A 448,535-nucleotide genomic window follows, 5' to 3' on the forward strand; every position below is an offset into this window, starting at 1 on the left:
GGCGTGCGGTTGAACGGCAGGCCCATCTTCTCCAGGTCGAGGACCGAGTCGATGGCCTCCTTCGCGAGGATCTCCGCCGCGTCCTGGTCGACCAGGTAGTCACCGCCCTTGACGGTGTCGAACGTGTGCCACTCCCAGTTGTCCTCCTCGACGTTCGCGAGGGCCGCCGCCATGCCGCCCTGGGCGGCACCGGTGTGGGAGCGGGTGGGGTAGAGCTTCGAGATGACCGCGGTGCGGGCCTCGCCGGAGGCCTCGAGCGCCGCGCGCATGCCGGCGCCGCCTGCGCCGACGATGACGACGTCGTACTGATGTGTCTGCATCGGGGGGTGCCTGTCCTTAGTTCGAGAAGCAGATCGACGGCAGGAGCTCGGCCGGGGCGCCCGGCGGGCAGGGGTTGAACGTGAAGATCACGAGGGTGCCGAGCACGACCACGATCGTGAACGCCAGGTACAGCAGCACCTTGAGCACGCCACGGGTGGAGTCCTTCTGGGCGTAGTCGTTGATGATCGTCCGCACACCGTTGGTCCCGTGGATCATCGCGAGCCACAGCATCAGCAGGTCCCAGACCTGCCAGAAGGGGCTGGACCACTTGCCGCCGACGAACGCGAAGTCGATCGCGTGCACGCCGTCGCCGACCATGAGGTTGACGAACAGGTGCCCGAAGACGAGCACGAGCAGCACCACGCCGGACGCCCGCATGAACACCCAGCTGTACAGCTCGTAGTTGCCGCGGGTGGTCTTGCGGCGCGCGTACGGGGACCGCGGGGCGGCGATCGCGGACGGGGTCTGGGACCCGGTCTGTGTCGTGGCCATCAGTGCCCACCTCCGAAGACGTTCATCAGGTGCCGCGGCAGGAAGCCGGCCATGGTCACGACGAACAGGCCGACGACGACCCAGAGCATCGCCTTCTGGTACTTCGGGCCCTTGGCCCAGAAGTCGACGAGGATCACGCGGATGCCGTTGAACGCGTGGAAGACGATCGCGGCGACGAGGCCGGCCTCCCCGAGTCCCATGATCGGCGTCTGGTACGTCCCGATGACGGCGTTGTAAGCCTCGGGCGACACCCGGACGAGAGCCGTGTCCAGGATGTGCACGAGGAGGAAGAAGAAGATGAGCACGCCGGTCACGCGATGCGCGACCCAGGACCACATGCCTTCACGGCCGCGGTAGAGCGTGCCAGCAGGTGCTGTAGGCACGGGGGGAGCCTCCGTTGGCGGATTCTGTGTGGATTCCGTTCACGGTCACTGTAGTGACATCCGGTCGTCTCGCGGCACACGAGGTCCGGCAAACCGGGACGGTCCGGTGTCTTTCGTGACCTATTCCACAGGGTTGACGTCGCCGACGGCGCGGGCGTCAGCACGCTTATGCTGCGGGGATGAGCGCGGACACGAGCACGGGGGCGACCCCCACCCGTCCACCGATCCCCGGGTTCTACGCCGTGATCCCCGCCGGGGGCGCCGGCACCCGGTTGTGGCCGCTCTCCCGCGCGAGCGCGCCGAAGTTCCTCCACGACCTCACGGGTGCGGGACGCACGCTGCTCCAGGGCACCGTCGACCGGCTGCGTCCGCTCGCCGGCGGCGGGGTCGTGCTCGTCACCGGCGAGCCGCACGTCGCGGCCGCACGCGAGCAGCTGCCGGAGCTGGCCGAGGACGCCGTGCTCGCGGAGCCGTCCCCGCGCGACTCGATGGCCGCGATCGGGCTGGCAGCGGCCGTGCTCGAGTACCGGCACGGGGACGTCGTCGTGGGCTCGTTCGCCGCGGACCAGGTGGTCTCCGGCGCGGCGTCGTTCGACGCCGCGGTGCGGGAGGCGGTCGAGGCCGCGCGCGCCGGCTACGTGGCGACGATCGGCATCGCCGCCTCGCGCCCGTCGGTGGCGTTCGGCTACGTGCGCAGCGGCGACCCGCTGGGCGTCGAGGGCGCGCCGAGCGCCCTGCACGCGCGCGGCTTCACGGAGAAGCCCGACGCCGCGACCGCGCGCGAGTACGTCGCGTCCGGCGAGTACCGCTGGAACGCCGGCATCTTCGTCGCGCGCTCCTCCGTCCTCCTGGGCCACCTGGCCACGCACCGCCCCGCCCTGCACGACGGGCTGCGGGAGATCGCCGCCGCGTGGGACACGCCCGACCGCGGGGCCGTCGTCGCCCGGGTGTGGCCCGGCCTCGAGAAGATCGCGATCGACCACGCCGTCGCCGAGCCCGTCGCGGCCGAGGGCGGCGTCGCCGTCGTGCCCGGCACGTTCGGGTGGGACGACGTCGGCGACTTCAACTCGCTCGCCGCGCTGCTGCCGTCGGACGACGAGGGCGGCTCCAAGGTGCTGGGCGACGCGGCCGACGTCGTGCGCGTGCAGTCCGCCGGCTCGGTCGTCGTGCCCGGCGGGGACCGGGTGATCGCGCTGCTCGGCATCGACGACGTCGTCGTGGTGGACACCCCAGACGCGCTCCTGGTGACCACCCGGGCCCGCGCGCAGCAGGTCAAGGACATGGTCGACGCGATGCGCGCACACGGCCGGGAGGACGTGCTGTGAGCGCCCGCGAGGCCGGCGTGGGCGCGCGCCTGGACGAGATCGTGTTGGGCCTCGAGGCGGAGCTGGTCGAGATCCGGCGCGACGTGCACGCGCACCCGGAGCTCGGCCGGCAGGAGGTCCGCACCACGGCGCTCGTGGCCGACCGGCTGCGCGCGGCCGGCCTCGAGCCGCGGCTGCTCGAGGGCACCGGCCTGGTCTGCGACGTCGGCCCCGACCGGTCGCCCGACGGCCTGGGCCGGGTGGCGCTGCGCGCGGACATCGACGCCCTGCCGCTGGACGACTCGTGCGGCCTGCCGTTCCGCTCGGTGGTGCCGGGCGTGGCGCACGCCTGCGGGCACGACGTGCACACCACCGTCGTGCTGGGCGCGGGCCTGGCGCTCGCCGCGCTGCACGACGAGGGCCTGCTCGAGCGGGGCGCGCGCCTCGTCTTCCAGCCCGCCGAGGAGGTCATGCCCGGCGGCGCGCACGACGTCATCGCGCAGGGCGTGCTCGACGGCGTGGACCGCATCGCCGCGGTGCACTGCGAGCCCAAGCTGGACGTCGGGCAGATCGGCACCCGCATCGGCCCGATCACGTCGGCGTCGGACACGGTCACCGTGACGCTGTCGTCGTCGGGCGGGCACACCTCGCGGCCGCACCTGACGGGCGACGTCGTGTACGCCCTCGGGCAGGTCATCACGCAGGTGCCCGCGGTGCTGGGTCGCCGGCTCGACCCGCGCTCGGGCGTCAACCTCACCTGGGGCGCGGTGCACGCGGGCAACGCGCACAACGCGATCCCCGCGACGGGCACGGTCGGCGGCACGCTGCGCTGCCTCGACGTGCGGGCGTGGGAGCGCGCCGGGCAGGTGCTGCACGACGCGGTGGAGCAGGTCGTCGCGCCGTACGAGGTTGACGTCACCGTGCGGCACGCGCGCGGCGTCCCGCCGGTGGACAACGACGCCGCCGTGACCGGCGCGCTCGAGGCGGCGGGGGCGGCGGTGCTCGGCCCCGACGGCGTCGTGCTCACCGAGCAGTCGCTCGGCGGCGAGGACTTCGCCTGGTACCTCACCAAGGTGCCGGGCGCGATGGCCCGCCTCGGCACCGGGACCCCGGGGGAGCGGCGCTACGACATCCACCAGGGCGACCTCGTCGTGGACGAGCGGGCGATCGCCGTCGGTGCCCGGTTGCTGGGACGTTTCGCGCTCCAGCCGTGAGACGCCGGAAAGTGTCCGGCGTGTTACCGAATGTCCCGGCGGCCCGTGGTGTCGATACCGCTTCGGTAACGACTCCTGCGGGTTCGCCGCCTGCGGTTCTCGGCCGGGGTGGCGGTGGCTAGGCTTCTCGTCGGTGACGGGCCGGACGATCCTGGCCCGACGAACGATCGACAGGAGCGACAGGTGAAGAGAGCGATCCAGCTCACCGCCCTCGCCGGCGTCGCCGCGCTCGCGCTGGCGGCCTGTGCGGAGGCCCCCGAGGAGTCCGGCGACGGCGGCAACGCGGGCGCGACGAGCGACTTCAAGCCGTGCATCGTCTCGGACCAGGGAGGGTTCGACGACAAGAGCTTCAACCAGCTCAGCTACGAGGGCGTCCAGCAGGCCGCCGAGGAGCTCGGCACCCAGGCCGTCGAGGTCCAGTCGCAGTCCGAGAGCGACTTCAAGCCGAACCTCGAGTCGCTCGTCGGGCAGAACTGCGATGCCATCGTGTCCGTCGGTTTCGCGCTCTCCGCCGCGACCATCGAGTCGGCCAACGCGAACCCGGAGACGCACTACATCATCGTCGACGACGCCGCGGACGCCGACTTCGACGGCAAGGCCGACGCGGAGAACATCAAGCCGCTGCTCTACGACACGGCGCAGGCCGCGTTCCTCGCGGGCTACCTCTCCGCGGGGTACTCCGAGACAGGCAAGGTCGGCACCTTCGGCGGCCAGCCGTTCCCGACGGTCACGATCTTCATGGACGGCTTCAAGCAGGGCGTCGAGTACTACAACGAGACCAAGGGTGCCAAGGTCGAGGTCGTCGGCTTCTCGGGCGGCGAGGAGGGCTCTTTCACGGGCGGCTTCGAGGCCAACGAGACGGCGAAGACCACCGCGCAGAACATCATCGACCAGGGCGTCGACGTGCTGCTGCCGGTCGGCGGCCCGATCTACCAGTCGGCGATCGCGGCGATCCAGGACTCCGGCAAGGACATCGCGCTCGTGGGCGTCGACGCCGACTTCTACGAGACCGACCCGTCCACGCAGGACTACGTCCTCACCTCGATCCTCAAGCGGATGGACGTCTCGACCTCCGAGGCGGTGCTCGCCGCCGGCCAGGGCAACTTCGACCCGACGCCGTACGTGGGCACCCTCGAGAACGACGGCGTGGGGCTCGCCCCGCTGCACAACTTCGAGGACAAGGTCGACCCCGCCCTCATGGACGAGGTCAACGCCCTCAAGGAGCAGATCATCGCCGGCGACGTGACGGTCGAGTCGTACCTCTCCGGCCAGGAGTGACCGGCTCCTCGACACACCGGTGACGCTCGTGCGCGGGCCCGCGGGAACGTCCCCGGGCCCGCGCACGACGTATGCGGGCGGCGACGACGGCGCCCCGGTGAGAGGCTGACGACGGTGCGTCAACCCGGCCCCGGACGGTCCTCGACCGACCCTCGACGGATGGAAGGCAGAGCATGAGGCTCGAGCTGCGAGGCATCACGAAGCGCTTCGGCGCGCTCGTGGCGAACGACCACATCGACCTGGTGGTGGAACCGGGCGAGATCCACTGCTTGCTGGGTGAGAACGGTGCCGGCAAGTCCACCCTGATGAACGTGCTCTACGGCCTCTACCAGGCCGACGAGGGCCAGATCCTGCTGGACGACGCGGTCCAGGACTTCGCGGGGCCCGGCGACGCGATGGCCGCGGGCATCGGCATGGTGCACCAGCACTTCATGCTGGTGCCGGTGTTCTCCGTGGCCGAGAACGTCATGCTGGGACACGAGTCCACGCGCGCGGGGGGCGTCCTCGACCTGGACAGCGCCCGCGCGAAGGTCCAGGAGATCTCGGCACGGTTCGGCTTCCAGGTGGACCCGGACGCGCTGGTCGAGGACCTGCCGGTCGGGGTGCAGCAGCGGGTCGAGATCATCAAGGCGCTCTCCCGGGACGCCGACGTGCTGGTGTTCGACGAGCCGACGGCCGTGCTCACCCCGCAGGAGACCGACGAGCTCATGGCGATCATGCGGCAGCTGCGCGACGAGGGCGCGGCGATCGTCTTCATCACGCACAAGCTGCGCGAGGTGCGCGCCGTGGCCGACCGCATCACCGTCGTCCGGCACGGCAAGGTGGTCGGCGAGGCCAGCCCCGGTGCGACCGACGCCGAGCTGGCGTCGCTCATGGTGGGCCGCGCGGTCGAGCTGACGGTCCGCAAGGACGCGCCGCGCACCACCGAGAACGAGCTGAGCGTGTCCGACCTGCGGGTCACCGGGCCCGACGGCCAGGTGCTGGTCGACGACGTGAGCTTCACCGTCCGCGGCGGCGAGGTGCTCGTCGTGGCGGGCGTTCAGGGCAACGGGCAGACCGAGCTGACCGAGGCCCTGGTCGGACTCCAGGAGCAGGTCTCCGGCAGCGTGCGGCTCGACGGCAAGGAGCTGGTGGGACGCTCCGTGCGGCGGATCCTCGACGCCGGCGTCGGGTTCGTGCCGGAGGACCGCAACGAGGACGGCCTGGTCGGCGAGTTCACGATCGCCGAGAACCTCGTGCTCGACCGCACGGACGGTCCGCCGTTCGTGCGCCGGGGCACCCTGCAGCTCGCGGTGCGCGACGAGTTCGCCCGCGAGAAGGTCGCCGAGTTCGACGTCCGCACGCAGGGCATCGAGACGCGCGTGGGCCGGCTCTCGGGCGGCAACCAGCAGAAGGTCGTGCTCGCGCGCGAGCTGTCCCGCGAGCTGCGCCTGCTGGTCGCGGCCCAGCCGACCCGCGGCGTCGACGTCGGGTCGATCGAGTTCATCCACAAGCGGATCGTCGAGACGCGCGACACCGGCATCCCCGTGGTGGTGGTGTCGACCGAGCTCGACGAGGCCGTCGCGCTCGCCGACCGGATCATGGTCATGTACCGGGGCCGCGTGGTCGGGATCGTCCCGGCGGACACCCCGCGCGACCTGCTCGGCCTCATGATGGCCGGCATCGCGCCCGAGGACGCGTCGCCGACCGGCCCCCAGAACGAAGGAGACGCGGCGTGAGCGGCGAGACGCCCCGGGACCGGGGGCAGGACCCGGCCCAGGACCCGGCATTGGGGCCGGGGCCCGACGTCGACCCCGGCTCGCGCCTCGGTGAGGCGCTCGAGAGCGTCGACGCCGCGGCCGAGCCCGGGCTCGCGGAGGAGCTGGAGCAGGAGGCCGCGCGCGAGCAGGCGGCGGTCGTCGAGGAGTCGGGCCAGCGGTGGCGGGACGCGTTCCGCCGCGCGACGTCGGGCGGCTGGGCCGTCGCCCTCGGCGCGATCGTGCTCGCGATCCTCGCGGGCTCGGTCCTCATCGTCGTCACCGACGAGAGCGTCCAGGCGGCCGCGCCGTACTTCTTCGCCCGTCCGGGGGACACGCTGGCGGCGATCGGCCAGGCGGTCGGCGGGGCGTACTCGGCCCTGTTCCAGGGCGCGGTCTACAACTTCGGCGCGGACTCCTTCGCGCAGGGCATCCGGCCGCTCACGCAGACGCTCACGAACGCCACGCCGCTCATCGCGGCCGGCCTCGGCGTCGCGCTCGCCTTCCGTGCCGGGCTGTTCAACATCGGCGGACAGGGGCAGATGCTTGTCGCGGCGACCGCCGCGGGCTGGATCGGCTTCGGCGTCACCGGGCTGCCGTTCCCGTGGCACATGCTGCTGTGCCTGGTGGCCGGCGTGGCCGCCGGCGCGCTGTGGGCCGGCATCGCGGGCCTGCTCAAGGCGCGGACCGGGGCGCACGAGGTGATCGTCACGATCATGCTCAACTACGTCGCCTTCTACCTGCTGTCCTACTTCCTGGCCACGCCGGGCCTGATGCAGGCCCCTGGGTCGGCCAACCCGAAGACCCCGCCGATGCAGGACAGCGCCGTGCTGCCCCCGCTCCTCGGGGACCGGTACAACCTGCACTGGGGCTTCGTGCTCTCGCTGCTCGCCGTCGTCGGCGTGTGGTGGCTCCTCAACCGCTCCAGCACGGGCTTCGCCTTCCGCGCGGTGGGGGAGAACCCCAAGGCGGCACGGGTCGCCGGCATCGACGTCCCGCGGACCACGGTGCTCGTGATGCTCGTCGCGGGTGGGCTGGTCGGGCTCGCGGGCACGCAGCAGGTGCTGGGCACGGTGACGACGGGCTTCAGCGCCGACATCGACGCGGGCATCGGGTTCGACGCCATCACCGTGGCGTTGCTCGGCGGCTCCTCGCCGTGGGGCGTGCTCGGCGCCGGCATCCTCTTCGGCGGCTTCAAGGCCGGCGGGTCCGCGATGCAGGCTGCCCAGGGCATCCCGATCGAGATCGTCCTCGTGGTGCAGTCCCTGATCGTGCTGTTCATCGCGGCGCCGCCGCTGGTGCGCGCGATCTTCCGGCTCCCGCAACCGGAACGCACACCCCGGAAGCGAGAGACCCGGCGGGACCGCCGCCGCGCCGCGAGCACGGGCACCACCGAGGGAGGACGGGCATGACCGCCACGACCGTCGACGCCGCGGGGCCCGCGGCCACGGCGCCCGCGCCGCGTGCCGGCGCCCCGGTGACCTGGAAGGCCGCGACGGGCCTCGCCGTGGTCCTCGCGCTGTACGCCCTGCTGCTGCTCCTGGCGCCGCACGAGGGCTCCGCGCGGTTCGCGCTCTCGACGAGCACCGACCTCGTGGTGCTGTCCACCCTCGTGGTGCCCGCGATGGGCACCGCCTGGGTGTGCGGCGCCGTCGGGCTCGTCGTGCTCGCCTACGCGGTGCTGCGCACCCGTGCCGGGCGGCGCGTGCCGGCGTGGGCGATCGCGATCTTCGCGGCCGCCCTGCTGATCGGGTTCCTGGCGTGGGCCGCCGCGGGCAGCCCGCGCGACCTCTCCGTCGTCGGCCTCCTGGGTGGCGCCGTCGGCCTGTCGGTCCCGCTGGTGTACGGCGCGCTCGGCGGCGTGATCGGCGAGCGCGCCGGCGTCGTGAACATCGCCATCGAGGGACAGCTGCTCGCGGGCGCCTTCGTCGCGGCGATCGTCGGTTCCCTGACGAACAGCCCGTGGGCCGGGCTCGTCGCGGCGGTCGTCGCGAGCGCCCTGGTCGCGCTGGTGCTGGGGCTCTTCACCATCACCTACCGCGTCAACCAGGTGATCGTCGGCGTCGTGCTCAACGTGCTGGTGATCGGCCTGACGAGCTTCTTCTACTCCGAGCTGCTCGTGCCCAACGCGGAGACGCTCAACTCCACGGTGCGGTTCCCGCGGCTGCCGATCCCGGGACTCGAGAGCATCCCCGTCATCGGGCCGGTGCTGTTCAACCAGACGATCGTCGTGTACCTGATGTACATCGCGGTGCCGGCCGTCTGGTACGCCCTGTTCCGGACCAGGTGGGGCCTGCGGGTGCGGGCGGTCGGCGAGCACCCCAAGGCGGCCGACACGGTGGGCATCGACGTGCTGCGCACGCGCTACCGGGCCGTGCTGATCGGCGGCGCGGTGGTCGGGCTCGGCGGCGCGTTCTACACGGTGGTGTCGATCAACCAGTTCGGCCGCGAGATGACGGCGGGCGCCGGCTTCATCGCCCTCGCCGCGGTCATCTTCGGCAAGTGGGACCCGCTGCGCGCTGCCCTGGCCGGCCTGCTGTTCGGCTTCGCCACCAACCTGCAGAACGTGCTGTCGGTCGTGGGATCGCCCGTCCCGAGCCAGTTCATGCTCATGCTGCCGTACGTGGTGACGCTGCTCGCGGTGGCCGGGCTGGTCGGCAGGTCCCGCGCGCCCGCGGCGTCCGGGACGCCCTACACCAAGGAGTAGCCGTGCCCGAGCCCGCAGCGCCCGAGACCCCGGTGCCCGAACCCGCCGTCGACTGGGACGCCCTGCGCGCCGCGGCGCGCGAGGTCGTGGGCCGCGCGTACGCGCCCTACTCGGGGTTCCCCGTGGGTGCCGCCGCACTGGTCGACGACGGCCGCGTGGTGGTGGGCTGCAACGTGGAGAACGCCGCCTACGGGGTGACGCTCTGCGCGGAGTGCTCCCTCGTGTCGGCCCTGGTCACCGGTGGTGGCGGGCGCCTCGTCGCGTTCACGTGCGTGGACGGCGCGGGCCGGACGCTCATGCCGTGCGGGCGGTGCCGGCAGCTGCTGTGGGAGCACGGCGGACCCGACCTGCTGGTGGAGTCCGCGCGGGGGGTGCTGCCCATGACCGAGGTGCTGCCCGACGCGTTCGGCGCACCGGACCTGGACCGCTACCGCGAGGGGAGCGACGCGTGACCGTGCCGGGAACACCTTCGGGCACGACGTCGGGCGACGAGCCGTTCGACGCCGTCGACGTCATCCGGACCAAGCGCGACGGGCACCCGCTCGAGGCGGCGCAGATCGACTGGGTGGTGGACGCGTACACGCGCGGCGCCGTCGCCGAGGAGCAGATGTCGGCCCTCGCGATGGCGATCCTGCTGCGGGGGATGACCCGCCCGGAGGTCGCGCGCTGGACGGGCGCGATGATCGCCTCCGGCGAGCGGATGGACTTCTCCGGCCTGTCACGCCCCACCGCGGACAAGCACTCGACCGGCGGCGTCGGGGACAAGATCACGCTGCCGCTCGCGCCGCTCGTCGCGTCGTTCGGCGTGGCGGTGCCGCAGCTGTCGGGCCGCGGCCTCGGGCACACCGGCGGCACGCTCGACAAGCTCGAGGCGATCCCGGGCTGGCGGGCGGCGCTGTCCAACGCCGAGCTGATGGCGCAGCTCGAGGACGTGGGCGCGGTGATCTGCGCCGCCGGGGCGGGGCTCGCCCCCGCCGACAAGAAGCTCTACGCGCTGCGGGACGTGACGGGCACGGTCGAGTCGGTGCCGCTCATCGCGAGCTCGATCATGAGCAAGAAGATCGCGGAGGGCACCGGCGCGCTGGTGCTCGACGTCAAGGTGGGCTCGGGCGCGTTCATGAAGGACCTGGCGTCCGCCCGCGAGCTCGCCCGCACCATGGTCGACCTCGGCACCGACGCGGGCGTGCGCACGGTCGCGCTGCTCACCGACATGGCCGTGCCGCTCGGCCGCACCGCGGGCAACGCGCTCGAGGTGCGGGAGGCGGTCGAGGTGCTCGACGGCGGCGGGCCGGCGGACGTCGTCGACCTCACCGTGGCGCTGGCCGTGGAGATGCTCGCCGGCGCGGGGCGGCCCGTGCCCGAGCCGGAGGTGCGCGCGGCGCTGGCCGACGGTCGCGCCAAGGAGGTCTGGCGCCGGATGATCGCGGCGCAGGGCGGCGACCCGGACGCCGAGCTGCCGCGGGCGCGGGAACGGCGTGACGTGCTCGCGGACCGGTCCGGCGTCCTCACCGCGCTCGACGCGTACGCCGTGGGCGTCGCCGCTTGGCGGCTCGGCGCGGGGCGCTCGCGCCGGGAGGACCCGGTGCAGGCCGGGGCGGGCGTCGAGCTGCACGCGAGGCCTGGGGACGAGGTCGTCGCCGGGCAGCCGCTGCTCACGCTGCACACCGACACCCCGGAGCGCTTCGACCGCGCCCGTGCTGCGCTCGAGGGGCGGTGGGCGGTGGACGATGCCGCGGACGGCGGGGTGGGCGGCGACGCGGCCCGACCGCTCGTCCTCGACCGCGTGGGATGACCACGCTGCGGCTGACGGACGTCCTCGCGTCCCTGGGCGCGTTCGCGGGGCCGGTGCCGCTGCCGCCGCCTGCCGGGCGGTTCGACCGCCCGGAGGTGCCCGCCGACCTCGCGCCGGCGCTCGCGACGCTCGCCCCGGCGGTGCGGGCACGGGTGCTCGACCCGCTCGGCCGCGGCGAGCCGCCGCCGGCCCCGGGGCGCCCGCGGACGCTGTCGCTGCCCGGGGCCGAGGTCGACACCCCGGCACGGCAGGTCGACGAGCGCACCTGCGGGGCGGCCGTGCTCGCGATGCTGCGCCTCGCCGGAGACCCGCGCCGCGCGCTCGAGGTGTGCCGCTGGCCCGCGGGCGCGGCAGCGGCGTTCGTCGTCGCCCAGCGCGAGCTGCACGCGCGCGCCGTCCGGGGCCCGGGCGGCGTGCCGTGGTGGCCCGCGGCGCTCGGGACCCCGCCGTGGGGCGCCGCCCGCGCAGCGCGGTACGGGCGCGTGCGCTACTCCCACCGCGTGGTCGGCGGGCGCACGGCCCGCAGGGTGCTGGGTGCGGCAGTGGAGGCCGTGGCCCGCGGCGTGCCGGTCCCGCTGTACACCGGCGGCGACCTCGCCCGGGGCGTGTCGACGGCGGTGCCGCGGCACGTCGTCCTGCTGACCGCGGTGCACGACGGCGTGGCGACGCTCTACGAGCCGTCGTCCGGCCGCCTGCACGCGGTCCCGATCCCGGCGCTCGTGGCCGCGGGCCGGGAGGGCGGCGACCGCCGGCTGCTGACCGCCGCGCTCGGCGGCTGGCCGCACGTCGTGTGGGCTCTGCTGCCGCTCGACGCGCGGGGCTGAGCGCTCCCCTGGCGCACCACGGGGGCCGGGGCCACGATGGGAGCGCACCGCCGTCGAGCGAAGGGAGAGACCCATGAGCACCGCACCGGACGACGCCTGGCGGGACGCCGGGCTCGAGAGCCCCGACGACACCACGAGCCTGGTCGAGGACGCCCTGACGGACGACGCGCAGGGCGGCGAGGACGAGGCGCCCGAGGTGCGCGCGGAGGAGTACAAGCCGCGGCACGCCCGCCCCGACCTGGCCGGCGAGGCCGCGGAGGCCGACGTCGTCGAGCAGAGCCAGGAGGTCCCGGAGCTCGACGACCCGGAAGCCTCCGACGACGCGTGATCGCCGGTAGGTTGGCCCCATGACGCAAGCCCTCGTCGACCTGATCCCTGCCCTGCCCAAGGTGCTGCTGCACGACCATCTCGACGGGGGCCTGCGACCGCAGACCGTGCTCGAGCTCGCCGCCGAGGTGGGCCACGAGCTCCCGGCGTCGGACGCCGAGTCGCTCGGCACCTGGTTCGTCGAGGCCGCGGACTCCGGGTCCCTGGTGCGGTACCTCGAGACGTTCGACCACACGATCGCCGTCATGCAGACGGCCGACGCCCTGGCGCGGGTCGCGCGCGAGGCCGTGCTGGACCTCGCCGCGGACGGCGTCGTGTACGCCGAGCAGCGCTGGGCGCCGGAGCAGCACCTGGCCCGCGGCCTGACGCTGCCGGAGACGGTCGAGGCCGTGCAGGCGGGCATCGACGAGGGCATCCGCGAGGCGGCGTCGCGCGGGCATATCATCCGCGTCGGGCAGCTGGTCACCGCGATGCGCCACACGGACCGGTGGCAGGAGATCGCCGAGCTCGCCGTCGCGTACCGCGACCGGGGCGTGGTCGGCTTCGACATCGCGGGCCCCGAGGACGGCTTCCCGCCGTCGCGGCACGTCGAGATCTGGCGCTACCTGGCCGAGCAGGACTTCCCGACGACGATCCACGCGGGCGAGGCGGCCGGCCCGGCGTCGATCGCCGAGGCGGTGCACCTGGGCCAGGCCGACCGCATCGGCCACGGCGTGCGGATCGTCGAGGACATCACCTTCCACGAGGGGTTCGACGACGACGGCGAGCGGCGCGCCGAGCTGGGGCGCCTCGCGCACTGGGTGCGCGACCACCAGATCGCGCTCGAGGTGGCTCCCGTGTCCAACCTGCAGACGGGCGCCACGTCGGCGACGTCGGTGGCCGACCACCCGATCACGCGCCTCAAGGAGCTGGACTTCGCGGTCACGCTCAACACGGACAACCGCCTCATGTCCCGCACGTCCATGTCGAACGAGATGACGCGACTCGTCACCGAGGCGGGGTGGACCATCGACGACCTGGCCGACGTCACCCTGACCGCCGCGTGGAGCGCGTTCATGCACCACGACGAGCGCCGCGCGCTCGTCGACGACGTCATCCTGCCGGGCTACCAGCAGGTCGAGGGAGCACAGCGATGAATGGTCCGACGCCGTCTGCCGCCCGGCCCGGGCAGGCCGACCTGCCCTCCGACGCCCTCGCGCTCGCGCGGTACGTCGACCACACGCTGCTCAAGCCGGAGGCCACCAGCGCCGACGTCACCGCGCTGGTCGAGGAGGGCGTCCGGCTGGGCGTGTTCTCGGTCTGCATCTCGCCGACGTTCGTCGCGCACGCGGCGCGCGCCGCCGCCGGTCGGATCGCGGTGGCGACCGTGTGCGGCTTCCCGTCGGGCAAGCACGTCAGCGCGGTGAAGGCGGCCGAGGCGGCCCGCTCCGTCGCCGACGGCGCCGACGAGGTGGACATGGTGATCGACGTCGGCGCGGCCAGGGAGGGCGCGTTCGACGCCGTCCGGGCGGACATCGCCGCCGTGCGCGCGGCCGTGCCCGAGGGCCACCTGCTCAAGGTCATCATCGAGGCGGCCGCGCTCACGGACGACCAGATCGTCGCCGTGTGCCGGGCCGCGCAGGACGCGGGCGCCGACTTCGTCAAGACGTCGACGGGCTTCCACCCCTCCGGCGGCGCGTCCGTGCACGCGGTCGAGCTCATGGCCGCCACGGTGGGCGGCGCGCTGGGGGTCAAGGCCTCGGGCGGCGTCCGGACGCTGGACGACGCGCTCGCCATGATCCGCGCCGGCGCCACGCGGCTGGGGCTGTCCGGCACCGCGGGCGTGCTCGCGGGCTTCGCCGGGGGCGAGCAGGCCGCCGCCGGGTCCGGCTACTGACCGTCGGCGTGCCCGAGCCGCTCGTCGACGTGCGCGCCGCGACGCGCACGCACGGCACCGTCCAGGTCCTCGGGCCGACGTCGCTGACGCTGGGGCCCGGCGCGGCGGTCGCCGTCGTCGGGCCGAACGGCAGCGGCAAGTCGACGCTGCTGCGCCTGGTCGCGGGCAAGGACGAGCCGACGTCGGGCGAGGTGCGCGTGCTCGGCCTGCCCGCCGGGCAGGCACGCCTGCGCCGCCGGGAGGACGTCGCTCTGCTGCTGGGCGGCCTGTCCGCCTACCCCGACCTCACGGTCGCCGAGCACCTGCGCCTCGTCGCGTCGGCGTGGGCCGGGCGGCACCCCGGCCCGGACGTCGAGACGGCGCTCGAGGCGGCCGAGCTCGCCCGGGTGCGCGACCAGCTCCCCGGGGAGCTGTCGTCGGGGGAGGGCCAGATGTTCGCCCTCGCGACGACGCTGTACCGGCCGGCCCGCCTCGTGCTGCTCGACGAGCCGGAGCAGCGCCTCGACGCCCGCTGGCGGGCGGTGGCGCGGCGCCTCGTCGCCGGCGCGCTGGACGCCGGCCGGGCGCTGCTCGTCGCGACCCACGACCCCGACCTGCGCGCCGACCTCGCCCGCCGCGGCCGCGAGGTCGAGCTCGCGGCGCCGGGGCCGCGATGAGCCGGAGGACGAGTCGATGAGCGTGACGGCGCACGTCGACGACGGCTCCCGCGTGCCGTATCCGCGCTGGCGGCGGTGGGTCGCGTCGCTGCGGCGCCGGGCGCTGGTCGCGCGGGCCGCGGAGTCCGGCGGGGACCCGCACGACCGTGTCTACCTCGGCTACGGGGTGGTGCTGCTCGCCCTCGTGTACGGGCCGATCCTGTGGAGCGCGCTCGCCGAGGCGGCCGCGGCGGTGCCGCTGCCCGGCGCGCTGCCGGGCCGGGCAGCGGCCGTGGTGGCGGGGACGGTGCTCGCGCTCGGCGCCGCCTGCCTCGCGGCGCTCGCCACGGCCCGCGCCGGCGGCCCGCTGTGGACCACCCCCGCGGAGACGGCCTTCGCCCTGTCCGGCCAGTTCCGACCCCGTGACGTGCTGCGTCGCCGCGCGCTGCTCCTCGTCCTCGGCGCCGCGGCCGTCGGAGCCTTCGCCGCGACCGCCGGAGCGGCGGGGCTCGCGGGCGGGTCGGCGGCGAGCGAGCCGGGGGCGCTCCTGGGCGCGGGCGTCGGGGCGGCGCTGCTGGCGCAGGTGCCGCTGACCGTCGGCGCGGCGGCGCAGGTGCCCGGCCGGCGGCGCGCCGCAGTCGGGGTCACCCTGCTCCTGGTGACGCTCGGGCTGGTCGTTGCCCTGGGCGCGGTGACACCCGGGGCGCTGCCCGCCTCCCCCGGGGCCGCCTGGGCACGGGCCGGGGTGACGGCGCTGGTCGTGCTGGTCACGGCCGTCGGACTGGCGTCGTCGTGGCTCGTCGTGCGGGTGCTGCCGGACGAGCTCGACGTGGACGCCGCGGCCGCGGGGCAGTCGCGCACGGTGACGGTCGGCCGCGGCCTGGTGGGCGGCGACTCCGGCGCGACGACGGACGTGCTGGGCCCCCGGACGTACCGTGGGCGCCGGGCGGGTCTGCCGCGGCGGCTGCTGCGCGTGGCGCCCCTGGTGGCGCGGGACCTGCTGGGCCTGCGTCGCCGGCCCGCCGCGGTCGTCGCCGCTCTCGGGACCGGCGTCGTCGGCGCGCTCCTGGTGCGGTGGGGGGCCGAGGGCGGGCCCGCCGTCGTGACCGTGGCCGGTGCGCTGGCGCTGTACGCGGCGGCGCGGACGTGGTCCGACGGCCTGCACGCGTTCGCCGCCCAGCCGCAGCCGGGCGCCCTCCTGCCCGGCTCGTCCGCCCGCGCCGTCGCCGGTCACGCGGTGGTGCCCGCAGGCCTGTCCCTGGTCGCGGTCGCGGCCGGCGTAGCGGGCGCAGGCACGGGCGGGGTCGTGGCGGTGCTCCTCGTGGTCGTGCTGGTGCTCGGCGCGCGCGTCTGGGTGGCGGGCGCGACGGCCGCGCCGCCCGGGCTCTTCACACCGATGATGACGCCGAACGGCGACATGTCGATGCTGGTGCTGGGCGCGTGGTACCTGCGCGGGTGGCTCGTCGTCGGCGGCGCGGCCTGGCTGTTCCAGCGGGCGGGCCCCGGTGCCCCGGCGGTGGTGCTGCTCCTGGCGCTCGCGGCCGCGCTGGCCGCGGCGGGAGCACGGCGGTTCGCCTGGGCGTGACACGACGCACCCGGCCTCCGGTCGCGGCGCGAGACCTTCCGTCGCACGCTCGTGGCAGGGCTCGAGACCCGGGCCGCCGCCCGACCGAGAGGGACCGCTCGTGTACTACAGCAACGGCAACTACGAGGCGTTCGCGCGCCCGCGCAAGCCCGCCGGCGTCGACGACAAGTCGGCGTGGCTCGTCGGGGCGGGGCTCGCGTCGATGTCCGCCGCGGCGTTCATGATCCGCGACGGTCGGATGGCGGGGGAGCGGATCACGATCCTCGAGCGGCTGCGGTTGCCGGGCGGTGCGCTGGACGGCATCAAGGAGCCGACGAAGGGCTTCGTCATCCGCGGCGGGCGCGAGATGGAGGACCACTTCGAGTGCCTGTGGGACCTGTTCCGGTCGGTCCCGTCGATCGAGATCGAGGATGCGTCGGTGCTCGACGAGTTCTACTGGCTCAACAAGGACGACCCGAACTACTCGCTGCAGCGTGCCACCGTGGACCGGGGCCAGGACGCGCACACGGACGGCCTCTTCGGCCTGACGGAGAAGGCGCAGAAGGACATCGTGACGATCTTCCTCGCCACCCGCGAGGAGATGGAGGGCAAGCGGATCGACGAGGTCTTCGGGCCCGACTTCCTGGCCAGCAACTTCTGGCTGTACTGGCGCACGATGTTCGCGTTCGAGGAGTGGCACAGCGCGCTGGAGATGAAGCTGTACCTCCACCGCTTCGTGCACCACATCGGCGGGCTGCCGGACTTCTCGGCGCTGAAGTTCACCAAGTACAACCAGTACGAGTCCCTGGTGCTGCCCCTGTACCGGTGGCTCCTCGACCAGGGCGTGACGTTCCGGTTCTCCACGGAGGTCACCGACATCGACTTCGAGATCACGCCCGCGCCCGACGGCCGCGGCCGCAAGCAGGCGACGCGGATCCACTGGGTGGCCGACGGCGAGCCCGGCGGCGTCGACCTCGGCGAGGACGACCTGGTGCTGACCACGATCGGCTCGCTGACGGAGAACTCGGACGACGGCGACCACCACACGCCCGCCCGCCTGGACACCGGCCCCGCGCCCGCCTGGGACCTGTGGCGCCGGATCGCCGCGAAGGACCCGTCGTTCGGGCACCCCGACGTCTTCGGCGGCGACATCCCGCGGACGAAGTGGGAGTCGGCGACCGTCACGACGCTCGACCCGCGCATCCCCGGGTACATCCAGAAGATCTGCAAGCGCGACCCGTTCAGCGGGAAGGTGGTCACCGGCGGCATCGTCACGGCGAAGGACTCGAGCTGGTTGCTCAGCTGGACCGTCAACCGGCAGCCGCACTTCAAGCAGCAGCCCGCCGACCAGATCGTGGTGTGGGTGTACTCGCTGTTCGTCGACACGCCGGGCGACTACGTGAAGAAGCCCATGCAGGAGTGCACGGGGGAGGAGATCACCCGTGAGTGGCTGTACCACCTGGGCGTGCCCGTCGACCAGATCGACGAGCTCGCGGCCAGCGGGGCCAAGACGGTGCCGGTGATGATGCCGTACGTGACGTCGTTCTTCATGCCGCGGCACGCGGGCGACCGGCCCGACGTCGTGCCGCCGGGCGCGGTGAACTTCGCCTTCATCGGCCAGTTCGCCGAGACCAGCCGCGACTGCATCTTCACCACCGAGTACTCGGTGCGCACCGGCATGGAGGCGGCCTACCGCCTGCTCGACATCGAGCGCGGCGTGCCGGAGGTCTTCGGCTCCACCTACGACGTGCGCACGCTGCTCAAGGCCACCAGCCGCCTGCGCGACGGCGAGGAGGTGGACCTGCCCGGGCCGAAGTTCCTGCGGGAGCGGCTCATGCGGCGCCTCGACGGCACGCAGATCGGCGAGCTGCTCACCGACTTCGGGCTGATCCCCGAGCTCGGCGGCACGGCTCGTCGCGAGCGCGCGGACGACGCCGTCGAATGACCCGGCGCCGGACGGGCGGTGACGGACCTCACAGGCGGCACGGGGGCGTGAGGAAGTTAGGCTCGCCTCACCATGTCTGACACGCAGCCTGAGCCCACCGCCCCGCCCGCCCGCAAGCGCACCCCTCGGCACGCGACCGTCACGGCCGTCCGCCGGGTCACCCCGCACCTCGTGCGGGTCACGATCGCGGGCCCGGAGCTCGCGGCGATCGAGCCGACCGGGCACACGGACACGTACGTGAAGCTGGTGCTGGGCGAGCTGGCGGACGGGCGCCCGCTGCTGCGCGCGTACACGGTGCGCGCGCGGCGCGACGCCGCCGTCGCCGCGTCGGGCGAGGCCGAGTGGGACCTCGACCTCGTGGTGCACGGCGACGAGGGCGTGGGCGGGCCGTGGGCGGTGCGGGTGCAGCCGGGGGAGCCGGTGACCTTCCTGGGCCCGGGCGCCGGCTACGCGCCCGACCCGGGGGCACCCTGGCACCTGCTCGTCGGCGACGACGCCGCGCTGCCCGCGATCGCGGCGGCGCTCGAGGCGCTCCCGGCCGGCGCCGTCGCGCACGCCGTCGTCGAGGTCCCCGGCCCCGAGGACGAGCAGGCGCTGGTCAGTGCCGCCGACCTCACGCTCACCTGGGTGCACCGCGGCGTCCGCGACAGCGCCGGTATCGCCGGCACGGTGCGCGCCGCGCACGCCGCCGGAGAGCTCCCGGCGGGCGCGCCGCACGTCTTCCTGCACGGCGAGGCCGGCATGGTGCGCGACCTGCGCCGGTGGGCCCGCGCCGAGCTGGGCGTGCCGCGCGAGCTGCTGTCGGCGTCCGGCTACTGGCGTCGCGGCAGCACCGACGAGGACTGGCGCGCCCGCAAGGGCGAGTGGAAGGCCGCCGTCGAGCGGGACGACGCCGCCCTCGTGGGCTGACGCGTCTGCCGTGCGACCCTGCTGAGCGTCAGAGCCCGAGCGCGCCCTTGAGGTCGGCCTTGATCCGGTCGAGCTTCTTGTGGGCGACGACGCGCAGCCTTCCGATGTCGATCGCGGACGCGTCCGGGGCCACGGGTTCCACGACCTCCAGGTAGCACTTGACCTTCGGCTCCGTACCGCTGGGCCGTACGACGACGCGCGTGTCGTCGGCGCCGAGCAGCACGATGCCGTCGGTGGGCGGCAGGCCGTCGACGCCGTCGGACAGGTCGAGCACCTCGGCGACGCCGGCCCCCGCGAGCGTGCGCGGGGGTGACGTGCGCAGCCGCGCCATCGTGTCGGGGATGCGGGACAGGTCGTCGAACCGCACGGAGAGCTGGTCGGTGACGAACAGGCCGTTCTCGCGGGCGACGTCGTCGAGCGCGTCCACGAGCGTGCGGCCGGCGGCCTTCTCCCGGGCGGCGAGCAGCGCCACGAGCACGGCGGTGCTGAGCCCGTCCTTGTCGCGCACGTGCGCGGGGTCCACGCAGTAGCCCAGCGCCTCCTCGTACCCGAAGACCAGGCCCGGGGTCCGGGCGATCCACTTGAAGCCCGTGAGGGTGGTCGCGTGGCCCACCCCGTAGCGGACCGCGATCGAGGACAGCACCCGCGACGACACGACCGAGGACGCCACGACGGGGCCGGTGCCGGAGCCGTCCGGCGCGGGCACGTCGCCGCGGGCGATGCGCCGCACGGCCTCGCGCCCGAGCAGGGCGCCCACCTCGTCGCCGTGCAGCATCCGCCAGCCGTGCGAGCGGGCCGTCTCCGCGCCCTGGTGCGTGCCGTGGCTCGGGTCGTACACGGCCACCGCGCAGCGGTCGGCGTCCGGGTCGTTGGCGATGACGACGTCGGCGTGCGCCTCCGCGAGGGCGACCGCCATGTCGATGGCGCCCGGCTCCTCCGGGTTGGGGAAGCGGACCGTGGGGAACGCCGGGTCCGGGTCGAGCTGCTCCTCGACCGGCAGCACCCGCGTGAAGCCCGCGTCGGCCAGCACCCGCGCGAGCACCCGCCCGCCGACGCCGTGCAGGGACGTGGTGACGATCCGCAGCGCCGCGCGCTCCGTCGGCCCGGTGGACGTGCCGGCGCGCTCGGCCAGGTCGTGCACGGACGCGACGTACGCGTCGACCACCTCGCGGCCCAGGACCCGCCAGCCGGACTCCACGCGCGGGACGCCCGACGGCGGTCCCGCGGCGGCGATGGCCTCGGCGATGCGGGCGTCGTGGGGTGGCACGATCTGCGCCCCCTGTCCGGCGTCGGTGACGACGCGGCCGCCCAGGTACACCTTGTAGCCGTTGTCCTGGGCCGGGTTGTGGCTCGCGGTGACCATGACGCCCGCGTCGGCGTCCAGGTGGCGCACCGCGAACGCCAGCACCGGGGTGGGCAGGGCGGACGGGAGCAGCAGCACCTCGTGGCCGGCGGCGGTGAGCACGGCGGCGGTGTCCGTGGCGAACGTCGACGACCGGTCGCGGGCGTCGTAGCCGACCACGACGCGCGCCGGCACGCCGCGGCCCAGCACCGACGTGAGGTACGTGCCGAGGCCAGACGCCGCCGTCGTGACGACCGCGCGGTTCATCCGGTTCGGGCCGGGCGCCATCGCGCCGCGCAGCCCCGCCGTGCCGAACTGGAGCGAGCCCGCGAACCGGTCGCGCAGCAGCGCGACGGCGTGCTCGCGGGTGCTCGGTCGCTCGGACGACGTCTGCTGCGCGAGCCGGGACAGCTCGGCCTTGTCGTCCTCGTCCACGTCGTAGCGGATCCAGCGCTCCACCGCGTCGAGCAGGGACGACAGGCCGGTCGCCCTCGCGGCAGGCTCGAACGCCGGGTCGTCGGTGTCCAGGCTCATTCCTGACCTCCTCGTTGCGGTGCTCTGCTCACAGGGCGGTGACGATGCGGGCGAGGAGCTCGCTGATGCGCGGGCCGGCGGCCTGGCCGGCCTCCAGCACCTCCTCGTGCGACAGCGGCTGCGGGCTGATGCCCGCGGCGAGGTTGGTCACCAGGGAGATGCCGAGCACCTCCATGCCGGCGTGCCGTGCGGCGATGGCCTCGAGCGTGGTCGACATGCCGACGAGGTCCGCTCCCATCAGGCCGGCCATCTTCACCTCGGCGGGCGTCTCGTAGTGCGGCCCGCGGAACTGCGCGTACACGCCCTCGGGCAGCTCCGGGTCGACGGACTGGGCGATCTTGCGCAGCCGCGCGGAGTAGAGGTCGGTGAGGTCGACGAACGTCGCGCCCTCGAGCGGGGACGCCGCCGTGAGGTTCAGATGGTCGCGGATGAGCACCGGCTGGCCGGGACGCCACGCGATGTGCAGGCCGCCGCAGCCGTTGGTGAGCACGACCGACTCGCAGCCCGTGGCGGCGGCGGTGCGCACCCCGTGCGCGACGCGCCGCACCCCCTTGCCCTCGTACAGGTGCGTGCGGCCGCCGATGACGAGCGCGTGCCGCACCGCGCCGTCCGGGCGCTCCACCCGGATCGAGCGGGTCGTCGCGACGTGGCCGACGACCGACGGCTTCGCGAACCCCGGGATCTCGTGGGTCGGGATCTCGGCCACGACGTCGCCGACGAGCTCGGCGGCGCCACCCCAGCCCGAGCCGAGCACCAGCGCCACGTCGTGACCGGGCACCCCCGTGGCCTCGGCGATGTGGTCCGCCGCGGCACGCGCGACGTCGAACGGGTCGGTGGTCGGGTCGTCGAGGTCCCCGACGCTGCGGCTCGTGGTGCTCATGGTCCCGAGGGTAGTCCGGGCCGGGGCCCGCCGCCGCGCCGGCGTCGGGGCCTCCGGGGCCTGACACAATGGCCCCCGTGCCCTCCGTGAACACCCCTTCCCCGGACACCGCTCCCGACGCCCCGGCCTCGACGATCGCCCCCACCCCCGGCGTCCCCGAGGCCGACCCCCGCGCCCCGCACGTCGTCGTCGTCGGCGGCGGCCCGGGCGGCTACGAGGCCGCCCTCGTGGCCCGTCGGCTCGGCGCCCGCGTCACCGTCGTCGAGCGGCACGGCCTCGGCGGCGCGGCCGTGCTCACCGACGTCGTGCCGTCCAAGACCCTCATCGCCACCGCCGAGTGGTTCACCACGGCCGAGCAGGGGCCGGAGCTCGGCGTCCGCGGGGAGGCGCCGACGGGCGAGCGCCGTGACCTGGTCGACCTCCAGGCCGTGAACGCCCGCGTGCTCGCGCTCGCCGACGCGCAGTCGCGCGACATCCACGCCCGCCTCGAGCGCGAGGGCGTCGAGATCCTCGTCGGCGAGGGGCGGCTCGACGGCCCGTCGCGGGTCGTCGTCGACACGGGAGAGGGGACGACGACGCTCGACGCCGACACGGTGCTCGTCGCGGTCGGCGCCACGCCGCGCACGCTCCCCACCGCCGTCCCGGACGGGGAGCGCATCCTCACGTGGACGCAGCTGTACGGCCTCGACGAGCTGCCGGAGAAGCTGATCGTCGTCGGGTCGGGCGTCACCGGCGCGGAGTTCGCGGGCGCCTACCAGGCCCTCGGGTCGCAGGTCGTGCTCGTCTCCTCCCGCGACCGGGTGCTGCCGGGCGAGGACATGGACGCCGCCGAGCTGCTCGAGGGCGTCTTCCGCGCCCGTGGCATGACCGTCATGTCCCGTTCGCGCGCCGCGTCCGCCGTGCGCACCGCGGACGGGGTCGCCGTCACCCTGGTCGACGGCCGCGTGGTCGAGGGCTCGCACGTGCTCATCGCGGTCGGCGGGGTGCCCTCCACGGCGGGCATCGGCCTCGAGGAGGCGGGCGTGCGCCTGTCCGCGAGTGGGCACGTCGAGGTGGACCGCGTGTCGCGCACCTCCGTGCCCGGCGTCTACGCCGCCGGCGACTGCACGGGCGTGCTGCCGCTCGCGTCCGTCGCGGCCATGCAGGGCCGCATCGCGATGTCGCACGCCCTGGGGGACGCCGTCGCGCCGCTCAAGCCGGGCCGCGTCGCCGCCAACATCTTCACCGCGCCGGAGATCGCCACGGTCGGCCTCAGCGAGGAGAAGCTCCGCGAGCGGGGTTACCGGTACGTCACGACGACTCTGCCGCTGGCGCGCAACCCGCGCGCCAAGATGCTGGGCATGCGCGACGGCTTCGTGAAGCTGTTCGCCCACCCGGACGCCGGCGTCGTCCTCGGCGGCGTCGTCGTCGCCCCGCGGGCCAGCGAGCTGATCTTCCCCATCACCCTCGCCGTCGCGCACCGCCTCACCGTGGACGACGTCGCGGACTCGTTCACCGTCTACCCGTCGCTGTCCGGGTCGGTCGCCGAGGCCGCGCGCGTGCTGCACGGGCAGTCGGGCGAGGGCCTCAGCGCCTGACGGCGTCCAATCGGGCGCGCAGCACCGGCCACGCCGCCCCGAACGCGGGCAGCAGCGGCAGGGACTCGACGTCGCCGACGGCCACCCACCGCACCTCGAGGCTCTCCGGGTCGGCCGCGGCGGGCGTGACGTCCGCGCCCGGCACGACGTCGGCCAGCACCGTCGTGTAGGCCCACGGGCCGTGGTCGAGGACGTGCGTGCCGAGCACGTGCACCGTCCGGGGCTCCACGGCGGCCTCCTCGAAGCTCTCCCGCAGGGCGCCGTCGACGGGCGTCTCGCCCGGCGCGAGCGCGCCGCCCGGCACGCCCCACGTGCCGCCCTGGTCCGACCAGACGGCCCGGTGCTGCAGCACCACGTCGGTCACCGGGCCGGGCGCCCCCGCGGCGCCCGGCGCTCGCCGCGCGAGCAGCAGACCCGCCGCGCCGTGGAGGCCCCAGTGCCGGTGGTCGCCGCAGGCCACCCAGCCGTCCCCGGGGTGCCGGTGGAGGGTCTCTCGCGGGGAAAATCGGCTGGGCACGCGGTCAGGCTACAGGCGACGATGACACGGTGAGCGCGCACGGCACCGATGAGTTCCCCGACCCCGCACCGTCACCCACCACCATGGACCTGGACACGGACCCTGACACGGACGCGGGCACGGGCGAGATGCCCGGCTGGAAGCGGAACGTCGCGATCTTCCTCACCGGCCAGACGGTCTCGCTGCTCGGGTCGATGCTCGTGCAGTTCGCCGTGATGTGGCACCTGACGATCGTCACGCAGTCGGGCTCGGTGCTCATGCTCAGCATCGTGTTCGGCATGCTCCCGCAGGCCTTCATGTCGATCTTCGGCGGGGTGTGGGCGGACCGGCACTCCCGCAAGCTCCTGATCATCGGCGCGGACAGCGCCATCGCGACGATCACGCTGGCGCTCGCGCTGCTCATGCTGTCCGGCGTCGACGACCTGTGGCTGATCTACGTGGCGCTCGCGGTCCGCTCTACGTTCGCGGGGATCCAGACGCCCGCGGTGAACGCGATGGTGCCGCAGATCGTGCCGGCGTCGCAGCTCATCCGCATCAACGGGATCAACCAGTCCATCCAGTCCGGGATGATGCTGCTCGCCCCCGTGGTCGCCGCCGCGATCTACGCCAGCTTCGACATCGTCGCGGTGTTCTTCGTCGACGTCGTCACCGCGGTGCTCGGCATCGGGATGCTGCTGCTGGTCACCGTGCCGCGACTGGTCCGGCACGACGCCACCACGCCGGGCGGGTCGGCCCCGGAGAAGCCGAGCTACTTCGGCGACCTGGCCGCGGGCGTCCGGTACATCCGCGGCCACGGCGCCGTGAAGTGGCTCATGACGATCTTCGCCACCACGATGGTGCTCATCGGCGCGCCGTCCTACCTCACGCCGCTCATGGTCACCCGCACCTTCGGCGACGAGGTCTGGAAGCTCACCACCAACGAGGTGTTCTGGGCGGCCGGCATGCTGGCCGGCGGGCTCGCGATGGCGGTGGTCGGGACGCGCGTGACGAACCGCGTCGCGCTCATCGTCGGCAGCACGCTGGCCGCCGGCGTCTTCACCGTCGGGCTCGGGCTGGCCGGGAACATGTGGGTCTTCTTCGTCCTGGGGCTGGGGGTCGGCACGACGTTCACGCTGATGTCCGCGCCCAGCATGGCCATCCTCCAGGAGACCGTGGAGCCCGAGATGCAGGGCCGCGTCTTCGGCTTCGTCGGCATCGTGATGACCGTCGCCATGCCGCTGAGCATGGTCGTCTTCGGCCCGCTCGCCGACCGCTACTCCGTGCAGGTGCTGCTCGTCGTCGCCGGCGCGCTGCTCGTCGCCTTCGTCGCCGCCGTGCTGGCCGCGCCCTCCGCACGGCGCTCGCTCGCCGCCATCGCCCGTCCGGCGCCGACCGAGCCCGTCTTCGACGCGCCCGTCGACGCCTGACGACCGGCCCGGCGGGACCTCAGAACGGCGGTCCGGGGTCGGGGATCTCCGGGCCGCGGGGTGTCGCACGGTGGACGGTGGTGTCGACGGGGTCGGGCGCGGTGATGTGTCGGCGGCCGGTGGGGGAGGTCCATTCGAGGGTGCCGCCCCAGTCTGTGGGCTCGTGGTCGTTCCCGGTGGTGTCGATCTGTCTGACGCGCCACGTCGATTGGTGCTTGATCACGGGATGCTGCCGGCACAGTGCGGCCAGGTTGGCGGCGCTGGTGGTGCCGCCGGTGGCCCATGGCTGGGTGTGGTCGAGGTCGGCGTGGGTCGCGGGGTGGGTGCAGCCAGGGAAGCGGCAGGTGCGGTCCCGTGCGCGGACGAGGGCTGTGAGGTCGGCGGGGACGGTGTAGGTGGTGCGTCCGGCGGACAGGACGGTGCCTGTCTCCGGGTCGGTGAGGATCCGTCGGACCGAGGGCGCGAGGGCGGTGAGCTGGCGGGCGGTGTCGGGGTCGATGGGGACGTGGCCGTTCATGGTGGCGGGGGCGTCGGTGATACCCAGGAGCGTCAGGACCGGGACGGTGATGGTGACCTGGGGGCGGACGGAGCGGGCCAGGGTGGCGAGGAGGTTCTGCTCGTGCTGCAGCTCGCCCGCGCCAAGGTCACCGTCCGAGTCCGAGTCCGAGTCCGCGTCGGCGTCGGCGGGTGCCCTGCCTGGCTCGTTCGTGGGCTGGCCGGGTTCGGCGTTCGAGGGATCGCTGCGGTCGACGGTGCCGTCGTCCAGGAGAAGTGCGGCGAGCGTGTCGGCGCGGGCCTGGGCGAGGGTGCGCCCGTTTCCGGGGTGCTCGGTCGCCTTGTCGGTCCGCAGGTGTCGGGCGGTGCGGGTGAGGCGGTCGTAGGCGGCGTGGGCGAGGGATGCGGGCAGGTGGGCGACCAGCCAGGCCATGCCGTCTCGGTCTTCGTCGAGGTAGACCGCGCGCTGGGCTGTGGCCTCGGCGTGTCGGACGTCGGCGGGGACGGGATGGGCGGTCTCGCGAGCGCGCCGTGCCCGGCGGGCGACCTGTGCGGGAGTGCATGTGACCGACCCTGTGCCGGGTGGGGGCGGGTGTCGAGGATCGTGGTCAGCACGGACCGTTCGACGGCTGCGGCTGCTTCGGGGGTCAGACCGGCGACGTGCTTCGTGATCGCGGTGGCGTGCGCCCAGGACAGCCGGCCGTCGGACAGGGCCTGCAGGGTGGCGGGAGCCTTGCTGGTCATTGTCACGGCGTGGTCGGTCAGAGTTCCCGCGGTGTGTTCCCCGAGGTGGAGGGTGGTGGCGATCTCGGCGGTCACGGCGCGGTGCGCGAGCTCGAGCCTGCGGGCGGAGGGGGCGCGCCGGGCGGTGGGGTCGTCCGGATCGAGCAGGTCGGACTCGAGCGCTTCGGCCAACGCGGCTGCCTGTGCGAGGAGGACTACCCGGCGCGCGTGCAGGGTCGCGATCTCGGCGTCGTTGGCGGCGAGTGCGTCCAGCACCCGGTCCAGGTCCGCCAGCGCCGGGCGTTCCGTCGACGCCTGCGGTGGCTCGGTGTCGTGCCTGCTGGTGTCGTGCCCGCGGGTCGCGTCGAGTCGTCGTGCTTCTTCCTCGAGCAGCTCGCCGATCGACGGGGTCCATGACCGGGGCATCGCCGCGAGCCGGTCGGCCTCCGCGCGCAGATCCACCGACATCCTCGTGCCGGCGTCGGTGCCGGACACGGGGTCGGGGAGCGTCGTCGTCATATCCCGAGCCTAGCGAGATTCGAACACCTGTTCTAGACCTTCGCGAGGATCTGTGGACAACCGCAGTCGGGAGCGGGGCCGCCGCGCCTGGCTAGGGTGGCGTGGTGTCGTTCGCCGTGTACGAGCCGGAGGCCACGGGCGAACGCCTGCCGGTGACGGTCCGTCCTGCGCTGGCAGACGACGTCGAGGCGATGACAGACATCGGCCTGCGCGCGGGTCGTCCGGTCCGCCCCGACGCGTACCTCCGTGCCCTCGACGACGAGCGACGGTGCGTCCTGGTCGCCACGGCGGACCTCGCCGGCATCGAATCGCAGGTGGTCGGTTGGGCACAGACGTCCCACCGCACGGTCGTGACGGACCCGGCGCCGGCGGGGCACTACCTGGCCGGCGTGACGGTCGACCCGCGCCTGCGCCGTCGGGGCGTCGCGACCGCGCTCACCCGGGCGCGCCTCGAATGGGTGGCCGGTCGTGCGATGGAGGCATTCTTCGTCGTCAACGCCCGGAACCTCGCCTCGATCGCGCTGCACCGGCCCTGGCGGTTCGCGGAGGTCGCACGAGGCCCGCGGCTGGCGGGCGTGACGTTCGAGGGCGGCGTCGGCCTGCTCCTGCGCGCTCCGCTGGCGCCGCCCGGTGCCGGGACGGGCGGCGGCCGCGGAGCGGTGCGCTGACGACGTGACCGACGCGACCCGTGCTCGGGCCGCGCTCCGCGTGGCGCCGGGGCACGATGGCGGGATGAGGCGCTGGCAGGACCTCGCGCGGACGTACTGGGCCGTCGCGCTGACGATCGTGGTCGGTCTGGCCGGGATCGGGCTCTGGCTCGGCGGCGCGGGCGCGGCGATGTCGTGGTTGTTCGGCGTCTACGCGATCGCGATCGCCGTCTGGCAGGCCGTGGGCATGGTGCGGCAGCTGCTGCGCGGGAACGTCGGGCTCGACGTCCTCGCCATCACCGCGATCGTCGCGACCGTCGTCGTGGGCGAGTACGTCGCCGCCCTCGTCGTCGTGCTCATGCTCACCGGCGGCGATGCCCTGGAGGACTACGCCAACCACCGCGCCAAGCGGGAGCTCGACGCGCTGCTGTCGCGCGCGCCGCAGCGCGCTCACCGCGTGGAGGGCGACGACATCGTCGACGTCCCCGTCGGCGACGTGCGGGTGGGCGACGAGCTGCTCGTCCGCCCGAGCGAGCTCGTCCCCGTCGACGCGGTGCTGGTGAGCGGGTCGACGTCGATGGACGAGTCCTCCCTCACCGGGGAGAGCCTGCCCGTCGACAAGCACCCCGGCGACGAGCTGCTGAGCGGCTCGGTGAACGGGCCGGTGGCAGTGACGGTCAGGGCGGCGTCGGCCGCGGCCGACAGCCAGTACCAGCGGATCGTCGCGCTCGTGTCGGAGGCGAGCGCGAGCCGCGCCCCTGTGGTGCGCCTCGCGGACCGGTACGCGGTGCCGTTCACCGCGTTCTCGCTCGCGCTCGGCGCGGTGGCCTGGGCGGTGTCCGGCGACCCGGTGCGGTTCGCCGAGGTCCTGGTGCTCGCGACGCCCTGCCCGCTGCTGATCGCGGCTCCCGTCGCCTTCCTCGGCGGCATGAGCCGCGCGTCGCGCAACGGCATCATCGTCAAGGGCGGCGGCGTGCTCGAGCAGCTCGCGCGCGTGCGGACGGCGGTGTTCGACAAGACGGGCACGCTCACGCGCGGCACCCCCGAGGTGGACGAGGTACGGCCCGAGGCCGGGTTCGACGCGGACGGCCTGCTGCAGCTCGTCGCGTCCGCCGAGCAGTACTCCTCGCACGTCCTCGCGAGCGCGATGATCCGGGCCGCGAAGGCGCGCGGGCTGGAGCCGGACGAGGCCGCGGACGCGCGGGAGGAGGCGACCAACGGCGTCGTGGCGACGATCGCCGGCCGGCGCGTGGCGGTCGGCAAGCTCGCCTTCGTGCAGGGCCTCGCCCCCGAGGCGACGGCGGCGCCGATCGCGCCGAGCCAGCTCGCCGTCTACGTGGCCGTCGACGGGCGCTTCGCGGGGTCGGTCCTCGCTCGCGACGAGGTGCGGCCGGAGGCCGCGGCGACGCTCGCGGCGCTGCACGGGCTCGGCGTGCGCGAGGTGCGCATGCTCACGGGGGACGCGGAGCCGACGGCGCGGCACATCGCCGGCGAGCTGGGCATCGACCGGGTGCGCGCGGGGTGCCTGCCGGCCGACAAGGTGCAGGAGGTGCAGGAGATCGCCGAGCGGCCGGTGGTGATGGTCGGCGACGGCGTCAACGACGCGCCCGTGCTGGCGGCGGCGGACGTCGGCATCGCCCTCGGGGCGAAGGGCACGACGGCGGCGAGCGAGTCGGCCGACGTCGTGGTGCTCGTGGACGACCTGTCCCGGGTCGCGAAGGCCGTGCGGATCGGCCACGACACCGTGCGCATCGCCCTGCAGTCGATCTGGATCGGCATCGCCGTGAGCGTCGGCCTCATGTCGGTGGCCGCGTTCGGCGTCATCCCGGCGACGGTGGGCGCCGTGCTGCAGGAGGTCGTGGACCTCGTGGCGATCCTCGCGGCGCTGCGCGCCATCGGCGGTCGCGCCGACGCGCGCGCGGGGGCGGCCCCCGCGTGGGACGACGCCCGCGCGCCGCTGGACGTCGCCTCGGCGCGCGCGGAGCGGGGCTAGTCGACGATCTCGCAGATGACGGCGCCGGCGGTGACGCCGTCGCCCGGGGCCGCGGACAACGACCGCACGGTGCCGGCCTTGTGCGCCAGCAGCGGCTGCTCCATCTTCATCGCCTCGAGCACGACGACGAGGTCGCCCTCGGCCACCTGGGCGCCGTCCTCGACGGCCACCTTGACGATGGTGCCCTGCATGGGCGACGCGAGGGACGCTCCGCTCGCCGCGGAGGACGTGCGCCCGTTGCCGCGGCGGGTGGGACGGCGCGCGGCGTTCGCGCGGCGCGCACGACCGGCGGCCACGCCGAGCCCGGCGGGGAGCACGACCTCGAGGCGGCGGCCGCCGACCTCGACGACCACGCGCTCGGCGAGCTCCTCGGCGGGCTCCTCGGCGTCGGGCGCCGGGGCCGGAGCCGCCGGGGCGAGCTTGCCGAGCTCGTCCGCGAAGTCGGTCTCGATCCAGCGGGTGTGCACGCGGAACGGCTCGCCGGTGCCGGCGGGGACGAAGTCCTCCGCCTCCATCACCGCGCGGTGGAACGGCACCACGGTGGGGATGCCCGCGACCTCGAGCTCGCGCAGCGCGCGGCGGGCGCGCTGGGCCGCCTGCTCGCGGGTGGCGCCGGTGACGACGAGCTTGGCGATCATCGAGTCGAAGGCGCCCGAGATGGTGTCGCCCTCGACGACGCCCGTGTCGACGCGCACGCCGGGGCCGGACGGCCAGCGCAGCGTCGTGACGGTGCCGGGGGAGGGCAGGAAGCCCGCGGCCGGGTCCTCGCCGTTGATGCGGAACTCGAACGAGTGGCCGCGCACGGTGGTGGAGTCGTAGCCCAGCGGCTCGCCGGCGGCGATGCGCAGCTGCTCGCGGACCAGGTCGATGCCGGTGACCTCCTCCGTCACCGGGTGCTCCACCTGCAGGCGCGTGTTGACCTCGAGGAACGACAGCGTGCCGTCGGTGCCGACGAGGAACTCGCAGGTGCCGGCGCCCACGTAGCCGGCCTCGGCGAGGATGGCGCGCGACGCACGGTCGAGCTCGGCCTCCTGCTCCGGCGTGAGGAAGGGCGCGGGCGCCTCCTCGACGAGCTTCTGGTGGCGGCGCTGCAGCGAGCAGTCGCGGGTGGAGACCACGACGACGTTGCCGTGGGAGTCGGCCAGGCACTGGGTCTCGACGTGGCGCGGCCGGTCGAGGTAGCGCTCCACGAAGCACTCGCCGCGGCCGAACGCGGCGACAGCCTCGCGCACGGCGGACTCGTACAGCTCGTCGATCTCGTCGGCCGTGCGGGCGACCTTGAGGCCGCGGCCGCCGCCGCCGAACGCCGCCTTGATGGCGATGGGCAGCCCGTGCTCGGCCGCGAAGGCGTGCACCTCGTCCGCGCCCTGGACCGGGTCGGCGGTGCCGGGCACCAGCGGGGCGCCGGCGGCCTGCGCGATGTGCCGCGCGCTGACCTTGTCGCCGAGGGACTCGATGGCGGCGGGCGGCGGGCCGATCCAGACCAGCCCGGCGTCGATGACGGCCTGGGCGAACTGGGCGTTCTCCGACAGGAACCCGTAGCCCGGGTGCACCGCGTCCGCGCCGGAGCGGCGCGCGACGTCGAGCAGCTTCTCGACGTCGAGGTAGGTGTCGGCGGCGCGCTGGCCCTGCAGCGCGAACGCCTCGTCGGCGAGCCGCACGTGCAGCGCGTCCCGGTCGGAGTCGGCGTAGACGGCGACGGAGGCGATACCGGCGTCGGTGCAGGCACGGGCGATGCGGACGGCGATCTCGCCGCGGTTCGCGACGAGGACCTTGCTGATGGTGGGCACGGCTCACGGTAACGCGTGCGCCGCCGTCCTCCGGCACCCGCGGGACGCCCGCGCCGAAGTCTGTGCCGGGTACCAACGTCGATCCGGGCCGTTTGGAGGGATCCCACATGGACCCGGGCGGTAGGCGGTGTCCGGCGGGTCCGCCGTTGGTGGTTTCGACAGGGAGCCGGGGGGCTCAGCGCGGGTCGCGGAGCGACCGCCAGGGGATGTCCAGCTCGCCCAGCAGCTCCCGCAGCAGCGGCAGGCTCAGCCCGACGACGCCGTGGTGGTCGCCCTCGATCCGGTCCACGTACGGGCCGCCGAGCCCGTCGATCGTGAAGGCGCCCGCGACGTGCAGCGGCTCACCGGTCGCGACGTAGGCGTCGATCTCCTCGTCGTCGAGGTCGGCGAAGTGCACGGTGGTGGACGACGTCGCGCCGAGCGTGCCGCCCGTGCCGCCGTCGTCGGCGTCGCGGAGGTCCACGAGCCAGTGCCCCGTGTGCAGCACGGCCGCGCGGCCGCGCATCGCGCGCCAGCGACGGCGGGCGTCGTCGGCATCGGTGGGCTTGCCGAGGACCTCCCCGTCCAGCTCGAGCATCGAGTCGCAGCCGAGCACGAGGGCGGACCCGTCGTCGTCCGCGTCGTCGTCCGCGCCGGCCTCCAGGCGGGCGCTCACGTCCTCCGCCTTGGCCTGGGCGAGCACGAGGACGGCGTCGGCGGGCTCGAGATCGCCGCCGAACCCGGCGCGCGCGGCGTCGAGCACGGCGGGCTCGTCAACGTCGGAGACGACGACCCTGGGCGTGACGCCGGCCGCGGCGAGGGTGGCCAGTCGGGCGGGGGACTGCGAGGCGAGGACGAGGCGGACGGGCGCGGTGGAGGCAGGCACCTGCGCACCCTAACCAGTCAGCCGGTGTGCAGCAGCAGCGACGAGACCAGCAGGACGACGGGCGACGCGACGGTCGTGACGAGGATGGTGTCGCGCGCGAGCAGCTCGCCGGTACGGAACCGCGCCGCGTAGTTGTACACGTTCTGCGCGACGGGCAGCGCGGCGAGGGTCACCGCCGTCGCCACCTGGGCGGGGTCCAGCCCGAACGCGAACCGGGCGAGGACGAACGCGACCGCCGGCATGACCGCCGCCTTGAGCACGGACGCGACCACCACGGCCGTCCGCCCGCCGGGCTGCTGGAACGGCCGCGACCCGTGCAGCGACATCCCGAAGGCGAGCAGGATCATCGGCACGGCCGCCCCGCCGAGGATCTCCAGCGGCGCGAGCACGGGCGCCGGGACGCTCCACCCGGTCAGCGACACGACGGCGCCCGCCAGCGAGCCGAGGATGATCGGGTTGCGCACCGGCTGGGCCAGCACGAACCGCACCGACACCCGCCCCGAGGTCTGCGCGTCCAGCACCAGCAGCGTCACGGGCGCGAGGATCAGCAGCTGCAGCAGGATCACCGGGACGACGGCGGCGGGGTCGCCCAGCACGTAGACGGCCACCGGAAGGCCGATGTTGTTGGCGTTCACGTACCCGGCCGAGACGGCACCGATCGTCGCCTCCGTGGCGGGGCGGCGCAGCCACAGCAGGTTGACCACGACGAACACCGCCGCCACGGCCACCGCGGAGATCGCCTGCACCAGCAGCGGCGCCTGGAACAGCTCGCCGACGTCGGCGCCCGCGATGACCGTGAACAGCAGCGCGGGGCTCGCGACGAAGAAGCCGATGCGGTTGAGCGCGGTCCGGGCGTCGGGCCCGCCGAGGCGCAGGCGCGCCGCGACGTACCCGACGGCGATGACCACGCCGATGATCGCGAAGCCGGTGAGGATGCCTTCCATGCGGGACCCGGTGCGCGGCGCGCCGCGTCAGCGGGCGTCGCGCAGGGCGCCGGTCAGCACGTCCAGGCCCACCGAGCCGAGGCTGAGCGCCCGGGCGTGGAACGCCCGCAGGTCGAACTCCTCGCCGCGCGCCTGCGCCGCCGTCCGGGCGTCGTCGCGCGCCTGCTCCCACAGCCGCTGGCCCACCTTGTACGACGGCGCCTGCCCGGGCCAGCCCAGGTAGCGGTTGAGCTCGAACCGCACGAACGACTCCGGCATGTTGACGTTGGACTTGAGGAACGGCCACGCCTTCTCGGCGTCCCACACGCCCCCGCCCCACCGCTCCGGGGCGGGCTTGCCGAGGTGCACGCCGATGTCGAGCACCACGCGGGCGGCGCGCATGCGCTGCGCGTCGAGCATGCCGAACCGGTCGCCCGGGTCGTCGAGATGGCCGAGGTCGGCCATGAGCCGCTCGGCGTACAGGGCCCACCCCTCGCCGTGCCCGGAGACCCAGCACATGAGGCGGCGCCACGAGTTCAGCGTGTCGCGCGCGACGACGGCGGCCGCGCACTGCAGGTGGTGGCCCGGCACGCCCTCGTGGTAGACGGTCGTCTTCTCGCGCCAGGTGTTGAACTCCGTGACGTCGGCGGGCACCGACCACCACATGCGCCCCGGCCGGGAGAAGTCGTCGCTCGGGGGCGTGTAGTAGATGCCGCCGGTCTGGGTCGGGGCGATGCGGCACTCGATGGTGCGCACCGGGCCCTCGATGTCGAAGTGCGTGCCGGCGAGGTCCTCGATCGCGGCGTCCGCGGTCTCCTGCATCCAGCGGCGCAGCGCATCCGTGCCGTGCAGGGTGCGGGCCGGGTCCTCGTCCAGCGCGGCGACGGCGTCCTCGACGCTCGCGCCCGGCCCCGCGATCTGCCGGGCCACGGCCTCCTGCTCGGCCACGATGCGGGCCAGCTCGTCCAGGCCCCACTCGTACGTCTCGTCGAGGTCCACCTCGGCGCCCAGGAACTCGCGGGAGAAGCGCGCGTACCGGTCGCGGCCGACGGCGTCGCGCTCCGGCGCCTGCGGCGCCAGGTCGCGCTCGAGGAACTCCGCGAGGCGGGCGTAGGCGTCGCGGGCGGCGGTCGCGCCGCGCTCGAGCTCGGCGCGCACGAGGCTGCACGCGCCCGACTCGTCCAGGACGGCGGCGGCGTCGTCGCCCCGCACGAGGCCGTCGAAGAACGACGTGTGCCCGTCGAGGCCGGCGAGCTCGCGCGACTGGGACACGCCCTCGCGCACCTGCCGGATCGCCGCGACCTGCCCGCGGCGGGCCGCCTCGGTGAGCGACGCGACGTAGCCGTCGATCGCGTCGGGCACCGCGTCGAGGCGGGCCGCGACGTTCTCCCAGGCCTCGACCGAGCCGGTGGGCATGAGGTCGAAGACGTCGCGCAGCTGCTGCACCGGCGACTCGATGTTGTTGAGGCTCGCCAGCGGCTCGCCCGCGTCGTGCAGCTCCAGCGCCAGGCCCACCCGCTCGCGCATCGCGGCCAGGGTGACCCGGTCGACGTCGTCGAGCGGGCCGCCGTCGCGCTCCGCCGCGTCCAGCTCGCGCAGGACGGCGCGGTCCGACTCGGCGCGCGCCTCGTGCCCGGCGGGGGACAGGTCGGTCATGCGATGGTCCTGACCCGGCAGCCCGATCGCGGTGGCGAGCAGCGGGTCGAGCTCGGCGGACCGGGCGACGTAGGCGTCTGCGACGGCGTCGACCGCCGAGGGGGTTCGAGGGGCGGCCGGGACGGTGTGCTGAGTCACACGCGAAGCCTAGCCCCGCCCGGACGCGTGCCCGGCTCCGGTCCGCTCAGGCCGGCGGGGGCTGGCGGCGGTCGTCGTACCGCTCGACGGTGTGGCTGGTGTGCGCCCGCTGCCGGTTCTGCACGAGTCCCAGGATCAGCGCGAGCAGCCCGGCGCCGATGCAGATGTAGCCCACGATGTTCAGGTTGACGACCTCCCAGGTGTCCGGCGCGATGGCGAACGCGAGGACGGCGCCGACGACGATGAGGAAGATGCCCGTTCCGATACCCATGAGCCTGCCTCCGTTCCGTGGTGTCCGGGCGTCGGACGCCCGCCCCTCGATCCTCGCGGGGGACGTCGATGCTCGCGCGAGCATCGAGGACCCCCGAGACGAGCACGCTCCGGCGCGCGGGCTCGGCTAGCCTCGGGCCTCGTGCACGAGGACGTGAAGAACACCCCCGGCCCCCGGCCCCTGCGCGTCGTGGTCGCGCCCGACTCGTTCAAGGGCAGCGCGACCGCCACCGAGGTGTCCGCGGCGCTCGCCGCCGGGGCCCGCGCCGCCCTGGGCGACGGCGCCGACGTGCGCGCCGTGCCGTTCGCCGACGGCGGCGAGGGCACCCTGGACGCGATCCTCGGCGCGTGGGGCCAGGAGCCGCGCACCTGCGCCACGACCGACGCGCTGGGCCGGCCGACCACGGCGCGCTTCGGCATCTCGCCCGACGGCCGCACGCTCGCGGTCGAGGCCGCCGAGGCGTACGGCCTGCCGAAGGTGTCGGACGTCCCGCTGCGCCCGCTCGACGCGACCAGCCACGGCGTCGGCACCGTGGTGCTCGCCGCGCTCGACGCCGCCCCGGACGCCGAGGAGGTCGTGCTGTTCGTCGGCGGGTCGGCCTCGACCGACGGCGGGGCGGGGCTCCTGGCCGGCCTCGGCGCCCGGTTCCTCGACGCGGACGGCGCGGCGGTGGCGCCCGGCGGCGGCGGGCTGCGGTCGCTGTCCCGGATCGACCTGGACGGCCTCGACCCGCGCGCCCGCGCGCTGCGGTGGCGCATCGCGTGCGACGTCGACAACCCGCTGCTCGGGCCGCGCGGCGCGGCCGCCGTCTTCGGGCCGCAGAAGGGCGCGTCGCCGGAGGACGTCGAGGTGCTCGACGACGGGCTCGCGCACCTCGCCGACGCCCTGGCCGCCGCGACCAGCCACGACGCGCGCGACCTGCCCGGCGCCGGGGCGTCCGGCGGGCTGCCGGTGGGGCTGTCCGCCGCGCTCGGCGCGGAGCTGGTCCCCGGCGGCGAGCTCGTCGCCGAGGCGGTGGGGCTCGCGGGCGCCCTCGAGGGCGCCGACCTCGTGCTCACCGGGGAGGGCCGGCTGGACGAGCAGTCCCTGCACGGGAAGGTCGTGGACACCGTGGTGCGGCTGGTCGCCGGGCGCGCGGCGGTCGTGGTCGTCGCGGGCGGCGTGGAGCTCACGCCCGCGCAGGTCGCGGACGCCGGGATCGCGGCGGCGTTCTCCCTCGCCCCGGGGCCGCGCACGCTCGCCGAGCTCTCCCGCGACGCCGTCGTCGAGCTGGAGCGCACCGCGGCGCACGCGTGCCGGCTGTTCGCCGCGGGGCGCGCGTCGCGGTGACGCGTCAGCGCCGGCCGGTGCGACGACGGACGGCGTCGGCCCAGTCGCGGTGGTAGCGCACGACCACGGTCTCGGTGCCCGGCGCCCACCAGACCGCGACCGGGTCGCCGTCGCGCGGCGACGGCAGTCGTTCCTCGTCGTCCCGGCGCAGCAGGTACGAGAAGGGACGGTCGGCGGTGCCGTCGTCCGTCGGGTAGGACACGACGCCGCTGAGCAGGAGGCCGGAGCTCGTGCGGCGCTCGTTCACCGAGACCGACCCCGTGGCCGACCGGGCGTCCGCGCCGAACGCTGCGGCGTCCCGCCCCTCGGTGGCCTGGCGCTGGTCGTCCCGGTAGCGGACCAGGGCGGCGACGGCGGTGACCATGAGGCCGGCGAGCATGCCCATGAACAGCCAGAGCTCGAGCTCACCGGACGGGTTCTCGATGGTGCGCCGCAGCACGTAGAGGGCCGCGGTCACCACCAGGGCGGGCGCCCACAGCCACCGCCGCAGCCAGCCCGGTCGCGGGGGAGCGGGCAGCTCCGCCAGCGGGGTGTCGACGTCGTCGGGGCCCTCGACCTGCTGCCAGACGACGCTCACGAGTGCAGGCTCCAGCGCCACGCGTCGGCGTTGTGGCGCCCCCAGCGACCGCCGAAGCTCTTCGCCGTCACGCCCGCGCCGTTGCCGCGCACCGTGCGGGCGCGGTTGGTCCACTCCTCGACCGGGGCCTCGTCGTCGGGCAGGCCGCTCGCCGACGCGACCGCCGCGAGCCCCGCCACCAGGGCGGCGACCTCGACGTCGTCGGGCCGCCCGCGCACCACACGCACGCTGTTCGCTCCGCTCATCGCGCACCCCCCAGCGGGTCGTCGCCGTCGTCCTCGTCCATCAGCCCGTCGTCGAGCCCGTCGTCCAGCTCGTCGTCCAGGTCGTCGTCGCCGAACTCCACCGCGGCGCCCCGCGACGTCGCCCACTCCGCGACCTCGTAGCCGCCGTCGAACAGGCGCTGCGCGACGTCGCCGCCGGCCTCGTCCAGGAGCTCGACGACGCCGTCCAACGTGCCGGGCGCGCCGGGCGCGGGGTCGGCCACGACGAAGCCCAGGTAGAACACCTCGGCCGGCACGGCGCCCTCCGGGGCGTCGTGGGTGTGCTCGTCCTCCTCGTCGTCGCCCTCCCAGACCGAGCTGGTGAGGTCGGGGTGCATGCCCAGGCCGTCGTGGAGCGCGTCGAAGACGGCGGCGTTGAGCTGCCCCACCCGGTTCTCCAGCGCGAGCACCCGCGGGTCCTCGTCCGCCTCCGACGCGCCGAACTCGGCGCGCACCCCGACCGCGGTCTGCACGTACTCGTGCAGCGCGGCCGCCAGCGCGTCGACGGCGCGGTGCATCGGCTCCGGGTCGACCGACCCCAGCGGGGCCGGTCCGTGCGTGGCGTCCTCGTGGCTCATCAGGTGATTGTCCTACCGATCGTCCTGCGGGGGGAGTCGGGTCACAGCGGGATGTTGCCGTGCTTCTTCGGCGGCAGGCTCGCGCGCTTGGTGCGCAGCGCCCGCAGCGCGCGCACCACCTGGACCCGCGTCTCGGACGGACGGATGACGGCGTCCACGTAGCCGCGCTCGGCCGCGTCCCACGGGTTGACGATCGCCTCGGTGTACTCGTCGGTGAGGCGCTGCCGCTCCGCCTCGACGTCGCCGCCGGACTCCGCGACCTCCTTGAGCGCCGAACGCTGCAGGATGTTCACCGCGCCGGACGCGCCCATGACCGCGACCTGCGCCGTCGGCCAGGCGAGGTTGACGTCCGCCCCGAGCTGCTTGGAGCCCATGACGATGTACGCGCCGCCGTACGCCTTGCGCGTGATGACGGTGACCAGCGGCACGGTGGCCTCGGCGTACGCGTAGATGAGCTTGGCGCCGCGCCGGATGATGCCCTGGTGCTCCTGGCCGACGCCGGGCAGGAAGCCGGGGACGTCGACGAAGGTCAGCACCGGCAGGTTGAACGCGTCGCAGGTGCGCACGAACCGCGCGGCCTTCTCGGCGGCGTCGATGTCGAGCGTGCCGGCCATGGACAGCGGCTGGTTGGCGATGATGCCCACCGACTGCCCCTCCACGTGGCCGAACCCGATGAGCACGTTCTGCGCGAACAGCGGCTGCACCTCGAGGAACGACTCCGGGTCGAGGACGGCCTCCACGACGGCGCGCATGTCGTAGGGCTGGTTGTCGCTGTCGGGGACGATGACGTCGAGCGCCTCGTCGTCCTCCGTGACCTCCAGCGGCGTCTCGTCCTCGGGCGGGAACGACGGCGCGTCGCCCAGGTTGTTCTGCGGCAGGTAGCCGATGAGGTGGCGCACGTAGTCGATCGCGTCGTCCTCGTCCGCGCCCAGGTAGTGCGCCACGCCGGACGTCGCGTTGTGCGTGCGGCCGCCGCCCAGGGTCTCGAAGTCGACGTCCTCGCCCGTCACCGTGCGGATCACGTCCGGGCCGGTGATGAACATGTTGGACGTGCCGTCCGCCATGACGATGAAGTCGGTCAGGGCGGGGGAGTACACGGCGCCGCCGGCGCTCGGGCCCAGGATGAGCGAGATCTGCGGGATCACGCCCGACGCCGCGACGTTGCGCCGGAACATCTCCGCGAACTGCGTCAGCGCGGCCACGCCCTCCTGGATGCGCGCGCCGCCGCCGTCCGAGATCCCGATGATCGGCACGCCCGTCCGCAGCGCGAGGTCCTGCACCTTGGCGATCTTCTCGCCGTGCACCTCGCCGAGCGAACCGCCGAAGACCGTGAAGTCCTGGCTGAACACGCACACCTGGCGGCCGTCGATCGTGCCGTGACCGGTCACGACGCCGTCGCCCGCGATGCGGCGCTTGTCGAGGCCGAAGTTGCGGCTGCGGTGCATGGCGAGCGCGTCCAGCTCGACGAAGCTGCCCTCGTCCAGCAGCGCCTCGATGCGCTCGCGGGCCGTCTTCTTGCCGCGCGGGTGCTGCCGGACCTTCGCCTTCTCCTCGGCGTCGGTCACGGCCTCGGCCCGTCGGCGCTCCAGGTCGGCGAGCTTGGCGGCGGTGCCGGAGGGCTCCGGGGCTGCAGTGGTGGCGTCGTTCACCCGACCGACCCTAGTTGGTGGGTTGCCACGCATCGATGCGCGACAGGCTGCGGCCCGCCCGGATTCTTTGGAGGGACCCCACAAAGGGTCGGTGGCGGGGGGATGCGGGACGATCAGGGACGTGAGCCACTCCCCTCGCAGAGCCCCCCTCGACCTGCCCGCGCTGCGCCGCGACCTGCTCGCGCCGGCCGGCCCCCTCGCCCGGCTCGACGTCGTCGAGGTCTCGGCCTCCACGAACACCGAGCTCGTCGGCGCCGTCCGCGCCGCGCCGGGGGAGTGGCCCGCGCCCGCGGCCCTCGTCGCGGAGCACCAGGCCGCCGGGCGGGGCCGGGCGGGCCGGGCGTGGGAGACGCCGCCGCGCGCCGCGCTCACCGTCTCGGTGCTGCTCCGCCCGCGGCTCGCGCCCGCCCGGCTGGGCTGGCTGCCGCTGCTCGCGGGGCTCGCCGTCGTGCGTGCGGTCGACGCCGCGGGGGTGCCCGGCGCCGCGGTGAAGTGGCCCAACGACGTGCTGCTGCCGGCGCCCGACGACGCGGCCGGGCTGGGCCCGTTTCGCAAGGTGGCGGGCGTGCTGGCCGAGGTCGTGCCTGTCGCCGACGACCGGGGGCTCGCCGCCGTCGTCGTCGGCGTCGGGCTGAACGTGGACCAGTCCGCGGCCGAGCTGCCGGTGCCGACCGCGACGTCGCTGGCGCTCGCCGGGGCGGACGCCGACCGTGGCGCGCTGCTCGGGGAGCTCGTCCGAGGTCTGGTCGAGGCCGCTGGCGCGCTGGAGGACGCCGGGGGCGACGCCGCCGCGGCGGGGCTCGCCGCCGAGTACGCGCGCCGCTCGGCGACGCTCGGTCGCCCGGTGCGGGCCGAGCTGGCCGGCGGCGCCGACGTCGTGGAGGGCGACGCGCTGCGGGTCGACGACGACGGCAGCCTGGTGTTGGCCACGACCGCGGGCGAGCGCGCCGTGACGGCGGGCGACGTGCACCACCTGCGCGCGACGTGACCTGGGGGTTACCGGCCGGCGAGCTCGGCGACCACGGGCGCGAGCCGGTCGGCGGCGTCGGCGCCCACGACGACGTAGGAGAAGCCGCCCTCCTCGCGGCGCCGCAGGAGCTCCTCGGTGGCGGCCCCGGGGTCGGCGGGCAGCTGCAGCAACGAGTCGGCGGCGCGCAACGCGGCGGTGTCGGTGTCGGGCGGCGCCATGAACGGCGAGACGGCGTCGCCGACCACGGCCGCGTGGAACGCCAGCTCGAGGTCGGCGCGTGCCCGGAGGTCCGCCGCGATCGCCATCGTCACGGCCCGCGCGTCGTCCGGCATGATCGCGACCGTGGCCGTGTCCGCGAGGTCGACGGCGAGGGCGCGCGCCTTCGGGCCCCGCACCGCCATCACGACCGGCGTCCGCCGTGCCGCGCCGTCGAGGCCGCGGAGCAGCGCGACGGTCTCGCGCACGCGGGAGAGCCGCTGCGACGCGGACAGGACCGGCATGCCCAGCTCCCGCAGCTCGTCCTCGATGCCGGGCCTCCCCGCGCCGATGCCCATCTCGAACCGGCCCTCCGTCAGCACCGACAGGGAGTGCGCCTCCCAGGCGGTGTTGCGGGCCGCGCGCAGCGGCGAGGCGTACACCCAGGTGCCGACGCGCAGGTCGGCGAGCGTCGCCGCGACGGCCAGGCTGGGACCGGGTGCCGGCTGCCACTGCTGGACGTCGGGCATGAGGAGGGTCGAGTAGCCCTGGTCGGCGACCCGGCGGGCCTGGTCCCGCCACGCGGGCAGGTCGGTCCCCACGGGGGCGACGACCCCGAAGCGGAAGGCGCGCGCCGTCCTGGGTGCCGTCCCGGTCGTGCGGTCGTGGGTCATGGTCGTCGTCCTCTCGCGCGGGCGTGCTCGGGTGCACTCCTCGACCCTCGGCACGACCCGGACTCATCGGCTGCCGCTCGGGCTCCCAGCCGGGGCACAGCCCGCGCTGACTACAGTGGGTGCGTGACGAGCGACACCACGACGGGACCCGGACTGCCGACGGACGACGACGCCCGGCGGTCGGGGGACACCGCGGCCCGGCTGGACGAGGCGATCCTCGGCGGTCCCCGCCGGTACACGCTGTCGGACCTCGTGGAGGGCACCGGCCTGTCGCAGGAGTTCATCGAGAACTACTGGCGCTGGCTCGGGCTACCCGTCACCCACCCCGACGAGGTGGGGTTCACCGACGCGGACATGCAGGCGCTGCGCGAGATCGGCGAGCTCGTGGACACGGAGCGGCTGGACGAGCAGGCCCAGATGACGCTCATCCGCTCGCTCGGGCACACCACGGACCGCCTCGCGCTGTGGCAGGTGGAGGCGTTCGTCGAGCACCTCAGCCGCCGCGACGGCCTGGACGACGTGAGCGCGCGGCTCGCCGCCATCGACCGCATGCCGGACCTCACCTCGCAGCTCTCCCGCCAGCTCGAGCACGCCTGGCGGCGCCAGCTCGCCGCGCTCACGGGGCGGCTGGCCACCGAGTTCGGCGGCGCGCGCCGTGGCACGCAGGAGGCCCACGACGACGAGCTGCCGCTGCCGCGCGCCGTCGGGTTCGCGGACATCGTGTCGTTCACCAAGCGCACCGCGGGCCTCGGGTCGCAGGAGCTGTCGGAGTTCGTGCAGCTCTTCGAGTCCCGCGCCCGCGACGTCATCACCGAGGCCGGCGGCCGCGTCGTCAAGACCATCGGCGACGCGGTGCTCTTCGTCGCCGACGACGTCACGACCGGCGCCGAGGTGGCGCTCGGCCTGGCCGCGCCGCACGTCTCGGAGCCCGAGATCCCCGTGCGCGTCGGCTTCGTGTGGGGCCGGGTGCTGTCGCGGTTCGGCGACGTCTTCGGCTCCGACGTCAACCTCGCCTCCCGCATCACCGAGCTCGCGGAGCCGGCCTCCGTGCTGGTGGACCCGCACACCGCGTCCCTGCTCGCGTCGTCGTCCCGCTACGCCCTCACTGCGCAGCCGCCGCAGGAGGTGCAGGGCATCGGCGAGATCACCCCGGTGCGGCTCCAGCGCGCGTACACCGGGGCCTGACGCCCCCGGGCCCTCGCGCCCGCCCTCAGGAGGCGTCCGCGCGCACGACGCGCAGGGTGCGGTCGCCGGCGGCCAGGTCGTCCAGGGCCCGGTCCGTCGCGGCGTCCGCCGGGAGCAGCAGCTCGATCCGCAGGTGGTCGCCGCCGCCGGGCACCAGCACCTGCGGTTCCACCCGCAGGGCGCCCGCCTGCGGGTGGGCGAGCCGCAGCACGGCGTCCCGCCCCCGGTCGGCGACCGGCCGCGCCCACCGCTCGGTGAACGCGGCCCCCGCCAGCACCGTGAGGGCGTCCACCAGCTCGCCCAGCGCCGGGTCGGACGGGACCGACTCGCGCTGCAGGTCGGCGACCACCCGGTCGGCGACGGCGTCCCAGTCGGGGAACAGGTCGCGGGCCCGCGGGTCGGTGAGGACGACGGGGGCCAGCCGCGGCTCCCCGCCGTCGAGCCCACCGTCGTCGAACAGGCCTGCGGGCGCGAGGAGCGCCCGGTAGGCGGGGGTGCACGCGAGCACGGTGCCGAACCGGTCCAGCAGGACGGCGGGCGCCGGGGTGAGGCGGTCGAGCACCGCGCGGGTGGCGGCGGGGACGTCGTCGCCCGGCGCGGTCGCCAGGCACACGCCCGCACCCTGGGCGTCCTTGGAGGCGAGCAGCAGCACGCGCCGCTCGTCGTGCCCGAGGCGGAGCGCGTCGGCCAGCGCCCCCACGACCGCGGGCGACGGGTGCCGGTCGCGCCCCTGCTCCAGCCGGGTGAGGTACTCGACGCTCACGCCGGCGAGCACCGCCAGCTCCGCGCGCCGCAGGCCTGGGGTGCGGCGGCGCCCGCCCTCGGGCATGCCCACGTCCCGGGGACGCACGTCCTCGCGGTACGCGCGGATCAACGAGCCGAGGTCCCTCTCGATCCGGTCGGCGGTCCGGTCGGCGTCGGTCATGCGGCCAGCCTAGGCAGGCGCCCCCTGTCGGAGGGTGGCCCTGGTACGGCCAGCCTCGCGGCGGCCTCCCCGCGCCGCGGCGGCGGGGCGACCGTGGACGGCGTCGGCACCGACCGGTGGCCGGCGCACAGCCGTCGCACGGAGCACAGCGAGGAGCACAGCATGGACCTGGGACTGCAGGGGCGCACCGTCGTCGTCACGGGGGCGTCCGGGGGGATCGGGCGGCACGTCGCCGCCCAGTTCGGCGCGGAGGGCGCCGACGTCGTGGTCACGTACCGCGAGTCGAAGGACGACGCCGCACGCGTGGCCGAGGAGATCGGGGAGCGGGCGCTCGCCGTCCGCTACGACCAGACCGAGGACGGCGCGGCCGAGGGGCTGCGCGACGCCGTCCTCGCGTGGACCGGCCGCGTCGACGTGCTGGTCAACAACGCGGTGACCTGGAGCCCGCCGGGGGCGGACGGCCCGCGCGGCTTCGAACACGTGCCCGACGTCGAGTGGCTCGAGACCGTGCGTGCCAACGTCGAGGGGGCGGTGCGGCTGACCCGCGCGGTCGCCCCCGCGATGCGCGCCCAGCGGTGGGGGCGGCTGGTGCACCTGTCGTCCAGCCTGGTGCGCGACGGCGACGAGGGCACGGCGTACTACGCCACCGCCAAGTCGGCGCTGCACGGGTTCAGCCGGTCGGTCGCGTTCGCGCTCGGGCACGAGGGCGACATCCTGTCGAACGTCGTGCTGCCGGGGCTCACCCGAACGGTGCGCAACGCGGGGATCGTCGAGGCGTTCGGCGAGGCCGCGGCGGCGCGCGCGCCGCTCGGCCGCCTGCTCGACGCCCCCGAGGTGGCGAACGCCGTCGTCTACCTCGGCTCGGCGGCGAACACCGGGATCACGGGGCAGGAGGTCGCGGTGACCGGCGGCGCCTGAGGCGGCTCACGACCGGCCCGCGGTGACCACGTCCGGGTCCCGCGGGTCGGGGTCGACGTCGAGGAGCGAGGGCCGGTTGTTCTGGACCGACCCGACGGCGTCGCCCACCGGGCGGGTCGCCATGCCGACCTGCGGGCCCGTGACGATGCCCATCGCCTGCTCCGCGCCGACCGCCGGGTCGAGCCAGGCGTCCCACGACGCCCGCGGCAGCACCACGGGCATCCGGTCGTGGATGCGCTCCAGGTCCTGCGACGCCGCCGTGGTGATCACCGTCGCGGACACGAGCCAGCGGTCGGGGTCGTCGTCGGCCTTGGTGCGGTCGCGCCAGAACTCGTACAGGCCGGCGAGCGCCGCGACCCCGCCGTCGTCCGGGTGGATCCAGTACGGCTGCTTCGGCACCTTCGCCCTCGCCGGTGCGCCGGGCGGCAGCTCCAGCTTGCGCCACTCGTAGTAGCCGTCCGCCGGCAGCAGGCAGCGCCGGACGCCGAGGGGCTTCGCGAACGCGGACTTGTCGAGGAGCGTCTCGGTGCGGGCGTTGATCATGCGCGCGCCGATCGACGGGTCCTTCGCCCACGACGGCACGAGGCCCCAGCGTGCGAGCCGCATCGAGCGCGTGATCTCTCCGGTCTGCCCGCCCTCGAGCCGCTGCGGGCGCTCGACGACGATGCGCACGGGGTCCGTGGGGGCGACGTTCCACGACGGGGGCAGGAGGCGCGCGTCCTCCGCGATCTCGGCGACGGCGAGGTCGTCGGCGATGTCCTGGGCGTCACGGAAGGACGCGTAGCGGCCGCACATGGGTCCATCGTGACGCATCCCACCGACAACCGTGCCGGTCGCCGTCGGAATCGCCCTGGGCGCGGTCGTAACGATTCGATAGGATCGGCACCATGCCCGACGACTCCGCGAGACTTCCGCGCGCCCGCTCTCCGTACCGTTGGGTCATCATGCTCGGGGCGCTCGCGGCGCTGCCGGCGTTCACCGTCGACATGTACCTGCCGTCGCTGCCCGAGGTGGCGGCCGACCTGGGCTCGTCCGCCTCGTTCGCGCAGCTGTCCGTCTCCGTGATGCTCATCGGCGGCGCCCTGGGCCAGCTCACCATCGGCCCGCTCTCCGACCGCTTCGGGCGCCGGGCGCCCCTCATGTGGGGCCTCGCGCTGCACGTCGTCACGTCGGTCCTGTGCGCGTTCGCGCCGAACATGATGGTCCTCGTCGGGCTGCGCCTGCTCCAGGGCTTCTTCAACGCCGCGTGCGGTGTGGCGGCGATGGCGGTCGTGCGCGACCGGTTCGTCGGCGCCGAGGCCGCCCGCATCCTGTCCCGGCTGATGCTCGTCATCGGCGTCGCGCCGATGCTGGCGCCGACCTTCGGCTCCGCCGTCGCCGCCGCGGCCGGCTGGCGCTGGGTGTTCGGCGTCCTGGCGCTCGCGGGCGTGGCGATGGGGGTCGTCGTGTGGCGGTTCATGCCGGAGACGCTGCCGGCCGAGCGGCGCCAGGCCGGCGGTGCGCGCGGCGTCTTCGCGGGCTACCGGACGCTCGTCAGGGACAGGCAGTTCATGGCGCTCGCCGTCATCCCGGGCCTCGGGCAGGCCGTGCTGATGAGCTACGTGGTCGGCTCGCCGTTCATCTTCCAGGAGGGCTACGGGCTGAGCCACGGGCAGTTCTCCGTGCTGTTCGCCGTCAACGGCCTGGGCCTGGTGCTGTCCGCGCAGGTGAACGCCGCCCTGGTGCGGCGGGTGGCGCCCATCCGGCTGCTGCGTGCCGCGCTCGCGATCCAGGGCGTCGTCGCCGTCGGTCTCCTGGTCGTGGCGGTCACCGGCGGCGGAGGGCTGATCGGGCTGCTCGCGATGCTCTGGCTCGTGCTCGCCTTCCAGGGCCTCATCCCGGCGAACGCGTCGGCCATCGCCCTGTCCCGGCACGGCGAACGTGCCGGCACCGCCGCCGCGGTCATCGGCGCCGTGCAGTCCGGCATCGCCGGCCTCGTCTCGCCGCTGGTGGGCGTGCTCGGCGGCGACGCCGTCGCGATGTCCTGGGTGATGCTCGCCGCGCTGGCCTGCGCGCTCGCCGTCCTCGGGTTCGCGACGCCGGCCTACCGCAAGGACGGCTGGGTCAAGCTGGCCTGACCCTGCCGTCGTCGCGGAGCCCAGGTCAGGCGAAGCCGAACACCGGGCCGAAGGCGACCACCACGAGCGCCGCCCACACCGCGTACACCGGCAGGAAGCGCGTCTGCCACCGGACCAGCGCGCCGAACGGCCGCCGCTCGCGCAGGAAGCCGAGCAGGAGCAGCCCGGACCGGGCCAGGTGCACCAGGAGCAGCAGGTTCAGCCCCAGCGCCGCGACCTTGTTGGGGCTGAAGCCGAACTCGGCGATGCGGGTGAGCATCGCGGTGAGCGCCACGGCGTCGACGGCGAGGGCCGACGCGACGAGCACCAGCTGGAGGCCGTCGAACCAGCCCGGGCGGGCGAGCGGGTCGCGCGCCGAGACGGAGTAGAGCAGCAGGCAGAGCACCAGCACGAGGATCGCGTCCATGAGGATGAGCAGCTCGCGCTCGACGTCCGCGAGCCCGCCGGCGCCGAGCAGGACGACGAGCGTCACCAGCAGCATCACCGTGGTCAGCGGCGTGAACACGCGCGTGAGGACGGGGGCGATGTTCTCGACCACGTCCTGCTTGGCCTCGACGAGCCACGCGCCCACGACGACGGCGCCCGGCACCGCGAACGGCATGATCCAGCCCTCCATCGCGGGCTCGATGTCCACGCCGACGAGGCTCAGCGTCGCGGCCGTGAGGCCCAGGAGCACCCCGCCGCCGATCGCGAGCAGCGTGACGTACACGACCAGCTCGCCGGTGAAGCGGGCGAAGTCCATCCGCGGGTCCTGGTCGCGCCAGCGGCCGCCCACGTAGACCACGCCGACCAGCGCCCACAGCACGACGGGGGCGTGCAGCGCCGCGAGGACGACGGTCGAGCCGGTCTCGACGTACGGGTAGACGTTGAGCACGACGGCGAGCAGCGCGTAGGGCACCAGCAGCGCGGCGACCACGCGCCACCCCACGCGGCGCTTCCACACGAAGTAGGCGGCGAGGAACGGCGCCGTCATGAGCGGGACGTTGCGCAGCAGCGCCGAGTCCGTGCCGAAGACGGTGAGCGCGACCTTGAGGGCGATCCCCGCGCCCACCGCGAGCGCCAGGACCACCGCGAGCTCGCGCCACGCGGGCCCGGAGTCGGCGGCGGGCCCGTCCGGGACCAGGACGAGCTGCTTCCACAGCCGGTCGGAGTGCTCGCGGGCGAACTCGCGCGACACGGCGTCGAGGTTGCCCATGCGCCGCACCGCCACGAGGAACGCCTCGTCGTCGTCCAGCCCGGTGGCGACGAGGTCGTCGACGCGGCCGCGCAGGTGGTCGGTCATCTCGTCCACGTCGGCGGCCGAGATGGCGCGGTGCCGCTGCACGTAGGAGCGCCACTGGTCGATCTGCGCCTCGAGCCGCTCGTGCTCGCGCTCGTGGTCAGCCATCAGGCCCAGCCCTCCGCGACGGCGGGACGCACGGGGGCCTGCGCGGCCTGCCGCGCGGACCGCTGCGCCGACTCCCAGACCTGCTGCAGCACGTCCGCGACGACGGACCACTGCTCCTGGCGCTCCGCCAGCGCGTCGCGGCCGGCACGGGTGAGGGCGTAGTGCTTGCGGCGCCGCCCGGCCTCGGAGGTGCCCCAGGTCGCGACGACCAGGCCCAGGCGCTCGAGGCGGTGCAGCAGGGGGTAGAGCATCCCGTCGGTCCACTGCATGCGGCCGCCGGAGAGCTCCGTGACCCGCTTGAGGATGGCGTACCCGTACGACTCGCCCTCGGCGAGGATGCCGAGCACGAGCGGGGTGGCGGACGCTGCCACCAGGTCCTTGTCGAAGCGCACCTCGGGCTCCTATGTCTAGATCTGCTAGGGATGCTGAACCTAGCAGATCTAGGCATCGTCCGGGAGGGGTCGCTGTCCGGGTGGCACCGGACCGCCATCCAGCGGACGGTCAGGGTTCACCCGGGGTTGGCAGGGTCGTCGTGGAGCGCCGGTGGGATCGGGGCCATGAGTCGATCACTGCTGCTCCGCGCCGCCGCGGTCGGGACCGCCGCCGCCGTCGTGCTCACCACCGCGAGCGTCACCGCCGTCGCGGGCGGCCGCCACGACGACCGCGGGTCCGACCGGCACGGCCGGGTCACGACCCACCTCGTACCGACCCTCGCGGGGCGCGCCACGCTGTCCGCGGACTTCCTCGCCGAGGGGCCGCCGTCCGGCGCCCAGGCCTCCGCCGCCAACGGCCGGCAGGGACCCTGGGACGGCCAGGTGATCCCGGGCTTCTCGGCGATGGTCGACAACGGCGACGGCACGTTCTGGGCGCAGCCGGACAACGGCTTCGGCAGCCAGGGCAACTCCGCCGACTTCCTGCTGCGCAGCTACCTCGTGAAGCCCGACTGGGACACGGGCGGCGGCCGGGGGAGCGGCTCGGGCGAGATCGAGGTGCTCGACCACGTCTCGTACAACGACGAGAACCACGTGCTGGACTTCGACATCGTCCGCGGTGACACCGAGGAGCGGCTGCTCACCGGGGCCGACTTCGACATCGAGTCCGTGGTGCGGGCCGACGACGGCACGCTGTGGGTGGGCGAGGAGTTCGGCCCGTTCCTGCTGCACTTCGACGCCGACGGCACGCTCCTGGAGAAGCCGTACGAGCTTCCCGGCGGCCTGAGGTCACCGCAGAACCCGTACCTCGCCGACGGCGAGGAGCCCACCGTGCGCGCCAGCCGCGGCTTCGAGGCGATGGCCGGGGTCAGGGGCGGGCGCTACCTGTACCCCGTGCTCGAGGGTGCGCTCGTCGGCGACGCGGACCAGCGCCGTCGGGTGATCCACGAGTTCGACACCCGCCGCGGCGCGTACACCGGCCGCACCTGGGACTACCAGGCCGACCAGGAGGCCAACGTGCTCGGCGACGCGTTCGCCGTCGGGAAGGACTCGTTCTGGGTCGTGGAGCGGGACGACTTCGAGGGGCCCGCGTCGGTCACCAAGCGGGTCTACGAGATCGACCTCGGCGAGACGGATCGCGACGGGTACGTCCGCAAGGAGCTCGTCCTGGACGCGCTGCGCGTGGAGAACCCGCGGGGGATCGACGCGGGGGAGGGGTACGGCCTCGGCGAGACGTACGCGCTGCCCGTGCAGTCGTTCGAGACGGTGCTGCGGCTGCGCGACGGCCGCCTCCTCATCGGCAACGACAACAACTACCCCGGCAACGCGGCCCGCAACCCCGGCACGCCGGACGACACCGAGATGGTCGTCATCGACCTGGAGAAGCAGCGCACCCGGGACGACGGCGTGACCGTCATCGGGCACCGCGGCGCCTCCGGCGACCGTCCCGAGCACACGCTCGCCGCCTACGAGCAGGCGATCGTGCAGTGCGCGGACGTCATCGAGCCCGACGTCGTGCCGACCAAGGACGGCGTGCTCGTGGCCCGGCACGAGAACGAGATCGGCGGCACCACCGACGTGGCCGAGCACCCCGAGTTCGCCGACCGGCGCACGACGAAGACGATCGACGGCGCGCGGGTGACGGGCTGGTTCACCGAGGACTTCACGCTCGCCGAGCTGCGCACGCTGCGCGCCACGGAGCGGCTGCCCGAGCTGCGCCCCGCCAACACGGCCTTCGACGGGCTCTACCAGGTGCCCACCCTCGACGAGGTGCTCGACCTCGCCCGGCACTCCGAGACGTGCGACGGCCGGCCCGTCGGCGTGGCGCCGGAGACCAAGCACCCGACCTACTTCGACTCCGTCGGCCTCTCGCTGGAGGCGCCGCTCGTGGCCGAGCTCCGCGCGAACGGGCTCGACTCGCGGCGCGCGCCCGTCGTCGTGCAGTCCTTCGAGACCACCAACCTGCGCGAGCTCGACCGGCGCACGGACGTGCGCCTGGCGCTCAACGTCTCCGCGAGCGGCGCGCCGTACGACCTCGTGGCCGCGGGCGACCCGCGCACCTACGCCGACCTCGTCACCCGCGCGGCCTGCGGGAGCTCGCCCGGTACGCCGACATCGTGAGCCTGGAGAAGAACGTCGTCGTCCCGCGCACCGCCGAGGGCACGCTCGGCGAGCCGACCACCGTGGTGCGCGACGCGCACCGCGCCGGGCTGGAGGCGTACGCCTGGACGTTCCGCGCCGAGAACCAGTTCCTGCCGGCCGAGCACCGCTCGTCGGCGGATCCCGCAGAGCGCGGCGACCTGGCGGCCGAGCTCGACACGTTCCTCGACACGGGGCTGGACGGGGTGTTCTCGGACCAGCCGGGTCTCGCCGCCGAGGCCGTCGCGGCCCGACGCTGACCCCTCGCGCGAGGGGTGAACCTGCGGCGGCGCAGGGCACCCCTCGCGCGAACGTGCTGCTCAGGGCCTAGGCTCGCGCTGTGCGGACCCTGCCACGGCACGCGACCAGCCTCGCCTCGCACCGGGTCGCCCGCACGATCGCCCTCGTCGTCACCGCGGTGGTGGCGTTCGTCGCGGCGGCCGCGGTCGCGTCGTTCGTCGACCTGCGCTCCCAGATCGGCGTCTCCGACGTCGACGACCTGCTCGCCGGCGACCGGCCGCCCGAGGTCCCGGCCGAGCAGGACCCCAGCGACCCGTTCGCGGGCAAGGACCTCAACATCCTGGTGATGGGTACGGACTTCCGGGACGAGGCCAACGCCGAGATCGCCGGGGAGGGCGACGAGTTCCACTCGGACACCACGCTGCTGGTGCACCTGTCCGGCGACCGCAGCCGCATCGAGGCCGTGTCCATCCCGCGCGACTCCCTCGTGGACATCCCGTCGTGCAAGCTCCCCGGCGGCGGCGAGACCGCACCGCAGACGAACGCGATGTTCAACTCGGCGTTCTCCCTCGGGGGCGGACCCGACAAGGACGTCACCGGGGCGGCCGCCTGCACCATCCGCACCGTCGAGAAGCTCACCGGGGTGCGCATCTCCGACCACGTCGTGGTGCAGATGACCGGCGTGATCGGCGTCGTCGACGCCATCGGCGGGGTCACCATGTGCCTCCCCGAGCCGGTCAAGGGCCAGCGCGTGGACCTCGACCTGCCGAAGGGGAAGCAGAAGCTCGACGGCTACACCGCGATCAACTTCCTGCGCGCCCGCAAGGGCGAGGGCATGGGCCTGGAGATCGGCAGCGACCTCAAGCGCATCGAGCGGCAGCAGGCGTTCTTCGACGCCGCGATGCGCGAGATCCTGTCGCAGAACGTCATCACCGACTCGCCCCGGCTGTACCGGATGGTGCGCGAGATCCTCGGCTCCATCTCCACGGACCCCGAGCTCGCGAGCCCGACGGCGCTCGCGGGCCTCGCGTGGAGCATCCGCGACCTCGACCCGTCGCAGCTCGTGTTCACCTCCGTGCCCGTGACCACCGCGCCGAGCGACCCCAACCGCGTCGTCTGGACGCCCGAGGCCGACGCGATCTGGAAGCGGATCCGGGCCGACGAGGCGCCGCCCGGCACGGCGCCGGCCCAGGACGGCACGACGAAGCCCGGCGGCACGGCGTCGGCCTCGCCGGACGGCGCGACGGCGGTCGACGACGAGGTGGCGTCGCCCGACGTCGAGAGCGGCGAGGCAGGCGAGGACGGCGGCACCCAGGGCGGCGATGACGGCGCGGACGGTGAGGGCGCGTCGCCCGACCCGTCGCCCAGCCCGTCCGTGCTGCCGGGCGTCTGCGCCTGACGGTCGGCGAGCCCGGAGCTCAGCGCTGGGGCAGGGCGCGGCGCGCCTCGTGCCGCAGGGCGGCGGCGACCCGGTCCAGCACCGTCGAGCGCAGCTTCCACTGCTGCAGGTAGATCGGGACGTCGACGACCGCGTCGTCGTCGAGCAGCACGACCTGCCCGCCGGGGTCGCCCGGCCCGCCGTCGAGCATCCCGAACCGCGCGCCCGGGCCGGGGAGCGGTCCCCACATGCCCCATCCCAGCCCGCGGCGGATGCCGTCGACGTACTCGGGCGTGCTCGGCACGTGGTGCCGGGGCGGGTCGGGGACCACGGTGCCCGGGGTGCTCGCCGCGGCGGCGGCGCGCTCGCGCAGCCAGGCGTCCTGGAGGTCGTCGGCCCGGTTGAACACGAGCATCGGGGCGCGGCCGAGCGCCTCGAGCGTGGGGCCGTCCGGGAACCAGCGGTCGACCACCTCCCGCGTCGCGGCGGGCCGGTAGCGGGTGACGCCGAGGAACGTGGAGGTGCAGCCCTGCACGGGCTCGCGCTGGGACGTGATCGCGGCCATGACGACGCCGGCCGGCAGGAGGTCCACCGTGCGGTCCTGGTCCTCGCGGTGGAGGTCGAAGCAGACCCCCTCGACGCGCGCGAGCGCCCGCATCACCCACGTCGCGAGCGAGTCGGCGTTGACGGCGATCGGCACGGTGACCGGGCGGGGCGGGGCGCCGTCGGGGTCGTCGTCGGCGTCCCGGGGCCCGAGCTCGCGGCTCGCCTCCGCACCGAGCAGCTCGACCTGGCGCGCCAGGCGCAGCAGCGTGCGCCCCGGGCCCGTCGGCGCGACCGGGCGCGTGCGGCGCACCAGCACGGAGCCGGCCGCGTTCTCCAGCGCGCGCACGCGCTGGCCGACCGCCGACGGCGTGACGTGCAGCGTGCGGGCCGCGGCCTCGAACGAGCCCTCGGCGACGACGGCGGCGAGCGCCTCGAGCTGGCGGGAGTCCCATCGCATGCGCCGAGCCTAGATGAAGAACTGCTTCGCCAGCCGAAGAAATCGTAGATGGACTTCACTTCCTGACGGTCCTAGCGTCGAGGGGTGCTCTCCCTCCTCCCCGGCCTCGGGTTCGGCCTGTCCCTCATCGTCGCCATCGGCGCGCAGAACGCCTTCGTGCTGCGCCAGGGCGTGCGCCGCGAGCACGTCGGCCTCGTCGTCGCCGTGTGCGCGGCGTCCGACGTCGTGCTCTACCTCGCCGGGACGGCCGGGCTCGGCGCGCTGGTGGTGAGCCACCCCGCCGTCGTCGAGGCCGCGCGGTGGGCGGGCGCCGTCGTCGTGCTCGGGTACGGGGCCCTCGCCGCGCGACGGGCCCTGCGCGGCGACGAGGCGGGACTGGCCGCGGCGTCGGACGGCGCCGTCGCCGACGCGGGACGGCGCGCGCGGCCCGTGCTGCTCACGGCGCTCGCGCTCACCTGGCTCAACCCGCACGTGTACCTCGACACGGTCGTGCTGCAGGGCTCGCTCGCGGCGTCGTACGGCGACGGCCGCTGGCTGTTCACCGGCGGCGCGATCGTCGCCAGCGTCCTGTGGTTCGTCGGCCTCGGCTACGGCGCCCGCCTGCTCGCGCCCGTGCTCGCCCGTCCAGGCGCCTGGCGTGTCGTCGACGGCGTGGTCGCCCTGATCATGCTGGTCGTCGCCGTGAGCCTGGTGCTGCCGGCGCTTGCGGCGTAGAGCCCGTCGGCTCGGCGACGGCGGGGTCAGCGGGTGAGGCGGTGCAGGCGGTCGACGGCGTCGCGCAGCACGTCCTCCCGCTTGACGAACGTGAACCGCACCCGCGACGCGAGCGCCTGCGCCGTCGTCGAGCCGGCGCGGCAGAACGCGGAGACGGGGACGCCGACGACGCCCGCGAGCTCGGGCAGCCGGCGGCACAGCTCGTGCCCGTCGGGGACGCCTAACCGCTCGAGCAGGTGCGCGCCGTCCGCGACGACGAAGTAGGTGCCCTGCGGGACGACGACGTCGAACCCGGCGGCGGTCAGCCCCTCGCACAGCAGGTCGCGGCGCGAGGCGAGCGACGCGGCCAGCGTGCGCGGCGCGTCGTCGTCGGCGAGCGCCGTCGCGATGGCGGGCTGGAAGGGTGCGCCGGACGTGTAGGTGAGGAACTGCTTCACCGTGCGCACGGCCGTGACGAGCTCCGCCGGGCCGTGCACCCAGCCGACCTTCCAGCCCGTGAGGCTGAACGTCTTGCCGCTGGAGGAGACGGTGAGGGTGCGCTCCGCCATGCCGGGCAGCGTCGCGACCGGCACGTGGACGGCGTCGTCGAAGGTGAGGTGCTCGTAGACCTCGTCGGTGAGGACCACGGCGTCCGCCTCCCGCGCGACCGCGGCGACCTGCTCCAGCTCGGCCCGCGTGAGCACCGTGCCGGTGGGGTTGTGCGGGGTGTTGAGCACGATGAGGCGCGTGCGCGGCGTGACCGCGGCGCGCAGGGCCGCGGCGTCGAGCCGGAAGCCGTCGGCGGTGAGCGGCACGGGCACGTGCGTCGCGCCGGCGAGGGCGATGCTCGCCGCGTGCGAGTCGTAGAACGGCTCGAGCGTGATCACCTCGTCGCCCGGTCCCGCGAGCGCGAGGATCGACGCGGCCAGCGCCTCCGTGGCTCCCGTGGTGACCAGCACCTCGCCGTCGGGGTCGACGTCGAGCCCGTAGCGGCGCCGCTGGTGGTCGGCGATCGCGCGCCGCAGCTCGGGCACGCCGTCGCCGGGCGGGTACTGGTTGCGGCCCGCGTCGATCGCGGCCTTCGCGGCGTCCCGGATGAAGGCCGGACCGTCCACGTCGGGGAAGCCCTGGCCCAGGTTGGTCGCGCCCGTGCGCGCGGCGAGCGCCGTCATCTCCGCGAAGATCGTCTGCGCGACGGCGCCGTCCGCGCCGAGCAGTCCCGTCGCGCGGGCGACGTCGTTCCAGCGGCCGGGCGGGGGAGAGGTCGGCATGGGCCGACCCTAGCCCGACGACGGATCGCCACGCCGCGACGCCGGCGCTGACCACGATCCGAGACGCCGGACGAGCGGTCCGGGGCACCTCGGGCGAGCGTGAACCCGCAGGTCAGAGGCCGGTGCAGGGGCGGGGCCGGTGCCCCCGGCGGGCGGTCTGCCGGACTTGTCCACAGGCCGCTCCCAGCCGATTGCCCGGGACCCCTATCCTGGTCCCGCCTTGCCGCCTCCAGCGCCCTCGCTGGGCACGACGAGAGGACCAGATCAGTGTCGATCGACACGACGGCGCCCGCCGACGCCGCCGCACTGCTCGAGCACGAGGTGCGCGAGCTCGTGCGCCGTCGTGCCCTCGACCCGGTCCGCGACCGGCCGGGGCTGGAACGCCTCGTCGCGGAGGCCTCGGCCGACTACACCGAGCGCGCCACGCGCGGCGTCGTGCCGGCGCTCGTGGACCCGCAGGGCACGGCCCGGGCGGTGGTCGACGCGCTCGGCGGGCTCGGGCCGCTCCAGCGGTACCTCGACGACCCCGAGGTCGAGGAGATCTGGATCAACTCGCCCGCCAAGGTGTTCGTCGCGCGCCGCGGGGTCCCCGAGCTCACGACGACGATCCTCACCGCCGGGCAGGTGCGCGACCTCGTGGAGCGGATGCTCAAGGCGTCGGGTCGCCGGCTGGACCTGAGCAGCCCGTTCGTCGACGCGTCGCTGCCCGGCGGCGAGCGGCTGCACGTGGTCATCCCCGACGTCACCCGGCACGACATGGCCGTCAACATCCGCAAGCACCTGGTGCGCGCGGACCACCTCGACCACCTGGTGCGGCTGGGCTCGCTCACGCCGCACGCCGCGGCGTTCCTCGACGCCGCCGTGCGGGCCGGCCTGAACGTGCTCGTCTCGGGCGCCACGCAGGCGGGCAAGACGACGATGCTCAACGCCCTGGCCGGGTCGATCCCCGCGGGCCAGCGGGTGATCTCCTGCGAGGAGGTGTTCGAGGTCCGCTTCGCGGCGCGCGACCACGTGGCGATGCAGTGCCGGCAGCCCAGCCTGGAGGGCACCGGGGAGATCCCGCTGCGCCGCCTCGTCAAGGAGGCGCTGCGCATGCGCCCGGACCGGATCGTCATCGGCGAGGTGCGCGAGGCCGAGAGCTTCGACATGCTCGTGGCCCTCAACGCCGGCATCCCAGGGATGTGCACCGTGCACGCGAACTCGGCGCGCGAGGCCGTCACGAAGATGTGCACGCTGCCGCTGCTCGCGGCGGAGAACGTCTCCGACCGGTTCGTCGTGCCCACCGTCGCGTCGGCGATCGACCTGGTCGTGCACCTCGACGTCTCGCCCGACGGCGCCCGGCAGGTCCGCGAGATCGTCGCCGTCACGGGCCGCGTCGAGGCGGACCGGGTCGAGACCGCCGGGCTCTTCCACCGGCTGCCCGCGGAGCAGGGCGGCGACCTGGTGCGCGGCGACGGCTTCCCACCCGGCGAGGAGCGGTTCTCCCGCGCCGGCGTCGACGTCCGCGCGCTGCTGGCCGGCGGCCGCTGATGGGGGTCGTCGTCGGGCTCCTGCTCGGTGCGGGCCTGGTGTCCGTGTGGCTGTCGTGCTGGGACGCGCCAGCCCGCCCGCGCCGTCGCGCCGGACGGTCCGCGGCCGTGCAGGACCTGCTCGTCCAGGCTGGGGCGCCCTCGGTGACGCCGGCAGCCCTGTGGTGGCTCAGTGCGGCGGCGGGCGTCGTCGTGCTGCTCGCCGGCCTGGCGCTGACACGCTCGCCCGCCATCGCCGCGTGCTTCGCGCTGATGGCGGCGGCCGCGCCGGAGCTGCTCGTGCGGGTGCGGGCCAGGAAGCGGCGACGGGACCTGCGCGAGGTCTGGCCCGAGGTGGTCGATCACCTGGCGTCGGGCGTGCGGGCCGGGCTCTCGCTGCCGGAGGCGGTGGCCCAGCTCGGCGAGCGAGGCCCGGCGGAGCTGCGCGAGCCGTTCGGCCGGTTCGCAGCGGACTACCGTGCGACCGGCCGATTCGGCGAGTGCCTCGACCTGCTCAAGGCGCGGCTCGCGGACCCGGTGGCCGACCGGATCGTCGAGGCCCTGCGGCTGACGCGGGAGGTGGGCGGCACCGACCTGGGGCGTCTGCTGCGCACCCTGTCGTCGTTCCTGCGCGAGGACGCGCGGACGCGGGGAGAGCTCGAGGCGCGGCAGTCGTGGACGGTCAACGGGGCCCGGCTCGCGGCCGCCGGCCCCTGGGTCGTCCTGGCGTTCCTCGCGACCCGGCCGGAGACGGCTCAGGCGTACAACTCGGCGGCGGGGGTCGCGGTCCTCGCCGCGGGGGCCGCCACCTCGGCGCTCGCGTACTGGTTGATGCGGCGCATCGGGCGCCTCCCCGAGGAGGGGCGGGTGCTGCGATGACGGTCCCCGGGTTCTCGGGAGTCGGCGCCCTCGTCGGGCTGCTCGGCGGTCTCGGGCTGCTGCTCGTGATCTCTCGGCTGCGTGCGCGTCGTGCGACGCTCGAGCAGCGGCTGGCCCCGGCGCTGCGCCCGCGCGACGCCACGTCGGGACTGCTGCGCGACCAGCCCACGCATACCCCGTTCCCCGTGGTCGAACGGCTGCTCGCCCCCTGGGTCGCGGACGCCGCGCACTGGTTCGAACGGCTCGGGTCGTCCCGGGCGGACGTGCGGCGTCGCCTCGACCGCGCGGGCTGGCACGAGAGCGTCGAGGCCTTTCGGGCACGCCAGGTCGTCTCGACCGCGCTCGGTCTGGCCGGCGGGCTGCTGCTCGCGCTGCTCCTCGCCGCGACCCGCGGGTCCTCGCCGGTGCCGCTGGCGGCGGTCGTGGTGCTCTGCGGCGCCGCCGGGTTCGTCCTGTGCGACCAGTGGTTGAGCCGCGCCGTCCACCGGCGCGAGGAGCGGATGCTCGCCGAGTTCCCGACCGTCGCCGAGCTGCTCGCCCTCGCCGTGACGGCGGGGGAGGGGCCGGTGCCTGCGCTGGAGCGGGTCGCCGCGACCGCCCGCGGCGAGCTGTCCGGCGAGATCTCCACGATGCTCGCCGACGTCCGCGCGGGCGCGCCGATCGCGGCGGCGCTCACGGCCATGGCCGACCGGACCGGCCTGCCCTCGCTGACCCGTTTCGCCGAGGGCGTCGCCGTCGCGCTGGAGCGCGGCACGCCGCTCGCCGACGTGCTGCGCGCGCAGGCGCAGGACGTGCGCGAGTCCGGCCGCCGGGCCCTCATGGAGGCCGGCGGCAAGAAGGAGGTCGCGATGCTCGTGCCCGTCGTCTTCCTCATCCTGCCGATCACCGTCGTCTTCGCGGTCTTCCCGTCCCTGGCCACCCTCCAGGTCGGGTTGTGAGCCGCGCCCCGCACACCGTTCCCGCCGCGCTCGCGGCGCCACCGAAAGGACCGACCATGCACGACGAGACCGACAGCACCGTGCCGCTCGGGCGACCCGACGCCGACGACCCCGAGCGGGGCGACGTGCCGGGTTGGGTGCTCGTGACACTGATGACGGCAGGCTTGGTCGTCGCGTTGTGGGCGATCGCGGGCCCGCTGCTCGAGGACACCTTCACCCGCGCGATCACGAGCGTCACGGGTCCGTGACCCGGGGCTCTGGTGCCGCGGCGATCGGCCGACTGCACCACCTGGTGGTCGACTGCCCGGACCCTCGGGGCCTCGCGGCGTTCTGGTCCGCCGTGCTCGGCCAGGACGTGACGTACGCGGACGACGACTTCGTCGTGGTGGCGCCCAGCGAGCGTCACTCCGGGCTCGCGTTCCAGCGTGCACCCGACCACCAGCCGCCGGAGTGGGGCGACCCGGCCCGCCCGCAGCAGATGCACCTGGACGTCATGGTCGACGACGTGCCCGCGGCGCACGCCCGGGTGCTCGCGCTCGGGGCGCGCCGGCTCACGGGCGCCCCGCCGGGCGCGGGGGAGGGCGACGTGTACGCCGACCCCGCCGGCCACCCCTTCTGCCTCGTCCCGCGGCCCGGGTGGGCCCCGCCGGTCGGGGACGGGCGGGCGTGACCGCATCGGGCGCCGACGCCCCCGCGGCCCCCGCCGCGACCGGCCGCGAGGGAGAGCGAGGGTCTGCCGTCGCGGAGTTCGTCATGGTGTCCGCGCTGGTGCTCGCGCTCTTCCTCGCGGTGGTGCAGGTCGCGCTGGCGATGCACGTGCGGGCGCTGGCGATCGACGCCGCGGCGGAGGGCGCCCGCGTCGCCGCGCGAGCGGACCGCGACCTGGCGAGCGGCGCCACCCGGACGCAGGACCTGCTCGCCGCGGCGCTCGGCTCCCGGTACGCCGACGACGTGTCCGTGCGGCAGACGGTGCAGGACGGGCTCGACGTGGTGGAGGTGACGGTGCGGGTGCCGCTGCCCGTGGTGGGGCTGATCGGGCCGTCCGGGGTGCTCACGCTCCAGGGGCACGCGCTGGAGGAGTCGTGAGCGCGCCCGGGCCCGCGGACGCGGCGCACGACCGCGAGGGGCACGACGCCGGTGCGCACGACCCCGAGGCGGGCGCGGCGCTGGTGGAGTTCCTCGGCACGGCGGTGCTGCTGCTGGTGCCGCTGGTGTACCTCGTGCTCACGGTCGCGCAGGTGCAGGCCGGGGCGTTCGCGGTCGAGGGTGCCGCGCGGGAGGCGGGCCGGGCGATGGTCACGGCGGACTCGGCGGAGATCGGGGCCGGGCGCGCCCGCGCGGCCGCCGGGATCGCGTTCGCGGACCAGGGGTTCGCCGCCTCCGACGGCTCCGTGTCGCTGGAGTGCTCGGCGGACCCGTGCCTCACGCCCGGCGCGACGGTGGGGGTCCGCACCCGGCTGGCGGTGCCCCTCCCGTTCGTGCCCGAGGCGCTGCGCGGCCGGCTGCCGCTGGAGATCCCGGTCACCGCGACCCACGTGGCGACGGTCGACGAGTACGGGAAGGCGCGGTCGTGACCCGGCGGCAGCGACGCGACGGCGCACCCGAGCCCGGCGCGCCCGAGCCCGTCGCCCCCGGCCCCGAGGACGGGCGGATCATGCTGCTCACGGCCGGTGTCGTGGCGCTCGCGCTGATGCTCGTCGGCATGGTCGCGTCGGCCACGGCGGTGCACCTCGACCGCAAGCACCTGTACGACCTCGCCGACGCGGTCGCGGCCGACGCGGCGGACGCCGTTCCCCGGGAGCGGTTCTACGACGGGACCGCGTCCTCGCAGGGCGAGGCGGTGCTCACGCTCACCGACGCCGACGTCGAGGAGTCGGTGCGCGACTACCTCGCCGCGCACCCCGGGGAGGCGGAGGGCCTCGATGGCCTGCGGCTCGTCGAGGCCACCTCCCCGGACGGTCGGACGGCGCAGGTGGGGCTCGTCGCGACGTCGCACCCGCCGTTGCTGCGGTGGTTCACGGACGCGTTCGGGGGCGGGTTCACCGTCGCCGCGACGTCGTCCGCCCGCGCGGGCTGAGCGCTGCCGCCCGCACGGAAGCCCTGCGGGCGCACGCCGGGGGGAGTGTGGAACTTCCCACACCGCTAAAGGCGCATCCGTAATGCCGATTTGGCTAGCCTGCGGGTGTGCAGCTCACCGCGTTCACCGACCTCGGCCTGCGGATCGTCATGCGCCTCGCCGTGCTCGACGCCGAGACGGCCACGACGCGCGCGCTCGCCGAGCAGCTCAACGTGCCGGCGACGCACGCGGCGAAGGTCGTCACGCGGCTGGGCCACCTCGGCGTCGTCGAGGCCCGCCGCGGCCGGGCCGGTGGCCTGCGCCTCGCGGAGGGCGCCCGCGACCTGTCCGTCGGGTTCGTCGCCCGGGCCCTCGAGGGTGACGGCGAGGTCGTCGAGTGCGAGGGCGCGAACCCCTGCCCGCTGCGTGGCGGCTGCCGCCTGCGCGGCGCGCTGGCCCGCGCCCGCGAGGCCTTCTTCGCGGCCCTCGACCCGGTGACCATCGCCGACGTCTCGGCCGCGCCCACCCGGGACCTGCTGCTCACCATCGGCACGCGCCCGCCCGGCTGACGTCCGCCCACGTCCACGCCCGCGCGCACCCCGCCCGGACGCGAAGACCCCCGAAGGAAGAGACAGGAGTCACCCATGCTCACCCCCGAGTCCGCCGCCGTCGTCCGCGCCACGCTGCCCGTGATCGGCGGCGCGATCGGCGACATCACGCCGGTCTTCTACCGACGGATGTTCGCCGCGCACCCCGAGCTGGAGCGCGACCTGTTCAACCGGGGCAACCAGGCCCGCGGCGACCAGCAGCGGGCCCTCGCCGGGGCCATCGCCGCCTACGCAACCCTCCTCGTCGACGGCGGCCCGGACCCCCGCACCGTCCTGGCGCGTATCGCGCACAAGCACGCGTCGCTCGGCATCCTCCCGGAGCAGTACCCGATCGTGCACGAGCACCTGTTCGCCGCCATCGTCGAGGTGCTCGGCGACGCGGTCACCCCCGAGGTCGCGGCGGCGTGGGACGAGGTCTACTGGGACATGGCTGACGCGCTCGTCGAGATCGAGCTCGGCCTGTACGGGGAGGCGGGCGTGGCGCCCGGTGACGTGTGGCGCACGGTCTACGTGCGCCGGCGGGTGCAGGAGTCGCCCGACACGGTCTCCTTCGAGCTGGTCTCCTCGGACGGTGGCCCGCTGCCGGTGGCGCGGCCGGGCCAGTACGTCTCGGTCGCCGTCACCCTCGCCGACGGCGCGCGCCAGATCCGCCAGTACAGCCTCACCGGCGCCGGCGCGCCCGGCGCGTGGGCGGTCTCGGTGAAGGCCATCCTCCCGGGCCTCGACCCGGCCGGCGTCGCGCCCGCCGGCGAGGTCTCGAACCACCTGCACGACAACGTGTTCGAGGGCGACGCCCTGGAGGTCTCGATCCCGTTCGGCGAGCTCACCCTGGTCGAGGGGGAGAACCCCCTGGTGCTGATCTCGGCGGGCATCGGCATCACGCCGATGATCGGATTCCTGCACCACCTGCGCGACGTCGGCACCTCGCGCCGCGTCGTCGTGCTGCACGCGGACCGGTCGCCCGCGCGCCACGCGCACCGCGCGGAGCTCCGCGCGCTCGTCGACGACCTGCCGACGGCCGAGCTGCACCGCTGGTACGAGGACCTCGGCGCACGGCCGGTGCAGGAGCGGCTGCGCACCGGCTACCTCGACCTGGACGGCGTCGACGTCCCGCACGACGCCGACGCCTACCTGTGCGGCCCCGCGCCGTTCATGACCGCCGTCCAGTCCGCGCTCCTCGGGCGCGGCATCACCGCCGACCGCATCCACCACGAGGTGTTCGGCCCCGGCCGGGAGATCGCCGCCGCCTGACGGCGCCGCCGTCGACGGGCCCGGCTCCGGCGCGTCACCCGGCGTCGACCACGCGCGAGAAGAGCCCGGGGTAGTCCACGACGAGGCCGTCGGCGTCGACCGAGATCTCGCGGTGGAAGTCGCCGTCGCGGGACTCGTAGACGTACCGGTCGGCGTCCACCCGGGTGTAGCGCTGCGGGTCGGGCGACACCCGGAACGTGTCTCCGTCGACGTACGCGGTGACGATGTCGGCCGCCGCCCCGACCGCGAGGTCGAGGCGGCGGATCGGCAGCGCGTTCGTGAACGGGCTGAAGGAGAGGTCCACGTCGACGGCGTCGGCCAGGTCGGGCCGGGCCGCGCCGTCGACCCACCAGCCGCCGCCGTCCCGGCTCACGTCGAGCTGGCGCCCGTCCGACGCGCGCAGGCGCAGCACCAGGAACGTCCACGCGGCGTCGAGCTCCATCGCGTACTCGAGCCGCACGGGGCCGAGGTCGACGACGGACCGTGCGCGCAGCCGGTCGTCGCGGGGGAGCAGGTCGAGGTGCTCGAGACCGCCGCTGCCGAGCCCGCGCCACCGGTACGTCGTCATGGCCGACCTCCTCCGGTCCTCGCCCTCCACCGCCTCGTCCAGCATCGACCAGGTCCGCCCGGCCTGCCCGGTAGATTCGCCGGCATGAGCCACGACGACCTGCCCGACGACAAGCTGCCGGTGGACCTGGACCAGATGTTCGACCTCGCCCGCGCGGGCGCCGACCTGCTCCTGGAGTTCGTCGACGCCGGCGTCCCGGCCGACCACGCCGACGCGGCGGGCAACACCCTGCTCATGCTGGCCGCGTACCACGGCCACGCCGGCCTCGTGCGGGGCCTCGCCGAGCGCGGCGCCGACGTGGACCGCGTCAACGCCCGCGGGCAGTCCCCCCTGGCGGGCGCCGTCTTCAAGGGGGCCGACGACGTGGTCGCGGCGCTCCTCGACGCGGGCGCGGACCCCGACGCCGGGACGCCCAGCGCCCGCGACACCGCGCAGATGTTCGGCCGGGTGCTGCCCGAGCGCGGCTGACGCCGGGGGAGGCCGCGGGCCGGGCAGCCCGCGGCGGCGGGTAACCTTGAGGATCGTGGCCACCATCGACTTCCCCGCAGAGATCAAGGCGCTGCGCGCCACCCTCGAGTCCATCGAGGCCGTGAGCGACCCCACCGCCCTGCAGGCGAAGATCGACGACCTCACCCAGCAGGCGTCGGCCCCCGACCTGTGGGACGACCCGGAGAAGGCCCAGCAGGTCACCTCCGCGCTCTCCACCGCGCAGAACGAGCTGCAGCGCGTCGAGCGGCTCGGCGCGCGCATCGACGACGTCGAGACGCTCGTCGAGCTCGGCCACGAGATGGAGGACGAGGACTCGCTCACCGAGGCGGAGGGCGAGGTCGCCGCGATCCGCAAGGACCTCGACGCGCTCGAGGTCCGCACGCTGCTGTCCGGCGAGTACGACGCCCGCGAGGCCGTCGTCACGATCCGCGCGGGCGCCGGCGGCGTCGACGCCGCGGACTTCGCCGAGATGCTCATGCGCATGTACCTGCGCTGGGCCGAGCGGCACGGCTACCCCACCAAGGTCATGGACACCTCCTACGCGGAGGAGGCCGGCCTGAAGTCGGCCACGTTCGAGGTGAACGCCCCCTACGCCTTCGGCAACCTGTCCGTCGAGGCCGGCACGCACCGCCTGGTGCGCATCTCGCCGTTCGACAACCAGGGCCGCCGCCAGACGTCGTTCGCCGCCGTCGAGGTGGTGCCGCTCATCGAGCAGACCGACTCGATCGAGATCCCCGAGTCCGACCTGAAGATCGACGTCTTCCGCTCGTCCGGCCCGGGCGGGCAGTCCGTGAACACCACGGACTCCGCCGTCCGCATGACCCACCTCCCCACCGGCACGGTCGTGTCGATGCAGAACGAGAAGTCGCAGATCCAGAACCGCGCCGCGGCGCTGCGGGTCATGCAGTCGCGCCTGCTGCTCCTCCGGCAGCAGGAGGAGGCCGCGAAGAAGAAGGAGCTCGCCGGCGACATCAAGGCGAGCTGGGGCGACCAGATGCGCTCCTACGTGCTGCAGCCGTACCAGATGGTCAAGGACCTGCGCACCGAGCACGAGTCGGGCAACACGCAGGCCGTGTTCGACGGCGCCATCGACGACTTCATCGAGGCCGGGATCCGCTGGCGCCGCTCGGGCGGCGCCGACGCCGCCTGACCGGCCCCGCCCGCCCGGCGACGCCGCGGACACCCCGAACGGGTGCCTCGGGCGTCATTCCTGACCCGCGACACACCGGCGTGTCCTTCGCGCCACCCTCCCCGCCGGGTGCGACTCTCGGGAATCGGGCGGCCCCGGCCCAGGTGCGGTGTGACCACGAAGCGACACCGTGCCCGCTCCGGTGCCGCACGGTCGACAGGCAGGGGAGAGGCACGTCGTGATCCGGTTCGAGAACGTCTCGAAGGTCTACGCCCGCGGGGCGCGTCCCGCGCTCGACGACGTCTCCGTCGACGTGTCGCGCGGGGAGTTCGTCTTCCTCGTGGGGGCGTCCGGCTCGGGCAAGAGCACGTTCCTGCGGCTCGTGCTGCGCGAGGAGCGACCCACGGGCGGCACCGTCTACGTCGCGGGTCGCGACCTGTCCCGCCTGTCGAGCTGGAAGGTGCCGTCGCTGCGCCGCAGCATCGGCGTCGTCTTCCAGGACTTCCGCCTGCTGCCCGGCAAGACGGTCTACGAGAACGTGGCCTTCGCCCTGCAGGTGATCGGCAAGCCGCGGCACACGATCCGCACCACGGTGCCCGAGGTGCTGGAGATGGTCGGCCTGGACGGCAAGGAGAAGCGGCTCCCGCACGAGCTGTCCGGCGGCGAGCAGCAGCGCGTCGCGATCGCGCGGGCGTTCGTCAACCGCCCGCAGATCCTGCTGGCCGACGAGCCCACGGGCAACCTCGACCCCACCACGTCCCTCGGCATCATGCGGCTGCTCGACCGGATCAACCGCACCGGGACCACGGTGGTCATGGCCACACACGACGACGAGATCGTCAACGAGATGCGCAAGCGTGTCGTCGAGCTGTCGACGGGGTCGGTGGTGCGCGACGAGGTCGACGCCGTGTACGGGGAGCGGGAGTCGATCCTGCCGCAGGTGGGCCAGACGCCGGTGCTCGACGCGCCCGGGCGCGGCACCCGCGCCGTGCAGCGCGTCCAGGTCACGCCCGAGCCGGCGGACCTCGAGGCCGAACGGGCCGCCGAGGCGGCGGCCGCCCGGGCCGCCGCGGCCCAGGAGCCTCATGTCGCAGAGTCCCCTGTCGCTGAACCCTCGGTCGCAGAGCCGGCGGGCGCGTCCGCGGACGAGGTGGTGCAGCAGGTGCTGCGCGAGCACGAGCGCGTGCGCGCGGGACGGGAGGCCTGAGGGTGCGGCTCCAGTTCGTCCTCACCGAGGTCCTGAACGGCCTGCGGCGCAACCTGTCGATGGTGGTCTCGGTCGTCCTCGTGACGTTCGTGTCCCTGACCTTCGTGGGCGCGGCGGCGCTGCTCCAGACGCAGGTCACCAAGCTCAAGGGGGACTGGTACGACCTCGTCGAGGTCTCCGTCTTCCTCTGCCCGGACGGCTCGACGGCGCCGACGTGCGCCGACGGCGAGGCCACCGAGGAGCAGATCGCGGGGCTCGAGAAGGTCATCGACACCGAGCTGTCCGACGTCGTCGCCACCACCTACTTCGAGAGCAAGGCGGACGCGTTCGACGCGTTCACGGAGCTCTACCCGGACGGGTACCAGGGCACCCAGCTCACCGAGGACGACATGCAGGCGTCGTTCCGGCTCAAGCTGGTGGACCCCGAGAAGTACCAGGTGGTCGACGACGTCCTCGAGGGCCGCGCGGGCGTGGAGGTCGTGGAGGACCAGCGCGAGGTGTTCGAGCCGCTGTTCCTCGCGCTCGGCCGCGCGTCGCTGCTGGCCGCGGGCCTCGCGGGCGTGATGCTGCTCGCGGCGGTGCTCCTCATCACGACGACGATCCGGCTCTCCGCCGTGTCGCGCCGCCGCGAGACGGGCATCATGCGGCTGGTCGGCGCGTCGAACCTGTTCGTGCAGCTGCCGTTCATGCTGGAGGGCGCGATCGCCGCGCTGGTGGGCGCGCTGCTCGCCGTGGGCGGGCTCTGGCTCGCCGTGCAGTACCTGGTGACGGACTGGCTCCAGGACTCCGTCGACTGGGTGGCCTACGTGGACGTGGGCGACGTCCTGATCGTCGCGCCGCTGCTCATCGGCATCGCCGTGCTCCTGGCGGTGGTGTCGTCCGTGGTGACGCTCAACCGGTACACGAGGGTGTGAGATCGCAGATGACGAGCCTGAGGATGTCCCCCGGCGCCGGCCGGCGCGCGCTCGGCGGCCTGGTGGCCGCCGTCCTCGTGCTGGGCGGGGCGACGACGTCGGCGACGGTGACGGCGGGGGTGTCGGCGCGGTCGGCGGCCGCGGACGACATCGACGACCAGCGGGCCGCGGCGGAGGCGAAGCAGCGCGCGAAGGAACGCGAGCGCGACAGCCTGCAGGAGGAGCTCGAGGACACCAACGCCAAGTACCGGCAGGCCGTGCTGGACCTCAACGAGGTCGAGGGACGGCTCCCGGTGGCGCAGGCGGAGCTCGCGGCCGCGGAGGCAGCGCTCCAGGAGGCGCGCCGGAAGGCCGCGATCCTCGCCCAGCGGCTGTCCGACGCCGAGGCCGAGGAGGCCGCGGTCGCCGGCCAGATCGAGGCCGACAAGGGCAAGGTCGAGGCGGCGCGGGCCGATGTCGTGCAGATGGCGCGCCAGGCGTACCGGAACGGGGACGACACGAGCACGCTCGGCATCGTCACCGGGGCCCAGTCCACCGAGGACTTCCTCGAGGAGTTCGCGGTCTCGTCGTCGGCGGCGCGCAGCCAGGCGCGCACCCTGACCGACCTGCAGGAGGCCGAGGCGGTCGCCCGCAACCAGCAGGCGCGCCTCGACGCCATCCGCGCGGCGATCGCCGACCTCAAGCGCGAGGCCGACGCCAACGTCGTCGCGGCGGAGAAGGCGCAGCGGCAGGCCGCGGAGCGCAAGGCCGAGGTCGAGCGCCTGATCTCGCAGCAGCGCAAGCTCAAGGCGTCGATCGAGGCGCAGAAGGCGAACGCCCTCGAGGAGCTCAAGGCGAACGAGCAGGCGCAGCGGAGCCTCGAGGCGCAGCTCAAGGACATCATCGCCAAGCAAAAGGCCCGCGACGCCCGGCTCGCCGAGGAACGTCGCAAGGCCGAGGAGGCGGCCCGCAAGAAGGCGGCCGCCGAACGGCGGAGCAACAGCGGTGGCGGCGGGGGTGGCGGCTCCAGCAGCGGCGGCGGCTCCGGTGGCGGGGGCGGCGGTGGTGGCGGCGGCGGTTCGTCGTCGTCCGGGCCGTTCCTGGGCTGGCCGACGAACTACCACGTGGTGACCAGCTCGTACGGCATGCGATTCCACCCCACGCTGCACTACTGGCGGCTGCACGCCGGCACGGACATCCGCACGTACTGCGGCACCCCGATCTACGCGGCGCAGAGCGGCTACGTCGAGCAGGCGCACTACACGTCCGGCGGCGGCAACAACGTGCTCATCAACCACGGCACCTACCGCGGCGACAACGTGATGTCCCGGTACCTGCACCTGACCTACGACACCGTGAGCGTGGGGGAGAAGGTCAGCAAGGGCGAGATCATCGGCTACTCCGGCTCCACGGGGACGTCGGCGGCGTGCCACCTGCACTTCGAGGTGTACGTCAACGGCAGCACCACGGACCCGATGGGCGGCTGGCTGAACTGACGTCTCCCGCGGGTTCGCAGGGCGCGGAAAAGTCCTGGCCGCACCACGGCGTTCCCGTATCCTGGGTCGTCGCGAGTCCGCGTACCCGGGAGGAGGAGACCGTGTCCAACAAGGCCAAGGGCGCCAAGAAGAAGCAGGGCGACCCGCGCACGATCGTGGCGAACAACAAGAAGGCCCGCCACGACTACGTGATCGAGGACGTGGTCGAGGCCGGGATCGTGCTGTCGGGCACCGAGGTCAAGGCGCTGCGCATGGGCCGTGCGTCGCTGCTCGACGGGTACGCGGCGATCGACAACGGCGAGGCGTGGCTCGAGAACGTGCACATCCCCGAGTACTTCCAGGGCACCTGGAACAACCACGCCCCGCGCCGCAAGCGCAAGCTGCTGCTGCACCGCGAGGAGATCGACCGGCTGGGCGTGAAGTCCCGCGAGAAGGGGCACACCCTCGTCCCGCTGAGCCTGTACTTCCTGGACGGGCGCGCCAAGGTGGAGATCGCCCTCGCGCGCGGCAAGAAGGAGTACGACAAGCGTCAGACTCTGCGCGAGAAGCAGGACATGCGCGAGGCGCAGCGCGCCATCCGCCACCAGGAGCTGCTCGGCTGAGGCGGAGGTGCTGCGGAGGGTGAGGGCCGAGGGACGAGGCGCTCGCCCGGAGCGGAACCGCAGGCTCGGCCGAGAAACGGCACGGCCGAGAGGCTTCCTGCCCGGGTGCGGCCCGCGGAAATAAGGGCGCACCGGCGGTGGTTGATCCACTAGACTGGACGACGTCGGCGCGGTTCCCCCCAGGGGTCCCGCGGTCGACAGGGTCGGCAGACCCGGTTTGACAAATGCACAGGGGCTGATCGGTTTCGACGGTGGTCGTGCTTCGAGGAGAAGCGGGCCGAGGATGCAGGCTCATCTCGTGAACGCTTGCCTGCGAACCTATAGGTGCCGATAACAAGCGCACCGACTTCGCCCTCGCCGCCTGAGCGAGCTCCGAAGTCCGTGAGCCCGGGATTGCTCTCGACCCGGTAGCTCACGTCATCTAGAGAGCCACTGCTCGTCGCCCTCGTCACCGGGGCGGCGGGGACACCCAGGTGACTGGGCCCGTCCGCACCTTGTCTGCGTGAGTGCGGGGGCCGAGAAAATCACAGCAGACTGCGCCCGGAGAAGTCCTCGAAAAGCGCCACCGGACCCGGGTTCGATTCCCGGCAGCTCCACCCCTGCGACAGGCGGGCCACCTCTCGGTGGCCCGCCTGTCGTGCGTCCGGGGCCCGTCGGCCCCACCATTGCTTCGGAACCCGAACATTTCCTAGGGTGGCCGGATGCCGTACGCCGCCGACGTCGTCCCCGCCCCCCTGTCCCTGCGCGCCGACGGGGAGCCGCTCGCCCTGCGCGACGGCGCGCGCGTCGTGGCCGACCCGGACCTGCACGCCGCCGCCCGCTGGTGGCGACGGGTCAGCGAGGACGCGTTCGGGCTCGATCTGGTGCCTGTCGCGCCCGGCACCCCGGACGCGGACGTCACCTTCGCGCGGGACCCGGGCGTCCCCGCCGGGGGCTACCGGCTCGCCGTCGCCGACGGCGGCGGGCACGCCGTCGTGCGGGTCGCCGCGAACGACGCCGCGGGGGCGCACGCCGCCGCGCAGACGCTGCGCCAGCTCGCGGGCCCGCAGGCGTTCCGCCGCGCCGGCCGCGCGGACCTCGTGCTGCCCGCCGTGACCGTCGACGACGCGCCCCGGTTCGGCTGGCGTGGCGTGCTGCTCGACGTGGCCCGGCACTTCCTCCCGAAGGCGGACGTGCTGCGGTTCGTCGACCTCGCCGCGGCGCACCACCTCGACGTGCTGCAGCTGCACCTCACCGACGACCAGGGGTGGCGGATCGAGGTGGAGCGGTACCCGCGGCTCACGGAGGTCGGGTCCTGGCGGCGCGAGTCCGGCGTCGGGACCTGGCGCGCCGAGCGCTACGACGGCCGCCCCCACGGCGGGTACTACACCCGGGCCGACCTGCGCGAGATCGTGGCCTACGCGCGCGAGCGTGGCGTCACCGTGGTGCCCGAGATCGGCTCGCCCGGTCACGTGCAGGCGCTGCTCACCGCGTACCCGGAGCTGGCCGCGCGCCCCGGCGCGCACGAGGTGCGCACCACCTGGGGCATCAGCGAGGACGTCATCGACCCGTCCGACGCCGCGGTCGAGTTCTTCGCGGGGGTCCTGGACGAGGTGTGCGAGGTCTTCGACTCGCCGTTCGTCTCCCTGGGCGGGGACGAGGTCCCGACGACGGCGTGGCGCGAGCGCCCGGACATCGTCGCGCGCGCCGCCGACCTCGGCCTCGTGGGCCCCGACGGCGAGGGCGACGTCGCCCGGCTGCACGGCTGGTTCCTCGCCCGGCTCGCCGAGCACCTGCGGTCGAAGGGCCGCCGTGCCGTCGTGTGGGACGAGGCCTTCGGTCCCGACCTGCCGCGGGACGTCGTCGTCACCTGCTGGCGCGGGCACGCCGTGGCGGCGGACGCCCTGGCGGCCGGGCACGACGTCGTGATGGCCCCCGAGCAGGAGGTGTACCTCGACCACCGCGCCGCGGACGGCGAGGACGAGCCCGTGCCCGTCGGTTTCGTGCGCACGGTGGCCGACGTGCGGGCGTTCGAGCCGCTCCCCGCGGGGCTGCTGGAGGCCCGCCCCGAGCTGGCCGGCGACCTGCCCGGCAGGGTGCTGGGCGCCCAGGCGCAGGTCTGGAGCGAGCACCTCGACTCCGCGCGACGCGTGGACTACGCGGCGTTCCCGCGCCTCGCCGCGTTCGCGGAGGCGGTCTGGAACCCGGGCGCGCCGGCGTTCGAGGAGCGGCTCCGCGGAGGCCACCTCGCCCGCCTCGACGCCGCGGGCGTCGAGTACCGCCCGCTCGACGGCCCGCGGCCCTGGCAGCAGCGGCCCGGCGTCGCGGGCTGGCCGCGGGACCTCGCCGCCGAGCGGGAGGCGGCCGGCTGGGCCGGGATGGGCGGCTGGGTCGAGGGGCGCGACGGCGCGGAGCCGGGAGAGCAGCCGGGCCGGGGCTGAGCCGAGGTGACTGCTGAGGGCAGACGGCCGGCGGGTCAGCGGCCGGCGGGCACCGGCTCGGGCGCCTCGTCGGGCGACGCGGGCCGGGGAGCGTCCGGGCCGTCGGCGTCGTCGTCCGGGCCGTCCGAGGGGTCGTCGTCCGCGCCGGGGCGGGCACGCCCCCGCAGCCAGCGGTAGCCGAGGTAGCCCAGCCCGCCGAGGGCGAGCCAGGGGAGCAGCGCGCCCAGCACGAGCACGACCGTCTGGACCGTCGTGACGAGGGCGCCCCAGCCCGAGGCGAGGCCGCCGAGGAACCCGCCGCGCGACTGCGCGGCCGCGACGGGCTCGGGCACGATCTCGACGTCGAGCGTCGACATCGCCACCTGGTCGGACAGGCGCTGGCGCTGCGCCGTCAGGGCGTCCAGGTCGGCCTGGCGCTCGGAGAGCTCCTGCTCGACCTGGAGGAGGTCCTCCGTGCTCCCGGCGGACTTCATGAGCTCGCGCAGCCGGTCGGTGGAGGTCGTCAGCGCGGCGATGCGGGCGTCGAGGTCCTGCCCCTCGCCGGTGACGTCCGTGCTGGTGACGTCCACGTTCTCGACGGTGCCGAGCGTGCCGAGGGCCTCGACGGCGCCCGTCATCCGGTCGGCGGGGAGGCGCACGGTCAGCGATGCCGACCCCGGGGAGTCGTCGGTGGTGGCCGTCTCGGAGCGCCGCTCGACGCGCCCGCCGGCCTGCTCGACGAGCCGCGCGAGCTTCGTCGCTGCCGTCGCGGGGTCGTCGGCGACGACCGTCGCGCTGCCGGTGGTGACGATCTCGCGGGCCGCGGCGGCACCGGGCTCGGCGGCGCTCTTCGCGACGGCCGCCCCGTCCGCCGCCTGCTCGGGGGCGCCCACGTCGGCGACGGCGCCCCCGCTGTCGGCCACCACCCCGGACGACGCCTCGCCCGAGTCGGCGCCGCTCGACGAGCAGGCCGTGAGGACCAGGAGCAGCGTCGTCGCCAGGGCCGCGACGAGGGGCGCGCGGCGGGTCCGGTCCTGGCGCGGGGTGGCGGGCATGGCTCAGAGCGTAGGGTGCGGCGTCGGCGCGTCCCGGCGGGTCCGCTCGATCGTGACCCGACCGTGCCGAGACCGTGACCTTGCCGATGGCCTGGGGGATGGCCTCGGGGACGGCCGCGGGGATGGCCGTCGGTTGGCCTCGGTGACGTCGTGCTGTCGCCGTCCCGTCGGCACCGTGCGTCACGATCCGATCACGGCCTGTCCGCGGCGGGGGACGCGGATTGACAGAGCGCTAGTTAAGACGCTGTACTAACAAACATGTCCACGCCGACGACGCGCACAGCACGACGAGGTCTGGGTGCCGGCCTGCGAGCCACCTCCAAGGTGCTCCCCGAGCACGCCCGGGCGCACAACCGCTCCCTCGTGCTCCAGCACCTGTTCCACGAGGGGCCCACGTCCCGGGCGGACCTGGCCCGGGCCACGTCCCTGACCCGCGTGACCATCTCCGACCTGGTGAACGTCCTGCTCTCCGAGGGGCTCGTCGAGGAGCTGGGCGTGCAGCCCGGCCGCCGTGTCGGCAAGCCGGCGATCCTCGTGGGGATGCGCACGGACGCCTACCAGATCGTGGCGGTCGACCTCTCCGACGACGCCGTCATGCGCGGCGCCGTCATGACCCTCACCGGCGAGGCCGTGGTGCGGCGCTCCCTGCCGGTCGCCGGGCAGGTCGGCGACGCGCTCGTGGACCTGCTCACCCGCTTCGCCCGCACCCTGATCTCCGCGGCCACACGGCCGGTCATCGGCGTGGGCGTCGGCTCGCCCGGCGTCGTCGACGACTCCGGCCGCGTCGTCGAGGCGCCCAACCGGCAGTGGTCCGACCTGCCGCTCGCGGCGATCCTCACCGACCGCCTGGCGCTGCCCGTGCACGTCGCGAACGACGCGAACTCCGCCGCCCTCGGCGAGTACACCTACGGCGGCGCCGCCGACTCCATGCTCGTCCTCACGGTCGGGCAGGGCGTGGGCGCCGGCGTCATGGTCGACGGGTCGCGGGTCCGCGGGGCCGCGGACGCCGCCGGCGAGCTCGGGCACGTCACCGTCGTGGACGACGGCGAGCCCTGCGCGTGCGGTCGCCGCGGCTGCCTCGAGACCGTGCTCGCCGCCCCGGCGCTGCGCCGCGCCGTCGCGGGCCTGGACCCGGCCGCCGCCGACGAGGCGCTGGCCGGCGTCGGCCGCACCCTCGGCACCGCCCTCGCGCCCGTCGTGGGCGCTCTCAACCTCGGCGAGGTGCTGCTCAGCGGCCCCGCCGACCTGCTCGACGGTGCGCTGCGCACCGCCGCCCTGCAGACCCTGACGGACCGCACGATGCCGGCCACGGCCGCCGGGCTGCGGTTGCGGATGGCCACGCTCGACGAGGACGTCGTCCTCGCGGGGGCGGCCGTCCTGGTGCTGGCCGCCCAGCTCGGAGTCTCCTGACCACGACGAGCGACCCGCACCGAAGGCGCTGTCCCGGCGCCGCCCTGCAATGATCGAGAGGAATCCCCAGTGAAGAGGAACCGTGTCGTCGCCACCGGCGTGGCGACGAGCCTGACCCTGGCGCTCGCGCTCGCCGCGTGCGCGCCCGCCGACGACGAGGCGACCGGCGAGACCGGCGGCACGCCCGAGGCCGGCGAGATCACCCTGTGGCTCGCCGGTGCGGACACCAACGACGAGCTGCGCACGTACCTCAAGGACACGTTCGCCGAGGAGAACCCCGGCTCGACGCTGAAGATCGAGGAGCAGGACTGGACCGACCTGGTCACCAAGCTCACGACCGCGCTGCCCGACGCCGCGAACACCCCGGACGTCGTGGAGATCGGCAACACGCAGGCGCCGACGTTCACCTACGCGGGCGCGTTCCGCGAGATCTCGCCCGAGCTGTACGAGGAGCTGGGCGGCGACAAGCTGCTGCAGTCGTTCGTCGACGCGGGCTCGATCGACGAGACCAAGTACGCGCTGCCCTACTACTACGGCTCGCGCTACATGTTCTACCGCAAGGACATCTGGCAGAAGGCCGGCCTCGAGGTCCCCAAGACGCTCGAGGAGTTCGGCGACTCCGTCAAGGAGCTGACGTCGAAGAAGCAGTCCGGGTTCGCCATCGGTGGCCAGGACTGGCGCAACGGCATCTCCTGGGTCTTCGCGAACGGCGGCGAGCTCGCCGTCAAGGACGGCGACCAGTGGACCTCCACGCTGTCCGACCCGAACACGGTCAAGGGCCTCGAGCAGTGGCAGGACGTCTTCGAGAACGCGTCGAACCTGCCGGCGACGGCCAAGGACGAGGCGTACTGGGACTTCATCAACGACGGCACCGACGGCGGCTCGCCCGAGGGCGCGACCATCATGGCGCCGGGCTGGGCCCGCTGGTCCATCGGCGACATGACCAAGGGTGACGACGGCAAGGAGGTCCGCGACGGCATGGCGGACGACTCCAAGTTCGACATCTTCGCCCTGCCGGGCGTCGACGGCGGCGTGGCCCCCGTCTTCGCCGGTGGCTCGAACATGGCGGTGTCCGCGAAGTCCCAGCACCCGGAGCTCGCCGAGAACCTTCTGCGGATCATCTACTCGGACGAGTACCAGACGATGCTCGCCAAGGCGGGCCTGGGCCCGGCCAACACCGACTTCAACAAGCTGATGACGGTCGACGCCGACGGCAACCCGGACAAGTTCGGCGAGGTCACCGTGCAGACCGCCGAGGCGTCGAAGCTCACCCCGGCCGCACCCGGCTGGGCCGCCGTGGAGGGCGCCTCGGTCTACGAGGAGCTCTTCCAGAAGATCGCCGAGGGCGGTGACGTGACGGCTCTCGCCAAGCAGTACGACGAGAAGCTCACGCCGATGCTCAACGGCCAGGCGGGCTGACCCCCTTCCAGCCCACCACCCCGACGGGCGGGGCGCCGGCAGCCTGGTCCCCCCCACCGGCGCCACCGCCCCGCCCGTCACCCACGACCCCCGGGAAGGAGGACCGCATGACCACCGCGACACCCGCGTCCACCATCGCGATCCGCCGTCGGCGCCAGCCGGCCACCCCCTACCTCCTGCTCATCCCCGCGGTGCTGGTCCTGCTCGTCGGTCTCGGGTACCCCGTGTACTGGCAGGTCGTGACCTCGCTGCAGGAGTACGGGATGATGCAGCAGTTCGGCGCGCCCCCCACCTTCGCCGGGCTGGACAACTACGCGCGGATCTTCGCCGACGAGCGGCTGCTGCCCGTCGTGACGCGGTCCATCCTCTTCTGCCTCGTGAACGCGTTCCTCACGGTGGCCATCGGCCTCGGCCTCGCGCTGCTGATGAAGGCCGTGCACGGCGCGGTGCGCATCACGATGCAGGTCGTGCTCCTGCTGGCCTGGGCGACCCCGCTCGTGGCCGCGGTGACCGTCTTCCGGTGGCTGTTCGACTACCGCGCCGGCGTCGTCAACTGGCTGCTCGTGCAGATCGGCCTCGACCAGTACGACGGCTACGCCTGGCTCGCGCAGCCGATGACGTTCTTCGTCGTCGCGACCCTCGTCATCGTGTGGATGTCGGTGCCGTTCGTGGCGATGTCCCTGTACGCCGGCCTCACGCAGGTCTCCGAGGAGGTCCTCGAGGCGGCCCGTCTGGACGGCGCCCGCCCCTCCCAGATCCTGCGCCACATCCTGCTGCCGCTGGTCCGCCCGGTGCTCGCCATCGTGCTGCTGCTGCAGATCATCTGGGATCTGCGCGTGTTCGCGCAGATCCGCCTGCTGCAGGACGCCGGGGCCCCGATCTCCGAGACGAACCTGCTGGGCAACTTCATCTACGAGCTCGGCATCGGCAGCCAGGACTTCTCCGGCGCCGCCGCCGTCTCCATCTTCGTCCTGCTGCTCACGGTGCTGCTCGCCGCGCCCTACGTGCGCAGCCTCATGAAGGAGGACGCCGCGTGACCGCCTCGACCGAGACCGTCCGTCCCGGACCCGCCGTCGTGCGCGACGCGGCTGTCACGGCCCGTCGCCCCCGGCCGCGGGTCGGCAAGGTCCTGCTGGGCGTCCTGGGGATCGTGGTGTCCCTGGTCTGGGTGTTCCCCGTCTACTGGATGCTGCTCTCGGCCGTGACGCCCGACGCGCGCCTGCGGGCGGACACGCCGAGCTTCCTGCCCACGCACTTCACCCTCGCGAACTTCGGCAGCGTCCTCACGGGCTCCGGCTTCGGCGGCGCGCTGCGCATGAGCCTCATGGTCACGCTCGTGACGATCGTGCTCGTCCTGGCGTTCGCGTTCCTCGCCGCCCTCGCGATCAGCCGGTGGCGCTTCCGCGGGCGGACCGGCTTCGTGCTGGCGGTCCTGTTCATCCAGATGCTGCCCGCCGAGGGCCTGTTCATCGCCCAGTACAAGATGCTGTCGACCGTCGGGGCGAGCACCCCCGTGCTCGGCCTCAACTCGGTGCTCGGCATCTCGATCCTGTACACCGCGATGCTCGTGCCGTTCACGATCTGGATGCTGCGCGGGTTCGTCGCCGGCATCCCCGCCGAGCTCGAGGAGGCGGCCATGGTCGACGGGCTCTCCCGCACCAAGGCCTTCCTGCGGATCACGTTCCCGCTGCTCGCGCCGGGCCTCGTGGCGTCGGGCGTGTACGCGTTCCTGCAGGCGTGGAACGAGTTCACGACGGCGCTCGTGATCCTCCCGGCCGAGAGCCGGCAGACCCTGCCGATCTGGCTGCGCAGCTTCCTGTCGGCCTCCGCGAACCGCGGCATCGACTGGGGCGAGGTCATGGCCGCCTCGACGCTCATCGCCGTGCCGGTGATCGTGTTCTTCCTCTTCGTGCAGGGTCGGATGACGTCCGGGCTGGTCGCCGGGGCGGTGAAGGGCTGACGTGGACGACGCCACACCTCTGAACCCCCCGGGCCCCGTGGGCCCCACGGTCGGGCTCGACATCGGCGGCACCAAGACGCTCGCCGTCCTGCTGGACGCGTCCGGGAACGCCGTGGCCCAGGCCCGCCTGGCCACCGAGCGCGGGCCGGCCGGCGTCGTCGCGGGCGCGGCCCGGGCCGTGCGGGGCGTCGCGCGGCAGGCCGGCGTGGACGTCGCGGACGTCGCCGGCGTGGGCGTGGGCATGCCCGGACTCGTCGACCCGGCCGCCGGGACCGTGCGGCACGCGGTGAACGTGGGCGTGGACGCCACGCCGCTGGCGCTCGCCCGGCTGCTCGGCGACGAGCTCGGTGGCCTCCCCGTGGGCCTGGAGAACGACCTCAACGTGGCGGCGCTCGGCGCCGCGCACCTGGAGGCCGCGGCCGCGGGCACCTCGCGCGCGGGCGTCGACCTCGCGTTCCTCGCGCTCGGCACCGGCCTCGCCGCGGGCCTCGTGCTCGACGGCGAGCTGCGGCGCGGCTTCGGCGGCGCGGCCGGCGAGATCGGGCACGTGCCCGTGGACCCGGCCGGTCCGGTCTGCCCCTGCGGGCAGCGGGGCTGCCTCGAGCTGTACGCGTCCGGGTCCGCCGTCGCGCGGCTCTGGCCCGCCCGCACCGACCGCCCGGCGCCCGTCGAGCTGTTCGAGGCCGCCGAGCGCGGCGTCCCGGCGGCGATCGAGGCGCGCGACGTGTACGCCTCGGCCGTGGCCGCGGCGGTGCGCATGCTGGTCCTCACGGTCGACGTGCGGCACGTCGTGCTGGGGGGCGGCGTCGCCCAGCTCGGCGAGCCGCTCCTCGACGCCGTGCGCGCCGCGCTGGTGCGCGAGTCGCGCGACTCGGGCTTCCTCAGCTCGCTGCACCTGGCCGACCGCGTCCGGCTCGCGCCGGGCCGCGTGCCCGTCGGCGCCGTCGGCGCCGCCGTCGTCGGCCGGAGCGTCGCCGGCCGCGCCCCGCTGAACGGGGTGGCGTCGTGACCGCGCGCCGTGCCGGGACGGCCCTCGCGGGCCTGCTCGTGCTGTCGTCGGTGGCCGGCTGCTCGCTGCTGGGGCCCGAGGAGCAGGCCGGACCGGACACGGACCTCACGATGTGGCTGGTCGGCGAGGACACCACGCCCGAGCTGCGTGAGTACCTGGTGCAGACGTTCGAGGACGAGCACCCGGGCGCGACCCTCACGATCGAGCAGCAGGAGTGGGGCGACCTCGTCGAGAACCTCACCGAGGCCGTCAAGGACCCCGCCACCACACCGGACGTCGTCGAGATCGGCAACACGCAGTCGCCGACCTTCACCACCCAGGGCGCGTTCCGGGAGATCTCGCCCGAGCTGTACGAGGAGCTGGGCGGGGACAAGCTGCTGCAGTCGTTCGTCGACGCCGGCTCGGTCGACGGCCGCCACTACGCCCTGCCGTACTACTTCGGCTCCCGGTACGTCTTCTACCGCAAGGACCTGTGGGACGCCGCCGGCCTCGAGAAGCCGGAGACGCTCGCCGAGTTCGGCGAGTCGGTCAAGGCGCTCACCGACGACGACCACGCGGGGTTCGCTATGGGCGGCCAGGACTGGCGCAACGGCATCTCCTGGGTGTTCGCCACCGGCGGCGAGCTCGCGGTCAAGGAGGGGGACCGGTGGGTCTCCACCCTGTCGGACCCCGAGACCGTCGAGGGCCTCGAGATGTGGCAGGACGTGTACGAGAACGCGTCCTACCTGCCGTCCACCGAGAAGGACGTCGAGTACTGGGACTTCCTCAACGACGGCGTCGAGAAGACGGTGCCGGCCGCGGCCACGATCATGGCGCCCGCCTGGGCGCGATGGTCCATCGGCCACCTCGTACGCAACGACGAGGGCGAGCTGGTGCGCGACGGGATGAAGGACGCGGACACGTTCGGCATCTTCGCCCTGCCGGGGGTGGACGGCGGCATCGCCCCGGTCTTCGCCGGCGGGTCGAACATCGCCGTCTCCGCCGCGTCGCGCAGCCCCGAGCTGGCCGAGGACGTGCTGCGGGTCGTCTTCTCCGACGAGTACCAGGAGAAGCTCGCCGCCGCGGGGCTCGGGCCGGCGAACGAGGACGCCCAGGAGCTCATGAAGGGCGACACGTTCGGCCGGCTCATGGTCCGCACGGCCACCGCGTCGAAGCTCACGCCGCCCGCGCCCGGGTGGGCCTCGATCGAGGAGGCCGGGGTGTACGAGGAGCTGTTCGGACGCATCGCCGACGGCGGTGACGTCGCGAGCCTCGCGCAGGAGTACGACGCGCGCCTCACCCCGATGCTCAACGCGCCGGCCGCGGCCGACGACTGACACGTACGACCGCACGACCACGGGATGATGGAACCGATCCCGTACCCCGAGAGACTGGAGCCCCCATGGAAGTCGTGATCGCCCCCGCCGAGGAGCTGGCCGTGCTGGCGGCCGACGCGATCGAGGCGCTGCTGCGCCGGGACCCGGCCGCGGTGCTGGGGCTGGCGACGGGGTCGAGCCCGTTGCGGGTGTACGACGAGCTGGCGCGCCGGCACCGTGAGGACGGGTTGTCGTTCGCCCGGGCGCGCGGGTTCATGCTGGACGAGTACGTGGGACTGGACGCGGACCACCCGCAGCGGTACCGCAACGTGATCGAGACGGAGATCGCCTCGAGGGTCGGGTGGCCCGCCGAGCAGGTGGCGGGGCCGGACGGGCTGGCCGAGGACATCCCGGCGGCGTGCGAGGCGTACGAGCGGGCGATCGCCGATGCGGGCGGGGTGGACCTGCAGATCCTGGGGATCGGCACGGACGGGCACATCGCGTTCAACGAGCCGGGGTCGTCGTTGGCGTCGCGCACGCGGATCAAGACCCTCACGGCGCAGACGCGGGTGGACAACGCGCGGTTCTTCGACGACGACGTGGACCAGGTGCCCACGCACTGCCTCACCCAGGGGCTGGGCACGATCATGCAGGCGCGCCACCTGGTGCTGCTGGCCACCGGGCGGCAGAAGGCCGAGGCCGTGCACCAGCTGGTCGAGGGCCCCATCTCCGCGATGTGGCCGGGCACGGTGATGCAGCTGCACCCGCACGCGACGGTGCTGGTCGACGACGCGGCGGCCTCCCGGTTGCAGCTCGGGGACTATTACCGCCAGACGTTCGCCTCGAAGCCGGACTGGCAGGGCCTGTGATCCGTTCCCGGATCCGCGGCACGAGGGCCGGCGAGGCGGGGGACCGTCGGGGGGTGCGTCGTAGACTGCCCGGCATGAGCGATCCCCTCTCCACCCCGCCCGCCGACCCCTCGCAGGACACCGGGGCCGGCACCAGCGTGCTGGAGCGCCCGGACACCCGTGAGCAGGCCGCGGAGCCGGGCGACCACGAGCGCTTCGCGCACTACGTGCGCAAGGAGAAGATCATGGAGTCCGCCCTGTCGGGCAAGCCCGTGATCGCGCTCTGCGGCAAGGTGTGGGTGCCGGGTCGCGACCCGTCGAAGTTCCCGGTGTGCCCCGTCTGCAAGGAGATCTACGACGGCCTCCGCGACCCGCAGGACGGCGAGGGCGGCGAGGGCGACTCCGGCAAGTGAGCGCGCAGCCGCTGAACGAGCCCGAGTCCACCCCTGATCTCTTCGCCGCCGCTGCGGAACCGGTCAAGCCGCTGCCGCAGTCGCCGTCGTCGTCGGCGGCGTCCCACCTCAGCCCGGCGTTCCCGCGCCGCGCCCCGTGGGGCACGGCGTCCAACCTGCGTGCCTGGCAGGCCGAGGCGCTCGACCTGTACCGGCGCCGCGAGCCGCGGGACTTCCTCGCGGTCGCGACGCCGGGCGCCGGCAAGACGACGTTCGCGCTGCGCGTGGCCACCGAGCTGCTCGAGGCGGGCGTGGTGCGCCGCGTGACGGTCGTCGCGCCCACCGAGCACCTCAAGCACCAGTGGGCCGACGCCGCCGCGCGCGTCGGCATCCGCATCGACCCGTCGTTCAAGAACAGCCAGGGCCGGCACGGCTCGCACTACGACGGCGTCGCCCTCACCTACGCGCAGGTGGCGGCCAAGCCGGCGCTGCACCGCGCCCGGACCGAGGCGGCCCGCACGCTCGTCATCCTCGACGAGGTGCACCACGGCGGTGACGCCCTGAGCTGGGGTGACGCCGTCCGCGAGGCGTTCGAGGACGCGACCCGACGCCTGGCCCTCACGGGCACGCCGTTCCGGTCGGACACCGCACCGATCCCGTTCGTCACGTACGAGGAGGACCGCGAGGGCATCCGCCGGTCCAAGGCCGACTACACGTACGGCTACGGCGACGCGCTACGCGATCACGTCGTGCGGCCGGTGCTGTTCATGACGTACTCCGGCAACATGCGGTGGCGCACCAAGGCCGGCGACGAGGTCAGCGCCCGCCTCGGCGAGGCGATGACGAAGGACATGCACGCCCAGGCGTGGCGCACCGCGCTGGACCCGAACGGCGAGTGGATCCCGTCGGTGCTCGCCGGGGCGGACAAGCGGCTCACGGAGATGCGCCGCACGGTCCCCGACGCGGGCGGCCTCGTCATCGCGACCGACCAGACGGACGCGCGCGCGTACGCGGGCCACCTGGCCCGGCTCACGGGCCAGAGCCCCACCGTGGTGCTGTCCGACGACGACGGCGCCAGCGCGCGCATCGACGAGTTCGCCCAGGGCACCTCGCGCTGGATGGTCGCCGTCCGCATGGTGTCCGAGGGTGTGGACGTGCCGCGGCTCGCCGTCGGCGTGTACGCCACGAGCACCTCGACGCCGCTGTTCTTCGCGCAGGCCGTGGGCCGCTTCGTGCGTGCCCGCAAGCGTGGCGAGACGGCGTCGGTCTTCCTACCGAGCGTGCCGCTGCTGCTCGAGCTCGCCAACGGCATGGAGCTCGAGCGCGACCACGCGCTCGACCGCCCGAAGACGGCCGAGGAGCAGGGGATCGAGTACGACCCCGAGGCGGCGCTCCTCGCGGCGGCGAACAAGGAGGAGAAGGCGTCGGGGGAGCTCCTCGGCTCCTTCGAGGCCCTCGAGGCGCAGGCGTCGTTCGACCGGGTGCTGTTCGACGGCGGCGAGTTCGGCACGGGAGCGGACGTCGGCTCCGCCGAGGAGCTCGACTTCCTCGGCCTGCCGGGCCTCCTCGAGGCCGACCAGGTGACCACCCTGCTGCGGCAGCGGCAGGCGCAGCAGGTGCGCGGCCGGGGCGGCGCGACGGCGTCCGAGGCGGCGCTGGAGCAGTCGGAGGCGGAGCACCGCCGGGCCGCCGACCTGCGCAAGGAGCTGTCCAAGCTGGTGTCCGCATGGGCGCGCAAGAGCAGCACGCCGCACGGTTCGGTGCACAACGAGCTGCGCCGCCGGTGCGGCGGCCCCGAGGTGCCCCTGGCCACCGCGGACCAGCTCGCCGCGCGCGTCGAGATGGTGCGCGGCTGGTTCGTCGGGAAGCGATAGCCGCACCCGACCTCTAGCGCAGGACGAGGTCCACGGTGGGGATGGCCGGGTCGCCGGCGGAGAGCCGGCGGCCGCCGCGCGGCAGCTCCGCGCGGGCCTGGAGGTGGTGGCGGGCCGCGTTCTGCACGCCGTAGGCGCCCACCCAGCGGGAGTCGACGGCGCCGTCCACGACGAGCGGCACGAGCAGGCTGCGCAGGTCGGGGCGCTCGCCGTCGACGGTCTCGCCGGCCAGGCCGTCGGACCCGTCCTCGGGGGACCACGCCACGACGAGGTCGTCCGGGCCGGTGACGAGCACCTCCTCGACGGCGCGCCCGTCGGGCCCGTAGCGGCGCGCCGCCGCCTTGCGGCCGCCCTGGCTCGTCTTGTGCGCCGACGCCTTCGCCACCGGCTGGAGCACGCCGGACGTGTCGGCGCGGGCGACGAGCTTGTAGACCATGCCGCAGGTGGGCGCGCCGGAGCCGGTGACGAGCGACGTCCCGACGCCGTAGACGTCCACGGGCATGGCCGCGAGCCCGGCGATCGCGTGCTCGTCGAGGTCGGACGTCACCACGATCTTCGTGCCGGTGGCGCCCAGCTCGTCGAGCTGGCGCCGCACCTCGACGGCGAGGACGCCGAGGTCGCCCGAGTCGAGGCGGACCGCGCCGAGCGACGTCCCGCCCGCCGCGATCGCGTTCTCGACGCCGCGGCGCACGTCGTAGGTGTCGACCAGCAGCGTGGTGCCCGACCCGAGCGACGCGACCTGCGAGTCGAACGCCGAGCGCTCGTCGTCGTGCAGGAGCGTGAACGCGTGCGCGGCGGTGCCGATGGTGTCGAGGCCGTACCGCATGCCCGCCTCGAGGTTCGACGTGCCCGTGAAGCCGCCGACGACGGCGGCGCGCGCGGCGGCCACGGCCGCCTGCTCGTGGGCGCGGCGCGACCCCATCTCGAGCACGGGGCGGTCCACGGCGGCGCTGGTCATCCGCGACGCGGCGGACGCGATGGCGGAGTCGTAGTTGAGGATCGACAGGATGAGCGTCTCGAGCAGCACGGCCTCGGCGAACGTGCCCTCGACCTGCAGCACCGGCGAGCCCGGGAAGAAGATCTCGCCCTCGGCGTACCCCTGGATCGTGCCCGTGAAGCGGTAGCCCCGGAGGAAGTCGAGGGTCCGGTCGTCGACGACGCCCGCGCGCTCCAGGTAGGCGAGCTCCGCGTCGCCGAACCGGAAGTGCGCGAGCGCCTCAAGGATGCGTCCCGTGCCCGCCAGGACGCCGTACCGGCGCCCGGCGGGCAGCCGGCGCGTGAACACCTCGAAGACGCAGTGCCGGTGCGCGGTGCCGTCCGCGAGCGCCGCCTGCAGCATCGTCAGCTCGTACCGGTCGGTGAGCAGGGCGACCGACGGACGGACGGACGGGAGCGGGGCGGCCGGGACGGCCTGCAGCGACGGGGCGGCGTCGCCCCGGGGCTCGTCGGTCATGGGGACACGGTAGGGCTCCCGCGCTGGTCCGGCAGGGTGAAGCCCGCCAGGCGGACGGTCGACGGCCACAGGTCGGCTGTGCCTACGCTGGGCGGGTGAACGGGCAGACGACGACGGGCGCGAGGCTCGCGACAGCGGCCGCGGCGACCGAGGCGGCGGGGGACACCCAGGTCGACACCCGGGCCGACGCGGCGACGGCCGTGGCGGACCCGTGGGTGACGATCGTGTGGAACGACCCGGTGAACCTCATGTCGTACGTGAGCTACGTCTTCGAGAGCTACTTCGGCTACCCGCCGGCGAAGGCGCAGAAGCTGATGCTGCAGGTGCACCACGACGGGCGCGCCGTGGTGTCGTCCGGCCCGCGCGAGCGCATGGAGGTGGACGTGCAGGCGATGCACGGGTTCGGGCTGTGGGCCACGCTGCGGCAGTCGGGCTCGTCCGACGGCGGCTCGGAGGGACCCGCCGGTCAGGGCGGAGGCGCGGCATGACGCCGTTCCGGTCCGCGCCGGCGGGCTACGTCGCGCGGTGGGACGACGTCGAGCGCGAGGTGCTCGGGCGCGTCGCGCGGGACGTGGCGGAGCTGGTGCGGGCGGAGTCGGGGCTGGAGCCCGGCGTCGAGGTCGGCGACGGCGTCGCGTTCACGGGCGTCGCCCGGGTGCCGCAGGACCCGGCGGTGCAGCGGCTGCTTCCCGACGCGCACGACGAGGACGCCGACGTCGCCGCCGAGTTCCGGCACCTCACGCAGACGGACCTGGCGGCCGGGAAGGTGGCCCGGCTCGTCGCGTTCGCGGACGCGATCGACTCGCCGGACGTGCTGGCGGACGACCCGCGGGACGGGGCCGAGCTCGTCGTGCCCCGCGAGTCGGCGCAGGAGTTCGCGGGGGCGCTGACCGACGTGCGGCTCGTGCTGGCGGAGCGGCTGGGGCTCGTCGACGACGCGGACGTCGAGACGTTGCACGACGACGTCCTGTCGGGGCTCGACGACGACGAGGATGACGACGGTGACGACGACGAGGCCGAGAGCGACGAGGACGACGCCGCGCCGGACGAGTACGCCGGCTGGGAGCGGGTCGGGCTGACCGGCCGGGAGCGCCGGTACTGGGGCGGCGTGTTCGTGGCCGCGGGGTTCGCGCAGGAGTCGCTGGTCGACGAGATGCTCGCGGACCTGCGCGCCGGGCGCTCGGACGCCTGACGCGTCCGTGCAGGCCGGGGCGCTGCTGTGGCGGGCGCCACGCCGTGTCGCCGCTCACTCCCCGGGGTCGTGACGGTCTGTCGCGACTAGGCTTCCTCGGGTGAACGACGCCCCCATCGGGATCTTCGACAGCGGCGTCGGCGGGCTGACCGTCGCGCGCTCCATCCTCGACCAGCTGCCCCACGAGCAGGTGCTCTACCTGGGGGACACGGCGAACAGCCCGTACGGGCCGAAGCCGCTCGCCGCCGTGCGCGCGATGGCGCTCGCGGTGATGGACCGGCTGGTCGACGAGGGCGTGAAGATGCTGGTCATCGCCTGCAACTCCGCCACCGCGGTGGCGCTGCCCGACGCTCGCGAGCGGTACACGGTGCGACGCGGCATCCCCGTCGTCGAGGTCATCCGACCCGCGGCCCGCCGCGCGGTGCTCACCTCGAGGACCGGGCGCATCGGCGTCATCGGCACCAAGACCACGATCGACTCGCGCGCGTACGACGACGCGTTCCACGTGACGCCCGGGCTGGAGATCACCACCCAGGCGTGCCCGGACTTCGTGCCGCTCGTCGAGCGCGGGCTGACGTCCGGCCCCGAGGTGCTGGAGGTCGCGCACCGCTACCTCGACCCGGTGAAGGCCGCGGGCGTCGACACGCTCGTCCTGGGGTGCACGCACTACCCGCTGCTCGCGGGCGCCGTGTCCTATGTCATGGGCGAGGACGTCACGCTGGTCTCCAGCGCCGAGGAGACCGCCAAGGACGTGTACCGCAACCTCGTGCAGCACGGCCTGGAGCGCTCGCCCGACGCCCCCGCACCGGTGCACCGGTTCCTCGCCACCGGCGAGACGGAGCCGTTCGAGCGGCTCGCGCGCCGGTTCCTGGGGCCGGAGGTGACCCTGGTGGAGGCGGCATGAGGCTCGTCACCGTGGGGGTCTCGGGGTCGTTCCCCGGGCCGGCGTCCCCTGCGTCCGCGTACCTGCTGCAGGCGCACGACGGCGAGCGCGAGTGGAACGTCGTGCTCGACCTCGGCAACGGGGCGCTCGGTGCCCTGCAGCGGCACGTCGACCCTCTCGACCTGGACGCCGTCGCGCTGTCCCACCTGCACCCCGACCACTGCGCGGACCTGTCCGGGCTGTACGTGTACCTGCGCTACCACCCGGAGCGGGGCGACGTCCGTACCGGCGTGCCGCGCCGGCTCCCGGTCCTCGGGCCGAGCACGACCGCCGAGCGCGCCGCCGCGATGTACGGGCTGACGCCCGGCGAGTCGATGGACGGCGAGTACGACGTCCGCGCCTGGGAGCCCGGGGCCACGGTGCGCGTCGGCCCGTTCGAGCTGGAGCCGTTCGCGGTGTACCACCCGGTCGAGGCGTACGGCATCCGCGTGACGGGGCCGTCGTCGGTGCGCCCGGGGGAGCGCGTCACGCTCGTCTACTCCGGCGACACGGACGCGTGCGACGGCCTCGTCGAGGGCGCGCGCGGGGCGGACCTCTTCCTCTGCGAGGCGGCGTTCCAGGAGGGGCGCGACGACGGCGTGGAGCGCGGCATCCACCTCACGGGCCGGCGGGCGGGCGAGGCCGCCGCGGCCGCCGGGGTGCGGAGCCTGCTGCTCACCCACCTGCCGGTCTGGAACGCGCCGGACGTCGCGATCGCCGAGGCACGGTCGGTGTACGACGGACCGGTCGCCGTGGCGGCGGCCGGCGGGGTGCACGAGCTGTGACCGGCGGCCCCTGCGCCGGATAACCTCGGTCCCGTGAACGCCGCACCTGCTCCCGCCTCCCCGACGAACCCCGCGACTCGGCCCGCGTGGCCCGCCGCCGTCTGCGACCTCGTCTGCGTGCTGGTGTTCACCGTGGTGGGCACGCTCAGCCACGACACCGCGGGCGTCGGGCACGTCGCGCTGGTCGGGCTGCCGTTCGTCGTGGGGCTCGCCGTCGGCTGGCTCGCGACGCGCGCCTGGCGCGCCCCCGCGCAGGTGTGGCCCACCGGCGCGGCCGTGTGGTTCGCCACCGTGGTGCTGGGCCTCGTGCTGCGGCCCGTGCTCGGCATCGGCGGCGTCGAGGTGTCCTTCGCGATCGTCACCGCCGTCTTCCTGGGCGTGACGATGCTGGGCTGGCGGGCGCTCGCGTCCCTCGCCGCCCGCCGCCGCACCCCCTGAGCGCTGTGAGCGGGCGTTTGGCCCTGTTTCGCGACCGAAACAGGCCAAACGCCCGCTCACAACGTCAGGACAGGGCTTCAGCGACCGCTGGGGCGAGGGCGCGGAACGCCTTGCCGCGGTGGCTGATGGCGTTCTTCTCCGCCGGGGTGAGCTCGGACGACGTGCGCGTCCCGGGCGTGCCGTCGGGGTTCGGCTCCTGCTCGACGGGCACGTGGATCGGGTCGTAGCCGAAGCCGTTCTCCCCGCGCGGGGCGCGCACCAGGGTGCCGGGCATCTCGCCGAGGCACACCTCCTCACGACCGTCCGGGGTCACGAGCGCGGCCGCGCAGACGAACGCCGCCGCGCGGTGCTCGTCGTGGACGTCCGACAGCTGTGCGAGCAGCAGCTCGAGGTTGGCCACGTCGTCGCCGTGCTTGCCCGACCAGCGGGCGGAGAAGATGCCCGGCGCGCCGCCCATCACGTCGACGCTCAGGCCGGAGTCGTCCGCGACGGCGGGCAGGCCGGTCGCGCGAGCCAGCGCGCGCGCCTTGATGAGCGCGTTCTCGACGAACGACACGCCGTCCTCGACGGGCTCGGGCGCGCCGACGTCGCCTGCGGTCACGACGGCGTCGTCGGGCAGCGCGTCCAGGCCGGGCTGGTCGCGCAGGATGGCGCGCAGCTCGACGAGCTTGCCCCGGTTGTGCGTGGCCAGCACCAGGCGGGCACCGGCGGGGACGGTCACCGTCGCCGCGTCCGTCATCGTCACAGCTCCTGCGCCAGCGCGGCGCGCTGGAGCTCGGTGAGCTCCGCGGTGCCGGCGACGGCGAGGTCGAGGAGGGCGTCGAGCTCGGCGCGGTCGAACGGCGCGTGCTCCGCCGTGCCCTGCACCTCGACGAACGTGCCCGAGCCCGTCGTCACGACGTTCATGTCCGTCTCGGCGCGCACGTCCTCGACGTAGGGCAGGTCGAGCATCGGCGTGCCGTCGATGATGCCGACGCTCACGGCCGCGACGGAGTCCGTGAGGACCTGCTTGCCGCCGGTGACGTGACCATGGCGGGTGCCCCACGCGACGGCGTCGGCGAGCGCGACGTACGCGCCGGTGATGGCCGCGGTGCGGGTGCCGCCGTCGGCCTGCAGGACGTCGCAGTCGAGGACGATCGTGTTCTCGCCGAGCGCCGTGACGTCGACGACGGCGCGCAGCGCGCGGCCGATGAGGCGCGAGATCTCGTGCGTGCGGCCGCCGATCTTGCCCTTGACCGACTCGCGCTGGCTGCGCTCGTTCGTGGCGCGCGGGAGCATCGCGTACTCGGCGGTGACCCAGCCCTCGCCGGACCCCTTCTTCCAGCGCGGCACGCCGTCGGTGAACGACGCCGTGCACAGCACGCGGGTGTTGCCGAACTCCACCAGCACGGAGCCCTCGGCGTTCTGGGTCCAGCCGCGCGTGATGGTCACCGGGCGGAGCTGAGAGGGCGTGCGGCCGTCCGCGCGGGGTGCGACGTCAGACGTGGCGGCCTGGGAAGCGGGGGAAGTCATGCGGCCACCCTATGCCGCCACCCTGTGCGGGCCGCACGTAGGGTTGTCCGGTGCAGCTCACCGCCACGGACCTCGCGTTCGCCTACCCCGGCCGTCCGGTGCTCGACGGCGTGAGCCTGCGGGTCTCCGACGGCACGCGCCTGGGCGTGGTGGGGGAGAACGGGTCCGGCAAGTCGACGCTGCTGCACCTGCTCGCCGGGGACCTGAAACCGAGCCGCGGGGAGGTCCGCCGCAGGGGGACCGTCGCCCTCGTGGAGCAGGAGCTCGCGACGACGCCGGGGGAGACCGTGGGCGACCTCGTGCGGCGCACGCTCGCCGACCTGCGCGCGCTGGCCGCCGAGATCGAGAAGGAGGCCGCGTCGTTCGACCACGAGACCGGGGACCTGCGCCGGCTGTCGGGGCTGCTGGCCCGCGCCGAGCACCTGGCCGCCTGGGACGCGGACCGGCGGGTCGACGTCGCCCTCACCCGGCTGGGCGCGGTGCGCGACCCCGACCGGCGCCTCGACACCCTGTCCGTGGGGCAGCGGTACCGGGTGCGCCTCGCGTGCCGGCTCGCGGAGCGCGCCGACCTGCTGCTCCTGGACGAGCCCACCAACCACCTCGACGACTCCGCGATCGAGTTCCTCACCGGCGAGCTGGTCGCGTGGCAGGGCGGCGTGGTGGTCGTGACGCACGACCGCGAGCTGCTCGACGACGTCGCCACCGCCATCCTCGACCTGGACCCGTCGATGGACGGCAAGCCCGTGCTGTACGGGCAGCCGGGCTACCTCGCGTACCGGTTCGCGAAGAACCAGGCGCTGCACCGGTGGCGGCAGCGCTACCGCGCGGAGCAGGAGCGCGCCCGCGTCCTCGCCGAACGGCTGGACGCCTCGTACGAGGGGCTGTCGGACGAGTGGCGCCCGCCCAAGGGCTCGCAGAAGCACCGGCGTGCCACGCGCGCCCGCATCCACGTGAAGGCCGCCGACCGGCTGGTCGAGAAGCTCGATGCCGAGGCCGTCGAGGTGCCGGTGCCGCCCGCGCGACTCGCGTTCCCGGACCTGCCGTCGATGTCGCCGGGCTGGGACCCGGGCGACCCGCTCGTCGAGCTCCGGTCGCCCCGGGTGGTGGCCGACGACGGCGACCGGGCGGGCGCGGTCCGGCTCGACCTGCCCGGCACCCGCCTCGCGGTCCCGCCCTCGGGACGGCTGCTCGTCGTCGGCCCGAACGGGACCGGCAAGTCGACGGTGCTGGCGGCGCTCGCGGGCCGGGTGACGCTGGCACGCGGCACCCGCACCGTCACGGCGGGCGCGCGGCTGGGCGTCGTCGCCCAGGAGGCGGCGCCCGGACGACCCTCGGGGGCGGCGCCGGGCGAGGGGGCGCGGCAGACCGGCTTCGACGCGTACGCGGCGGAGGCGCTCGAGCTGCTGCACCGGGGCGACCTGGACCCGGAGCACGTCGTGCCGGTCGCGGCGCTGGGGCTGCTGAGCGAGGAGGACCTCGAGCGTCCGCTCGCGGAGCTGTCGGCCGGGCAGCGGCGGCGGTTCGAGCTCGCGCGGGCGCTGCTCCACGCGCCGCACCTGCTGCTGCTCGACGAGCCGACCAACCACCTGTCCGTGGACCTCGTGGACGAGCTGACCCGCGCCCTGGTCGCCACCCCGGCCGCCGTCGTCGTCGCCACCCACGACCGGCGCATGCGTGCGGACCTCTCCGACTGGCCGGTGCTCGACCTCGGCTCCTGACGGCCGGCTGGCCCTGGCGTGGACGACCGCGCCGACGTGGTCGCCGACGTGTCGCCCCGCCGGGACCGCTCCTTCTGCTCCGCGCGCTGCCAGGCGCGCCAGGGCGCGCGGCAGCGTCGCGCCCGCCAGCGCGCCGACGTACAGTCGCCGCCGTGACCACGAACCTCTCCTCCGGCACGTCCGGAGCGCTGCGCCGTTTCGCCGGCTGGGTCGCCCGCGGATCGGTCGGGCACCCCCTCCTCGAGGACGTCGACTACTGGGACGTCTTGCGCGACGAGCCGAGCGCGATGGAGACCCTGTTCGCCGTCTTCGCGAACGTCCTCGAGCTCGACGACCGGGGCGAGCCGGTCAACGAGAAGGCGGCCGAGCGGCGGGCCGCGGCCTGGCTCCACCGGTACTGCACCGGTCGGATGCCCGACGGCGAGCCGGAGCTGGAGGGCTGGGAGGTCGCGCTCCACTGACTGCGGCCTGGCGGCGGTGACACCCGGGGCATGCGCCCGGCCCGGCTCAGCGCGTCCGGTAGCGCGCGTAGATCAGCCCGTTGTCGAAGGACCTCTCCTCGACCAGGTCGAGGTCGAGCCGCACGCCGTCGGGGAAGAAGCGGGTGCCACCGCCGACGACGCTCGTGGTGACGAACAGGTGGTACTCGTCCACGAGGCCGGCCCGGATCGCCTGCGCGGCGAGGTTCGGGCCGTCGACGGTGAGGTCGTGGTCCGACTCGGCCTTGAGCCGGCGGACCGCCTCCGGGTCGAAGGTGCGCTCGATGCGGGTGCGGGCGCTGGACACCGTCTCGAGCGTCGTGGAGTAGACGACCTTGTCGGTCGCCTGCCACTCGCGGGCGAACTGCGTGATGTGCGTGGGCAGGTCGGGGTCGGCGTCGGCGGTCTCCCAGAAGAGCATCGTCTCGTACATCCGCCGCCCGTAGAGGTAGGTGCCGACGTCCCGGAAGACGTCGCTGACGAACTGGTGCACCTCCGGGTCCTCCGCGGCCGCGCCGAGGTCGCCGTCCGCCGCCTTCGCGTAGCCGTCGAGCGACGTGATCATCGAGTAGATGAGGCGTCCCATGCGTGTCCTCCCGTCCTGGACGCCCGTGCGGCGTCATGGCGGGGCTGACTCGGCCGGGGTCGAGAACTCATCGAGCGCTCGGCGCGGGCCGCAGCCGACCGTCCGCCCAGCGCGCGGCGAGGGCGAGCAGGAGGAACACCACGCCGACGAGGCCCGCGTTGACGAGCGCCCGCCCGAGCCCGACCTCGCCGACGTCGAGGAACGGGTACGGGTACCAGCCGACCACCGCGCCGCGCGCGAAGGTGTAGGCGATCCACGCGAGCGGGCCGACGACGGACCAGCCCACGGTCCGCGCGTCCACCCGCGGCCGCGGGCCGACGAGCACCCACACGGCCACCGCGAGCACGGGAGACGCCATGTGCAGCAGCACGTTGGACAGCTGCCCGGCCTGCGTGAGGCCCGTCACCGCCCCCGCCAGGACGGTGTTGTACACGATGCCGGTGACGACGATGCAGAGCAGCGCGTCGAGGTGCGCCACGCGCAGCAGGCGCCCGTCGCGCGCCGGGTCGAGCGCCAGCAGCACGGAGACGACGCCGATGCCGACGTTCGACAGGATCGTGAAGTACGAGAAGAGCCGGACGAGCCGCTCGGTCATGGTGCCCGCCGCGCCCGGCCCGTCCGTCAGCGCGATGACGAGCTCCATGAGCACGCCCCCGAGGGCGGGGAGCGCGACGAGCAGGTGAGCGGCTGCCGCCGACCCGCGGCTCACGACAGGCGACCCACCCAGGCCATCGCCTGCTTCACGATCGTGCCCTGACCGTGGATCATCTCCGCCTGCACGGTGTCGCTGCACGCCTCCTCGGGGGTGAGCCACGCGAGGTCCAGGGCGTCCTGCTGCGGGCGGCAGTCACCCGTCACCGGCACCACGTACGCGAGGGAGACGGCGTGCTGCCGGGGGTCGTGGTACGGCGTGATGCCGGGGGTGGGGAAGTACTCCGCCACGGTGAACGGCTGCGGCGACGCGGGCACCTGCGGCAGCGCCACCGGGCCGAGGTCCTTCTCGATGTGCCGCAGCAGCGCGTCGCGCACCCGCTCGTGGTAGAGCACGCGGCCCGAGACGAGCGCGCGCGTCATGGTGCCGAGCGGCGTGACCCGCAGCAGCAGCCCGACGGCGACCACGTCGCCCGAGTCGTCCACGCGCACCGGCACGGCGTCGACGTAGACCAGCGGGAGCTGCGCGCGCACGGCCGCGAGGTCCTCCGGTGTCAGCCAGCCCGCGGGCTGCGACTCGCCCGGGTAGAACTCGTCGTCGGGGGGAAACTCGGCCGTGTCCGTCACACGTCGTTTCTACCAGCCCGGACGGCGCACCAGCGCGGGGGCAGGCCGCTGCGGGAATACTGGGGGTGGCGCCGCTGCTGTGCCAAGGAGACCCCCACCGGAAGGACATCCATGGCCACCGTCGAGCTCACCGACGACACGTTCGAGAAGACCGTCACCGACAACGACATCGTGCTGGTCGACTTCTGGGCCGAGTGGTGCGGCCCGTGCAAGCAGTTCGCCCCCGTCTTCGAGGCGTCGTCCGAGGAGAACACGGACGTCGTGCACGCGAAGATCGACACCGAGGCACACCAGCGCATCGCCGCCGCCGCGGGCGTGAGCGCCATCCCGACGCTCATGGCGTTCCGCGAGGGCGTGCTCGTGTTCAACCAGGCTGGCGCGCTGCCCGCGCCCGCGCTCAAGCAGGTCGTCGAGGCCGTGAAAGGCCTCGACATGGACGACGTGCGCGCCCAGATTGCCGCCGCGAACAACGGTTCGCCGCAGGCCTGATCGCGCCACCAGCGCCACGTACGACGGCCGCCCCGGGATGTCCGGGGCGGCCGTCGTTGTCTGCTGCCATGTCAGTGTGTCGAACTCATGTTCGAAGCGTGAGCCGACGTCGGAGATACACCAAGGATCTGCTTGCGGATGCAGCCGCGCACGCCACTTCTTGTTCGGACGTACTCCGGTATCTCGGCGTACCGCTGCGCAGCGGCTCGTACAGCCACATCGCCAAGAAGATCAAGGAGTTCGGTATCGACACGAGCCACTTCACGCGGCAGCGGCGAAAGTACACGGCCGAGCTCCTGGGCGAGGCAGCGGCCCAGTCCGACTCCGTTGCTGGTGTCCTGCGCCGTCTGGGGCTCAGCGAGGTCGGCGGAACGCATGCCCACATCAGCCGCATGCTCAAGGCGCTCGAGATCGACACAAGCCACTTTCGGCGTGATCAGGGCGCCCGGCGCGTGGGGACCCGGCTGGCGGCGTCGGACCTCCTTGTCAACGACCCTTCGGCGACCAGGCGTCGCCCTCCGCATCGCCTGCGGCGAGCGCTCCTCGAGATTGGCCGCGCGTACGCCTGTGAGAGTTGTGGTTGCGACGGACAGTGGCAAGGGATGCCGTTGACGCTGCACATCGACCACATCAGCGGCGATTTTCGGGACAACAGGGCCACGAACCTCAGGTTCCTGTGCCCCAACTGCCATGCACAGACACCGAACTTCGCAGGACGGTCGCGGGGTCGGTATGGGAACGCGCCCGCCGTGTGTGAGGCTGACGATGGCAACGACGCGGGCAAGGACGCGGCCTAGTTACACTGTCGCCGGCCAGCCGGAGTGATGGAATTGGCAGACATGCGGCGTTTAGATCGCCGTGCCCTCAGGGCGTGCGGGTTCGACCCCCGTCTCCGGCACCTCGCGAAAAGTCACGTCAGTCGAGGCCGAGCGTCTTGCGCACCCGGGCGACGTGGCCGGTGGCCTTGACGTTGTACTGCGCGACGGCGACCGTGCCGTCCGGGCCGACGACGACGGTGGAGCGGATGACGCCCACGTACGTCTTGCCGTAGTTCTTCTTCTCGCCCCAGGCGCCCCACGCCTCGAGCGCCTCGTGCTCGGTGTCGGCCAGGAGGGGGAACGTCAGGGCGTCGCGCTCGGCGAACGTCGCGAGCTTGTCGACGCCGTCGGGCGAGACGCCGACGACGGCGTACCCGGCGCCCTGCAGCGAGGCGAGGGAGTCGCGGAAGTCGCACGCCTCGGTGGTGCAGCCCGGCGTCATCGCGGCGGGGTAGAAGTACACGACGACGCCCTTGCGGCCGGGCTCGGCGAGCGCGTCGGCCAGGGAGTAGGTGCCGGTGATGTGCCCGGTGCCGGTGGGATCGGGCAGGACGGCGGGCAGCTCGAGGGCGGGGGCGGTGTCGCCGACGGCGAGACGGGTCACGGGTGCTCCAAGGTGTCGAGGTCGTGCGGTGCGCCGCACCCGGTGCGCCACCGGGGTCGCGACAGGTGCGCGACAGGGGTGGCGGGTGCGCGCTCGGCGTCGAGCCTAGACGCCTCCGTCGTCTAGCGTGGAGCCCGTGACTGACCGCGCGCCCCGCACCCCCGACAGCAAGCCCCTGCCCATCCGCATGCTGCACGACCGCCTGCTGGTGCAGCCGGAGGTCGACTCGGCGGAGCGGCAGTCGACGGCGGGCCTCGTGATCCCCGCGACCGCCGCGGGGGCCAAGCGCCTCGCGTGGGCGCAGGTGGTGGCGAAGGGCGAGCACGTGCGGCAGGTCGCCGTGGGCGACCGCGTCCTCTACGACCCCGAGGACCGCGCCGAGGTGGACCTCGGCGGCACGGACTACGTGCTGCTGCGCGAGCGCGACGTGCACGGCGTCACCGAGACCGCGGACGACGGCGGCGCGACGGGCCTGTACCTCTGACGTTCGCCGGCGCCCTGCACCGATACGCCGCGGCGTCTGCCACAGTGGCGTCATGACGGGTGACCCCCTGGACCTGCTGGCGCTCGACGACGAGCTGAGCCCGACCGAGCGCGCGACGCGCGACCGGGTCCGCGCGCTGGTCGACGAGCACGTCCGTCCGCACGTCGCGCGCTGGTTCGCGGACGGCGTGTTCCCGCTCGACCTGGTGCCCCGCCTCGCCGAGGCGGGGCTGCTCGGCATGCACCTGCACGGCCACGGCTGCGCGGGCCGGTCGGCGGTCGAGTACGGGCTGGCGATGGCGGAGCTCGAGGCCGGCGACTCCGGGATCCGTACCTTCGTGTCGGTGCAGGGCTCGCTCGCGATGACGGCGATCGCGAAGCACGGGTCGGCCGCGCAGCGCGAACGCTGGCTGCCGGGGATGGCGGCGGGCGAGACGATCGGCTGCTTCGCGCTCACCGAGCCCACGGCCGGCTCCGACCCGGCCTCGATGACGACGACGGCGACGCGCGTCGGCGACGAGTGGGTGCTGTCGGGGCGCAAGCGGTGGATCGGGCTCGCGTCGATCGCCGACGTCGCGGTGGTGTGGGCGCGTGCCTCGGACCCGGCCGAGGGCGCCGAGGAGGCGCGGCCGCGGGTCCGCGGCTTCCTCGTCCCGACGGCGACGCCCGGGTTCGCCGCGACGCCCATCGAGCCGAAGCTGTCGCTGCGCGCGTCGGTCCAGTGCGACGTCGTGCTCGACGACGTCCGCCTGCCCGCCGACGCGATCCTGCCGGAGCACCCCGGCCTGGCCGGCCCGTTCGCCTGCCTCGCGGAGGCCCGCTACGGCATCGCGTGGGGCGCGACGGGCGCGGCGCGCGACAGCCTCGCCGCCGCGCTGCGGCACGCGGGGGAGCGGGTCCAGTTCGGCCGGCCGCTGGCGGCGTTCCAGCTCACGCAGGCGAAGCTCGTGGACATGGCGCTGGAGGTGTCACGGGCGCAGCTGCTGGCGCTGCGGCTCGGGCGGCTGAAGGACGCCGGGCGGCTGGAGCCGCACATGATCTCGGCGGGCAAGCTCGCGAACGTGCGGTCGGCGATCGAGGTCGCCCGGACCGCCCGCACCGTGCTCGGCGGCGACGGCATCACGCTGGAGCTCTCGCCGATGCGGCACGCCGCGAACCTCGAGTCCGTCCGCACGTACGAGGGCACCGACGAGGTGCACACGCTGATCCTCGGGCGGCACCTGACGGGCCAGCAGGCGTTCCGGTGACCCGCCGTGCGCGGCGCAATCGCCTGTCGCGGAGGTCACAGCGCTGACCGGCCACGACGGTTTCCCGGCACCCGCGCACGGCTGGTAATGTTTCTCCCCGCCGGCGCCATTAGCTCAATTGGCAGAGCAGCTGACTCTTAATCAGCGGGTTCGGGGTTCGAGTCCCTGATGGCGCACCAGCACGAGGTCCCCGTACCGCGGGGACCTCGTCGCGTGAGGACCCTCCCGGTGCGAACCTGCGGGTGTCCTCTGGCCATGCACGACCAAGCGCCATTAGCTCAATTGGCAGAGCAGCTGACTCTTAATCAGCGGGTTCGGGGTTCGAGTCCCTGATGGCGCACCAGCAAGCCCCGTCCGGCAGCGCCGGGCGGGGCTTTCTCGTGCCGTCCAGACGTCGTCCAGAGTTCGTCCGGTCGCTGCCCGGGCGCACCGTCGCGTTCACCCGCCGCCGCCACGCTCTGGTTCCGGGTGAGCCCGGGCTGCCTGGCGGGAGCGCCCTTCCCTCATCGACGACAGGAAGGACGGCACGCTGATGCGGCCGAACCCCTCAGGACGCCTGCGCGCGTCCGCTCTTGCCGCCGGCGTGGTGGCGGCCTCGCTGGCGTTCCCCGCCGCGGGCCTCGCGCCGGCGTCCGCGGCCCCGACCGACCCGCCGCCGAGCGCACCCGCGGCCACCGAGGACCGCACCGACGACGGCCGGTTCGACGGGTTCCCCGGCTGGCCGGAGGGCGGGCCCGACGCCGAGCGCGGGAAGGAGCCGGGCAGGCCCGCCAAGCCCGGCACCGCGCCCGCGCTGGCCCCGAAGGACGGGGCCCACCTCGAGGGCACGGTGCGGTTCGCGGCCGACCCGACCACCGCGGGCGACCCGGTCGGCCGGGTCACCGTGGACGGCGCGGACCTGCCCGGCCTCGAGACGACGACGGGTACCTCCGCCCTGACGTTCGACGTCGGCAGCAACTCCGCCGACGTCGCGTTCGGCAACTACCTCGTGGTCAACGGCCACCGCGTCGACCAGGAGCGCACCTGGGTGTCGGAGCGGGTCTCGCTCCCGGTGCCGAACGAGTGGCTGGTGCAGGGCACCAACACCGTCGAGATCCACGCGGGCGGCCTGGACGCGTCCTGCGGCGTGAACTTCGACGACTTCGTGGTCTCGGAGCTCCAGCTCGAGCTGCTCGGGGAGACCGCCGGCGACGCCGGGAACGCCTTCGGGTACTCGATGGGCGACGGGTCCTGCGGCAGCAACACCTCCTACGTCAAGGAGGCGACGGTCACGTTCGAGGTCGGGTCCGTGCCGGGCTCCACGACGGGCCTCGCCGCCGACGTCGACACGACCGCCCTCGCGAACGGCACGCACGAGGTCGTCGCGACCACCCGTTCCGGCGCCACCGCCACCCACACGGTGCGCGTGAACAACGCGCCCGTCGGCGCGCCCGCCGTCTCGCCGGAGGACGGGACGCTCACGCGCGGCATGCAGACCGTCACAGCGTCCGCCCCGGCCGACGGCGACGGCGGCACCGCCTCGCTCACGGTCGACGGCGAGCCCGTCGCCGGGCCCGCGACCCTCGGCGACGGGGTGTCGGTGTTCTCGTTCGACGTCGGCACGAACGCGATCGAGACGCGCTATCAGAACCACCTGCTCGTCAACGGCACCCGGCTCGACCTGCGCGGCGAGGGCGGACGCGACCTCGTCTCCGAGCGGGTCCAGGTGGGCGTGCCGAACCGCCTGCTGCACCCCGGCGAGAACACGATCGCGCTGGTGGCGGGCGACGTCTCGTCGTCCTGCGGGGCGAACCTCGACGACTTCACGGCCTCGGACCTGGCGCTGAGCGTCGCCGACGGCACCGTCACCCCGCCGGCGGACCTCCGGCCGTCGTACGCGATGGGCGACGGGAGCTGCGGCTCGTCCAGCACGGCGCTGCCGGAGGTCGAGCTGGTGTGGACCGTCGACGCCCCGGGGGAGACCGCGTTCCCGGCCCTCGGCCACGGCGAGGCCACCGTCTCGTTCGTCGTCGGCTCCAACTCGCTGGACGGGTCGGCGAACAACACCCTGCGCATCAACGGCATCGAGCGCCGCATCGACCAGACGATCGTCGGCGGCCGCGGCGAGATCACGTTCCCGAACGAGTGGCTCCTGCCCGGCTGGAACGAGATCGACGTCGTCACCGGCGCGTTCGCGAACGACTGCAACCTCGACGACTTCACGGTCTCCGACGTCGTCCTCACGCCCGCGGGCGGCACGGCGCAGCAGCAGAACGCGGCGGCCTCGTACGCGCTCGGTGACGGCACCTGCGGCTCGAACCTCAACTCCTTCCGCCAGGTGGACCTGCACTTCCTGGTCGACGCCCCGGCCCGCGGCCTGCGCGCCGACCTCGACACCGCCGACCTGGAGGACGGCGAGCACGAGCTCGCCGCGGCGTCCACCACGGGCGAGACCGCCACCCGCGTGCTGGACACGGACAACTCGGCGCCCCGCGTCACGGCGTCAACCCCGGCCGACGGCGCACGGATCACGTCCGCCGTGCCGCTCGCGGTGGAGCTCGACGACGCGCACGGCGTCGTCGGCGACACGCAGGTCACGCTCGACGGCGAGCCCGTCGCCCTCGGTGACCCGGTCGGCCCGGGCCTGGGGGCGGGGGAGCACACCCTCGAGGTCGCGACCGCCGACTCGCTCGGCAACACGGCGACGCGCGAGATCGTGTTCACCAGCGCCGGCGTGCCCGACGTCCCGACCGACCTCGCCCCCGCCCGCGGGACGGCCGACGTCGCCTCGCCGGTGACGCTCTCGGCCCGCGTCGCCGGCCCGGACGACGGCAAGATCACGGCCACCTTCGCGCAGGCCGACGTGCTGCTGCCGGGCGAGGTCCGCCAGGGCACGGCCGACGCCGTCCCCACGGAGCTGAACCCCCGCGGGGCGAAGAAGGCGTCCGCGAAGGGCCTCGCCGCGGGCGACGGGAAGACCCTCGCCTCCCCGCGGGCGGACGCCGTCTCCTACCAGCGCTTCGACGTGCGGGTGAAGAGCCGCGAGGAGCACCCGGTGGTGCGCTGGAGCGGCACCGCCGACCCGGCCCGCGAGGTCACGCTGCTGGTGTGGGACACGAAGGCGCGGGCGTGGGACACCCTCGCGGCGTCGCGCGGCTCCGCCGACGGCGACACGGTGCTGGTCGCGCCGGCCGGCCCGGAGCACCGCGACCGCGGCGTCGTGCACGTCATGGTGGCCGCCTCGGACCCCTTCGCCGACGACCTCGAAGCCGGGCCCGAGGGCTTCGCCGACCCGGCGGACTACGACTTCTCCATCGCGCACCTCACCGACACGCAGTACCTCTCCGAGGGCGCGGTCGAGCAGGAGACGGCCGAGGAGCGGGAGATCTGGGAGTCGGCGTACGCGGGGGTGACCGAGTGGATCGCGGCGAACGCCGAGGACCGCAAGATCGCGTTCGTCTCGCACACGGGCGACCTCATCGAGAACAACATCCGCGAGCCGCGGGACGACGCGATGCGGGACCAGGTGACCGGCGAGTTCGAGGTCTCCTCCCGCCAGCAGGCGAAGATCGACGGCATCCCGAACTCCGCCGTCGCGGGCAACCACGACAACTGGTCCGGGGCGGACGGCGGCGCCGACACCTACAACCGGTACTTCGGCCCCGACCGGTACGAGGCCGCCGCCGAGTCCTGGGAGAACGCCGAGTACGGCGCCTGGCGCGAGGGCGACAACTCCAACCACTTCGTGCTGTTCTCCGCGGGCGGGCTGGACTTCGTCGCGGTCGGCATGGGGTACGGCGTGACCCGGGAGGAGGCCGAGTGGGCCGACGGGATCTTCGAGCGCTACCCCGACCGCAACGGCATCCTCATGACCCACGCGTACCTGGCGGCCAGCACGCAGAAGGACGGCCGGAACGCGGGCTTCGCCACACCGGACGGCTCCCCGCTGTACAAGTACGTGGTCGAGCCGAACGACAACGTGTTCCTCGTGCTCGCCGGGCACGTGCACGGCGTCACGACCAACGTGAAGCCGAAGGTCGGGCAGATCGCGGACGGCGTCGTCGAGCTGCTCGCGGACTACCAGGCGTTCACCGTGCCCGCGGGGCGGGTGGGGCTCGGCACGATCGGCGGGTACGACCCGGCCGAGCGGCTGCGGTTCGGGGCGTCGTACTTCCGGCTCCTCCAGTTCGACGTCGACCGCGCGGAGATGAGCGTCGACACCTACTCGCCGTTCCTCGACGACTTCGGGGCGGACGAGTGGGACCCGGACGCGCGCTACGACTCCACGGCGGACAACCTGGTGCTCCCGGTGGACCTCACCACACGCACGACGTCGCTGGTCACGGACTCGCTGGCGGTCTACGCGCCCAGCAGGGTGATCGGGACGAAGACCGTGGCGTCGGGAGACGTGGCGTCGGTCCGCTGGGACCGGCTGAAGCGCGGGACGCAGTACGCGTGGATCGTCACGGCCACGACGCGCGGCGGCGGCGTCACCGCCGCCGAGCCGGCCTTCTTCACCACCCGGGGCGGCGCGCGGTGACGTCCTCCCACCCGGCCAGGACGGCGTCGCGTCGCGGCGCCGTCCTGGCGGCCCTCGGGCTCGTCACCGTGGCCGCGACCGTCGGGACGGCGGGCCCGGCCGCGGCCCACGACGCCACGACCGACGCGTACGCACGGGCCACCGCCGGTCCGGGCGCCGACGTGCACGTCGAGCTGGACCTCGAGTACGACCTGCTCATGAAGTCCGCCTGGCTCACCGCCGAGGCCTACGACGCCCGCGGCGCCGCCGCGCAGGAGGCCCAGCTCGCCGAGCACGCCGACGAGGTCGCCGCCTACGTCACCGAGCGGTTCCAGGTGGCGGCCGGCGAGGAGCTCTGCACGCCCGCGCTGGCGGGAGACCCGACGGTGGGCGACCGCGGCGGCACCCCGTACGCCACCGTGGTGCTCGACTACGCGTGCCCCGACGGCGACGGCGACGCGACGCACACCCTGTTCAGCGCGCTCTTCCCGGACTCCGAGTCGTTCGTGCACACCACCGAGACGATGGTGACGTATGACCTCGACGGCGAGGAGGGCTCGGCGGTGCTCACGCCGGCCGGCCCGACCGTCACGACCGGCGGGCAGGGCACGTGGCACCGGCTCGGGGAGTTCTTCGTGCTCGGCGCGGAGCACCTGCTGCTCGGCCCGGACCACCTGCTGTTCCTGCTGGCGCTGATCGTCGGCTCACGCCGGCTGCGCGACGTCGTCCTGGTGGCGACGTCGTTCACCGTGGCGCACTCGGTGACGTTCCTCCTCGCCGCGACCGGGGCCGTGAGCGCGCCCGGCGCCGTGGTGGAGCCCGTCATCGCGCTCTCGATCGCCGTCGTGGCCGCGGGGCACCTGTGGGCCGTGCGGCCCGGCGCGCCGCCCCGCCTCGACCTGCTGGTCGACGTCGCGACCGAGCCACGCCGGCGGGGCTGGCGGCGCTGGCACGACCTGTCGCGGTCGGACGTCGTCCGGCTCGCCGTCGTGTTCGGGTTCGGGCTCGTGCACGGCCTGGGGTTCGCCGGCGCCCTGGGCCTCGACGACCCCTGGTCGTGGGGGCTGCTCGGGTCGCTGCTCGTCTTCAACGTGGGCATCGAGGCGGTGCAGCTCGGCATCGTCGCCGTGCTCTTCCCGCTGCTCGTGCTGCTGCGCCGACGGGCGCCCCGCGCCGCGCGGTGGGTGACCGCGGCCGTCGCGGGCGGGGTCGCCGTCGTCGGGCTCGTCTGGTTCGTGCAGCGGGTGCTCGGGCTCGGGTGAGGGGTCAGGATGGGTCGATGATCTCCACCGAGCTCGCGACCCGGCTGCGCGACGCGGGGCTGGTGTGGCGCCCCGCCGACGGCGACCGGTTCCGCATCGACGCCCCGGAGCTGTCCGACGAGGTCTTCACGGTGAGCACCATGACCATCGAGGCCCGCGACTACCCGACCGGCACCATCCTCGGCTTCAACGGCACCACCGAGTGGGCGCTCGACTCCGTCGCCATCGAGGACGCGCTGTGGCTCCCGCGCGAGGACCAGCTGCGCGAGCTGCTGCGCTCCACGTTCCGCGGGCTGACCCGCACCACTCCGGGCGCGGGGGAGCAGGGCGGGGAGGAGCGCTACGAGGTCGAGGTGGAGCTGCTGGGCGAGCTCCGCACCTTCGCCGACCCGGACCCCGCCGAGGCGTACGGCGAGGCGCTGCTCGCGCTCGTGGAGCTCAGCGCCTGAGGGCGCGGGGCCACGGGGGAGCAACGGGGGGAGCAGCGGGGGGAGCAGCGGCGGGAGGAGCCCGCTTACCCTTGACGCGTGCCTGAACCCGTGACCTCCGAGCCCGTCGACCCGCGCTACCGCCGCCAGCCCGTGAGCTTCGTGCGGCGCAGCGCGCGCCTCACGACGGCGCAGCGCAAGGCCTGGGACACCCGGCGAGACCGGTACCTCGTGGACGTTCCGCGCGACGTCGCCGTCACGTCGGTCGACCCCGCCTGGCGGTTCGACGCCGCGCAGGCGTTCGGGCGCACCGCACCGCTCGTGGTGGAGATCGGGTCGGGCCAGGGCGAGGCGATCGTCGCCGCCGCGGCCGCGCACCCCGAGCGCGACCACCTCGCCGTCGAGGTGTACACGCCCGGCCTGGCGCAGACGATCGTGCGCGCCGGGCACGCGGGTGCCGAGCCGGGCCGCGACGGCGGTGCGCCCGGGAACGAGCTGGACAACCTGCGCCTGGTGCAGGCCGACGCCGCGGAGCTGCTGGCCACGGCGCTGCCCGAGGCGTCGGTCGACGAGCTGTGGGTGTTCTTCCCGGACCCGTGGCACAAGTCCCGGCACCAGAAGCGCCGGCTCGTCACGCCCGCCTTCGCCGCGCTCGCCGCCCGCGTGCTGCGGCCGGGCGGCGTGTGGCGGCTCGCCACCGACTGGTCGCACTACGCCGACCAGATGCTCGACGTGCTCGAGGCGAGCGACGACTTCCGCAACGCCCACGGGCCGGGGGAGCGCGCGCCGCGGTTCGACGGCCGCGTGCTCACGAGCTTCGAGAAGAAGGGCTCGGCCGCGGGCCGGGGCGCGACCGACCTGGAGTACGTGCGCCTCTGAGCCCCGGTCTCGGGTCGGCTCGCCACCGACGGTGACGCCGACCGTGACGCCGACCTCGTCCCCGACCTGGGACGCGCCCGGGAAGTGACTTGCGCCACACGGTCCGGCTCTAGCAAGGTGTGCCACGCGAAACGTTCTCGAGCGGGGCAGCGTGGCCCCGTCGGACGCCTGAGCCAACGGAGGCAACATGAGCGACCTGTCCACCGCGGGGCCACCACCAGGGGAGACCGAGTACCAACGGGTGCAGCGGTCGGACGAGTTCCAGGGGCTGCGGCGCGCCTTCCGGAGCTTCGTGTTCCCGATGACGGCGCTGTTCCTCGTCTGGTACTTCGTCTACGTCCTGCTCGCCAACTATGCCCACGACTTCATGAGCATCCGGCTGGGCGGCAGCAACATCACGGTGGGGCTGCTGTTCGGGCTCGGTCAGTTCGTCTCCACGTTCGTCATCACCATGCTCTACGCCCGCTGGGCGAACAAGAAGTTCGACGCGCGGGCCGACGCGCTGCGTCGTGAGATCGAGGAGGGCGAGCTGTGAGCGGCATCCTGACCGAGTCCCTCGCGGGCGCCCCCCTCGTGTCCGCCGCCGAGGCCACGGACATCGGCAACCCCTGGGTCAACATCGGTATCTTCGCCGCGTTCGTTCTCGTGACCCTCGTGATCGTGTTCCGCGCGTCCCGGCAGAACAAGTCCGCCGCCGACTTCTACGCCGGCGGGCGCAACTTCACGGGCCCGCAGAACGGGACCGCCATCGCGGGCGACTACCTGTCGGCAGCCTCCTTCCTCGGCATCTGCGGCGCCATCGCGCTCAACGGGTACGACGGCTTCCTCTACTCGATCGGGTTCCTCGTCGCGTGGCTGGTGGCGCTCCTGCTGGTGGCCGAGCTGCTGCGCAACACCGGCAAGTTCACGATGGCCGACGTGCTCTCGTTCCGCCTGCGGCAGCGCCCGGTGCGCATGGCGGCCGCCCTCGCGACCCTCCTCGTGGTCTTCTTCTACCTGCTCGCCCAGATGGCCGGCGCCGGCGGCCTCGTCGCGCTGCTGCTCGGCGTCGACAGCAGGGCCGGGCAGAGCCTCGTCATCGCCGTCGTCGGCGCGCTGATGATCCTCTACGTGCTGGTGGGCGGCATGAAGGGCACCACCTGGGTGCAGATCATCAAGGCCGTGCTCCTCATCGCGGGCGCCGCCATCATGACGGTCTGGGTGCTGGCCAAGTTCGGCTTCAACCTCTCCGACCTGCTCGGCGGCGCCGTGGAGGCGGCCGGGCCGGGCGGCGAGGCGCTGCTCGAGCCGGGCAAGCAGTACGGCGTGGACGGCACGTCCAAGCTGAGCTTCCTGTCCCTCGCGCTGGCCCTGGTGCTCGGCACGGCGGGCCTGCCGCACGTGCTCATGCGCTTCTACACCGTGCCGACGGCCAAGGAGGCGCGGCGCTCGGTGGTCTGGGCCATCTGGCTGATCGGCATCTTCTACCTGTTCACGCTGGTGCTCGGCTACGGCGCGGGCGCGCTCGTGGGGCCCGAGGCGATCAACAACGCCCCCGGCGGCGTGAACTCGGCGGCGCCGCTGCTGGCCTTCGCCCTGGGCGGCGAGATCCTGCTCGGCCTGATCTCCGCCGTCGCCTTCGCCACGATCCTCGCGGTCGTGGCCGGGCTGACGATCACGGCCGCGGCGAGCTTCTCCCACGACATCTACGCGAACGTCATCAAGAAGGGGCAGGTCAAGCCCGACTCGGAGGTGCGCATCGCGCGGTGGACCGTCGTCGTGATCGGCATCATCGCCATCGTGGGCGGCATCTTCGCCCAGAACCAGAACGTCGCGTTCCTCGTGGCGCTCGCGTTCGCGGTGGCGGCCTCGGCCAACCTGCCGACGATCGTGTTCTCGCTGTTCTGGAAGCGGTTCAACACCTCGGGCGCGCTGTGGAGCATCTACGGCGGGCTGATCTCCTGCATCGTGCTCATCGTCCTGTCGCCCACGGTGTCGGGGAACGAGAAGGCGATGTTCCCGTCGGCGGACTTCGACATCTTCCCGCTGACGAACCCCGGCCTCGTGTCCATCCCGCTCGGCTTCCTGCTCGGTATCGTCGGCACCTTCCTGTCGAAGGACAAGCCGCACCCGGAGAAGTTCGCCGAGATGGAGGTCCGCTCCCTCACCGGGGCCGGCGCCGAGAAGGCCGTCGCCAAGCACTGACGACGCCGGACCGGGTGCGCCGCACCCGCGGGCCCCGCCGAGACCCGGTCCCGGCGGGGCCCGCCCGCGCGTCGGCCACTAGGCTCGGCGCGTGACCACGACGAAGCGCATCGGACTCGCCACCTGTCGGGCCCTTCCCGACCTCGACGCCGACGACCGTCCCCTGCTCGAGGAGCTCACGGACCGCGGGTTCCGCGCGGAGCCCCTCGTGTGGGACGACCCGGACATCGACTGGTCGGCCTTCGACCTCGTCGTCGTCCGCTCGACCTGGGACTACTCGCCGCGGCGGGACGAGTTCGTCGCCTGGGCGCGGCGGGTGCCGCGGCTCCTCAACCCCGCGGAGGTCCTCGCCTGGAACACGGACAAGGGATACCTGCGCGTCCTCGAGGAGGCCGGCATCCCGGTCATCCCGACGATCTGGCTGGACCCGGCACGGCACCTGTCCAAGCGCGCCGTGCACACGCGGATGCCGGCCTTCGGCGACTTCGTCGTCAAGCCGGTGGTGGGTGCGGGTGCCAAGGACGCCGGCCGCTACCAGCCGGTCAGCGCGCAGTCCCGGGCGCTGGCCATCAGCCACGCGGTCGGGCTGCTCGACGCCGGGCGTGCCGTGATGATCCAGCCCTACGTGACGTCGGTCGACACGGCGGGGGAGACCGGCCTCGTCTTCATCGACGGCGAGCTGAGCCACGCCGTCCGCAAGGACGCCCTGCTCACGGGCCCGAGCAGCGAGTCGGACGAGCCGTACCTGCGCGAGCAGATGATGCCCGCGCAGGCGACGGAGGAGCAGGTTGCGGTGGCCCGACGGGCGCTCGCGGTCGCGGCGAAGGAGCTCGACCTCGACCGCCCGCTGCTGTACGCGCGCGTCGACCTCGTGACCGGGGACGACGGCACGCCGATGGTCATCGAGCTGGAGCTCACCGAGCCGTCGCTCTGGTTGCAGCACGACGGCGACGGGGCATCGCTGGGAGCGTTCGCCGACGCGATCGCGGCGCGCGTGGCCTGAGCCGGCGCGCCGCGACCGCGTGGGCGGCCTGGGTGGGCCCGGTCAGCTCAGGCCGTTCTCCTCGAGCCAGCCGGCCGCGATGTCCTCGGTGGAGCTCTGCTCCTCGGTGGACTGGACGTTGAGCTCCACGAGCCCCTCCGGGGTGAGGGCGGCGCTCACCGGGTCGAGGACGTCGGCGACCTGGTCGGCGACGTCCTCGGAGACCAGCGGGACGACGTGCGAGGCCAGGAACAGCGCCTCGGGGTCCTCGAGGACGACGAGGTCCTCGGTCTGGATGCGCGGGTCGGCGGTGAACACGTTCGCGACGTCCACGGTGCCGGCCACGAGGTCCTGCACGGTGGTGTCGCCGGTGGCCTCGAACTTCACGTCCACGCCGTAGACGTCCTCGAGGCCCTTCGGGCCGTAGGGGCGCTGCTCCAGCTCGGCCGGGCCGCCGAGCGTGAGGTCGCCCGCGCCCGCCAGGTCCGCGATGGTGGTCAGGTCGTGCTGCTCGGCGAAGGCCGACGTGACGGTGTAGGAGTCCTGGTCCGTCGCGGGGGACTGCTCCAGCACGGTCAGCCCGTCCGGGAGCGCCTCCTGCAGGGCGGCGTAGACGTCGTCGGTCGACGTCGCGGTCGTCTCGGGGTCGAAGAACTGCAGCAGGTTGCCCGTGTACTCGGGGAACACCTGCACCTCTCCGCTCTCGAGCGCGGGCATGTAGGCGTCGCGCTGGCCGATGCTGAAGTTGCGCTCGACGGTGAAGCCCCCGGCCTCCAGCGCCTGGGCGTAGATCTCGGCGACGATCTCGTTGGAGTAGTACGCCTGGGATCCCACGACGATGGTCCCGGAGGCGGCCGTGCCGCCCCCCTCGGAGTCCGGTTCGAGCGGGTCGGAGCCGCCACCGCACGCGGTCAGCGCGAGGAGTGCCGTCGTGGCGGCGGCGACGGTCGCGGTCGAACGTCGGGTGATGCGCATGATGTGCCTCTCTCAGGTCAGGTGAGGTCAGGTCGGGTCGGCGCCGAGCGCGTGGTGCGAGCCCCGGCGAGGGCGGGTGGGTGCGTCGGGCGACGCGCGGCCGGCGGCGACGCCGCGGGGGACGACGGCGCGTTCCAGGAGCGCGAAGAGCAGGTCGAGGGCCACCGCCAGCACGACGATCACGAGGGCGGCGCCGAGGATCTGGGAGAAGTCCCGCAGCTGGATCCCCTGGACGATGTAGAAGCCGAGGCCCCAGTTGCCGACGTACCCGGCCAGGGTGACCGTGGCGACCACCTGGAGGGTCGCCGACCGCAGCCCGCCGATCAGCAGCGGGAGGCCGAGCGGCACCTCGACGGTCCGCAGCACCTGCCCGGGCGTCATGCCGACCGCGCGGGCGCCGTCGACGACGCGCCGGTCGACGGCCTCGATACCGGCGTACGCCCCGGCCAGGATCGGCGGGATCGCCAGCAGCACGAACGCCGTCGTCGACGCGGCGACCTTGTGCGTGACCCCGAGGACCAGCACGAGCAGCAGCACCAGCCCGAACGACGGCACGGCCCGCGCGGCGCCGGACAGGGCGACCGCCACCTCGCGGCCGCGGCCCGTGTGGCCGATGAGCCACCCGGCGGGCACGGCGAGCAACGCGGCCACGAGCACGGAGACGAACGTGAAGGCCAGGTGCGTGCCGATCGCCTCGGACAGCGGCAGCGCCCCCTCCGCGCGGTCGGGGGAGAAGATCCAGGCGATGGCGTCGGAGAAGAGGTTCATGCGTCCGCCCTCCGTCGCGTCCAGGGCAGCAGGACCCGCCCGAGCAGCACCAGCAGCCAGTCCACGAGCAGGGCGACGACCACCACGGCCACGACGCCCGCGAGGATCTCGGCGACGATCTGGCGCTGGTACCCGTTCGTGAAGAGGTAGCCGAGGTTGTCGATCCCGATGAGGATGCCGACGGTGGCCAGGGAGATCGTCGACACCGCCGTGACCCGGAGCCCGGCGAGCACGACGGGCCCGGCCAGCGGGAGGTCGACCTGCCAGAAGCGGCGCCACGGGCCGTAGCCGACGGCCACGGCCGCCTGCCGCACGGTGGGTTCGACGGAGGCGAGGGCGTCGGCGACGAACCGGGTCATGATCGCGATCGCGTAGATTGTCAGCGCGATGACGAGGTTGACCTCGGACAGGAAGCTGATGCCGAGCAGCGGCGGCAGCAGCGCGAACAGGGCGAGCGACGGGATCGTGTACAGCAGGCCGACGAGCGTGAGCACCAGCCCGCGGGTGAGCCGGAAGCGGAACGCGAGCCAGCCCGCCGGGATCGACACGAGGAGGCCCAGCAGGATCGGCAGGGCGCTCTGGCGCAGGTGCTCGACCGTGAGCCGACCGATGAGGTCGAGGTTGTCGGCGACCCAGGTCACGGGGCGTCCTCCACCAGCACGCCCTGGGTGCGGCCGGCGGCGTCGACGAGGACCGTGCCGCGGTCCGTCTCCTTGGTGTGCAGCGCCCGCGTGCCGCGCTCGACGCCGATGAAGCTGGCGACGAAGTCGCTCGCGGGCGCCTCGATGATCTCGCTCGGGCTGCCCGCCTGGGCGACCTGCGCCCCGGTCTCGAGGATGACCACCTGGTCGCCCAGCAGGAACGCCTCGTCGATGTCGTGGGTGACGAAGACGATCGTCTTGTTGAGCTCCTGCTGCAGGCGCAGGGTCTCGGTCTGCAGCTCCGCCCGCACGATGGGGTCGACAGCGCCGAACGGCTCGTCCATGAGCAGGATGTTCGGGTCGCCCGCGAGGGCGCGCGCGACGCCCACGCGCTGCTGCTGGCCGCCCGAGAGCTGGCTCGGGTACCGCTCGGCGAGGGAGCGGTCGAGGCCGACCACGTCGAGCACCTCGAGGGCCCGTTCCCGGGCCCGGGCCTTGGGCGTCCCCTCCAGCCGCAGCACCGTCATGACGTTGTCGAGCACCCGGTGGTGGGGGAGCAGCCCGCCGTTCTGCAGCACGTACCCGATGCTGCGCCGCAGCTTCACCGGGTCGCGGTCGAGCACCGAGGTGCCGTCGATCTCGACCGTCCCGGCGGTGGGGTCCACCATCCGGTTGATCATGCGCAGCAGCGTCGTCTTGCCGCTGCCGGACGAGCCGACGAGCACGGTCGTGCGGTGCGGCGGCACGACGAGGTCGAAGTTCGCGACCGCCACGGTGCCGTCGGGGTACGTCTTGGTGACCGACCGGAACTCGATCATGGGGCGGCGCCTCCGTCCTGGGATGGAGGAGCACGGGCGCAGGCCGACGTGCTCCGACGCCCTAGCCGACCACATCCCCGCGCTGGACGCGAGGGTGCCGGCCGGTCATGTCGCGGATCGGGGCCTTCCGGTCGTCTCGGGCGCGGCGCCGAACGGGTCCCCCGGCCGCCCGAGGCGCAGCAGGGCGGGGACGGCGAGCATGAGGACGACGAGGCAGACGACCATCGCCAGGCTGGCGCCCAGCGCGGTGCGCGGCACCCCGACCTGCTCGGCGACGGCGCCGATGGCGAGCGTCGCGGCGGGCATCACGCCGATGACGAGCTCCTGCAGGCCGAGCGCCCGACCGTGCACGGCCGGCTCGGTCACCATGAGCAGCAGGGTGGTCTGGAGCACGCCGAACGCCGCGCTGGCGAGCCCGATGACGGCCATGAGCACGAAGGCGGGCGCGGGCGAGGTGGCCAGCGAGAACGCCGCCCACGCCAGCCCCCAGACGGTCGTGCCGAGCACGAACAGTGCCCCCTTGAACCGGAAGTCGCCCAGCGCGGCGATGACGAGCGAGCCGACGAGGCCGCCCACGCCGGCGCACGTGAGGAGCGCGCCGAGCCCCGCGGCGTCGAGCCCGAACGACTCGGCGGCGAAGACGGGCATGAACGACTGGAACACCGGCCACAGGAAGACGTTCGCCGCCAGAGTGACCAGGAGGACCGCGACGGCGAGCCGGTTCCCCGCGACGGCGCGGAACCCGCCCGCCACCATGGCGAGCACCGACGTCGACGCGTGCCCGCCCGGTCCCGTCCGCGTGCGCAGGGCGCGCAGCGGCAGCATGAGCAGCAGGGACGCCACGTACCAGGCGGTGGAGACCCACAGGGCCGCGGAGGCGCCGATCGCGGCGATCATGCCGCCGCCCAGCGCCGGCCCGATCACCTGCGTCATGTTCATCGCCATCGAGTTCAGCGCGTTCGCGTTGGAGAGGTTCTCGCGGCCCACGAGATCGAGCACGAGGGACATCCGCGCCGGCTGGGACGGCGACTGGGCGATGCCGATGGCGAAACCGCCCGCGACCAGCGCCCAGTACGGCAGCAGGTCGGCCGTGGCGAGGGCGGCGACCACGGCCACGGCGCCGGTGGCCCAGGTGCACGCGACGAGCAGGAGCCGGATGCGGTCGTAGCGGTCGGCCAGCGCGCCGGCGACCGGGCCCAGCAGCATGGGCGCCAGGCGGGCCGCCGTGTAGACGGCGACGAGGAGCTCGGACCCGGTGAGCTCGAAGGCGAGCCAGCCGAGCACGAGGGTCTGCGTCCAGACGCCGCCGAAGAAGAACAGGTTGGACGCCCACAGGAGCTGGAACGGGCGGTTGCCGCGCAGGGAGGAGAACGCGCCGGAGGGCCTGCTCGGTCGGGCGGGGGCGGCCTGTCGTGCCACGGCGGCGGTGTCTCCTTCGGGTCGCGGGGGACCGCGTCCCGCGGCCGGGACGATGGTATACCGGAACGTCGCCGTCGAGGTCAGGGCCGTGGGGTGCGCGCCGCCGCGGCGAGCAGGAGGTCGCGGACGCCGGGCCGGTCGACGTCCGCCTCGGAGCGGAACGTGACGTGCCGCGCGCGCCTGCCCGCGCCGTCGAGGAGGCCGTGCGGGTCGTCGTCCGTCAGCTCGGCGCCGCGCGCGAGCATGAGGTTCACGTGCGCGCGGTGCGGTGCCACCGCCGCGACCAGGCCCACGTACGTCCCGGGGCGGTACGTGTACCCGATCAGGCGGGCCGTCGGGTCCGGCTCCTCGACGGCGTCGGGGAGCACCTCCGCCACGAGCGCGCGCAGCCGCTCCGTGACGGCGCGCGCCGAGGGAGCGAGGCTGTCCAGCACGGCGGCGACGTCGTCCGGGTCGCCCCGCCGGTCCTCTCCCATGCGCCCGACGCTAGCGCCCGCACCCACCGCGCGCCCGATGCGTGCCCCGGGAACGGCGAGAGGCCCCGCCGCGTCCGACCGGACGCTGCGGGGCCTCTCGTGATGGGGTGGCTAACCGGGCTTGAACCGGCGACCTCCTGGACCACAACCAGGCGCTCTACCGACTGAGCTATAGCCACCACGGCCCTGGGACTGCGACGGAGCCGAAGCACCGGGCCGTCGAAAAGTGTACATGCTCCGCGGGGCGGTTCAGGCCTCCGTGCGGTGCCGGGTGACGGACGTCTCGCTGACGCGCTCGGCGACCGCCCGCGCCGTCTTCGTGTCCGGCCCCGGCAGGGGCACGAACAGCGCCTCGCGGTAGTACCGGAGCTCGTCGATGCTCTCCAGGATGTCCGCGAGCGCCCGGTGGCCGCCGTCCTTCTTGGGGGAGGCGAAGTACACGCGCGGGTACCAGCGGCGGGCGAGCTCCTTGATCGACGACACGTCGACGATCCGGTAGTGCAGGTGCCCCACCAGCTCGGGCATGTCCCGGTCGAGGAACATCTTGTCCGTGCCGACGGAGTTGCCGGCCAGCGGCGCCTTGCCCGGGTCGGGCACCCACTCGCGCACGTAGTCGAGCACCGCCTGCTCGGCGTCGGCGAGCGTCATGCCCCCGGACAGCTCCTCGATGAGGCCGGACGTCGTGTGCATGTCGCGGACGAAGTCGTTCATCTGCTCGACGGCGGCCGCGGGCGGCGCGATGACGACGTCGACCCCCTCGCCGAGCACGTTCAGCTCGGAGTCCGTGACCACGGCGGCCACCTCGACCAGCGCGTCCGCGCGCAGGTCCAGGCCGGTCATCTCGCAGTCGATCCACACGATGCGTTCGTTCGGGTTCGCGGGGCTCACGGGGTCAGCCTACGGTCCGCACGCCCGGCGCCGGCTCCCGGCAGGGCCGACGACATGACGAGGGCCCCGCTGCTCCGGACGGTTCGTGGAACGGTCCGGGCCGCGGGGCCCTCGTGGCGGTGTCGTCGCCGGGTCGGTACCCGGCGGGCGCTCGCCCGGCGGGTGTCATGCGGTGAGCCGGTCGAACAGCACCCGGGAGAGACCGGTGCGCTGGCGACGGGCGTGCGGCTGCCGGCGCAGCTTGCGCTGCGACCGCAGTCGGCGGACGGTGCGTTCGCGCTCGGCCTCCTCGAGGCGCTCGCGCTGGATGACCTGCACGAGAAGCAGGTTCTCCGGGGGAAACATGGTGATGGTGTCCTTCGTGACGTGGGGTCGTCGGTCCGGGCCAGGGACCACCCGTGCGACCGGTGTCGGACCGGCCGCGCGTCACCGCGGTGCATGGACGAGTCTGCACGGACGTCGTCGTCCGGCGCACGGCTTTTTCCCAGGTCGCGAGGTGGTCGCGTGCTGGATTCGGGCCACGGGCATCCGAGCTGTGCGTGGCCGGGCGGATACGATGAGCCCCGCGCCTCCATAGCTCAATGGATAGAGCAACGGCCTTCTAATCCGTAGGTTGCAGGTTCGAGTCCTGCTGGGGGCACCCTCGATCGACCTCACGGCCGCGGCATCGCCGCCGCGTCGGCGTGGTCGACCAGCTCGCGGCGCTCGCGCCGGATGCGGTCGGAGCCCCACTGCCCCAGCGGGGCGAGCGCGGCGTTGAGCGCCCGGCCGTGGTCGGTGAGGGAGTACTCGACGCGGGGCGGCACCTCGGCGTAGACGGTGCGCACGACGAGGTCGTCTGCCTCCATCTCCCGCAGGTGCTGGGTGAGCATCTTCTCGCTCACGCCGGGCAGGCCGCGGCGCAGCTCGGCGAACCGGCGCACGCCGTGCGCGTCGAGTTCCCAGAGGATGAGGCCCTTCCACTTGCCGCTGACGACGTCGAGCGCGGCGTCGATGCCGCACACGTAGGGGCCGCGCCGGGTGCTGACGGTCATGGTGCTCCTCGGTCGGGGTACTTCCCTCGAGGTGAGTACCGCAGTAATTAGTGCGTACTTCTCAGCGTCTCCGTACCCCCAGAGCATGGAGGCACACCGCCACCACGCACAAGAGGAGCACCGCGCATGACCGCACAGCACGCACCGGTCACCGTGATCGGCCTGGGCCCGATGGGGCAGGCGATGGTCCGTCGCCTCCTGGCCGGGGGCCACCCGGTCACCGTCTGGAACCGCACGCCGTCGCGCGCCGAGGGCGTGGTCGCCGACGGCGCCGTCCTCTCGCCGACGCCGCGCGACGCCCTCGAGGCCGCGGAGCTCGTAATCCTCAGCCTCACCGACTACGCGGCCATGGACGCGATCCTCGACGGCGCCGCCGACGCGCTCGCCGGGCGCACGCTGGTCAATCTCAGCTCGGACACCCCGGACCGCACGCGCGAGGCCGCGGCGTGGGCGACGGCGCACGGCGCGGCCTTCCTCGCCGGAGGGATGATGACGCCCGCGCCGACGGTCGGCACCGACGAGGCGTACGCCTACTACTCGGGCCCGCGCGACGTGTTCGACCGCCACGCCGACGTGCTGGGGGAGCTGGCCGCCTCGCGGTACGTCGGCGCCGACGCCGGCCTGGCCCAGCTCATGTACCAGGCGCAGCTCGACGTCTTCCTCACGGCGCTGTCCGCCCTCATGCACGCCACCGCCCTGGTGGGCAGCGCGGGCGTGTCCGCACGCGACTTCCTCCCCGAGGCGCTGACCACGCTGGCGGACATCCCCGCGATGCTCACGGCGGGGGACAGCACGCCGGTGGGCGTCGGCGAGCAGATCGACGCCGGCCTGCACCCCGGGCACCTCAGCACCTCGACCATGATGGGCGCCACCGCCGACCACGTGGTCGCCGCCAGCGCGGCGGCCGGGATCGACGTCGGCCTGCCGCGCGCGGTCCAGGCGCACTATCGTCGCGCGATCGACGCCGGCCATGGCGGCGACAACTGGACGCGCATCATCGACGGCATCCGGGACCCGCGATGAGCGGCCGGGCCGCCGAGGCGACCCTGCTCGGCCTCGGGCATATGGGCCGCGCGCTGGCCGGCGCGCTGCTCGACGCGGGGCACGACGTCGCGGTCTGGAACCGCACGTCCGGCCGGGACGCCGAGCTCGTGTCGCGTGGCGCCCGCCGAGCCGCCGACGTCCGGGACGCCGTCGTGGCCGCGCCGATCGTCGTCGTCTGCCTCTACGGGCAGGCGTCCGTCCGCGCGACGCTCGACCCCGTGGTGGACGACCTGCGAGGCCGCGCCGTCGTCAACCTCACCACCACCACGCCGGCCGAGGCACGGGAGCTCGCGGCCTGGGCGGCGGGGCACGGCGTGCGCTACCTCGACGGCGCGATCATGTTCGTGGCGCTCGACGCCGAGGCGATCGACAGCGGGGACTACTCGTCGCCCGTCCAGAGCCTCGACTGGTCCGACCTGGGACACCTGGTGCGGGCGAGCGAGGAGCAGGGGGTGGACCCGGCCCCGATCGCCATGGTGGAGGAGCTGCGCCGACGCCAGGTGGACGCCGGACACGGGGCGGAGGGCTTCGCGCGGATCTACGAGAGCCTGCGCCGCCGCTGAACCCGCAGGCGACCGGCGCGCGCGTTTGGCACGGAACGCGCCAGCGGGAAGGATGTGCCCGTGACACCTTCCCTGGAGACCCGTGCCTCGCGCCGTGCCGCGAGCAGGAAGGACGCCGGGGCGGGCGAGGAGATCGGCGTCACCGTCCACGACGTCGCCCGCGACCTGCGGCGTGACGTCGCGGCGGTCGAGCTCCCCCTCCCGATCGACGGGGCCGAGGAGGCCACGGCGTCCCGCGACCGGCTGCTCGCGCAGCTCGACGAGCACCTGCTGCCGCGCCTCAAGGAGCTGTCCTCGCCGGCCGTCGTCGTCGTCGCGGGCTCGACCGGCGCGGGCAAGTCCACGCTGTACAACTCGCTGCTGGGGGAGACCGTCTCCGAGGCGGGCGTGCTGCGACCCACGACCCGCGAGCCGGTCCTCGCCCACCACCCCGCGGACGCCGACGTCATGGCGACCGGCCCGGTCACGGAGCTGTCGCGGGTGGTGCAGCACGAGGGCGTGCCGCGCGGGACGGCGCTGCTGGACGCGCCCGACCTCGACTCGTTCGTGCAGCAGAACCGCTCGACGGCGCAGCAGCTGCTCGAGGCCGCCGACCTGTGGCTCTTCGTCACCACGGCCGCGCGCTACGGCGACGCGCTGCCCTGGCAGGCGCTGGCCCGCGCCACGGAGCGCGGGGCGTCGGTGGCGATGGTGCTCAACCGGGTGCCGAAGGAGACGCTGACCACGGTGCGCGGCGACCTGCTGCAGCGCCTGCGCGAGCACGGCATGACCGACGTCCCCCTGTTCGTGATCCCCGACGTCGGCCCGCACGAGGGCCTGCTCGACCCGTCGGTCGTGCAGCCGGTGCGGCGCTGGCTCACCATGCTCGCCGGGCCGGACCGGTCGCGCGCCGTCGTCGTGCGCACCCTCAAGGGCGCGCTGGGCGCGCTGCCCGGCTGGGTGACGTCGCTCGCGGACGCGATCGACGCGCAGCAGGAGGCCGTGCACGTGCTGCGTCGCCGCGTCACGGAGGAGATCCCCGCCGCGGAGCAGCTCGCCCGCGACGCGGTCGCGGCCGGCGTCGTCGCCGGCGCCTCGGTGGAGGCCCGCTGGCGCGAGCTGTCCGGGGCCGTCGGCGTCGACCGCGTCAAGGTCCGCGGCGACCGGGCGCGCAGCACGCGCCGCGCCGGCCGCGCCCGCGAGGCGGCGCTCGAGGGCCTCCGGACCGACGTCGTCGACGCCGCGTCGCGCACGCTGGCGGCGTCCGGTGCCCGGGTGGAGGAGCGGCTGCGCGCCGTGCTCGCCGGCCCGGGGGCGCCCGCCGGCGGCGAGGCCGTCGCGCCCGACGGCGCGGCCCGCACCGCCGCGCGCGAGGCCGACGTCCCGGGCCGGGTCGCACAGTGGGCCGACCGGGCGGACGCCCTCGTCGGGGACCTCACCGGCGACGCCGCGTCGGGTCCCCGCGTCGAGGCCGCCGTCAAGGCGTTCGGGGCACGCGGGCTCGCCACCCTGTTCCTCGCCTCCGCCGCGGGCAGCGGCGACGCCGACCGCCTGCTGGAGCGCGTCCTGGGGCACCTGGCCACCGCGCCCGTCGCCACCCTGCGCGACGACCTCGGCGACCGGGCGGCCGCCGTCGTCGACGCCGAGGTGCAGGCCGTGCTGGACGACCTCGGTCCGTCCGAACCCGCCGACGACGCGGCCGCCGGGCTGCGCGTGCGACTCGCCGAGCTCAGGAGGCTGACATGACCGAGAGCCCGTCCCACGACGCGACGCTACGGGCCCGCACGGAGGATCTCGCGCAGGCGCTCGAGATCGCCGGGCCGCGCCTCGACGACGCCACGTCGCAGCGGGTCTCGGCCGCGGTCGACGGGGTGCGCGAGCGGCTCGCGCTCGGCGTCGACCACACGGTCGTGGCGTTCGCCGGGGGCACGGGCTCGGGCAAGTCCAGCCTGTTCAACAAGGTGTCCCGGTTGAGCTTCGCCGACGTCGGCGTGAAGCGACCGACGACGGCGCGCGTCACGGCATGCTCCTGGTCGGACGACGCGGAGGCCCTGCTCGACTGGGTGGGCGTGGACCGCGAGCGGCGCATCACCCAGGGCGGCGAGCTCGACGGCGAGGACGAGGAGAAGCTCGCCGGGCTGGTGCTGCTCGACCTGCCCGACCACGACTCCGTCGAGCCGGCGCACCGCGAGGTCGTGGACCGCGTGCTGCCGCTCGTGGACCTGCTGGTGTGGGTCGTGGACCCCCAGAAGTACGCGGACGACGCGCTGCACTCGGGGTATCTGCGCGAATCCGTGGGCTCCGAGTCGTCGATGGTGGTGCTGCTCAACCAGGTGGACACCGTGCCGGACGCGCAGCGGGAGAACCTGCTCGCCGACCTGGCGCGACTGCTCGAGGACGACGGGCTGACCGGCGTGTACGTGCAGGGGGTGTCCGCGAAGACGGGCGAGGGGATCGACCGCGTCCGGGGGCTGCTGGAGGAGGCGTGCGCGCGCCGGTCCGTCGCGGCCGGGCGCGCGGCCGCCGAGCTGGACGTGGCGGCGCGGCTGCTGCTGGCCCAGACCCCGGCGGAGGTGCCGTGGCAGATGGGCCCCGCGGTGGAGCGGGAGCTGGACGCGCTGGTGGCCGCGACCGGCCTGGACGCGGTCGCGAGCCAGGTGGGCAACGCGGTGCGCAACGGCTACGGCCGGCCCGAGGTGCCGCCGCCGGACCGCGACGCGGTCGCGCTGTCGCGGGCCCGCTGGCTGACCCGCGCCGGCGCCTCGCTGCGCCCGGGGTGGCAGCGGTCGCTCGCCTCCTCCGTGGCGGGGGCGGACCAGCTGCGCACGTCGGTGGCGGGCGCGCTGCGCGGGATCGCCCTCGACACGACCGGCCCGTCGGCGGCCCGGACGCTGCGCCGTACGGCGTGGGTGCTGGGCGCGGTCGCGGTGGTGGCGGCGGTCGTGGGGGTCCTTGCCGTCACGGGCGTGCTCGACGTCGCGGCGCCCTGGCCGGCCGTGGTCCTCGCGCTGGCCGGCGTGCTGGTCGTGGCCGCGGTGGTGGTGGCGCTCGCCGGCACGGCCTCGCGGCGCACGCTGGCGCGCAAGCGCGAGCAGGCGGTGGCGGCCGCGGGCCGGTCGGCGCTCGAGCGGGTCCTGGCCGAAGGGCTCGGCGAGCCGACGCAGAAGCTGCTCCACGAGCACCGCCGGGTGCGCGAGCTCGCGCAGGCGGCGACCGAGCTGCCGACGTCGCAGCCGCTCACCGGGTCCCTGAGGCTGCCCACAGGTTCCGAGCTGGCGCCGTCGTCCACAGCCACGCCGAAGACGGGGGCGCACCGGGCCTCGGGCGACTGATCCTGGGGTCCCGTCGGCGCGTGCCGGCGGCGGACCCAGGAGGAGCGCATGAACGAGGTCAGCATCACGGTGAACGGGTTCGTCGGGACGAAGCCGACGCTGCACCGGTCCGACGGCGGGGTGGAGTGGACCACCTTCCGCGTGGCGAGCACGCGACGGGTGCGCGACCCGCGCAGCGGGGAGTGGTCGGACGGCCAGACCTTGTGGTTCACGGTCAAGTCGTTCCGCGCCGGCGCTCGCAACGTGGCGGAGTCGCTGACGCAGGGCGACCCCGTGGTCGTCACCGGCCGGCTGTCCACCGAGGAGTGGACGCAGGACGGCAAGGACCGCTGGCAGCTGGTCATCGACGCGCACGGCGTCGGCCCCGACGTCACCCGGGGGCTGGCGCGGTTCACGCGCGTGGTCGACCGGACGGAGCAGGACGACGTCACTGAGCCGGACCGGGAGCCGGACCGGGAGCCCGAGCCGGTGCCGGTCGGCGTATGAGGCCCGAGGTCGCGTAGGCTGGTGGACCGGCCGCCATGCCGGTCCTCCAGCCCGCCCGCTGGAGCCTCGAACCTCTCGGACCCGACCCCTCGGGTTCTCCGCGCGATCGAACGGTGGAAGCAGAGCCAGTGGCTGAGTTCATCTACTCCATGTACAAGGCGCGCAAGGCGCACGGCGACAAGGTCATCCTCGACGACGTCTCCCTGAACTTCCTGCCCGGCGCCAAGATCGGCGTCGTCGGCCCCAACGGTGCCGGGAAGTCGACGATCCTCAAGATCATGGCGGGCCTCGAGCAGCCGTCCAACGGCGAGGCGCGCCTCTCCCCGGGGTACACGGTCGGCATCCTCTTGCAGGAGCCGCCGCTCAACGAGGACAAGACCGTGCTCGGCAACGTCGAGGAGGCGGTCGGCCCGCTCAAGGCGAAGATCGACCGCTTCAACGAGATCTCCGCCCTCATGGCGGAGCCCGACGCCGACTTCGACACCCTGCTCGCGGAGATGGGCACGCTGCAGGAGGAGATCGACGCGGCCGACGCGTGGGACCTCGACTCCCAGCTCGAGCAGGCGATGGACGCTCTGCGCTGCCCGCCGCCGGACGCGGACGTCAAGGTGCTCTCCGGTGGTGAGCGCCGCCGCGTCGCCCTGTGCAAGCTGCTGCTGGAGAAGCCCGACCTGCTGCTGCTCGACGAGCCCACCAACCACCTCGACGCCGAGTCCGTGCTGTGGCTCGAGCAGCACCTCGCCACCTACCCGGGCGCCGTCCTCGCCGTCACGCACGACCGCTACTTCCTCGACCACGTCGCGGAGTGGATCTGCGAGGTCGACCGCGGCCGCCTCTACCCGTACGAGGGCAACTACTCCACCTACCTGGAGAAGAAGCAGGCCCGCCTCGAGGTGCAGGGCAAGAAGGACGCCAAGCTCGCCAAGCGCCTCAAGGACGAGCTGGACTGGGTGCGCTCCAACGCGAAGGGCCGCCAGACTAAGTCGAAGGCGCGACTGGCCCGCTACGAGGAGATGGCCGCGGAGGCGGAGCGGACGCGGAAGCTCGACTTCGAGGAGATCCAGATCCCCGCTGGCCCGCGCCTGGGCAACGTGGTCCTCGAGGCGACGAACCTGCAGAAGGGCTTCGACGGCCGTCAGCTCATCGACGGGCTGAGCTTCACGCTGCCGCGCAACGGCATCGTCGGCGTCATCGGCCCGAACGGCGTCGGCAAGACGACGCTGTTCAAGACGATCGTGGGCCTGGAGCCGCTCGACGGCGGCGAGCTCAAGGTCGGCGAGACCGTGAAGATCTCCTACGTCGACCAGTCGCGCGGCGGCATCGACCCGAAGAAGACGCTGTGGGAGGTCGTGTCCGACGGGCTCGACTTCATCAAGGTCGGCAACGTCGAGATCCCGTCCCGCGCCTACGTGGCCTCGTTCGGCTTCAAGGGGCCGGACCAGCAGAAGCCCGCGGGCGTGCTGTCCGGTGGCGAGCGCAACCGTCTCAACCTGGCGCTGACGCTCAAGCAGGGCGGCAACCTGCTGCTGCTCGACGAGCCCACCAACGATCTCGACGTCGAGACCCTCGGCTCGCTGGAGAACGCGCTGCTCGAGTTCCCCGGCTGCGCCGTCGTGGTCTCCCACGACCGGTGGTTCCTCGACCGCGTCGCGACGCACATCCTCGCGTACGAGGGCACGGAGGAGGACCCGGCGAACTGGTACTGGTTCGAGGGCAACTTCGCCTCGTACGAGGAGAACAAGGTCGAGCGACTGGGCGCCGACGCCGCGCGCCCGCACCGCGTGACGTACCGCAAGCTCACGCGCGACTGACGCGAGCGGTCCAACACCGTCGTCGCCCCCGGCCGTCGCATGGCGCCGGGGGCGACGTGCGTCGCTCTTGCCGTGCTCCCGCTGCGGCTCAGGTACGTCGACGAGGCACCGTGCGAGGCCGGCGTGAAATGCCGTTGGTCGCGGCGGACGACGAGGCGATAATCCCTCGATGACCTCCCTGCCCACCCGGCTCCGCCCCGTCTGGCCTGAGCTGCCGCCCTCCGTCCGCGCCGGCGTCGAGGCCCGCCTCGGCGCGTCGGTCACGGGATGGACGAGCCACGACGGCGGCTATTCGCCCGGGATGGCCTCGACCCTGCGCACCGTGCGAGGCGACGTCTTCGTCAAGGCGGTCAGCACGGCGCACGAGACCTCGGCGCATCTGTACCGCGAGGAGGCCCGTCGGGCCGTTCTTGTCCCCGAGGGCGTGCCGGCGCCGCGGCCGCTGTGGTACGCCGAGGTGGACGCGGACGACCAGGAGAGCGCGCCGTGGATCGCGCTTGCCTTCGAGTCCGTCGCCGGCTCCCGGCCGCCGCGCCAGCCCTGGATCGACGCCGAGCTCGATGCGGTGCTGCGCCTGTGCACCGAGGTCGCCCGGTTCGAGATCCCACCCGGGGTCCTGCCGGACTTCGCAGAGGCGCTGCCTACGGACCGGACCGCCGCCCTGACCGACGAGCTGCCGGACGGACTGGACTCCTTCGACCCGTGGTACGCAGCACAGCTGGACCGGCTCGCCACGATCGAGGAGTCGGCCGCGGACGCTGTCACCGGAGGTTCGCTCGTGCACGCGGACCTGCGCGGCGACAACTCGCTGCTGGTCGACGAACCCCACGGCGTGAGGGCGCTCGCTGTCGACTGGCCGTACGCGTCCCGCGGGGCGGCCTTCTGCGACCTGGTGGCGATGCTGCCGGCCACCGTGCTCGAGGGCGGACCGCTCCCCGAGGAGGCCCTGTGTCGCTGCCCTCTTCCGCCAGGGACGGACGGCGACGCCGTCACGGCCTACCTCGTCGCGCTCACGGGGTACTTCGTGCACTCGTCGCTCCAGGCGCCGCCCCCGGGCATCCCGCACGTACGGGAGTTCCAGCGCGCGCAGGGCGAGGTGTGCATCGCCTGGCTGCGCCGTCGTCTGGCGTGACGAAGGAGACGGTGGTGCGGCCGCGCGAGCGGGTCAGGACGACGCGAGCGGCAGCTCGCACACGTCGGAGTAGCCCTGGCTCTGCACGCCGGCGGCGGAGTACGACCGCGAGCGCATGTTCTCCACGGCGACCATCTCGGTGAGCTCGACCATCGCGGGGGAGCCGAGGCGGGCCACGAGCGAGGCGACCATGCCGTCGGTGGCGGTGGGCGGGGTGGCGGTCATCGCCTCGGCGTACGCCATGACGTCGCGCTCCAGCTCGGTGTAGACACCGTCGGTCTCGCGCCAGCGCGGCACCTGGCTGACCTTGGCGGGGTCGAGCCCGCCCTCGCGCGACAGGAAGTAGCCGAAGTCGAGGCACCAGCTGCACCCGACCGCTGCGGCGGTGGCCATCTCGGCGAGCGTCTTGAGGGTGGGGTCGAGGGACTTCCACCGTCCGATCTTCAGCTCGAGCCCGAACATCGCCCGCATCGCGCGGGGGTGGTGGGCGAGGACGTACGCGCTGTCGGGCACCTGCCCGAACGCGCGCCGCGCGTACCAGGCGATGGCACGGCCGTACAGGCCGGTGAGCTCCTTGCGGGGGATGCGGAACGTGCTGGTCACCTGGTGCCTCCTGGCGGCGGGGTCCGTGGGCCGGCGCGCGATGCACGCCGTCGTGCCCTCCCATTCCACCGCGGATCCCGCCGTCCGGGCCGGCCGGGTGCGGCATCTCACAGGTCGGCTCTGCACGGATCGTCCCTGATGGGCACACTGGGCACATGACCGACCCGGACACGACCGCCGCCCCCGACCCGCGGGAGGAGGCGGCGGCCCGGGGGTTGGTCGACGCGCTCGAGACGCTGCGGGCCCGGATGGGCGCCCTCCGCCTGCCGCTGGAGACGCCCGGCGTGGGCGCGGCGCGGGCCGACCTGCACCAGGCCGTGGACCAGCTCGACGACTACCTGCTGCCGAGGCTGCGGGCCGAGCGGGCGCCGCTGCTGGTCGTCGTCGGCGGGTCGACGGGCGCGGGGAAGTCCACGCTGGTCAACTCGCTGCTCGGCGAGCCGGTGTCCGCACCGGGCGTGCTGCGCCCCACCACGCGGGCGCCCGTCCTCGTGCACCACCCGCTCGACGCGCGCTGGTTCACCACCGACCGGGTGCTGCCCGGGCTCGCGCGCGTGACGTCGTCGGGCCACGTCTCGGACGCCGGGACCGCCGGGATGCGCCCGGGAACCGACAGGGGGCCGGACACCGGGCCCGGGACGGGGCCGGCGGAGGGCGCCGCGGCGCTGCGGCTCGTCGCGAGCGAGGCGCTGCCGCAGGGGCTCGCGCTCCTGGACGCGCCCGACATCGACTCCGTGGAGACGGCCAACCGCGAGCTGTCCGCGCAGCTGCTGGGCGCGGCCGACCTGTGGCTCTTCGTCACCACGGCGGCCCGGTACGCGGACGCCGTGCCGTGGGACCTGCTGAGCCAGGCCGCGCGCCGCCGCGCGCAGGTCGCCATCGTCCTCGACCGGGTGGACCCGGGCGCGGAGGTGGTGGCCGACGACCTGCGCCGGATGACGGCGGAGCACGGGCTGGGCGACGCCCGGGTCTTCGTGCTCGGCGAGGCCGCCGAGCAGGGGCCCGGGGCGCTCGTAGACGGCCTCCTCCCGGAGGCCGCGGTCGCGGAGATCGCGACCTGGCTGTCCGGGCTGGGCGGCGACCCCGAGGCACGGGCGCGGGTCATCGCCGCCACGCGGGACGGCGTCGTGGACGACCTCGTGCGGCGCGCCGTCGCGCTCGCCGAGACCGCGGACGGGCAGGAGGTGGCCGACGCCCGGCTGCGCGACGCCGTCCGGCGCTACCACGCGGAGGCGCTGGAGCAGGTCGAGACGGCGACGTCCGACGGCGCGCTGCTGCGCGGCGAGGTGCTGGCCCGCTGGCAGGACTTCGTCGGCACGGGGGAGTTCTTCCGGTCCGTCGAGGCGGGCGTGGGGCGCGTGCGGGACGCCGTCGCGCGGTTCTTCCGTGGCCGCCCGAAGGAGGCGCCGCAGGTGGAGCAGGCCATCGCGCACGGGCTGGAGTCCGTGATCCTCGACGCGGCGGAGCAGGCCGCCGAGCGGACGTTCGCGGCCTGGCGGAGCGACGGCGCGGGCGCAGCGCTCCTGGACGGCCTCGACCTGGCGCGTGCGCCCGCGACCCTGCGCACCGAGGTGGCGGAGCAGATCCGCGGCTGGCAGGAGGACGTGCTGGGGCTCGTGCGCGAGCAGGGCGCGGCGCGGCGGGGCACGGCCCGTGCCGTCTCCTTCGGCGTCAACGCGCTCGGCGTCAGCCTCATGGTCATCGTCTTCGCCTCGACCGCCGGGCTGACGGGCGCGGAGATCGGCATCGCCGGCGGCACGGCGATCGTCGCGCAGAAGCTGCTCGAGGCGGTGTTCGGCGACGAGGCCGTGCGCCGGCTGGCCGCGCAGGCCAAGGAGCGGCTGAACGGCCGCGTCGAGGCCGTCCTGCGCGGGCAGGCGGCCCGGTACACGGCGCAGCTCGACGCGCTCGGTACGCAGGAGACCGGCGCCGACGGCGTCCGGGACGCCGCGCACCGCGTCGCCGCGGCGGCCCGCGTCGAACGGGCGGCCCGAGCCGCCCCGACCGAGGGCGTCACCCGCCCGTGGAGCGGCGGGCTGCTCCGCGGCGCCGGAACCTTCCGCCCGCCCGAGACTCCGCCCGGCACCCGCGCCGGCGACGCGCCCGCCGCCGAGGAGGGCGCCCCGGAGCGGCGCGGCTGGTGGTCGCGCCGTCGGGCCCGGCGCGAGGAGGGGGACCGGTGAGCCGGATCGACCTGGCGGACCGGACCGCGGCGCTGGAGACGGCGGTCGTGGCGGCGAGCGGCCGCCTCGACCGCGAGCTGCTCGACGACGCGCGCGCCGTCGTGAAGCGGGCCCGCGAGCGCGGCGGGCTCTCCGCCGAGCACACGGTCGTGGCGCTCGCGGGCGCCACGGGCTCGGGCAAGTCGAGCGTGCTCAACGCCGTCGCGGGCGCCGAGATCGCCACCGTCGGGGTCCGCCGGCCCACGACGTCCCACCCCGTCGCGGCGGTGTGGGGAGACGGCGCCGGGCCGCTGCTCGACTGGCTGGAGGTCAGGCGGCGCCAGGAGATGGCGGCGGGCGACGACGGCGAGGACGAGGCCGCGCGGCCCTCCCGCCGCGGGCTCGCGCGCCTGCGGGGGCGGCGTGCCCCAGCGGGAATCTCCACTGGGCTGGTGCTGCTCGACCTGCCCGACCACGACTCGGTCGTCGTCGAGCACCGGGTCCGGGCCGAGCGGCTGGTGGAGCGGGCCGACCTGCTCGTATGGGTGGTGGACCCGCAGAAGTACGCCGACGCGGCCCTGCACGAGCGCTACCTGCGTCCGCTCGCCGGCCGGTCGGAGGTCGTGGTCGTGGTGCTCAACCAGACCGACCGGCTGTCGGACGCCGAGACCGACGCGATGCTCGCCGACCTGCGCCGGCTGGTCGCCGCCGACGGGCTCGACGGCGCCCGCGTGCTGGCGGTGTCCGCCGCGACAGGGCGGGGGATGGACCAGCTCAAGGGGCTGCTCGCGGAGGCGGCGGCACGCCGCGAGGCGGCGACCGCCCGGCTCGCGGCCGACGCCCGTGCCGCGGCCCAGCGGATCGCGGACGCGGCCGGGTCCAGCCCGGCGTCCCGCGCGGGGGAGCGGGCCGCGGGCGAGCTCGTGGACGCGCTCGAGGCCGCCGCGGGGGTGCCGACGGTCGCGGACGCGGTGGCGGCCACGCACCGGCGCGACGCGCACCTCGCCACGGGCTGGCCCGTCACCCGGTGGGTGTCGCGCCTGCGGCGCGACCCGCTGCGGCGGCTCGGGCTGCGGCGCGGCGCGGACGGGTCGGCGACGGGCGGCGCCGGAGCCGGTGGGTCGGTGGCCGGCGGCGGACCCGACCGGCCCGACCTGGTGCGCAGCTCCCTGCCGACGACGCGCCCCGCCGTGCGGGCGGCGGCGGCGTCCGCGGTGCGCCGGTACGTCGACGAGGTGACCGAGGGCGCCCCGGATCCCTGGGTGCTGGTGGCGCGTGCCCGGGCGCAGGACGCGATCGACCGGATGCCGGGCGACCTGGACCAGGCGGTCGTCGGCACCCGGCTGGAGGCCGCGCGCCGGCCGCGCTGGTGGGCGGCGGTGGGCGCGCTGCAGTGGGTGTTCCTGGCGGCGGCCGTCGTGGGCCTGCTCTGGCTCGCCGCCGCCGCGGTGGTGGAGTACTTCCGGCTGCCGTCGCTCGTCCTGCCGGTGCTCACGGTGGACCTCACGGGCTCGGGCGGCGGGGTGCTCGAGATGCCGTGGCCCACCCTGCTGGCGATCGGTGGGCTCCTGGCGGGGCTGCTGCTCGCGCTCGTCGCGCGGGTCGTCGCGGGGTGGGGCGCGCGACGGCGTCGTGCCCGCGTGCGCCGTCGGCTGCGCGAGTCCGTGTCGGGCGTCGCGGACCGGCTGGTGCGGGTGCCGGTGGGCGACGAGCTCGCCGCGCTCGCCCGCTGCCGCGCCGCGGCGGCGATCGCGGCGGGCTGACGCCGGTCCCGAGCGATGCCGTCCCGACGGGGCCGGCGTGCGACGATGCGGATCATGACCCGTCTGCACGTGCCCGTCCCCCTGCGCTGGTCGGACCTCGACGCCTACCAGCACGTCAACAACGTCGCGATGCTCCGCCTCCTGGAGGACGCGCGCATCACGGCGTTCTGGCGGCACCCGGAGGCCGCGGACGGCGAGGAGTGGCCCACCGCCGTCCTCGACACGGGCCCGCACGCGACGTCGCACACCCTGGTGGCCGGGCAGCAGATCGAGTACCTGCGCCCCCTCGGCTTCTCCCGCACCCCCGTCCGGGTGGAGATGTGGATCGGCGCCATCGGCGGCGCGAGCCTGGAGGTCTGCTACGAGGTGCACGACGGCGCCCCCGGCGGGTTCGAGCGCACCGGCCCGGCGTCGGGCGGCCAGGCGTACGTCAAGGCGGCGACGACGATCGTCGTCGTCGACGCCGCGACCGGCGCCCCGCGGCGCATCGCCGACGACGAGCGCGCGGCCTGGGAGGCGTACCTCGAGGAGCCCGTGACCTTCCGGCGCCGCGGCTGACGCACCGGAGTCCGACGCACAGGGTGGCCCCGGCCGCGGGGTGATGGCCCAGACCCACCACCCCTGCGTGGCCGGGGCCACCCCGGCGGCTCAGACGCTCCCGGGGTTCAGCCCGCGTCGCCCGCGGGGCGTCCGCCCGTGCACGCCGTCGACCCCGACGACCTGGACCCGTCCGGGTCGCCGCGGTCAGCCGGTCGTGCAGGTGGCACCGTTCACGCTGACGCTCGCGGGTGCGGACGTGTCCCCGGTGTGGGACGCGTTGTAGCCGACGGCCACCGACGCTCCCGGGGCCACCGTGCCGTTCCAGGCGGCGTTGGTGGCCGTGATCGTCGTGCCGGACTGGCTCCACGTCGCCGACCAGCCCTGGTCGAGGTGCTGGCCCGCGGGAAGGTCGGCGGCGAGGGTCCACGAGCTCCAGGCGGCGTCGGAGGTGTTGGTGAGCGTGACCGAGCCCGTGTAGCCGGTGGACCAGGCGTTCGCCGTCCAGGTCACCGCGCAGTCGCCGTCGGCGGGCGGGGCGGTCGGCGGGTCGGTCGGGTCGGGGTCGCCGTCGCCCGGGTCGGCGCCCCAGGCGTCCGCGAACGCGGTGTAGGCGGGCTTGGGCGCGTAGGACGCGTCCCACAGCAGCGCGGCGCCCTGGCCGGGGAAGACGTCGGGCACCCAGGAGTGGCCGTCGTCGACGCCCCAGACCGTGATGCCCGTGCACCGGTCCACGGCGAGGCAGGCCTCGGTCACGGTGCGGTAGTCGGCCGCCTGCTGCGCCAGGGAGGCCGACGACGCCGGCGTGGGCACCCGGATGTCCAGCTCGGTGATCCGGACGTCCACGCCCAGGTCGGCGAACCGCTGGAGGTTGGACCGCAGCGTGGACGGGACCTGCCCGCCGATGAGGTGGGCCTGGAACCCGACGCAGTCGACGGGCACCCCGTCGGCCTTGAGGTCCGCCACCAGGCGGTACATGGCGTCGCTCTTCGCGCCCGCCCCCTCGATGTTGTAGTCGTTGAGGCAGAGGTCGGCCTGCGGGTCGGCGGCGCGCGCGGCACGCAGCGCGTCGGCCACGTACCCGTCGCCGAGCACCCGCTGGAACACACTGTCGCGACGCGTGCCGTCCTCGTTCCACATCTCGTTGACGACGTCCCACGCGGCGACACGACCGGCGTAGCGGCCCGCCACGGCGTCGATGTGGTCGGTCATCGCCGCGCGCAGGTCCGTGGGGTCCGCCAGGGAGGAGACCCACCCCGGAAGCTGCGAGTGCCACACGAGCGTGTGCCCGTAGAGCTCGGCGTCGTGCGTCTCGGCGAAGTCGGCCACCTGGTCGGCCTGCGACCACGAGAACTGGCCGCGCGAGGGCTCGGTCGCGTCCCACTTCATCGCGTTCTCGCCCACGACCAGGGAGAACTCGCGCTCGGCGATCGCGGCGTAGCCGGGCTGGGACAGATGGCCGGGGCTGAGCGCGACGCCGATCGTGCGCCCGTGGCGAGCGGCGGCGTCGCGCAGCGGCTCGGGGTCGGCCGCGTGGGCGGGGGTCAGGGTCGCGGCGCCGACGAGGGCCGCGCCGACCGTCGGCAGGGCGGCGGCGAGGGCCGTCGCGACGACGGGGGCGCGCCGTCGTCGGCGACGACCGGGCCGAGGGGAGAAATCGTCGTCGAGTCGCTGATGCGTCGGTGCATCGCGCATGGTCGTCTCCTTGCCGGGAGTCCTGGTGGGGGGTCGCGGTGCGAGTCGTGAGGTGAGTCGGGGGAGTCATGGACCGGCCGTGCCCGCGAGATGGGCCGGACAGCGCCGAGGTAGTCCTCCCCGTGCCGAGATGGTGGACTGGACCACGACCTCGGCACGGTTCGGACCACCTCGGCAGGAGGTGGACTACCTCGGCGAGATCAGTCGCAGGCCAGCGGGCCGTCGGCCGGCGCCGTCCCGTTCGCGACGAAGCCCACCGTGGTGGACGCCCCCGGAGCGAGGTCGGCGTTCCACGCCGCCCCCGTGATCGTGCCGCCCGAGAGCACACCACCCCACAGGTTCGTCGTGGACAACCCGGCCGGAGCGGTCACCGCCCACCCCGGCGCACCGTCGTCACCCGCGGTGACCACGACCTGCCCCTGATACCCGCCCGACCACGAGTTCGTCGTCGAGTACACCGCCGTGCACGCACCCTCCACCGGGTCCGGACCACCGTCGTCCGCCCCCGTGGTCACGCTCACCGGCTCCGACGCCGCCGAGGTGTTCCCCGCCGCGTCCCGCGCCGTCACCGTGATCTCGTACGTCGTCTTCGGGTCCAGACCGGTCACCGTGGCCGACGTCGTCGAGGACGTCGTCGCGGCCTCGCCGTCGACCAGCACGCTGTACCCCGTCACCCGGGTGTCGTCCGTCGACGCCGACCACGACACCGACACGCTCGTGCCGTCCGCCGTCGCCGTCACGCCCTGCGGCACGCTCGGCGCCGTCGTGTCGGGGTCCGGGTCCGGACCCGGGTCGGTGCCGCCGTCGCCGATGGGCGGGTACGCGTTGGTCACGAGCATCGCGAACTGCGACTCGAACCACTGGCCGGCGAGGGGCGCGTCCGGCAGCGCACCGGTGAGCAGACCGTCCAGCTTGGGCGAGTTGAACGTCGGGTCGCACATCCGGTCGAACTTCTTGCCCTGGTCGTTGTCGATCTCCTCGGAGGCGCCGTCGGACTCGCCCGGGGGCTTCACCCACACGAACGCGTCGAGGTGGGAGTCGGGGTAGCCGGAGGGCGTGGCCTGCGGCCGCTCGCCGAGGCCCGCGCCGGACGGGTTGCACCATGCGCCGCGGTGGTTGCGGCGGTCGACGCGGGACTCGTCGACGTAGGTGTTGAGGTCGGTCGACGTGCTCTCGGCGCTGGGCCGGTCGGGGCCGCCCCAGCCGTTGCGGGACGTGTCGATCAGCATGCCGATCGAGGACGGGAAGCCCTCGGCGACGAGCAGGTCGTACAGGTGGGCGGTCCAGTCCGCCTCGTCGAAGTCGGTGTTCCACTGGTAGAACTCGGCCTGGCGCACGAAGCCCCCGCTGCCGAAGTTCTCGTCCTCGAGGAACGGCTCGGTCAGGGGTGTCGAGTTCGCCGTGTTGGTGACGAAGCCGGCCACCGAGTCGAAGCCCGCCTCGGTGCTGCCCACCACCTCCGCGAAGAGCTGGGCCGCGGGCTGGGCGTTGTTCGGCCAGCCGAGCCAGCCGGCGTGCGCCGCGTCGATGTAGCTGTACACGTTGCCGACGTCGTGCAGGCGGTCCAGCGCGTACGCGACGCCCTCGCGGTAGTACGGCGCGGCCTGCTGGCACAGCGGCTCGCTGCTGTTGGTCACGAGGTTCGGCAGCGAGTCGGGCTCGACGGTCGCGACGATCCGCAGGTCCTCGTACGCGGGGTCGTCGAGGATGTCGACGATGGCGTCGATGTACTCCGTCTCGTAGCGCTGCATGCCCTCGTCCGCCGCGGGCAGCTCGCCGTTGGAGGCGAGCGCATAGCAGTCGCGCCCGGGCAGGTCGTAGATCACGAGGTTGAACACCAGCGGCGTGCCGGCCCGCTTCTGCGCGACCGCCGCGTCGAGGTGCGCCCGCAGCCCGGGGCCGTCGGCGTTGCCCTCGATGGCGCTGATCCGGTCCATCCAGACGGAGGTGGGCTCGTTCGCGACGGCGCGCATCGAGTCCCCGAGCGAGCCACCGGCCCGGTCCGCGGCGGCCTCGACGTTGTCGGACCAGTACGAGTTGACGTACTGGTCCGCGCCCGCGAAGGGGTTGTCGACGCGGGGCTCGGCCGCACCGGCCGACGTCGCGGCGCCGAGCGGCGCCGCCACGAGCGCCGCGACGGCGGCCGTCGTCGCGGCGGCACGGCCCCGTCGCCGCTGCCGTCCCCGTTCCGGCGCACCCTTGCGCCGTTCCCAAGCTGATCGCACAGGAGCCTCCTGGATCGTCAGTGCCCGGGTGCGGCGGGGCGGGCGCGCCTCCCCGCTGATCCCGGGCGTCGGGCCGTCGGCGCCGACGGCCCCAACCTGGCAACGGCGGCCGATGCCGGACAGTCGGCGAAACGTTTAGGCGGGGGCGGGCGCCGTGGAGCCCCGGATGACGAGCCGGGCGACGGCGGTGCGGGCACGGCCGGGGGACTCGCCGCCGTCGGTGGCCGCGGCCTCCCCGCCGCCCAGCAGCGGCCGCACGACGGCGCCGGCCGCGGCGCCGAGCTCCGCCCAGGGCCGCGACACGGCCGTCGCGGCGGGGTGCACCAGGCGGCACGTGGGGGAGTCCTCGAGCACCAGCACGGACAGGTCCCACGGCACGTCCAGGCCGCGCTGGCGGGCGGTCTCCAGCACGGCGAGCAGCGCGACGTCGCCGTCGGCGACGACGGCGGTCGGGTGGTCGTCGGTGGCGAGCAGCCGCGCGGCGCCGGCGGCGGCGTCCTCGACGGTCCGGTAGTCGACCCGGTCGACGACGAGAGCGGCGCCCGGGACCGTGGTGTCGAGGGTGTCCAGGGTGTCGAGGGCGTCGAGCAGGGCGGCCGCGGGGTCCTCGTGCGCGTCGCGGGCGAGGAGCGCGACCCGCACGTGCCCCAGCTCGCGCAGGTACTGCGCGGCGCGCTGCTCGGCGTCCCCGGCGAACCAGACCGCCGCCTCGCCGCCCGGCTGCCCGGGGCGCGGCGGCGCGAGCGGCACGAGGGGGACCCCGCCGTGGTGCGCGGCCCTGGCCCGGGGGTCGTCAGGGGTCAGGCCGGCCACGACGAACGCCGCGTGCCGCCGCTCGGTCCACGCGTGCTCGAGGCCCCGGGCGGCGGCCTCGCGGTCGGGGGCCACGTCGACGACGACGTCGGTGGCGGGTGCCTCGTCGTCCACCTGGAGCGCCGACCGCAGGCCGAGGGCGACGGCGGTCGCCCGCACGGCGTCGGCGGGGCCGACGGCCTGCACCGACACGCTGTGCGGGGCGGAGCGCAGCGAGCGGGCGGCGGCGCTCGGGCGCCAGCCCAGGTCGGCGGCGGTGCGCAGCACGTGGCGTCGCGTGCGGTCGGACACCCCCGGGCGCCCGTTGAGGGCGTACGAGACGACGGCGATCGAGACGCCCGCCGCGCGTGCGACGTCGGTGATGGTGATGCGTCGGGCGCCGACGGCGGGCAAGGGCCCGGTGCGGCTTGGCGTGGTCACGCTCCCACACTGTGCCGGGAATCGGTGCAGAATGCACCCGGGAACGTGCGCGGTACTCGACGGCGAGGACGGTGGTACGGATGACGACGGTCGGTGCTCAGGGAAGGGGCCCCACCGGCGGGCCGCGGACGGTCGGGGTGGTCAGCCCCGTGCTCGGCGGGTACTACTTCGGGCGGGCCCTGGCCGGCGCGGCCCGGGTGCTGCGGGCCGGACGCCACCGGCTGGTGGCCCTGCAGACGTACCCCGCGGACCTGGACCGGGCGGAGTTCCCGGCCGTGCCGCGCAGGCGCACGCTGGTCGGCGGGTCGCGGTGCGACGGGCTCATCGTCGTGACGAGCGCGCTCGAGGACGACACGCTGCGGCAGATCCACGACTCGGGCACGCCGCTGGTGCTCGTCGGCGTCGGCCCGGTCGAGGGGGTCTCGGCACCGAACCTCGGGCCCGACAACGCGGGGGCGGCGCGCGCCGTCGTCGACCACCTCGTCGCGCACGGCCACCGGCGCATCGGCTTCCTGGGCGCCACGGACCAGACGGACACCCGGGAGCGGTACGACGCGTACCGCGCCGGGCTCCTCGCGCACGGCATCGAACCCCGCCAGGAGTGGCACTACCGCACCCGCGACAACCAGGAGGCGGGGGCGCAGGCCGTCGCCCGGCGGCTGGCCGAGGCGGGGGACGGGACCCTGCCGACGACGGCGACCCTGGCCGCCACCGACCGCAACGCCGTCGGCTTCATGCGGGGGCTGAGCTCCCACGGCCTGGCCCTCCCGGAGGCGCAGGCCGTGGTGGGCATCGACCACTCCGACCTCGGGGCACGGATCCGGCCCCGCCTGTCGAGCGTGGACCTGCTGCACGACGCCGTGGGGGAGCGTGCCGCCCAGCTCGTGCTGGCGATGATCGCCGGCGAGCGCGTGACGGGGGAGCACCGGCTCGGCCGCTCGGCGCTCGTGCTCCGCGAGTCGTGCGGGTGCGACGCCGGCGCGCGCGGGCACGTCGTCCTGTCGGGGGCGGGGGAACGTGGGCGCGACGACACCGACGGGCCGTCGGGCGCGCCCGGGGCGGACGGAGCCCGCCGTGCGGACGGGGAGGCCGCCGACGTGCCGGCGGCCGGCGTGGACCCCGGCCTGGACGACGTCGCGCCCGTGGTGCTCGCACGCGAGCACGGCCGGGACGCGTGGGTGGCCGCGGTACGGCAGGTGCTGGCCGCCGCGGCCGACCGGGGACTGCGCGCCCCGGCGCCGGCGCTGCGGGCGCTCGCCGACGCGACGGCCCGGCTGCGGCCTTCGCCCGACGCGCTCGAGCAGCTGGTGCCCGCCCTGCACGTCGAGGCGGCGCGGACCGTCCGCAGCCACCGGCGCGCCGCCGCGCGCCGGCTGTCGAGGCAGGCCGACGGCGCGGAGCCCGCCCGGCGCGGGACCGGGGCGCTCGGCCCGGCCGCGCGCCGGACGGCGCTCGAGACCACCGTGCGTGACGTCGTGGTGGCGCTGGCGCGCGGCACGGTCGCCGGCACCCTGGGCCGGGCGGGGCGCCTCGAGCGCGAGCTCGCGGAGCAGTACGAGGTGGACCTGGAGATGATGCGTGCCGACGGCGACGCGCTGCGCAGCCTGGACTGGCTCCCGCGCGGGCACGACGGCGTGGCCGCGCTCGCGCTCTGGGTCGACGACGCCGAGGCGCCGGGGGGACGGGCCCTGCGGGTCGTGGGGGCCCGCGGGGGCGCGACGGGCCCGCGACGCCTGGTCGGCACCACCTACCCGCCCCAGGAGTTCCCGCCGCCGGAGCTCACCGACCCGACGTCGCCCACCGTCGTCGTGCCCGTCGGCTTCGGCCGGTCCGACCGGGGCATGCTCGTCGTGAGCGGGCTCGTCGACACCCGGGCGACGAGCACGCGGGCGCGCTACAACCACTGGGCGGCCATGCTCGGCGTGGCCCTCGACGCGGAGGACACGCTCAGCGCCCTGCAGGCCCAGCGCCGCGAGCTGGCCGACGCCGCGGAGCGGGAGCGGGTGCTCGCCCTCGAGGTCGCCGCCGGGCACGAGCGGACCGCGCTCGTGTCCATCGCGTCCCACGACGGCACCTGGGACTGGGACGTCGAGGCCGGCCGCGTGCGCTACTCCGACGCGTGGGCCCGCATCGTGGGGTGCGACCCGGCCGGCATCGGCGACGACCCGCAGGAGTGGCTCGGCCGGGTGCACCCCGACGACGCCCGCCGCGTGCAGTCCGCGGTGGCCGCGCAGCTGTCGGGGTCGCACCAGCCGCTCGACGTCGAGCACCGGCTGCGCGCCGCCGACGGGCGTCACGTGACGGTGCGCTGCCGCGCCGTCACCGTGCACGACGCCGGCGGGCGCGCCGCCCGCATGGTGGGGGCGATGGCCGTCGTCTCGGACGTCGCCCTGTTCCGCAGCGAGCTGCGCGAGCGGGTGCTGGTCGACCCCGCGACCGGGCTCGTGGCGCGCGAGCTGTTCGTCGACCGCCTCGAGCGCGCGATCTCCCGCGCGCGGCGGGTGGGGGCGTACGGCTGGCAGGTCCTCGCCGTCGGGTTCCCCGCACCGCCGTCCGCCCTGGCGCTGCGCCGGCTGCACGGCGAGCTCGCCCCCGACGACTGCGCGTACGGGCCCGCGCCGCGCGACGTCGTCGTGCTGCTGGACGGGGCGGGCGTCGCCACGGCTCGCGACCGCGCCGCCCGGCTGCGGGCCCTGCTCGGGGCGCAGGCCGTCGTCGTGCACGCCGCCGGCACGGGACACCCCGAGCCCGCCCCCGAGGACGTCCTCGGGTCCGCGCGCGGCGGCGACGCCATCGAGGTGCTGCGGCGGGCAGGCGACCTGCTGGCGCGCCGCCGCGCCTGGCTGGTGTCGCCCCGGCCGCCCCGCGCCTGACCGGCACCTGACCGGCACCCGAAACGTTTCCGTGCGTTGCCCCGGGTGCGGGACCGCGCCCAGCCTCGGGGGGTGCTCGACGCCCCCGTCGCCGCCGGCGGACCGCGGGGCGGGGCGAGCCTCCCAAGGATGAGAGGTGGACGCACGATGCCACAACGCATGCCACGACAGATGCCACGAGAGCTGGCGCAACCACTGTCACGAACGCCCCGGCCGCACCCGGAGCCCGGACGGGCCCGCCGCGCGGTCGCCGTGGGGGCCGCGCTCGCGGCGCTCGCGGCGCTCGCCGCCGCCGGGCCCTCCGCGGCGGCGCCCGGTACCACCGCCGCGCCCGCGGCGAGCGTCCCCGCGGAGCGCACGCTGCTCGTCGACGGCGAGTACACGCAGCGGTTCCTGGAGCTCTACGACAAGGTCCACGACCCGGCCAACGGCTACTTCTCGCCGCAGGGCATCCCGTACCACGCGGTCGAGACGCTCATGGTCGAGGCGCCGGACTACGGCCACGAGACCACGAGCGAGGCGTACTCGTTCTGGCTGTGGCTCGAGACCTCCTACGGGCAGGTGACCGGCGACTGGGAGCCGTTCAACCACGCCTGGGACACGCTCGAGAAGTACATGATCCCCACCACGGAGAACCAGCCGACCAACGCGGCCTACGACCCGGCCAAGCCGGCCACGTACGCCCCGGAGTTCGACCACCCGAGCCAGTACCCGTCCCAGCTCGACACGGGCGTGTCCGTGGGCCGCGACCCGATCGGCGCGGAGCTCGAGTCCACCTACGGCACCCCCGAGGTGTACGGGATGCACTGGCTCGCCGACGTGGACAACGTCTACGGCTTCGGCGCCGCGCCCGGCTCGTCCGAGCTGCTGGGGCCGGACCACGAGGGCACGTCGTACATCAACACGTTCCAGCGCGGCCCGCAGGAGTCCGTGTGGGAGACGATCCCGCAACCGTCGATGGACGACTTCTCCTACGGCGGCGAGAACGGTTACCTCGACCTGTTCACGGGCGACGCGTCGTACGCGAAGCAGTGGAAGTACACCAACGCCCCCGACGCCGACGCCCGCGCCGTCGAGGCCGCGTACTGGGCCAACAAGTTCGCCGCCGAGCAGGGGCAGCCCGAGGCCGTGGCCGACACGGTGGGCAAGGCCTCCAAGATGGGCGACTACCTGCGCTACGCCCTGTTCGACAAGTACTTCAAGACGCCGGGCTGCGAGTCCACGTCGTGCGCCGCCGGCACGGGCCGCGACAGCGCGCACTACCTGCTGTCCTGGTACTACGCGTGGGGCGGCGCGCTCGACACGGCGTCGCCGTGGGCGTGGCGCATCGGCTCCAGCCACGCCCACTTCGGGTACCAGAACCCGATGGCGGCGTGGGCGCTGTCGAACGACCCGGACCTCGAGCCTGCGTCGCCGACCGCGTCCGACGACTGGGCCACCAGCCTCGACCGTCAGCTCGAGCTGTACCAGTGGCTCCAGGCGCCCGAGGGCGGCATCGCGGGCGGCGCGACCAACAGCTGGGAGGGGCACTACGCCGACCGGCCCGACGACGTCGCCACGTTCTACGGGATGGCCTACCAGGAGGCGCCGGTCTACCACGACCCGCCGTCCAACCAGTGGATGGGCATGCAGGGCTGGGGCGTGGAGCGCATCGCGCAGCTGTACGAGGAGACGGGCGACGAGCGTGCCGAGGCAGTCCTCGACAAGTGGGTGCCCTGGGTGATGGACCACATCACCGTCACGGACGACTCGTGGCAGGTCCCCTCGAACCTGGCCTGGTCGGGACAGCCCGACGACTGGGATCCCGCGGACCCCGGCGACAACGCCGGGCTGTCCGTCGAGGTCACCGCCTACGGGCAGGACGTCGGCGTCGCGGGCGCGCTCGCCCGGTCGCTCATGTACTACGCGGCCGGCGGCGAGGGGGAGCAGCACGCGCAGGCCCAGCAGGTCGCGCACGACCTGCTCGACGCGATCTGGACCCAGAACAGCGACCCGATCGGCGTCTCCACCACCGAGACGCGCGCCGACTACTCGCGGTTCGACGACGTGCTGACCTCCGAGGGCGGCGACGGCGTGTACGTGCCCGAGGGCTGGACCGGCACGATGCCGAACGGCGACGAGATCGGGGCGGGTTCGTCGTTCCTCGACCTGCGGTCGTTCTACACCGACGACCCGCAGTGGCAGAAGGTGCAGGACCACCTCGACGGCGGCCCGGCGCCCGAGTTCACCTACCACCGGTTCTGGGCGCAGACGGCGGTCGCCACGGCGCTCGCGGACTACGACCGGCTGTTCGGCGAGGACGTCCCCACGGACGACACGACGGCGCCGAGCGTGCCGCAGGGCGTGACGGCGACGGCGGACGGCACGAGCGTGTCGGTGTCGTGGTCGGCGTCGACGGACGACACGCGGGTGACGGGGTACAGCGTGCTGGTCGACGGCGAGGCCGCGACGACGTCCTCGACGACGTCGGCCACGGTGACCGGTCTGGACCCGGAGACGACGTACGAGATCACGGTGACGGCGCGGGACGCGGCGGGGAACACCTCGGCGGCGTCGGAGCCGGTGAGCGTGACCACGGGGGCGGACGACGGTGGTCCGGGCCCGGTGGAGGGTGCGTGCACGGCGGTGTACTCGACGACGAACTCGTGGTCGGGCGGGTATCAGGGGCAGGTCGTGGTGACCGCGGGTGACGACGGTGCGCCGGGTTGGGCGGTGACCGCTCCGGCGGGGTTGTCCACGACGAACCTGTGGGGTGGTGTGCTCTCGGGCGGCACGATCACGGGGGCGGCGTGGAACGCCGACCTCGCTCCGGGGGCGTCCACCACGGTGGGCTTCGTCGCGAACGGGACGGCGCCGGCCGACGGCCCGCTGGCCTGCGACTGACCGCACCCACCTCAGGACCCGGCGGCCGGGGCGTCCCGCGGGGCGCCCCGGCCGCCGTCGTGCGCGACCCGCACCGACGCTCCTCGGAGGACGTCAGCCGAGCAGGTCCAGGACGGCGCGCTCGGCGGCGGAGCGGGTGCGGGTCGGGCCGATCGTCTCGCCGTGCTCCCACAGGTCGATCAGCCGGGGGTCGATGTAGGACGCGCGGGCGACCGCGGGGGTGTTGCCGAGCTCGTCGGCGACGTCGCGCACGATCTCGGCGACCACCCGTCGCCGCCCCCGCTGCGAGCGCGGCGGCGCGCCGACGTCGGCCAGCGCCCGGGCCGCGAGCACCGTGGCGTGCCAGGTGCGGAAGTCCTTGGGCGTCGCGTCCTCGCCCAGGCGGTCCTTCACGGCGGCCTGCACGTCCGCGCTGGTGACGTCGTGCCAGCCCGTGCCGTCGTCCTCCCGCCACGCGAGCAGGTCGGTGCCGCCGCGGCGGCGCTTGAGGGTCGTGACGAGGGCGGCCACCACCGGGTCCTCGACGAGCACGTCGCGCCGCTGCCCCGACTTGGCGGGGTAGCGGAAGTGCACGCTCCCGTCGCGCCGCACGGTGGCGTGCTCCTTGCGGATCGTCGCGAGGCCGTAGCTGCCGTGGCGCGCCGCGTAGACCTCGCCGCCGGCGCGGAAGTACGCGTCGTCGAGGAGCCGGAACGCGAGGGCGAGCACGCGGCGCCGGCCGACGCCGTCGCGACCCAGGTCGCGCGTCACGGCGGCGCGGGCGCCGGGGAGCCGCCGGCCGACGTCGAGCACGTGGTCGTGCTTGCGTCGTGCGCGCCGCGCCCGCCACTCCTCGTGGTAGAGGTACTGGCCCCGCCCGGCGGCGTCCCGGCCGAACGCCTGCAGGTGGCCGTCCGGGTAGCGGCAGATCCACACGTCGGTCCAGGCGGGCGGGATCGCCAACCGCGTGCAGCGGGCCACCTCCGCCGCGTCCTCGAGCGGCGCGCCGTCGACGTCGAGGAACACCCAGCCGTCCCCCTTCGCACGCCGGGAGTAGCCGGGGGAGGAGGCGGAGACGTGGCGCAGTCGCACGCGCACAGTGTGCGGCGCGGGCGCGGTCCCCGCAGGCCGCCGCGGTGAGGCACGGGGAGAGGCGCCGTCAGGCGGGGAGCCGGATCATGCCCTCCTGCGCGATGCTCGCCACGAGCCGGCCCTCGCGGTCGTAGACGCGGGCGAGGCCGAGGCCGCGCCCGCCCTGCGCGCCGGGCGACTCCTGCACGTACAGCAGCCAGTCGTCGGCGCGCGCGTCGCGGTGGAACCACATGGCGTGGTCGAGGCTCGCCATCGGCACGGTGCCGCCGACGTCGATCCACGACTTCCCCGCCTGGCGGAGGATCGGCTCGAGCATCACCTGGTCGCACGCGAACGCCAGGAGCGCGCGGTGCAGCAGCGGGTCGTCGGACTCGATGGCGTGCCGGGCGCGCACCCACACCTGCTGGGTGGGCTTCGGCTCCGGGTCGGGGCCCAGGTACAGCGACCCGCCCACGTGACGCAGGTCGAAGGCCGACTCGTGCGACCAGAACTTCGCGGCCGGGTGGTCGATGCCCTCGAGCACCTCGATCGCCGACGGGACGTCCTCGGGCGCCGGGACGCCGGGGGGCGCGGGCTCCGAGGTCTCGTAACCGGGCTGGTCGGTCTGGAACGACACCGTGAGCGACAGGATCGGCTTGCCGTGCTGGATCGCGTGCGTGCGGCGTGCGCTGAAGGACCGCCCGTCGCGCAGCCGCTCGACGGCGAAGTCGATCGGGGTGTCCAGGGCGCCCTCGCGCAGGAAGTAGGCGTGCAGCGAGTGGGGCAGCCGGTCGTCCTCCACCGTGCGGCCGCACGCCAGCAGCGCCTGGGCCAGCACCTGGCCGCCGTACACGCGGCGGCCGGGGCCGGGCACGCTGTCCCCGCGCCACAGGTCGTCCTCGCCGCGCGGGCCCCAGCCGTCGACCTCGCGCAGGTCGAGCGCCGCCAGCAGGCGGTCCAGGGCGTCGGGGATGCCCGCCGGGGCCGGCGTGGTGGTGGACGTCTCGCTCACACGCGCTCCAGGTCGTTTCGCAGGTCGATTCGCAGGACGGGTCGAGGGGGTGTCGGGGTCACTCGTCGAACGTGTTGATCATGCTGTACGCGGCGCGCTCCAGGTAGTCCCACAGCTGGGACTCGTGGATCGGCGCCAGGTCCAGCGCGTCGACGGCGACGCGCATGTGCGCCAGCCAGCGGTCGCGGGCGTCGGGGTTCACCTTGAACGGCGCGTGCCGCATCCGCAGGCGCGGGTGACCGCGCTGCTGGCTGTACGTCGTCGGGCCGCCCCAGTACTGCTCGAGGAAGAGCGTGAGCCGCACCTTGGCCGGGCCGAGGTCCTCCTCCGGGTACATGGGGCGCAGCACCTCGTCCGTGGCGACACCCTCGTAGAACACGTCGACGAGGCGCTCGAACGTGGCGTGCCCGCCGACGGCCTCGTAGAACGACTCGGGAGGCGACGCGGGTGAAGTCTGGTCCGTCACGGGGTCATCCTCCCAGACACCCGCGGTGCCGCTGCTCCCGCTCTGCGCCCGAGAGCGTTAGGCTGATCACGGACCTGCAACGACGCGCTCCACGGGAGGCCCCCATGACCATCGCCCCGAACAAGGCCGACGACATCCTCGCTGCGCTCGGCGGCAGCCGGAACGTCGTCGAGCTCGAGCCCTGCATCACGCGGCTCCGGGTCGAGGTGAGCGACCCGGCCCTCGTGGACGACCAGGGGCTCAAGGCGTCGGGCGCGTTCGGCGTGGTGCGCTCGGGCCGCGTGGTGCAGGTCATCGTGGGCCCGGAGGCCGACGACCTCGCCGCCCAGATGGACCCGCTGCTCGTCTCCTGATCGACTCCTGATCGACTCCTGGTCGACCCGGGGCGTCAGGCCTCGGACTCCTCGATCATCGCCGGCTCCACCTCCGCGGGCTGCTCGAGCACGCCCGCCGTGCGCAGCTCCGCCTGGGCGTGCCGGCGCAGCTCGCGCGAGACCTCCCACTGGTCGCCGGGCCGCGTCTGCGCGTGCAGCGTGAACGTCATGGTGATGTCGTTGACGGCGTCCACGCCGCGCACCGACGGGGCCTCGAGGAGGAGCGGCGACAGCTCCGGGTCCGCCTGCACGGCGTCGGCCGCGCGGCCGAGCGCGGCCCGCACCACGTCGACGTCGGCGTCCAGCGGCACCCGCACCTCCGCGACGGAGCGCGACCACTGCTGCGTCATGTTGCCCGCCCGCAGGATCTCGCCGTTGCGCACGTACCAGAGCGTGCCGTCGAAGGCCCGCACCTGCGTCACGCGCAGCTGCACCTCCTCGACCGTGCCGACCGCCCCGGAGCCCAGGTCCACCGTGTCGCCCACGCCGAACTGGTCCTCGACCAGCAGGAAGATGCCGGAGATGAAGTCCTTGACCAGCGCCTGGGCGCCGAAGCCCAGCGCGATGCCGACGACACCGGCGGAGGCGATCAGCGGGGCCACGTTGACCTCGAGCTCCGCCAGGACCATCAGCGCGATGATCGTGCCCACGACGATGTTGGCGGTCGAGCGCAGCACCGACCCGACCGTGCGCGCCCGCTGCGCGCGCCGCTGGCTGGCCAGCGGGTTCGCCATCGCGATCGCGTCCTCAACGAACGGCGTGCGCTGCAGGTAGCGGCGCCAGGCAGGGCCGCCCTCGGCGGTGGTCGTGCCCGAGCCCGTGGCGATGCGCTCCGTCACATGGCCGATCACGCGGCGCAGCAGCGCGAGGATGAGCAGCCCGACCACCAGGATGATGAGGATGTGGAGCGGCCAGCCCGTGAACCACGTCCAGAACGACTCGCCGGCGTCGGCCGCGGCCTTGATGGTGTCCTCGACGGCGGACTCGGTGTTCGTCGCGCTCGGGCTGGGCGTCGGGTCCGGGGTCACCGCCGTCGGGGCAGCGGTCCGGAGCGTGGAGATCGCGGGGGTCACCCGCCCCACGGTAGCGAGGGGTACCCTCGCGACGAAACGTCGGTGGGCGTGACGTCGTGCCGCGTGGGCGGACGGCCTGGTGGGGCGGGGGATGGCAGGATCGTCTCCGTGAGCAAGGACCAGCCGACCACCCCGGACGACGCCCGCGACGAGACCCCGGACGGCGCCCGGGACGATGCCAGCGACGATGCGGGCGGCGTGTCCGAGGCCGGGCCCGCCGACGCGCCGAGCGCGGAGCTGCGCGAGCTCGCGGAGGCGTACGGCGTGCTCGGCGAGCACCACGGCTTCGGCGGCGAGGTGGTGGTCGCGCCGGCGTCGACCCTCGTCGCGGTGCTGGGCGCGCTGGGCGTGCCGGCCGACACCCCGCAGCAGGTGACGCACAGCCTGCAGCGCGCCCGCGACGACGAGTGGCGCGCCGTCCTGCGGCCCACGGTCGTGGTGCGCGAGGGCGCGGGCGCGCAGGTCCCCGTGCACGTCACGGACGGCGCCGCCGTGCACGTGTGGCTCGAGCTGGACGGCGCGGAGCCCGCGGCGCGCGAGCACGAGGTGCGCCGCCGCCGCGACCTGGAGCAGCTCGACGTGCTGGTCGAGCCGCGGTCGGTGGACGGGCGCCGGGTGGGCCGCGCGACGTTCGCGCTGCCGGACGACCTGCCGCTCGGGTGGCACTCGCTGCACGCGCTCACGGAGGGGCACGAGTCCCGCGCGACCGTCGTCGTCACCCCGCGGCGGCTGGAGCTGCCCGCCGGGCTGGAGGACGACCAGTGGTGGGGCTTCCTCGTGCAGCTCTACTCGGTGCGCTCGCGCACGTCGTGGGGCGTGGGCGACCTGGCGGACCTCGCCGACCTGGCCTGGCTGACGGCGCACCGCGCGGGGGCCGACTTCGTCGGCGTGAACCCGCTGTCGGCCACGGAGCCCGTGACGCCGGTGACCCCGTCGCCGTACCTGCCCACCAGCCGGCGCTTCCTCAGCCCCCTGTACGTGCGGGTGGAGGACATCCCGGAGACGGCGTACCTGTCGGCGGCGGACCGCTCCCTCGTGGAGTGGGCGGCCGACCCGGTGCGCGACCTCGTGGCCGACCCCGGCGCGCTGGACCGCGACGCCGTGTGGGAGGCCAAGAAGGCGGCCCTCGAGGTGGTGTTCACCGCGCCGCGTCGTGCCGCGCGGGAGGCCGCCTACCAGGAGTTCGTCGCCGAGGAGGGCGCGGGCCTGCGCGACTTCGCCACGTGGTGCGCGATCGTCGAGCACCTCGGCTCCCGCCCCCGGCCGGACGAGCTGGGAGACCCGGCGTCGCCCGCGGTCGCCGCGCTGCGCGAGCAGCTGGCCGAGCGCGTCGAGTTCTACGTGTGGCTGCAGTGGGTGGCCGACGAGCAGAAGCAGACCGCCCAGCGCGTGGCCCGCGAGGCCGGGATGCGGATCGGCATCATGCACGACCTGGCCGTCGGCGCCCACCCCCGGGGCGCGGACGCGTGGGCCCACCGCGACGTCCTCGCCCGCGACGTCTCCGTGGGCGCGCCGCCGGACATGTACAACCAGCAGGGGCAGGCCTGGTCGCAGCCGCCGTGGAACCCGCGTGCCCTCGCGAAGGCCGGCTACGCGCCGTACCGCGACATGCTGCGCACGGTGCTGCGGCACGCGGGCGCACTCCGGGTCGACCACGTGCTGGGCCTGTTCCGGCAGTGGTGGGTGCCCGAGGGCTCGTCGCCGGCCGACGGCGCGTACGTGCGCTACGACCACGAGGCGCTGCTCGGCATCCTGTGCCTGGAGGCGCACCGCGCGGGCGCCGTCGTCGTGGGGGAGGACCTCGGCGTCTTCGAGCCGTGGGTGCGCGACGAGCTCGCCGAGCGCGGGGTGCTCGGTACCTCGGTGCTGTGGTTCGAGAAGGAGGACGGGCGCCCTCTGGAGCCGGAGAAGTACCGGCGGATGTCGCTCGCGACCGTCGGCACGCACGACATGCCGCCCGCGGCCGGCTACCTCGCCGGCGAGCACGTCGACCTGCGCGAGCGCCTCGGCCTGCTCGCCGACGACGCGCAGGAGCTGCGCGCCGCCGCCCGCGCCGAGCGCGACCAGGCGGTGCTGGCCCTCGCCATGCGCGGGCTGGTCTCCGACCACCCGTCCGAGCGCGAGATCGTCGAGGGGCTGCACCGGTACCTGCGGAAGTCGCCGGCCGCCCTCGTGGGGGTACAGCTCACCGACGCCGTCGGCGAGCGGCGCACGCAGAACCAGCCCGGCACCGACCAGGAGTACCCGAACTGGAAGGTGCCGCTCGCCGACGGGTCGGGGAACGTCGTCCTCGTCGACGACCTGTTCGACAACGCCCGCCTGCGCTCCCTCGTCCAGGCGGTGCGCACCGCCCGCTGACCCCGCACGACGCTGTGAGCACGAGTTCGGGGACTATCACCGCGGTGATAGTCCCCGAACTCGTGCTCACACGCCCCGGTGGGTGCGGAGGTCAGCTCCCGTCGGCGGCCTGCGCGGCGAGCGCGCGCTCCGTGCCGGCGAGCTGCTCGACGACCATGCGGCGCAGGGCGGCGGGGGCGTCGGCGTTCGCGTCCAGCCAGCCGCGGACGGCGTCGCGCAGCGCGACCGACGCGAGCGGCGCCGGGTAGAGGCCCTCGATGAGCTCCTCCGCGATGTGGTAGCTGCGCGTGGTCCAGATCGGCAGCAGCGCGTCGACGTAGCGGGCGGCGAACGGCTCCAGCACGGCCGGGTCGGTCACGTGCACGAAGCCGGCGGCGGTGGAGCGGATGATCGCGTTCGGCACGTCCGTCCGGTCGACGACGGACGCGAACGCGCCCTCCTTGCCCGCCACGGTCGGCGTGGCCGCGCGGGCGCGGGCGGCGGCCTGGCGCCCGGTGGCCGTGTCGTCCTGCGCGAGCGCGGCGTCGATCTCCGCGTCGTCGGCGGCGCCGAGCAGCACGAGGCTCTCCAGCAGCTCCCACCGCAGGTCGGTGTCCACGGTGAGCCCGTCGAGCGCGACCGTGCCGTCGAGCAGGCCGCGCAGCGGGGCGACGTGGTCCGTCGTCGACGCGAGCTGCGCGAAGAACTTCACGAGCTGAAGCTGGAGGTCGGAGCCCGCGGCCGCCTCCTGCGCGAGGCCCCAGAGCCGATCGCCGATCCGCGCCAGGGTGGCGGCACGGCGCTCGGGCGCCACGTACGACCGGGCGGCCAGGCCGAGCTGGTTGAGCGTGGTGCGTACCGTCGTCGACTCGGTCTCGGCGGCGATGTTGCCGAGCACGAGATCCACGTACGACGACGCCGGGGTCTCGCCGTCGCGCACGGCGTCCCACACCGAGCCCCACACGAGGGAGCGGGCCAGCGGGTCGGCGATCCGGGACAGGTGCTCGACCGCCGCGGCGAGCGACGCCTCGTCGAGGCGGATCTTCGCGTAGGCGAGGTCCTCGTCGTTGAGCAGGACGAGCGCCGGGCGCTCGCGACCGACGAGCTCCGGGACGTCGGTGCGCTCGCCGTCGACGTCGATGACGACCTGGTGCGTGCGGGTCAGCGCACCGTCCACCACGTCGTAGAAGCCGATGCCGAGGCGGTGCGGACGAATGGTCGGGTAGTCCGCCGGCGCCGACTGCAGCACGGCGAAGCCGGTGATGCGCCCCTCGGCGTCGACCTCGATCTCCGGGCGCAGCGTGTTCACGCCCGCCGTCTCCAGCCACGCCTTCGACCAGGCGGTCAGGTCACGGCCGCTGGTCGCCTCGAGCTCGACCAGCAGGTCGCGCAGCTCGGTGTTCGACCAGGCGTGCTTGCGGAAGTACGCCGACACCCCGGAGAGGAACTCGTCCCGGCCGACCCACGCCGCGAGCTGCTTGAGCACCGACGCGCCCTTGGCGTAGGTGATGCCGTCGAAGTTGACCTGCACGTCCTCGAGGTCCCGGATCTCCGCGACGATCGGGTGCGTGGAGGGCAGCTGGTCCTGGCGGTAGGCCCACGTCTTCTCCATCGCGGAGAAGGTGGTCCAGGCGGCCTCCCACTCGGTGGCCTCGGCGGTGGCGAGCGTCGACGCGTACTCGGCGAACGACTCGTTCAGCCACAGGTCGTTCCACCACTTCATGGTGACGAGGTCGCCGAACCACATGTGGGCCAGCTCGTGCAGGATCGTCACGACCCGGCGCTCGCGGACGGCGTCGGTGACCTGGGAGCGGAAGACGTACGACTCCGTGAACGTCACGCAGCCCGGGTTCTCCATCGCGCCCATGTTGTACTCGGGCACGAACAGCTGGTCGTACTTGTCGAACGGGTAGGGCACCCCGAACGTCGACTCGTAGAACGCGAAGCCCTTGCGGGTGGTCTCCATGATGTAGTCCGCGTCGAGGTGCTCGGCCAGCGACGAGCGGCAGAACACGCCCAGCGGGATGGTGCGGCCGTCCGACGACGTCAGCTCGCCGCGCTGCACGGCGTACGGGCCGGCGACGAGCGCGGTGAGGTACGTGGAGATGCGGGGCGTCGGCTCGAACGTCCACGTCGCGGTCGGGACGTCGGGCTCCGTGGCGTGCGTGGCCGGCGTCGGCTCGGGGGTCGGCTGGTTCGACACGACCTGCCACGCGGCCGGGGCGGTGACGGTCAGCTGGAACGGCGCCTTGAGGTCGGGCTGCTCGAAGGTCGCGAAGACGCGGCGCGCGTCCGGCACCTCGAACTGCGTGTAGAGGTAGACCTCGCCGTCCACCGGGTCGACGAAGCGGTGCAGGCCCTCGCCGGTGTTCATGTAGGCGCAGTCGGCGACGACGCGCAGTTCGTTCGTCGCGGCCAGGCCGGTCAGCGCGATGCGGGAGTCGGCGAACACCTCGGCCGGGTCCAGGGCGACGCCGTTGAGCACGACCTCGCGCACGGCGGGCGCGACCAGGTCGACGAACGTGCTCCCGCCCGGGGTGGCGGAGAACCGGACGACGGTGGTGGACGCGAACGTCGTCGGTCCGGTGGTGAGGTCGAGGTCGACGGCGTACGACTCGACGTCGGTGACGACGTCGGCGCGCTCGATCGCCTCGGCGCGGGTCAGGTTCTCTCCGGGCACGGGTTCTCCCTCGTCTGTGGTGGGTGCTGCTCAAGGTGGTGCAGCGCGTGATGGGCGCGTCGCTCGCGCACGATGATGCCACCTCGGGCCTGCCACGACGCACGGGATTCCCGGTCCCCGGCGCCTGCGGGGCCGCCGCGGGTTCGACCGCCGAGACCCGATCGTGACATCCTGCCCGGTGCGTCGCCGCCGCGCGGGTGCCCCGCACCGGCCCGAGGCGAGCCCGAGGAGTGACTGGAGGGAGTCCAGATGTCCGGCACCGTTCCGCCGCCCCCGCCGGGGTCCGACGGCAGGCCGCCGTCGCTGCCGCCGTCCGTGCCGTCGCCGGCCGGCGGCGTGCGCCGTGTCGCGTCGGCGTACCAGCGGCCCGCCGCGGTCGACCCTCGGGCCGAGGTGCCGCTGCAGCAGGTCACCGCGCCCGCGCCCGCCACCCCGCCCGCCGGTGCGTCGACGGTGCACGCCCCGGTGCCCCCGCCGCCGGACGCCGGAGCCACGGCGCCGCAGGCGCCCCCCCAGCCCGCGTACCCGCCGGCCGCCCAGCACACCCAGCAGCTGCCGCCGGCCGTGCCGTCGGCGCCGCCCGCGTCCGCGCCCCCCGCCTACGCGGCGCAGCCGGCGTACGCGCCTCAGCCGTCCTACGCCCCCGGCCCCGCCGCGGCGGCGACGCAGGTGCAGCAGCCGGTGTACGCGCAGCAGCCCGCGGCGCAGGCCGGGTACGCCGCCCCTCCGGCCCCTCCGGCCCCGCCTCGGCGACGACGCCGGCTCTCGGCCGGGTGGATCGCGTTCATCGCGGTCGACGCGGTGCTCATCGTGACGATGGTGGTGCTCGCCGTGCAGATGTTCGGCGCGCCGTCGCCCACCTCCCCGCAGGCCGGCGGTGCCCCCGTGGCCTCCCAGGAGCCGACGCCGTCGGCGTCGGAGGAGGCCCCCATGCAGGGGGAGGCGCTGGCGCACTTCGCGGCGCCGTCCAAGAACATCACCTGCTCGATCTACGCCGACGGCGCGTCGTGCGGGATCGCGCAGCTCAACCAGCAGCCCGCCCCGATGGAGGGGTGCGACGGCACCACGGGGTACGTGGTGACGGTCGACGGCGCGGGCGAGGTCGCGCAGCCGTGCGTCCCGAAGGGCGAGCAGCCGACGGCCGCCACCGACGACGTCGACGTCCTGGAGTACGGCGACTCGATCACCGAGGGCGACTTCACCTGCCGCAGCGAGGACACCGGGATGTCGTGCACCCACGACCCCACGGGCAACGGCTTCTCCCTCGCCCGCGCGGGCATCGGCACGAGCTGAGGCGCCCGCGCCCCCGGGCCGAAGACGACGAGAGAGACGACGAGGCCGCCGACCGTGAGACGGTCGGCGGCCTCGTCGCGTCAGGGCGTGCCTGGACAGGGCCGCGTCACCAGATGCGCACGCGCTCCTCGGGCGCGAGCCACAGCGCGTCGTCGGGGCCCACGCCGTAGGTGGTGTGGAACTCGTCGATGTTGCGGACCACGCCGTTGCAGCGGAACTCGTTGGGGGAGTGCGGGTCGGTGGCGATGCGGCGCACCACCTCCTCGTCGCGGCCCTTGGACTGCCACACCTGCGCCCAGCCGAGGAACACGCGCTCCAGGCCGGTGAGGCCGTCGACGACGGGGGCGTCCTCGAGCGACGTGCCGAGCGCGATGCGGTACGCCTTGATCGCGATGGACAGGCCGCCGAGGTCGCCGATGTTCTCGCCGATGGTCAGCGCCCCGTTGACGTGCGGCCCGTCCTCGGGCAGCTGCGCCGGGCGGAAGGCGTCGTACTGCGCGATGAGCGCCTGGGTGCGCTTCTCGAACTCGGTGCGGTCGGTCTCGGTCCACCAGTCCTCGAGGCGGCCGTCGCCGTCGTACTTGGACCCCTGGTCGTCGAAGCCGTGACCGATCTCGTGCCCGATGACACCGCCGATGCCGCCGTAGTTCACGGCGTCGTCGGCCTCCGGGTCGAAGAACGGGGGCTGGAGGATCGCCGCGGGGAAGACGATCTCGTTCATACCCGGGTTGTAGTAGGCGTTGACCGTCTGCGGCGTCATGAACCACTCGTCGCGGTCGATCGGGCGGCCGATCTTGCCGAGCTCGTGGTCCTGCTCGAACGCGTGCGCGCGGCGGACGTTGCCGACCAGGTCGGCGGCGTCGACCTCGAGGGCGGAGTAGTCGCGCCACTTCACCGGGTAGCCCACCTTGGGCGTGAACCGCTCCAGCTTGGCGAGCGCCTTCACCTTCGTCTCGGGCGTCATCCAGTCGAGCGCCTCGATGGACTCGCGGTACGCGGCCACGAGGTTCGCGACCAGCGTGTCCATCCGCTCCTTGTGCTCCGGCGGGAAGTGGCGGGCCACGTACTGCTCGCCCACCGCCTCGCCGAGCGCCCGCTCGACGAGCGCGACGCCGCGCTTCCAGCGGTCGCGCACCTCCTGCGCGCCCGACAGCGTCCGGCCGTAGAAGTCGAAGTTGGCCTCGACGGTGGCGTCGTCGAGGTAGGCGGCGCGCGCGGTGACCAGGTGGTACGCGGCCCACAGCTTCCAGTCCGCCAGCGGTTCCGTCCGCCACAGCTCGGCGAAGCCCGTCGCGAACGACGGCTCGCGCACGACCAGGGCGTCCAGGGAGCCCTCGGGCGCGCCGAGCGCCGCCGCCCAGGCGCGCCAGTCGAAGCCAGGAGCCCGCTCGACGAGGTCGGCGAGCGTCATCGGGTTGTAGGTGAGGTCGGCGTCGCGGTCGCGCACGACGTCCCAGTGGTGCGCGGCGAGCTTCGTCTCGAGGGCGAGCACGCGCTGCGCGGCGTCCTCGGGGTCCGCCCCCCACCCGGACGTGGCGGTGACACCCGCGAGGCGCAGCATGCGCGCCAGGTGCGGTGCGTACTTGTCACGGACGGGCGCGTACTGGTCCTCGCGGTAGTACGCCTCGTCGGGGAGGCCGAGGCCGCCCTGGACGAGGTAGGTCACGTACGTCTCGGGGTCCTTGGCGTCGTTGTCGACGTAGAAGGCGACGGCGCCGCCGCCGCCCGTGCGCTGCAGGGCGCCGAGCACGTCGACGAGCTCGGCGGGCGACGTCGCCGCCGCGATCTGCGCGAGCTCGTCGGCGATCGGAGCCGTGCCGAGCTGCTGGACGCGGTCGGAGTCGAGGAAGCTCGCGTACAGCGCGCCGATCTTCGCGGGGGTGGACGCGGGGTCGAGGTCGTCCGTGGCGGCGAGGTCGGTGATGATCTCGCGGACGCGCTCCTCCGACAGGTCGTGCAGGGCGCGGAACGCGCCGTCCATGGCGCGGTCGGCGGGGATCTCGTGCTGGGCGATCCACCGCCCGTTGACGTGGCGGTACAGGTCGTCCTGCGGGCGGACGGCCTGGTCGATGGCGCTGAGGTCGATGCCGGACCGCAGCCCGGTGGCGTCGGCAGTCATGGCGTCACCCTACGGCCAGGCGCCCACGCGTGGTGGGGGTCGAGCACGGTGGCGACGTGGGGGAGGGACGTAGGGGAGAATGGACCCATGCGTCTGCACATCGCCGCCGATCACGCCGGATACGAGCTCAAGACCCACCTCGTGGACCACCTGCGCGCCGCGGGCCACGACGTCGTCGACCACGGCGCCCACGAGTACGACGCGCAGGACGACTACCCCGCGTTCTGCATCGCCGCGGGCGAGGCCGTCGTCGCGGAGCCGGGCTCGCTGGGCATCGTCATCGGGGGCTCGGGCAACGGGGAGCAGATCGCCGCGAACAAGGTGGTCGGCGTGCGCGCCGTCCTCGCCTGGTCGCTCGAGACGGCGAGGCTCGGCCGCCAGCACAACGACGCGAACGTCATCGCCGTCGGCGGCCGGATGCACCCGCTCGACGAGGCGACGTCGTTCGTCGAGGCGTTCGTCGCCGAGCCGTTCAGCGGCGACGCCCGCCACCAGCGCCGCATCGACAAGATGGCCGCGTACGAGGCGTCGCACGACGTCTCCGCCATCGCCTGACCTCGTCGCCCGAGCGTCCCGACGTGCCCGAGGGTCACACCGTCCACCGGCTCGCGCGCGCCCTGGACGGGCTGTTCGGCGGCGAGGTCCTCGCCGTGTCCAGCCCGCAGGGCCGGTTCGCGGGCGGCGCCGCGCTGCTCGACGGCCACCGGATGGTGGCCGCCGAGGCGTGGGGCAAGCAGCTCTTCTGCGCCTTCGCCCCGGACCGGTCCGGGGACGCGCTCTGGCTCCGCGTGCACCTGGGCCTGTACGGGGCGTGGTCGTTCGCCGGTGACGGCAGCGCCGACGTCGTGCACGCGATCGGCGCACCGCGCCGGCGCATCGGGGAGCGCGAGACGACGCCCGACGACGACGCCTCCGGCGCCGCGGACGCCGTGGGAGAGTGGACCCCGCCCGCGCCGCGCGGCGCCGTCCGGCTGCGGCTGGTCGGAGCGCACGCCGTCGCCGACCTCACCGGTCCGACGGCGTGCGAGGTGCTCACCGGCGCGGAGAAGGCCGCCATCGAGGCGCGGCTCGGGCCGGACCCGATCAGGGAGGACGGCGGCAGGGGGTCGCTCGAGGCGTCGCGGGCGGCGTTCGTCGATCGGGTGCGGCGCTCGCGGGTGACGGTCGGGCAGCAGCTCATGGACCAGGCGGTGATCGCGGGCGTCGGCAACATCTACCGGGCAGAGGCGCTGTTCCGTGCGGGCGTCGACCCGCTGCGGCCCGGCCGCGACGTGCCCGAGGCGACGCTGGCGGGGATCTGGGACGACCTGGTCGTGCTCATGCGCGACGGCGCGGAGCGCGGCGCGATCGTCACCACCCGGCCCGAGCACCGGCTGGCGGACGGCGGGGGCGGCCGCGTCACGCGGCAGAACACGGACGGCGACGCCGGGGCCGTGCCCCGGGACGCGTCGTTCTACGTCTACCACCGTGACGGGCTGCCGTGCCGCGTCTGCGGTGCGCCCGTGCTCACCAAGGAGCTCGCGGGCCGCAACCTGTTCTGGTGCGGCGTCTGTCAGGCCTGACGTTCCGGCACCAGATCCAGCACCTTCGCCAGGTGTCGTCCCGGCGCCTCGCCCCAGTCCGCCCACTCCGCCTCGGTGGCCTCGGCGAGCGCGCCGCACCACGCCCACGACCGGTTGACGGCGTGCGTGACGCCGGCCGCGTGGCGCAGGCCGTCCCACGACGGCGCGCCGTCGTCCGTGCCCACCGGCGGCAGGCCCCGCTCGGCGCACCAGGCGTCCCACGTGCCGCGGTAGGCCCGTTCGACCGGCGCCCAGTCCGTGCCCCCGTGGCGGGCGACCGCGGACGACACCTCGAGCACCTCGAGCGGGTGCGCCCACTGGGCGTCGCCGAGGTCGAACACGCGGGGGGCGCCGTCGACCTCGAAGACGTTGCCCGGGTGCAGGTCCCCGTGCTGGAGGGTGCTCGGCAGCGGGCTCTCCGCCAGGGCCGCGGCCGCGGAGGCCACCGCGTCGCGGGCCGCGTGGAGCCGGGCGAGCGTGCGCCCGTCCGGTCGGGCGGGGTGGCCGGCCGGGAAGTGCCGCAGCAGGTCGAGGACCGCCTCGAGGCGCCCCGGCACCGTGCCGGGGGAGCAGTCGGGCAGGCCGGTGGCGAGCAGCGCGTCGCCGTGGCCGACGAGGGTCTGCTGCAACCGCCCGAATCGTGTCATGACGGCGCACCAGTCGGCGGTGCCGGGCTCCCGGAGGTCGCGGAGCGTGGCGCCGCGGTCGGCCGTGAGCATCCAGCCCCGGTCGGGGTCGACGGCGACGGGGGCGTCGGCCGCGTCGGGCGCGACCTCGGCGAGCAGCGCCTGCAGGGCGGGCTCGAAGGACGCCGACCGGCAGGTGGCCTTGAACCAGCAGCGGCCGGCGTCGGTGGCGACGACGAGCTGCGTGGACCAGGGACGGACGCGCGGCTGCTCGGGCGGGGCGACGACCTGCACGCCACGGCGGGCGAGGGCGTCGGTGATCCAGGCCGTGGTCTCGGCGTGCCAGGCCGCCGACGTGACGGTGTCCGAGAACGCCGCACCCACCGTCAGAACACCCAGCCGCAGGCCGGCGCGAGCGGCCAGCCGAACGCCGCGGCGGCCTGGGAGAGGGCGCCGGGTGTCCGGTCGGCGACGAGGCCCGCGCCGGCGAGCGCCGCGAGGGACGTCCCGCCGAGATAGGCCGCGCCGAGCTCGCGCACGTCGAGCTCCAGGTCCGCCGCGGCGTCGGTACGCTCGCACGTCGCCGGGCCGAACGCCGTGGCGCGCAGGCGCCACGACCCTGCGTTGTCGGGCAGGCGGTCGTCGGTCACGCCGAGGACGAGGTCGACGTCGGCCTGGTAGCGGCGTCCCGCGAGCGCGCCGGGCACGTCGACGACGCGCACCCACACGTTGTCGGTGATGCGGGCACCCGCGGCCCGCGGGTCCACGAGCAGGCTCATGACGGTGTCGTCGACGGGCAGCAGGAACGGGTCGGTGCTGCTCATGAGGTCGAGGTCGAGCAGCACGCCCCAGAGGGCGCGCGCGGCGGCGGGGTCGAGCGCCACGACGTCGCCCAGGTGCACGGTGCCGCGCGGTCCGGTGACCTGCCAGTCCATGCTCCGGCGGAACGTCGCGTAGCCGCGGGGGTCGCCGTCGCGCTCGACGACGACGATCCGCAGCGACTCGCGCCCGCTCGCCCGGAACGACTTCGGGTCGGCCCAGTAGCTCTCCCACAGCTCGTCGGTCTCGCGCGTGGCCCAGCCGGGCCGGTTGATCCCCGCCGGGCTCGTGGGCAGACCCGGCGCGCGGTGCAGGCGGGCGACCAGGTCGCCGTGGCGCGCGCGGTCGGCGTGCTCCACCCGCACGGTGTGGTCCGCGGCGCCAGGCACGTCGCGCAGCGCCGCGCCGCGGGGGACGGTGACGCGCAGGTCGTCGGCGGCCTTGCCGTACCCGAACCGCCCGTAGATGGCGGCCTCCGCGGCGAACAGCGCGGACAAGGGCTCGCCGCGTCGGCGGCACTCGTCGAGGTGCTGGTCGATCATGGCGGTGAGCAGCCCGCGGCGGCGGTGCTGCGGGTGCACGCCCACCCAGGTCAGCCCTGCCGTCGGCAGCGTGTTGCCCGGCACGGGGAAGCGCGAGAACGGGTACGAGGCGTGGATCGCGGCGAGCCCGTCGCCGGGCGCGTCCTCGCGCTCGACGCCGACCACCCGCTGCCACGTCAGGGGCAGCGGCAGGTCGTCGAACTCCGCCACCGCGTGCGGGTCGGGGAAGGCCCACGTGTCCAGGTCGAGCAGCGCGGCACGGTCGTCTGCGGTGAGCGGGCGGCTGCGGTAGCCGGCGGGCAGGGCGGTGCGGGAACGGTCGAAGGTCACCGGTCGATCGTGGCGCGGTCCTGGGCCCCGGGCCAGCGGATTTCCGGGGCCGGCCGGACGAGTCGCCCGAGGGCCGTCCGGACGACCTCGCGCGACGGTCGGGCAGCAGGTCGGCGGCGGGTCGTAGGGTCGCGGTGTGCCGACCCGCGCCGTGACGCCCGACGAGCCCCTCGACGCCCCCGACGAGTACGCCACCGAGGTGCTCGCCCTGGTGCGTCGCATCCCGTCCGGCCGCGCGATGACGTACGGCCTGATCGCCGAGATCGTCGGCGAGCGGCTGGGGCGCGGAGGGCCCCGGCAGGTCGGGAACGTCATGGCCGGGTCGGGCGACCGCTACGCGCACCTCGTGCCGGACGGCGCCGCGGTGGTCGGGCCTGTGCAGGACAACCACCCCGTGCCGTGGTGGCGCGTGGTGAACGCGTCCGGCGCCCCGCCGGCGAGACACCTCACCGCGGCGCTCGACGCCCTGCGCGCCGAGGGCTGCCCCCTGACCCGCGACGGCCGGCGCGTGGACCTGCGCCGCGCCGTCTGGTTCCCGGAGGACAGCTGAGCCGCGCCGTCAGCGGACCGCGGGGGCGGCGTGACGTGCGGCGACGGTGCCGCTGCGGTGGGCCCGGGGGTCCGGTCCGAACCTGTTGGGGCCGCGGTCGCCGGGCAGCACGGTCATGACGAACACGGTCAACGGGCCGATGCCGGGCACCACGTTGACGAGGATCCAGAGCCCCGACAGCCCGACGTCGTGCAGGCGACGCGCGGCGACCGCGAGGTCGGGCAGCGCGGTGCCGAGGAGGAGCACCAGGAGCGCGGCCACGAGGACGTCGGTGACCGGGGGATCCGGGGTGCCCTCGGGTGCCGCCGTGACGCCGACGCCGGCGGCGAGCCCGGCGAGCGCCGCCGCGCGCAGCAGGACGAACCACCAGTACTCGCCCCTGCGGGCTCGCCCGGAGAAGACGGCGTAGCGACGGAGGACGGACGAGACCGCGGCGACGGGGTTCACGGGCGCTGAGCGTAGCGGTTCGCCCCGGTCGCCCGGTCCGTCGTCGGGCTATGCCTTCTTCGGCGCGACGCGCGCGGCGGCCGCGCCGGCGGTGGCGCGCACGCGGGCGCCGAGCGGCGTGCCGCCGTCGGCGTCCGTGCGGGCGGCCTGCGCCGCGGCGAGCACCGTGAGCATCGACGACGGGTCGCCCTGCAGCAGCATCGTGGTCAGGGCCGTCCCGTCCCAGCGCGCGAGGTCGCGCGCGACCTTGTCCGCGGGCCCGACGAGGGCGATCTCCTCGACGAGCTCGGTCGGCACGGCCCGCGCGGCGTCCTCGCGGCGGCCGTCCAGGAACAGCGCCTGCACCTCGTCGAGCTCCGCCGCGTAGCCGAGGCGGTCCAGCGACGCCTTGTGGAAGTTGGCCTCCTTCGCCCCCATGCCGCCGGCGTAGAGGGCGATGTGGGGCCGGATGACGTCCGCGGCGGCCTCGACGTCGTCGCGCACGACGACGGGCACCGTGGCGAGCACCTCGAAGTCGGCCGACGGCGAACGCTCGTCCGCGCGCTGCGCGAACCCGGAGGCGAGCAGCTCGCGGTGCTCGGCGTCCGCCCTCGGGGCGTAGAAGCCGGCCATCCACCCGTCGGCGATCTCGGCGGCGAGCGTGACGTTCTTCGGCCCCTGGGCCGCCAGCACTATGGGGATGTCCGCGCGGCGGGGGTGCACGGTGGGCTTGAGGGCCTTGCCGAGGCCGGTCGCGCCGGGGGCGTCGGCGGGCAGCGGGAGCCGGAAGAAGTCGCCGTCCGCGGTGACGGGGCGCTCGCGGGCGAAGACCTGGCGCACGACGTCCACGTACTCGCGCGTCCGCGCCAGCGGGCGGCGGTACGGCTGGCCGTACCAGCCCTCGACGACCTGCGGCCCCGAGGCCCCGAGACCGAGCACGAACCGCCCGCCCGACAGGTGGTCGAGGGTGATCGCCTGCATGGCCGTGGCGGTGGGCGTGCGGGCCGCCATCTGCGCGATGCCCGTGCCGAGGCGCAGGCGGCGGGTGCGGGACCCCCACCAGGCGAGCGGCGTGAACGCGTCCGACCCGTAGGCCTCCGCCGTCCAGACCGAGTCGAGCCCCAGCGCCTCGGCCGCGACGAGCGCGGGCACGATGCCCTTCGGAGGCTTGCGGGACCAGTAGCCGGTCTGGATGCCGATGCGCAGGGTGCTCATGGGGCGGGTGCTCCTCGTCGAGATGGGGCCGTCGCGGCTCCCCGATCTTCCCGGTACCGGGAGTACGGGGTAAGGCCCGTCACACCCTAGCCGACGCCGTGCGTGCGGCGGGACCGCGGCTAGGTTCGGGGGATGGCGACGATCGACGACGCGGCCCGTACGGCCGCGGCGCTGCCCGAGGTCACCGAGACGACCACGTTCCGGAACCGGGCGTGGGCGGTGTCCGGACGCGTCTTCGCGTGGGACCGGCCGTTCAGCAAGGCCGACGTGCGGCGGTTCGGGGACGAGCCGGTGCCGGCCGGGCCGATCCTCGCCGTCATGGTCGACGACCTGGGCGAGAAGGAGGCCGTGCTCGCCGCCCGGCCGGAGACGCTGACGATCCCGCACCTCGACGGTGTGCCCGTCGTCCTCGTCCGCCTGGACGCGGTCGACGACGCGGCCCTGCGCGAGCTGCTCGTGGACGCCTGGTTCGCGAAGGCGCCCCGCCGGCTCGCCGAGGCGCACCGCGAGCTGCTCGCCTGAGAGTCGCGCGCGGAGGTGCCCGCGGGCTCAGCCGCGACGCGCGCGCTCGGCCATCGTGTTCAGCAGCGCGGCGGCCTCCGCCGCGTCGTCGACCGTGACGGCGAACGACCGTCCGCCGGTGCGCTCGACGAGCAGCGCCTCGCCGCCGCGCAGCACGACGCCGACGCGGCCGTCGCGGGCGGTGCGCCAGCCCCAGCCGCCGAACTCGCGGAACGGGCGCACCTGCGTCACCGAGGCGCGCACGACCTCGTCGGCGGGGACGTGGGTGCCGGGCCAGCGGGCCGCGGAGCGGACGGTGAGCCCCGTGGCGTCCACGCGCACCGTGAAGGCGAACATCGAGGCGAACAGCGCCGCCAGCGCCGCCGGGACCACCAGCATCGTCCACTCGTCGGTCACGACGGCGAGCACGGCGGTCAGCAGGACGGCGACCAGGCCGATGGCGAGCCCCGTCCCGCCCGAGGCGCGGCGCAGCCAGACCGCGCGCTCGCCGTCCCGCAGCACGGCGCGGGGTGCGTCGGAGGGCACCGCGTTGCGGGCGGGCATCGCGGGGTCGCCGGGGACGAGGGCGGCGGCGACGGCGGCCGGGACGAGGGGGACCAGCAGGGAGAGCGCCAGGCCGAGGCCCGACATCTCCACCTGGGAGGCGTCGGCGAGCCCGCGCTGGGGGCCCAGGGTGGTGAGGACGGTCGCGGCGAGGAAGCCGCCGGACCAGACGCAGCCCGCGGCCGCGATCCGTCGGGTGGAGGCGGCGGCGCCCGAGACGATGCCGATCGCCGCGAACACGGCGCACAGCCCGACGGTCCCGGCCACCGCGACGAGGGAGAGGGCCAGGGGCGACATGAACCCGTCGGGCGCACCGCCGTCGCTCCAGTGCGTCGCGACCCGCGCCGGCAGCTCGTCCTGCCACGCCCAGACCACCGCCGCGGCGGCCAGGGCGAGCAGGACGCCCACGAGCGACGACCACGCCATCGCGCGGCGCGCGCGGGGACGCCACACCTCCGTGCCGGAGCGTGCTCGCGGGGTACCGGGCGGGGGAGCGGTGGTCATCGGTGCATCGCCTCCGTGACGAGGGTGGTGGTGGTCTGGGCGGACAGGCCCGCCCGGCGGGCCGCGGCGACGAGCTCGGCGACGGCGCGCTCGACGTCGGTGAGGTCGGGGGAGGTGGCGGCGACGACGGCGCCGCGCCCGCGCCGGAGCTCGACCGTGCCCTCGTCGCGCAGCACCTGGTACGCCCGCAGGACCGTGTGCATGTTGAGCTCGAGCGAGGCCGCGAGCTCGCGGGCGGCGGGCAGCCGCTCGCCGGGCCGGAGCGTGCCGTGCGCGACGGCGAGGCGCACCTGGGCGACCAGCTGCGCGTACAGCGGCTGGTCGCTGGTCGGGTCGAGGCGCCACATCACGCAGCCGACCCTACTTGTTCTACGACTACTAGAACAATCTGGCCGTCGTGCGACGACGACGGCCCGTGCTCCCGCCGCCGGGGGCGGTGGGGGCACGGGCCGCGGCGGGCGTCCGTCAGATCACGTACTCGAGCAGCTCCGAGGCGTCCTCGACGTGCTGGCCGTGGTCCGGGCGGTGACCCGGGGTGCGCGCGTGAGCGGGCACCCCGACGGCCACCATGCCGTTCGGCACGTCGCGGGTGACGACGGCGTTCGCACCGATCTGCGCGTCGTCGCCGATCCACAGCGGGCCGAGGATCTTGGCGCCGGCGCCCACCATCACCCGGTCGCCCAGCGTCGGGTGGCGCTTGCCCCGCGTCATCGACCGCCCGCCCAGGGTGGAGCCGTGGAAGAGCACGCAGTCGTCCCCGACCACCGCCGTCTGCCCGATGACCACGCCCATGCCGTGGTCGATGAAGAGCCGCCGTCCGATCCGCGCGCCCGGGTGGATCTCGATCCCCGTGACCCACCGGGCCGCCTGGGACAGCAGGCGCGCCGGCAGGCGCAGGCCGGGCCGGTGCCACATGCGGTGCGACACCCGGTGCGCCCACACGGCGTGCACGCCCGGGTAGCCCAGCGCGACCTCGAACCGGGAGCGGGCCGCGGGGTCGTGGGCGTGCGCCGCCTCGAGGTCCTCGGCGAGGATCTCGACCAGGTGGCGCAGCCCCGGGCGGTGCCCGGCCGGCATCGGGTGGTCGACGTCGCCGTCGAGGTCCTCGTGGCCGGGACCGGTGGTCGGAGCGGTGCGGCGGCTCGTCACGTCAGTCCAGCAGGTCCGAGTACAGGATGGTGGACAGGTACCGCTCGCCGAAGTCGGGGATGACGACGACGATCAGCTTCCCGGCGTTCTCGGGCCGCTTGGCGACCTCGAGCGCGCCGGCGATCGCGGCGCCCGACGAGATGCCGACCAGGAGGCCCTCCTCCTTCGCCGCGCGGCGGGCGAGCTCGACCGACGTCTCGGCGTTCACGTCGATGACCTCGTCGTAGACGGAGGTGTCGAGGATCTCCGGCACGAAGTTGGCGCCCAGGCCCTGGATCTTGTGTGGGCCGGGGTTGCCGCCGGTGAGGATGGGCGACTCGGCCGGCTCGACGGCGACGACCCGCACCTCGGGCTTGCGCTCCTTGAGCACCTGGCCGACGCCGGTGATGGTGCCGCCCGTGCCGATGCCGGAGACGACCACGTCGACCTCGCCGTCGGTGTCGGCCCAGATCTCCTCCGCGGTGGTCTCCCGGTGGACCTTCGGGTTGGCCTCGTTGGCGAACTGGCGCGCGAGGATCGCGCCCGGGCGCTCGGCGGCGATCTTCTCGGCCGCGGCGACGGCGCCCTTCATGCCCTCCGCGCCCGGCGTGAGCACGAGCTCGGCGCCGTACGCGCGCAGCAGGGCGCGGCGCTCCTTCGACATCGTCTCGGGCATCGCGAGCACCACGTTGTAGCCGCGGGCGGCGCCGACCCAGGCGAGCGCGATGCCGGTGTTGCCGGAGGTGCCCTCGACGATGGTGCCGCCCGGCTGCAGAGCGCCGGAGGCCTCCGCGGCGTCGATGATCGAGACGCCGATGCGGTCCTTCACGGAGTTGGCGGGGTTGTAGAACTCGAGCTTCGCGACGACCGTCGCGTCGAGGCCGGCGGCGAGACGGTTCAGCCGGACGAGCGGGGTGCGGCCGATGAGCTTCGTCGCGTCGTCGTAGATGCGTGCCATGGGTGGTGTTCCTTCTCGAGGAGAGCGTGCGGGTGGGGGTGGTACGGGTGTGCCGCCGCGTGCGGGGCGTGTCCTCGAGCGGGTTCTCGGGAGGCGCTGCGCAGGGGCGTCGGCGAGGTCGGTGCGAGCGCCGCACGGTCGCCGGGGACCCGCCGCCGGGGCGGGTCGGACGTGACGTGGACGCTCTATCGACAGCATCGCGGCGTCGTCGCCGCGGCGCACGCCGGGGTGCGGAGCGTCGACGCCGGCACCGTCCTGCGGTGGGACGAGAGGGCGGTCGAGGGGGCGACGCGGCGGACGATCGTCATGCCGGCCCTCCTCGTGATGCTGCCCGTGCTCCGGGCGCTGCCCTGGTGCTGAAGTCGTGTGGTCGCGCCTGTCGCAGGCTGCGGCGCCGAGCCTAGCCACGTGCCGACCGATCGACAAGGAGCATCTCATCCATCGGCGTCGTCGATCGGTCGAGAGATGCCGCTGCCGGGGTGGGCGAACCCGGGGAGCGGAGGGGGAGCGGAGGGGGAGCGGAGGAGGAGAGCGAGGAAGGGAGCGGGCGACGGGAATCGAACCCGCGTAGCCAGTTTGGAAGACTGGGGCTCTACCATTGAGCTACGCCCGCACGGCCACCCGCGACGTCGTCGGCGGGTGGGAACGCGGGCCAACCCTAGCAAAGGTCCTGGGCCCCGAACCGCCGTCCGCGCACGTCGCGGCACTGCGTCGTGGCGGCGGCACTACACTGACCGAGGTCTCGCCCGACGGCGGGCCGCGGGGTGTGGCGCAGCTTGGTAGCGCATCTGCTTTGGGAGCAGAGGGTCGCTGGTTCGAATCCAGTCACCCCGACGCAGGGAGGGGCGGACGCCGACGTCCGTCGCGGCTCGCCCGTGGATGAGCACCCCGCAGGGCGTGCCGATCTGGAAGGATCGCTCCGCGTCGCCGACGGACGGCGACCGACGTGCGAGGAGAACCTGATGACCACCCCGGACCCCTACACGCCAGGCACGCCCGACCAGGGAGCGACGCCGGCTGGTGGCGCCGAGCCCCAGCAGCCCGCCCCGGGTCAGCCGGCGCCGGGCCAGGCCTACCCCGCTCAGCCCACGGGTGGGCAGTACCCCTCGGCCCCGCAGGGCCCCGGGGCCTACCCCGCCGCCCCGGCAGGCCAGTACGCGCCGGCCTACGGCCAGCAGCCCGAGAACCCCGGCAAGACGCTCGGCATCGTCGGCCTGGTGCTCGGCTTCTTCGGGCCCCTGTCGCTCATCGGCCTCATCCTGTCGATCGTCGGCCTCGTGAAGTCGCGCAAGGTGGGCCAGTCGAACGGCGTGGCCGTCGCCGGCATCATCGTGAGCGGCCTCGTGCTGCTCGGCACGATCATCGTGGGCATCGTCGCCGGCATCGGTATCGCGCACGTCATCGAGACGTGCGGGGAGCTCGGGCCGGGCACGCACCAGGTGGACGGCATCACGTACACCTGCTCCTGACGACGACCTCCTGAGGGTGGCCCCGAGGGGCGTCCTCACGGGCGCGGCGAGGGCGCCCCGCGACGCGCGTCGGTGTGACGCGGACGTCTGCCGGGCGACCCTCGCCGTGGCGTAGGATGGACGGGTTGCCCGTACGCCCGTCGTACGGTCCCCGCATCCCGCGCCGCAGCAACCAGGCCGGCTCGCGCCGGTGAGACGCGCGCGCAGCACCCGAACCGTTGGAGACCATCGAAGTGAAGAGCGCCGTCGAGACCCTGGAGCCCACCAAGGTCAAGCTGACCGTCGAGGTGGAGTACGACGAGCTCAAGCCGAGCATCGACCACGCGTACAAGCACATCGCCGAGCAGGTGAACATCCCCGGGTTCCGCAAGGGCAAGGTTCCCCCGCGCATCATCGACCAGCGCGTCGGCTGGGGTGCGGTCGTCGAGCACGCGGTGAACGACGCGCTGTCGGGCTTCTACCGCGACGCCGTGACGTCGGAGTCGCTGCGCCCCCTGGGTCAGCCCGAGGTCGAGGTGACCGAGATCCCCGCCAAGGCCGGCGAGGGGCAGCTCGCGTTCACCGCCGAGGTCGAGGTCCGCCCCGAGATCACCCTCCCGGAGCTGTCCGACATCGAGATCACGGTGGACTCCACCGAGGTCACCGACGAGGACGTCACCGAGCGCCTGGACGCGCTGCGCGAGCGCTTCGGCACGCTCGTCGGTGTCGACCGCCCGGCCGCCGAGGGCGACTACGTCGTCATCGACCTCAAGGCCGTCATCGGCGACGAGGAGATCGACTCGGTCTCCGGCGTCTCCTACCAGATCGGCGCCGGCAACATGCTGGAGGGCCTCGACGAGGCGCTCACGGGCCTGTCGACGGACGAGACCACGACCTTCGCCACCAAGCTCGCCGGCGGCGAGCACGAGGGCGAGGAGGCGCAGGTCACCGTCACGGCCACCGCCGTCAAGGAGCGCGACCTGCCGACGCCGGACGACGACTTCGCCCAGCTCGCCTCGGAGTTCGACACGCTCGACGAGCTGACCGCGGACCTGCGCGAGCAGGTCGCGTCGATCAAGACGTCGAACCAGGCCGTCGCCGCGCGCGACCTGCTGCTGGAGAAGCTGCTCGAGGCCGTCGAGGTCCCGGTGCCGTCCGGCGCCGTGGAGGCCGAGGTGCACCGCCACCTGGAGTCGGAGAACCGCCTCGAGGACGACGAGCACCGCGCCGAGGTCACCGAGGACGCCACCAAGGCCCTCAAGAACCAGATCCTGCTCGACACGCTGGCCGAGAAGCTCGAGGTCCAGGTCGGTCAGGGCGAGCTCGTGGAGTACCTGGTCCAGGCGTCGCAGCAGTACGGCATGGACCCGAACCAGTTCATCTCGACGCTCGACCAGGGCGGTCAGATCCCCGCCATGGTCGGCGAGGTCGCGCGCTCCAAGGCCCTCGCCGTCGCGCTGCGTGAGATCGAGGTCAAGGACTCCGACGGCAACGTCGTCGACCTGACCGAGTTCATCGGCACCGAGGAGGAGGACGCCGCGGCCGCCGAGGCCGAGGAGTCCACCGAGGACGCCGCTGCCGTCGAGGTCGAGGAGCCCGGCGAGGCGACGGAGGAGACCGAGGAGACGGCCAAGGCCTGATCCCGGAGCCCTCCGGGGCCACCCCGGCACGGCCCGCATCGTCCCTACGGACGGCGCGGGCCGTCGTCGTCCCCGCGGCGACGCCGGGACTCACCGCGCAGCACCGCGGCGACGCCGAGGCCGGCGAGGCCGAGCCCCACGCCGCCGGCCAGGGAGAGCGGCTCGTCGAACAGCGCGGCTCCCGCCAGGGTGGTGGTGGGGACGACGAGGAAGAGCAGGGCGTTGAGCGTCGTGACGTCGACGCGCCGCAGCAACCCCCAGTACAGGCCGTAGGCGGCCAGCGACGGCACCAGGGCCAGGAACAGCGTCGACCCCCAGAAGGCAGGGTCGGCCGGGGGCGTGACCGTCCCGGTGGCGAGCGCGAGCACGGCGAGGGCGACCGCGGCCACCGCCGAGTGCAGGGCCAGCAGGTGGCCAGGGGGGAGGGCAGAGGGTCGGCGGCGCTCGAGGAACGTCGCCGCGACCAGCGACGCGACGGCCGCCGCGGGCAGCGCGTAGGCCCACGCGGGGGCGGTGGTCGAGCGCAGGTCTCCGGCGACGATCGCCGCGACCCCGGCGAACGCCGTGGCGAGCCCGGCCCACTGCAGGCCCCGGACGCGCTGCCCGAGCAGCGGGCCGACCAGGGTCGCGACGACGACCGGCTGCACCGCGTCCACCAGCGACGTCGTGCCCGCGGACACGCCCAGCCCGATCGCGCCGTACACGGGCAGGACGTAGCCCACCTGCGAGAGCAGGCCGACGGCGACGTGGCGCCCCGCGGCCCGGGGCCCGCGGGGACGGGGAGCGAGTCGTGCCGCCTCGGCGGGGGCGCGGGCGCGACGTCCCCGGCGCAGGAGTCGCGCGACACCCAGACTGGCGCCGAGCACCGCGGTCACGACGACGTAGCGCCACAGCAGCAGGGTGGGCACGGCCGCCTGACCCGTGCCGAGCCGGGCGCCGAGGAAGCCCGAGCTCCACGCCAGCACGAAGGCGGCGGAGGCGAGGACGGTCGTCACGCTCGCGGGTAGACAGGTCGGTTTACTCATGATCGCCACTATACAGATCTGTATAGTGGTCGCATGAGTGAGCACGTCGCCCCGCGGCCGCCCCTGACCCCGGCGGCGCGCCGGATCCTCGAGGCCGCGTCGCGCCTGTTCTACGCCCGCGGGCTGCACGCCGTCGGCGTCGACACGATCGCCGCGGAGGCGGGCGTGACGAAGAAGACGCTCTACGACCGCTTCGGCTCGAAGGAGGCGCTCGAGGTGGCGTACCTGCGCGCCCGCGACGCGCGGTGGGAGGAGCTCCTGACCGGGAGCCTCGAGGCGCACCCGGCCGCCGGCGTCGAGCGGGTCCTCGCGGTCTTCGACGCCGCCGAGCGGTGGTCCGCCGCCGAGGGCGGGCGCGGGTGCGCCGCGATCAACGCCCGCGCCGAGGTCGACGACCCGGGGCACCCGGTGGCCGTCGAGGTCGCGCGGCAGAAGGCGTGGGTCCGGGACCTCCTCGAGTCCGAGTGCCGGGGCGCGGGTCTCGGCCGCCCCGGCGAGCTCGCGGACGCGCTGATGCTGCTCTACGACGGGGCGCTGGCGGGCTCGGGCACGGGCGTGCCCACGGAGCCCTTCCGGGCCGCGCGCCGGGCCGCCGCCGCCCTGTGCGGGGCGCACGGGGCGTGAGCCGCGACCGCCCGCGGCGGCGTCGTGTGCGCCCGCAGCGAAAAGGCCCTCCACCGGGACGTTTCGCGTGGCTGCCGCACGTTAGGGTCGATCGACGGCGATGACGAAGGAGACCGACGTGAACGACTTGCTGCGGATGGACGGTGCGACGCCGGTGGCGCGCGCCGACGGCCAGGGCCTCGGGCTCAACGACTCCATCTACAACCGGCTCCTCAAGGAGCGCATCATCTGGCTGGGTTCGGAGGTGCGCGACGAGAACGCGAACGCGATCTGCGCCCAGATGATGCTGCTGGCCGCGGAGGACCCGGACAAGGACATCTGGCTGTACATCAACAGCCCCGGCGGCTCCATCACGGCCGGCATGGCGATCTACGACACGATGCAGTACATCAAGCCCGACGTCGCGACCATCGCGATGGGCATGGCGGCCTCGATGGGGCAGTTCCTGCTCTCCTCGGGTGCGAAGGGCAAGCGCTACATCACCCCGCACGCCCGCGTGCTCATGCACCAGCCCTCCGGCGGCGTGGGCGGCACGGCGACCGACGTGCGGATCGGCGCGCAGCTGATCATGCACATGAAGAAGGTGCTCTCCGAGCTGACGGCCGAGCAGACCGGGCAGTCGCTGGAGACGATCCTCAAGGACAACGACCGCGACAAGTGGTTCACCGCGGACGAGGCGCTCGAGTACGGCTTCGTCGACCACGTGGTCACCAACGCCGCCTCGGTCTCGGGCGGTGGCGGCGCGTCGGGCTCCTGACGCCGACCACCCGCCCCCGGAACCCACCGACTTCCCACCCGAGGAGAACACCGTGAGCTACTCAGACGAGTACCAGTTCGCAATGCGGGCCCAGAACCTGGCGGGCGCCGCGGCGCGTCCCGGCGGCGTCGCGCTCCCGTTCGGCTCCAGCACCGACGCGCCGTCCGCGCGCTACGTGCTGCCCCAGTTCGAGGAGCGCACCGCGTACGGCTTCAAGCGCCAGGACCCGTACACCAAGCTGTTCGAGGACCGCATCATCTTCATGGGCGTCCAGGTCGACGACGCGTCGGCGGACGACATCATGGCGCAGCTGCTGGTCCTGGAGAGCCAGGACCCCGACCGCGACATCATGATCTACATCAACTCGCCGGGCGGGTCGTTCACGGCCATGACGGCGCTGTACGACACGATGCAGTTCATCAAGCCGCAGATCCAGACGGTGTGCCTCGGCCAGGCGGCGTCGGCCGCGGCGGTGCTGCTCGCCGCCGGTCAGCCCGGCAAGCGCCTCGCGCTGCCGAACGCCCGCGTGCTGATCCACCAGCCCGCGATGGAGGGCGGCGGCTACGCCCAGGCGTCCGACATCGAGATCCACGCCAACGAGCTCATCCGCATGCGCGAGTGGCTGGAGTCGACGCTGGCGGCGCACACGGGCAAGTCCGAGGAGCAGGTGCGCGAGGACATCGAGCGCGACAAGATCCTCACCGCCGCCCAGGCGAAGGACTACGGCCTGGTCGACCAGGTGCTCGAGAGCCGCAAGCCCGCCGCTCTCGCACCGCGCTGACCTGCACGTTCGCGGGGTCCACGGCCTCCTGAGGGGGAGGTCGCGGACCCCGCGACGCGACGCACCGGGCTACTCGGCTGACAACGACGCCCCCGTGGTGTGGAATGGACGCAGGACCAGCACTCAGGACGTGCACTCACGAGATGGAGGCTCCCGGTGGCTCGGATCGGTGACGGCGCAGACCTGCTGAAGTGCTCGTTCTGCGGGAAGTCGCAGAAGCAGGTCAAGAAGCTCATCGCCGGCCCCGGCGTGTACATCTGCGACGAGTGCATCGACCTGTGCAACGAGATCATCGAGGAGGAGCTCGGCGAGGCGGCGGAGCTGGGGCTCACCGAGCTGCCCAAGCCGCGCGAGATCTTCGACTTCCTCGAGCAGTACGTCATCGGGCAGGAGCCGGCCAAGCGGGCCCTCGCGGTGGCGGTCTACAACCACTACAAGCGGGTGCAGGCGGGCGAGGCCCAGCGCGACGGCGACGACGCCGTCGAGATCGCGAAGTCCAACATCCTGCTCATCGGGCCCACCGGCACCGGCAAGACCTACCTGGCGCAGACGCTGGCGAAGATGCTCAACGTGCCGTTCGCCATCGCGGACGCCACGGCCCTCACGGAGGCCGGGTACGTGGGCGAGGACGTCGAGAACATCCTCCTCAAGCTCATCCAGGCCGCGGACTACGACGTCAAGAAGGCCGAGACGGGCATCATCTACATCGACGAGGTCGACAAGGTGGCCCGCAAGGCGGAGAACCCGTCGATCACGCGCGACGTCTCCGGCGAGGGCGTGCAGCAGGCGCTCCTGAAGATCATCGAGGGCACGACGGCGTCCGTGCCCCCGCAGGGCGGGCGCAAGCACCCGCACCAGGAGTTCATCCAGATCGACACCACGAACGTGCTGTTCATCGTGGCGGGCGCGTTCGCCGGCCTCGACGACATCGTGGCCTCCCGCGCCCGCAAGCGCGGCATCGGGTTCAGCGCTCCCATGGAGACGGTCGCCGACGACGACCTGTTCGCCGAGGTGCGGCCCGAGGACCTGCAGAAGTACGGCCTCATCCCCGAGTTCATCGGCCGCCTTCCCGTGATCGCGTCCGTGTCCCCGCTGGACCGCGACGCGCTGGTGCGGATCCTCACCGAGCCGCGCAACGCCCTCGTCAAGCAGTTCCAGCGCATGTTCGAGATCGACGGCGTGGAGCTCGAGTTCGAGCAGGACGCCGTCGAGGCGATCGCCGAGCAGGCGCTGCTGCGGGGCACCGGGGCGCGCGGCCTGCGCGCCATCATGGAGGAGGTCCTCCAGCAGGTGATGTTCGACGTGCCCAGCCGGGACGACGTCGAGCGCGTGGTCGTGAGCCGCGAGGTCGTGCTGGAGAACGTCAACCCGACGCTCGTGCCGCGCACCTCGCCCGTGCGGCGCCGCACGCCGCGCGAGAAGTCCGCCTGACCGTCCGACGCGCGCGGCCTCGCCGCGTCAGCGCGCGTGGACTCAGCGCGCGTAGAGCGCGTCGACCTCGTCCGCGAAGTCGCGCAGCACGAGGTCGCGCTTCACCTTCAGCGACGGCGTGAGGTACTCGTTCGCCTCGGTGAAGTCGCCCTCGAGCACCCGGAACTTGCGGATCGACTCCGCCCGGGAGACGGCCGTGTTGGCCTCCTCGACCGCGGCGTCCAGCGCCGCCAGCACCCGGGGGTCGGTCCGCGCGGCGCCCACCGACATCGGCGGGATGCCCTGCGTGGCCAGCCAGCCGGGCAGCATCTCGGCGTCCAGCGTGATGAGGGCACCGATGAACGGGCGCTTGTCGCCCACGACGACGACCTGGGACACCAGCGGGTGCGCGCGCACCCGGTCCTCGAGGGGCGCGGGTGCCACGTTCTTGCCGCCCGCCGTGACGATGATCTCCTTGGTGCGGCCCGTGATGCGCAGGTGGCCGTGGTCCAGGGCGCCCAGGTCGCCGGTGCGGAACCAGCCGTCCACGAGCGCCTCGGCGGTGAGGTCCGGGCGGCCCCGGTAGCCGCGGAACAGGTGCGGGCCCGCCACGAGGACCGCGCCGTCGTCGTCGATCCGCACCGAGGTGCCGGGGAACGGTGGGCCGACCGTGCCGATGCGCAGGTCGGAGGGCAGGTTCACGGCCGTCGGGGCCGTCGTCTCCGTGAGCCCGTAGCCCTCGAGCACGGTGAGCCCGGCCCCGCGGAAGAAGTGGCCGAGGCGGTCGCCGAGCGGTGCGCCGCCCGAGATCGCGTACCGCAGGTCCCCGCCCATCGCGGCGCGCAGCTGCGAGAGCACCAGCCGGTCGGCCAGCGCGTGCCGGGCCCGCAGCGTCGTCGGGACGGGTCCGGCGTCGAGGGCGCGCGAGTACTGACCCGACACGCGGGCGGCCCAGCCGAAGACGCGCCGCTTCGTGCGCGACCCGGCCCGCTGCTCGGCCGAGTTGTAGACCTTCTCGAAGACGCGGGGCACGGCGAGCAGGAACGTGGGCCGGAAGGTCCTGAGGTCGTCGGTGAGCGTCTTGACGTCGGGCAGGTGGCCGAGCACCGAGCTGCTGGCGATCACCGCGACCTGGATCAGCCGCGCGAAGACGTGCGCCAGGGGCAGGAAGAGCACCGTGCGCGCGCCGTCGGCCTCCAGGAGCTCCGGCAGGGCGAGGCGGGCGTTCATCGCGAGGTGCGCGAAGTTGCCGTGCGTGAGCTCGGCTCCCTTGGGGCGGCCGGTGGAGCCCGAGGTGTAGACGATCGTGGCGAGGTCGTCGCGGCCGACGGCGTCCCGGCGGGCCGCGACGTCCCGCGCGGGCACGGACACCCCGGCCTCGCGGAGCTCGTCGACGGCACCGGTCGCGATGACGAGCACCTCCTCGAGGTCGGGGAGCCGGTCGTCCACCTGGTGCACGGCGTCCGCGTGCGCGGGCGTCTCCACCACGACGAGGCGGGCGCCGGAGTCCTCGAGGATCCAGCGCACCTGCTCGGGGGAGGAGGTCTCGTACACGGGCACGACGACGGCGCCGGTCGCCCAGGCGGCGAAGTCGAGGAGCGTCCACTCGTAGCGGGTGCGCGACATGATCGCGACGCGGTCGCCGGCCTCGATGCCGCGCGCGACGAGGCCGCGCGCCACGGTCATGACGTCGGCCTGGAACTCGCCCGCGGACACCGGCACCCAGGAGCCGTCCGACGCGGCGCGCCGCTCGATGAGGGTGCGGTCGCCGGCCCGGTCGACCCGGTCGGCCAGCAGCGTGCTGATGCTCGTGCCCTCGGGCACGTCCACGAGGCTCGGCGTCGTCGCGACCGTCATCTGCTCTCTCTCCGTGCGTGTGTGCGGCATGCGCCTGCGGACGGGGCGGCGTCGTGCCGCCTCCGGCGGGCCGGCAGGTGCCCGACCAGTCTCCGGTCGGCGTGCGGGCCGACGTGGGACCTTACACGCTCGGCGCGCCTCGTAGGATCGAGGCATGCCCGACACCCCTCACGACGTCCCCCAGGACTCCGCCCCGCGCCCCGAGACGGACGGGATGCCCCAGGAGATCCTGGAACTGCGCGCCAGCATCGACAACATCGACGCCGCGCTCGTGCACCTGCTGGCCGAGCGCTTCAAGATGACGCGGCGCGTGGGCGAGCTCAAGGCCGTGGGCGGGCTGCCGCCCGCCGACCCGTCGCGCGACCGCCAGCAGGTCGACCGCCTCAAGGGCCTCGCGGAGGGCGCCGGCCTGGACCCCGAGTTCACGGAGCAGTTCCGCAACTTCATCGTCTCCGAGGTGATCCGGCACCACGAGCGCATCGCCGCCGAGCACGCGGCCGGGCGCCTCAAGGGCGAGCTGCCGCCCCTGGACACCTACGCTTGAAGAGGTGAGATCTGACCTGGTCCGGTCCAGGTCGGCGGGAGTCCGGCCGCGTCGCGTGACGGGGTGGCGTCCGCCGCGTTTCCGTCGCAGGCTGGGTGCTTAGCCCGACGACGGACACCTGGGGGACCACGGATGAAGATCGACTGGCTCAAGCCCCTCGTCGGACGCCCCGGACCGTTCGCGACCGTCTACCTGGACGCGACGCCCTCGGCCGAGGCGGGCGACAGGGACGTCGCGAACCGGTGGCGGGCGGTGCGGCGTTCCTTGGAGCGGCAGTCGGCGCCCGCGGGCGTGCTGGACGCGCTCGAGGCCGCCGTCCTGCGACCGACGCGCACGGCGGGAGCGCACGGCAGGGTGCTGATCGCCTCGGACGGCGGGGTCGCGGTGGACCGCGTGCTCCGCAACCCGCCGGCGGTCGCGACCGGTGCGTGGCTGCCCGTCCCGGTGCTGCTGCAGGCGGCCCAGGCGGCGGACGAGGCGGTGGACGCCCTGTGCGTCGCCGTCGACCGCAGCGGCGCCGACTTCTGGCCGTGCGACGCGGGCGGGCGGCCCGGCGCGGCCCGGGAGACGTTCGAGGGACCGAACGACGAGGTCAGCAAGACCTCCAGCACCGGCACCAAGCGCGCCATCATCGAGTCGCGTGCCGAGGACTCCTGGAAGCGCAACGCCGCGGCCGTGGCGGCCGAGATCGACCGGCGCGTGGCGGAGAGCAGCCCGGAGGTGGTGCTGCTGACGGGAGACGTGCGCGCGGTCAACCTGGTGCGCGCGGAGCTCGGGCAGGACGCCGCTCGGCGGACCGTGGAGGTCGCGGGCGGCGGCCGCGGGCCGGGGGTCCGCGCGGACACGTTCGAGGCCGCCGTCGAGGACGCCCTCGACTCCTACCGGGAGCGCCGGCGCGAGGTGGTGCTGGCCGAGTACCGCCAGGACCAGGGGCGCGAGGAGGGGGCCGTCTCGTCGATCGACGACGTCGTCGCCGTCCTGGCCCGCGGCCAGGTCAAGGCCCTGGTGCTCGCCGAGCAGATCGCGAACGACTCGGCGTCGGCCCTCGCGGCCACCGCCGGCGGAGCCGGGGGAGCGGGCGGGGCCGACGGGCTGCTCGGGGGCCGCACGCTGTGGATCGGACCGGACCCGATGCACATCGCGACGTCGCGGGCCGACCTGGCTGACCTCGGCGTCACGGACGGGCTCGAGGAGCTGCCCGCGACGTCCGCCCTGCTGCGCGCGGCGATCGCGCAGGACGCCGGACTGACCTTCGCGCCCGAGGGGTCCGTCGAGCTCATGGACGGCGTCGGCGCCACGCTGCGCTGGCACGACGACGGGACGCCCAAGGAGGTCGCCGCGACGATGAGCGGCGACGGCGACCGGTTCACGACGCCGCGCTAGGTGACGAGAGCCGGGAGCACGACGGAAGGGGCGGACCGCGTCGCGTGCGGTCCGCCCCCTCCGTCGCGTGTCAGGCCTTCGGCTTGCGGGCCGGGGGCTCGCCGAGCTCGGACGCGGTGACGACGATGCCGCCCTGCACGTCGGGGTTGCCCTGCCCCTCGGCCGCCTCGACGACGTCGAGGGTGCCGGTGGCGCGGCCGGCGCCGCGCACGTCGTCGAGGGCCGACCGGACGCCGTCGAGCAGCGCGGCCGGGACGGCCATGGAGGCGCTGAGGATCGGCGTGCGCATGGAGACCTTGGCCTCCGACTTGATCTTGCGCAGGGCGGCGAGCGCGTGCCCGGCGGCGGTGAGCTGCACCGGGTCGGCGTCGCCCGCCGCCGTGCGCAGCGGCGCGGCCGCGGGCCAGGCGGCGTGGTGCACCGAGCCGGTGCGCCACCACGACCAGACCTCCTCGGTGGCGAACGGCAGGAACGGCGCCAGGAGACGCAGCAGCGTGTCCACCGCGAGGGCGAGCGCCGTGCGGGCCGACTCCGTCTCCGCGGTCACCTCGGTGGCCGCGGCCCCGGCGCCGTACGCGCGGTCCTTGACCAGCTCGAGGTAGTCGTCGCAGAACGTCCAGAAGAACGTCTCCGTGACCTCGAGCGCGCGCGTGTGGTCGTACGCCTCGAACGCGGCGGTGGCCTGCTCGACGACGTCCGCCAGGCCGGCGAGCATCGCGCGGTCCAGGGGGACGATGACGCGGGCCGGGTCGAGCACGATCTCGCCGGCGCCGGTCTCGGGGTCCACGCCGAACGTCAGCGCGAACTTCGAGGCGTTGAGCACCTTGATCGCGAGGCGGCGGCCGATCTTCATCTGCCCGACCTCGAACGCGGCGTCCGTCCCGAGGCGCGCGGCCGCGGCCCAGTAGCGGACGGCGTCCGCCCCGTGCTCCTCCAGCAGCGCCATCGGCGTGACGACGTTGCCCTTGGACTTGGACATCTTCTTGCGGTCCGGGTCGAGGATCCAGCCGCTGATCGCCGCGTGCTTCCACGGCAGGACGCCGCACTCCAGGTGCGAGCGCACGACCGAGGAGAACAGCCAGGTGCGGATGATGTCCTGGCCCTGCGGGCGCAGGTCCATCGGGTACACGCGGGAGAACAGGTCCTCGTCGCGCTCCCAGCCGGACACGATGAGCGGCGACAGGGACGACGTCGCCCACGTGTCCATGACGTCGGCGTCGCCGACGAAGCCACCGGGCTCGCCGCGCTGCGACTCGTCGTAGCCGGCCGGGGCCTGCGACGTCGGGTCGACGGGCAGCTCGGCCTCGGTCGGCACGATCGGGTGGTCGTGATCCACCTCGCCGTCCGCCGTCACCGGGTACCACAGCGGCACGGCCACGCCGAAGAAGCGCTGGCGCGAGATCAGCCAGTCGCCGTTGAGGCCGTTCACCCAGTTCTCGTAGCGCACGCGCATGAAGTCGGGGTGGAAGTCGAGCTCCTTGCCCCGCGCGAGCAGCTCGGCCTTGAGGTCCCGCTTGTCCCAGTCGCGGCCGCCGTTGCGGATGTACCACTGGCGGGACGTGACGATCTCGAGCGGCTTGTCGCCCTTCTCGTAGAAGTTCGTCATGCGCTGGGTCGCGGTGGGCTCGCCGTCCAGGTCGCCGGAGGCGCGCAGCGCGTCGACGACGGCCTTGCGGGCGCTGAACGTCGTCCTGCCCGCGAGCTCCTCGGCGTACAGGGCCTCGCCCGGTCCGCCCGCGATCCACTCCGGCGTCTCGCGGGAGAGGCGGCCGTCGCGCTGGATGACCGAGCGGGTGGCGAGCTGCAGCTCGCGCCACCACTGCACGTCGGTGAGGTCGCCGAAGGTGCAGCACATGGCGATGCCCGCGCCCTTGTCCATGGCGGCGGCCGGGTGCGCGAGCACCGGGACCTCGACGCCGAACAGCGGCGAGGTGACCGTGGTGCCGAACAGGCCCTGGTACCGCTCGTCGTCCGGGTGGGCGATGAGCGCCACGACGGCCGGGATGAGCTCCGGGCGGGTGGTCTCGATGTACAGCTGGCTGCCGTCGGGCCGGTGGAACGCGACCCGGTGGTAGAACCCGGGGTACTCGCGCGCCTCGAGCTCGGCCTGCGCGACGGCGGTCTGGAACGTCACGTCCCACAGGCCCGGCGCCTCCGCCTGGTACGCCTCGCCGCGGGCGAGGTTGCGCAGGAACGCGCGCTGCGACGCGGCGCGGGACGTGGCGTCGATGGTCTGGTAGTTCTGCGCCCAGTCGACGGAGAGGCCGAGGCGGCGCCAGAGCTCCTCGAACTGGCGCTCGTCGTCGGCGGTGAGCCGCTCGCACAGCTCGATGAAGTTGCGGCGGCTGACCGGGACCTGGTCGGCGGGCTTGACGTTCTTGCCGTCGGTGCCCTGGTGCGGGGGCTCGAAGCCCTCGACGTACGGCAGCGACGGGTCGCAGCGCACGCCGTAGTAGTTCTGCACGCGGCGCTCGGTGGGCAGGCCGTTGTCGTCCCAGCCCATCGGGTAGAAGACCTTCTTGCCGCGCATCCGCTGGAACCGGGCGACCGTGTCCGTGTGGGTGTAGCTGAACACGTGGCCCACGTGCAGCGAGCCCGAGACCGTGGGCGGCGGGGTGTCGATCGAGTACACCTGCTCGCGCGTCGCGGTGCGGTCGAACGCGTACGTGCCCTCGGCCGACCAGCGCTCGTCGAAGCGCTGCTCCAGGCCCTCCAGGCTGACCTTGTCCGGTACCTCCCGGACCACCGCGCGGACGACGTCGCCGGCTACCTGAGCAACAGAGGTGCCGGCGGGCGGGGTCGCTGCGGAGGTCTGCGCGGGCGCGGTCTGCGCCTCGGGGGTCGGGAAGTCGCTCATGGTCGCCCATTCTCCCAGATGGCCGGGCAGGCTCCGCGCACCGGGATCTCATGATCCGGGCACGCTGTCCAGGATGCGGGCAGGCGTCCGGAGCGGCGTCGGGAGCGTCGTATCGTGTCGCTCGGCGCCGCTCCAGCGGCACCCCTCGAACCCGTCCGGCGGCCGCGTGCGCGGCGTCGGACCAGGCGTCCCGGGAGGACGAGATGCAGGCGATGTGTTGTCGGTGCTGTCACCGCCACGTCGCCCTGCCCGTCTAGCCACCCGAGGAGCTCCCATGACGCTCGACCACGCCGACGAGCTGGTCGTGCCCGAGGGCTCGCCCACGCCCGCCACCGGCCGGCGCACCTTCTGGCGCCGTTTCGCCCAGGACCGCTTCGCCGTCGCCGGCGCGGTCGTCGTCGTGGCGTACGTCGTCATCGCCCTGCTCGCGCCGCTGATCACCCGGCTGCTCGGCGTCGACCCCTACAGCTACGACCTGGACGCGCTCGACCCGACCGGTGCGCCGGCCGGCTGGGGCGGCGGCATCAGCGCCGAGCACTGGTTCGGCGTCGAGCCCCTGACGGGCCGGGACCTCTTCGCGATCGTGCTCATGGGCTCGCGGACCTCGCTCGTCGTGGGCATCGGCGCCACCGTCGTCTCCATGCTCATCGGCACGGTGCTCGGGCTGCTCGCGGGCTACCTCGGGGGCTGGGTCGACTGGGTGGTCAGCCGCGGCGTCGACATCATGCTCGGGCTGCCGGCGCTCATCTTCATGATCGCGATCGGCGCGGTGGCGCCCGAGTCGTTCCCGCGGCTGCTGCTGCTCGTGCTCGTGATCGGCGTGTTCAGCTGGTCCTCGGTGGCGCGCGTCGTGCGTGGGCAGGCACTGGGGCTGCGCTCGCGCGGCTTCGTCCGTGCCTCGCAGGCCCTCGGCGCCGGGCACGGCCACGTGCTGTTCCGGCAGGTGCTGCCCAACCTCGCCGCGACCGTGGTCGTCTTCGCGACCATCAGCATCCCGGGGGCCATCGGCGCCGAGGCGGCGCTGTCGTTCCTCGGCGTGGGCGTCCCGCCGCCCACGCCGTCGTGGGGCCGGTCGATCGGCGACGCCGTGACCTGGTTCAGCTCCGACCCGATGTACCTCGTCTTCCCCGGCCTCGCGCTGTTCGGCATCACGCTCGCGTTCAACGCGTTCGGCGACGGCCTGCGCGACGCCCTCGACCCCCGCTCGGGAGGCCGCAAGTGAACGCCCTGCGGTTCGCGGGCACGCGCCTCGCGAGCATGGTCTTCGTCCTGCTCGCGGTGTCGCTCCTGACCTACGCGATCTTCGTCCTGCTGCCCGCCGACCCGGCCCAGCTCGCGTGCGGGCGGCCGTGCACGCCGGAGCGCCTCGAGACGGCGCGCGCCTTCATGGGGCTCGACCAGAACTTCCTGGTGCAGTGGTGGAACTTCGTCACCGGCATCGTCACCGGCCGCACCTACGGCTCGGCGGGCGCGGAGATCACCTGCCCGGCACCGTGCCTCGGGTACTCCTTCGTGCTGCGCCAGCCGGTGACCGACCTCATCGTCGGGCGCCTGCCCGTCACGTTCTCCATCGCGATCGGGGCCGCCGTCCTGTGGCTGCTGGCCGGGGTCGCCGGGGGCGTCGTCGCCGCCGTGCGCCGCGGCACCGCCGTCGACCGGGCGATCATGGTCACCGCGATCACCGGCGTGTCCGCCCCGAGCTACCTCGTGGGCCTGCTCGGCATCCTGCTCTTCGGCTTCACCCTCGACATGGTGCCGGTCAACGGGTACGTGCCGCTCACCACGAGCCCCGTCGACTGGGCCTGGCACCTGGTGCTGCCCTGGTGCGTGCTCGCCTTCCTCTCGGCTGCCATCTACGCCCGGCTCACCCGCGCCCAGATGCTCGACGCGCTCGGGTCGGAGTACGTGCGTACGGCCCGCGCCAAGGGCATCACGGAGCGGCGGGTCGTCACGAGGCACGCGCTGCGCAACGTCATGGTCCCGGTGGTCACGCTGTTCGGGCTGGACCTGGGCGTGCTGCTGGGCGGCACGGTCATCACCGAGAAGGTCTTCTCGATGGCCGGGCTCGGCGCTCTGCTGCTCGACGCCGTCGGCAACACCGACGTCCCGCTGCTGGTGGGCGTCACGTTCTTCTCGGCGGCCCTCATCGTGGTCGCCAGCCTGCTCGTCGACGTCGTGTACGGCGTCATGGACCCGAGGGTGCGCGCATGAGCGCCCGCCTGCACGCCGGGCGATGTCCCCGCGTGACGCGACACCCCGACCCCGACCCTTTGTCCCGAGAGTTGTCCCGAGAGGCACTGAGAAGACCATGACCCGCACCACCACCCGCCGACGGTCCGTCGGCGCCGTCTCCGCCGTCGCCGCCCTCGCGCTGGTCCTGACCGCCTGCGGCGCGAACGAGCAGGACCACAGCGCGACGGGCAGCACCGGCGCCGTCCAGCAGGGCGGGACCCTGCACATCCTCACGTCCGCGCCGTCGATCAACTGGGACCCGGCCACGAGCCAGAACCTCGCGATCACCACGCTCGGGCTCGTCGAGCGCCGCCTCACCGCGTGGCAGACCAACCCGGACGGCAGCACCGACGTCGTGCCCGACCTCGCCACGGACACCGGCACGGTGTCCGACGACGGCAAGACCTGGACGTACACCCTCAAGGACGGCGTCACGTTCGAGGACGGCACGCCGATCACGTCGCAGGACGTCAAGTACTCCGTGGAGCGGTCGTTCGCGCCGGAGCTCTCCGGCGGCCTGAGCTACCACAAGAGCCTGCTGACCGGCGGGGACGACTACGCCGGCCCGTACGACGGCAAGCAGCTCGACTCGATCGAGACGCCGGACGACAAGACCATCGTGTTCCACCTGGACAGCGCGTACGGCGACTGGCCCTGGATCGTCTCGATGCCGGCCTTCGGCGCGGTGCCGGAGGACAAGGACGACGTCTCGACGTACACCACGTCCCCCGTGGCGACGGGCCCCTACACGGTCGCCGAGACGCAGGAGGGGACGTCGGTCACCCTCGAGCGCAACGAGGCCTGGGACCAGGCCACGGACGAGGCCCGCACCGCCGGCCCGGACTCGATCGTCTTCGAGCTGGGCCAGGACGAGAGCGTGGTGGCGCAGCGCCTCATCGCCGACGCCGGCGAGGACCAGAACGCCTTCGGCGCGTCGTTCGTCCCCGCGGCGCAGCTCGCCCAGGTGCAGAACGACCCGGGCGCCAAGGAGCGCCTCGTCACCTCCGGTCCCGGGGCGCTCGCCTACCTGGCGATCAACACCGAGGCCGAGGGGCTCGACGACGCCGCCGTGCGCCAGGCGATCCAGTACGCGGTGGACAAGCAGGCGTTCCAGGTGGCGTCCGGCGGCGCGATCGCCGGCGACCTGGCGACGACGCTCATCACGCCGGGGATCCCGGGGCGCGAGGAGTACGACCTGTACCCGGCCGAGCCGTCGGGCGACCCGGACAAGGCGAAGCGGCTGCTCGCCGACGCGGGCTGGAAGGACCGCACGCTGCGGCTCGTCGTGCCCGACGACGCGCCCACGCTCGCCAAGGCGCAGGCCATCGAGCAGGGCCTCAAGCGCGCCGGCCTCACGGTGAAGATCGTCTCCCAGCCCTCGGACGTGTGGACGCAGACCGTGACCCAGGGCGACGGGTCGAAGTACGACCTCACGCTCTCCTCGTGGCAGCCGGACTTCCCGAGCGCGAACGGCAACATCCAGCCGCTGTTCGCGTCGTCGCAGATCGGCGACGGCGGGTACAACCTGTCGCGGTACTCGAACGCGGACGTCGACGCGCTCATCGAGCAGGCCACCCAGGAGACCGACCCCGACGCGGCGGCCGGCATCTGGGCGCAGGCCGACAAGGCGATCCTCGAGGACGCCCCCGTGGTGCCGCTGATCTACACGAAGAACTCCTTCCTGCACGGCTCCAAGGTGCAGAACTTCGAGATCCCGGACTTCCCGGCGTACCCGAACTACCTCAAGGTCTCGCTGGCCCAGTGAGCACCGACACCGGCATCGAGCCCGGAGACGGGCAGCCCCTCCTGCAGGTGGAGGGGCTGTCCGTCGCGTTCGACGGGTCCGCGGCCCCGGCGGTGGACGGGGCGTCGTGGGCGCTGCGACCGGGCCGCGTCACGGCGCTGGTGGGGGAGTCCGGCTCCGGGAAGTCGGTCTCGGCGATGGCGGTGCTCGGGCTCCTGCCGCCGAGCGCCGCCGTGACGGGCAGCATCCGGTACGACGGCGCCGAGCTGGTCGGCGCAGCCCCGGAGGAGTTCCGGGCCGTGCGCGGCGCGGTCTTCTCCCTCGTCTCGCAGGAGCCGATGAGCGCGTGGAACCCCGTGCTCACGATCGGCGACCAGGTGACCGAGGCGCTGCGGGCGCACGCCCGCGTGCCTCGCGGCGCCGCGCGCGAGCGGGTGCTCACCCTGCTGCGCGAGGCCGGGCTGCGGGATCCGGAGCGGATCGCGCGGTCCTACCCGCACCAGCTCTCGGGCGGGCAGCTGCAGCGCGCGCTCATCGCGATGGCGTTGTCGCAGGACCCGGTGGCGATCGTCGCCGACGAGCCCACGACGGCGCTCGACGTCACGGTGCAGGCCGACATCCTGGATCTGCTGCGCCGGCTGCGCGACACGCGCGGCACGGCGGTGCTGCTCATCACGCACGACATGGGCGTGGTCGCCGACCTCGCGGACGACGTCGTGGTGATGCGGCGGGGGCGGGTCGTCGAGCACGCGCCCGTGCGCGCGCTCTTCGCCGCGCCCCGCGAGGAGTACACGCGGACGCTGCTCGACGCCGTCCCGCACCTGGGGCGGCAGCTCGCGGCACCGGCCGACCAGGTGCGCGCGCAGGTCCGCGTGCGCGGCGGCTCCGCCGGCGGCACGGCTGGCGACGGCGGGGCGGCGCCGGGCGACGTGGTCGTGCTGGACGGCGTGGACGTCGTGTACCGGGGCGGGCGCCGGCGGGCGGCGGTGCACGCCGCGGACGGCGTGAGCCTGCGCATCGCCGCGGGGGAGGTGCTCGGCCTCGTCGGCGAGTCGGGCTCGGGGAAGTCCACGCTGGGCCAGGTCGTCTCGGGGCTGCTGGCGCCCGACCGCGGCCGGGTCGTGGTGGACGGCCTCGAGCTGGCCGGGGCGCGCCGGTCCGACCTGCGCGCCGTGCGCCGGCGGACCGGGATCGTGTTCCAGGACCCGGCGTCCACCCTCAACCCCCGCTGGTCGGTGGGCGCGTGCGTGGCCGAGCCGCTGCGCCTGCACGCGAGCCTGGGCGAGGCGGACACGCGGGCCCGGGTGCTCGAGCTGCTCGCCATGGTGGGGCTGGACGCGGAGCACGCGGCGCGTTTCCCGCACGAGCTGTCCGGCGGCCAGCGGCAGCGGGTCGCCATCGCGCGGGCGGTCGCCCTCGACCCGGCGGTGCTGGTGGCCGACGAGCCGACCAGCGCGCTCGACGTCTCGGTGCAGGCCCGGGTGCTCGACGTGTTCGCCGAGCTCCAGGAACGCCTCGGGTTCGCCTGCCTGTTCGTGTCGCACAACCTGGCCGTCGTGGAGCGCGTGAGCGACCGCGTGGCCGTGATGCAGGCGGGCCGCATCGTCGAGACGGGGCCGACGGCCCGGGTGCTGGGCGAGCCGCAGGAGGAGTACACGCGCCGGCTGGTGGGCGCCGCGCCCGTCGCCGACCCCGAGCTGCAGGAGCGCCGGCGGCGGGAGCGGGCGCAGGTCTGAGGGCTTCCGGCCCGCGAGTTCTCTGACTAGAGTCAGAGGTATGGGAGACGACGAGGGGCGTGCGGGCGACGGCGGGGCCGAGGTCGCCGTCGTGCGACGCTTCAATCGCAGCTACACCCAGCGCGTCGGCGCGCTCGAGGACTCGTTCCTGGGGACGGGGATGCCGCTGGGCACGGCCCGCCTCCTCTTCGAGATCGGCACCGAGCCCGGCACGACGCGCGACCTGCGCGCCCGGCTCGGCCTGGACTCGGGGTACCTCAGCCGCCTGCTGCGCCGCCTCGAGTCGGACGGGCTCGTCGCCGTCGTGCCCGACGACGACGACCGGCGGCGGCGCCGCGTGGACCTCACGGCCGCGGGCCGGCGCGCGTGGGACGACCTGGAGCGCCGGTCCGTGGACCGGGCCCGCGACCTCGTCGCCCCGCTCACCGCGCGGCAGCGGTCCCGGCTGGCCGCGGCCCTGGCGGAGGCCGACCTGCTGGTGCGGGCGGCGACGGTCACGCTCGAGCGGGTGGACCCGGCGTCGGACCTCGCCCGGCAGGCCGTCGCGGCCTACGTCGCGGAGCTCGACGAGCGGTTCCCGGGCGGGTTCGACCCTGGCCCGCGGCCGGCGGCGGGGGAGCCCGACCCCGAGGACGCGCGGCTCGCGCCGCCGTCGGGAGCGTTCGTCGTGGCGACGAGCGATGGCGAGCCCGTCGCCTGCGGCGGCGTGCGCGGGCTGTCGGAGGGCGACGGCGCGGCCGGGGGCGTGGGGGAGATCAAGCGGATGTGGGTGCACCCCGGGTGGCGGGGCGCGGGGCTGGGCTCCCGGCTGTTGCGGCACCTCGAGGGCGTGAGCCGCGACCTCGGCCACCGCGAGGTGCGCCTCGACACGAACGGGACGCTCACCGAGGCGGTCGCGATGTACGAGCGGGCCGGCTACCGGCGCATCGCCCGGTACAACGACAACCCGTACGCCGAGCACTTCTTCGCCAAGCGCCTGGGCTGAGCGCCCGGTACCACATATCTGGTCCCGGGCCGGGGATAGGGTCGGAACCATGGCTGCGAACCCCGACCTGACCATCGGCTATGCCGCGATGCTCGAGCAGTTCCACCCCACCGACGTCGTCGAGTACTCGGCCTACGCGGAGGAGCACGGTTTCTCCGGCGTCATGGCCGCCGACCACTTCCAGCCGTGGGTGCCGCAGCAGGGCGAGGCGGCCTTCGTGTGGAACGTGCTGACCGCGCTCGGCGAGCGGACCCGCGGCGACCTCGGCCCCGGCGTCACCGCCCCGACGTTCCGCTGGCACCCCGCGATGGTCGCGCAGGCGTCGGCCACGCTCGCCGCGATGTACCCCGGGCGCCACTGGCTGGGTCTGGGGTCCGGCGAGGCGCTCAACGAGCACGTCGTCGCCGGCTACTGGCCCGAGGCCCCTGAGCGGATCAACCGCATGTTCGAGGCCATCGACATCATCAAGAAGCTCTTCGCCTCCGGCATCGACGGCAAGGACGTCAAGCACTCCGGGCAGTACTACAAGATGGAGTCCACGCGGCTGTGGACCATGCCCGAGGTGCCGCCGGAGATCCTCGTCGCCACCGCCGGCCCGATCACCGCCAAGCGCGCCGGCAAGCACGCCGACGGCCTCATCACCGTCGGGGCGCCGCTGGAGAAGATCGAGATGCTGTTCGGCAAGTTCGACGACGGCGTCCGCGAGTCCGGCCGTGACCCGCAGGGGATGCCCAAGGTGCTGCAGGTGCACATGTCGTGGGCGCCGACGGACGAGGAGGCGCTCGCGAACGCGATGACCGAGTGGCCCAACGGCGGCATGAAGTTCCCCAAGGCCGACATCCGCTCGCCGCACGACTTCGCGCAGATGGCCAAGCTGGTGCGCCCGGAGGACTTCGAGGGCCGCATGGTGATCAGCGCGGACCCGGACGCGCACCGCGCCGCGATCCAGAAGTACGTCGACCTCGGCTTCGACCGCATCTACCTGCACAACGTGGGGCGCAACCAGAAGGAGTGGATCGAGGTCTTCGGCCGCGAGGTGCTCCCGAAGCTGGTGCGGTGAGCGCTCGGCTCGCCGTCTGGGCGCCCGCCGGGGTCCCGGAGGTACGGCCCGGGGACGACCTCGCGCGGCTGGTCGGCGACGCCCTGGCCGCCGACGGCGCAGTGTCCGGCGACCCGCTCGCCGAGGGCGACGTCGTCGTCGTGACGTCGAAGATCGTCTCGAAGGCCGAGGGGCGCGTGGTGCGCGCCGCCGACCGCGAGCAGGCGATCACCGACGAGACGGTGCGCGTGGTCGCGACCCGCGCCCGTCCCGACGGCCTGCCGCCGCTGCGCATCGTGGAGAACCGGCTGGGGCTGGTCATGGCCGCGGCCGGCGTCGACGCCTCGAACACCCCCGACGGCACCGTGCTGCTGCTGCCCGAGGACCCGGACGCGTCGGCGCGCGCGCTGCGGGCCGCCCTGCGGGCGCGATTCGGCCTGGACCGCCTCGGCGTCGTGGTCACCGACACCGCCGGGCGGACGTGGCGCGACGGCCTCACCGACATCGCGATCGGCGCGGCCGGCGTGGACGTCGTCGACGACCTGCGCGGCGGGGTGGATACGCACGGGCGGCCCCTGTCGGTCACGGTGACTGCCGTCGCCGACGAGATTGCCGCCGCCTCGGAGCTGGTGCGCGGCAAGGCGGACGGTCGCCCCGTCGCGGTGGTGCGCGGTCTCGCCCGGCACGTCCGCGCGGGGGAGGGCCCGGAGGCCGACGGCCCCGGCGCCCGCTCGCTGGTGCGCCCCAGCGCCGACGACCTGTTCCGCGAGGGCAGCGCCGAGGCCTACGCGCGCGGGCTCGCCGACGGCCGGGCCGGCTCGCGGGCGTGACGCCGCGACCGGAATTGCGCTCGCGGGGGCCGCGCACCGTCGCCTACGGTGCCGGCATGCCTGCGCCCGAGACCTCCCTGCCCGCGGACTGGATCGAGCACCGCCGCCCCGACGACCGCGAGGCGCTCGGTTGGCTGCGCCCCGAGGGTGACGGCTGGGTCGCGGTGTCGCTGCTCGGCCGCGACGTGAGCGGGCCGCTCGACTGGACCGACGCCGAGGAGGCGCTCGAGTCGACCGGGCTGTCGTGGATGGCCGACGTCTGGATGCTCGAGCGCGACGGCGGCGAGCCGCTGCGCGTGAAGCTCGTGGAGGTCACGCCCGACCGCGTGGTCGTGCAGGCCGACGACTTCGGCGCGATCGACGTCGCCGTCGAGCGGTTCGAGCTGCCGTGGCCGGCCCCGGCCGCGCTGCGACCGCGCCGCGAGGGCGACCCCGACGGCCGGGTGCTCTTCGCCCGCTGACGCGCTTGTGCGGGGGCGGTCGAGGTCAGCCGGCGTCGGTCGTGCCCTCGTAGAGGCCGATCCGGTTGCCGTCCGGGTCCTGGAGCACCGCCCACCAGCTCGTGGGGCTGATCTCGGACTTCTCCATGAGCACGGTGCCGCCCAGCTCGCGCACCCGGGCGAGGGCGTCGTCGATGGAGTCGACCTCGACGTAGCTGCGCGGCTGGTCGAACCCGTCGCCGCGCGGCGCCAGCCCGCCGCCGCTGATCTGGTTGGGCGCCCGCCACATCGGGTAGTCCTCGAACCCGGGCGGCGCCTCGATCTGCCAGCCGAACAGGCCGGAGTAGAAGCCCTTGGCGCGTTCCTTGTCGGTCACCGGGATGTCGATGTGCGTGATGTCGCCGTGAGCCATCGTCGTGCTCCTCGCTCGTCGTGCGGTGGGTGACCACGCTAGTCGCGGGACGGGGCCCGGCAGGGCGGGTGCCGGGAGCAAGGATCCTCGGCGCGTCGCCTCGTAGACGCCGTCGCACGTGGTGATACTCGGTCTCGGCGTTCAGCGTCGAACGCCCGCGGACACACCAAGGGAGCTGTCATGCACCTCGCACGTCGCACTCGCCGTACCGCCAGGGCCGCCCTCGCCGCGGCCTCCGCCGCCGCGGTCGTCACGGCTGGCACCGTCGCCGGCCTCGCCGCGGTCGCTGCGCCCGCCTCGGCCGCGCTGGACCCGGAGAAGTACGTCGCCCTCGGCGACTCGTACTCCGCGGGATCGGGCATCCTGCCGCCCGACCCCGACGCCCCGCTCGCCTGCCTGCGCACGACCCTGAACTACCCGCACTTCGTCGCCGACCGGCTGAACGCGGACCTCGTGGACGTCACCTGCGGGGCGGCCCAGACCAAGGACCTGAGCGAGGCCCAGCACCCGGGTGTCGCGCCGCAGCTCGACGCGGTCACGGAGGACACCGACCTGGTCACGCTGACCATCGGCGGCAACGACAACAGCACGTTCATCGGCGCGCTGCTGGCCTGCGGCTCCGCCGGCGTCCTCACGGGCGGGCGCGGCAACCCGTGCGAGCGCACCTACGGCGACCGGTTCACCGAACACGTCGAGGAGTCCACCTACCCGGCCGTCCGGCAGGCGCTGGAGGACATCCGGGCCCGGGCGCCGCACGCCCGGGTCGCGATCCTCGGCTACCCGTGGATCGTCCCCGCGGAGAAGGGGTGCTTCGCCAAGCTCCCCGTCGCGGTCGGCGACGTGCCCTACCTGCGCGACCTCCAGGCCACGCTCAACGGCGTCATCGAGAAGGCCGCCGACGAGACGGGGGCGACGTTCGTCGACCTCGCCGAGCGCAGCGAGGGCCGCGACGCGTGCGCCCCGGCCGGGGAGCGCTGGGTGGAGCCGCTGCTGTTCGGCACGAACGTGGTGCCCGTGCACCCGAACGCGCGCGGCGAGAGCGCGATGGCGGACGCCGCACTGGACGCGCTGGGCTACTGAGCGGAACGGTCGTCCGGCATCACTCCGCGGGCGGCACGACCGGCGTCGGCGTGCCGCCCGTGATCCGCACCAGCTCGTCGTAGGACGTGGGGAACACGGTCTTCGCATGGCCGCCCGCGGCCCACACGACGTCGTGGTCCCGGAGGTCGACGTCGACCAGCGTGCGCACGGGCGAGGGGTGGCCCACGGGCGCGACGCCGCCGATCACCTGGCCGGTGGCGTCGCGCACGGTCTCCTTGCTCGCCCGCGCGAGCCGCCCGCCGAGGCGGGCGCCCAGGAACTCGGTGTCGACGCGGTGGGCTCCGCTCGTCAGGACGAGCACCGGCGCGTCGTCGAGGGTGAAGACCAGCGAGTTGGCGATCGCGCCGACCGGGACGCCGAGCGCCTCGGCGGCCAGCGCGGCCGTCGTGGCGTGGTCGTCGAGCCAGCGGACCTCACCGGTCGCCCCGGCGGCGTCCAGCGCGGCGCGGACGCGGTCGACGGCGGGGTGGGACGGGGGCGTGGTGGTCATGGCGCCCGAGGGTAGCGGGCCGCCGCCGCGGCGGGCGTCAGCCGCGGGGCGCGTCGATCTCGTCGGGGTCGCCCTCGGAAGTCTGCACGGCACCGTCGCCGGCGTCGGCCTCGACGACGTCGTCGGCCCTGCTCTGGCCGGCGTCGTCGGCGGGGTCCTCCGGAGTCCCGGCCGGTGCGGGTGCGGGCTCGGGGACGACGTCGTCGCCGGAGAGCCACCGGAGCCAGACGGTGCGCGGGTCGCCCTCGAGGACGAGCGCCCGCACCAGCAGCGTGAGCGGGATCGCGAGGATCGCGCCGAGCGGGCCGATGACGAAGGTCCAGAAGACCACCGACATGAAGCTCAGCGTGAGGCTGAGGCTCACGGCGTCGGATACGAACTTGGGCTGCACCAGCACCTGGAGCACCACGTTGACGACGCAGTAGACCGCCGCGACCGCCAGGGCCAGGGGCCAGCCGCCCACGACGAAGGCCATGACGAGCGGCGGCACCAGGCCCAGCACGAAGCCGATGTTCGGGATGAAGTTGGTGACGAACGCGAGGATGGCCCACACGACGGGGGCCGGGACGCCGAGCAGCGCGAGGGCGAAGCCGTCGACGATCGCGACGATCGCACCGAAGGTCGCGTTGACCACGAAGTAGCGGCGCACGCCCGTGCTGAACCGCGTCGCGCGACCGATCTGCTCGGCGTGGGTAGCGCCGAAGACGCGGGACGCGGTCGCGTACCGGGCGGCGTCGGCGGCCATGAAGATCGCGTACGCGAGCACGAAGAAGAAGGCCGTCGCGATCGACAGGACCATGCCGCTCACGCTGCCCGCCAGCGACAGCAGGCGGGAGGGCTCCAGGAACGACGTCGCGGCGTCCGCGACCTGCGTGTCCAGGCCGAGCTCGGAGAGCTGCGCGGCGATCTGGGTGACCGACTGCTCGAGGTCCCGGAAGTACTCGGTGACCAGGTCGGCGAACTGGAAGCCGGCGAAGACGAGCATCGCGAGCAGGGCCGCGAGGATGAGGTACGCGACGACGATCACGGCCGTCGTCGCCGCCCAGCGCGGCCATCCCCGAGCCTCGAGGGGGCGGCGCACCGGGTGGCAGATGATGACGATGACCGCGGCGAGGAACACCGGTGCCAGGACGTCCGAGGCCCAGTGCACGCCCGCCAGCACGAGGACGGCCGCACCCAGGGTCAGGAGGGTGCGGGTGGCGGGGTTGAGGCCGCCGGGGTCGGTGGTCGGTCCGCCGGGCGCGGGCGTCACGGTCGAGGTCACCCCGCGACCCTAGCGACCGCGACCGGCGGCGTCGCGCGCGACCACCCTGCGGCGCGCGTCGCGCTCAGATCCACCGCTTCCAGCGGAAGACGGCGAAGAGCGCCACGCTCACGCTGAGCATGGCCACCAGCGCCGCCGGGTAGCCCCAGGCCCAGTGCAGCTCGGGCATGTCGTCGAAGTTCATCCCGTACACGGTCCCGACCAGCGTCGGGGCGAACAGGATGGCCGCCCAGCCGGAGATCTTCTTGACCTCCTCGCCCTGGCGGATGCTCGCCTCGGTGAGGTGCGTCATCTCCTCGTTCTGCCGCTGCGCGACGAGGGTGGCGTTCACGGTGAGGATGTCGCGCAGGGCGGCGCGGAACGACTCGACGCGGTCCGCGACCTCCGTGAGGTGGTCGGCGGCGTCGCGCAGGTACGCCTGCATCTCCTCGGTGACGCCGTACTTCTCCGCGCCCTTGGCGAGCGAGCCGCACACGCGCTGCAGGGGGCGCACCGCCCGCTGGAACTCGACCACCTCGCGCGAGAGCTCGTAGATGCGCCGCGACACCGCCGCGTCGCCGCCGAACACCTCGGACTCGATCTCGTCGATGTCGACGTCGAGCCCCGCCACGACGGGCGCGTAGTCGTCGACGACGCGGTCCACGATCGCGTACAGCACCGACTCGGGACCGCGGGCCAGCATGGCGGGGTGCGCCTCGAGGTGGGTGCGCACGGCCGACAGGTCGGGGCACGCGCCATGCCGCACCGTGACGACGAAGTCGGGGCCCACGAAGACGTGCAGCTCGGAGAACTCCACCTCCTCCGCGTGGTCGAGGTAGCGGGCGGCGTGCAGGACGACGAACAGCGTGTCGCCGTAGCGCTCGATCTTGGGTCGCTGGTGCGCCACGATCGCGTCCTCGACGGCCAGCGGATGCAGGTCGAACTCGCGCGCCAGCTGGGCGAGCTCGGTCTCGTCGGGGCGCTCCAGGCCGATCCACGCCATGCCGCCCGGGTGGGCGCGCAGCTCGCGGAACGTGTCGGCGAGGCGTGTGAAGCTCGCGACCCGGCGGCCGTCGGCGTCGTACAGGGCCGACTCGACGATCGACGAGCGGCCGGGCACGTCGCGGCGCGTCGGGCCGGCGTCGGGGCGGGCGGCGCCGAGGTGGCTACCGGCGCCGGACGCCGGGGTGGCGCGGCGCGGGCGCAGCGCGCCGAGCAGGGGACGGGTACGGGCCGTGCGGGCGGCGGACGCGCGGGCAGAGGTGACGGACATGGCGGACTCCGAGCGTGCAGAGGCGTGCAGGGACGAGGACGTCGGTCCCGCGACTGCGGCTGGGGGCGCCCCGGACGTCGGGGCGATCGGAGGATCGGCGGCGCAGGGTCACAGAGCGCGTGCGCCGCGGCCGCCCGGCGTCGTGGCCGGGCGGGGAGCCGTCAGTCGCGGCTCGGACTACTGGGAGGCTCGCTACGGGTCATGTGGCGCGCACCTCCCTCGTCGTCCTGCGGCGGTCGCCGCTGCTGCTCAGGCCGCCCGCCAGCATAGCCCCGAGCGGGCGGCCGGGCCACGACCGAGAGGCGCCCGGCGGGGTGATCTCCGCGACGTGCAGGGCGTGACCGCCTGGCGTCCGGTCAGCGCCGCGGGTCGACGACGACCATGCCCGCGCGCGGGGTGTCCGCCAGGCCCGGGAGCAGGTCCGCGCCCTCCTGCAGCCCGACGACGCGGTCGACGAGGTCGGCGGGGCGCAGCGTGCCGTCGGCGACCCGCGCCAGCATCTCCGGGTAGTCGGCGGCGGCCATCCCGTGGCTGCCCAGCACGTCCAGCTCCCAGCCGATGACGCGGGACATCGGCACGCGGGGATGGCCGTCGACCGGCGGCAGCAGGCCGACCTGCACGTGCCGGCCCCGCCGTCGCAGGCTGCCGATCGCGTCGGCGCAGGTGCGCTCGCTCCCGACGGCGTCGACGCTCACGTGGCAGCCGCCGGTGAGGTCCTGCACCGCGGCGGCGACGTCGACGTCCTCGCCGGCGCGCACCGTGTGCGCGGCCCCGGCCCGGCGCGCGGCCTCGAGCGCGCCGTCGTGCCGGTCGACGGCCACCACCTCGGCGCCGAGCGCCGCGGCGACCATGACGGCGCTGAGGCCCACGCCGCCCGCGCCGACCACGACCACCCGCTCGCCCGGGAGCACCCGGGCCCGCCCCGCGACGGCGCGGTAGGCGGTGGCGAATCGGCACCCGAGGCTCGCGGCGGTGGCGTCGTCGACGGCGTCGGGCAGGACGACGAGGTTGGTGTCGGCGGCGTGCAGCACGACCAGCTCCGCGAAAGACCCGGCGTGCGTGAACCCCGGCTGCGTCTGGTCCGGGCAGACCTGCGCCTGCCCGGAGCGGCACCAGTCGCAGCGCCCGCACCCGCACACGAACGGCGACGTCACGCGGTCGCCGACGCGCCAGCGCGCGACGCCGTCGCCCACCGCGGCGACGACCCCGGCCAGCTCGTGGCCGGGCACGTGGGGGAGCGCGGTGATGTCGGGGTCGTGGCCCGCCCACGCGTGCCAGTCGCTGAGGCACAGGCCGCTCGCGTGCACCCGCACGACGACGCCCCCGGGCGGGGCGGTGGGCTCGGGCACCTCGCGGACCGTGACGGGCCCGCCGAACCGGTCGAACGTCATCGCGCGCACGGGGTGATCCAACCATCGATCGTGCCGGCGGTCCGGCGGACGATTCACCTGGGACGGCGAGTATCACGATTGGGCCACGGCGCGCACGCGCCGCTAGCGTGCCCGGGTGACCCAGACCCGGTCGCGGGCGACGTCGCTCGCGTGCTCCCTGTTCCTGCTCGTCCTCGCGGCGCTCGCCGTCTGGTCGGTGCTGCCGCCGACCCCGCGGTCGGCGGACGCCGCCGCGGACGAGTTCAGCGCCGAGCGCGCCTTCGCGACCGTCGAGGCGATCGGCGGCGAGGTGCACCCGCACGGCACGGCGGCGGCCGCCGCCGTCCGCGACACGATCGTGGCGGACCTCGAGGAGCTCGGCCTCGACCCGGAGGTGACCGACGGCGTCGGCATGTCCGGGCGCCTGGGCGACCAGAGCCGCGTCGCGGCCACGAAGAACGTCGTCGCCACGATCCCGGGCACCGACTCGACGGCGCCGGTCTTCCTCGTCGCGCACTACGACTCCGCCGAGGTGTCGCACGGGGCCAACGACGACGGCGCCGGCGTCGCGACGCTGCTGGAGACCGCCCGCGCGCTCGGGGAGGGCGAGCCGCTGCGCAACGACCTCGTGCTCGTGTTCACGGACGCGGAGGAGGCGTGCCTGTGCGGGGCGGAGGCGTTCGCGCACGCCGACCCGCGCGCCGCCGACGGGGGCGTCGTGATCAACGTCGAGGCCCGCGGCTCGTCGGGCCCCGCGATCATGTTCGAGACGTCCGACGGCAACGCGGCCCTCGTCGACGCCTACTCCCACGTGCCGTACCCCGTGGGCAGCTCGATGGCGGTCGAGGTGTACCGGATCCTGCCGAACGACACCGACTTCTCGCCGTTCCTCGACGACCCCGCGGGCCGTTTCACCGGGCTCAACTCGGCATACATCGACGGGTCGGCCACCTACCACGCGCCGCAGGACACGCCCGAGCGGATGTCGCAGGCGAGCCTGCAGCACCACGGCGCCAACATGCTGGCGCTCGCGCGCGAGCTCGGGGACGCCGACGCGGCCGCGCTCGCCACCCCGTCGGCGAACGACGCCACCTACTTCCCGCTGCCGGGCGGCGTGCTGGCGCGCTACCCGGGCTGGCTGGTGTGGCCGCTCGCCGTCGCCGCCGTGCTCGCGGTCGGCGCCCTGGCCGTCGTCCTCGCCCGCCGGCGCGAGGTGCGCGGCGAACGGACCACGGCCGGCACCCTCGCCCTCGGCTTCGTCTCCGCCCTCCTGCCGATCGTCGGCGCCGTCGCCGGGTCGATCGCGCTGTGGTGGGTCATGGGCCTGGTGCGGCCCGGCTACGACGAGATGCTCGACCCGTGGCGGCCCTGGGGGTTCCGCATCGCCCTGCTCGCGATCGTCGCGACCGTGTGGACCGCCTGGTTCCTCGGGCTGCGCCGGTCGCTCGGCGGGGCGGCGCTCGCGGTCGGGGCGCTCGGCTGGCTCGCCGTCCTCGGCGCCGTCCTCGCCGCCGTCACGCCCGGCGGCTCCTACCTCGCCGCGCTGCCGGCGCTGGCCGGCGCGGTGGCCTGGCTGCTCACCCTGCGGGTGGCGCGGGGCATCGTGGGGCGCCGGGTGGTCGTGACCCTGGGCGCGGCCGTGGGCGTCGTCGTCCTCGTGCCCATCGTGCTGCTGTTCTTCCCGGCGCTCGGCCTCGCGACGGGTGCCGCGCCCGCGGTCGTCGCCGCCCTGCTCGCGCTGGCGCTCACCCCGGTCCTCGCGGTGCTGTGGCCCCGCGGCCGGCGCCGGGCGCTCGGGCTGGTGGGCGGGTGCGCCGCGGTGGGCGTCGTCGCGCTCGTCGTCGGCTTCGTCGTCGACCCGTTCGACGCCGAGCACCCCGAGCCCACCCGGCTCGCGTACGCGCTGGATGCCGACACCGGCTCGGCGCACTGGGTCTCCGACGAGGGCAGCCCGAGCGACTGGACCGCGCAGTTCGTCGACACCGAGACCGACCTGTCCGAGCCCTTCCCGATGTTCGAGGGCGAGGTGCACGCCGGCGACGCCGAGGCGGCCGACCTGCCCGCCCCGGTCGTCGACGTGCTGGACGCCCAGCCGGCGGGCGACGCCCGGATCCTCACCCTGCGCGTGACCCCGGGCGACGGGGCGCCCATCGGCACCGCGGGCGCCCTGCGGTACGTGCAGCTCAACGCCTCGAACGTGGAGAGCGCGGCGGTCGCGGGCCGGGAGGTGCCGGTCGAGGGCGGCGACCTCGACACCCGCTTCTACGCCCCGGGCGAGGAGGGCTTCGAGGTGCGGCTCACCGTGCCGGCCGGGCAGCCGCTCGACCTGCGGGTCGTCGCCGCGGGCGGCGGGCTGGAGGGCCTGCCCGGGTTCCGCCCGCGGCCTGCCGACGTCGGCGTGGCCGGGTCGCACACCTCCGAGCTGGTGCTGGTGGGGACGTCCGTCTCGCTCTGACGGGCGTCAGCCGGCCGTCGCTGCGCCGTCGCCCGGCGGCTCGGGCCGGTCGACGGCGTCGGCCAGCACGCGCGGCGCCTGGAGGCAGTAGGAGTCGGTGAGCAGCTCGGCCATCTCCGCCCAGTCGACGGCGTCGTCGAGGACCACGCCCACGACGTTGCCGCCCCAGCCGGCGCGGAAGTACGGGTGGCCGAGGTGCTCGAACGCCCGCACCTCCTGCGGCTCGGCGCGGAACGTCACGCGGAAGAGCTGGTCCTCGCCGCCGAAGACGTGCGCCACGGTGGCCCTGCGCACCCGCCACCGGACGCCCGTCCACGCGTCCTCCTCGACGCACTCCGGGAAGCGGAGCAGGCCCCGGAGGCGCGCGACCAGCGCGGGCGGGACGTCGGGGCGATCCGGCATGCCTCGAATCTCGCACGGACCACCGACAGCCGGCCCGGCCGGGCTGGTCCGCGAGTGTCGGAGGGCGCCGGCACGATCGCGGCATGACGACTGACGGTGCCGAGGAAGGGCGCCCGGCGGCGCTCGCGCCGAACGACCTCGGGCGGATGTTCGTGGAGCGGGCGAACGCGGGCGACGTCGACGGCCTCGTCGCGCTCTACGCGCCGGACGCGGTGCTGGCGTTCCCGCCGGGCGAGACGCAGGTCGGCCGCGACGCGATCCGTGCCGCGTACGCGCGGCTGCTGGCCGGCCGCCCGCGGTTCACGGCGGGCGAGCAGGCGCCCGCACTGGTCCACGACGACCTGGCGCTGACGTCGACCCGGCTGACGTCGGGCGGCGCCACCGCCGAGGTCGCCCGGCGCCAGGCCGACGGCACCTGGCTGTGGGTGCTCGACCAGCCGGCCGTCGTCTGACGGCGACCGCCCGCCGCTCAGCCGATCCGGGCGCTGAGCACCAGCTCCTCGCCGACGTCCAGGCGCACGTCCGCGAGCCGGACCCCGGGCGGGAGCGCGGCGGCCAGGTCGACGCGGCGGTTGGCCGCCGCCTCGACGCGGCCCCGGACGGCGCCGAGCATCGCGGCGACGAGCGGGTTGCCGCTGGAGATGCGCACGTCGCCGACGGTCAGCACCATCGCCGCGTCGACCGACGCCGACGCCGTGGCGGAGACGCCGGCGGACAGGAACCCCTTGCGGATCTTCGCCTCGATCCGCACGCCCGCCGCACGGGGGCCGTGGGAGTCGAGGTGGACGTCCAGGTCGCTCAGCGTGATGCCCTGGGACTGCAGCGAGACGGCGAGCAGACCGTGCACGGTCGCGACCAGGCCCGCGCGGGAGACGGCGACGCGCGCGTGCCCGGTCACCGGGTGGGCGTCGTCCGGCTCGACCGGCTCGAAGCCGACCTGGCCGTCGTCACCCTCGACCCACGTGAACCGCAGGCCCTCGGCCTGGGCGGTGACGTCCACGGGCAGGTCGACGGCGGTGAGCGGGTGGGCGTCCACGCGCAGGCGGCGCACCGTGCCGTCCTCGCGCGCGGTGATCGTGCCGGGCCGCCACACGACACCCGGGGTCTTCTGCTGCGCGCCGAACGCCACGCCGGTGAGGTCCGCCTCGAGCGTCGCGACGTCCGCGCCGTCCAGCGTGGCGGCCAGGCGCGCCCGGTCCAGGCCCGCGGCCCCTGTCCCGGCCGCCCGCGTCGCGAGGGCGCGGAGCCGGTCTGCGAGGTCGTCGCCCGTGGCGGGTCGCGGGGCAGGGCCGAGCGGCAGGGGGTGCGCTGAGGTCATGCGGCGAGCGTAGTCGGAGGCCGGGACGTCAGGTGCTCCTCGACCAGGTCCGCCGCCGCGCGCGTCCCGCCGAGCCCGCGCAGCTCCGCGCCCAGGCGGGCTGCGGTCGCGCGGTAGCGGGGGTCCGTCGTGACGTCGCGGTACGCCGCCGCGATGGCCGCCGGCCGGGGCGTGCCCGTGCGGAGGTTCACGCCGGCGCCGTGCCAGCCGATCCGCGCGGCGATCTCCGGCTTGTCGAGGTCGCCGCCCGCGACGACGAGCGGGACGTCGTGCCTCAGGGCCTGCAGCACCCCGCCGTAGCCGCCGTTGGTGATCATCACGGACGTGAGCGGCAGGAGCGCGGGGTAGGGGACCATCGGCGCGACCCTGGCGTTCGCGGGCAGGGGGCCGGGGAGCGGCGCCGTGCGGTGACCGAGCCCGACGACGACCAGGACGTCCTCGTCGGCCAGGGCTTCGAGGGTGGGCAGCACGAGGTCGGTCGGGTCGATGTTCGCCGTCCCCTGCGTCACGTGCACCACCGGAACGTCGGAGCGGACCAGGTCGTCCCACCACTCCGGCAGCGCGACCGGCGGCGTCGGGACGCCGTCGTCGGTCAGGTCGCCGGCGAAACGCACGTTTGGCGGGAGGTCCGACCGCGGGTAGTCGAGACCCGGCGACCCGGCGGCGACCACCAGGTGTGGCGAGTACCAGATCGTGTCGAACCGCTCGTCGTCGGGCGCGAGGCCCGCGAGCCGCCGCGTCCGCTGGTAGCGCTTCGCCAGGGCCCTGGTGCCGGCGCGGGAACCGGCACCCAGCAGCGCGTCGCGCACCCGGCCGAACGGACCGCGGGCCGGCTCGAGCCCCAGCCCCGTGGGCGGGATGCCCTTGCCGGGCGGCCAGTAGGCGATGGGGGAGAGCGTGGCCCACCGCGACCCCAGGCGCTCGGCGGCGAACCGCGTGCCGAGCGCCATCGGGTCGCCGACGACCAGGTCCCAGGGCTCGTCGTCGTGCGCGGCGAGCAGGTCCGTCGTCTGCGCGGGGGCGGTGCCGAGGAACAGGTCCTCCAGGTTGATCAGCACCTGACGGAAACCCTTGGCGTCCCGCATCCGGGGGAACGTCGCCGCATAGTTCCGCTCGTCGAAGTCGGGAGCGGCGTCCCAGGCGACCGGTCGGGCGCCGACGTCCGCGAACGCCCCGGTGTACGACCGGCCGGTGTAGACGCGCACGTCGTGCCCGCGCCGGACGAGCTCGCCCGCGACGGCCCGGACCGGCCGGGCGTGGCCGGCGAAGGGCATCGCGGTCATCATGATCGAGGCCACGTCACGATTGTGGCACCGCGGACCCCGCGCCTCCCGTCGTCTGCCGGCCGCCGGTCAGCGCGCCACGCCCAGCAGGTCGGCGTCGATCGACGCGGCGGCGAGCTGGCCCGCGGCCATCGCCGCGGTCACGGAGCTCACGGGCATGGGGAAGTCGGCGGTGTGGGCGAGGTCGCCGGCCGCGAGGACCCCGGGCATGCTCGTGCGTGCCATGGCGTCCACGGCCACGCAGCCGGAGTCGCGCAGCTCGAGGCCGAGCCGGGCGGCGAACGGCGCCGCCTGGTGCAGCGCCGGGGCCACCATGATCCCGCCGAGCTCCTCGCCCCCGGCACCGTCCAGCACGGCCCGGGCGCCCGGGCGCCCGTCGGGGAGCGTCAGCGGCTCCAGGCGGAGCACCTTCTCGGGCCGGACGGCGACGCCGCGGGCGTCGAGCGCCGCGCGGACCTGCGGGTCGACGTCGGCGCCGTCGGCGAGCACGACGACGCGGCTCGCGATGCGCTCCATCAGTCCCGCGACGCGCGGCGAGTGCGGGCCGGCGCCCAGGATCGCCACCGGGGTGCCGGAGAACTCGTGCCCGTGGCAGTACGGGCAGTGGGCCGCGACCGTCCCGAACATCGCCTCCAGCCCGGGCGTCGCGGGCAGCTCGTCGCGCATGCCGGTGGCCAGGAGCAGGCGCCGGGCGGCGACGTCACCGTCGTCGGTGCGCACGACGAACCCGTCGGCCGGCGACGCGGGGTCGAGCGGGGCGACGTCGAGGACGGTGGTGCGGCGCAGCTCGACCGTGTCGTAGGCGGCGAGGGTGCGGTGCGCCGCGGCGCGGAACTCCGCCGGCGGCACGCCGTCGAACCCGAGCACGTTGTGCATCGCGTCGGTGGGGTCGTTGCGGTAGACGCCCGAGTCGAGGACGACGACGTCCCGGTGCGTGCGGCCGAGCATCAGCGCGGCCGCGAGGCCGGCGGGGCCGGCGCCGACGATCATGGCGTCGTGGAGGGCAGGGATGTCGGTCATGGTGGGCTCCTTCGTGGGTGGGGTTGCGTCGTGACCCCAGGCTGTGACTTCATGTCAACATGAAGTCAAGGGGTGAGTCGGAACAGAGCTGGAGCGTCGGCGAGCTCGCCGAGCGCTTCGGCCTCGAGACGCACGTGCTGCGGTACTGGGAGGAGGTCGGCCTGCTCGCCCCGGCCCGCGACGGCGGGGGACGGCGACGCTACGGGACCGACGACGTGGTGCGCGTCGCGACGATCCTCAGCTCCAAGGTGGCGGGGATGAGCCTCGAGCAGATCCAGGTGCTGCTGGACGCCGGGTCCACGGGGCGCGGCGCGCGGGACCGGCACGAGGTGCTCACCGCGCACCTGGCCGAGCTCGACCGGCGCCAGGAGGAGATCGACCGCTCCCGGCACATGACCGAGCATGCGATGTCGTGCCAGGCGCACGACATCGCCACCTGCCCGCGGTTCCGCGAGCACGTGCAGGACCTCGTCGACGGCACGCGCACCTGGCGCGACGTCCACCCGGGGCGGCTCGTCCCGGCGGGCCGGGCATGAGCGGCGCGCGGCCGGGTCCCCGCGAGCTGGGCGTCGTCGTCGGCGACCTGCCCACGGGTCCGGCGAACGCGATCACCGACGTGCCGGGGGTGCGCGTGGGTCACACCACGCTGCACGAGGGCGAGCGGCTGCACACGGGGGTCACCGCCATCGTGCCCGACGCGCTCGGGGCCGGGCCGGGGCAGCGTCGCGCGCTGCCGTGCGGGCTGTTCGTGGGCAACGGGTACGGCAAGCTCGTGGGCGCGACGCAGCTGGAGCAGCTCGGCGCGATCGAGACGCCGATCCTGCTCACCGCGACGCTCTCCGCGTTCCGCGCCGCCGACGCGCTCGTCACGCACATGCTCGCCCGGCCCGGCTACGAGGACGTGCGCACCCTCAACCCCGTCGTCGGGGAGACGAACGACGGCTACCTGTCCGACATCCGCGCCCGGCCGATCACCGAGGCGCACGTGCTGGCCGCGCTCGACGGCGCGTCGTCCGGCCCGGTGGCACAGGGCTGCGTCGGCGCCGGGGCGGGGACGTCCGCGCTCGGCTACAAGGGTGGCGTCGGGACGTCGTCGCGCCGGGTGGAGGTGGCGGGGGCCGTGCGCACCGTGGGCGCCCTGGTGCAGTCCAACTTCTCCGGCACGCTCACCGTGCGCGGCGTGCCGCTGCCCGCGGCGGATCTTCTCGGCACGGAGTCGATCTCTTCGGCAGCTCCCCCTGCCGAAGAGATCGACGTGGTGCCGAAGAGATCCGGGCCGGGGGAGGGCAACTCCTGCATGATCGTCGTGGCGACGGACGCGCCGCTCGACGCGCGCCGGCTGGAACGGGTGGCGCGGCGCGCCGTGTTCGCCATGGGTCGCGTGGGCTCCGACTTCGCCCACGGCAGCGGCGACTACGGCCTCGCGTTCACGACGGCGGACCCCGCCGACCCGCTGGTCCCCGACGACGCCCTCGACCCGCTGTTCGCGGCGGCGACGGACGCCGTCGAGGAGGCGCTGCTGGCGTCGGTCTTCACCGCGACGACCGTCGTCGGGCACCGCGGGACCCGGCATGAGCTGCCGCACGACCGCGCGCTCGGGCGGCTGCGCGCGGCGGGGTGATCGAGGCGTGACCGTTCAGCCCTCGACGGCGGTCGCCTCGTGCGGCGTGCCGACGGGCTTCGACTCGGGGGACCCGCGTTCGCGGAGATAGATGGCGAACACCACCATGCAGAGCACGGCGAGCAGCTCGGACTGCCAGTTCTGCAGGGTGCGGTCCCAGAAGTCCGGCAGGCCCAGGTAGGCGGTCCAGGTGACCGGGTCGTGGCGGTCGCGCAGCTGCTCCTCGTTGTAGGCCACGACGCCGGCCGCGGACTGGGCGAGCCACGAGCCCAGGAAGATCGCGCCCATCACCAGGGTGAGCGAGTGCGAGTACACGCGCAGGCGCCAGCCGCCCGCGCGCGCCCAGGCGGGGGAGTCGAGCCGGGCGTGGCTCCCGACGAGCTGCTGCTCGTCCGTCTCCCGGCCCGCCTCGCCGACCTTCTTGGACTCGGGCGACCCGCGCTGCACGAACCACACCGTCAGGCCGATGAACAGCAGGAACTGCAGGAACTCCGACTGCCAGTTCTCCGTGACGTCCACCCAGAAGACGGACGACGTCACGTACCCGGCCACGCCCAGCGGCTCGAGCCCCGCGGCGACCTGGTCGGCGTCGCGCTGCGCGGCGCCGACGAACGCCTGCCCGGCCAGGACGGCCAGGAAGAGCACGCCGAAGGCCAGGCTGAGCGAGTTCTCCCGCAGCACCCGTCCCGCGCGGGTCTCGCTGGGCGGGTCCGTGCCCCGGGTCATCGGTGCGCCCCGGCAAGCACGAACGCCGTGACCAGGCCGAGCACGATCAGCGCGACGGTCACGCCGAAGATGATCTTGGGCGCGTTCACGACTCCACCTCGCAGTCGTACGGGCGCTCGCCGCGCGGGTCGCAGCCGACGGTGGTCACCACCCAGGTGTCGCCCGAGCGGGCCAGGAACACGGTGTCGGACGCCGTGAGCACCTGGGCCTGGCTCCCCGCGCGGCGCACCGTCACGACGGTCGCGGCGTCGGCGCGCTCGGCCAGCACGGCTCCTGGGCCCGCCGGGTCGAGCAGTGCCTCCGGGCACGGTGCGTGCTCCTCCTCGGCGAGGTCCGCCGCCGCGCCGGCCAGCAGCAGCGCGCACGCGGCGTCGCCGTCGCCCGCGGCCACCGCGGCGTAGAAGCGGGCGACGACGTCCTGGGCCGCGTCGTCGCCCGGGCCGCCGCACCCGGCGGTGACCACCGCGGCCAGCGCGACGACGGCGGCTCGCGGCATCGACCGTCGTCGGGCATCCATGCAGGTCATGCTGCCCGGGGAGGCGCTGCTCGCAACCCGCGGCGGGGTTCAGCCCTGCTTGGCCGCCTTCGCCGCGGCCTTCTGCGCCTTCTTGAACGTGCGCACCTCGGCGAGAGACTCCGCGCTGGTGACGTCCGCGATGGAGCGGCGCGAGCCCTCGTCGCCGTAGTGGCCCGCCGCCTCCTGCCAGCCGGCCGGCCGCACGCCGCGCTGCTTGCCCAGCAGCGCGAGGAAGATCTTCGCCTTCTGCTCGCCGAAGCCCGGCAGCGCGCGGAGGCGTGCCAGCACCTCGGCCCCGGTGGCCGGCCCCTCGGCGCCCGGAGCGGTCCAGAGCTTCGCGACGTCGCCGTCGTAGTCGTCCACGATCGCCCGCGCCAGCGCCTGCACGCGGCCCGCCATCGACCGCCCGTACCGGTGGATCGCCGGGGGAGTGGTGGCGAGGGCGACGAACTCGTCCGGGTCGGCGTCCGCCACCGCGTGCGGGTCGATGCTGCCGAGGCGGTCACGGATCTTGCGCGGCCCCGCGAACGCGTGCTCCATCGGGTACTGCTGGTCGAGCAGCATGCCCACGAGCAGCGCGAACATGTCGTCGCCCAGCAGTGCGTCCGTCTCGGGGTCGCCGGTGATCCAGAGCTGTGCGGTCATGGGTCCATCCTGCCTCGCACACCGTGAGTTCGGTCATCTGTCGCGAGATCGGTCGGGATCCCGACCGATCTCGCGACAGATGACCGAACTCACGCCGTGGCTCACGCGTCGCGGCGCCGGACGGCGACGCCTGCGGCGGCGAGCACGGCCACGGCGTACCCGGCCAGCACGGCGAACCCGGCGCCGGGGGCGAGGAGACCGTCGGGTGTGGGGCCGGTCGCGATGAGGCGCTCGCCGGCCACGGTCGGGAGGTAGGCGTACACATCCTGCGCCCAGGCGGCCGAGCCGGCGAGCCCCTGGAACAGCAGGGGCACCACCATCAGCAGACCCAGGGTGGTGGCGATCCCGGCGGCCGTGCTCCGCAGGAGCGCGCCGATGCCCAGGGCGAGCGCGGCGACCGTCACCAGGTAGACGGCCGTCCCGCCCAGGGCGCGCAGGTGCTCGCCGTCGGAGAAGTCCAGCGAGAGGCCGTCGGCGGACAGCGCGGACGCCGTCGCGAGCCACGCTGCGGCCAGGCCGACGACGGCGAGCAGCGCCGTCGTCGCCGCGACCACGACCAGCTTGGCCCACAGGACCGGCAGGCGCCGCGGCACGGCGGCGAAGGTCGCGCGGATCATGCCCGTGGAGTGCTCGCCGGTGACGGTCAGGACGGCGAGGACCGCCACTATGAGCTGCGCGAACCCGTACCCGAACGTCACGGCGACGGCGCCGCTCGGGACGGCGAGCCGTGGGTCGGCGCTCATGGTCTCCTGCATGTCGGGCGACGTCGTGGCGGACCCGAGCGTCGCGGCCATGACGACCGCGAGCCCCGCCATGAGCAGCACCGTCAGCACGATGCCCCACCAGGTGGAGCGCAGGGACCACAGCTTCAGCCACTCCGAGCGCAGTACGCGGGCGACGGTCACGTGGGTGTCGCGCGCGGGCGCGAGGTCCGCGACGAGGGTGGCGGCGCTCATGAGTGGTCTCCCGGGCTCGTCGAGCCGGCGGCTGCGAGGTTGCCGGCGGGGTCGTCGGTGCGGTACTCGACGGCGTCGGCCGTGAGCTCCAGGTAGGCGTCCTCGAGGGTCGAGGCCACCGGGGTCAGCTCGTGCAGCGCGACGCCCGTGGTGAGGGCGATCTCGCCGATCGCCGCGGCGTCGAGGCCCGTGACCTCCAGCGCCCCCTCGTGGGCGACGTCGGGCACGACGACGGTGGCGCCGGCGTGTTCCAGCGCGGTCCGCAGGGCCGACGGGCCGGGGGTGCGGACGGTGACCGCACGGCGCGACGCCGCCTCGACGACGTCGCTGACGGGTGCGTCGGCGAGGATGCGGCCGCGCCCGATGACGATGACGTGGTCGGCGGTGAGGGCCATCTCGCTCATGAGGTGGCTGGAGAGGAAGACGGTGCGGCCCTCGGCCGCGAGGCTCCGCGCGAGGTGGCGCACCCACAGGACGCCCTCGGGATCGAGGCCGTTGACCGGCTCGTCGAGGATCAGCGTGCGCGGGTCGCCCAGCAGGGCCGACGCGATGCCGAGCCGCTGACCCATGCCGAGCGAGAAGCCGCCCACCCGCTTGCGGGCCACCGTGGCCAGGCCGGTCAGGTCGATGACCTCGTCGACCCGCCGGTCGGGGAGGCCGTGCGTGGCGGCCAGCGCGCGCAGGTGCGCCCGCGCCGTCCGCCCGGGGTGCACGGCCCGGGCCTCCAGCAGTGCGCCCACCTCGGTGAGCGGGGACCGGTGCCGTGCGTACGCGCGGCCGTTGACCGTGACCGAGCCCGCGGAGGGCCGGTCGAGACCCATGATCATGCGCATGGTGGTGGACTTGCCCGCCCCGTTGGGGCCGAGGAAGCCGGTGACGACGCCTGGCCGCACTGTGAAGGTGACGCGGTCGACGGCGGTCGTGTTCCCGTAGCTCTTGGACAGACCCTGTGCCTCGATCATGTCGTCGAACGTATGAGGGGTGACCGGTGTCACAGCACCGGGACGCCCCTGAAAGGGACCCTGGCCGTGTCGCTACCGCCCCGGGGGTTCCCCTACGCCGGAGCCCCGGCCGGCGGCCGACGCCGTCGCGTTCTTCAGCCGCGCCCTGGCTCGCTGACCGGCCAGCGGCTCAGCCGCCCGACGAGGAACGACTCGATGCCGATCAGCCCCGACGCGGCGCCGACGAACCCGCCGAGCAGGCGGCGGGCGTCGTCGGCGTCCATGACGCGCAGCTGGTCCGCGCGGTAGTCGATCCCCTTGCGGGTGAGCCGGTACGACCCTGCGGCGCGCACGTTGCGGCACCAGTCCACGTCCGGCCCCCAGGGCAGCGGCGTGAGCACGAGGATGTCGCGGTACTCGCCGATCTCGACCGGGTCGCCGGGCTGGGCGACCCGGGTGTCGATGGGTGCCCGCGCGGCGAACGCGACCACCGGCGTGCGGTACTCGCGGCCGCTCTTGCGGCCCACGTGGTGCAGCGTGACCCACGGCGGCACGCGCGAGCTCACCTTGAGGGCGTACGGGTTGAAGCGCTTGGTGGCCGTGACGACGGCGGGCGGTGCGGGCATACGGTCCATCCTGCTGCGCGAGGCGAGGTCCCGCTGGTTGGATGGGCCCATGGACCTCTGGGGCGCGCTCCTCGTGCTGACCGTGCTGGTCACCGGCCTGGCGGGCGGGGTGTTCGCGGCGTTCTCGACCTTCGTCGTCGCGGGCCTGCGCCGGCTCGACCCCGACGATGCCGCGGCGGCGATGGCGGCCATCAACTCCGACGCGGTACGTCCGCCCTTCATGACGCTGTTCGGCGCGGCAGTGGTCGTGCCGGTGGGCGTGGCCGTGGTCGGCCTCGTCGGCGGGTACGACGGCGCGTGGCTGGTCGTGGCGAGCGCCGTCGTCGTGGTCGCGGGCATGCTCGGGGTGACGGCGGTCGGCAACGTGCCGCTGAACGACGCGCTCATGGCGCACCGCGACGCCGCCGGGTGGGTCGCGTTCGACCGGCCCTGGAGCCGGCTCAACCACGTGCGGACCGTCGCCTGCGCGGCGTCGTGCGCGCTCGCGGGCGTAGCGCTGGCGCTGGCATGACGGCGGGACGACGGCTCGGACGGCCGTACGGACAGGAGGGGAACGCATGAGGATCAGGGACCCGAAGGACTGGAACACGCCGATCGAGGTGCCGGCGGCGCGAGGCGCGAGCACGCCCGAGGCCGTCGACACCACCGACGCCGACGCGACCATCGACCGCGTCCTCGACGAGACCAGCACCTGGGCCGTCGTCGGCCTGTCCACCAACACCGAGCGCGCCGCGTACGGCGTCGCGGAGGTGCTCCAGCGCGCGGGCAAGCGGATCGTGCCCGTGCACCCGAGCGCCGAGACCGTGCACGGCGAGCAGGGCTACGCGAGCCTGGCGGACATCCCGTTCCCGGTCGACGTCGTGGACGTCTTCGTCCGCTCCGAGCTCGCCGGGGCCGTCGCCGACGAGGCGATCGCGATCGGCGCCCGGGCGGTCTGGTTCCAGCTCGGGGTGATCGACGAGGACGCCGCCGCCCGAGTCCGCGCCGCCGGGCTCGACATGGTCATGGACCGCTGCCCGGCCATCGAGCTGGGGCGGCGACCGCGCGCCTGAACCGGCGGGTCAGCCGGGCTGCGTGAACGTCAGCACCGGGCGCCCGGTGCGCGGGTGGGTGAGCACCTCGGTGCGCACGCCGTAGACGGGGTCGAGGACGTCGGGCACGAGGACGTCGCGCACGTCTCCGGCCGCGACGACGCGGCCGCCGGACAGCAGCACCACGTGGTCGCAGTGCTGGGCGGCGAGCTGCAGGTCGTGCAGGGCCGCCAGCACCGTGACCCCCCGGTCGGCGAGGTCGCGCAGGAGGCGCAGCGCGTCGAGCTGGGCGGCGATGTCGAGGTGGTTGGTCGGCTCGTCCAGCAGGATGAGCGCGGGCTCCTGGGCGAGGGCGCGCGCCATGTGCACGCGCTGGCGCTCGCCGCCGGATAGGGTCGTGACCTCGCGGTCTGCGAGGTGCGCCGCCCCGACGTCGTCGAGAGCACGGCGGGCGGCGGCGCGGTCGTCCGCGGAGTCCCCGGCCAGCAGCGAGCGGTGAGGGATGCGCCCGAGCAGGACGGCGTCACCCGCGGTGACGGGCAGGTCGGTGGACACCTCCTGCTCGACGAACGCGAGCGTCCGCGCGCGCCGTCGCCGTGGCAGCGCGAGGAGGTCCGTGCCGGCGAAGACGACGCGGGCACCAGGACCGGGCCCGCCGTCCGACGGTGCCTGCACCCCGGCGATCGCGCGCAGCAGCGTCGACTTGCCCGACCCGTTGGGGCCGAGCAGCCCGGTCACCGCGCCCGCGGGAGCGGTGACGTCCACCCCGTCGAGGATCAGCCGACCGGCCGCCGACCACGAGACGCGGGCGGCGTCGAGGCCGTCGCCGTCCGGCGGGGCCGCGCGCCCGACGGGGGCGGCGGCGCGGGTCTCGGTGCGTGCCTCCGTGCGTGACTCGGTGGTCATGCGATCCTCCGTCCGCGCCACAGCAGGAGGGCGAACACCGGCGCGCCGATCGCGGCGGTGACGATGCCGACGGGCACCTCGCGCGGGGCGAAGACCGTGCGCGCGAGGGTGTCGGCCCAGACGAGGAACGACGCCCCGCACAGCGCCGACAGCGGCAGCAGCAGCCGGTGCCGCGCGCCGGTGAGCAGCCGTACGGCGTGCGGCAGGATCAGCCCGACGAACCCGATCGACCCGCTCTGGGAGACCAGCGCGCCCGTGAGGAGCGCGACCCCCACCAGCAGCAGCCACCGCACCCGCGCGACCGGGACGCCGAGCGCCGCGGCAGCGGTGTCCCCGAAGGTGAACGCGTCGAGGATCGAGCCGGTCGAAGCGAGCAGCGTGCCCAGCACCAGCACCGCCACGCCGGTGATCGCGACCGACGTCCACGTCGCGCCGGCCACCGACCCCATGAGCCACGACAGGATCTCGCGGTACGAGTCGCCGGTCGCGGACCAGAAGATGACGAAGCTGGTCGCCGCGGCCGCGAGCTGGCTCACGGCCAGCCCGGCCAGCACGGTCCGGGTCGGCGTGATCGTGCCGATCGCGCCGGCCAGCGCCAGCGCGGCGGCGAGCGCCGCGACCGCCCCGCCGAACGCGGCGACGGGCAGCAGCACGGTCAGGCCGGCGACGAGCACGAGCACTGCGCCCAGCGACGCCCCGGACGACAGCCCGAGGAGGTAGGGATCGGCGAGCGGGTTGCGCGTGAGGGACTGCATGACGACACCGCACACCGCGAGCCCGGCGCCCACCGCCGCGGCGGTCAGCACGCGCGGCAGCCGCAGCTCCCACACCATCCCGTCCGGCAGCGCGTCGAGCGGCGCGAGGCCGAGCGCGCCGCCGAGCCCGAGGTGCGTCGCGATCGAGCGCCAGACGTCGGCGACGGACAGGTCGGCCGGACCGATCGTCACCGTCACGAGGACGGCCGCGACCAGCACCACCACCGACGCCGGTAGCCACCAGGCGGCGCCGCGGCGCCTCGCGGGCGCCGTGGTGGCCTGCTCGCTCGTCCTGGTGGCCGCGGCCGGCCGGGCCGTCGTCGTCACGGCTCGAGCCCCTCCAGCCCGTCGAGCTGCGCGGACAGGTCGACGACGGCGTCGACGTTGCGCACGCCGGCCTCCGACGCGGGGAACGGCACGGTGAGGTAGTGGCCCTCCCGCACGGCCGTCATCCGGGCGGTGGCGGGGTTGGACTCGAGGCGCTCGATCTTCTGGTCCGCGCTGTTCCAGGTGGCGTCGACGAGCACGATGACGTCCGGGTCCGCCTCGATCGCCTGCTCCCACGAGAACGACGTCCAGGTGTCGTGCACGTCGGCCGCGACGTTCTCCAGCCCGACGGCGTCCATGATCATCTGCGGAGCGCCGATGCCGGCCCCCACGTAGGGGATGTCGTCGCCCGACGAGTACCAGAGCGCGGTGAGACCCCGGTCGTCGGGGGTGACGGACGCCAGGGTGTCCTTCTGCTCCGCGACCAGGTCGGCGGCGGCGTCGGACGCGTCGAAGACCTCGCCCACCTCGTCGATCTCGGCGAAGACGTCGTCGAAGGTCAGCGGGTCCGGCATGTACTCCGGCGCCTTGCAGGCGGCGGGGGAGACGTAGCTGGCGACGCCGAGCTTGGCCAGCGTGGCGCGGTCGCCCGCGCCGTCGGCGGTGAGGTTCGACTCCCAGCCGGCGTAGACGAGGTCGGGCTCCAGGCCGAGCACCGCCTCCGCCCCGGGCACCTGCTCGGCCATCGGGTCGGCGACGGCGGGCACGTCGGCGGCGGCGTCGGCCAGGGAGTCCGGCACGGGGCCGTCGAGGAACGCCGACCCGACGATGCGGTCGCCGAGGCCGAGCGCGAGCAGCATCTCCGTGGTGCTCGACTTGACGGTCACCACGCGCTGCGGCGCGGCCTCGACGGTGGTCTCGACGCCGCAGTTGTCGAGCGTCAGCGGATAGGCGGTGCCCCCGGCGGACGCGTCCGTGGGGGCGGCCGACGACGTGGCGTCGGCGGGGTCCTGCGCGCAGCCCGCGAGGGCGGCGAGGGACAGGGCGAGCACGGCAGCGCCGGGCACGGCGGTTCGGGAGAGGCGGGGCACGCGAAAGCTCCAGGGGTCGTCGTCGGTGGTTCGTCCGACGGCGCGCCATCTCGCGCCGGTGGAACCGCGGCCCACAGCCCGGGTCGCGCCGACGGGCCAGAGTCGTGCCCGTGATCCGTCGCCGAGCCTAGTACGCGCCGCCGGTCACGTGTGCTTGCCTGGCGTCCGTGACGCTCCCCACCGACACCCCGCCCGCCGAGACGCCGCCCGTCGCGACCGGTTCCGAGGACCCCCGCGCCGTCCGGTGGGGCACGCTCCCGAACGCCCGCGACCTGGGCGGCCTGCCCATCCGCGCCGGCGGGCGGACCCGGCCCGGGCGCCTCTACCGGACGTCGCGGCTCGACCACGCCGGCAGCGAGGGCCTCGCGGCGATGGTCGACGCCGGCGTCCGGACCGTCGTCGACCTGCGCAACGCGGCCGAGATCGTGCCGCTGGAGCTGCCGCCGGCGGTGACCCGGCACCACTGCCCGGTCGAGGACCCCGACGACGCCGAGTTCATGGCCGCCTGGGGGCCGCACCTGCACACCCCGCGCTACTACGCGACGGTGCTCGAGCGCTGGCCCGACCTCGTCGCCGACGTCTTCCGCACGATCGCCGCCGCGCCCGACGGCGCCGCCGTCTACCACTGCGCGGGCGGACGCGACCGGACCGGCATGATCACCGCGCTGCTGCTCGTGCTGGTGGGCGTGCCACGAGCGGCGATCGTCGAGGACTACCTGCTGGCCGTCCGCGCCAACAACGCCCGCGCCGCCACCGAGCCGGGGTGGGACGAGCCGCACCGCGGGCCGGACGAGCTCGAGGCCTGGTGCGACGACGTCGCCGCCGCTCTTGACAACTTCCTCGACGGCGTGGACCCCGCCGCCTTCCTGCGCGCGCAGGGCATGACGGACGGGGAGCTCGACCGGGTCCGCGGCCGCCTGCTGGACTGACCGCCCGCGGCCGAGCCTGACCTCCGGCGGCGCCGAGCGGCGCTACGCTCCGGCAGCATGACCCCTCGCGTGCAGGACGCCATCTCGTGGCGGCGGCCGCGCCGGCCGCGACGCGGGGTGAGGGAGAGCACCGGCGCGGCGACGGGGCTCGTGCGCGCCGCGGTCGACCTCGCGCTGTCGATCGCGAACGGGAACGCGCCGGCGGGTGACGTGTCGAGCCTCGGCGACGAGGCGCCGCGGGTGCCTCGCGACCCCGCAGCGCCGGTCCCCGAGCTGCCCTGCGTCGTCGTGGGCGGCACCGCGGACTGGCTCCCGGCGGGTGCGGAGGGCGCGGAGCTGTGGGCCGCACGGTCGCGGACCTGGATCGCCCTGCCCGGCGAGGCGCGCGACGTCGAGCTGGACCGGGCGACGCTGGCGCTCCGCTCCCTGACGCTCGCGCCCGGGGAGGACGGGCCGTGGACGCTCGACTCCCCGTGCCGCGCGACGCTCGCCGGCCCGGGGACGGACGTCCTCGTGGAGGGGTCGTGGCTCGCGGTCGCCTGGCTCGGGCACCTTGCCGGCTGGCCCGACCCCGGCCCGCCGGCACGCCCGGACGGCGAGCCCTGCGCCTGAGACCCGGCGAGGGACGCGGCCCGGCCGGAGTTCCTTACGGTCTCGTCACCTCCCGCCGGCGCCGGGCCGCCGAGTGGGACGCTGGGGGCATGAGCAGCACATCGCCGGCGGGTCCGGACCGGTCGTACCCGCCCCGGCCGACGCCGCGGGACGGCTGGTGGTCGGCGCTCGCGGGCGTGGTCGCGACGGCGGCCGGGCTGGCCGTGGCGGAGCTGGTCGCGGCGTTCGTCGACCCGTCGTCGAGCCCGGTCGTGGCGGTCGGGGGCGCGGTGGTGGACGGCGTCCCCGGCTGGCTCAAGGACCTTGCGGTGTCGTGGTTCGGCACGGCCGACAAGGCCGTCCTGCTCGCGACGATGGGCGTCGTCTCCCTCGCCGGCGCCGCGCTCGTGGGCTTGCTCGAGCGACGCCGTCCGCCGTGGGGCGCCGTCCTGCTGGGCGCCGTGGGCGCGGTCGCCGCCGTCGTGGCCGCGGGGCGACCCGGGGCGAACGTCGCGTGGGCGCTGCCCAGCCTGCTCGGGGTGGTGGCCGCGATCGCCCTGCTCAGCGCCCTGCTGCGCCGGGTCGAGGCGTGGCTCGGCGGTCGATCAGGAATCGCCGAGCGGCCCGCCGTGGACCGGCGGTACGCGATCGACCGGCGTCGCTTCCTGCAGTGGACCGGCGCGACGGCGGCCGGCGCCGTCGTCGTGCTCGGCGTCTCGCGCGTGGTCTCCGCGGGCGGCCGCGCGGTGACGGCGGCCCGTGAGGCGATCCGGCTTCCCCGGCCCGCGACGGCGGCGCCCGCCGTGCCCGCGGGCGCCGACCTCGGCGTCGAGGGCGCCGCCCCGTACGTCACGCCGAACGCCGAGTTCTACCGCATCGACACGGCCCTGGTCGTGCCGCAGGTGGACCCCGAGGACTGGACGCTCACCATCACCGGGCTCGTGGACGAGCCGTTCACGATCACCTGGGACGACCTGCTCGCGCTGCCGCTGGAGGAGCACCACGTCACCCTGGCATGCGTCTCCAACGAGGTGGGCGGCGACCTCGTCGGCAACGCGCTGTGGCTCGGCTACCCCGTCCGGGAGCTGCTGGCCCGGGCAAGGCCGCAGGGCGGCGCGGACATGGTGCTCTCCCGCAGCACGGACGGCTTCACCGCGGGCACGCCGCTGGAGGTGCTGCAGGAGGAGGACCGCGCGTGCCTGGTCGCGGTCGGGATGAACGGGCAGCCGTTGCCCACCGAGCACGGCTTCCCCGCGCGCCTGGTGGTCCCCGGGCTGTACGGGTACGTGTCGGCCACCAAGTGGGTCACCGAGCTCAAGGTCACCCGGTTCGCCGACGAGCAGGGCTACTGGACGCCGCGCGGCTGGTCCGCGCTCGGGCCGATCAAGCTGTCCTCGCGCATCGACGTCCCGCGCCCGGGCGACGACCTGCCCGCCGGCGCGGTGACGCTCGCCGGCGTCGCGTGGGCGCAGCACACCGGGATCGAGCGCGTGGAGGTGCGGGTCGACGACGGCGACTGGGTCGCGGCCGACCTCGCCGACACCGTCGGCCCGGACACGTGGCGCCAGTGGCGGCTGGACTGGGACGCGACGCCCGGCGACCACCTCGTCGCCGTGCGCGCGACCGACGCCGACGGCAACCTCCAGGTCGAGGCGGAGGCCCCGCCCGCGCCCGACGGCGCCACCGGCTGGCACACCATCGAGCTGACGATCACCTGAGCGCGCGGCGTCACGGGGTGAGCGGTGCGAGGTCCCACCGCGCCAGGTCGGCGTCCACCGCCGCGCGGTGCAGGTCCACGAACCGTTCCCCGGTGGGCTCGACGGACTCGATGCGGTCGTCGCGGAACCCACGCACGCCCCCGCCCGGGCGGGCCCAGGCGACCAGGTACCAGTGGCCGTCGCCGCGCAGCAGCCGCAGCGGTTCCACCTCGCGTTCCTCGCCGCGGTAGCGCAGCCGCAGCACCTGCCTGGCGGCGACGGCGCCCGGCAGCAGGTCCAGCGTCGTCGCCGCGGCGTAGGCCGCGCCCGGCGAGGCGGCCGAGACGACGGGCACGGCACCGCCGGACACCGCCGCGCGCACCGGCTCCGGCGCTCCCGCCAGGATCCGGTCGCGGGCCCGGCGGGCGGCGCCGTCGAACGGCGACCCCCGGAGCAGACCGAGGGCCACGGCCGCGGCGAGAGCCTCGTCGGCCCGCAGGTGGAGCGGCGGCAGCGAGTAGTCCGCGAGGATCGAGTACCCGCCGGCGCGGCCGTCGACGCCGTACACCGGGACGCCCGCCTCCCGCAGCGCCGCCAGGTCCCGCTCGATCGTCCGCCGCGAGACGCCGAGCTCGGTGGCGAGCCGCACGGTGGAGACCGGGCGGGGCGCCCGCGCGCGGAGGTGGTCGACGACGGCGTGCAGGCGCTCGGACCGCTTCACGGGGCCACCCTGCCCGCCGCCGGTGACACCGCGCGATGGCGGGGCGGGCGACAGGGCGCAACGTCGTCGTCCGCGGCGACGGGGCGGCCCGCGGTCACGGACCAGACGCGGCGGGCACGCCCGTCGGGGGCGACGTCGAGCAGGTCGATGCCGCCGACGTGCAGCCCGGCCGCGTCGTCGTCGGCGGACCAGACGGACACGACGTGCCCCGGGGCGGAGCGGGCGAGGCGGGTGGCGTAGCGCAGCCCCTCGCGCCCGGTCCGGAAGGCGCCGATGAAGGCGGCGAGGGCGTCGGGCCCGCGCACCGCGTCGCCGTCGGCGGCGAGGGCCGGGTTGCCGAAGCGGACGGTGACGTCGGCGGTGACGAGCGACGGCGCGAGGGCGAGGTCGCCGCTCCAGAGGCGTCCCCAGCCGTCGAGGAGGTCGGGCGCGGTCAGCGTCGTGGCCAGGGGCGTGCTCAGGGTGGTGGTGCTCGGTGTCGTGGTCATGTGCCCACCGTGCGGTGGCGTGGCGACAACGGTGCGGCGGGGTTTCTCAGACCCGCGCGGTCGCCGCCAGGCGCGCGCCGAACAGCACCAGCACCCCGCCGGTGACGCGGTCCACCCACCGCACGGCGCCGGACCGGCGCAGCCGGGGTCCGAACCATCCCGCGCCGAGGACGACGAGCGACAGCCAGGCCGTGCCGAGCACGCAGTGCACCAGGGCCAGCAGCAGGCCCATGAGCAGCGGGTTGACGCCGTCGGGCACGAACTGCGGGATCGCGGCGACGTAGAAGACGCCGACCTTGGGGTTCATGAGGTTGGTGCTCAGCCCGAGGCCGAAGTCGCGCCAGCGGCCGCCGGACGGCAGCGGCGCGTCCAGCTCTGCCGCGGCGTCCTGCGGCTGTCGGAACGACCGCCACAGCATCGACGCCCCCATCCAGACCATGTACGCCGCGCCCGCCAGGGTGAGCACGCGGTACGCGGTCTGGCTGGCGGCGAGCAGCGCCGCGGCGCCGCCCGCGGCGGCGGCGCCCCATACGAGGGTGCCGACCTGGATGCCGCCGAGCGCGGCGAACCCGTGCGAGCGCGAGCGGGTCACGGTGCTGCGCAGCACGAGCGCGGTGTCGAGGCCGGGGACGAGGGTGAGGAGCCCGGCGACGAGGGCGAAGGCGAGCAGCGCCTGGAGGACGGTCACGGCGCCACGATACGAGCAGCGGGGCTCGGCGTCACCGCCCGCGCAGGTCGCCCCGCACGCCGCGCAGCGTCCACGCCCCGTACGCCGCGAGGGCCGGCTTGAGCAGCAGCCACTCGCCCCAGCGGTGGTCGGCGCCACGCGTGAGGCGGCCGACCAGGTCGGGGCGCTGTCGCGCGACGTACACGCGCGCCTTCAGCGCGTGCGCCGGCTGGGACACGATCGTGATCCGGTCGGCGTCCTCGACCAGCGGGAGGACGCGGGCGACGTTCTCCCAGGTCGCCCGGCTCTCCTCCTCGAGCAGAAGCGGTCCGTCGTACCCCAGCACGGCGACGGCGTGGTCGGCCAGCACGCGGGCCTCGGTGCGGCCCGACGTCGTCGCGCCCCCGCTGAGGACGAGCCGCGTGCGTGCCGCCGGGTCGAGGGACCGCAGCCCCGCGCGCACCCGCCACCGGTTGACGACGTTCGCGGCCGGCCCCCGGTTGCGGAAGCCCAGGACGACGACGGCCTGGGTCTCGCCGGCGGGTTCGCTCACGAGCGTTCTCGACCAGCGCCGGTTCAGCAGCTCGCTCGAGGCCAGGACGGCGAGCGCTCCGACGGCGGCGCCAATGAGGGCGAGCAGACGACCGCGGCGCATGCCGAGGACTGTAGCCCGCGCCGTCGGGCGCGCAGAAGGCCCGCGGGAGCCGGCAGGAAAACGGGCGACGACGACGGGCGCCCGGTGCCACCATCGGCGCATGCTGATCCGCCGAGAGCTCCCGTCCGACGCCGCCGTCGTGCGCGCCGTCACCGCCGCCGCCTTCGCGGGCGCGACCTACTCGGCGCCGCCCGTCGAACCGGACGGCGCTCCCGGCGAGGCGACCCTGGTCGGGCTGCTGCGGGCGGACCCGTGCTGGATCCCGGAGCTCGCGTTCGTGGCCTGCGCGGGGCATGACACGGGAGACGCCGTCGTCGGGCACGTCGTGTGCACGCGGGCCCGCGTGGGCGACGCGCCGGCGCTCGTGCTCGGGCCGCTGAGCGTGCACCCCGACCACCAGGCCCGCGGCGTCGGCTCGGCGCTGGTGCACACGGTGCTCGGCGCCGCCGACGCGCTGGGGGAGCCGCTCGTGGTGCTCGTCGGCGATCCGGCGTACTACTCCCGCTTCGGGTTCGTGCCCGCTCCCGAGCTGGGCGTCGAGCCGGACGACCCGGCGCTGACGCCGTTCTTCCAGGCACGGCCGCTCACCGCGTACGAGCCGTCCCTGCGCGGACCGTTCGCGAGCCCGGCTCCCTTCGCCGCCCTCGAGGCGATGGCGGCCGACCCGCTCGGATGACACGGCGGGTTCACAGGTCGAGGTCCGGGTCCATGGTGCTGAGTGTCTTGCCCCGCTCCCGCGCGTACGCGATCTCACGGAGCGTCGTCGTCCCCACGTAGCCGCCTTCGCTCACGACACGGACCTCGTCGGCGAGGTCGATCCGCGCCAGGTGGAGCCGTGCCAGCGCCCTGCGGACGGATGGCGTCAGCTCGCCGTCGACCGCCTCGGGGCCGAGCACGATCACGCCCTGCGCCGTCAGGCGCCGTCGCTCCGACCCGAACAGGTCCTGGAAACGCTGCGAGCCGCACAGGCACACCACCCGGGGGCACTCGACGTCCATGCTGCTAAGACTCCCGCATCCTGGCTCGGAGCACGTCGAGCTCGGCTCCAGGCGCGTCGGGGTCGAAGCCGTGCTCGATCAGCCAGCGCGACGCCGTGAGGCTGCGCAGCGACCACCACGCGCGGATGACGGCCCGGTCCGCGCCCGGGCCGTAGCCGGCCAGCACGTCGTCCAGGCGCTCCTCGTGCCCGAGCGTCAGGATGGCCAGGTCGAACATGGCGTCGCCGGGGGCGGCCTCGGACCAGTCGATGATGCCGGTGACCTCGTCGCCGTCGACGAAGACGTGCGTGAGCTGCAGGTCGCCGTGGACGAACACCGGCGCCCACGGGCGCAGCGCCGCCTCGGCGACCGCCCGGTTCTTGCGGACCACCTCGGCGGGCACGACGTCGTGGGCGAGCAGCCACGCGCACTCGCGGTCGAGCTCCGCCGCGACGTCGTCGACGCTGCGTCCCGGCCACGGCGGCACGGGTGCGTCGTGCAGGGCCCGGACGGCCGCGCCGGCCGCCGCCCACGCCTCCGACGACGCCGGCGACGGCTCGCCGAGGACGCCGAGCGCCGTGCCGGGCACGGCCGCGAGCGCCAGCACGGGCGGCTCGCGCCAGAGCACCGCGGGGGTCGGGACCGGAGCGAGCTCCATCGCCCGCGCCTCGCGCTCGGCGTGCGACGGGTCGCCGTCGACCTTGAGGAACACGTCGCCCACCCGCAGCGTCGCGCGCTGGCTGTGGGCGACGACGACCTCCACCTTCTCCGCGTCCATGCCCGCCATCATCGCGAGTGCCGCCGCAAACGCGCCCGGGGTTTTCGGGCGTCGGCGCCTGTGCGGGCCCGGCGCCGTCTGGTTGACTCTGCCGCGGTGCGCGGCGGAGCGTGCCAGGTTTCGGCGGACGGAGTGCCAGGTGGGCGGACGGGTCTCGCGATCTCCTTTCAGGGTCGTCGCTGCGTGGTGGCTCGCCACCGTGGGCCTGCTGGCCGGGTGCGGCCACGACGTCGAGCCGGCGCCCGACGCCGTTCCCGCCGCGGCAGCACCTGACGCCACGACCACCCACGACCCCACGCCCGGCGCCACGGCGGACGACCTGTGCGCGGTGCTTCCCTCCTCCCTCGCGGGGACCGACGACGTCCCCGGGCAGCCCGACGGCGGCTACGAGGGCTGGTTCAACAGCACACCCGCCGACGCTGACGGGAAGCCGCTCCGCGACCCGGCGGACTGGCCCGAGCAGATGCGGGAGCACCCCCGGGTCGCCCTCGTGAACACCTGGTCCGACACCGTCGTCGCCTCCTACGACCGTGTCCGGTGCGGCGAGGTCGAGGGGTGGCAGTTGCCGGACGACACCTCCGACTGGCCGCGGGAGTCCGTCGTCGTCGTGGACGTGTCGACCGGCGAGGTGGTGGAGCACTTCGCCGTCGGCCGGGACGGCTGACGAGGCCGGTCGCCGGCTGGCTGTCGGTGTCGCGACGATCGCACTTGCGCGGCTGGCTACCATGGACGCACAGGCATCGACCCGGCCATCACCGGTGAGCCTCCGGAAGAACCGAGTGACCCCCACTCCTAGTAGAACCGGACGGGTAGGCCCGTCACAGCCTCCGATGAGCGGCGGGCGCCAGCACGACCGGCGTCCGCAAGCGAGGTGGTACCGCGGTGACCGCGTCCTTCGGGGCGGGGGAGTCGTCCTCGCACGGCAGCAGCGACGTCGACCCGTACCACCGCCCAGGAGCCCACCCATGGCCTATCCGCAGCACCGCTCGTCCGACCAGCCTGATCAGGCAGTACAGCAGGGCGCCGCCTTCGGCATCGCCGGCGTCCCCGCGTCCCCGGACCTGCCGGCGATCGAGCGGGAGGTGCTGGAATTCTGGGCCGCCGACGACACCTTCCGCGCGTCCGTGGCCAAGAACCCGGCGGGGGAGAACGGGAGCAACGAGTTCGTCTTCTACGACGGCCCGCCGTTCGCCAACGGCCTGCCCCACTACGGCCACCTGCTCACCGGCTACGCGAAGGACGTCGTCCCGCGCTACCAGACGATGCGCGGCAAGCACGTGGAGCGGCGGTTCGGCTGGGACACGCACGGCCTGCCCGCCGAGCTCGAGGCCATGAGCCAGCTCGGCATCAAGACCAAGGACGAGATCCTCGAGCTCGGCATCGAGAAGTTCAACGCCGCGTGCCGCGCGTCGGTGCTCAAGTACACCTCCGAGTGGCGCGACTACGTCACCCGCCAGGCGCGCTGGGTCGACTTCGACCACGACTACAAGACGCTCAACGTCACCTACATGGAGTCGGTGCTGTGGGGCTTCAAGAAGCTCTACGACGCCGGCCTCGTGTACGAGGACTTCCGCGTGCTGCCGTACTGCTGGAACGACCAGACGCCCCTGAGCAACCACGAGCTGCGCATGGACGACGACGTCTACCAGACGCGGCAGGACCCGGCGGTCACCGTCGGCTTCGACGTCGCGACCGTGCCCGCCGGGCAGGACGTCGTGCGCCCCGGCGACAAGCTCCTCATCTGGACGACGACGCCCTGGACGCTCCCGTCCAACCTGCTCGTCATGGTCGGCACCGAGATCGAGTACGTCGTCGTCGAGTCCTCGTTCACGGGGACCCCGCAGCGCTACGTCCTCGCCGAGGCGCGCCTGGACGCGTACGCCCGCGAGCTCACGGACGAGGGCGAGGAGGCGCCGCGCGTCGTCGGGCGCCTCACGGGCCGCGACCTGCTGCAGACCTCCTACGTCCCGCCGTTCTCGTACTACGAGGGCCGCGAGCGCGCGCACCGCGTGGTCGAGGCGGACTTCGTCACGACGACGGACGGCACCGGCCTGGTGCACAGCGCCGGCGCGTTCGGCGAGGACGACAAGGTCGTCTGCGACCGCGAGGGCGTCGCCTCCGTGATGCCCGTCGGCGCGGACGGCAAGTTCACGCACCCGGTCGACGAGTACGCGGGGCTGCAGGTCTTCGACGCGAACCTGCCGATCATCGACCACCTCAAGGCGCGCACGCGCGGCGAGGCGGACGCCGGCTCGACCACGGCGGGCACGGTGCTGCTGCGCCGCGAGTCGTACGCCCACTCCTACCCGCACTGCTGGCGCTGCCGGCAGCCGCTGATGTACATGGGCGTGTCCTCGTGGTTCGTCGAGGTCACGAAGTTCAAGGACCGCATGGTGGAGCTCAACCAGGAGATCTCCTGGACGCCCGAGCACATCAAGGACGGCCAGTTCGGCAAGTGGCTCGCGAACGCCCGCGACTGGTCGCTGAGCCGCAACCGGTTCTGGGGCTCCCCGGTGCCGGTGTGGAAGAGCGACGACCCGGCGTACCCGCGCGTCGACGTCTACGGGTCGCTCGCGGAGATCGAGCGCGACTTCGGTCGCCTGCCGCTCGGCCCGGACGGCGAGCCGGACCTGCACCGCCCGTTCGTCGACGAGCTCACCCGACCCAACCCCGACGACCCGACGGGACGGTCCACGATGCGCCGCGTCGAGGACGTCATGGACGTGTGGATGGACTCCGGCTCCATGCCGTACGCCCAGGTGCACTACCCGTTCGAGAACGCGGACTGGTTCGAGCACCACTACCCGGGCGACTTCATCGTCGAGTACATCGGCCAGACGCGTGGCTGGTTCTACCTGCTGCACGTGCTCGCGACGGCGCTGTTCGACCGGCCGGCGTTCCGCACCGCCGTCTCGCACGGCATCGTGCTGGGCTCCGACGGCCGCAAGATGAGCAAGTCGCTGCGCAACTACCCGGACGTCTCCGAGGTCTTCGACCGCGACGGTTCCGACGCGATGCGCTGGTTCCTCATGGCCAGCCCGATCCTGCGCGGCGGCAACCTCGTCGTCACGGAGGAGGGCATCCGCGACTCGGTGCGCCAGGTGCTGCTGCCGCTGTGGAGCACGTACTACTTCTTCACCCTGTACGCGAACAGCGCGGCGGACGGGCAGGGGTACACCGCGAAGCCCGTCACGGCCGAGCGCGTCCCCGGCCTGCCCGCCCTCGACCGGTACCTGCTGGCGCGCACGCACGACCTCGTGGCCACGGTGACGTCGCAGCTCGACGCCTACGACATCTCCGGCGCCTGCGAGTCCGTGCGCGAGCACCTCGACGTCCTCACCAACTGGTACGTGCGCACCCAGCGCGACCGGTTCTGGGCCGAGGACGCCGACGCCTTCGACACGCTGTACACGGCGCTCGAGACGCTGACCCGCGTGATGGCGCCCCTCGCGCCGCTGCTCACGGAGGAGGTCTGGCGCGGCCTCACCGGCGGCCGCTCCGTGCACCTCACGGACTGGCCGGCTGCCTCAGGTGCGGCCGACGGCGGGGACGTCGTCGTGGAGGCCGCCCTCGTGCGCGACGACGAGCTCGTCGCCGCGATGGACGAGGTGCGCGCCGTCGTGTCCAGCGCGCTCGCGCTGCGCAAGGCGCACCAGCTGCGCGTGCGCCAGCCGCTGGCCCGCCTCACGGTGGCCGTGCCGGACCCGGCGGCGTTGGTGGACTACGTGGGCCTGCTCACGTCGGAGCTCAACGTCAAGGCGGTCGACCTCGTCGAGGCCGACGCCGACGCGTCCGAGCGGTTCGGCATCACCGAGCGGCTCGCGGTCAACGCGCGGGCCGCCGGGCCGCGCCTGGGCCGGGGCGTCCAGGCCGTCATCAAGGCGGCGAAGGCGGGCGCGTGGCGGCGGGACGCCGACGGCACCGTCGTCGTCACGACCGACGCCGGCGACGAGCCCCTGCTCGAGGCGGAGTACGAGCTCACCACCGTCGTGGGCGACGCGGCCGGCGAGCATGTGGCCGCGTCCGTGCTGCCGGGCGGCGGGTTCGTGGTCCTGGACCTCGCGCTCGACGACGCGCTGCGCGCCGAGGGCTACGCCCGCGACGTCATCCGCGACGTGCAGGACGCCCGCAAGGCCGCCGGCCTCGAGGTGAGCGACCGCATCGCGCTGGAGCTCGACGTCCCCGCCGAGCACGTCGCCGCCGTCCAGGCGCACCGCGACCTCATCGCGCGCGAGACCCTCGCGCTCGACGTCGCCGTGGCGACCGGCGACGGCGAGCGCGTGGTCCGGGTCGCCAAGCGCTGACCCGCCTGCCGAGCGTCCCCGTCGGTCAGGATTCACCCGCGGATTCCTGACCGACGAGGACGCTCGGGCCTGGGCGGCCCCCGTGCGGCCGACTACGCTGGTGCTCCCCGGCGCGTCGGCGCCGACCCCCGCGAGGAGTCCGCATGGCCGCGACACCCGCCCCCGAGAAGCGCCCCTTCGTCCCGCCGCGCTGGTTCGTCCGTTCGGCGTGGGCGGTCCAGCGCGCCGGCTACCGGATCAGCGGCGGGCGGTGGCCGCTGCGCCGGCCCACCCCCGGCGGCAAGTTCGGCATGCTGCGCCTGCGCGTCGTCGGGCGTCGCAGCGGCCAGGAGCGCGCGGTCATCCTCGGCTACGTCGAGGACGACGGCCGGTACGTCACCCTCGCGATGAACGGCTGGGGCGACCCGCCGCCCGCCTGGTGGCTCAACCTGCGCGCCCACCCGGACGCCGAGGTGGACACGGTCGACGGCCCGCGCCCCGTGCGCGGGACGGCGGCGCAGGGCGAGGAGCGCGACCGGCTGTGGGCGCTCGTCGGCCGCCACCAGGGCTGGGGCGAGATCGACCGGTTCGCCGCGCACCGGGCCGGCGAGACCCCGGTCGTGGTGCTCGCGCCGCGGTAGTGCTTCCCGTCCTCGGGTCGCCCCCGCAGGGCACTACCGCGCCACGGGAGGCACTACCGCGTGGTGTCCGGCCGGACCCCGTCGCGTAATCTCGGCACGTGAACGCCGAGCCTGACAACAAGCCCTCGTCCGCCGCGCGCAAGGCCCGTGCGGCCGAGCGCCAGGCCGCCCGCGCGGCGGCGGAGGACGCCGTGGCGCAGGAGTCGCTGCGCGAGGTCTACGCGGAGATCATGTCGCGGGCGCCGGAGCACGACATCGACCCCACGCTCGACCGCGTGCGGCGCGTGCTCGAGCTGCTCGGCGACCCGCAGCACGCGTTCCGCGCCATCCACCTCACGGGTACCAACGGCAAGTCGTCGACGGCGCGCATGACCGAGCGGCTCGTGCGCGAGCACGGGCTGCGCACCGGCCTGTTCACCTCGCCCCACCTCACGAGCGTCACGGAACGCATCCAGGTGGACGGCGAGCCGTTGAGCGCCGCCCGGTTCGTGGAGGTCTTCGAGGACGTGGCGCCGTACATCGGCGTGGTCGACCGCGAGTCGCAGGAGGCGGGCGGGCCGCCCCTCAGCTTCTTTGAGGTGCTCACGGTGATGGCGATCGCCGCCTTCGCGGACGCCCCGGTCGACGTCGCCGTGGTGGAGGTCGGCATGGGCGGCCGCTGGGACTCCACCAACGTCGTCGACGGGGAGGTCGCCGTGCTGACCCCGGTCGGGATCGACCACGAGCGCTGGCTCGGCTCCACGCTGGCGGAGATCGCCACGGAGAAGTCCGGCATCGTCAAGGAGGGCGCCACGGTGGTCAGCGCCCAGCAGGAGGTCGTCGTCGACGAGATCCTGCGCGAGCGGGCGGCGGAGGTGTCGGCGCACCTGCTGCGCGAGGGCGTGGAGCTCGAGGTCGCCGGCCGCCGGGTCGCCGTCGGTGGGCAGCTCGTCGACCTGCGCACCCCCGCCGGCCTGTACACCGAGGTGCTGGTGCCGCTGCACGGCGAGTACCAGGCGCACAACGCGCTCCTCGCGCTCGCCGCGGTGGAGGCGTTGCTCGGCGGCCGGGCCCTGGACGGCGGGGTGGTCGAGACGGCGTTCGCCGACGTCGTCGTGCCCGGGCGCCTCGAGGTGGTGCGCTCCAGCCCGACCGTCCTCGTGGACGCGGCGCACAACCCGCACGGCGCGCAGGCCCTCGTCGACGCGCTCGACGAGGAGTTCGACCTGCCGCGCCTGGTCGGCGTCGTCGCCGTGATGGCGGACAAGGACGTCGAGGGGCTGCTCGCGACCCTCGAGCCGGCGCTCACCGAGCTCGTGCTCACGAAGAACTCGTCGGCCCGCTCGGCCGACCCCGAGGACCTGCTCGAGGTGGCCCAGGAGATCTTCGGCGAGGACCGCGTGCGCACCGCCGCCCGCCTCGACGAGGCGCTGCAGGTGGCTGCCGACCTCGCCGAGAGCGGCGACCAGGTCGGCGTCGGCACCGGCCGCGGCGTGCTCGTCACCGGCTCGGTCATCACGGTCGCGGACGCCCGGATCCTGCTCGGCCGCGGCTGACCCGCCGCTCCGGGACGTCGGGAGGGCGCACGCACGATCACCCGCCCCGTACCGCGCGGGGGTGCTGCGTGCCGTGCGAGCCGGGTGTTGGATGGGGGCAGGCCGCCGCGTGGCACGGCGGTGGCAGGCGAGGAGGCACGACATGAAGAAGCTGCTCGACGAGCCCGCGGACGCGGTGACCGACTCGCTCGCGGGGTTCGGGCTCGCCCACGCCGACCTGGTCGACGTGCACCACGAGCCCGTGTACGTGACGCGGGCTGGCGGGCCCGTCCCGGGCAAGGTGGGCCTGGTCAGCGGCGGTGGGTCCGGTCACGAGCCGCTGCACGCCGGGTTCGTCGGCGACGGGATGCTCGACGCGGCCGTCCCGGGCGCGGTGTTCACCTCGCCGACGCCGGACCAGATCGTGCCGGCGATCCTCGGTGCGGACTCGGGCGCCGGCGTCGTGGCGATCGTCAAGAACTACACCGGCGACGTGCTGAACTTCGAGACCGCCGTCGAGCTCGTCGAGGCCGAGGGCTCGCAGGTGGCGACGATCCTCGTCAACGACGACGTCGCCGTCGAGGACTCCCTGTACACGGCGGGGCGCCGCGGCGTCGCGGGCACGGTGTGCGTCGAGAAGATCGCTGGCGCGGCGGCCGCGCGGGGCGACGACCTCGGCAAGGTCACCGAGATCGCCGGGCAAGTCGTCGCGAACGTGCGCAGCATGGGCGTCGCCCTGACGGCCTGCACGGTGCCGCACGTCGGCAAGCCGTCGTTCGACCTGCCCGACGACGAGGTCGAGATCGGCATCGGCATCCACGGCGAGCCGGGCCGCCACCGCATCCCGTTCACCGGCGCCACCGAGATCACGCGCAGCCTGCTCGACCCGGTGGCCGACGACCTGCGCCTGGCCGCCGGCGAGGACGTGCTGCTGTTCGTCAACGGGATGGGCGGCACGCCCTTGTCGGAGCTGTACGTCGTCTATGGTCGAGCGCGCGGGCTGCTCGAGGAGCGCGGGGTCACCGTCTCCCGGTCGCTCGTGGGCAACTACGTGACGTCGCTGGAGATGCAGGGCGCGTCGATCACGGTGCTGCGGCTGGACGACGAGCTGCGGGAGCTGTGGGACGCGCCGGTGCGCACGGCGGCGTTGCACTGGTGACGGGCGCCGCGGGGCGCCCCGAGGCGAGGAGGCGTGCGGTCATGGGTCTCGACGTGGCATGGGCGGAGCGTTGGGTGCGGCGCACCGCCGACGTCGTGGCGGGGTCGAAGGACGAGCTCACGGAGCTCGACCGGCAGATCGGGGACGGCGACCACGGGGAGAACCTGCACCGCGGGTTCCAGGCGGTGGTCGCGAAGCTCGACGAGCCGGGCGCCGCGGAGCGGGCGGAGGTGGGCGACGTGCTGATGCTCGTCGCGACCACGCTCATGTCGAAGGTCGGCGGCGCCTCCGGTCCGCTGTACGGGACGGCGTTCCTGCGGGCGGCGAAGCGGTCGGCACGCCCCAGCGTGGACGGGTCCGGCGTCGTCGTGCTGCTCGACGCCGCGCTCGAGGGCGTGACGTCGCGCGGCAAGGCGCAGGTGGGGGAGAAGACGATGGTCGACGCCCTCGCCCCCGCGGTCGAGGCGGCCACCGCCGCCGCGGACGCCGGCCAGGACCCCGTGGGCGTGCTGCGGGCCGCCGCCGACGCGGCCGACGCCGGGGCCACCGGCACCATCCCGCTCGTCGCCACCAAGGGGCGCGCGTCCTACCTGGGGGAGCGGAGCGCCGGCCACGAGGACCCGGGCGCGCGCTCGACGGCGCTGGTGCTGCGCGCGGCCCTCGACGCGGCGCTCGACGCTCCGCCGGTCGAGAGCGAGGCGGAGGCGGTCGGGGAATGAGCGTCGGGCTGCTGCTCGTCTCCCACTCGGCGCGGCTCGCCGAGGGCACGGTCGAGCTGGCCCGCGAGATGGCGCCGGACGTCGTCCTGGAGAGCGGGGCGGGCGACGGCGAGGGCGGCCTGGGCACGTCGCTGGAGGTGGTGCAGGACGCGCTCGGGCGCGCGCTGCCGCGCGCCGACGGCGTCGTGGTGCTGGCGGACCTGGGCTCGGCCGTGCTGACCGTCGAGACGGCGCTCGAGCTCGACGACGAGCTGGCCGGCCGGGTGCGCCTCGCCGACGCTCCGTTCGTCGAGGGCGCCGTCGCCGCGGCGGTCGCGGCCCAGCAGGGCGCCGGCCTGGACGCGGTGCTGGCCGCCGCCGAGGGGGCGGGGGCGCCCGCCGCGCCGACCGCCCCGGCCCCTGCCGCGACGCCGGAGACCGCCGCGGGCGCCGGAGAGGCGGTCTCGGCCCGGGTCGTGATCCGCAACCCCCTGGGACTGCACGCCCGCCCGGCTGCGGTGGTGGCGCGGGCCGCGGCGGCCTTCGGCGGGCCGGTCACCCTCCAGGGCGTCGACGCGACGAGCGTGCTGCAGCTCATGGCGCTCGGCACCGCCGCCGGGACCGAGGTCGAGGTCTCCGCGCGCGGGGCGGACGCGCGCGACGCCGTGGACACGGTCGTCGGGCTGATCGAGGGCGGGTTCGGTGAGGTGTGACCACCCTCACAGGAAATTGCACTTGGTGCAATATTGCAGTGGGTGCATGATTGTCCGGTGACTCCTCCCGCCGGCGACCTCGGACTGCGTGAGCGCAAGAAGCGCGCGCGCACGGACGCGATCGTCGACGCCGCCCAGCGCCTCGTGCTCGAGCGCGGCCTGGACGCCGTGACCGTGGAGGGGATCGCCGAGGCGGCCCAGATCTCGCCCCGCACGTTCTTCAACTACTTCGAGTCGAAGGACGACGCGGTGCTCGGTCAGGGCTCGTTCGAGCTGAGCGCCGAGACCCGCGAGGCGTTCGCGGCCGGAGGCCCCACCGGGCGCCTGGTGGCGGACCTCGAGGTGCTCGTCCGGTCGTTGCTCTCCGCGTTCGCCGGTCCCGGCAAGCACCAGGGCGAGCAGGTGATGGAGATCCTGCAGCTCGAACCCCGCCTGCTCGGCAGGCACTTCGCGTGGTTCGAGCGGCACAAGACCCAGGTCGTCGCGCTGTTCGAGCGGCGGCACGAGGCGGCCCCCCTGCCGGCCGACCCCGAGATGTGCGCCATGGTCGTCTTCGTCGTCACGCGGGCGGCGATGGACGACTGGGCGCGCACCGGCCACGAGGGCGACGTCGGCGACCACGTGCCGCACGTCGTCGCCCAGCTCGCCGCCGTCCTCACCTCCTGAGCGGCGGGCGTCCCGCCCGCACGTCTCGTCAGCACCACCCCCAGCCCCCGTCTCTACCCCGGCGCCCCCACGCGCCACCGATCCGAGGTGTCCCATGAGCAGTGCCCCTGCTGCCGCGCCGGACAAGCCCGTCGTCGTCCTGACGCAGCGCACCGTCTGGCTGATCTTCGGCGCCCTGATGGCGTCGATGTTCCTGTCCTCCCTCGACCAGACGATCGTCGGCACCGCGATGCCCACGATCGTCGGCGAGCTCAACGGCGTCGAGCACCAGGGGTGGGTCGTCACCGCCTACATCCTGGCCGTCGCCATCGGCATGCCCCTGTACGGCAAGTTCGGCGACCTCATGGGGCGGCGCTGGCCGTTCCTCGTCGCGATCGGGCTGTTCACGCTCGCGTCCGTGGGCGCGGCGCTGTCGCAGAACATGGTCGAGCTCGTCCTGTGGCGCGCCGTCCAGGGCCTCGGCGGCGGCGGGCTGATGATCCTGTCGCAGTCGATCATCGCCGACATCGTGCCCGCCTCCGAGCGCGGCAAGTACATGGGCCCGCTCGGTGCCCTCTTCGGCATCTCCGCCGTCCTCGGCCCGCTCCTCGGCGGCTGGCTCACCGAGGGTCCGGGCTGGCGCTGGACCTTCTGGATCAACCTGCCCGTCGGCGTCGCGGCGTTCGTCGTCGCCTGGTTCGCGCTCAAGCTGCCCTCGCACCGCTCGTCGCGCCCGGTCGACTGGGGCGGCATCGTGACGATGGCGATCGCGACCACGGGCATCGTGCTCGTCACGAGCTGGGAGTCCCTGTCGTCGTCGGGTTACGACTGGACCGACTGGCGCCTGTCCGGCCTCGTCGTGGTGACGCTCGCGGCGGTGGCCGCGTTCATCCTGATCGAGACCCGCGTCGCGGAGCCGCTCATCCCGCTGCGCCTGTTCAAGAACCGCACCTTCACCATCACGACGCTCATCGGCCTCGTGCTGGGCATGGGCATGTTCTCCGCGATGGCGATGATCCCGACGTTCCTGCAGATGTCCACGGGCGCCGGCGTCACCGAGTCGGGCTGGCTGATGCTCCCGATGATGGCCGGCATGATGCTCACCTCCATCGTCTCGGGTATCGCGATCTCCAAGACGGGGAAGTACAAGGCGTACCCGGTGGCCGGCCTGGTCGTCGTCGCGCTCGCGATGGTCTGGCTGACCCGCCTGTCGGGCGACATGTCGATGTGGACGTTCGGCGCGATGATCTTCACGCTCGGCGCCGGCATGGGCCTCGTGATGCAGACCATCGTGCTGGCGGTGCAGAACGCGGTCGACCCGCACGAGCTGGGCACCGCCACGAGCTCGAACAACTTCTTCCGCGAGATCGGCGCGGCCGTGGGCTCCGCCCTGTTCACGACGATCTTCACCACGCGTCTCACGGACAACCTCACCGAGGTCTTCGCGGGCGCGCCCGCCGGGGCCGGCGGCGCGGGGGAGTCGAGCCTGACGCCGGGCGTCGTGCAGTCGCTGCCCGAGCCGCTCAAGTCGGGCATCATCGACGCCTACGCCGACGCCCTCGCGCCGTCGTTCTGGTACCTCGTGCCCCTGGTCCTGGTCGGCCTCGTGCTGGCGTTCTTCCTGCCCGTGATCAAGCTCTCCGACGTCGCCGGCATGGTGGCGCGCGGGGAGGCGGTCGCGGACCCGGCCAAGACGGGGGCGCTCGACGAGCTGCCGGTCGTCGACGGTGCGGCGGACGGTGCGGCGGAGGTCGTGGCGGGCGCCGCGGGCGACGACGACGGTCCCGGGACCCGCGAGCGCGCGGATATCGTGGGGTCGTGAGCAAGAAGGACGACCGGCCCCGCCCGGGGGACCGCATCAAGCCCCGCAAGCCCGCCAAGGTGCAGTTCACGTCGATGATGCTGCAGCTGGAGGCGTTCGTGGTGCTGTTCGCCGGCGTCGCCCTCTACGGGCTGCGGAACACCGGCTACGAGCGCGGACCGCTGGTGATCGAGTCGCCGCTCGCCCTGTGGCTCGTGATCGGGGTGCTGTTCGTGGTGCTGCTGGTGATGTCCCGCATGGTCGGGACGCCGATGGGGTACTACGCGGGGACGGTCGTCCAGGTCCCGGTGCTGGCGATGGGCCTGCTGCTGCCGATGATGTTCGTCGTCGGCGTGGTGTTCGTCGCCATGTGGGTCGTCTCCCTGCGCCTGGGCGGTCGCATCGACCGCGAGCGCGCCCAGTACGACGCCGAGCACCCGGAGACGGCGCCGAACCTCTGACCGGACCGGTGCTCCACCCGGCGGTCTGTCGCGTCGTCCATCCGGACGACGCGACAGACCGCCTCGTCGTTGGTCGCCGGGCGTCCAAGGCACGGTGCGGGCGCCGATAGGCTTTCCGCCATGACCGACGTCGCAGACACGACCCTGCCCGCCGAGCCCGCCATCGAGCGCACCCTGGTGCTCGTCAAGCCCGACGGCGTGCGCCGCGGCCTGTCCGGAGAGGTGCTGCGGCGCATCGAGGCGAAGGGCTACACGCTCGTCGCCGTCGAGCTGAAGCAGGCCACGACCGAGCTGCTCGCCGCGCACTACGCGGAGCACGAGGGCAAGCCGTTCTACCAGCCGCTCGTCGACTTCATGCTCTCCGGCCCGACGCTCGCCGTCGTGGCCGAGGGCCAGGGCGTCATCCCCGGCTTCCGTTCGCTGGCGGGCGCGACCAACCCCACCGAGGCCGCCCCCGGCACCATCCGCGGCGACCTCGGTCGTGACTGGGGCCTCAAGGTGCAGCAGAACCTGGTGCACGGCTCGGACTCGCCGGAGTCCGCGGCCCGCGAGATCGGCCTCTGGTTCCCGAACCTCTGAGGGCTCGCGCCTCACGCACGACCCCTCGCACGACGTCGCACGGCCGGGCCCCTGCACGGGCCCGGCCGTCGGCATGTCCGGACGTCCCGGTGCGGCGTCGGGTCGGCAGCGGCGTCGTTCCGCGGATCGGCGGGTTCCGGCGGTTAGGCTCGCCGGGTGCACCTCAAGACGCTCACGCTCCGCGGCTTCAAGTCGTTCGCCTCGGCGACGACGCTGAGCCTCGAGCCGGGCATCACGTGCGTCGTGGGGCCGAACGGCTCGGGCAAGTCGAACGTGGTCGACGCACTCTCCTGGGTCATGGGGGAGCAGGGCGCCAAGTCCCTGCGCGGCGGCAAGATGGAGGACGTCATCTTCGCCGGCACCGCCGGCCGCCCGCCGCTGGGCCGCGCCGAGGTGTCGCTGACGATCGACAACACCGACGGCGCGCTGCCGATCGAGTACACCGAGGTGACGATCTCCCGCACGCTGTTCCGCAGCGGTGGCTCGGAGTACGCGATCAACGGCAGCTCGTGCCGCCTGCTGGACATCCAGGAGCTGCTGAGCGACTCCGGCATCGGCCGCGAGATGCACGTCGTGGTGGGGCAGGGGCAGCTCGACGCCGTCCTGCGCGCCACCCCCGACGACCGGCGCGGGTTCGTCGAGGAGGCGGCCGGCGTCCTCAAGCACCGCAAGCGCAAGGAGAAGGCCTTGCGCAAGCTCGAGGCGATGCAGGGCAACCTCGCCCGCCTCACGGACCTCACCGCGGAGCTGCGCCGCCAGCTCGGGCCGCTCGGACGGCAGGCGGAGGCGGCCCGCAAGGCCCGCACCGTCCAGGCCGACCTGCGCGACGCGAAGGCGCGCCTGCTCGCCGACGACCTGGCCCAGCTCACCGCCCAGATGGCGCAGGAGCGTGCCGACGAGGCAGCGCTGCGCGAGCGGCAGCGCGAGACGGAGCAGGGCCTGGAGCGGGCGCGCGAGCACCTCGCACGCCTGGAGGTCGCGGCGTCCGCCGCGGTCGCGGACGCCGGCCGCGCGGCGGACGCCTTCCACGCCCTCGGCGCGCTGCGGGAGCGGCTGCGCGGCCTCGCGACCCTGGCCGACGAGCGCGTGCGGCTGCTCGGTGCCGCCGAGCCGGAGCACCGCGGCCAGGACCCCGCGGACCTCGAGGCGCAGGCCGAGCGCGCGCGGGCCACGGAGGCCGAGCTGACCCGCGAGGTGGAGCTCGCGCGAGCCGCGCTGGAGTCCGCCGTCGCCGCGCGCACCGACGCGGAGAAGGCGGCGGACGCTGCGGAGCGCGAGCTCGCGACGCTGCACCGCGGCGCCGCCGACCGGCGCGAGGGCCTCGCCCGACTCTCCGGGCAGGTGGCCGCGCGGCGCAGCCGCGTCGAGGCCGGCGACGCCGAGCTGGAGCGGGTGCGCGAGGTCGTGGCCGAGGCCGAGCGCCGGGCCGAGGAGGCCGCGCGCGAGTTCGGCGCCCTCGAGGTGCAGGTCGTGGGCGCCGAGGAGGGCGAGGAGGACCTCGACGCCCGGCACGAGGAGGCGGCGACCGCGCTCGCCGGGGCGCAGGCGGCGGTGCAGGACCTCGAGGCCCGCGCGGCCGAGGCCGAGCGCGACCGCGCCACGTGGAGCGCGCGGGTGGAGGCCCTGGAGCTCAGCCTGGACCGCAAGGACGGCGCGGGCGCCCTGCTCGCGGACGCCGCGCCCGGCGTGCTCGGCTCGGTCGCCGCGCTGCTCGGCGTCGAGCCCGGCTACGAGGACGCGGTGACGGCCGCGCTCGGCCCGGTCGCGGACGCCGTGGCCGTGCGCGACCTCGACGCGGCGGTCGACGCGCTGCGCCGGCTGCGCGACGACGACGCCGGACGCGCCGGGCTCGTCGTGGGCGGCACGGACGGCAGCACGAGCGGCAGCACGGACCGCACCGGCGACGGCGGCGCGTCCGGGGAGCCCGGGGTTCCCGCCGACCTGCCCGACGGCGCGCGCCGCGCGGCCGACGTCGTCACCGTGGCGGGGCCGGCGGCCGCGCCGCTGCGCGCGCTGCTGCGCGACGTCGTCGTGGTGGACGACCTGGCCCAGGCGCGCGCGCTGGTCCAGAAGGAGCCCCACGTCGTGGCCGTGACGCGGGCGGGGGACCTGCTGGGGGCGGGCAGGGCCTGGGGCGGCTCCGCGGCAGCGCCGAGCGTGCTGCACCTGACCTCCGCGCTCGACGAGGCCAAGGAAGGGCTCGACGACGCCGCGGCCCGCGGCGAGCGCTGCCGCTTCGAGCTGGTCGGGGCGCGCGAGCGGCTCCAGGAGGCGCAGGCCGCCCACGACGACACCCTCGCGCGGCTCCACGAGTCGGACGCGGCGCTCGCCGCCGTCGCGGAGCAGCTCGGGACGCTCGGCGCGGCCCACCGGTCGGCGCTGGCGGAGGCCGAGCGGCACCGGAAGACGCTCACCCAGGCGGCGGAGCGCCGGGAGGCCGACGCGGCGGAGCTCGCCGAGCTGACCCGGCGCCTGGAGGTCGCGGAGGCCGAGCCCGCGCAGTCGCAGGAGCAGGTGGCCGAGGCGCAGGCCGCGCGCGAGGCAGCGCAGGAGGCCGCCACCGCGGCGCGCGCCGCGGAGACCGAGGCACGGCTGGAGCTGCGCACCAGCGAGGAGCGGGCGCGGGCCGTCGCCGGCCGCGCGCAGGGGCTCGCGCGGGCCGCGGCGCAGGAGCGCGCCGCGCGGGAGAAGGCCGAGCGGCGGGCGGTGCAGCGGGCGGCCGAGGCGCGGACGGCGGCCGCGGTGCGCGACGACGCGGGCACGGCCCTCGCCGCGCTCGCCCGGTCGATCGAGCGCGCCCAGGCCGAGCGCGCCGCCGCCGACGAGGAGCGCGCCGCGCGGCAGCAGGAGCTCGAGTCGGTCCGCACCGACGCGGACCGGCTGGCGGCCGAGCTGCGCGACCTCACCGACGTCGCGCACCGCGACGAGGTGGCGCGCGCCCAGCAGGTGGCCCGGCTCGAGCAGCTGCAGGCCCGGGCGGTGGACGAGCTGGGCAGCGACCCCGACGTCCTGGTCGAGGAGTTCGGCCCGCACCGCGACGTGCCGGTGGCGCGCCCCGCCGACGCCGCCGAGGAGGACCCGGACCCCGAGCCGGTGCCCTACGTGCGTGCGGAGCAGGAGAAGCGGCTCGCGACGGCGGAGCGGGCCCTCGCGCGCATCGGCGCCGTCAACCCGCTCGCGCTGGAGGAGTTCGCGGCCCTGGAGGAGCGGCACCAGTTCCTCACGGAGCAGCTCGCGGACCTCAAGAAGTCGCGCCAGGACCTGCTGCACATCGTCGAGGAGATCGACGAGCGGGTGCAGCAGGTCTTCGCCGAGGCGTTCCGCGACACCGCGGAGCAGTTCGAGCGGGTCTTCGGCCGGCTCTTCCCGGGCGGGGAGGGGCGCCTGGTCCTCACCGACCCGGGTGATCTTCTCACCACGGGCATCGAGGTCGAGGCGCGCCCGGCGGGCAAGAAGGTCAAGCGGCTGTCGCTGCTGTCCGGCGGGGAGCGGTCGCTCACGGCGGTCGCGTTCCTCGTGTCGATCTTCAAGGCGCGCCCCAGCCCGTTCTACGTGATGGACGAGGTGGAGGCGGCGCTCGACGACGTGAACCTGGGTCGCCTGCTGGAGATCTTCAGCGAGCTGCAGGAGGACTCCCAGCTCATCGTCATCACCCACCAGAAGCGCACGATGGAGGTCGCGGACGCGCTGTACGGCGTGACGATGCGCGGCGACGGTGTGACGACCGTCATCTCCCAGCGGATGCGCGAGACCGTCGATGCGCGGGGAGAATAGCGCCATGCTCACGTTCGTCCTCTGGGTCCTCGGGTCCCTCGTTCTCGCCGCGGTGGTGTTCCTCGTGGCCAACGTCATGGAGCGTCGTGAGGGACAGGACGACGAGGCCCCCGGTCTCGGTCGCTTCCTCCGCGACTTCCGGTCCGGGCTGCGCCGCAAGCGCGTGGCGCCCCCCGCCCCGGTCGAGACCGGCATGGACGAGTTCTTCGCCGCGACGATCGAGGACGCCCCGGGGTACGTCGACCCGGAGGAGCTCACCGAGGCGCTGCACCGCGCCCGCCTGCAGGCCCGCAGCTCGTGGCACGTGGGGACGGTCCGCAAGCCGGAGTGACCCCCGGACTCCCGGGTCCCGGTGACCGTCCGCGCCGGGCGGCGCGGTGGTGCGCTTCTGGGAGACTGTGCGCGTGACTGATCTGACCTGGCTCTGGATCCTCCTCGGCGTCGTCGTCGTGATCGGCGTCGGCTCCGCCCTGCTCGTCCCGAGGTCGCGCCGCCGGCACGCCGACCACGACGCGCAGGGCCCGACGGCGGTCGCGCCCCCGGCGGAACCGGCCGCACCTCCCGCGGAGTCGTCGCCCGTCGCGGTGCCGGAGGCCGCCGCCCCGGTGGAGACCGCGCCCGCGCTCGAGACGCCCGAGCCGGTGGCCGGCCGCCTGGTGCGCCTGCGCGACCGGCTCGCCCGGTCCGGCTCGCCGCTCGGCGCGCGGCTGCTGAGCGTCCTGTCCCGCGACCACCTCACCGAGGACGACTGGGACGAGCTCGAGGAGACGCTGCTGCTCGCCGACATCGGTGCCGGACCGGCGGAGGAGCTGCTCGACGCCCTGCGCACCCGCGTGCGCGTGCTCGGCGTACGCGACCCGAAGGCCGTGCGCGAGCTGCTGCGCGAGGAGCTGCTCAAGGTCGTCGACCCCGCCCTGGACCGCGAGGTCGCCACGACCGGCCCGGTCGGCGAGGACGGGGAGCGGCTGCCCGCCGTCGTGCTGGTCGTGGGCGTCAACGGCACGGGCAAGACGACGACGGTCGGCAAGCTCGCGCGCGTGCTGGTCGCGGAGGACCGGTCGGTGGTGCTCGGCGCGGCCGACACGTTCCGCGCGGCGGCCGCCGACCAGCTGCAGACCTGGGGCGCGCGGGTGGGCGTGGAGACGGTCCGCTCGGACCGCGACGGCGCCGACCCGGCCGCCGTCGCGTTCGACGCCGTGAAGCGGGGCAAGGCCGAGGGCACCGACGTCGTCCTCGTCGACACCGCCGGCCGCCTGCAGAACAAGGCGGGCCTCATGGACGAGCTCGGCAAGATCACCCGCGTCATCACCCGCGAGGCGCCGCTCGCGGAGGTGCTGCTCGTGCTCGACGCCACGACTGGCCAGAACGGCCTCAACCAGGCGCGCGTGTTCGGCGAGGTCGCCGGCGTCACCGGCATCGTGCTCACCAAGCTCGACGGCACCGCCCGCGGCGGCATCGTCGTCGCCGTGCAGCGCGAGCTCGGCGTCCCGGTCAAGCTCGTCGGCCTGGGGGAGGGCCCGGACGACCTGGCGCCGTTCGACCCCGAGCAGTTCGTGGACGGCCTGCTCGGCTGACCAGCCGGCGAGCCTGCCGACGAGGCCCCGTCACGCAAAGTTCACGCGTGACGGGGCCTTGTCACACCCACGAAACACCAGAACACTCCAGGCGAAACGCCGCCCGACCACGGTAGTGCCCGACCCGGCCGCCCGGCTGGTGAGGGAGGAACAACTCATGGAGCTGGACACCGGAGCAACCGCGTGGATGCTGATGTCGGCATCTCTCGTGCTCCTGATGACCCCTGGACTCGCGCTCTTCTACGGCGGGATGGTGCGCGGCAAGTCCGTGCTGAACATGATGATGATGTCGTTCGGCGCGATCGCCGTCGTCGGCGTCGTCTACGTGCTGTGGGGCTGGTCGATGTCCTACGGCGCCGACCTCGGCGGCATCGTCGGCAACCCGTTCGACCAGTTCGGGCTGTCCGGCGCGATCTACGACGCGGCCGGTGAGTTCGCGATCGACGACTTCGGCGTCCCGGGCATCGTGGGCGTCGGCTTCCAGGCGACGTTCGCCATCATCACCGTCGCCCTGATCTCCGGCGCGATCGCGGACCGCGCCAAGTTCGGCACCTGGATGGTCTTCGTGGCCGTGTGGGTGACCCTCTGCTACTTCCCGATGGCGCACATGGTCTGGGGCGGCGGCCTGCTGTCCGGCGACGGGCCGTTCGCGTCCATCGCGACGCCCATCGACTTCGCCGGCGGCACCGTCGTGCACATCAACGCCGGTGTGGCCGCCCTGGTCCTCGCCCTGGTGGTCGGCAAGCGCAAGGGCTTCGGCTCCGAGCCGATGCGCCCGCACAACCTGCCCCTCGTGATGCTGGGCGCGGCCCTCCTGTGGTTCGGCTGGTTCGGCTTCAACGGCGGCTCCGCCTTCACGGCCGACGGCTTCGCCGGCCTGGCCTGGGTGAACACGACCGTCGCCACCGCGGCCGCCGTGCTCGGCTGGCTCCTGGTGGAGAAGCTGCGCGACGGCTCCGCGACGTCGCTCGGCGCGGCGTCGGGCGTCGTGGCGGGCCTCGTCGCGATCACCCCGGCCGCCGGGTCCGTCAGCCCCGTGGGCTCGATCGCGGTCGGCGCGATCGCCGGCGTGCTCTCCGCCTTCGCGGTGGGCCTCAAGTACAGGCTTGGCTACGACGACTCGCTGGACGTCGTGGGCGTCCACCTCGTCTCCGGCCTGTGGGGCACCGTCTCCATCGGCTTCCTCGCCACCGAGACCGGGCTGTTCTACGGCGGCGGGCTGAACCAGCTCGCGGTCCAGGCGATCATCGCCGTCGTCGCGGTCGTCTTCTCCGGCATCATCACGTACCTCGTCGCGATCGCGCTCAAGGCGGTCATGGGCTGGCGGGTGTCCGAGGAGGCCGAGGTGAGCGGCATCGACCTCGCGGTGCACAGCGAGTCCGCGTACGAGACCGTCCCGCAGGGTTCCGCCGGCGGCCAGATCAAGAGGGAGATCCGCGCATGAAGCTCGTCACCGGGGTCGTCCAGCCCCACCGCCTGGACGACGTGAAGTCGGCCCTCGAGGCCGCGGGCATCCGCGGCATGACGGTCAGCGAGGCCAGCGGCTACGGCCGCCAGAAGGGCCACACCGAGGTGTACCGCGGCGCCGAGTACACGGTCGACCTGGTGCCCAAGGTCCGCGTGGAGGTCCTCGTCGCGGACGAGGACGCGTCCACGGTCGTGGACGTCGTCGTCAAGGCCGCCCAGACCGGGCGGATCGGTGACGGCAAGGTGTGGACGACGACGCTCGACGACGTGGTGCGCGTGCGCACCGGCGAGCACGGCGACGCGGCCCTCTGAGGTGGCCGACGCCGTCGGCGGGCAGGTCGGCGCGCTGCGCGCCGACCTGCTCGCCGTCGCGGACGGGCTCACCGGTCCGGGCCGGTCGGGGATCGCGCGCCGTACCGCCCTGCAGCAGCTCGTCACCGACCGCCTCACCCCCCTGTTCGAGGCCGCCACGGCCGACGTCGACCCGACGGGCCTCGCGCTGGCCGCCGTCGGCAGCCTGGGGCGCGGCGAGCTCGGCCCGCTCTCCGACCTCGATCTCGTGCTCGTGCACGACGGACGCACCCACAAGCCCGACGAGCTCGCCCGCGTCGCCGACGCCCTCTGGTACCCGCTCTGGGACTCGGGCGTCGACGTCGACCACGCGGTGCGCTCCCTGAGCCAGACCCGCCGGCTCGCCTCCACGGACCTGCCCGCCGCCGTCGGCTGGCTGGACGTGCGACCCGTCGCGGGGGACGCCGTCGTCGTGCACCGCGCGGCGTCCGCGATCCTCACCGACTGGCGCTCGGCGTCGCGCCGGCGGCTGCCCGAGCTGCTGCACAGCGCCCGCGAGCGCGCCGAGCGGGCGGGGGAGCTGGCCTACCTCATCGAGCCGGACCTCAAGGAGTCGCGCGGCGGCATCCGCGACGCCGTCCTGCTGTCGGCGCTCGCGGCCACCTGGCTCACCGACCGCCCGCACGGCCGGGTGGACCGGGCGTACGCGCACCTGCTGGACGTGCGGGACGCGGTGCACGTCGTGACGCGGCGCCGCTCCACCAAGCTGCTCCTCGCCGACCTGGACGAGGTGGCCGCCCGCTGCGGCCACGACGACCCCGACGAGCTGCTGGCCAGCCTCGCCGAGGCCGGACGGGAGATCTCCTACGCGCTGGACTCGACCGTGCGCCGTGCCCGCCAGGCGCTGCAGCGGCCCGCGGTCCGCCGGCCCGTCATGGTGCGCGGGCGCCGGTCCGCCCCACGGCTGCGGTCGGTGGGCGACGGGCTCGTCGAGCACGACGGCGAGCTGGTGCTGGCCGTGGGGGCGCAGCCGGCCGAGGACCCGCTCCTGCCGCTGCGCGCGGCGGCCACCGCGGCGCGCACCGGGCTCGCGCTCTCGCCCGTGACCGTGCAGTCCCTGGCCCAGGCCCCGCCGGTGCCGGCGCCCTGGCCACCCGCCGCACGGTCCGCGCTGCTCACGCTGCTGGGCGCGGGCCCGGCGCAGGTGCCGGTCTGGGAGGCCCTCGACCTGGCGGGCGTCGTCACGACGTGGATCCCCGAGTGGGCGGCCGTGCGCAACCGCCCGCAGCGCGCCGCGATCCACCGGCACACCGTGGACCGTCACCTCGTGGAGACGGCCGCGCGCGCCGTCAAGGTCCGTCGCCAGGTGGCCGCGGGGGCGGGCGTCCCGCCGGCGCCGACGGAGCAGCTCCTGCTCGGCGCGCTGCTGCACGACATCGGCAAGCGGCGCGGCGCCGTCGACCCCGACCACTCCGTCGAGGGTGCGCGGATCGCGCCGAACGTCGTGCTCCGGACAGGGTTCGGCGACGCCGTGGCACGCGACGTCGGGATCGTCGTGCGGCACCATCTCACCCTGGCGCGGCTGGCCACGACCGCCGACCTGGAGGACCCGGCCACGGTGGCGGAGCTCCTCGACGCGCTCGAGCACCGTGCCGACCTGCTCGAGACGGTGCGGGTGGTGACGGAGGCGGACGCGTCGTCGCTGGGCCCCGCGGGCTGGACGGCGTGGCGTGCGAGCCTCGTGGACGACCTCACCGGGAGGGCCCGCCAGGCGCTCGCCGTCGGACGGTAGGGTAGGTGGCTGCAACGACCGAATCTCTGTGAGGACCTGCCTGGTGTTCAACTCCCTGTCGGACCGGCTCACCGCGACGTTCAAGAACCTGCGCGGGCGGGGCCGGCTCTCCGAGGCGGACATCGACGCGACCGTGCGCGAGATCCGCCGGGCGCTCCTCGACGCCGACGTCGCGGTGCCCGTCGTGCGTGAGTTCACCGCCGCGGTGCGCGAGCGCGCGCTGTCGGCCGAGGTGTCGGGCGCGCTGAACCCGGCGCAGCAGGTCGTGAAGATCGTCAACGACGAGCTCGTGGCGATCCTCGGCGGCCAGACCCGCCCGCTGCAGCTCGCCAAGACGCCGCCGACGGTCATCATGCTCGCGGGTCTCCAGGGTGCCGGTAAGACCACCCTCGCGGGCAAGCTCGCGCTGGCGCTCAAGGAGCAGGGCCACACCCCGCTGCTGATCGCCGCCGACCTGCAGCGACCCAACGCCGTGACCCAGCTGTCCGTCGTGGCCGAGCGCGCCGGCGTGCCGGTCTACGCGCCGCACCCGGGCAACCAGGGGGCCGAGACGGACGTCGTCATCGGGGACCCGGTGGGCGTGGCCCGCGACGGCGTCGCCGAGGCGAAGGCCAAGCAGCACGACGTCGTCATCGTCGACACCGCGGGCCGCCTGGGCGTCGACCAGGTGCTCATGCAGCAGGCGTCCGACATCCGCGACGCCGTGCAGCCCGACGAGGTCCTGTTCGTCATCGACGCGATGATCGGCCAGGACGCGGTCGCCACGGCGAAGGCCTTCGAGGAGGGCGTCGACTTCACCGGCGTCGTCCTGTCCAAGCTCGACGGCGACGCCCGCGGTGGCGCCGCCCTGTCGGTGGCCACGGTGACGGGCCGCCCGATCATGTTCGCCTCGACCGGTGAGAAGCTCACCGACTTCGAGGTCTTCCACCCCGACCGCATGGCGTCGCGCATCCTCGACATGGGTGACGTGCTCACCCTCATCGAGCAGGCCGAGAAGGCCTTCGACGCCGAGGAGGCCGCCAAGATGGCGGCCAAGGTGGAGAAGGGCGAGGACTTCACCCTGTCCGACTTCCTGGTGCAGATGCAGCAGATGAAGAAGCTCGGCTCCATGAAGAAGATGCTCGGGATGATGCCGGGCATGGGGCAGATGCGCGAGCAGCTCGAGAACTTCGACGAGCGTGAGGTCGACCGCGTCCAGGCCCTCATCCAGTCGATGACCCCGGCCGAGCGCGACAACCCCAAGATCATCAACGGCTCGCGCCGTGCGCGCATCGCCCGGGGCTCCGGCCAGACGACGACGGCCGTCAACCAGCTCCTCGAGCGGTTCGGTCAGGCGCAGAAGATGATGCGCCAGATGAGCAAGGGCGGCGGCATGCCGGGCATGCCCGGCGTCCCCGGCATGCCGGGCATGCCCGGCGGGGGCAAGAAGTCGCGCGGCAAGCAGGCGCCGGCCAAGAAGGTCAAGGGCAAGTCGGGCAACCCCGCGAAGCGGGCGCAGCAGGAGCGCGAGGCCATGCAGCGCGCCCTCGGCGGCCCGGCCGCGAAGCCGTCGGCGCCGGGGTCGGCGTTCGGCGTGGGCGGCGGGGAGCCGGCCGAGCAGGACCTGTCGAAGCTCCAGCTGCCGGACGGCCTCGACAAGCTGCTCGGCGGACGCTGAGGCGCACGGACCGGCGTCCACGGCTCGGTCTCGCGACTCGGTAACCTTCGTCCATGTCTGCCCCGCACGTCCCGCTGCACCTCACCGGCCACGTCCTGCTCGGCCACGACCGCGACGTCGGCGAGATGTGGGTGCGCGACGGGCGCGTGAGCCTCACCCGGCCGTCGCCGCAGGGCAGCGCCACCCGCGAGCTCGAGGGCTGGGTGCTGCCGGGCCTCGTGGACGTGCACTGCCACGTGGGTCTCGGGCCCGACGGCGCGGTCGACCAGGAGACGGCCGAGGGCCAGGCGATCACCGATCGCGACTCCGGCGTCCTGCTCGTCCGTGACGCGGGCTCGCCCGTCGACACGTCGTGGGTCCAGGAACGCCCCGACCTGCCGCGGCTCGTGCGCGCGGGCAGCCACCTGGCCCGACCCAAGCGGTACCTGCGGAACTTCGCCCTCGAGCTCGACGACGTGGGAGCGCTCCCCGACGCGGTGCGCGCCCAGGCGCGGGGCGCCGACGGCTGGGTCAAGCTCGTCGGGGACTGGATCGACCGCGACGCCGGGGACCTCGGCCCGCTGTGGCCGCGCGACGTGCTCACCGAGGCGGTCGCCGCCGCCCACGCGGAGGCGGCGCGCGTCACGGTGCACGCCTTCTCCGAGGAGGTCGTGCCCGACCTGCTCGCCGCGGGGGTAGACGGCATCGAGCACGGCACCGGCGTCGTCGGTCCGCTCGTGGACGAGGTCGCGGCGCGCGGCATCCCCGTCACGCCCACGCTGCTCCAGGTGGCACGCTTCGAGGAGATCGCCCGGCAGGCGGAGGAGAAGTACCCCGTGTACGCGGCGCGGATGCGGCGCATGCACGACCGCCGGTACGAGCACGTGCGCGCGCTGCACGACGCCGGCGTCCCGCTGCTCGTCGGCACGGACGCGGGCGGCACGATCGGGCACGGCAGGGTGGTGGACGAGTGCGCCGAGCTCGTCGCGGCGGGCATCCCCGCCGCCGACGTCGTCGCGATGGCGACCTGGCGGGCGCGCGAGCTGCTGGGCTTCGGCGCGCTCGTCGAGGGCTCCAGCGCGGACCTCGTGGTGTATCCCGCCGACCCGCGCGAGGACGTCGAGGTGCTGCGGCACCCGACCGCCGTCGTCCTGCGCGGGCAGGTCGTGCGGGGCTGAGCCGACCGCCCCGGGTGGGCGATCCGGCGTGGCCCGCCGGCGCTGCTAGGCCTCCGCGGCCATCGCCGCCGGCTCGCCCGGACGGCTCTTGACGTATCGCAGGGGTTCGGGGAGCCGGCCGACCCACGCGGCGAGCGGGCGGGCCAGCCCGCGGAAGAGGCTCGGCGCGACGAGATACGCACAGCCGGACTCGGTGACGAGCTCGAGGTCCCCGTCGCCGTCCGTCCCGGCGAGGACGACGTCGGCGGCGCGCACGACCCGGTCCGGACCATCGCCGCGCAGCACGATCGCCTCGTCGTGGACGACCACCGACATGCCCCGGGCCGGGCCGAACACGCGCCCGCGGAACACCCTCCCGACCCCGGCGGGCGGCCCGGGGTCGTGCTGGCGCTCCGGCCTGATCCCCGCGTCCGTCAGCGTCCGCTCCGTCCGTGCGTCGACCGGCACACCGCCGGGGACCGAGACCAGGAGGGACGTGGCGACGTCGGCGAGCACGTCGCGCACCTGGTCGGCGGTGACCGCCCCGAGCGCCCCGGTCAGCTCGGCGGCGTCGAGCAGGCGGATGCCCCGGAGCTCGTGAGCGGCCACGGTGTCGAGCAGGCTCGCCTGCACGGCACCGAGCGAGAGCTCGCTGGCGAGCGTCTCGCGGGCACCGTCGAGGAGTTCGGTCGACGGGCCCTCGTGGGCCAGACGGTCCAGTGTGGCCACCGCGGTGCCGACGACGGCGCCCGTGCGGTCCGGCTGCGGGTCGAGGTCGACCAGGACGAGCGTGCCGGAGGCCAGGGCGACGGCCCCCACCTCGACGGAGTACACGTCGCCGGTGGCCGTGCGGGTCGACTCCATGAGTGCGTCGGACAGCACGGCGCGAGCGAGCTCGACGCCGGCGCGGTCGTGGCGGGCCCCCACCACGCCGCTGAGGTTCAGCTCCGCCGGGTGGAAGGTCCACGCCCGTCCCGTGAGGACCGGGTCGGGCTCGGCCCGGCGGTTCCCCCGGACGGGTGCGGGGAGGTCGAGCCGCAGGTCCGCCGGCAACGGCCGGGTGCTCGTCAGCACGGCGTTCCCGGCGTGGAACCAGCGCCGCACGACCTCGAGGACCTCGTCCGCCCGCCAGTCGAGCAGGCGCAGGTGCGAGGCGACCGCCGCGCCGGGGCCGCGCGGGCCGTACCGGTGCGAGAGCGGGTCGGGGGCGCCGTAGAGCCCGTCCTGCCCGATCTCGGCGAGCACGGTGCGTCGCTCCGCCTCCAGGTCGGCGTCGCCGACCCCGTTCACCGCCAGGTCGCGCACGGCGTCGCAGACCAGCCCGAGGAACTCCGTGGTCTGCGCGGGCGTCCCGGTCACGTAGAACGACGTCGAGCCGAGCGACGACTCGGCGTTCACCGGGTACCGGACGCGACCGACCCTGCGCATCACGAGGTGCTCCACGAGGTGTGTGATCCCGGCCGTGGTCGGGTCCAGGTCGCGGATGCCGACACCGAAGGCGAGCGTCGTGGTCGGATCGGTCGTGAGATCGGCCCAGCGTGCGGGCACGCCGTCCACCGTGGTGCGGTGCGTGCTCGTCGTCGCGGTACGTGCGTCCGGGTCCATCGATCGGCCGCCCTTCTGTGCTGGACGGCCGGGCGCCGGCGGCGCCCTCGGTCGCGTCTCCGGGAGGGTAGAGGAGCGGGCCGAGGCCGACCAAGTGGGGGCCGGGTGAACCGTGCGAGCACCGCCACCTCCGGTGGCTTTGGCCCGGGCGGGGCCATCTGGCAGAATGGCCCCGTACTCGGCGTGCCCAGGCCCCTCTCTCCTGCGCAGGTCGCGTTCCTGACCTCCGGACACCGCCAGGACCCCACCCGGCGGCGCGTGAGGTCGCCCCACCAGAACCAGGAGACACCACCACAGTGGCCGTCAAGATTCGTCTGAAGCGCCTCGGCAAGATCCGGGCCCCGTACTACCGCGTCGTCGTGGCCGACTCGCGCTCCAAGCGCGACGGTCGCGTGATCGAGGAGATCGGGAAGTACCACCCGACCGAGGAGCCGTCGTTCATCGAGATCAAGTCCGAGCGGGCGCAGTACTGGCTCGGCGTCGGCGCGCAGCCGACCGAGCAGGTCGCCGCGCTGCTCAAGATCACCGGTGACTGGCAGAAGTTCAAGGGTCTTCCGGGTGCCGAGGGCACCCTCAAGACCAAGACCGTGAAGGCCGACAGCGCCGCCGCGGTCGAGGCCGTCGCCGCCGAGGCCGAGAAGGCCAAGGCGAAGGCTGCCGAGAAGAAGGCCGAGGAGCCGGCGGCCGAGGAGGCCACCGAGGCTGAGGCCGAGGCCTGATGCTCGCCGAGGCCCTCGAGCACCTGGTGCGCGGCATCGTGGACAACCCGGACGACGTCCGGGTGGCGTCGCGGACGCAGCGCCGGGGCGACCTGCTCGAGGTGCGGGTGCACCCCGACGACCTCGGCCGCGTGATCGGCCGCGGCGGTCGGACGGCGAAGGCGCTGCGCACGGTGGTCGGCGCGCTCGCGACGGACGGCCCGGTGCGGGTCGACGTCGTGGACGTCGACCGCCGCTGAGCGTGCCGCACCCGCTGCCGTAGCTCTGACGAGGCCCGGTCCCACAGCGTGGGGCCGGGCCTCGTCGTCTGTGGCGGCGGCTCGAGCACGGCATGCTGGGACCGGGACAGATCGAGACAGGAGTGGTCATGCAGCTGGTGGTGGCGCGCATCGGGCGGGCGCACGGGCTCCGGGGCGAGGTCGGCCTCGACCTGCGCACGGACAACCCCGAGGAGCGGCTCGCGGTGGGGCTCACCCTCGCGACGGAGCCTGCGGACGTCGGGCCGTTGACGGTGACGGCGGCGCGGGTGCACCAGGGCCGTTGGCTCGTGTCCTTCGCCGAGGTGACCGACCGCACCGCGGCGGAGGCGCTGCGGGGCGTCGAGCTCGTCGTGGAGGCCGATGCCTCCGACGAGGAGGACGCCTGGTACCCGCACGAGCTGGCGGGCCTGCGGGCCGAGCTCGAGGACGGCACCGTGGTCGGCGAGGTGACCGGCCTGGAGCACCTGCCGGCGCACGACGCCCTGGTCGTGCGCGAGACCGGCGGCGAGCGCACGCTCGTCCCGTTCGTCCGCGCCATCGTGCCGGAGGTCGACGTCGACGGCGGGCGCGTGGTCCTCACGCCCCCGGGGGGGCTGCTGGCCCGGGACGCCGGGTCCGTCGTCGTCGACCGCTCGGACGACGCGCAGGGTGAGGGCTGACGTGCGCGTCGACGTCGTCTCGATCTTTCCCGACTACCTCGCCGCGCTGGACCTGTCGCTGGTCGGCAAGGCGCGCAAGGCCGGGCTGCTCGACCTGCGGGTGCACGACCTGCGCGACTGGACCACCGACCGGCACCGCACCGTCGACGACACCCCGTTCGGCGGGGGAGCGGGCATGGTCATGCGGCCCGACGTCTGGGGGCGCGCGCTTGACGACGTCCTGCCCGCGGGCGGGGGCGGGCACCTGGTCGTGCCCACGCCGTCGGGCGACGTGTTCACACAGCGGCATGCGGAAGCGCTGGCCGCCGAGGAGCACGTGGTCATCGCGTGCGGGCGCTACGAGGGCATCGACGCGCGGGTGGCCGAGCGCACCCGCGCCGCCGGTCACCGGGTCAGCGAGCTGTCCATCGGCGACTACGTGCTCAACGGCGGGGAGGTGGCCGCGCTCGTGATGATCGAGGCGTTCGGGCGGCTGCTGCCGGGGGTCGTGGGCAACCCGCACTCGCTGGTGGAGGAGTCGCACGGCGCGGCCGGCCTCCTGGAGTACCCCGTGTACACGAAGCCGCCGGAGTGGGAGGACCTCGAGGTGCCGGACGTGCTCCTGTCCGGCCACCACGCGCGGATCGAGCGCTGGCGCCGCGACCGGGCGCTGGAGCGCACGGCGGCGCGTCGGCCCGACATGGTGGCCGCGCTGGACCCGGCGACCCTCGACAAGGCCGACCGGGCCGTCCTCGAGGGCCTGGGCTGGGCGGTGCGTGACGGACGCCTCCGCCCGGTGGGGGGTCCCGAGGCGGGAGCCGCGCCAGGCGGTATGGCAGAATAGGGCGCTGGTGTGTTCGCCGACCCGGCCTCTGCCACAGGGGAGGTCACGGCAGGCTGCTGGTCAGCCCGCCCGGTCGAGGAGCCGACGCACCACCGACACGTCAGATTCCGCGCGCCCTTGCGGGTGCGCCATGATCTTGCACCTGACCTGTGGCAGGGCGGGGAGAGAACCATGCACACGCTCGACTCCGTCGACGCAGCCTCGCTGCGCTCCGACGTCCCGGAATTCCGCGCCGGCGACACCGTCAAGGTCAACGTCAAGGTCGTCGAGGGCAACCGCTCGCGCGTCCAGGCGTTCCAGGGCATCGTCATCGCGCGTCAGGGCGGCGGCGTCCGCGAGACGTTCACCGTCCGCAAGATCAGCTTCGGCGTCGGCGTGGAGCGCACGTTCCCCCTGCACGCTCCGACCGTCGAGTCGATCGAGGTCGTCTCCCGCGGCGTCGTCCGCCGGGCGAAGCTGTACTACCTGCGCAACCTGCGCGGCAAGAAGGCCAAGATCCGCGAGAAGCGCGAGAACGCGCCGGCCGCGAAGTGAGGCCGTGCGTCGCGACGCACCGCGCCGCGACGCGCTGACACCCCCCGGACGGGCGGTCCTGCGACGGCAGGGCCGCCCGTCCGTCGTCCGCGCGACGTCCGGACGTCGCCCGTGGTCGCGGCCGGCTGGGCGTGCGCTGGAGTTCCTCTGGGCTGCCCGGCCCGGGTTTCGCCGTGGACGGTGGCGAGTGAAAGAGTGAGGGCGTGGCAGACTCCGATCCCGTGACCGACCGGCCGAGCTCGCGCGAGCCCCGACCCCACGACCGTCCCGCCGCGGGGTCCGGAGACGGTCCCGAGAGCTTCGACGCCGTGGTCGGCGCGGGCGGCACCGCCGCCGCAGCAGCCGAGGGACCGCCACCGCGGCGCGGCCTGGGCGTCCTGCGCGAGACCGCGATCATCGTGGTCAGCGCACTGGTGCTGTCGTGGCTGATCAAGACGTTCCTGGTGCAGGCGTTCTACATCCCCAGCGGCTCGATGGAGGACACGCTGGAGATCGGCGACCGGGTGATGGTCTCGCGCATGGTGCCGGACGTGTTCGACGTCCACCGCGGCGACATCGTGGTGTTCAAGGACCCCGGCGGTTGGCTGCCGCCGTACGAGCCCCCGGAGCGCACCCCCGTGGGGCAGGCCGTGACGAACGTGCTGACGTTCGTCGGCCTGCTGCCGCAGGAGACCGGCGACCACCTCATCAAGCGCGTCATCGGGACGCCCGGCGACCACGTGACGTGCTGCGACGACCAGGGGCGCGTGAGCGTCAACGGGGAGCCGATCGACGAGGAGCCGTACATCAAGCCGGGCTCGGTGCCGAGCCAGGACCCGTTCGACAAGACGGTGCCCGAGGGCATGCTGTTCGTCATGGGGGACAACCGCCAGAACTCCGCGGACTCGCGGTACAACGAGGGCAAGCCGGGCGGCGGCTTCGTCCCGATGAGCAACGTCGTCGGGTCGGCGTTCGCGACCGTGTGGCCGCTGGGCGACGCGACCCTGCTGCGCAACCCGGGCGACGTCTTCGCGAAGGTCCCCGAGCCGTGACGTCGGTCGTCGAGCGGGGCCCGGAGACCGTTCGCCGCCCCACCCCGCCGCGGCGCCGCGCCGCGAACGGTGCGTCGTCCGCCGCGGGCAAGCGGCGGAGCCCCACCCTGCGCCAGGAGCGCGCGCTGCTCACGGGCGGGGCACGGCTGGTCGCGGGCATGGACGAGGTCGGCCGCGGTGCCCTCGCCGGACCCGTGAGCGTGGGCGTCGTCGTCGTCGACGCGGCGACGCGGACCGCGCCCCAGGGCCTGACCGACTCGAAGCTCCTCACCCCGGCGGCGCGGGTCGCGATGGTGCCGCAGCTGCAGCGCTGGGGCGTGGCGTGGGCCGTCGGGCACGCGGGGCCCGCCGAGATCGACGCGCACGGCATCGTGGCGGCGCTGCGCCTCGCCGGCCGGCGGGCGCTCGCGCAGGTCCGCCGGACGTGCGGCGACGTCGACGTGGTGCTGCTCGACGGCTCGCACGACTGGCTGAGCCGTGGCGACGTCGACCTGTTCGAGGCCGCGGCGCTCGATCCCCTCGGGCCCGAGTCGCCCGAGCCCGGCGTGCGCACGCTCGTCAAGGCCGACCTCCAGTGCTCCTCCGTCGCGGCCGCGAGCGTGCTGGCGAAGGTGGAGCGCGACGGCCTGCTCGTGCGCCTCGCGCGGCAGTACCCGGCGTTCGCGTGGGACCAGAACAAGGGCTACTCGGCGCCCGCCCACCTCGACGCGCTGCGCCGGCTCGGCCCGACGCCGCAGCACCGGCGGTCGTGGAACCTGCGCGCCCTGGCCGACGACGGCGCGGGCGGGGGCGACACCGGTGGTGCCGGTGCGCTGCCCGGCACGCCCGTGGGGACGCTCGACGTCCGCCTCGCCGACGTGGCACCCGATGGGAGGATGGCCCCGTGAGCGCCGAAGACCTCGAGAACTACGAGACCGAGATGGAGCTCGCGCTGTACCGCGAGTACCGCGACGTGGTGGGCCTGTTCTCGTACGTCGTGGAGACGGAGCGGCGGTTCTATCTCGCCAACCAGGTGGACCTGCAGGTGCGCTCCGCGGCCGGCGAGGTCTACTTCGAGCTCCGCCTGGCCGACGCCTGGGTCTGGGACGTGTACCGCTCCGCGCGGTTCGTGAAGTCGGTGCGCGTCGTGACGTTCAAGGACGTCAACGTGGAGGAGCTCGCGAAGGCCGAGCTCGCGCTGTAGCAGCGATCGCCCGGACCGGTTCGTCGGACGGTCGACGGCGCCCGTAGGCCCCGAGCCCGCCCCCAGCTCCACCCGCATCGCCCCCGTCCACAGGTGCCGGTCCGCGGGGCTCCGCCGCGCCGTCGGCGCGCGAGGCTTCCCCGCGGAGGTGGTTCGATGCGGGCGAAGGACGCCGTCGGGCGGTACGGGGAACGGGTGGCGGCTCGCCACGTCGAGGCGCAGGGCCTGGAGGTGCTCGAGCGCAACTGGCGCGGCACGGGCGGCGAGCTCGACCTCGTCGCGCGCGACGGTGACGTGCTCGTCGCGATCGAGGTGAAGACCCGGCGCGGCACCGCGTTCGGGCATCCCGCGGAGGCGGTGACGCCCGCCAAGCTGTCCCGCGTGCGGCGCCTCACGGGGCAGTGGCTGGCCGAGCACCGGGCCGTGCGCTGCCGCGAGATCCGGGTGGACGTCGTCGCCGTGGTGCTCCCGCGGGCGGGCGCCGCGCAGGTCGAGCACCTCGTGGGGGTGTCCTGATGGGGCTCGGCACGACGGCGGCCGTCGCTCTCACCGGTCTCACCGGGCACGTCGTGGAGGTGCAGGCGCAGCTCGCGGCGTCGGTGCCCGGGTTCACGCTGGTGGGGCTGCCGGACACCGCGCTGAACGAGTCGCGCGAGCGCGTGCGGGCCGCGGTGCTCTCGACGGGCATCAAGTGGCCGCACCGCAAGATCATCGTCAACCTGTCGCCGGCCTCGCTGCGCAAGTCCGGCTCGTCGTTCGACGTCGCCATCGCCGTCGCGGTGCTGGCGGGGGACGGCGTGGTGCCCCGGGCGGGCCTGGACCGGGTCGTCCACCTGGCCGAGCTGGGCCTGGACGGCCGTCTCCAGCCCGTGCGCGGCGTGCTCCCGGCGGTGGCCGCGGCCGTCGAGGCGGGGTGCCCCGACGTCGTGGTTGCGACCGGCGACGCGGACGAGGCCCGGCTGGTCCCCGGGGCACGCGTCCACGCCGCGTCGAGCCTCGCGGAGGTGGTGCTGCTGCACGGGGGCGAGCTCGCGGACCCTCCCGTGCTCGACCCGGTCCGGGCGGCACGGCAGACCGTGGTGCGCCGGTCGGCGGGAGACCTCGCGGACGTGGTGGGGCAGGTGCAGGCCCGGATGGCGCTGGAGGTGGCCGCAGCGGGCGGGCACCACCTGCTCCTCGTCGGGCCGCCCGGCGCGGGCAAGACCATGCTCGCCGCCCGCCTGCCGGGGATCCTGCCCGACCTCACGCCGTCCGAGGCCGTCGAGGTGACGTCCGTGCACTCGGTGGCCGGGACGTTCGACCCCGGCAACGGCCTGCTGACCCGCCCGCCGTTCGAGGACCCGCACCACACCGCCACGCCGGCGGCGATCGTCGGCGGGGGCAGCGGCCTGGCCCGGCCCGGTGCGGTGTCCCGCGCGCACCGCGGAGTGCTGCTGCTCGACGAGGCGCCCGAGTTCCCGTCCCGCGTCCTGGAGACGCTGCGCCAGCCGCTCGAGCAGGGCGAGCTGGTGCTGCACCGGTCCGGGGGAGCGGCCCGCTACCCGGCGCGATTCCAGCTGGTGCTGGCCGCGAACCCCTGCCCGTGCGGGATGGCGTCCGTGAACAAGGGGTTGGACTGCTCCTGCACCCCCATGGCGAAGCGGCGGTACTTCGGTCGACTGTCGGGGCCGCTGCTCGACCGGGTCGACCTGCAGGTGGAGGTCCTGCCCGTGACACGGGCGGACCGGACCGCCCGGGCGGAGGGCGAGTCGTCGGCGGTGGTCGCGGCCCGGGTCGCGCAGGCCCGGGCCGCGGCACGCGAGCGCCTCGCCGGCACGCCCTGGACGACGAACGCGGAGGTGCCCGGACGGTGGCTGCGGGAGCGGTCGCGCGACCCGGGCGTGCTACGGCCGATCGAGCAGATGGTCGACCGCGGTGTCCTGAGCCTGCGCGGCGCGGACCGCGTGCTGCGGATCGCGTGGACGCGCGCCGACCTCGCGGGCCGAGCCGCGCCGACGGCCGAGGACGTCTCGACGGCCGTGACGATGCGCACGAGGGGGAGCCATGCGTGAGCCGGACGGAGGGCTGGGTGTGTGCCAGGTCGCCGAGCAGATCGTGCAGCCGGTCGCTGAACGAGGCACTGAACGAGGCACCGGACCAGGCACGGGACCGGGCACCGGACCAGGCACCGGACCAGGCACCGAACGGGGCACGCGGCCGGTCGCGGCGCCGGGCGCTGCGCCCGTCCCGGCACCGGCCACGAGCGGTGCGCGCGCCGCGGGCACCGGCGGGCCGTCCTTCGCGACGGACGACCCGGTGCTCTCGCGCGCCGCGTGGAGCAGGCTGGCCGAGCCGGCCGACGCGGTGGCGGGAGCCCTCGTCGCGCACCTCGGTGCGCCGGCGGCCCTCGAGTGGGTCGTGGACGCGGTCCGTGACCCCGCGCGCGCCATGCGAGGGCAGGCCCTCGAACCGTTGGGCACCCGGGTCGCCGCCGACCGACTGATGGAGGGGGTGGCCCGGTGGGCACCGCGGCTCGACCGGCTGGACCCGCGGCGGGAGCTGCGCGTCCTCGAGCGGTTCGGGGGCGCCCTCCTGGTCCCGGGGGACGCGCGCTGGCCCGCCGGGCTCGCCGCGCTGGGTGCGGAGGAGCCGTTCGCGCTGTGGGTGCGCGGCGAGCCGGACCTGGCGGCGCTCGCGGAGCGATCGGTCGCGCTCGTCGGGGCGCGGGCGTCCAGCGCCTACGGGGACCACGTGGCGGCGGACCTCGCGGCCGGCGTGGCGGACCGGGGCTTCTCGGTGGTGTCCGGGGGCGCGTACGGCATCGACGCTGCCGCCCACCGCGGCGCGGTGGCGGGTGGGGCACCCACGGTGGCGGTGCTCGCCGGGGGCGTCGACCGGTTCTACCCGCCGGGGAACCAGGACCTCCTGCGGCGGCTGGCCGACGGCGCCGGCGCGGTCGTGAGCGAGGTGCCACCGGGATCCGCACCGTTCAAGCAGCGCTTCCTCGCCCGCAACCGGATCATCGCCGCGGTGTCGTGCGCGACGGTCGTGGTGGAGGCGGCATGGCGCTCCGGGGCCCTGTCGACCGCACGTCATGCGGCACGGCTGCTGCGCCCTCTCGGTGCCGTCCCGGGGCCGGTGACCGCGGCCACCTCGACCGGGTGCCACGCGCTCCTGCGCGACGGAGCCGCGGTCTGCGTGACCGACGCCGCCGAGGTGGCCGAGCTCGCCGGGCCGTACGGGGGCGCCCCGCCGGAGGAGGACTCGCGCGAGAGGGCTCCCGCACCCGCCCGGGCTGCGCGCGCCGTCTCGCGGCGGCGGGTCCCTGCGGAGGTCGAGGCCCTCGGTGAACGCCCCCGTCAGGTGTGGGACGCGCTACCCACCCGGGCGTCCGCCGGACTGGACGCGCTGGCACGCACGGCCGGGCTCGCGCCGGGGGAGCTGCTCGCCGGGCTCGGCGCGTTGGAGCTGCACGGCCTCGCCGCCCAGGAGGGCGGCCGCTGGCGTCGGGTGCGGTCCGGCGCCCGTGGGGAGGGGAGCGGGACGTCGCGGAGCTGAGGCGGTGGCGCCGCGATCGGCATGCGCCGGTGAGGCGTGGTGGGGTACGCGGACCGACGAACGCGGCCGGAGCCCGGCCGGCGGGTCGGGAGGACACCGGGCCGGCGGGTGTCCGAACGGTGGCTGGAGTGTCGGCGTCGGTCGGTGAGGTCGCGGGGAGGCCCTCGACACGCGTGGGTCGTGGGGTGGCCGCCGGTCGCGGACGCCGTCGAGACGCGTGGGTCGTGGGGTGCTCTCCGGTCGCCGGACGCCGTCGACACGCGTGTCGCCTCACCCGTGCGGCGACGCCTCAGGGGCACACTGACCTGGATGGACACCGATCCGGACCTGCCGCCGTTGCCGGCGCCGCTCGCCGAGGCGCTGGCGCGTTTCGACGAGCACCTCGAGGTCCAGCGCGGGCACTCGGCGCACACGCGGCGGGCGTATCGCGCCGACGTCGGGTCGCTGCTGCGGTACGCGGTGCGGCACGGCGTCGACGGGCTGCCGGGGGTGGACGTGGGGGTGCTGCGTGGCTGGCTGGCCGCACAGTCCGAGCGCGGCCTGGCCAGGGCGACCATCGCGCGTCGCGGCGCCGCCGCGCGGACGTTCCTGCGGTGGGCGTACCGCGTCGGCCTGGTGCAGGCGGACCCGACCGCGAGGCTGGCGAGCCCGAAGGTGTCACGGACCCTGCCGACGGTCCTGAGCGCGGACGCCGCCGCGACGCTGCTGGACACCGCCCGCGAGGTGGCCCACACGGCAGAGCCGGACGACCGCCCGGCCGCGCTGCGCGCCTGGGCGGCTGCGGAGCTCCTGTACGGCAGCGGCATCCGCGTCGGCGAGCTGGTGCAGGTCGACGTGCCCGCCGTCGACCTCACGGAGCGGCTCGTGCGCGTGCTCGGCAAGGGCGGCAAGGAGCGTATGGTCCCGTTCGGGGTCCCGGCCGCCCGCGCGGTGTCCGAGTGGCTCGCGCACGGCAGGCCCGCGCTCGTCCAGCCGGCCTCCGGGGCCGCGCTCCTCCTGGGGGCCCGCGGGGGTCGCTGGGGCCAGCGGCAGGTCCGCGACGCCGTGCACCTGCTCGCTGCGCGGGCGGGCGTGGACGACGTCGCCCCGCACGCTCTGCGGCACTCCGCGGCGACGCACCTGCTGCAGGGCGGCTCGGACCTGCGGTCGGTGCAAGAGGTGCTGGGGCACTCCGACCTCGGCACCACCCAGCGGTACACGCACGTGGACGACGAGCGGCTGCGGAAGGTGTTCGTGCAGGCGTTCCCGCGCGCCTGAGCGGTGCTCCGCGACTCTCCCGCCGGTCACCTCCGTCGGCACCGACCCCCGCTCACGGACTCACGCGCTCACGGACCGCCGGGCAGCAGCACGATCGGTGGGGCCTCGCCGAGCAGGGCGAGCGGGTCGAGGTAGACGTCCCCGCGCAGGACGCCCCAGTGCACGCACCCGGCGGGCGCACAGTGCCCCGGCCCGGCGTCGAGGGTGCCCACGACGTCCCCCGCGGCCACCGGGTCGCCGAGACGGAGGGAGGTGGCGACGGGCTCGAACGTGGACCGCAGCCCGTCGGCGTGCGCGACCACCACCACGGGCTTGCCCGCCACCCGTCCGGCGAACGACACCGTTCCCGCGGCGGGGGACCGCACCGCCTCGCCGGCCGTGGCGGCGAGGTCGACCCCGCGGTGGCCCGCGCCCCACTCCTCGGCCGGCGGATCGAACGGGTGCACGACGTCGCCGGGCACGGGCCGGGTCCATCCAGCGCCCACGGGGAGCTCGGGGAGCTCGGCCGGCGCCGGCGCCGCGCCGGCGAGCGGCGCTGCGCCCAGGAGGACGGCGACGCCGACCGCGAGGAACCCCGCGAGGAGCCCCGCGAGGAGCGTCGCGGGAGGCCTCGCGAACGGACGGGCAGGGCCGGACGCCGCGACCGGTCCCTCGGCGGAGACGCGCGGGGACGCGGTGGGACGACCGGCCTGCGGACGACGGTGCGCCGGCAACGGGACGGCCGACCTGAGAGGCTTCATGGGAGCAGGCTGGCGGAGCCGGTGAAACCGTCTCGCGCGTCGGCGCTGGCGCTGTGGATCGCTCCCGGCGGTCGGCTCCTGGGGGCAGGCTCGGGGCGTTCGCGGTGCGCGGCACGTCGTCCGAGTGGGGCACCCTCGGCGGCGGCGGGCGAGGCGGTGGGCGGGGCGACCGGTGGCCGGCGGCGGGTGGGCGGAGACGCCCGGAACCGTCGGGTAGACTGGCTGCCGCGATCGGCTTGTGCCTCGCCTCCCCGAATCATCCCGGTGGATCCCGTGGACCGTCCTCGACGTCCTGCGGCGCACCGGACCGGGGGAGCGGGTGCGGACCGGTCGACATCGCGCGTCACGTACGCGCCCCGCGACCCGGCAGGGTGCAGGGCGCGGCCGCGTCGGCAGCGGTCCGTCCCCGGGTCACCGGGAACGGTGCCGGCCCGGCGTGACGCCAGGGGTGCCGGGCCCGATGCCCGTCACCGACGAACCGAGTACCGCGACCGGAGACCTGCTCCCAGCAGCCCGGTCGCCTGACGCGCGTGCCGCCCGGAGGATCCGGCGCACGCGGCGAAAGGACGTGTCATGGCCGTCGTGACCATGCGCCAGCTCCTCGAGAGCGGTGTCCACTTCGGGCACCAGACCCGCCGTTGGAACCCGAAGATGAAGCGGTTCATCTTCACGGAGCGCAACGGCATCTACATCGTCGACCTCCAGCAGTCGCTGTCGTACATCGACCGCGCCTACGAGTTCGTCAAGGAGACCGTCGCCCACGGCGGCAGCATCCTCTTCGTCGGCACCAAGAAGCAGGCGCAGGAGCCCGTGGCCGAGCAGGCCGCCCGCGTCGGCATGCCGTACGTGAACCACCGCTGGCTCGGTGGCATGCTCACCAACTTCACCACCGTGCACAAGCGCCTCCAGCGCCTCAAGGAGCTCGAGGAGATCGACTTCGACGACGTCGCCGGCTCCGGCCTGACGAAGAAGGAGCTCCTCGTCCTGCGCCGCGAGAAGGACAAGCTCTCGCGCACCCTGGGCGGCATCCGTGACATGGCCAAGACCCCGTCGGCGGTCTGGATCGTGGACACGAACAAGGAGCACCTCGCCGTCGACGAGGCCCGCAAGCTGGGCATCCCGGTCGTCGCGATCCTCGACACCAACTGCGACCCCGACGTCGTCGACTACGCGATCCCGGGCAACGACGACGCGATCCGCTCCGTCACGCTGCTCACCCGCGTGATCGCGGACGCCGCGGCCGAGGGCCTGCTGCAGCGCCACTCGGGCAAGAAGGGCGAGGCCGACCAGACCGCCGAGGCCGAGCCGCTGGCCGAGTGGGAGCGCGAGCTCCTGGCCGGTGCCGAGGCCGCGCAGGCCGAGGCCCCCGCCGCCGAGGCGACCGAGGCCGCCCCGGCCGCCGAGGAGGCGCCCGCCGCCGCTCCGGCCGTCGAGGAGACGCCGGCCGCCAAGGGCGAGCAGGCCGCCGAGAAGTCCGAGTGAGTCCTCGCGGGCCGGTCACCCTCGGGTGACCGGCCCGCGGACCGCCGCACGACCCACTCCGCCACGACCCCCGACCGGGGCCGGGCGGACCTCGAACCCAGCACGGAGGACATCCATGGCGAACTACACCGCCGCTGACATCAAGGCGCTGCGCGAGCGCACCGGTGCCGGCATGCTCGACGTCAAGAAGGCGCTCGACGAGGCCGACGGCAACGCCGACCAGGCGATCGAGATCATCCGCAAGAAGGGTCTGGCCCGCGCCGCCAAGCGCGAGGGCAACGCGACCACCGAGGGCCTCGTGGCCGTCAAGGTCGAGGACTCCGCCGCCGGCCAGGTGGCCACGATGATCGAGCTCGACGCCGAGACGGACTTCGTCGTCAAGAACGAGAAGTTCATCGCCCTCGCCGACACGGTCCTCGACGCCGTCGCCGCCGCGGGCGCCACCGACGCCGAGTCCGGCCTCGCCGCCCCGGCCGCCGAGGGCACCGTGGCCGACACCATCGCCGCCCAGGGCGCCACGATGGGGGAGAAGGTCGTGCTGCGCCGCGTGGCCCGGCTCGAGGCCCCCAAGGTGACGACCTACCTGCACAAGACGGCCAAGGACCTGCCGCCGTCGATCGGCGTGCTCGTCGCCACCGACGACGCGGCCGAGCCGGTCGCCAAGGACGTCGCGCAGCACATCGCCGCGCTCGCCCCGAAGTACCTGTCCCGCGAGGACGTCCCCGCGGACGTCGTCGAGAAGGAGCGCGAGATCGCGCGCGAGGTCTCGATCGCCGAGGGCAAGCCCGAGGCCGCGCTCCCGAAGATCGTCGAGGGCCGCCTCAACGGCTTCTTCAAGGACGCCGTGCTCGTGGACCAGCCGCTGGCCAAGGACACGAAGACGACCGTCGCCAAGCACGTCGCCACCACCGGCGGCACCCTGCTCGGCTTCGTCCGCTTCCGCGTCGGCAGCTGACGCCTCCCAGCGCTCAGGCCCGACCGCACCGTGCGCGGTGCGGTCGGGCCTTCGCATACCCGCCCGCGCCCGCCCGCTGACGGGGCGGGAGCCGCCGTCCGGTGCCAGGATGCGCGGAGGGCGACACGAGACCATCGGGCGCGCGCCCGACGTGCCGGGCCCGCCGACGGCGGCGCACGGCGGACGCGGAAGAACATGCCGCACGGCATGCGGAACAGACCAGAGAGCGACGGTGACGCACGTGACCGAGACCAACCAGACCGAGCCGACGACCACGACGGGAGAGGCCGCGCCTGCACGCCGGGTGCTCCTCAAGCTCTCCGGCGAGACGTTCGGGGGCGGCAGCGTGGGCCTCGCGACCGACGTCGTGCGGCGGATCGCGCAGGAGATCGGCGACGCCGTCCGTCAGGGCGTGCAGGTCGCGATCGTCTCCGGCGGCGGCAACTTCTTCCGCGGCGCCGAGCTGTCCCGCGCCGGCCTGGACCGGGCCCGCGCGGACTACATGGGCATGCTCGGCACCGTGATGAACTGCCTCGCGCTGCAGGACTTCCTCGAGCAGGACGGCGTCAAGACGCGCGTGCAGACCGCGATCACCATGGGGCAGGTCGCCGAGCCGTACATCCCGCTGCGCGCCATCCGGCACCTGGAGAAGGGCCGCGTCGTGATCTTCGGCGCCGGCGCCGGCATGCCGTACTTCTCCACCGACACGGTCTCGGTCCAGCGCGCCCTGGAGACGCACTGCGACGAGGTCCTCATGGGCAAGAACGGCGTGGACGCCGTCTACTCGGCGGACCCGCGCACGAACCCGGACGCCGAGCGGCTCGAGCACCTCACCTACACCGACGCCCTGGTGCGCGGCCTCAACGTGATGGACGCCACCGCGCTGTCCCTCTGCCGGGACAACGACGTGCGCATGCGTGTCTTCGGCCTCGAGGAGCCGGGTAACGTGACCCGCGCGCTGCTGGGCGAGAAGATTGGCACGCTGGTCACGACCCACTGACGCGCACCAGCCGCACCACCCACCACGCAGCACGACGCAGCACCACGCAGCACGACGACGAGAATGGAGCACCGGTGATCGACGACACCCTCCTCGAGGCCGAGGAGAAGATGGACAGGGCGATCGAGGTCGCCAAGGAGGAGTTCGCGGGGATCCGCACGGGCCGCGCCAACTCGGGCATGTTCTCGAAGATCACCGTGGACTACTACGGCGCCCCGACGCCGCTGCAGCAGCTCGCGTCGTTCAACATCCCCGACGCGCGCACGGTGCTCATCTCCCCGTTCGACAAGGGCTCGATGACGACCATCGAGAAGGCGCTGCGCGAGTCCGACCTGGGCGTGAACCCGTCGAACGACGGCAACGCGATCCGGATCGTCATGCCCGCGCTCACGGAGGAGCGTCGCCGCGACTACGTGAAGATGGCCAAGACGAAGGCGGAGGACGCCCGCATCTCGGTGCGCAACGTCCGCCGCAAGGCCAAGGAGGAGCTGGACCGCATCGTCAAGGACGGCGAGGCCGGCGAGGACGAGGTCACCCGGGCCGAGAAGGAGCTGGAGTCGCTGACGAAGAAGCACGTCGACGCGATCGACGTGCTCCTCGCCGGCAAGGAGAGCGAGCTGCTCGAGGTCTGATGGTGTCCCATCCCCTCGAACCGGGCGAGGACGCGTCCCCGCTCGATCCGGCCACCGGCGGGGCGGCCGGCCCGACGTCGTCGCGCGCCGGCCGCAACCTGCCGATGGCGATCACGGTGGGCGTCCTGCTGCTCGTGGGCGTCGCGGCGTCCCTGTGGTTCCGGCCGGAGCCGTTCGTCGCCGTGGCCGCGGTCGCGGTCGGCGCGGCGCTGTGGGAGCTGCGGCAGGCGTTCGCCCGTCGCGACATCCACCTGCCGATGCTGCCGCTGCTCGTGGGCGGCGCGGGCATGGTGGTCTCCGCCTACACCTCGGGGCCCGAGGCGCTGCTCGTCGCATACGTGCTGACCGTCGGCGCCGTCGTCGTCTGGCGGGTGCTGGACGGCCCGGGGCCGCAGGCGCTGCGCGACTGCGCGGCCGCGGTGTTCGCGGCCACGTACGTGCCGTTCCTCGCGGGCTTCGTCCTCCTGCTCCTCGCGCAGCCGGACGGCGAGCTGCGGGTCGCGCTGTTCATCCTGCTGGCCGTGGCGAACGACACCGGCGGGTACATCGCCGGCGTGACGATGGGCCGCCACCCGCTGGCCCCCACGGTCAGCCCCAAGAAGACCTGGGAGGGCCTGGCGGGCTCGCTCGTCCTGGCCACGGCCGTGGGCGTCGCCGGCGCGGTGCTCGCCCTCGACGCGAGCCCGGTGCTCGGCATCGTGCTCGGGGTTCTCACCGCCGTCACGGCCACCGTGGGCGACCTCGCCGAGTCGCTCATCAAGCGGGACCTAGAATTGAAGGACATGGGTTCGCTGCTCCCGGGTCACGGGGGCGTGCTGGACCGCCTCGACTCCCTGGTCGTCACCGCCCCGTTCGTGTACCTCGTGCTCACCATGGCGCCGTCGACCGCCCTGTAAGGAACCGTCATGCCCCCCACCTCCGCCCGCGCGGCGACGTCCGGCACCGACCTCGGGATCCCCGCGGTCCGGCCGGGCGACGAGACCGCGCCGATGCCCCTGCAGATGGCGCCGCGCCGTCGCGGCAAGCCGCCGAAGCACTTCGCCGACCTCACGCCGGCGGAGCGGGTCGCGTCGATCGAGGAGATGGGGGAGAAGCCGTTCCGGGCCAAGCAGCTCGCGACGCACTACTTCCAGCACTACACGTCCGACCCCGAGCAGATGACCGACCTGCCCGCGAAGACGCGCGAGGCCATCGCGACGACGATGTTCCCGCAGCTCATCCGCCCGACCCGGCGCCTCGAGGCGGACGGCGGCACCACCGTCAAGACGCTGTGGCACCTGTTCGACGACGCCAAGGTCGAGTCGGTGCTCATGCGCTACCCGCACCGCACCACGCTGTGCGTGTCGTCGCAGGCGGGCTGCGGCATGGCATGCCCGTTCTGCGCGACGGGTCAGCTCGGCCTCACGCGCAACCTGTCGACGGCGGAGATCCTCGAGCAGGTGCGCGCGGCGAACCGGTCGCTCGCCGCGGGCGAGATCCCCGGCGGCCCGACGCGCCTGAACAACCTCGTGTTCATGGGCATGGGCGAGCCGCTGGCCAACCCCAAGGCCGTCTTCGAGACGGTGCGCGCGCTCGTGGCGCCGCAGCCCGAGGGCTTCGGCATGTCGGCACGCAACATCACCGTCTCGACGGTGGGCCTCGTGCCGGCGATCGAGAAGCTCACGAAGCTCGAGATCCCGGTGACGCTGGCGCTGAGCCTGCACGCGCCCGACGACGACCTGCGCAGCGAGCTCGTGCCGATCAACACCCGGTGGAGCGTGGACGAGGCGCTCGACGCCGCGCGCCGCTACTTCGAGGTGACCGGCCGGCGCGTGTCGATCGAGTACGCGCTCATCAAGGACATGAACGACCACGGCTGGCGCGCGGACCTGCTGGGGGAGAAGCTCAACGCCCGCGGCCGCGGCTGGGTGCACGTCAACCCCATCCCGCTGAACCCCACGCCGGGCTCGATCTGGACCGCGAGCGACCGTGCCGTCGAGGACGAGTTTGTGGCACGCTTGCGCGGGCACGGCATCCCCACCACGATCCGTGACACCCGCGGGAGCGACATCGACGGCGCCTGCGGACAGCTGGCTGCCGAGGAGGACGAGTGAGCGCACTGTTCAGCACGGTGTCCGCGATGCGCACCGGGTACGACCGCGACGAGGTCGAGGACTTCTTCGACCACGCCCGGCAGGCGTACGAGGGTCGCACCGCGGAGCCCCTGTCGCACGCCGACATCCAGGTGTCGACGTTCGACCTGGTGCGCGGCGGCTACGACACGCACGAGGTCGACGCGGCGCTGGACCGCCTCGAGGCGGCGTTCATCGCGCGACAGCGCGCCGAGTACGTGGCGGCGCACGGCCAGGAGGCCTGGATGGCCGCGCTGGCCGACCGCGCCCGCACGATGTACGGGCGCCTGGGCCGGCCCGACGGCGAGAAGTTCGCGCCGGCCGAGCGCGGCGAGCCGGGCTACGACCCGGACGACGTCGACGCGCTGTGCGACCGGCTCGTCGCGTACTTCGACCGGCAGGAGCCGCTGACCTCGGGAGAGATCCGCTCCGCGACGTTCGGGCGGGCCAAGGGCTCGGACGGCTACGCCGAGGGCCCGGTGGACCGCTTCTTCGCCCGCGCCATCGAGGTGCTGCTCGGGGTCGAGTGACGCCGAGCGCCCCACGGGACCGCGAGACCTGACGAGGGCCGCCGACGACACGTCGGCGGCCCTCGTCGTCTCGGCGGCCACCGGCGGCTCAGCGGGCCCTGTCGTGTCAGTCGGCCGCGGCCTCCGACAGGAGGGCCGCGTGCTCGGTGCGGGTGAGGACGTCCCGGATCGTGTCCCGGCTGCGGCTGAGGCAGGCGATCTTGTCCTCGATGCCGACGAGCTCGGCCGCGAGCAGCTCCGCGACCGTGCGGGGGCAGGTGGGCGCCTCGGCCGCGCTCGCCTCCTCCATGTCGAGCAGCACCTTGATGAGGCGGGTGGGGATGCCGGCGCGCACCATGCCCGCGACCCGCGACACCCGCTCGACGTCCTGGTCGGAATAGGTGCGGTACCCGTTCGCCGCACGGTCGGCCACGAGCAGGCCCTGCTGCTCGTAGTAGCGCACCAGCCGCGGTGCGACGCCCGTGCGCCGGGCGACCTCGCCGATCTTCATCGCGTGCCTTCCCGAGGATCCGGGACCCGTGGTCCGGATCACCCTTGACATTGACATCAATGTCAAACTCTAGCGTCGTCGTCATGACGACTTCACGATCCCCGCAGACGACGTCCGACCGGCTCCCGTGGCCGTCCCTGGTGGTGCTGGGTGCGGCCACGTTCACCATGGTCACGGCCGAGATGCTGCCCACGGCGGTGCTGCCGCAGATGAGCGCGGGGCTCGGCGTGCCCGAGTCCCGCACCGGGCTGCTCGTCTCCCTCTGGGCGGCCGTCGTGGTCGTCGCGAGCTTTCCGCTGGTGCGGCTCGTGGCCGGCCGGGACCGGCGCACCGTGATCGCCGTCGCCCTGCTGGTCCTCGCCGCGTCGTCGGCGGCGACCGCGCTGGCGCCCGCCTACGGGGTGGCGGTCGGCGCCCGGCTCGCGGGGGCGGCCGCGGTCGGCCTCCTCTGGGCGTCCGCCAACGCGCACGTCGCCGACCTCGTGCCCGACCGGCAGCTCGCCCGCGCCGTGGCCGTCGTGCTCGGCGGCGCCACGCTCGGGATGGTGCTCGGCACGCCGCTGGCGAGCCTCGTCACCCGGGCCGTGGGCTGGCGCGCGGCGTTCGCCGGGCTCGCGGCGCTGACGTTCCTGGTCGCCGTCCTCGTGCGGACGGTCGTCGCGGCCGCCGCGGTGCCCCGGACCGACGACGGCGGGCTGTCGGTGCCCCACGGCGCGCCGGCCGGCGGTCGGGGGCCCGGCCCGATGGTCGCGGTGACCATGATCGTCGGCGTGCTCCTCGTCGGCCACTACGGGGCCTACACGTACGTCACGCGGCTCGTCGAGGCGCCGGCGGCGGCCGCCCCGGGCGGCGTCAGCACGCTGCTGCTCGTGTTCGGTCTCGCCTCCGCGCTGGGCGTGGTGCTCGCGGGGCGGTTCGGGGCGCGGACGGCGCCGGCGCTCGCGCTGAGCGCCGCCGGGACGGCGCTGGCGCTCCTGGGGCTCGCGGTCGTGGACGCGCACCCCGTCGTCGGCGTGGCGGTCCTCGTCGCGTGGGGCGTGGCCTCCGGCGCGCTGCCGCCGCTGGCGCAGACGCTGATCCTGCGCCTGGGCGGCCCGGAGCGGCGGGCGACGGCGGGCGCGCTGATCCCGGTGGTCTTCAACGGGGGCATCGCGGTGGGCGCGGCGGCGGCGTCCCTCGTCGTGGCGCGCGGCGGTGCGTCCGCGCTGCCGGTCCCGGCGGCCGTGGTGGTGGCGACGACGACGGTCGCGCTCGTGGTGGGCGCACGGGCCTGGTCTCGGCCCGCCAGGGAGCGTCGCGCGCCCCTCGCCCGCAGCGCGGCCGGGGTCTGACCGAGGCGGTGGCGGGCGTCCGCGGGTCCCCGGCCGCCCGCCCCGACGTCAGCAGGCGGGCGCGAGGGCTCGGCCGCTGCCGGTGTTGAGGTACGCGTCGGACACCCAGTTGCCGGGGCCGATGCGGTACCAGAGGTTCGTCGTGCCGCGGGTGCCCGTGACCGTCTGCCCGCGCGCGTGGCACAGCAGCGGCACGCGCGCGGCGTCGGCGGCGGCGCCGGTCCACCGGTACCCGGTGCCGGGGCCCGTGCGGACGTTGAGCGTGCCGCCGTCGGCCGCGACGATGCCGGTGCGCGCGGACCCCTGCCACAGGTAGGTCACGTCGATCCAGGCGTTGGAGCGCAGGCCCAGGCCGTCCCAGTAGGTGCCGTCCGCGAGGTCGATGCCGGCGGGGTTGGTGACGGTACGGCCGTACAGGTCCGTGCCGCCGTGGTGGCCGAGGCGGTAGGCCGCGGACGCCTGCGGGGTGCCCTTCGGCAGGTCGCGGGCGGCGTGCCGGGTGGCGCTCCAGTAGTCGTCGACGGTGTTCCACGGGCCGACGTCCCACACCGGCGCGTACTCGCACCGCGTGCTGTCGGCGCGGCAGACCCGGACGGAGAACGCGCCGTCGCCGTCGGCGGACAGGGCACGCCGGGACGGCAGCGCGACGAAGTGGTCCCGCTCGGAGATCTTGTGCCCGTTCGCGGTGTGCTTCCCCACCAGGCCCTCGCGGGTCGCGAAGATGCGGTGCGTCTCGCCGTCGCCGTCCGCGGCGGCGGGTGCCGCCAGCCCGACGACGGCCGCCGTGACCAGTGCGGCGACCCCGGCGATCGTGCCCATGGCGCGCTTGCCGACTATCACGCGATAAGTACGCATGTATGCGAACGTAACCGGCGTCACACCGCGCCGCGACCGGGCGGGGGAGATCCTCGTCCGGAAGTCAAGCACCGGAGCGGGTGAAATCGGCGCGATTTCGCGGCGTGTCGAGAGGCCGGAAGGACGACGCGATCGGACGGCGAGGACGCCTGGGATGATGGGCGGCATGCCCGAGCAGACGCCTGACCAGCACGCCCGTACCGTCACCCTCCTCGGTTCCACCGGCTCGATCGGCACGCAGGCCATCGACGTCGTGCGCGCGCACCCCGGGCGGTTCCGGGTGGAGGCGCTGAGCGCGGGCGGCTCCGACGTCGCCCTGCTCGCGGAGCAGGTCGCCGCCGTCGGGGCGGCCGCCGTCGCCGTCGCGGACGCCGCGCGGGCCGACGACCTGCGGGCCGCCCTGGTCGCGCGGCTCGGCGCCGCGGCGGGCGACGTCGAGGTGCTGGCCGGCCCCGACGCCGCGACCGAGCTCGCCGGGCGGGGCAGCGACGTCGTCCTCAACGGCATCACGGGCTCGGTCGGTCTGCGGCCCACGCTCGCGGCGCTCGCGGGCGGCTCGACGCTGGCGCTGGCCAACAAGGAGTCGCTCGTGGTGGGCGGATCGCTCGTCAAGGCGGCGGCCGCGCCGGGCCAGATCGTGCCCGTGGACTCCGAGCACTCGGCGATCGCCCAGGCCCTGCGCGGCGGGACGCGGGAGGAGGTGCGGCGCCTGATCCTCACGGCGTCCGGCGGGCCGTTCCGCGGGCGCAGCCGCGACGACATCAAGAAGGTCACGGTCGACGAGGCGCTCGCCCACCCCACCTGGGACATGGGGCCCGTGGTGACGGTGAACTCCGCCTCGCTCATGAACAAGGGCCTGGAGCTCATCGAGGCGCACCTGCTGTTCGACGTGCCGGCGGACGACATCACCGTGGTGGTGCACCCGCAGTCGGTGGTGCACTCGATGGTGGAGTTCCACGACGGCTCCACGATCGCGCAGGCGTCCCCGCCGGACATGAGGCTGCCCATCGCGCTGGGCCTGTCGTGGCCGGAGCGGCTCGACGTCGTCACCCCGCCCTGCGACTGGAGCCGGGCGGCGTCGTGGACGTTCGAGCCGCTCGACGAGGCGACGTTCCCCGCCGTCGGGCTGGCGCGCGCGGCGGTGGCGGCGTCCGCCACGCACCCCGCGGTCTACAACGCGGCGAACGAGCAGGGCGTGGCGGCGTTCCTCGCGGGGCGCATCGGCTTCCTCGACATCGTCGAGACGGTCGAGCGCGTGCTGGACGAGCACGACGGCGTGGCCGCGACCGAGGTCACGCTCGCCGCCGTGGAGGGCGCCGAGCGCTGGGCGCGTGCGCGCGCCGACGAGATCCTCGCACGCTCCTGACGAGCCCTCCACGCGCGGCGCCGACCGGCGTCGGGCGGGTGGTCCGTGGTGACCTAGGCTCGGTGCCGTGGACCAGCTACTCGCGTGGGTGATCGGCATCGCGGTGATGCTCGTGGGCCTCGCCGTCTCCATCGGCCTGCACGAGGTGGGGCACATGGTGCCCGCCAAGAAGTTCGGCGTGCGTGTCAGCCAGTACATGGTGGGCTTCGGGCCCACCCTCTGGTCGCGCGTCAAGGGCGAGACCGAGTACGGCGTCAAGGCCATCCCGCTGGGCGGCTACGTGCGGATGGTCGGCATGCTGCCGCCCGCCCCCGCCGGGACGCGCCGCCGCGAGAGCTTCTTCGGGCAGGTCGTCGCGGACGCGCGGGACGCGTCGGTGGGCGAGATCCGTCCCGGCGAGGAGCACCGGGCGTTCTACGAGCTGTCCACGCCCAAGAAGCTGGTGGTGATGCTCGGCGGGCCGGTGATGAACCTGCTCATCGCCGTCGTGCTGACGTTCGTCGTGCTGGTCGGGATCGGCGCCCAGACGATCACGACGACGGTGGGTGCCGTGAGCGAGTGCACCCCCACCTCGACCACGGCGGACGGCGCTCCCGTGTGCGGTGACGGCGCCGCGCCGTCGCCCGCGGCCGCGGCGGGGCTGCAGCCCGGCGACGAGATCGTCGAGTGGGACGGCACGGCCGTCACGTCGTGGGAGCAGCTCTCCGGCATGATCGCCGACGCCCCGGACCAGCAGGTCGCGGTCGTGGTGGAGCGGGACGGGGCCGAGGTGCCCCTCACCGTGACGACCTCCGAGCGGCAGGTCCCCGTCGTCGACGCCGACGGGACGGCGAAGGTCGGGGCCGACGGGCAGCCCGTCACCGAGACGGCCGGGTTCCTGGGCGTCACCCCCACGCAGGAGTACGTGCCGCTGCCGCTGTCCACGGTGCCGGAGGCGGTGTGGCAGCAGGTGTCGGGCACGGCGCAGCTGATCGTCACGCTGCCCGCGCGGGTGGTCGACGTCGCCGTCCAGACCTTCACGGACGAGCCCCGCGCGGCCGACGGCCCGATGGGGCCGGTCGGCGTGAGCCGGGTCATCGTCGACGCGATCGCGGCCGACGGCCCGCTGCTGTCGACCCTCTCGATCGTGCTGAGCATCCTCGCGTCGCTGAACGTCGCGCTGTTCATGTTCAACCTCATCCCGCTGCTGCCCCTGGACGGCGGGCACGTGGTGAACGCGCTCTACGAGGGCGCCAAGCGCACGGTGGCGCGGGTGCGGGGCCTGCCGCGGCCAGGGCCGGCCGACGTGGCGCGCATGATGCCGGTCGCGTACGTGATGTTCGTCGTGCTCGTGGGCACGGGCGCGCTCCTCATCGTCGCCGACGTCGTCGACCCGGTCCGCCTCTTCTAGCCCTGCCCTCAGGCGCCCTTGCCGGGCGGCGCGGTCGGCTTGGCGGAGGGATCGTTCCGCGAGCCTTGCGGCTCGGTGGGCCGGTTCGACGGGGTGGGCTGCGACGCCTGAGTGGGCTGCGTGGTGGGCTGAGTGGTGGGCTGGCTGGTCGGCCGGGTGGTCGGCGCCGTGCCGTTGCCCGGGCCGTCGGTCGCCGTCGGGGTGGGCGTGGGATCCGCGCTGGGCTCCGTCGTGCCGGGTTCGGTGGCGTCCGGCTCGTCGTCGGAGGCCGGCACGACCCCGTCTCCCTCGGACCCGCCGTCGGGCGTGCTCGCCGGGTCGTCCGCGGGTTCCTCGCTGCCGGGGTCCTGGGGTTCGGCCTCGTCGGTGTCCGGGGCCGTGTCGGGGAGAAGCTGGTCGTCGGGCACGCGCGCGGCCTCCAGGGCCGACGGGACGGACGGGCGCTCGGGCAGGGTCGTCGGCCACACGGTGACCACGATGACCGCGGCCATCGCCGCCCCGACGGCCACCGTGCCGCCCCACCACGCGGTCTCCCAGCTGGTCAGGCCGCGGCGCCGGCGCCGCGCGAGGTCCTCGGGCAGGTGGCTGCGCAGCGCCGCGACGCTGTTGTACGGCGCCAGGAGGAACCCCACCCCCTGCAGCGCGAGCAGCGCGCCGACCGCCACCGCCGACGTCGTGCCCTGCCCGACCGCCACCGCACCGACGGCGAGCGCGACCGTCCCGATCACCAGCTCGGTGAGGTTCGCGCGCAGCGCGTACGCGGTGCTCAGCTCGCCGCGCTGCTTCGGCGTGCGCAGGAAGACCCCCTCCCGCGCGACCAGGCCGCGTACCGAGGCCGACGCCACCACCCAGCCGAGCGCGACCCACAGGCCGAACGCCCCGAGCGCGTCGCGCCACCGGGCACCCGAGCTGCGGCGCGTGAGCACGACCGCGCGCGAGAGCCCCAGGAGCACGAGGACGACCGTGCACAGCACGAGCACGTCCGACAGGCGCCGCACGACCGTGCCCGTGCCGAGGACGGCGTCGGCCGCGCCCAGCAGCAGGAAGCCGGTGAAGACGACCGACGCGACGTCGCCGAACCACTGGAGCCCGCCGACGAGGTACGCCCAGCGCTGGGCGAGGGTGAGCCGGTTCGCCGTCGTCGGGCGCCCGGGCAGCAGGGAGCGCCAGTGCATCCGCAGGATCTGGATGCCGCCGAAGCACCAGCGGAACCGCTGCCGCTTGAGGGCCTCGAACGTGAGGGGCATGACGCCGCGGCCGTAGGAGCGGTCGACGTGCACGCCGCGTCCGCCGGCGCGCAGCAGCCGCAGGGAGAGCTCGGCGTCCTCGGTGATGCACCACTCGTCCCAGCCGCCCTGCTCCTCGAGCGCGCTGCGCCGGATGAGGCCCATGGTGCCGCCGAAGATCGCGCCGTTGCGCTCGTTGCGCGACGCCTGCGACACGTCGAAGAAGTACCCGTACGAGTAGTACAGGCGGCGGAAGTAGGACGACACGTCCCAGTCGCGGTAGTCCTGCGGCGTCTGGAGGAAGCTGAGGCTCGGGTCGGCGAACATCGGCGCGCAGTCCGCCAGGAAGTCGGGCTCCACGAGGTAGTCGGCGTCGATGATGCCGACCAGCTCCGTCCGCGGGTCGGTGTGCCGCAGGGCGAGGTTCAGCGCGCCGCTCTTGAAACCGGCGAGGCCCTCGACGTGCAGGAACGTGATGCGGTCGTGCGTGGCGCAGAACTCCTCGACCGGCCGCCAGAGCGCGGGGTCCGACGTGTTGTTGTCGATCACGAGGATCTCGTACGCGTCGTACCGCTGGCGCAGCAGCTGCCGGAGGGTGGCGATCACCATGTCCGGCGGCTCGTCGTGGGTCGGCACGTGCAGGCTGACGAACGGCCGGGCCCCGCCGGGCGGCAGGTGCCGCGGGTCGACGGACGCCGGCCACTGCCGGCGGGTGAGCACGTCGACGAACTCCCACAGGTGCCCCAGACCGATGAGGACGACGAAGGCCTCCACGAGCCAGAGCACGCCGCTGGCGAGGGCGGCCCCCGCCGACGGCGAGGCGGTGAGCGTCCAGGTCGCCGTGTACGCGAGGAACGCGACCGACGCCAGGACGGTCACGGCCCAGGCGGCCAGCCCGCGCACGGCCCACGACCGACCGACCGGCCACCACGCGAGCACCGACCCGCCGACCAGGACGGCCACCACGCCCGTGCGTGCGGGCGGGGCGCCGAGCAGCAGCGCGACCGCGCCTCCGGCGACCGCCAGCACGGCCGCCACCAGCAGCACCGTGGCGGCCGGTCGCGGCTCGGCGTGGCGCCGCCGCCGGCGCCGGCCGGTGGCGAGCACGACGCCCGTGGTGGGGACGAGGAGGACGACCGAGACGACGAGGACCAGTCCGAGGAGCGCGAGCACCGCCACAGAGTAGGGGACACCCCGGCGCCTCCGGACCGGGAGGGCGGCGGTGCGCGCCCGCGTGAAGAACGTGCGACGAGAGTGGCACCGCACCGTGGACGGCCGGCCGTGGGGCCGGCCCGTGTGCGTGACCAGGCCCAGGAAGCGCGATACTGGCACCGTGACTGCGATCAATCTCGGCATGCCGTCCCCGCCCGCACCCACGCTGGCCCCCCGCCGCAAGTCCCGCAAGATCCAGGTGGGCAAGGTGGCCGTCGGCGGCGACGCGCCGATCAGCATCCAGTCGATGACGACCACGCCGACCACGGACATCAACGCGACGCTGCAGCAGATCGCCGAGCTGACCGCCGCGGGCTGCGACATCGTGCGGGTCGCGGTGCCGACGTCCGACGACGCGGACGCGCTGCCCGCCATCGCGAAGAAGTCGCAGATCCCCGTCATCGCGGACATCCACTTCCAGCCCAAGTACGTCTTCGCGGCGATCGACGCCGGCTGCGCCGCGGTGCGCGTGAACCCGGGCAACATCCGCAAGTTCGACGACCAGGTCAAGGAGATCGCGCAGGCGGCCTCCGACGCCGGGGTCTCCCTGCGGATCGGCGTCAACGCCGGCTCCCTCGACAAGCGTCTGCTGGAGAAGTACGGCAAGCCCACGGCGGAGGCGCTGGTCGAGTCCGCGGTGTGGGAGGCGAGCCTGTTCGAGGAGCACGGCTTCCACGACTTCAAGATCTCCGTGAAGCACAACGACCCGGTCGTCATGGTGCGCGCCTACGAGCTGCTGGCGCAGCGGGGCGACTGGCCGCTGCACCTCGGCGTCACCGAGGCGGGCCCGGCCTTCCAGGGCACGATCAAGTCGGCCACCGCGTTCGGCGCGCTCCTGAGCCAGGGCATCGGCGACACGATCCGGGTGTCGCTGTCGGCGCCGCCGGTCGAGGAGGTCAAGGTGGGCACGCAGATCCTGCAGGCCCTCAACCTGCGCCCCCGCAAGCTCGAGATCGTCTCCTGCCCGTCCTGCGGGCGGGCCCAGGTGGACGTGTACACGCTCGCGGAGAAGGTCACCGCGGGCCTCGAGGGCATGACGGTCCCGCTGCGCGTCGCGGTCATGGGCTGCGTCGTCAACGGCCCGGGCGAGGCGCGCGAGGCCGACCTCGGCGTCGCGTCCGGCAACGGCAAGGGCCAGATCTTCGTCAAGGGCGAGGTCATCAAGACCGTCCCGGAGGCGATGATCGTCGAGACCCTCATCGAGGAGGCGATGCGTATCGCCGAGACGATGCCCGCCCCCGAGAACGACGCGCAGGCCGGGGCCCCGGAGGTCACGGTCGGCTGACGGTTCGGCCCGAGGAGCCGCACCGAAAGGCGGCATCGGGGACGATGGCGGAAGGGCCCACGGCGGCGAAGGGGGCGTGATGGGCGGCTGGCGACCGGCGGTGCGGACGCGTGGCGACGCGCGCGGCCTCGACGTGCGCCGCCCCCGGGCCCGCGTCCTCGGGCAGGAGGACCTCGCCGAGGCGCGCGCCCTGCTGGCCCGCGACCCGGTGACCGCCGTGCTCGCGGCGGCGCGGCTCGAGGTGGCCGCCGCCGCGGGGTTCGCCGCCGCGGGCGGCCAGGCGTGGGGTTTCCCCGCGTCCGGCCCGCTCGTCGCGGTGTGCTGGTCGGGCGCGAACCTCGTCCCCGTGCTGGCCCCGGACCTGGTGGGCCGCGACGCCGACGACGCGATCGCGGCGTTCGCCGCGACGGCGCGCGCCCAGGGCCGGCGATCGTCGTCGATCGTGGGGGAGCGGACGGCGGCGCTCGCGCTGTGGGACCTGCTCGCGCCCCGCTGGCCCCCGGCCCGTGAGGTGCGCGCCGACCAGCCGTCCCTCGCGATCGCGCGGGACCCGGACGTGGAGCCCGACCCCCAGGTGCGGCGCTCGACGCTCGACGAGGTGGACGCCGTGCTGCCCGCGTGCGTGCGGATGTTCGCGGAGGAGGTCGGGTACGCGCCGGCCGCCTCCCCGGGCAGCGCGTACGCCCTGCGCGTCCGTTCGCTCGTGGCCGAGGGGCGGTCGTTCGTCCGCACGGAGCCGCAGGTGCCGGGCCCCGGCTCGGGACCGGGGCCGTTCGTCGCCTTCAAGGCCGAGCTGGGAGCGGTGGCCGGCGGGGTGGCGCAGGTGCAGGGCGTGTGGGTGGACCCGCTGCGCCGCGGCCGCGGGCTGGCGGCGCCGGGCATGGCCGCCGTCGTCGTCGCGACCCGCCGCGAGGTGGCGCCGGTGGTCTCCCTGTACGTCAACGCGTTCAACGCACCCGCGCTCGCCACCTACCGCCGGGTGGGCTTCGAGCAGGTCGGCACGTTCACGACCGTGCTGTTCTGACGGGGCTGAGCCGACATGCCCCGCGGTTACCGGATCCGTCCGGATCGTGAGATGGTACGCGGCGTGACGACGCATGCGACGCGGGATGCACGGGTGTCCGAGGCACCGGCGGGCGCCCGATGAGGGCGCTGTACAAGCCGGGGCCGGGCCCCGGGCTGGAGCTGGTGGAACGACCCGAGCCGGAGGCCGGCGTCGGGGACGTGAAGATCCGCGTGCTGCGCACCGGCATCTGCGGCACCGACCTGCACATCGACCGCTGGGACGACTGGGCCGCGTCCACGATCGCCGCGCCCCTGGTGCCCGGGCACGAGTTCGTCGGCGAGGTCGTCCAGGTCGGGGAGATGGTGCACGACGTCGCCGTGGGCGACCTCGTCTCCGGCGAGGGGCACATCGTGTGCGGCACGTGCCGCAACTGCCGCGCCGGTCGCCGCCAGATGTGCATCCGCACGCAGGGCCTGGGCCTGCACCGCGACGGCGCGTTCGCCGAGTACGTGGTGCTGCCCGCCACCAACGTGTGGGTGCACCACGCCGAGGTCGACCTCGACGTCGCGGCGATCTTCGACCCGCTCGGCAACGCGGTGCACACGGCGCTCGCGTTCCCGGTGATCGGCGAGGACGTGCTCGTGTCCGGCTGCGGGCCGATCGGGCTCATGGCGATCGCGGTCGCCCGGCACGCCGGCGCGCACCTGGTGGTGGGCACCGACGTCAGCCCGGCCCGGCTCGAGATGGCGAAGGCGATGGGCGCCGACGCCGCCCTCGACGTGCGCACGGCCCGGGTCGCCGACGCGCAGCGCGAGCTCGGCCTGCGGGAGGGCTTCGACGTCGGGTTCGAGATGAGCGGCGCCCCGAGCGCGCTGCCCGAGATGATCGCGAACATGAACCACGGCGGGCGGATCGCGATGCTCGGCCTGCCGTCCGCGCCGATCGCCGTCGACTGGGGCACGGTCGTGACCCACATGCTCACTCTCAAGGGCATCTACGGCCGGGAGATGTTCGAGACGTGGCAGGCCATGGACGCGATGCTGCGCACCAGCGCGACGCTGCGCGCGGCGATCGCGTCGGTCGTCACCGACCGGCTCCCCGCGAGCCGGTGGCGCGAGGGCTTCGAGGCCGCGGCGTCAGCGCACGGCGGCAAGGTCGTGCTCGACTGGACGGCCTGGGACGCCGACGCTGAGGACGGCGCACAGGACGAGGAGGCGTAGCGATGTACGGGACGTTCCGGGACCATCTGGCGGGCGAGCTCGCGGCGATCGAGAGCGCCGGGCTGACCAAGCACGAGCGCGGCATCGCCGGACCGCAGGGCGCGCGGATCCGCGCCGACGGCGCCGAGCTGCTGAACTTCTGCGCCAACAACTACCTGGGCCTCGCGGACGACCCGCGCATCGTCGCGGCGGCGCGCGACGCCCTCGACACGTGGGGCTACGGGCTGGCCAGCGTGCGGTTCATCTGCGGCACGCAGGACCAGCACCGGGCCCTCGAGCAGCGGCTGGCGGGCTTCCTCGGCACGGACGACTCGATCCTGTTCTCGTCGTGCTTCGACGCCAACGGCGGGGTCTTCGAGACGCTGTTCGGCGCCGACGACGCGATCATCTCCGACGCGCTCAACCACGCCTCGCTCATCGACGGCATCCGCCTGTCCAAGGCCGCCCGGTTCCGCTACCGCAACCGCGACATGGCCGACCTGGAGGACCAGCTGCGCGCGGCCCGCGACGGCGGCGCGCGCCACGTCGTGATCGTCACCGACGGTGTGTTTTCGATGGACGGCTACCTCGCGCCGCTGCGCGAGATCTGCGCCCTGGCCGACCGGTACTCCGCGCTCGTCCTGGTCGACGACTCGCACGCGGTGGGCTTCATGGGCTTCCGCGGGCGGGGCACGCCCGAGCTGCTCGGCGTCGCCGACCGCGTCGACATCCTCACGGGCACGTTCGGCAAGGCCCTCGGCGGGGCGTCGGGCGGGTACGTGGCGGCGCACCAGGAGATCGTCGACCTGCTGCGCCAGCGCGCCCGCCCGTACCTGTTCTCGAACACGCTCGCGCCGATGATCGTGGCGGGCACCCTCACGGCGCTCGACCTCGTGGAGACGGCCGGCGACCTGCGCGAGCGGCTCACCGCCAACGCGGAGCTGTTCCGCACCCTGATGACGGAGGCGGGCTTCGACCTGCTGCCCGGCGAGCACCCGATCGTGCCGGTGATGTTCGGCGACGCCGTGCTCGCCGCGAAGGTGGCGGCGGCGATGGGGGAGCGCGGCGTGTACGTCACGGCCTTCTCGTTCCCCGTCGTGCCGCGCGGCGAGGCGCGCATCCGGGTGCAGCTCTCCGCCGCGCACACGCCCGAGCAGGTGCGCGCGTGCGTCGAGGCGTTCGTCGCCTCCCGAGAGGCGGTCGCTGCGGGCTGACCCGCTACTTCAGCAGCCGCGACATCCGCCGGTCGGCGAGCACCTGCCCGCCGGTCTGGCAGGTGGCGCAGTACTGGAGCGACCGGTCGGCGAAGCTCACCTCGCGCACGACGTCGCCGCACACGGGGCACGCCTCGCCGGTGCGGCCGTGCACGCGCATCCCGGCGCGCTTGGCGTCCTTGAGCTCCTTGGCCGGCTTGCCCGACGACGCCGCGACGGCGTCGCGCAACGTGGTGACGACGGCGTCGTGCAGCGCCGCGACCTCGTCCGGGGAGAACGACCGCGTGAGCTTGAACGGCGAGACCCTCGCGACGTGGAGGATCTCGTCGGAGTAGGCGTTGCCGATCCCGGCGATCGCGCGCTGGTCGCGCAGGAGGCCCTTGACCTGCTGGTTCTTCTCCCGCATCAGCGCGGCGAGGGCCTCGGTCGTGAAGTCGTCCGAGAGCGGGTCGACGCCCAGCGTGGCGACCTGCTCCACCTCCTGCGGGTCGCGCACCACGTGCACCGCGAGGCGCTTGCGGGTGCCCGCCTCGGTGAGGTCGAAGCCGGCGCCGTCGTCGAGCCGTACCCGCAGCGCCAGCGCCGCCCCGCGCGACGAGCCGCCCATCCGCGGGCGGACCGGCGTCGTGGGCGCCTGGTCCGACCAGCGCACCCATCCGCCGCGCGACAGGTGGAACAGCAGGTGCAGGTCCGCGTCCTCACCGCTGCCGTCACCATGGTCACCGGCCCCCGACAACCGCACGTCCAGCCACTTGCCGTGGCGGGTGACGCCGTGGACCTCCCGGCCCACGAGCGCGGTCACCGGCGGGTCGAAGGTCTTGAGCGCGGCGATGGCCGCGACGTCGGCGGCGACGACGCGGCGGCCGGTCGTACGAGCGTCGAGGAACTCCGCCAGCGCCTGCACCTCGGGAAGCTCGGGCATGCGGCCATGCTGCCAGCCGGGCCCGACGCCGACCAGGGGAGGGGCCGGGCGAACGGCGGCGGAGACGGGCGATCCGGCGGCCGGGGGAGCGGCGGGGACAGCCGTGCGGCGCCGCTAGGCTTGCACCCATGTCGATCGCGTCCGCCCGTGCGCCCCAGGGCGACCTGCTCCGCCTGTCCCAGCTCTTCGTCCGCACCCTGCGCGAGGACCCGGCCGACGCCGAGGTCGCGAGCCACCGGCTGCTCGTGCGCGCCGGCTACATCCGCCGCGCGGCCCCCGGCATCTACTCGTGGCTGCCGCTCGGGCTGCGCGTCCTGGCGAAGATCGAGGCCGTCGTCCGCGAGGAGATGAACGCCATCGGGGCGCAGGAGGTGCACTTCCCGGCGCTGCTGCCGCGCGAGCCCTACGAGGCGACCGGCCGCTGGACCGAGTACGGCCCCAACCTCTTCCGGCTGCAGGACCGCAAGGAGGCCGACTACCTCCTGGCGCCCACGCACGAGGAGATGTTCACGCTGCTGGTGAAGGACCTGTACTCCTCGTACAAGGACCTGCCCCTCGCGCTGTACCAGATCCAGACGAAGTACCGCGACGAGGCGCGCCCCCGCGCCGGCCTCATCCGCGGGCGCGAGTTCATCATGAAGGACGCCTACTCGTTCGACGTCGACGACGAGGGCCTCGCCGCCGCGTACGAGCGCCAGCGCGGCGCGTACCAGCGGATCTTCGACCGCCTCGGCCTCGACTACGTCATCGTCTCCGCGACGTCCGGCGCGATGGGGGGCTCCCGCTCGGAGGAGTTCCTGTCCCCGTCGCCGATCGGCGAGGACACGTTCGTGCGCTCCGCGGGCGGGTACGCCGCCAACGTCGAGGCCGTCGTCACGCCCGTGCCCGACGCGCTCCCGTACGACGACGCGCCCGCCGCGCACGTCGAGGACACCCCCGACACCCCGACCATCGAGTCGCTGGTGGCGTGCGCGAACGAGCAGCACCCGCGCCCCGACCGTCCCTGGACCGCCGCGGACACGCTGAAGAACGTCGTGCTCGCCGTCACCCACCCCGACGGGCGGCGCGAGCTGCTCGTCGTGGGGCTGCCCGGCGACCGCGAGGTCGACGTCAAGCGCCTCGAGGCCTCCCTCACCCCGGCTGAGGCCGAGCCCGCCACCGAGGCGGACTTCGCCGCCCACCCCGAGCTCGTCAAGGGCTACATCGGCCCCGGCGCGCTGGGTCCGCAGGGGGCGCAGGTCGAGGCCGAGGACGGCTCGACGCGCTCGGCGATCCGGTACCTGCTCGACCCGCGCGTGGTGCCCGGCACCCGATGGATCACCGGCGCCGACGCCCCCGGCAAGCACGTCTTCGACCTCGTGGCCGGCCGCGACTTCACGGCGGACGGCACCATCGAGGCCGCCGAGGTGCGCGCGGGCGACCCGGCCCCCGACGGCTCCGGCCCGCTCGAGCTCGCGCGCGGCATCGAGATCGGCCACATCTTCCAGCTCGGCCGCAAGTACGCCGAGGCGCTGGACCTCAAGGTGCTCGACGTGAACGGCAAGGCCGTCACCGTCACCATGGGGTCGTACGGCATCGGCGTCACCCGCGCCCTCGCGGCGCTCGCGGAGGTCAACCACGACGACAAGGGCCTCGCGTGGCCGGCCCACGTCGCCCCCGCGCACGTGCACGTCGTCGCGACCGGCAAGGGCACCGAGGTGTTCGACGCCGCCGAGAAGCTCGCCACGGAGCTCGTCGACGCGGGCGTCGAGGTCATCTACGACGACCGGCCCAAGGTGTCGCCCGGCGTGAAGTTCGCCGACGCGGAGCTCTTCGGCGTGCCGCTGATCGTCGTCGTCGGGCGCGGCCTCGGGGACGGCCTGGTGGAGGTGCGCCCGCGCGCCGGCGCGTCGGAGCAGGTTCCCGTGGCGGACGCCGCGCGCGTCGTGACCGAGCGCGTCGCGGCGCTGCTCGCGGGTTGACCGGCCCGGCCGGGCCAGCCGGCTACGCGGCGTCCTCGTCGTCCCCCGCCTGCTCCGGCAGGCCGGGGAACGGCTCGGGCTCGGCGCCCCAGTCGTCCAGGGCCACCGCAGAGTCGACGAGCAGGTCGACGAGCACGGTGCGCGTTCCGGCCGCCGTCGTGCCCACGAGCGTGGCGTAGTCGGTGGCGAGGTCGTTCTCCAGGTCGATCACCAGCGCCGCGTCGTCCTGGTCCGCGACCCGCGGCACGGCGTAGGCGGCGCGGCGCGGGTCGTCCGCCGTGGACTGCGTCCCCGCCACGGCGGCCCACCCGTCCGCGCGCTGCGCGTGCACCCCGACCCGCTCGAGCAGCCGCTCGCGCGTCTCGCCGGAGCCGATCGCCGCGCGCAGCTGCAGCGCGTACCGGGTCGCGTCCTCCGACACGACGAGCGTGCTCAGGTCCTGGGGGGTGAGCCCCTCGGGCACCGCGCCGTCGCCTTCGCCCTCGTCATCGCCCCCGTCAGCGGCGTCGTCCGCGGCGTCCCCCGCGTCGTCGGTGGCCGTGGCGTCCTGCGTCGTGGCGCCGGGGGAGGGCTCGTCCCCGGTGTCCTCCTCGCCGTCCTGCTCGTCCTGCTCGGCGACCTTCGGCACCTGCGGCGTCACGACGTCCGGCCCGGGCTCGTCGACCAGCGCCGCCAGGCGCCCGCCGGAGACGGTCTGCGCCGCGGCGATCGACGCCAGCAGCCGGGCCAGCGGGCCGTCGCCCGTGGTCCCCGCCGCGGTCCGCGACCGGGCGGCGGCGTCGTCCAGCGCCTGCACGACGTCGGCCGGGGTCGCCCGGTCCCAGGCCGACGATCGGGTGTCGGTGGGCGCGCCCGTGGCGAGCCCGGAGTCGTACTCGCCGCCCAGCGCCTCGGCCTGCTCGCGGGAGTCCGCGACGATGCGCGTGAGCTCGGCGACCACACGCTTGCGCGACGCGGGCACGTCCTCGAGCGCGGCCTCGGCGCCGTCGGCGACCCGGAGCGCGTCCGAGACGGCGGTGCGACGGACCAGCTCGAGGCTGTCGGGCACGGGCTCTCCCGCAGGCGGCGCCTCCAGCCGCACCCCGCAGCCGGCCAGCAGACCGACGGCGAGCAGCGCCCCGGCGGCGGCGACCAGGCCGCGGCGCCGCCCGACGGGCGAGGCCGCGCCGGTCGCGCCGGTCGCGTCGTCGTCGGCGGACCGGGCGGGGGCGGGCTGAGGTTCCATCGAGGCCGATGATGCCACGCGCGCGGCCGGGTCCGTGTGACGTTCCTCCCCCCGGCGCAGGCGCCGGACGGCGCGGGGCGGGCCCGTCGTTCGTTACGCTGGTCGCTGCACACAACGACACACCGGCCGCGGGACGTCCCGGCGCGGGAGCACACGGCAGTCCACGACGTGACCCACGGGAGGCAGGGATGGCAGCGCAGCACGGCCGCACGACGGCGGGCGGGGCGAAGGCCGAGGCGGTGCGGCGGGTCGTGACCCCGGCGGTCGACGCCGCGGCCCTGTACCTCGAGGACGTCGTCGTCACGCAGGCCGGCGCGAAGTCGGTCGTGCGCGTCACCGTGGACCTTCCCGAGGACGCGCGGGGCAGCCTGGACTCCGACACCCTCGGCGACGTCTCGCGCGCGATCTCCGCGGCGCTGGACGCCGACGACGTCGTCCCCGGTGCGTACACGCTCGAGATCTCGACGCCCGGCACCTCCCGGCCGCTCACCGAGCTGCGCCACTTCCGGCGCGCCCGCGGTCGGCTCGTCGTGCTCCGGCTGCGCGCCGGCGGCACGACGTCGGGCCGGCTGGTGGAGGTCGAGGCGGGGCCGGGCGATGACGCGACGCTGGTGCTGGAGGACGGCACCCGGGTGGCCGTCGCCGACGTGCGCCAGGGCAAGATCGAGGTCGAGCTGAAGCGCCTGGACGAGGCGCCGGACGAGGCGGACCCGGACACAGACACGGACACGGGCGCCGCCCGGGACGACACCACGGGCGCTGCCCGTCACGAGGAGGGCTGACGATGGACATCGACATGAGCACGCTTCGGCTGCTGGAGCGGGAGCGGGACATCAGCCTCGACGTCCTCGTGGCGGCGATCGAGCAGGCGCTGCTGTCGGCCTACCACCGCACGCCCGACGCCTACGCGCACGCGCGGGTCGAGGTGGACCGCAAGTCCGGGCACGTCGCCGTGTGGGCGCGCGAGGAGATCCGCACGCCGGACCCCGAGGACCCGGACGCGCGCCCCACGATCGAGCTGGGGCCCGAGTTCGACGACACCCCGGCCGACTTCGGCCGCATCGCCACCGCGACGGCCCGGCAGGTCATCGTGCAGCGGCTGCGCGACGCCGAGGACGACCAGGTGCTCGGCATGTTCCGCGGCAAGGAGGGCGAGGTCCTCGCCGGGGTCATCCAGCAGGGCCGCGACCCGCGCGTCGTCCTCGTGGACGTCGGCGGCACCGAGGCCGTCCTGCCCCCGCACGAGCAGGTGCCCACCGAGGAGTACGTGCACGGCGAGCGGCTGCGCGCCTACGTGGTCGAGGTGTCCCGCGGCATGAAGGGCGCCCAGGTGGTGCTGAGCCGCACCCACCCGGGCCTCGTGCGCAAGCTCTTCGAGCTCGAGGTCCCGGAGATCGCGGACGGCGCCGTGGAGATCACGGCGATCGCCCGCGAGGCGGGGCACCGCTCCAAGGTCGCCGTCCGCTCCAAGGTGGCCGGGCTGAACGCCAAGGGCGCCTGCATCGGCCCGATGGGCGCGCGCGTGCGCGCCGTCATGGCGGAGCTGCACGGGGAGAAGATCGACATCGTCGACCACAGCGACGACCCGGCACGCTTCGTGGCCAACGCGCTCTCGCCGGCCCGTGTGACCTCGGTCACGGTGGTCGACGCGGACGCCAAGGCCGCGCGGGCCGTCGTGCCGGACTACCAGCTGTCCCTCGCGATCGGCAAGGAGGGGCAGAACGCCCGTCTCGCCGCGAAGCTGACGGGCTGGCGGATCGACATCCGGTCGGACGAGGGGGCGTCCGCGGGCGACGTCCCCGAGGGCGACGACGCAGGTGGCGCCGCGGCGAGCCGCGGGGCCCAGGGCTGAGGCCGGTCACGGCACGTGGGTCGTCGCGCTAGACTGTCGGGGACCGGGCCACGCGCCCAGCCCTCGACCTCCCCACGTACCCCTCCGGAAACCTCCGGCCCGGTACGGACGTGCGTCGGGTGCCGGGAGCGTGACCAGCGGTCCGCTCTTCTGCGGCTGGTGCTCGAGCCGTCGGGACGCGAGGGAGTCCTCGCGGTCGACGTGCGGGGGTGCCTGCCGGGGCGTGGCGCCTGGATCCATCCGACGCCCGCCTGCCTGGCGCTCGCCGAGCGTCGTCGGGCCGTGCCGCGCGCCCTGCGCGTCACCGGCCCGATCGACCTCTCCGGCGTCCGGGACCACCTGGAGCGGCGAGACCGATGAGTCCCTCCGGTCCGCACCGCCACCCGGCGGCCGGACCATCGCGACCGAGCACGCTCGGCCGCACCCACTGAAGTCGACAAGGAAGCGGGTCAGAAGCCGATGGGCACCCGATGAGTTCCGTGCGATGAGTACTCGGTACTAACGACGGTCCTCCCTGTCTCGCAGGAGGGCCGAGACAGGAGAGTTGTGGCGAAGATCCGCGTTCACGAGCTGGCCAAGCAGCTCGGGGTGGAGAGCAAGACCCTGCTCGCCGACCTGAAGTCGGCGGGCGAGTTCGTCCGTTCGGCGTCCTCGACGCTCGAGGCGCCGGTCGAGCGGGCCATGCGCGACAAGTACAAGGACGCCGCTCCGGCGTCCTCCGGGGCACCGGCCAAGGCCGCCGAGCCGAAGGCTGCGGCGCCGCGCGCCGAGCAGAAGGCCGCTCCGGCGAAGCCCGCCCCCAAGCCCGCCGCGCAGAAGGCGGCCTCCGCGCCCGAGGTCGAGGCGCCCGCCGCCCCGGCGGCGGCCGCGACCCCCGCCGCGGCGTCGCCCGAGGCCCCGGCCAAGCCGGCCGGCCGTCCCGGTGCGCCGACCCCCGGTCCGCGTCCCGCGGCCCCGAAGCCCGCACCCGCCGCGCGCGAGCAGCGCGACGGCGGACGTGACGGTGGCAAGGGCGGTCGCGCCCCGCGCCCGGGCAACAACCCGTTCGCGTCCAGCCAGGGCATGCCGCGCCAGGGGCAGCGTCCCGGCGGCGCAGGCGGCTCCGGTGGCCCGCGCCCGGGCAACAACCCGTTCGCGTCCAGCCAGGGCATGCCTCGCCCCGGCCAGCGCCCGGACCGCGGCGAGGCCGCGCCCGAGCGCTCCGGCGAGCGTCCCGGCGGCCCCCGTCCCGGCGGCCCCCGTCCGGGCGGTCCGCGTCCGGCGGCGCCGCGCCCCGGCGGGCCGCGCCCGAACCCCGGCATGATGCCGGGCAAGACCTCGATGCCGCGTCCCGGCGAGCGCCCGGCGCCCGCCGGTGGCGGCCGTGGCGGCGGTCGCGGTGGCGGCCCCGGCGGTGGTGGCGGCGGCTTCCGTCCCGGTGGTGGCGGCGGCTTCGGCGGTCGCCCCGGCGGTCGTGGTGGTGCCGGTCGTGGGTCGACGCAGGGCGCGTTCGGCCGCGCCGGCGGTCGTCCCGTCCGCGGGCGCAAGTCGAAGCGCGCGAAGCGGCAGGAGTTCGAGCAGATGCAGGCGCCGTCGCTCGGCGGCGTGCAGGTGCCCCGGGGCAACGGTTCGACCGTCGTCCGGCTGCGCCACGGCTCGTCGCTGAACGACTTCGCCGACAAGATCGACGCAAACCCCGCGAGCCTCGTCACGGTGCTGTTCCACCTCGGTGAGATGGCGACCGCGACGCAGTCCCTCGACGAGGACACGTTCGGCACGCTGGCGGCCGAGCTCGGCTACGTCATCGAGATGGTGTCGGCCGAGGAGGAGGACCGCGAGCTGCTCGGGTCCTTCGACATCGACCTGGCGGCCGAGGAGGCCGACGAGTCGGACGAGGACCTCATGCCCCGTCCGCCCGTCGTCACCGTCATGGGTCACGTCGACCACGGCAAGACGCGTCTTCTCGACGCGATCCGCCAGACCGACGTCGTCTCCGGCGAGGCCGGCGGCATCACCCAGCACATCGGTGCCTACCAGGTGCGTCGTGAGCACGAGGGCGTCGAGCGCCCGATCACCTTCATCGACACCCCGGGTCACGAGGCGTTCACCGCCATGCGTGCCCGTGGTGCTCAGGTGACGGACATCGCGATCCTCGTGGTCGCCGCCGACGACGGCGTCATGCCGCAGACGGTGGAGGCGCTGAACCACGCCCAGGCGGCCGACGTGCCGATCGTGGTCGCGGTGAACAAGGTGGACAAGGAGGGGGCGAACCCCGACAAGATCCGCCAGCAGCTCACCGAGTACAACCTGGTGGCCGAGGAGTACGGCGGCGACACGATGTTCGTCGACGTCTCCGCCAAGCAGAACCAGGGGATCGACCAGCTGCTCGAGGCCGTGCTGCTCACCGCGGACGCCTCGCTGGACCTGCGGGCGAACCCGGACAAGGACGCGCGAGGCGTGGCCATCGAGGCCAACCTCGACAAGGGCCGCGGCGCCGTCGCGACCGTCCTCGTCCAGTCCGGCACGCTGCACGTCGGTGACGCGATCGTCGCGGGCACGGCCCACGGCCGCGTGCGCGCCATGTTCGACGAGCACGGCGAGTCCGTGACCGAGGCGGGCCCGGCGCGTCCGGTCCTCGTGCTCGGCCTGGCGTCGGTGCCGAGCGCGGGCGACACCTTCCTGGTGGCCCCCGACGAGCGCACCGCCCGTCAGATCGCGGAGAAGCGCGAGGCCGCCGAGCGCGCCGCCACGCTGGCCAAGCGTCGCAAGCGGATCAGCCTCGAGGACTTCACCAAGGCCGTCGAGCAGGGCAAGGTCGAGACCCTCAACCTGGTCCTCAAGGGCGATGTCTCCGGTGCCGTCGAGGCCCTGGAGGACGCGCTGCTCAAGATCGACGTCGGCGAGGAGGTGCAGCTCCGCGTCATCCACCGCGGCGTCGGCGCCATCACGCAGAACGACGTCAACCTGGCCACCGTCGACAACGCGGTGATCATCGGCTTCAACGTGAAGTTCGGTGAGCGGGTCGAGGAGCTGGCCGACCGCGAGGGCGTCGAGGTCAAGTTCTACTCGGTCATCTACCAGGCGATCGAGGACGTCGAGGCGGCCCTCAAGGGCATGCTCAAGCCGGAGTACGAGGAGGCCCAGCTGGGCACGGCGGAGATCCGTCAGGTCTTCCGCTCCTCGAAGTTCGGCAACATCGCGGGCTCGATCGTGCGGTCGGGCACCATCCGCCGCAACACGAAGGCGCGCGTGCTGCGCGACGGCAAGGTCATCGGGGACGACCTGACGATCGAGTCGCTGCGCCGCGAGAAGGACGACGTCACCGAGGTCCGCGAGGGCTTCGAGTGCGGCATCGGCCTCGGGTCGTTCAACGACATCACCGAGGGTGACATCATCGAGACCTTCGAGATGCGCGAGAAGCCGCGCGCCTGACGGTCGCGCCGCAAGGTTCAGCCCGACGGCGCCCCGCCCTCGCCCCGCTTCGACAGGAGCAGGGCCGGGCGGGGCGCCGTCGGCGTCGAGAGAGGGAGACACACATGCCCGGCCCCAAGGGCGACAGGCCCGAGAACCCGCGTGCCCGCAAGCTGGCGGACCGCATCAAGGAGATCGTCGCGCAGCTGCTCGACACCCGGATCAAGGACCCGCGCCTCGGCTTCGTCACCGTGACCGACGTGCGCGTCACCGGCGACCTGCAGAACGCCTCGGTGTTCTACACCGTGTTCGGCACCGACGAGGAGCGGGCGGGGACCGCCGCGGCGCTGGAGAGCGCCAAGGGGATGATCCGGTCCGAGGTCGGCAAGCAGACCGGCGTGCGGCTGACGCCGACCATCGAGTTCTTCCTGGACTCGATGCCGGAGAACGCCGCGCACCTGGACGCCGCGCTGCTCGAGGCGCAGCGCCGGGACGCCGAGCTCGCCGCGCTGCGCGAGGGCAAGGGCTTCGCCGGCGACGAGGACCCGTACCGCAAGCCGCGCGAGGACGACGAGGACGAGTGAGCGGCCCCGGGGAACGCGACGAGCGGCCGCCCCGCCGTCCGACCGCACCGGACGGGTTCCTCGTCGTCGACAAGCCGGCGGGCTGGACCAGCCACGACGTCGTCGGGCGCTGCCGGCGGCTGGCGGGCACGCGCAAGGTCGGCCACGCGGGCACGCTCGACCCGATGGCGACGGGCGTGCTCGTCGTCGGCGTCGGGCGGGCCACGAAGCTGCTCACGTACGTGGTCGGGGCGGACAAGGCGTACGACGCGACGATCCGGCTGGGGGTCGCCACGACCACGGACGACGCCGAGGGCGAGGTCGTCTCCGCCTCCGGGGTGGGCGACGGCGTCGACCACGCGGACCTCGCGCGGGAGGTCGCGGCGCTGACCGGCGACATCCGGCAGGTGCCCACCACGGTGAGCGCGATCAAGGTGGACGGGAAGCGGGCCTACGCGCGCGCCCGGGCGGGGGAGGACGTCGTCCTCGAGGCCCGGCCGGTCACCGTGAGCCGCTTCGACGTGCTCGGCACGCGGCCTGCGACCACGGTCGAGGGTGTGCCGGTGCTCGACGTCGACGTGGCCGTCGTCGTGTCCTCGGGGACGTACGTCCGTGCGCTCGCTCGCGACCTGGGCGCCGCGCTCGGGACGGGCGGCCACCTCACCGCGCTGCGCCGCACGCGGGTGGGCGGCTACGAGCTCGCCTCGGCCCGCACGCTCGAGCAGCTCGAGTCCCAGGCGGACGCCGACGGCGTGCTCGCGACGCTGCCGCTCGCGGACGCCGCCCGCGCGACGTTCCCGGTGCGGGAGCTGACCGACGACGAGGCGCGCGCCCTCGGCTACGGGCAGTGGGTGCCGGCGAGCGGCGAGCGGGGCACGGTCGCGGCGATCGGCCCGGACGGCACGCTCGTCGCGCTGCTGGAGGACACGCGCCGGCGGGGCGAGGCGCTGGCGAAGCCGGTGCTCGTGCTCGCCCCGGCCGGCGGCTGACGCAGCCCCCGGCCGCGTCGCCCGACGGTCAGGCGCGGAGCGCCGGCTCGCCGTGGCGCGCGGCGCGCTCCAGCGCCTCGTCGCGTGCGGCCTCGGCGTCTGGCTCGGCGCCGCCGGCGGTGCGCAGGTGGCCCAGCAGCGACAGGACCACGCCCGCTGCGGCCCAGAGTCCGAGGGCGAGCCACGCCGGCCCGGCGTCGGCCGACGGGAAGTACGACAGGTCGCGCAGCAGGGTGGCGCCCGCGCCGGGCGGGAACCACTGGCCGATCTCGCCCCAGTGCCAGGGGAGGAACTCCGGCGGCATGGTCGCGCCGGAGATCGGGTTGGCGACCAGCATCATCGTCACGGCGCCGAGCGCGATCCCGGCGCGCCCGAGCAGCGCCACGAGCCCGGTGATCGGCGCGGCGACGGCCGCGAGCGCGAGCGCGGCGGCCCCGGTGTTGGTCCACCAGTCGCCCTGCAGCGCCCCGAACCACGACTGGAGCACCGCGACCAGGACGACGCCGCCGACGGCGGAGTAGACGGCGACGGCGAGGACGCGCCGCAGGGCGCCGACCACGAGCAGCGAGACCGCCACACCCCCGACGATCCCGCCGAGCACGAGCGGGAACAGGGCGGCGGTGAGGCCGGTGCCGCGCGGGTCGTCGGAGGACAGGGGGACGACGTCGGTCACGGTGACGGTCGGCGCGGCGGCCGGGCCGCCCCCGCCGGCGGCCGCCTGCTGCGCGACGCCGGCCTGCAGCTGGCTCGCGGCCGTGGTGAGGAGCTGGTTGGTCACGCTGCTCGCGGCCGAGGCCGTGAGCACCTCGGGCGCCTGGCCGAGCAGGATCGCGCCGTAGACGTCGCGCTCCTGGATCGCGGCGACGGCGGCGTCGCGGCCGGCGACCGGGACCAGGTCGACGGCGCCGGGCTGCGCCTCGTCGAGGGTGGTCTCGAGCCCGGCGACGGCCTGCGGCGGACCGGCGACGGCGACGGGGAGGTCCCTCGGCTCGGCCGTGACGGCGGGCCAGGAGAAGGCGAGCACGAGCACGCCGACGACGGCGGCGACGGCGAGGCCGAGCCCGACGACGCGACCCCAGGGCGTGTGCGGCGCCGGGTGCTGGCGGTCCGGGCGCGGGGCGCGGGAGGCAGGGCGTGCGGTGGCGTCCGTGGCGGACATGGCGGTCTCCGGGGTGCGAGGTCTCGAAAAACGAATGTTCGTTCTTTATGGCAACCCTGCTCCCGGGTCCCTAGACTTGTCAACCGTCCGCCAGTGCCCTCGGGAGGGAGTCCGATGCCGCGAGTGACCGAGGCGCACCGGGAGGCGCGCCGTGCGCAGATCCGGGCCGCCGCGCTGCGCGCGTTCACCGCCAAGGGCTACCAGCGGGCCTCCATCGCCGACGTCGTCGCCGAGTCGGGCCTGTCGGCGGGCGCGATCTACGGCCACTACGACGGCAAGCAGGCGCTGTTCGCGGCGGTCGCCGAGGAGGTGCTCTCGCGGCGCGGCACCGAGATCGACGCCGCCGCGCGCGACGGCGTCCCGCCGTCGCCGATCGAGGTGCTGACCATCCTCACCGGAGGCATGACCCGCGACCTCGAGGACGGCAAGATCCTCGTGCAGCTCTGGGCGGAGGCCACCGTGGACCCCATGATCCACGCCGTCGTCCAGGAGGTGGTGGCGGTGCTGCGCGGGGTCCTGCTGGACGCGCTCCGGGCCTGGTTCGGCGCGCGCCCGGACGTCGCCCCCGACGGCCCGGACGCCGCGGCCCAGTCACTGATCCCCGTGATGCTCGGCCTCGGCCAGGGGTTCCTCATGCAGCGCGCCCTGCTCGACGACTTCGACCCCGACCGGTACCTGGCCGCGGCGGCGGCCGTGCTGCCCGCCTGACGTTCGTGGCGCCCGGCCGGGTCGCGGCGGCGGTCTATCCTTGACCGTCGGCGCCCGGTACGGGTGCCGACGGCCGACCCTCGACGAGACGGAGCGCGACGCGTGCAGGTGTTCACGGACCTGGACCAGGTCCCGGACGGATTCGGCCCGTCGGTCGTCACCATCGGCAACTTCGACGGCGTCCACCGCGGCCACCAGGCCGTGCTCGGGCGCCTCGTGAGCCTGGCCCGCGCCGACGACCGGCTCGCGGTCGCCCTCACCTTCGACCCCCACCCGGCCCAGGTGCACCGGCCGGAGACGGCCCCCGAGCTGCTGACCGGGCTCTCCGACCGCCTCGACCTGCTGGCCCGCACCGGCCTGGACGCCGTGCTCGTCGCGCCCTACACGCTCGACCTCGCCGCGCAGACGCCGGAGGAGTTCGTCACCCGTTACCTCGTCGACGGGCTCGGGGCGCGTACCGTCGTCGTCGGCCACGACGTGCGTTTCGGGAAGGGCAACGCGGGCACGCTCGCCACGATGGTGGAGCTCGGCGGCATCCACGGCTTCGAGGTCGTGGCCGTGGACGACGTCGGCGAGTGCGCGCCCGGCAGCGCCGGGGCGCGCGAGCGCTGGTCGTCGTCGGCGGCGCGCGCGCTGCTCGCCGAGGGCGACGTGGCCCAGGCGGCCGAGGTGCTCGGCCGGCCGCACCGCGTGCGCGGCACCGTGGTGCACGGGGACGCGCGGGGGCGCGAGCTCGGCTTCCCGACGGCGAACCTCGGCCACGCCGAGGGCATGGTCCCCGCCGACGGCGTGTACGCCGGCCGCCTGCTGCGGCCGGCGCTCGCGGAGGCGGAGCCCGGCAACGCCGACGCGGACCTGCCCGCCGCTATCTCCGTGGGGACCAACCCGACCTTCGACGGCGTGGAGCGGCGCGTCGAGGCCTACGTGCTCGACCGCGACGACCTCGACCTCTACGGCGAGACGGTCGTGCTGGAGCTGGTCGAGCGGCTGCGCCCGACGCTGCGCTTCGACGGCATCGAGCCGCTCATCGAGCAGATGCACGCCGACGTCGCCCGCGCGCGCGACCTCCTGCGCTGACGACCGCGCCCGTCCGGCACGGGGGCAGCACGAGGGCAGCACAGGGGCGGCGGGTGAAAAGCGCGCGCGGGTCGTCACGGGCGACGTCCGGGTCCCTCCCTCCTGGCGTGACGGACCGGGCCTGCCCGGTGCGTGGGCCGCGGACCATCCGCGGGCCCGTCGCGACGCGACGCCGCCCTCCCTGATCCACGGCGGCGACCCGTGTCGCAGCGCGCGGTCCCGGGCCACCGTCCACACGGTGGCCCGGGACGTGCTCCGCACGTCGGGCGAGCGAGCCCGGCGCCCGCATCTCCAGATCCCAGAGAGAGGCGGAGCCATGACGGCTCAGGAGACCACCGAGAACCCAGCCCCGGCACCGGAACCGGATCTCAACGCCACGCCGGTGGGCCGCACCGTGCGCAGCGTCAGGCACGGGGGCAGCGTGCGGCCGAGGCCGCGCCCTCGACCGGATCCGCACCCTCCGACGTCACCCGCGCCGCTCCTGCACGACACGGAGCTGGCGGTGCTCCGCGACATCATCGACGGCCGGTTCAACGCGACGACGTCTTTCGACTACCTCTTCCGCGACCTGCGCGGCCGGTTCCCCGCCGCGCACCTGCCCGTCGCCGACGACGGTGCCCCGGGCGAGGGCCCGGTCTCGAACGAGCGGGTGACGGCCATGGTCGTGGCGCTGAAGAAGCTCGGCGCCGCGATGGTCGAGCCCGGGGGGCCGCCGAACCCCGACCTGGACTCGACGATCCCCGCGGTCTACACCTACTGGGGCCAGTTCATCGACCACGACATCACGCTCAACACGAACGGCCCCGACAACCCGCCGGCCGCCGACGACCCGCCGCGGGCCGGCGACCTCGTGCTGGGCGACATCGTGAGCGACCCCTTCACGGTGTTCCCGCCCGAGACCGTCGTCGCGAGCCTGCACAACGGGCGCCACCCGTTCCTCAACCTGGACAGTCTCTACGGCAGCGGACCACGGTTCCCCGGCGAGCCCGGCCGCAGGACGACGCGCAGCGAGGCGGCATACGCCTCCGGCGACCCCGCGAAGCTGGCCCTCGGCCGCGTGGCGACGGAGCCGGTCCCCGGGTTCGACCTGATCGCACCGGGCGACGACGCGCAGCGCGACCTGCCGCGGTTCACCGTCGAGGAGGTCGCGGCGCTGACCGTCGACCCGGCGGAGCGCCCGGTGCCCGGGACGGCCAAGATCCCGGACGGCCGCAACGACGAGAACCTCGTCGTCGCCCAGTTCCACCTGGGCCACATCCGGTTCCACAACGCCGTCGTGGACCGGGTCCGGGAGCTCGAGCCGTGGCTCACGGTGGACGACCGCGCCGTCTTCGACCGCGCGCAGCAGCTGGTGCGCTGGCACTACCAGTGGCTCGTCGTGCACGACTACCTGCGTACGCTCACCAAGCCGGGGGTCCTCGACGAGGTGCTGGTGGAGCCGTCGTTGCTGTTCCGGCCGCGTCGGCCGGTGGCGATGCCGCTCGAGTTCGCGGTGGCGGCGTTCCGGTTCGGCCACTCCATGGTGCGCAACGGGTACGACTTCAACGTCAACTTCGGCCGTGGCGACCAGCCGCCGACACCCCCGAAGGCGGCGTTCGCGAGCCTGGTGCAGCTCTTCGAGTTCACCGGCGGCGGCTCGATCAACCCCGACGGCTTCGGGGACGCGCTGCCGTCGAACTGGCCGATCGACTGGGCGCGCTTCGTCGACAAGGGCGACCCGGACCGCAGGCGCTCCGCGGCGAAGATCGACCCGTTCCTCGCGAACGGGTTGTCGACCATGCTGAAGGAGGGCAACGACGCGGACCTGGACCCGGGCGTCCGGGCACTCCTCAAGCAGCTTGCCCAGCGCAACCTGCTGCGCGGCTACTGGCTCTCCCTGCCGACGGGCGAGGCCGTGGCCCGGGCGCTGCACGTCACGCCGCTGAGCGGCGAGCAGCTCACGCGCGGCGCGGGCCAGGACGTCAAGGACGCGCTGGCGGAGCTCGGAGGCACCCCGCTCTGGTACTACGTCCTCAAGGAGGCCGAGATCCAGGGCAACGGGAACTTCCTCGGCGACGTCGGGAGCCGGATCCTGTGCGAGACGTTCGTCTACCTGTTGAGGAAGGACGAGGACTCCTACGTCAACCACGGCTGGACCCCGGCGGACGGCGTGCGCGTCGACGGCGGGAAGATGATCACGACGATCTCCGACCTGCTCCGGTTCGCGGGGGTGCTCGCCATGGACGACGGCACCTTCCGGACGTCCGCCGGTCACCCTGCCGGTCAGGACGGGGACTGAGCGCCCGCGTGACCGGACGTGCGCCAGGACGTACGCACGGACGTGTCGAGCCGCACGTCGCCCCCGCCCGGTCTCGGGGCGGGGGCGACGTCGTGCGCTGGTAGCATGGTGGGGCCGTACGAACGGCCGCGGATCCAGAGCGCCCGGTGAATCAGTCCCGGAGCACCGCGCAACGACACCGAAGGAGAGCCATGCCGCTCGACGCTGCCACCAAGCAGTCCATCATCACCGAGTACGCCACTCACGAGGGCGACACCGGCTCGCCCGAGGTGCAGATCGCGCTCCTCACGCAGCGCATCAACGACCTGAACGAGCACCTCAAGGAGCACAAGCACGACCACCACTCGCGTCGTGGCCTGCTGCTCCTCGTCGGCCAGCGCCGCCGCCTGCAGGCCTACCTGCAGAAGGTCGACATCGAGCGCTACCGCGCGCTGATCCAGCGCCTCGGCCTGCGCCGCTGACTCTGCCGACCAGCCCGGTCACCCTCGCGGGGGCCGGGCTGGTCTGGTGTGATGTCCCTGTCATAACCACCATCGCGCCGCCGGATCCTCGTCCGGTCCTCGGTAGTGGCCTCCCGAACCGTCCGGCCCCGGGCCGGGCCCGGCTCCGTGGGCCTCGATCGAAGACCGCCGAGCCGTGGCGGCGCCCTCGAGATCAAGGAGGGCACCCGTGGAGGGTCCCGAGATCCAGTTCGCCGAGGCCGTCATCGACAACGGCCGCTTCGGCACCCGCACCGTCCGCTTCGAGACGGGCCGCCTCGCCCGCCAGGCCGCCGGCTCCGTCGCCGCGTACCTGGACGGCGAGACGATGCTGCTGTCGGCCACGACCGCCGGCAAGCACCCCAAGGACCAGTTCGACTTCTTCCCCCTGACGGTGGACGTCGAGGAGCGGCAGTACGCCGCCGGCAAGATCCCCGGCTCGTTCTTCCGCCGCGAGGGTCGCCCCTCGACGGAGGCGATCCTCGCCTGCCGCCTCATCGACCGCCCGCTGCGCCCGCTGTTCGTCAAGGGCCTGCGCAACGAGGTCCAGGTCGTCATCGACGTCCTGGCCATCCACCCCGACGACGCCTACGACGTGCTGGCGATCAACGCCGCGTCGGCGTCCACGCAGATCTCCGGCCTGCCGTTCTCCGGCCCGGTCGCGGGCGTGCGCGTCGCGCTGATCGACGGCCAGTGGGTCGCGTTCCCGAAGTACTCGGACCTCGAGCGCGCCGTCTTCAACATGGTCGTGGCCGGCCGCATCGTGGGCGACGACGTCGCCATCGCGATGATCGAGGCCGAGGCGACCGACGACGCCTGGAAGCTCATCAAGACCGAGGGCGTCGCCGCGCCGACCGAGGAGGTCGTCGCCCAGGGCATCGAGGCGTCGAAGCCGTTCCTCAAGGCCCTCTGCGAGGCGCAGGCCTCGCTCGCCGCCCAGGCGGCCAAGGAGGTCCAGGAGTACCCGGTCTTCCTCGACTACCAGGACGACGCGTTCGCCGCCGTCGAGGCCGAGGTCGGCCCCGCGCTGCGCGACGCGCTCGCCATCGCGGACAAGCAGGACCGCGAGAACCGCCTCGACGAGATCAAGACCGGCATGGTCAGCGCGCTCACGGCCGAGGGCTTCGAGGGCCGCGAGAAGGAGCTGTCCGCCGCGTACCGCTCGCTGCAGAAGAAGCTCGTGCGCCAGCGCGTTCTCACCGAGGGCGTGCGCATCGACGGCCGTGGGCTCGCCGACATCCGCACCCTGTCGGCCGAGGTCGAGGTCATCCCGCGCGTGCACGGCTCCGCCCTGTTCGAGCGTGGCGAGACCCAGATCCTGGGCGTCACCACGCTGAACATGCTGCGCATGGAGCAGCAGATCGACTCGCTCGGGCCGGTCACGCGCAAGCGCTACATGCACAACTACAACTTCCCGCCGTTCTCCACGGGTGAGACGGGCCGCGTCGGCAGCCCGAAGCGCCGCGAGATCGGCCACGGCGCGCTGGCGGAGCGGGCCCTCGTGCCCGTCCTGCCGAGCCGCGAGGAGTTCCCCTACGCGATCCGCCAGGTCTCGGAGGCGCTCGGCTCGAACGGGTCGACGTCGATGGGCTCGGTCTGCGCCTCGACGCTGTCGCTGCTCAACGCGGGCGTGCCGCTGAAGGCGCCGGTCGCGGGCATCGCGATGGGCCTCATCTCGGACACGGTCGACGGTGAGACCCGCTACGCGGCCCTCACCGACATCCTGGGCGCGGAGGACGCGTTCGGCGACATGGACTTCAAGGTCGCCGGCACCAGCGAGTTCGTCACGGCCATCCAGCTCGACACCAAGCTCGACGGCATCCCGGCGTCGGTCCTGGCGGGCGCGCTGACCCAGGCCCGCGACGCGCGCCTGACCATCCTCGAGGTGCTCGCCGAGGCGATCGACGTGCCCGACGAGATGTCCCCGAACGCGCCGCGCGTCATCTCCGTGAAGGTGCCGGTCGACAAGATCGGCGAGGTCATCGGGCCCAAGGGCAAGATGATCAACCAGATCCAGGAGGAGACGGGCGCGGACATCTCCATCGAGGACGACGGCACCGTGTACATCGGCGCCACCGACGGCCCCTCGGCCGAGGCCGCCCGCGCGGCGATCAACGCGATCGCCAACCCGCACGTCCCCGAGGTGGGCGAGCGCTTCGTCGGCACCGTCGTCAAGACGACGTCGTTCGGCGCGTTCATCTCCCTCTCGCCGGGCAAGGACGGGCTGCTGCACATCAGCCAGATCCGCAAGCTCGTGGGCGGCAAGCGCGTCGAGAACGTCGACGACGTGCTGTCCGTGGGTCAGAAGGTCCAGGTCGAGATCGGTGAGATCGACCCGCGCGGCAAGCTCTCGCTCGTCGCGGTGACCGAGGACGAGAAGGCCGACGAGGCCACCGAGCCCACCGCCGACGCACCCGCGGAGGCCTGACGCTCTGATGTCCTGGCACCTTCCGCTCGTCCCTGCGGGCGAGCCCGGTGCCGACCTGCCCGGCGGTGTTCGTGTGCTCACCGAGTCGATGCCGGGCCTGCGCTCGGCCACGGTGGGCGCCTGGGTCGGCGTCGGCTCCCGCGACGAGACCGACGGACACTTCGGCTCCACGCACTTCCTCGAGCACCTGCTGTTCAAGGGCACCCCGCGGCGCTCCGCGATGGACATCGCCGAGGCGTTCGACGCCGTCGGCGGCGAGGCCAACGCGGCCACGGGCAAGGAGCACACCTGCTACTACGCCCGCGTGCTCGACGCCGACCTGCCGATGGCGGTCGACGTCATCGCCGACATGGTCACCTCGGCGCGCCTCGACGAGGGCGAGCTCGAGACCGAGCGCGGCGTCATCCTCGAAGAGCTCGCGATGAACGACGACGACCCGGGCGACGTCGTGCACGAGGAGTTCTCCGCGGCCGTGCTCGGCACGCACCCGCTCGGCCGGCCGATCGGCGGCACCCCGGACACGATCCGGGCCGTGCCGCGCGACGCCGTCTGGGAGCACTACCGCTGGCACTACCGGCCCGAGACCCTGGTGGTCTCCGCCGCGGGCGGCGTCGACCACGACGCGCTCGTCGGACAGGTGGCCGACGCGCTCACCACCGGCGGCTGGGACCTGGCCGCCGGGGCGGCCCCGCGCGACCGGCGCCCCACCGCCGCGGACCCCGCCGGCGTCCCCACCGAGGGCGTCGAGCTCACCGTGCGGCGCCAGGTGGAGCAGGCCAACGTCATCGTGGGGTCCACGGGCCTCGCCGCCACCGACGACCGCCGCTTCACGCTGTCCGTGCTCAACGCCGTCCTGGGCGGCGGCATGTCGTCGCGCCTCTTCCAGGAGGTGCGCGAGCGCCGGGGTCTGGCGTACACCACGTACTCGTTCGCGTCCGGCCACGGCGGGCTCGGCACGTTCGGCCTGTACGCGGGCTGCTCGCCCGCGAAGGTCGACCAGGTCACCGAGCTGCTGGTCGCCGAGCTCGAGCGCCTGGCGGCGGACCCCATCACGGACGCGGAGCTGGAGCGCAGCATCGGCCAGCTCTCGGGCGGCCTCGTGCTCGGCCTGGAGGACTCCGGGTCGCGCATGAGCCGCCTGGGCAAGGCCGAGCTGGTGTACGGCGAGCTGCTGACCCTCGAGGAGTCCCTCGAGCGGGTCCGCGCCGTGACCGTCGACGACGTCCGCGAGCTCGCCGCCGACCTGGCCGCGCGGCCGCGGTCCGTCGTGCGCGTCGGCCCGTTCGGCGACTGACACCGGTCCGCAGGACACGAAGAACGAGATCGGAGACTCATCGATGACCAAGACCATCAAGGTGGCCGTGCTCGGGGCGGCGGGGCGCATGGGCGCCACCGTGTGCCGGGCGGTCGAGGAGGCGGCGGACCTCGAGCTCGTCGCGCGCCTCGACGCGGGTGACGCCGTCGACGCGGGCAGCCTGGCCGGCGCCGACGTCGCGATCGACTTCACGGTCCCCGCCGCCACGGAGGCGAACGTGCACGCGGTGCTCGACGCCGGCGCGCACGCCGTCGTCGGGACCACCGGGTGGGACGACGCCTCGCGCGGCCGGGTCGTCGAGCACCTGGAGCGCGTCAACGCGGCGCAGCCCGGGCAGGAGGGGCTCGGTGTGCTCATCGCGCCGAACTTCGGCCTGTCCGCCGTGCTGGCGATGACGTTCGCGGCCAAGGCGGCGCGGTACTTCGAGTCCGCCGAGGTGGTCGAGCTGCACCACCCCGAGAAGGTGGACGCCCCGTCGGGGACGGCGCGGCACACCGCCGCGGCGATCGCCCGCGCGCGGTCCGAGGCCGGCCTGGCCGCCATGCCGGACGCCACGGAGACGGGCGTCGAGGCGCGCGGCGCCGACGTCGACGGCGTGCGCGTGCACGCGGTGCGGCTGCGCGGCCTCGTGGCGCACGAGGAGATCCTCTTCGGGAACGTCGGCGAGCAGCTCGTGATCCGGCAGGACTCGTTCGACCGGGCGTCGTTCATGCCCGGCGTGCTGCTGGCGGTGCGCGAGGTCGTCTCCCGGCCCGGGCTCACCGTGGGCCTCGAGAACGTGCTGGACCTGTCGTGACGGAGCCGGGCGTGCAGCGCCCGCGCCGGCGGCTGCCGCGCGGGCTCGCGGGGGCGGTCGCCGTCACCGCGCTGCTCGCGCTGTACGTCTGGCAGATCGCCGGGCGCGGCGTGTCGATGATCGGCACCGGCGAGCCGGTGCTGATCGCCATCGGCCTGGCCGTGCTGGTCATCCCGCTGCTCGTCATCGTGCTCATCGCGCGCGAGTACCGCCTCGCGACCCGCGTGCAGCACATGGCCGACGTGCTCGCCGCCGCGGGTGAGCTGCCCGTGGACGACCTGCCGCGCTCGCCCGGCGGCCGGGTGGACCGCGCGGCGGCGGACGCCGCGTTCGAGGAGCGCCGCGCTGCGGTGGAGCGCGACCCGGACGACTGGAAGGTCTGGTACCACCTGGCGTTCGCCTACGACGCGGCCGGCGACCGTCGCCGGGCTCGCGAGACGCTGCGCAAGGCGTCGTCGATGTTCAGGCCGGGCGCGACGTCCTGACCCGGCCGCCGGCCGGAGATCCGGGGACCGCCGGGCCGAGCGGCGCGAGCCGCGCCCAGCAGTACAGCCCGTGGCGCACCTGCTGCGCGCGGTCGGCGAGCCCGCCCAGTGCGACCAGGGCGGCGGCGAGCCGGTCGGCGGCGGGCAGCGCCGCGCCGCTCGCCGCCGCCCACGTGCGGGCGACGGCGACCAGCCGGTCCGGGGCCGCGGCGGCCAGCGCCTCCGCGAGCTCGTCGGAGACGGTCACCACCCAGGGGCCCTCGTCCGCGCCGTCCACGAGCGTGCCGTGCCGCGGGTGGGCGGTGACCTCCGCGTACGGCCGCCCGCACAGGGCCTCCGCGACGCGCCCCAGCATCACGAACGGCTCCACCGCCGGCAGCCGCACGGTGTCGAAGAGCGGCCGGCCCGAGCCGCGCGCCAGGACCGACGGCCCTGCCTCCTGGTGCACCACCGTCGCGGCGACGGCGTCGGTGGGCGCCGCGAAGTAGTCCGTCACGAGCGGGGCTGCCCCCGACAGGTCCCTCTGGACGTTCACAGGAAACACGGTCGCACAGGGGTGCTACGGGCGCGTCACGGCGTCGTGACGGCCCGGGAACGGATCGTCGGGGTCGTCGGGGCCGACCGCCCTCGGGCCGCCTACGACGACGCGTGGCGCGGGAACGCCTGCCGGGCGACGAGCACCGCCACGAGCGCGACGGCGACGATCGCGGCGCCGGTCAGCGCGAGGGCGCGCGGCCCGGGGCCGGCGACCACCGCCGCGCCCACGGCCGCGCCGAGGCCGATGCCGAAGTTCGACGTCGCGTTGACGAACGCGCCGGCGACGTCGGGCGTGGCGCCCTGGGTGCGCAGCGCCGCGGCCTGGAACGTGGCGGGGATGGCGCCGAACGCGGCGAGCCACACGCCGGCCGCGACGAGCACGCCGACGGCGCCCGGGAGCGCCAGGGCGAGCGCGACCAGCGACACGGCGATCGCGCCCATCGCGACGATCGTCAGGGCGCGCGGGCTCCGGTCGAGGTAGCGGGCGGCGCCCCAGAGGCCGACGAGGCCGAGCGCGCCGAAGACGAGCAGCACCGGCCCGACGGCGGCCTCCGACAGCCCGGCGGCCAGGAGCAGCACCGAGATGTACGTGTACACGGTGTACTGCCCGCCGAAGAGCACCGTGTTGGTGCCCACGACGAGGCCGAGCCGGGCCCGCCCGCGGCGGGCCGCCGCCGCGTCGCGAGGGGCGGCGGGCTCGACGGCGACCGACGGCAGCAGGCGCGCCACGAGCAGGGCCGTCACCGCGCACACGGCGGCGAGCACGCCGAACGACCAGCGCCAGCCCACGGCCGCGCCGAGCGACGTCGACAGCGGGACGCCCAGCACGAAGCCGAGGGTGCCGCCCGCGGTCACGAGGGTGAGGGCCCGGCCGGTGTAGAGCGGGCTGACCAGGCGCGCGGCGTACGCGATCGACACGGAGAAGAACACCGCGTGGCCGAGCCCGCCCAGCACGCGCGCGCCCGCCACGACGGCGTACGACGGCGCGGCGGCGACCAGCAGGTTGCTCGCCGCGTACGTGGCGAGCGTGCCGAACAGCAGGGGCTTGCGGGCGAGCGACCGGGTGGCGATCGTCAGCGGCACCGCGCAGGCGGCGACCACGAACGCGTAGACCGTGACGAGCAGGCCCGCCGTCGACTCGCTCACCCCGACGCCGCGCGCGACCTGCGGCAGCAGGCCCACCGGCAGCACCTCGGTGGTGATGGCGACGAAGTTGGCGACGCCGAGGACGGCGATGCCCGCCGCGGCGTCCCGGACGGTGCGGGCGGGGGCCGGGGAGGACGTCACCGCCTCATCCTCCCATCGGTGGTCGCGGGGCGCGGCGGGCGCCCACCACCCGTCAGAACGCCAGGCCGTGGCCGAACCGGAACAGCGGGTCGGCGGTGTCGAACGCCACGTCCTCGCGCGAGGCCTCCACCGCGGCCGTCGACCGCGGCAGGTCGAACGGGAGCCTGCCCTCGGCGGGCACGACGCCGGTGAGCGCGTCGAGCAGCGCGGGCGTGGAGGCCCCGAAGTTCGCGACCAGCGAGCCGCCGTCGCCCAGCGCCTCGAGCACGGGGGCGAGGATCGCGGGCCGGTCGAGGTAGACGTCGACGACGGTCGGCACCTGCGCCGCGACCTCGGCCACGTGCGCGACGACGTCCGCGGGGAAGTCGAGCGAGCCGGCGTGGAAGAAGCCCTCGAAGCCGGGCCCGCGGTCGTCGTACGGCGCCTTGAGGCGCAGCAGCGCGACGTCGGCCTCGGCGGGGGAGGCGACCAGGGTCGCGCCATCGAGCCCGTCGACGACGTCGGCCGCGCCCTCGACGTAGACGCGCAGGCCGCGGGCCAGCGGGAGGCGCGCGGCGCCGTCGGCCGCGGACGCCAGGGGCGTGACGGACCGAGACTGGGCGCGGCGCCCGGCGGCCACGAGGTCCGGGTGCCCGACGACGGACGCCGCGGCGTCGGCGTCGACGTAGCGGGCGCCGTCGAACAGGCCGAGCTCGAACTTCTCCCGCAGCAGGCGGGCGACGGACTCGTCGACGCGCTCCTCCGTGACGCGCCCGGCGCGCACCAGCTCCACGACGAGCTCGGGGCACGCCTCGCCGCCGAGCTGGTCGGCGCCGGCCGCGAGGATCCTCTCCAGCCGGTCGACGGGTGCGAGGTGCTCGACGCCCCAGGCGCGAGCCGGGAACGGCTGACCGAGGATCTCGGCGTCGGACACGAGGCCCCAGTCGGTGCAGACGATCCCGTCGAAGCCGAGCTCGTCGCGCAGCAGCCGCGTGAGGATCTGCCGGTTGAACCCGAAGCCGACCTGCTCGACCGCCTCGGGCCCGTCGCCGAGGTCGGCCTCGAGGCCGACCGGCATGCCGTAGTACGGCATCATCTGCCGCGTGCCGGCGGCGAGGAGGGCCTTGAAGGGCTCCAGGTGCTCGGCGAAGCGTCCTCCCGGGTACACCTGCTCGCGGCCGTAGGCGAAGTGCGGGTCCTCGCCGTCCTGCTGGGGCCCGCCGCCCGGGAAGTGCTTGGTCATGGTCGAGACGGAGCGCTCGCCGAACGTGCCGGGCAGGCCGGCCTCGCGGGCGACGTCGCCGGTGGCCTGGAACCCGCGCACGTACGCGGCGCCCATCCGGCCGGTGAGCCCCGCGTCCTCGCCGAAGGTGCCGTTCGCGCGGGCCCAGCGGGGCTCGGTGGCGAGGTCGACCTGCGGGTGCAGGGCCGTGCGGATCCCGACGGCGAGGTACTCGCGGCGGGCGGCGTCGGCGTGCTCCTCGACGAGGCGCTCGTCGCGGGTGGCGGCGAGGCCGAGCGTCTCGGGCCACTGCGAGAACGGCCCGGACAGCAGCGCGGTGCCGGGGTTGTCGGTGAACGCGTGCCGCGGGTCGGTGGACACCGTGACCGGGATGCCGAGGCGCGTGGACGCCGCGAGCTCCTGGAGCCGGTTGTGCCAGAGCGCGAACTCGTGGGCCGTGGCGGGCGCCGCGAGCACGTTGAAGTGCGTCATCTGCCGCTCGACCACCATGTCGGTGGTGGCCGGCACGCCCATCGCGGACGGGCCCTCGGACAGCTCGCCGCCGGCGCCCACCTCGATCATGGTCTGGAAGAGCTGGCCGGCCTTCTCCTCGAGCGTCATGCGCGCGAGCAGGTCGGCGACGCGCTCGGCGACGGGGCGGGTCGCGTCCCGGTACGGGGCGTCGGCGGGGACGGGTGCGTCGGCGGTGCCGGTCGGTGCGGTCATCAGCGGGCTCCTCGGATGAACAGGGTGGCCACGGCGCCGAGGGCGACGATGACCGCGGAGATCGCGAACAGGGCGGTGTAGTTGCTGCCGCCGGCGCCGATGGCGAGGAACGCCGGGGCGAGGGCCGGGGCCACCGACTGCGGCAGGGCGTTGGCGATGTTGAACACGCCCATGTTCTTGGCGGCCTCGGTCTCGGCGTTCGGCAGGACGTCGGTGACGAGCGCGAGGTCGACGGCGAAGTAGGCGCCGAGGCCGGCGCCGAACAGCGAGGCGCCCAGGTAGAGCATGCTCGGGCCCTGGACGAGGGCGAACGTCAGCAGGCCTGCGCCGGCGAGCAGGGTGGCGACGACCACGAAGACCTTGCGGCGGCCCGTGCGGTCGGACAGCACGCCGCCCAGCAGGGAGGCGACCACCATGACGACGGCCTGCACGACCATGAGACGCAGCTGCCAGCTCAGCGCCGTGGCGTTGTCGAAGCCGAACCGGTCGATGAGGAAGTACAGCTGGTAGGTGTTGTACAGCGCGAAGCCGAACAGCATGAGGAAGCGGCCGAGGAACGTCCACGCGAAGTCGGGGTGCTGGCGCGGCGAGACCCAGAAGCCCTTGAGGAACGCTCCGAGGCGGAACGGGGCGATGTCCGCGGCGTCGAGGTGGCGGTCCTTGAGGACGGCCACGAGGGCGAGCACGCCGACGACGGCCAGGAACGTGGGCACGAGGAAGATCCAGATCTCGTTCGCCCCGGCGGCGGTGAAGCCGAAGGCGAGCGCGATGCCGACCAGCGGGGCGAGCTGCTGGGCCATGCCGAGCAGGCTGGAGACCCGGGCGCGCTGGGACTCGGCGACCTGGTCGGGCAGCAGCGCCTGGAGCGCGGCCTGGGTGCCGTTCATCGCGGCCTGCGTGACGGCCCACCCGATCACGACCAGCCAGATCGCCGGCGCGAACGCGATGAGCAGGAGGCCGACGGCGCCGAGGAGCACACCCCACAGGAGCCAGGGCCGGCGCATGCCGAGCCGCGACGTCGTGCGGTCCGACAGGGCGCCGGCGATCGGGTTCGCGACGAACGCGAAGAACGCGCCGACGCCCGTGACGAGGGCCAGGTTGGTGGCACGGGTCTCGGGCGTGGACAGGGCGTCGACCTTGAGAGCCAGCGTGCTGACCACCGGGGTGAGCACCGCGATGTACAGCGTGAAGAACGCGAGGACGTAGGCGACGACCGTCCCGGTGCCCGCGGCGGCGCGGGCGGCCTCCGGGGCGCGGGTCGGGGACGCGGGGGACTGGCCGGCCGGGGCGGGGGCCTGAACGTCTGCCATGGACGACTCCTGATTCTCTGCCGGGCCCGCCGTCGGACCCGCCTGGCGACCAATGCCTACCGGCCGGTCGGGAAGTGAGGTTACCGCATGGTAGGGATTGCTGCCAAGGGCTCTGCTGGGCGGCGCGCGGGTGAACGGCCGTGTCGGACGCGGTGGGCTGACGACGGGAGATCGAGGGGAGAATGGCCGACGTGAGCGACACGACGATCGAGGACGAGACCGCGCCCCGCCGGGGCTATGCCAAGGGGCGGGCCAAGCGCGAGGAGATCCTGCAGGCGGCGATCGTCGCGTTCGCCGAGGTCGGCTACCACGGCGCCTCGTTGCGGGACATCGCGGCGCGGGTGGGCATCTCGCACCCGGGCCTGCTGCACCACTTCCCGACCAAGGCCGCGCTGCTGAAGGCGGTGCTGGAGCACCGCGACGCGGTGGACTTCGCGGACTTCGACACCGACGTCGAGCAGGGGCGCACCATGTTCGAGGCGCTCGTGCGCCTCGTGGAGCGCAACGCCCTGCGCCGTCCGGTCGTGGAGGTGTTCGCCGGGCTCGCGGCCGAGGCGACGTCGGCCGACCATCCGGCGCACGAGTTCTTCGAGGCGCGCTACCGCGACACCCTGGACCGCATGCGACGCGAGCTGGAGCGGCTCCGCGACGCGGGGCGCCTCCGCGACGGCGTGGACCCGGGCGTCGCCGCGCGCACGGTGGTGGCGCTCATGGACGGGCTGCAGGTCCAGTGGCTGTACTCGCTCGAGCGGCCGCGCGCCGAGCGCGTCGACATGGCCGCGGACCTGCGGGCCTACCTGGACCTGATCGTCGTCGACCGGGCCGGCTGAGGCTGCGCGCTCCGCCTGCCTTCGAGCAAGCGATCGGTCGCGCCATCGGCCCGGATGGCGCGACCGATCGCTTGCTCGAAGGCAGGTCGGGCGCGTTCGTCAGGCGTTCGCGGCCGCCACGAGCTGCTCGAGCGTGCCGCGGTCGAAGCCGGCCAGGCCGAAGTCGGCGATGACCGCGAGGGGCATGTCCGTCGCCATGGCCAGCATCGACGGGTCGATCGGCGTCGCCTCGAGGGCGGGCCGGATCATCGCGCCGGCGACCGGGTGGGCCAGGGCCTCGCCGAGCGTCGACAGCTGGTGCAGCGGGAGGGTGACGTCCTCGCCGACGACGTCGACCACCAGCTCGGCGCGCAGGTCGCGGGACGAGGCGCCCACGGCGACGCGGAACTCGCCGCCCTCCAGCACCCAGCGGCGCAGCACGGGGTGCCAGTAGGACAGGTCGCGGGCGTCGAGGTCGACCGTCACGACCCGCGACCCGCCCGGCTCCAGGTGCACCTTGGCGAACGCCTTGAGCTCGCGCTCGGGCCGCTGCACCTGGGCCTGCGGGTCGCCGACGTACACCTGGACGACCTCCGCGCCGGCGACGGCGCCGGTGTTGGTCACCCGCACGGCGACGCGCACGCGGGCGTCGGCGCCGGAGCCGGTCACCTCGGCCGTGGCGTCGTCGTACGCGAACGTCGTGTAGGTCAGGCCGTGCCCGAACGGGTAGGCGACGTCGACCTTGCGGGCGTCGTACCAGCGGTAGCCCACCAGCACGCCCTCGCCGTAGCGGACGTGGCCGAGCTCGCCGGGGAAGTTCCCGAAGGCGGGGGTGTCCTCGAGGCGCAGGGGCAGGGTCTCGGTGAGCCGGCCCGACGGCGCGACGGCGCCCGTGAGGACGTCGGCGACGGCGGAGCCGCCGGCCTGGCCGCCCAGCCAGCCGGTGAGCAGCGCGGGGGCGTCGTCCTGCCACGGGGCGACCGAGATGGCCGAGCCGCCGGCGAGCACGACGACCACGCGCGGGTTCGCCGCGGCGACGGCGCGCAGCAGCGCGACCTGGTCGTCGGGCAGGTCGAGGTGGTCGCGGTCGTAGCCCTCCGACTCGTACGCGGCGGGCAGGCCGAGGAACACGAGCACGGTGCCCGCGCCCCGCGCCGTCTCGACGGCCTCGGCGACGAGCGCGTCGGGGGAGCGGTCGTCGGCGGGGCCCTCGGCCAGCGTGTAGCCCGGGGCGAACGGCAGGTCGGTGCCGGCTGCCTCGCGCAGCGCGGTGAGCGCGGCGTCGAGGCGGGTCGGGTTGACCTGGGAGGAGCCGGCGCCCTGGTACCGCGGGGTGCGGGCGAGCTCGCCGACGACGACGGCGCCGGCGAGCGCCTCGGGCGCCAGGGGCAGCAGGGGCGCGCCGTCGACCAGGGCGTTCTTCAGCAGCACCGTGCCCGCCGCGGCGGCCTCGCGGGCGAGCGCGTGGTGGGCGTCGACGTCGAACGAGCCGGGGGCGTCCAGCGCCGGGAGGGAGCGGGCGACCAGGTGCAGCACGCGGCGCGCGGCGGCGTCGACGAGGGACTCGTCGAGCGCGCCCGAACGGACGGCGGCGACGACCTCGGCGTCGGTGCGGCCGCCCGACGACGGCATCTCCAGGTCGAGCCCGGCGGCGACGCCGGCGACGCGGTCGCGGACGGCGCCCCAGTCGGAGACGACGAGGCCCTCGAAGCCCCACTCGTCGCGCAGCACCGTGGTGAGCAGCCAGTCGTGCTGCGAGGCGTAGGCGTCGTTCACCTTGTTGTAGGCGCACATGACGGTCCAGGGCTGCGCCTTCGTGACGACGCGCTCGAAGGCCGGCAGGTAGATCTCGCGCAGCGTGCGCTCGTCGACGTCGGCCGACACGCGCATCCGGTCGGCCTCCTGGTTGTTGGCGGCGAAGTGCTTGAGCGACGTGCCGACGCCGAGGGACTGGATGCCCTCGACCAGGGCCGTCGCGAGCTCGCCGGCCACGACCGGGTCCTCGGAGAAGTACTCGAAGTTGCGACCGCACAGCGGCGACCGCTTGATGTTGACGCCCGGTCCGAGCAGGACGGCGACGTCGTTCGCCCGCGTCTCGCGCCCGAGCGCCGCGCCGACCCGGCGCAGCAGGTCGGTGTCCCAGCTCGACCCGAGCGCGGCCGCGGTCGGGAAGCAGGTGGCGGGCACGCTGTTGCCGAGCCCGAGGTGGTCGGCGGTCTCGTCCTGCTTGCGCAGCCCGTGGGGGCCGTCGGTGACCATCACGGACGGGACGAGGGTCTCGCCGTCGCGCTCGACCTGCTGCGTGTGCCAGAAGTCGACGCCGGAGAGCAGGGAGGCCTTCTCCTCCAGCGTGAGCGACGCGAGCACGCGCTCGACGTCGAACGGGTGGGCGGGTGCAGAGGTGGGTTCTGAGGCGGGCACGGTCTGGTCGAGGGTCACGGGGCGCTCCTGGGGTCGACGACGGGCAACCCCTGCAGCGTAGCAAGAAACCTACCGTGCGGTAGGGAAGAGCGGTGCGCTCAGATGGCGGCGGACCAGCGCCGCTCGACGACGTCCCGCACGCCGGTGGCCAGGGTGCGGGACGTGCCGTCCGGCCCCAGGCCGGCCGAGGAGAGGAACCGCTCGCGCGCGGAGTCGTCGTCGAGCACCCAGGTGACGACCTGCTCGGCGCCGTCGGTGCGGAGCCGGTCGACGGCGGCGGACAGGAGCCGCGAGCCGTGGCCGCCGCGCTGGTGGCGAGGCTCCACCTCGAGCGCCACGAGCTGGCCCGGTCCGACCGCCGCGAAGCCGACGATCTCCGGTCCGTCGAGCGCGACGAGCACGGCGAAGCCCGGCCCCGGGGGTGCGGTGATCGCCTGCGCCCACCGCTCGCGCATGGTGTCGGTGTCAAGCGCGTCGACGACGCCGTCGCCCAGCGCCACCTCGTGCGTCGCGCGCCACGCCGACACCTGGACGCGGGTCACCGCGTCCTCGTCGCCGGGGACCGCCGGGCGGACCGAGACGTCGGCCGTCTCGCGGAAGAGTGCCATCGGGCCACCCTAGTGACCGGAGGACCCCGCGCGGTCCGTCAGCCCCAGCCGAGGGCGCGCAGCCCCGCCGCGGTGGCGGCCGCGAGGACGACCACGAGGATGAACGGGGCGCGCAGGGCGAGGGCGATCGCGGCGACGGCGAGCGCCGGCACGCGGGCGTCGACGACGAGGGCCTGCCCGTCCGCGAAGGTCTGCACGACCACGAGCGAGACGAGCAGCGCCACCGTCACCAGGGTCGACGTGCGCTGCACGCGCTCCGTCGCGAGCCAGTGCTCGGGGATGAGGTGGCCGGCGAGCTTGAGCCCGAAGCTCAGCAGCGAGGCGGCGAGGACGGTCACCCACAGCACGGCGGTGGTCATGCGGCCTCCTTCCGGTCGTCCGTCGCCGGGGTGGCGACCACGCCCACGACGATCGCCACGGCCGCGGCGGCCAGGACGGGCACGCCCGCGGGGACGACGGGGATGAGCGCGGCGGTGACGGCGACGGCGAGCGCCGCGACGACCTGCGCGCGCCGGGCGGCCAGGCGCGGCCACACGAGGGCGAGGAACGCGGCCCCGGCGGCGGCGTCGAGCCCCCAGGCGCGCGGGTCGCCCAGGGCGTCGCCGGCGAGCGCGCCCAGCAGCGTGAACGCGTTCCACAGCACGAACACGCCCACCCCGGTGACCCAGAACCCGGCCCGGGTGGCGGCGCGCTCCCGCTGGCCGACGGCCACCGCCGTCGACTCGTCGATCGTGAGCTGCGCCGCGGCGAGGCGGCGCCAGCCGCGCACCTCGAGCAGCGGCGCGACGACGGCACCGTACAGCGTGTTGCGCACGCCCAGCAGGGTCGACGTGGCGATCGCGGCGACGGGGGACCCGCCCGCGGCGACGACACCGATGAGGGCGAACTGCGACCCGCCGGAGAAGAGCAGCAGGCTCAGCGCCATGGTCTGCGGCACGCTGACGCCGGCCACGACCGCCAGGGCCCCGAACGAGATGCCGTACAGGCCGGTGGCGACCGCCACGCTCGCCCCCTGGCGTGCGGCGGACCGCACCGCCGGGTCGCGCCCCTGTCCACGTGTCACGCCGGTAGGAAATCACGGCGCGCGCCGGCGCGGGAAAACGCCCGGCACGGACGCCGGCGCTCAGAGCGCCACGTACACCGTCTCGAGGAACTCCTCGAGCCCCGCCTCGCCGCCCTCGCGGCCCAGCCCGGACTGCTTCATCCCCCCGAAGGGGGCGCTCGCGTCCGAGACCATGCCCCGGTTGATGCCGATCATCCCGGCGTCGATCTCGGCCCCGACGCGCAGGGCCCGATCGAGGGACGTCGTGTAGGCGTAGGCCGCGAGCCCGTACTCGGTGTCGTTGGCGAGGGCGAACGCCTCGTCGTCGTCGGCGAACCCGACGACGGGTGCGACCGGGCCGAAGATCTCCTCGCGCACGGCCCGCGCGTCCCGGTCGACGCCGGCGAGCACGGTGGGCTCGAAGAACGTGCCGGGACCGCCGGGTCGTCCGCCGCCCGTGAGCACCTGGGCGCCGCGGCCCGTGGCGTCGTCGACGAGCTCGGCCACCTTCGCGACGGCCTTCGCGTCGATGAGCGGGCCGACGTCGACCCCGGCGACGTCGCCTCGCCCCACCCGCAGGCCCGCGAAGCGGTCGGCGAGACGTCGCGCGAACTCGCGCGCGACGGAGTCGTGCACGAGGAAGCGGTTGGCCGCGACGCACGACTGGCCCGCGTTGCGGAGCTTCGCGACAGTCGCGCCGTCGACGGCGGCGTCGAGGTCCGCGTCGGCGAAGACGACGAACGGCGCGTTGCCGCCCAGCTCCATCGACGTGCGCAGCACCTGGTCGGCGGACTGCTTCAGCAGCGTGCGGCCGACGGCGGTGGAGCCGGTGAAGGACAGCTTGCGCAGCCGGTCGTCGGCGAGCAGCGGCGCCACGAGGTCGCCGGAGCTCGCGGTCGGCACGACGTTCACGATGCCGCGTGGGAGCCCGCGCTCGGCCGCCTCGGAGCGGATGACCTCCGCGACGAGCATCGTGGTGAGCGGCGTCTGGTGGGCGGGCTTGATCACGACCGTGCAGCCGGCCGCGAGCGCGGGGCCGATCTTGCGCGTCGCCATCGCGATGGGGAAGTTCCACGGCGTGATCAGCAGCGCCGGGCCCACCGGCCGTCGGTGCACGAGCTGGCGGTTCGCGCCGGCGGGGGCGGTGCGCACCAGCCCGTCGGCCCGGACGGCCTGCTCGGCGTACCACCGCAGGAAGTCGGCGCCGTACGCGACCTCGGCCCGCGCCTCGGCCAAGGGCTTGCCGCACTCGGCGGTGATGAGGGACGCGACGGCGTCGCCGCGCGCGACGAGCCGCTCGTAGACGGCGCGCAGCAGCTCGGACCGCTCGCGCGGGGCGACGGCGCGCCAGGCGGAGGCGGCGTCGGCCGCCGAGGCGAGCGCGCGCCGGCCGTCCTCGGGGGAGGCGTCGGCGACGTCGAACAGCACCTCGCCGCTGGCGGGGTCGGTGACCTCGAACGTCCGCCCGCCCGAGGCCGCGGTCCACTGGCCGTCGGCGAGCATGCCGGTCGGCAGGTGGGCCACGAGCGCGGGGGACAGCGAGCTCATGCCCCGAGTATGCACAGGGGCCGGTCCGCTCGACACGGGGAACGGCAGACCTCGCCCGTGGCTGGTCGCCCGTGACGTTCCCTACGATCGACGGATGGGTGACGGGCGGCGTGCGGGCGGGACGACGCTGCTGCTGCTCAACGGGCTGCCGGGCGCGGGCAAGTCGGCCGTGGCACGGGCGCTCGCCGCCGGTCGTCCCGGCACGCTCGTCCTCGACGTCGACGTGGTCCGCACGCTGATCTCCGGCGACCCGGCCGACCCTGCCGACACGGCCGAGCCGGCCCGGCACCTCGCCCTCGACATGGCGCGCTCGCACCTGCGGACCGGTGCGGACGTCGTCGTCCCGCAGCTCGTGGCACGGCCCGACCAGGTGGCGCGCTTCGCGCGCGCCGCCACGGACGGCGGCGCGCGGTTCGTCCACGCGATCCTGCGGGTGGCGGCGCCGACGCTCGCGCGCCGCACGGCGGCCGACGACGCCGTCGGCCGCGCGGCCCACCGCGCCGGTCTCGACGCCGCCGCCCGGGACGCCTACGCGGCGGGCCTGGACGACGTGGCCCGCGCGCCGAGCGTGATCGAGGTCGACGCCGACGGCGCGGGCGTCCCGGACCTGGCGGCGCGGCTGGGGCGGCTGCTCGACGGGTGAGTCCCGTCCGTCGTGCCCGGTCGCGCCCGGTACGGTTGACCTCATGACGCTCGCCGCTTCCGCCGCGCGCCCCTTCGGCGCCGTCCTCACCGCGATGGTGACCCCCATGACGCCCTCGGGCGACCTGGACCTGGATGCGGCGGTCAAGGTGGCGAAGCGCCTGGTGGACGACGGCAACGACGGGCTCGTGCTGTCGGGCACCACCGGCGAGTCGCCGACGACGCACGCCCCGGAGAAGGCGGACCTCGTGCGTGCCGTGGTGGACGCGGTGGGCGACCGGGCGTACGTCCTGGCCGGCGCCGGGTCCAACGACACCGTGCACGCCGTGCGCATGGCCGAGCAGGCGGCCGAGGCGGGCGCCCACGGCCTGCTCGTCGTCTCGCCCTACTACTCCCGGCCGTCGCAGGAGGGCCTGTACCGGCACTTCGCGACCGTCGCCGACGCCACCGAGCTCCCCGTCATGCTCTACGACGTCCCGGGGCGCACCTGCGTGCGGATCGCAGCGTCGACCTACGAGCGCATCGCGCGCCACCCGCAGGTCGTCGCGACGAAGGACGCCACCGGCGACGTGTCGTCCGTCGCGCCGCTGGCGGCCGCGACGGGCCTCGCCTGGTACTCGGGCGACGACAGCCTGCTGCTGCCGTTCCTCGCCATGGGCGGCGCCGGCGTCGTGTCCGTGTCCGCGCACGTCGTGGCCGGGGCGTTCGCCGAGGTCGTCCGCCGCTGGGACGCGGGGGACACCGCCGGCGCCCTGCAGGCCTACCTGCCCACCGTGCCCGTCATCGAGGCGCTCAACGGCGCCGGCGCGCAGGCCGTGATGGCCAAGGCGGCGATCGAGGCGCTCGGCCTCGTCGACAACCGCGCGCTGCGCCTGCCCAACGTGGCCGCCTCCGAGGACGACGTCGCGCTGGTGCGCGACGCCCTCGCGACGGCGGGCTACCTGAACGACGGCGTCCGTGCGGGCGCCACCACACTTCCGTAAGACCTACCGGCCTGGAGGCCCCGTGAGCCACCCTCACCCCGAACTTCCCCTGCCCCCCGCCCTGCCGTCGAAGGGGCTGCGCATCGTGGCCCTCGGCGGCCTGGGCGAGGTGGGCCGCAACATGGCCGTCCTCGAGTACGAGGGCCGCCTGCTGGTCATCGACTGCGGCGTCCTCTTCCCCGAGGACCACCAGCCCGGCGTCGACCTGATCCTGCCGGACTTCGAGTACATCAAGGATCGTCTCGACGACATCGAGGCGATCGTCCTCACGCACGGGCACGAGGACCACATCGGCGCCGTGCCGTACCTGCTGCGGCTGCGGCGGGACATCCCGCTGGTCGGGTCGCGCCTCACCCTCGCGTTCGTCGAGGCGAAGCTCAAGGAGCACCGCATCAAGCCGGTGCTGCGCGTCGTGGCGGAGGACCAGACCGCGCGCTTCGGCCCCTTCGACTGCGAGTTCGTCGCCGTCAACCACTCGATCCCGGACGCGCTCGCCGTCGCCGTCACGACCGGCGCCGGCACGGTGCTGCACACCGGCGACTTCAAGATGGACCAGCTGCCGCTCGACGGCCGCATCACCGACCTGCGGGCGTTCGCCCGGCTCGGTGAGAAGGGCGTCGACCTGTTCATGGTCGACTCCACCAACGCGGAGGTGCCGGGGTTCGTCACGAACGAGGTCGAGATCGGCCCGGTCCTGGACAACGTCTTCGCGCAGGCTGAGAAGCGGATCGTCGTCGCGTCGTTCTCCTCGCACGTGCACCGCGTGCAGCAGGTGCTGAACGCCGCGCACGCGCACGGCCGCAAGGTCGCGCTCGTCGGCCGCTCGATGGTGCGCAACATGGGCATCGCGGCGGAGCTCGGCTACCTCGACGTCCCGCCGGGCGTCCTCGTCGAGCTCAAGCAGGCCGCGAGCCTGCCGGACGACCGCATCGTCTACATGTCGACCGGGTCGCAGGGCGAGCCGATGGCCGCCCTGAGCCGCATGGCCAACGGCGACCACAAGGTGCAGGTCGGCCACGGCGACACCGTGATCCTCGCGTCGTCCCTCATCCCGGGCAACGAGAACTCGGTGTTCCGCGTCATCAACGGGCTCACGCGCCTCGGCGCGCGCGTCGTGCACTCCGGCAACGCGAAGGTGCACGTGTCCGGCCACGCGAGCGCAGGCGAGCTCCTGTACTGCTACAACGTGCTCAAGCCGAAGAACGTCATGCCCGTGCACGGCGAGGTCCGCCACCTGGTGGCGAACGGCGCGCTCGCCGTCCGCACGGGCGTGCCCGCCGACCGCGTGATCCTCGCCGAGGACGGCGTCGTCGTCGACCTCGTGGACGGCAAGGCGTCCGTCGTCGGTGCGGTGCCCTGCGGGTACGTCTTCGTCGACGGCTCGACCGTGGGCGCGGTCACGGAGAACGAGCTCAAGGACCGCCGCACGCTGTCCGAGGAGGGCTTCGTCTCCGTCTTCGCCGTCGTCGACACCGCGACCGGCAAGGTGATCGCCGGCCCGCAGATCCTCGCCCGCGGCATGGCCGAGGACAACGCGGTCTTCGAGGAGATCCAGCCGGACGTCGTGGCCGCGCTCGAGAACGCGATCGCCGGCGGCGCCACGGACACCTACCAGCTGCAGCAGGTGATGCGCCGCGTCATCGGCCAGTGGGTCAACCGGCGCCTGCGCCGCCGGCCGATGATCGTGCCGGTGGTCGTCGAGGCCTGACCGTCCCGACGAAGGCCCTGGTCGGGGCGCACGAGCGGCGGGGCCGCGCCACTATGCTGGCGCGGCCCCGCCGCCGTCCCCGGAGGACTCGATGACGACCCCCGACCCGTTCGCCCCGCCGTCCGGCACCACCCCGCCCGCCCCGCCGTCCGGCACCACCCCGCCCGCCCCGCCGTCCGGCACCACCCCGCCCGCACCGCCCGTCCGACCGCAGGCGCCGCAGCCGCGGTACGGCGCGTACGCGCCGCCGGGATACGTGCCGCCGGGATACGTCCCGGCCGGCACGCCCGCGGTCCCGGCGGGCTGGGCCCCGCCGCTGGCCACGCCGACGGGGCTCGCGACGGCGACGGCCGCCCTCGCCGTGGCCTGGTGCGCGGTCCAGGTGGTCCTCCTCGTCGCCTCGTTCCGGGCGGTCGCGCCCTACGAGGCAGCGCTCGCGGCGGGCGGGTCCCTCCTGGACGTCTCGACCTCGTACGACGCGCTCGGCAACCTCCTCCTGCCGCTCCAGGTCGCGGCGTTCGTCGTCGCCTGCCTCTGGCTCCAGCAGTGCCGCCGTGCCGCCGTGGTGCTGTCCCCGACGGTCCGGCAGGTGCGTGGACCGGTGTGGGTCTGGCTGGGCTGGGCGGTCCCCGTCGTCTCCCTCTGGTTCCCGTTCCAGGTGGTGCGCGACGTGCGCGCCGCCGTGGTGGGAGTCGGCCGGACGCCGGGCCGGCTCGGCTGGTGGTGGGCGTGCTGGCTGGTGGGCCTGTGGGCGTCGAACCAGGCGGCCTTCTCATCCCTGGGCCTCGCCTCGCGCGACCCGGAGACGATCCCCGTGTTCGAGGGCCTCGCGACCGTGGCCGTGGTGGCGGGCGGCATGCTCTGGGTCGGCCTGGTGCGCGAGATCACAGGGGGCTTGCGGGCCAGGCTCGCCCCGGTCGCCTGACGGGCGCGCACGGACCCGTACGCTGCCTGGCATGACCCCGACCCCCTCGACCCCGGCGCCGTCCCACCCGCTCGCGGCGACCCCGCAGCGCCCGCCCCGCGCCGAGCTCCACCTGCACCTGGAGGGCACCCTCGAGCCGGACCTCGCGTTCGCGCTCGCGGAGCGGAACGGGGTGGACCTGCCGTTCGCGGACCCGGCCGCGCTGCGCGCGGCGTACGACTTCACGGACCTGCAGTCCTTCCTGGACCTGTACCACGCGACGTCGCAGGTGCTGCGCACGGCGGAGGACTTCGCGGACCTCACGGTCGCGTACCTGCGCCGTGCGGCGGCGGGCGGGGTGCGGCACGCCGAGCTCATGGTCGACCTGCAGACGCACGTCGCGCGGGGCGTGCCGCTCGCGGAGGTCGTGGCGGGCGTGACGCAGGGGCTGGCGGACGGCGAGGCCGAGCTCGGCGTCTCCGGCCTCCTCATCGCGGCCTTCCTGCGGCACCGGCCCGGTTCGGAGGCGGAGGCGCTGCTCGACGACCTCCTGGCCCTCGACGCCCCCGTCGCCGGCGTGGGGCTCGCGTCCACCGAGGTGGGGTTCTCGGCCGCCCCGTTCGCGCCCGCGTTCGCCAAGGCCGCCGCGCACGGGCTGCGGCGCACGGCGCACGCCGCCGAGGAGGGCCCCGCCTGGCACGTCACCGAGGTGCTGGACGTGCTCGGCGCGGAGCGGGTGGATCACGGCATCCGCGCGCTCGAGGACCGGGACGTCGTGGCGAGGCTGGTGCGCGACCAGATCCCGCTCACCGTCTGCCCCGTCTCCAACGTGCGGCTGCGGGCCGTGCCGTCGCTCGCGGAGCACCCGCTGCCGGCGATGCTCGAGGCGCGTCTGAACGTCTCCCTGAACTCCGACGACCCGTCGTACTTCGGCGGCTACGTCGACGAGGTCGACGACGCCGTGACGGCGCAGTTCCACCTGACCCGTGACCAGCGCGCCGACCTCGCGGCGGCGTCGTTCCGCGGGTCGTTCCTTCCGGCCGAGGCGGTGGCGCGCCACGTGGCCGACGTCGAGGAGTGGCGCAGGTCGAGCAGCACGTCCCAGCAGCCCAGGGGCTGAGCGCCGCGTCCGGGCGGGGCCGTCAGCGCGCCAGCAGGGCGGGGCCGACGGCGCCCGCCGCGGCGTCGTAGCGCGCCGCGCGGGCGGCCTCGTCCCCGGGCAGCAGGCCCGCGAGCTCGAGGGACACCAGTCCGTGCACGAGCCCCCACAGCCCGACGGCGACGGGCTCGGCGTCGTCGGGCCCGACGCCGAGCACGCGCGCGGCGGCGTCGCGCAGCACGCGGAAGGTGGGCTGCTCGACGGCGGGCGGGGCGTCCGCGCCGGGCCGCACCGCACGGTCGAACATCGTCCGGTAGAAGTGCGGGTCCGCCAGCGCGCTGCGGCGGTAGGCCACCCCGAGCGCACGCAGGTCGGCGGCCGCGTCGTCCGTGCGCGGCACGGCGGCGAGGTGGACCGCGAACCGGCGGAACCCCTCGGCGCTGACGGCGGCGAGCAGGTCCTCGCGCGAGCCGAAGAGGGCGTAGACCGCCGACGCGCTGGTCCCGGCGGCGGCCGCGACCGACCGCACCGTGACGGCGGGCTCGCCGCCGGTGGACAGGGCCTCGGAGGTGACCTCGAGCAGGCGGGTGCGCAGCGCGTCGTCGTGGAGGCGGGGGCGGGCCATGCGGCGAGCCTAGACCTCTTGACGACTGTTTGCGAACGGTGTTCTATAACAGTGTTCGTAAACAGTCGTCCGGCCACTCTCACCCAGCGGAGGTCCCCGTGCTCGAGCTCACCGACGCCGCCCGCATCACCGCGGGCATCGTGCTCCTGACCGTCGTCGGCATCGAGTCCGGCGGGTGGTTCCTCGTCAAGGTCGTCACCGGGAAGGTGCCCGCGACGCCGTTCCAGACGTCCTTCTTCCGGGCAGGCCACGCGCACGCCGGGGTGCTCGTCCTCCTCGGGCTGCTGTGCGTGGTGCTCGCCGAGGCGACCGACCTCTCCGGCGGCTGGCGCTGGCTCGCCGCGACCGGCGTGCTCGTGGCCGCGATCCTCCTGCCGGCCGGGTTCTTCCTCTCGGCCGTGGGAGCCGGACGCGCGTCCCCGAACCGGGCGGTGCTGCTGCTGCCCGCCGGGGCCGCCGTCCTCGCCGCAGGAGTGGTGACGCTGGCCGTGGGGCTTCTCACAGCGGGCTGACGGTCCCGCGGGGGAGCGGCAACACGCGCCCGGGACCTGCGGCGTCGTGACCGCGGGCGCGGGTACCGTGGGGGCATCATGGCGACCCGGACACCCGCCCGCAGAATTACCGGGACTCCGCGGGGGACGGCACGAACGGGGCGGACCGCATCCGTGGCCGCCCCGACCCGGCGCGCGCCCGCCCGGTCCTCGTCCGGCAGGTCGTCGTCCACCCGCTCGTCGGGCAAGGGCTCCGGCCGCGGCTCGGGCACGCGCAAGGCGCCGGCCCGGCGGCCGGCGCGGTCGGGGCCGGCGCGCCAGTCGTGGCCCGTCAGGGCCGTGCGCGGCCTGTACCTGGGCGTCGCGCACGGGCTCGGCGGCCTGACCCGCAGCATCACCAAGGGAGCAAGAGACCTGGAACCCGAGCACCGCCGAGACGGCGTCGCCTTCTTCCTCATCGCCCTCGCGCTGGTCGTGGCGGCGCGCGAGTGGTGGGGCATCTCCGGCACCTTCGGCACCGTCGTGCACGCCGTCGTCGCCGGCACCGTGGGGCTCGCCGGCGTGGCCGTCCCCGTGCTGCTCCTGTGGCTGGGGTTCCGCGTCATGCGGCACCCGGAGCGGGGGCAGGCCAACTCCCGCGTCGCCATCGGCCTGATCTTCATCGTCGTGTCGGTGTGCGCGCTGGTGGCCATCGCGGAGGGCACGCCCGCGCCGGCCGACGGGTTCGCCGCGCTGCAGGACGCCGGCGGCATCATCGGCTACCTGGCCGCGACGCCGGTCGTGACCGGGCTGACCGAGTGGGTCGCGGTCCCGCTGTTCCTGCTGCTGGGCTTCTTCGGTCTCCTCGTGGTCACCGCCACGCCGGTGCACCGCATCCCCGAGCGGCTGCGCGGCCTGTACGACCGCCTCACCGGCAACCACCGGGAGGACCCGGTCGACGACGACGGGCTCGCGCTCGCGGAGGGGGTCTCCCGTCACGACGGCACCGACCCGGCGCCGCGCAAGAAGCGGACGCGCAAGACGAAGGCGCAGCGGGCCGCGGAGGCGGCCGCCGCCGACGGCCTCGACGAGTACGCCGGCGACGAGGCGTTCGAGAAGGCGGCGCTGCTCGAGAAGGAGGCCGCGGCCGGTCGTGCCGCCGCCGCGAAGGCCGGCAAGGCCGCAGCAACGCAGCGGGTCGGCGCCGCCGCGACCGCCCCCGTGGAGGCCGTGCCCGCGGAGGAGCCCGCGGCCCCGCCGGCGGGAGAGCTACCCCCGATGGGCCGGGCCGAGCAGCCCATGCTCGACGGCGACACGGTGTACCTGCTGCCCAGCGAGGACTCCCTCGGCAAGGGCGCGCCGCACAAGACCCGGTCGGCGGCGAACGACCGTGTCGTGGAGTCGCTCACGAAGGTGTTCGAGGACTTCGGGGTCGACGCGCAGGTCACCGGCTTCACCCGCGGCCCGACGGTCACCCGGTACGAGGTCGAGGTCGGGGCCAAGACCAAGGTCGAGCGCATCACGTCGCTCTCCAACAACATCGCGTACGCCGTGGCGAGCGCGGACGTGCGCATCCTGTCGCCGATCCCCGGCAAGTCCGCGATCGGCATCGAGATCCCGAACTCCGACCGCGAGACCGTGGTCCTCGGCGACGTGCTGCGTTCGTCGGCGGCCCGCCGCACCGAGCACCCCATGGTCATGGGCGTGGGCAAGGACGTCGAGGGCGGCTACGTCGTCGCGAACCTCGCGAAGATGCCGCACATCCTCGTCGCGGGCGCCACCGGCGCCGGCAAGTCGAGCTTCATCAACTCGATGATCACGTCCATCCTCATGCGGGCCACGCCCGAGCAGGTGCGCCTGATCCTCGTGGACCCGAAGCGCGTCGAGCTCACGATCTACGAGGGCATCCCGCACCTCATCACGCCGATCATCACCAGCCCCAAGAAGGCCGCCGAGGCCCTGGACTGGGTGGTGCGCGAGATGGACGCGCGCTACGACGACCTGGCGACCTTCGGCTACAAGCACGTCGACGACTTCAACACCGCGGTCCGGGCGGGCAAGGTGAAGCCGCTGCCGGGCTCCGAGCGCAAGATCGCGCCCTACCCGTACCTGCTGGTCGTGGTGGACGAGCTCGCGGACCTCATGATGGTCGCCCCGCGCGACGTCGAGGCCTCGATCCAGCGCATCACGCAGCTCGCGCGCGCCGCGGGCATCCACCTCGTGCTCGCCACGCAGCGGCCGTCGGTGGACGTCGTCACCGGCCTCATCAAGGCGAACGTCCCGTCCCGCCTCGCGTTCGCGACGTCGTCGCTCGCCGACTCCCGCGTCGTGCTCGACCAGCCCGGCGCCGAGAAGCTCATCGGCCAGGGTGACGCGCTCTTCCTGCCGATGGGCGCGGCCAAGCCCATGCGCGTGCAGGGCGCGTGGGTCACCGAGTCCGAGGTGCACAGCGTCGTCGAGCACGTCAAGGAACAGCTCAAGCCCGTCTACCGCGAGGACGTCACCGCGCCGGCGGCGGCCAAGAAGCAGGTGGACGAGGACATCGGCGACGACCTCGACCTGCTGCTGCAGGCCGCGGAGCTGGTCGTCACGACCCAGTTCGGCTCGACGTCCATGCTGCAGCGCAAGCTGCGCGTCGGCTTCGCCAAGGCAGGCCGCCTCATGGACCTGCTCGAGTCCCGCGAGATCGTCGGCCCGTCCGAGGGCTCGAAGGCGCGCGAGGTGCTGGTGACGCCGGACGACCTGCCGTCCGCGCTCGCGCTGATCCGTGGCGAGACGCCGCAGGCCTACGACCAGGACGCCGACGACGGCTCGGCGGCGGGCGCGGCGGATCCGTACGCCGACGGCACCGACGGGCACGCCCCGCCCGTGGCGAAGGACTACCACGACGACGCCGACACCGACCCGGAGAACGGCTGGCGCTGACGTCCGGACGCCGTCCTCCCGGGCGATCCGCACCGTCAGTCGTCGCGGGGGAGCACCTCCGGCGGCGGGCCCGTGGCGACGGACGGGTCCTGCCGTTCCGGCGCGGCGTCGCCGACCGCGTCCCGGACGCGGTCCCCGCGAGCCTCGAGCTCCGCGGCGGACAGGGTGGTCGCGGCGGGGTCGGCGAGGGCGTCGGGGAGCGCGAGGACGTGGTGACCGCCGCCGATGTCGACGGTGGTGCCGGTCCAGGTCACGTCCGTCACGCGCGTGGGCTCGTCGGGGGCGCGCTGCACGACGGTGGCGGAGAGCAGGACGCCGTTGCTGGTGCGAGCGTCGCAGCAGTCGGCGCTCTGGTTCGACAGCAGGTTGCCGAGGCCGTAGGCGACCCACATGCCCTCGCCGTCGGGGCCCTCGCCGACGCGGTCGATCCGCTGGGGCACGTGCGCGTGGTGCCCGATCACCAGGTCGACCTCGCCGGACCGGGCGAGCCGCCGCACGACGTCCTCCTGCTGGTCGGTGAGCACCTCGGTGTACTCGACCCCGGCGTGCAGGCTCACGACGACGAGGTCGGCGCCGTCCTCCCGCGCGTCGCGGGCCTGCCGCACGAGGCGGTCCGCGTCGATGAGGTCCACCGCCCACGGCGCGTCCGCGGGCAGCGGGAGCCCGTTGAGGCCGTACGCGGCGGCCAGGTGCGCGACCGTGATCTCCCGGCCCTCGCGGGTCAGCACGTACCGCTGCGGCTCGTCCTGCTGGGCCGCGCTGCGGGCCGTGCCCGCGAAGCCCATCCCGGCGGCGGACAGGCGCCGGATCGTGGCGGCGACGCCGTCGTACCCGCGGTCGACCGAGTGGTTCGACGCCGTCGAGCAGCCGTCCCAGCCCTGCTCGTCGAGGTCGCGCACGAGCCCCGGGGGCGCGCCGAAGAGCGGGTAGCCGCTGGGGTCCGTGCCCTTCGGTGCCACCGGCACCTCCAGGTGGCACAGGGCCAGGTCGGCGCCCTGCACCCAGGGGTCCAGCCCGGCCAGCAGGGGCGTGAAGTCGGCGTCCCGCGGGCCGCCGGCCGAACGGACGACCGGGTCGTGCGTGAGGAGGTCGCCCGCGGCGAGCAGCGTGAATGCCGCGGGGCTCGGTGCCGGGCTGGGCGTCGGGCTGGGTGTCGCGCCCGGCGAGGAGGCGGGCGAGCCGTCGAGGTCGCCCGTCGCCGACGGCGGTGCGGCACCGGCGCCCACGTCGGGCGGCGAGCCGCTCCAGGCGAGCGCGACGGCGGCGCCCGCGGCCGCGGCGGCCAGGGCGGCGACGGCGTAGGGCCATCGGGCGGGTCGTCCGTCGTCGGACGCGTGCCGTGCCACGCGAGGAGGGTACTGCCGCGGATGCCGTCCCCGCGCCGGCGCTCGCGGGGGCAGCGGGTGAATCGCGGGGACGCGGGGGGCCACGACGCCGCTAGGGTGGTCGGGTGGTCAACGAAGCGCCCTCGCCCTGGAACGTCGCCAACGCGGTGACCCTCGTGCGCATCGCGCTCGTCCCCGTGTTCGCGTGGACGTTGCTCATGGAGGGCGGCGACTCGGTCACCTGGCGCCTCGTGGCGACGGGCGTGTTCGTCGTCGCCGCCGTGAGCGACCGGGTCGACGGCTACCTGGCCCGCTCGCGCAACCTCGTGACCGACCTCGGCAAGATCCTCGACCCCATCGCGGACAAGGCGCTCGTGGGAGCCGCCCTGATCCTGCTCTGCTGGCCGCTGGGCGAGCTGCCCTGGTGGGTGCCGACGATCATCCTCGCGCGCGAGCTGGCCGTCACCGTGCTGCGGATGGTGGTGCTGCGGTACGCCGTGATGCCCGCCTCGCGGGGCGGCAAGCTGAAGACGGTGCTGCAGGCGGTCGCGATCACGCTCTTCCTGCTGCCCCTGGCGGCGCTCCCCGGCGTCGTGCACGTCGTGGCGTGGATCGTGCTGTGGGCCGCGATCGCGGTGACCGTCGTGACGGGCGTCGACTACTTCGCGCAGGGGGCGCGCCTCCTCGCCGCGGGGCGGCGCGAGGCCGGGCCCCGGCCCGCCGCGTGACCCCGGACACGGCCGTCCCGGTGGCCGGGACGCCGGGGGCGCTCGCGCGGGCGGTGCTCGACGGTGCGCGGGGCCGAGGCTGGTCGCTGGCCGCGGCGGAGTCCCTCACCGGCGGGCTCGTGGTGGCCACGCTCGTCGACGTGCCCGGGGCGTCCGCGGTCGTCCGGGGCGGGGTCGTCGCGTACGCGACGGACCTCAAGGCGGCGACGCTCGGCGTGGACCCGGACCTCCTGGCGCGCAGAGGGCCCGTGGACCCCGACGTCGCCGCCCAGATGGCGGCCGGCGTGCGTCGCGCGCTGGGCGCTGACGTCGGCCTCGCGACGACCGGCGTCGCCGGGCCCGACCCGCAGGACGGGCACCCCCCGGGCGAGGCGTACATCGCCGTGAGCACCCCCGCGGGCGACCGGGGCCGCCGCCTCGACCTCGCCGGCACCCGCGCCGAGGTGCGGGCGGGGGTGGTGCGGGCCGTGCTGGCCCTCGCGCTCGAGGCCTGGGGCGACCCACCGCCCGCGGGCGACCCCGCTGCGCCGCCCACAAGCCTGTGAAGGGTGCGTGACGAGCCTGTCGCGGGTCGTGAGCGCGGGAACAAGCCTCCGGGCGCCCGCGTTGCGGAAGATGTGATGACCGACAGGGCACGAAGCCGTCTCGATGCACGCCACACCAGGCCGGGCATGCCGCGCGCGCGGTACGGTAGTGCCACCCCTGGAGCCAGGGGAACGACAGGACGGACGAGGAACCCGGTCACGACCGGTCCGGTGCCGGGACGATCGGACAGGGAATCGGGCACGGAGAGGGGGCGCGAGATGGTCGTACTGCGACGTGAGATCGGCGACGTGCTGCGCGACGCGCGGCAGCGCCAGGGGCGCACCCTGCGTGAGGTGTCGTCCGCGGCGAGGGTCTCGCTCGGTTATCTGAGCGAGGTCGAGCGCGGGCAGAAGGAGGCGTCGTCGGAGCTGCTGGCGTCGATCTGCGAGGCGCTCGACGTACCGATGTCCCTCGTGCTGCGCGAGGTCAGCGACCGGATCGCGGTCGCCGAGGGCCTGCACATCCCCGACACGATCCCGGCGGACGTCTACGCCGGTCTGCTCAGCCGTGCCGGCGAGACGCGCGACGCCGAGTCGATGCGAGGAGACCTCGCACCGGTCGGCTGAGCCGAACCCACAGCACGTCAGATCCACAGGTCCGGCCCCGCGGGAACGCCCGCGGGGCCGGACCTGTGTCTGTCCGGGGGCGCGGGCAGGTTCAGGCGGCCTGGCAGGTCGGGCACCAGTAGATCGCGCGCTCGCCGGCGTCGGGCCGCCGGCCCGGACCGCTGGTGCTGCCCAGGGCGACGGGCGTGCCGCAGCGGCGGCACGGCTTGCGGTGCCTGCCGTGCACGGCGAGCTCGACGGCGCCGAGCCCGCCGCGTCGGCCCACCTCGACGCTGCGCCCCATCAGCCGGCGGGCCGCCACGAGCAGGGCCCGGCGCTCGTCGTCGTCCAGGAGGCCGACGGGGGTCCAGGGCCACCGTCGCGTGGCGAACAGCGACTCCGCCGTCCAGATGGTGCCGAGACCGGCGACGGTGCGCTGGTCGAGCAGGGCGGCGCACAGCGGACGTGCGGGGTCGGCGTCGAGGCGCCGGGCGCCCTCGTCGAGCCGGTCGGGGAAGTCGTCGCCGAGGACGTCCGGCCCGAGGTGACCCAGCAGGCGCGGCTCGTCGCGGGTACGGAGCACGTCGAGCATGCCGAGCTGCAGGCCCAGGCAGGTCCACGACGCGGTGGCCAGCAGGGCACGGACGGCGGGGGAGCGGCTCGCCGCCTCGCGGGTGCCCGTGCGGTGCACACGCCAGGAGCCGTCCATCCGCAGGTGGGTGTGCAGGGTGCGGCCGTCGTCGAACCGGGTGAGCAGGTGCTTGCCGTAGGCCACCGACGCGGTGACCGTCGCGCCGACGAGGTCCACGCCCGCCGCCGACGGCCAGCGCAGCTCCGCGCGCACCAGGGGCGAGCCGCGCAGCGCGACGCCGAGCCGTTCGGCGGTGAGCCGCAGCACGTCTCCCTCGGGCACGTCGCCTCCTGGTCCTGGTCCTGGCCCGGTCCGGTCAGGCCGGGCGCAGGCCGCGGGGCGTCACGCCGAAGCCGGCGTCGAGCAGCGCGGCCGCGGCAGGCGTCCGGTCGCGGGCGGCGGTGAGCGCGGGGACGCCGTCGACGCGCTGCACGGTGACGCGACCCAGCCGGTCGGCGCGCGTCTCGGACACGAGCAGCCGGGCCGCGGCGGCGAGGCGGGGGCCGTCGCCCGCGTCGCCGCGGCCGAAGGACAGTACCGTGCGCCCGCCGCGCTCCACGAACAGCACCAGCTCGCCGTCGACCAGCACGACGACCGCGCCGGCCTTGCGCCCCGGGCGGTGCGAGCCTCCGCCGTCGTCCGCGCCCGGGTCCCGGGCCCCGGACACCGCCGTGCGCGGCCAGGCGACGGCCGCCCCGTACGGGTTGGCCGGGTCGGTCGCGGCGAGGAGGACGGCGCCCGGCTCGGACCTCCCCGCCCGCGCACCGTCGTCGCCCTCGACGAGCGCGTCCCGGGCACGGGCGCGGTCGGCGGCGTCGGTGCGCAGCTGGTCGACCGCGCCGGGCAGCGCGAACTGCGATCCGCCGAGGCCCTCGACGAAGTAGCCGCGGCGCACGGCGCCGCGCTCCTCGAGCACCCGGAGCACCCGGTACACGGCGCGGAAGCGGGAGGTCACGCCCTCCGCGGGCGCCGCGGCCCGCGTCAGGACGCCGTGCCGCTCGAGCAGCACCTGGGTGAGGGCGTGCGCGCGCACCGTCGGGTCCTGCTCCACGGCGGGCAGCGCGGACCAGCGGCCGCCCCCCGCGCGTGGGACGACGGTCGCGGACGTCGGACGGGCCCGCCCGAAGCGGGAGGGCCGCACCGGGCTGGCCCGGCCGGGGGCCGCGGGGGCCCGGTGGGCGCCACCGCCGCGCCGGGACGACCCTCCGAGCGACTCGCGCAGCGGACCCAGGCGGTCGTTCGTCACCCACCCGGCCCACACCAGGTCCCACAGGGCGTCGAGGGTGGCCGTCTGGCTCGCGTCCGCGAGCTCGGCGAGGCGGGGCAGGAAGTAGCCACCCGAGCCGGTGAGCAGGTCGAGCACCGCCCGGTGGAGGTCCGTGTCGAGGGGGCCACCCTCGTCCACCGGGTCCGGGTCGCGCAGGGTGAGCGGGGCGCCGTCGGCCAGATGCAGGCTCACCATTCCGTCACCGCCGCCCGATCCCGGCAGCCGGCCGTGCCCGCACCACAGCACCTCGCCGGCCGTGGTGAGCTCGTCGAGCACGGCGGGGGAGTAGTCGGAGACGCGGGCGGGCAGCACGAGCGTCTCGAGCGCCGACGCCGGCACCGCCGCACCGGAGAGCTGCTCGACGACCCGCAGCACCCCGTCGGCGCCGCGCAGCGCCCCGCCGCCGGACCCGGCGCCGCCGACCCGCACCCCGATCCCGTGCCAGCGTGGCAGGAAGACGCCGAGCGACTCGGGCTCCACCGGTTCGACCTCGGCGCGCAGCGCGGCGAGCGACCTGCGCCGCAGCGTGCGCAGCACCTCCGGGTCGCACCACTCGTCACCCGTGCCGCCCAGCGACGACGGCCGCAGCGCTCCGCGCGCCACGGCCCCGGCCGCCTCCAGCCGGGAGAGCACCTGGGTCACGACCGCGATGCCGAGCCCGAACCGCCGCGCGACGTCCACGGCGGGGAACGGCCCGTGCGTCCTGGCGTGCCGCCGGACGAGGTCGCCGAGCGGGTCGGGCACCGGCTCGGTGAAGGTCTCGGGCACGCCGACGGGCAGCGCCACGCCGAGTGCGTCGCGCAGCCGGCCGGCGTCTTCCACCACGGCCCACTGCTCGGTGTCCTCGCCGTCGCGCCGGCCCAGGCGCACGCGGATGACGCGGCGGGAGCCCTCCAGGTCGGCCAGCCACTCCTCGACCCGCTCGCGGGACTCCTCGCGGGTGCGTTCCCGCAGGGCGGCGACCGGGTGCGGCCCGGTGCGGCGCAGGACGTCCCACAGGCCCTCGGCGTCGCGCGCCTGCCGGTCCGTCGCCAGCGACTGCAGCTGGGCCTCGGTGCGCTCCACGGCGCCCGGGTCGAGGAGGTCGGCGAGCGGGGTGGCGCCCTGCTCGCCGAGCAGCTCCGTCAGCAGGTCCGGGTCGAGCGACAGCGCGGCCGCGCGACGCTCCGCGAGCGGCGCGTCGCCGTCGTACAGGAACTGGGCGGTGTACCCGAACAACAGCGCCTGCGCGAAGGGCGACGGCGTCGACGTCGTCACCTCGACGAGGCGCACCCGGCCGCCCTGGAGGTCGCGCATGAGGTCCGTGAGCGCCGCGACGTCGAAGTCGTCGCGCAGGCACTCGCGCGCGGCCTCGAGCATGATCGGGAAGTCCGGGAACTGCGACGCCACCTGCAACAGCTGCGACGCCCGCTGCCGCTGCTGCCACAGCGGCTGCCGCCGGTCCGGGCGGCGGCGCGGCAGCAGGAGCGCCCGCGCCGCCGCCTCGCGGAAGCGGGCGGCGAACATCACCGAGCCGCCGAGCTCCTCGCGCACGGCGTCCAGCACCTCGTCGGGCTCCACGAGCAGGTCCTCGGCCGTGACCGCCGGGGCGTCGCCGCGGCCCGCCCCGCCCGGCCTGTCGTCGTGCCCCCCGCCGTCGGCCCCGCCCCACCCCGGTCCGCCGAGGTCCCAGCCGGAGTCGCCGGCGTCGGGGAGCCGCAGCACGATCCCGTCGTCGGCGTGCATGGCCGCGACGTCCGTGCCGTACCGCGCCCGCAGCCGCGCGGCGACGACCAGCGCCCACGGCGCGTGCACCGGCGCCCCGAACGGGGAGTGGATCACGACGCGCCAGTCGCCCAGCTCGTCGCGGAACCGCTCCACCACCACGGTGCGGTCGTCGGGCAGCCGCCCCGTCGCGCGGCGCTGCTCGCCCAGGTACGCGGCGAGGTTGTCCGCGGCCCACGTGTCGAGCCCGGCGTCGCGCAGCACCTCCCGGCCGCGTCCGGTGCCGCGCTCCTCGTCGGCGGCCAGCAGCGCGTCGGTCTCGCGGACGAACGCGCCGACCGCGCGCCCCAGCTCGGCAGGGCGGCCGGGGGAGTCGCCCTTCCAGAACGGCAGACGTCCGGGCAGGCCCGGCGCGGGGGTGACCAGGACGCGGTCGGGGGTGATCTCCTCGATCCGCCACGTCGACGAGCCGAGCGTGAACGTGTCGCCGACGCGCGACTCGTAGACCATCTCCTCGTCCAGCTCACCCACGCGCTTCCCGCCGCGGGGGCGGTCGACCGCGCCGCCGCCGTCCGCCGGCGCCCCCGACGTCGGGGCCTCGGTGGCGAGGTAGACGCCGTACAGCCCGCGGTCCGGGATGGTGCCGCCGCTCGTCGCCGCCAGCCGGAGGGCCCCCGGCCGGCCGGAGAGGCGGCCGGTGGCGCGGTCCCAGACGATCCGCGCGCGCAGCTCGGCGAACTCCTCGCTCGGGTAGCGTCCCGCGAGCATGTCGAGCACGGCCCGCCACGTCGCGTCGCCCAGCGAGCGGAACGGGTGCGCCCGCCGGAAGGCGGCGAGCAGGTCGTCGGCCTGCCAGTCGTCCGTCGCGAGCGCCGCCACCACCTGCTGGGCGAGCACGTCCAGCGGGTTGGCGGGGACGTGCAGGTGCTCGATCTCGCCGGCGCGCATCCGCTGCGCCACCACGGTCGCGGGCACCAGGTCGCCGCGGAAGGTCGGGAAGACGACGCCGTGCGACACCGCGCCCACCTGGTGCCCGGCGCGCCCGATGCGCTGCAGCCCGCTCGCGACCGACGGCGGCGCGCCCACCTGCACCACCAGGTCCACCGCGCCCATGTCGATGCCGAGCTCGAGGGACGACGTCGCGACCACGGCGGGCAGCCGGCCCGCCTTGAGGTCGGACTCGGTGCGGGTGCGCTCGACGCGGCTCATCGAGCCGTGGTGCGCGCGGGCGAGCACCGAGGCGCCGTCGCCGTCGGGGAGCCCGACCGACGCGCCCGACTGCCCCTGCGTCTGCGCCGGCCACTGCGTGCCCGCGTCCGGGAGGTCGACGCCGGAGCGCTCGGCCCAGATCTCGTTCATCCGGGCGGTGAGCCGCTCCGCGCCCCGGCGGGAGTTGGTGAAGACCAGCGTCGAGCGGTGGTCGGCGACCAGGTCCACGACCCGCTCCTCGACGTGCGGCCACACGGACGCGCGGCGCAGCGGCGAGGCGGCGTCGCCGGTGAGGTCCAGCTCCTCGTCGCCGAGCCCGCCACCCCGGGCCTCCGGCGCGGTCGGCTGCGGGGCGGTCGGGTCGGGGACGCCGCCCGCGTCGAGGTCCGCGAGGTCGGGCACCGGCACGACGACGTCGATGTCCCACTTCTTGGTGGACTCGGGCTGCACGACGACGACCTCGCGGCCCCCGTCAGAGGGCGCGCGGTGCCCGGCGAGGAACCCGGCGACGGTCTCCACGGGGCGCACCGTGGCCGACAGGCCGATCCGCTGCGCCGGGCGGTCGAGCAGCTCGTCGAGGCGTTCGAGGCTCAGGGCCAGGTGGGCGCCGCGCTTGGTACCCGCCACCGCGTGGATCTCGTCCAGCACCACGGTCTCGACGCCCGCCAGGCCCGCCCGGGCCTGCGACGTGAGGACCAGGAACAGCGACTCGGGGGTGGTGACCAGGACGTCCGGCGGACGGGTGGCGAACGCGCGGCGCTCGGACGCGGGGGTGTCGCCCGTGCGCGCGCCGACGGTCACCTCCTCGACGGTGAGCCCCTCGCGCGCGGCGGCCTGCCGGATGCCGGCCAGCGGGGATCGCAGGTTGCGCTGCACGTCCGCGGCGAGCGCCTTGAGCGGGGAGACGTACAGCACCCGGCAGCGGCGGGCCCGCTCCGGCGGCGGCGTGGTCGTGAGGCGGTCGATCGCCCAGAGGAACGCCGCGAGCGTCTTGCCGGACCCGGTCGGGGCGACGACGAGCGCGTGCCGGTCGGAGCTGATGGCGTCCCACGCCCCGGCCTGCGCCGCCGTCGGTGCCGCGAACGCGCCCGAGAACCACGCGCGCGTCGCGGGGCCGAAGCGCGCGAGCACGTCGTCGTGCGCGCCGCCATGGACGACGGCGGGGTCGGCGGGAACGCCGGACGGGGGGACGACCACCTCGTCATCCTGGCAGGGAGCACCGACAGCCCGCAGGGTGGGGGCGGGCGTCCCGACCGTTCGCCTGGCCGTGCGAGGCTGGGGGCGTGCGCTATCGCGAGTTCGCCGAGCTGGTCGACGAGGTCTTCGGACCCGCCTACGGACGCGCCCTCGTGCGCGAGCAGGTGCTGCCGCGCCTCGACGGCCGGACCCCGGCCGAGGCGCTCGAGGCAGGGCTGGAGCCGCGCGACGTCTGGCACGCGCTGTGCGACGCGCTCGACGTCCCCGACGCGGAGCGCTGGGGCCGCGACGACCGCCGCCAGGCGCCGCCGGCCCGCTGACCGTCCGCCCGCCGCCCCGCCCGTCGGGCCCGTCGTCGTCCGCGCCGGGCTCGACTCCGCGCCGACCCCGCTCCCGCGCGGCATCATGGCGTCATGCCTGACCGCCGCCCTCCGCTCGTGACGGTGGCCGACGTCCGCGCCGCGCTCTGGTCCCTGGCCTCGACGGCCGCCGGGCTCGGCGTCGCGATCGCCCTGGTCGACGGCGTGCGCGTCGCCTCCCCGTGGGACGTGCTGCTCGCGGCGCTCGTCGTGGGCCTCGGCGACGCGCTGCTGCGGGCGCCGCTGCGACGCCTCGCGCGCGCGGGCGGGGCGGTCGGCGCGCTCCTGCTCGGCCTGGCCGCGCAGGTGCTGGTGGTCTGGGCCGCGCTGACGTTCCTGCCCGGCGTGACCAGCGACTCGTGGGCCGACGTGCTGGTGGTCCTCGTCCTCGCCGCGGTGGTGATGGCGTGCGGCCACTGGGTGGTCGGCGCGCGGGACAACGCGTACGTCGTCGGCGACCTGCTGCGCCGGGCGCGCCGCCGCGCCGGTCTCCCGCGCCGGGCTGCCGGCGACGAGCCCGGCGTCGTCGCCGGCGCCTCCGGCGGAGCGACGGACGATCGGCCTGCGGGCGTGCTCGTCGTCATGCTCGACGGCGTCGCGCGCCCGACGCTCGACCACGCGCTCGAAGCGGGGCTCGTGCCCACGATGGAGGCCTGGCTGGGGTCGGGCAGCCACCGGCTGGAGTCGTGGTGGGCGCGCGTCCCGTGCACCACCCCGGCCAGCACGCTCGGCCTGCTGCACGGCACGACGGACGTGGTGCCGGCCTTCCGCTGGTGGTCGCGTCGGCTCGGGCGCCTGGTGGTGACGAACCGGCCGTCGGACGCCGCCGAGGTGGAGCGGTCCGCCTCCGACGGCCGCGGCCTGCTCGCCGACGGCGGGGTGGCGGTGTCGACGATGTTCTCCGGCGACGCGCCGACCAGCCTGCTCGTGATGAGCCGCGCGGCGGAGGGGCTCGGGCCCGGTCAGCTGTTCGTGCGCTTCTTCTCTAGCCCGTTCGTGCTGGTCCGGGCGGTGGTCGGCACCGTCGGCGAGGCGCTCAAGGAGGTGTACCAGGGGTGGCAGCAGGTGGTGCGCGGGGTGCGTCCCCGGGTGTCCCGGCGCGGCTGGTACCCGGTGCTGCGGGCCGTGACGAACGTGCTGCTGCGCGACCTCAACACGGCGCTCGTGGCCGAGCAGCTCGTGCGCGGCGCGCCCGTGGTGTGCGTCGACCTCGTCGACTACGACGAGATCGCGCACCACGCCGGCCCGCTACGGCCCGAGGCGCTGCGCGCCCTGGAGGGCCTCGACCGCGTGCTCGGGCTGTGGGAGGAGATCGCCCGCGGCGCCCCGCGGCGCTACCGCACGGTCGTCGTGTCGGACCACGGGCAGTCCCTGGGGGCGACCTTCGACCAGGTGGTCGGGCGGTCGTTCGCCGACGAGGTGCGCCGGCTCATGGCGCTCCCCGTCCCGGCGCGGGGCGAGCGTGCGGACGGCGACGCGGACGGCGAGGCGTGGGGCCCTGCCAACACCGCGCTGCACGCGCTGCGCCGCACGGGCGAGGGCGACGGCCGGCTCCTGGTCGGGCCGGACCGGGACACGGGGCGCGCGGACCTGCCCGAGGTCGAGGTCATCGGGTCGGGCAACCTCGGGATGGTCTGGTTCTGCCGCGAGCCGCGCCGGCTGTCCGCCGCGGACGTGGCGGCCCGGTGGCCCGCCCTCGTGCCGGGGCTGGTCGAGTCTCCGGCGGTCGGGTTCGTCGTGGTCCACGGGTCGCAGGGGCCGGTGGCGCGCGGGCGGCTGGGCTCCCACGACCTGGCGACCGGGCGGGTCACCGGCCGCGACCCCCTGGCCGGCTACGGGTCGCGGGCGCGCGCCGACCTGCTGCGGGTCGTCGGGCTGGAGGACGCGGGCGACCTCGTGGTCGTGTCCTCCGTCGGCCCGATGGGCCGGGTGCACGCGTTCGAGGGCCTGGTGGGCTCCCACGGCGGGCTGGGCGGCGCGCAGAGCGAGGCGCTGCTGCTGCACCCCGTCGACCTCGTGGTGCCCGACGACGAGCGCGAGGAGGTGGACGGCGCCCGCGTGCTGGTGGGCGCCGAGGCGGTGCACCGGAGGCTCGTCGCCTGGCTCACCGCTCTCGGCCTGCGGGAGGGGGCGTGAGCGGGACGCCGGGCGGTGGCGCGGGCGAGCACGGGCCCGCCGCGGGCCCGGGGCTCCGCGTGACGTGGCTCGGCCACTCGACCGTCGTCCTCGACGTCCCCCGCGCGGACGGGGGCGTCGCCCGGCTCGTGACCGACCCGCTGCTGCGGCGGCACGCGGGCCTCCTGCGGCGCCGGGGAGATCGTCCCGACGCCGCGGCGTGGCGGGGCGCCGACGCCGCGCTGCTGTCCCACCTGCACCACGACCACGCCGAGCTGGGCTCGCTGCGGCTGCTCGGGGACGTGCCGGTGCTCACGGCGCCGGCGAACGCCCGCTGGCTGCGCGGCAAGGGGCTGCGCGGCGTCGGGCTCGACCTGCCGCCCGCGGCGGCGCGCCCGCCCGGCCGCGACGTCGCGCGTCCTGCTCCGCACGGAGCGCAGCACGTCCCGCAGCACGTCCCGCAGCACGGAGGCTGGCACGACGTCGCGGGCGTGCAGGTGCTCCTGACCGCGGCGGTGCACGGCGACCGGCCCATGCCGCACCGGCCGAACGCCGCGAGCGGGCACCTGGTGCGCGGCGCGGGTGCGACGGTGTGGGCCGTGGGGGACACCGAGCACTACGCGGGCGTGGGGCGCGTGCGGGACCTGGCCGGCGGGCGGGTGGACGTGGCGCTGGTCCCCGTGGCGGGCTGGGGCCCGCGGCTCTCGGGCGGTCATCTCGGACCTCGCGGCGCCGCCGAGGTGTGCGCGGAGGTCCGGCCGCGGGTGGCCGTGCCGGTGCACTGGGGCACGCTGCACGTGCCGGGCGGGCAGCACCTGCCGCGCGGGTGGATGGACCACGCCGGGGAGGCCTTCGCGGCGGCCTGCCGCCGGGCCGCGCCGGACGTGCGCGTGGTGGTCCTGCGGCCCGGCGGGACGTGGCGCGACACGCCCGGCGACACTCCCGCGGATGACGACGGCCTCGAACAGGTGTTCGGGTAGAGTCTGCCCCCAGGAGGGTCCTCGGACGTCGTCCTCCACAGCCGCGACGGACCGCGCCGACCGTGTCGGTGGCGGCACGTACGGTCGACGACAACATGAGCACGCAGCCACGAACGCCGGCGCGCAGCCGCCGCGCCCAGAACGCAAAGGTGACCGACATGCCCGCAACGGCAGACCGCGAGAAGGCACTCGAGGCCGCGCTCGCCCAGATCGACCGCAGCTTCGGCAAGGGCTCGGTCATGCGCCTCGGCGACGAGGGCCGCGCGCCCGTCGAGGTCATCCCCACCGGCTCGATCGCGCTCGACGTGGCGCTCGGCATCGGCGGGCTCCCGCGCGGCCGGGTCGTCGAGATCTACGGCCCGGAGTCCTCCGGCAAGACGACGGTCGCGCTGCACGCCGTGGCCAGCGCCCAGCGGGCCGGCGGGATCGCGGCGTTCGTCGACGCCGAGCACGCCCTGGACCCGGAGTACGCCAAGAAGCTCGGCGTCGACACCGACGCCCTGCTGGTGTCCCAGCCGGACACCGGCGAGCAGGCCCTGGAGATCACGGACATGCTGATCCGCTCGGGCGCGCTGGACATCATCGTCATCGACTCGGTCGCCGCGCTGGTGCCGAAGGCCGAGATCGAGGGCGAGATGGGCGACAGTCACGTCGGCCTCCAGGCCCGCCTGATGTCGCAGGCGCTGCGCAAGATCACCGGTGCGCTGAGCGCGTCGGGCACCACCGCGATCTTCATCAACCAGCTCCGCGAGAAGATCGGCGTCTTCTTCGGCTCCCCGGAGACCACCACGGGTGGCAAGGCCCTGAAGTTCTACGCCTCGGTGCGCATGGACATCCGCCGCATCGAGACCCTCAAGGAGGGGACGGAGCCGGTCGGTAACCGCACCCGCGTCAAGGTCGTCAAGAACAAGATGGCGCCGCCATTCAAGCAGGCGGAGTTCGACATCCTGTACGGCGTGGGCATCTCCCGCGAGGGCGGGCTCATCGACATGGGCGTGGAGCACGGCTTCGTGCGCAAGTCGGGCTCGTGGTTCACCTACGAGGGCGACCAGCTGGGCCAGGGCAAGGAGAACGCCCGCGCGTTCCTGCGGGACAACCCCGACCTGGCGAACGAGATCGAGAAGCGCATCAAGGAGAAGCTCGGGGTGGGCGCGAAGCTGGACGCCCCCGCCGCGGACGCCGCCGCGCCGGCGTCCGGTGACGCGGGCTCCGCGACCGGGCTGGCCGTCGACCCGGTACCCGCCGCCAAGGCGGGCGCCAAGGGCAAGAAGGCGCCGTTCTGACGGGCACCGACCGGTCCGGAACCGCGATCGTCCGGGACGCGCCGGCGGGCGTCGTCCCGGACGGCACGGCGCCCGTCGAGGTCGCCGGGGGAGGGCGAGCGTGACTTCGGGGGATACTGCCTCGGGCGGTCGCGGCGTGGGGAAGCGTCGCGGCCGCCGTCAGGACGGCTCGCGCGGGGACGGCCGCGATTGGTCCGGGAACACGGGGGAAGGGCCCGAGAACGGCCACACGTCGCGCGCGCGCCCGGCGCGCCGCACGGTGGCCGAGCGGCTCGAGTCCGGCGAGCTGACGGTCGAGGACGCCACGGAGAAGGCGCGCGAGACGCTGCTGCGCATCCTCACGGCGGCCCCGAAGAGCCGCGCGGAGCTCGAGCAGTCGCTCGCGCGCAAGGGCTACCCGGAGGCCGTCGTGGGGCCGGTGCTCGACCGGTTCGACGAGGTGGGGCTGGTCGACGACGCCGCGTACGCCGACATGCTGGTGCGCACGCGGCACGCCGAGCGCGGGCTCTCGCGCCGCGCGCTCGCGATGGAGCTGCGCCGCCGCGGCATCGCCGAGGACACGGCCGCGGACGCGCTCGAGCAGGTCGACCCCGACGACGAGCGGGCCGCCGCGCTCGCCCTGGCCCGCAAGCACGTGGCGCGCACCAGGGGGCTGGACCGCGACGTGCGCGTGCGTCGCGCTGTCGGGGCGCTCGGGCGCAAGGGCTACGCGCCGGGCGTCTCCTTCGGCGTCGTCCGCGACGCGCTCGCGGAGGAGGGCGAGGGCGACCTCGACGACTTCCCCGGCGCGGAGTACTGATACGTAGCCAGTTCTGTCAAGGGCGTGGAGAGGCTCCACCCGGTCGGGAATGATCGGGTGGAGCCTCGCCTTGTCCTTGGGCTCCGTGCCGGTCGAGCGTGTCTTCGCGATGCGTGGTCGGGACCGAGATCCGCGGGTGGGCGCCGGAGCGTCAGGTCGCGCTCGGGTCCCCGGTGGCGGCGATCGCGTTGCCGGGACCTGCCGGCCTGGCGCCGGCCACGGCGGTCGGGTTGCCGATGCCGGGGCCGGCCGCGGTGACGCCCGACGTGCGCCCGCTGAGGTAGCGGGACAGCCAGCGGGCGACGGCGGTCAGCGCCCAGTTGATGACGATGAAGATCAGCGCGGCGATCGTCAGCGTCTGCAGGTTGTTGCTGTGGCCGTTGCCGAAGATCTGCGCCGCGCGCAGCAGCTCGTTGTACGTGATGATCTGGCCGAGCGCGGTGTCCTTGAGGACCACCACGAGCTGGGACACCAGGGCCGGCAGCATCGCGATGAGCGCCTGGGGGAGCTGGATGGACCGCAGCACCTGCCCGCCCGTGAGCCCGACCGCGAGGCCGGCCTCGGACTGGCCCTTCGGCAGGTTGCCCACGCCCGCCCGCACCAGCTCCGCGATCACGGAGCCGTTGTAGAGGATGAGGGCGATCACGACCGCGAGGAAGGCGGGGTCGTCGCTGATCCGGTTGAAGCCGAACAGCAGCCAGAAGAACACCATCATGAGCAGCACCGGCACGGCGCGGAAGAACTCCACGACCACGCCGCTGAGCCAGCGGACGGCGCGCACGCGCGCGAGGCGCCCGGACCCGAAGATCAGGCCGAACACGACGGCCCCGACGATGGCGAACGCCGCGGCGCGCAGGGTGTTCTGGAGGCCGGGGATGAAGTAGTTCTGCCATGCGCTGGACGTGAAGATCGGCTCCCACAGCGCCGCGGCGAACTGACCCTTGGCCGCGAGCTGCGCCACGACGAGCGCGGCGATGCCGAGCACCACGAGCGCGCCCAGGACGTTGCCGAGCACGATCCACCGCCGGGCGCGGGGGCCCGGGGCGTCGAAGAGGACGGACTGCTGGGAGCTCATCGGCGCACCGCCAGTCGGTTGGAGAGGTAGGTGGTGAGCAGCCCGATGGGGATCACGAGCACCGCGAAGCCGATCGCGAAGATCATGAAGATCGCGTAGATGTAGTTCGCGTTGCTCTCGATCATCTCCCGCATGAGGGTCGACGTCTCCGTCGAGACGCTCACCGCCACCGCGACCGTCGAGTTCTTCAGCAGCGCGATCAGGGTGTTGCCGAGGGGCGCGATCGCGCCGCGGAACGCCTGCGGCAGGATGATCAGCCGGGCGGCGGGCAGGAACGACAGCCCGATCGCGCGGGCGGCCTCCGCCTGGCCCAGCGGGACGGTGTTGACCCCCGAGCGGATCGCCTCGCACACGAACGCCGCGTGGTAGACGGTCAGGCCGATGACTCCGAAACGGAAGAAGTTCTGCGCGAAGTCGTCCGACAACGTGATCTGGAGCTGCGTCCACACCGCGAGGAACAGGAACGTCATGATGACCGTCAGCGGTGTGTTGCGCAGGACGTTCACGTAGGCGGCGCCGGCCCACTGCAGGCTCGCGATGGGCGAGATCCGCATGAGTGCGAGGACGGTCCCGAGGATCAGCGAGAAGATCGCGGCCCAGAACGTCAGCTGGATGTTGACCCAGAACGCGCTCGCGACGGGGTACTCGGCGAAAAGGGCGCCGAACTGGGACAGGAAGTCACCCACGGTGTGTCAGCCTCCGGGGGATGCGGCCGGAGCCGCGCTGGACGGGCGAGTGGTCGACGCACGACGGGAGCGGCGCGGCGAGCGCCGCTCCCCTCGTGCCGATCGGACGGTCGGACGGCGCGTCAGGCGCAGGCGTCCGGCGTCGGCGGGTTGAGGTCGGCGTTCGGCGTGTAGCCCGTGCCCTCGGTGTTCGCCTGGACGGCCTTCTCCCACGACCCGTCCTCGATCATCGAGGTGATGGCCGCGTTGATGTCCTCGCAGGTGTCGTTGTCCTGCGGCAGCCCGACGCCGTACTTCTCCTCGGAGAACGGGTTGCCGACGACCTTCACCTTGCCCTTGTTGGCGTCCTGCGCGGCGAGGCCGGCGAGGATGATGTCGTCGGTCGTGACCGCGTCCACCTGGCCGGCGGTGAGAGCGGTGACGCACTCGGCGTAGCCGGGCCGCTCCACGAGCTGCACGCCCTCGGCGTACTCGTCCTTGATGCGCTGCGCGGACGTCGAGCCGGTCACCGAGCAGAGGTTCTTGCCCTCGAGCGTCTCGGGCCCGGTGATGTCGGTGTTGTCCGCCGCGACGAGCAGGTCCTGGCCGGCGATGAAGTACGGGCCGGCGAACGCGACCTGCTCCTTGCGCTCGTCGGTGATGGAGTAGGTCGCGAAGATCATGTCGACCTGGCCGGTCTGCAGCATCGTCTCGCGGTTGGCCGACGGCGCCTCGACCCACTCGATCTGGTCCTCGGAGTAGCCGAGCTTGTCCGCGACGTAGCGGGCGACGTCGGTGTCGAAGCCCGTGTACTCGCTGCCGTCCTGGTAGCCCAGGCCGGGCTGGTCGAACTTGATGCCGATCTTGATGGTGTCGCCGCCCCCGGAGCCCCCGGTCTCCTCGCCACCGTCACCGCCGACCTCACCGCTGCCGCAGGCGGCGAGCGTGAGAGCGGTCAGTGCGGCGAGCGTGGCGGCCCCTGCGTGTCGTCGTGTGCGCATCGTTCTTACCCTTCGTTGTGGTCGCCCGGACGGGCCGGGGACGCCGATGTCAGGTCCCGGACCGCGCGGCCGGCGGGGGTTCCCGCCCTTGCGTGGCTGTGGTCGTGGGTGGGTCAGTGGGAGAGGATCTTGGAGAGGAAGTCCTTGGCGCGGTCGCTCTTCGGCGCGGTGAAGAACTCCTCGGGGGTGGCCTCCTCGACGATCTGGCCGTCCGCCATGAAGACGACGCGGTTCGCTGCCTTGCGGGCGAAGCCCATCTCGTGCGTGACGACGATCATCGTCATGCCCTCCTTCGCGAGGGCGACCATGACGTCCAGGACCTCGTTGATCATCTCCGGGTCGAGCGCCGAGGTCGGCTCGTCGAAGAGCATCACCTTGGGCTGCATCGCCAGCGCCCGGGCGATCGCGACGCGCTGCTGCTGCCCGCCGGAGAGCTGGGCGGGCATCTTCTGGGCCTGGTTCTTCACGCCGACCCGGTCGAGCAGCTGCAGGGCACGCTCCTTCGCGGCGGAGGCGCGCTCCCTGCGGACCTTGACCGGTCCGAGCGTGACGTTCTCCAGGATCGTCTTGTGCGCGAAGAGGTTGAACGCCTGGAACACCATGCCGACGTCCGCGCGGAGCTTCGCCAGGGCCTTGCCCTCCTCCGGCAAGGGCTGGCCGTCGATCCGGATCTCGCCCGAGTCGATCGTCTCGAGCCGGTTGATCGCCCGGCACAGGGTCGACTTGCCGGAGCCGGACGGGCCGATGACGACGAGCACCTCGCCCCGACGGACGGTGAGGTCGATGTCCTGCAGCACGTGCAGGTCGCCGAAGTGCTTGTTGACGTTCTTCAGCTCGACGAGCGGGGCCCCGAGGGAGGACGACGCCTCTGCGGGGTCGGTCGTCGTGGTCGCTTCGCCGTGATCCATCTCTCGAACCTATCCACTCGGTGTTTCCGCGACCAGCACCGGGTTGTCCGGTTCCGCAACGGTTCAGTAACAGTGCACGCGCACAGCGCGCGGTCCGAGTCCCGGCGGCGGCGGCCGCGTGTCGTCGAGCGTCGTGGACCGGTGTCGTGGTCCAGTGTCGTCGAGCAGGGGGTGGGTCGCCTCGTCGGGGCCCGGCCGTCGGGCACCGTACCCTAGATGCGATGTCCAGTACCACGCAGAGCCCCGCCGTGTCGGCCCGTCCCACGGACCAGCCGTCCGGCCAGCGCACCTATCTCGTGCGCACCCTGGGCTGCCAGATGAACGTGCACGACTCGGAGCACATGGCCGGCATGCTCGAGCAGGCCGGCTACACGCGCGCCACCGCCGAGGACGAGGCGGCGAGCCGCGCCGACGTCGTCGTGATCAACACCTGCGCCGTGCGCGAGAACGCCGCGACCCGGCTCTACGGGAACCTCGGGCAGCTCGCGGGGATCAAGGCGGACCGGCCCGGGATGCAGATCGCCGTGGGCGGCTGCCTCGCGCAGAAGGACCGCGGCGAGATCGTCTCCAAGGCCCCGTGGGTGGACGTCGTGTTCGGCACGCACAACCTCGACGCCCTGCCGGTGCTGCTCGAGCGCGCGCGGCACAACGCCGACGCCCAGGTGGAGATCGCGGAGTCGCTGCAGGTCTTCCCGTCCACGCTGCCGACGCGGCGAGAGTCCGTCTACGCGGGCTGGGTGTCGATCTCCGTGGGCTGCAACAACACCTGCACCTTCTGCATCGTGCCGCACCTGCGCGGCAAGGAGCGCGACCGCCGCCCGGGCGAGGTCCTGGCGGAGGTCGAGGCGCTCGTGGCCGCCGGCGCCGTCGAGGTCACCCTGCTGGGCCAGAACGTCAACAGCTACGGCGTCGAGTTCGGCGACCGTGGCGCGTTCGCGAAGCTGCTGCGCGCCTGCGGCACGATCGAGGGCCTGGAGCGGGTGCGCTTCACCTCCCCGCACCCCGCGGCGTTCACCGACGACGTCATCGCGGCCATGGCCGAGACGCCGAACGTCATGCCCAGCCTGCACATGCCGCTGCAGTCCGGGTCGGACCGCGTGCTGCGCGCCATGCGGCGGTCGTACCGGTCGGCGAAGTTCCTCGGCATCCTCGACCGCGTGCGCGCCGCCATGCCGGACGCCGCGATCACCACCGACATCATCGTCGGCTTCCCCGGGGAGACCGAGGAGGACTTCCGCGAGACGCTGCGCGTCGTGGAGGCCTCGCGGTTCAGCTCGGCGTTCATGTTCCAGTACTCGCCGCGCCCCGGCACACCGGCCGCGACCATGGACGCGCAGCTGCCCAAGGAGGTCGTGCAGGAGCGGTTCGAGCGCCTGCTCGCCCTCCAGGAGCGCATCGCCGGCGAGGAGGCCGCCCGCCAGGTCGGACGCACCGTCGAGGTCCTCGTCTCCGAGGGCACGGGCAAGAAGGACGGCGCCACGCACCGGCTCTCCGGCCGCGCCCCGGACAACCGGCTCGTGCACCTCGCGCTGCCCGCCGACCTGCTGGACGACCTCGAGTCCGCCGCCGGGGCCGCAGGGCTCGCCGGCGCTCCCACCTCCCTGGAGGACCCCCGGCTCGCGGACGCCGCGACGCTCGACCCGCGCCTGCCGCGGCCGGGCGACGTCGTGACCGTGGGGGTCACGCGGTCGGCGCCGCACTTCCTCGTCGCGGACGCCGTGCTCGACGGCGGCGCGTACGCCGTGCGCCGCACCCGGTCGGGAGAGGCCTGGGCGCAGCGGGAAACTGCCCGTCTGGGTGGCGGCGAGGACGAGCACTCCCACGGCACGGCGCCGTCCGCGGGTCCGGTCGTGCTCGGGATGCCCTCGCTGCGCGGCTGACCTCGTGGCCGACCGGGCGGCCCGCCACCGGGCCCGTCAGGGCGAGCGGTCGGCTCGAGCGTCCCGGCTCAGGACGGGTCGTCGAGCCCGGGGCCGCCCGGCGTCATTGCTCCCACGGTGCTGAAGAACTGCGACGACGTGACGAGGCCGCACGACACGGTGGCGGCCAGCTGCTCGTCGGTCGCGCCGTGCTCGAAGTCGACCGACACCTCGGCGTAGAGCGCCAGTCCCTCGCCCTCCGGCCGGGTGTACACCTTGGGCCACACCCGCTCGCGGTTCCAGTCGTTCACGGCCTGCAGCACCGCGAGACGGGCGCTCTCGGGCACCGTCCCGGCCCAGCGCCCGCGCACCTGCAGGATCTCGTCGTGGTCGCCGAGCAGCAGGAACCAGAACCGGTTGCCGTCCCAGGTGCCCGTGACGTCGCCGTCGTCGTCGGTGCGGAACCGGTAGCCGCGCCGGGTCAGGTCGTCCGCGACACGCGCCCGCGACAGCTGCCGCGGCGTCGTGGCGCGCGAGCGCGCGGGGGTGCGCTCCCCGCGGGCGGCCACCCGCGAACCGGCGTCCTGCACGGCGCGTCCGACCGCGCCCGCCGCCCGACGGACGCCGCCCAGCAGCCGGCGGCCGACGCGGGGCCGGTCCGCGGCCGTCACGACGCGTCCCGCAGCGGGTCGCGGAACGTGGTGTCGAGGTGCTCGAAGAACATGGACCCGGTGCTGAGGCCGCACTGCAGCAGCTGGTCGAGCTGGGCCTCGCCCACCGCGCTGCCGACGTCGACCGTGACCTCCGCGCAGACGACGACCGAGCCGTCGTCCCGCACGCGCACGTAGGTCTTGGGCCAGATCCGCTCGGCGTTCCACTCGTTGCAGACCTCGAGGATGTCCCCGAGCCGGTCGATGCTGAGGTCGCGGTGCCACTGACCGCGGACCTGGAGCACCTCCGACCGCTCGCCCAGCACGAGGAAGTAGAACAACCAGCCGTGCCACAGGCCGCCGACGTCACCGTCGGAGTCGACGAAGTAGGAGAAGCCGGACCGCTCCAGCCAGTCCGTGACCCGCTCGCGCGACAGGGGGGCGAGCAGGTCGTCGCCACCGACCTGATCGGCCAGCAGCCCCTCGATCCGGTCGTGGAGCTCGTCGTCCCGCAGGTCGCCCACGAGCTCGTCCTCCCGGCCGACGGAGGTCGGCCGGATCTTGCTTGCCCGGCGTGAACCGAAGAACCTCACCCGTCCACGCTACACGTCGCTACCCACGGGGGCGCTCGTGCGTCCAGGGGCGGGCCGGGTGCGCCGGCGGGCGCGCAGCACCGCCGCCGCCCCCGCGGGCCGCCGCCGGGTAGGTTGGTCGCGTGCCAGCCCGCGCCGTCGTCCTGCCCGGAACCTCCCTGCTCGTGCCCGGTGCCGGCGGGGGCGCCGACCGGCTCGGGGACGTCCGTGCCGCGGTGGCGGCGGCCCTCGACAGCCTGGTGGCCACGTGCGTCGCCTCGGCTCCCGCCGGCCCGGACGGTGACGCACCTCTCGTCGTGCTGGCGCCCGTCCCGCGCGGCGCCGCCGGCGGGTTCGGACGGCGGCGGCCGTCCCTCGCGGGGGCGGGGATCGCCGACCGTTGGGTGCCCGACGTCGCGGAGTGGCCCCGGCACGACCCGGATCCCGTGCCGGCCGCGCACGTGCCCGCGTCGGTGGCGCTCCTCGCGCTGCGGGCCGCGCTGCGGCGTGCGGGCCACGACGGCCCGCCGGACGTCGTCGTGCTGGAGATGTCCGACGCCGGCGACCCGCCGGCCGAGGCGGTCACCGCGCTGCACCGGGCCCCCGCGCTGGTCGTCGCGGGGGGTGCCGCGCCCGGCACCCCCGGCGCGGCGGCCGTGCCCGACGTGGTGCGCGACGTGGTGCGCGACCCCGTGTCCGACCCCGAGCCCGACCCGAGCTCCGGGTGTCCCGTGCTCCTCGCTCCGGCGGTCTCGGCCGTGCTCGACGCCGCCGCGTCGCCCCGCCGGTGGTCGTGGCGCGTGACGACCGTGCCCGGCGGGCACGAGCACCTGCCGCCCTCCTACGGGATCGCCGAGGGAAGCGCGGGCTGACCGGCGAGCAGGGCCGCACGACCCGCCGCGGCCCGACGACCGCAGCGTCGGGCCGGGTCGTCAGGCCGGGTCGTCCGGCAGGGTCGCCGCTGCGTCAGGACACGAGCGACGCGGCGACGGCGTCCGCCTCCTCGGCGCGGCCCAGGCCGCGCAAGGTGTCGACCAGCTCGTCGGCGACCGTCGCCTGGTCGGCCCGTGCGCCGACGGACGCGAGACCCTCGAGCGCCGCGCGCAGTGGGTCGACGGCCCCGGCGGCGTCGCCCGCGGCGCGCAGCGCGCTGCCCGCCAGCCAGAACGCGTGCGCGGCGTCGAAGGGCAGACCCGCCCGGCCGAACTCCTCGGCCACCGCCTCCGCCTGGCGCGCCGCCTCGGCGTGCCGGCCGGCGGTCGCGACGAGGCGCGCCCGCACGTCGCGCAGCTGGCGCTCCTCGGCTCCCGCGAACGCGGCACGGCGGGCGGCGAGCTCCTCCGCCAGGGCGGGGGTCGGTGCGCCGGGCGCGTCGTCCGCCGGGCGCGCGAGGTCGGCCAGCGTGCGCTCGACGGCGGCGAGGGCCGGCTCGACGTCGCCGGTGCGGGCCTGGACCGTCGCGGCGGCGCGCACGACGGGGCCGACGTACGCGGGGTCCGTCCCCGCGGCCCGCAGCAGGGCGACCGCCCGCGCGAACGCGGGCGCGGCGCCCTCGTCGTCGCCCAGGACGGCGGCCACCTGCGCCGCCTCCGCCAGGGCGAAGCCGGCGTCCTCGAGGCGGCCCGCCTCCTCCGCCAGGCGCGCGGCCGTGAGGTAGGCCGCGGACGCCTCGACGGGGTCCGGCTCGGCCTCCGCCCGCGCGAGGGCGGCGGCGACCGGGTCGGCCTCGGCGCCGGGGTCCGTCATGCCGGCGAGGTCGACCCCGGCGGGGGAGGCGGCGTCCGACCCCGCGAGGGCCGTGGGCACCGTGCCGGGGGACGGCGTCGGTGCGTCCGGCGTCGTCCTGCCTGCCGAGGCGCCTGCCGAGGCGCCGGCCGCGGCGGCGCGCTCGGCGGCGGCCAGCACCCCGAGCTCGACGGGCAGCCGTCGGGCCTGCCGCTCCCAGGCGGCGTCGAGCAGGCGGGCGTGCCGGTCGGTGCCGTTCCGGGCGTCGAAGGCGCGCGCGATCGGCGCGATCTCGGCGCGCGCCCACGCGTCGAGCTCGGCGACGGTGCGCGCCGGGACGCCTGCGAGGTCGACGGGCGTCTCGGCGTGGGTCTCGCAAAGCACACCGGTGGCGACCGCGACGTGCGTGAGCACGGCGAGCCGCTCGCCCGGCGAGTCGGAGACGGTGAGGTGCTCGGGGGAGGCGTGCAGGAGGCGCAGGGCGCGGTCCGGGTGCCCGGTGCGGGCGAGGAACTCCGCATGGCGCGCGGAGGCGATCTCCTGGGAGACCGCCGCGTCCAGGTGGCTCATCGCGCCGCGGTGCACGGCCGCGGCGCCCGCGGCGTCGCCCAGGTCGAGCAGGAGCAGCTCCAGCAGGGACTCCATCCCCGCAGGCTCGTCGCCGCAGGTGGCGCCCGACGCGACGGCGGCGCTCACGACGTCGGCCGCCTCGCGGACGCGGCCCGTCTCCGCGAGGTACTCCGCCTGGCCGGCCGGCATGCACGCGGCGCAGTCGGAGAACGAGTCCCGCGGCGTCGTGACCCAGGTGCGGTACGCCTCCTCCACGCCGGGGTCGCCCTGGGCGCGCAGCCAGGCGAACCGCTCGCCGGCGACGGCGCTCATGCCGTTGCCCGCGAGCGCGTACCGGCGCTCCATGTCGTCGAGCGTGGCGTCGATCTGGGCGGTCGGGACCGACGGGAAGCGAGCCAGCAGGCCGACCATCCACTTGAACGACCAGAACAGGGAGTGCGTGTCGCTGCCGTCGAACAGCTCGGGGCGGGAGTCCCACCAGCGCAGCAGCTGCGTGAACGGGAGGAACGCCTTCTCCGCCTCGGGGGTCGACGTGTAGGAGTCCACGAGAGCGAACAGGGCGTACGCGCGTGCCTCGTCCGGTCCCTCCGCCGTGATGCGGGCGGCCTCCTGCTCGGCGGCGGCGCTGCGCGCGACGCCGTACGGCATGCTCATGATCGTCGAGACGGCGCGGTTCGCCTCGTCCAGGGTGCGGGTCATCGGGCGTCGTCCTCGGTCTCATGCCCGGTGGCTGCGCCGGGCTCGGTCGTGCGGGCGTCGGGCAGCGCACGCTCGAGCAGCGTGCGCAGGGCGTCGTCGAGCAACCCGGCCTCGGCGCCGGCCAGCGGCCGACCGGAGGCGAGCAGCGCGGTGACGTACAGCGAGCGCGCGCCGGCGGCGCGGACGGGCGCGTCGGCGGCGGCGAGCAGGGCGCGGACCGTCGGGTTGGCGTCGTTCAGCACGAGCCGGCGGGCGCGTGCGGGGCCGGTGAGGCCGGCGAGCACGGAGCCCCACACGTCCGTGGCGTCCCCGACGGGCGCGGCGGCGTCGCGGGCCTGGCGGGCGTGCTCCCCGTCCCGGTCGGTGAGCAGCATGGCGGGCACCTCGGACGGCGAGAAGACGCGCAGCTGGACGTCGCAGTCCTGGTCGGCGAGGTCGTCGCCGAGGGCGGCGAGCGCGTCGGTCACCTCGAGCTCGCGCAGCGGCTCCACCTCGCCCAGCACGGCCTCGAGGTCGCCCGGCGCCACGGGGGCGAGGCGCCACTGCGGGCGCCGGCGGGCGACGCGGGCGAGCAGGTCGGCGTCGTAGACGTACCCGGCGTTGAGCACCGGCAGGCCCTGCGCCGCGGCGACCGCGGCCACCCGGCGGTACTCCTCCACGCTGGTGGTCCACAGCACCCGCGCGGGCGCCTCCCCCTCGGCGGGCTCGGCGAGGTCGGTGAGGGTGCGCGTGCCGACGGTGGTCTCGAACGGCAGCACCCGGGCGGCCAGGTCGAGCATGGCGTCGTCCTGCACCGCGAGGGCGCGGACGGCGAGGTGGTGCGTGGACAGGAACGACCGCGCCAGCGGCGACGGCTCCGCGAGCGTGTCGAGCGTCCAGGCACGCACCTGCTCGCCCAGCGCCTCGCGCGTGGCGAACAGGACGTCGTCCTCGAACAACCCCTCCCGGGACGCCGTCGGACGCAGGGCCGACGCGTCGACGACGCAGCGGACGAAGAACGCCCACTCGGGCAGGAGGCTCTCCACGCCCGTGCCGAGCAGCATGCGCTTGAGCGACACCCGGTGGTGCGCGACGGTCGTGGGCGCCACGGCGGCGGGGAGCACGAACGCGACGCCGGTGAGCCCGGCCACGGGCAGGTCGAGGTCGATGTGTGCCAGCGGCGTGAAGCCGAGGGTGCGCTCGCAGTAGGCCGCCAGGGCCCGCGCGCGCTCGGCGTCGTCCGCGTGCGTCGCACGCCAGGGCAGCTCGTCGCCGCTGAGGCGGCGCCGTGCGGTCCCGCCGCCGTCGAGGCGCACCTCGACCGACACGTCCACGGGTAGCAGCCCGCCGAAGTCGGCGGCGAGGGCCGCCACGGTGTCGGGCTCGAGCCAGTGCTCGGCGTCGCGCGAGGGGCGCAGCCGCACGACGCTGCCCGGGCCGTCGGGCACGGGTGGCACGGTCGGGTCGGTCGGGTCGAGCTCCGTGAGCTCGTAGCGGCCGTCGGCGTACCCGCGCCAGCGCACGGGCGCCGCCTGCGGGTCGCGCGCCGAGCGGGACACGAGGTCGATCTCGTCGGCCACCATGAACGCCGACAGCAGGCCGATCCCGAACTGGCCGAGGAACTCCGCGCGCCCGCCGCCGAACCCGTCCTCGAGCTCGCCGCCGACCACCCCGGGCAGCGGGCCGGTGTCACGCTTCGAGCTGCGGCCGATGGTGGCGAGCAGGTCGCGGGCCTCGTCGGCGGTGAGGCCGACGCCCGTGTCGTGCACCTCGAGGCCGCCGTCGTCGAGCGGGCGCAGCAGCACCTGGGCGGGCGCGGCCGGGTCGAGGGCGCGGCGCGCGGTGATCGCGTCGACGCCGTTCTGCAGCAGCTCGCGCAGGTAGACGCGCGGGCTGGAGTACAGGTGCCGGCTGAGCAGGTCGACCAGGCCTCGCAGGTCGACCTGGAAGGCGTCGGTGCGGCCGGTCACCGCGCGTCGCCCGCCACGGGCTGTGCCGCGTCGTCGACCGCCGGGTAGCGCTCGTCCAGCATCTCGAAGAACGACAGGCCGGTGGCGAGGCCGCAGTCGACGATCCGCTCGAGCTGCTCGTCGTTCGCGCCGCTGCGCAGGTCGGTCGCCACCTCCGCGAAGACCACCACCTCCGAGCCCTCCTCCGCCTGGCGTGCGAAGACCTTCGGCCAGATCCGCGCGACGTTCCACTCGTTGAGGAGCGGGGCGAGCGACGCCAGCTCGGAGGCGGGCAGCGTCCGGCTCCACCGGCCCCGGATCTGCAGGATCCCGGCCGGCTCGCCCACGAGCAGGAAGTAGAACGTGTTCTCGTCCCAGACCCCGCCGAGGTCGCCGTCGTCGTCGATGCCGAAGTACCACTCGCGGCGCGTCATGAGCGCGGCGAGGCGGTCCTGGGAGATCGGTGCGGGGGCGGCGGCCGCCGCGTCGGTGGGCTTGGTGAAGAAGGCCATGGGTCCTCGTCTGTCCGGGATCCCGGCGCGCGCGTCGTCGTGCCGGGCATCGTGGGTGGCGGAGGCAACCCTAACCACCAGGTCCGACAGGCCTGCGCCGGTGGTCCCGGGCGTCGGGCTAGGGTCGTGCGCGTGAGCGCACCGTCACCCTCCTCGGGCCCCGCCGCCGTGGTCGTCGCCGTCGTCGGGCCGACGGCGACGGGCAAGTCGGACCTGGCGCTCGACCTGGCGCAGGCGCTGTCGCCGGGCGGCGCCGTCGACGGCGTCGCCCGGGGGACGGCGTCCGCCGAGATCGTCAACGCCGACGCCTTCCAGCTCTACCGCGGCATGAACGTCGGGACGGCGAAGGTGCCGGTCGCCGAGCGGCGCGGCATCGTGCACCACCAGCTCGACGTCCTCGACCCGCTCGAGGACGCGTCGGTGGCGCGCTACCAGAGCGCCGCGCGCGCCGACCTGGACGCGATCGCCGGCCGCGGGGCGCGGGCCGTCGTCGTCGGCGGGTCCGGCCTGTACGTGCGCGCGCTGCTCGACCACATGGACTTCCCCGGCACGGACCCGGTCGTCCGGGCTCGCCTCGAGGAGCGTGCGGAGCAGGAGGGGCGCAGGGCGCTGCACGACGAGCTCGCCCGCCGCGACCCCGACGCCGCGGCGTCCATCGGCCCGCACAACACGCGCCGGATCGTCCGGGCGCTCGAGGTCATCGAGCTCACGGGCCGCCCGTACACCGCCAACCTGCCCCGCCAGGAGCACGTCCGCCCGGCCGTGCAACTCGGGCTCGACTGCGACCGCGAGGTGCTCGACGCCCGCGTGGCGGGACGGGTCGAGCGGATGTGGGACGAGGGCCTCGTCGAGGAGGTGCGGTCGCTCGCGTCGCCGGAGCAGGGCGGGACGGGGGCCGGCCTGGGCACGACGGCGGCGCGCGCCGTCGGCTACGCCGAGCTGCTGGCGTGCTGGCGCGGGGAGCTCACGCTCGACGGCGCGCGCGAGGCGATCGTCGCGAACACCCGCCGCCTGGCGCGCAAGCAGATGGGCTGGTTCGGCCGGGACCCGCGCGTGCACTGGCTCGACGCCGGGTCGCCCGACCTGCTCGACGAGGCGCTCGCGGTGGTCCGCGCCGCCGACGCCGGGCGACTGCCCGAGCCCGGGACCGCGCCCGTGCGCCGTAGTCTGGGCTCATGACGCTGCGCTTCACCAAGGGTCACGGCACCCAGAACGACTTCGTGCTGCTGGCCGACACCCGGGGGGACCTCGAGCTGACCCCCGACCAGGTGCGGCGCCTCGCCGACCGGCGGGCCGGCATCGGCGGCGACGGCGTCATCCGGCTCGCCCCCACGGCGGCCGTCGCCCGCGCGGGCGAGGAGGTCGCCGACCGCGTGCTCGCCGAGGAGCCCGCGGCCATCTGGTTCATGGACTACCGCAACGCCGACGGCTCCGTCGCCCAGATGTGCGGCAACGGCGTGCGCGTCTTCACGGCCTTCGCCGAGCAGCTCGGCCTCGCGGACCTCGATGACGGGCAGGAGCTCGCGCTCGGGACCCGCGCCGGCGTCCGGCGGGTCCGCAAGGAGCCGGGCGGCTGGTACGCGGTCGACATGGGCGCGTGGGCGCTGCCCGGAGGGCAGGAGGCGGCGGCGCGCGGCGCCGACGCCGCGGTGCTGGTGCACGGGTGGGACGCCCCCCGCCCGGCGCTGAGCGTCGACCTGGGCAACCCGCACACGGTGGTCGCCCTCGCGCGCGCCTCGGAGCTGGCCGGGGCCGACCTGACGCGTGCGCCCGAGGTGGAGCCGCTGCCCCCGGAGGGGACGAACGTCGAGCTGGTGGTGCCGCTCGCCGAGACCGTGGACCCCGACGGGCGGGCCGTCGGGCACGTGCGGATGCGCGTGCACGAGCGGGGCGTGGGGGAGACCCGGTCGTGCGGCACGGGTGCGTGCGCCGCGGCGCTCGCGGTCCGGACCTGGGCCGCGGCGGGGGCCGACGGTCCGGTGCCCGACATCTGGGAGGTGGAGGTCCCCGGCGGGCTGGTCCGCGTCCGGCTGCTCGAGGGCGGCCACGTGGAGCTCGCCGGCCCGGCGGAGCTGGTGTTCAGCGGCGAGACGGAGCTCGGGGAGCCCTGACGCCGGCGCTGCCCACGTCACCGCACGTCAGTCGACCCGCAGCACCCGGAAGCCCTTGGACGACGCCGCGCGCTCGACGTCGCGTCCCAGCTCGGCCTCGATCCAGCGCGCGAGCGAGTCCGAGCCCAGGTTCTTCTGCACCACGAGCCATGCCTCGGCCCCCGGCGCGAGCCGGGGGAGCCAGGAGCGCAGCAGGTCGTGCAGGACGGCCTTGCCCACCCGGATCGGCGGGTTCGACCAGATCGCGGCGAACCGCACGTCGTCCGGCACGTCCTCCGCGCGCACTGCGCGCACGTTCGCCAGGCCGAGGCGCTCCGCCGTCGTGCGGAGCAGGTCGAGAGCACGCTCGTTGACGTCCACGGCCCACACCGTGGCGCCGGGCGAGGCGAGCGCCATCGAGAGCGCGATCGGCCCCCAGCCGCAGCCGAGGTCGAGCAGGTCGCCGGTGGCCGGCGGGGCGGGCACCTCGCCGAGCAGCACCCGGGTGCCCTTGTCGACGCCGCCGGGGGAGAAGACCCCGGAGGCGACGTCCACCTCGACCTCCCGCCCGGCGAGCTCCACGACGGTGCGACGGCGCTCGGCGGCCGAGGCCGGCTGCGCGGTGAAGTAGTGGTCGGGCTGCTCGCTCACCCGGTGATCCTAGGTCGCGCCCGTCCCGTCGTCGTCCGCCCAGGGAAAAACTCTCCGCCGGGACGATCTCGCGTGGGACCCTTGTTGTACCCCACGGCGGCCGGACCGCCGACCCCGACCCGAGAGGCACACCTTGACCCACACCCCGACCAACCCCGACACCCCGCAGGCCGACGAGACCGCCGGGGGCCCCGGCGCCGAGACCTCGGCGGACGCGCGCCGCGAGGCCGAGCGCGACGCCCAGGCGATCGCGCAGGACGTCGTCGCCCGGGTGCTCGCGCGGGCCGGGACGGCGCGGTCCGAGGGCGCCACGGTGCACACCGCCCACGACGGCGACCAGCTCGACCTCGAGGAGCGCATCTCGCTGCGGCGCGTCGCCGGGCTCTCCACGGAGCTCGAGGACGTCACCGAGGTCGAGTACCGCCAGCTCCGCCTGGAGCGCGTGGTGCTCGTCGGCCTGTACTCCGGCGGCGAGGCCGCGGCGCGCGAGGCGGAGGTCTCGCTGCGCGAGCTCGCCGCGCTCGCCGAGACCGCGGGCTCGCAGGTCCTCGACGGGCTGCTGCAGCGCCGGCAGAAGCCCGACCCGGGCACCTACCTCGGGTCCGGCAAGGCCGCCGAGCTCGCCGACGTCGTCGCGTCCGTCGGCGCGGACACCGTCGTCGCCGACACCGAGCTCGCCCCCTCCCAGCGCCGCGCGCTGGAGGACATCGTCAAGGTCAAGGTGGTCGACCGCACCGCGCTGATCCTCGACATCTTCGCCCAGCACGCCAAGTCGCGGGAGGGCAAGGCGCAGGTCGAGCTGGCGCAGCTCGAGTACCTGCTGCCGCGCCTGCGCGGCTGGGGTGACTCGATGTCCCGCCAGGCCGGTGGCCAGGTGGGCGGCCAGGGCGCCGGCATGGGGTCCCGCGGCCCCGGCGAGACGAAGATCGAGCTGGACCGTCGCCGCATCCGCAACCGGATGGCCAAGCTGCGTCGCGAGATCGCCGCCATGGCGCCCGGCCGCGAGACCAAGCGCCTCGACCGCAAGCGGCACGGCGTGCCGAACGTGGCGATCGCCGGCTACACCAACGCCGGCAAGTCGTCGCTGCTCAACGCGCTCACAGACGCGGGCGTCCTCGTGGAGAACGCCCTGTTCGCCACGCTGGACCCGACCGTGCGCAAGGCGCGCACCGAGGACGGGCGCCCGTACACGTTCACCGACACCGTCGGGTTCGTGCGGCACCTGCCGCACCAGCTCGTCGAGGCGTTCCGGTCCACCCTCGAGGAGGTGGGCGACGCCGCGCTGCTGCTGCACGTGGTCGACGTCTCCCACCCGGACCCCGAGGGCCAGATCGCGGCGGTGCGCGAGGTGCTCGCCGAGATCCCCGGGATCGCCGACGTGCCCGAGGTCGTCGTGCTCAACAAGGCGGACGTCGCCGACCCCGCCGTGGTCGGTCGGGTGCAGCGCCGCGAGCGGCGCAGCGTCGTGGTGTCCGCGCACTCCGGCGAGGGGATGGCCGAGCTGCGGGAGCTGATCGCGGCCGAGCTGCCCCAGCCGCACGTCGAGATCGACCTCGTCGTGCCGTACTCCCGCGGCGACCTGGTGCACCGCGTGCACGAGGCGGGCGGCACCGTCGCCGAGGAGCACCTGGCCGAGGGCACGCGCCTGCGCGGGCGCGTGGACGAGGCGCTCGCGGTCGAGCTCCGGCACGCCGCCGTCCTCGCGGGCTGACGGCCCGCCGCGACGCCCAGCCCGGCCGCGGACGCGGCTGTGGGCAGGGCGCCCGAACGGTCGGCGGGTCACCCTAGGATCGACGGGTGACCCCAGCCGACGCGCCCGACGCCCCGCAGCTCCTCGACCTGGCGGTGGGGGCCCTCGGCGGCGGTCGGCGCGAGGGGCAGCGCCGTATGGCCGAGGCGGTGGCCGAGGCCGTCGACGACGGCCGGCACCTCCTGGTGCAGGCGGGCACGGGCACGGGCAAGTCGCTCGCCTATCTCGTCCCGGCCGTGCGGCACGCGGTCGTCGACGGCAAGCGCGTCATCGTCTCCACCGCCACCCTCGCCCTGCAGCGGCAGGTCGTCACGCGCGACCTGCCGCTGGTCGCCGAGACCGTGGGCCCGAAGCTGCCCCGGGCGCCCAAGGTCGCGCTGCTCAAGGGCTGGCACAACTACCTGTGCAAGCACAAGGTGACCGGCGGGTACCCGGTCGAGGGGGCGACGCTCTTCGACCTCCCGGCCGACCCCGGCCCCGGCGAGGGGTCGGGCGCCGAGCAGCACCCGGCGCCCTCCCGGCCGCCCGGGCCCCGGCGGGGCGGGCGGCCCGACGACTCCGCCACGCTCGCCGACCACGTGCGCCGGCTGCACGCCTGGGCGGACGAGACCGACACCGGCGACCGAGACGACCTCGTGCCCGGCGTCCCCGACAAGGCGTGGCGCCAGGTGTCCGTCACCGCGCTGGAGTGCCTGGGGCAGCGGTGCCCGCTCCTCGCGGAGTGCTTCCCCGAGCGGGCACGCGCGGCGGCCCGCGACGCCGACGTCGTCGTCACCAACCATGCGATGCTCGGCATCGCCGTGTCCGGGAGCCCGGGCGTGCTGCCCGAGCACGACGCCGTCGTGGTCGACGAGGCGCACGAGCTCGCCGAGCGGGTCACGGCGGCCGCGACCGTGGACCTGTCGCTGACGGTGGTGGAGCACGCGGCGCGTCTCGCCCGGCGGCACGGCGGCACCGAGACCGAGGCCCTCGACGCCGCCTCGCAACGCCTGGGCAGCCTGCTGGCCACGGCGCCCGCGGAGCGGTTCCCCCTCGGCCTGCCCGATGACCTGCGCGAGGCGGTGGGCGCCGTCCGCGACGCCGCGCGCGAGCTCCTCACGCGGCTCAAGCCCCAGGGCGCAGGCAAGCAGGAGGCCCCGGACGCCGGCATGAAGATGGCGCAGTCCGCCGTCCTGCAGCTCTTCGAGGTCGCCGAGCGGATGGCGGCCGAGGACACGACGGCGGACGTGCTGTGGTGCTCGCGCCCGCCGGAGAACGCGCCGTGGGCGGGCGACGGGGTCACGCGCCTGCACGCCGCGCCGCTGGCGGTGGCGGGGCTGATCCGCACGCACCTGCTGGGCGAGGCGACGGGCGTGTTCACCTCGGCGACCCTCACCCTCGGTGGGACCTTCGACCCGGTCGCCCGCTCGCTGGGGCTCGCGGGCTCGGGGGGATCCGACGGGACGGCGGACTGGACGGGGCTCGACGTGGGCAGCCCGTTCGACTACCCGCGCCAGGGGATCCTGTACGTCGCGCGGCACCTGCCCGCGCCCGGTCGGGAGCCGACGACGGACGCCCAGCTCGACGAGATCGCCGGCCTGATCGAGGCGGCCGGCGGGCGGACCCTCGGGCTGTTCTCGTCCCGTCGGGCCGCGCTGGCCGCGGCCGAGGCGATGCGGGAGCGGCTGGACGTGCCGGTGCTGTGCCAGGGCGACGACCAGCTGCCGACCCTCGTCAAGGCGTTCGCCGACGACCCTGCGACCTGCCTGTTCGGGACGCTCTCCCTGTGGCAGGGCGTCGACGTCCCGGGCCCGAGCTGCCAGCTGGTGCTCGTGGACCGGATCCCGTTCCCGCGTCCCGACGACCCGGTGAAGGCGGCGCGGGCCCGGTCGGTGGAGCAGGCGGGGGGCAACGGGTTCATGCAGGTGTCTGCCACGCACGCCGCGCTGCTGCTGGCGCAGGGGGCGGGCCGGCTCGTGCGCACGGGGGAGGACCGCGGCGTCGTGGCCGTCCTGGATCCCCGACTCGCGACCGCACGCTACGGCTCCTTCCTCACCCGCTCCATGCCCGACTTCTGGCCGACCACGGACGGGGAGCTCGTCCGCGCTGCGCTCCGGCGTCTCGACACCTAGCGTGGGGCCGTGGACGAGACACGCAGGACGACCAAGCTCGCGATCGTCGGAGCCGGCGCGGTGGGCTCCACCCTGGCGTACGCGGCGCTGGCCCGGGGCGCGGCCCGGTCCGTCGCCCTCCTGGACGTCAACCGCGCGAAGGTCGAGGCCGAGGTGCTCGACCTGCGGCACGGGGGCATGTTCATCCCGCAGGCCGAGATCGACGGTTCGGACGACGTGGAGGTCTGCCGCGGCGCCGACATCGTCGCGGTGACGGCCGGGGCCAAGCAGAAGCCCGGGCAGAGCCGCCTCGACCTGGCCGAGGCGACGGTCGGGCTCACGCGGTCGATCCTGCCGGGCCTGCTCGAGGTGGCCCCGGACGCGGTGTACCTCATGGTCACCAACCCGGTCGACGTCGTCACCTACGCCGCGCAGGAGATCAGCGGGCTGCCCCGGGGCCGGGTGTTCGGCAGCGGGACGGTCCTGGACTCGTCGCGACTGCGTGACGCCCTGGCCCGGCACTGCGGGGTGGCGGTGGGCAACGTCCACGCGAACATCGCGGGCGAGCACGGCGACTCCGAGATCGTGCTGTGGAGCTCGGCCACGATCGCCGGCGTCCCCCTCCTGGACTGGCGGCCCTTCCGGGGGCGCCCGCCGCTCGACGAGCCCGCCCGGCAGCGCATCGCGACCGACGTCGTCGAGTCGGCGTACCGCGTCATCGCCGGCAAGGGGGCGACCAACTACGCGGTCGGCCTGGCGGCGACCCGCATCATCGAGGCCGTCCTCAACGACGAGCACCGCGTGATGAACGTGTCCTCGCGTCTCGACGACTTCTACGGCATTAGCGACGTCTGCCTGTCGGTGCCGTCTCTCGTCGACCGTCGAGGCGTGGCGGAGACCATCGACACGCCGCTGTCGGACGACGAGATCGCCGGCCTGCGTGCGTCGGCCGAGAGCATGCGGGCCGTGCAGCGGCGGCTGGGCCTCTGACCGGACCGGCAGGACGGAGCCGGACGGGCCGCGCGCGGCTCAGAGGCTGCGCAGCACCGCCACGACCCTGCCGAGCACCTGCGCCTCGTCGCCCGGGATGGGGGAGTAGGCGGCGTTCTGCGGTAGCAGCCAGGTGTGCCCGTCGGCCTGCTTGAACGTCTTGACGGTCGCCTCGCCGTCGATCATCGCGGCGACGACCTCGCCGTTCTCGGCCACGGGCTGGCTGCGCACGACGACCCAGTCGCCGTCGCAGATGGCGGCGTCGACCATCGAGTCGCCGGCGACCTTGAGCAGGAAGAGGTCGCCGTCGCCGACGACCTGCCGGGGCAGCGGGAAGACGTCCTCGACGACCTGCTCGGCGAGGATGGGCCCGCCGGCGGCGATGCGACCCACCAGCGGGACGTAGGACGGCGCCTGGGCCGGCTCCGCGTCGGACGCGGCGAGCGACCCCGCGACGAATCCGGGCGCGCCGTCGCCGTCGGCGGGGGCGCCGGTCGTGGGAGCCTCGGGGTCGACGACCTCGATGGCGCGCGGGCGGTTGGGGTCGCGGCGGAGGTAGCCCTTGCGCTCGAGCGTGGTGAGCTGGTGCTTGACCGACGACGGGCTTGCCAGGCCGACCGCCTCGCCGATCTCGCGCATGGTGGGCGGGTAGCCGCGCGCCTCGACGGAGCTGCGGATGGTCTCGAGCACGCGCCGCTGGCGGGGCGTGAGACGGTCGGACGACGGCGAGAGCTCGCTCACCGACGCCAGCGCGGTCGTCGAGGTGGCGGCCGTCGTCGGCGTGACCGCGTCCTCCAGGGTCTCCTCGGAGGCCTCCACCTGGGTCGCCCACGTCGTCGCCGTCGTCGTGGACGCCGGGGCCTGGTCCCGTCCGCTCGTCATCGCGTACTCCGTCCTCCAGGGGCGCGGCCCGCGGGCGGGCCGATGAAATCCGACAAACCTTCCATCGCGCTGTCGGCCACTCTAGGCCAGTTCCGGCCCGACATCAAACATCTGTTCGATCAGGCCTCGACCGTGTCGCCTCGACGTGGTACACCTAGTACAGCAGTTCGACGTACAGGTGTTCGACGAACGAGTGTTCGACGGGCGGCACCACGTGGACCGGAGGCAGGACGATGCAGAACGCGCGCAGCACCAGCGACGCTCACGGGTTCCTCGGGCTCGGGGGGCTCCGGCTCACCCGCAGGGGCCGGGTGGTGGTCACCGCGCTCGTGCTCCTGGTGCTCGTGGGCGCAGGGCTGGTCGGCCAGCGCGCCGTGGCGGAGTCGCCGGGCGCCGGCGTCGAGGTGCGGCTCCAGACGGTCGCGCCCGGCGACACCCTGTGGCAGTACGCGCGACAGGTGCGGGACACGGGCGAGGACCTGCGCGACGTCGTCGCCGAGCTCCGCGACCTCAACGGTCTGACGTCGGCGGAGCTCCAGGCCGGGCAGGTGGTCGTCCTCCCGCTCGACTGAGGCGGCACCGACGGTCGGGCCCGCGCCTGGGCCAACGCTGGATCCACGGCACGCCGCCGCGGGGATCCTGCTTGCGCGGACGGTCGCCCGCCGCTTACCTTGTCGGGCAGCCGGGCGCCGGTCCGGAGCCGAGCGCAGGAGACCAGCGATGCACTGCCCGTTCTGCCGCCATGCGGACTCACGAGTCGTCGACTCGCGCACCTCCGACGACGGCGCGTCCATCCGTCGCCGGCGTCAGTGCCCCGCGTGTCAGCGCCGCTTCACGACGATCGAGACGGCCAGCCTGTCGGTGGCCAAGCGCTCCGGGGTGACCGAGCCGTTCAGCCGGGACAAGGTCGTGGCCGGCGTGCGCAAGGCGTGCCAGGGCCGGCCGGTGAGCTCGGACGACCTCGCCGTCCTCGCCCAGAAGGTCGAGGAGACGCTGCGGGCGTCCGGCCGGCCGGAGATCGAGGCGAACGAGGTCGGCCTCGCGATCCTCGGGCCGCTGCGCGAGCTGGACGAGGTCGCCTACCTGCGCTTCGCCAGCGTCTACCAGTCGTTCGAGTCCCTCGAGGACTTCGAGTCGGCGATCACCTCGCTGCGGGCCGAGCGCGACGAGCGCGCCACCGCCGGGCGCGGGACGACCGCCTGAGCCGGTCGCCGGGCCGGCTCGGGCCGAGGCGCCCGGTCCGGGCGAAATGCCCTGGCGGGGCGTGCCGGAGCGCGGCATGCTGGTCGGCACCAGGTGCCGTGCGGCTCGCCGCACGAGCACATCCACCCCGACGGACGACGAGGTGACCGCGATGACGGACGACTCCAGGGCGAAGCCCACCGAGGACACGAAGGCGCGCTTCCGGGAGGCGCTGGAGAAGAAGAACGCCGCCAGCCACCCGACCGCCGGCAAGGACGGCAACACCGGCCAGGTGCACGGCTCGGAGACGACCGGTCCGGTGCAGAAGATGTTCCGCCGCAAGTCGGGCTGAGGCTCGACCCACGCGTGAAAGGGCGGCCCCGGGAAACCGGGGCCGCCCTTTCACGCGTCGGCGGGGCGCCGCCGCGGTGCGTCAGCCGGCGGCGGGCCCGGGCGGGAACTCCGGCCGCTCGAACGCGTCGCGGATGCGCAGGCGGATCGTCGAGTCCATGGCCTGCAGCTTGGCCGACGCGCCCCGATGGGTGACGTCCGAGATGTCGGTCACCACGTAGCCGATCTCGCCGCGCGTGGCGAGCATCTGCGCCTCGATGTTCGCACCGTGGTCGGCGAAGACCTGGTTCACGCGCGCGAGCACCCCAGGCACGTTGCGGTGCAGCAGCATGATGCGCCCGACGCCCGTGTGCGCGAGCTGGAGGTTCGGGAGGTTCACGGACAGGGTCGTGGATCCCGTCGCGACGAAGTCCCGCAGCTTCTTGGACACGAACTCGCCGATCGCCTCCTGGGCCTCCTCCGTCGAGCCGCCGACGTGCGGGGTGAGGATGACGTTCGGCAGGCCGCGCAGCGGCGACGTGAAGCCATCGCCGCGCTTCTTGGGCTCGGTGGGGAAGACGTCGACGGCCGCGCCGCCGAGGTGGCCGGACAGGATGTGCTCGCGGAGGGCCTCGACGTCCACGACGAACCCGCGCGAGAGGTTGAGGAAGATCGCCCCCGGCTTCATGCCGGCGAACAGCTCGGCGCCGAACAGGCCGGCGTTGCCCGGCCGCCCGTCCACGTGGATCGTCACGGCGTCGGCCTCGGCGAGCAGCTCCTCGATCGTCTCGACGCGGTGCGCGTTGCCGAGGGCGAGCTTCTCGGCGGTGTCGTAGAAGACGACGCGCATGCCGAGGTTCTCGGCGAGCACCGACAGCTGGGAGCCGATGTTCCCGTAGCCGATGATGCCCAGCGTGCGGCCCCGCACCTCGTGCGAGCCCTCCGCGGTCTTGTCCCAGACGCCGTCGTGCAGCGCCTTGTCGCGCACCGTGAGGCGGCGGGTCAGCGCGATGATCTCCGAGATCGCGAGCTCGACGACGGAGCGCGTGTTCGAGTACGGCGCGTTGAACACGGCGACGCCGTGCGCGGCGGCCGCGTCGAGGTCGATCTGGTTGGTGCCGATGGAGAAGGTGCCGACGGCCTGCAGGCCGGGCACGCTCTCCAGCACCTTGCGGGTCACGGTGGTCTTGGACCGGATGCCGAGGATCTGGAAGTCCGCGAGGGACTCGATCAGCTCGGACTCGTCGAGCGCGCCGGGGCGCGTGACGACCTCGATGCCCGCATCACGAAGATTCTGGGCAGCGACGGGGTGGACGTTCTCGAGAAGGAGGGCTCGCAGCACGAGGACATGGTGCGCCGTGCGGGCCCGCGCCCACAAACGCGTCTCACCGATCCGGCGCCGCGCGTCACGCCGCGGCGAGCCCCACGATGCCGGCGGGCAGGGCGCGCTCGTGCACGACGACGAGCCGCTGGGTGGGTCGGGTCATCGCGACGTACAGGTCGGACGCCCCGCCCGGGCCCGCGGTGACGGCCTCCGGCTCGACGAGCACGACGGCGTCGAACTCCAGCCCCTTGGCCGCGCGAGGGTCGAGCACGCTCACCTGGGCGTCCTCCGGGCGCTGCGCGAGCAGCCGGGCCCCTTCCTCGGCCCCGAGAGCGTCCGGCAGCACCGCCTCGACGGCGGCGCGGAGCTCCTCGACCTGCTCGGCCGCCGCCACCACGGCCACGCGGCCCGCGCCGTCGGCGCCGACGAACTCGCCGGCGAGGGCGACCACGTGGCCCACGGCCTCCTGGACCAGCGCGGGGCGCGCCGGCCCCGACGGGGTGACCCGCGTGAGCTCCAGGGCGCCGTCGACCTGTCGCGCGGCGGTGAGCGGCGAGACCGGGAGCGCGGCCTCGGCCGCCATCCGCTGCGCCGCGTCCGCGACCGCGGCCGGGGTGCGGTAGGAGACGGTGAGCTCCTCGAGGCGCCACGAGTCGCCGAGCACCGGGTCGAGCGCGCGGGCCCACGACCGGGCACCCGCGGGCGACGACGTCTGCGCGACGTCGCCGACGATCGTCATGGAGCGCGTGGGCACGCGGCGGACCAGCATCCGCCACGCCATGGGGGAGAGCTCCTGCGCCTCGTCGACGACCACGTGGCCGTACGTCCAGGTGCGGTCCTCCGCGGCGCGCTCCGCCGTCGTCAGCCGCGGGCCCGTGGACTCGAACCGGGAGGCCAGCGTCTCGGCGTCCACGAGCCCGCCGCCGGCGCCGGTGGACTCGAGCACGGACCTGGCGTACTCCAGCTCGGCGGCGCGCTCGGCGGCACGCGCCCGGGCCTCGGCCCGGGCGATGGAGCCGTCCTCGCCGAGCAGCTCGGCGGCCTCGTCGAGGAGGGGGACGTCGGCCTCGGTCCAGGGCGCGCCGGGGTCGCGGCGGAGCGCCGCGCGCTCGCTCGCGGACAGCTCGGGCGCCGCCTCCGCGAGCCGGTGCGGCTTGGCGAAGAGGTCGGCGACGAGCTTCTCGGGCGTGATCGGGAACCAGGCGAGGTTGAGCGCGACCCGGACGTCCCGGTGCGAGCGCAGGTCCTCGGTGACCATCGCCACGTCCTCGGGCGCGAGCTCGGTGTCGGCCGCGGTCCGGTACTGGTCCACGAGGCGCCCGAGCATGTCGCGGACGAACGCCGCGCGGGCCTCGTTGTGCGGCTTGTGGGTCCGTCGCGCGCGGCCGATCGCGTCGCGCACGTCCCGGCGGCGCACGACGAGGTCGTACCCCTCGAGCCGGAACCGGACGTCCCGCTCGGGCACCCGCTCGCGGGCGCGCACGGCGCGGCGCACGACGTCGCGCCACAGCAGGCGGCCCTTGATCTCGGTGGCGGCGGGGGTGTCGGCGACGTCGGCCCGGACGCCGGGCAGCAGCTCGCCGACCGTGGTCGCGACGACGCCGGTCTCGCCGAGGGAGGGCAGCACCTGGTCGATGTAGCGCAGGAACGCGCGGCTCGGGCCCACCAGGAGGACGCCGCTGCGCTCGAGCACGCGCCGGTGGGCGTAGAGGAGGTAGGCGGCGCGGTGCAGCGCGACCGCGGTCTTGCCGGTCCCGGGGCCGCCCTGCACGACGAGCGCGCCGGCGAGGTCGGCGCGGATGATGCGGTCCTGCTCGGACTGGATCGTCGCGACGATGTCGGTCATGCGGCCCGTGCGGCGGGCGGCCAGCGAGGCGAGGAGCGCTCCCTCGCCGGAGAGGGTCGACGCCGCCAGCGAGCCGGCGTCGCCGTCGGCCCCGTCCGCGCCGTCGGCCAGGGCGTCGAGGTCGAGCACCTCGTCCTCGAGCCCGGTGACCGTGCGCCCGGTGGTCACGAGGTGCCGGCGCCGGCGGACGCCGGCCGGGTGCAGGGCCGTCGCCCGGTAGAAGGGCGTCGCGGCGGGCGCCCGCCAGTCCGTGAGCAGCGACCGGTGCTCGGCGTCGGCGAGCCCGAGGCGGCCCACGTACCGGGTGTCGCCGTCGTCGAGGTCGAGGCGACCGAAGGCGAGCCGGTCCTCGACGGCGTCCAGCTGCGCCACCCGGTCCTCGTAGAGGGTGGCGAACGCGTCCCGCTCGCTGCGGTTCTGCGGCGAGCCCGACGGCCCGGACCGACGGACCTCCGCGAGCCGGTCGCGCGTCGCGCTCCGCAGCTCGTCCAGTCGGGCGTAGAGGCCGTCGACGACCCCCTGCTCGCGTGCCAGCTCGTCCTGCCTGCCTGCCACGCATCCTCCCCAGCGTCCTTCGGGCCACGCTCTCACGGCGGCGCGGCCCTGGCGGCGGACCATCATTGCAGATGCCGGGAGCGCCCGGGGCACCGCGCGGCGGCGGGCCGCGACGCGCCGGGCTCCCGGGACCTGCCCGCAGCGGAGGGCCGGGGCTAGGATCAGGCCCATGAGCAGCGGCGACGTCCTGCGAGCCGGGTCCGGCGGACCCGTCGAGGACGCGACCGCCACCGTCCTCCTCGTCGAGGACGACGACGGGGACGCGCTGCTCGTCACCGAGCTGCTCGAGGACGCCGAGGTCACGGTCGTGCTGCGGCGGGCCCGCTCCGTGGCGGAGGCCGTCGACGCGCTCTCCCGGCCGGGCGGCGCCCCGGGGGTCGACTGCGTCCTGCTCGACCTCGGGCTCCCGGACGCGGTGGGGCTGACGGCGGTGTCGCGGCTGCGCGAGGTCGCCGAGCGCGTGCACGACGTGCCAGCCCTCGTGGTGCTCACGGGCCTGACCGGCGGCGACCAGGGGCTCCAGGCCGTGGCCGCGGGGGCCGACGACTACCTCGTCAAGGGCGAGACGGACTCAGGGCTCCTCGGCCGGTCCCTGCGCTACGCGCTCCAGCGGCGCCGGTCCGCCGCCCAGCAGCGGGCGCTGTACCGCAGCGCGGTGCGCGCGGAGGAGACCGCGCGGCTCGAGCGTGCGCTGCTCCCCAACCCCCTCGTGGGCGACGACCGCATCTCCGTGATGGTCGGCTACCTGCCGGGTGGCGGGGGGCTGCTCGGCGGCGACTTCTTCGACACGGTGGAGCGGCCCGACGGGTCCGTGCTGTCCGTCGTGGGCGACGTCGCCGGCCACGGCCCCGACGAGGCGGCGCTCGGCGCGACGCTGCGCACGGCCTGGCGCACCCTCGTCCTCACCGGGACGCCGCCGGAGCGCATCCTGGAGCAGCTGGAGCGGGTGCTGCTGACGGAGCGGGCGCGGCCGGAGGTGTTCGTCACGCTGTGCCAGGTGGTGGTCGCCCCCGACCGTGCGCGCGTCGACCTCTACCTGGCGGGCCACCTGCCTCCGCTGCTGATCACCGGCCCGGTGGGCGACGTGCGCTGCGACCTGCTGGCGCCCACCGGGCGTGGCCGCGCGCTCGGCGTCCCCGTCGACGGCGGGTGGGAGCCGCGGCGGATCGACCTCGACGGCCCCTTCGCGCTGATGCTCTACACCGACGGGCTCGTCGAGGCGGAGGTGCGCCCGGCCGCGCCGGTCCTCGGCCCCGCGACGGTCCCCCCGACCGAGCCGGAGCTGGACGGGCTGGGCCGGGACGCCCTCGGGCTCGTCGCGCTGCACGGCGAGCGGCCCGCGCGCGTGGGCCCGCTGCGTCGCCGGGTGCCGCGCCTGGGGCAGTCCGGGCTGCACGACCTGGTGCGCGAGGACCTCGAGCGGCACGGGATCGTCGGGGTGGTCGAGCGGGTGCTGCGCCGCGTGCGGGCGCTCCACGGCGGCCCGCTCACCGACGACGCGGCGCTGCTCGTCGTCGGCTGGACCGGGCACGACACGCCGTACCTCGGGGAGCGGTCCTCGACCCTCGCCGACTCGGCCGAGTGGGCGCGCCCGTGAGGCGCGAGCGCCCGCTGCACGACGTCGTCCTGCGGCTGCTGCTCATCGTCGGCGCGGTGCTCCTGCTCGCGCTCGCCGTCGCGCTGGTCGCGATCCAGCGCTCGCTGGTCCTGCTGCGGGTCGGCGCGGGCGACGAGGCCATGGACGCCGCCCACGCGTGGAACCTCACCCTGCTGGTCGTGGTGATCGTCCTCGTCCTGCTCGTGGTGGTCATGGGCCTGTTCATGTGGCGCGCCCTGCAGCGCGGCGTGACCCGGCCCCTGGCCCGGCTCGCGGACTCGGTGCGCGCGGCCAGCACCGGCGAGCACGAGCACGAGATCCGGGTCGAGGGCACGGGCGAGGTCGCGGCGCTCGCGGCCGACGTCGAGCACATGCGGCGCGAGCTCGTGCAGCAGATCGGCGAGGTGCGCGCCTCGCACGCCGAGACCGAGCGCACCCACGCCCAGCTCGCCGAGCAGGCGCGTGAGCTGGCCCGCTCCAACCAGGAGCTGGAGCGCTCGAACCGCGACCTCGAGCAGTTCGCCTACGTGGCCTCGCACGACCTGCAGGAGCCGCTGCGCAAGGTGGCGAGCTTCACCCAGCTGCTGCAGAAGCGCTACGGCGAGCAGCTCGACGAGAGGGCCGACCAGTACATCGGCTTCGCCGTCGACGGCGCGCGCCGCATGCAGCGGCTGATCCAGGACCTGCTGAGCTTCTCGCGGGTGGGACGGTCGGGGAGCGAGCCCGAGGACGTCGACCTCGAGCGCGCCCTCGAGCAGGTGCGGCACGACCAGGAGGGTCGGATCGTCGAGGCGGGGGCGGAGATCACGCACGACCCGCTGCCCGTCGTCCGGGGCGAGAAGGCCCTGCTGACGATGCTGCTGGCGAACGTGGTGGGGAACGCCGTGAAGTTCCGCGACCCGTCCCGCCCGCCCCGCGTGCACCTGTCGGCCCGCCGGGTCTCGGCGCCGGAGCCCGGCTGGGAGCTGTCCTGCACCGACAACGGGATCGGCATCGACCCGCAGTACGCCGAGCGCGTCTTCGTCATCTTCCAGCGGCTGCACCCGAAGGACGTCTACTCGGGCACCGGGATCGGGCTCGCCCTGGTCAAGCGCGTGGTCGAGCACCACGGCGGACGGGTGTGGCTGGAGCCGGCGGCGAGCGGCGGGACGTCGGTCCGCTGGACCCTGCCCGACCGCGACGAGGCGACGGACCGCATCGTCGGTTAGGCTCGGTGCACGTCGCTGACCTGCGACGATGCCCCCACGGGGCTGCACTGGGAACGGCAGGGGTGCGCCCCGACCGGGCGTTCGACGACGAGGGAGCGGGTATGACGGACCACCAGGCGGGTATCGAGGTCCTCCTCGTCGAGGACGACCCGGGCGACGTGCTCATGACCCGCGAGGCGTTCGAGGAGCACAAGGTCGCCAACCGGCTGTCCGTCGTGGCGGACGGCGTGAGCGCCATGGCCTTCCTGCGCAAGGAGGGCGAGCACGCCCAGGCGCCGACGCCGGACCTCATCCTGCTGGACCTCAACCTGCCGCGCATGGACGGCCGCGAGGTGCTGGCCGCCGTCAAGGCCGACGAGCGCCTCAAGCACATCCCCGTGGTCGTGCTCACGACGTCCGAGGCGGAGGAGGACGTGCTGCGGTCCTATTCGCTGCACGCGAACGCGTACGTGACGAAGCCCGTGGACTTCGACCGGTTCATCCAGGTGGTCCGCCAGATCGACGACTTCTTCGTCACCGTGGTGCGGCTGCCGCACCGCTGAGCGTGGCGGGCGCGGGGCGGGAAGGATCCGGGGCGCGGCACGGTTGTCACTCCTGCGGGCGCGAGCCCGTCGGCACGAGCCGGTGAACCGAGGAGGAGACCCTTGCTGGACCCGCAGAGCATCTACGAGGTCGACGAGGCCGCCGTCGAGCGCGTGCTGCCCCACCACGGGCCGGACGCGCCCTCGGCCGGGACCGGGCCCGTGCTGCTGCACGCCCTCGACGGGTTCGTCGACGCGGGCTCCGCGGGGGAGATCGCCGTGGAGCACGTCACCGAGGAGCTGGCCACGACGCGCCTGGTGACCTTCGACGTCGACCAGCTCCTCGACTACCGCTCGAAGCGCGTCGGGATGACGTTCGACGCCGACCGGTGGTCCGCCTACGACGAGCCCTACCTCGCGATCGACCACGTCGCCGACCGCGAGGGCACCGGCTTCCTGCTGCTGCACGGCTCGGAGCCCGATCTCCAGTGGGAGCGGGTGGTGGCGGCCGTGAAGGGTCTGGTCGAGCGGTTCGAGGTCTCCCTCACGGTCGGCTTCCACGGGATCCCCATGGGGGTGCCGCACACGCGTCCGCTGTCGCTCACCGCGCACGGCACGCGCCCGGGTCTGGTGGACGACTACACGTCGTTCTTCGGCACGGTGCGGGTGCCCGGCTCGCTCGCCGCGCTCCTGGAGTACCGGCTCGGCGAGGCGGGGCACGACGCGATCGGCTTCACGGTGCACGTGCCGCACTACCTCGCGCAGGCCCGCTACGCGCCGGCGGCGGTCGTCGCCCTGCGGCACGTGGAGCGTGCCACGGGGCTGGACCTCGCGACGGGGCTGCTCTCGGAGGCGGCGGCGGACGCGACCATCGAGGTCGAGAAGCAGGTGGGGGAGTCGGGCGAGGTGAAGGCCGTCGTCAAGGCCCTCGAGGAGCAGTACGACGCCTTCACGCGGTCGGTCGGCCGGCCGAGCCTCCTCGCCGAGCAGGCGCCCCTGCCGACGGCCGACGAGCTCGGCGCCGAGTTCGAGCGCTTCCTGGCCCAGCAGGACGACGACTGACCGGAGCGTCGCCCCGAATGGTCGATGCGCGGCTTCCGCGGCATATCCGTGGCACGGCGGTGTGGTCCGTGCCACACTGACCGCGTTGCAGAGGCGCTCCTTCGCACGAACCGGCGGTGCGGCCTGCAGCGACGGGTGGCCGCCCGGCCCGCTCGTGCCCGTTGTGACGGAAGGTCGAAGGATCAGCATGGCGCAAGGTTCTGTGAAGTGGTTCAACTCGGAGAAGGGCTACGGCTTCATCGCGCAGGACGACGGCGGGGCCGACGTCTTCGTGCACTACTCCGCGATCCAGACGCAGGGATACCGCACCCTCGACGAGGCCCAGCGGGTCGAGTTCGAGATCACCCAGGGCCCCAAGGGCCCGCAGGCGGAGCAGGTCGTGCCGCTCTGAGCACCCGGCTCTCCTGACGACGGCCGCGTCCCCGGCGGGGGCGCGGCCGTCGCCGTGCCGGGCGCGGGCCGGCGCGCCGTCCGGGTCAGGCCCCCGCGAAGCGGGCCAGCTCGTCCCCGACCAGGAGGCGCGCCGGGACCGGGAGGCTGCGCAGCCGTCGGGCGAGCCCGGCGTCGTGCAGGTCGAGCCCGGGCAGGCCGTCCTCGGTGCTGTCGTGCTCGGTGCTGTCGTGCTCGGGGCCGTCGTCCTCGGGCACGTCCCGGACGGCGACGAGCACCACGTTGCCGTACCGGCGGCCCTTGAGGACGGCATGCTCGGCGATCACCCCGAGGCGGCCGTCGGCAGCCGCACCCGGCGCGAACGCGGCGGCGAGCGTCGCCGTCTCCCGCCGCGCGAGGGACAGCGGCGGGCGGTCCGCGCAGTTGGCGAGCAGGACGCCGCCGGGCCGCAGCGCCCGGTACGCTGCCGTGGCGAACGCGTCGTCGGTCAGGTGGTCGGGCGTGCGGTCGCCGGCGAAGACGTCGCGGACGACGACGTCGAAGGAGCCGGGGGCGAGCGACGCGAGGGCGCGGCCGGCGTCGTCGGCGCGCAGCCGCAGGCGCGGCGAGCGCGGGAGCCCGAACCAGGCCCGCACGAGCTCCAGCAGCCGTGCGTCCACGTCCACGCCCAGCTGCCGCGAGTCGGGGCGCTCGTGCTCGACGTGCCGCGCGAGGGCGCACCCCGCCGCCCCGAGGTGCAGCACCCGCAGCGGGCCGTCGGGCAGGCCGGCCAGCACCGCGGCCATCTGCTGCATGTACTCGAACGCGAGGAAGCCGGGGTCCGTGAGGTCCAGGGCGGAGCTCGGCACGCCGTTGACGTGCAGCGTCACCCGGTCGGGGTGGTCCGGGTCGCGCTCGACGCGCGCCGTGCCCGTGTCGATCGGCACCTCCTCGTCGGGGAGTGTCGGTGCGTCGGTGGATGCTGGGTGGCGTCGACCGGACCGGCGCTCGGGGCGCGATCCGCCTCGGGAGGAGCGGGACATGCGACCAGTGTCCACGCTCCGGAGCGCGGGACGGGCAGGTGACCGGGCTCGTGGACGGCGAGGGTCGGCGGTTGACAGGGTCGAACAGGTGTTCGACACTGGACGGGCGCGGGGGACCGCGGAGCACGGGAGGTGCAGGATGTCGGCTCGCACGAGATCTGCCGGGGCGACGGGCGGTCGCGCCCATGCCGGTCGTGTCGGAGGTGGCGCGGTGCTGCCCCCGAGCCCCGAGGTGACCCGGCTGCTGGACCGTTCCGACGCCGAGCTCGCCGCGGCCGCGACGACGACGGACCCGGCCGAGCGCTTCGTGCACGCCCACCTGGCGGCGCTGCGCGCGGCCGCCGCCGTCGTGGCGCTGCGTGGCCGGCCGTCGGCCCGGACCCGGGCGCGCTCGGTGTGGGACATGCTGGCCCTCGTGGAGCCGGACCTCGCCGCGTGGTCGGGGTACTTCGCCTCCGGAGCCCGCGTCCGGGCGGCGGTCGAGGCGGGGCTCGAGCCCGACGTGGACGCCCGCCGGGCGGCGGAGCTCGTGGCGTGCGCGGAGGACTTCCGCGACGAGGTCGGGCTCCTCGTCGACCCGCGCGCCGGGTTCGCGCGGCCGCTCGCCGTGGCCCCGGCGGCGTCGTGAGCCGCGGCCCTCGGTCGGCCGAGGCCTTCCGCGACTGGGGCGACGACGAGTCCGGCACGTCCGTGCTGCACGTCGACATGGACGCCTTCTTCGCGTCGTGCGAGCTGGCCCGCCGGCCCGAGCTGAGGGGCCGTCCGGTGATCGTCGGCGGGCGGGAGCGTGGCGTCGTCCTCGCGGCGACCTACGAGGCACGGGCCTTCGGCGTCCGGTCGGCCATGTCGATGGCCGCAGGCCTGCGGCTGTGCCCGCAGGCCGTCGTCGTCCCTCCCGACCACACGCTCTACCACGAGGTGTCCGAGTCCGTGATGGCGATCCTCGCCACGATCACGCCCCTGGTGGAGCGGATCTCGGTGGACGAGGCCTTCCTGGACGTGAGCGGGGCCCGGCGCCGGCTCGGCGCCCCGACGGCGATCGGGGCCCGGCTGCGCGAGCAGGTCCGCGCCGAGCACGGCATCACGTGCTCCGTCGGGATCGCGAAGAACAAGTTCGTGGCCAAGCTGGCCTCCACCCACGCCAAGCCGGACGGGATGATGCTCGTGCCGGCCGACGCCACCGTCCCGTTCCTGCGGACGCTGCCGGTCGGGGCGCTCTGGGGCGTGGGGGAGAAGACGGAGGCGGCGCTCGCGCGCTGGGGCATCACGACCGTGGCACAGCTCGCCGACACCGACGTGCCCACGCTGCAGGCGGCCGTGGGGTCGGTCTCCGGCGCGCACCTGCACGACCTCGCGTGGGGCCGGGACCCGCGGCCGGTCGTCCCGGGTCACGAGGAGCGCAGCGTCGGGGCGGAGACGACGTTCGAGCGCGACCTGTGGGACCTGGGCGCGGTGGAACAGCGCGTGCTCGAGCTCGCGGACCGCGTCGCGGCCCGGCTGCGGCATCAGGGGGTGGTCGCGCGCACGGTGTCGATCAAGGTCCGCACCAGCGACTTCCGGACCCTGACGCGGTCGCGCACGCTCGACGGCCCCACCGACGTGGCGCGCGCCATCTTCCTCGTGGCGCGTGAGCTGCTGGGCGCGGCGGACCTGCGCGGGCTGCCTGTGCGGCTGGTCGGCGTCCGGGGGGAGAACCTGCAGGTCAGGACCGGTCTCGCCGAGCAGGTGACTCTCGAGGAGGCCGTGGATCCGCGGCAGGAGGCGCGCCGCGAGGCCGAGCTCGCGCTCGACGCCGTACGCGAGCGCTTCGGCCGATCCGCGATCAGCCTTGGCGCGGCGACCGGCCGGCGTCGAGGTTCACCCCCGCCGACTACCGTGCCGGGCGGCGCGGGCATATCCTGAGGGGGTTACCGTTCCACCGCGAGACCCGGGGGGACTCGATGCCACTGTCCGAGTACGAGCAGCGAGTGCTGGAGCAGATGGAGCGCGCGCTGAGCAGCGACGATCCCCGTCTGGCCAACACGCTGCAGCAGGCGCGCCGCCGGTCGCCCCTGCGGTTTGTCCTGGCCGGCGTCGGAGTCGTCGCGGGGTTGCTGCTGCTCGTGGTCGGCGCCGCGACGTCGCAGGCGTGGGTCGGGGTCGTCGGCTTCGTCCTCATGTTCGCCGGCGTCGCGTATGCGTTCGCGGCCCCGCGCCGGTCGGGCCCCACGGGCGTGGTCCGACCCGACGGGACGGTCGACCCCGCCACCAACCCGGACCGGACGCGCCCGGGGAGCGCGGCCCCGCGGCCGGCCCCCGCGGCGAAGAAGGAGGGCTTCCTGGCTCGCCTCGAGGAGCGTTGGGAGCGGCGGCGAGACCAGGGGCGCTGAACCGTCGCCGACGCCCGGGGCGCTCGCGCCCAGGGCGCCGTCGCGCGGACGTGACCGGTGCGGCGTCATCCCCGACAACGCACCAGCTCTGAGAACGCGCCGAACTTTCAGAACTCGCCGAGCCTCCCAGAACGCACCGAGCCTCCCAGAACGCACCGAGCCCGCTCGTCCCTGAGGACGGGCGGGCTCGTCGCTCGTCCGGGGGAGGACAACGCCAGGGTCCGGTGGTCGAGCGACGCAGCGGTCTCCGGACGGACGGGCCAGCCCGCGCGAGGTTCCGCCCGGCGGGAGGCCGCGTCACCCGGCGGGCCCGCGTGTCACCGGGTCGACAGCGACTCGTCCAGCCCGGTCGTCACGGTCGTCGCGAGGCGTTCGAGCTCGTCGGCCTCGGGCGGGACGGGATCGCGCGCGTACCGGTGGGTCTCGGCCGCCCGCGCGAGCGCGGCGAGGTCCTCGCGCACCCCGGGGGCGAGCTCGCGACCGGTCCGGGAGGTCACCGCCGACGCGATGGCCTCCGGAGCGGCACGCAGCGTGGTGGCGGGGGGCAGCCGGACGCCCTCGGCGGCGAGCGCGGCGAGCACCTGCTCCCACGCGAGCTCGGGGTCGAGCTCTTGCGAGGCGCGCCGTCGGCGGGCGAGGAGCAGCACCAGGCCGCCCACGAGGACGACGACGAGGCTGCCCGCGGTGATCCAGACCCAGGCCGGGAGCCCCGTGTCGACGACCGGGGTGACCGCCGCGACCGACGAGGCCGACGGCGTCGCCTCGTCGTCCGTCGGGGTGCTCCCCGCCGTGGGCTGCCGCTCGCGCAGGTCGTTCGCCGTGGGCGCTGCGGTCGCGCCGCCCTGGGCGCTCGGCATGGTGTACGCGGGCGGGCTCCCGGTCTGCTGCGCGGGCGTGGGCTCGAACCGCACCCACCCGGTGCCGGGGAAGTAGATCTCGGGCCAGGCGTGCGAGTCCTGACCGGTGATCCGCCAGGTGGTGTCGCCCGTGCGGTCGCCGGGCAGGTACCCGACCGCGAGCCGTGCGGGGATGCCGAGCGACCGCGCCATCACGACCATGGTCGTCGCGAACTGGATGCAGTAGCCCGTGCGGTGCTGCAGGAAGTCCCAGACCGGGTCACCCGTGCCGCCGCGGGGGATGGTGGTCGAGTAGGTGAAGCGGGTGGGGTCGCGCAGCCAGCGCTGGAGGGCGACCGCCTGGTCGTAGGCGGTGTCGGCGTCGCCCACGGCCTCCCGCGCCGCCGCCTCGACGTCGTCCGCGTGCGCGGTGCCGGGCACCTGGGTGTAGACCGCGTCGAGGTCGGCCGCGGGCGCCTCCCGGAGGACGGCGGGGTCGAGGTCGCGCTCGTGCACGGTGAGGGTGTACGCGTCGCCCGCGCCGGTGAGGCCGCCGACCACCTCGTCCCGCGCGGGGTCGTACCCCCACCCGCCGGAGTCGGTGGACACCTGGCGAGGGTCGATGCTGATCGGGAGCTTGTCGTCCCGGAGCTCGCCGACCTCGAACGCGACCTCGCGGGTCGCCAGCTCGCCCGCCGGCAGGTCGTCCGGCCACAGGACGTCGCGGTCGGCGAACTCCCGGCCGCCGCGCTCCTCGCCGCGCTGCCACCGGCGCCCGTCGAAGGCGGTGGCGGTATAGCTGCGCAGCGGGCCGACGTCCGCGTCGGAGCCGGTGTCGTACGACAGCACGACCGAGCTGGACCGTTCGGTGAGGCTCCGCAGGATGTCGAGGTCCTCGGCGAGGCGGATGGTGTCGCCCGTCGTGGTGAAGGTCCGGTACCAGCCCGCGGGCCCGCCCGGCAGCGCGGCGGACGCCGTGCCGACGAGCCCGGCGACGACGGCGAGGACCACGGCGCCGGCGGTCGTGGCGGCCGCGCGGGACCGTTCGGCGCGTCGCACGGGCGCGGGCGTGCGCTCGGACCGCCGGGTCCGCGCGACGAGCGGGCCGTCGAGGGTGAGGAGCAGGAGGAGCGCGGCGACGGTCACGACGAAGACGCCCCACGGGACACGGCCCGTGAGCACGAGCGGCGGGGCCCAGAGCGCGAGGAGCGGGAGGCCCACCGCGGCGGGCCGGCGCAGCGCCCCCGCGAGCGCGTCGGCGAGGAGGAGGACCAGCAGGGTGCCGCCCACGGTGAGGAGGCCCATGGGGACGCTGCCGTTCACCGGCGCGACCTCGGACCGGGCGATCTCCCCGGCCTCGCCGAGCCTCGCCACGACGCGCGACACGTGCTCGGGGGTGACGACGACGGTGGGGTCGGCGGTGGGGCCGCCGTACCGCGCGAGGACGAACCAGGCGGCGACGACGGCGCCCAGCACGCTGGGCCACGCGGAACCGGACTCCTTGGTGCGCAGGCCACGCGCGCGGGCACGGCGCTCGATCATCACCCGGGTGGTGACCGTCGTCGCGCTGACGAGGACGATGCCGATCAGGCCGGCGCGCGTCCAGCCCCCGGGCGTCACGATGCTCGTCAGCGAGAGCATCGACGCGGCGACCGCCACGGCGACCAGGACGCCGGAGGCGACGGTGCGGGCCGTCGGGCCGGCGTGGGCGGGGATCATGCGGCTCCCTCCGCGAGCAGCGCCCACGCGTGGTCGGGCGCGGTCCCCGGGCGGCAGGTGGCCACGCGCCAGCCCGCGGCGCGCAGGGCGCCGACCGTGTCGGCCGCGGGGGTCGGGCCGTCGTCCCGGGGATCGCCGGGCGCGACGACGAGCGCCCAGCAGGTGCCCTCCACGCCGAGCTCGGCCATCTCCCGTAGCGGAGTCTCCGGCTGCGGGCCGAGCACGGCCACGACGATCTCCTCCAGCGAGCGCGAGGCACGCAGGGCGCGGACCGACTGCAGGACGGCGCGCTCGGCGTCGGCGGCCCCCCGGTGCCCCCGCAGGTCGACCGTCTGGTCGAGGACCGTCGCCCGGCCGGTGCGCGCCCCCGCGGCGAACGGCACCGGTGCGGGACCCGAGCCGGAGGGCACCAGGCGCGCTGGGTGGCCCGCGTCGAGGAACGACGTCGCCACCGAGGCCGCGAACTCGACGGCGAGCTCGCCCTCCGCGAGGGTGCGCGCCCCGCGGGTGGACGGCCAGACTCCGGTGCGCGGGTCGACGGGCGGCGGCAGCAGGGACCGGTCGAACAGCACGGTCACCGGTCGCACGCCCGCGCTCTCGTCCGCCCGGACCATGAGGCGGCCCTGGCGCGCCGACCCCGCCCAGTGCACCCGGCGGGGGTCGTCGCCGGAGACGTACTCGCGCAGGACGGAGTCGTCCGTGGACGCGAGCCGGGCGCCGGTGGCCGCGCGCTCGACGTCGCCGAGCACCCGTGTGCGCGTCGGCAGGGCGACCGTGCGCGGCCACACCGCGACGCGGGTCGCGGCGCCGAGCGGCTGTGTCGTGCGGACCAGCCCGAAGACGTCGGTGCGCGTGGTGAGCAGCGGGCCGAGGGCCCAGCGGCCCCGGCGGGCCGGGGTGAGCGCGTAGGACACGGCGATCCGGTCCGCGTGCGCGGTCACCCGGGCGCGGATGCCGCGCGGCCCGGCGAGCTCGTGCGCCGCCTGCTCGGACAGTCGCAGCCGGGCGAGCCGCTCGTAGGCCGCGCCCGTGCGCGCGCGGGCCCCGACGACCAGCCGGACGTCGGCCGTCTGGTCCCGCACCACGGGGTTCGGCGTGAGCTCGCGCGTGACCACGAGCGCGCCGCGGCCGGCGTCGAGCCGCTGCACGCCCATGAGGACCCAGGCGAGGAGGACGGCCAGCACGGCGGCGGCGCCGAGGCCCACGACGTCGGGCAGGTCGAGCAGCACCCCGACCGTGGCGAGCACCAGGCCCGCGACGAGCAGCGCCAGACCGCGCCGGGTGGGGCGGACGCGGACGAGGCGCCGCAGCGCCGGGTGGCCGGTCTCCTTCGCACGGCCCTGCCCGGCCCTGCCGTCGGAGGCGGCGGGGACAGCGCCGGGCTCGTCGTCGCCGGACATCGCCGGCCCTACCGGCCGCGTTCGCGGGAGGGGCGCGCGAACGACCCCGCGGGCGGCGCGGCGGCGACCCGGCCGCCCGGCACGGCCGTGCGCTGGACGATCTCGGAGATCACGTCCTCGGGCGTCACACCGCCGAGCCGGGACTCCGTGCTGAGGATCAGGCGGTGGGCCAGGACCGGGACCGCGAGGGACTGCACGTCGTCGGGCAGCACGTGCTCGCGTCCCGCCATGGCGGCCGCGGCCTTGGCGGCGCGCAGCAGCTGGAGCGACGCCCGCGGCGACGCGCCGAGCCGGACGCCCTCGTGCTGTCGCGTCGCACCCACCAGGTCGAGCACGTACTGCTTGACGGGCCCCGCCGCGTAGACGGCGCGCACCGCCTGGGCGTACCGCACCATGTCCGCGCCCGTGGTGACGGGGGACAGGTGGTCCAGGGGGTCGGCGGACTCCTGCCGGTCGAGCATCTGCAGCTCGGCGTCGGTGTCCGGGTAGCCGACGGTGAGGCGGGCCATGAACCGGTCCCGCTGCGCCTCGGGCAGCGGGTACGTGCCCTCCATCTCGACCGGGTTCTGCGTCGCGACGACGAGGAAGGGCCGCGGCAGCGTGTGGGTGGTGCCGTCGATCGTCGTCTGGCCCTCCTCCATGCACTCGAGGAGCGCGGACTGCGTCTTCGGCGAGGCGCGGTTGATCTCGTCGCCGATCACCACGTTGTTGAACACGGGACCGGGCCGGAACTCGAAGTCGTGCGTGGCGGTGCGGAAGATGTTGACGCCGGTGAGGTCGCTCGGCAGGAGGTCGGGCGTGAACTGGATGCGGCCGACGCGGCAGTCGATGCTGCGGGCGAGGGCCTTCGCCAGCGTCGTCTTGCCCACCCCCGGGACGTCCTCGATCAAGAGGTGACCCTCGGCGAGCAGGACCGCGACGGTCACCTCGGCGAGGCCGGGACGCCCCGAGACGACGGAGTCGATCGCCTCGCGCACGCGCGTCGTGGCGGTGACGAGCTCGTCGAGGTCCCGGGTCAGGGCGTCGGTGCCGGTGCCCACGGCGGGGGTGGTGCGGTCGCCGCGGTCCTCCGTCTCCGTGGGCGCGCCGGCCAGCGTGGGGGAGACGGGTTCTGGGTGCACGGGTGACCTCCGGTTCACGTGCTCGTGACGGTTCTCGCAGCCTAGTGGAATCGGGGCCGGACGTGACGACGATCACCCCCTCCACATCGCTCCACGCCGCGCCCCGCGGAAATGCGTCCGGGCGGGCGTCGCTCGCCGACCCGGGGTGCCGGGCTCGCTCGGGCCGACGCGCGACACGCGTCGGCCGAGGTCCCTCCACCGCCCTCCACCCCGCGCCCCGTCTCGCCCTGGGCTCCTGACCTGCGGCGATGTGTGCGGACTGTGTGGGGAGGGGGTGAGATGGGGAGAACTTCCCATCGTTGACCGCGCCCGGTGGAGGAAAGTGGAGTAGTTTGGAGGCTGCGGGAGCGCGAGGGGAGGTGCGAGCCGTGGCAGGTCTGGAGGACACGTTTCCGGGGGCCGGGCTGCTGCTCGGCACCTATACCCCCAAGCTCGACGAGAAGGGCCGGCTCATCCTCCCGGCGAAGTTCCGTGCCCGACTCGCTCCCGGCCTCGTCATGACGAGGGGACAGGAGCGCTGCCTCTTCCTCCTCCCGATGGACGAGTTCGGCCGCATGTACGAGCAGGTGCGGCAGGCCCCCGTGACCAGCCGGCAGGCGCGCGACTACCTGCGCGTGTTCCTGTCGGGTGCCAGCGACGAGCTGCCGGACAAGCAGGGGCGGGTCGTCATCCCGGCCGCCCTGCGCACGTACGCCGGCCTCGACCGGGACGTCGCCGTGATCGGCGCCGGCACCCGCGTGGAGGTCTGGGACCGCACCACCTGGGAGACCTACCTGGCCGAGCAGGAGTCGTCGTACTCCGAGACGGCCGAGCAGATCTTCCCCGACCTGCAGTTCTGAACCGCACCGGCAGCACCACCACAACCGCACAGCAGACGAGCAGCAGCGGGGCCCCGTACGACGAGGCCTCCTCCCGCGAGGGTCTGGCGCACTTCCCCGGCGCCAGAACGGCGCGGAGGGAGACCTGGCCGGACGGGGCCCCGGCGACCAGCCCGAGAGACCGGACCGAGAGACCGGACCGAGAGACCGGACCGAGGACCCGCACGAGAGAGGAGGAGCACCGATGAGCACACCGGACGACGCACGACCCGCGGGCGACCGACACCTGCCCGTGCTGCTGCAGCGGTGCGTCGACCTCCTCGCGCCCGCGCTCGGCGAGCCGGGCAGCGTGCTGGTCGACTGCACGCTCGGCATGGGCGGCCACACCGAGGCGGTGCTGGACCAGCTCCCGAACGCCCGGGTCGTGGGGATCGACCGCGACACGGAGGCGCTGCGCCTCGCCGGCGAGCGGCTCGCGCGCTTCGGCGACCGGTTCACCCCGGTGCACGCGGTCTACGACGAGATCGGCGACGTCGTGACCGAGCTCGGCCTGGACGGCGTCCAGGGCGTCCTCATGGACCTGGGGGTGTCGTCGCTGCAGCTCGACGAGGCGGACCGCGGTTTCGCCTACGCGCAGGACGCCCCGCTCGACATGCGCATGGACCAGACGCGCGGCGCCACCGCCGCCGACGTGCTCAACACCTACGACGAGCGTGCGCTCGCCCGCGTGCTGCGCGAGTACGGCGAGGAGCGGTTCGCGCCGCGCATCGCCCGGGCGATCGTGCGGCGCCGCGAGGAGCGGCCGTGGGAGCGGACGGGAGAGCTCGCCGACCTGGTGCGCGCGTCCATCCCGGCCGCGGCGCGCAAGACCGGCGGCAACCCGTCCAAGCGGACGTTCCAGGCGCTGCGGATCGAGGTGAACGGCGAGCTCGAGGTGCTCGAGCGCGCCGTGCCCGCCGCGATCGAGGCGCTGGCCGTCGGCGGGCGGATCGTCGTCGAGTCGTACCAGTCGCTGGAGGACCGGATCGTCAAGCGGGCCATCGCGCGCGGGACGACGTCGAGCGCCCCGGCGGGCCTGCCGGTCGAGCCCGAGACCCACAAGCCCTACCTCGAGGCCCTCACGCGGGGCGCCGAGGAGGCGGACGAGGCCGAGCTCGAGCGCAACCCGCGCGCGGCGTCCGTCCGACTGCGCGCCGCGCGCCGCGTCCGCCCCACGCCCGACCACATGCTTCCCGCCGTGCCCCGCCGGCCCACCGGCACGCACCCCCGCCCGCAGACCAAGGAGGACCGCCGATGAGCGCCCTGCGTGCCCCCGCCACCCCCGGGACCCGCCCCGCCGCGGCACCCCGCCGCGCGCCGCTGACCTCGCTGCCGGGCGGCGCCGCGGACCGAGGACGCCGGCTCGACGCGGTCCGCGCGCCCCTCCAGGCGACGTCGGGCGTCCCGTTCCTCGTGCTGTGCGCGGTGATCCTCGCCGGCGCGCTGCTGGCGGCACTGCTCCTCAACACGTCGATGGCGCGCGGCTCGTACGAGGCGTCGCGGCTCCAGGCCGAGGTCGGTCAGGTGGCGCAGGACGTCCAGACGCAGCAGGAGAAGCTCCGGGCCGCGGAGGCGTCGCTCGCGGAGCGCGCCACGAAGCTCGGCATGGTCCCCGCCGAGGACCCGACGATGATCAGCGTCGAGAAGCGCGCGAAGGTCGGGATCGGCGACACGGAGACGCCGTGACCGGCCGGACGCCGCCCGCGCGCGGCGGCGCCCGCGGGGGCGCACGGGGCGGTGGTGCGGGCGCCGGCTCGGGGGGCCGTCCGACCGGTGGGCGCGCGACACGCCCGGGCCCGGCCCGCACGCCGCGGACCTCCGCCCCGCAGACTCGGGGGGTGAGCACCTCCCGCACCGCGAACGGCTCGACGTCGCGGACGACCGGGCGTCCCGCGTCCGGGGCGTCCGCACGAACGACGGCCCGTCCGACGCCCCGCTCGTCGTCCGGCCGTGGCGCCCCGGACCGGTCCGGAGCGGGCCGGAACACGAACCCGCCGGCCGGGCGCACGGGGCGCGCCACGACCGCCGTGCGCCCCACCGGGCGTGCGCCGGCGCGCGGCGGCGCCCCGCCCCGCCCGCGCGGCGGGGCTGCGGGCCGGGGACGCCCGGGCGACCCGGAACGGCGACAGCGGTGGATCATGGTCGTCGCGGCCCTCGTGCTCACGGTCTTCGTGGGACGCCTGGTGCAGGTGCAGATCATCCAGGGGCCCGCGCTCGCCGCGGACGCGCAGGAGGCCCGGACGACGCGCTCGGTGGAGATCGCGCACCGCGGCGACATCGTCGACGCGAACGGGCGCGTGCTCGCGACCTCCGTCGACCGGTACACGATCTCGGCCGACACGCTCGCCATCCAGGGTTTCCAGGGCGGCCAGCGCGTGGACACCGCCACGGGCCGCGCGGTGCAGGACGGCGCGCTCGGCATCGCCCAGCTCCTCGCGCCGATCCTGGACGAGGACCCTGCGGAGCTCGCCGCGAAGCTCAACGGCGACGACCGGTACGTGATCCTCAAGCGCAACGCGGTGCCCGAGGTCCAGCGGGCGATCGCCAAGCTCGACCTCCAGGCCTACATCCGCACCGAGCTCACGTCCCGCCGCACCTACCCCGCGGGCGTCGTCGCCGGCACGCTCGTCGGCTTCGTGGACCGCGACCAGGTGGGCCAGGGCGGGCTCGAGCGCGCCTACGAGGACGTGCTCGCCGGCACCGACGGCAGCGTCACGTACGAGCGGGGCCGCGACGGCGTCGCGATCCCGGGCTCCGAGCGGGACGCCACGGAGGCGGTGCCGGGCAGCGACGTGCAGCTCACGATCGACTCCGACGTGCAGTGGAAGGCGGAGGAGCTGCTCGACGACGCCGTCTCGAAGACCGGCGCGAAGTACGCGATGGCCGTCGTGGAGGACGTGCGCACGGGCCAGGTGCTCGCCGTGGCGGACTCGGGCGACGTCGACCCCAACGACCGCTCGACGTCCGCCGTCGCCAACGGCTCGCGCGCCGTGAAGGACGTCTTCGAGCCCGGTTCCACGGGCAAGGTCGTCACGATGGCGGCGGCCCTCGAGGAGGGGTACTGGAAGCCCGACAGCCAGTTCCGCGTGCCCTACCGGTACACCACCCCCAACGGCGAGTCGTTCAAGGACTCCCACGAGCACCCCGACCAGCGGCTGACGCTCGCCGGCGTGCTCGCGCACTCGTCGAACACCGGCACGGTGCAGATCGGCGAGAAGATTCCGCTGGACGTCCGCTACGACTACCTGGGCAAGTTCGGGTTCGGGAACCCGACCGGCCTCGGGCTGCCGGGCGAGTCCGCCGGCATCCTGCCCTCGCAGCAGACGCTGGCGCACGACGCCCGCACCCCGTACACGATCCTGTTCGGGCAGGGCGTGGCCGTGAACGCCATGCAGGCCACGCAGGTCTTCTCCACGATCGCGAACGGCGGGGTCCGGGTGGAGCCCAGCCTGGTGGCCGGCACGCGCGCGCCCGACGGCACCTTCACGCCCGCCGAGGCCCCCGAGAAGCAGCGCGTGGTCTCGCAGAAGACCGCCGACTCGGTGATGCGCATGATGGAGTCGGTCGTGGGGGAGGAGGGCACCGCCGCGAACGCGCGGGTGCCCGGCTACCGCGTCGCCGGCAAGACCGGCACCGCCCAGATGTGGACCGGGTCCGGCACCACCTACATGGCGTCGTTCATCGGCGTCGCGCCCGCCGACGACCCCCGGTACACGGTGTCCGTCTTCCTGCGCAGCCCGCAGTCGTCGATCTACGGCGGCGTGGTGGCCGCGCCGGTCTTCAGCGACCTCATGGGGTACACGCTGCAGAAGATGGACGTGCCGCCGAGCACCACGCCGTTCAAGCCCTACGCCCTCACCTGGTGAGCAGCCGGTGAACAGCCCGGTGAACAGCCCGGCGAGCAGCCCGGCGAGCAGGGCCGCGAGGTCAGTGACGGTTCTCATGCCCGGCCCCGTGGGTGCCGGGCCCGCAGCAGGCAGACGGTAGGTTCTTCTCCGTGACATCCCCGCTTCCCCGTATCCGGCCCGCGGGCACGACGCCCCGGCGGGTGCGGGACCTCGCCCTGACCTTCGGGCTCGAGGTGACGACACCGGCGGCCCCGGACGAGGGCGGCTCCCGGCCGCAGGTCCCCGCCGACGTCGTCGTCACCTCGGTCGCGTCCGACAACCGCGTCGTCGCAGGTGGCGACCTGTTCGTCGCCCTGCCCGGCGCGCACGCGCACGGCGCGCGGTTCGCCGCCGACGCCGTCGCCCGCGGGGCCCGCGCCGTGCTCACCGACGAGGCCGGGGCCGCCGCTCTCGCGTCCGGCCCGGACGCCCTCGACCCGGCGGTGCCGGTGCTGGTCGCCGCCGACCCGCGGGCGGTGCTCGGTCCCGTCGCCGCCTGGGTGTACGGCGAGCCCGCCGAGCGGCTCATGACCTTCGGCGTCACCGGCACGAACGGCAAGACGACGACGACCTACCAGGTCGACCACCTGCTGCGCGCCCTCGGCTGGACCGGCGGCCTGATCGGCACGGTCGAGATGCGCGCGGGCGACACGGTGCTGCCGAGCCGGCTCACCACCCCGGAGGCCGCGGACCTGCAGGCGCTGCTCGCCGCGATGTGCGAGGCGGAGGTGCGCACCCTGGCGATGGAGGTGTCCTCCCACTCGCTGTCGATGCACCGCGTGGACGGCGTCGAGTTCGGCGTGGTCGGGTTCACGAACCTCAGCCAGGACCACCTCGACTTCCACGGCGACCTGCAGTCGTACTTCGACGCCAAGGCGTCGCTGTTCACGCCCGAGCACGCGCGCCGCGGCGTCGTCGTGGTGGACGACGTGTGGGGCGAGCGCATGGCGGCGGCCGCGCGGGTGCCCGTCGCGACGCTGCGCACCCGCGCCCCGCGGGACGGCGAGGCGGCGGCGGACTGGACCGTCACGGACGTCGCGCCCCACGGCACGGGCTCCGCGTTCACGCTCACGCACTCCGACGGCCGCACGCTGCGCACGTCGACGTCCCTGCCCGGCGGGTTCAACGTGGCGAACGCCGCGCTGGCGGTCGCGATGGTGCTCGAGGGCGGGGCGCACGTCGAGGACGTGGCCGAGGCCCTGGACGCCGTCGGCGGCCTGTCGGCCGTCGTGCCCGGCCGCATGGAGGTCGTCGCCGCGGGCGGCGACGGCCACCCGCGCGTCGTCGTGGACTTCGCGCACAACACGGAGGCCCTCGAGCTCGCGCTCGCCGCCCTGCGCCCGACGACGACGGGCCGTCTCGTCGTCGTCTTCGGCGCCACGGGCGACCGCGACAAGGGCAAGCGGCCCGCCATGGGCGCCGCGGCCGTCGAGGGCGCGGACCTCGTCGTCGTGACCGACGACGACCCGCACGGCGAGGACGCCGCGGCCGTGCGCGCCGCCGTGCTCGACGGGGCCCGCGCGGCCCGGGACGCGGCACGCGAGGCGGGTCGCGACGTGGTCGTGACCGAGGCCGCGCCCCGCGCGACCGCCATCGAGAGGGCCGTGCTCGACGCCGGGGCGGACGACACCGTCCTCGTGGCGGGCCGCGGCCACGAGACCATCCAGGAGGTCGCGGGCGTCGACCTCGAGCTCGACGACCGTGAAGAGGCCCGCCGCGCGCTGCAGCGGCGGCACGAGAGGACCACCGCATGATCGCGCTGACCGCCGCCGACGTCGCCGAGGCGACCGGGGGACGGCTGCACGCCGACGCCGCGACACCCGTGACCGGGCCCGTCGTGGTGGACTCCCGCCGCGTCGAGGCCGGGGGGCTGTTCGTCGCGCTGCCCGGCGAGCACGTCGACGGGCACGACTTCGCCCGCGGCGCCGTCGAGGCGGGGGCCACGCTGGTCCTCGCCGCGCGCGAGCTCGACGGGGTGCCGACGGTCGTCGTGGACGACGTCCAGGCCGCGCTGGGCGAGCTCGCCCGCGCCGTGCTGGCCCGCGTGCGGGCCGCCGGCGACCTGCGGGTCGTCGCGGTCACGGGCTCGGTGGGCAAGACCACGACCAAGGACCTGCTGGGCCAGCTCCTCGCGGACCTGCTGCCGGGCGGCGTCGCGCCCGAGGACGGCCTGGTGGTGCCCACCGGGTCCTTCAACAACGAGGTCGGCCTGCCGCTGACCGTGCTGCGGGTCACCGAGGCCACGCGCTTCCTCGTGCTCGAGATGGGCGCGGACGGCCCCGGCAACATCGCCTACCTCACGCGGATCGCGCCGCCCGACGTCGGCGTCGTGCTGGCGGTCGGAGTGGCCCACGTGGGCAAGTTCGGCTCGGTCGAGGCAATCGCGCGCACCAAGGCCGAGATGGTCACCGGCGTCGTGCCCGGCGGCACCGTCGTGCTCAACGCGGACGACCAGCGCGTCGCGGCGATGGCGTCGCTCGCGACCACCGAGCACACCGTCACCACGTTCGGCACGATCTCCTCGGCCGACGTGCGCGGCGCGGACGTCGAGGTCGACCCGTCGGGCAGGGCGCGGTTCTCGCTGGTCGCCGGCGGGGCGGACGCCCCCGTCGAGCTGCGGCTCGTGGGCGCGCACCACGTGAGCAACGCGCTCGCCGCCGCGGCGGTCGTCCTGGCCCTCGGCGGGACCGTCCCCGGCGTCGCGGCCGGGCTCTCGCGCGCCACCCCCGTCAGCCCGCACCGGATGGCGGTCACCGAGCGCCCGGACGGCGTCACCGTGGTCGACGACGCGTACAACGCGAACCCGGACTCCATGCGCGCCGCGCTGCGGGCGCTCGCCGTCATGGCGGGCCGCACGCGTCGCTCCGTCGCCGTGCTGGGCGAGATGCTCGAGCTCGGGGACGGCTCGCGCGCCGCGCACGACGAGATCGGCCGCCTCGTGGTGCGATTGAACGTCAAGCTCCTCGTCGTCGTCGGCGAGGGGGCGTACCACATCCACGAGGGGGCCCTGCAGGAGGGCTCCTGGGGAGAGGAGTCGGTCTTCGTGCCTGACCTCGACGCCGCACGCGCGGTGCTCGCCGAGGCGCTCGAGCCGGGCGACGTCGTCCTCGTGAAGTCCTCCCTCGGGTCGGGCCTGTGGCGGCTCGGCGACGAGCTCGCCGCGGGCGGGCCGGCGGTCCCCGACAGCACGTCGGACAGCACGCCGGACGCCGCGTCGGAGGTCGCCCCGTGATCGCGATCCTGGTCTCGGCCGGCGTCTCCGGCCTGGTCGCCCTCTTCGGGACGCCGCTGTTCATCCGGTTCCTCATCCATCGCAACTACGGCCAGTTCGTGCGTCAGGACGGGCCGACGGCGCACTTCACCAAGCGGGGCACGCCCACGATGGGCGGCGTCGTCATCATCGCGGCGGCCCTGGTCGGCGTCGCGGTGTCCATGCTGGTCGCGGGCCGGCCGCCCAGCGCGTCCGCGCTGCTGGCCCTCTACCTCATGACGGGGCTGGGGCTGGTCGGCTTCCTCGACGACTTCACGAAGATCCGCAAGCAGCGCTCGCTGGGCCTCACGCCGAAGGCGAAGATCATCGGCCAGGGCTTCGTGGGCATCAGCTTCGCGGTCCTCGCGCTGCAGTTCCCCAACGCCAACGCCCGGACGCCCGCGTCCACGCGCATCTCGTTCCTGCGCGACACCAACCTCGACCTGGCGTTCGCCGGCGTGACCGTGGGCCTCATCCTCTTCGTCATCTGGGCGAACTTCCTCATCACCGCCTGGTCCAACGCGGTGAACCTCACCGACGGCCTGGACGGCCTGGCCACGGGCGTCTCGATCATCGTCTTCGGGGCGTACGTCATCGTGTGCATCTGGCAGCTCAACCAGTCGTGCCAGCGGCTCGCCGCCGCCGGGCCGCGCTGCTACGAGGTGCGCGACCCGCAGGACCTCGCGATCGTCGCCGCCGCCATCGCCGGCGCGTGCATCGGCTTCCTGTGGTGGAACGCCAGCCCCGCGAAGATCTTCATGGGCGACACCGGCTCGCTGGCCCTCGGCGGCGCCCTGGCCGGGATCTCGATCCTGTCGCGCACCGAGATCCTCGCCGCGATCATCGGCGGGCTCTTCGTCGTCATCGTCATGTCCGACGTCATCCAGATCGGCTTCTTCAAGCTGACGGGCAAGCGCGTGTTCAAGATGGCGCCGCTGCACCATCACTTCGAGCTGTCCGGGTGGGGCGAGGTCACGATCGTCATCCGGTTCTGGCTCATCGCCGGCCTGTTCGCCGCGCTCGGCATGGGCGTGTTCTACGCCGAGTGGGTGGCCACGTGACCGAGCCCCAGGTGCTGCCCGACGGCGCCCGCGTCGTCGTGGCGGGCCTCGGCGTGACCGGTCGGGCGGTCGTCGCCGCCCTGTCGGGGCGGGCCGCGTCCGTGGTGACGGTCGACGGTCGCGCCGACGACGCCGACGTGCGCGACGGCGACGACCCGGCGGTGGCGCAGCGCGTCGTCGCGGGCGCGGACCTCGTCGTCGCCTCCCCGGGATGGGCGCCGAGCACGCCGCTGCTGACCGCCGCCCGCGCCGCGGGCGTCCCCGTGTGGAGCGAGATCGAGCTGGCCTGGCGACTGCGCGTCGCGCGTGCCGGTGCGCGCGGCCCCGCCCCCTGGCTCGCCGTCACCGGCACCAACGGCAAGACGACGACGGTCGAGATGCTCGCGTCGATCCTCACCGCGGCGGGCCTGCGCGCCGCGGCGGTCGGCAACGTCGGCACCCCCGTGGTCGAGGCGGCGCAGGACCCGTCGCTCGACGTGCTCGCAGTGGAGCTCTCCAGCTTCCAGCTGCACCACACGCTCACGACGTCCTTCGAGGCGGCGGCGGTGCTCAACGTGGCCGCCGACCACCTGGACTGGCACGGCTCCCTCGACGCGTACGTGGCGGACAAGGGCCGGATCTACGCCCGTGCGCAGGTGGCGTGCGTGTACAACGTGGCCGACCCGCGCACGGAGCAGCTCGTGCGCGACGCCGACGTGACCGAGGGGGCCCTCGCCGTCGGGTTCACGCTGGGCGCCCCGGGGCCCGGGCAGCTGGGGGTGGTCGAGGACGTGCTCGTCGACCGCGCCTTCCACGCCGAGCCCGGTGCCCGCGACCGGCAGCGCACGGCCGCCGAGCTCGGCACCCTCGCCGACCTGGCGCACCTCGCGCCCGGCGCGGTTGCCGGCACTGGTGGAACGCCCGTCGTGCCGCCGCACGTCGTCGCGAACGCCCTGGCGGCGGCGGCGCTCGCCCGCGCGCACGGCGTGCCCGCGTCCGCCGTGCGCGACGGCCTGCGCGCGTTCCGGCCCGGCGCGCATCGGATCGCCCGCGTGCGCGAGCTCGACGGCGTCGCCTGGGTCGACGACTCCAAGGCCACCAACGCGCACGCGGCGGCCGCTTCGCTCGCGGCGTACGCGCCCGGCACCGTGGTGTGGGTCGCGGGCGGGCTCGCGAAGGGGGCGTCGTTCGACGCCCTCGTCGCCGACCGCGCCGACCGCCTGCGCGCGGCCGTCGTCATCGGCGTCGACCAGGAGCCGATCCGCGGGGCGCTGGCCCGACACGCGCCCGAGATCCCCGTCGTCGCGGTCGATCCCGGCGACACTGGGTCGGTGATGCGACGCGCGGTCGCGGCGGCACGTGACCTGGCTCGCCCGGGGGACACCGTGCTGCTGGCGCCCGCCGGGGCGTCCATGGACCAGTTCGCCTCCTACGCCCAGCGGGGGGAGGCGTTCGCCACGGCCGTGGCGGAGCTGTAGGCGCCCGCGGCGCCACGAGGACGAGCGAGGGGTGTCGGATGGCGGTCACGACGGGCACCCGACGCGGCCCGCGAGGGTCGTCCGGCCGCGCGTCGAGCACGACGTCGCGGGGCCGGGCGTCGTCGACGCCGCGCCCGTCGTCGAAGCGCGCCGAGCGCCCGTGGCTGGGGCAGTGGAACAGCACCGTCACGAGCTACTACCTGCTCGTCGGCGCCACCGGGCTGCTGCTCGTCATCGGCCTCGTCATGGTGCTGTCCAGCTCCACGATCACGTCCATCGCCGCGGGGGACTCGCCGTTCGCCGCGTTCCTGGTGCAGGCGCGGTTCGCGCTCATCGGGCTGCCCCTGATGCTGGTCGCGGCGAGGCTGCCCGTGCGCTGGTACAAGCGGCTCGCCTGGCCGGCGCTCCTCGCCTCGCTCACGATGCTCGTCGCCGTCCTCTTCGTCGGCAAGCTCGTCAACGGCAACCGGAACTGGCTGGTCCTCGGGCCCGTCCAGTTCCAGCCGTCGGAGCTGGCCAAGCTGGCGCTCGCCGTCTGGCTGGGCGCGGTGCTCGGGCGCAAGCAGCACCTGCTGCGCAGCTGGGGGCAGGCGCTCGTGCCGGGGGCGCTGGGCCTGGCCGCGGTGCTCGGTCTCGTCATGGCGGGGCACGACCTGGGCACCGCCCTGATCCTCGCCCTGCTGGGGCTGGGCGCGTACTGGGTCTCGGGGGCCCCGGCGGCGATGTTGGGGGTCGGCGCCGTGGGCGCTGCCCTGTTCGTGGGATGGACCTTCATCGTCAACCAGAGCGGTTCCGACCGGCTCACCCGCATCCTCGCGACGTACGGCTCCACCTGCGACGCGGCGAGCGAGTGCTACCAGTCGATCCACGGGCTGTACGGCCTCGGCACCGGCGGGCTGTTCGGCGTCGGCCTGGGCGCCAGCCGCGAGAAGTGGAAGTACCTGCCGGAGGCGCACAACGACTTCATCTACTCCGTGATCGGCGAGGAGCTGGGGCTGCTCGGCACCCTGCTGGTGCTCGCGCTGTTCGCCGTGCTCGGGATCGCGATGGCGCGGGTGGTCCGCCGCCACCCCGACCCGTTCGTGAAGATCACCACGGCGGCCATCGGCTGCTGGATCGTGGGCCAGGCCTTCGTGAACATCGGCGTGGTGATCGGCGTCCTGCCGGTGATCGGCGTCCCGCTCCCCCTGGTGTCGGCGGGTGGGTCGGCCCTCGTGACCACCATGGTCGCGCTGGGCGTGGTGATCAGCTTCGCGCGCAGCGAGCCCGGGGCCGCCGAGGCCCTGGCCGCGCGCCGGAGCGTGGTCAAGCGCTCGGTCGCGGTCCTGTCGCGGCGCGGCCGGCGTGGCGCCGCCGAGGGGAGAGGGCGACGCCGCGGGGGCGACGGCGGCCGATAGGGTCCTCGGTGTGAAGAGCTCTGCAGTCACGTCCGTCGTCCTCGCCGGGGGCGGCACCGCCGGCCACGTCAACCCCCTCCTCGCCGTCGCGGACGAGCTCCGCGCCCGCGAGCCGGAGGCCAGGATCCTCGCCCTCGGCACCACGTCAGGGCTCGAGGCCGACCTCGTCCCGGAGCGCGGCTACCGGCTGTGGCCGATCCCGCGCGTGCCGCTCCCGCGGCGTCCCAGCGTCGACCTGCTGAAGCTGCCGGGCCGTCTCAGCGCCGCCGTCAAGGCCGCCGAGGCCGCGATCGACGAGATCGGCGCGCAGGCCGTCGTCGGCTTCGGCGGGTACGTCTCCACGCCCGCCTACCTCGCCGCCCGGCGCAGGGGCGTCCCCGTGGTGATCCACGAGCAGAACGCCCGCGCCGGCCTGGCGAACAAGCTCGGCGCACGCTGGGCGGCCCGCGTCGGGGCGACGTTCCCGGGCACGCCGCTGCCGGGAGCCCAGGTCGTCGGCCTCCCGCTGCGGGCGGAGATCGCGGAGCTCGTCTCCGACCGCGAGGAGGACGCGCTGGCCGCGCGCGTCCAGGCCGCCGACGCGCTGGGCCTCGACGCCGGCCTCCCGACGCTCGTCGTCACGGGCGGCTCCTCGGGCGCCGCCTCGGTGAACGCCGCCCTGGCCGGGTCGGTGGAGGCGCTGCTGCGCGCCGGGGTCCAGGTGCTGCACCTCACCGGCAAGGGCAAGGACGGGCCGGTCCGGGCCGCCGTCGACGCCGCCACGGCGGCGGGCGGGTTCGAGGCCGCGCGCTACCAGGTGCGCGAGTACCTGTCCCAGATGCAGCTCGCCCTCGCCGTCGCGGACCTCGTCGTCGCCCGGTCGGGCGCGGGCACGGTGTGCGAGCTCGCCGCCCTCGGCGTGCCCGCCGTCTACGTGCCGCTGCCCATCGGCAACGGCGAGCAGCGGCTCAACGCCGCCCCGCTAGTGGAGGCGGGCGGGGGCCTCCTCGTCGACGACGCCGACCTCACGCCCGCCTGGGTGGCCGAGCACGTGCCGGCGCTGCTGGCGGACCGGCCGCGGCTCGAGGCGATGGCGTCCGCCGCCCGCGCCCACGGGGTGCGCGACGGCGCCGCGCGCGTCGCCGACCTCGTCGCCGAGGCCGTCGCGCAGGCGGCCACGGGGACCGGCGCAGGTTCGGACGCTGGGCGGCAGGCATGAGCGCGGCCCCGTCGACGCGCCCCCCGGCGCTGGGGGTCGAGGAGCTCGGCCGCGTGCACCTGGTGGGCGTGGGCGGCGCGGGGGTCTCCGTCGTCGCGCGGCTGCTGGCGGCCCGCGGGGTGGACGTCCAGGGTTCCGACGCGGCGGCCGGCCCCGCCCTCGAGGCGCTGCGCGCCGACGGCGTGCGGGTCTGGGTCGGGCACGACGCGGCGCACGTCGTCGGCCCGGACGGCGCGCCCCTGGTCGACACGGTCGTCGTGTCGTCGGCGGTGCGGGAGACCAACCCGGAGCTGGCCGCGGCCCGTGCCGCCGGGATCCGGGTGCTGCACCGCTCCCAGGCGCTCGCGTCGCTGATGCTCGGGCGCCGGGCGGTGGCCGTCGCCGGCGCGCACGGCAAGACCACGACGTCGGCGATGGTCGCGACCGTGCTGCGCGGATGCGGCGTCGACGCGTCGTTCGCGATCGGGGGCACCGTGCGGGTCCGGGACGCCGACGGTCGCGAGAGCGCGGTCCCGGGCGGCCACCTCGGCGCGTCCGACGTGCTCGTGGCCGAGGCGGACGAGTCGGACGGCTCGTTCCTCAACTACGCGCCCACCGTCGCCGTGGTGACCAACGTCGAGCCGGACCACCTGGACCACTACGGCTCGCAGCGGGCGTTCGAGCAGGCCTTCGAGGAGTTCGCCGGCCGCATCGTCGAGGGCGGCACGCTCGTCGCGTGCGCCGACGACGCCGGCTCCGGGGCCCTCGCGGACGCGCACCGGGCCGCGGGCGGCACGGTCGTGACCTACGGGGAGGCCGCGGGAGCGGACGTGCGGGTGCGCGACGTCGTCGTCGGGGCGGGCACCGTCGAGGCGGTCGTCTCCGGCGGCCCGCTGGGCGAGGACCCGCGCGAGCTGCGCCTCGCCGTGCCGGGCGCGCACAACGCGCTCAACGCGACGGCCGCCGTGGTGACGGCGGTACTGCTCGGCGCCGAGCCGGGCGACGCGGTCCGCGCCGCGGGCACGTTCGTCGGCACGGGGCGGCGGTTCGAGCCCAAGGGCGCGGCCGACGGCGTGCGGGTGTTCGACAGCTACGACCACCACCCCACCGAGGTGGAGGCGCTGCTGCGGGCGGCCCGGCCCGTGGCCGGGGACGGCCGCATCGTGATCCTCTTCCAGCCGCACCTGTACTCGCGCACGCGGATCTTCGCGGGGCGGTTCGCCGCGGCGCTGGCGCTCGCGGACGAGGTCGTCGTGACCGGCGTGTACCGGGCGCGCGAGGACGTCGACCCGGCGGTGGGCCCGCGCACGATCACCGACCTGCTGGAGCGGACGTCCACCGGCGGGGGAGTGCGCGCCGTCGAGGACCGGTTCGAGGCGGCCCACGTGGCCTCCGCGCTCGCGCGGCCTGGCGACGTGGTGCTGACCGTCGGCGCGGGTGACGTCACCGAGCTCGGCCCGGTGATCCTGTCGGACCTCGCCACGCGCACCTCCGGCGTGGCGTCGCCGGGCGGCGCCGCACCCGACGAGACCATGGGGTGATGCGACCGCCAGCCCGCCCACGCCCGACGACCCGCCCGACGTCGGTGGGCACCGCGGCGCCCTCGGGCGGTCGCGGGGCGAAGGGAAGCACCAGGGGACCGGCGACGGGGGCCACGAAGGCGGCGCCGAAGTCAGCTTCGAAGCCGGCCTCGAAGCCGTCCGCGAAGGCAGGCCCGAGGACGGCGCCGGCCGAGGCGCGGCGGTCCGGACCCGAGACCGCGGCGACGGCGGTGGTCCCGGCGGGGCAGGTGGTCCCGCCCCGCGTGTCGACGGCGATGGCGGACCGGCTCGCCGAGCGCACCGCCATGCGTCGGCACCGGACGTGGCGACGGGTGCTGGCCTGGCTCCTCGCCCTGGTGCTCGTCGGGGGCCTCGCGTGGGTGGCGCTCTGGTCGCCGGTGCTCGCGCTGGAGAAGACGGACGTGACGGTCTCCGGGTCCGGGCGCTACGTCGACGAGGCCCGGGTGCGCGAGATCGCCGAGGCCCCGGACGGCACCCCGCTGCCCCGCCTGGACACGGTGGCGATGCGGGAGGAGGTGCTCGGGCTGCGCGGGGTGAAGGACGTGCGGATCGCGCGTGCCTGGCCGCACGGGCTCGCGGTGGAGATCACGCCGCGGGTCCCGGTCGCAGCGGTGCCCGACGGCGACCGCCTGGCGCTGCTCGACTCGTCCGGGGTCCGCGTGGCCACGCGCGACGCGGCGCCGAAGGGGCTGGCGCAGGTGGACGTGCCGCTGGACGACGCGCTGGCGCTGCAGGCAGCGCTCCACGTGCTGGCGGCGCTGCCCGCGAAGCTCGCCGGCCAGGTGGAGCACGTGAGCGCCGACACGCAGGACGCCGTGGAGACCGTCCTGGAGGACGGCACGACCGTGCGGTGGGGCGGCAGCTCGGACCTGCCGCTGAAGGTCGAGGCGGTGCGCACGCTGCGCAAGCTCGACGAGGGCGCCCGCACCATCGACGTCTCGTCCCCCGAGCTGCCGGTGACCCGATGACTCGCGCGACGACCCGAGTGACGACCGGCGAGACCACCCGCGAGATCACCGGCGTGGGGCCGGCGCGACACGCACGGGCGGATGAGGCAAGGACCGGGCGCGCGCGACACGCCGATGCACGTCCGGCGTCGCGCCCGCCGCGCCGCCTACCGTCGATCGCAGCAGCAACCTGACATAACTCTAACCCTCAACTCGAACCTTAAGGTTAGGCCTCGGAGGCCGCCGGCGGGCCGACCGGGGGAGCGAGGACCGGACGTCGGGACAAGGAACGACCCGAGAGGCAACGACGTGGCAACTCCGCAGAACTACCTGGCAGTGATCAAGGTGGTCGGTATCGGCGGTGGCGGCGTGAACGCCGTGAACCGCATGATCGAGGTCGGGCTCAAGGGTGTCGAGTTCATCGCCATCAACACCGACGCGCAGGCGCTGCTGATGTCGGACGCCGACGTCAAGCTCGACGTCGGCCGTGAGCTCACCCGTGGCCTGGGCGCCGGCGCCGACCCCGAGGTCGGCAAGAAGGCGGCCGAGGACCACGCCGAGGAGATCGAGGACGTCCTGCGGGGCGCCGACATGGTCTTCGTGACGGCGGGCGAGGGCGGCGGCACCGGCACCGGCGGCGCGCCCGTGGTGGCGCGCATCGCCCGCTCGCTCGGTGCCCTGACGGTGGGCGTGGTGACGCGGCCGTTCACCTTCGAGGGGCGCCGTCGCTCCGTGCAGGCCGAGCAGGGGATCGACACGCTCCGCGAGGAGGTCGACACCCTCATCGTCATCCCCAACGACCGGCTCCTGTCCATGTCCGACAAGAGCGTCTCGGCGATCGCGGCGTTCCACTCGGCGGACCAGGTGCTGCACTCCGGCGTCCAGGGGATCACCGACCTCATCACGACGCCGGGCCTCATCAACCTCGACTTCGCCGACGTGAAGTCCGTGATGCAGGGGGCCGGCTCGGCCCTCATGGGCATCGGCTCGGCACGGGGCGAGGACCGTGCGGTGCAGGCCGCCGAGCTCGCGATCTCGTCCCCGCTGCTCGAGGCCTCGATCGACGGCGCCCACGGCGTCCTCCTGTCGATCCAGGGCGGCAGCGACATCGGGCTCTTCGAGGTGCACGAGGCCGCGCGCCTCGTGCAGGAGGCGGCGCACTCCGAGGCGAACATCATCTTCGGCACGGTCATCGACGACGCGCTCGGCGACGAGGTGCGGGTCACCGTCATCGCCGCCGGGTTCGACGGCGGCGTGCCGCAGGCCCGCAAGGACGGCCGCGGCCTCGGTCAGATCGCCGGCGCTCCGGCCAAGCCGACGGTCACGGTCGGCGAGGGCGGCACGACGGCGACGTCCGCGCCGCGGCCCGGCGTGCAGACCGCCCCGCCGCGCGCGCCGCAGCCGGCCACCGCGTCGGTGCCGGCAGCCCCCGTGCAGCCGCGCCCGATCCCGGCCGAGCCGGACGACGTCCCCGTGAGCCTCGACGCGCCGCCGGCCCCGCCGGCCGGGGCGCGGCCCGCGGAGCAGCGCCGCCCGTTCACGGTGGTCGAGGACGCCGAGGGCGAGGGTGTCACCGTCGAGCGTCCGGTCGAGGTGCCGCGCCTGTTCGACGAGCCGCGTCGCCCGGCCGAGGAGCTCGACGTGCCCGACTTCCTCAAGTGAGCGCCGGGTGAGCGGGAGCCACGGGACGGCTCACGAGACGGTCGGCTGGGCCCAGGAGGCGTTGTTGCCGGACCAGTTCGGTGCGGGGCTGCTGCGGGTGGACCTCGGGGAGGGCGTCGTGGCGGGCTTCACGACGCGCCACGGCGGGGTGTCGCCCGCCCCCTGGTCGTCGCTCGACCTCGGCACCTCGACGGGCGACGACCCGGTGCGGGTCCGGGAGAACCGGGCCCGTCTCGGGGCGTGGATCGGCGCCCCGGTGGCGTTCTCCGCGCAGGTGCACGGGGACGGCGTCCTGGGTCTGGGCCCGGCCGAGCTCGCCGAGTGGTCGTCGACGGAGCCGCCGGCCTCGGCGGGTGAGGCCGACGCCATGGTCACCGCCGAGCCCGGTCTGGCCCTCGGCGTCCTCGTCGCCGACTGCGTGCCGGTCGTCCTGGCGGATCCCGTCGCCCGCGTCGTCGCGGTCGCGCACGCGGGGCGGAACGGGGTCGCCCTCGGGGTCGTGCACCGCGTCGTCGAGCAGCTGCTCGCGCGGGGTGCCCGGGTGGAGGACCTCCGGGCGGCCGTCGGCCCGGCCGTCTGCGGCGCCTGCTACGAGGTGCCGGCCGCGATGCGCGACGAGGTCGCCGCCGTCGTCCCGGAGACGTGGGCGACGACCGCCGCCGGGACCCCCGCGCTCGACCTGCCGGCCGGCGTGCTCGCCCAGCTGGCGGCGCACGGCGTGGCCGCCACCCGCGTGGACCGGTGCACGCTCACGGACGCCGACCTGTACTCCCACCGTCGCGCCACGGCCCAGGGCACGACGACGGGCAGGCAGGCGGGGGTCGTCGTCCTGACCTGAGTCGGCGGGCCCGGCGTGCCGAGCTGACGCGGCCGTGACCGGGCACGCCCGCGACGCGCGACACACCGGCGTGTCGTGCGTGGATGCCGCCGCGGGCGTGGTTAACGTCGTGACACCGTCCGGGACGGAGGGCGGGACGTGGCGACGAACGGAGCAAGGCGATGGGCGGAGCGCTTCGCAAGACGATGCTGTACCTGGGGCTCGCCGACGACCAGGGTGAGTCGGAGGAGTACCTCGACGAGTACGAGGAGCTGGAGGCACCGGTGCGCGACCGTGACGACTACCAGGCGCAGGTCACCCCGCTGCACCGTGGCGGAGGGAGCGAGTCGGTGATCGCCTCCGACCTGCGACGCATCACGACCATCCACCCGCGCTCGTACAACGACGCCCGCACCATCGGCGAGGCCTTCCGAGGCGGTACGCCGGTGATCATGAACCTGTCCGACATGGACGACGCCGACGCGAAGCGCCTCGTGGACTTCTCGGCCGGCCTGATCTTCGGGCTGCGCGGGTCGATCGAGCGCGTGACGAACAAGGTCTTCCTGCTCTCGCCGGAGCACGTGGAGATCGCGGGCGAGGAACCGCCGGCGGAGAAGGTCGGCGGACGCGGGGCGTTCTACAACCAGAGCTGACCGCGCGCCGATAGCGCCGATCGCACCGTCCGGCACGGGCCGGGGCAGTCCTGCCCCGGCCCTGCGTCGTGCTCGGGTAGGTTCGACCCGTGAGTCTCGTCTTCAACCTGGTCTACCTGGTCCTGTGGCTGTTCCTGCTGTGCCTCATCGTCCGGCTCGTCTTCGACTGGGTGCAGTTCTTCGCGCGCGACTGGCGCCCGAAGGGCGTGCTGCTGGTGCTGGCGGAGGCCGTCTACACGGTCACGGACCCGCCCCTGCGCTTCCTGCGCGGCCTCATCCCGCCCCTGACCCTCGGCCAGATCCGGCTCGACATCGCGTTCCTCGTGCTCTTCATCGGCACCGGCATCCTCATGCGGGTGGCGTCGTTCCTGGCCGCGATGTGACCTCGGCCGGGGTTCAGCCCGGCGTGCGAGGGGCGCCGCGGTGCTGACCTGTGAAGACGTCGTGTGGGCGGGACGACCCGGCCTCGTCGGGCGGGTCGCCCGCCGACACGTCCGCTACCGTGGTCATCCAGACGGCCCGGGAACCGGGTCCCACCGACCCTGCAAGAACGATGAGGTGAGACGATGGCGCTGCTGACGGCAGAGGACATCCTGAACAAGAAGTTCGCCGCGACGAAGTTCCGCGAGGGCTACGACGTCGAAGAGGTCGACGACTTCCTCGACGAGGTCGTGCGGACCCTCACGGCGGTCCAGGAGGAGAACGACGACCTGCGGTCGAAGCTCACCGCGGCCGAGCACCGGGTCGCCGAGCTGAGCCGCTCGGACGCCGCCCAGCAGGCGCAGCCGACGCCGACCCCGGCGCCCGCGCCGACCTCGGCGCCCGCCCCGGCCGCCGCGAAGCAGCAGCCCGCGGAGCCGGAGTCCGCCACCGGCATGCTCCAGCTGGCCCAGAAGCTGCACGACGACTACGTGCGGTCGGGCCAGGAGGAGGGCGACCGCCTCATCTCCGAGGCGAAGTCCGAGGGCTCGCGCATCGTCCGCGAGGCCGAGGAGACCAGCCACCGCACGCTCTCGCAGCTCGAGCAGGAGCGGTCGCTCCTCGAGCGCAAGATCGACGAGCTCCGCCTCTTCGAGCGCGACTACCGCACGCGCCTCAAGAGCTTCCTGCAGAACCTGCTGGGCGACCTCGACGCCCGGGGCTCGGCCCTGCCGCCGCAGCGGCAGAACGCCGGTGCCGGCCGCGGCTCGGAGCTCTGAGCGGGGGGCCGTCACCCCGCGCACCCCGCTCCTTCCGTCACGCCTCACGCCGAGCGGCCCGCACGACACGCACGCCTTCACCGCGCGTGCTGTTGTGCGGGCCGCTCGGCGCACTTACGCTGCGGTGACTCGTCGTCGACGCACCAACGAAAGGGCACCGATGGCCAAGCTCTCGACCACCACGCGCGCGGCACTGCGCGAGAACTTCCCGCACCTCGCGCGGGACGTGAAGTCGTTCCCGGTCCGCGACGGCGAGGAGCCCTGGACCCTGCACGAGGTGGAGGAGCTGGCGGCGTTCCTGCTCGAGGAGAAGGAGCGTCTCGAGCGCGAGCTCGCGGCCGCCGACCAGGAGCTGTCCGACCTGCTGCGCAACTCCGGCGACGGCGCGGGCGACGACCAGGCCGACTACGGCTCGAGCGCCCTCGAGCGCGAGCAGGAGCTCACCCTGGTCAACAACATGCGCGACCTGCTCGCCCAGACCGCGCACGCCGTCGACCGCATCCGCAAGGGCACCTACGCCACCTGCGAGATCACCGGGCTGCCGATCGGCAAGGCGCGGCTGCAGGCGTTCCCGCGGGCGACGCTGTCCGTCGAGGCGAAGGCGCGCGAGGAGCGTCGCTGACCGGGTGGACCCCGGTCCGTCGCCCGGTCGCGCCCGCCTAGACTTGCGGACGATGTCGACCACGCCCGCCGGCTCCGCCCCGGCTCCTGAGCCCGCGCCGCACGACGGCGCCCCCGAGACGCCCGGGCCGGGCGCGCCCGCCGACGCCGTGCCCGAGGCCACCCCGGACGGCGCCCCGGTGTCCGCGGAGCGTCGCCGGCGCCTGATCACCTGGACCTTCGCCCTCGCGGCACTCGTGCTCGTCGTGGACCAGCTCTCCAAGTGGTGGGCGGAGTCCGCGCTCGTCATCGGCGGCGACCCCAAGCCGCTGATCGGCGAGCTGCTGCAGCTCCGGCTCATCTACAACCCCGGCGCGGCCCTGTCGATCGCCACCGGGATGACGTGGGTGCTGACGATCGTCGTCGTGGTGGTGGTCGTGGTCATCGTGCGGGCGATCCGCCGGATCGGCTCGACGGGCTGGGCCGTGGCGCTCGGCCTGCTGCTCGGCGGCGCGCTCGGGAACCTCGGCGACCGCTTCTTCCGCGAGCCCGGCTTCGCCCGCGGGCACGTGGTCGACTTCATCGACTACGGCGTCTTCGTCGGCAACGTCGCGGACATCGCCATCGTCGCCGCCGCCGTGCTCATCGTCGTCCTCTCGTTCCGCGGGATCGGCCTCGACGGGCGCCGGCACGTCGACGACCGCGAGCCCTCCGGCCAGGAGCGCTGACGATGCCGACCGGGACCACCCGGACCCTGCCGGTCCCCGACGGCCTCGCGGGCGAGCGCGTCGACGCGGGCCTCGCGCGCATGCTCGGCTTCTCGCGGACCCAGGCGGCGGAGCTCGCCGCGTCCGGGGCGGTGCTCCTCGACGGGCGCGAGGTCGGCAAGTCCGACCGGCTGGTCGCCGGCGGCCGGCTGGAGGTCACCGTGCCGGAGGCGCGTCCGGCCGCGCCGGTGGTCGCGGAGCCGGTGCCCGGCATGGCGATCGCCTACGAGGACGACGACGTCGTCGTCGTCGACAAGCCGGTCGGCGTGGCGGCGCACCCGTCGCCTGGCTGGACCGGGCCCACCGTCGTGGGGGCGCTGGCGGCGGCCGGCTACCGGATCGCGACGTCGGGCGCCGCCGAGCGGCAGGGCATCGTGCACCGGCTCGACGTCGGCACGTCGGGCCTCATGGCGGTGGCCAAGAGCGAGGCGGCGTACAGCGGGCTGAAGCGGGCGTTCAAGGAGCGCACGGTCGAGAAGGTGTACCACGCGCTCGCCCAGGGGCACCCGGAGCCCACGACGGGCACCATCGACGCGCCCATCGGGCGTCACCCGAGCGCCGACTACAAGTTCGCCGTCGTCGCGGACGGCAAGCACTCGGTGACGCACTACGAGGTGCTCGAGATGCTGCCTGCCGCGTCGCTCGTCGAGGTGCACCTCGAGACCGGCCGCACGCACCAGATCCGGGTGCACTTCCAGGCCGTCCGCCACCCGCTGGTCGGCGACCTCACCTACGGGGCCGACCCGGTCCTCGCGTCGAAGGTGGGGCTGGAGCGCCAGTGGCTGCACGCCGTGCGGCTCGGGTTCGAGCACCCGCTCACCGGCCGCTGGATCGAGGTCACCAGCGAGTACCCGGACGACCTGGCGCACGCCCTCGAGGTCGTGCGCGGGGCCTACCGGTAGGCAGCCCGGTGCCCGACCTGCCCTGGTGGGCGGACGCCCTCGCGGGCCTCGTGGTGGCCGTGCTCGCGCTCTGGGCGCTGCTGGCCGTCGGGCTGCTCGTCGTGCGGCGGCGCACCGGCCGAGGCTCGCTGCGCGGCGCCGTGCGCCTGCTGCCCGACGTGCTGCGCCTCGTCAAGCGGCTCGCAGGGGACCGCTCGCTGTCGAGAGGCGCGCGGGCGCTGCTCGTCGTGCTCCTGGGCTATCTGGCGATGCCGTTCGACCTCGTCCCCGACGTCGTGCCCGTCCTCGGCTGGGCGGACGACGTCATCGTCGTGGCGCTCGTCCTGCGGGCCGTGGTGCGCAGCGCGGGTCCCGACGTCGTGCGCCGGCACTGGCCCGGCACCGAGGACGGGCTGGCCGTGCTTCGCCTGCTGGTCCGGTGGTGACCGGCACCGGGGAGGCCCTGTGAGGTTCCCCTCGGCGGGGCGGTCCGGAGTGTCGGAGGCGACTGCCTAGACTCGGTCCATGCCCGACGCAGGTTCCTCCACCGCCCAGCCGACCGGTACCTCCGAGGACGACTTCGTCCACCTGCACGTGCACACCGAGTACTCGATGCTCGACGGCGCGGCGCGCATGAACGACCTGTTCAGCGAGGTGTCGCGCCTGGGTCAGAAGGCCGTCGCGATCACGGACCACGGGTACCTGTTCGGGGCCTTCGACTTCTGGAGCACGGCGCAGAAGCACGGGATCAAGCCGATCATCGGCGTCGAGGCGTACGTGACGCCCGGCACCAGCCGCCACGACCGCACCAAGGTGCTGTGGGGCGAGCAGCACCAGCGGCGCGACGACGTCTCCGCGGGCGGCGCCTACACGCACATGACGCTCTGGGCGCGCGACAACGAGGGCATGCACAACCTGTTCCGCGCGTCGTCGCTCGCGTCCCTGGACGGCCAGATGGGCAAGTGGCCGCGCATGGACCGCGAGCTCCTGGAGACGTACGGCAAGGGCCTCATGGGCACCTCGGGCTGCCCGTCGGGCGAGGTGCAGACCCGCCTGCGGCTGGGGCAGTGGGACGAGGCGGTGCGCGCGGCCGGGGAGCTGCAGGACATCCTCGGCAAGGAGAACTTCTTCGTCGAGCTGATGGACCACGGGATCGAGATCGAGTCCCGGACGTACAAGGACCTCCTGCGCCTCGCCGAGCACATCGACGCGCCGCTCGTGGCCACCAACGACCTGCACTACACCAAGCGGGAGGACGCGCACTCCCACGAGGTGCTGCTCGCGGTGAACTCCGGGTCGACCCTCGACGAGCCGACGTACGACCAGGGCGGCAGCCGGTTCGCCTTCAGCGGCGACACCTTCTACGTTCGCTCGGGCGCGGAGATGCGCCGCCTGTTCTCGGAGCTGCCGGAGGCGATCGAGAACACGCTGCTCATCGCCGAGCGCTGCGACGTCTCGTTCGACACCAAGGCGAACTACATGCCCCGGTTCCCGGTACCCGAGGGCGAGGACGAGATCAGCTGGTTCGTCAAGGAGGTCGAGAACGGCCTGCGCCGCCGCTACCCCGACGGCATCCCCGACGACGTGCGCAAGCAGGCCGACTACGAGGTCGGCGTCATCATCCAGATGGGCTTCCCGGGGTACTTCCTCGTGGTGGCCGACTTCATCAACTGGGCCAAGGAGCAGGGCATCCGCGTGGGGCCGGGCCGTGGCTCCGCCGCGGGCTCGATGGTCTCGTACGTCATGGGCATCACGGAGCTCGACCCGCTCAAGCACGGCCTGATCTTCGAGCGGTTCCTCAATCCGGAGCGCGTGTCCATGCCCGACGTCGACGTCGACTTCGACGAGCGCCGGCGCGCCGAGGTGATCCGGTACGTCACCGAGAAGTACGGCGACGACCGAGTCGCGATGATCGTCACCTACGGGTCCATCAAGGCGAAGCAGGCGCTCAAGGACGGCTCGCGCGTGCTCGGCTTCCCGTTCGCGATGGGGGAGAAGCTCACCAAGGCGATGCCGCCCGCCGTGATGGGCAAGGACATCCCGCTGTCGGGGATCTTCGACCCGAAGCACGAGCGGTACGCCGAGGCCGCGGAGTTCCGCGCGGTGCACGACGCCGACCCCGAGGCTCAGCGCGTGGTCGAGACGGCGCGCGGCATCGAGGGCCTGAAGCGGCAGTGGGGCGTGCACGCCGCCGGCGTGATCATGTCGAGCCACCCGCTGATCGACATCATCCCGATCATGCGCCGCCCGCAGGACGGCGCGGTCATCACGCAGTTCGACTACCCGACGTCCGAGGGCCTCGGCCTCATCAAGATGGACTTCCTCGGGCTGCGCAACCTCACGATCCTCGACGACGCGCTCGAGAACATCGTCATGAACGGCAAGGAGCCGGTGGCGATCGAGCAGGTGGAGCTCGACGACAAGGCGACCTACGACCTGCTCGCCCGCGGCGACACCCTCGGCGTGTTCCAGCTCGACGGCGGCGCGATGCGCTCGCTGCTGCGCCAGATGCGGCCGGACAACTTCGAGGACGTCTCCGCCGTCATCGCGCTGTACCGCCCGGGGCCGATGGGCATGAACTCGCACATCAACTACGCGCTGCGCAAGAACGGCATGCAGAAGATCGAGCCGATCCACCCGGAGCTCGAGGAGCCGCTCAGCGAGGTGCTCGGCGAGACGTACGGCCTGATCGTCTACCAGGAGCAGGTGCAGCGCGCCGCCCAGATCCTCGCCGGCTACTCGCTCGGCCAGGCCGACCTGCTGCGGCGCGCGATGGGCAAGAAGAAGAAGGAGATCCTCGACAAGGAGTTCGTGCCCTTCGAGGCGGGCATGAAGGAGCGGGGCTACTCCAAGCCCGCGATCCAGGCGGTCTGGGACACCCTGGTGCCGTTCGCCGGCTACGCGTTCAACAAGGCGCACTCCGCCGGGTACGGCGTCGTCTCCTACTGGACGGCGTACCTCAAGGCGAACTACCCGACCGAGTACATGGCCGGCCTGCTGCAGAGCGTGCGGGACGACAAGGACAAGATGGCGCTCTACCTGGGCGAGTGCCGTCGCATGCACATCACCGTGCTGCCGCCCGACGTCAACGACTCCGCCGCCAAGTTCACCGCCGTCGGCGACGACATCCGTTTCGGCCTGACGGCGATCCGCAACGTCGGCGCCAACGTCGTGGACGCGATCATCGCCGCGCGCGAGGAGAAGGGCGCGTTCACGTCCTTCACGGACTTCCTCGACAAGGTGCCGGCCGTGGTCTGCAACAAGCGCACCATCGAGTCGCTCATCAAGGCCGGGGCGTTCGACTCGCTCGGCCACCCACGGCGCGCGCTGCTCGTGGTGCACGAGCAGGCGGTGGACTCGGTCATCTCCGTGAAGCGCAAGGAGGCCGAGGGCCAGTTCGACCTCTTCGCCGGCTTCGGTGGCGCGGAGGAGGACGCGGCGATGACGTTCGCCGTCGACGTGCCCGACCTGCCCGACTGGGACAAGAAGCAGCGGCTCGCCTTCGAGCGCGAGATGCTCGGCCTGTACGTGTCGGACCACCCGCTGTCGGGGCTCGAGCACGTGCTGGCGCGCGCGGCGGACACCTCGATCGCGTCGCTGATGGCCGACGAGGGTCGCCCGGACGGCTCGCAGGTCACGGTCGCCGGCCTGCTCACCAGCGTGCAGCGCAAGATGAGCAAGAACGGCAACCCCTGGGCGGCCGTGACGGTCGAGGACCTCGAGGGCGCCGTCGAGGTGATGTTCTTCGGCGAGACCTACCTCGCGTACTCGACGATCCTCGCGGAGGACCAGGTCGTCACGCTGCGGGGGCGCGTGCGGCGTCGCGACGACCAGATGCAGCTGCAGGCGATGGAGGTCTCGCTGCCGGACACGTCGGCCGTCGCCGACGCGCCCGTGCTGGTCACCGTGCCGCACACCCGCTGCGTCGAGCCGGTCATGGTGCGGCTGCGCGAGGTGCTCGCCACCCACCCGGGCTCGGCGGAGGTGCACGTGAGCGTCGCGGAGCCCGGCAAGCGGACGGTCGTGCGCGCCGCCGACACGCTGCGGGTCGAGAAGTCGCCCGCGCTGTTCGGCGACCTCAAGGCCCTCCTCGGCCCGAGCTGCCTCTCGTGAGCGCCCTGGACGACGGTTCGGCGGACCACCGGTTCCGGGTGGTGCCGGCGGCGTACGTGTACCTGCGCCGCGAGGGCCAGGTGCTGCTGCAGCTGCGGCAGGGGACCGGGTTCCGGGACGGGCACTGGGCGGCGGCCGCCGCGGGGCACGTCGAGGAGGGGGAGTCGGTGCTCGAGGCGGCGGTCCGCGAGGCGCGCGAGGAGCTCGGCGTCGTCGTCGACCCTGCCGACCTCGTCCCGGTGACGACGATGCACCGCGGACAGCCCGGCGGCCCCGCGCTCGAGCAGCGGGTCGACTTCTTCTTCACCGCGACCCGGTGGGAGGGCGCCCCGGTGATCCGGGAGCCGGCGAAGGTCGGGGACCTGCGCTGGTTCCCGTTCGTCGCGCTGCCGGACCCGGTCGTGCCGCACGAGCTGGTCGTGCTGCGCGCACTGCACGACGAGGGCCGGCAGGGCACGCGGGTTCGGCCGATCCTCACTTACGGGTTCGAGGGCGTCGCGGACGTCTGAGGACGGGCGGACGAGAGCTCCCGGGGAGCGCCGTAGGCTCAGGGCGTGTTCCGTCTCAACCCCGAGCAGCTCGTGTTCGTCACCGAGCGCCACCTCGCCACCCTCACCACCCTGCGCGCGGACGGCAGCCCGCACGTCGTGCCCGTCGCCTTCACCTGGGACGCGGACGCCGGGGTCGCGCGGACCACGGCGCGGCGGTCGTCGACGAAGGTCGCCAACGCGCGCCGCGCGACCGCCGAGGGCGGCCGGCCCCGGGCCGCGCTCTGTCAGGTCGACGGCGGGCGCTGGCTCACGCTCGAGGGGACGATCGAGGTGAGCGAGGACCCGGACGAGATCGCGGACGCCGTCGCGCGGTACACGAAGCGCTACCGACCGCTCGAGCACGACCCCGAGCGCGTCGTCCTGCGCCTCACGCCCGACCGGGCGATGGCCTCCACCTACATGGCCTGAGCGTTGTGGGTGGGCGTTCGGCCCTGAATCACGGCGGATTCAGGGCCAAACGCCCACCCACAACGCTCAGGGTCAGGCGACGACGGCGGTCTCGTCGCCCTCGGGCAGGGCCACGGTGACGCGGTCGCCGCGGACGAGCTGGCGACCGCGCCGGGTCTCGGCCTCGCCGTTGACGCTGACCTCGCCGTCGGCGACCAGGTCCCGGGCGTGCGTGCCGGACTCCGCCAGGCCCGCGAGCTTGAGGAACTGGCCGAGGCGGATCATGTCGTCGCGGATGGGGACGTCCGTGCTGTCGTGGTCGGCGCTCATGCGTCCATTCTCCGGCACCGGCGCCCGGGCGCCGACCGGCGCTGCCTAGACTGGCCGGGTGATCCGACGCATCGACCTCCGCGGGCGGGACCTGACCCGCACCGAGCTGCTCGGGGTGCTGCCACGCCCCGAGATCGGGGTGGACGAGGCCGTCCAGGCCGTCACCCCGATCATCGCCGACGTCCGGGCCCGCGGCGCCGCCGCGCTCCGTGACCTGTCGGAGCGCCTCGACGGGGTGCGTCCGGAGCATCTGCGCGTCCCGGCGTCCGCGATGACCGACGCCCTCGCGGGGCTCGACCCGCAGGTGCGGGCGGGGCTCGAGGAGGCGGTCCGGCGGGTGCGGGTGGTGCACGCCGCGCAGGTGCCGACGGAGCACGCCACGCAGCTCGCCCCCGGCGCGGTGGTGCGCCAGCGGTGGGTCCCGGTGCAGCGCGTGGGCCTGTACGTGCCCGGAGGGCGCGCGGTCTACCCGTCGTCCGTGATCATGAACGTGGTCGCCGCGCAGGAGGCCGGGGTCCCCGGCCTCGCCGTCGCGTCGCCGCCCCAGAAGGACGCCGGCGGGCTGCCGCACCCGACGATCCTCGCCGCGTGCGCGCTGCTCGGCGTCGACGAGGTCTACGCCGTCGGCGGCGCCCAGGCGGTGGCGATGTTCGCGTACGGCGCGGCGGGCAGCGAGCCGCAGGACGGCGACGTGCTGTGCGACCCGGTCGACGTCGTCACGGGACCGGGCAACGTGTACGTGGCCGCGGCCAAGCGACTGGTGCGCGGCGTCGTCGGCATCGACGCCGAGGCCGGGCCCACGGAGATCGCGGTGCTCGCCGACAGGACGGCCGACCCGGGGCACGTCGCCCTCGACCTCATCAGCCAGGCCGAGCACGACCCCATGGCCGCCTCCGTGCTGGTCACCCCGTCCGTGGAGCTCGCCGGCGCCGTGGAGGCCCGCCTGAGCGACCTGGTGGGCTCCACCAAGCACTCGGCGCGCGTGCTGCAGGCGCTCGGCGGGCCGCAGTCCGCCGTCGTGCTCGTCGACGACCTGGAGCAGGGCCTCGCGGTGGTGGACGCCTACGGCGCCGAGCACCTGGAGATCCAGACCGAGGGCGCCGCGGCGCTCGCGGAGCGCGTGCGCTCGGCGGGGGCGATCTTCGTCGGCCCCTGGTCGCCGGTCTCCCTCGGCGACTACATGGCAGGCAGCAACCACGTGCTCCCCACCGGCGGGTCCGCGCACTTCTCCAGCGGGCTCGGCGTGCACGCCTACCTCAAGTCGGTGCAGGTCGTGGAGTACACCCGCGACGCGCTCGAGGAGCTCGCCGACCGCATCGTCGCCGTCGCGAACGACGAGGACCTGCCCGCGCACGGCGAGGCCGTCCGCGGCCGCTTCCTCTGAGCCGCCGCGCACGGAGGCTCCGCGTCGCAACGGACGCCCCTGTCGCCCGGAATAGTGTGCCAAGCGGCACGGCCTCCGATGCCGGCCGCGTCGGAGGGCCGTGCGAGCATGGACGCATGCCCGCGCCGCCACCCCGCCTCGACCCGGTCGTGGTGGGCGACGTCGTCGGCAGCGCCGCGTTCCGCCGCGCCCAGGGCTACCAGCGCGCCGGCATGGTCCTCACCTGGCACTGGGACGCCGACGCGCTGGCGCTCTCCGCGCGCGTCGCGGGGAGCGGGGCGCAGCCCTACGCCTGCCGCGTCTCGTTCACGGTCGGTGCGGACGGGCGGTACGCCTACGGGGGCTCGACCTGCAGCTGTCCGGTGCGCGCGGACTGCAAGCACGTCGCCGCCGCCCTGCTGCACCTGGGGGCCCAGCCCGAGTCTGCCGGGACCGCCGGGGCCGTCGCCGATGACGACGACGCGCCCGTCGGCTGGCGCGGGCGCCTCGCCGCGGTGACCCGAGCCCCGGAGCCCGGGCCGGGCGGCGCGGCCTCTCGCGGGGCCCGCGACGGCGGCGTGCTCCCCGTCGCGCTCCGGTTCCGCCTCGACGAGGCGTTCGGCGGGCTGCCCCCGGAGCTCTCGGTGCGGCCGGCCGTGCCGGGGCGCACCGGGTGGAAGGTCGCCCCCGAGGCGAGCTGGGAGGCGCTCGCCACCGGCCTGTACGCGTTCGCGGACGTGCGCGCGACGCCCGCCCCCGAGGTGCGGCGCTGGTTCGCCGACCTCGGGTCCGCGCTCGGCGACGGGGGCGGGTTCGGCCGCGGCCGGCGCGCCTGGCGCCCCCTGGCCGCCGGCGGCCGCGGGCTGTGGGCGCTGCTCGCCGAGGCCGCCGACCTGGAGATCCCGCTCGTCGCGCACGGCGCGCGCGACGAGGTGCTGCTGGCCGACACGGCCGAGCTCCGGCTGGTGGTCGGGGCGCGGGACGGCGGGGCGGAGGGCCCTGATGGCGGCTCCGCAGACGATGGTGCTGACGGCACCGGCGACGGCGCCGTGCGACTCGACCCGGTCGCCGCCTTCGACGGCGTCGACGCGGCAGCGGGGTCCCCGCTCGGCACGGTGGGCGACACGGGCCTGTACGCGGTCGAGACCGCCGACCGGCGCACCGTGCTGCGACTGGGCCCCACGCCGCGCCGGTTGTCCGACGCCGCACGCGAGCTCGTCGTCGTCGGCCGGGTGGAGGTGCCGGGCGGCGACGTGGCGGAGCTCTACGCCGAGCACCTGCCGGCGCTGCGCCGGGCGGTGCGCGTCGTCTCCGACGGCTCCGTCGCGCTGCCCGACCCGCCGCGCCCCGTGCTCGTCGCCGAGGTCGCCTTCGCGTCGCCGGAGCACGCGCTCCTGTCGTGGAGCTTCGAGTACCCGCCGCCCGAGCACGTGAGGTCCGGCGCGGCGCGCGGCGTCCCGCTCGACGGGGCGACGCCGGACCCGCTCCGGGACCCGGACGCCGAGGCGGAGATCCGCGCGAAGGCGCAGGCGACCGTGCGGGGAGTGCCGGGCTTCGAGCGCTTCGACCTCGCCGCCCGGACGGAGCTGAAGGGCCTCGACGCCCTCGACCTCGCCCACGGCGTGCTGCCCGCGCTGGCCGCCGCGACGGACGTGCGCGTCGACGCCACCGACGTGCCGCACTACCTGCACCTGGACGCCGATCCCCGCGTCGTCGTGTCCGGGGCGCCCTCGGGGGACGCCGACTGGCTCGACCTGGGCGTCTCGGTGACGGTCGCTGGCAAGGAGCTCCCGTTCGCCCGCCTGTTCACCGCCCTTGCTCGCGGCGACAAGCGGCTGCTGCTCGTCGACGGGTCCTGGCTGCGCCTCGACCAGCCGGTGCTGGGCCGTCTGCGCGACCTCATCACGGAGGCCACCGCGCTGAGCGACCGGCCGGGCAAGGCACGCGTCAGCCGCTACGACGCGCACCTGTGGGGCGAGCTCGAGGACGTCGCCGACGTCGTCGAGGCCGCGGAGACCTGGCGGCGGTCGCTGGCCGGCCTGCGCGCGATCGCCGCGGGGGAGGGGGTCACGGAGGCGCTGGACGTCCCCGAGGGCGTGCGGGCCGAGCTGCGGCCGTACCAGCGGCAGGCGTTCGAGTGGCTGGCGTTCCTGTGGCGTCACGGGCTCGGGGGGATCCTGGCCGACGACATGGGGCTCGGCAAGACCGTCGAGACCCTGACGTTCCTGGCGCACGCGCGGGCGACGGCCCCGGACGCCCCGCCGTTCGTGGTCGTGGCCCCGGCGTCCGTGGTGGGGAACTGGGTGGACGAGGCGGCACGCTTCACGCCCGGGCTGCGGGTGGTGGCGATGCCCGCCACGTCGCGCACGCTCGGCACCGGCCTGGCCGAGCTCACCCGCGGGGCCGACGTGGTCGTCACGTCGTACGCCGTCTTCCGCCTCGAGTTCGACGCGTTCGACGCCGTCGAGTGGGGCGGCCTGATCCTCGACGAGGCGCAGGTGGCGAAGAACCCGCGCACCCGGGCGCACGAGACGGCCCGGCTCCTCGGCGCGCCGTTCAAGCTCGCGATCACGGGCACACCGCTCGAGAACAACCTCCTGGAGCTGTGGGCGGCCCTCGCGATCGTCGCGCCGGGGCTGTACCCGTCGATGCACCGCTTCAAGGCGGAGACCGCGCGGCTCGTCGACGCGGCGGCCACCGACGACGACCCCCAGGTGGTCGCGGCCGGCAACCGGGCCCTCGCGCGGCTCAAGCGACGCATCCGCCCGCTCGTGCTGCGCCGGACCAAGGAGCAGGTCGCGCCGGAGCTGCCCGAGCGCACCGAGCGCGTGCTGCGGGTACCGCTCACCCCCGACCACCGCAAGGTCTACGACACCCACCTGCAGCGGGAGCGGCAGCGGCTGCTCGGCCTGCTGGAGGACTTCGACGCCAACCGCGTGGCGATCTTCCGCTCGCTGACGACGCTGCGGCGCCTCGCGCTCGACGCCTCGCTGCTCGACGACGCGTACGCGGGCGTGGGCTCCGCCAAGCTCGACGTGGTGACCGACGAGCTGACCGAGATCGCCGCGGAGGGCCACCGGGCGCTCGTCTTCTCGCAGTTCACGTCCTTCCTGCGGCGCGTCGAGCAGCGCGTCACCGGCGCCGGCCTGCCCGTCGTCTACCTCGACGGCGCCACGCGGCGGCGCGCGGACGTCGTCCGCGCCTTCAAGGACGGGGACGCCCCGGTGTTCCTCATCTCGCTGAAGGCGGGCGGCGTCGGGCTCAACCTCACCGAGGCCGACTACGTCTACCTGCTGGACCCCTGGTGGAACCCCGCCACCGAGGCGCAGGCGGTGGACCGCACGCACCGCATCGGCCAGACCCGCAACGTCGTCGTCACCCGCCTGGTCGCGCAGGACACGATCGAGGAGAAGGTCATGGCGCTCGCGCAGCGCAAGGCCGCCCTGTTCGACGCCGTGCTCGACGACGCCGCGGGAACCTTCGCCCGGGCGCTCGCGGCCGACGACGTCCGGGGCCTGCTCGACGGCTGACGCCCCCCGCGGGCCGTTCGCTCGCGGCCGCCGTCGCCGGCGCGTCAGCGCACGCCGAGCACGAAGGGGTGCACGGCCGCGGCACCGGCCTGGCGCAGCAGCCGGGCGGCCACCGTGAGCGTCCAGCCGGACTCGGTCCAGTCGTCCACGAGCAGCACCGTGCGGCCGGGCAGGCCGCGCAGCGCGGCGTCGTTCAGCTCCAGCCGCAGCCGTCGCGCCACGCCCGCCAGCCGCATCGCCGAGTTCACGTCGTGCCGGTCGGGCTGCTCCGCGCCGGCCGCCGGCCCGACGGCGCCGATGAGCGGCACGCCCAGGTAGGCGGCCAGCCCGGACGCCAGGTGGTACGTCAGCTGAGGGCGCGTCGTGGACCGTACCGCCACGACCCCCTCGATCGTCGTGCGGCGGCCGCCCTCCGCGGCCGGCTCGGCGCCCTCGGGGTCTTCGGGCCGGTCGGGGCGGATGGCGTCCCAGTCGTCGAGGACCCGCGCGGCGGCGTGCCGCAGCGGCACGGGCACCTCGCCGTCGGGGGCGCCCGCCGCGAACAGGTCGCGCAGGGGTCCGGACCAGCCGAGGCCGTCGAGGCGGGCCACCGCGCGGCCCGGCTCGGCGCGCTCGTCCGGCGCGATCTTGCCCTTGAGGTCGAGGCCGAGGGCCGCGAGCCCGGAGGGCCACATCGCGCGCGGCCCGACCTCGACGCCGGGACGGTCCATGTCCGCCCGCGCGGCGGCGACGGCCTCGGCGTCGGGCACTGCGGGCAGCGTGACCCCCCCGCAGCGGTCGCAGCGGCCGCACTGCCATCCCTCGGGCAGCTCCGGGTCGTCGAGCTGGGCGCGCAGGTACGCCATCCGGCACCCGGGCGTGGCCACGTAGTCGACCATCGCCTGCTGCTCCGCCTGGCGGGTGGCCTCCACCCGCGCGTAGCGCTCGGCGTCGTACGCCCAGGGCGTGCCGGTGGCGACCCACCCGCCCTGCACCCGGCGCACCGCGCCGTCGACGTCGAGCACCTTGAGCATCGTCTCCAGCCGGGACCGCTTGAGGTCGACCTGCGTCTCCAGCACGGCGGTGGACTGCGCGCCCTCGGACGTGCCGAGGGCGTCGAGCGTGGCGCGGACCTGCGGCTCGGCGGGGAACGCCTGCGCACCGAACCAGTCCCAGATCGCGCGGTCCTCGTGCCCGGGCAGCAGCACGACGACGGCGTCGTCCACGCCACGTCCGGCGCGGCCGACCTGCTGGTAGTAGGCGATGGGGGAGGACGGGGCGCCGAGGTGCACGACGAACGCGAGGTCGGGCTTGTCGAAGCCCATGCCGAGCGCGGACGTCGCCACCAGGGCCTTGACGCGGTTCTCCTTGAGGTCCTCCTCCAGCTGCTCGCGCTGGGTGGGGTCGGTCCGTCCGGTGTAGGCGGAGACCGCGAGGCCCGCGCCCCGCAGCTGCTCGGCCACCTGCTCGGCGGCGGACACGGTGAGGCAGTAGACGATGCCCGACCCCTCCACGTCCTGGAGCGCCTCAACGAGCCACGCCACGCGAGTGGGCTGGTCGGGGAGCTCGAGCACCGCCAGGTGCAGCGACTCGCGGTCCAGCCCGCCCCGCAGCACGAGCACGTCCTCGGAGGGGACGGGGTCGCCGCCGGCGGTCGCGCCGTGCACGCCCAGCTGCTCGGCGACGTCGGCGGTGACGCGCGCGTTGGCGGTGGCCGTGGTCGCGAGCACGGGGATGCCCGGCGGCAGGTCGGCGAGCAGGGTGCGGATGCGGCGGTAGTCGGGCCGGAAGTCGTGCCCCCAGTCGGAGATGCAGTGCGCCTCGTCGATCACGACGAGCCCGGCGTCGGCCGCCAGGCGGGGGAGCACCTCGTCGCGGAACGCCGGGTTGTTGAGCCGTTCGGGGGAGCACAGCAGCACGTCGACCTCGCCCGCCGCGATCGCCGCGTGCACCTGGTCCCACTCGGTGACGTTCGACGAGTTGATCGTCACGGCGCGGATCCCGGCGCGGGCGGCGGCCGCGATCTGGTCCCGCATCAGCGCCAGGAGCGGCGAGACGATGACGGTGGGCCCCGCGCCCCGGGAGCGCAGCAGGGACGTGGCGACGAAGTAGACGGCGGACTTGCCCCACCCGGTGCGCTGCACGACGAGCGCGCGACGGCGGAACGCGACGAGCGCCTCGATCGCGCGCCACTGGTCCTCCCGCAGGGCCGCGTCCTCGCGGCCGACCAGCGCGCGCAGCGACTCCTCCGCCTGCTCGCGCAGCGTGCCGCCGCCCTCGCCCGCGCTGTCCAGCAGGCCGCGGAGCATCGCGAGCTTCGCCCGCTTGGTCGCGTCGGGCGCCGGGGCACCCGTCGTGGTCCCGGGGGAGGGGGCCGACGGCGGGGCGACCCGCGGCCCGGGCGGCGCCGTGTGCTCCGGCGCAGGCTCGGGCGCCAGGTCGTCGGGCGGCGGGACGTCCTCGTCCGTCGGGTCGAACACGAGGTCGGCGTACGGGTCGTCGGGGTGGCTCACGTCCTCGATCGTAGGGGGCGCCGCCGACGCCCCGGCCCGTCCTCCACAGGGTGTCAGGCGCAGGACGTCAGCCGCAGCACCTCAGCGCACGTACTCGCGCAGGAGCGCGACGGCGGACGCCACCACCGCCACCACCTCGGCCGCGGCCGCGACGATCTCCGTGGTTCCCGCGAACGTCTCGTTGACGCCGTAGAACCCGACCGTCGTGGACAGCACGAACGCGAGCAGGGTGAGGCCGCCGAAGCCGATCCCGCCGACCAGCGGCAGCCAGTGCCGCCACGCCAGGAGCAGCACCGCGAGCGCGACGCCGGCGACGGCGTTGAGGAGGAAGAGGGGGCCGACGACGGCGATGGTGTCGTAGCCGTCGACGTACAGGACGACGTGCACGACGGCGGACACGAGGACCGCGAGCGCGGCGGCGAGCCGCCAGCCGCGCGCGACGGGTGGTCGCGCGGCGGGCGTGGGGCGCGGCCGCGGTGGCACGGCGTCCTGCGACGAGTCCATGATGATGATGCTCCCACTCCTCGGTGGCGCCGTCAGCGGAAGCGTCGTGCCGGCCGAGGCCCGATCTCACCGGAGGCGCCATGCCGACCCGCCCGCCGACCAGCCTGCCGACCCGCTCGAGCCTGCCCGACACGCCTTCCGTGCCCGCCGTCTCCGACGACGCCGCCGTCGCAGTCCCCGCCGACGCCGTCTCCGCCGCGGTGCCCGCCTGCGCGTGCGGACCGACGCGCCGACAGCTCCTGCGCGGCACGGGCGCGGCGGCGGGGGCGCTGGCCGGTGCCGGCGTGCTGGCCGCGTGCGCCGAGCAGAAGCCGACGCCCCAGGAGGCGGCGTCGTCCGCGAGCGCTGCCGGGGCGGGGACCGTCGTCGTGGCGCTCGCCGACGTGCCGGTGGGCGGTGCCGTGGCCGCGAAGGTGGGGGGCCAGGACGTGCTGGTGACCCAGCCGACCCAGGGCGAGGTGCACGCGTTCAGCGCGATCTGCACGCACGCGGGGTGCACGGTCGCGCCCGGCGAGGGCGAGCTGCTGTGCCCGTGCCACCAGTCGCGCTACGCGCTGACGGACGCGGCCGTGCTGGGCGGCCCGGCGCCCGAGCCGCTCCCCTCGATCGGGGTCGAGATCTCGGGGGAGGACGTCGTGCTCGCGTGACGGCGCGGACGACACGCACGACGAGGCCCGGCGGCACGTGCCGCCGGGCCTCGTCGGTGCAGGGCCGCCCGCCGCGGAGTCAGCTCCGCATGTCCATCACGACGCGGCCGTCGATCTTTCCGGCGATCATCTCGTCGAAGATCGCGTTGATGTCGCCGAGCGGGCGCACGGTGTAGGTCGGGTCGACCTTGCCGCGGGCGAAGAAGTCGAGCGCCTCCGCCATGTCCTTGCGCGTGCCGACGATCGAGCCGCGGACGGTGAGGCCGAACAGGACCGTCGTGAAGATGTCCAGCGGGAACTTCTCCGGGGGCAGCCCCACGAGGGAGACGGTGCCGCCGCGGCGCAGCGCGCCGACCGCCTGGGGGAAGGCGTGCGCGTTGACCGCCGTGACGAGCGCGCCGTGCACGCCGCCACCGGTCTTCTCCTGCAGCTCGGCCGCGGCGTCGGGGGAGGTGGCCGCGTTCACGGTCACCTCGGCGCCGTGCTTGCGCGCGAGCTCGAGCTTGGCGTCGTCGACGTCGACCGCGGCGACGCGGCGGCCCATGGCCACCGCGTACTGCACCGCGATGTGGCCGAGGCCGCCGATGCCGGAGATCAGCACCCACTCGCCGGGCTTCGTGTCGGTGACCTTGAGGCCCTTGTAGACCGTGACGCCGGCGCACAGGATCGGCCCGACGGCGGACAGCTCGACCCCCTCGGGGATGATCGGCGCGTACCGGGCGTCGACGAGCATGTACTGACCGAAGGAGCCGTCGACCGAGTAGCCGCCGTTCTTCTGGTTCGGGCAGAGGGTCTCCCAGCCGGTCTCGCAGTACTCGCACTCGCCGCACGCGCTCCACAGCCAGGCGTTGCCGACGGTGTCGCCCACCTTGACGCGGGTCACCTGGTCGCCGACGGCGACGACGTGCCCGACGCCCTCGTGCCCGGGGACGAACGGCGGGGCGGGCTTGACCGGCCAGTCGCCGTGCGCGGCGTGCAGGTCGGTGTGGCACACGCCGGTGTAGTCGACCTTGACGAGGGCCTCGTGCGGGCCGGGCGTCGGGATCTCGAGGTCCTCGACGGACAGGGGCTCGGTGAACGAGTGGACGACCGCGGCCTGCATGGTGCTCATCTGCTTCTCCCTCTCACGGGCCGCTCGCGGCGGCCCACATGTCGTGGTGCTGTGATACCTCCGACGGTAGGCACGTTGCGCTCCTGGCGCACCGGCAACGGCTTGTGAATACTGTCACAAGCCGCATGATCTGGCCGCTCATGACGTGTGAAATCCTTCACAAGCACGTCTCAGGGCGGGAGGCGAGGGGTACCGGGGGTGACGACGGGGACGGCCGCGCCCGAGGGTGCCGAGGGACGGACGTCACCACCGACGACCTCTGCGGTTCCGTAGACTGGCGCGGTGACCACCCCCCTGTCCGCCCCCGCACCCGCGGGCGGCGTCGACGGCGCGCGGCTGCCGCTGCGTCCCGAGCTCGCGGACGAGGTGCCCTACGGCGCCCCGCAGCTCGACGTGCCCGTGCGGCTGAACGTCAACGAGAACCCGTACGCCCCGTCCGAGGCCGTCGTCGCGACGATCGCCCGCCATGTCGCCGACGCGGCGCGCGGGCTCAACCGCTACCCGGACCGCGACTTCGCCGGCCTGCGCGGCGACCTGGCCGACTACCTGGCCGTCGAGTCGGGTGTCAGCGTCGCGCCCGAGCAGGTCTGGGCCGCCAACGGCTCCAACGAGGTCATGCTGCACCTGCTGCAGGCGTTCGGGGGCCCCGGGCGCACCGCGCTGTCCTTCGCGCCCACCTACTCGATGTACCCCGAGTACGCGCGGGACACGCACACGCGCTGGGTCACCGGGCGGCGCGAGACCGACTTCACGCTCGACGTCGACCACGCGGTCGCGACGATCGCGGAGGTCCGGCCGTCCGTGATCCTGCTCGCCAGCCCCAACAACCCGACCGGTACGGCGCTGCCGCTCGCGACGGTGGAGGCGATCCTGGACGCCGCGGCGCAGGTCGAGGTGCCCGACGCCCCCGAGCACGACGGCCGCCGCGCCGGCGCCGTCGTCGTGGTCGACGAGGCCTACGCGGAGTTCCGCCGACCCGGCACCCCGTCGGCCCTCGAGCTGCTCGGGTCGCACCCGCACCTCGCGGTCTCGCGCACGATGTCGAAGGCCTTCGCCGCGGCCGGGCTGCGGCTGGGCTACCTCGCCGCGTCCACGGCGCTGGTCGACGCGCTGCGCGTCGTCCGGCTGCCGTACCACCTATCGGCGGTCACGCAGGCGGCCGCGCGCGGCGCGCTGGCCCACCACGACGAGCTGCGCGCCCAGGTGCGCGACCTGCGCGACGAGCGCGACGCCCTCGTGGCGTGGCTGCGCGCGCAGCAGGTCGGCGGGCGCCCGCTGCAGGTCGCAGACTCGGACGCGAACTTCGTGCTGTTCGGCACGTTCGGCGACCGCCACGCCGTCTGGCAGGGCCTGCTGGACCGCGGCGTCCTCATCCGGGAGACCGGCCCCGACGGGTGGCTGCGCGTCTCCGTCGGCACGCCCGCGGAGAACGCCGCGTTCCGGGCCGCGCTCACCGAGGTCGTCAGCGAGACGGTCACCGGCGCCACGGCGCCCGAGAAGGAGGACTGATGCAGCACCGCACGGCCCGCGTGGAGCGCACGACGAGCGAGTCGAGCGTCGTCGTCGAGCTGGACCTCGACGGCACCGGGCGCACGGAGATCTCGACCACCGTGCCGTTCTACGACCACATGCTCACCGCGCTCGGCAAGCACTCGCTGATCGACCTCACCGTGCGCGCGACCGGCGACACCCACATCGACGCGCACCACACGGTCGAGGACGTCGCGATCGTGCTCGGCGAGGCCCTGCGCGAGGCTCTCGGCGACAAGCGCGGCATCTCCCGGTTCGGCGACGCGACCGTGCCGCTCGACGAGGCGCTCGCGCTCGCGGTCGTCGACGTGTCGGGCCGCCCGTACCTCGTGCACTCCGGGGAGCCGGAGGGGCAGGAGTACCACCTCATCGGCGGGCACTTCACCGGGTCGCTCACGCGCCACGTGCTCGAGTCGATCGCCCACCACGCCGGCATCTGCCTGCACGTGCGGGTCCTCGCGGGGCGCGACCCGCACCACATCGTCGAAGCCCAGTTCAAGGCGCTCGCGCGTGCGCTGCGCGCCGCCGTCGCCCCCGACCCGCGCGTCGAGGGCGTCCCGTCCACGAAGGGTGCGCTGTAGCCGCATGACCACCGATCCCGACCGGCACCCCGACCAGCAGCCGGACCTGCCGGACGATCTGCCCGAAGGCTTCGAGGTCCCCGACGACCTGTCCGGCCTCGACGGCGCCTCCGCGGACCCCGAGCTGGCGGTCCTCATCACGCAGATCGCGGGCGCCGAGCCGCTCGCTGCCGCCTGTTCGCTCGCCGAGCTGGACGTCGACGCCGCGCCGACGCCGGTCGGTGCCCTCGCCGTGCTGCGCGACACGAGCGGTGACGAGCCCGCCCGGGCCGCCGCCGCGATCTCGAAGCTCGTGGCCGGCGTGCCGCTCGTCCTCGTGACCCGGCAGGGCGAGCAGCTCACCTGCGTGCGCTACGTCGACGGCGAGGCGGAGGGCGAGCTGCCCCCCGGCCTGGTGCTGGGCGGCGCGCCGGAGGCCCTCGAGGACCTCGTCACCGGCCAGCTCACGGTGGCCGACCTGCCCGGCGTCGTGCCGTCGTCGAGCATCGGCCGCTTCAAGGCGATGCGGATGCTCACCGGCGCCGCGCGCAAGGCCCGCAAGAAGCAGTAGGGGAGACGCATGCCGGACACGCCCAGCACCGACCGCGACCGGATCGCCGCGGCGCAGCAGGCCGCGGGCATCTCGCCGCTCCTGCCGCACGGCGGCGCGGCCGACGCCCTGAACCCCGCGCCGGCGCCCGCCCGCGCGGACGGGCGCTCCCACGTCGTGGTGCTCGACTACGGCTTCGGCAACGTCCGCTCGGCCGTGCGCGCGCTCGAACGGGTGGGGGCCGACGTCGAGCTCACCGCCGACCTGACGCGCGCCGCGGAGGCCGACGGGCTCGTCGTGCCTGGCGTGGGCGCGTTCGCCGCCTGCATGGCCGGGCTGCGCGCCGTCCGCGGCGACCAGGTGATCGACCGGCGCCTCGCCGGCGGCCGACCCGTGCTCGGCATCTGCGTCGGCATGCAGGTGATGTTCGACGCCGGGGTGGAGCACGGGGAGCGCGCCGAGGGGCTGGGCGAGTGGCCCGGCGTCGTCGAGCGACTGGACGCCCCGGTCGTGCCGCACATGGGCTGGTCGCCCGTGGAGGTCCCGGAGGGCTCCCGCCTCTTCGCGGGGGTGGAGCACGAGCGCTTCTACTTCGTGCACTCGTACGCGGCGCAGGAGTTCACGCAGGGCCACGACGGCGACGCGGACCCCCGGTACACGCCGCCGCTGGTCACATGGGCGCGCCACGGGGCGCCCGGCTCCGAGGCGCGGTTCGTCGCCGCCGTCGAGAGCGGTCCGCTCGCCGCCACGCAGTTCCACCCCGAGAAGTCCGGCGACGCCGGCGCGACCCTGCTCGAGAACTGGGTGCGGTCGCTCTGACGACCGCACCACCGAACGATGGAGAACCCTGTGACTGACCGCCTCGTGCTGCTGCCCGCCGTCGACGTCGCCGACGGCCAGGCCGTCCGCCTCGTGCAGGGGGAGGCCGGCTCGGAGACGTCCTACGGCGACCCGCTGGCCGCCGCCCGCGACTGGCAGGCGGGCGGCGCCGAGTGGATCCACCTCGTGGACCTCGACGCGGCGTTCGGCCGTGGGTCGAACGCGGACCTGCTGGCGCAGGTCGTGGCCAAGCTCGACGTCCAGGTGGAGCTGTCGGGCGGCATCCGTGACGACGCCTCCCTCGAACGTGCCCTGGCCACCGGCGCGCGCCGCGTGAACATCGGCACCGCCGCCCTCGAGGACCCGGAGTGGACCGCGCGCGTCATCGCCGAGCACGGCGACGCCGTCGCCGTCGGGCTCGACGTGCGGGGCACGACGCTCGCCGCCCGCGGCTGGACGCAGGAGGGCGGCGACCTGTGGGAGGTGCTCGCCCGCCTGGACGACGCCGGCTGCGCCCGCTACGTCGTCACCGACGTCACCAAGGACGGCACGCTGCGCGGGCCGAACGTCGACCTGCTGCGGGAGGTCGCCTCGCGCACGCCCGCGAAGGTCGTCGCGTCGGGGGGCATCTCCTCCCTCGCCGACCTCGAGGCCCTGCGGGCCCTCGTGCCGGACGGCGTCGAGGGCGCCGTGGTGGGCAAGGCCCTGTACGCCGGGGCGTTCACGCTGCCCGAGGCGCTCGACGTGGCAGGCCGGCCGTGACGACGGGCGACGGCGGCGTGGGCCGGGCGCTCCCGGGTCACCTGCGGTCGATCCAGCCGACGTCGCAGTTCGCCGGCGACGACGGCTCGGCCGACCCGGAGCTCGCCGCCCTGCTGGGCGCGCACGCCGCCGGCACGGGGTCGCTCGAGGACGTCGTGCGGCGTCTCGCCGTCACCCGCGTGCTGGTGCCGGTGCTGGCGGAGCTCGCCGTGGCCGACGTCGTCGAGCGCGACGGGCCCGCCGGCACGCAGGAGCTGCACGTCGACAAGGAGGCGGCGGCCGGCGTGGTGGCGATCGAGGTCCTCGACGGGCGCCGCGCGCTGCCGGTCTTCACCTCGGTCGACGCGATGAAGGCCTGGCGCGCGGACGCCCGGCCCGTCCCGGTCGAGGCCGCCCGCGCCGCGCTGTCGGCAGTGAGCGAGGACTGGTCGCTGCTCGTCGTGGACCCGGCCGGCCCGGCCACCGCGCTCGTGCCGCGCCCGGCCGTGTGGGCGCTCGCCCAGGGGCTCCAGTGGCGGCCCGCGCTCGTCCCGGCCGGCCCGGACGGCGCGCTCGAGGTCGACCCCGAGGTGGCCTCCGCGGTGGCGGACGCCGCCGCGCCCGTGCAGCACGTGGTGCGCGCCCACGCCGAGCGCGGTCGTCGCGCCGAGGTCGCCGTCGTGCTCGCCCTGGACCCGGGCCTGGACCGGCCCGGGCTGGACCGCGTGCTCGCGCAGGTCAACGCACGACTGGGAGCCTCGACGGTGATCTCCGGCCGCGTCGACTCCCTCGAGCTGCGGGTCGGCGCGGCGCGCTGACCCGGCGCCCCCGCCTCGCGCGACCTAGCGGGCCGCCGTCGCGGACGGGCTCGCGGACGGCTGCGCGCACGGCGGCAGCGCCCGGAACCCGTCGGCATCGTCCAGCACCCGCTCCAGCGTGGACAACGGCACCAGCAGGGACCGGCCGTCGGAGGTCTTCGCGTACACGACGCCGATCACCCGGCCCTGCGCGTCCAGGGCCGCGGACCCCGACGAGCCCGGCTCGACCGGGGCGTCCGTGAGCAGCACCTCGCCGAGGTTCTCGTGCAGCGGGTCGGTGGTGGGCCCGATGACGGTGCCCGCGGTGATGGTCAGCTCGCCGCCCTCGGGGTAGCCCACCACGGTGACGTCGTCCCCCGGCCGGGGATCGCCGTCCGCCAGGGTGGGGTAGCTGGGCAGGGGGTCGGCCGTGCGCACCAGGGCCAGGTCGGCCAGCGACGCGCTGCCCGCGGCGGAGACCTCGAGGTCGCGCCCGTCGTAGGTGCTGACCTCCAGCGCCTCGGAGTCGGCCACGACGTGCCTGTTGGTGACGAGGGTGTGCTCGTCGACGGCGAACCCCGACCCGGTCGACAGCCCGTCGCAGCCCACGTTCCGGATCCGCACGGCCATGCGCTGCACGGCGTCGAAGCCGTCGGGCGACAGCCCCTCCGTGCCGTCGGCGGAGAGCGGCGCGGGAGCGGTCCGTGCGACCCGCGTCGGGACGACGTCCTCCGGCACCGGCGGCGGCAGGGCGGGGAGCACCCCGCACCCGGCGAGCGCCGCGGCGAGGAGCAGGGCCGGCGCCGCGCGCAGGCCGTGCCGGGCGCTCCGACGGGCCGCCGGGCGGCTCACTGCTCGAGCTCCTGCTCCAGCTGGTCGTTGGCCTTCGAGGCCTGTCGGCACAGCGTCTCGACGTCGGAGGCGAACCGGTCGAGGTCCTTCGCGTCGTACGAGCCCCGGTCCTCGAGGTAGGTGATGAGCTGCGACTGGGCGTCGACGCAGTCGCCGAGCGCCGTGGTCACGACGCCCGCCGCCTCGCTCACGCGCCGCTGGTAGTCGAGGTACTGCTGCGAGGCGACGTTCTCGTCGCCGAGCTGGGCCTTCTCGTTGGCGAGGTCGGTGATGCGGGCCGTCGCGGTGGCGAGCTGCTCGCGGGCGGCGACCAGCTCGGCGTCGGTGGCCTCGAGCTCGGCGTCGAGGGCCGCGACCCGGTCGGCGTACCCCCGCGCCTCGTCCTCCCACGCGGCGCTGTGCGCCTGCCAGCGCGTGGTGGTGACCCACAGGTACGCGCCGATGCCGAGCGTCCCGGCGAGCAGCACGGACAGGACGACGACGGCCGTGGGGCGGCCGCGGCGTCGGGCGGGCGCGCCGCCCCCCGTCGGGGGCGGCGGACGGTCCGGGGGCGGGGGCCAGGCCGACGGGGCGGACATCTCAGACGACGGAGCCCGTGAACTTCTCGCCGGGGCCCTCACCGGGGGCGTCGGGGACGACGGAGGCCTCGCGGAACGCCAGCTGCAGCGACTTCAGGCCGTCGCGCAGGGAGCGGGCGTGCTGGTTGCCGATGTCGGGGGCGCTCGCGGTGACGAGAGCGGCGAGCGCGGTGATCAGCTTGCGCGCCTCGTCGAGGTCCAGGTGCCCCTGGGCTTCGGCGTCCTCCGCCAGGCCGCACTTCACGGCGGCGGCGCTCATGAGGTGCACGGCCGCGGCCGTGATGACCTCGACCGCGGCGACGTCCGCGATGTCGCGGGTGGCGTCGTCGGCGGGGTTCTCGGAGGTGGGGGAGGTGGCGTCGGGCGAGGTGCTCATGGGGTCCATCTTCGCATCGGGCGGGACCGTGACGGCCCCGCGGGGACGGCCGAGGCCGGGCCCCCGGTGGGGACCCGGCCTCGGTGCTCGGGCTCGAGGGAGGGACGGCGGACGGGCCGCCGTGCGTGCCTCGAGCCAGCCTCGTGGTCGGCGAGTCAGATGCCGACGGGCTCGACGTCCGGGCCCGAGCCGGCGGCGGCCGGCGACGGCACGTGACCGGCCGACACCTCGGCGCGGAGCTTGGCGCCCAGCTCGGCGTCGACGTTCGTCCAGTACTGGAAGAACCGCTCGCGGATCTCGTCGATCGTGATGGCGAGGCCCTGGCCGGTGAGCGTCTCGAGGAACCGCGCCTTGGCGCCGTCGTCGAAGACCTCGCGGTACAGGGTGCCGGCCTGGCCGAAGTCGTCGTCCTCGGCGTGCAGGGTCTGCGCGGCGCGCACCAGCTCGCCGTCCGACTCCCAGCCGGCCTCGACGCCGCGCGCCGGGTCGGCCACCGGGCCGCCCTGGGCGCCGAACGAGTTCGGCGTGTAGACGCGGTGCTCCGGGCCGTTGAAGTGGTACTGCATGTTGCCCTGGTGCATGTAGTTCGCGACCGGGGCGGCGTGCGGCTGGTTCACCGGCAGCTGGTTGTAGTTCGTGCCGATGCGGTAGCGCTGCGCGTCCGGGTAGGAGAAGACGCGCGCCATGAGCATCTTGTCGGGCGAGATGCCGGTGCCCGGCACCTGGTTGCCCGGCGAGAACGCGGCCTGCTCGATCTCGGCGAAGAAGTTCTTCGGGTTCCGGTTCAGCGTGAACGTGCCGACCTTGATCAGCGGGTAGTCCGCGTGCGGCCAGACCTTCGTCATGTCGAACGGGTTGAAGCGGTACGTCTTCGCGTCCTCGTACGGCATGACCTGGACCTTGACGTCCCACGAGGGGTGCTCGCCGCGCTCGATGGCCTCGTACAGGTCGCGGCGGTAGTAGTCCGCGTCCTCGCCGGCGATCCGCTCGGCGTCCTCCGCCGACATGTGCTCGACGCCCTGCTGGGAGATGAAGTGGTATTGCACCCAGAAGCGCTCGCCCTCGGCGTTGATCCACTGGTAGGTGTGCGAGCCGTAGCCGTTGAGGTGGCGCCACGACTTCGACAGGCCGCGGTCGCCCATGACGTAGGTGACCTGGTGGGCCGACTCGGGGGACAGCGTCCAGAAGTCCCACTGCATGTCGGCGTTGCGCAGGCCCGAGGCGCCGAGGCGCTTCTGCGAGTGGATGAAGTCCGGGAACTTCATCGCGTCGCGCAGGAAGAACACCGGGGTGTTGTTGCCGACGATGTCGAGGTTGCCCTCGGTGGTGTAGAAGCGCAGCGAGAAGCCGCGCACGTCGCGCCAGGTGTCGGGGGAGCCCTGCTCGCCCGCGACCGAGGAGAAGCGCAGCAGCGTCTCGCTCGTGGCGCCCTTCTGGAAGACCGCCGCGCGGGTGTACTGCGAGACGTCCTCCGTGACGACGAACTCGCCGAACGCGCCGCCGCCCTTGGCGTGCGGGTTGCGCTCCGGGACGCGCTCCCGGTTGAACGAGGCGAGCTTCTCGACCAGGTAGCGGTCGTGCAGGACGGTGGGCCCGTCCGCACCCAGGGTGAGTGACTGTGCGTCGCTCGCGACCGGGGTGCCGGTCTGCGTCGTCGTGAACGGCGTCGTCATGTGATGACGTCCTTTCTCAGGGGGGGTTCCGGTTCGGTCCGGCTTCAGGAGGTCGCGCCGGGGCCGGCCGCCGGGACGGGGTCGGCGGCCGTGGCAGCGGCGCAGTCGGGGCACAGGCCCCAGAAGGTGACCTCGGCGAGGTCGACGGCGAACCCGTGGGACGCGCTGGGCGTCAGGCAGGGCGCGTGCCCCACGGTGCAGTCGACGTCGGCGACGGCGCCGCACGAGCGGCACACCACGTGGTGGTGGTTGTCGCCGGTGCGGCGCTCGTAGCGGGCGGGGTGCCCGGCCGGCTCCATGCGGCGCAGGAGGCCGGCCGAGGTGAGCGCGTGCAGGCAGTCGTACACGGCCTGCACCGACACCGAGCCGAGGTCGGCGCGCACCGCGCGCACGACGTCGTCCGCGGTGGCGTGCTGGTGCCCGGAGAGCGCGCGCAGGACGGCGAGCCGGGAACCGGTGACGCGTAGCCCCCGCTCCCTCAGCAACGTCTCGTCCGTCATCGCCGTGGTCATGGCGGCGACCCTGCCATACTTTCTGGAACGATTCCAGTAAAGGTCGCGGGGTGGACGGCCGAGACGCTCGCCACACCGGCCGGGCGGGCCGGGATCCCGTGCTAACCTTGACAGCTGACCGACCTGGGTCCATCAACGCGTCGCTCCACGGGGCGTCCGCAGGGCTCAGGTGCATCAAGTGGATCTCATCCCACCCGAGCACCGACCGTGCGCCCCTGGCGCCGACAGGGGCCGGGTCACCGGTCGGACGCCCCTCGTGGGTGTCCGCCTCGGTCGTCGGAGCGTTCGCGCCCCGACGTCGGTAGATGGCCTCCACCTGTGCTCAGGTCGGGGGCCTTTCCCGTCCCTGGCGGTCTACCGACGAGTTCCTAGGAGCATCACCATCAGCGAGCCTCGCATCAACGATCGGATCCGCGTCCCCGAGGTCCGACTCATCGGCCCGGGCGGGGAGCAGGTCGGCGTGGTCGCCACGGGAGTCGCCCTGAAGCTTGCCCAGGACGCCGACCTCGACCTCGTCGAGGTGGCCCCGGACGCCCGTCCGCCCGTCGCCAAGCTCATGGACTACGGCAAGTTCAAGTACGAGTCGGACATGAAGGCGCGCGAGGCGCGGCGCAACCAGGCGAACACGGTCCTCAAGGAGATCCGGTTCCGCCTGAAGATCGACCCGCACGACTACGGCACCAAGAAGGGCCACGTCGTCCGCTTCCTCGAGGCCGGCGACAAGGTCAAGGTCATGATCATGTTCCGCGGTCGCGAGCAGTCCCGCCCCGAGATGGGTGTGCGTCTGCTGCAGCGGCTCGCGGAGGACGTGGCGGACCTCGGCTTCGTCGAGTCGATGCCGAAGCAGGACGGCCGCAACATGACCATGGTGCTCGGGCCGGTCAAGAAGAAGGCCGACGCCAAGGTCGAGCAGCGCAAGCGGTCCAGCGAGATCAACGCGCAGCGCAAGACCAAGTCGGAGGCGAAGGCGGAGGCCCGTGCCCAGGCCGGGTCCGCTCAGCCGGCGGCCGAGCCCGCGTCGACGGAGCCCGAGGTGGAGGCGCCCGAGGCGCCGGCTGCCGAGGTCGCCGCACCGGCCCCCGCCCCCAGCGCACCGGTCGAGCCGGCCCCGGCGAAGCCCGCGGCGGAGAAGCCTGCCCCGGCGAAGCCGGCGTCCGCGGAGAAGTCCGCCGAGGCCAAGCCCGCCACGCCGAAGCCCGCGACCCCCAAGGCCGCGACGCCCAAGCCTGCGACGCCGAAGCCCGGCACGCCGCGGCCGGCGGCGCCGCGACCGAAGCCGAGCCCCCGCGCGGGGCGCTGAGGCCGCACACGACCATCTGGCACCGGGCCGCTCGCCGGCCCCGGTCCGCACCACGTCCCCGCCACCCGGCGGGTGACCGACACGAGGAGAGACGGCAGTCATGCCGAAGAACAAGACGCACTCCGGCGCCAAGAAGCGCTTCCGGGTCACCGGCAGCGGCAAGGTCATGCGCGAGCAGGCCAACCGCCGCCACCTGTTCGAGCACAAGCCGACCACCCGCACCCGCCGCCTCGCGATGGACCAGCAGGTCTCGCAGGCCGACGTCAAGAAGATCAAGAAGCTGCTCGGCAAGTGACCCGTCCGGCGGCCGCACCGGCCGCCGGGTCCACTTCCGGCCCCGACACTGCAAGGAGCATCACGTGGCACGCGTGAAGCGGGCGGTCAACGCCCACAAGAAGCGCCGTACGACCCTCGAGCGCGCCAGCGGCTACCGCGGCCAGCGTTCGCGCCTGTACCGGAAGGCGAAGGAGCAGGTCACCCACTCCCTCGTCTACTCGTACCGCGACCGCAAGGCGAAGAAGGGCGACTTCCGCAAGCTGTGGATCCAGCGCATCAACGCTGCGTCCCGCGCGCAGGGTCTGACCTACAACCGCCTCATCCAGGGCCTCAAGGCTGCCGGTGTGGAGGTCGACCGCCGCATGCTCGCCGAGCTCGCGGTCAACGACGTGGCGGCGTTCAACGCGCTCGTCCAGGTCGCCAAGGACGCGCTGCCGGCCGACGTCAACGCGCCGAAGGCCGCCTGAGCCACCTCGCTCAGCACCACGGACGCCCGGACACCCCCGACCTGTCGATGCCGCGCATGATCCCAGGCATCCCCGACGTGACGCTCGCGAACCCGCGGGCGGACCGGGTCAAGCAGGTCAGGGCGCTGTCCGGGCGTCCTGCGCGTTCCCGGCACGGCCAGTTCCTCGTCGAGGGGCCGCAGGGAGTGCGCGAGGCGGTCCGCCACGCCGCCCACGACGTCCGGGACGTCTACCTCACGCCCTCCGCGGCCGAGCGGTACGACGAGATTCTCCGCGACGCGCTCGACTCCGGCCTCCACGTGCACGTCGGGACCCCCGAGGTGCTGGACGCGATGAGCCCCGACGCCCAGGGCGTCCTGGCGGTCGTGCGCGCCCGGTCGTACGGCCTCGACGAGGCGGTGGCCTCGCTGGCCGAGGCACGGGCGGCCGAGGGGCGCCCGCTGCTCGTCGCGGTGCTCGCCACCGTGCGCGACCCGGGCAACGCGGGCACCGTGATCCGCGCCTCGGACGCCGCCGGCGCGGACCTGGTCGTCCTCGCGGGCCACAGCGTGGACCCCCACAACCCCAAGGTGGTGCGGTCCACCGCCGGCTCGCTCTTCCACCTCCCGGTCGTCACGGGGACGTCGCTCGCCGACGCCGTCGCCGTCCTCCGGGCCGTCGGCTGCGTCGTCCTCGCCGCGGACGGCGCGGGCACCCACGACCTCGACGACCTGCTCGACGTCGCGGGCCCGGGCCCGCGGGCATCCGGCCAGCCGGACCTGGCCGGCTCGACGGCCTGGGTCTTCGGGAACGAGGCGTGGGGGCTCCCCGAGGCCGACCGGGCCCTCGCCGACGCCGTCGTCCGCGTGCCGATCCGCGGTCAGGCCGAGTCGCTCAACCTCGCCACCGCCGCGACGGTGTGCCTCTACGCCAGCGGTCGCGCCCAGCGCTGATCGTCCTGCCGCGGCGTCACCCGTCGTGTCGTCGTCGGGCCGGCCGAACGCCCCCGGGCCGGCGTGGAACAGGCCGAACGCCAGGACTCCGAGCGACCCGGCGACCCACGCTGCCACCGGATGCTGCCCCGCCGGCGACCAGACGAGCCAGAGCGGTGTCGTGCTCAGGGCGAACCAGCCGGCCACCAGGTGGGGTACCGGGCCCGAGCCGAGCGCCGACGGGTAGCGCCGGCGGGTGATGCCGCGGACGAGGTGCGGGACGCCGTTCCCGCCCCGGACGCCGGCGAGGAAGCTCAGGACGATCGTGGTCGGCACGGTGCGCCTCCGGTCGGGGTGGGGCCCGCGCCCGGGCGGCGCGGGCCGTCGTGCGCCGGTCTTCCGCGCCCCTGGACGGGCCGCGCGGTCGTGGCACGATGGGCGCGTGCGCCTCTTCACGGCCGTCTACCCCTCCGCGGAGGCGGCCCGCCACCTGGAGCTCGCCCTCGCGGGCGTCGGCGGGCCCGCACTCTCCGACCCCGGGCGAGGGCTGCGCTGGGTCCCACCCGAGCAGCGGCACGTGACGCTCGTCTTCCACGGCGAGGTGCCGGACGGCGCGGTGCCGGCCTACGTCGACGCCCTCGGCACGGCGCTCGCGGACGTGCCGCCGTTCGACCTGGCCCTGGCGGGCAGCGGCTCGTTCGGCGGGCGGACGCTCTGGGTGGGCGTCGCCGGGTCGGTGGACGACCTGCGCCGGGCCGGGGAGCTCGCGCAGGACGCCGCCGTCGGCGCCTCGGGCCTGCCCGCCTCGGACCGCACGTCGGGTCGGCCGCACCTCACCGTCGCGCGTGCGACCGCGCGGGCCGCGGAGGGCCGGCGCCGGGTGGACGGCGCCCGCGGAGGTACGCGGGGGCCGCGCGGCCGTGAGGCCGAGACGTCGCCCCTGGTGCCCTGGGCGCGGGCGCTGGCCGTGTACCGCGGGCCGTCGTGGCAGGTCGACGCCGTGCGCGTCGTCGCGTCGCGGCTCGGGGAGGGCCGCTCGGGAGGTCCGTTGCACGAGGAGGTCGCCGTCGTGCGGCTGGGCGACCGGGACGGCGTCGGGCGGACCGTGCCATCATGGGAGGCGTGACACGCCGCGACCGCCGATTTACCGGGCCCGCCACGGGCCCGGCCCCGGCGACGCCCGCGCGCTGAGCGCGGCACCGCGGACGCCGACCTGACCGGCCCGGGCGGGCACATAAACTGACCCGGCCGCCACACCCCTCGCAGGGCCCCTCTCAGGAAGGCACGCATGTCCACGCCCGCACCCACCGCAGCACCCGGCAACGACCCCGGCAACGACCGACAGGGCCCCGACCCGCTGGACGTCGGAGCGCTCGACGCCGCCGTCGCGGACGCGCTGGCCGCCGTCGCCGCCGCGCGCGACCTCGACGAGCTGAAGGCCGTCCGCACCGCGCAGACGGGGGACCGGAGCCCGCTCGCCCTCGCCAACCGCGCCATCGGCGGCCTGCCCGGACCGGACAAGGCCGCAGCAGGCAAGAACGTCGGCCCGCGCCGCGGCCGCGTGAACCAGGCGATCGCCGCACGCCAGGCCGAGCTCGAGGCGGAGCGCGACGAGCGGGTCCTCGTGGAGGAGACCGTCGACGTCACGCTGCCGACCGACCGGCGCCCGGTGGGTGCCCGGCACCCGATCGAGCTGGTCCAGGAGCGCGTCGCCGACTTCTTCGTCGGCATGGGCTGGGAGATCGCGGACGGCCCCGAGGTCGAGGCGGAGTGGTTCAACTTCGACGCCCTGAACTTCGCCCCGGACCACCCGGCGCGGCAGATGCAGGACACGTTCTACGTGGCGGGCCAGGGGGACAAGCCGTCCAACCTCGTGCTGCGCACGCACACGTCGCCGGTGCAGTCGCGCTCGCTGCTCGAGCGTGGGGTCCCGCTGTACGTGGCCTGCCCCGGCAAGGTGTTCCGCACCGACGCCCTGGACGCCACGCACACGCCGGTCTTCCACCAGGTCGAGGGCCTCGCGATCGACAAGGGCCTGACGATGGCGAACCTCGTCGGCACCCTCGACGCCTTCGCGCGCGCCATGTTCGGCCCGGAGGCGCGCACGCGCCTGCGCCCGAGCTTCTTCCCGTTCACCGAGCCGAGCGCCGAGATGGACCTGTGGTTCCCGCAGAAGAAGGGCGGCGCGGGCTGGATCGAGTGGGGCGGCTGCGGCATGGTCAACCCGAACGTGCTGCGCGCCGCCGGGATCGACCCCGAGGAGTACCAGGGCTTCGCGTTCGGGATGGGCATCGAGCGCACGCTCATGCTGCGCCACACGATCGCGGACATGCACGACATCGTGGAGGGCGACGTGCGCTTCTCCACCCAGTTCGGGACGGAGATCTGATGCCCCGCATCGTCACTGACTGGCTCGGCGAGCACGTCGAGCTGCCGGCGGACCTCACCGCGGAGCAGCTCGCGGCGGCGCTGGTGAAGGTCGGCCTGGAGGAGGAGGAGATCCACCCCGCCGCCGTCACCGGCCCGCTCGTCGTGGGCCGCGTGCTCGCCCAGACCCCCGAGCCGCAGAAGAACGGCAAGACCATCAACTGGTGCCTGGTCGACGTCGGCCCGGAGCACAACGCCACGCAGGTCAAGGGCGTCGACGACGCCGACGTCCCGGCGGGCGGGGCGCGCGGCATCGTCTGCGGCGCGCACAACTTCGGCGTGGGCGACTACGTCGTCGTGTCGCTGCCCGGCACCGTGCTGCCCGGCGGGTTCGCCATCGCCGCGCGCAAGACGTACGGGCACGTGTCCGACGGCATGATCTGCTCGGTGCGCGAGCTCGGCATCGGCGAGGACCACGACGGGATCCTCGTGCTCACCCGTGCCGGGTTCGACGCCGCGGACCTCACGCCCGGCCAGGACGCGATCGCGCTGCTCGGCCTCGGTGACGAGGTGCTCGAGATCAACGTGACCCCGGACCGCGGGTACGCGTTCAGCTACCGCGGCGTGGCGCGCGAGTACGCCCACTCCACGGGCGCGCGGTTCACCGACCGGGGCCTGCCGGAGAGCCTCGCGACGACGCCGCCCGCGCCCACGGCCGACGGGTTCGCCGTCGAGGTGGACGACGCGGCGCCGATCCACGGGCAGGTGGGCTGCGACCGGTTCGTCACGCGCGTCGTGCGGGGCATCGACCCCGCCGCCCCCACCCCGCCGTGGATGAAGCGTCGTCTCGAGGGCTCGGGGATGCGGTCCATCTCCCTGGCGGTCGACGTCACCAACTACGTGATGCTCGACCTGGGCCAGCCGCTGCACGCCTACGACCTCGACAAGGTCGCGGCGCCGATCGTGGTCCGCCGCGCGGCGCCCGGGGAGCGCCTCACCACGCTCGACGACGTCGACCGCGCGCTGGACGCCGAGGACCTGCTCATCACGGACTCGCCCGCGGGCGACCGGGGTGCGCGGGTGCTGGGCCTGGCCGGCGTGATGGGCGGCGCGTCGTCCGAGGTGAGCCCGTCCACGACGGACGTGCTGGTCGAGGCGGCGCACTTCGACCCGATCACCGTGGCCCGCACGTCGCGGCGCCACCGGCTGCCCTCCGAGGCGGCCAAGCGGTTCGAGCGCGGCGTGGACCCGCGGCTGCCCGCCGTCGCGGCGCAGCGGGTGGTCGACCTGCTCGTGGAGCTGGGGGGCGGCACGGCGGACCCCGCCGTGAGCGACCACGACACCACGACGGCGCCCAAGCCCCTGCGCCTCGACGTCACCCTGCCGACCCGGCTGGCGGGCGTGGCGTACGACCGCGCGACGGTGGTCGGGATCCTCGAGCAGATCGGCTGCACCGTCACGGACGCGGTCGCGGGCGCGAGCGTGGATGCGGTGCGCGTGACGCCCCCGTCGTGGCGCCCCGACCTCACCGAGCCCGCCGCCCTGGTCGAGGAGGTCGTGCGGATCGCCGGCTACGACCAGATCCCGTCGGTGCTCCCCGCCGCCCCCGGCGGGCGCGGCCTCACGCCCGAGCAGCGGGCCCGCCGGTCGGTGGCGCGCGCGCTCGCGGAGGCGGGCCTCGTCGAGGTGCTGTCCTACCCGTTCGTCGGCGAGGCCGACCTGGACGCGCTCGGGCTGCCCGACGACGACGTGCGCCGCACCACGCTGCGCCTGGCCAACCCGCTGGCCGACGACCGGCCGTTCCTGCGCGCCGACCTGCTCTCGACGTTGCTCGAGACCGTGCGCCGGAACGTCTCGCGCGGCCTGCCCGACGTGGCGGTCTTCGAGATCGGCCTGGTCACGCGGCCGACGCCGGGCACGCCGGCCCCGCCGCAGCTGCCGGTGGGCGTGCGGCCGTCGGACGACGACCTGGCGGCCCTGGTGTCCGCCGTCCCGGACCAGCCGCGGCACGTCGCGGGGGTGCTCACCGGCCGGGCGGTGCCCGCCGGGTGGTGGGGCGACGGTCGTGCGGCCGACTGGGCGGACGCGCTGGGCGCCGCCCGCCTCGTCGCCCGGCGCACGGGCGCGGAGGTCACCGTCGCGGCCGACACGGACACGATGCCGTGGCACCCCGGCCGCTGCGCCGCGCTCACGCTGCCCGACGGCGCCGTCGTCGGGCACGCGGGCGAGCTGCACCCGAAGGTCGTCGAGGCCCTCGGCCTGCCCGCCCGGGCGGCGGCGTTCGAGCTCGACCTGGGCGCGCTGATCGCGGCGGGCGGGGACGCCCCGGTCACGGCCGAGCCGGTGTCCGCGTTCCCGGCCGCGAAGGAGGACTTCGCGTTCGTCGTCGACGCGGACGTTCCCGCCGCCGACGTGCACGCCGCCGTCGTCGCGGGCGCGGGCCCGCTGCTGGAGGACGCACGACTCTTCGACGTCTTCACCGGCGAGCAGGTGGGCGCGGGCAAGAAGTCGCTGGCCTACTCGGTGCGGCTGCGTGCCGCCGACCGCACCCTGACGGCCGACGACGTGCGCGCCGTCCGCGAGGGCGTCGTCGCCGCGGCGACCGAGCGCGTGGGCGCGGTGCTGCGTGGCTGACGAGGGGGCCGTCGCGGGCTCGGCGGGCGACGTCCCGCCGGCCCGTACCGCCCTGGTCACCGGCGCGAGCCGCGGCATCGGCCGCGCGGTGGCGCTCGGGCTGGCCCGGGCGGGGCTGGACGTCGCGCTCGTCGCCCGGGACGCCGACCGCCTGGCCGAGGTCGCGCGCGAGGTGCGCGACCTCGGCCGGACGGCCCTGGAGCTGCCCGCGGACGTCACCGACGCCGGGGCGGTCGCCGCGGCCGTGCGGGCGGCCGAGGCGTCGTCGGCCGACGGCGGGCTGGGCTCCGTGGACCTCCTGGTCAACAACGCCGGCCGCATCGACGCCGAGGTGCCCCTGTGGGAGGCCGACCCCGACGTGTGGTGGTCGGTGCTCGAGACGAACGTGCGCGGTCCGTTCCTGCTGGCCCGGCACGCCGTGCCGGGGATGCTGGCGCGCGGCGGGGGACGGGTCGTCGACCTCAACAGCGGCGCGGGCTCGCACGACAACGGCGACGCGACCGCCTACAACGCGAGCAAGACGGCGCTGATGCGCCTCGGCGCGGGCCTGCACCTCGCCGGCCACGCGCGCGGCCTGCGGGTCCTCGAGGTCGCCCCCGGCGTCGTGCGCACCGACATGACGGGGGCGATGCGCGCCCACGAGGGGCGCACCGAGTGGACGCCGGTCGAGCGGACCGTCGACCTCGTCACGGCGTTCGCGCGCGGCGACCTGGACGCCTGCTCCGGGTGGTTCGTCCGCGCGTCGCACGACACCCCGGCGTCGCTGGTGCGCCTCGCGCAGGAGGCGTCGGCGCCCGCCGCCCGCCGGCTGCGGGTGCAGCCGGCCGCGGAAGACGACCCGCTGGGTCCGGTGCTCGTCGGTCGCTGACGGTCCCCGGTACGTCGGGTGTCATCGGGTGTCACGGTGCGCCTCCGGGCGCCTCCCTGCAGGGTGTACGGAGGCAACCATCAGAGGTTGCCGCGCCTGCCGCGACGACCACGGAGGTCCTATGCGCACCGCACACCCGCACCCCGCACGCCCGCACGCTGTCCGCACCCCGCTCGCCGTCCTGCTGGCCGTCCTCGGGCTCCTGGCCCCGGTGGCCCTCGTGGCCGGGGCGGGCCCGGCCGACGCCGCGATCACGAAGCTGACGCCCGGGAACTTCCGCTGGAGCCTGTCCCGCACCCCCGCCTCGCTGGTCGCGGGGCTCGACGCCGCGCTGCCGAACGTGAGCATGCGGACGGTCGTCGACGACGGGAACCGGGCGGGCATGGCCTGCTCCGCGTCCGTCACCCACCGGGTCGCGTCGTTCTGCTGGAACGCGGGCGACCGGGACACGACCGCCTGGTACCCGCAGGGCGTCACCACGAGCAACGACGCGCTCGGCGCCGGCACCTACGAGGGCCGTCGCGTCCTCATGGCGAGCTGGTACGACCACGCGTCCGACGGCGTCGCCAAGGGCAGCCGCGTCAGCGTGGTGAACCTGACGTCGTCGACGACGACGCCGACCTACCGCCACGTGCTGCTGGCCGAGCCGGTCACCGAGGACGGTAAGCCGTCGTTCCGGCCGGTGAACGTGCACGCCGGCGGGCTCGCCTGGTACGGCAACCTGCTCTACGTCGTCGACACCACGGGCGGGCTGCGGGTCTTCGACCTCGACCACCTGTGGCGGGTCACGACCGGGGACGGCCCGACGAAGGTCGGCCGGCAGCCCGACGGGTCGTACCGGGCGTTCGACTACAAGTACGTGCTGCCCCAGGTGGCGAAGTACGGCGACTCGACCGTCGGTGGCTACCCCCAGCTGCAGCACTCCTCGGTCGCGCTCGACCGGACGAGCACGCCCGACTCGCTCGTCGTCAGCGAGTTCCGCAGCCAGGGTGACCTCGACGACGGGCACGTCGCGCGGGTGGTGCGGATCCCGATCGACTACACCGACCGGCTCCTGAGCGAGTCGTCCGACGGCCTCGTCCGGGCGACGGAGGCGTACCGCACCGACCTCGAGCGGGTGCAGGGAGCCGCCGCGATCGACGGTGAGTTCTTCTTCTCGCAGAGCGACGGCAGCGACTTCTCCGACCCGAACTCCGAGGGCGACCTGCACACGTGGCGGCCGGGGGCGTCCGCGACCACCCGCCACGGCAACGCCTTCCCGCCCGGGCCGGAGGACCTCTCCTACGACCCGACGCGCGACGCGCTGTGGAGCCTCAGCGAGTACCCGGGCCGTCGCTGGGTCTTCGCGGTGGACGCGTCGTCCTTCTGAGCCCGAGCCGAACCCGAGGTCCGGTGCCTCCCCGCCGCGTGCGGGGAGGCACCGGCGTCGTCAGCGCCGGCGCTCGTCGCGCCAGCGCACCCACCGCTCGACGAGCGACAGGTCGTAGTCGGGGCCGCTCGTGCCGATGGTGAACAGCGTGGCGCCGGCGTCGAGCAGCTTCTGCCCGACCTCCTCGGGCGGCGCGCCCACGCCGACGGACCGCTCCACGAGGGACGCGGTGTCGCGGCCCACGGCCTCGCCGTGCTCGTCGAGGATCGCGGACTTGCGGGTGAGGGTGTCGACGTCGCCGAAGGAGTGCCAGACGTCGGCGTGCTCGGCCACGAGGCGCAGCGTCTTCTTCTCGCCGCCCCCGCCGATCAGCACGGGGATCTCGCGCGTCGGGGCGGGGTTGCCGGCCGCGAGCCGCGCCTTGATGCGGGGGAGCGCCGCGCTCAGGTCGGCGATGCGCGAGCCCGCCGTGCCGAACTCGTAGCCGAACTGCTCGTAGTCCTTGGCGAACCAGCCGGCGCCGATGCCGAGGATCAGCCGGCCGCCGCTGATGTGGTCGACCGTGCGGGCCATGTCCGCGAGCAGGTCGGGGTTGCGGTAGGAGTTGCAGCTGACCAGGGCGCCGATCTCGACGCGCTCGGTCTGCTCGGCCCAGGCGCCGAGCATCGTCCAGCACTCGTAGTGCAGGCCGTCCGGGTCGCCGGTGAGCGGGAAGAAGTGGTCCCAGTTGAACATCGTTCCTGGGGCCACGTTCACGCGCCGAAGTTGCCGCAGGGGAACGGATAGGGCCGCTGACCTGGGGCGATGCCTGATCGATGCTCGGGCCGGTTGTCGCAGGAGAACGGTACGGATCGGAGGCCGTGCGGCACTCGTGACGCACCAGCGACGCACGCCCGGCGCGTCGCCCACCGTCCGCGCGTTGCCCAAATGGGCTACAGTGACGCCCACAAACGAAAACGGCCCCGCCAGGTGCTACCAACACCAGACGGGGCCTGACCACCCAAGAGGAACGGACCCTCTCGATGGCTACCCCGCAGCATAGCGGGGGAGTGGCGACGTCGCCGCGACCCCCGCGCATCAACGCCCACGCGCCCCTGTGGCGCATCGTCGACGCCCTCGCGGCCTCCGGCTGGGGCGACCTTCGCGACGCCCCGCAGAGCGTCCGCACCTACCTCCTCGCGCTCGGCCGCATCGCCGACGCCCGGTCCGGCATCGCCGAGACCACCGACGCCCAGGTCGCCGAGCGGGCCGGGCTGTCCGTGCGCACCATCATGCGGGCCCGGGTCTGGCTCGAGGAGCGCGAGCTGCTCGTCGTCATGCGCCGCGGCGCCCGCCAGGGGCTGCGCGGCGTCGCGTCCCTGCTGTCGATCACGAAGCGCGCCCTCGTGGCCATGCTGCCCAGTGCACGCGCGTCGAAGGATGCTCGCACCCGGGCCCGTGCAGCCCGCCCCGGCGGCGCTCCCAACGTGACAGCGTGGCGGGCTTTTCCTTCCTCACGGAAGAAGACGGGGCGCCCGCAGGGCGCGCCCCGGCCTGACGGCCCGACGAACATCCAGAAGCGCCTCGTCGACGAGGCCGCGCACGCGGCCGCCAACCCGCCGCGCCCCGAGACCCTCGCCAGCATCCGAGCCCTCATCGCCCGCCGCTGACCCCTGCCCCGTACCGCTCGCCAACGAAGGAGAGACCACGATGTCCCAGCACCGCCCGTCCCGGATCAACCCCGACACCCTGCCCGTCCTCGTCCTGGCCGTCCTGCTCACCGCCGGACTCGCCGCCGTGAGCTTCGCGATCTCCTACGCCGCGCTGCGCGAGGTCTCCGCCTGGGCCGCCGTCCCCGTCACGCTGTCCTGGGCCGTCCCGGTCATGCTCGACGCCGCCACCGTCGTCTACCTCCTGGCCGTCCTCGTGAAGCGCGCACGCGGCGAGCGGGCCCGCGGCGCTTGGGCAGCCCTCGCGCTCTGGACGGCCGTCTCCGTCGTCGCCAACGCCGCCCACGCCGCCGACGTCCCCGAGCCCTGGCAGCGCGCCATCGGCACCGTCGTCGCCGCCCTCGCGCCGGTCGCCGTCCTCCTGGCCATCCACACCATCGCCGACCTCATCACCGCCCGGACGGACGCCGCGAGCGCCACCGAACCGGACACGGACACGGTGGCCGCGAGCGCCGGGACGGACGACCAGGCGGACGCGGACACCACCCCGGACAGCACGGACGCGGACAGCCCGTCCGGGACGACGGCGGCCGGGCCGAAGGACGTCCGCCGGCACACCTCGCCCCGCCCCCGGACACGCGGACGCGCCGTCGAGCACCGCGACGCGATCCTGCGGCTCGCCGCGGCCGGAAAGAGCGGGTACGCGATCGCCGACGAGATCGGGATCAGCAAGACCGCCGTGTACGAGCTGCTGCGGCGCGAGGCGGTGACGGCATGAACTTCACCCGCTCTATCCGCTGCGGAAGGCCGGTGCCCAGGCGCAGACTGCGGGTCGTGAGGAGCACCCGGGCCGCCGTCGCCGTGCTGCTCGCCGTCGTCGTCGTGACGGCCGCTCCCGGGGCGCCGCGGGGCGAGGTCTCGCAGACTGCCGCCGCGGCGAGCACCACGGACCCGCAGGCGGACGTGCCCCGCACGGACGTCGAGGCATGGCTTGAGGAGACGTTCGACGTGCGGATCGAGCACACGGCCACCGACCCGTGCGGCCGCGAGCGCAAGCCTGGCCACGTGCTCGGCTGCCAGGTCAATGTCGGCAGCGAGAACCGGCGCGTGGCGATCACTGCTCCGGACCGCGCCTACGAGACCGCCGACGGGCTCCACAACCTCGACCAGGTGATGCGTCACGAGACGGCGCACGCTCTGATCGCACGCCAGTGCGGCACCGTCTACCCGCCCATCGCCGGCGACCGGGCCGAGAGCATCACCGACGTCTACGCGATCTCGTACCTCGGCGGCGACGGGGACCTGTTCACCGCGAAGTCGCCGAACGCCCCGTACACCGCCGGGGACTGGCAGGCCGCGGAGCGCATCCACGGCGGCGACTGCGGCTGACGCCGCCGTTCAGCGTCGCGTGATGGCGGACGCCCACACCCACGCCCAGCCCTGGCGGCCGGCGGCGTCGAGGTAGCGGACGCGAACCTGGCGCGAGGTCCAGCCGATGGCCCAGCCGTCGACCTGGGCCTCGCGCTGCTCGCGGCCGTAGGTGATCCACGCGCGCACCGCGGGCGGCTCGTCCGGCTCGACGACGCGCTCGCCCGCCCGGGCGCCCTTCGGGGCGTCGAGGGCCGTGTCGCGCAGCGGCACCGTCTCCACTCCCTCGGGCCAGCCTCCCGCCGGCGGTCGTCGTCTCGTCCCCATGCCGCCCAGGGTAGAACACACGTTCGAGGGTGTCGGGCTACGATCCTGCCGTGCAGATCCGAGCCCACGTCGAGACCATCCCGCCGGACAACAGCGGCACCCACGAGACCACCGTCCGCGACGTCGCCGTCGAGGCCGACACCTACGAGGACGGCGTCGCCCAGCTGCGCGCCCAGCTCGCCGACGGCGAGCGCCTGATCACCATCCGGTCCGCGCTGTAGCCGGACACGACGAAGGACGCCCCCGTCCGCCCTGTGAAGGGCGGACGGGGGCGTCCGTGTGTCCGGTGTCCGTCCGGGTCAGCCGCCGGACGTGTCCGCGTCCGGGAGCAGGTCGCGGCCGCGTCCCTCGAGGACGCGGTAGTCGTTCACGAGGGAGCGTTCGTCCGCGGACAGGCTGGTGATGTCCGGGACGCCGCCCGCCGACGTCGGAGCGTAGGACGGCGGACGGTTGGAGCCCAGCACGAGCCGCGTGGCCCAGGCCGGCAGGCGCGGCTCAAGCCAGCGCCACAGGACGTACCAGAGCGCCAGGACGGCGGACACGACGAACGCGACGACCGCCGGCGACGTCAGGTCGACTCCGAGGCCGTCGAGCAGCTCCACGGCCCACGGGGCGTGCGTGCCGAGCCAGCCGAGCAGCACGGTCACGAGCGCGGCCCACGCGCCCGGCACGACCGTGCGCAGCCACGAGGTGACGGTGTCCTTCATGATGAGCCTCCTCAGCCCTTCTTCTTCGCGGCCGCCTTGGCCTTGGTGGTCTTCGCGCCCCGCACCCAGTTGCCGGCCGTGGTCTGCACCCACCACGTCTTGCCGACCTTGGTGCCGGACCCGTTGACGACGGTGAACGGGTAGCCCTTGGGCAGGAGGCGGCCGCGCTTGGTGCCGAGGCCGCCGTACACGTGCGTGGGGGCGGTGGTGGTGCGGCGGTGGTGCTTCGCCTTCGCGCGGGCAGCGACGGCGGCGTCGAGCTTCTTCGCCGTCGCAGGGCCGGGGATGCCGTCCTGGGTGAGGCCGTGCGTCGCCTGGAACGACTTCGTCGCGGCGATCGTCGCGGGGCCGCGCTTGCCGTCGACGACCAGGTCGTAGCCCAGGCGGTTGAGCTTGGCCTGCTGGGCGGAGATCCACGCCGTGGAGTAGCCGCGGTTGTCCCACCCGGGGTTGGCCGGCGCGGGGACGGGCTTGCCGCCACCGAGCGCGTCGAGGTGCTTGCTGACCAGGCCGAGGAAGTAGGTCCAGGGGAAGTTGGGGCCCGGGTCCCAGTGGGAGCTCTTCTTGTAGACGCGGTTCACGTCGACATGGCCGGCGAACCCCTTCGCCTTCGACCGGATCTGCGCGTCGGTCAGCCGGCGGACGGGGATGTCGTACTTCTTGCACCACTCCGCGGCGCACAGGGCCGCGATGTTCAGTGCCTTGAGGGAGAACGCGTCGCGCCAGTCGTCGGCGCTCTGGCGGGCGTACCCGGCGATCTCGATGTTGAGGGAGCGGGCGTTCGCGCCCGGCAGGGTCCACGCCGTGTCCTCGTCGCGCACGACCCGCACACGCGAGTCGTCGTCGACGGTCCACTGCGACGACGCGTCCACGCGCTGGAAGTACGCGGCGACGTTCTCCGCCGTCTGCGACCCCTCCGGCGCCTCCATCGTGTGGACGCCGATCAGGCTCACGGCCTCGGCACGACCCCGGTAGCAGCGGGTCGTCAGGTTCGTTCTCGTGGTGACCACGATCTGGTGCCTCCTCGGGCATGACGAAGCCGCCGGGCCCGACGGGCGCACGGCGGCTGCTGGGGTGGGTGGTCAGGCGGGCTGGGCGTCCTCGTCGTCGTCGAGGTCGTCCGGCCACGCCGGCGGGGGCGGCGGCTTGTGCTGGTAGATGTGGTCCACCAGCTGCCGGCAGTACATCCACAGCCGCCGGTTGCGGTACTCGAGGACGTCCTGCCGGCGCTCCATGCGCGCCATGCGGGACACCCGCTGCGACCGCGTCGCGGCGTGGTACGTGAGCAGGGCGGCGACGGCCGCCACGACGGCCGACGACAGGCCCACGACGAGCTCCGTGCTCACCCCGGTCAGCCGATCAGCACCGCGGACAGCCGCGGGTAGCTCTGGTTGTGGGTGTTGAGGGCAGCCCCCGAGGACTGGTACTGGTTCACCGAGATGTAGTCGCCTGCCGCGAGGCGCATGGGGAAGGTGTAGACCTCCGACGCGGCCTGGCCCGAGACGATGCTGTTCGGCGCCCAGGACCGGTGAGTCGCGCCGTTCTTCCGCACGACGACGATGCGCGAGCCCGCGGCCGTCGAGGGGGCAGCGAAGGACGACGTGTAGGTCACCTCGTAGATGCCCGCCACGGACGCGGTGAGCCGACCCCGGACGCCGACGGCGTCCGACCACATGCCGCCCACGTTCTCGACCGCGGACGCGTAGGTCATCTCCGTCTCGGTGCCGTTGGCCATCGACTGCGGGGCTTCCGCGATCACGTCAGCGAACGGACGCACAGCACGGAACGCGGGCACCCACGTACCGCCGGAGCGGACGTAGGTCACGGCCTCCGTGGTGGAGTAGACGCGCAGCCCGTCGGGCGGATCCGGAATCCGGGTCGCGAACGCGGACAGCCCGAACGGGGCGACGATGTCGGCGCCGGCGAGACCCGTGTACGGGGCCGTCTGCGAGATCGTGGCGCCGAGCGTGTTGCTCGCCGTCGAGGGGACGGTCGCGCGGGCGAGCTCCATCGCGCCGGCGGGGATCGACGGCGCGACGGGGGTGCCGGAGGGGATGCCGATCGCGACGGCGACGACCATCGCGGAGTCGACGTCCGCCTGGTCGACGTCGTGGTGGATCGCGTACACGATGTCGATGCGCGACCCGGTCGCCGGCGCGGGGTCCGTGGGCACGGGCAGGGCGCCGTCGTTGCCGGCGAGCACGACGCCGTCGGCGGCGCCGCGGGCGAGCAGCATCGGCACCGCGGGCACGCTGTACGTCCACCCGGCCGTGCCGACCACCTGCGCGGGCGCCAGGAGCCCCGCACGCGGCCCGCCAGCCGCCAGACGGTGGAACATGCCCGCGAGGCTCTTGCGCGCCTCCACGGGCGTTGTGCCGCGCGTGGCGTCCGGGCGGACGAACAGACCACGGAACAGGCTCACGGTGCCTCCTCAGGCTCGGGGGTGTTGGGGAACTCCTCGGGTTGCGGGTTCCAGGTGACGGGCTCGACGTCGAAGTCGCCGCCGAACCGCTCGCCCTTGACGAGCCACGAGAACTCGGCGCCGGGCTCGCCGTGCACGGTGAACGTGCCGTCGACGACCCGGTCGGCGCCCAGCGGCGACGGGGGCCCGATCGGCGACACCAGCACGGCGCGGCCCGTCGGCTTCACGAGCGCCTCGAAGTAGTAGGGCAGCGCGACGGCGGCCGTGCCGTCGGCGCCGATCACGCCCTCGCCCCAGTACTCGACCCCGGAGACGGGCGACTCGGTCGAGGCGTGCGCGAGGTCGTACCCCTCGCGCAGCGGGTGGCGCGTGCGGAACTGCTTCGCGCCGTCCACGTTCAGGCTTCCGGAGACCTTCAGGTCGCCCACGAGATAGATGTCGTCGCCCCCGCTTGGGGACCAGATGTACGACCGGGTCCCGGCAGCCGCCGAGCTCGAGCGGCCGATGAGCCACTGCGCCGAGCCGACGTCCTGCCAGAGGTTCATCGGACCCGCCTCCGCAGCGAGCGTCAGACCTCCGCTGCCCGCCGCGCGCACCGTCGTGTCGGAGCCTCGGAACCAGACCCGGGCAACGCCATCGTTCTGACGCAGCACCCGGACGATGTCCTCATTGTTCGGGTGCTGGATCAGCAGTCCGTGCCCGACGTGATCCCGGGTGCCCTGTGCGTACAGGGGACCGAACACGCACGCCGTCGAGTCGTCCGCGTACCGGGCCGCGAGCGCACCGGCGTCCGCGACGATGAGGTCGCCTCCGTCGCCGATGGTGACGCGGCCGCCCAGGACGTCGATGTCGCCGTCGTCGAGCACCTGGACGCCGCCGCCGTCCTTGATGGTGAGGCCGCCGCCGTCCTCGACCGTGACGCCTCCGCCTCCGGTGATGGTGAGGCCGCCGCCGTCCGCGACCGTGACGCCGCCGCCGTCCTCGACGGTCACACCGCCGCCGTCCTTGACGCGCAGGCCGCCCGAGCTGATCGACGCCGAGTTGAGCGTCGCGCGGGTGCGCAGCTCGGCGACCTGTCGCTGCAGGGTCCGGATCGCGTCGACGAGCACGCCCGCCTTGCCCGGTGTCGCGGCGCGTCGGCCCTTCCACCCTTCGGTGTCGCTCACCGGCTACCTGCCTTCCATCGTGGGTGCGAGCTTGAGCGAGACCTTGCGGCTCTTGTCGCCGGAGATCTCGAGGATCCGCGTGCGGTAGGTGCCCGCCCGCAGGTAGATGTGCCCGGGCGGGATGCTGACCGACGCCCAGTCACCAGGACGGTAGGTGCCCAGCGTCGGGGAGTCGACGTCCGTCTCGAGCGCCCACGTCTGCCACGGGCGCACCGACGCGCCGAGCCCCGCGAGCGCGTGGGCGTTCAGCCGCGACACGTCCGTCGCGTTGGTCGAGGTGACCCGCTCGGTCAGCGGGTACCCGGCGTCGGTCAGCTCGGTCGTCTCGGCGAGGCCGATCGGCAGGTCTTCCTCCATGCCGTCACCAGTCGAGAAGACGCGCGAGGCGACGTCTGAGCCGTCCCGGTCGACCCCCAGCAGGCGCAGCGGGCCGCGCACGGCCCCGCGGTCCCACCGCCAGTCGTCGCCCACCTGGTGCAGCAGCGGGTCCGCCGTGGTGCCGGTGCGCATCACCCACTCGACCGACAGGCCGTCGACCGTGAGGCGCGGCTGGAACGCGATGTCGGGGCCGCCCTCGACCTCCGCGAGCTGGCGCAGCCGCTCGCCCACGTAGCCGAGCTCGTAGCCCGGGTAGGTGCGCTCGTTCGTACCGGCCTGGTCCGCCGGGAGCACGATCGGCAGCGACCCGCCCGGGTGCGCGAGCGCCGTCGCGACGAGCCGCTTGGCGATCGTGCCCAAGGACAGGCCCGACCACGACAGCGCCGTGCGGCCCACGCCCGACGGCCACGGCGGGGGCGCGATCGCGAGGCGGCGGTCGAGGTGCCCGTGCATCCCGGTCGCCTTCACCTGCAGGGTGCCGGTCGCGTCGTCGTAGCCGTGCGGCAGGATCGGGCCCGCCTCGAGCACGTAGCCGGCGTCCGTGACGGCGCCGAGGAAGCAGCGGTTCGGCTCGAGGTAGGACAGCAGGGTCTCGCGCGTGTTCGGGTTCAGGGACCGCAGCGGCACGGTCGCCTGGACGTCGCCGGAGTCGTTCAGCACCGTCGACCAGCTCGCGCCGCTCCCGGTCGTCGGGACCGCCGCGAGGATCCTGCCCGTCATCAGCTCGCCGCAGATGATCTGCACGCTCACGCGCGCCACCTCCTCACGCTCACCACCAGGCCGGCGCCCACACGGCACGCAGCGTCGCCGCCGTCGTCTCGCCCAGGGTCAGGAACGCGAGCGACGTCGAGCCCTGCTTCGGCACGGGCGCCCACTCGCGCGCCGTCAGCAGGCCCGAGCGGTCTGCGACCCCGTCGAGCAGGACAGACCCGGCCGCGGTGTCGATCGTGAGCACCGACCCCGCCGGGACGACGCCGACGTAGCGCAGGCGCCGCCCGGTGGGGACGTCGACGATCTCGAACCCGGCCGACGGCGTCGGGCCCGCGACCTCGAGCACGGCCCACGTCTCCGCGTTGCCGGGGTTGTCCAGGTCGACCCGGCCGGACGACCCCTGCTCCCCGAACTCGAGGTAGCCCGTGGTCGAGCCCTGCCCGTCGGTGAACAGGTCGAACGCGAGGCCCCCCGCCAGCTCGGCGAACCCCGTCGAGGCCGACCGGCCCGGCCCGTACCCCGCCGGGTCGGGCGCGAAGAACTGCGCCTCCTGGGTGCCGCCCTCGCGGCGCACCCACGTCGCGTCCTTGAGCAGCCGGTGCCGGCGGACCTTCACGTCCCACCGCACCAGACCGCCCATCGGCGGCAGGTTGAACCACAGCGGCACCAGCGAGCCCGTCTTCGTCGGCACCATCACCGCACGCAGGGCCGCGAGCGCCGCGTCCGAGGCTTCGCCGACGGCTTCGACCTCGAGGGTCCAGGTGATCGTGCGCCCGTCGGCCCAGTCGTCACCTTCCCAGGTGCCGTGCGCCCAGGGGCGGGGCTCGTCGCTGGTGCGCAGCTCGGGCAGCTCGTCGACGCCGTCCAGGACGGAGAAGTCGAACGGGGTGCCCGGGCCGAGTCGCAGCGGCCCGAGCTGCGCCTGCCAGGGCTGTAGGTCGGGTGGTGGGGTGAGCAGGGATGCGACTGTGGTCACGGTCTACCTCCGGATCTTCCACGCGAGCTCGTCGGCGAGGGCGCCGACGGCCTGGCTCTCGGCGTAGAAGTTCTCGATGTGCAGGACGGGGCCGCCGGCGGGCGCGGGGGCGGTCCCGTTCGGGAAGACGGTGGTGTTGGCGGGCAGGTGCGCGAGCTCGGGCCCCTCCTCACCGACGACAGCCCACCCGCCGCGGGCGATGGTGCCGCCGGAGGCGAGGTAGGGGATGTTCGGGACGTCGAAGCTGCGGCCGCCGACCTTTGGCACCCAGGACGGCACGGTGAAGCCGATGCGGCCGATGCTGTTGTTCCACCAGGAGGCAACGTTGTTGAACGCCGACTTGAAGACCCCGCCGATGGATGAGCCGAGCCCGCCGAGCGCGGAGCCGAACCGGGACGGCAGGTTGCGGAACCAGGAGACGAGGTTGTTGAAGACGTCCTTTACGCGGGTGCGCGCGGCCGAGAACTTCTCGTACACGAAGGAGCCGACGGCGCCGACCGCAGAGCCGATCCGGCTCGGGATGTTGCGGAACCAGTCGACGACGTTGTTGAAGACGTCCTTCACGCGGGTGCGCGCGGCGTCGGCCCTGTTCCACACCGCCGTGCCGAGCCCCGCGAGCGCGGAGCCAAACTGGGCCGGCAGGTTCTTGAACCAGTCGACGACGTTGTTGAAGACCTCCTTCACCCGGTCGCGTGCGGTCGAGAACTTCTCGCGCACCTTCGTGGCCACGGTGGACACCGCAGAGCCGATCCGGTTCGGGATGTTCTTGAACCAGTCGACCAGGGCGTTCCACCTGTCCGAGATGTTCTTCTTGGCGTTGCTGAAGAAGCCGGTGATCCTGTCGATCGCCGCCTTGAACCACGGCACGAGCGTGCCCTTGAACCACTTGCCCACGGCCTCGATCGCGACCTGGATGCCCTTCCACGCCGCGGCAACGATCTTGCGCCCGAGCTCGGTCTTCGTGAAGAACCAGACCAGGGCGCCGACCAGGAGCGTGATCCCGGTGATGATGAGGCCGATCGGGTTCGCCTTCATCGCGACGTTGAGGGCCTTCTGCGCCGCGGTGGCGACCCAGGACGCGGCGGCCTGAGCCTTCTGCACGATGCCCAGGCCCTTGATCCACTTCCCGGCCTGCACGGCGCCCTCACCGAGGTCACCGATCGCGGTCCCCGCCAGGATCGCGTTGCCGCCCATCTCGAGGAACCGCCCGGCCGGGCCGCCGATCTGCTCACCCAGGGTGGCCATGCCGTCGCCCAGGGTCGCGGTCCAGGTGGCCAGGTCGCCGGCCGACTCGCCCGCCGCGTCGAACTTCGACCCGGCCTCCTCCGAGGCCCGGCTGATCTTGTCCGCGGAGTCGGACGCCGACCTGCCGACGTCGTCGAACGTCTTCGACGCCTTGTCCACCCCGACGACGGTGAACTCGACTGCCGGTGTCGCCATCAGACCCCCTTGTCGATCGCTCGTTCGATGGCCTGCGCGGCTTCCAACATCGCGTCCGAGATCCCCTCGAGGAACTCGTCCTCGTGCTCGTGCATGACGCCCTCGAGCAACCCTTCGGTGGGCACCCGCTGCTCGACCCACCGCCACGACCGACGCGGCCGCCGCCGCCACGGGTACGCCGGGTGGCGCAACTTCCCCGCCCGCTCGAGCGACTGGTAGTCGTGGCTCTTGTCCGTCGACACGATGCGGATCCCCGCGGACTCCTTCGCCCCTGACGAGAGCCGGTTGCGCACCGCGAACGTGCGCTTCTTCTTCGTCAGGACCTTCGAGACGCCGCCGCGCTTGGGCAGCTTCGCCGCGAGCCCGGTGCGCATGTCGTCCGCCGTCGGCTGCCCCGCGGCGCGCAGGGCAGCCAGCAGCTCTTTGCGGATCTCCTTGCCCTCGCCGACCTTGCGCATCACCTTCGCGAGCGCCTCGAGCGACTCCATGCCCTCGATGCGGAAGTCGTCGTCAGCCACGGCCGCCCCCTCCCCTGAGAGCGGCCGCGGCCGCGTCCTGCGCCTTGCGCGCCTCGTCGTAGAACACGCGCCGCTCGAGCTCGGTGAGGACCATCCACGACGCGACGGGCTGGCGCGTCGTCAGGCACCAGACGGCGATCTCCCGGGCGTCCGCGGTCAGCCTTCCCCCGAGTCGTCGGCCTCCTCGTCCTCGTCGTCGGCGAAGTAGTCCTGCAGCTCCTTGATCGTCATCGCGTGCGCGCGGGCCTTGGGGTCGGGCTCGCGCCGGCGGTGCAGGTCGAGGAAGACCAGCGCCTCGACGAAGGTCTCCTTGTCGTCCTTCGCGAACTGCGCGAGCGGCTCCCGGAAGGCGCGCTTGACCAGGCCGCGCTCCTCGCCGGTGACGGTGTCGTAGAACTGGCCGGGGGTGAGGTCGCACTGGTGCTCGACCTTCTGGGGCTTCGTGGTCACGCGGTCACCTTCGTCCAGTCCGTGATGAGCCACTGGACGTCGACGGTGAGCGTCGCGGACGCGTCCTCCGCCGCCTCGCCGCCCATGAACGTGTCACCCGACGGGCCCGCGGGGACCACGTTGAACGAGTAGTGCGGGGACGCCTCGGACGGCGCCTCGTTGCCGAGCGGCTTGAGCAGGCCGGTCAGCGACGTCCCGACACCGGCCATCGCCTTCGTGTACAGCGACGTCGGGTCGAGATCCTGGTTGATCGTCATGTCGAGGCGCTTGGGCGTCGCGCCCCGCATGTCCGCGAACGTCTGCCGGGTGCCGTAGTTCAGCGCCCAGGACGACGCCTCGTCCGACCGGTCGATGCTGTCGATGAGCAGGACCATGTCCCGCCCGTTGATCCGGGTCCCCGTCATGGGGTCACCTCTCCTTCATCTGGGCGCGCGAGACGCGCGCGAGGACGTTGACGGCGGCCGCGAGGGTCAATTGCCCGTTGACCGCGTACTCCGCCGGCTCGTCGACGGTGTCGGCGGCGAGCTCGTACCCGTCGAGACCGCCGACGGCATCGAGGAGCTCGACGACCATGTCCATGAGCCGGTCAAGCGTGACGGCGTTGGTGCCTGGTCGGGCGACGCAGACGACCCGCAGCACGACCCGCCAGGAGCCGACCTGCGTACCGAACGTCACGCCGCCGTTCAGGACGTACCGGAACGGCGGTGACGCCTTCTCCGGCAGCTCCGAGTAGGTCTTGAGCTTGGCGGCCGTCAGCGCGTCCGCCAGGCCCTTCTGCGCAGCAGTGATCGCGTTCGTCATGCGAACCCCAGCGGCGCGAGGTACGGCGACAGGACCACGCGGGCACCGCGCAGCGGGTCCGAGGAGACGCGCAGCGCCGTCTCGGACCCGTCGCCGGTGTCGTCGTAGACCGTCATCAGGACGCCGTTGGGCGCCTTCACCTGGCTGAACAGGTTCACCCCGACGCGCAGCACGGCCTCGTCCCGGGCCTCCTCCGGCACACCCTCGGCCTCCGAGGAGGTGACGTAGTCCGTGACGTACCGCTCCGCGAGCGCCAGGCAGCGGGTCGCCTCATCCTCGTCGGCGACAGGGTCACCGCCGACCCGCTCGATGAGATCGGGGACGGTGACCGCCACGTCAGCCCCGCTTCTCGGCGTCGACCTCGTCCGCCGGGCGCTGCTCGGCGCCCGTAGGGTCGGTCGTGGCCGTCTGCTCGTCCGGCTCCTTCACGGTCGCGGTCTCGGTGAGCGCGGCGAGGATGTCGTCCTTGCGGGTTGCCCCTCCGAGGTCGACGTCGTGCGTCTTCGCCCACGCCTTGAGCTGCTTGGCGGTCCACTCGCCCGACGGGTCGCCGTCGGGGAACGGCTGGTCCGTGCTGGCGTCGTCGTCGCCGACGGGCTCCTCCTGGGAGACCAGCGCGGCGAGACCGCCGGCGAGCAGCCCGGCGGCGTACTCGTCGGGGAGGTCGACGACGTCGCCTACCCGTGCGGTGATGGGGGCGCCGTTGTAGAGCCCGCCCGGGGACACCTTGATCTGCACCTTCATGTCGACCCCTTCCGGTCGTCGTGGGGGCCGGGGGCGCCCCTCGCGGGCGCCCCCGGCGGGCGGTCACGCGCCGGCGGTGACCAGCGGCTTGACGGCCGTGGGGTCGAGGCCGACGGCGCCGCGACGGACCAGGGCGCGGAACGCCGTCTGGTCGTTGCCGAACCCGGCCTCGGCGGACCGCTCGAACCGCAGGCCGCCCGCGATGCGGACGACGAGGGCCGACCAGTCGCCGAAGAAGATCGGCTTCTTCGACACCCCGAAGGGGTCGAAGTTCGGCTCGACGAACACGGGCTTGCCGAGGATGAGGTCGGGCTGGCCGGCGACCAGGGCCGACTCCCACACCGGCTTGCCGTCCGCGGTCTTGAGCTTGCGGACCACGGCGGCCGCGCCGTCGGACATGCCGAAGGCGCACTTGAGCGACGCCCGGTAGGGCGCGATCACCGAGTAGAACAGGTCCACCAGGTAGTCCGAGCCGTGCCCGATCGCGGACTGGTCGCCCAGGCTCGCGGTGTCGCCGGCGAGCGTGGTCACGCCCGGCACGGTGAAGCCGGCCTTCGCGGCCGCGGCGCCCGCGGCCGCGACGTTGAGGCCGAGCTGGCGGCCGGCGTTGCGGGAGATGTACCCCTCGACGTCGAACGTGGCGTCCTGCAGGAGCTCGTTCGGGACGTAGGTGATGTACCCGCGCTTGGCGACGCCCAGGTCGACCGTGTCGAGCGTGGAGTCGCTCTCCGTGATCGGCCCGTTCGCGGGGATGTCGGCGTCGTCCGGCTCCGCGTGGATCGTGGCGCGCGGCATGGGGATCGTGTTCCCGTCCGCCGTCGTCATGAGCGTCGCGTACTTGAGGATCTCGGACGACTCGATCGCGTGCTCCCACAGCTGGGTGGACACGCCCGCCTTGCCGGTGCCCCCCGTGCCCGACATGGCGCGGGACTCGATCGCGACGTCGTACTTCTCGCCGGCGCGCGACTCGCGCACCCACTTCGCGAACTCGCTGTCCGCGCCGCCGCGCTCCTCGGGGTCGCCGTGCTCGCGCCGGAACGACTCGTCCAGGTCGCGGGCGCGCTGCTCGCCCTGCTCGGCGTTGCGCAGGCGCTCGGCGGCGTCCTTGCGGGCCTCGCCGAGGTTGTCGAGCTCCTGGCGCTGCTCGTTGGTCAGCACGCCGTTGCCGTTGCGGACGCCCTCGTTGAGGATCGCGGCGGTGCGGGTGTCGATCGACTCGACGAGCTCGCCGAGCTGCTTGATCAGGCTGGAAGCCATGGGTGTCCCCTTTCCGGGACTCGTTGGGTGGTTGGGTCCCGGTGGGTTGCGCCCTGCCGGATCGTGCTCAGGTGGTGCGTCCGCGACGTCGGGTGGTTGCCCTGCCCGGCGTCGCGGTGGTCTGTCAGGTCAGCGCCACGCCTTCATGGCGTCCGCGACCGTGAGCGGCTTCGGCGCCTCGTCCGTGCGGCGGAAGAACTTCCGCAGCTCGTCCGCGGCCGCGAGCGCCCGGACCTCGTCGAGGGGGGCGTCGAACTTCCGCGCGAGGGACTCGAACGCGGCCGCCGGGCCCACGAGGGCGCCGGCGACGGAGCGGCGCTCGTCGTCCAGCGAGCGGGTGCCGACCGAGGTCGCCTCGTAGGCGGGCGAGTTGACCGGGGCGACGTCGAGCAGGCGAACGGACAGCAGGGTCCGCATCGGGAAGTTCTGCTCCGACTCGGACCACTCGTCCTCGTGCACGACGAACGCGAACGACGACTGCCGCACGTCGCCGCGCTGGATCAGCTCGTAGACGTCGGAGCGTGCGGCGGGCACGTCGGCCTCGTAGGTGAGGCCGACGTCGTCGACGCCCAGGCGCAGCGTGCCGCCGCCGGTGGTGCCGAGGACCATGTTGTCGTCGTGGTTGTACCGGGCGATGACGCCCGGCCAGCCGTCGCCGCGGCTCTTGTTGAAGGCCCCGGGCGCGACCTGCTCGACGAAGCCGCCGAGGTTGCGCGAGAGGCTGCCGAACTTGGCGGCGTAGCCGCCGATGGTGCGCTTGTCGGCGGCCGCGGCCCGGGTCTCGACCGGGACCGTGGTGAACCGACGCTCAGCGGTGGTGCTGGTCATGCGTTGTCCTCCTGACGGGATGCCGGCGCGGGGTCGGGCCGGGGCACGTTGCGGTAGTCGCCGCCCTGCACGGGCGGGCGGTCGTCGAGGGCGAGCGCCTCGTTGAGGGACAGTCGGCCGTCCTTGAGCTTCGCGCCGATGATGTCCGTCTGGGTCTTGATGTCGGGGCGGATCGTCTCGGCGACGTCGAGGCGCATGAACTGCCCGCCGGGCAGCCATCGCGCGACGGCGAGCTCGAGCCGCTTGATGTACGGGCGCATGTTGTGCGCCCGGTTCCGGGCCCGGGACTCGTCGTTGGAGTAGGTGAGCGAGTCGCCGGCGTTGCCGCCGACCTCGCGCGGGTCGAGGCCGTAGATCGCGGCGATCTCCGAGGCGGTGAGCTTGAGCGTCTCGATGAACTGCGCCTGCGCGGGCGGGACGGACACGATGGACAGGTCCCAGTCCTTGCCGGTCACGAACGGCTTGCCGGACGCGAACGACGTCACTGCCCGGCTCTGCACCTTCTCCGCGGCCTTCGGGTCGAGCACCTGCATCATGTTCTTCAGCACAGCGGGCGGGATCCCGCCGCCGCGCTTGACGTCGGCGTACTCCTGCGCCGACAGGCCGGCGGCCACGATGGACGCGTAGTGCTGGATGGGCGACATGCCGAGCAGGCGCCCCTCGGGCACGAGCCACGGGATGTGCGCGACGCGGTTGCCCGGTGTCTGCTGCCCGTTCAGGTACCACCAGGGGTTGCCGTGCTCGTCGTTCACGGGCGACCAGTCGCGCACCCACTCGATCATCAGCGGCAGGTTGCCGCCGTAGCCCGACATCGCTGGGACCAGGCCGACCGCGTTGCCGTCCGTGACCGTCGCGTACATCGCCTGACCGAGCCAGTTCTCCGTGCCGTACTCCAGCTCGATGTTGCGGAACAGCTCGGGCGGGCTGATCTCCTTCACGGCCCCGGGCCCGTCGGGCCGGTAGAACCGCGGCGTCAGGGTCGAGACGTAGTCGACGATCGTGCGGATCGAGGCGAACACCGGTGTCAGGTACGTCGCGCGCTCGGTGGTGACGGTGACCGGGGTCCCGGTGGAGTCGATCCACTCGTCGCCGGCCGACCGCTTCTCGGCGCCGCCGTTGAGCCACCCCATCACTGCATCCCGAGCAGGAGGGCCACGCCGACGGCGAGCACGCCGACAGCGATCAGGGCCACGCCCAGGCCGACGGCCAGCCACAGGCCGGCGCCGACGGCGGCCGCACCGCCGGCCAGGAGCAGCATGGACCCCTGGTCGCGGGTGAGTCGTCGCTTCACGGTGACCCCCTTCACAGGATCGAGGACATGACGTCGTAGTTCGCTTCCTCGCGCGTCGCGGACAGCGCGCACGCGCACGCCTCGAGCGCGGAGATGTCGCCGCCCTTGCGCGCGAACGCGCGGCGGTCGCCGATCTGCCGCCACCCGGCGGCCGCGACAGCGGCGTCGAGCTCGTCGTACCCGCCGTGCTCGACGGCGCCGGCGTCGACGGCCTGCACCAGGTCGTCGCACGCCTGCACGTAGCCGGGCAGGTCGAGGCGGGTCACGATGACGCCGGCCGCCTCGAGGTAGGCGATGACGGTGGACGCAGGGCCGCCGCCGTCGACCACGACGGGCACGCCCTGCTCGGACTGGATGCGCGCGATCTCGGCGACGGCCTTCGCGCGCTCGCGCGTGGGCCAGCGGTTCACCGAGCCCAGGTGCGGCCGTTCGCCGCCGAGCACCGCGCCGAGCGAGATCCACGCGTGGTCGACGTCGGCGGCCACGCCGAGCGCCACGACGGGCGCGTCCTTCGGCCGCGGCGCGACGAGCTCCGGCCAGCGCGGCATGATCAGCTGGCCGGCCGTGTCGTCGCGCCAGATACCCAGGCGGTCCTCCGCGAACTTGGAAGGGTCGTAGGTCTCGAACTCGCCCTGCACGACCTCGTGGTTCATCCGGGTCAGCCAGGCCGGGTTCGCCGACCAGCACAGGTACTCGACCGCCGGCGTCCACTTCTTCGCCGCGAGGTCGGCCTGCGCGGCCCGGTACTCGTCGCTGTCGACGTTGACGCCCCACTCGCACCACGCCGCGTTCGTCGACTTGCCCGCGAGCGCCGCGCGACGGACCGCGTCGAAGGCGAACGAGTCGTCCTCCTCCTGGGGCGTCGTGCCCAGGAGCCAGACCTGCGGGTTGGGCATCGCGGACATGGTCGAGTTGATCGATGTCCACGCGCGCGAGCCGAGGATCTGCGCCTCGTCCAGCAGCAGGCAGTCGGAGGAGAACCCCTTGCCGCCGGCGCCGCTGCGCGCCTTGAACTGGACCTTGGCCCCGGTGGTGAACGTGACGGCCTCGCGGTTGAGCGCGTTCATCACGGCCTTCACGCGCAGCCGCAGCGCGACGTTGTCGTCCGCCTCGATCAGCTCCATGAGCTTCGCGAACGCCTCGCGCGCCGTGTCCTGCTGGTGCGCACTGACGACGATCTTCTTCTCGCCGAACAGCAAGGCGCCGGCGAGGATCCGCGCGACCATCAACTGCGACTTGCCGTTCTGCCGGGGCACTGTCACGCCGACCCGCTGCGCCGCCCACGTCCCGTCCGCGCGCTCGCCCTGCGCCGCGGTGAGCACCTGCTGCTGCCAGCCGTCCAGGTACAGCCCGAACGAGGCCGACAGGTCGACGACGTCGTCCGCCGAGCTAGCGCGAACGCCCTGCGGCGTGACCCAGGCGCGCGACGGCGCCTCCCCGAGCAGCGCGACGCTCTGCGATCTCGTCAACCGGGTCACCCGCCTTCCCCTTGTCGTCGGCGACCGTCGGCTCGAGGACCGCCTTGCCGACGCCGAGCTGCGCGAGGACGCCCTTGAGCGCGGTCACCTGCTGGCGCGCCTCGGACAGGACACCGTCGAGGGAGACGTAGACCTTCTGCTCCTCGCCGTTCCCGAGACGGAAGTGCATGAGCTGGATCCACTCGTCCTTGCCGGTGACGATGCGGTCGATGTGGTCGAGCCGGTCGACGATCCGGCACGCCTCGACGGTCAGCGCCTCGACGGCAGGATCCGCGGCGCCGGCCTGCTCGAGGTAGGCGCGCAGTCGTTCCGACGTCGTCGATGGCGCGGCCGTGGGCCGATCGGCGCCGGCGCGGCAGGCCCTGTGCATGGGCGTCGCGCTGCTGCGCGCCGTGATCCGGATGGACTCGCCGCAGACCACGCACCATCCCTCGGCCGGAGAACTTCCCGTCTGGCGAGCCTTCTTCACCTGCTCGCCCTGATCCTTCGTGGCCACGCGATCACCGCCCGGGGGTCGTAGTTCCTCCGGTGGAGTACTCCCGAGGGGCCAGCGCGAGTCCCGTCGCGCAGGCATACCCCACGGGGGCACCACCTCTCAGCATCGCCGGAGAACCCTCTGACCTGCGACGACACGGACGAACACCCGGCGAGACTCGAAAATCCGCCCGATCCGTGTGTGAAAACTTTGGTGGTTCGGGGGTGAGGGGGACGGCCAGCCGCAAAAAATCCTGGCGCCGCGAGCGCCGCGGCTCGCGAAGTCGTCAGGAGATTTTCCGGTTCGCGTCAGAGGACGAGTCGTCTCGTCGCGGTCGCGACGTCGTGTCGTTCGCGTCGAGCTCGAGCGCGTCCGCCCTTGCGTCCGCCCTTGCTGGTGTTGCACCCGGCGTGGGCCGGGCCGAGGTAGCCGGCGCCGTCGTCCGTGTGGTCGAGGTGCCAGTCGCTGCCTCGCAGGACCAGGCGCCCGCATACCGTGCACGGCAGCGGCAGCTTGTCCTTCCACGCACGGCGCGCGGCCTGGTGCGCGGCGCCGTACCGCTGCAGCTTCTCGGTGTAGGAGGTGCCGCGCTGCGTGAGGCGGATCGGCTGCCAGGTGCTGTGCTCGTCGAGCGCGCCGGGCCAGGCGGGCACGCGGTCGACACGGTCGTGCGCGGCGTACCACGCGGCCACGCCGCGCAGGCTGTCCGCCACCTGCCGTCGCCTGGCGCGCACCCGCTGCGCGCACACGTCATAGCCCGGGTCGAGGAGATAGCCGTGCGTCGCTCGCACCAGCTGCTGCGCCTTGGCCCGGGCAGTCGAGGACGCGCCGGTGCGGATCACCACGGCCGACGCGTTGGGGTCCGCACCCACGGTGCGGAGCATGGCGCGGAACTGCCGCTCGCTGCGCCACTGGTGGTCGTCACGGTCCAGCACCTGCAGGCCGAGCTGGGCTGCGAGCTCGTGCGCGAGGGTGGACTTGCCGGCGCCAGGCGGGCCGAACAGCAGCACGACGAGACGAGGCACGGTCACCTCCGCCCGGGTACGACGAAGGCCCGGCACCGGGGAGCGGTGTCGGGCCTCTCGTGGGCATGCGTAACCCACTTGGGAGTGAACCTACACGACGAACGCGGCGGGTGTCACGCGGACGCCCGCGTGACACCCGCCGCGCATCGGCGCGGGAGGTGGCTACTCCTCGTCGGTGGTGTCGAGCTCGACCGACTTCCAGTGTCCGGGGGCGTAGACAGCGATGGTGCGGTTGGTGCGATCGCGCAGGTCGAGGTGCCCGTCGCTCACCTGGATCTTCCGGGCGTTCGCGTGCTTGCTGGTGTGGGTGCCGCTCGTGGTGACGGTCGCTGCCATGGCTCTCCTCGGGTCGATGCGGTCTGGGCAGGCGGTACGGGCAGGACCCTAGGCCGAGGTTCTGACATCGCTCCGCAAGCTGCCAACGACGTCGGGCGTGGTGCGACCAACGAGGGCCGCGGGGGTGTGGGCGAGGTACACGTCCGGATCGGAGAAGTCGCCGGCGGCGTGCTCCTGCCCGCACGTCATGCAGGGCCGGCTCTCGATCTGGCGCGCGGTGCGCTCGGCGGCCTCGTGCTCGACGAGGAGCTGCACGTGCGTGCCGAGCTCGTTGATCGTCAGGGAGTCCCAGGCCGTGCCGCACGCGATGCAGACCGCGGCCTTCGGGTTGAGCCGCACCTGCACCTTGCCGTGGGCACCGCACTCCGGGCAGGGCACGTGCGGCTTGAGGGGCGGGTCGGCCCACGTCGTCGCGATCCGCGCGTTGGCCCACCAGCGCATGACCTCGCGGTCGAGGTTCCACAGGGTGTCCTCGGGCAGCAGGCCGGCGGCGCGCGCGATCTGGCGCAGCCGGTCCTCGAGCGTGGCGTTGAGGCGGGCGCTGATGTCCGCGATGTTGGCGCGCAGCGCCTCGGTCGGCCGCTTGTGGGCCAGGGCGCCCAGCCCCTGCAGCGAGGCGACGATGCCGGCGTGCGACCAGCGGCCGTCGATCCGGGAGAGCCAGAGCCGCGCGTCGGCGTCGATGTCCTGCAGCACGGCCAGGCCGCCGAGGTTCGCCGCGGCCCGGGCGCTCGGGTCCGACGAGCCCACGCCCGCCGTCGAGCCGGGCTCGGGGTTCGCGAGCTGGTCGAGGAGCGCGGCCTGGTCGACATGCGTCACCTCGACCGTCAGGCGCCACCGGCCGTCCTCGCCGCGCACGGGGACGCGCTGCTCGACGACCTCGGTCCAGGGATCGACGAGCTCGGCGATCCGAGCAGCGACGCGCTCGCACGTGATCTGCGCGGCGGTCTTGTACTGGTGCTTGCTCATGCCTGGGTGCCTCCTGAGGTCGGACGAGCTCGGCCGCCACGCTTGCCACGACGGCGGCGGGGGCGCGGGGGTTGAGGTTGGTCTGGGGCCGCGTTCGAGGTAGGCGAGCGGTCCCCTGGGGTAGAGGTGGTGTCCGACCCCTCCCGACCCGACCCGACAAGTCCCGTCTCGGGAGACTGCGGGTTCGAGACTCGGGCGGGACTCGGCCGAGACTCCCGGGGCGCCCGGGGGCGCGACGTGGGGCCGTCGCCTGGCGTCGCGGGTCGCACAGCCTGATCAGGGCGTGCGGTACCCGCGCCGGCCGGCGCCTGGCCGTCCTCGTCGCTGCGGTGGTTGGGCGTGGTCGGCCACCCGTTGTTCGTCAGCACCTTGGCGGTGTGGCTGCCGTAGACGGGCTGCTCGGGCACGGGGCGCAGGGCTCGCTTGGAGTCCCACACCTCGACGTCGGCGCCGCGGCCGTGGTTGCACTGCGCGCAGGACACGACCATCGTCTCGAAGGTCCCGGGCTCGCCCGGGTTCAGGTGGTCGAGCTCGCCCGACCGGTTCGTTCGGGGCCCGGTCCAGTGGACGAGGATCCCGCACCAGCGGCAGTTGTCGCCGTCGCGCAGGCGGACCTGCACGTAGAGGCGAGGGTCGCGCAGGTCCTTCTTGCGCTGGGCCGCCCACTCGAGCTCGGCGCGTGTCGGCACGTGCATGAATCCGGAATCTGCCTTCATCATCCAGTGCTGCACGCTGTCGATCTCGACGGGCGTCATCAGGCCGGCGCGCGTGGCGTGCGAGACGAGCTCTCGCCAGCGGGCGCCGCCGAGGGCCATCGCGGTACCCGGGTCGACTGCGTAGTCGGTGCGGTGTCGCGCGACCTGGAAGTAGCACCGGAAGACGAAGCCGGCGACCTCGTTGAGCAGTCGGTCGTCCTCGGGGTCGTAGCCCGCGACCTTCATCAGGTCGGGGTCGGTGGCGGCGCTGTCGCCGCCGCGGGTCCAGGTCACGCGGTGCGGCTCCTTCCGGGAGTCGGGATCAGGCGGGGTGGATCAGTCAGAGCCAGCCGCATTCCCCCGTCTGGGGGTTGATGGGGCGGTCGCAGGAGTCGCACATCGGTGCTCACCTCCTCTCATGGTGGTCGTGGCCGGCGGTCAGATGCCGAGGTCGAGCGCGTCCTGCGCGAGGCGCGAGACTGCGTGCGCCGCGTAGGTCGGGTCGAGCTCGACGCCGATGGCGCGGCGTCCGAGCTGCTTGGCCGCGAGCAGCGTCGATCCGGTGCCGGCGAACGGGTCTGCGATCACGCCGGGCGGTGCCTTCTCGATGAGCATCCGCATCAGGCCGATCGGCTTCGGTGTCGGGTGGCCCTCCTGGGTGGCGGCCTTGGACGAGAGCGGGACGCGCAGCACCGAGGAGGTGCGACGGCCCTCCCATCCGGGTCCGGAGACGTAGATCAGCTCGTAGTTCGGCCGCCACGGGAACCGGGTATCGCCCATGCCGACGCTGTCGCCCTTGTCCCACACGAGCGGCAGGCCGCGGTACGGGACCGCGCCGTCCAGTCGCCTCGGGGAGGCGAACATCGCGTAGGGGCGCTCGAGCTCGTCGCCGCGAGCGCCGCCGGACAGGAACATCGCGAGGGCCTGGTCTCGCACGTCGAGGGTCTTGTCCCACTCGTGCGTGCCGGTCGTCGTGGTGAGGTTGCCGCCGACGCCGTAGGGCGGGTCGGTGATGAGCACGTCAGCCGAGGTCCACTCGGTGATCGTGAGGCAGGAGCCGAGGTACAAGGTGATCAGGTCGTCCTGGTAGTAGGGGGTCACGTGCGGGGTCCTTCCGCGTTGGTCTCAGTGGGGCTGGTGCGGAGGTCCCCGGGAGGCGCGCGGCTCGTGTGTGATCACCCCCCTTCGGTGCGGCGGGTGGTGAAGCTGCTGCCGTCGGAGGCCGGTCACGCCGTGCCCTCGCGGGTGAGGACGGCGAGGATCGTGCCGTCGAGGAGGTCGGCCGGACGCCACACGTGGGCCTCGACACCGCAGCCGCGGAACTCCGCGAGCCAGCGGTGCTGCTCGGTGGAGACGCGCCCGCGCTCGGTCTTGAGCTCGGCGACGACCTGGCCGCCGCGCTTGGCGTGCAGGAGGACCAGGTCCGGGAACCCGGGCTGCGAGCGCCGACTGTCGTGCGTGTGGTACGCCATCCAGCCAAGCTCGCGGGCGAGGCCGAGGACGCGCGTCTGCAGCGCGGCCTCGGACATCTCGCGGGCCACCTGGGCGCGGTACTCGGTGCGGGACACGGGCCTCATCGGCGCCACCGCCACAGGTCCCGGGCGCAACCAGCGATGACGACGACCGCGATGACGACCAGGATCAGCACGAAGAGGGCGGCCAAGCCGAGGATGACCGCGGCGATCCATGCGGCGGCGGTCACCGGCGGCCGCCGGTGCAGAGCGGGCATGCCAGGCCGCGGGCGCGGTCGAACTGCCACCGCTGCCAGCGCGTGCGGGGCGGGCGGTGCAGGCCGCACGCCGGGTCCGTCGTGCGGTGCGCCGGCGAGCACCCGTGGTACCCGCCGCCGCGCGGGGCGCGCCACGGTGCACGACGGCGTGCCTCGCGACACTCCGGGCAGCAGCACAGGCCGCAGGTGACGCACGAGCGGGTGACGTGGCGGCGCAGGCGCGGCCGCCACGTAGCGAGCAGGAACACCACGACTGCCAGCAGCCACAGACCAACCAGGGCGCCGAGCAGGAGATACGGAACGCTCACGCGGCGGCCTCCCACGGCGTGCGGGCGGCGAGCCACTCGCGCTCGAACTGCGCGAGCGAGGGCCGGCCGACCGTCTCGAAGTGCTCGATCAGCTCGGGCGCGGCGTAGGCGGCCACGCGCGACCACGGGCCCGTCAGGAGCGAGAACGGGTCGATCCCCTCCCTGCGGCCGCGGGCGTTGAGCACCTTCCCGTGGGAGCCCTCCTCAGCCTTCGCGTAGGCGGCCTCGAGGACGACGTCGAACTCGGCGCGCATCTCCGACCACTGGGCGGCCGCGTGCGCGAAGATCGCGGACCTCACGCGGCGGCCTCCTTCGAGTGCTCCTTGCGGAGGTGCTCGTCGAGGTCCTCGACGGCGACCTTGAACGTGACCTTGATGCAGAGCTGCACGCCGGCCTTGTGACCAGGGCAGGTCCAGATGAACCCGCGGCCGAGCTCTCCGTCGAGGGTGCGGACGCGGCGCACGCTCGGCCGAGGGGCTGGCGCGGGGGCCGCGTCCGGCCGGGCGGCGAGTCGCTCGGCGATCTTCGACGGCGGGGTCGGCTTGGCCGCCTGCCGGCGACGCACCTCGACGCCGGCGGCCTTGAGAACGTTGGACACCGTCGAGAGCGAGACCCCGACGCGGTCGGCGACGTCCTGCATCGTCAGCACCTCGTCGGCGGACACGTACAGGGCGACGATCTGCCGGTTGCGGATCTCGCGCGACGCCTTGGACTGGCCAGGGCGCGGACCACGGCGGGGGGCAGGCTTCTCGAACGTCTCGAAGGTGGGCTTCGGGGTGGGCACGGGCACCTCCTCGGAGGCGATCGGGGCGGGCGGCGGCGTCGTGAACGCGGCCTTCTCGTACTCGGTGTCGACCAGGGCGCCGGCGAGCGCGCGGGAGGCCGACATCGATCGGGGCTGGCCCGACGGCTGAGCGAACGGGTTCGTCGCCGCGCGGCGGGCCTTCTCGGCCTCGCGGCGCTCCCGCACGGCGTCCAGGTCGACGTCCGACCGGCCCGTGGGGAGCGCCAGCGGGGCGAGGCCGACGACGCCGCCGGCGGCCGTGCTGCCGGCGGCCCTCACGAGGGGTCCGCCGCGGTCAGGCTGAGCCAGATGGTCAGCAGGGCAACGGCGATGCCGCGAACCCAGCGCGGGCCCACCTCTGCGCGTGCGTCCTCGAGCGCAGAGACGCGCCGGTCGACGTCGGCGGCCGCTTGGCGCCAGGCGAGTTCGATCCTCATCGCGCACCGCCCACGGCCAGGCGCTGACGGTGGGCCCAGCCCTCGAGCAGGGCGACGCACCCGTCGACGCCGACGCCCTCGGGCAGGATCCGCGCGCCCTCGAGGTGCATGAGGCGCGAGGCGACGAACCGCAGCTCGTCCTCGTCGAAGCCCGGGCAGAGCGCGGCGTGCGTGTACAGCTGCACCCAACCGGCGAGCGTCGTCGAGGCGTCGTGCTGCGCGGCCGCGAGCGCCTCGGAGACGATGCGGCGGGCTTCGCGGACGCCGGCGTCGAGGTGCGCGGTGGCCATCGTGCGGAGGCCGGGCACCTCGCCCGTGGCGGGCCGGCGGGCGGGCGCGTGGGCGGCCACGGCCGCGCCGTAGAACGATCGGACGCGGAGGCCGGCGACGTACTCGCGCTCGTTCTCGGTGAACTGGTCGGAGAGGCGCACGGTCAACGGGTCACCTCGATCTGGCCGTCGCGGTGCTTCCTGCGGTGGTAGGGCATCTCGGTGCCGGAGAGGTACGACTTCACGCTCGTAGCCGTCCAGTCGCAGTGGGCGCACGACGCCGTCCACAGACCGCGCGGGTCGTCGGGGTTGACGGGCTGCATCGTGACCTTGGGGCGGCCGATCCTCGTCTTCATCGGGTGGCCCCCTCGCGGGTCGCGGGGACGGCGTCGTAGAGCCAGTCGACGGAGACCCACACTTGCTGGTTGAACGCCTTCTCCTCGGCCGGGCCGTCGTACACCCGCAGGGCGCCGGCGGGGGCGATCGACCAGCGCGTAGCGGTCTCGAAGATCACCTTGCGCGTCGTGGGCGCGCCGGTCACGTCGAGCGCGCGCACCTCGACGACGACGCCGCGGCGGCGGGGCGCGGGCTTCGGCTCGTCGCGGCGGGCCGGCGCGTCGAGCACCGGCGGCAGGGCGCCAGCCGTGCGCACCCGGTGTACGAGGGCGAGGTCGTCGGCGTTGAGGCCGACGGCGGACGCCACGAGGCGGGTGATGCCGT

At 74.6% G+C, this 448,535-nt stretch carries 429 protein-coding genes, 7 tRNA genes, 1 other RNA gene and 2 pseudogenes (2 of these 439 running past the window's edge); 268 read left to right on the top strand and 171 right to left on the bottom strand.

The window, feature by feature from the left end; translation table 11 throughout:
• The 3 genes in view from sdhA to sdhC are tightly spaced (at most 16 nt apart) and all read right to left on the bottom strand, a layout consistent with a single transcriptional unit that may run on beyond the window.
• Positions 1-320, bottom strand: partial view of a succinate dehydrogenase flavoprotein subunit gene (gene sdhA / locus ACQP60_RS02115; RefSeq protein WP_429728177.1) — the 5' end (the start) only. Its footprint begins 1,516 nt before the window's first position; 320 of the gene's 1,836 nt are visible here — the first part of the coding sequence; it begins with the start codon at positions 318-320; the stop codon falls past the left edge of the window.
• A 16-nt stretch (positions 321-336) separates the two neighbouring features.
• Positions 337-813 (bottom strand): succinate dehydrogenase hydrophobic membrane anchor subunit, encoded by a 477-nt coding sequence (locus ACQP60_RS02120; protein ID WP_429728178.1) that lies wholly within the window; start codon positions 811-813, stop codon positions 337-339.
• Entirely contained in the window at positions 813-1,196 is a 384-nt protein-coding gene (gene sdhC, locus ACQP60_RS02125) for a succinate dehydrogenase, cytochrome b556 subunit (protein WP_416342102.1), read from the bottom strand. The genes ACQP60_RS02120 and sdhC overlap by 1 nt, the downstream gene beginning before the upstream one ends.
• Positions 1,197-1,375: 179 nt before the next feature.
• Between sdhC and ACQP60_RS02130 the strand changes: the two genes are divergently transcribed.
• The 16 genes from ACQP60_RS02130 to ACQP60_RS02205 all read left to right on the top strand — a co-directional run bounded on the left by ACQP60_RS02130 (position 1,376) and on the right by ACQP60_RS02205 (position 19,307).
• Entirely contained in the window at positions 1,376-2,521 is a 1,146-nt protein-coding gene (locus ACQP60_RS02130) for a mannose-1-phosphate guanylyltransferase (RefSeq protein WP_429728179.1), read from the top strand.
• A complete protein-coding gene (locus tag ACQP60_RS02135) occupies positions 2,518-3,714 on the top strand; it encodes an amidohydrolase (protein ID WP_429728180.1) in 1,197 nt (398 codons plus the stop codon). The genes ACQP60_RS02130 and ACQP60_RS02135 overlap by 4 nt, the downstream gene beginning before the upstream one ends.
• Positions 3,715-3,897: 183 nt before the next feature.
• Complete coding sequence (locus ACQP60_RS02140; protein ID WP_429728181.1) at positions 3,898-4,992, top strand: BMP family lipoprotein; 1,095 nt, start codon at positions 3,898-3,900, stop codon at positions 4,990-4,992.
• 173 nt (positions 4,993-5,165) lie between these two features.
• Positions 5,166-6,710 carry an ABC transporter ATP-binding protein gene (locus tag ACQP60_RS02145; RefSeq protein ID WP_429728182.1) on the top strand — a complete coding sequence of 515 codons (1,545 nt, stop codon included), beginning with the start codon at positions 5,166-5,168 and terminating at the stop codon, positions 6,708-6,710.
• Positions 6,707-8,140 (top strand): ABC transporter permease, encoded by a 1,434-nt coding sequence (locus tag ACQP60_RS02150; RefSeq protein WP_429728184.1) that lies wholly within the window; start codon positions 6,707-6,709, stop codon positions 8,138-8,140. Before ACQP60_RS02145 ends, ACQP60_RS02150 begins: the two co-directional genes overlap by 4 nt.
• On the top strand, positions 8,137-9,435 hold the full coding sequence (locus ACQP60_RS02155; RefSeq protein WP_429728185.1) for an ABC transporter permease: 1,299 nt from the start codon (positions 8,137-8,139) through the stop codon (positions 9,433-9,435). Before ACQP60_RS02150 ends, ACQP60_RS02155 begins: the two co-directional genes overlap by 4 nt.
• 2 nt (positions 9,436-9,437) lie before the next feature.
• Positions 9,438-9,887, top strand: a complete 450-nt coding sequence (locus ACQP60_RS02160; RefSeq protein ID WP_429728186.1) for a cytidine deaminase — start codon at positions 9,438-9,440, stop codon at positions 9,885-9,887.
• Positions 9,884-11,227, top strand: a complete 1,344-nt coding sequence (locus tag ACQP60_RS02165; protein WP_429728187.1) for a thymidine phosphorylase — start codon at positions 9,884-9,886, stop codon at positions 11,225-11,227. Before ACQP60_RS02160 ends, ACQP60_RS02165 begins: the two co-directional genes overlap by 4 nt.
• Positions 11,224-12,051 carry a hypothetical protein gene (locus tag ACQP60_RS02170; RefSeq protein ID WP_429728189.1) on the top strand — a complete coding sequence of 276 codons (828 nt, stop codon included), beginning with the start codon at positions 11,224-11,226 and terminating at the stop codon, positions 12,049-12,051. The genes ACQP60_RS02165 and ACQP60_RS02170 overlap by 4 nt, the downstream gene beginning before the upstream one ends.
• Positions 12,052-12,124: 73 nt before the next feature.
• Positions 12,125-12,379: a hypothetical protein gene (locus tag ACQP60_RS02175; RefSeq protein WP_429728190.1), complete on the top strand. Its 255-nt coding sequence runs from the start codon at positions 12,125-12,127 to the stop codon at positions 12,377-12,379.
• A 19-nt stretch (positions 12,380-12,398) separates the two neighbouring features.
• A complete protein-coding gene (locus ACQP60_RS02180) occupies positions 12,399-13,514 on the top strand; it encodes an adenosine deaminase (protein ID WP_429728191.1) in 1,116 nt (371 codons plus the stop codon).
• Positions 13,511-14,254: a deoxyribose-phosphate aldolase gene (gene deoC / locus ACQP60_RS02185; protein ID WP_429728192.1), complete on the top strand. Its 744-nt coding sequence runs from the start codon at positions 13,511-13,513 to the stop codon at positions 14,252-14,254. Before ACQP60_RS02180 ends, deoC begins: the two co-directional genes overlap by 4 nt.
• An 8-nt stretch (positions 14,255-14,262) precedes the next feature.
• Positions 14,263-14,910 (top strand): ABC transporter ATP-binding protein, encoded by a 648-nt coding sequence (locus ACQP60_RS02190; RefSeq protein ID WP_429728193.1) that lies wholly within the window; start codon positions 14,263-14,265, stop codon positions 14,908-14,910.
• A gap of 16 nt (positions 14,911-14,926) precedes the next feature.
• Positions 14,927-16,474, top strand: coding sequence for a hypothetical protein (locus tag ACQP60_RS02195; RefSeq protein ID WP_429728194.1), 1,548 nt, complete (start codon positions 14,927-14,929; stop codon positions 16,472-16,474).
• 100 nt (positions 16,475-16,574) lie between these two features.
• Positions 16,575-18,398 carry an oleate hydratase gene (locus ACQP60_RS02200; RefSeq protein ID WP_429728195.1) on the top strand — a complete coding sequence of 608 codons (1,824 nt, stop codon included), beginning with the start codon at positions 16,575-16,577 and terminating at the stop codon, positions 18,396-18,398.
• A gap of 72 nt (positions 18,399-18,470) precedes the next feature.
• Complete coding sequence (locus ACQP60_RS02205) at positions 18,471-19,307, top strand: siderophore-interacting protein (RefSeq protein WP_429728196.1); 837 nt, start codon at positions 18,471-18,473, stop codon at positions 19,305-19,307.
• A 28-nt stretch (positions 19,308-19,335) separates the two neighbouring features.
• Here ACQP60_RS02205 and ACQP60_RS02210 read toward each other — a convergent pair whose 3' ends face one another.
• Entirely contained in the window at positions 19,336-21,183 is a 1,848-nt protein-coding gene (locus ACQP60_RS02210) for a phospho-sugar mutase (protein WP_429728197.1), read from the bottom strand.
• Between the two features lie 28 nt (positions 21,184-21,211).
• Entirely contained in the window at positions 21,212-22,063 is an 852-nt protein-coding gene (locus ACQP60_RS02215; RefSeq protein WP_429728198.1) for a purine-nucleoside phosphorylase, read from the bottom strand.
• Between the two features lie 134 nt (positions 22,064-22,197).
• Between ACQP60_RS02215 and ACQP60_RS02220 the strand changes: the two genes are divergently transcribed.
• Complete coding sequence (locus tag ACQP60_RS02220; protein WP_429728780.1) at positions 22,198-23,640, top strand: NAD(P)H-quinone dehydrogenase; 1,443 nt, start codon at positions 22,198-22,200, stop codon at positions 23,638-23,640.
• Here ACQP60_RS02220 and ACQP60_RS02225 read toward each other — a convergent pair.
• Positions 23,630-24,157 (bottom strand): NUDIX domain-containing protein, encoded by a 528-nt coding sequence (locus ACQP60_RS02225; protein ID WP_429728199.1) that lies wholly within the window; start codon positions 24,155-24,157, stop codon positions 23,630-23,632. The genes ACQP60_RS02220 and ACQP60_RS02225 overlap by 11 nt on opposite strands.
• 29 nt (positions 24,158-24,186) lie before the next feature.
• On the opposite strand from ACQP60_RS02225, the gene ACQP60_RS02230 reads away from it, so the two are divergent.
• Positions 24,187-25,563, top strand: a complete 1,377-nt coding sequence (locus ACQP60_RS02230) for an MFS transporter (protein ID WP_429728200.1) — start codon at positions 24,187-24,189, stop codon at positions 25,561-25,563.
• Positions 25,564-25,582: 19 nt separating this feature from the next.
• On the opposite strand, the gene ACQP60_RS02235 is transcribed toward ACQP60_RS02230, so the two are convergent.
• Positions 25,583-26,749: an HNH endonuclease signature motif containing protein gene (locus ACQP60_RS02235; protein WP_429728782.1), complete on the bottom strand. Its 1,167-nt coding sequence runs from the start codon at positions 26,747-26,749 to the stop codon at positions 25,583-25,585.
• A gap of 86 nt (positions 26,750-26,835) precedes the next feature.
• Between ACQP60_RS02235 and ACQP60_RS02240 the strand changes: the two genes are divergently transcribed.
• From ACQP60_RS02240 to ACQP60_RS02250, 3 genes are all read left to right on the top strand, one after another.
• Positions 26,836-27,198: a hypothetical protein gene (locus ACQP60_RS02240; protein WP_429728813.1), complete on the top strand. Its 363-nt coding sequence runs from the start codon at positions 26,836-26,838 to the stop codon at positions 27,196-27,198.
• A 206-nt stretch (positions 27,199-27,404) separates the two neighbouring features.
• A complete protein-coding gene (locus ACQP60_RS02245) occupies positions 27,405-27,968 on the top strand; it encodes a GNAT family N-acetyltransferase (RefSeq protein ID WP_429728201.1) in 564 nt (187 codons plus the stop codon).
• 64 nt (positions 27,969-28,032) lie between these two features.
• Positions 28,033-29,940 carry a heavy metal translocating P-type ATPase gene (locus ACQP60_RS02250; RefSeq protein ID WP_429728202.1) on the top strand — a complete coding sequence of 636 codons (1,908 nt, stop codon included), beginning with the start codon at positions 28,033-28,035 and terminating at the stop codon, positions 29,938-29,940.
• Here ACQP60_RS02250 and ACQP60_RS02255 read toward each other — a convergent pair.
• From ACQP60_RS02255 to ACQP60_RS02275, 5 genes are all read right to left on the bottom strand, one after another.
• The gene (locus ACQP60_RS02255; protein ID WP_429728203.1) at positions 29,937-31,730 is read right to left on the bottom strand and encodes an acetyl/propionyl/methylcrotonyl-CoA carboxylase subunit alpha; all 1,794 of its coding nucleotides are present in this window, start codon (positions 31,728-31,730) and stop codon (positions 29,937-29,939) included. The genes ACQP60_RS02250 and ACQP60_RS02255 overlap by 4 nt on opposite strands.
• Before the next feature lie 175 nt (positions 31,731-31,905).
• Positions 31,906-32,595 carry a Maf family protein gene (locus ACQP60_RS02260; RefSeq protein ID WP_429728204.1) on the bottom strand — a complete coding sequence of 230 codons (690 nt, stop codon included), beginning with the start codon at positions 32,593-32,595 and terminating at the stop codon, positions 31,906-31,908.
• A gap of 17 nt (positions 32,596-32,612) precedes the next feature.
• The gene (locus ACQP60_RS02265) at positions 32,613-33,539 is read right to left on the bottom strand and encodes an AEC family transporter (protein ID WP_429728205.1); all 927 of its coding nucleotides are present in this window, start codon (positions 33,537-33,539) and stop codon (positions 32,613-32,615) included.
• A gap of 27 nt (positions 33,540-33,566) precedes the next feature.
• Positions 33,567-35,312 carry a DUF885 domain-containing protein gene (locus ACQP60_RS02270; RefSeq protein ID WP_429728206.1) on the bottom strand — a complete coding sequence of 582 codons (1,746 nt, stop codon included), beginning with the start codon at positions 35,310-35,312 and terminating at the stop codon, positions 33,567-33,569.
• A 46-nt stretch (positions 35,313-35,358) separates the two neighbouring features.
• Complete coding sequence (locus tag ACQP60_RS02275; RefSeq protein WP_429728207.1) at positions 35,359-35,583, bottom strand: DUF6458 family protein; 225 nt, start codon at positions 35,581-35,583, stop codon at positions 35,359-35,361.
• 141 nt (positions 35,584-35,724) lie between these two features.
• On the opposite strand from ACQP60_RS02275, the gene ACQP60_RS02280 reads away from it, so the two are divergent.
• Positions 35,725-36,912: a glycerate kinase gene (locus tag ACQP60_RS02280; RefSeq protein WP_429728208.1), complete on the top strand. Its 1,188-nt coding sequence runs from the start codon at positions 35,725-35,727 to the stop codon at positions 36,910-36,912.
• A gap of 4 nt (positions 36,913-36,916) precedes the next feature.
• On the opposite strand, the gene ACQP60_RS02285 is transcribed toward ACQP60_RS02280, so the two are convergent.
• From ACQP60_RS02285 to ACQP60_RS02300, 4 genes are read right to left on the bottom strand one after another with little or no spacing between them, the layout of a single operon-like run.
• Positions 36,917-37,489, bottom strand: coding sequence for a hypothetical protein (locus tag ACQP60_RS02285; RefSeq protein WP_429728209.1), 573 nt, complete (start codon positions 37,487-37,489; stop codon positions 36,917-36,919).
• Positions 37,486-37,734 carry an acyl-CoA carboxylase epsilon subunit gene (locus ACQP60_RS02290; protein WP_429728210.1) on the bottom strand — a complete coding sequence of 83 codons (249 nt, stop codon included), beginning with the start codon at positions 37,732-37,734 and terminating at the stop codon, positions 37,486-37,488. Before ACQP60_RS02290 ends, ACQP60_RS02285 begins: the two co-directional genes overlap by 4 nt.
• Positions 37,731-38,330, bottom strand: coding sequence for a hypothetical protein (locus ACQP60_RS02295; protein ID WP_429728211.1), 600 nt, complete (start codon positions 38,328-38,330; stop codon positions 37,731-37,733). Before ACQP60_RS02295 ends, ACQP60_RS02290 begins: the two co-directional genes overlap by 4 nt.
• Positions 38,331-38,371: 41 nt before the next feature.
• Positions 38,372-39,979: an acyl-CoA carboxylase subunit beta gene (locus ACQP60_RS02300; protein ID WP_429728212.1), complete on the bottom strand. Its 1,608-nt coding sequence runs from the start codon at positions 39,977-39,979 to the stop codon at positions 38,372-38,374.
• Positions 39,980-40,100: 121 nt separating this feature from the next.
• On the opposite strand from ACQP60_RS02300, the gene ACQP60_RS02305 reads away from it, so the two are divergent.
• Complete coding sequence (locus ACQP60_RS02305) at positions 40,101-40,967, top strand: biotin--[acetyl-CoA-carboxylase] ligase (RefSeq protein ID WP_429728213.1); 867 nt, start codon at positions 40,101-40,103, stop codon at positions 40,965-40,967.
• 8 nt (positions 40,968-40,975) lie between these two features.
• Here ACQP60_RS02305 and ACQP60_RS02310 read toward each other — a convergent pair whose 3' ends face one another.
• The gene (locus tag ACQP60_RS02310; RefSeq protein ID WP_429728214.1) at positions 40,976-41,818 is read right to left on the bottom strand and encodes an LLM class flavin-dependent oxidoreductase; all 843 of its coding nucleotides are present in this window, start codon (positions 41,816-41,818) and stop codon (positions 40,976-40,978) included.
• Between the two features lie 123 nt (positions 41,819-41,941).
• Here ACQP60_RS02310 and ACQP60_RS02315 point away from each other — a divergent pair, with 123 nt between their 5' ends.
• Positions 41,942-43,003, top strand: coding sequence for an adenylate/guanylate cyclase domain-containing protein (locus ACQP60_RS02315; protein ID WP_429728215.1), 1,062 nt, complete (start codon positions 41,942-41,944; stop codon positions 43,001-43,003).
• Between the two features lie 25 nt (positions 43,004-43,028).
• On the opposite strand, the gene ACQP60_RS02320 is transcribed toward ACQP60_RS02315, so the two are convergent.
• On the bottom strand, positions 43,029-43,928 hold the full coding sequence (locus ACQP60_RS02320) for a helix-turn-helix transcriptional regulator (RefSeq protein WP_429728216.1): 900 nt from the start codon (positions 43,926-43,928) through the stop codon (positions 43,029-43,031).
• A gap of 162 nt (positions 43,929-44,090) precedes the next feature.
• Between ACQP60_RS02320 and ACQP60_RS02325 the strand changes: the two genes are divergently transcribed.
• Positions 44,091-44,846: an SDR family NAD(P)-dependent oxidoreductase gene (locus tag ACQP60_RS02325; protein ID WP_429728217.1), complete on the top strand. Its 756-nt coding sequence runs from the start codon at positions 44,091-44,093 to the stop codon at positions 44,844-44,846.
• A 6-nt stretch (positions 44,847-44,852) separates the two neighbouring features.
• Here ACQP60_RS02325 and ACQP60_RS02330 read toward each other — a convergent pair whose 3' ends face one another.
• Positions 44,853-45,641, bottom strand: a complete 789-nt coding sequence (locus ACQP60_RS02330; protein WP_429728218.1) for an SOS response-associated peptidase — start codon at positions 45,639-45,641, stop codon at positions 44,853-44,855.
• A gap of 92 nt (positions 45,642-45,733) precedes the next feature.
• Between ACQP60_RS02330 and ACQP60_RS02335 the strand changes: the two genes are divergently transcribed.
• Entirely contained in the window at positions 45,734-46,963 is a 1,230-nt protein-coding gene (locus ACQP60_RS02335) for a multidrug effflux MFS transporter (protein WP_429728219.1), read from the top strand.
• 25 nt (positions 46,964-46,988) lie between these two features.
• Here the strand turns inward: ACQP60_RS02335 and ACQP60_RS02340 are convergent, their stop codons facing one another.
• On the bottom strand, positions 46,989-48,350 hold the full coding sequence (locus tag ACQP60_RS02340) for a permease prefix domain 1-containing protein (RefSeq protein ID WP_429728220.1): 1,362 nt from the start codon (positions 48,348-48,350) through the stop codon (positions 46,989-46,991).
• Positions 48,350-48,742 (bottom strand): PadR family transcriptional regulator, encoded by a 393-nt coding sequence (locus ACQP60_RS02345; protein ID WP_429728221.1) that lies wholly within the window; start codon positions 48,740-48,742, stop codon positions 48,350-48,352. The genes ACQP60_RS02340 and ACQP60_RS02345 overlap by 1 nt, the downstream gene beginning before the upstream one ends.
• Before the next feature lie 165 nt (positions 48,743-48,907).
• Here ACQP60_RS02345 and ACQP60_RS02350 point away from each other — a divergent pair, with 165 nt between their 5' ends.
• The 3 genes from ACQP60_RS02350 to ACQP60_RS02360 all read left to right on the top strand — a co-directional run bounded on the left by ACQP60_RS02350 (position 48,908) and on the right by ACQP60_RS02360 (position 52,559).
• The gene (locus ACQP60_RS02350) at positions 48,908-50,902 is read left to right on the top strand and encodes an esterase-like activity of phytase family protein (RefSeq protein ID WP_429728222.1); all 1,995 of its coding nucleotides are present in this window, start codon (positions 48,908-48,910) and stop codon (positions 50,900-50,902) included.
• On the top strand, positions 50,899-51,180 hold the full coding sequence (locus tag ACQP60_RS02355) for a glycerophosphodiester phosphodiesterase family protein (RefSeq protein WP_429728223.1): 282 nt from the start codon (positions 50,899-50,901) through the stop codon (positions 51,178-51,180). Before ACQP60_RS02350 ends, ACQP60_RS02355 begins: the two co-directional genes overlap by 4 nt.
• 80 nt (positions 51,181-51,260) lie before the next feature.
• On the top strand, positions 51,261-52,559 hold the full coding sequence (locus ACQP60_RS02360; RefSeq protein WP_429728224.1) for an LCP family protein: 1,299 nt from the start codon (positions 51,261-51,263) through the stop codon (positions 52,557-52,559).
• 19 nt (positions 52,560-52,578) lie between these two features.
• Here ACQP60_RS02360 and ACQP60_RS02365 read toward each other — a convergent pair whose 3' ends face one another.
• Positions 52,579-53,541 (bottom strand): LysR family transcriptional regulator ArgP, encoded by a 963-nt coding sequence (locus tag ACQP60_RS02365; protein ID WP_429728225.1) that lies wholly within the window; start codon positions 53,539-53,541, stop codon positions 52,579-52,581.
• Positions 53,542-53,625: 84 nt separating this feature from the next.
• On the opposite strand from ACQP60_RS02365, the gene ACQP60_RS02370 reads away from it, so the two are divergent.
• Entirely contained in the window at positions 53,626-54,255 is a 630-nt protein-coding gene (locus tag ACQP60_RS02370; protein ID WP_429728226.1) for a LysE/ArgO family amino acid transporter, read from the top strand.
• A 26-nt stretch (positions 54,256-54,281) separates the two neighbouring features.
• Here ACQP60_RS02370 and ACQP60_RS02375 read toward each other — a convergent pair whose 3' ends face one another.
• Positions 54,282-55,505, bottom strand: coding sequence for a pyridoxal phosphate-dependent aminotransferase (locus ACQP60_RS02375; protein WP_429728227.1), 1,224 nt, complete (start codon positions 55,503-55,505; stop codon positions 54,282-54,284).
• Between the two features lie 267 nt (positions 55,506-55,772).
• Here ACQP60_RS02375 and ACQP60_RS02380 point away from each other — a divergent pair, with 267 nt between their 5' ends.
• From ACQP60_RS02380 to ACQP60_RS02425, 10 genes are all read left to right on the top strand, one after another.
• Positions 55,773-57,035, top strand: coding sequence for a TadA family conjugal transfer-associated ATPase (locus tag ACQP60_RS02380; RefSeq protein ID WP_429728228.1), 1,263 nt, complete (start codon positions 55,773-55,775; stop codon positions 57,033-57,035).
• Positions 57,035-57,892: a type II secretion system F family protein gene (locus ACQP60_RS02385; RefSeq protein WP_429728229.1), complete on the top strand. Its 858-nt coding sequence runs from the start codon at positions 57,035-57,037 to the stop codon at positions 57,890-57,892. Before ACQP60_RS02380 ends, ACQP60_RS02385 begins: the two co-directional genes overlap by 1 nt.
• Positions 57,889-58,830 (top strand): type II secretion system F family protein, encoded by a 942-nt coding sequence (locus ACQP60_RS02390; protein WP_429728230.1) that lies wholly within the window; start codon positions 57,889-57,891, stop codon positions 58,828-58,830. Before ACQP60_RS02385 ends, ACQP60_RS02390 begins: the two co-directional genes overlap by 4 nt.
• Before the next feature lie 56 nt (positions 58,831-58,886).
• Positions 58,887-59,078, top strand: a complete 192-nt coding sequence (locus ACQP60_RS02395) for a hypothetical protein (protein ID WP_429728231.1) — start codon at positions 58,887-58,889, stop codon at positions 59,076-59,078.
• Positions 59,075-59,500 (top strand): VOC family protein, encoded by a 426-nt coding sequence (locus ACQP60_RS02400; RefSeq protein ID WP_429728232.1) that lies wholly within the window; start codon positions 59,075-59,077, stop codon positions 59,498-59,500. Before ACQP60_RS02395 ends, ACQP60_RS02400 begins: the two co-directional genes overlap by 4 nt.
• Entirely contained in the window at positions 59,497-59,916 is a 420-nt protein-coding gene (locus ACQP60_RS02405; protein WP_429728233.1) for a TadE/TadG family type IV pilus assembly protein, read from the top strand. The genes ACQP60_RS02400 and ACQP60_RS02405 overlap by 4 nt, the downstream gene beginning before the upstream one ends.
• Positions 59,913-60,404, top strand: a complete 492-nt coding sequence (locus ACQP60_RS02410) for a pilus assembly protein (protein ID WP_429728234.1) — start codon at positions 59,913-59,915, stop codon at positions 60,402-60,404. The genes ACQP60_RS02405 and ACQP60_RS02410 overlap by 4 nt, the downstream gene beginning before the upstream one ends.
• Complete coding sequence (locus ACQP60_RS02415) at positions 60,401-60,907, top strand: hypothetical protein (protein WP_429728235.1); 507 nt, start codon at positions 60,401-60,403, stop codon at positions 60,905-60,907. Before ACQP60_RS02410 ends, ACQP60_RS02415 begins: the two co-directional genes overlap by 4 nt.
• 107 nt (positions 60,908-61,014) lie before the next feature.
• Positions 61,015-61,455 (top strand): RrF2 family transcriptional regulator, encoded by a 441-nt coding sequence (locus ACQP60_RS02420; RefSeq protein WP_429728236.1) that lies wholly within the window; start codon positions 61,015-61,017, stop codon positions 61,453-61,455.
• Positions 61,456-61,530: 75 nt separating this feature from the next.
• A complete protein-coding gene (locus ACQP60_RS02425) occupies positions 61,531-62,745 on the top strand; it encodes a globin domain-containing protein (RefSeq protein ID WP_429728237.1) in 1,215 nt (404 codons plus the stop codon).
• A gap of 34 nt (positions 62,746-62,779) precedes the next feature.
• Here the strand turns inward: ACQP60_RS02425 and ACQP60_RS02430 are convergent, their stop codons facing one another.
• The gene (locus ACQP60_RS02430) at positions 62,780-63,313 is read right to left on the bottom strand and encodes a putative glycolipid-binding domain-containing protein (protein WP_429728238.1); all 534 of its coding nucleotides are present in this window, start codon (positions 63,311-63,313) and stop codon (positions 62,780-62,782) included.
• Positions 63,314-63,397: 84 nt separating this feature from the next.
• On the opposite strand from ACQP60_RS02430, the gene ACQP60_RS02435 reads away from it, so the two are divergent.
• The 8 genes and pseudogenes from ACQP60_RS02435 (at position 63,398) to ACQP60_RS02470 (ending at position 71,549) form a co-directional block, all read left to right on the top strand.
• A complete protein-coding gene (locus ACQP60_RS02435; protein WP_429728239.1) occupies positions 63,398-63,781 on the top strand; it encodes an ankyrin repeat domain-containing protein in 384 nt (127 codons plus the stop codon).
• Positions 63,782-63,836: 55 nt separating this feature from the next.
• Complete coding sequence (prfB, locus tag ACQP60_RS02440; RefSeq protein ID WP_429728240.1) at positions 63,837-64,952, top strand: peptide chain release factor 2; 1,116 nt, start codon at positions 63,837-63,839, stop codon at positions 64,950-64,952.
• Between the two features lie 217 nt (positions 64,953-65,169).
• Positions 65,170-65,847: pseudogene (gene ftsE, locus ACQP60_RS02445) on the top strand (cell division ATP-binding protein FtsE); the annotation flags it as partial.
• A gap of 293 nt (positions 65,848-66,140) precedes the next feature.
• On the top strand, positions 66,141-67,052 hold the full coding sequence (gene ftsX, locus ACQP60_RS02450) for a permease-like cell division protein FtsX (RefSeq protein WP_429728241.1): 912 nt from the start codon (positions 66,141-66,143) through the stop codon (positions 67,050-67,052).
• 8 nt (positions 67,053-67,060) lie between these two features.
• Positions 67,061-68,527 (top strand): peptidoglycan DD-metalloendopeptidase family protein, encoded by a 1,467-nt coding sequence (locus ACQP60_RS02455; protein ID WP_429728242.1) that lies wholly within the window; start codon positions 67,061-67,063, stop codon positions 68,525-68,527.
• Positions 68,528-68,628: 101 nt separating this feature from the next.
• A complete protein-coding gene (smpB, locus tag ACQP60_RS02460; RefSeq protein ID WP_429728243.1) occupies positions 68,629-69,129 on the top strand; it encodes an SsrA-binding protein SmpB in 501 nt (166 codons plus the stop codon).
• 231 nt (positions 69,130-69,360) lie between these two features.
• Positions 69,361-69,728, top strand: a transfer-messenger RNA (tmRNA) gene (gene ssrA, locus ACQP60_RS02465).
• A gap of 102 nt (positions 69,729-69,830) precedes the next feature.
• The gene (locus tag ACQP60_RS02470; protein ID WP_429728244.1) at positions 69,831-71,549 is read left to right on the top strand and encodes a beta-N-acetylhexosaminidase; all 1,719 of its coding nucleotides are present in this window, start codon (positions 69,831-69,833) and stop codon (positions 71,547-71,549) included.
• Positions 71,550-71,584: 35 nt separating this feature from the next.
• Here the strand turns inward: ACQP60_RS02470 and ACQP60_RS02475 are convergent, their stop codons facing one another.
• Positions 71,585-72,583 (bottom strand): DUF4349 domain-containing protein, encoded by a 999-nt coding sequence (locus ACQP60_RS02475; RefSeq protein ID WP_429728245.1) that lies wholly within the window; start codon positions 72,581-72,583, stop codon positions 71,585-71,587.
• Positions 72,584-72,841: 258 nt separating this feature from the next.
• Between ACQP60_RS02475 and ACQP60_RS02480 the strand changes: the two genes are divergently transcribed.
• From ACQP60_RS02480 to ACQP60_RS02520, 9 genes are all read left to right on the top strand, one after another.
• Positions 72,842-73,993, top strand: coding sequence for an ROK family transcriptional regulator (locus tag ACQP60_RS02480; protein ID WP_429728246.1), 1,152 nt, complete (start codon positions 72,842-72,844; stop codon positions 73,991-73,993).
• A 69-nt stretch (positions 73,994-74,062) separates the two neighbouring features.
• Positions 74,063-75,412 (top strand): extracellular solute-binding protein, encoded by a 1,350-nt coding sequence (locus tag ACQP60_RS02485; protein ID WP_429728247.1) that lies wholly within the window; start codon positions 74,063-74,065, stop codon positions 75,410-75,412.
• A gap of 107 nt (positions 75,413-75,519) precedes the next feature.
• The gene (locus tag ACQP60_RS02490) at positions 75,520-76,449 is read left to right on the top strand and encodes a carbohydrate ABC transporter permease (protein WP_429728248.1); all 930 of its coding nucleotides are present in this window, start codon (positions 75,520-75,522) and stop codon (positions 76,447-76,449) included.
• Positions 76,446-77,372, top strand: a complete 927-nt coding sequence (locus tag ACQP60_RS02495) for a carbohydrate ABC transporter permease (protein WP_429728249.1) — start codon at positions 76,446-76,448, stop codon at positions 77,370-77,372. The genes ACQP60_RS02490 and ACQP60_RS02495 overlap by 4 nt, the downstream gene beginning before the upstream one ends.
• Position 77,373: 1 nt before the next feature.
• Entirely contained in the window at positions 77,374-78,381 is a 1,008-nt protein-coding gene (locus ACQP60_RS02500) for an ROK family protein (RefSeq protein ID WP_429728250.1), read from the top strand.
• Positions 78,378-79,697: an extracellular solute-binding protein gene (locus ACQP60_RS02505; protein WP_429728251.1), complete on the top strand. Its 1,320-nt coding sequence runs from the start codon at positions 78,378-78,380 to the stop codon at positions 79,695-79,697. Before ACQP60_RS02500 ends, ACQP60_RS02505 begins: the two co-directional genes overlap by 4 nt.
• 65 nt (positions 79,698-79,762) lie before the next feature.
• Positions 79,763-80,545: a glucosamine-6-phosphate deaminase gene (nagB, locus tag ACQP60_RS02510; RefSeq protein WP_429728252.1), complete on the top strand. Its 783-nt coding sequence runs from the start codon at positions 79,763-79,765 to the stop codon at positions 80,543-80,545.
• A 74-nt stretch (positions 80,546-80,619) separates the two neighbouring features.
• A complete protein-coding gene (locus ACQP60_RS02515) occupies positions 80,620-80,937 on the top strand; it encodes a DUF3039 domain-containing protein (protein WP_380244530.1) in 318 nt (105 codons plus the stop codon).
• Positions 80,938-80,948: 11 nt separating this feature from the next.
• Entirely contained in the window at positions 80,949-82,790 is a 1,842-nt protein-coding gene (locus ACQP60_RS02520; protein WP_429728783.1) for a DEAD/DEAH box helicase, read from the top strand.
• Between the two features lie 13 nt (positions 82,791-82,803).
• Here ACQP60_RS02520 and ACQP60_RS02525 read toward each other — a convergent pair whose 3' ends face one another.
• Positions 82,804-84,243 (bottom strand): nicotinate phosphoribosyltransferase, encoded by a 1,440-nt coding sequence (locus ACQP60_RS02525; protein WP_429728253.1) that lies wholly within the window; start codon positions 84,241-84,243, stop codon positions 82,804-82,806.
• A 95-nt stretch (positions 84,244-84,338) separates the two neighbouring features.
• Here ACQP60_RS02525 and clpS point away from each other — a divergent pair, with 95 nt between their 5' ends.
• The 5 genes from clpS (at position 84,339) to ACQP60_RS02550 (ending at position 87,580) form a co-directional block, all read left to right on the top strand.
• Complete coding sequence (clpS, locus tag ACQP60_RS02530; protein WP_429728254.1) at positions 84,339-84,731, top strand: ATP-dependent Clp protease adapter ClpS; 393 nt, start codon at positions 84,339-84,341, stop codon at positions 84,729-84,731.
• Complete coding sequence (locus tag ACQP60_RS02535) at positions 84,728-85,435, top strand: DUF2017 family protein (RefSeq protein ID WP_429728255.1); 708 nt, start codon at positions 84,728-84,730, stop codon at positions 85,433-85,435. The genes clpS and ACQP60_RS02535 overlap by 4 nt, the downstream gene beginning before the upstream one ends.
• 100 nt (positions 85,436-85,535) lie before the next feature.
• Positions 85,536-86,339: a glutamate racemase gene (murI, locus tag ACQP60_RS02540; protein ID WP_429728256.1), complete on the top strand. Its 804-nt coding sequence runs from the start codon at positions 85,536-85,538 to the stop codon at positions 86,337-86,339.
• Positions 86,336-87,142: an MBL fold metallo-hydrolase gene (locus ACQP60_RS02545; protein WP_429728257.1), complete on the top strand. Its 807-nt coding sequence runs from the start codon at positions 86,336-86,338 to the stop codon at positions 87,140-87,142. The genes murI and ACQP60_RS02545 overlap by 4 nt, the downstream gene beginning before the upstream one ends.
• A gap of 33 nt (positions 87,143-87,175) precedes the next feature.
• Entirely contained in the window at positions 87,176-87,580 is a 405-nt protein-coding gene (locus ACQP60_RS02550; RefSeq protein ID WP_429728258.1) for a DUF3054 domain-containing protein, read from the top strand.
• Between the two features lie 64 nt (positions 87,581-87,644).
• Here the strand turns inward: ACQP60_RS02550 and rdgB are convergent, their stop codons facing one another.
• Together rdgB and rph are read right to left on the bottom strand one after the other, a co-directional pair.
• On the bottom strand, positions 87,645-88,319 hold the full coding sequence (gene rdgB / locus ACQP60_RS02555; protein ID WP_429728259.1) for an RdgB/HAM1 family non-canonical purine NTP pyrophosphatase: 675 nt from the start codon (positions 88,317-88,319) through the stop codon (positions 87,645-87,647).
• Positions 88,320-88,321: 2 nt separating this feature from the next.
• A complete protein-coding gene (gene rph / locus ACQP60_RS02560) occupies positions 88,322-89,092 on the bottom strand; it encodes a ribonuclease PH (RefSeq protein WP_429728260.1) in 771 nt (256 codons plus the stop codon).
• A 50-nt stretch (positions 89,093-89,142) separates the two neighbouring features.
• Between rph and ACQP60_RS02565 the strand changes: the two genes are divergently transcribed.
• Together ACQP60_RS02565 and ACQP60_RS02575 are read left to right on the top strand one after the other, a co-directional pair.
• Positions 89,143-90,810: an ABC-F family ATP-binding cassette domain-containing protein gene (locus tag ACQP60_RS02565; protein ID WP_429728261.1), complete on the top strand. Its 1,668-nt coding sequence runs from the start codon at positions 89,143-89,145 to the stop codon at positions 90,808-90,810.
• 152 nt (positions 90,811-90,962) lie between these two features.
• Positions 90,963-91,271, top strand: a complete 309-nt coding sequence (locus ACQP60_RS02575) for a DUF7677 family protein (RefSeq protein ID WP_429728262.1) — start codon at positions 90,963-90,965, stop codon at positions 91,269-91,271.
• A gap of 46 nt (positions 91,272-91,317) precedes the next feature.
• Here ACQP60_RS02575 and ACQP60_RS02580 read toward each other — a convergent pair whose 3' ends face one another.
• The 3 genes from ACQP60_RS02580 to ACQP60_RS02590 form a co-directional block, all read right to left on the bottom strand.
• The gene (locus tag ACQP60_RS02580; protein ID WP_429728263.1) at positions 91,318-91,875 is read right to left on the bottom strand and encodes a dihydrofolate reductase family protein; all 558 of its coding nucleotides are present in this window, start codon (positions 91,873-91,875) and stop codon (positions 91,318-91,320) included.
• A 67-nt stretch (positions 91,876-91,942) separates the two neighbouring features.
• The gene (locus ACQP60_RS02585; protein ID WP_429728264.1) at positions 91,943-92,584 is read right to left on the bottom strand and encodes a Pr6Pr family membrane protein; all 642 of its coding nucleotides are present in this window, start codon (positions 92,582-92,584) and stop codon (positions 91,943-91,945) included.
• Positions 92,581-93,153 carry an NUDIX hydrolase family protein gene (locus tag ACQP60_RS02590; protein WP_429728265.1) on the bottom strand — a complete coding sequence of 191 codons (573 nt, stop codon included), beginning with the start codon at positions 93,151-93,153 and terminating at the stop codon, positions 92,581-92,583. Before ACQP60_RS02590 ends, ACQP60_RS02585 begins: the two co-directional genes overlap by 4 nt.
• Before the next feature lie 111 nt (positions 93,154-93,264).
• Here ACQP60_RS02590 and trxA point away from each other — a divergent pair, with 111 nt between their 5' ends.
• The 3 genes from trxA to ACQP60_RS02605 all read left to right on the top strand — a co-directional run bounded on the left by trxA (position 93,265) and on the right by ACQP60_RS02605 (position 94,540).
• Positions 93,265-93,642 carry a thioredoxin gene (gene trxA, locus ACQP60_RS02595; protein ID WP_429728266.1) on the top strand — a complete coding sequence of 126 codons (378 nt, stop codon included), beginning with the start codon at positions 93,265-93,267 and terminating at the stop codon, positions 93,640-93,642.
• Positions 93,643-93,740: 98 nt separating this feature from the next.
• The gene (locus ACQP60_RS02600) at positions 93,741-94,439 is read left to right on the top strand and encodes a hypothetical protein (protein WP_429728267.1); all 699 of its coding nucleotides are present in this window, start codon (positions 93,741-93,743) and stop codon (positions 94,437-94,439) included.
• 18 nt (positions 94,440-94,457) lie between these two features.
• Positions 94,458-94,540, top strand: a tRNA-Leu gene (locus tag ACQP60_RS02605).
• Between the two features lie 17 nt (positions 94,541-94,557).
• Here ACQP60_RS02605 and ACQP60_RS02610 read toward each other — a convergent pair.
• On the bottom strand, positions 94,558-95,064 hold the full coding sequence (locus tag ACQP60_RS02610; protein WP_429728268.1) for a peroxiredoxin: 507 nt from the start codon (positions 95,062-95,064) through the stop codon (positions 94,558-94,560).
• 187 nt (positions 95,065-95,251) lie between these two features.
• On the opposite strand from ACQP60_RS02610, the gene ACQP60_RS02615 reads away from it, so the two are divergent.
• From ACQP60_RS02615 to ACQP60_RS02665, 11 genes are all read left to right on the top strand, one after another.
• Entirely contained in the window at positions 95,252-95,548 is a 297-nt protein-coding gene (locus ACQP60_RS02615) for a GroES family chaperonin (RefSeq protein ID WP_429728786.1), read from the top strand.
• Positions 95,549-95,600: 52 nt separating this feature from the next.
• Complete coding sequence (locus tag ACQP60_RS02620; RefSeq protein ID WP_429728269.1) at positions 95,601-96,794, top strand: acyl-CoA dehydrogenase family protein; 1,194 nt, start codon at positions 95,601-95,603, stop codon at positions 96,792-96,794.
• Between the two features lie 103 nt (positions 96,795-96,897).
• Positions 96,898-96,973: transfer RNA gene (locus ACQP60_RS02625), tRNA-Lys, on the top strand.
• 88 nt (positions 96,974-97,061) lie between these two features.
• A tRNA-Lys gene (locus ACQP60_RS02630) sits at positions 97,062-97,137 on the top strand.
• Between the two features lie 189 nt (positions 97,138-97,326).
• Positions 97,327-101,313, top strand: coding sequence for a metallophosphoesterase (locus tag ACQP60_RS02635; protein WP_429728270.1), 3,987 nt, complete (start codon positions 97,327-97,329; stop codon positions 101,311-101,313).
• Positions 101,310-102,554 (top strand): HupE/UreJ family protein, encoded by a 1,245-nt coding sequence (locus ACQP60_RS02640; RefSeq protein ID WP_429728271.1) that lies wholly within the window; start codon positions 101,310-101,312, stop codon positions 102,552-102,554. The genes ACQP60_RS02635 and ACQP60_RS02640 overlap by 4 nt, the downstream gene beginning before the upstream one ends.
• Positions 102,555-102,571: 17 nt before the next feature.
• Positions 102,572-103,003: a pilus assembly protein CpaE gene (locus ACQP60_RS02645; protein ID WP_429728272.1), complete on the top strand. Its 432-nt coding sequence runs from the start codon at positions 102,572-102,574 to the stop codon at positions 103,001-103,003.
• A gap of 78 nt (positions 103,004-103,081) precedes the next feature.
• The gene (gene trmB, locus ACQP60_RS02650; protein ID WP_429728273.1) at positions 103,082-103,861 is read left to right on the top strand and encodes a tRNA (guanosine(46)-N7)-methyltransferase TrmB; all 780 of its coding nucleotides are present in this window, start codon (positions 103,082-103,084) and stop codon (positions 103,859-103,861) included.
• A gap of 187 nt (positions 103,862-104,048) precedes the next feature.
• Complete coding sequence (locus tag ACQP60_RS02655) at positions 104,049-104,396, top strand: DUF485 domain-containing protein (RefSeq protein ID WP_429728274.1); 348 nt, start codon at positions 104,049-104,051, stop codon at positions 104,394-104,396.
• Positions 104,397-104,401: 5 nt separating this feature from the next.
• Positions 104,402-106,045 (top strand): solute symporter family protein, encoded by a 1,644-nt coding sequence (locus tag ACQP60_RS02660; RefSeq protein ID WP_429728788.1) that lies wholly within the window; start codon positions 104,402-104,404, stop codon positions 106,043-106,045.
• A gap of 91 nt (positions 106,046-106,136) precedes the next feature.
• Complete coding sequence (locus ACQP60_RS02665; protein ID WP_429728275.1) at positions 106,137-107,048, top strand: ATP-grasp domain-containing protein; 912 nt, start codon at positions 106,137-106,139, stop codon at positions 107,046-107,048.
• A gap of 42 nt (positions 107,049-107,090) precedes the next feature.
• Here the strand turns inward: ACQP60_RS02665 and ACQP60_RS02670 are convergent, their stop codons facing one another.
• From ACQP60_RS02670 to ACQP60_RS02710, 9 genes are all read right to left on the bottom strand, one after another.
• Positions 107,091-108,002: an ABC transporter substrate-binding protein gene (locus tag ACQP60_RS02670; RefSeq protein WP_429728276.1), complete on the bottom strand. Its 912-nt coding sequence runs from the start codon at positions 108,000-108,002 to the stop codon at positions 107,091-107,093.
• Between the two features lie 27 nt (positions 108,003-108,029).
• Positions 108,030-108,770, bottom strand: coding sequence for an ABC transporter permease (locus tag ACQP60_RS02675; protein WP_429728277.1), 741 nt, complete (start codon positions 108,768-108,770; stop codon positions 108,030-108,032).
• A complete protein-coding gene (locus tag ACQP60_RS02680) occupies positions 108,767-109,411 on the bottom strand; it encodes an ABC transporter permease (protein ID WP_429728278.1) in 645 nt (214 codons plus the stop codon). The genes ACQP60_RS02675 and ACQP60_RS02680 overlap by 4 nt, the downstream gene beginning before the upstream one ends.
• Complete coding sequence (locus ACQP60_RS02685) at positions 109,408-110,229, bottom strand: ABC transporter ATP-binding protein (RefSeq protein ID WP_429728279.1); 822 nt, start codon at positions 110,227-110,229, stop codon at positions 109,408-109,410. The genes ACQP60_RS02680 and ACQP60_RS02685 overlap by 4 nt, the downstream gene beginning before the upstream one ends.
• 105 nt (positions 110,230-110,334) lie before the next feature.
• A complete protein-coding gene (locus ACQP60_RS02690; protein WP_429728280.1) occupies positions 110,335-111,648 on the bottom strand; it encodes an MFS transporter in 1,314 nt (437 codons plus the stop codon).
• Between the two features lie 80 nt (positions 111,649-111,728).
• The gene (locus ACQP60_RS02695) at positions 111,729-112,124 is read right to left on the bottom strand and encodes a DUF1801 domain-containing protein (protein ID WP_429728281.1); all 396 of its coding nucleotides are present in this window, start codon (positions 112,122-112,124) and stop codon (positions 111,729-111,731) included.
• A 103-nt stretch (positions 112,125-112,227) separates the two neighbouring features.
• Positions 112,228-112,303: transfer RNA gene (locus ACQP60_RS02700), tRNA-His, on the bottom strand.
• 70 nt (positions 112,304-112,373) lie between these two features.
• Positions 112,374-113,012, bottom strand: coding sequence for an oligoribonuclease (orn, locus tag ACQP60_RS02705; RefSeq protein WP_429728282.1), 639 nt, complete (start codon positions 113,010-113,012; stop codon positions 112,374-112,376).
• A gap of 165 nt (positions 113,013-113,177) precedes the next feature.
• Positions 113,178-113,357, bottom strand: coding sequence for a hypothetical protein (locus ACQP60_RS02710; protein WP_429728283.1), 180 nt, complete (start codon positions 113,355-113,357; stop codon positions 113,178-113,180).
• Positions 113,358-113,579: 222 nt separating this feature from the next.
• Here ACQP60_RS02710 and ACQP60_RS02715 point away from each other — a divergent pair.
• Positions 113,580-113,652, top strand: a tRNA-Arg gene (locus ACQP60_RS02715).
• A 13-nt stretch (positions 113,653-113,665) separates the two neighbouring features.
• Here the strand turns inward: ACQP60_RS02715 and ACQP60_RS02720 are convergent.
• Positions 113,666-114,046: a winged helix-turn-helix transcriptional regulator gene (locus tag ACQP60_RS02720; RefSeq protein ID WP_429728284.1), complete on the bottom strand. Its 381-nt coding sequence runs from the start codon at positions 114,044-114,046 to the stop codon at positions 113,666-113,668.
• Positions 114,047-114,172: 126 nt separating this feature from the next.
• On the opposite strand from ACQP60_RS02720, the gene ACQP60_RS02725 reads away from it, so the two are divergent.
• From ACQP60_RS02725 to ACQP60_RS02755, 7 genes are all read left to right on the top strand, one after another.
• Entirely contained in the window at positions 114,173-115,069 is an 897-nt protein-coding gene (locus tag ACQP60_RS02725; protein WP_429728285.1) for an NAD(P)-dependent oxidoreductase, read from the top strand.
• Positions 115,066-115,653: an NAD(P)-binding domain-containing protein gene (locus tag ACQP60_RS02730; RefSeq protein ID WP_429728286.1), complete on the top strand. Its 588-nt coding sequence runs from the start codon at positions 115,066-115,068 to the stop codon at positions 115,651-115,653. The genes ACQP60_RS02725 and ACQP60_RS02730 overlap by 4 nt, the downstream gene beginning before the upstream one ends.
• A 60-nt stretch (positions 115,654-115,713) precedes the next feature.
• Entirely contained in the window at positions 115,714-117,378 is a 1,665-nt protein-coding gene (locus ACQP60_RS02735) for a GTPase (protein WP_429728287.1), read from the top strand.
• A complete protein-coding gene (locus ACQP60_RS02740) occupies positions 117,375-118,964 on the top strand; it encodes a GTPase (RefSeq protein ID WP_429728288.1) in 1,590 nt (529 codons plus the stop codon). Before ACQP60_RS02735 ends, ACQP60_RS02740 begins: the two co-directional genes overlap by 4 nt.
• A gap of 48 nt (positions 118,965-119,012) precedes the next feature.
• Positions 119,013-119,450, top strand: coding sequence for a single-stranded DNA-binding protein (locus ACQP60_RS02745; RefSeq protein WP_429728289.1), 438 nt, complete (start codon positions 119,013-119,015; stop codon positions 119,448-119,450).
• A 128-nt stretch (positions 119,451-119,578) separates the two neighbouring features.
• On the top strand, positions 119,579-121,261 hold the full coding sequence (gene ettA / locus ACQP60_RS02750; protein WP_429728290.1) for an energy-dependent translational throttle protein EttA: 1,683 nt from the start codon (positions 119,579-119,581) through the stop codon (positions 121,259-121,261).
• A 169-nt stretch (positions 121,262-121,430) separates the two neighbouring features.
• Positions 121,431-122,393, top strand: coding sequence for an aminoglycoside phosphotransferase family protein (locus ACQP60_RS02755; protein ID WP_429728291.1), 963 nt, complete (start codon positions 121,431-121,433; stop codon positions 122,391-122,393).
• A 33-nt stretch (positions 122,394-122,426) separates the two neighbouring features.
• On the opposite strand, the gene ACQP60_RS02760 is transcribed toward ACQP60_RS02755, so the two are convergent.
• A complete protein-coding gene (locus ACQP60_RS02760; protein WP_429728292.1) occupies positions 122,427-122,996 on the bottom strand; it encodes a carboxymuconolactone decarboxylase family protein in 570 nt (189 codons plus the stop codon).
• Between the two features lie 155 nt (positions 122,997-123,151).
• Between ACQP60_RS02760 and ACQP60_RS02765 the strand changes: the two genes are divergently transcribed.
• The 3 genes from ACQP60_RS02765 to ACQP60_RS02775 are packed head-to-tail and all read left to right on the top strand — an operon-like array spanning position 123,152 to position 127,479.
• Positions 123,152-125,179, top strand: a complete 2,028-nt coding sequence (locus tag ACQP60_RS02765; protein WP_429728293.1) for a dynamin family protein — start codon at positions 123,152-123,154, stop codon at positions 125,177-125,179.
• On the top strand, positions 125,176-126,921 hold the full coding sequence (locus tag ACQP60_RS02770) for a dynamin family protein (protein WP_429728294.1): 1,746 nt from the start codon (positions 125,176-125,178) through the stop codon (positions 126,919-126,921). Before ACQP60_RS02765 ends, ACQP60_RS02770 begins: the two co-directional genes overlap by 4 nt.
• A 54-nt stretch (positions 126,922-126,975) precedes the next feature.
• Positions 126,976-127,479 (top strand): acyl-CoA thioesterase, encoded by a 504-nt coding sequence (locus ACQP60_RS02775; RefSeq protein WP_429728295.1) that lies wholly within the window; start codon positions 126,976-126,978, stop codon positions 127,477-127,479.
• A gap of 186 nt (positions 127,480-127,665) precedes the next feature.
• On the opposite strand, the gene ACQP60_RS02780 is transcribed toward ACQP60_RS02775, so the two are convergent.
• The 3 genes from ACQP60_RS02780 to ACQP60_RS02790 all read right to left on the bottom strand — a co-directional run bounded on the left by ACQP60_RS02780 (position 127,666) and on the right by ACQP60_RS02790 (position 132,611).
• The gene (locus ACQP60_RS02780; protein ID WP_429728296.1) at positions 127,666-129,153 is read right to left on the bottom strand and encodes a glycoside hydrolase family 10 protein; all 1,488 of its coding nucleotides are present in this window, start codon (positions 129,151-129,153) and stop codon (positions 127,666-127,668) included.
• Between the two features lie 200 nt (positions 129,154-129,353).
• Positions 129,354-131,378 carry a glycoside hydrolase family 6 protein gene (locus ACQP60_RS02785; RefSeq protein WP_429728297.1) on the bottom strand — a complete coding sequence of 675 codons (2,025 nt, stop codon included), beginning with the start codon at positions 131,376-131,378 and terminating at the stop codon, positions 129,354-129,356.
• Between the two features lie 135 nt (positions 131,379-131,513).
• Positions 131,514-132,611, bottom strand: coding sequence for a LacI family DNA-binding transcriptional regulator (locus tag ACQP60_RS02790; RefSeq protein WP_429728298.1), 1,098 nt, complete (start codon positions 132,609-132,611; stop codon positions 131,514-131,516).
• 80 nt (positions 132,612-132,691) lie between these two features.
• Between ACQP60_RS02790 and ACQP60_RS02795 the strand changes: the two genes are divergently transcribed.
• Both ACQP60_RS02795 and ACQP60_RS02800 read left to right on the top strand, forming a co-directional pair.
• The gene (locus ACQP60_RS02795; protein ID WP_429728299.1) at positions 132,692-135,484 is read left to right on the top strand and encodes a substrate-binding domain-containing protein; all 2,793 of its coding nucleotides are present in this window, start codon (positions 132,692-132,694) and stop codon (positions 135,482-135,484) included.
• A 171-nt stretch (positions 135,485-135,655) separates the two neighbouring features.
• Entirely contained in the window at positions 135,656-138,367 is a 2,712-nt protein-coding gene (locus tag ACQP60_RS02800) for a glycoside hydrolase family 48 protein (RefSeq protein WP_429728300.1), read from the top strand.
• A 93-nt stretch (positions 138,368-138,460) separates the two neighbouring features.
• Here ACQP60_RS02800 and ACQP60_RS02805 read toward each other — a convergent pair whose 3' ends face one another.
• From ACQP60_RS02805 to ACQP60_RS02815, 3 genes are all read right to left on the bottom strand, one after another.
• On the bottom strand, positions 138,461-139,438 hold the full coding sequence (locus ACQP60_RS02805; protein WP_429728301.1) for a DNA topoisomerase IB: 978 nt from the start codon (positions 139,436-139,438) through the stop codon (positions 138,461-138,463).
• Positions 139,439-139,505: 67 nt separating this feature from the next.
• Entirely contained in the window at positions 139,506-140,429 is a 924-nt protein-coding gene (locus ACQP60_RS02810; RefSeq protein ID WP_429728302.1) for an acyl-CoA thioesterase, read from the bottom strand.
• Between the two features lie 58 nt (positions 140,430-140,487).
• A complete protein-coding gene (locus tag ACQP60_RS02815) occupies positions 140,488-140,895 on the bottom strand; it encodes a globin (protein WP_429728303.1) in 408 nt (135 codons plus the stop codon).
• Between the two features lie 104 nt (positions 140,896-140,999).
• On the opposite strand from ACQP60_RS02815, the gene ACQP60_RS02820 reads away from it, so the two are divergent.
• A complete protein-coding gene (locus ACQP60_RS02820; protein ID WP_429728304.1) occupies positions 141,000-141,248 on the top strand; it encodes a PTS sugar transporter subunit IIB in 249 nt (82 codons plus the stop codon).
• Positions 141,249-141,283: 35 nt separating this feature from the next.
• On the opposite strand, the gene ACQP60_RS02825 is transcribed toward ACQP60_RS02820, so the two are convergent.
• Positions 141,284-142,342 (bottom strand): mechanosensitive ion channel family protein, encoded by a 1,059-nt coding sequence (locus ACQP60_RS02825; RefSeq protein WP_429728305.1) that lies wholly within the window; start codon positions 142,340-142,342, stop codon positions 141,284-141,286.
• A 198-nt stretch (positions 142,343-142,540) separates the two neighbouring features.
• On the opposite strand from ACQP60_RS02825, the gene malQ reads away from it, so the two are divergent.
• Entirely contained in the window at positions 142,541-144,700 is a 2,160-nt protein-coding gene (malQ, locus tag ACQP60_RS02830) for a 4-alpha-glucanotransferase (RefSeq protein ID WP_429728790.1), read from the top strand.
• Positions 144,701-144,791: 91 nt separating this feature from the next.
• Here malQ and pepN read toward each other — a convergent pair whose 3' ends face one another.
• Positions 144,792-147,359, bottom strand: coding sequence for an aminopeptidase N (gene pepN / locus ACQP60_RS02835; RefSeq protein ID WP_429728306.1), 2,568 nt, complete (start codon positions 147,357-147,359; stop codon positions 144,792-144,794).
• Positions 147,360-147,382: 23 nt separating this feature from the next.
• Between pepN and ACQP60_RS02840 the strand changes: the two genes are divergently transcribed.
• Together ACQP60_RS02840 and ACQP60_RS02845 are read left to right on the top strand one after the other, a co-directional pair.
• Complete coding sequence (locus ACQP60_RS02840; protein WP_429728307.1) at positions 147,383-147,526, top strand: hypothetical protein; 144 nt, start codon at positions 147,383-147,385, stop codon at positions 147,524-147,526.
• Between the two features lie 82 nt (positions 147,527-147,608).
• Positions 147,609-148,652, top strand: a complete 1,044-nt coding sequence (locus ACQP60_RS02845) for a hypothetical protein (protein ID WP_429728308.1) — start codon at positions 147,609-147,611, stop codon at positions 148,650-148,652.
• A gap of 106 nt (positions 148,653-148,758) precedes the next feature.
• On the opposite strand, the gene ACQP60_RS02850 is transcribed toward ACQP60_RS02845, so the two are convergent.
• Entirely contained in the window at positions 148,759-150,771 is a 2,013-nt protein-coding gene (locus tag ACQP60_RS02850; RefSeq protein WP_429728309.1) for a M13 family metallopeptidase, read from the bottom strand.
• Positions 150,772-150,858: 87 nt separating this feature from the next.
• On the opposite strand from ACQP60_RS02850, the gene ACQP60_RS02855 reads away from it, so the two are divergent.
• The gene (locus tag ACQP60_RS02855; protein WP_429728310.1) at positions 150,859-151,326 is read left to right on the top strand and encodes a ribose-5-phosphate isomerase; all 468 of its coding nucleotides are present in this window, start codon (positions 150,859-150,861) and stop codon (positions 151,324-151,326) included.
• A 23-nt stretch (positions 151,327-151,349) separates the two neighbouring features.
• Positions 151,350-152,333, top strand: a complete 984-nt coding sequence (locus tag ACQP60_RS02860) for an Fpg/Nei family DNA glycosylase (RefSeq protein ID WP_429728311.1) — start codon at positions 151,350-151,352, stop codon at positions 152,331-152,333.
• Here the strand turns inward: ACQP60_RS02860 and ACQP60_RS02865 are convergent.
• Both ACQP60_RS02865 and ACQP60_RS02870 read right to left on the bottom strand, forming a co-directional pair.
• The gene (locus tag ACQP60_RS02865) at positions 152,324-153,343 is read right to left on the bottom strand and encodes a phosphotransferase (RefSeq protein WP_429728312.1); all 1,020 of its coding nucleotides are present in this window, start codon (positions 153,341-153,343) and stop codon (positions 152,324-152,326) included. The genes ACQP60_RS02860 and ACQP60_RS02865 overlap by 10 nt on opposite strands.
• Positions 153,344-153,345: 2 nt before the next feature.
• Positions 153,346-154,650, bottom strand: coding sequence for a GNAT family N-acetyltransferase (locus ACQP60_RS02870; protein WP_429728313.1), 1,305 nt, complete (start codon positions 154,648-154,650; stop codon positions 153,346-153,348).
• Between the two features lie 136 nt (positions 154,651-154,786).
• Between ACQP60_RS02870 and ACQP60_RS02875 the strand changes: the two genes are divergently transcribed.
• On the top strand, positions 154,787-155,200 hold the full coding sequence (locus ACQP60_RS02875; protein ID WP_429728314.1) for an MGMT family protein: 414 nt from the start codon (positions 154,787-154,789) through the stop codon (positions 155,198-155,200).
• 9 nt (positions 155,201-155,209) lie between these two features.
• Here the strand turns inward: ACQP60_RS02875 and ACQP60_RS02880 are convergent, their stop codons facing one another.
• Complete coding sequence (locus tag ACQP60_RS02880) at positions 155,210-155,647, bottom strand: DUF805 domain-containing protein (RefSeq protein ID WP_429728315.1); 438 nt, start codon at positions 155,645-155,647, stop codon at positions 155,210-155,212.
• 48 nt (positions 155,648-155,695) lie between these two features.
• The gene (locus ACQP60_RS02885) at positions 155,696-156,832 is read right to left on the bottom strand and encodes an LLM class F420-dependent oxidoreductase (protein ID WP_429728791.1); all 1,137 of its coding nucleotides are present in this window, start codon (positions 156,830-156,832) and stop codon (positions 155,696-155,698) included.
• Positions 156,833-156,973: 141 nt separating this feature from the next.
• On the opposite strand from ACQP60_RS02885, the gene ACQP60_RS02890 reads away from it, so the two are divergent.
• Positions 156,974-157,363: an MmcQ/YjbR family DNA-binding protein gene (locus tag ACQP60_RS02890; RefSeq protein WP_429728316.1), complete on the top strand. Its 390-nt coding sequence runs from the start codon at positions 156,974-156,976 to the stop codon at positions 157,361-157,363.
• A 27-nt stretch (positions 157,364-157,390) separates the two neighbouring features.
• Here ACQP60_RS02890 and ACQP60_RS02895 read toward each other — a convergent pair whose 3' ends face one another.
• The 4 genes from ACQP60_RS02895 to cysK all read right to left on the bottom strand — a co-directional run bounded on the left by ACQP60_RS02895 (position 157,391) and on the right by cysK (position 160,496).
• Entirely contained in the window at positions 157,391-158,410 is a 1,020-nt protein-coding gene (locus tag ACQP60_RS02895; RefSeq protein WP_429728317.1) for a DUF1648 domain-containing protein, read from the bottom strand.
• Positions 158,407-158,757 carry a GntR family transcriptional regulator gene (locus ACQP60_RS02900; protein ID WP_429728792.1) on the bottom strand — a complete coding sequence of 117 codons (351 nt, stop codon included), beginning with the start codon at positions 158,755-158,757 and terminating at the stop codon, positions 158,407-158,409. Before ACQP60_RS02900 ends, ACQP60_RS02895 begins: the two co-directional genes overlap by 4 nt.
• A 118-nt stretch (positions 158,758-158,875) precedes the next feature.
• Entirely contained in the window at positions 158,876-159,487 is a 612-nt protein-coding gene (gene epsC, locus ACQP60_RS02905) for a serine O-acetyltransferase EpsC (protein WP_429728794.1), read from the bottom strand.
• A gap of 73 nt (positions 159,488-159,560) precedes the next feature.
• The gene (cysK, locus tag ACQP60_RS02910; RefSeq protein ID WP_429728318.1) at positions 159,561-160,496 is read right to left on the bottom strand and encodes a cysteine synthase A; all 936 of its coding nucleotides are present in this window, start codon (positions 160,494-160,496) and stop codon (positions 159,561-159,563) included.
• 171 nt (positions 160,497-160,667) lie between these two features.
• Here cysK and ACQP60_RS02915 point away from each other — a divergent pair, with 171 nt between their 5' ends.
• The gene (locus tag ACQP60_RS02915) at positions 160,668-160,856 is read left to right on the top strand and encodes a hypothetical protein (protein WP_429728319.1); all 189 of its coding nucleotides are present in this window, start codon (positions 160,668-160,670) and stop codon (positions 160,854-160,856) included.
• A 182-nt stretch (positions 160,857-161,038) separates the two neighbouring features.
• On the opposite strand, the gene ACQP60_RS02920 is transcribed toward ACQP60_RS02915, so the two are convergent.
• Positions 161,039-161,109, bottom strand: a tRNA-Gly gene (locus ACQP60_RS02920).
• A gap of 147 nt (positions 161,110-161,256) precedes the next feature.
• On the opposite strand from ACQP60_RS02920, the gene ACQP60_RS02925 reads away from it, so the two are divergent.
• The 3 genes from ACQP60_RS02925 to tig all read left to right on the top strand — a co-directional run bounded on the left by ACQP60_RS02925 (position 161,257) and on the right by tig (position 163,584).
• Positions 161,257-161,330 (top strand) — tRNA-Pro (locus ACQP60_RS02925).
• Positions 161,331-161,458: 128 nt separating this feature from the next.
• A complete protein-coding gene (locus ACQP60_RS02930) occupies positions 161,459-161,965 on the top strand; it encodes a DUF4190 domain-containing protein (RefSeq protein WP_429728320.1) in 507 nt (168 codons plus the stop codon).
• A 233-nt stretch (positions 161,966-162,198) separates the two neighbouring features.
• A complete protein-coding gene (gene tig, locus ACQP60_RS02935; protein ID WP_429728321.1) occupies positions 162,199-163,584 on the top strand; it encodes a trigger factor in 1,386 nt (461 codons plus the stop codon).
• Positions 163,585-163,628: 44 nt separating this feature from the next.
• Here tig and ACQP60_RS02940 read toward each other — a convergent pair whose 3' ends face one another.
• Entirely contained in the window at positions 163,629-164,609 is a 981-nt protein-coding gene (locus ACQP60_RS02940; RefSeq protein ID WP_429728322.1) for a DMT family transporter, read from the bottom strand.
• 33 nt (positions 164,610-164,642) lie between these two features.
• Between ACQP60_RS02940 and ACQP60_RS02945 the strand changes: the two genes are divergently transcribed.
• From ACQP60_RS02945 to clpX, 4 genes are all read left to right on the top strand, one after another.
• Complete coding sequence (locus ACQP60_RS02945; RefSeq protein ID WP_429728323.1) at positions 164,643-165,233, top strand: TetR/AcrR family transcriptional regulator; 591 nt, start codon at positions 164,643-164,645, stop codon at positions 165,231-165,233.
• Positions 165,234-165,369: 136 nt separating this feature from the next.
• On the top strand, positions 165,370-165,990 hold the full coding sequence (locus tag ACQP60_RS02950) for an ATP-dependent Clp protease proteolytic subunit (RefSeq protein ID WP_429728796.1): 621 nt from the start codon (positions 165,370-165,372) through the stop codon (positions 165,988-165,990).
• Positions 165,991-166,072: 82 nt separating this feature from the next.
• A complete protein-coding gene (locus ACQP60_RS02955; protein WP_429728797.1) occupies positions 166,073-166,771 on the top strand; it encodes an ATP-dependent Clp protease proteolytic subunit in 699 nt (232 codons plus the stop codon).
• Between the two features lie 156 nt (positions 166,772-166,927).
• Positions 166,928-168,202 (top strand): ATP-dependent Clp protease ATP-binding subunit ClpX, encoded by a 1,275-nt coding sequence (clpX, locus tag ACQP60_RS02960; RefSeq protein WP_429728324.1) that lies wholly within the window; start codon positions 166,928-166,930, stop codon positions 168,200-168,202.
• A gap of 42 nt (positions 168,203-168,244) precedes the next feature.
• On the opposite strand, the gene ACQP60_RS02965 is transcribed toward clpX, so the two are convergent.
• Positions 168,245-170,038, bottom strand: a complete 1,794-nt coding sequence (locus ACQP60_RS02965; RefSeq protein WP_429728326.1) for an AMP-dependent synthetase/ligase — start codon at positions 170,036-170,038, stop codon at positions 168,245-168,247.
• Positions 170,039-170,192: 154 nt separating this feature from the next.
• On the opposite strand from ACQP60_RS02965, the gene ACQP60_RS02970 reads away from it, so the two are divergent.
• Positions 170,193-170,582 carry a chorismate mutase gene (locus ACQP60_RS02970; protein WP_429728327.1) on the top strand — a complete coding sequence of 130 codons (390 nt, stop codon included), beginning with the start codon at positions 170,193-170,195 and terminating at the stop codon, positions 170,580-170,582.
• 132 nt (positions 170,583-170,714) lie between these two features.
• Complete coding sequence (locus ACQP60_RS02975) at positions 170,715-171,965, top strand: baeRF2 domain-containing protein (RefSeq protein WP_429728328.1); 1,251 nt, start codon at positions 170,715-170,717, stop codon at positions 171,963-171,965.
• 70 nt (positions 171,966-172,035) lie between these two features.
• Here ACQP60_RS02975 and valS read toward each other — a convergent pair whose 3' ends face one another.
• Positions 172,036-174,822, bottom strand: a complete 2,787-nt coding sequence (gene valS, locus ACQP60_RS02980) for a valine--tRNA ligase (protein WP_429728329.1) — start codon at positions 174,820-174,822, stop codon at positions 172,036-172,038.
• A gap of 274 nt (positions 174,823-175,096) precedes the next feature.
• Here valS and ACQP60_RS02985 point away from each other — a divergent pair, with 274 nt between their 5' ends.
• The 8 genes from ACQP60_RS02985 (at position 175,097) to ACQP60_RS03020 (ending at position 183,849) form a co-directional block, all read left to right on the top strand.
• Positions 175,097-176,044, top strand: coding sequence for an ABC transporter permease (locus ACQP60_RS02985; RefSeq protein WP_429728330.1), 948 nt, complete (start codon positions 175,097-175,099; stop codon positions 176,042-176,044).
• Entirely contained in the window at positions 176,041-177,033 is a 993-nt protein-coding gene (locus ACQP60_RS02990) for an ABC transporter permease (protein WP_429728331.1), read from the top strand. The genes ACQP60_RS02985 and ACQP60_RS02990 overlap by 4 nt, the downstream gene beginning before the upstream one ends.
• Positions 177,034-177,130: 97 nt before the next feature.
• Positions 177,131-178,819, top strand: coding sequence for an ABC transporter substrate-binding protein (locus ACQP60_RS02995; protein ID WP_429728332.1), 1,689 nt, complete (start codon positions 177,131-177,133; stop codon positions 178,817-178,819).
• Entirely contained in the window at positions 178,816-180,534 is a 1,719-nt protein-coding gene (locus ACQP60_RS03000; protein ID WP_429728333.1) for a dipeptide ABC transporter ATP-binding protein, read from the top strand. Before ACQP60_RS02995 ends, ACQP60_RS03000 begins: the two co-directional genes overlap by 4 nt.
• A gap of 40 nt (positions 180,535-180,574) precedes the next feature.
• Positions 180,575-181,519: a bifunctional helix-turn-helix transcriptional regulator/GNAT family N-acetyltransferase gene (locus ACQP60_RS03005; RefSeq protein ID WP_429728334.1), complete on the top strand. Its 945-nt coding sequence runs from the start codon at positions 180,575-180,577 to the stop codon at positions 181,517-181,519.
• Positions 181,520-181,568: 49 nt separating this feature from the next.
• Positions 181,569-182,579, top strand: a complete 1,011-nt coding sequence (locus ACQP60_RS03010; protein ID WP_429728335.1) for a TIGR03557 family F420-dependent LLM class oxidoreductase — start codon at positions 181,569-181,571, stop codon at positions 182,577-182,579.
• Complete coding sequence (gene cofE, locus ACQP60_RS03015; RefSeq protein WP_429728336.1) at positions 182,576-183,388, top strand: coenzyme F420-0:L-glutamate ligase; 813 nt, start codon at positions 182,576-182,578, stop codon at positions 183,386-183,388. The genes ACQP60_RS03010 and cofE overlap by 4 nt, the downstream gene beginning before the upstream one ends.
• 56 nt (positions 183,389-183,444) lie before the next feature.
• Positions 183,445-183,849: a hypothetical protein gene (locus ACQP60_RS03020; RefSeq protein ID WP_429728337.1), complete on the top strand. Its 405-nt coding sequence runs from the start codon at positions 183,445-183,447 to the stop codon at positions 183,847-183,849.
• Between the two features lie 25 nt (positions 183,850-183,874).
• On the opposite strand, the gene ACQP60_RS03025 is transcribed toward ACQP60_RS03020, so the two are convergent.
• A complete protein-coding gene (locus ACQP60_RS03025) occupies positions 183,875-184,240 on the bottom strand; it encodes a VOC family protein (protein WP_429728338.1) in 366 nt (121 codons plus the stop codon).
• A 180-nt stretch (positions 184,241-184,420) separates the two neighbouring features.
• On the opposite strand from ACQP60_RS03025, the gene ACQP60_RS03030 reads away from it, so the two are divergent.
• Positions 184,421-185,320: an SGNH/GDSL hydrolase family protein gene (locus tag ACQP60_RS03030; protein WP_429728339.1), complete on the top strand. Its 900-nt coding sequence runs from the start codon at positions 184,421-184,423 to the stop codon at positions 185,318-185,320.
• 19 nt (positions 185,321-185,339) lie between these two features.
• Here ACQP60_RS03030 and ACQP60_RS03035 read toward each other — a convergent pair whose 3' ends face one another.
• From ACQP60_RS03035 to ACQP60_RS03050, 4 genes are all read right to left on the bottom strand, one after another.
• Positions 185,340-185,831, bottom strand: coding sequence for a YbaK/EbsC family protein (locus ACQP60_RS03035; RefSeq protein WP_429728340.1), 492 nt, complete (start codon positions 185,829-185,831; stop codon positions 185,340-185,342).
• Positions 185,832-185,868: 37 nt separating this feature from the next.
• On the bottom strand, positions 185,869-187,095 hold the full coding sequence (locus tag ACQP60_RS03040) for an AI-2E family transporter (protein WP_429728341.1): 1,227 nt from the start codon (positions 187,093-187,095) through the stop codon (positions 185,869-185,871).
• A gap of 64 nt (positions 187,096-187,159) precedes the next feature.
• On the bottom strand, positions 187,160-188,347 hold the full coding sequence (locus ACQP60_RS03045) for a magnesium and cobalt transport protein CorA (protein ID WP_429728342.1): 1,188 nt from the start codon (positions 188,345-188,347) through the stop codon (positions 187,160-187,162).
• Positions 188,348-188,703: 356 nt separating this feature from the next.
• Positions 188,704-189,747 (bottom strand): alcohol dehydrogenase catalytic domain-containing protein, encoded by a 1,044-nt coding sequence (locus ACQP60_RS03050; RefSeq protein WP_429728798.1) that lies wholly within the window; start codon positions 189,745-189,747, stop codon positions 188,704-188,706.
• Positions 189,748-189,853: 106 nt separating this feature from the next.
• On the opposite strand from ACQP60_RS03050, the gene ACQP60_RS03055 reads away from it, so the two are divergent.
• Complete coding sequence (locus ACQP60_RS03055) at positions 189,854-192,172, top strand: M28 family peptidase (RefSeq protein ID WP_429728343.1); 2,319 nt, start codon at positions 189,854-189,856, stop codon at positions 192,170-192,172.
• Between the two features lie 6 nt (positions 192,173-192,178).
• Here ACQP60_RS03055 and ACQP60_RS03060 read toward each other — a convergent pair whose 3' ends face one another.
• A complete protein-coding gene (locus ACQP60_RS03060) occupies positions 192,179-192,574 on the bottom strand; it encodes an MmcQ/YjbR family DNA-binding protein (RefSeq protein WP_429728344.1) in 396 nt (131 codons plus the stop codon).
• An 83-nt stretch (positions 192,575-192,657) separates the two neighbouring features.
• Between ACQP60_RS03060 and ACQP60_RS03065 the strand changes: the two genes are divergently transcribed.
• Positions 192,658-193,026 (top strand): YybH family protein, encoded by a 369-nt coding sequence (locus ACQP60_RS03065; protein WP_429728345.1) that lies wholly within the window; start codon positions 192,658-192,660, stop codon positions 193,024-193,026.
• Positions 193,027-193,043: 17 nt separating this feature from the next.
• On the opposite strand, the gene ACQP60_RS03070 is transcribed toward ACQP60_RS03065, so the two are convergent.
• The 3 genes from ACQP60_RS03070 to ACQP60_RS03080 are packed head-to-tail and all read right to left on the bottom strand — an operon-like array spanning position 193,044 to position 196,195.
• Positions 193,044-193,892, bottom strand: coding sequence for a hypothetical protein (locus tag ACQP60_RS03070; RefSeq protein ID WP_429728346.1), 849 nt, complete (start codon positions 193,890-193,892; stop codon positions 193,044-193,046).
• Positions 193,889-195,190 (bottom strand): glycosyltransferase, encoded by a 1,302-nt coding sequence (locus ACQP60_RS03075; RefSeq protein ID WP_429728348.1) that lies wholly within the window; start codon positions 195,188-195,190, stop codon positions 193,889-193,891. Before ACQP60_RS03075 ends, ACQP60_RS03070 begins: the two co-directional genes overlap by 4 nt.
• A 54-nt stretch (positions 195,191-195,244) precedes the next feature.
• Positions 195,245-196,195, bottom strand: a complete 951-nt coding sequence (locus tag ACQP60_RS03080; protein WP_429728349.1) for an NAD(P)/FAD-dependent oxidoreductase — start codon at positions 196,193-196,195, stop codon at positions 195,245-195,247.
• Positions 196,196-196,254: 59 nt separating this feature from the next.
• On the opposite strand from ACQP60_RS03080, the gene ACQP60_RS03085 reads away from it, so the two are divergent.
• The gene (locus tag ACQP60_RS03085; RefSeq protein WP_429728350.1) at positions 196,255-196,731 is read left to right on the top strand and encodes a MerR family transcriptional regulator; all 477 of its coding nucleotides are present in this window, start codon (positions 196,255-196,257) and stop codon (positions 196,729-196,731) included.
• Entirely contained in the window at positions 196,728-197,816 is a 1,089-nt protein-coding gene (locus tag ACQP60_RS03090; RefSeq protein WP_429728351.1) for a P1 family peptidase, read from the top strand. The genes ACQP60_RS03085 and ACQP60_RS03090 overlap by 4 nt, the downstream gene beginning before the upstream one ends.
• 15 nt (positions 197,817-197,831) lie before the next feature.
• On the opposite strand, the gene ACQP60_RS03095 is transcribed toward ACQP60_RS03090, so the two are convergent.
• From ACQP60_RS03095 to ACQP60_RS03120, 6 genes are all read right to left on the bottom strand, one after another.
• The gene (locus ACQP60_RS03095; protein ID WP_429728352.1) at positions 197,832-198,542 is read right to left on the bottom strand and encodes a DUF6766 family protein; all 711 of its coding nucleotides are present in this window, start codon (positions 198,540-198,542) and stop codon (positions 197,832-197,834) included.
• 85 nt (positions 198,543-198,627) lie between these two features.
• Positions 198,628-199,059 (bottom strand): hypothetical protein, encoded by a 432-nt coding sequence (locus ACQP60_RS03100; RefSeq protein ID WP_429728353.1) that lies wholly within the window; start codon positions 199,057-199,059, stop codon positions 198,628-198,630.
• Between the two features lie 48 nt (positions 199,060-199,107).
• Positions 199,108-199,704 carry an HhH-GPD-type base excision DNA repair protein gene (locus ACQP60_RS03105; RefSeq protein WP_429728354.1) on the bottom strand — a complete coding sequence of 199 codons (597 nt, stop codon included), beginning with the start codon at positions 199,702-199,704 and terminating at the stop codon, positions 199,108-199,110.
• A 101-nt stretch (positions 199,705-199,805) separates the two neighbouring features.
• Positions 199,806-200,660, bottom strand: a complete 855-nt coding sequence (locus ACQP60_RS03110) for an ABC transporter permease subunit (RefSeq protein WP_429728355.1) — start codon at positions 200,658-200,660, stop codon at positions 199,806-199,808.
• Entirely contained in the window at positions 200,657-201,622 is a 966-nt protein-coding gene (locus ACQP60_RS03115; protein ID WP_429728356.1) for an ATP-binding cassette domain-containing protein, read from the bottom strand. The genes ACQP60_RS03110 and ACQP60_RS03115 overlap by 4 nt, the downstream gene beginning before the upstream one ends.
• Positions 201,623-201,756: 134 nt before the next feature.
• Positions 201,757-202,227, bottom strand: a complete 471-nt coding sequence (locus tag ACQP60_RS03120) for a PNPOx family protein (protein ID WP_429728357.1) — start codon at positions 202,225-202,227, stop codon at positions 201,757-201,759.
• A gap of 49 nt (positions 202,228-202,276) precedes the next feature.
• Here ACQP60_RS03120 and ACQP60_RS03125 point away from each other — a divergent pair, with 49 nt between their 5' ends.
• Both ACQP60_RS03125 and ACQP60_RS03130 read left to right on the top strand, forming a co-directional pair.
• A complete protein-coding gene (locus tag ACQP60_RS03125; protein WP_429728358.1) occupies positions 202,277-202,738 on the top strand; it encodes an anthrone oxygenase family protein in 462 nt (153 codons plus the stop codon).
• 46 nt (positions 202,739-202,784) lie between these two features.
• Positions 202,785-203,279, top strand: a complete 495-nt coding sequence (locus ACQP60_RS03130; RefSeq protein WP_429728360.1) for a CoA-binding protein — start codon at positions 202,785-202,787, stop codon at positions 203,277-203,279.
• A 9-nt stretch (positions 203,280-203,288) separates the two neighbouring features.
• Here the strand turns inward: ACQP60_RS03130 and ACQP60_RS03135 are convergent, their stop codons facing one another.
• From ACQP60_RS03135 to ACQP60_RS03145, 3 genes are read right to left on the bottom strand one after another with little or no spacing between them, the layout of a single operon-like run.
• Complete coding sequence (locus ACQP60_RS03135) at positions 203,289-204,164, bottom strand: putative F420-0 ABC transporter ATP-binding protein (protein WP_429728361.1); 876 nt, start codon at positions 204,162-204,164, stop codon at positions 203,289-203,291.
• Entirely contained in the window at positions 204,161-205,246 is a 1,086-nt protein-coding gene (locus tag ACQP60_RS03140) for a putative F420-0 ABC transporter permease subunit (RefSeq protein WP_429728362.1), read from the bottom strand. The genes ACQP60_RS03135 and ACQP60_RS03140 overlap by 4 nt, the downstream gene beginning before the upstream one ends.
• The gene (locus tag ACQP60_RS03145; protein WP_429728363.1) at positions 205,243-206,277 is read right to left on the bottom strand and encodes a putative F420-0 ABC transporter substrate-binding protein; all 1,035 of its coding nucleotides are present in this window, start codon (positions 206,275-206,277) and stop codon (positions 205,243-205,245) included. Before ACQP60_RS03145 ends, ACQP60_RS03140 begins: the two co-directional genes overlap by 4 nt.
• Positions 206,278-206,444: 167 nt before the next feature.
• Between ACQP60_RS03145 and ACQP60_RS03150 the strand changes: the two genes are divergently transcribed.
• The 3 genes from ACQP60_RS03150 to ACQP60_RS03160 all read left to right on the top strand — a co-directional run bounded on the left by ACQP60_RS03150 (position 206,445) and on the right by ACQP60_RS03160 (position 209,515).
• Positions 206,445-207,206 (top strand): tyrosine-protein phosphatase, encoded by a 762-nt coding sequence (locus ACQP60_RS03150; protein ID WP_429728365.1) that lies wholly within the window; start codon positions 206,445-206,447, stop codon positions 207,204-207,206.
• A 57-nt stretch (positions 207,207-207,263) separates the two neighbouring features.
• Positions 207,264-207,818: a hypothetical protein gene (locus ACQP60_RS03155; protein WP_429728366.1), complete on the top strand. Its 555-nt coding sequence runs from the start codon at positions 207,264-207,266 to the stop codon at positions 207,816-207,818.
• Positions 207,819-207,907: 89 nt separating this feature from the next.
• A complete protein-coding gene (locus ACQP60_RS03160; protein WP_429728367.1) occupies positions 207,908-209,515 on the top strand; it encodes a molybdopterin-dependent oxidoreductase in 1,608 nt (535 codons plus the stop codon).
• A 10-nt stretch (positions 209,516-209,525) separates the two neighbouring features.
• Here ACQP60_RS03160 and ACQP60_RS03165 read toward each other — a convergent pair whose 3' ends face one another.
• From ACQP60_RS03165 to ACQP60_RS03180, 4 genes are read right to left on the bottom strand one after another with little or no spacing between them, the layout of a single operon-like run.
• A complete protein-coding gene (locus tag ACQP60_RS03165) occupies positions 209,526-210,215 on the bottom strand; it encodes a helix-turn-helix transcriptional regulator (protein ID WP_429728368.1) in 690 nt (229 codons plus the stop codon).
• The gene (locus tag ACQP60_RS03170; RefSeq protein WP_429728369.1) at positions 210,212-210,703 is read right to left on the bottom strand and encodes a nuclear transport factor 2 family protein; all 492 of its coding nucleotides are present in this window, start codon (positions 210,701-210,703) and stop codon (positions 210,212-210,214) included. Before ACQP60_RS03170 ends, ACQP60_RS03165 begins: the two co-directional genes overlap by 4 nt.
• 46 nt (positions 210,704-210,749) lie before the next feature.
• Entirely contained in the window at positions 210,750-211,391 is a 642-nt protein-coding gene (locus ACQP60_RS03175) for a LysE family translocator (protein WP_429728370.1), read from the bottom strand.
• A gap of 31 nt (positions 211,392-211,422) precedes the next feature.
• A complete protein-coding gene (locus tag ACQP60_RS03180) occupies positions 211,423-212,025 on the bottom strand; it encodes a YdcF family protein (protein ID WP_429728371.1) in 603 nt (200 codons plus the stop codon).
• Positions 212,026-212,125: 100 nt separating this feature from the next.
• Here ACQP60_RS03180 and ACQP60_RS03185 point away from each other — a divergent pair, with 100 nt between their 5' ends.
• Positions 212,126-212,701 carry a GNAT family N-acetyltransferase gene (locus ACQP60_RS03185; protein WP_429728372.1) on the top strand — a complete coding sequence of 192 codons (576 nt, stop codon included), beginning with the start codon at positions 212,126-212,128 and terminating at the stop codon, positions 212,699-212,701.
• A 10-nt stretch (positions 212,702-212,711) separates the two neighbouring features.
• Here ACQP60_RS03185 and ACQP60_RS03190 read toward each other — a convergent pair whose 3' ends face one another.
• The gene (locus ACQP60_RS03190; protein WP_429728373.1) at positions 212,712-213,023 is read right to left on the bottom strand and encodes a hypothetical protein; all 312 of its coding nucleotides are present in this window, start codon (positions 213,021-213,023) and stop codon (positions 212,712-212,714) included.
• 4 nt (positions 213,024-213,027) lie between these two features.
• On the bottom strand, positions 213,028-213,780 hold the full coding sequence (locus ACQP60_RS03195; protein WP_429728374.1) for a phosphotransferase family protein: 753 nt from the start codon (positions 213,778-213,780) through the stop codon (positions 213,028-213,030).
• Between the two features lie 199 nt (positions 213,781-213,979).
• Between ACQP60_RS03195 and ACQP60_RS03200 the strand changes: the two genes are divergently transcribed.
• The 19 genes from ACQP60_RS03200 (at position 213,980) to ACQP60_RS03290 (ending at position 237,986) form a co-directional block, all read left to right on the top strand.
• On the top strand, positions 213,980-214,444 hold the full coding sequence (locus tag ACQP60_RS03200) for a hypothetical protein (RefSeq protein ID WP_429728375.1): 465 nt from the start codon (positions 213,980-213,982) through the stop codon (positions 214,442-214,444).
• Positions 214,445-214,745: 301 nt separating this feature from the next.
• Positions 214,746-218,084: an isoleucine--tRNA ligase gene (ileS, locus tag ACQP60_RS03205; RefSeq protein WP_429728376.1), complete on the top strand. Its 3,339-nt coding sequence runs from the start codon at positions 214,746-214,748 to the stop codon at positions 218,082-218,084.
• Positions 218,085-218,227: 143 nt separating this feature from the next.
• Entirely contained in the window at positions 218,228-218,704 is a 477-nt protein-coding gene (locus ACQP60_RS03210) for a nitroreductase/quinone reductase family protein (protein WP_429728377.1), read from the top strand.
• A 98-nt stretch (positions 218,705-218,802) separates the two neighbouring features.
• Positions 218,803-220,239 (top strand): bifunctional folylpolyglutamate synthase/dihydrofolate synthase, encoded by a 1,437-nt coding sequence (locus ACQP60_RS03215; RefSeq protein ID WP_429728379.1) that lies wholly within the window; start codon positions 218,803-218,805, stop codon positions 220,237-220,239.
• Between the two features lie 142 nt (positions 220,240-220,381).
• The gene (gene dhaK / locus ACQP60_RS03220; protein WP_429728380.1) at positions 220,382-221,377 is read left to right on the top strand and encodes a dihydroxyacetone kinase subunit DhaK; all 996 of its coding nucleotides are present in this window, start codon (positions 220,382-220,384) and stop codon (positions 221,375-221,377) included.
• 41 nt (positions 221,378-221,418) lie between these two features.
• Complete coding sequence (gene dhaL / locus ACQP60_RS03225) at positions 221,419-222,096, top strand: dihydroxyacetone kinase subunit DhaL (protein WP_429728381.1); 678 nt, start codon at positions 221,419-221,421, stop codon at positions 222,094-222,096.
• Positions 222,093-222,788, top strand: a complete 696-nt coding sequence (gene dhaM, locus ACQP60_RS03230) for a dihydroxyacetone kinase phosphoryl donor subunit DhaM (protein WP_429728382.1) — start codon at positions 222,093-222,095, stop codon at positions 222,786-222,788. Before dhaL ends, dhaM begins: the two co-directional genes overlap by 4 nt.
• A gap of 57 nt (positions 222,789-222,845) precedes the next feature.
• Entirely contained in the window at positions 222,846-223,454 is a 609-nt protein-coding gene (locus ACQP60_RS03235) for a TetR/AcrR family transcriptional regulator (RefSeq protein ID WP_429728383.1), read from the top strand.
• Positions 223,455-223,548: 94 nt separating this feature from the next.
• Positions 223,549-225,255, top strand: coding sequence for an MDR family MFS transporter (locus ACQP60_RS03240; RefSeq protein WP_429728384.1), 1,707 nt, complete (start codon positions 223,549-223,551; stop codon positions 225,253-225,255).
• The gene (locus ACQP60_RS03245) at positions 225,252-225,695 is read left to right on the top strand and encodes a DUF4233 domain-containing protein (protein WP_429728385.1); all 444 of its coding nucleotides are present in this window, start codon (positions 225,252-225,254) and stop codon (positions 225,693-225,695) included. Before ACQP60_RS03240 ends, ACQP60_RS03245 begins: the two co-directional genes overlap by 4 nt.
• A 120-nt stretch (positions 225,696-225,815) precedes the next feature.
• Positions 225,816-226,274 (top strand): nucleoside-diphosphate kinase, encoded by a 459-nt coding sequence (ndk, locus tag ACQP60_RS03250; protein ID WP_429728386.1) that lies wholly within the window; start codon positions 225,816-225,818, stop codon positions 226,272-226,274.
• 156 nt (positions 226,275-226,430) lie between these two features.
• Positions 226,431-230,048, top strand: coding sequence for a chromosome segregation protein SMC (smc, locus tag ACQP60_RS03255; RefSeq protein WP_429728387.1), 3,618 nt, complete (start codon positions 226,431-226,433; stop codon positions 230,046-230,048).
• A gap of 4 nt (positions 230,049-230,052) precedes the next feature.
• A complete protein-coding gene (locus ACQP60_RS03260) occupies positions 230,053-230,379 on the top strand; it encodes a hypothetical protein (protein ID WP_429728388.1) in 327 nt (108 codons plus the stop codon).
• Positions 230,380-230,452: 73 nt separating this feature from the next.
• Entirely contained in the window at positions 230,453-231,622 is a 1,170-nt protein-coding gene (gene ftsY, locus ACQP60_RS03265; protein WP_429728389.1) for a signal recognition particle-docking protein FtsY, read from the top strand.
• Positions 231,623-231,779: 157 nt separating this feature from the next.
• Positions 231,780-233,066, top strand: a complete 1,287-nt coding sequence (locus ACQP60_RS03270) for an ammonium transporter (protein ID WP_429728390.1) — start codon at positions 231,780-231,782, stop codon at positions 233,064-233,066.
• Complete coding sequence (locus tag ACQP60_RS03275; RefSeq protein ID WP_429728391.1) at positions 233,063-233,401, top strand: P-II family nitrogen regulator; 339 nt, start codon at positions 233,063-233,065, stop codon at positions 233,399-233,401. The genes ACQP60_RS03270 and ACQP60_RS03275 overlap by 4 nt, the downstream gene beginning before the upstream one ends.
• Before the next feature lies 1 nt (position 233,402).
• Positions 233,403-235,172: a [protein-PII] uridylyltransferase family protein gene (locus tag ACQP60_RS03280; RefSeq protein WP_429728392.1), complete on the top strand. Its 1,770-nt coding sequence runs from the start codon at positions 233,403-233,405 to the stop codon at positions 235,170-235,172.
• 43 nt (positions 235,173-235,215) lie between these two features.
• Positions 235,216-236,829 (top strand): signal recognition particle protein, encoded by a 1,614-nt coding sequence (ffh, locus tag ACQP60_RS03285; RefSeq protein WP_429728393.1) that lies wholly within the window; start codon positions 235,216-235,218, stop codon positions 236,827-236,829.
• Between the two features lie 53 nt (positions 236,830-236,882).
• Positions 236,883-237,986 (top strand): amidohydrolase family protein, encoded by a 1,104-nt coding sequence (locus tag ACQP60_RS03290; RefSeq protein ID WP_429728394.1) that lies wholly within the window; start codon positions 236,883-236,885, stop codon positions 237,984-237,986.
• A gap of 45 nt (positions 237,987-238,031) precedes the next feature.
• Here ACQP60_RS03290 and ACQP60_RS03295 read toward each other — a convergent pair whose 3' ends face one another.
• Positions 238,032-239,570: a M16 family metallopeptidase gene (locus ACQP60_RS03295; RefSeq protein WP_429728395.1), complete on the bottom strand. Its 1,539-nt coding sequence runs from the start codon at positions 239,568-239,570 to the stop codon at positions 238,032-238,034.
• A gap of 296 nt (positions 239,571-239,866) precedes the next feature.
• On the opposite strand from ACQP60_RS03295, the gene rpsP reads away from it, so the two are divergent.
• The 12 genes from rpsP to ACQP60_RS03355 all read left to right on the top strand — a co-directional run bounded on the left by rpsP (position 239,867) and on the right by ACQP60_RS03355 (position 249,573).
• Complete coding sequence (gene rpsP / locus ACQP60_RS03300; RefSeq protein ID WP_429728396.1) at positions 239,867-240,289, top strand: 30S ribosomal protein S16; 423 nt, start codon at positions 239,867-239,869, stop codon at positions 240,287-240,289.
• Positions 240,289-240,528 (top strand): RNA-binding protein, encoded by a 240-nt coding sequence (locus tag ACQP60_RS03305; RefSeq protein WP_429728397.1) that lies wholly within the window; start codon positions 240,289-240,291, stop codon positions 240,526-240,528. Before rpsP ends, ACQP60_RS03305 begins: the two co-directional genes overlap by 1 nt.
• Positions 240,529-240,656: 128 nt before the next feature.
• Entirely contained in the window at positions 240,657-241,208 is a 552-nt protein-coding gene (gene rimM / locus ACQP60_RS03310) for a ribosome maturation factor RimM (protein ID WP_429728398.1), read from the top strand.
• 1 nt (position 241,209) lies between these two features.
• On the top strand, positions 241,210-242,031 hold the full coding sequence (gene trmD, locus ACQP60_RS03315) for a tRNA (guanosine(37)-N1)-methyltransferase TrmD (protein ID WP_429728800.1): 822 nt from the start codon (positions 241,210-241,212) through the stop codon (positions 242,029-242,031).
• A 171-nt stretch (positions 242,032-242,202) separates the two neighbouring features.
• A complete protein-coding gene (gene rplS / locus ACQP60_RS03320) occupies positions 242,203-242,565 on the top strand; it encodes a 50S ribosomal protein L19 (RefSeq protein ID WP_429728400.1) in 363 nt (120 codons plus the stop codon).
• Positions 242,566-242,768: 203 nt separating this feature from the next.
• On the top strand, positions 242,769-243,596 hold the full coding sequence (lepB, locus tag ACQP60_RS03325; protein WP_429728402.1) for a signal peptidase I: 828 nt from the start codon (positions 242,769-242,771) through the stop codon (positions 243,594-243,596).
• A 107-nt stretch (positions 243,597-243,703) separates the two neighbouring features.
• Positions 243,704-244,483: a ribonuclease HII gene (locus ACQP60_RS03330; RefSeq protein WP_429728801.1), complete on the top strand. Its 780-nt coding sequence runs from the start codon at positions 243,704-243,706 to the stop codon at positions 244,481-244,483.
• Positions 244,480-244,779, top strand: a complete 300-nt coding sequence (locus tag ACQP60_RS03335; RefSeq protein WP_013838354.1) for a DUF2469 domain-containing protein — start codon at positions 244,480-244,482, stop codon at positions 244,777-244,779. The genes ACQP60_RS03330 and ACQP60_RS03335 overlap by 4 nt, the downstream gene beginning before the upstream one ends.
• 156 nt (positions 244,780-244,935) lie before the next feature.
• On the top strand, positions 244,936-245,295 hold the full coding sequence (locus ACQP60_RS03340; protein ID WP_429728403.1) for a YraN family protein: 360 nt from the start codon (positions 244,936-244,938) through the stop codon (positions 245,293-245,295).
• Complete coding sequence (locus tag ACQP60_RS03345; protein ID WP_429728404.1) at positions 245,295-246,830, top strand: YifB family Mg chelatase-like AAA ATPase; 1,536 nt, start codon at positions 245,295-245,297, stop codon at positions 246,828-246,830. Before ACQP60_RS03340 ends, ACQP60_RS03345 begins: the two co-directional genes overlap by 1 nt.
• Positions 246,831-247,074: 244 nt before the next feature.
• Positions 247,075-248,316 carry a DNA-processing protein DprA gene (gene dprA, locus ACQP60_RS03350; RefSeq protein WP_429728405.1) on the top strand — a complete coding sequence of 414 codons (1,242 nt, stop codon included), beginning with the start codon at positions 247,075-247,077 and terminating at the stop codon, positions 248,314-248,316.
• Positions 248,317-248,625: 309 nt separating this feature from the next.
• On the top strand, positions 248,626-249,573 hold the full coding sequence (locus tag ACQP60_RS03355; protein ID WP_429728406.1) for a tyrosine recombinase XerC: 948 nt from the start codon (positions 248,626-248,628) through the stop codon (positions 249,571-249,573).
• Positions 249,574-249,641: 68 nt separating this feature from the next.
• On the opposite strand, the gene ACQP60_RS03360 is transcribed toward ACQP60_RS03355, so the two are convergent.
• Complete coding sequence (locus tag ACQP60_RS03360; protein WP_429728407.1) at positions 249,642-250,313, bottom strand: murein hydrolase activator EnvC family protein; 672 nt, start codon at positions 250,311-250,313, stop codon at positions 249,642-249,644.
• Between the two features lie 573 nt (positions 250,314-250,886).
• On the opposite strand from ACQP60_RS03360, the gene rpsB reads away from it, so the two are divergent.
• The 7 genes from rpsB (at position 250,887) to ACQP60_RS03395 (ending at position 257,023) form a co-directional block, all read left to right on the top strand.
• Complete coding sequence (gene rpsB / locus ACQP60_RS03365; RefSeq protein ID WP_429728408.1) at positions 250,887-251,795, top strand: 30S ribosomal protein S2; 909 nt, start codon at positions 250,887-250,889, stop codon at positions 251,793-251,795.
• 115 nt (positions 251,796-251,910) lie between these two features.
• Positions 251,911-252,750 (top strand): translation elongation factor Ts, encoded by an 840-nt coding sequence (gene tsf / locus ACQP60_RS03370; protein WP_429728409.1) that lies wholly within the window; start codon positions 251,911-251,913, stop codon positions 252,748-252,750.
• 241 nt (positions 252,751-252,991) lie between these two features.
• A complete protein-coding gene (gene pyrH, locus ACQP60_RS03375; protein WP_429728410.1) occupies positions 252,992-253,750 on the top strand; it encodes a UMP kinase in 759 nt (252 codons plus the stop codon).
• A 74-nt stretch (positions 253,751-253,824) separates the two neighbouring features.
• On the top strand, positions 253,825-254,382 hold the full coding sequence (gene frr / locus ACQP60_RS03380; protein ID WP_429728411.1) for a ribosome recycling factor: 558 nt from the start codon (positions 253,825-253,827) through the stop codon (positions 254,380-254,382).
• A gap of 104 nt (positions 254,383-254,486) precedes the next feature.
• On the top strand, positions 254,487-255,278 hold the full coding sequence (locus tag ACQP60_RS03385) for a phosphatidate cytidylyltransferase (RefSeq protein WP_429728802.1): 792 nt from the start codon (positions 254,487-254,489) through the stop codon (positions 255,276-255,278).
• Positions 255,279-255,287: 9 nt separating this feature from the next.
• Positions 255,288-256,475, top strand: coding sequence for a dual-specificity RNA methyltransferase RlmN (gene rlmN / locus ACQP60_RS03390; protein WP_459980294.1), 1,188 nt, complete (start codon positions 255,288-255,290; stop codon positions 256,473-256,475).
• Positions 256,472-257,023: a DivIVA domain-containing protein gene (locus tag ACQP60_RS03395; protein ID WP_429728413.1), complete on the top strand. Its 552-nt coding sequence runs from the start codon at positions 256,472-256,474 to the stop codon at positions 257,021-257,023. The genes rlmN and ACQP60_RS03395 overlap by 4 nt, the downstream gene beginning before the upstream one ends.
• A 106-nt stretch (positions 257,024-257,129) precedes the next feature.
• On the opposite strand, the gene ACQP60_RS03400 is transcribed toward ACQP60_RS03395, so the two are convergent.
• On the bottom strand, positions 257,130-257,513 hold the full coding sequence (locus ACQP60_RS03400) for a MerR family transcriptional regulator (protein WP_429728414.1): 384 nt from the start codon (positions 257,511-257,513) through the stop codon (positions 257,130-257,132).
• An 83-nt stretch (positions 257,514-257,596) separates the two neighbouring features.
• Here ACQP60_RS03400 and ACQP60_RS03405 point away from each other — a divergent pair, with 83 nt between their 5' ends.
• On the top strand, positions 257,597-258,844 hold the full coding sequence (locus tag ACQP60_RS03405) for an MFS transporter (RefSeq protein WP_429728415.1): 1,248 nt from the start codon (positions 257,597-257,599) through the stop codon (positions 258,842-258,844).
• A 48-nt stretch (positions 258,845-258,892) separates the two neighbouring features.
• On the opposite strand, the gene ACQP60_RS03410 is transcribed toward ACQP60_RS03405, so the two are convergent.
• On the bottom strand, positions 258,893-259,699 hold the full coding sequence (locus ACQP60_RS03410; RefSeq protein WP_429728416.1) for a hypothetical protein: 807 nt from the start codon (positions 259,697-259,699) through the stop codon (positions 258,893-258,895).
• A 166-nt stretch (positions 259,700-259,865) separates the two neighbouring features.
• Between ACQP60_RS03410 and dxr the strand changes: the two genes are divergently transcribed.
• Both dxr and ACQP60_RS03420 read left to right on the top strand, forming a co-directional pair.
• Positions 259,866-261,065 carry a 1-deoxy-D-xylulose-5-phosphate reductoisomerase gene (gene dxr / locus ACQP60_RS03415; protein WP_429728418.1) on the top strand — a complete coding sequence of 400 codons (1,200 nt, stop codon included), beginning with the start codon at positions 259,866-259,868 and terminating at the stop codon, positions 261,063-261,065.
• Positions 261,066-261,132: 67 nt separating this feature from the next.
• On the top strand, positions 261,133-262,455 hold the full coding sequence (locus ACQP60_RS03420) for a M50 family metallopeptidase (protein WP_429728419.1): 1,323 nt from the start codon (positions 261,133-261,135) through the stop codon (positions 262,453-262,455).
• 8 nt (positions 262,456-262,463) lie between these two features.
• On the opposite strand, the gene ACQP60_RS03425 is transcribed toward ACQP60_RS03420, so the two are convergent.
• Positions 262,464-264,854, bottom strand: coding sequence for a glycosyltransferase (locus ACQP60_RS03425; protein ID WP_429728420.1), 2,391 nt, complete (start codon positions 264,852-264,854; stop codon positions 262,464-262,466).
• A 181-nt stretch (positions 264,855-265,035) separates the two neighbouring features.
• On the opposite strand from ACQP60_RS03425, the gene ispG reads away from it, so the two are divergent.
• The 4 genes from ispG (at position 265,036) to ACQP60_RS03445 (ending at position 269,597) form a co-directional block, all read left to right on the top strand.
• On the top strand, positions 265,036-266,178 hold the full coding sequence (gene ispG / locus ACQP60_RS03430) for a flavodoxin-dependent (E)-4-hydroxy-3-methylbut-2-enyl-diphosphate synthase (protein ID WP_429728804.1): 1,143 nt from the start codon (positions 265,036-265,038) through the stop codon (positions 266,176-266,178).
• A gap of 79 nt (positions 266,179-266,257) precedes the next feature.
• On the top strand, positions 266,258-267,202 hold the full coding sequence (locus ACQP60_RS03435; protein ID WP_429728421.1) for a GNAT family N-acetyltransferase: 945 nt from the start codon (positions 266,258-266,260) through the stop codon (positions 267,200-267,202).
• 119 nt (positions 267,203-267,321) lie between these two features.
• Positions 267,322-268,404: an L-threonine 3-dehydrogenase gene (gene tdh, locus ACQP60_RS03440; RefSeq protein ID WP_429728423.1), complete on the top strand. Its 1,083-nt coding sequence runs from the start codon at positions 267,322-267,324 to the stop codon at positions 268,402-268,404.
• A 2-nt stretch (positions 268,405-268,406) separates the two neighbouring features.
• Complete coding sequence (locus ACQP60_RS03445; protein WP_429728424.1) at positions 268,407-269,597, top strand: glycine C-acetyltransferase; 1,191 nt, start codon at positions 268,407-268,409, stop codon at positions 269,595-269,597.
• Positions 269,598-269,601: 4 nt separating this feature from the next.
• Here the strand turns inward: ACQP60_RS03445 and ACQP60_RS03450 are convergent, their stop codons facing one another.
• The gene (locus tag ACQP60_RS03450) at positions 269,602-270,519 is read right to left on the bottom strand and encodes an Fpg/Nei family DNA glycosylase (protein WP_429728425.1); all 918 of its coding nucleotides are present in this window, start codon (positions 270,517-270,519) and stop codon (positions 269,602-269,604) included.
• Between the two features lie 128 nt (positions 270,520-270,647).
• On the opposite strand from ACQP60_RS03450, the gene ACQP60_RS03455 reads away from it, so the two are divergent.
• Positions 270,648-272,480, top strand: coding sequence for a proline--tRNA ligase (locus ACQP60_RS03455; protein WP_429728427.1), 1,833 nt, complete (start codon positions 270,648-270,650; stop codon positions 272,478-272,480).
• Between the two features lie 22 nt (positions 272,481-272,502).
• Here the strand turns inward: ACQP60_RS03455 and ACQP60_RS03460 are convergent, their stop codons facing one another.
• Positions 272,503-273,705 (bottom strand): DUF4439 domain-containing protein, encoded by a 1,203-nt coding sequence (locus ACQP60_RS03460; protein ID WP_429728428.1) that lies wholly within the window; start codon positions 273,703-273,705, stop codon positions 272,503-272,505.
• 188 nt (positions 273,706-273,893) lie between these two features.
• Between ACQP60_RS03460 and ACQP60_RS03465 the strand changes: the two genes are divergently transcribed.
• The 6 genes from ACQP60_RS03465 to truB all read left to right on the top strand — a co-directional run bounded on the left by ACQP60_RS03465 (position 273,894) and on the right by truB (position 280,499).
• Positions 273,894-274,487 carry a ribosome maturation factor RimP gene (locus ACQP60_RS03465; RefSeq protein WP_429728430.1) on the top strand — a complete coding sequence of 198 codons (594 nt, stop codon included), beginning with the start codon at positions 273,894-273,896 and terminating at the stop codon, positions 274,485-274,487.
• 2 nt (positions 274,488-274,489) lie between these two features.
• Complete coding sequence (nusA, locus tag ACQP60_RS03470) at positions 274,490-275,557, top strand: transcription termination factor NusA (protein WP_429728431.1); 1,068 nt, start codon at positions 274,490-274,492, stop codon at positions 275,555-275,557.
• A gap of 15 nt (positions 275,558-275,572) precedes the next feature.
• Complete coding sequence (locus ACQP60_RS03475) at positions 275,573-275,917, top strand: YlxR family protein (protein ID WP_429728433.1); 345 nt, start codon at positions 275,573-275,575, stop codon at positions 275,915-275,917.
• 186 nt (positions 275,918-276,103) lie between these two features.
• On the top strand, positions 276,104-278,968 hold the full coding sequence (infB, locus tag ACQP60_RS03480; protein ID WP_429728435.1) for a translation initiation factor IF-2: 2,865 nt from the start codon (positions 276,104-276,106) through the stop codon (positions 278,966-278,968).
• A gap of 104 nt (positions 278,969-279,072) precedes the next feature.
• Positions 279,073-279,531, top strand: coding sequence for a 30S ribosome-binding factor RbfA (gene rbfA, locus ACQP60_RS03485; protein WP_429728436.1), 459 nt, complete (start codon positions 279,073-279,075; stop codon positions 279,529-279,531).
• Positions 279,528-280,499: a tRNA pseudouridine(55) synthase TruB gene (truB, locus tag ACQP60_RS03490; protein ID WP_429728437.1), complete on the top strand. Its 972-nt coding sequence runs from the start codon at positions 279,528-279,530 to the stop codon at positions 280,497-280,499. The genes rbfA and truB overlap by 4 nt, the downstream gene beginning before the upstream one ends.
• 28 nt (positions 280,500-280,527) lie before the next feature.
• On the opposite strand, the gene ACQP60_RS03495 is transcribed toward truB, so the two are convergent.
• Positions 280,528-281,658, bottom strand: a complete 1,131-nt coding sequence (locus ACQP60_RS03495) for a hypothetical protein (protein WP_429728438.1) — start codon at positions 281,656-281,658, stop codon at positions 280,528-280,530.
• A gap of 114 nt (positions 281,659-281,772) precedes the next feature.
• Between ACQP60_RS03495 and ACQP60_RS03500 the strand changes: the two genes are divergently transcribed.
• From ACQP60_RS03500 to ACQP60_RS03535, 8 genes are all read left to right on the top strand, one after another.
• A complete protein-coding gene (locus ACQP60_RS03500) occupies positions 281,773-282,366 on the top strand; it encodes a TetR/AcrR family transcriptional regulator (RefSeq protein WP_429728439.1) in 594 nt (197 codons plus the stop codon).
• Positions 282,367-282,468: 102 nt separating this feature from the next.
• Positions 282,469-283,443, top strand: coding sequence for a bifunctional riboflavin kinase/FAD synthetase (locus ACQP60_RS03505; RefSeq protein ID WP_429728440.1), 975 nt, complete (start codon positions 282,469-282,471; stop codon positions 283,441-283,443).
• Between the two features lie 502 nt (positions 283,444-283,945).
• A complete protein-coding gene (locus tag ACQP60_RS03510; protein ID WP_429728442.1) occupies positions 283,946-285,721 on the top strand; it encodes a peroxidase family protein in 1,776 nt (591 codons plus the stop codon).
• 191 nt (positions 285,722-285,912) lie between these two features.
• Positions 285,913-286,182, top strand: coding sequence for a 30S ribosomal protein S15 (rpsO, locus tag ACQP60_RS03515; RefSeq protein ID WP_429728443.1), 270 nt, complete (start codon positions 285,913-285,915; stop codon positions 286,180-286,182).
• A gap of 208 nt (positions 286,183-286,390) precedes the next feature.
• Positions 286,391-288,628, top strand: a complete 2,238-nt coding sequence (locus ACQP60_RS03520; protein WP_429728445.1) for a polyribonucleotide nucleotidyltransferase — start codon at positions 286,391-286,393, stop codon at positions 288,626-288,628.
• Between the two features lie 7 nt (positions 288,629-288,635).
• Complete coding sequence (locus ACQP60_RS03525; RefSeq protein ID WP_429728446.1) at positions 288,636-289,922, top strand: M16 family metallopeptidase; 1,287 nt, start codon at positions 288,636-288,638, stop codon at positions 289,920-289,922.
• Positions 289,923-289,965: 43 nt separating this feature from the next.
• Positions 289,966-290,739: a 4-hydroxy-tetrahydrodipicolinate reductase gene (gene dapB, locus ACQP60_RS03530; RefSeq protein ID WP_429728448.1), complete on the top strand. Its 774-nt coding sequence runs from the start codon at positions 289,966-289,968 to the stop codon at positions 290,737-290,739.
• An 11-nt stretch (positions 290,740-290,750) separates the two neighbouring features.
• Positions 290,751-291,224, top strand: coding sequence for a tetratricopeptide repeat protein (locus ACQP60_RS03535; protein WP_429728449.1), 474 nt, complete (start codon positions 290,751-290,753; stop codon positions 291,222-291,224).
• Here the strand turns inward: ACQP60_RS03535 and ACQP60_RS03540 are convergent.
• The 4 genes from ACQP60_RS03540 to ACQP60_RS03555 form a co-directional block, all read right to left on the bottom strand.
• Positions 291,202-291,759: a hypothetical protein gene (locus ACQP60_RS03540; RefSeq protein ID WP_429728451.1), complete on the bottom strand. Its 558-nt coding sequence runs from the start codon at positions 291,757-291,759 to the stop codon at positions 291,202-291,204. The genes ACQP60_RS03535 and ACQP60_RS03540 overlap by 23 nt on opposite strands.
• Before the next feature lie 101 nt (positions 291,760-291,860).
• Positions 291,861-293,048 (bottom strand): MFS transporter, encoded by a 1,188-nt coding sequence (locus ACQP60_RS03545; protein ID WP_429728452.1) that lies wholly within the window; start codon positions 293,046-293,048, stop codon positions 291,861-291,863.
• Positions 293,049-293,100: 52 nt separating this feature from the next.
• Positions 293,101-294,975, bottom strand: coding sequence for a glycoside hydrolase family 3 protein (locus tag ACQP60_RS03550; RefSeq protein WP_429728453.1), 1,875 nt, complete (start codon positions 294,973-294,975; stop codon positions 293,101-293,103).
• Entirely contained in the window at positions 294,975-296,285 is a 1,311-nt protein-coding gene (locus ACQP60_RS03555; protein WP_429728454.1) for an MFS transporter, read from the bottom strand. Before ACQP60_RS03555 ends, ACQP60_RS03550 begins: the two co-directional genes overlap by 1 nt.
• A gap of 191 nt (positions 296,286-296,476) precedes the next feature.
• On the opposite strand from ACQP60_RS03555, the gene ACQP60_RS03560 reads away from it, so the two are divergent.
• The gene (locus tag ACQP60_RS03560; protein ID WP_429728455.1) at positions 296,477-297,115 is read left to right on the top strand and encodes a TetR/AcrR family transcriptional regulator; all 639 of its coding nucleotides are present in this window, start codon (positions 296,477-296,479) and stop codon (positions 297,113-297,115) included.
• A 99-nt stretch (positions 297,116-297,214) separates the two neighbouring features.
• Here ACQP60_RS03560 and ACQP60_RS03565 read toward each other — a convergent pair whose 3' ends face one another.
• The 5 genes from ACQP60_RS03565 to ACQP60_RS03585 form a co-directional block, all read right to left on the bottom strand.
• Positions 297,215-299,533: an aryl-beta-d-glycosidase gene (locus ACQP60_RS03565; protein WP_429728456.1), complete on the bottom strand. Its 2,319-nt coding sequence runs from the start codon at positions 299,531-299,533 to the stop codon at positions 297,215-297,217.
• 80 nt (positions 299,534-299,613) lie between these two features.
• Entirely contained in the window at positions 299,614-300,123 is a 510-nt protein-coding gene (locus tag ACQP60_RS03570) for a GNAT family N-acetyltransferase (RefSeq protein WP_429728457.1), read from the bottom strand.
• A 38-nt stretch (positions 300,124-300,161) separates the two neighbouring features.
• On the bottom strand, positions 300,162-300,482 hold the full coding sequence (locus ACQP60_RS03575) for an AzlD domain-containing protein (RefSeq protein WP_429728458.1): 321 nt from the start codon (positions 300,480-300,482) through the stop codon (positions 300,162-300,164).
• On the bottom strand, positions 300,479-301,186 hold the full coding sequence (locus ACQP60_RS03580; protein WP_429728459.1) for an AzlC family ABC transporter permease: 708 nt from the start codon (positions 301,184-301,186) through the stop codon (positions 300,479-300,481). The genes ACQP60_RS03575 and ACQP60_RS03580 overlap by 4 nt, the downstream gene beginning before the upstream one ends.
• 60 nt (positions 301,187-301,246) lie before the next feature.
• Positions 301,247-302,713: an NAD-dependent succinate-semialdehyde dehydrogenase gene (locus ACQP60_RS03585; RefSeq protein ID WP_429728460.1), complete on the bottom strand. Its 1,467-nt coding sequence runs from the start codon at positions 302,711-302,713 to the stop codon at positions 301,247-301,249.
• Between the two features lie 94 nt (positions 302,714-302,807).
• Here ACQP60_RS03585 and ACQP60_RS03590 point away from each other — a divergent pair, with 94 nt between their 5' ends.
• The 5 genes from ACQP60_RS03590 to add all read left to right on the top strand — a co-directional run bounded on the left by ACQP60_RS03590 (position 302,808) and on the right by add (position 308,070).
• Entirely contained in the window at positions 302,808-303,356 is a 549-nt protein-coding gene (locus ACQP60_RS03590) for an AAA family ATPase (protein WP_429728462.1), read from the top strand.
• 43 nt (positions 303,357-303,399) lie between these two features.
• Positions 303,400-304,338 (top strand): 4-hydroxy-tetrahydrodipicolinate synthase, encoded by a 939-nt coding sequence (dapA, locus tag ACQP60_RS03595; protein ID WP_429728463.1) that lies wholly within the window; start codon positions 303,400-303,402, stop codon positions 304,336-304,338.
• 22 nt (positions 304,339-304,360) lie between these two features.
• Complete coding sequence (locus tag ACQP60_RS03600; RefSeq protein WP_429728464.1) at positions 304,361-306,046, top strand: ribonuclease J; 1,686 nt, start codon at positions 304,361-304,363, stop codon at positions 306,044-306,046.
• Positions 306,047-306,137: 91 nt separating this feature from the next.
• Positions 306,138-306,971, top strand: a complete 834-nt coding sequence (locus ACQP60_RS03605; RefSeq protein ID WP_429728465.1) for a DUF4328 domain-containing protein — start codon at positions 306,138-306,140, stop codon at positions 306,969-306,971.
• Positions 306,972-307,002: 31 nt separating this feature from the next.
• Positions 307,003-308,070, top strand: a complete 1,068-nt coding sequence (gene add / locus ACQP60_RS03610) for an adenosine deaminase (protein ID WP_429728467.1) — start codon at positions 307,003-307,005, stop codon at positions 308,068-308,070.
• Positions 308,071-308,092: 22 nt separating this feature from the next.
• Here add and ACQP60_RS03615 read toward each other — a convergent pair whose 3' ends face one another.
• Positions 308,093-308,674, bottom strand: a complete 582-nt coding sequence (locus ACQP60_RS03615) for a TetR/AcrR family transcriptional regulator (RefSeq protein WP_429728468.1) — start codon at positions 308,672-308,674, stop codon at positions 308,093-308,095.
• A gap of 98 nt (positions 308,675-308,772) precedes the next feature.
• On the opposite strand from ACQP60_RS03615, the gene ACQP60_RS03620 reads away from it, so the two are divergent.
• Together ACQP60_RS03620 and ACQP60_RS03625 are read left to right on the top strand one after the other, a co-directional pair.
• A complete protein-coding gene (locus tag ACQP60_RS03620) occupies positions 308,773-309,186 on the top strand; it encodes a hypothetical protein (protein WP_429728470.1) in 414 nt (137 codons plus the stop codon).
• A gap of 153 nt (positions 309,187-309,339) precedes the next feature.
• Positions 309,340-312,069: an FtsK/SpoIIIE family DNA translocase gene (locus ACQP60_RS03625; protein WP_429728471.1), complete on the top strand. Its 2,730-nt coding sequence runs from the start codon at positions 309,340-309,342 to the stop codon at positions 312,067-312,069.
• A 35-nt stretch (positions 312,070-312,104) separates the two neighbouring features.
• Here the strand turns inward: ACQP60_RS03625 and ACQP60_RS03630 are convergent, their stop codons facing one another.
• On the bottom strand, positions 312,105-313,415 hold the full coding sequence (locus ACQP60_RS03630) for a CapA family protein (protein WP_429728472.1): 1,311 nt from the start codon (positions 313,413-313,415) through the stop codon (positions 312,105-312,107).
• Between the two features lie 104 nt (positions 313,416-313,519).
• On the opposite strand from ACQP60_RS03630, the gene pgsA reads away from it, so the two are divergent.
• The 3 genes from pgsA to ACQP60_RS03645 all read left to right on the top strand — a co-directional run bounded on the left by pgsA (position 313,520) and on the right by ACQP60_RS03645 (position 315,273).
• Entirely contained in the window at positions 313,520-314,122 is a 603-nt protein-coding gene (gene pgsA / locus ACQP60_RS03635) for a CDP-diacylglycerol--glycerol-3-phosphate 3-phosphatidyltransferase (protein WP_429728473.1), read from the top strand.
• Positions 314,119-314,667 (top strand): CinA family protein, encoded by a 549-nt coding sequence (locus ACQP60_RS03640; RefSeq protein WP_429728474.1) that lies wholly within the window; start codon positions 314,119-314,121, stop codon positions 314,665-314,667. Before pgsA ends, ACQP60_RS03640 begins: the two co-directional genes overlap by 4 nt.
• A gap of 258 nt (positions 314,668-314,925) precedes the next feature.
• Positions 314,926-315,273, top strand: coding sequence for a helix-turn-helix domain-containing protein (locus ACQP60_RS03645; RefSeq protein ID WP_429728475.1), 348 nt, complete (start codon positions 314,926-314,928; stop codon positions 315,271-315,273).
• 91 nt (positions 315,274-315,364) lie between these two features.
• Here ACQP60_RS03645 and ACQP60_RS03650 read toward each other — a convergent pair whose 3' ends face one another.
• Together ACQP60_RS03650 and ACQP60_RS03655 are read right to left on the bottom strand one after the other, a co-directional pair.
• The gene (locus ACQP60_RS03650; protein ID WP_429728477.1) at positions 315,365-316,165 is read right to left on the bottom strand and encodes a DNA-formamidopyrimidine glycosylase family protein; all 801 of its coding nucleotides are present in this window, start codon (positions 316,163-316,165) and stop codon (positions 315,365-315,367) included.
• A gap of 34 nt (positions 316,166-316,199) precedes the next feature.
• Positions 316,200-321,194: an Lhr family helicase gene (locus ACQP60_RS03655; protein ID WP_429728805.1), complete on the bottom strand. Its 4,995-nt coding sequence runs from the start codon at positions 321,192-321,194 to the stop codon at positions 316,200-316,202.
• Between the two features lie 152 nt (positions 321,195-321,346).
• Between ACQP60_RS03655 and ACQP60_RS03660 the strand changes: the two genes are divergently transcribed.
• From ACQP60_RS03660 to ACQP60_RS03680, 5 genes are all read left to right on the top strand, one after another.
• Positions 321,347-321,580, top strand: a complete 234-nt coding sequence (locus ACQP60_RS03660) for a DUF3046 domain-containing protein (protein ID WP_429728478.1) — start codon at positions 321,347-321,349, stop codon at positions 321,578-321,580.
• Positions 321,581-321,673: 93 nt separating this feature from the next.
• Positions 321,674-323,755 (top strand): alkaline phosphatase family protein, encoded by a 2,082-nt coding sequence (locus tag ACQP60_RS03665; RefSeq protein WP_429728479.1) that lies wholly within the window; start codon positions 321,674-321,676, stop codon positions 323,753-323,755.
• Entirely contained in the window at positions 323,752-324,714 is a 963-nt protein-coding gene (locus ACQP60_RS03670) for an MBL fold metallo-hydrolase (RefSeq protein ID WP_429728480.1), read from the top strand. Before ACQP60_RS03665 ends, ACQP60_RS03670 begins: the two co-directional genes overlap by 4 nt.
• A 158-nt stretch (positions 324,715-324,872) precedes the next feature.
• On the top strand, positions 324,873-325,997 hold the full coding sequence (recA, locus tag ACQP60_RS03675; protein ID WP_429728481.1) for a recombinase RecA: 1,125 nt from the start codon (positions 324,873-324,875) through the stop codon (positions 325,995-325,997).
• A 136-nt stretch (positions 325,998-326,133) separates the two neighbouring features.
• Positions 326,134-326,796, top strand: a complete 663-nt coding sequence (locus ACQP60_RS03680) for a regulatory protein RecX (protein WP_429728482.1) — start codon at positions 326,134-326,136, stop codon at positions 326,794-326,796.
• A gap of 151 nt (positions 326,797-326,947) precedes the next feature.
• On the opposite strand, the gene ACQP60_RS03685 is transcribed toward ACQP60_RS03680, so the two are convergent.
• The 4 genes from ACQP60_RS03685 to ACQP60_RS03700 all read right to left on the bottom strand — a co-directional run bounded on the left by ACQP60_RS03685 (position 326,948) and on the right by ACQP60_RS03700 (position 330,445).
• A complete protein-coding gene (locus ACQP60_RS03685) occupies positions 326,948-327,871 on the bottom strand; it encodes an amino acid ABC transporter permease (protein ID WP_429728483.1) in 924 nt (307 codons plus the stop codon).
• Positions 327,868-328,557 (bottom strand): amino acid ABC transporter permease, encoded by a 690-nt coding sequence (locus ACQP60_RS03690; protein WP_429728484.1) that lies wholly within the window; start codon positions 328,555-328,557, stop codon positions 327,868-327,870. Before ACQP60_RS03690 ends, ACQP60_RS03685 begins: the two co-directional genes overlap by 4 nt.
• A 122-nt stretch (positions 328,558-328,679) precedes the next feature.
• Positions 328,680-329,537 carry a glutamate ABC transporter substrate-binding protein gene (locus tag ACQP60_RS03695; protein WP_429728485.1) on the bottom strand — a complete coding sequence of 286 codons (858 nt, stop codon included), beginning with the start codon at positions 329,535-329,537 and terminating at the stop codon, positions 328,680-328,682.
• A gap of 113 nt (positions 329,538-329,650) precedes the next feature.
• Positions 329,651-330,445 carry an amino acid ABC transporter ATP-binding protein gene (locus tag ACQP60_RS03700; RefSeq protein WP_429728486.1) on the bottom strand — a complete coding sequence of 265 codons (795 nt, stop codon included), beginning with the start codon at positions 330,443-330,445 and terminating at the stop codon, positions 329,651-329,653.
• Between the two features lie 221 nt (positions 330,446-330,666).
• Between ACQP60_RS03700 and miaB the strand changes: the two genes are divergently transcribed.
• Complete coding sequence (gene miaB / locus ACQP60_RS03705; protein WP_429728488.1) at positions 330,667-332,325, top strand: tRNA (N6-isopentenyl adenosine(37)-C2)-methylthiotransferase MiaB; 1,659 nt, start codon at positions 330,667-330,669, stop codon at positions 332,323-332,325.
• A gap of 68 nt (positions 332,326-332,393) precedes the next feature.
• On the opposite strand, the gene ACQP60_RS03710 is transcribed toward miaB, so the two are convergent.
• Positions 332,394-332,975 carry a type III secretion system chaperone family protein gene (locus tag ACQP60_RS03710; protein WP_429728489.1) on the bottom strand — a complete coding sequence of 194 codons (582 nt, stop codon included), beginning with the start codon at positions 332,973-332,975 and terminating at the stop codon, positions 332,394-332,396.
• Positions 332,972-333,547 (bottom strand): YbjN domain-containing protein, encoded by a 576-nt coding sequence (locus ACQP60_RS03715; protein ID WP_429728491.1) that lies wholly within the window; start codon positions 333,545-333,547, stop codon positions 332,972-332,974. Before ACQP60_RS03715 ends, ACQP60_RS03710 begins: the two co-directional genes overlap by 4 nt.
• A gap of 122 nt (positions 333,548-333,669) precedes the next feature.
• Between ACQP60_RS03715 and ACQP60_RS03720 the strand changes: the two genes are divergently transcribed.
• Positions 333,670-334,398, top strand: coding sequence for a hypothetical protein (locus ACQP60_RS03720; RefSeq protein WP_429728492.1), 729 nt, complete (start codon positions 333,670-333,672; stop codon positions 334,396-334,398).
• Between the two features lie 94 nt (positions 334,399-334,492).
• On the opposite strand, the gene ACQP60_RS03725 is transcribed toward ACQP60_RS03720, so the two are convergent.
• Genes ACQP60_RS03725 through ACQP60_RS03735 form a run of 3 tightly spaced genes read right to left on the bottom strand, consistent with a single transcriptional unit; the run spans position 334,493 to position 338,960 of the window.
• A complete protein-coding gene (locus ACQP60_RS03725) occupies positions 334,493-336,520 on the bottom strand; it encodes a hypothetical protein (protein ID WP_429728494.1) in 2,028 nt (675 codons plus the stop codon).
• Positions 336,517-338,469, bottom strand: coding sequence for an HSP90 family protein (locus tag ACQP60_RS03730; protein WP_429728495.1), 1,953 nt, complete (start codon positions 338,467-338,469; stop codon positions 336,517-336,519). The genes ACQP60_RS03725 and ACQP60_RS03730 overlap by 4 nt, the downstream gene beginning before the upstream one ends.
• On the bottom strand, positions 338,466-338,960 hold the full coding sequence (locus tag ACQP60_RS03735; protein ID WP_429728497.1) for a type III secretion system chaperone family protein: 495 nt from the start codon (positions 338,958-338,960) through the stop codon (positions 338,466-338,468). The genes ACQP60_RS03730 and ACQP60_RS03735 overlap by 4 nt, the downstream gene beginning before the upstream one ends.
• A gap of 132 nt (positions 338,961-339,092) precedes the next feature.
• Here ACQP60_RS03735 and miaA point away from each other — a divergent pair, with 132 nt between their 5' ends.
• Complete coding sequence (gene miaA / locus ACQP60_RS03740) at positions 339,093-340,139, top strand: tRNA (adenosine(37)-N6)-dimethylallyltransferase MiaA (RefSeq protein WP_429728499.1); 1,047 nt, start codon at positions 339,093-339,095, stop codon at positions 340,137-340,139.
• Positions 340,136-341,071 (top strand): diaminopimelate epimerase, encoded by a 936-nt coding sequence (gene dapF / locus ACQP60_RS03745; RefSeq protein ID WP_429728501.1) that lies wholly within the window; start codon positions 340,136-340,138, stop codon positions 341,069-341,071. The genes miaA and dapF overlap by 4 nt, the downstream gene beginning before the upstream one ends.
• Positions 341,072-341,098: 27 nt before the next feature.
• On the opposite strand, the gene ACQP60_RS03750 is transcribed toward dapF, so the two are convergent.
• Entirely contained in the window at positions 341,099-341,701 is a 603-nt protein-coding gene (locus ACQP60_RS03750; RefSeq protein WP_429728503.1) for a class I SAM-dependent methyltransferase, read from the bottom strand.
• 133 nt (positions 341,702-341,834) lie between these two features.
• Between ACQP60_RS03750 and hflX the strand changes: the two genes are divergently transcribed.
• From hflX to ACQP60_RS03765, 3 genes are all read left to right on the top strand, one after another.
• The gene (hflX, locus tag ACQP60_RS03755; RefSeq protein ID WP_429728505.1) at positions 341,835-343,412 is read left to right on the top strand and encodes a GTPase HflX; all 1,578 of its coding nucleotides are present in this window, start codon (positions 341,835-341,837) and stop codon (positions 343,410-343,412) included.
• A gap of 86 nt (positions 343,413-343,498) precedes the next feature.
• On the top strand, positions 343,499-345,562 hold the full coding sequence (locus tag ACQP60_RS03760) for an ATP-dependent DNA helicase (RefSeq protein ID WP_429728507.1): 2,064 nt from the start codon (positions 343,499-343,501) through the stop codon (positions 345,560-345,562).
• A 9-nt stretch (positions 345,563-345,571) separates the two neighbouring features.
• A complete protein-coding gene (locus ACQP60_RS03765) occupies positions 345,572-346,531 on the top strand; it encodes an L-lactate dehydrogenase (RefSeq protein WP_429728509.1) in 960 nt (319 codons plus the stop codon).
• Positions 346,532-346,570: 39 nt separating this feature from the next.
• On the opposite strand, the gene lexA is transcribed toward ACQP60_RS03765, so the two are convergent.
• On the bottom strand, positions 346,571-347,413 hold the full coding sequence (gene lexA, locus ACQP60_RS03770; RefSeq protein ID WP_429728510.1) for a transcriptional repressor LexA: 843 nt from the start codon (positions 347,411-347,413) through the stop codon (positions 346,571-346,573).
• A gap of 233 nt (positions 347,414-347,646) precedes the next feature.
• Here lexA and ACQP60_RS03775 point away from each other — a divergent pair, with 233 nt between their 5' ends.
• From ACQP60_RS03775 to ACQP60_RS03785, 3 genes are all read left to right on the top strand, one after another.
• Positions 347,647-347,985, top strand: a complete 339-nt coding sequence (locus ACQP60_RS03775; RefSeq protein ID WP_429728512.1) for a LysM peptidoglycan-binding domain-containing protein — start codon at positions 347,647-347,649, stop codon at positions 347,983-347,985.
• Between the two features lie 148 nt (positions 347,986-348,133).
• Positions 348,134-348,616, top strand: a complete 483-nt coding sequence (gene nrdR, locus ACQP60_RS03780) for a transcriptional regulator NrdR (RefSeq protein WP_429728514.1) — start codon at positions 348,134-348,136, stop codon at positions 348,614-348,616.
• A 151-nt stretch (positions 348,617-348,767) separates the two neighbouring features.
• A complete protein-coding gene (locus ACQP60_RS03785) occupies positions 348,768-348,947 on the top strand; it encodes a DUF5302 domain-containing protein (RefSeq protein WP_429728516.1) in 180 nt (59 codons plus the stop codon).
• Between the two features lie 81 nt (positions 348,948-349,028).
• Here the strand turns inward: ACQP60_RS03785 and serA are convergent, their stop codons facing one another.
• Positions 349,029-350,267, bottom strand: a complete 1,239-nt coding sequence (gene serA, locus ACQP60_RS03790; RefSeq protein ID WP_429728518.1) for a phosphoglycerate dehydrogenase — start codon at positions 350,265-350,267, stop codon at positions 349,029-349,031.
• Positions 350,268-350,331: 64 nt separating this feature from the next.
• Positions 350,332-352,650, bottom strand: coding sequence for a HelD family protein (locus ACQP60_RS03795; RefSeq protein ID WP_429728520.1), 2,319 nt, complete (start codon positions 352,648-352,650; stop codon positions 350,332-350,334).
• A 169-nt stretch (positions 352,651-352,819) separates the two neighbouring features.
• Here ACQP60_RS03795 and ACQP60_RS03800 point away from each other — a divergent pair, with 169 nt between their 5' ends.
• From ACQP60_RS03800 to ACQP60_RS03820, 5 genes are all read left to right on the top strand, one after another.
• Positions 352,820-354,247, top strand: a complete 1,428-nt coding sequence (locus ACQP60_RS03800; RefSeq protein ID WP_429728522.1) for a PP2C family protein-serine/threonine phosphatase — start codon at positions 352,820-352,822, stop codon at positions 354,245-354,247.
• A complete protein-coding gene (locus ACQP60_RS03805) occupies positions 354,244-355,455 on the top strand; it encodes a sensor histidine kinase (RefSeq protein ID WP_429728523.1) in 1,212 nt (403 codons plus the stop codon). The genes ACQP60_RS03800 and ACQP60_RS03805 overlap by 4 nt, the downstream gene beginning before the upstream one ends.
• Before the next feature lie 101 nt (positions 355,456-355,556).
• Positions 355,557-355,997, top strand: coding sequence for a response regulator (locus tag ACQP60_RS03810; RefSeq protein WP_429728525.1), 441 nt, complete (start codon positions 355,557-355,559; stop codon positions 355,995-355,997).
• Positions 355,998-356,099: 102 nt separating this feature from the next.
• Positions 356,100-357,038, top strand: coding sequence for a proteasome assembly chaperone family protein (locus ACQP60_RS03815; RefSeq protein ID WP_429728527.1), 939 nt, complete (start codon positions 356,100-356,102; stop codon positions 357,036-357,038).
• Between the two features lie 187 nt (positions 357,039-357,225).
• Positions 357,226-357,429, top strand: coding sequence for a cold-shock protein (locus ACQP60_RS03820; RefSeq protein ID WP_429728529.1), 204 nt, complete (start codon positions 357,226-357,228; stop codon positions 357,427-357,429).
• 85 nt (positions 357,430-357,514) lie between these two features.
• Here ACQP60_RS03820 and ACQP60_RS03825 read toward each other — a convergent pair whose 3' ends face one another.
• Positions 357,515-358,354 (bottom strand): spermidine synthase, encoded by an 840-nt coding sequence (locus ACQP60_RS03825; RefSeq protein ID WP_429728531.1) that lies wholly within the window; start codon positions 358,352-358,354, stop codon positions 357,515-357,517.
• Between the two features lie 307 nt (positions 358,355-358,661).
• On the opposite strand from ACQP60_RS03825, the gene ACQP60_RS03830 reads away from it, so the two are divergent.
• The 3 genes from ACQP60_RS03830 to ACQP60_RS03840 are packed head-to-tail and all read left to right on the top strand — an operon-like array spanning position 358,662 to position 360,819.
• Positions 358,662-359,078: an SAV_6107 family HEPN domain-containing protein gene (locus tag ACQP60_RS03830; protein WP_429728533.1), complete on the top strand. Its 417-nt coding sequence runs from the start codon at positions 358,662-358,664 to the stop codon at positions 359,076-359,078.
• Entirely contained in the window at positions 359,075-360,352 is a 1,278-nt protein-coding gene (locus ACQP60_RS03835; protein ID WP_429728535.1) for a DNA polymerase IV, read from the top strand. The genes ACQP60_RS03830 and ACQP60_RS03835 overlap by 4 nt, the downstream gene beginning before the upstream one ends.
• Positions 360,353-360,390: 38 nt before the next feature.
• Positions 360,391-360,819: a DUF3040 domain-containing protein gene (locus ACQP60_RS03840; RefSeq protein ID WP_429728537.1), complete on the top strand. Its 429-nt coding sequence runs from the start codon at positions 360,391-360,393 to the stop codon at positions 360,817-360,819.
• 317 nt (positions 360,820-361,136) lie between these two features.
• On the opposite strand, the gene ACQP60_RS03845 is transcribed toward ACQP60_RS03840, so the two are convergent.
• Genes ACQP60_RS03845 through ACQP60_RS03855 form a run of 3 tightly spaced genes read right to left on the bottom strand, consistent with a single transcriptional unit; the run spans position 361,137 to position 365,895 of the window.
• Positions 361,137-363,374 (bottom strand): transglutaminase TgpA family protein, encoded by a 2,238-nt coding sequence (locus ACQP60_RS03845; RefSeq protein WP_429728539.1) that lies wholly within the window; start codon positions 363,372-363,374, stop codon positions 361,137-361,139.
• The gene (locus ACQP60_RS03850; protein WP_429728541.1) at positions 363,371-364,774 is read right to left on the bottom strand and encodes a DUF58 domain-containing protein; all 1,404 of its coding nucleotides are present in this window, start codon (positions 364,772-364,774) and stop codon (positions 363,371-363,373) included. Before ACQP60_RS03850 ends, ACQP60_RS03845 begins: the two co-directional genes overlap by 4 nt.
• An 8-nt stretch (positions 364,775-364,782) precedes the next feature.
• A complete protein-coding gene (locus tag ACQP60_RS03855) occupies positions 364,783-365,895 on the bottom strand; it encodes an AAA family ATPase (RefSeq protein WP_429728543.1) in 1,113 nt (370 codons plus the stop codon).
• Positions 365,896-366,299: 404 nt separating this feature from the next.
• Between ACQP60_RS03855 and mraZ the strand changes: the two genes are divergently transcribed.
• The 24 genes and pseudogenes from mraZ (at position 366,300) to ACQP60_RS03975 (ending at position 393,141) form a co-directional block, all read left to right on the top strand.
• Complete coding sequence (mraZ, locus tag ACQP60_RS03860) at positions 366,300-366,734, top strand: division/cell wall cluster transcriptional repressor MraZ (protein WP_429728806.1); 435 nt, start codon at positions 366,300-366,302, stop codon at positions 366,732-366,734.
• A gap of 223 nt (positions 366,735-366,957) precedes the next feature.
• On the top strand, positions 366,958-368,010 hold the full coding sequence (rsmH, locus tag ACQP60_RS03865) for a 16S rRNA (cytosine(1402)-N(4))-methyltransferase RsmH (protein ID WP_429728545.1): 1,053 nt from the start codon (positions 366,958-366,960) through the stop codon (positions 368,008-368,010).
• Positions 368,007-368,438 (top strand): cell division protein FtsL, encoded by a 432-nt coding sequence (gene ftsL, locus ACQP60_RS03870; protein ID WP_429728547.1) that lies wholly within the window; start codon positions 368,007-368,009, stop codon positions 368,436-368,438. The genes rsmH and ftsL overlap by 4 nt, the downstream gene beginning before the upstream one ends.
• 152 nt (positions 368,439-368,590) lie before the next feature.
• On the top strand, positions 368,591-370,618 hold the full coding sequence (locus tag ACQP60_RS03875) for a peptidoglycan D,D-transpeptidase FtsI family protein (RefSeq protein ID WP_429728549.1): 2,028 nt from the start codon (positions 368,591-368,593) through the stop codon (positions 370,616-370,618).
• 131 nt (positions 370,619-370,749) lie between these two features.
• A complete protein-coding gene (locus ACQP60_RS03880) occupies positions 370,750-372,393 on the top strand; it encodes a UDP-N-acetylmuramoyl-L-alanyl-D-glutamate--2,6-diaminopimelate ligase (RefSeq protein ID WP_429728551.1) in 1,644 nt (547 codons plus the stop codon).
• Positions 372,390-373,871 (top strand): UDP-N-acetylmuramoyl-tripeptide--D-alanyl-D-alanine ligase, encoded by a 1,482-nt coding sequence (locus ACQP60_RS03885; RefSeq protein WP_429728553.1) that lies wholly within the window; start codon positions 372,390-372,392, stop codon positions 373,869-373,871. Before ACQP60_RS03880 ends, ACQP60_RS03885 begins: the two co-directional genes overlap by 4 nt.
• On the top strand, positions 373,868-374,950 hold the full coding sequence (gene mraY / locus ACQP60_RS03890; protein ID WP_429728555.1) for a phospho-N-acetylmuramoyl-pentapeptide-transferase: 1,083 nt from the start codon (positions 373,868-373,870) through the stop codon (positions 374,948-374,950). Before ACQP60_RS03885 ends, mraY begins: the two co-directional genes overlap by 4 nt.
• Positions 374,947-376,407 (top strand): UDP-N-acetylmuramoyl-L-alanine--D-glutamate ligase, encoded by a 1,461-nt coding sequence (gene murD, locus ACQP60_RS03895; RefSeq protein ID WP_429728557.1) that lies wholly within the window; start codon positions 374,947-374,949, stop codon positions 376,405-376,407. The genes mraY and murD overlap by 4 nt, the downstream gene beginning before the upstream one ends.
• Positions 376,408-376,445: 38 nt before the next feature.
• Positions 376,446-377,804, top strand: a complete 1,359-nt coding sequence (ftsW, locus tag ACQP60_RS03900; RefSeq protein ID WP_429728559.1) for a putative lipid II flippase FtsW — start codon at positions 376,446-376,448, stop codon at positions 377,802-377,804.
• A gap of 10 nt (positions 377,805-377,814) precedes the next feature.
• The gene (gene murG, locus ACQP60_RS03905; protein ID WP_429728561.1) at positions 377,815-379,002 is read left to right on the top strand and encodes an undecaprenyldiphospho-muramoylpentapeptide beta-N-acetylglucosaminyltransferase; all 1,188 of its coding nucleotides are present in this window, start codon (positions 377,815-377,817) and stop codon (positions 379,000-379,002) included.
• Positions 378,999-380,522, top strand: coding sequence for a UDP-N-acetylmuramate--L-alanine ligase (gene murC / locus ACQP60_RS03910; RefSeq protein ID WP_429728563.1), 1,524 nt, complete (start codon positions 378,999-379,001; stop codon positions 380,520-380,522). Before murG ends, murC begins: the two co-directional genes overlap by 4 nt.
• 248 nt (positions 380,523-380,770) lie before the next feature.
• Positions 380,771-381,511: a cell division protein FtsQ/DivIB gene (locus ACQP60_RS03915; protein ID WP_429728565.1), complete on the top strand. Its 741-nt coding sequence runs from the start codon at positions 380,771-380,773 to the stop codon at positions 381,509-381,511.
• Between the two features lie 114 nt (positions 381,512-381,625).
• Positions 381,626-382,678, top strand: a pseudogene (ftsZ, locus tag ACQP60_RS03920) (cell division protein FtsZ); the annotation flags it as partial.
• A gap of 538 nt (positions 382,679-383,216) precedes the next feature.
• The gene (gene pgeF, locus ACQP60_RS03925) at positions 383,217-383,990 is read left to right on the top strand and encodes a peptidoglycan editing factor PgeF (protein ID WP_429728567.1); all 774 of its coding nucleotides are present in this window, start codon (positions 383,217-383,219) and stop codon (positions 383,988-383,990) included.
• A 161-nt stretch (positions 383,991-384,151) separates the two neighbouring features.
• Positions 384,152-384,622 carry a cell division protein SepF gene (locus tag ACQP60_RS03930; RefSeq protein WP_429728569.1) on the top strand — a complete coding sequence of 157 codons (471 nt, stop codon included), beginning with the start codon at positions 384,152-384,154 and terminating at the stop codon, positions 384,620-384,622.
• An 89-nt stretch (positions 384,623-384,711) separates the two neighbouring features.
• Positions 384,712-385,005, top strand: coding sequence for a YggT family protein (locus ACQP60_RS03935; RefSeq protein ID WP_429728571.1), 294 nt, complete (start codon positions 384,712-384,714; stop codon positions 385,003-385,005).
• 183 nt (positions 385,006-385,188) lie between these two features.
• The gene (locus tag ACQP60_RS03940) at positions 385,189-385,821 is read left to right on the top strand and encodes a DivIVA domain-containing protein (protein WP_429728573.1); all 633 of its coding nucleotides are present in this window, start codon (positions 385,189-385,191) and stop codon (positions 385,819-385,821) included.
• Positions 385,822-385,981: 160 nt separating this feature from the next.
• Positions 385,982-386,443, top strand: a complete 462-nt coding sequence (locus ACQP60_RS03945) for a TraR/DksA family transcriptional regulator (protein ID WP_429728575.1) — start codon at positions 385,982-385,984, stop codon at positions 386,441-386,443.
• 52 nt (positions 386,444-386,495) lie between these two features.
• Complete coding sequence (locus ACQP60_RS03950) at positions 386,496-387,149, top strand: signal peptidase II (RefSeq protein WP_429728577.1); 654 nt, start codon at positions 386,496-386,498, stop codon at positions 387,147-387,149.
• 2 nt (positions 387,150-387,151) lie between these two features.
• A complete protein-coding gene (locus tag ACQP60_RS03955) occupies positions 387,152-388,090 on the top strand; it encodes an RluA family pseudouridine synthase (RefSeq protein ID WP_429728579.1) in 939 nt (312 codons plus the stop codon).
• A gap of 8 nt (positions 388,091-388,098) precedes the next feature.
• The gene (locus tag ACQP60_RS03960) at positions 388,099-388,515 is read left to right on the top strand and encodes a YkvA family protein (RefSeq protein WP_429728581.1); all 417 of its coding nucleotides are present in this window, start codon (positions 388,099-388,101) and stop codon (positions 388,513-388,515) included.
• A gap of 79 nt (positions 388,516-388,594) precedes the next feature.
• Entirely contained in the window at positions 388,595-392,182 is a 3,588-nt protein-coding gene (dnaE, locus tag ACQP60_RS03965; protein WP_429728583.1) for a DNA polymerase III subunit alpha, read from the top strand.
• Positions 392,179-392,691, top strand: a complete 513-nt coding sequence (locus ACQP60_RS03970; protein ID WP_429728585.1) for an NUDIX hydrolase — start codon at positions 392,179-392,181, stop codon at positions 392,689-392,691. Before dnaE ends, ACQP60_RS03970 begins: the two co-directional genes overlap by 4 nt.
• 45 nt (positions 392,692-392,736) lie before the next feature.
• Positions 392,737-393,141, top strand: a complete 405-nt coding sequence (locus ACQP60_RS03975; RefSeq protein ID WP_429728587.1) for a pyridoxamine 5'-phosphate oxidase family protein — start codon at positions 392,737-392,739, stop codon at positions 393,139-393,141.
• A gap of 72 nt (positions 393,142-393,213) precedes the next feature.
• On the opposite strand, the gene ACQP60_RS03980 is transcribed toward ACQP60_RS03975, so the two are convergent.
• Positions 393,214-393,450, bottom strand: coding sequence for an RNA-binding S4 domain-containing protein (locus ACQP60_RS03980; RefSeq protein ID WP_429728589.1), 237 nt, complete (start codon positions 393,448-393,450; stop codon positions 393,214-393,216).
• A 58-nt stretch (positions 393,451-393,508) separates the two neighbouring features.
• On the opposite strand from ACQP60_RS03980, the gene hisD reads away from it, so the two are divergent.
• Positions 393,509-394,834: a histidinol dehydrogenase gene (gene hisD / locus ACQP60_RS03985; protein WP_429728591.1), complete on the top strand. Its 1,326-nt coding sequence runs from the start codon at positions 393,509-393,511 to the stop codon at positions 394,832-394,834.
• A 116-nt stretch (positions 394,835-394,950) separates the two neighbouring features.
• The gene (locus ACQP60_RS03990) at positions 394,951-398,343 is read left to right on the top strand and encodes an SNF2-related protein (RefSeq protein ID WP_429728593.1); all 3,393 of its coding nucleotides are present in this window, start codon (positions 394,951-394,953) and stop codon (positions 398,341-398,343) included.
• A 44-nt stretch (positions 398,344-398,387) separates the two neighbouring features.
• Here ACQP60_RS03990 and ACQP60_RS03995 read toward each other — a convergent pair whose 3' ends face one another.
• Both ACQP60_RS03995 and ACQP60_RS04000 read right to left on the bottom strand, forming a co-directional pair.
• Complete coding sequence (locus ACQP60_RS03995; protein ID WP_429728807.1) at positions 398,388-400,631, bottom strand: RecQ family ATP-dependent DNA helicase; 2,244 nt, start codon at positions 400,629-400,631, stop codon at positions 398,388-398,390.
• A 285-nt stretch (positions 400,632-400,916) separates the two neighbouring features.
• Complete coding sequence (locus ACQP60_RS04000) at positions 400,917-401,339, bottom strand: hypothetical protein (protein WP_429728595.1); 423 nt, start codon at positions 401,337-401,339, stop codon at positions 400,917-400,919.
• 80 nt (positions 401,340-401,419) lie between these two features.
• Here ACQP60_RS04000 and ACQP60_RS04005 point away from each other — a divergent pair, with 80 nt between their 5' ends.
• On the top strand, positions 401,420-401,986 hold the full coding sequence (locus tag ACQP60_RS04005) for a Rieske (2Fe-2S) protein (RefSeq protein WP_429728596.1): 567 nt from the start codon (positions 401,420-401,422) through the stop codon (positions 401,984-401,986).
• Between the two features lie 79 nt (positions 401,987-402,065).
• Here ACQP60_RS04005 and adhP read toward each other — a convergent pair whose 3' ends face one another.
• Complete coding sequence (gene adhP, locus ACQP60_RS04010; protein ID WP_429728598.1) at positions 402,066-403,097, bottom strand: alcohol dehydrogenase AdhP; 1,032 nt, start codon at positions 403,095-403,097, stop codon at positions 402,066-402,068.
• Between the two features lie 282 nt (positions 403,098-403,379).
• Here adhP and ACQP60_RS04015 point away from each other — a divergent pair, with 282 nt between their 5' ends.
• Genes ACQP60_RS04015 through ACQP60_RS04040 form a run of 6 tightly spaced genes read left to right on the top strand, consistent with a single transcriptional unit; the run spans position 403,380 to position 408,115 of the window.
• On the top strand, positions 403,380-404,606 hold the full coding sequence (locus ACQP60_RS04015; RefSeq protein ID WP_429728600.1) for a histidinol-phosphate transaminase: 1,227 nt from the start codon (positions 403,380-403,382) through the stop codon (positions 404,604-404,606).
• Positions 404,606-405,208: an imidazoleglycerol-phosphate dehydratase HisB gene (gene hisB / locus ACQP60_RS04020; protein ID WP_429728601.1), complete on the top strand. Its 603-nt coding sequence runs from the start codon at positions 404,606-404,608 to the stop codon at positions 405,206-405,208. Before ACQP60_RS04015 ends, hisB begins: the two co-directional genes overlap by 1 nt.
• A gap of 4 nt (positions 405,209-405,212) precedes the next feature.
• Positions 405,213-405,758 carry a hypothetical protein gene (locus tag ACQP60_RS04025; protein WP_429728603.1) on the top strand — a complete coding sequence of 182 codons (546 nt, stop codon included), beginning with the start codon at positions 405,213-405,215 and terminating at the stop codon, positions 405,756-405,758.
• 9 nt (positions 405,759-405,767) lie between these two features.
• Positions 405,768-406,556: an imidazole glycerol phosphate synthase subunit HisH gene (gene hisH / locus ACQP60_RS04030; RefSeq protein WP_429728605.1), complete on the top strand. Its 789-nt coding sequence runs from the start codon at positions 405,768-405,770 to the stop codon at positions 406,554-406,556.
• Between the two features lie 30 nt (positions 406,557-406,586).
• Positions 406,587-407,318, top strand: a complete 732-nt coding sequence (priA, locus tag ACQP60_RS04035) for a bifunctional 1-(5-phosphoribosyl)-5-((5-phosphoribosylamino)methylideneamino)imidazole-4-carboxamide isomerase/phosphoribosylanthranilate isomerase PriA (RefSeq protein WP_429728607.1) — start codon at positions 406,587-406,589, stop codon at positions 407,316-407,318.
• Positions 407,315-408,115: an SseB family protein gene (locus ACQP60_RS04040; RefSeq protein ID WP_429728609.1), complete on the top strand. Its 801-nt coding sequence runs from the start codon at positions 407,315-407,317 to the stop codon at positions 408,113-408,115. The genes priA and ACQP60_RS04040 overlap by 4 nt, the downstream gene beginning before the upstream one ends.
• Positions 408,116-408,139: 24 nt before the next feature.
• On the opposite strand, the gene ACQP60_RS04045 is transcribed toward ACQP60_RS04040, so the two are convergent.
• From ACQP60_RS04045 to ACQP60_RS04065, 5 genes are all read right to left on the bottom strand, one after another.
• Complete coding sequence (locus ACQP60_RS04045; protein ID WP_429728611.1) at positions 408,140-408,946, bottom strand: S1C family serine protease; 807 nt, start codon at positions 408,944-408,946, stop codon at positions 408,140-408,142.
• The gene (locus tag ACQP60_RS04050; RefSeq protein WP_429728613.1) at positions 408,943-409,524 is read right to left on the bottom strand and encodes a hypothetical protein; all 582 of its coding nucleotides are present in this window, start codon (positions 409,522-409,524) and stop codon (positions 408,943-408,945) included. The genes ACQP60_RS04045 and ACQP60_RS04050 overlap by 4 nt, the downstream gene beginning before the upstream one ends.
• 1 nt (position 409,525) lies before the next feature.
• Complete coding sequence (locus ACQP60_RS04055) at positions 409,526-409,900, bottom strand: DUF1844 domain-containing protein (RefSeq protein ID WP_429728615.1); 375 nt, start codon at positions 409,898-409,900, stop codon at positions 409,526-409,528.
• Between the two features lie 155 nt (positions 409,901-410,055).
• On the bottom strand, positions 410,056-411,573 hold the full coding sequence (locus ACQP60_RS04060; protein ID WP_429728617.1) for a catalase: 1,518 nt from the start codon (positions 411,571-411,573) through the stop codon (positions 410,056-410,058).
• A gap of 44 nt (positions 411,574-411,617) precedes the next feature.
• Positions 411,618-412,085 carry a Fur family transcriptional regulator gene (locus ACQP60_RS04065; protein ID WP_429728619.1) on the bottom strand — a complete coding sequence of 156 codons (468 nt, stop codon included), beginning with the start codon at positions 412,083-412,085 and terminating at the stop codon, positions 411,618-411,620.
• Between the two features lie 433 nt (positions 412,086-412,518).
• On the opposite strand from ACQP60_RS04065, the gene infC reads away from it, so the two are divergent.
• The 9 genes from infC to ACQP60_RS04110 all read left to right on the top strand — a co-directional run bounded on the left by infC (position 412,519) and on the right by ACQP60_RS04110 (position 422,277).
• Positions 412,519-413,385 carry a translation initiation factor IF-3 gene (gene infC, locus ACQP60_RS04070; protein ID WP_429728809.1) on the top strand — a complete coding sequence of 289 codons (867 nt, stop codon included), beginning with the start codon at positions 412,519-412,521 and terminating at the stop codon, positions 413,383-413,385.
• Between the two features lie 100 nt (positions 413,386-413,485).
• A complete protein-coding gene (gene rpmI / locus ACQP60_RS04075) occupies positions 413,486-413,680 on the top strand; it encodes a 50S ribosomal protein L35 (RefSeq protein WP_380316449.1) in 195 nt (64 codons plus the stop codon).
• 64 nt (positions 413,681-413,744) lie between these two features.
• Positions 413,745-414,128: a 50S ribosomal protein L20 gene (rplT, locus tag ACQP60_RS04080; RefSeq protein ID WP_079576292.1), complete on the top strand. Its 384-nt coding sequence runs from the start codon at positions 413,745-413,747 to the stop codon at positions 414,126-414,128.
• Positions 414,129-414,184: 56 nt separating this feature from the next.
• On the top strand, positions 414,185-415,060 hold the full coding sequence (locus tag ACQP60_RS04085; RefSeq protein WP_429728621.1) for a TrmH family RNA methyltransferase: 876 nt from the start codon (positions 414,185-414,187) through the stop codon (positions 415,058-415,060).
• 421 nt (positions 415,061-415,481) lie between these two features.
• Complete coding sequence (gene thpR / locus ACQP60_RS04090; RefSeq protein WP_429728623.1) at positions 415,482-416,165, top strand: RNA 2',3'-cyclic phosphodiesterase; 684 nt, start codon at positions 415,482-415,484, stop codon at positions 416,163-416,165.
• A gap of 162 nt (positions 416,166-416,327) precedes the next feature.
• Entirely contained in the window at positions 416,328-417,428 is a 1,101-nt protein-coding gene (pheS, locus tag ACQP60_RS04095) for a phenylalanine--tRNA ligase subunit alpha (RefSeq protein ID WP_429728625.1), read from the top strand.
• Complete coding sequence (pheT, locus tag ACQP60_RS04100) at positions 417,428-420,040, top strand: phenylalanine--tRNA ligase subunit beta (protein ID WP_429728626.1); 2,613 nt, start codon at positions 417,428-417,430, stop codon at positions 420,038-420,040. The genes pheS and pheT overlap by 1 nt, the downstream gene beginning before the upstream one ends.
• On the top strand, positions 420,033-420,908 hold the full coding sequence (locus tag ACQP60_RS04105) for an SDR family NAD(P)-dependent oxidoreductase (protein ID WP_429728628.1): 876 nt from the start codon (positions 420,033-420,035) through the stop codon (positions 420,906-420,908). The genes pheT and ACQP60_RS04105 overlap by 8 nt, the downstream gene beginning before the upstream one ends.
• A gap of 121 nt (positions 420,909-421,029) precedes the next feature.
• Entirely contained in the window at positions 421,030-422,277 is a 1,248-nt protein-coding gene (locus tag ACQP60_RS04110; RefSeq protein WP_429728630.1) for a hypothetical protein, read from the top strand.
• A 60-nt stretch (positions 422,278-422,337) separates the two neighbouring features.
• Here the strand turns inward: ACQP60_RS04110 and ACQP60_RS04115 are convergent, their stop codons facing one another.
• Positions 422,338-423,012: an LLM class F420-dependent oxidoreductase gene (locus ACQP60_RS04115; protein ID WP_429728811.1), complete on the bottom strand. Its 675-nt coding sequence runs from the start codon at positions 423,010-423,012 to the stop codon at positions 422,338-422,340.
• Positions 423,013-423,299: 287 nt separating this feature from the next.
• Here ACQP60_RS04115 and ACQP60_RS04120 point away from each other — a divergent pair, with 287 nt between their 5' ends.
• From ACQP60_RS04120 to ACQP60_RS04130, 3 genes are read left to right on the top strand one after another with little or no spacing between them, the layout of a single operon-like run.
• A complete protein-coding gene (locus tag ACQP60_RS04120) occupies positions 423,300-423,926 on the top strand; it encodes a hypothetical protein (RefSeq protein WP_429728632.1) in 627 nt (208 codons plus the stop codon).
• Positions 423,927-423,966: 40 nt separating this feature from the next.
• Positions 423,967-424,704 carry a DUF2637 domain-containing protein gene (locus tag ACQP60_RS04125; protein WP_429728634.1) on the top strand — a complete coding sequence of 246 codons (738 nt, stop codon included), beginning with the start codon at positions 423,967-423,969 and terminating at the stop codon, positions 424,702-424,704.
• A 56-nt stretch (positions 424,705-424,760) separates the two neighbouring features.
• Complete coding sequence (locus ACQP60_RS04130; protein ID WP_429728636.1) at positions 424,761-425,315, top strand: hypothetical protein; 555 nt, start codon at positions 424,761-424,763, stop codon at positions 425,313-425,315.
• A 9-nt stretch (positions 425,316-425,324) separates the two neighbouring features.
• Here the strand turns inward: ACQP60_RS04130 and ACQP60_RS04135 are convergent, their stop codons facing one another.
• Positions 425,325-425,621, bottom strand: coding sequence for a hypothetical protein (locus tag ACQP60_RS04135; protein WP_429728638.1), 297 nt, complete (start codon positions 425,619-425,621; stop codon positions 425,325-425,327).
• 50 nt (positions 425,622-425,671) lie between these two features.
• Here ACQP60_RS04135 and ACQP60_RS04140 point away from each other — a divergent pair, with 50 nt between their 5' ends.
• Positions 425,672-425,842 (top strand): hypothetical protein, encoded by a 171-nt coding sequence (locus ACQP60_RS04140; RefSeq protein WP_429728640.1) that lies wholly within the window; start codon positions 425,672-425,674, stop codon positions 425,840-425,842.
• 78 nt (positions 425,843-425,920) lie between these two features.
• Here ACQP60_RS04140 and ACQP60_RS04145 read toward each other — a convergent pair whose 3' ends face one another.
• The 34 genes from ACQP60_RS04145 to ACQP60_RS04310 all read right to left on the bottom strand — a co-directional run.
• Positions 425,921-426,328, bottom strand: a complete 408-nt coding sequence (locus ACQP60_RS04145; protein WP_429728642.1) for a hypothetical protein — start codon at positions 426,326-426,328, stop codon at positions 425,921-425,923.
• Between the two features lie 11 nt (positions 426,329-426,339).
• Positions 426,340-427,338 carry a peptidoglycan recognition protein family protein gene (locus ACQP60_RS04150; protein ID WP_429728644.1) on the bottom strand — a complete coding sequence of 333 codons (999 nt, stop codon included), beginning with the start codon at positions 427,336-427,338 and terminating at the stop codon, positions 426,340-426,342.
• Between the two features lie 72 nt (positions 427,339-427,410).
• A complete protein-coding gene (locus ACQP60_RS04155) occupies positions 427,411-427,674 on the bottom strand; it encodes a hypothetical protein (protein ID WP_429728646.1) in 264 nt (87 codons plus the stop codon).
• 5 nt (positions 427,675-427,679) lie between these two features.
• Positions 427,680-428,750, bottom strand: coding sequence for a hypothetical protein (locus tag ACQP60_RS04160; RefSeq protein ID WP_429728647.1), 1,071 nt, complete (start codon positions 428,748-428,750; stop codon positions 427,680-427,682).
• A complete protein-coding gene (locus ACQP60_RS04165) occupies positions 428,747-429,916 on the bottom strand; it encodes a hypothetical protein (protein ID WP_429728649.1) in 1,170 nt (389 codons plus the stop codon). Before ACQP60_RS04165 ends, ACQP60_RS04160 begins: the two co-directional genes overlap by 4 nt.
• A gap of 3 nt (positions 429,917-429,919) precedes the next feature.
• Complete coding sequence (locus tag ACQP60_RS04170; protein ID WP_429728651.1) at positions 429,920-431,044, bottom strand: hypothetical protein; 1,125 nt, start codon at positions 431,042-431,044, stop codon at positions 429,920-429,922.
• 19 nt (positions 431,045-431,063) lie between these two features.
• Complete coding sequence (locus ACQP60_RS04175) at positions 431,064-431,981, bottom strand: phage tail family protein (protein WP_429728653.1); 918 nt, start codon at positions 431,979-431,981, stop codon at positions 431,064-431,066.
• Positions 431,982-431,984: 3 nt separating this feature from the next.
• Positions 431,985-433,421, bottom strand: a complete 1,437-nt coding sequence (locus ACQP60_RS04180; RefSeq protein ID WP_429728655.1) for a phage tail protein — start codon at positions 433,419-433,421, stop codon at positions 431,985-431,987.
• A complete protein-coding gene (locus tag ACQP60_RS04185; protein ID WP_429728657.1) occupies positions 433,421-433,939 on the bottom strand; it encodes a hypothetical protein in 519 nt (172 codons plus the stop codon). Before ACQP60_RS04185 ends, ACQP60_RS04180 begins: the two co-directional genes overlap by 1 nt.
• Before the next feature lie 156 nt (positions 433,940-434,095).
• A complete protein-coding gene (locus tag ACQP60_RS04190) occupies positions 434,096-434,389 on the bottom strand; it encodes a hypothetical protein (protein WP_429728658.1) in 294 nt (97 codons plus the stop codon).
• Complete coding sequence (locus ACQP60_RS04195) at positions 434,386-434,793, bottom strand: hypothetical protein (RefSeq protein WP_429728660.1); 408 nt, start codon at positions 434,791-434,793, stop codon at positions 434,386-434,388. The genes ACQP60_RS04190 and ACQP60_RS04195 overlap by 4 nt, the downstream gene beginning before the upstream one ends.
• Before the next feature lie 4 nt (positions 434,794-434,797).
• On the bottom strand, positions 434,798-435,190 hold the full coding sequence (locus tag ACQP60_RS04200) for a hypothetical protein (protein ID WP_429728662.1): 393 nt from the start codon (positions 435,188-435,190) through the stop codon (positions 434,798-434,800).
• Positions 435,187-435,525 (bottom strand): hypothetical protein, encoded by a 339-nt coding sequence (locus tag ACQP60_RS04205; RefSeq protein WP_429728664.1) that lies wholly within the window; start codon positions 435,523-435,525, stop codon positions 435,187-435,189. Before ACQP60_RS04205 ends, ACQP60_RS04200 begins: the two co-directional genes overlap by 4 nt.
• Before the next feature lies 1 nt (position 435,526).
• The gene (locus ACQP60_RS04210; protein ID WP_429728665.1) at positions 435,527-435,934 is read right to left on the bottom strand and encodes a hypothetical protein; all 408 of its coding nucleotides are present in this window, start codon (positions 435,932-435,934) and stop codon (positions 435,527-435,529) included.
• Between the two features lie 63 nt (positions 435,935-435,997).
• Positions 435,998-437,191 (bottom strand): phage major capsid protein, encoded by a 1,194-nt coding sequence (locus ACQP60_RS04215; protein WP_429728667.1) that lies wholly within the window; start codon positions 437,189-437,191, stop codon positions 435,998-436,000.
• Positions 437,192-437,320: 129 nt separating this feature from the next.
• Positions 437,321-438,019 carry an HK97 family phage prohead protease gene (locus ACQP60_RS04220; protein WP_429728669.1) on the bottom strand — a complete coding sequence of 233 codons (699 nt, stop codon included), beginning with the start codon at positions 438,017-438,019 and terminating at the stop codon, positions 437,321-437,323.
• Positions 438,016-439,149, bottom strand: coding sequence for a phage portal protein (locus ACQP60_RS04225; protein WP_429728671.1), 1,134 nt, complete (start codon positions 439,147-439,149; stop codon positions 438,016-438,018). Before ACQP60_RS04225 ends, ACQP60_RS04220 begins: the two co-directional genes overlap by 4 nt.
• Positions 439,149-439,310, bottom strand: a complete 162-nt coding sequence (locus tag ACQP60_RS04230) for a hypothetical protein (protein ID WP_429728673.1) — start codon at positions 439,308-439,310, stop codon at positions 439,149-439,151. The genes ACQP60_RS04225 and ACQP60_RS04230 overlap by 1 nt, the downstream gene beginning before the upstream one ends.
• A gap of 11 nt (positions 439,311-439,321) precedes the next feature.
• Positions 439,322-440,788: a terminase large subunit domain-containing protein gene (locus ACQP60_RS04235; protein ID WP_429728675.1), complete on the bottom strand. Its 1,467-nt coding sequence runs from the start codon at positions 440,786-440,788 to the stop codon at positions 439,322-439,324.
• Positions 440,700-441,284: a hypothetical protein gene (locus tag ACQP60_RS04240; protein WP_429728677.1), complete on the bottom strand. Its 585-nt coding sequence runs from the start codon at positions 441,282-441,284 to the stop codon at positions 440,700-440,702. Before ACQP60_RS04240 ends, ACQP60_RS04235 begins: the two co-directional genes overlap by 89 nt.
• A 287-nt stretch (positions 441,285-441,571) precedes the next feature.
• Positions 441,572-442,294, bottom strand: coding sequence for an ATP-binding protein (locus ACQP60_RS04245; RefSeq protein ID WP_429728678.1), 723 nt, complete (start codon positions 442,292-442,294; stop codon positions 441,572-441,574).
• A gap of 156 nt (positions 442,295-442,450) precedes the next feature.
• Positions 442,451-442,624: a hypothetical protein gene (locus ACQP60_RS04250; protein WP_429728680.1), complete on the bottom strand. Its 174-nt coding sequence runs from the start codon at positions 442,622-442,624 to the stop codon at positions 442,451-442,453.
• Positions 442,625-442,672: 48 nt separating this feature from the next.
• Entirely contained in the window at positions 442,673-443,593 is a 921-nt protein-coding gene (locus ACQP60_RS04255) for a hypothetical protein (protein WP_429728682.1), read from the bottom strand.
• On the bottom strand, positions 443,590-444,582 hold the full coding sequence (locus ACQP60_RS04260; protein WP_429728684.1) for a hypothetical protein: 993 nt from the start codon (positions 444,580-444,582) through the stop codon (positions 443,590-443,592). Before ACQP60_RS04260 ends, ACQP60_RS04255 begins: the two co-directional genes overlap by 4 nt.
• A 144-nt stretch (positions 444,583-444,726) precedes the next feature.
• Positions 444,727-445,389: a DNA methyltransferase gene (locus ACQP60_RS04265; RefSeq protein WP_429728685.1), complete on the bottom strand. Its 663-nt coding sequence runs from the start codon at positions 445,387-445,389 to the stop codon at positions 444,727-444,729.
• 125 nt (positions 445,390-445,514) lie between these two features.
• Entirely contained in the window at positions 445,515-445,865 is a 351-nt protein-coding gene (locus ACQP60_RS04270; protein WP_429728687.1) for a VRR-NUC domain-containing protein, read from the bottom strand.
• A complete protein-coding gene (locus tag ACQP60_RS04275) occupies positions 445,862-445,990 on the bottom strand; it encodes a hypothetical protein (RefSeq protein WP_429728688.1) in 129 nt (42 codons plus the stop codon). Before ACQP60_RS04275 ends, ACQP60_RS04270 begins: the two co-directional genes overlap by 4 nt.
• Entirely contained in the window at positions 445,987-446,325 is a 339-nt protein-coding gene (locus ACQP60_RS04280; RefSeq protein WP_429728690.1) for a hypothetical protein, read from the bottom strand. Before ACQP60_RS04280 ends, ACQP60_RS04275 begins: the two co-directional genes overlap by 4 nt.
• On the bottom strand, positions 446,322-446,624 hold the full coding sequence (locus ACQP60_RS04285; protein ID WP_429728692.1) for a hypothetical protein: 303 nt from the start codon (positions 446,622-446,624) through the stop codon (positions 446,322-446,324). Before ACQP60_RS04285 ends, ACQP60_RS04280 begins: the two co-directional genes overlap by 4 nt.
• On the bottom strand, positions 446,621-447,388 hold the full coding sequence (locus ACQP60_RS04290) for a LacI family DNA-binding transcriptional regulator (RefSeq protein ID WP_429728694.1): 768 nt from the start codon (positions 447,386-447,388) through the stop codon (positions 446,621-446,623). The genes ACQP60_RS04285 and ACQP60_RS04290 overlap by 4 nt, the downstream gene beginning before the upstream one ends.
• The gene (locus ACQP60_RS04295) at positions 447,385-447,546 is read right to left on the bottom strand and encodes a hypothetical protein (protein WP_429728696.1); all 162 of its coding nucleotides are present in this window, start codon (positions 447,544-447,546) and stop codon (positions 447,385-447,387) included. The genes ACQP60_RS04290 and ACQP60_RS04295 overlap by 4 nt, the downstream gene beginning before the upstream one ends.
• The gene (locus ACQP60_RS04300; protein WP_429728698.1) at positions 447,543-447,983 is read right to left on the bottom strand and encodes a hypothetical protein; all 441 of its coding nucleotides are present in this window, start codon (positions 447,981-447,983) and stop codon (positions 447,543-447,545) included. Before ACQP60_RS04300 ends, ACQP60_RS04295 begins: the two co-directional genes overlap by 4 nt.
• Positions 447,980-448,171: a hypothetical protein gene (locus ACQP60_RS04305; protein ID WP_429728700.1), complete on the bottom strand. Its 192-nt coding sequence runs from the start codon at positions 448,169-448,171 to the stop codon at positions 447,980-447,982. Before ACQP60_RS04305 ends, ACQP60_RS04300 begins: the two co-directional genes overlap by 4 nt.
• Positions 448,168-448,535: the 3' portion of a hypothetical protein gene (locus ACQP60_RS04310; protein WP_429728702.1), read on the bottom strand. 136 nt of this gene lie beyond the right edge of the window; only the last 368 of its 504 coding nucleotides appear in the window; the start codon falls outside the window, past its right edge — the gene reads right to left on this strand; it ends in the stop codon at positions 448,168-448,170. Before ACQP60_RS04310 ends, ACQP60_RS04305 begins: the two co-directional genes overlap by 4 nt.

The sequence above is a fragment of the Isoptericola variabilis genome (assembly GCF_050311655.1).
Classification (GTDB): domain Bacteria; phylum Actinomycetota; class Actinomycetes; order Actinomycetales; family Cellulomonadaceae; genus Isoptericola; species Isoptericola variabilis.

What these genes read in the sequence shown, in the direction of transcription:
- ACQP60_RS03550 (WP_429728453.1), bottom strand. Translation starts at nt 294,975, where the DNA reads ATGACCGCACCGACCGGCACCGCCGACGCACCCGTCCCCGCCGACGCC.
- ACQP60_RS02145 (WP_429728182.1), top strand. Translation starts at nt 5,166, where the DNA reads ATGAGGCTCGAGCTGCGAGGCATCACGAAGCGCTTCGGCGCGCTCGTG.
- ACQP60_RS02710 (WP_429728283.1), bottom strand. Translation starts at nt 113,357, where the DNA reads ATGTTTCCCCCGGAGAACCTGCTTCTCGTGCAGGTCATCCAGCGCGAG.
- ACQP60_RS03990 (WP_429728593.1), top strand. Translation starts at nt 394,951, where the DNA reads ATGCCCGCGCCGCCACCCCGCCTCGACCCGGTCGTGGTGGGCGACGTC.
- ACQP60_RS02740 (WP_429728288.1), top strand. Translation starts at nt 117,375, where the DNA reads ATGACCGAGAGCCCGTCCCACGACGCGACGCTACGGGCCCGCACGGAG.
- ACQP60_RS04060 (WP_429728617.1), bottom strand. Translation starts at nt 411,573, where the DNA reads ATGACGACGCCGTTCACGACGACGCAGACCGGCACCCCGGTCGCGAGC.
- ACQP60_RS03360 (WP_429728407.1), bottom strand. Translation starts at nt 250,313, where the DNA reads ATGAAGCCTCTCAGGTCGGCCGTCCCGTTGCCGGCGCACCGTCGTCCG.
- ACQP60_RS03495 (WP_429728438.1), bottom strand. Translation starts at nt 281,658, where the DNA reads ATGTCCGCCACGGACGCCACCGCACGCCCTGCCTCCCGCGCCCCGCGC.
- ACQP60_RS02170 (WP_429728189.1), top strand. Translation starts at nt 11,224, where the DNA reads ATGACCACGCTGCGGCTGACGGACGTCCTCGCGTCCCTGGGCGCGTTC.
- ACQP60_RS02985 (WP_429728330.1), top strand. Translation starts at nt 175,097, where the DNA reads ATGACGCTCGACCACGCCGACGAGCTGGTCGTGCCCGAGGGCTCGCCC.
- ACQP60_RS02940 (WP_429728322.1), bottom strand. Translation starts at nt 164,609, where the DNA reads ATGAGTAAACCGACCTGTCTACCCGCGAGCGTGACGACCGTCCTCGCC.
- ACQP60_RS02765 (WP_429728293.1), top strand. Translation starts at nt 123,152, where the DNA reads ATGACCGACCCGGACACGACCGCCGCCCCCGACCCGCGGGAGGAGGCG.
- ACQP60_RS02335 (WP_429728219.1), top strand. Translation starts at nt 45,734, where the DNA reads ATGCCCGACGACTCCGCGAGACTTCCGCGCGCCCGCTCTCCGTACCGT.
- dapA (WP_429728463.1), top strand. Translation starts at nt 303,400, where the DNA reads ATGACGCTCGCCGCTTCCGCCGCGCGCCCCTTCGGCGCCGTCCTCACC.
- ACQP60_RS02890 (WP_429728316.1), top strand. Translation starts at nt 156,974, where the DNA reads ATGGCGACGATCGACGACGCGGCCCGTACGGCCGCGGCGCTGCCCGAG.
- ACQP60_RS04145 (WP_429728642.1), bottom strand. Translation starts at nt 426,328, where the DNA reads ATGAAGGACACCGTCACCTCGTGGCTGCGCACGGTCGTGCCGGGCGCG.
- ACQP60_RS04270 (WP_429728687.1), bottom strand. Translation starts at nt 445,865, where the DNA reads ATGAGGCCCGTGTCCCGCACCGAGTACCGCGCCCAGGTGGCCCGCGAG.
- ACQP60_RS04250 (WP_429728680.1), bottom strand. Translation starts at nt 442,624, where the DNA reads ATGGCAGCGACCGTCACCACGAGCGGCACCCACACCAGCAAGCACGCG.
- ACQP60_RS03940 (WP_429728573.1), top strand. Translation starts at nt 385,189, where the DNA reads ATGGCGCTGCTGACGGCAGAGGACATCCTGAACAAGAAGTTCGCCGCG.
- ACQP60_RS03100 (WP_429728353.1), bottom strand. Translation starts at nt 199,059, where the DNA reads ATGGATGCCCGACGACGGTCGATGCCGCGAGCCGCCGTCGTCGCGCTG.
- ACQP60_RS03095 (WP_429728352.1), bottom strand. Translation starts at nt 198,542, where the DNA reads ATGACCCGGGGCACGGACCCGCCCAGCGAGACCCGCGCGGGACGGGTG.
- ACQP60_RS02310 (WP_429728214.1), bottom strand. Translation starts at nt 41,818, where the DNA reads ATGACCCACGACCGCACGACCGGGACGGCACCCAGGACGGCGCGCGCC.
- ACQP60_RS03400 (WP_429728414.1), bottom strand. Translation starts at nt 257,513, where the DNA reads ATGAAGATCGGCGAGGTCGCCCGGCGCACGGGCGTCGCACCGCGGCTG.
- ACQP60_RS03185 (WP_429728372.1), top strand. Translation starts at nt 212,126, where the DNA reads ATGCTGATCCGCCGAGAGCTCCCGTCCGACGCCGCCGTCGTGCGCGCC.
- ACQP60_RS02535 (WP_429728255.1), top strand. Translation starts at nt 84,728, where the DNA reads ATGACGCCGTTCCGGTCCGCGCCGGCGGGCTACGTCGCGCGGTGGGAC.
- ACQP60_RS02795 (WP_429728299.1), top strand. Translation starts at nt 132,692, where the DNA reads ATGACGACGGTCGGTGCTCAGGGAAGGGGCCCCACCGGCGGGCCGCGG.
- ACQP60_RS02685 (WP_429728279.1), bottom strand. Translation starts at nt 110,229, where the DNA reads ATGATCGAGTTCCGGTCGGTCACCAAGACGTACCCCGACGGCACCGTG.
- ACQP60_RS03455 (WP_429728427.1), top strand. Translation starts at nt 270,648, where the DNA reads ATGTCGATCGCGTCCGCCCGTGCGCCCCAGGGCGACCTGCTCCGCCTG.
- valS (WP_429728329.1), bottom strand. Translation starts at nt 174,822, where the DNA reads ATGAGCGACTTCCCGACCCCCGAGGCGCAGACCGCGCCCGCGCAGACC.
- ACQP60_RS02290 (WP_429728210.1), bottom strand. Translation starts at nt 37,734, where the DNA reads ATGAGCGGAGCGAACAGCGTGCGTGTGGTGCGCGGGCGGCCCGACGAC.
- ACQP60_RS02995 (WP_429728332.1), top strand. Translation starts at nt 177,131, where the DNA reads ATGACCCGCACCACCACCCGCCGACGGTCCGTCGGCGCCGTCTCCGCC.
- ACQP60_RS02295 (WP_429728211.1), bottom strand. Translation starts at nt 38,330, where the DNA reads ATGAGCCACGAGGACGCCACGCACGGACCGGCCCCGCTGGGGTCGGTC.
- ACQP60_RS03195 (WP_429728374.1), bottom strand. Translation starts at nt 213,780, where the DNA reads ATGGACGCGGAGAAGGTGGAGGTCGTCGTCGCCCACAGCCAGCGCGCG.
- ACQP60_RS03355 (WP_429728406.1), top strand. Translation starts at nt 248,626, where the DNA reads ATGGACACCGATCCGGACCTGCCGCCGTTGCCGGCGCCGCTCGCCGAG.
- ACQP60_RS03500 (WP_429728439.1), top strand. Translation starts at nt 281,773, where the DNA reads ATGCCGCGAGTGACCGAGGCGCACCGGGAGGCGCGCCGTGCGCAGATC.
- dapF (WP_429728501.1), top strand. Translation starts at nt 340,136, where the DNA reads ATGACGCTGCGCTTCACCAAGGGTCACGGCACCCAGAACGACTTCGTG.
- cysK (WP_429728318.1), bottom strand. Translation starts at nt 160,496, where the DNA reads ATGGCACGCATCTACGACGACGCGACGAAGCTCATCGGCCGCACCCCG.
- ACQP60_RS02120 (WP_429728178.1), bottom strand. Translation starts at nt 813, where the DNA reads ATGGCCACGACACAGACCGGGTCCCAGACCCCGTCCGCGATCGCCGCC.
- ACQP60_RS03955 (WP_429728579.1), top strand. Translation starts at nt 387,152, where the DNA reads ATGCCGACCGGGACCACCCGGACCCTGCCGGTCCCCGACGGCCTCGCG.
- ACQP60_RS02725 (WP_429728285.1), top strand. Translation starts at nt 114,173, where the DNA reads ATGACCGCACAGCACGCACCGGTCACCGTGATCGGCCTGGGCCCGATG.
- ACQP60_RS02615 (WP_429728786.1), top strand. Translation starts at nt 95,252, where the DNA reads ATGCTGCACGACCGCCTGCTGGTGCAGCCGGAGGTCGACTCGGCGGAG.
- ACQP60_RS02205 (WP_429728196.1), top strand. Translation starts at nt 18,471, where the DNA reads ATGTCTGACACGCAGCCTGAGCCCACCGCCCCGCCCGCCCGCAAGCGC.
- ACQP60_RS02975 (WP_429728328.1), top strand. Translation starts at nt 170,715, where the DNA reads ATGAAGATCGACTGGCTCAAGCCCCTCGTCGGACGCCCCGGACCGTTC.
- ACQP60_RS04125 (WP_429728634.1), top strand. Translation starts at nt 423,967, where the DNA reads ATGTCCCAGCACCGCCCGTCCCGGATCAACCCCGACACCCTGCCCGTC.
- ACQP60_RS02385 (WP_429728229.1), top strand. Translation starts at nt 57,035, where the DNA reads ATGGGGGTCGTCGTCGGGCTCCTGCTCGGTGCGGGCCTGGTGTCCGTG.
- ACQP60_RS03885 (WP_429728553.1), top strand. Translation starts at nt 372,390, where the DNA reads ATGATCGCGCTGACCGCCGCCGACGTCGCCGAGGCGACCGGGGGACGG.
- ACQP60_RS02900 (WP_429728792.1), bottom strand. Translation starts at nt 158,757, where the DNA reads ATGTGGCGCCTCGACCCGACCAGCGACCAGCCGCTGTACGCGCAGCTG.
- ACQP60_RS03585 (WP_429728460.1), bottom strand. Translation starts at nt 302,713, where the DNA reads ATGAGCTCGCTGTCCCCCGCGCTCGTGGCCCACCTGCCGACCGGCATG.
- ACQP60_RS04110 (WP_429728630.1), top strand. Translation starts at nt 421,030, where the DNA reads ATGCGCACCGCACACCCGCACCCCGCACGCCCGCACGCTGTCCGCACC.
- nusA (WP_429728431.1), top strand. Translation starts at nt 274,490, where the DNA reads ATGGACATCGACATGAGCACGCTTCGGCTGCTGGAGCGGGAGCGGGAC.
- ACQP60_RS03110 (WP_429728355.1), bottom strand. Translation starts at nt 200,660, where the DNA reads ATGAGCGCCGCCACCCTCGTCGCGGACCTCGCGCCCGCGCGCGACACC.
- ACQP60_RS02820 (WP_429728304.1), top strand. Translation starts at nt 141,000, where the DNA reads ATGACCATCGCCCCGAACAAGGCCGACGACATCCTCGCTGCGCTCGGC.
- ACQP60_RS03460 (WP_429728428.1), bottom strand. Translation starts at nt 273,705, where the DNA reads ATGGAACCTCAGCCCGCCCCCGCCCGGTCCGCCGACGACGACGCGACC.
- ACQP60_RS03450 (WP_429728425.1), bottom strand. Translation starts at nt 270,519, where the DNA reads ATGCCCGAGCTTCCCGAGGTGCAGGCGCTGGCGGAGTTCCTCGACGCT.
- ACQP60_RS02395 (WP_429728231.1), top strand. Translation starts at nt 58,887, where the DNA reads ATGCACGACGAGACCGACAGCACCGTGCCGCTCGGGCGACCCGACGCC.
- ACQP60_RS02215 (WP_429728198.1), bottom strand. Translation starts at nt 22,063, where the DNA reads ATGAGCACCACGAGCCGCAGCGTCGGGGACCTCGACGACCCGACCACC.
- ACQP60_RS02775 (WP_429728295.1), top strand. Translation starts at nt 126,976, where the DNA reads ATGACCCGTCTGCACGTGCCCGTCCCCCTGCGCTGGTCGGACCTCGAC.
- ACQP60_RS03275 (WP_429728391.1), top strand. Translation starts at nt 233,063, where the DNA reads ATGAAGCTCGTCACCGGGGTCGTCCAGCCCCACCGCCTGGACGACGTG.
- ACQP60_RS03085 (WP_429728350.1), top strand. Translation starts at nt 196,255, where the DNA reads ATGAAGTCAAGGGGTGAGTCGGAACAGAGCTGGAGCGTCGGCGAGCTC.
- ACQP60_RS03665 (WP_429728479.1), top strand. Translation starts at nt 321,674, where the DNA reads ATGCCTGACCGCCGCCCTCCGCTCGTGACGGTGGCCGACGTCCGCGCC.
- ACQP60_RS03570 (WP_429728457.1), bottom strand. Translation starts at nt 300,123, where the DNA reads ATGGCACTCTTCCGCGAGACGGCCGACGTCTCGGTCCGCCCGGCGGTC.
- ACQP60_RS03170 (WP_429728369.1), bottom strand. Translation starts at nt 210,703, where the DNA reads ATGACCACGACACCGAGCACCACCACCCTGAGCACGCCCCTGGCCACG.
- ACQP60_RS02375 (WP_429728227.1), bottom strand. Translation starts at nt 55,505, where the DNA reads ATGCCGACCTCTCCCCCGCCCGGCCGCTGGAACGACGTCGCCCGCGCG.
- dhaL (WP_429728381.1), top strand. Translation starts at nt 221,419, where the DNA reads ATGGGTCTCGACGTGGCATGGGCGGAGCGTTGGGTGCGGCGCACCGCC.
- rplS (WP_429728400.1), top strand. Translation starts at nt 242,203, where the DNA reads ATGCACACGCTCGACTCCGTCGACGCAGCCTCGCTGCGCTCCGACGTC.
- ACQP60_RS02670 (WP_429728276.1), bottom strand. Translation starts at nt 108,002, where the DNA reads ATGCGCATCACCCGACGTTCGACCGCGACCGTCGCCGCCGCCACGACG.
- ACQP60_RS02340 (WP_429728220.1), bottom strand. Translation starts at nt 48,350, where the DNA reads ATGGCTGACCACGAGCGCGAGCACGAGCGGCTCGAGGCGCAGATCGAC.
- ACQP60_RS03160 (WP_429728367.1), top strand. Translation starts at nt 207,908, where the DNA reads ATGAGCAGCACATCGCCGGCGGGTCCGGACCGGTCGTACCCGCCCCGG.
- rlmN (WP_459980294.1), top strand. Translation starts at nt 255,288, where the DNA reads ATGCCCCCCACCTCCGCCCGCGCGGCGACGTCCGGCACCGACCTCGGG.
- ACQP60_RS02490 (WP_429728248.1), top strand. Translation starts at nt 75,520, where the DNA reads ATGACCACCGCGACACCCGCGTCCACCATCGCGATCCGCCGTCGGCGC.
- ACQP60_RS02250 (WP_429728202.1), top strand. Translation starts at nt 28,033, where the DNA reads ATGAGGCGCTGGCAGGACCTCGCGCGGACGTACTGGGCCGTCGCGCTG.
- ACQP60_RS03695 (WP_429728485.1), bottom strand. Translation starts at nt 329,537, where the DNA reads ATGCGCACACGACGACACGCAGGGGCCGCCACGCTCGCCGCACTGACC.
- ACQP60_RS02755 (WP_429728291.1), top strand. Translation starts at nt 121,431, where the DNA reads ATGACCTCCCTGCCCACCCGGCTCCGCCCCGTCTGGCCTGAGCTGCCG.
- ACQP60_RS03190 (WP_429728373.1), bottom strand. Translation starts at nt 213,023, where the DNA reads ATGGACGTCGAGTGCCCCCGGGTGGTGTGCCTGTGCGGCTCGCAGCGT.
- ispG (WP_429728804.1), top strand. Translation starts at nt 265,036, where the DNA reads ATGCCGTCCCCGCCCGCACCCACGCTGGCCCCCCGCCGCAAGTCCCGC.
- ACQP60_RS03035 (WP_429728340.1), bottom strand. Translation starts at nt 185,831, where the DNA reads ATGACCACCACGCCCCCGTCCCACCCCGCCGTCGACCGCGTCCGCGCC.
- ACQP60_RS02320 (WP_429728216.1), bottom strand. Translation starts at nt 43,928, where the DNA reads ATGACCGACGCCGACCGGACCGCCGACCGGATCGAGAGGGACCTCGGC.
- pheT (WP_429728626.1), top strand. Translation starts at nt 417,428, where the DNA reads ATGCCCCGCATCGTCACTGACTGGCTCGGCGAGCACGTCGAGCTGCCG.
- pheS (WP_429728625.1), top strand. Translation starts at nt 416,328, where the DNA reads ATGTCCACGCCCGCACCCACCGCAGCACCCGGCAACGACCCCGGCAAC.
- murC (WP_429728563.1), top strand. Translation starts at nt 378,999, where the DNA reads ATGAGCGCGGCCCCGTCGACGCGCCCCCCGGCGCTGGGGGTCGAGGAG.
- ACQP60_RS02635 (WP_429728270.1), top strand. Translation starts at nt 97,327, where the DNA reads ATGCGGCCGAACCCCTCAGGACGCCTGCGCGCGTCCGCTCTTGCCGCC.
- ACQP60_RS02330 (WP_429728218.1), bottom strand. Translation starts at nt 45,641, where the DNA reads ATGTGCGGCCGCTACGCGTCCTTCCGTGACGCCCAGGACATCGCCGAC.
- ACQP60_RS02430 (WP_429728238.1), bottom strand. Translation starts at nt 63,313, where the DNA reads ATGACGACGTACCGGTGGCGCGGGCTCGGCAGCGGCGGTCTCGAGCAC.
- ACQP60_RS03615 (WP_429728468.1), bottom strand. Translation starts at nt 308,674, where the DNA reads ATGGCCCGCCCCCGCCTCCACGACGACGCGCTGCGCACCCGCCTGCTC.
- ACQP60_RS03345 (WP_429728404.1), top strand. Translation starts at nt 245,295, where the DNA reads ATGGGGCTCGGCACGACGGCGGCCGTCGCTCTCACCGGTCTCACCGGG.
- ACQP60_RS04305 (WP_429728700.1), bottom strand. Translation starts at nt 448,171, where the DNA reads ATGAAGACGAGGATCGGCCGCCCCAAGGTCACGATGCAGCCCGTCAAC.
- ACQP60_RS03685 (WP_429728483.1), bottom strand. Translation starts at nt 327,871, where the DNA reads ATGAGCTCCCAGCAGTCCGTCCTCTTCGACGCCCCGGGCCCCCGCGCC.
- dhaK (WP_429728380.1), top strand. Translation starts at nt 220,382, where the DNA reads ATGAAGAAGCTGCTCGACGAGCCCGCGGACGCGGTGACCGACTCGCTC.
- recA (WP_429728481.1), top strand. Translation starts at nt 324,873, where the DNA reads ATGCCCGCAACGGCAGACCGCGAGAAGGCACTCGAGGCCGCGCTCGCC.
- ACQP60_RS04195 (WP_429728660.1), bottom strand. Translation starts at nt 434,793, where the DNA reads ATGACGGGGACCCGGATCAACGGGCGGGACATGGTCCTGCTCATCGAC.
- nagB (WP_429728252.1), top strand. Translation starts at nt 79,763, where the DNA reads ATGGAAGTCGTGATCGCCCCCGCCGAGGAGCTGGCCGTGCTGGCGGCC.
- ACQP60_RS03135 (WP_429728361.1), bottom strand. Translation starts at nt 204,164, where the DNA reads ATGACCACCGAGTCACGCACGGAGGCACGCACCGAGACCCGCGCCGCC.
- ACQP60_RS03845 (WP_429728539.1), bottom strand. Translation starts at nt 363,374, where the DNA reads ATGATCCCCGCCCACGCCGGCCCGACGGCCCGCACCGTCGCCTCCGGC.
- ACQP60_RS03725 (WP_429728494.1), bottom strand. Translation starts at nt 336,520, where the DNA reads ATGACCCGCACCCTGGACGAGGCGAACCGCGCCGTCTCGACGATCATG.
- ACQP60_RS03590 (WP_429728462.1), top strand. Translation starts at nt 302,808, where the DNA reads ATGGGTGACGGGCGGCGTGCGGGCGGGACGACGCTGCTGCTGCTCAAC.
- ACQP60_RS03240 (WP_429728384.1), top strand. Translation starts at nt 223,549, where the DNA reads ATGAGCAGTGCCCCTGCTGCCGCGCCGGACAAGCCCGTCGTCGTCCTG.
- ACQP60_RS04215 (WP_429728667.1), bottom strand. Translation starts at nt 437,191, where the DNA reads ATGGCTTCCAGCCTGATCAAGCAGCTCGGCGAGCTCGTCGAGTCGATC.
- ACQP60_RS03445 (WP_429728424.1), top strand. Translation starts at nt 268,407, where the DNA reads ATGTACGGGACGTTCCGGGACCATCTGGCGGGCGAGCTCGCGGCGATC.
- ACQP60_RS03645 (WP_429728475.1), top strand. Translation starts at nt 314,926, where the DNA reads ATGGTCGTACTGCGACGTGAGATCGGCGACGTGCTGCGCGACGCGCGG.
- ACQP60_RS03290 (WP_429728394.1), top strand. Translation starts at nt 236,883, where the DNA reads ATGTCTGCCCCGCACGTCCCGCTGCACCTCACCGGCCACGTCCTGCTC.
- ACQP60_RS03025 (WP_429728338.1), bottom strand. Translation starts at nt 184,240, where the DNA reads ATGGCTCACGGCGACATCACGCACATCGACATCCCGGTGACCGACAAG.
- ACQP60_RS02175 (WP_429728190.1), top strand. Translation starts at nt 12,125, where the DNA reads ATGAGCACCGCACCGGACGACGCCTGGCGGGACGCCGGGCTCGAGAGC.
- ACQP60_RS04000 (WP_429728595.1), bottom strand. Translation starts at nt 401,339, where the DNA reads ATGGACTCGTCGCAGGACGCCGTGCCACCGCGGCCGCGCCCCACGCCC.
- ACQP60_RS04025 (WP_429728603.1), top strand. Translation starts at nt 405,213, where the DNA reads ATGACCACCGATCCCGACCGGCACCCCGACCAGCAGCCGGACCTGCCG.
- ACQP60_RS03125 (WP_429728358.1), top strand. Translation starts at nt 202,277, where the DNA reads ATGGACCTCTGGGGCGCGCTCCTCGTGCTGACCGTGCTGGTCACCGGC.
- ACQP60_RS03005 (WP_429728334.1), top strand. Translation starts at nt 180,575, where the DNA reads ATGGGAGACGACGAGGGGCGTGCGGGCGACGGCGGGGCCGAGGTCGCC.
- ACQP60_RS03950 (WP_429728577.1), top strand. Translation starts at nt 386,496, where the DNA reads ATGTCGACCACGCCCGCCGGCTCCGCCCCGGCTCCTGAGCCCGCGCCG.
- rpsO (WP_429728443.1), top strand. Translation starts at nt 285,913, where the DNA reads ATGCCGCTCGACGCTGCCACCAAGCAGTCCATCATCACCGAGTACGCC.
- ACQP60_RS02930 (WP_429728320.1), top strand. Translation starts at nt 161,459, where the DNA reads ATGACCACCCCGGACCCCTACACGCCAGGCACGCCCGACCAGGGAGCG.
- ACQP60_RS02800 (WP_429728300.1), top strand. Translation starts at nt 135,656, where the DNA reads ATGCCACGAGAGCTGGCGCAACCACTGTCACGAACGCCCCGGCCGCAC.
- ACQP60_RS03555 (WP_429728454.1), bottom strand. Translation starts at nt 296,285, where the DNA reads ATGGCAGACGTTCAGGCCCCCGCCCCGGCCGGCCAGTCCCCCGCGTCC.
- ileS (WP_429728376.1), top strand. Translation starts at nt 214,746, where the DNA reads ATGGCCTATCCGCAGCACCGCTCGTCCGACCAGCCTGATCAGGCAGTA.
- ftsL (WP_429728547.1), top strand. Translation starts at nt 368,007, where the DNA reads ATGAGCGCCCTGCGTGCCCCCGCCACCCCCGGGACCCGCCCCGCCGCG.
- deoC (WP_429728192.1), top strand. Translation starts at nt 13,511, where the DNA reads ATGAATGGTCCGACGCCGTCTGCCGCCCGGCCCGGGCAGGCCGACCTG.
- ACQP60_RS02745 (WP_429728289.1), top strand. Translation starts at nt 119,013, where the DNA reads ATGAACGAGGTCAGCATCACGGTGAACGGGTTCGTCGGGACGAAGCCG.
- rpmI (WP_380316449.1), top strand. Translation starts at nt 413,486, where the DNA reads ATGCCGAAGAACAAGACGCACTCCGGCGCCAAGAAGCGCTTCCGGGTC.
- ACQP60_RS02265 (WP_429728205.1), bottom strand. Translation starts at nt 33,539, where the DNA reads ATGGAAGGCATCCTCACCGGCTTCGCGATCATCGGCGTGGTCATCGCC.
- ACQP60_RS03945 (WP_429728575.1), top strand. Translation starts at nt 385,982, where the DNA reads ATGGCCAAGCTCTCGACCACCACGCGCGCGGCACTGCGCGAGAACTTC.
- ACQP60_RS03605 (WP_429728465.1), top strand. Translation starts at nt 306,138, where the DNA reads ATGACGACCCCCGACCCGTTCGCCCCGCCGTCCGGCACCACCCCGCCC.
- ACQP60_RS02855 (WP_429728310.1), top strand. Translation starts at nt 150,859, where the DNA reads ATGCGTCTGCACATCGCCGCCGATCACGCCGGATACGAGCTCAAGACC.
- ACQP60_RS02730 (WP_429728286.1), top strand. Translation starts at nt 115,066, where the DNA reads ATGAGCGGCCGGGCCGCCGAGGCGACCCTGCTCGGCCTCGGGCATATG.
- ACQP60_RS03980 (WP_429728589.1), bottom strand. Translation starts at nt 393,450, where the DNA reads ATGAGCGCCGACCACGACAGCACGGACGTCCCCATCCGCGACGACATG.
- nrdR (WP_429728514.1), top strand. Translation starts at nt 348,134, where the DNA reads ATGCACTGCCCGTTCTGCCGCCATGCGGACTCACGAGTCGTCGACTCG.
- ACQP60_RS04065 (WP_429728619.1), bottom strand. Translation starts at nt 412,085, where the DNA reads ATGACCACGGCGATGACGGACGAGACGTTGCTGAGGGAGCGGGGGCTA.
- ACQP60_RS04200 (WP_429728662.1), bottom strand. Translation starts at nt 435,190, where the DNA reads ATGACGAACGCGATCACTGCTGCGCAGAAGGGCCTGGCGGACGCGCTG.
- rdgB (WP_429728259.1), bottom strand. Translation starts at nt 88,319, where the DNA reads ATGACGGACGCGGCGACGGTGACCGTCCCCGCCGGTGCCCGCCTGGTG.
- ACQP60_RS03525 (WP_429728446.1), top strand. Translation starts at nt 288,636, where the DNA reads ATGTCCTGGCACCTTCCGCTCGTCCCTGCGGGCGAGCCCGGTGCCGAC.
- ACQP60_RS03090 (WP_429728351.1), top strand. Translation starts at nt 196,728, where the DNA reads ATGAGCGGCGCGCGGCCGGGTCCCCGCGAGCTGGGCGTCGTCGTCGGC.
- ACQP60_RS03270 (WP_429728390.1), top strand. Translation starts at nt 231,780, where the DNA reads ATGGAGCTGGACACCGGAGCAACCGCGTGGATGCTGATGTCGGCATCT.
- ACQP60_RS02365 (WP_429728225.1), bottom strand. Translation starts at nt 53,541, where the DNA reads ATGCGATGGGACTCCCGCCAGCTCGAGGCGCTCGCCGCCGTCGTCGCC.
- ACQP60_RS04135 (WP_429728638.1), bottom strand. Translation starts at nt 425,621, where the DNA reads ATGGGGACGAGACGACGACCGCCGGCGGGAGGCTGGCCCGAGGGAGTG.
- ACQP60_RS02780 (WP_429728296.1), bottom strand. Translation starts at nt 129,153, where the DNA reads ATGCGCGATGCACCGACGCATCAGCGACTCGACGACGATTTCTCCCCT.
- ACQP60_RS02480 (WP_429728246.1), top strand. Translation starts at nt 72,842, where the DNA reads ATGTCCACGCCGACGACGCGCACAGCACGACGAGGTCTGGGTGCCGGC.
- ACQP60_RS02970 (WP_429728327.1), top strand. Translation starts at nt 170,193, where the DNA reads ATGCCCGACACCCCTCACGACGTCCCCCAGGACTCCGCCCCGCGCCCC.
- ACQP60_RS03735 (WP_429728497.1), bottom strand. Translation starts at nt 338,960, where the DNA reads ATGGCCTTCTTCACCAAGCCCACCGACGCGGCGGCCGCCGCCCCCGCA.
- ACQP60_RS03700 (WP_429728486.1), bottom strand. Translation starts at nt 330,445, where the DNA reads ATGGATCACGGCGAAGCGACCACGACGACCGACCCCGCAGAGGCGTCG.
- ACQP60_RS02895 (WP_429728317.1), bottom strand. Translation starts at nt 158,410, where the DNA reads ATGACCACCGCTCCCCCGCCCGGTACCCCGCGAGCACGCTCCGGCACG.
- ACQP60_RS04085 (WP_429728621.1), top strand. Translation starts at nt 414,185, where the DNA reads ATGATCCCAGGCATCCCCGACGTGACGCTCGCGAACCCGCGGGCGGAC.
- ACQP60_RS02720 (WP_429728284.1), bottom strand. Translation starts at nt 114,046, where the DNA reads ATGACCGTCAGCACCCGGCGCGGCCCCTACGTGTGCGGCATCGACGCC.
- tsf (WP_429728409.1), top strand. Translation starts at nt 251,911, where the DNA reads ATGGCGAACTACACCGCCGCTGACATCAAGGCGCTGCGCGAGCGCACC.
- ACQP60_RS02965 (WP_429728326.1), bottom strand. Translation starts at nt 170,038, where the DNA reads ATGACGGTCGCGACGACGCCGAGCCTCGTGGACGTGCCCGAGGGCACG.
- miaB (WP_429728488.1), top strand. Translation starts at nt 330,667, where the DNA reads ATGTCCAGTACCACGCAGAGCCCCGCCGTGTCGGCCCGTCCCACGGAC.
- hisB (WP_429728601.1), top strand. Translation starts at nt 404,606, where the DNA reads ATGCAGCACCGCACGGCCCGCGTGGAGCGCACGACGAGCGAGTCGAGC.
- rpsB (WP_429728408.1), top strand. Translation starts at nt 250,887, where the DNA reads ATGGCCGTCGTGACCATGCGCCAGCTCCTCGAGAGCGGTGTCCACTTC.
- ACQP60_RS03105 (WP_429728354.1), bottom strand. Translation starts at nt 199,704, where the DNA reads ATGACCGCACAGCTCTGGATCACCGGCGACCCCGAGACGGACGCACTG.
- ACQP60_RS02950 (WP_429728796.1), top strand. Translation starts at nt 165,370, where the DNA reads ATGGACGGTGCGACGCCGGTGGCGCGCGCCGACGGCCAGGGCCTCGGG.
- ACQP60_RS03080 (WP_429728349.1), bottom strand. Translation starts at nt 196,195, where the DNA reads ATGACCGACATCCCTGCCCTCCACGACGCCATGATCGTCGGCGCCGGC.
- ACQP60_RS04295 (WP_429728696.1), bottom strand. Translation starts at nt 447,546, where the DNA reads ATGAGGATCGAACTCGCCTGGCGCCAAGCGGCCGCCGACGTCGACCGG.
- ACQP60_RS03775 (WP_429728512.1), top strand. Translation starts at nt 347,647, where the DNA reads ATGCAGAACGCGCGCAGCACCAGCGACGCTCACGGGTTCCTCGGGCTC.
- ACQP60_RS02275 (WP_429728207.1), bottom strand. Translation starts at nt 35,583, where the DNA reads ATGGGTATCGGAACGGGCATCTTCCTCATCGTCGTCGGCGCCGTCCTC.
- ACQP60_RS02655 (WP_429728274.1), top strand. Translation starts at nt 104,049, where the DNA reads ATGAGCGACCTGTCCACCGCGGGGCCACCACCAGGGGAGACCGAGTAC.
- ACQP60_RS04005 (WP_429728596.1), top strand. Translation starts at nt 401,420, where the DNA reads ATGCCGACCCGCCCGCCGACCAGCCTGCCGACCCGCTCGAGCCTGCCC.
- ACQP60_RS03295 (WP_429728395.1), bottom strand. Translation starts at nt 239,570, where the DNA reads ATGGACCCGGACGCACGTACCGCGACGACGAGCACGCACCGCACCACG.
- add (WP_429728467.1), top strand. Translation starts at nt 307,003, where the DNA reads ATGACCCCGACCCCCTCGACCCCGGCGCCGTCCCACCCGCTCGCGGCG.
- ACQP60_RS03065 (WP_429728345.1), top strand. Translation starts at nt 192,658, where the DNA reads ATGACGACTGACGGTGCCGAGGAAGGGCGCCCGGCGGCGCTCGCGCCG.
- ACQP60_RS03465 (WP_429728430.1), top strand. Translation starts at nt 273,894, where the DNA reads ATGGCAGCGCAGCACGGCCGCACGACGGCGGGCGGGGCGAAGGCCGAG.
- ACQP60_RS02620 (WP_429728269.1), top strand. Translation starts at nt 95,601, where the DNA reads ATGACGGGTGACCCCCTGGACCTGCTGGCGCTCGACGACGAGCTGAGC.
- rbfA (WP_429728436.1), top strand. Translation starts at nt 279,073, where the DNA reads ATGCCCGGCCCCAAGGGCGACAGGCCCGAGAACCCGCGTGCCCGCAAG.
- rph (WP_429728260.1), bottom strand. Translation starts at nt 89,092, where the DNA reads ATGACTTCCCCCGCTTCCCAGGCCGCCACGTCTGACGTCGCACCCCGC.
- dxr (WP_429728418.1), top strand. Translation starts at nt 259,866, where the DNA reads ATGCCCGAGCAGACGCCTGACCAGCACGCCCGTACCGTCACCCTCCTC.
- dhaM (WP_429728382.1), top strand. Translation starts at nt 222,093, where the DNA reads ATGAGCGTCGGGCTGCTGCTCGTCTCCCACTCGGCGCGGCTCGCCGAG.
- ACQP60_RS03435 (WP_429728421.1), top strand. Translation starts at nt 266,258, where the DNA reads ATGGGCGGCTGGCGACCGGCGGTGCGGACGCGTGGCGACGCGCGCGGC.
- ACQP60_RS04255 (WP_429728682.1), bottom strand. Translation starts at nt 443,593, where the DNA reads ATGAGCAAGCACCAGTACAAGACCGCCGCGCAGATCACGTGCGAGCGC.
- ACQP60_RS02525 (WP_429728253.1), bottom strand. Translation starts at nt 84,243, where the DNA reads ATGACCGACGAGCCCCGGGGCGACGCCGCCCCGTCGCTGCAGGCCGTC.
- ACQP60_RS02455 (WP_429728242.1), top strand. Translation starts at nt 67,061, where the DNA reads ATGACGAGCCTGAGGATGTCCCCCGGCGCCGGCCGGCGCGCGCTCGGC.
- ACQP60_RS02180 (WP_429728191.1), top strand. Translation starts at nt 12,399, where the DNA reads ATGACGCAAGCCCTCGTCGACCTGATCCCTGCCCTGCCCAAGGTGCTG.
- tdh (WP_429728423.1), top strand. Translation starts at nt 267,322, where the DNA reads ATGAGGGCGCTGTACAAGCCGGGGCCGGGCCCCGGGCTGGAGCTGGTG.
- ACQP60_RS02350 (WP_429728222.1), top strand. Translation starts at nt 48,908, where the DNA reads ATGAGTCGATCACTGCTGCTCCGCGCCGCCGCGGTCGGGACCGCCGCC.
- ndk (WP_429728386.1), top strand. Translation starts at nt 225,816, where the DNA reads ATGACCGACGTCGCAGACACGACCCTGCCCGCCGAGCCCGCCATCGAG.
- ACQP60_RS03030 (WP_429728339.1), top strand. Translation starts at nt 184,421, where the DNA reads ATGCACCTCGCACGTCGCACTCGCCGTACCGCCAGGGCCGCCCTCGCC.
- epsC (WP_429728794.1), bottom strand. Translation starts at nt 159,487, where the DNA reads ATGCCGGCCGGGCACCGCCCGGGGCTGCGCCACCTGGTCGAGATCCTC.
- ACQP60_RS03020 (WP_429728337.1), top strand. Translation starts at nt 183,445, where the DNA reads ATGCCTGCGCCCGAGACCTCCCTGCCCGCGGACTGGATCGAGCACCGC.
- ACQP60_RS02210 (WP_429728197.1), bottom strand. Translation starts at nt 21,183, where the DNA reads ATGAGCCTGGACACCGACGACCCGGCGTTCGAGCCTGCCGCGAGGGCG.
- rsmH (WP_429728545.1), top strand. Translation starts at nt 366,958, where the DNA reads ATGAGCACACCGGACGACGCACGACCCGCGGGCGACCGACACCTGCCC.
- ACQP60_RS04050 (WP_429728613.1), bottom strand. Translation starts at nt 409,524, where the DNA reads ATGTCCGCCCCGTCGGCCTGGCCCCCGCCCCCGGACCGTCCGCCGCCC.
- ACQP60_RS02325 (WP_429728217.1), top strand. Translation starts at nt 44,091, where the DNA reads ATGGACCTGGGACTGCAGGGGCGCACCGTCGTCGTCACGGGGGCGTCC.
- ACQP60_RS03800 (WP_429728522.1), top strand. Translation starts at nt 352,820, where the DNA reads ATGAGCAGCGGCGACGTCCTGCGAGCCGGGTCCGGCGGACCCGTCGAG.
- ACQP60_RS02425 (WP_429728237.1), top strand. Translation starts at nt 61,531, where the DNA reads ATGCTCACCCCCGAGTCCGCCGCCGTCGTCCGCGCCACGCTGCCCGTG.
- ACQP60_RS02155 (WP_429728185.1), top strand. Translation starts at nt 8,137, where the DNA reads ATGACCGCCACGACCGTCGACGCCGCGGGGCCCGCGGCCACGGCGCCC.
- ACQP60_RS02195 (WP_429728194.1), top strand. Translation starts at nt 14,927, where the DNA reads ATGAGCGTGACGGCGCACGTCGACGACGGCTCCCGCGTGCCGTATCCG.
- ACQP60_RS03840 (WP_429728537.1), top strand. Translation starts at nt 360,391, where the DNA reads ATGCCACTGTCCGAGTACGAGCAGCGAGTGCTGGAGCAGATGGAGCGC.
- ACQP60_RS02645 (WP_429728272.1), top strand. Translation starts at nt 102,572, where the DNA reads ATGATCTCCACCGAGCTCGCGACCCGGCTGCGCGACGCGGGGCTGGTG.
- ACQP60_RS03260 (WP_429728388.1), top strand. Translation starts at nt 230,053, where the DNA reads ATGCTCACGTTCGTCCTCTGGGTCCTCGGGTCCCTCGTTCTCGCCGCG.
- lexA (WP_429728510.1), bottom strand. Translation starts at nt 347,413, where the DNA reads ATGACGAGCGGACGGGACCAGGCCCCGGCGTCCACGACGACGGCGACG.
- ACQP60_RS02515 (WP_380244530.1), top strand. Translation starts at nt 80,620, where the DNA reads ATGAGCGATCCCCTCTCCACCCCGCCCGCCGACCCCTCGCAGGACACC.
- ACQP60_RS04225 (WP_429728671.1), bottom strand. Translation starts at nt 439,149, where the DNA reads ATGGGGTGGCTCAACGGCGGCGCCGAGAAGCGGTCGGCCGGCGACGAG.
- ACQP60_RS03130 (WP_429728360.1), top strand. Translation starts at nt 202,785, where the DNA reads ATGAGGATCAGGGACCCGAAGGACTGGAACACGCCGATCGAGGTGCCG.
- ACQP60_RS03120 (WP_429728357.1), bottom strand. Translation starts at nt 202,227, where the DNA reads ATGCCCGCACCGCCCGCCGTCGTCACGGCCACCAAGCGCTTCAACCCG.
- ACQP60_RS03850 (WP_429728541.1), bottom strand. Translation starts at nt 364,774, where the DNA reads ATGTCCGGCGACGACGAGCCCGGCGCTGTCCCCGCCGCCTCCGACGGC.
- ACQP60_RS03575 (WP_429728458.1), bottom strand. Translation starts at nt 300,482, where the DNA reads ATGACCACCGCCGTGCTGTGGGTGACCGTCCTCGCCGCCTCGCTGCTG.
- ACQP60_RS04180 (WP_429728655.1), bottom strand. Translation starts at nt 433,421, where the DNA reads ATGGCGACACCGGCAGTCGAGTTCACCGTCGTCGGGGTGGACAAGGCG.
- ACQP60_RS02675 (WP_429728277.1), bottom strand. Translation starts at nt 108,770, where the DNA reads ATGAACCTCTTCTCCGACGCCATCGCCTGGATCTTCTCCCCCGACCGC.
- ACQP60_RS03410 (WP_429728416.1), bottom strand. Translation starts at nt 259,699, where the DNA reads ATGCGTACTTATCGCGTGATAGTCGGCAAGCGCGCCATGGGCACGATC.
- ACQP60_RS02695 (WP_429728281.1), bottom strand. Translation starts at nt 112,124, where the DNA reads ATGGGAGAGGACCGGCGGGGCGACCCGGACGACGTCGCCGCCGTGCTG.
- ACQP60_RS02545 (WP_429728257.1), top strand. Translation starts at nt 86,336, where the DNA reads ATGAGGCTCGTCACCGTGGGGGTCTCGGGGTCGTTCCCCGGGCCGGCG.
- ACQP60_RS02390 (WP_429728230.1), top strand. Translation starts at nt 57,889, where the DNA reads ATGACGGTCCCCGGGTTCTCGGGAGTCGGCGCCCTCGTCGGGCTGCTC.
- ACQP60_RS03810 (WP_429728525.1), top strand. Translation starts at nt 355,557, where the DNA reads ATGACGGACCACCAGGCGGGTATCGAGGTCCTCCTCGTCGAGGACGAC.
- ACQP60_RS03210 (WP_429728377.1), top strand. Translation starts at nt 218,228, where the DNA reads ATGGCCGCGACACCCGCCCCCGAGAAGCGCCCCTTCGTCCCGCCGCGC.
- ACQP60_RS03115 (WP_429728356.1), bottom strand. Translation starts at nt 201,622, where the DNA reads ATGATCGAGGCACAGGGTCTGTCCAAGAGCTACGGGAACACGACCGCC.
- ACQP60_RS03385 (WP_429728802.1), top strand. Translation starts at nt 254,487, where the DNA reads ATGGCGATCACGGTGGGCGTCCTGCTGCTCGTGGGCGTCGCGGCGTCC.
- ACQP60_RS03155 (WP_429728366.1), top strand. Translation starts at nt 207,264, where the DNA reads ATGACCCCTCGCGTGCAGGACGCCATCTCGTGGCGGCGGCCGCGCCGG.
- ACQP60_RS03060 (WP_429728344.1), bottom strand. Translation starts at nt 192,574, where the DNA reads ATGCCGGATCGCCCCGACGTCCCGCCCGCGCTGGTCGCGCGCCTCCGG.
- ACQP60_RS02845 (WP_429728308.1), top strand. Translation starts at nt 147,609, where the DNA reads ATGTCCGGCACCGTTCCGCCGCCCCCGCCGGGGTCCGACGGCAGGCCG.
- ACQP60_RS03995 (WP_429728807.1), bottom strand. Translation starts at nt 400,631, where the DNA reads ATGCTCCGCGGCCTGCTGGACAGCGCGGGCGAGGGCGGCGGCACGCTG.
- ACQP60_RS03180 (WP_429728371.1), bottom strand. Translation starts at nt 212,025, where the DNA reads ATGCGCCGCGGTCGTCTGCTCGCCCTCATTGGCGCCGCCGTCGGAGCG.
- hisH (WP_429728605.1), top strand. Translation starts at nt 405,768, where the DNA reads ATGCCGGACACGCCCAGCACCGACCGCGACCGGATCGCCGCGGCGCAG.
- adhP (WP_429728598.1), bottom strand. Translation starts at nt 403,097, where the DNA reads ATGAGCACCATGCAGGCCGCGGTCGTCCACTCGTTCACCGAGCCCCTG.
- rimM (WP_429728398.1), top strand. Translation starts at nt 240,657, where the DNA reads ATGCAGCTGGTGGTGGCGCGCATCGGGCGGGCGCACGGGCTCCGGGGC.
- ACQP60_RS03010 (WP_429728335.1), top strand. Translation starts at nt 181,569, where the DNA reads ATGGCTGCGAACCCCGACCTGACCATCGGCTATGCCGCGATGCTCGAG.
- ACQP60_RS04055 (WP_429728615.1), bottom strand. Translation starts at nt 409,900, where the DNA reads ATGAGCACCTCGCCCGACGCCACCTCCCCCACCTCCGAGAACCCCGCC.
- ACQP60_RS04220 (WP_429728669.1), bottom strand. Translation starts at nt 438,019, where the DNA reads ATGACCAGCACCACCGCTGAGCGTCGGTTCACCACGGTCCCGGTCGAG.
- ACQP60_RS03785 (WP_429728516.1), top strand. Translation starts at nt 348,768, where the DNA reads ATGACGGACGACTCCAGGGCGAAGCCCACCGAGGACACGAAGGCGCGC.
- ACQP60_RS02945 (WP_429728323.1), top strand. Translation starts at nt 164,643, where the DNA reads ATGAGTGAGCACGTCGCCCCGCGGCCGCCCCTGACCCCGGCGGCGCGC.
- ACQP60_RS02435 (WP_429728239.1), top strand. Translation starts at nt 63,398, where the DNA reads ATGAGCCACGACGACCTGCCCGACGACAAGCTGCCGGTGGACCTGGAC.
- ACQP60_RS02130 (WP_429728179.1), top strand. Translation starts at nt 1,376, where the DNA reads ATGAGCGCGGACACGAGCACGGGGGCGACCCCCACCCGTCCACCGATC.
- dapB (WP_429728448.1), top strand. Translation starts at nt 289,966, where the DNA reads ATGACCAAGACCATCAAGGTGGCCGTGCTCGGGGCGGCGGGGCGCATG.
- ACQP60_RS03930 (WP_429728569.1), top strand. Translation starts at nt 384,152, where the DNA reads ATGGGCGGAGCGCTTCGCAAGACGATGCTGTACCTGGGGCTCGCCGAC.
- trxA (WP_429728266.1), top strand. Translation starts at nt 93,265, where the DNA reads ATGGCCACCGTCGAGCTCACCGACGACACGTTCGAGAAGACCGTCACC.
- ACQP60_RS02850 (WP_429728309.1), bottom strand. Translation starts at nt 150,771, where the DNA reads ATGACTGCCGACGCCACCGGGCTGCGGTCCGGCATCGACCTCAGCGCC.
- ACQP60_RS03045 (WP_429728342.1), bottom strand. Translation starts at nt 188,347, where the DNA reads ATGTCCGTCACCTCTGCCCGCGCGTCCGCCGCCCGCACGGCCCGTACC.
- ftsW (WP_429728559.1), top strand. Translation starts at nt 376,446, where the DNA reads ATGGCGGTCACGACGGGCACCCGACGCGGCCCGCGAGGGTCGTCCGGC.
- ACQP60_RS03070 (WP_429728346.1), bottom strand. Translation starts at nt 193,892, where the DNA reads ATGACCTCAGCGCACCCCCTGCCGCTCGGCCCTGCCCCGCGACCCGCC.
- ACQP60_RS02580 (WP_429728263.1), bottom strand. Translation starts at nt 91,875, where the DNA reads ATGGGACGCCTCATCTACTCGATGATCACGTCGCTCGACGGCTACGCG.
- ACQP60_RS02470 (WP_429728244.1), top strand. Translation starts at nt 69,831, where the DNA reads ATGCCGTACGCCGCCGACGTCGTCCCCGCCCCCCTGTCCCTGCGCGCC.
- ACQP60_RS03340 (WP_429728403.1), top strand. Translation starts at nt 244,936, where the DNA reads ATGCGGGCGAAGGACGCCGTCGGGCGGTACGGGGAACGGGTGGCGGCT.
- dnaE (WP_429728583.1), top strand. Translation starts at nt 388,595, where the DNA reads ATGCCCGACGCAGGTTCCTCCACCGCCCAGCCGACCGGTACCTCCGAG.
- ACQP60_RS03305 (WP_429728397.1), top strand. Translation starts at nt 240,289, where the DNA reads ATGCTCGCCGAGGCCCTCGAGCACCTGGTGCGCGGCATCGTGGACAAC.
- ACQP60_RS04115 (WP_429728811.1), bottom strand. Translation starts at nt 423,012, where the DNA reads ATGTTCAACTGGGACCACTTCTTCCCGCTCACCGGCGACCCGGACGGC.
- ACQP60_RS04120 (WP_429728632.1), top strand. Translation starts at nt 423,300, where the DNA reads ATGGCTACCCCGCAGCATAGCGGGGGAGTGGCGACGTCGCCGCGACCC.
- ACQP60_RS03405 (WP_429728415.1), top strand. Translation starts at nt 257,597, where the DNA reads ATGACGACTTCACGATCCCCGCAGACGACGTCCGACCGGCTCCCGTGG.
- ACQP60_RS03820 (WP_429728529.1), top strand. Translation starts at nt 357,226, where the DNA reads ATGGCGCAAGGTTCTGTGAAGTGGTTCAACTCGGAGAAGGGCTACGGC.
- ACQP60_RS02475 (WP_429728245.1), bottom strand. Translation starts at nt 72,583, where the DNA reads ATGCCCGCCACCCCGCGCCAGGACCGGACCCGCCGCGCGCCCCTCGTC.
- ACQP60_RS04210 (WP_429728665.1), bottom strand. Translation starts at nt 435,934, where the DNA reads ATGAAGGTGCAGATCAAGGTGTCCCCGGGCGGGCTCTACAACGGCGCC.
- ACQP60_RS02955 (WP_429728797.1), top strand. Translation starts at nt 166,073, where the DNA reads ATGCGGGCCCAGAACCTGGCGGGCGCCGCGGCGCGTCCCGGCGGCGTC.